Here is a 461,373-nt window from a genome sequence, read left to right as displayed (position 1 = left end):
GGCGCACGGCGGTCCGGTCCGCGACGTAGAGCATGCGCGTCGACGCGTCGTAGGCCAGGTCGCCGTTCTGGAGGAAGCGGGCCTGATCGTACGTGCCGTTCACGAGGCCGTGCGACCCCGCCAGGCCGAAGGGCGATGACGCCACGGGGAGGCAGCAGACGCCGTGCTTCTGGCAGCCCGAGATGTCGCGGAGATCGTCGCTGCGCACGTCGGTCGCGCAGGTGCCGTCGCTGTCGCACTCGTCACAGGTCTTGTTCGCGTTCCACTTGGCGGTGAAGCCTTGCTGGAAGGCGGTCTTGAGCAGCTTGGCCTTCTTCTCCTTCATGAAGGTGGAGAACAGCTCGTACGAGAGCTTGCCTGGATTGCACAGCTCCTCGGTGATCCCCGTCCAGTCGTCGATGCAGGCGCGGCCGCCGGTGATGAAGGTGAGGCAGCAGGAGTTGTTCGTGTCGAGCGGGGAGCAGCCGAGGTTCATCCCGGACTCCTCGACGAAGCGGTTCGAGCAGTACGTCTGATCTTTGTAGTTGAAGACGGGCTTGCACTCGAGCGACTCGTCAGGGTTGCTGTTCACGAGCGCCCGCTCGAGCGAGGTGTTGAGGTCGACCACGCCGCCGGAGCCGCTCGGCTTGAGATCCACGGAGAAGCCGATGCTCGCCTCCACGCCGACCTTCAGCCGCTTGCCGAGCGGCACGCCGAGGAAGAGCTTCGCGCCGATCTCCGGGCGCACCGAGACCTCCGTCCCCGCCTCGCCCGTCACGTCCGGCGCCTGGAACGGGTGCATGTTGCGATCGAAATCGACGTTCTCGATCTTGTGGTTCGTGTGCTTGTTGAGCGCCTCCTGCAGGCGCTTGCGCATGAAATAGGCCTCGTCGTACCACTTGACCCCGGCGCCGAGCTTGAAATACGGGATGAGGAACGCGCCGGGGACCGGGGGGAGCGGGATCTTCGTCAGCTCCTTCTCGATCGGCTTCATCTGCAGATCCAGGTTGAGCGCCGCGGCCATGACGGCGGCAGAGCGCCCTTCCCAGTCCTCGACCGGCTCCGCCGCGTCCCTGGGCCATGTGGCCGGGCTCGGAGCGCCGGCCGGCGTGTAGTCCGCCGTGTAAGAGAACGGCATGTAGGTCCCGATGAGGAACTCCTGCGGAGACACCCGGCCGTCGTGGTCGGTGTCGAGCGATTCGGTCTGATCCTCGTCCGCCAGGTAGAAGACCCCGTTCTTCTTGGCGGCGGAGAGGCTCAAGCCCCCGCCGCCCGAGTGGCCGAAGGCCGGGATGCCGAGGGGGGCTTCGCGGTTGAACCACTTGTAGCCGTCGAGCTGCATGTCGAACTCCATCCCCGGGAGGATGCTCAGCGTCTTGCCGAACGCCGTCACGGCGAAGCCGCCGGTGCGCATCTGGGCGCGCCGCTCCTCGCTCAGGTTATGCGACTCGTAGCGGCCGCCGATGCCCCACTTGCCGTCGCCGCTCTCGACCATCGTGGCGTACGCGCCGTGTCCCGCCCAGGGGATGCACATGTGCAGATCGGGCCGCTGCTCGGAGTAGCTGCCGAGGTGGTAGCCCTCGGTGTAGAGGTCGATATAACATTGGATCTTCGCGAGCAGCTCCGTGGCGTTCTCGAGCTCGCCGCCGACCTGCTCCAGGAAGTCGGCGAAGCGCCCGTCGGAGATCTCACCGGCGATCTTGTCGAGCCACTTGACGGTGGAGAAGGCCCATTTGAACTTGCCCGCTTCGGTCTGCTGGAAGTCGTTGGCGAGCCAGACGAGCACCCCGGTGCTGCAGGTGTTCGTCGGCGTCGTGACCGGATCGCAGAAGTCGGAGCACTCCTCGTAGGTCGTCTTGCTCTTCTGGATGACGTCCGTGCACCCGGCGACCACGCGCTGTGTGCAGACGCACTTGCCCTTGTCCGCGTCTGCGACGGTCTCCGTCTCGGCGGCGTTGATCGCCTCGGACGTCTTGTTGACGATCGACGAGAGGAGCTGCATCGACTGCAGGACGTGGAAGTTCGTCGTGATGTTCTGGAGATCCGCGCCCTTCGAGTTGGGGCTCTCCGGCATCTTGCCGAGCTGGTTCGGGTCGCACGCCTTGACCTTGAACTCGACGCCGGAGCCTCCGCCGGCCCCGCTCGCGCTGCTGGCGCTGCTGGCGCTGCTGGCGCTGCTGGCGCTGGCGCTGCTCGACGCGCTCCCCGCGCCCGAGCCGGTCTCGAACTCCTCGAAGACGGCTTTAGGCCGATCGGGCTGCTGGGACCACCTCGGCCAGCTCGGGGCGCCGCTCTGGCAGCCCACGTCGTCCGCGGAGCACAGCGCTTGCTGCACGCTTCCGATCGGCTCGCTCGGCTCGCTCGGCTCGTCGGCGCCGCCCGCGCAGGCCGATGTGACGACGCCCAAGCAGAGGAGGAGCGGGAGGCGCCCCGCGCGCCTGGGATCCGCGAGGGCATCTCGTGATTGGATGAGCTGACGTATCAGCATGGACCTAAGGACTGTCATTGAATCAACCCCGACGGCCTGGTCGGCCGAGATGAGCGGACGTGACGCGGTCGGCCGCCGTGCCCGCTCGCGGAGCGGCTCGCGGTCTCCCATCGTTGCGTGGATTAGCTGCCTCTGAGCCGGCGGCGAAGGCGACAAAGCGCGCCAGGCGCTGACAAAACCCGCCACGCGGCGCGCGGGCCGGTTCACCACTTGAAAACGCGGTGGGAACTACCCCAGCTAACCGGGCGCCCTCAGCGCACGGAACACCCACGACCGAACCCCCGGACCGCGACGCCCATGACCTGCCCCGACGATCGCCTGACACGTCCTCTATCGGCTCGACCCGGCCCGGCGCCCCGAGAGCGCCGCCGGCGCTGGCCGCGCCCCTTCGCGACCGCCGCAGTGGCCGCCCTCGCGCTCATGTCGTCCGCCTGCGACCCGGGAGCGCCCTCGCCTCCCGGCGGACAGGCCGCGACGGACGATCTCGCGCTCTCCGCCTCGCTCGGCCTCTCCGCCGGCGCGGAGGCGGCAGGCGACACCGCCGCGGCGCTCCCGGTGCCGGCCCCGGCGGCGCTCGGCGGAGCCCCGGTGAGCGGGTTCGCGGATCTGCACTTCCACATGATGTCGGAAGAGGCGTTCGGGGGTGGATGGCTCCACGGCAGGCACGACGGCGCCGGCGCCCTGGACGATTGCGACGGCGGCAGTCCAGGGAGCGATCACGGCCGCGTTCGACAGGATCTCAGCGCGCTCCTGGACCGGTGCCCTCAGTCGACGATGCTAGATTTCGCCAGCAGCGGCGCGCTGTCGGCGCTGCTCGGCCTGGGAGGCGGCGTCCTCGGCTCGGAGGTGATCGGCGAGACCGAGGGGACGAGCGGCGACACCGGGCTCCACCTCGGGCGAAAGCGCTACTCCGAGGGGTGGCCGCGCTGGGACACCATCGCTCACCAGCAGGGTCATGTGAGCTGGCTGCGCGCGGCCCACGATCGCGGGCTGAGCCTCATCGTCATGTCGGCGGTGAGCTACGACTGGCTCTGCTCGATCCTGCCGGAGCAGAACCGGCAGCGGGGGTGCGACGAGATGGTGGATGTCGATCTCCAGATCCAGATGACCCACGCGCTGGCCGCGCGAAACGCCGGCTGGATGGAGATCGCGCTCTCGCCTTCGCACGCCCGGCAGATCGTCGGCGCGGGCAAGCTGGCGGTGGTGCTGTCCATCGAGGCCAGCCACCTGTTCGGCCGAGACGTCGACGCGGCGAAGATGCGCGCGCAGCTCGCCAAGTACCACGCCCTGGGGGTCCGGACGCTCCAGCCGGTGCACCAGGTCGACAACGCCTTTGGCGGGGCGGCGCTGCACAACCCGATCTTCCAGCTCGCGCAGTACACAGAGAGCTGCTTCATCGACACCGACTGCGGCGCCACCCTCGCAGGGGTCACGCTGGGCATGGATGTCGACGCGAGCTGCCGCAACATGCGCGGGCTGACACCCCTCGGCGAGGCGCTCGTCGGCGAGATGATGGACCGGGGGATGCTGCTCGACGTCGCGCACCTCTCGGAGCGCGGCGTCGATCGGGTGTTCCAGCTGGCGCGGGCGCGCGACTATTATCCGATCTACATCTCCCACGGTCACTTCCGGGAGATCATGGCCCCGGCGGTGGCCGAAAAGGAGAAGTCCACGCCGGCGCGGGTGATCCGGATGCTCCGGCAGACGGGCGGCATCTTCGGCCTGCGCACCGCGCACGACGAGACCCGGCAGTACAGCCGCAGCTCGGTCGAGAACAGCTGCCAGGGCTCGTCCCGCTCCTTCGCGCAGGCCTACGAGTACGGGCGGCTCGGCCTGAAGGTCCCCATGGCCTTCGGAGCCGATCTCAACGGCTTCATCCAGCAGACCCGGCCGCGCTTCGGCGAGGACGGCGCCTGCTCGGCGGCGTTCCAGGCAGAGGCCGATTGCCAGGCCTGGGAGCAGCGCGCGCAGGGGCCCGGCCCCCTGGGAGCGGAGTTCGACGAGAAGGGCCTGGCCCACGAGGGGATGCTGCCCGACCTCCTGGCCGACCTGGATCGCCTGGGCGTGGACACGACCGGCCTGAGATCCTCGACGGAGTCCTTCCTCCGCATGTGGGAGCGCGCCCAGGGGCCGCGGGCCGGGATGGCCGATCCCGCCGCCGATCTCGACGAGACCGGCATCGCGCCCTTCGTGGCGGCAGAGGAGCGGGAGCTCGCCTATCCCACGAAGTGCGGTGCGGCCTACTGCCCTGGGTTTCAGGTGCTGGGCGGGCGATGCCGGTTCGATGACGAGTGCGCGAGCGGCCAGTGCACGGCCGTCGCCTGCAACGCGATCCCGGGGCGCTGCGTCTGCAACGACGACGCCGATTGCGGCAGCGGCCTCCGCTGCGCGCTCAAGACGCCTGGAGTCGGCGGCGACAACGCCTGCGAGCCGAAGAAGGCCGAGCATCAGCTGTGCACGCGCGACAGCGAGTGCGCCTCCGGCCGCTGCGGCGGGCTGATCGCGGGCGCGGGCTTCTGTTACACGCCCGGATCGAAGAGCATCGGCCAGGGCTGCCGTGTGAACGAGGAATGCCCCAGCAACCGCTGCGGCGATCTCACCCAGACGTGCCTCTGCCGCTCCGACGCGCACTGCGCGGCGAGCCAGTTCTGCGGGTGGGGTACCAACGAGGGCGAGTGCGTCGACAAGCGCGGCCGGGGGGCGGCGTGCACGAAGGACAACCAGTGCGCGTCCGGGAACTGCAGGTTCCTCTTCTGTCGCTGACGCGCCACGCGACACGCGAGACGTCGCCAAGCTCACTTGCCGGGAGGCAGGTCGATCGCCGGCGCCCGACTGACCGCGACGGGAGCGATGACGCGTGGACCTGCCCCTCCTCGACGAGCGCCCCCACACCTTCTTCAATGCCTCTCCGTCGCTGAGGCGCCGGTTCTGCGGGACAAAACCGTATGCGGCCGCGGGAGAACCCCGACGTTCGCGCCGGGGCTGGAAGTCGCGGACGGATCCCGTCCAGCCGGAGCGAGCGCATGGCGCGCGGCTCGGCCTGGACAGCAATCCTCGTGTACCACCGTCTTACCATTCACCACCGTTTTCTATTGCCACATTCCGGGTTCGGCCTATATTCCACGCCAATCAACTTTCCTACCATCCGCCGCGCATCGCCCTCGGCGTGCTGCAGCGCTTACGCTTCTCAAGCCCAGGACGCTCGTCCATCATCGCTTCGCTGCATTGGCCAGGGAGCGGAGCGCCGCTCCGCCGATCGGAGAGGCCGGATCACGCCTTGAGGAGCCAGGCAGCGAAGGCACGCTGGACGAGCAGCGCGCGTCGACACTGTTCCATTCGTTCGAGGGGGGGAGACATGGATGTTCGTGACATTTACGGCGCCGGAGGCCGCGACCTTGGCCGGGCGGGGCTTCCATGGAAGCTCGGGATCGCGCACGTTGTGAGCAGCTTGAAGGCCGGCGACGCCGAGCAGGTGGTCGTCGATCTGGCGGCGCTCCAGCGCGCTGCGGGCCATGACGTGACCGTGATCGCCATCGCCGACGATCCGGATGGCCCGCGGGCGGAGCAGCTGCGGCGGCGCGGCGTCGATGTGCAGCTCTTGCCGAAGCGCCGCGGCTTCGACGTGAGCATGACCGCCCGGCTCGTCGCGCTCTTCAGGGCGAGAGGTATCTCGCTCGTCCATGCGCACAACCAGCAGCCGCTCATCTATGCCGCGCCCGCAGGCTGGCTGCACCGCGTCCCGGTCGTCCACACGAAGCACGGCGTCTCGGACGACCTGCAAAGCCGGCGATGGCTGCGCAGCGCCGCCGCCGCGTTCGTCGACGCCCACGTCGCGGTCTCGCGGCCGACGGCCGAGATGCTGGTCGACAAGGGCCAGGTCAGCGCCGAGAAGCTGCACGTCGTCGCCAGCGGACTCGACCTGTCGCGGTTCGCGCCCGATCCGGTGGCCAGGGCCCGTGTCAGGGCCGAGCTCGGCATCTCGCAGCAAGCCTGGGTGCTCGGGAGCGTGGCGCGCCTCTCTGCCGTGAAGAACCACGCATTGCTCCTGCGCGCGGCGGCGCAGGCGCTGCCGGAGGACGGGCGGCTGCTCCTCGTCGGCGATGGTCCGGAGCGCGCGCGGCTCGTCGCGCTCGCGCGCGAGCTCGGCCTGTCCGACCGCGCGCTCTTCGTCGGCGGGCGGCACGGCGTGCCCCAGATCCTCGCCGCGCTCGACGCGTTCGCCCTCTGCTCCGTCGCCGAGGCCCTGCCGCTCGCCGTCCTCGAGGCGATGGCCGCCGGGCTCCCCGTCGTCGCGACCGCGGTGGGCGGCGTGCCCACGGCCCTCACCGACGGGTACACGGGCTTCCTCGTGCCTTCCGGGGACGCCGAGGCGCTCGCGGCCAGGCTGACGGAGCTCCGCGACGACCCCGCGCTCGCCGCGCGGATGGGGCGGTACGGCCGCAAGGTCACGCTCCAGCGTTACTCCGCTGCCCGCATGGTCGAGCGCTACATGGACCTCTACACGCTGCTGCTCGTACGGCAGCTGCACCGCGGCATGCCTGCCGTCCGGCCGAGCGACCTGCTCGCGTATACGCGGAGCTCATCGTTCTTGCAGCGCGCGCTCGGCGTGAGCGCGGCCGCCGAGGTCCCGGGCCCCGGCTGGGGCGCGCCGCGCAGCGACGCAGCGGCCAGCGCGCGGCGGCGCTCGCCGATCGCGCTGTCGATCTGAGCAGGCGCTCCGACGCAACGGATCCTGTTCCGCCGTCACGTACAGGAGAGCCAGCACACTCCGGGGACGCAAAGCCGGCGGGCGCGGTCTGCGGGGAGACGCCTACGACATCAGAAGGTGTTCAAGGAGAATCTTGAACCCGAGGCCGATGAGAACGACCCCACCAGCGATATCGAGACGCTTGCCGAGCATCGCCCCGAACCGCCGTCCCGCGAACAGCCCCGCTGCGCTGAGCAGCGCCGTGACGACGCCGATCGTCACGACGGAGATCGCGAACGGGGCGTTCAACATCGGCAGCGTGATGCCCACGGCGAGCGCGTCGATGCTCGTGGCGATCGCCAGCACGAACATCGAGCTCCACGCGAAGGGATCGACCGTGGTCTCGCCCTCGCCGCTGTCGTCGCCGCGGGCTTCCCAGAGCATCTTTCCGCCGAGGAACGCGAGCAGCACGAACGCGATCCAGTGGTCCCACGCTTGCACGCGCGGGCCGATCCGCGCTCCGAGCAGCCAGCCGATGACGGGCATCAGGGCCTGAGCGCCGCCGAAGAACCCGGCGACGAGCAGGACATGGCGCGCTCGAATCGCCGGGACAGACAGCCCTCGCGCCGCCGCGACAGCGGTCGCGTCCATCGCGAGCCCGAGCGCGAGGAGCAAGATCGCGCTGTAACTCACGAGCCCCTCCGCGCGTCGCCGACAGAGAGCGGGTGAACCTCGACAGTGACGTGCTGGAGGCTCGCGATCGGGACGAGCGCGTCACGGTAGGCGGAAGGCGCCAGGGGGCTCGGCACCGCGACCGAAACGATGCAGGCGCGCGCGCCGGGACCGATGTCCCACAGGTGGAGATCGACGACGCTCGCTCCAGCGAAGGTGGACTCGATTCGATCGCGGATGCGCCGAGCGAGGGACTCGGAAGGGACGACGTCGAGCAGCTGCCTGGCTGCCTGTCGGCAGAGTCCGTAGCTCCACTTCGCGACGACGAGCCCGCCGACGATGCCCATCCCGGCGTCGAGGAACGTCCAGCCAAAGTAGCGCCCACCGAGGAGGGCGAGGATCGCGAGCACGCTGGTCAGCGCGTCCGCGAGGACGTGGAAGTACGCCGCACGCAAGTTGTGGTCGTGCCCGTGGTGGTCGTGGCCATGGGCGTGCTCGTCGTCGTGATCGCCATCGCCGTGATCGTGGTGGCCGTGGTCGGGATGGTCGTCGTGCGCCTCGTGATGGTGCTCGTCAGCGTGGAGGAGCTTCACGCTGACGAGGTTGACCGCGAGACCGACGACGGCGACAGGAAGCGCCTCGGAGAAGGCGATCGACTCGGGATGGAGGAGACGGCGCAGCGACTCGACGACCATGAGGAGCGCGATGAGCGCAAGCACGACAGCGCTCGTGTACCCGGCGAGGGCGTGCACCTTGCCCGTCCCGAAGGAGAACACGCTCGACCCGGACTGCTTGCGCGCGAACCAGTACGCGACGGCCGCCATACCCAGCGCGCCCGCATGCGTGGCCATGTGCCAACCGTCGGCCGTGAGCGCGAGCGAGTTCGTCGCATGGCCGACAACGAGCTCCGCCAGCATCATGGCGAAGGTCAGCGCGACGACCCACCGGGTCTTGGTTTCGTGCGAAGCCGCGGTCGCGCCGTGGTCGTGGGCGTGTCGAAGCTGGGCGAGCATGTCGGATCCAGTGGAGTCGCTCATCGTTGCTTCCTTCACTTCACATAGGCGCGGACGATCTGAACCAGCTCCTCCGCGGCCTCCCGCTGAGGTGCCGTTGCGCGCTCCCCGTCGATGACGTGGGTGCGGATGTGCCCTTCGATGAGCTCGCCCACGAGGCCGTTCAGCGCTCCGCGCGCCGAGGTCACCGTCTGCAGGACCTCCGAGCAACCCGCTTCGCCCTCGAGGGCTCGCTCCACCGCCTCGAGCTGCCCGCGGATCCGCCGGACGCGGGCGATGAGCTTCTTCTTGTTCTCGACCGTGTGCACGCATATAGCATAGGGGGGTATACTATCCTGGTCAAGCGCCGCGCGCTGGCTCCGCTCGAAGCCCGGCGAGGGTCAGTGCAGGTCTGTCGCCCTCGCCGAGGTCGCTGAGGCCGAACTCCCAGAAGTTCGGCAGGGGGCTCGATCAGGTCCACGAAATGGGCGTGCGCCGGCTTGCGGTTCTCGACGATGGCCCGCAGCTGCAGGCGCTCACGGTCGGCAAGGATGCGCGCCACCTCGACGTTGACGGCGTAGCGGGCGAAGCGGCCGGACGGTCCGAGCACCCGGTCGGTGCCGAGCTCTGACTCGCCGAGCGTGAGCGCGCCCGCGCTTCAACGGCATGTTCGCTCGAGCGGCGCCTCTCGAAGCAAGGACTCGCGCATGGTCGTGACGAAACCGAAATGGCCGGCCTCACCATCGCGCATGCAGGTGCGCTCTCTGCCACGTCGCCAGCTCCCATTTCTTCCAAAATTGGAATTTTTACTCAGCCTATCAACCAGTATGACAGCAGGTAGGTCCAGTGGAACGTTTGGTAGATCCGACCGTGCGAAACCACGCAAGCGTCAATCTCCTCAATATAATTCTATCTATACGCAAATGAATCACGTGCGGAAACGCATGCTCCTCGCGCATGCGAAGGTGCACCGAGAGCTAGAATTGCCGTGATTCCATAGGCTTCTGCGCAGCGGCCTCATCAAATACATGCCGGACCCCGAACTGCGTAACGGCGTACGCTCCGTCCCCGTCCTGAACGGCTCACGACTCAGCAGCCACGTGCCATGTGATGCTTGCGAAATCTTTCCTATTTTTCTTGGAAAGCCAGTTTACATATGGAACAATCCACCACGCTCCTCGGATCACGCGCTATCCGGTGAGCCAAGATGATCGCAGAAGGGAGGGGATCTCTGCGTGATTCAGTCACTGCGGCTTATCTTCATTCTCTGTGCCTGTGAGCTCTTCGTCGTCGCGCCCAGGCCGGTACATGCGCGCGAGTTCAGCGCTGGTGTGAGCGTGGGCGGGATCCAGGTCGGAACCGAGTCCAGGCTCGCGTTGAGCCCGTTCGCCAAGGTGCTCTGGCGAAAGAGCAGCGAGTTCCGCCTCGAACTTCATAACATGTTCAGCATCGTCCCTGGCTCCCGCGTAGGCCTCTACGACCGAACGGCGGTCACGCTCGGGTACGACACGAAGACAGGCAGCGTCAGCCTCGGGCCATCTCTGTCGCTCTACTCGATGCCGGTGTGCGGTGCCGTGCTCTGTAACCGCGTGATGGGGCTCGCTCCAGGCGGGCGCGCACAGTCCGACTGGTACTTCGCTGGGCGCCTGGGGGCATCCACGAGCCTCAACGTGGACTGGGCTGGCGGGAGCAGCCGTGTTCTTCCTGGCAGCGTGGTCGTGATGGTAACTGCTGGGCCTATCTGGAGATTCGGGGGAGAACCGAGATGAACAAGCTGTTTGCTGTTCTATGTTTCGGTCTAGCGGGGTGCAACTTCGATGTCGGGGATTGCTACCTCCGAAGTGAGGGCGAGAGCGGCGCCGGCGGCGTCATCATCACCGCGACAGGGGTCGGCGGCTACGGATTCGGCTCGACAGGGTCGGGAGGCTTCGGGCCTGTGCCGCCGCTGGAGCCGCAGGACATGGATCCGCCTTCTCCTCCCGTCTGTAACATCGCGAGCCAGACGCCATGCGAGGAGAAATGCGAGGCGGACTCCGAGTCTGACAATATTCAGTGTGGAAAGATCGAGGATGAAGCGCAGCGGACAGCGTGTCGGGATAGCGCATACGCTAGATACAAGGGCTGTCGAGAGGGCTGCGAGCGGACAAGCAATAAAAGCTGCGATGAGAAGTATCAGGATTGCATGGACCGCGCTCCGTGGCGGTCTTGTGCAAGTCCAAATTCTGGAGACCCAGGCGAGACGAAGTGTCGAACCTGCTATAGACGATGCGAGTCCGGGGATCCACCGTCGCCTAGCTGCAAAAAGTGTCTATTCTGAGATTTCAATGACTATCCACTTTACTACAAATGAGGACATTCGGAAAGCGATCCGGCGCGGGCTTCGCCTTCCTGTGCGTTTCGTGCGCGATAATGTGCTGGAGGGGCCGTGTGCGTCCGATCCCGAAGACCATTGTGAGCGGCGGTGCGATTATTGGAAACTTCGGGGGCGGGAAAGGACACGATTTCGTTCGTCGTTTGATGATCTTATCGGCGCAGTGAAGTCGCGTCAGCGAATCGTCGTGTGGACGTCCGGGTTGTGGAGGGATAGGCTGATGCTGTGGGCGCTCTGCGCGTGGAGGCTCCGCCATCGGCCCGAGCACCCGGATCTCGACATCGTCGTCCTGGGAGATGCGCCGGAGGACGGGTTTAGCCGTGGATTCGTCCACGTGAAGCCGGCTGACGCTCGCCGCGGTCTGGACGACGCGCACGCTCTATCTCGGACGCGCGTCCAGCACATGGCGCGCTCCTGGCGAAAGCTATCCGGTCGGTCTCCGGTGCTGGCCACCGAGGGTGGGCGCGCAGATCGAGTGCGGAAGGATCTTGTAGAGCTGGGCACCCACCAAGCTGCATTCTTTCCTCGGGTGGACGGTCGCGCGCTCACCCTGTCTTGGGTTGACGAGCTCTTGTTCGCGTGTCTCGATAAAGACTGGTTGACGCCAGCGGACGTATTTATGCACCGTTCGTCGGCTGGCGAAGAGCTGCGTAATGGTTGGGGGGTGCGCATCGGCGATTGCTTTCTCGCCATGCGGCTGCGCCAGTGGGCCGAGCACCGTGGGCCTGAGGCCGCGATGGAGAGTGTGCCCTATAGGACGGACAGACCACCTATGCTAGAGGCTCGCTATAGGTTGACGGCCGTCGGCGAGGAAATGAAGCGACGCGGTCTCGCCGAAATCACCCAAGGGCCACCGCTGCCGATGTGGGGCGTCACGGCGTACGACCCAGGGGCTCCTTGGGTCGTGGTGGATGACCGCGGAGGTCAAACGCGCCTCCAGCGGATCGGAGAGCGCGCCCCACAGGACGCGGGATGACCATCGAGACGCACCGCGCCCATCACGCCCGCTCCGGCAGACAGAGCACAGCGTCCTTCTTCCTTCCAGGCGCTGCTCGCCAACGAGCTCGCCGGCGTTCGACGCTCAGCTCCCTCGCACATTGACGACGACGCAGCGACGCCAGCCTGTGTTGAACCTCTTCGCGGCGAAGATGCAGGTGGTGCCTTCGGCCGAAGCCAGGCCCGTGGACCCATGATTCTGCCGAGCGCATCGCACACATCACCACACTTCACCAGCATCCACACGCAGCAACGCCGCACGCTTTCGTCCATTTCAACCAAGCGTCCGGGCGCGCGCGAGCGGAAGATGGACGCTTCGAGCAGCGAGCGCCGCTCGAAGCACCACGGTGAACATCGTGGTGTTCACCCCGTTCCCATGGAGGGAAGCGCCTATGCTTGGATGGTTGGGATTTCTCGCGGGCAGCGCCTTCGGCGCGTACGACATCGCCTCGGTCGAGGTCACGCGACCGCATCCATCGCTCGAGAGGGTGGTCTACGAAGTGGAGGCCGGGGACAGCCCCCTCGATCGATTCTCGATCATCCACGTGAGCAAGCGCGGGGCCGGCCGCGGCTGCAGCGAGCCCGTGATCCTCTTGAGCCCCTTCTCGCTTCCGGGCGATTTCTACGAGATCAGCGAGACCGGGAGGTACGCGAAATCCGCGGCCGGCGAGCTCGCCATGGCCGGCCACGACGTCTGGCTCGTCGACCAGCGGAGGACCGAGCTCCCGCCGGGCGCGTGCGAGTCCGGCGCCGCGGATTGCAGCGTGATGGCCGACTGGAGCTTCGACACGCTCTCGAGCGACGCGCTCTTCGCGCTCTCCCTCGTGCGCTCGCAGCATCCCGGCGCGCGGCCCGTCATCGGAGGATTCTCCGCGGGCGCCAACACGGCCATGGCCACCGTCAATCGCGCCCCCGGCGCCTTCTCGGGCGTGTTTCTCTACGAGGGCACCTTCTACACCGAGGATCCGGCGATCGCCGCGCACAACGACGCGATCTGCAGCAACCTCGAGGGGGCGCTCGCCTCGGGCTCGACCTACGATCCTAGCCTCGCCGTCCTCGGGCTCGCGTTGCGCGGCGCCGCCGCCGATCCCCAGGGCGAGTTCCCCCTGCCCATCTTCCCGCCAGGCACGACCAACCAGCTCGCCATGCTGCTCGTCTTCGGCGCCCCGCCCCCTCCGGGCGCGCTCGCCCCGACGCCCTCGTTCGTGCGCACCGTCGCCGATTTCGAGACCCAGAGCCTCGTCCATAGCGACCAGTCCCGGCTCGAGCTCGTGGGCCCTCTCTTCGACAATTATGGCTCCCTCGCCGCCATCCGCGATCTCGCGTGCGGGCTCTCGGGGCGCGACGCGAGCCATTATTCGAACCTCTCCGCCTTCCGCGGCGATGTGCTCATCTACGTCGAGGGCACCGGCTTCGGCCCCGCCATGTTCGACAGCGCCGGCCTCTTCGATCGTGCCGCGTCCGTCACCATCGATCACAACCCCGAGCTCGGCGAAGCGGACGTGTACTTCAACGTCCACTGGAAACACGCCTTCCTCGACCCCTTCACGCGCTGGCTTCGCCAGAAGATCTAGGACGCATTCCCATCAGGGGCGTCGGATTTCCAAAAATAATCGTCAAATTTTCCGCCGATCTCGCGCACATGGCACCTCGACATCCCGGAGCTGGAGGGATACACGCGGCCGAGTCATGCAGGTCTCGACGACGCCCATCACGTCGATCTCCGCAAGCGACGTGAACTGGCTGCTCGCCACGGAAGCGGCCAGTCGGCTGCTCTCCGGCGCTGATCTCTTCACCTTGGCGTTCGCGCTCTCGGGCCGGTCGCACCAGGAGCCGCTGACGCTCGACGAGGCGCATGACCTTCTCCTCGCGCACGGCCTTCCACAGGCGCTCGCGGGCAGCGCGCTCATCGAGCGGATGCGCGAATCGACGAGCGCGGATCCAGCGTTCCTTGTCTACAACGCGAGCACGTTCTGCATCGACCGCAACGTCGGTGTCCCGCGCCGGCTGGGACAGCTCGTCTTTCGTCACGACGTCCAGCGGCTCCTCGTGGCCCATCGTGCGGATCAGCCGCCGCCGGAGCGCCCTGTCACCCGCGCTCATGCCCGCTCACCCGCGCGGGCTCGGCGGACCGACGCGCCCGCCGCGCCGCCACGAAATCCCCCAACCACCCCGACCCTGGAGCGCCCGGCGCGCGCCCGCGCCGCCGGCGCGCGCGCCACGTCCATCGCCTCCCGGCCGCCCGCTGCCTCCCGGCCGCCCGCTGCCTCCCGGCCGCCCGCCGTCTCCCGGTCGCCCGCTGCCTCCGGCGTGGTGGAGCCGGCGCCCCCGCCCGAGCCGGCTCCTCTGCCGTCCCCGCCGCCCAGAAAACCGGCGCCGCTCCTGATGTCCGGCCTCGACCGATCCGAGCTGCTCCAGCGGCTCGCGGGCCCGCCGTCCTCGCTCGCAGCGGTGAGCCACGCGCTGCGCGCCCACCTGCTCGCCTCGGCCGAGCAGTTCGAGGAGCTGCTCGCGCTCGCCGCGCTCACCGGCGTCGAGCCGCACCGCTACCAGATCGAGACCGCGCGCCGCGTCCTCCGCGTGTTCCGCGGGCGCGCGCTGCTCGCCGACGAGGTCGGGCTCGGCAAGACGGTCGAGGCGCTGACGATCCTGCGCGAGTACCAGCTCCGCGGGATGGTCCGGCGGGCGCTCGTCCTCGTCCCCCCTGCGCTCGTCGGCCAGTGGACGGGCGAGCTCGCGGAGAAGGCCGGGATCGCCGCGCGCACGACCGACGACGCCGCGCGCACCGCGGATCCCGAGGCCTTCTGGCGCGATGAGGGCGTGGTCGTCGCGTCGCTCGCCCTCGCGAGGAGCGCGAAGCACGCGCCGCTCGTCCAGGCCGCCTCGTGGGACCTCGTGATCGTCGACGAGGCCCATCACGTCAAGAACCGCACGACCGCGGGGTTCAAGCTGGTCGACGGCCTGCACAGCCGGTTCCTCCTGATGCTCACGGCGACGCCGATCGAGACCGATCTCGAGGAGCTCTACAACCTCGTGACGCTGCTCAAGCCCGGGCAGTTCGCGACCCCGGCCGCCTTCCGCGCGCAGTTCGTCGACCCGAAGGACCCGCTGTCTCCGAAGAACCGAGAGCGGCTGCGCGCCCTGCTCGCCGAGGTGATGGTGCGCAACACCCGCGCCGACAGCGGCCTCGCGCTGCCACCCCGTTACGTGAGCACGGCGATGGTCGAGCCGCTCCCGGAGGAGCGCGAGCTCTACGACCGCGTCCTCTCCCTCGTGCGCGCGCACGGGGCCGACACCGGCTCCCGGATGCTGGCCTCGACGCTCCTGCTCGGCGCCGGCTCGAGCCCCGCCGCGGTGCGCGGGAGCCTGGAGCGCATGAGCGCGGGCGAGCGGCGCGTCCCCGCGCTGCGCGCCGCGCTCGCCGCCCTCGCGGAGCTCGCGGCCTCGGTCCACGCGTCCCGGAAGGGCCTTGCGCTCGTCGATCTCGCGCGCGCTCACGGCGAGCAGATCCTCGTCTTCACCCGGTTTCGCGACTCTCTCTCGTACATCGAGGCCGCGCTCCGCGGTGCAGGCATCGAGCCCGCGGCGTTCCATGGCGGCCTCTCCGCCGCGGACAAGCGCGCGGCGCTCTCGGCGTTCCGCGACGGCCGCGCGCGCGTGCTCGTCTCCACCGACGCCGGCGGCGAGGGGCACAACCTCCATCACTGCCATGTCCTCGTGAACTTCGATCTCCCCTACAACCCCATGCTCATCGAGCAGCGGATCGGGCGATTGCACCGGATGGGCCAGCGAGAGGAGGTGCGCGTCTACAACCTCTGCGCGCGCGGCACCGCCGAGGAGCGTGTCCTCGATCTGCTCGACCGCCGCCTGCACCTGTTCGAGCTGGTCGTGGGCGAGATGGATATGGTCCTTGGCAACATGGCGGACGAGCGCGATCTGGAGGAGCGGATCGTCTCCCTCTACGCGACGTCGCGCTCGGAGGAGGAGATCGCGAGCGGCTTCGACGCCATCGCCGAGGAGCTCGCCGCGGCGCGCGGGCGTTACGAGCAGGTGAAGCGCCTCGACGCCAAGCTCTTTGGAAAGGACTACGAGGCGTGACCGCGGCGCTGGGGATGCTCTCGCCCATGGAGGGCGCGCTGCCCTCTCCGCTCGATTTCGTTGTCGAGGCGCTCGCGGAGACCGGAGCGCTCGCCGAGCGGGAGGACGCGCGGGCGGTGGCGCTCCTGCCGCCGCAGCTCGCGGCCGAGCTCGAGATCCCGGAGGAGTGCGCCCTCGCGCTCTACCCCGAGCGGGACGGGGACGTCGCGTGCGGCCTTGGCTCCACGCTGCTCGAGCGGTTGATCGCGAGGGCGCGCGGGCGGCCGGTGTCCACCTCGGTGCGGCTCGCCGTGGATCCGCCGCGGCCTGCCCATGCCAGGGCCGCCGCGGACCGCTTCGTGCTGCGCAACGGGCTCTGTGAGCCCGGGCAGGTCTCCACGGGCACGGCGGTCTACGTCGCTGCCAGCGTCGCTTATGGCGTCGAGGCCGACGACCGGCGCGAGGGGCTCGTGCGGGTCGTGCTGAACGCGCATGACGGCGGCGAGCCGGACGCTGCGGTGGGCGCGCACCTGGATCTCGCCTGGCCGAGCGCTCTCGTGCTGCCGAGCGCCGTTTCCCTCTCACCGGACGATCGCACGGCGGACTGGATCGCGCTCCGCGCCGAGCGGGCGATGCGGGCGGCGGTGCAACCGCTGCTTGGCGAGGTCGAGCGCAGGCACGCGCGGGATCACGATCGTATCGTGTCGTATTTCGCGGACCTGATCGCCGAGGCGCGGGCGCCGCGGCGGCGCGCGGATCCGAAGGCGATCGAGGCCAAGGTCGCGCACCTCGTCGCCGAGCGGAACGCGAAGCTCGAGGCCTTGCCCGCGCGGTTCGCGGCGAAGGTGACGTGCTCGGTCGCCGCGCTGGTGAGCGCCGAGGTGCCGGCGGCGCTCGTGAACATGCGTCTCCGGCGGCGCAAGGAGTCGCGGGACATCGTCTTGCGGCTCCCGGCGGGCGCTTCGAGCCTGGACAGGCTCACGTGCGAGGCGTGCGGCGCGGCGACGGCGCGGCCGGCGGCGTGCGACGATCGGATGCACCTGCTCTGCGAGGCGTGCGCGCCGAACGCGCAGGGCCGCATCGCGTGCCCGGCGTGCGCGAAGCGGCGCTGAGGGCCTATGCGGCCGCCATGCCCCGAACCGCCGCACGATTGCCTCAAACCGCTCCACGGTTGCCTCGAACCGCTTCACCGCTGCCGAATAGGCGTTTGCGGAACTGCGCCTGAGCAGCAGCGACGGTGAGGTCCCGGCGCAGTCTCGCAAACGTCGGGTTGGACCAAGCCGGCTCGCGGCCGGGCGGGGCGGTCGCGAGGGCTATGGAGATCTTGCCGGAGAAGGCAGCAGAGGGTGGGCTCGGCGGAGCTCGCACGCGTGGTGCATCCCGCCGCCACGACGTTGGGCGCAGACGTGCCGAGACAGAGCGCGGCGCCGACGGAGGCCCAGCAGCACGCACACCGCCGACGTGTGGAGTGTGGTGGTGGCGTGACACGCAGCCATCAAGCCGAAGTGTCGGATCTTCACGAAGCGATGAGGCAGCGCGTGCAGCAGGAAGCGACGCAGAAATTCCTCTGCGGAGAGCGTCACGGTCTTGTCTCCTCGGGTCCGGAAGCACACGCCGCGCTCATCCATCCACTGCAGCCGATGATTGGACAGCTCGACACGGTGGGTATAGCGACCGAGGTAGGCAAAGACCTGCTCGGGCCCAGCGAAGGGCGGCTTGGCTTAAACCACCCAGGGCTTGCGATAGAGCGCGTCGAGCAGCGCAGCGAAGGCAGCGGGGTTGGCCAGCGCGGCGGCCCCGCCGGTCAGGTCGAGCTCTCCTTGGTCATAGGCCTGCCGAAGCGCGGCGAGCAACCTGCCGCGGAAGAGCTTGCCGAGAACCTGCACAGGGAAGAGGTAGCCGCGCCGCCCCTCGATCCAGCGCGAGCCGTCGAGCGAGAGCCCGCCGCCGATGACGATGCAGTGCAGGTGCGGACCTCGCGCACCAGGCGATTGTCGGCGTCGCCTGGGACGTGCAACGAGCGAAGCTCCTCCGACGTGGCCGGTTGCGCGGCCACGGTCGGCGGGTGCGGAAACCAGCAGGGTGGACGCTGCGGACGTAACGTTCCTCTGATGCCTTCTTCCATGACACGCATCGACCATACCGGCACCCGGGCGCATCGAGGCATGGCGTAATATTGCAGGATCGCAACCCACGCGACATCGAACGAACTCATTGAAATTCAATAAATTTTGGAGGGCGCTCCGGAATGACGCTATCGCGCCATGACGGTCAGAATTGTGCTGAAAACCATAGTTGAGTTGACGACAGTGAACGCGCCTGCTGTCCTTGCTTACCTCTTGGGGTGCCCGGCCCCAAGCGACGCAACAGTTACACCGGGTCATCCAAGCCAAGGAGCACAGAAAAATGAACAGCCAAGATCAGGTGAAGGAGCTCGAGCAACTTGAGGTCATCGAGTCGAACGAGCTGAAGGTCGGAAACGCGTTCCACTCGTTCCGGTTCCGCGTGACGTCGGACGATGACGACGTGGCGCAGCACGAAACGAAAAAGTCCGAGGTGTAGTCACCTCGATGACCCGGTGCGCCGAGAGGGGCACCGGGTCATCGCCTTCCGAGAGCCGACAATGGACCACGAGATCGAAGGGCGCTCGGACGACGCTGGGACCCCCGGAGGGGACGCGCTGCTGCTATTCCCGCCGTCGACCGAGGCGCGGCTATTCCCTTACCTCAGCCTCCCGATGCTGACAGCCTACCTGCGCCGCGCGGGGCTGGCCGTGAGGCAGCGCGATCTCAATATCGAGCTCGCCTTCGCGCTCTTCAGAGAGCCGGTGCTCGGCCGGTATCTCGAGCACAAGCTCGATGTGACACCGTCTTGCCCGCCACTGCGCGATGCGTACCGCATCGAGATGGCGCGCTACCTGCGTGGCGTGTGTAACACCTTGCGCGCACGCGTCTTCGACAAGGCAGCTTCGATTCAAGAGGCCGGCCCGGCGGTCCGACTGATGAGCCATGGCATCGAGCTGCTGCTCGAGGGCTCCGCCCTCAAGCGCGCGTTCACGTCGCTGCCCGCGATGGGTTTGGCGCTCGAGGCCTTCGGCGAGCCGGCGGTGGAAGATCTCGGCGCCTGTGCTCTGCGGGAGCTGCTCGCGGGCGCGCTCGGCGAGCGCCCCCCGGCCATCGTCGGGGTCTCGGTGGCGTTCTTCAGCCAGATATGGCCATCGCTCCTCATGGCCCGGTGGATTAAGGCGCGCTTCCCGGACACGCTCGTCGTCTTCGGTGGGCAGCAGATCCTGCTACGCCATGAGGCCATGGCGCGCGTCCCCGCTGTCGCAAGGTACGTCGACTGCCTCGCGACAGGGGCCGGAGAGAATACCCTGGTGTCGCTCGCCCAGGCCGCGGCCGGAGAGTGCCCGTGGTCGGAGGTACCGTCCGTGACGTGGCTCGACGACCGTGCGCCGCCGCGGATGGATCCAGCCCCGGCCATCGATACCCTCCCTTCTCCGGATTTCAGCGACCTCCCTTGGCGGCACTACCTGATGGATTCGATCCAGATGCCGCTCATCACCTGCGTCGGCTGCTTCTGGGCCCGCTGCGCATTCTGCTCCTACGGCAATCGCTCGCGGAAGCTGGGATATCAACAGAAGGCACCGGAGCAGATCGCCGCCGAGTGCGAGCACATCGTCGAGACATACGGCGTGCGACGTATCAACCTCGTGGACGAGATGACGAACCTCCCGGTCGCCATCAAGGCGATGCGGCTGCTCGCGCGCCGCGGCATTCGCATTGAGTTCAGCGTCCGCTGCCGGTTCGAGAAGCATCTTTTGGATATCGGGTTCTGTCAGGAGCTACGCGCGCTGGGCTGCGTCCAGATGGCCGTCGGCTACGAGACCACCTCGCAGCGGCTGCTGGACAAGCTGGAGAAGGGCGTCTACGCCGCCGACTACCAGCAAATCATCGACAACCTCCATGCCGCGGGTATCGAGCTCCGCCTCTCGGTCATGGGAGGCATCCTCGATGAGACCCCCGAGGAGTTCGCCGCGTCCGAGGCCTTCCTGACGAAGAACGCGGACAAGATTGGCATCGACGTGATGCAGATGCTCATCGTCGAGCCGGGCACGCGTCTTTCCGAGGATCCCGCACGCTACAGCCTCGCCCTCGAGGAGGGAGCAGCGCTGCAGGGCAACGCACTGCTCAGCTATGGCCAGGGACGGGTGGGCTACCGGCTCCGTGTCATGGAGGGCGACCCCTCCTTCGAGGAGCGCCAGGAGCGGTTCCTGAGCATCCACCGCAACGTACACCCGAGGAAGAACGACGACCTCCCGCCGGAGCGCCGGCACCCTCGCCGGGACGCGCCGGTCTTTGCGCTCAGGCTGTTCCCCTGGGCGCGGCTTCTGCACGCGCGACTGGACGGCGGTCCACCCGGGACCTTCCTGGTGAACCTGCTGTGGCAGACCTTCCACCGGCTACCTCCAGCGCTCCACGCGGAGGGCGACACGCTTGTCGCCGCCGACGAGGACGGCGCTGCGCTGCTGGGCCGCCTGCGGGCGACCGGCGCGGGCGAGCGTATTCCCGAGCGGAGGACCGCATGACGACGAGCGAGATTCGATTCCGCACGACCGAGCGGCTGGGGCTGGGTGTCGGCATGGACCTGCCGTGGGGCGAGTCCATCGGCTTCGAGCGCGACCCGATGCGCGGCGAGACCGTCACGCTGAAGGTGCACCGCTTTCTCGGCCGCTATCAGCGATGCTTCAATTACATGAGCTTTGCGTTCCAGCCGGGGAACCGGAACCGACTCCGAGCGGAGGACTACTTCCCGGCCTATGACGCCCTGTTCGCGGCCGCGCCGGACATCGCACATCGCGCCCTTCATCACACGCTGCTCAACATGGCGACGCTGGAGCCGTACGACCCTCGGCCCGTCATCGAATTCACCAATACCCTCGTCGAGCGCTACGGCTTCTTGTGGATCGTCGAGGATCTCGGGCTGTGGTCCATAGCCAAGAAGGCGCTGCCGTATCCGCTGCCGCCCTTCCTGACTGAGGAGGGGCTCGCCGCCTGCATTCAGAACGTGCGCGCCTGGCAGTCGGCCCTAGCAGCCCCGCTCTCGGTGGAGTTCCCTGGATTCACCGAGGGAGCCACGATCTCGGTGGGGGACATCGACGCCTTCGACTTCTTCCGCACCGTCGCCCACGACAGCGGCTCGCCCGTAACCCTCGATATTGGGCATATCCTCAGCTATCAGTGGCTCAAGGGCCGCGTAGGCGAGCGCCGCTTCGACGGGCTGGACCGGCTGCCGCTCGGGTCCTGCCACGAGTTCCACCTATCCGGGTGCCAGATCGTGGGTGACAAGTTCCGGGACCTTCACCACGGCATCCTGCTCGATGAGCAGCTCGAGCTACTCGAGTACCTGCTGCCCCGCTGCCCGCAGGCGCGGGCGGTCACCTTCGAAGATCCAAAGTACCGCGAGGACGGGGAGCTGCTCCCGAAGTCGGTCCGCAACTTCGAGCGGCTCAAGGCCATCGTGGCCGCCTGGTCCGAGGAGCCTGCCCATGCCTGAACCCCTCCAGAGCGCGCTTTATCGGCTGCTGCACCACCGGAGCTTCCGCGACGACTTCCTCGCCGGTCGGTTCGACGCGCTCGGCCTGGAACCGCGCGAGCTGTGTTTGCTGCGCGCCATCGACAGGGCCGAGCTCGTGACCCTGAGCGAGTCCATCTGTCGCAATGTGCTCCGGGGCGAGCTGAAGTTTGAGGGCGGGCTGCGCGGAACGTTTCCGGACCTGTTCTCGCTCCTGGAGCGGAAGGGGTGCGCGCCCCTCGAGGTCATCTACCGCTTCGTCGAGTCGCCAGAGTACGAAGGCGCGCGCCAGCTGCCCTATGGGGGCGCCGGCATCTCCACCGAGGAGGCGTTTTTCGACTTCCTGCGCCGCGAGGGGACGCTCCTGGCGCTCGCGCCGTACGCGCCGCTGCTGCTCACCCACGAATTCCTAACGGGCATGCTGGCCATCCTGGTGATCAACCGGGACCCCAGCTTCGAGCTCCGCACCCCGCTCATTCGATCGAACGGCGCAGCGCGCTACGCCGTCCAGCGCTATCCGCTCGATTTCGCCCAGAGCCTGACGGAGCGCCCGCTCTCGGCGGACGACTCGGGCCAGGTCATTTTCCTCTACGTCGCCGCGCCCGGGCGATTGTTGCGCGGGCCCTCGAGCGCCGCGGCCGTGGCCCTCGTCGAACGCGGCCGCAAACAGCTCGATGAGACCGCGCGCACGCTGGCCGAGCGGGGCGTCTTGACGACAGTGGCCTCGCTCTCCACCCTGGCCGACGGCCTGGCGCGCCTGGGGGTTATCGCGTGAGGCGCCGCGAGGTCATCTCCTTCGAGGAGCACGGCGAGGTGCTCGCGCACTGGCACCGCTCAGGCTGGCGCGGGGAAACGGTGGTCGTGTTCGATCGCCACCTCGACCTCAAGCGCATCCACCCGCGCCAGCTCTCGCGCGTACGGGAGGCGGCGCGGAGTGGCTCGCTCGACGCGCTGAACCGGGATCTGCCCTTCCGCGACGATGAGCGCTTCCCGTATGGGCTGGACAACTTCCTGTACGCGGCGGCGGACATCAGGCTCATCCGCCGGCTCGTCTGGGTGCTGCCCGAGGAGCGGCCTCTCGACGCGCGTCAGCTTGGCGCGGTGCTGTGGAACGCGCTGTCGCTGCTGCCAGGTCATGGCCACGAGGTGGCCGCCACGTTCAGGGCCGGCGAGGCCTCGGCGCGGGCGACCGTCGGTCCGCTCGCCATCGAAGCCACGACGCTGCGCCGGCTACGCGGGCTGGACCTCGTCGGGGCGCGACTGGACGTGGATCTCGACTACTTCTACAATGGCGGCGCGCGGCCCGTACACAGCCTGGCGGACGTGGTGACTGCGGTCTCCGCGCTCGGGTTGCTCGATGAGCCGCCGACGATGACGTACTCGATTTACAGCGGCTTCATGCCCGATTCCTTCCGTCCGCTCGGTGAGGCGCTGTCGCGAGCCATGGGCTTTGCGTTCGTCCCGTCGTCCCCGCGGGGTCGGCACGCTGAGCGGGCGATGGAGGTCATCGCGGGCGGGTCGCCGCTCTCCGATGACGCGCTGGACGCGCTGACCCGTGAGGAGCTCCTCCCGCTCGGGGGGCCAGGGATGGCGCTGCGGGCGCTCTTGTGCGCGCGCGCCGGCCGCTTCGCCGACGCGGAGGAGAGCCACGCGCAGGCGCGGGCCTTGGGTGATCGCGCGACGTGGCCCGCTTACGAGCTGGGGCTCAGGCTCCTGGCGCGCCAGCAGCACGGCGCGGCCGCAGCATGGCTGGCGCGCGCCGAAGGAGAGCTCGTCGACACGATCCAGGCGCACGGCCTGGCCCTCCGGGCGCTGGCCGAGTGCAAGCGCCAGAATTTCGAGGAGTGCATGGCGTTGACAGCGCGGTGCTTGGAGGAGCTTCCGCTGCGGCGGGAGCCCTATCAGCTGGCGGTGATCGCGGCGTCACGCCTGGGCCGTCAGCGCGAAGCAGCACACGCCAGGGAGCGGTTGGCCTGGCTAACGACAACGTACGAGGAGGCCTTCCTGTGAGCTTCTCTCTCCCGGGGATCGGTCGCGAGGAGTTCTTTCGGGACTATTGGCGAAAGCGCCCCCTCTTCATCAAAGGTGGCGCGCTCCATCTGCTGGAGCGACCGGTTGAGGAGGCCGAGCTGGACGAGGCGTTCGCTCTCCTGGAAACGGTCGCGCCGGCGGAGCTGAAGCGCTCGGGCGACGAGGTCATCTTCGGGCCGCGCATCGACCGGGTGGTCCCGCGGCTGCGGGCCATCGCCGGACAGCTCCACGCCGAGTTCGGCTGCACTAGCATCGGGTTCGATGGCATTAAGGCGAAGGACGGCCACAGCATCGGAAGCCACTTCGACACGAGCGACAATTTCGTCCTCCAGCAATGGGGGACGAAAATCTGGCGACTCCACGCGCCCGACTTCATCCCGCAGGAGATCGTTCGCCAGCGGATGCTCCACGCGCCCGATGTGGGCTCGGTCTTCATGCCCGAGGACGCTCTCGAGTACACGCTGGAGCCAGGGGACCTGCTCTACATCCCCATCCTCTGGGCGCACTGGGGCGTATCACGCGGTCCCTCCACGAGCGTATCGCTGCTGTTCAACAGCGAATCAGGGGCGCAGCTCATGCCCCTGTTGACCGAGGTGCTCTCTCTGGACCAGCGCTTCTGGTCACCCATGCCCACCGCCGAGCTCACCGACTTCTCGGATCCCTCACCCGCAATGCCCGCCGGCGTCAAGGCCTGGTTCGCCAGCATAGGGGAAGCGCTCCGGGATCCCGTCGTGATAGAAGAGGTCGAGCGCCGCTTTTGGCGTGCCCGGGCCCGGCGCATCCGGATTCTCGCGGGCGTCGAGGCGGAGGCGGCCCCTGCGCCGGCCCCCGCCAAGGACGAGCTGCACCTTGACATGGACCGGGTGCGGTCCCTATTGCAAGCGCCGCTGCCGCGCCCGGACCTGGGCAGGCTGGTGCTCCCTGAGACCGAGACGCGCGAGAATCAGAAGCTGCGCGAGTGCGTCTACCGGCCGTATCTCAAGCGGCTCCTGCTCACGTGCACGAAGGCATACCCACTCCTCCGGGATCCGGCACACAAGCGCTCGCTGGCGACGCTCGTCAGCGCATTCATGGGGCTGAAGCCGGCGGACCTCCGCGAGACGGTGCTCGGGCCGGAGCTGACATCGTGGATCTGGCGCATGGCCGAAGCCATCGACTTTGATTACCCGCCGCGGGTGGAGCTCATCGTGCGGCACCTGGGGAGCTTTCTGCTGCCCGTCCTGCTGGCGAACGGGGTGTTGCCCGAGGGCGAGCCGCTCTTGCTGGCGCCGTCCGGGCGCGGCGAGCTGCACCTCTTCTTCCCGGTGCTGCGCGCGCTGGAGGTGCCGCTCACATTGCCCGAGGTGCTCCCAGTCGTCCGCGAGGGCGGCGCCCTCCGGGTCGGCGGCGAACGGCCCTTCGAGGTGTCGGTGACCGCGCTGCTGGGCCAGGAGCGCCCGGCGCGCGGTGACGTGACGCTGTCGCCGCTACCGACCGCGCCGGGCGGGCGCGTGTTGCTGATGCGGACCACCGGTTGGTATACCGAATTCTTCCCTAAGCGCGAAGACCAAGGCCGCGTGAGCCCGCTCCACCTCGATATCACCGACGCGGAGCTCGATGAATTCCGCGCGTCAATGACGCGCGGGCTGGGGCTCGTCCGCGAGCTCTGGCCTGCAGCCCACGAGGAGCTCGAGGAGGGTATCCGGCTCGTGCTGCCGGTCCGCTCGCTCGGACTGGATCCGCACAACGGGAGCGTCGCGGGCTTTCGCGGGCTCATCACCTCGAGCGCGCGGCCGGACTACATGATAGCGCAGACGCTGGTGCACGAGACCGCGCACAACAAGCTGAGCTCGATCCTCGACGTCTTCCGCCTGGCGACGAACCCGGATGACGAGCTCCACCCGTCGCCCTTTGTCCCGATGCCCCGGCCGATGTCGGCGCTCTTTCATGGCGCCTTCTCGTTCATCCAGGATCTGCACATGACCCGCCGCATGCTGAACGGAGGCGTCCCGAGCCCACCGGAGGCGCCGATGGAGAAGTACCTCCAGAAAATCGAGGGGCGGGTGAAGATGGCCATCGGAACCATCCTGCGGCGCGCGCGGCTGACCCCCGAGGGCGATGCGATCGTCGCCGGCATGGAGCGGGCGCTGGCGGTGTGATGGACGTCCGCTCCTACCATCGCGTCCAGATCGAACAGGATGGGGTCTCCGCCCGTCTGGGCACCGCGCGGGCGGATCCCCTCCTGCTGCCCCACGACGCGCTGGAGCTCTTGGCCCAGCAGTGGCACCACGCGCTTGACGAGGCGCTCGCCCCCTGGGCGCGGCACCTGGAGTCCCGGGCGCTGATTCTCGATTCCCGCGTCGTTCGCAAGCGTGTCGCGGAGCGGGAACTGGTCACGACACTCGCTGCCGTGCTGGTGAAGTGCGTCGTCGAAGGACCTCACTCGCGCGTGCCGGTCGTCTGGCAGGCGGCAGCGCCCGACGCCGGGCTGCATCCGCTCGAGGAGAAGTTCCGCACCGCGCTCGCCTCCGGGCAGATTGTCGAGGAGATCCACGCGGCAGTGGAGGGAACGCCGCTCGCTGCTGTGGAGCGGTGCCCGGTGGTGCTGGATCCGTGGATCGCCTCGACCCTCATCCACGAATGCGTCGGCCACAGCTCCGAAGCGGACAACTACCTCGAATCGATGGTCCCGGCCGGCTTCCGGCTGGGCTACCGCTGGACCGAGCTCTCTCTGCGCGTCGTGGACGATCCCGGGCTCGCCGGACACCTGGGCAGCTATCAATTCGACGACGAGGGATCCCCGGCGAGACGGACCGAGCTAATCCGCGACGGCATCTGGAACGATCTGCTGTACAGCCGGGAGACCGCCGAGCGGCTCGGCGTCGAGCGATCGGGCAATGGGCGGCGCACCCCCGGCGCGCCGCGCGCGCTCCCGCGGATGTCGGTGATGTATGTGGAGCCGGGCACGGCGTCGCGCGAGGCACTCGTGGCGACCGTAGAGCGAGGCGTGTACTGCGTGGGCGCAATCGGCGGCTGGTCGAGCGGGCGCGACTTCGTCGTGCGGCCGGTCTACGGTCTGAGGATCCGTAACGGGAGCCTGACCGGCGAGCGGGTGCGCTGCTTTGACATCGTGGGCGACAAGGCGGCGGCGATGGCGCAGCTGAGCGGCATTGCGGGCGACCTGACCTTCATCGATCATGCGTTTGGCGGCTGCGACAAAGGCGGGCAGGACGAACTGTCGATGACCCAGGGCGCGCCGCACCTGGCGCTGCGGGAGGCAGTCCTGAGACCTATCATGAAGGTGAAATCGTGATCGAGCCCTCGCACACCAAGCGGCCCCGCCTAACCATCATGGCCATCTCGCTCGGCGTGTTCGCCAGCGTGATGAGCACGACGATGCTGTCGATCGCGTTCGTGGACGTGGCGCGGAGCCTTCAGGTCACGTACGCGACGCTGCAGTGGCGCAACGGGGTGTTCTTCTCGTTCTTCGCGGTGGGCCTCCCGTTCTTCGGGAAGCTGGCGGACCGCGTCGGGCTTCGGCGACAGTTCTTCTTCGGCATCGCCCTCTTCGTCGCCTCGTCGCTGTTGAGCGGGCTGACGCGCTCATGGCCGCTGTTCCTCGTCTTTCAGGCGCTTCAGGGGCTGGCCGACGCGATGATCGTCCCGGCGCTGATGGGACTCATTGGCGTCCTCTTCCCGCCGGAGCGCACCGGCTGGGCCTTCGGCTGGTTCGGCGGCGTGCTCGCGGTGGCGACGTTCATCGCGCCGCTTCTGGGCGGCTTCGTGGTGCAGTACGCGGCGTGGCCGGTGATCTTCTACTGTCTCTCCGGCATCGGGCTCGTGTGCCTGATAAGCTCGGCGCTGGTGTTGCCACGCGTGGCTCCGCCGCCGGAGCGACCCGCGGGCCGGCTGCCCGGCTGGGCCGCGCTTACCCTGCTGGCGGTCGTCTTCTGTGCGCAGGGCGTGGGCACGATGTCGGGTCTGGCTCGCCTCGTGCTGGTGGTGGCGCTGGCGCTCACGGTTGCCATCTTCATGTACCTCGAGCGCACCGCTGACGCGGCCTCGACGCTGCTGCCGCGTGGCGCGCTGGGCAACGCCGTCTTCCTTATCGGCTGCGTGCGGGCATTCCTGCTGTACCTGGGGAGCAGCGGAGTTGGCCTGTTCGCGCCGAGCTACCTGCGCCAGGTGCACGGATTGAGCGCGGACGTGGTCGGCCGGCTCTTGCTGGTCGAACCGCTGCTGGCGCTGCCGCTGTCGATGTGGGCAGGCCGCGCGGCGGACCACCGCCCCTACTTGGCGATTGCCGCGGGGCTTGGCCTGTCGGTCGGCGGCTGCCTCGCGTTCCTGGGGACGCTGGATCCGCCCATGCCCTGGTACGCGCTGGGTGCCTCCTACGTGCTGCTGGGCCTCGGCTCGACGCTGGCGATGCCCGCGCTGGACAAGATCGCGCTGCTGTCGGTGCCCAAGAATGAGTCCGCGCATTATATGGGCACATTCCAAATGGTGCAGTTCGGCACGGGGGCTTTCGCGGGCGTCCTCTTCGGGCCGCTCGCTGAGCGCGGGGGGTCCGGCCTGCCCACCGCCGAGGGCTTCGCGTGCGTTGCCCTGCTAAGCGCGGCGCTGCTGGTGATCGGGCTCGGAACAGTGTTCCTGGAGCGGCACGTTGTATCGCGGAAGCAGGTCTCCTCAATGGACCAGCCGGTGCAGGCGGAGTGAGCGGCTGGTCGTCCGTGCCTCGCTCGTTGGAGCCTCTCCCAGCGAAGAGGATCGGAGAGTTTTAGCAGCTCGCAGGATACTTCGCCCTGGTTTCTCGAAGAAGGGCAGGTCATGTCGCGCTCGCCCATCGATAGACTCGCACCATCCCGTCCGTGCACGCCGCGGCCACATGCCGCCCGTCCGGGCTCATGGCCACGCACTCGACGGCGTCCGCATACTCTCCGAGCACGCGCAACGCCTTCCCGGAGGCTGCCTCCCAGGCTCGCACCGTGCCATCAGACGAGCCTGAAACCACGATCTCACAGCGGGGGTAGAAGACCATGGAAGCAAGATGCATTGTATGAGCTGTGAGCGTCTCCTTCAGCTCCCAACCCGCCGTGTCCCGGAGCCGGATCGCTCCGTCATATCGAAGCCGAGATGGTATCCGCGGTAAACAACCCCGAAGCCGCCCTTACCGACGACGTCGTCAACGCGGTACTTGCCCTCGATGGTCGTGCCCACCGAGCCGAAGAGATCCGCCAGCGCCTGCATCGCGCAGCACGAGCATAGCGTAGGGGGCGAAGCACCCGCGGATCGAACTTCGTGCTGGACGGGGGCAGCGCAGAGCGCCGCAGTGAACCGCGGCCGGCGTCTAAAGATCAGCCCGCTGCCGCCGGATCCCCCCGTTCTTCTCTTCAACGGGCGTCAATGCGTGAGCGCCAGGGTGGGGGTGTGCGCGGCAGCGCGCGGGGGGCGCGCTGGAGCACCGAACGAGGTGCCATAAGTTCCCAGCAGGCTCCACGTCCCAGGCGCGCCTTATGTGGCGCGCAACGAAACGTCTCAGAGGGCAAGGCCCGAAGTGAGACATGCCGGGCGGTGTCTCATGCGCAAGCTCTCCCGCCCCCGTCTTGGCGGATGGCCAGCGCCCCCCGCGCGCTGCCGCGCACACCCCCACCCCGGCGCGTGCCCCCGGATCTCCCGTCCCTCCCTCACTCACTCGTCCCGGGACCAAGGCATGAACCCGGTCGCCAGGCACTTCACCGCCGCCGCCAGCTCGATCGGCTCGATCGGCTTGGGCACGTGCATCTGGTACCCGGCCGCGAGCGCCCGCACCCGGTCCTCGGTCCGCGCGTACGGCGTCAGCGCCAGCGCCGGCGTGCGCCCCACCTTGCGCGGCAGCAGATCCCGCACCCGCCGGATCAGCGAGTACCCGTCCTCCCCCGGCATCCCGATGTCGACGACGAGCAGCGCCGGCTCCGACGTCTCCAGCAGCTTGAGCGCCTCGTTGCTCGACGTCGCCGTGCTGACCTCGGCCCCGCAGCGCCGCAGCACCGCCGAGAGCATCGCCAGCGTATCCGGATCGTCGTCCGCGATGAGCACCCGCACCCCGGTCAGCCGAGGGAACGGGTTGCGCGGGTCCGGCGCGATCCCCGCGTTCGTGAGCGCCGTCGCGGTCGCGCCCGTCGAGAGCGGCAGCTGCACCGTGCACGTCGTCCCGCGCCCGGGGCCGGCGCTCGTCACGCGCACCATGCCGCCGTGCAGCCCGACGATGTGCCGCACGATCGAGAGCCCGAGCCCGAGGCCCCCGTGCCGGCGCGCGCCGCTGTTGTCCTCCTGCCGGAACCGCTCGAAGACGTGCGGGAGCGAGTCCGCCGAGATGCCCTCGCCGTCGTCGATCACCCTGACCTCGGCGAACCGCTCGTCCTGCGAGAGCTGCACCTGCACGAGCCCGCCGGGGCGCGCGAATTTCACCGCGTTCGAGAGCAGGTGCCACACGACCTGCTGCAGCCGCGCAGGGTCGCCCTCGACGAACACGCCCTCCGGATCGAGCCTCGTCTCGATCGCCACGCCCTTGCCCGCGGCCGACGGGAGGATCGACTCGACCGCCGTCTGCACCGGCAGCGTCAGCTCCACCGCGAGCCGCTCGATCTTCAGCGTGCCCGTCACGACCTGCGACGCGTCGAGCAGCTCGTCGATGAGCGTCACCTGGTGCTCGGCGTTGCGCTCGACCGCCGACAGCGCCCGCGTCTCCGCGACCCGATCGAGCGAGCCCGCCTGCATCATCCTCGCCCAGCCGAGGATCGCGTTGAGCGGCGTCCGCAGCTCGTGCGACACCGTCCCGAGGAACTCGTCCTTCAGCCGGTTGGCGTCCTGCACCTCGCGGTAGAGGCGCGCGTTGTCGAGCGCAAGCGCGGCCCGGTGCGCGACCTCCTCCGCGAAGGCCACGTCGGACCGCTCGAAGAACCGGCCCGACTCCGACGACACGAGCGAGATCGCGCCGAGGATCCGCCCGCGCGCCCGGAGCGCCACCACGAGGTACGACAGCGGCGCGAGCGTCCGGTTGGCCGTGGCCTCCTCGCTCGTCATCGCCTCGTGGATCAGCACGTCCCCGCGGACGTCCGCGTAGAGCTCCGACCGGCCCGTGCGCAGCACGCGCGCCACGGGACCCGGCTCGCCGTCGACCCGGCTCGGGTGGAAGTACCGGAGCAGCGGCTCCTTCAGCGGGCTCACGTGCGCGGCCGCGACGTGGCGCAGCCCGAGGCCGTCGTCGATGTCGACCAGGCAGAAATCGGCGAGCACCGGCAGGACGAGCCGCGCGAGCGACTGGAGCGTCGCCGTGAAGTCCAGCGACGCGGCCAGCGCCGTGCTGAGCTCGGCCAGGAACGCGAACCGCCGCGCCGCCTCCTCCGCCTCGGCCCGCGCCGCCTGCACCCGGATCAGCCGGGCGCGCTCCTCCTCGGCCCGCTTGCGATCGGTGATGTCGCGGTGGATGCCGACGAGGAACAGCGGGCGACCCTCCTGGTCGTGGACCGCGTACGCCGTGATCTCGATCGGCACCTCGGAGCCGTCGCGCCGGACGCACGGGACCTCGCCGACGAAGGTGCGCGCGTCCTCGATCTGCTGGAGGATCCGGGCCGTGCTCTCCTCACGGACGTCCTCGCGGTGGAGGAGCGCCATGCTCTTGCCGACGATCTCCTCGGACAGGTAGCCGAAGATCGACTCGGCCTCGCCCATCCAGTACCGGATGTTGCCCTCGACGTCCGTGACGAGGATGGCCTCGGGCATCTGCTTCAGCACCTCGTGCGAGAGGTGCATGGCCTCCTCCGTCTGCAGCGCGGAGAGGCGCGCCCGCTCGAGCGCCTGCGCGCTCTGCTGGACCAGCGCGAGCATGAACGCCCGGTCGTCCTCGGAGAACGACTGCGGCGCCGAGAAGCCGAACCCCACGGCGCCGAGCACGCGCCCCTCGAGGAAGAGCGGGATCGCGGCGTACGCGCGCTCGCCCGTCGCGACGCAGCACGACGCGAAGCCCGGCTCGAACTCGCCGAAGCGCTCCTCCGACTCGAGGAAGATCGGCTGGCGCTCCCGGACCGCGCGCGCGAGCGGCAGCTCCGCGCCGAGGTCGAAGCTCTTGAAGCGCGCGATCTGCGCCTCGAGGTAGCCCGTCGAGCGCACCGTCTCGAGCTCGCCGCCGAGCCCGGCGCGCAGCGCCACCACGCCGGTCATCGCCCCGGCGGCCGCGACGACGTCGCTCGCGAGCACGCGGAGCACCGCGGGCGGCGTGATCGCGTCGGACAGCGCGGCGGTCACCGCGAAGAGCCACGCGGCCCGGTCCGCGCTCCGCTCCGCCGCGTGGCGCGCCTCCTCCGCCTTCCGGTAGAGGTAGGCGTTGTCGAGCGCCAGCGCCACGCGGTGCGCGAGCTCGGCCGCGAGCACGAGGTCGTCCGCGGAGTAGATGCGGTTCGACTCGGACACGCCGAACGACAGCACGCCGAGCTTGCGGCCGCGCGCGATGAGCGGCACCGCCATCGCCGACCGCGTGCCGAGCTGCTCCAGCGCCGCGGCGCGCTCGGCGGCCTCGTCGCTCTTGTCGCGATCGAGCTCGTGCAAGAGCTCGGACTCGCCGCTGTGCAGCACCTTGGCGATGCCGAGGCGCTCCTCGGCGTCGGGCGAGATCGCGCGCAGGAGCCCCTCGCGCTCGGGGTTCACGTGCTTCGCGGCGACCCGGCAGAACCGCTGCCGCGTCGCGCCCGCGTGGCCCGCCCGAGCGGCGCCCGCCCTGTCGGAGTCCGCGGCGGCGCGCTGGCGCCGGGCCGCATAGATGCCCGCCACGGGCGCGGGGTCGAACCCGTCCGCCCCGGCCACGAACGTGGGATCGTTCGACGGCGGCGGCGGCGGCACCGAGCCGACCAGGCCCATGGCGTCCGCGGCGCCACGCTCGATGAGATCGACCGTGCACCAGTCCGCCAGGTAGGGCACCGACAGACGCGCGAGTCGCTCGAGGATCGTATGAGGGTCAAGCGATCCGGTGAGCTGCTCGCTCGCGTCCGCCAGGAACATCAGCTCATTATGGATCGCCCCTCCGCGGGGCGGCTTCAGGACCTGCCATGCCATGGCGGTCTCGCTAGGGTTGCCTTCACGCTCCATGGGGTCGCCGGCGGCCCGCATCGTAGCGAGGGCCGATCGCAGAAGCCAGCGGCGCAGGAGAGAGCGCGGCGGCTAACCGTCGGCGACGAGCCGCGCGCGGGCGCGGTGAACGAGCGCCTGGACGGCGCGGTGCGACTCGTCGCGCACCTCGCCGACGTCCTGGCCTACCGTGGCGATGGGCGCGCCGACCTCGATCGCCACCGGGATACGTCGCGCACGGCTCACCCGGGCCATGTGCGCCGTGAACGACTCGTCGACGTAGGAGGACTCGGCGCCGCCGTACACGAGCCCCACAGGGACGATCTCCGCGCCGACGCGGCAGGCCGCGGTGAAGCCGCCCGCGCGGAACGGCCGCACCTCATCTCCGGAGAACGTGGTCCCCTCGGGGTAGACCATCACACCACGGCCGCCCTTGAGCGCGGCGCACATCGCCTGGACGACCGCAGAGCCGCTGCGCTTGCTGGAGCGGTCCACGAAGAGCGTTCCGACGCGGCGCGCCGCCATGCCGATGACCGGCCATCCGGCGAGGTCGGCCCGGCTCACGACCGTGGCCTCGAAGAAGGCGAGCGTGATCATGATGTCGAGCGCGGAGCGGTGGTTCATCACGAACAGCCGGCCGACCCCGGCGGCGTCGCGCCCAGGGCAGTACCCGGCGCCCGCCGGATCGGCCGCGCCGGCGGCGCGCTCACCCTGGAAGAGGCCGCCCGCACGCACGTCGAGCCCGTACAGCTTCAGGAGCGCGCGCCCATACCGGCGCATCCATGTGTGGAGGACCACTTCGCGGTCGGCCGCGGGTGAGATCGCTGTGTCGACCTCGAGCAGGCCGTACATGCCGAAGGTGAGGCCGACGAAGCCGGCCGTGCGGAGAGGGAAGCGGAGGGCGTCGAGTGGACGAGCGCTGACCATGCGTCGGATGTCCTGCCCGCTCGGGGCGATCGTAGAACCAGGGCTTCAGCGAGGCGGAGGCGCCGGGCGCGCCCCAGATCGCGCGGCGAGAGCGCCTGCCGGCGGTACCCTATTTCACGCTTGCGCTCGGAGAAAGAGCCGTCACCCGCCCGTGGCGGGAGCTCCCTCGAGCAGTCGCTTCAGCACATCGTTCACGACGGCCGGGTTCGCGCTGCCCCCCGTCTTCTTCATGATCTGACCGACGAAGAAGCCGAACAGCGCGGTCTTGCCGGCGCGGTACGCCGCCGCCTGCTTCTCGTTCGCGGCGATGACCGACGCGGCCACGGCCTCGATCGCAGCGGCGTCGCTCATCACGGCCATGCCCTTGTCGCGAACGATGTCGCCGGGCGCCCGGTCCGTGCCGGCCATCTCCATGTAGACCTCCTTGGCCTGCTTGCCGCTGATCGCGCCCTCGTCCACGAGGCGGAGCAGCGCCGCCACCTGCCCGGGGGCGACCGGGAACGTCGCCGTGAGCCCCGCCGTCCGGGTGTCGCGCAGCACCTCGCCCTGGACGAAGTTCGCGACCTTGACAGCGTCGCCGTGGAGGCGCGCGGCCTCCTCGAAGAACGCCGCGATCTGCGGGTGGCCGGTCAGGACCGACGCCGCGTACGGGGTGAGGCCGAGCGACTCGGTGAAGCGGCGCCGCTTGTCGGCCGGCGGCTCCTGGAGCGCGCCGCGCACGTCGGCGAGGAACGCCTTGTCCACGACGAGCGGCGGCAGATCCGGCTCGGGGAAGTAGCGGTAGCCGGACTCGTTCTCCTTGTCGCGGAGGAGGTACGTTTCCTTCTTCTCGGCGTTGTACCCGCGGGTCTGCTGCCGGACGCGGCCGCCCTGCTCGATGAGCGCGATCTGCCGCCGGATCTCGAGATCGATCGCCTCGGCGACGAAACGGAACGAGTTGATGTTCTTGAGCTCCGTCCGCGTGCCGAGCTTCGTCTCCCCCGCCTTGCGGACCGAGACGTTGGCGTCGCAGCGGAAGCTGCCCTGCTCGAGGTTGCCGTCGTTCACGCCGATGAACATCAGGATCTCGCGCAGCCGCTTCAGGTACTCGGCCGCCTCCGCGCCCGAGCGGAGATCGGGCTCGCCGACGATCTCGATGAGCGGCGTGCCGGCGCGGTTGAGATCGACGACCGACAGGCCGCCGATGCCGTGGAGGTTCTTGCCGGCGTCCTCCTCCATGTGGACGCGCGTGATCCCCGCCCGCGTCTTGCCCGCCTCGGTCTCGATCTCGAGCTGGCCGCGCAGCGCGAGCGGCCGATCGAACTGGCTGATCTGGAACCCCTTCGGCAGGTCCGGGTAGAAGTAGTTCTTCCTCGCGAAGACGCTGCTCTCCTGGACGGCGCAGCCGAGCGCGAGCGCGGCGCTCACCGCCATCCGGACCGCCTCGCGGTTCAGGACCGGGAGCGCCCCCGGGAGACCGAGGCAGACAGGGCACGTGTGCGTGTTCGGCGGGTCGCCGAAGCTGGTCGCGCAGCCACAGAACGCCTTGGTCCGGGTGAGGAGCTGCGCGTGGACCTCGAGCCCGATGACCGCCTCGAAGGAGCCGTACGTCGTCGCCATGACCCGCCCTTCTAGCAGAACCTCGGCCGGGCGAGAGGCGAGATGCCCGGCTCAGTGATCCGCGTGATCGCGCGACAGGCCAGGGTGCGTCGGGTCGCCGGGCTCGTGGCGCGTGTTCGCCGTCAGCCGCGAGCCCGAACGATCGGAGAGGCTCATGAGGAGATCGCGCCTGTAGATGAACTGCTCGCGCGAGTCGTAGGGCACCGCGTGGAGGCCGGTGTCCATCCGGATGGCGTCGACGGGGCACGCCTCGACGCAGAAGCCGCAGAAGACGCAGCGGAGCTCGTCGATGACGAAGCTGCTCGGGTACCGCTCGTAGCCCTTCCGCCGATCGCCGTCGGGGTACTCGGCCGGCTCGATCGCGATGCACTGCGCCGGGCACGCCGTCGAGCAGCAGAGGCACGCGACGCAGCGGGGCGAGTTGTCCTCGCGCAGCGTGAGCCGGTGGATGCCCCGGAAGCGCTCCGGGTAGGGGCGCTTCTCCTCGGGGTAGCTGATCGTCGTGACGCCCGGCTCGAGCGCGTTCAGCACCGGGTCGGGCTTCTGGCCGAGCACCATCTCCTTCGTGTTCTTGAAGAAGTGCTTCATCGTGATCCCCAGGCCCTTGACCATCTCGGGGATGTAGGCCTGGACGTCGGCGCTCCGGGTCGGGCGCGGGATGGGCTTGCCGGCGATCGGCCTGCCGGCCGGCTTCGTCCACGTGTTGCTGGGGGTAGCTCTCGCCATGAGATCCTCCTCTACGCCTGCTGCGGCGACGCCTTGGTGCCCCCCGCCGCGGCAGCGAACCGGGACGAGGTGGAGTTGACGGTGCGCTGGCGCTCGACCGGCTCGAGGAGGCCGGCGATCAGCGCCACGACCGCCGCGAACCCGCCCACGGCGACGATCGCGTGGGTGACGTCGGCCGCGACCTGGAGACCGCCGACGAGCCCCGCGGGCGCCGAGTCGACGGCCAGCACGACGATGCCCGTGACCATCATGTTGACGATCGTGAGCGGCAGGAGCTTCGTCCACCCGAGCCGCATCACCTGGTCGTAACGGAAGCGCGGCAGCGTCCAGCGGAAGAAGACCTGCACCCACGCCATGAGGATCGTCTTGCCGAAGAACGCCAGCACGTACGTCAGGCTCACGGCGAAGTGGGTCATCTTGTACTGGAAGAGCGTCGCGTCGCCGAAGGCGACGTTGATGCCGTCGCGGTCCAGGAACGGCAGGTGGTAGCCGCCGAAGAAGAGCGTGACGAGGAGCGCGCTCGACGTGATGAGCTCCACGTACTCGCCGGTCATGAACATGCCGAACTTCATCCCGGAGTACTCGACGAAGTAGCCGGCGACGATCTCGCTCTCGCCCTCGGGCTGATCGAAGGGGATGCGCTTCGTCTCGGCCGCGAGGGCCGCGAGGAACAGGATGAACGCGAGCGGCTGGACGAAGATGCCCCACGCGTGCTCGGCCTGCCACTGCACCATGTCGCCGAGCCGGACGCTGCCGTAGATGATGAAGAGCCCGACGACGCTGAGGCCCATCGCGACCTCGTAGCTGACCATCTGGCTCGCGGCGCGGAGGCCGCCGAGCAGCGAGAACTTGTTGTCGCTCGCCCAGCCGGCGAGCGCGGCGCCGATGATGCCGGTGCCCGCCATCGCGAAGATGTAGAGGATGCCGACGTTGAGGTCCGCGACCTGGAGGTTCACGACGTGGCCGCTGCACGTGAACGCCTGGTCGACCGTCCGCTTGAGCAGCGGGAGGTCCCCGAAGCCGAAGACCCCGTCGCCGTTGTCCTCGAAGCAGAGCTTGTCGCCGAACGGGATGACCGCGAACGTCACGAGCGCCGGGAACATCGCGAGCAGCGGCGCGAGCGAGTGGAGGAGCCGGTCGGCGTTCTTCGGGATGAAGTCCTCCTTCCAGATCATCTTGATCGCGTCGGCCGCGGCGTGGAGCGTGCCGAGGAGCCGCAGAGGGATCTTGCCCTCGGGCACGCGCAGGGCCGCGTAGGCGCCCGTGACGAGGAGCAGCGCGCCGAGCAGCACGCACGCGATCCGCGCGACGACGGGCGCCGCCGAGAGCGGGATCGCCTGCGTCAGGAAGAAGACCGCGACGTGGGCCATGACGCCCCCGTAGAAGATGCTGCGGGGCTCGACGCGGGCGAGCGCCTCCTCGGCCGGGTTGATCGGGCCGCCGCTGCGGGCCGACGCGCAGAACACGATCAGCCCGAGCCAGGCCACGGCCACCGCGAACTGCGCGGCGGCCACCATCGTCTCGGCCGCGGCCGGCGCGGACGCCGGGCGCGTCGCCGTGAACACGGAGAGCGCCGCGAGCAGCGCCGGGGGGAAGAACACGATGCCCCGCACGACCAGGGACGGCAGGTAGACGACCGCCCGGTTCGGGCCGACGCGGTCCTGCACCATCGCGCCCTGGCGCCGGTCGGCCCAGGTGGCGATCGCCGCCATGTTCAGCAGGAACAGGACGACGATGAGGATCTTGACGATCGCGAGAGCGAGCTCGACGCTGGTCATGCCGTGGCCTCCGTCTTCTTCGGCTCGACCCGCGCGCCGTCGGCGACGGCGGGCACCGCGCCGAGCGCCGCGGCGGGCGCGGCTGCCCCACCAAGCGCCGCGCCGGGCGGCATCGCGCGGCGGAGCTCGGCCAGGGTCTTCCACCCGGTCTCGTACCCGAGCGCGCGCCCCAGCCGGCCGATGAGCTCCCAGGCCGGGCGCGCGTCGCCGTGCGGGAGCAGCGCCCGCTCGCTCCGCTGCGCCAGGCCCTTGCCGTTCACGTACGTCCCCTCGGCCTCGGCCCAGGAGCACGCCGGCAGCGCGACGCGCGCGGCCTTCGCGAGCGGCCCCTCGTGGGCGGCGATCGTCACCACCCCCTTCAGCCGCGAGAACGCCCGCTGCGCCTCGCCCGCGTCGACCTCGAGGTCCGACCCGAGGGCGACCACGTACGCGTAGTGCCCGGACGCGATCCCCTGGAGCAGCTCCGCGACCGGGCGCGGCGGGGTCGCCGCCGCGATCTGCACGGCGCCGCGGGTGTTCGGGTTCTTGTCCTCGCTGATGAGGATGTCGTCGCCCTCGCCGAGCGGCTTGCCCGACACGAAGAAGTCGGTCGCGCCGAGGTACGTCGTGGCGAGGTGGTAGAGCGCGAAGTTGTCCTCGTTCGAGTGCTGCGCCGACAGGACGATCGCGACCTTCGACGGGTCGTCGCTGTGGCCGGCGAGCTGCTCCTTGGCCGCAGCGAGCGCGTCGTCGAGGCTCGCGTCGTCGTTGCCGACGAGCGCCGTGAGCAGCCGCCCCTCGACCGCGTGCCGGTACGAGAGCATGCCCTCGTCGCACATCCAGTACGTGTTGACCGCCATGTTCTCGCGGGGGCGGTGCCGGTACGGCGTGTTGTTGCGCGGATCGTAGTCGAGGTAGGCGTTGCAGCCGGTCGCGCAGCCCTGGCAGACGGTCCGGGCGCTGCGGAGGAACCAGACGCGCGCCTTGAAGCGGAAGTCGCGCGACGTGAGCGCGCCGACCGGGCAGACGTGCTCGGTCATGAGCGTGTAGTTGTGGTCGAGCTCGCGCCCCGGCGAGACCGTGATCTCCCCGAGGTTGCCGCGCTCGCGGACGGAGAGCACCGGATCCCGGGCGAGCTCGTTGCAGACGCGGATGCACCGCGTGCAGACGATGCAGCGCTCGGCGTCGTACACGATGGTCGGGCCGAAGGTGACCGCCTTCGGCTTGTGCACCGGCTCCTGCCGCATCCGCTTGCCCTTGCGCTGGTGCTCCAGCCAGTAGTCCTGGAGGCGGCACTCGCCGGCCTGGTCGCAGATCGGGCAGTCGACCGGGTGGTTCAGGAGCAGGAGCTCCTGCACCGCCGAGCGCGCCTCGGACACGTGGTCGCTGTTGTCGGACAGCACCTCCATGCCGCTCGCGCAGGCCATCTGGCAGGCCGGCTGGAGCTTCGGCTTCGCCGCCGGCACGTAGTCCTGCTTCGCCGCGTCCCAGCGGAGGATGTCGAGGCTCATCGCCGGCCGCCCCGGCGGCGGCAGCACCTCGACGAGGCACATCCGGCAGTTGGCGGCGACGCTGAGGCCCGGGTGCCAGCAGTAATGGGGGATGTCGATCCCGGCGCGGTGCGCCGCGCGGATGATCGTGTCACCGCTCTCGAAGGGGATCTCCCTTCCGTCGATCTTGATCGTAGGCATCGTGCTCTCGATTCCCGGCGGGGCCGCGGAGGGCCCTTGCTTTCCTAAGTCGATGACGGGAGCGCTCCTCGCGCCGTCGCTAGTGGTCGCACTCCCCGCCGATCATGTTGAGGGAGCCGAAGGTCGGCACGACGTCGGGGATCATCAGCCCGGTGATGAGCTGGGAGAGCCCCTGCGTCGTGGCGAAGCACGGCGGACGGATGCGGACGCGGTACGGCGTGCCGCTGCCGTCGGACACCAGGTAGAAGCCGAGCTCGCCGTTGCCGGCCTCGGTGTACGAGTAGCACTCGCCCGCGGGCACCTTGATGCCCTCCATGACGATCTTGAAGTGCTGGATGGTCGCCTCGATGGTCGTGTAGACCTCCTCCTTCGGCGGCAGCACGATGCGCGGATCGTCGATGTTGACGGGCCCCTCGTCGGGCATCTGCTCGAGCGCCTGCTCGATGATCCTCCCCGCCTGGCGGATCTCCTCCTGGCGGCACATGAACCGGTCGTAGTTGTCGCCCCGCGTGCCGACCGGCACATCGAACTCGAAGCGGTCGTAGACCATGTACGGGTTCGCCCGGCGCACGTCGTACGGCACGCCGGTCGCCCGGAGCACGACGCCGGTCCAGCCGAGCGCGAGCGCGTCCTCCTGCGAGATCTGCCCGACGCCGTCGAGGCGATCGAGGAAGATGCGGTTCTTGAGGATGAGCTTCTCGGCGTCGTTGATGAGCGCGAGCACGCGCGCGAGGCCCACGCGGACCATCGCCTTGAAGTCGGCCGTGGGCGGCCGCGCCATGCCGCCGACGCGGCCGAAGCTGTGCGTCAGGCGCGCCCCCGTCTCCTCCTCGAAGATCTCCCAGAAGATCTCGCGCGCGCGGCACAGGTAGAGGAACGGCGTGAAGGCGCCGAGCTCCATGGCCATGGCGCCGCTGCAGATCATGTGATCGCAGATGCGCGCCATCTCGCCGAGGATCACGCGGTAGTACTGGCAGCGCTCGGGGACCGTGACGCCGAGCATCTTCTCGACCGCCAGCGCGAAGCCGACGTTGTTGAGCATCGGCGAGACGTAGTTGAGCCGGTCGACGTACGGGAAGACCTGCGACCACGTGCCGCGCTCGCACATCTTCTCGAAGCCGCGGTGCAGGTAGCCGATCTGCACGTCGGCCTTGTTGATCGTCTCACCGGACAGCTCGAGCACGATCCGCACCGTGCCGTGCATCGCCGGGTGAGACGGCCCCATGTTGAGGAGCATCGGCTCGCTCGGTAGGTCGAGCTCGGCCTCGTCCAGCTCGCGATCCAGGGGTTCCATGGGTCAGCTCCGCTCCTCCAGCGCGCCCGCGCGCTTGCCGTTGCTCACGGCCTCGTCTCCGTCGATCGACGCCCCGGGGCCACTCCGCGCGAAGTCGTGCGACTGGCGGCCGAAGCTCATGCCCTCGTCGGGGCCGAACGGCGGCAGCTTGCCGGTGTTCGGCACGTCCCGGAACGGGATGAGCGGCTGGATGCGGTTGGCCGGATAGTCCTTGCGCAGCGGGTGCCCCTCGAACTCCGGGTACATCAGGATGCGCCGGAGATCCGGGTGCCCCTTGAAGACGATGCCGAGCAGGTCGTAGCACTCGCGCTCGAACCAGTTCGCGCCCTTCCACACCGGGACGATCGAGTCGATCTCGGCGCCGTTGCCCTCCTCGTCGCCGACGCGCGCCTTGATCCGGACGCGGTGGTTGCGCTCGAGCGACCGCAGGTGGCAGACCACCTCGAAGCGGGGCACGTCGCCGCGCCAGAGGTAGTCGACCGCGGTCAGGTCGACGAACATGTTCATCAGGGTCCGCGGGTCGTTGCGGAGGAACAGGGCGGCGTCGCGCCACACGGCGGGATCGAGCACCGCCGTGTCGTCGCCGAACTGCGAGTGCGTCTCCAGGACGGCGCCCGGGAACTGCGCCGTGAGGAGCTCTAGGACCTTCTTGCTCATGGCAGGCTCCGCTCCTTGCGCTGGAGGGCGATGAGCTGCTCCGTCGTCTGCGCAGGGTCCTCGCGCGGCTTGACGATCGCCGGCGTGCGATCGCCGCGCGCGATCTTGTCCTGGAGCAGCATGAGGCCGTCGAGCACCGCCTCGGGGCGCGGCGGACAGCCGGGCACGTAGACGTCGCAGGGGATGACCTTGTCGATGCCGGCGACGGTCGTGTAGTTATCGTAGAAGCCGCCGCACGAGGCGCACGTGCCGAAGGCGAGCACCCACTTCGGGTCCGCCATCTGCTCGTAGATGCGGCGGAGCGCGGGCGCCTGGCGCTGGCTGATGGTCCCCACCACCCAGAGCAGGTCGGCCTGGCGCGGCGAGAAGCGCGGCACCTCGGCGCCGAACCGCGCCATGTCGAAGCGCGGGCTGGCCATCGCCATGTACTCCATGCCGCAGCACGCCGTCACGAACGGGTACTGGAACAGCGAGTACTTCTTCGCCCAGTTCAGCAGCGCGTCCACGCGCGTGGTCGCGAAGCCGTGCTCGGAGCCCTCCACCACCCGCGTCGAGGGCCCACCGGCCTTCATTTCTCCCATTCCAGAGCTCCCTTCTTCCACACGTACACGAGCGCCACGACGAGCAGCGCGATGAACGAGCTCATCGTCGCGAGGCCCGTCCACCCGAGGGAGCGGAACTGGACCGTCCACGGGTAGATGAGCACCGCCTCGATGTCGAACACGACAAAGAGGATCGCCGTCAGGTAGAACTTCACGCTCGGCTTGACGAATCGCCCGCCCGTCGACTCGCTGCCGCACTCGTACGGGATCATCTTCTCGGGCGTCGGGTTCTTCGGGCCGAGCAGCGACGTCAGCGTGAACATCGCGAGCGCGATGATCGCGGCGACGAGAAACAGCAGGAACAGGGGGATGTAGGTGGCCATCGAGAGAGCACTCCTACGTGTCGAGCCCCTGGAGGGGTCGACCACCTCGCCGAGGCGCGCGGCGTCTCGGGACGAGACCTCGGGGCCCGCGGCCCCGAACCATGCAGTCCAAAAAGGTGAGAGCGACGCGGCGATGCTGCCTGAAGCAGCAAAAATCCGAGCGATCCCGGCTTAATCCGCGCCGGATCTAGTCGGCCGCCGCGGGGGTGTCAATGGAGGCGGTCAGCGGTCGGTCAACCAACGCGCGGGCCGCGATCCTAGGAGCGGTTCGCGGCCAGGACCAGCCCTCGCCACGCGGTGAGCGCCGTCCCCAGGGTGGCCTCGATCTCCCGGATCTCCTCCACCATGTCGGCGTCCGCCACGCCCACGCTCCGCGCCTCGCGGACGCAGGCGAGGGCAGCGACGAACTTTTTGCGCTGCACGAACGCCCGCGCGAGCAGCGGCCAGATCTGCTTCGGCGGGGCCCCGAGGTTGGCGGCGCGCCGGAGGGGGCCGATGGCCTCGCCGGCCCGGCCGTCCTCGAGCATGGCCTCGCCCAGCCGGCGGAAGATGTCGCCGGCCGCGGCCCCGTCGTGCGCGTACTGGACGGCGAGGCGCATGACCTCCTCGCCCTGGTGCTCCTCGCCGAGCTTGACGCACGCGGTGCCGAGGAGGCCGAGGCCCTTGGCGATCAGGCTGCGGGCGTCCGGGGTGAGCATCTGCCCCTCGGGCGTGCGCAGGAAGATGGCGAGCGGGGCCGGCCAGGTGCCGAGCAGCTGGATCACCTTCGGGAAGTCGCCGCGCTGCGAGGCGACCTCGGCCTCGGCGACCTTCGTGAGGTCGATGGCGGAGCGCGCGCCGGCCGAGGCGCGCTCGAGCTCGTCGCGCACGTGCGAGCGGATGCGGGCGCGGAACTCGTTGAGCTCGTGCGTCTCCTCGATGCCGTCGCGCAGGAGGAGGAGGCGCGACGTCTTCCCCTCGACGGCGAGCTTGCGGAGGCTGTAGCCGTAGAGCGGGGCGAGCAGCAGGTAGCGGACGCCGATGTGGAGCTGGATGCCCTCGAGGTCGGTGTCCCGCTCGGGCGCGGGCGGCGTCGTGTCCTCCGTGAGCAGGGCGCCGACGAGGCGGTGGCGGAAGTCCGCGAGCGTGAGCCGCTGGACGTCGCCGTCGATGTCCTCCTCGCCCGGCGGCGCGATAACGAAGTCGACCAGGGTGTTGTCCGGGTTGCGGCGGTCGACGGTCAGCGCCGTGATGCGGGCGCCCGTAATCATCGAGAAGGCAAAGAACGCCTCACCCACGATCTCGCAGAGCGCCTGGAAGCTGCCGATGCCGTCGCCTATGCGCTCGAACCAGCCGTCGGTCCTAACGGCATCGAGGGAGAACACGCGTTCCTTTGGCATGGTTCGACCCGGGTCACAGGGGCGCGTCCCGGACGACGGGCGCAAGTCCCAAGGGGGCCGAGACTCGCACGGGCGGGCGCCGCTCTCAAGAAAACTCCTAGGGCGCGCGTCGCGTCGTTCACTGCCAGGGCCGCCCGCCGTCCATCGCTCCAGCCCGGTCCACCTGCCCCCACGTACGGCGATCCCCACCCCCGACCGAAGCCGCGCAGCAGCCGACCCACCCCAGCGACCCGCGCTCAGGCTTCCCCCGGCCCGCAGATGCCCCGCCGAGCGGGGCGCGCCCGCTCAAGGAAGCTTGGCGATGTTGAGGGTGAGGGTGCCGGAGGAGGAGGGCCTGCTGTCGCCGATGATCGTGATCACCTGCCCCGCGGTGAGGGGCACGGTCACGCGCGAGGTGACCCCGTTCGTGTTGTCGTTGCAGGCGAGCTCGCGGCCGGCGCAGCTGTCGCCGTCGTGCACGTGAAGGACGGTGTCGAACGTCGACGACAGCGTGTCGATGACGTAGGTCCCGTCCGCCGGCGCGGTGAAGCGATAGACCCTGTCGTTGCCGCTCGACATGGTGCAGCTCGGCGTGCCCGAGTTCGGCTGGTGCAGGGTGGAGCCCATCTCCGTCCGCGGGACCGTCGAGCCGAGGTCGATGGGGGTCTCGCAGGTGCCGTCGCCCTCGAACAGGCCGATGTTGAGCGTGAACGCGCCGGTGGCCGCCGGCCCGGAGCCATCCACCACGACGACGGTCTCCTGCCCCGCGACGAGCGGCACCACGACCCGCGACTGGAGGCCCGTGGTGTTGTCGTTGCAGCCGAGCACCTCCCCGCCGCAGGTGCCGGCGTGCACGTGGACGAGCGTGTCAAAGCTCGATCCGAACGTATCGAAGACATACAATCCGTCGGACGGCGCCGTGAAGCCGTAAGCCACCTCGGCCCCGCCGACCTTGCCGCACGGCGCGGCCGCGAAGTCGCTGCGATCCAAGGTCGTCCCCCTCACGGTCTGCGGGACGACCGGCTCCAGCGCGTTCGCCGGGCACGGAGGGGCCGGGGAGCCGCTCACGTTGAGCGTGTACGCGCCGTGCTTCCCGCTCGCGCCGTCCACGACCACAACCGCCGTCTGCCCCTGCGCGAGGGGCGTGGACACCTGCGACTGGTACGAGCCCTCCGCGTCGTCGTTGCACCCCAGCGAGGCGCCCGTGCAGCTGCCGTCGTGAACGTGGAGCACCGTGTTGAAGGTCGAGCCGAGCGTATCGAATGTATACCGGCCGGCGATGGGCGCCGTGAAGCTGTAGCTGACCTCGGGGGAATCGCTCATGGCGCAGGCCGGCTGGAGGACCCCGTCGAGGCCTGACGTGTGACCCGTGACCGTCTGCGGGTAGGTGGAGCCGAGATCCACCATGGGGCACGCGGGCGGAGCCCACGCGGCGACGTTCAGCGTATAGGGCCCACGCGCGCCCTCGAAGCCGTCGATGACCGCCACGACCTTCTGGCCGGCGCTGAGCTCCACCGTCGCGCGCGACTGCGACCCTCCTCCCGAGTCGTCGGAGCAGGTGAGCACGTCGCCATCACACGCGCCATCGTGCAGCTCCAGGATCGTATTGAACCCGGAGCCGAAGGTATCGAATACATACTTCCCGGCCGCCGGCGCCGTGAAGGCATAGCTCGCGTCGGGGCTGTCCGCAGCTCCGCACCCCGGCCTGATCGCGTCGCCGAGGTGCTCGGTGTTGCCGGTGACGGTCGTCGGGAGCGCAGCGTCGATCGTCCACCCAGGGCACTTCGGCGGCGCGGATCTCGCCATGTTGAGCGTGAAATCGCCTTCCCCTCCGTCGAAGCCGGTCACGACGATGAGGACCGGCTGGCCCGCCTCGAGGACCGCGCGGACCCGCGATTGGCCGACCCCGGGGGCGAGGTCATCGTTGCAGGCGAGCTGAGCGCAGGTGGTCGCTCCCAGCACCCCGATGGCCGTATCGAAGGCGGACCCGACGGTGTCCAGCGTGTATGTCCCCGCCTCGGACGGCGTGAAGCGATAGACCCGCTCCGACGAACCGGCGGCCACGCACGCGAGATCGTAGTTCGTCTCGCCGCTGATGGTGGTCCCCGTGACCGTCTGCGGGAACGTGTCGCTGAGCTCGTCATACGTGCCGAGGACGCAGGTGCAGGCGCCTGCCTGGCAGAGCGCCCCTCGCTCGCACGCGACGCCGCAATCGCCGCAGTGGAACGGGCTCGTCTGCAGATCGGCGCACGAGCCGCCGCAGTCCGCGAGACCGTCGGGGCAGGTGCAAGCGCTGTCGACGCACTGCTGCGCAGGCGCGCAGCTGGATCCGCACTCGCCGCAGTTGAGCCTGTCGCTCCGCACATCCACGCAGGCGCCGTCGCACTCGGTGAGGTCGCCCGCGCAGGCGCAGGAGCCGTCCGCGCAGACGCGCCCCTCCGCGCACGCGACGTCGCAATCGCCGCAGTTCCGCGGGTCGATCTCGACGTTCACGCACCTGCCCGAGCAGTCGGTCTGGCCCTCTCGGCACCCCTCCCCGGCCCCGACGCCGGATCCTATATCGCCGCCGCCCTCGCCGCCGCCGCCCTCGCCGCAGCGCCCCTCCACGCAGAGCTGCCCCTCTTCGCAGGCGTCGCCGCACGCGCCGCAGTGCTCGGCGTTCGCCTGGAGCTCGACGCACTCGCCATTGCACCGCGACAGCCCGTCGGCGCACTCGCCCGACGCCTCGGGGCTCTCGGCGCAGGACGCCGCGAGGACAACCCCCGCGGCCAGGAGCAGCGCGGCGGACGACAGGGCGGACCTGGGGCGCAATCCGGATCGGTTCATAGCCATCCTTGGGGGGGTGCCTTGCCGTTCGAGGCGAGCGGATAACGAGGCGCGCGCCAGGATACGCCTGCGGCCGACGCATCCGCAACCGGCGGGGGCGCCCGGCCGGCTGCGCGCAGGCCGATCCGCGGCCCGGACCGCGCTCGCCGCGCCGGGGAGAGGCGCCCTCGCCACCTCGACGCGACGGACGCCGTCGTCAGGCCGGCTCCAGGGCACATGCGGCGCGGACTCAGAGCTTGGAGATCTTCAGCGTGAAGTCGCCAGACGCTCCATTATACCCATCGACGACCACGGTGATGGTCTGATTGGGGGCGAGATCGATCTGCACCTTCGACGCTCGTGTGCCGCTCGGATCGTAGTTGCATTGTTGCTCGGTGCCGCCGCAGCCACCCGAGTGGACGTGAAGGACGGTGTTGAACGACGAGCCGGCCGTGTCGATGACATAGGTGCCGCGGATCGGGGCGGTGTAGGTGAACACCGCCTCCGGAGAGGACACGAGCGCTGCGGACACGCATTTCGGCCTCACCGCGTCGGGTTGGCCGCGCGTGGTGCCGGTCCTGGTGACGGACAGCGGCGATCCGAGGTTAATGGCCGTCGCGCAGGTCCCCGGGCCGGTGAACCGGTCCACCTGGAGCACGTAGTCGCCGGAGCTCGTGCCGCTGCCGTCGACCACGGCGAGGACGGTTTGACCGGCGGCCAGGCTGAGGGCGACACGCGACTGCTGACCGTCCGTGTTGTCGTTGCACCCGAGCGACGTCCCCGCGCAGCTGTCCTTCAAGATCTGGAGCAGGGTGTCGAAGCTCGATCCGAACGTATCGAAGATGTAGAGCCCAGCCACCGACGCGGTGAAGCGGTAGATCATGTCCGGAGCATTCGAGAAGCCGCAGCTCGGGCGAACGGACTCGGGCCGCTCCTCGGTGCTCCCCGTCACGACCTGCGGGGTGACGGAGCCGAGATCGATCGCCGTCGAGCAGGTGCCGCCGCCCGAGAACCGCGCAATGTTGAGCGTGAAATCGCCCGATGCGCCCGCGGCGCTGCCGTCGACCAGGAGGACGATCGTCTGCCCCTCGGCGAGCTCCAGCGTCATCCGCGACTGCTCACTTCCCGCCGCGTCGTCGTTGCACGCGAGCACGGCCCCGGAGCAGCTGCCGTCGAGGACGGAGAGGACGGTGTCGAGGCTCGATCCGAACGTATCGACGACGTAGGTGCCGGCCGCGGGCGCGGTGAAGCTGTAGGTCACCTCGCCGGCGCCGCCGCTGCCGCAGCTCGGGCGCAGGACGTCGGCCGCATCCGCGGTGGTCCCTGTCACCGTCTGAGGCACCGTCGACCCGAGATCGAGCATCGGGCACGGAGGGACGAAGGTCTGGCTCACGTTGAGCTTGAAGGCGCCGGAGGCGACTGCGGCGTAGCCGTCCACGACGACGGCGACGGTCTCTCCCTCGCGGAGCACCATCTTCACCCGCGATTGCCGGCCAGCGGTGTCGTCGTTGCACGCGACGCTCTCGCCGCTGCATGTCCCCTCGTGGACGTGGAGGACCGTATCGAAGGAGGTGCCGAAGGTGTCAAAGGTATAGAGCGCGGTCGCCGGCGCGGTGAACCCATAGGTGACCTCGGGGCCGCTGTCGCTCGTGCAGGGCGACGGGAGGATGCTCACGCGATCCGGAACATCGGTGGTGCCCGTCACCGTCTGCGGAAACGTGGCGCCGAGCGTGAACTCCGGACATGGAGGCGGCACGTACTCGCTGACGTTGAGCGTGAATGGCCCGGATCCGCCGTCGATGCCGTCGACGACCGCGACCACCGTCTGGCCCTCGGCGAGGTTCACGACGATGCGCGACGTCTCGGCTTCCATGGCGTTGTCGTTGCAAGAGATCAGCGTCCCTGAGCAGGACCCCTTGCGCAGCTCGAGGACGGTATCGAACGTGGAGCCGGACGTGTCGAAGATGTACCTGCCAGCGCGCGGCGCGGTGAAGCTGTAGCTCGCGTCGGGGGTGTCGATTGAACCGCAGCGGGTCGAGACGGCGTCGCCGAGCCCCCAGGTGTCCCCGGTGATCGTCTGCGGGAGAGCCGTCGCGATGCTGTCGAGCGGGCACGCCGGCGGCGCCACCCGGTCGACGTGAAGGGCGAAGTCGCCTTGCGCGCCGTCGTAGCCCGAGACGACGAGGAGGACGCTCTGCCCTCCCTCGAGGGCCACCGAGGCGCTGCCTGTCGCGGCTCCCCCGCGATCGTCATTGCACGCGAGCTCCTCGCAGGCGTCGAAGTCCAGGACGCCGATGGCAGTATCGTAGCTCGATCCGGCGGTGTCGAACTTGTACCTGCCGGCCTCCTCCGCCGTGAACCTGTAGACGAACTCGGTCGAGCCGGCGGCCATGCAGGCGAGCGAGAAATAGGTCTCCGCGCCGATCGTGGTGCCCGTCAGGCGCTGCGGGACCGTCGAGCCGATGTCCTCGTAGTCGCCGACGGCGCAGGCGCACGCGCCCCCCTGGCAGAACAGCCCCGGGGCGCAGGCCGCGCCGCACGCGCCGCAATGCGCCGGGTCGACGGCCAGATCGACGCATTTGCCGCCGCAGACCGCGAAGCGCTCATCGCAGAGGCACGCCCCCTCCACGCACGTCTCGTGGAGGGGGCAGCGGGCCTCGCAGCTCCCGCAATGCAGCGGATCGCTCTCCACGTCCACGCAGCCGCCGCCGCACTCGGTGAGGCCGGAGGCGCAGCGGCAGGCGCCGCCCTCGCACCGCTGTTCGGCCGCGCATTCCTGGCCGCAGCCCCCGCAATGGGCGGCGTCCGTGTCGAGGTCTACGCAGCCGCCGCTGCACGCCACGAGGCCGGGGGCGCACAGCGCGCCGCCCGCGCCGCCCGTCGAGGAGGCGTCCACGCCCCCCGCCCCGCCGACGCACACGCCCGCCTCGCACCGCTTCCCGCTCGCGCAGACGCCGTCGCAGCCGCCGCAGTGGTCCGGATCGACCTGCGTGTCGAGGCACGCTCCGCCGCACAGCGTGAGGCCGTCATCACACGGCCCGTCGGACGAGTCCCCCGCGCAGGACGCGGCGTGGGCGAGGAGGGCCGCGACCGTCAGCCAGAGCGCCATCGACGACGGCTCGAACCTGGCGCGCAATCCGGGGTGACTCATGAACATCCTTCGGCGGACAGGCCGGCCACCGCGTGGCTCCGAGAGATCCGGCGTCGAGGATACGCCTCTTCGCTTTCGCTCTGCAATCGGCCGTCAGGCGGCCGGGAAGTCCGGCACCGGCGCGGTCTCGTCGGATGTCGGCTGACGCGCCTGGATGGCCTCCAGCGCCACGGCGCCCGTCTCGGGCCCCGACGCGTCTTCGGCCTGGGGACCGAGGAAACGAGCGATCGGCTCGAAGAGCTCGACGCCAGTATAGGCGCCGACGGCCAGATCGCCGTGACCGTAATCTTCCCGCGCTCCGAAGTCGCGCCCTAGCACGAGAAAGCGCTTCGGCGTCTCCGGGCGATCGCGCCCCCATGCGTCGAAGGCCGCGCGCACCGCCGTGGCGGGGGCGATCCTGTCGGCGCTGCCCGCGATGAACAGGGCCGGCGCCGCGACCGAGGCGAGGCCGTCCAGGACCCGCTCGCCGTCCACGCGGATCTCCCCGTCGCTCGCCATCCAGGCGGCGAAATCGGCGTTCAGCGCAGCAGGGATGTCTTCGATGCAGTTGACGAGCGCGAGCCGCGTGACGCCGGGAGGCACGTTGCGCGGGTTGGCCACCGCGTGATGGATGGGCGTCGGCAGCCACTCCGACGCGAACGCGAAGCTGCGTGCCATGAGGCGGAGCGGGACGCCCGGCAGCAGCCGGCCCGGCAGGAAGCGCATGAGGCGCACCGGCGTGGTGAGCCGGCCAGGCGAGCCGACGATGACGACGCGGCGGACCCGATCGCCGGGGACGCTCCGGCCGAGCGCGGCATAGAGGAGCATGCCACCCATGGAGAAGCCGACATAATCCAGGGAACGGGCGCCGGTGCGCTCCAGGATCGCCTCGATGGCGCAGGGAAGATCGTACCGGACCATGGCGGAGAACCGGACGCTGCGGCGCTCGGCGCGGGTGAGGAGGCGGCCGCTGCGCAACGTCAACAACCACACGTCGCGTCCGAGCGTGGCGAGGTGGCGAGCCAGCGAGTAATCGGGGTGGATGTCCTGGTTTCTATGGTTCGCGGCGATCCCGTGGACCAGCAGGATCGGCGGCAGGTCCGGCTGCGCCTCCACGCCGTCCGGGCGTGGCACGCGCCGGATCTCGATGGGCGCGCCATCCTCGGTCCGAAGGACCTCTTCCACGCTGTACTCGAGCGGCAGGGTCAGCCGCTTGACCCAGTAAAGGAGGTGCGCCCAGAGCCCGATCGCTGCCAGCACCGTGAGCGCCAGCGCCACCAGGAGGGTTGCCCCGAATGTCCAGACCATACGGTCAATCTACCTGCTGGCGCTGCTTCCGCATGCGAGCAACCTCGACATTCTTTTCACCAGGATGGACGGAATACAGACCCGCTGCTCGTCGAGGCCGCTCACCGGTTCGCTCCTCTGGATGATCATGAATCGATGGGAACAGCACGTTTCACGATCATCTCCTGCGCGCGCGAAAAAGTCACACAGCGCTCCGGAGTCGACTCCACCCGACTGCGCCGGACAGCGCGCGGGGCGACTGCCCCTGGCGGAAACGCACGTTGGCAACGGCTCATTTTCCCTGGGATTCGCGTCTCGCGGGGACATGATCATGTGCCCAGGCCTACCGCGGCGCGAGATCGAGAGCTCCAGCACAGGCGTGCACAAAGGTTCCAGATCTACCAGCCCAGAACGTGGCATGCGCATCGCAACACGTCGGGGCGAGGAGAGAGCAGGCAAGGGTTCCGTAAGCACCCCGGGAAAGGGGGCACGGCCAGAAGAACGTCGCAGCAGAGCTCGGGGGGGCTCCGTTGCGGCGCTCTTCTTGCCGTGCTGTCTGCCGAACGGCCGCGCTCATGCGCTTGCCGGGGACAAAATGAAAAAAGCGCCTCGCGGACCTGGGGGGGGAAGGTCTCCGCGACGGCGCTCGCCCACCATTTTGCAGGCTCTGTGCCGCCCCATCCAGAGTAGAACTTCGAACACTTACACCAAGAACAACCAGTCACTATTGCATCCTTGCAAATCACGGTTGCAATTTGATTCAAATTCGAAGGGCTTCACGCTCTCGAACTGATCAGGCAAGTAGCTGTTCGGGACGGAAATCCGACGTACAGGGCATGCTCACTCGTCCCAGTGACGGCAGACCGGCTTCACGCCGCACCCCTCGCAGCGGACCGGATCGCGCCGCGACGGGCATTGCTGGAGCATGCCGAGGTGGCAGAGGGCGAAGTCGTACTTGACCGGGTCGGCCGGATCGAAGCCGCGGAGGGCCGCGGTGATCTCCTCTGCCGTCTTCCAGGTGGCGCCCCTGCGATCGGTGAGCCCGATGTTGTAGCCGAGCTTCTCGATGTGCGTGTCGACCGGGATGAGGAGGGCCGACGGGGGCACCGGCCACAGGCCGAGGTCCACGCCGTCGGCGGGGCGGATCATCCACCGCAGCAGGAGCATCAGCCGCTTGGCGGCGCTGCCCTTCTCGGGATCGGGGAGGATGTGCGCTGCTCCGCGGTCGTCCGGACGCCGGTCGAGGCCGCCGGCGCGTCGGATCGCCCGCACCCACGCCCCGAGGGCCTGGCGCAGGTCGCGGGTGCGCGAGAGCTCGGCCGCAAAGGCGGCGCCGAGCGAGCCCGAGGCCCGCTGCACCCGCCGGGCGCCGACGATCAGCCCGGCGAGGTCGCGATCGCGGTAGATCCGGTGCCGGAAGCCGCGCAGCCGCGCCGAGACGGCCCGGGCGTCGTCGGCGGTGAGGGCGATCTCCGGCCCGAGGCGGTCGAGCGCCTCGCCGATCTTCGCGTGAAGCGCCTTCACGTTGCCGAAGGCGAGCGACGCGGCGATGAGCGCCACGAGCTCCTGATCGGCCGGGTCCGTGTAGCGATGGACGAAGGAGACCGGGTCTCGCGCGCGGCGCTCCTCGACGGCGCACCGCGCGCGCACCCCGTCGAGCGCCGCCTGGACCGCGGCGCCCCGCGCGGCATCCGTCCGCCGGGGCGCCGCCTTGACCGCGGCGTCGCCCGCCCGGGGCGCCGCCTCGCCGCGCTTGCGCGCCCTCACGGCGACCCCGCGTCCGGCGCCGGATCGGTCACCACCGGCTCGGCGTTCGCCGCGCCCTCTTGCGCCTCCCGGTCGTGCTCCAGCGCGGGGAGCGACACGACGAACGCGCTGCCGCGCCCGTCGTCGGTGAGCGGGCTCTCGACCCGCACGGCGCCGCCATGGCTCTCGGCGATGTGCTTCACGAGCGCGAGCCCGATCCCGCTGCCGCGCACCTGCCGCTCGCTCGCCCGCCGTCCGCGCGCGAAGCGCTCGAAGATGTGCTTCTGCTCGTCGGGATCGATGCCCGGCCCGCGGTCGCTCACCCGGATGGCGACCCGCCTCGCCTGGCGCGTCAGCGCGGCGAGGCGCCCGCCGCCCCCGCCCTCGACCTCCACCGCGACGGCGACGCGGCCGCCGTCCTTCGCGTACTTGAGCGCGTTGTCGAGCAGGTTCACGAGGGCGAGCTCGAGCGCGCGCGCGTCGATGAGCGCCTCGGGCAGGCCCTCGGCGATCGTGAGCTCCACGGTCATCTCCTCGCGCTCGGCGCGGTAGCGGTACATGTCGACGGCGCGCGTCGCCACCTCGGCGACGCTCCCGCGCGCGAACTCGTAGGCGGCCTTGCCCCGCTCGACGCGGGCGAAATCGAGGACGTTCTCGATGAGCGCGGTGAGCCGCTCGCTCTCGCTCACGATGATCTGCAGGTACTGGCGGCGCTTCTCGTCGTTGGGGACGCGGTCGCCGAGCAGGAGCTCGCCGAACATGCGGACCAGCGAGAGCGGCGTCTTGAGCTCGTGGGACACGTTCGCGACGAAGTCGCTCTTCAGCGCCGCGAGCCGCCGCTCGTTCACGGAGGCCAGCACCACGATCGCGAGCCCCGCCAGGGCGACGAGGGCCGAGAAGCCGACCATCAGGATCTCGATCAGGCGCTGCCGCTCGACCTTCTCGCCGAGCTCCTCGGCCGTGGTGAGCGCCATCTGGAGGCGCCAGTTGTAGAGCGTGGTCGGGAAGGGGCGCCCGACGGTGAACTCGCCGCCGATGATGGGCGGGCCGAACACGATGCGGCCCTCCTCGTCGATGACGTTCATCCGGCTCTTCTCGCGATCGAGGTCGCGGAAGAGCCGGGGCATCACCTCGTGGACCAGGCGCGGCACCTCGTGCCACGCGACGATGAGGCACCTGCGCCCCACGTGCTCGCGCTGCCAGTAGCTCACGAGAAGGCTCTGCTGATCGATGACGTGGTGGAGGTGGCGAAGCTCGCCCGTGTCGCCGGAGAAGTTCATCTGCGGCAGGAGGCGGGCGAGCAGGAGCTTGCGGAACGCGTCGTCCTCCCGCCCGGACGCGCCGCGCGAGGCGAACGCGAGCACGTCGTGCGCCTCGTTGTCCATGTCGAGGACCAGGATGGCGCGCACGGTCGGCGTCTCGCGGGCCGCCGTGGGGAGCCACCGCCGCGCGATGACCGAGAGGTTCGCCACGTCGACGTGCGCGGCGACGACGTTGTCCTGGGCGATGATCAGCTTGTCGAGCCGATCGACGCGCTCGTCGGCGAGGGTGAGCGTCGCGTCGAAGACGGTCTGCTGCCGCGCCTTCTCGATCTGCAGCGTCGTGCGCAGGGCGATCCCGCCGAGCACGAGCACGGCGACGACGATGGCGGGGACGAGGGCAAAGTACGGGACGCGATGGCGCTGCCCGGCGGAGGGGAGGAGGTCCATCGCTCGGCTCCGCTAGCGGGCGGCCTTCTTCGCCCCCGCGGTCACGAGGCCGGGCTCGAGGACGACGCCGCGCGCGCCGACGAACTCGGCGAACTGCTGGCCGATGTAGGTGAGCGCGTTGCCGTCGCTCTCGGAGAAGGGCTTGCCGTCGAGCGGGTTTCCGATCTCGAGGAGGCCGAGGTAGCGGCCCGCGAGCTCGACGGGCGCGCAGATGACGCTCCGGAGCTCGACGCCGATCGCCTTCCACCGCTCGTCGATGACGCGCTCGTCCTTGGCCGCGTCGGGCACCACGACGGCGCGCCTCGACCGCATCGCGGCCAGCGGGAGCGGCGCCCGCTCGGACAGCCGGGCGAGGAGCGCGCTCTTGCCGCCGTACTGCCGGACGACGACGAACTCGCGCCGGTTGATGTCGAACAGCGACACGAGCCCGAGGGCGCACGGGATCTTGTCGAGCGTGAGCGCGAGGATGAAGTCGGCGCCCGCGAGGGTGTCCTGGAGGAAGTGCAGGTCGCTGCACGCCTCGAACAGCTCCGCGATGAGGTCGTCGCCGGAGAGGCGCCCGTTCTTCGGAGGGAAGGAGGACCGCCGACGCGGCGGGGCCGGCGTGGCGGCAGCGACCTCTGGCGCCTCCGGAACGAGCTGGAGACGTGGCAGCCCCTTCTGCTCGTCGGACGGCGCGGCGAGCAGCACCACATCGGCCGGCGGCGTGAGGGCTGGCCGCGGCAGGTCCGCCGGATACGCGGCGGCCGGCGGCGGCACGTCCGCAGCCGCCGCGGCGGCCGCAGGCGACGGCGCGTCCGCAGCCGCCGCGACGGTCGTAGCCGCCACGACGGCCGCAGGCGGCGGCACGTCCACAGCCGGCGCGACGGCCGCAGGCGGCGTGCCGGGCGGCGCGGCGGCCGGCGGCGCCACATCCGTCGCCGGCGTGGCAGCCGGCGGCGCGGCGACCGGCGGCGCCACGTCCATCGCCGGCGTGGCAGGCGGCGCGGCGGCCGGCGGCGCGGCGGCCGGCGGCGCCACGTCCGTCGCCGGCGTGGCCGGCGGCGCCACGTTCGCAGGCGGCGCGGCGACCGGCGGCGCCACGTCCGTCGCCGGCGTGGCAGGCGGCGCCACGCCCGCAGGCGGCGCGGCGGCCGGCGGCACGGCAACCGGCGGCGCCACGTCCGCAGGCGGCATGGCCGGCGGCGGCGCGGTGCCGCCGGTGCGCGGGCGGAACTGGATCTCGGGCTCGGCCGAGCGCCAGTCTTTCCAGGCGAGGGTCGCGAGCGGGCCGCGCTGAGGCCGGCCGTCGAAGACGTGATCGAACACGGCGATATGGATGAACTTGCCCGGGCGCGCGTCGTCGATGCGCTGCCGGGCGCGCTCGAGCCGATCGACCAGCAGCGCGCTGACGAGATCGCGCGGGGTGCCGGTCGCGACCGCATAGACGAGCTCTCGGTACGTGAGCGGCGAGCGCTCGGACGGGTTCTCCTCGCGCTGCGAGATGAGCTGATACGGCGGCAGCTCCGCGGGCGCTCGCTCCGGCGCGGCGCCTCGCTCCGGCGCGGCGGCTCGCTCCGGCGGCGCATCCCGCCCCGGCGCGGCCTCTCCGCCTTTCGCCGGCTGCGCCTGGGCGCCCGCTGGCTCCGAGACGAGGAGCGCGGTCCCCATCGAGATGAACGGGACCGTGGGCGCGATCGGACGCTTCCCTGCGACGCGCCCCGCAGGCTCGGCCGGCCTGGGAGAAGCCGCCCCGGCCGGGGACGCGCCCGCTGGGGTGTCGGTCCCGTCCGTCAGCGCCGCGTCGTCCGGGGCGCGCTGCACGACGTACCGCACGCGCGTCGCCGGATCGATCGCTCGGTAGCCGCTCTCCAGCAGATCCACCGAGAAATTGTTGAGCGGGCCCCCATCGCCGCGGAGCGCCCGGGCCTTCTGCAGCGCGGGCTGCCACTGCGGGGCCTCGACGCACACCTTCCTGCTCGGCGGAGCGTTCTGGCCTAACGACGAGATCTCGACGAACCAACGCATCGTTTGCGGTTCCAATCCGCGCTGGCGCTGACTGGGTGGCGCGCTCTGGCGCGAAGATCGTTCTACTCGACGCGCGCGAGAGGGGTCAACGCGCAGGCCGCATGGAAGCGCGCAGAGAGCGCGCGGACGCCTTTGGAGGATGGCGCGAAATCTTCTCAACCGGGACCGGTAAGAAGAATCGGGCCTGACCTGAAATTGCGCCCCCCGCGCCGCGAGTCGCCGCGGACGAACCCGTTCGTCCACTGAACGGCCGCGGGGTGTCCCCCGTGGCGGGAGGTCCCCCGCTGTCGAGCCGCGCCATCGCGCTGAAAGGAGCCACTCCCCGTCGCTCGTCGCCGCGCGATCCGCCGTTCTCTTCGCGAGCGGGATACCCGTCCTACATCCAATCCAGCCGGGGGACGATCCGGGAGGCGCGACGTTGGAACTCCCCACGTGCGCTGATCCACCCCTGCGGGGGCCGTGCGCGCTCGCTATTGCGTCCGCAGGATGATGTGGAAGCCGAACGGCGTCTCCACGACCCCGCTCATCGCGCCGACAGCGAGGTTCTCCACCGCCTGCTCGAACTCGGGCACCATCATGCCCTTGCGGAACGTGCCGAGATCGCCGCCGCGCGCGCGGCCAGCCGGTTCGTCGCTGTACTGGGCCGCGAGATCCTCGAACCTCGCCCCCTGCTGCGCTCTCACGAGCAGCTGCCCAGCGAGCGCGCGCGCCTCGTCCCGCGTGCGAACGATGTGCGCCCGGGCCCGCAGTGACCCTGCATACATGATGAGGAGGTGCTTCGCCCCCATCTGGCCGGCCGTCGCAGGGGGCTGGGCCGGCGCCGGTTGCGCCGCGCCCGGCTGCGCCAGCGTCGGCGGCGCCGGCGTCGGTTGCGCCGGCGTCGGCTGCGCTGCTCCCGGCTGGGCCGCGGGCTTGCCCGCGCCGTGGAGCGACTCCTTCGTCGGGGGATCGTGCGGGCCGAGCGCCCTGTTGACGAGCCGCGTGAAGTGCGCGGTCGGCTGCGCCCCGCTGAGAAAGTAGTCGTTGATGGCGAAGGACGGCGTGCCGGTGATGCGCAGGCGCTCGGCGAGCTTCAGGTCCGCCTCGACCGCCGCGCGGTGCGCTCCCGAGTCGAGCGCGGCGCGGAACTTCGCCACGTCGAGGCCGATCGCGGCCGCGTGGCCCTCGAGCGCCCCCCGGCCGAGCCCGCTCTCGGACTGGTCCTCCCACAGGCGCTGCGCCATCGCCCAGAAGCCGGCCTCGCCCTTCTGCCGGAACGCCTCGATCGACGCCTCGGCGGCGAGGGGCGCCCGCGTGTGGAAGGGGAGCGGCAGGTGCCTGAAGACAACGCGGACCTTGCCCGGATAGGCGGCGATGATCTCGTCGATCGTGGGCTGGACGCGCTTGCAGAACGGGCACTGGAAGTCGGCGAACATCTGGATCGTCACCTTCGCGCCGGGCTTCGCCCCCTTGCCGGGGTTGTCCTTGGTCGGCGCGGGGGCGAGGATCCGCTCGGGCGGGTTGGCGGCCTTCGCGTCCTTCTGAAGCGCGTCGTAGACCTTCGCGGGCGGCGTGCCCGCGGCCACGAGCTTCGCGGCGTTCGCGAGCTGCTCGTCGATGAGGGCCTCGAACTTCTCCGCCGGCTGGGCGCCGGCGAGCCGCCTGCCGTTGATGAAGAAATGGGGCGTCCCCCTCGCCTGGATGTCGTCGGCGAGGCGCTGATCGCGCTCGATGCGCGCCGCGTGGCGCCGGGCGGCGATGGCCCTCTGCGCGCGGACCACGTCGAGGCCCAGGGACTTCGCGTGCGCCGCGAGGTCCGCGTCCTCGAGGCCCCCGGCCTTCAAGAGCTCGTACGCCTTCCAGAACGCCGCGTCGCCCTTCTGCGCCTTGGCCTCCAGCGCGAGCTCCGCGGCGGGCTCGGCCCGCTTGTGGAAGGGGAGCGGGTAGTGCTTGAAGACGACGCGCAGCTGAGCGCCGTACTTCTTTTCGAGGCCTTCGACGGTCGGGGCGACCCTGCGACAGAACGGACACTCGAAGTCCGAGAACATGACCAGCGTGACCAGAGCGTCCGGGTTGCCCCGGATCGGCGACCCGTCGACAGGCACCTTCCACACGGTCGTGTCCTCGGGGGCCCGCGGCGTGGGCGGCTTCGGGGCCGGGGCGCGCGCCTTGTTCTGCTCGGACAGGGCCGCGTAGACGCGCTCCTGCGGGACGCCGGCTCGCCGGAGATCCTCGGCCGCCCGGAGCTGCTCGTCGACGACGGTCCGGAAGTCGTCGATGGGCCGCGCCCCGCTGACCAACACCCCGTTCACGAAGGTCGCCGGGGTGGCCGTGACGCCCGCGGTCTTGCCGGCCTCGACGTCCCGGTCGATCTTCGGCGCGTGCCGCTGCTCCTCGAAGGACGCGTGGAACGCCGCCTGATCGACGCCCGCCTCGGCGGCCCAGGCCTCGAACGACTCCGGCGTGAGCGAGCGCTGGTTGGCGAAGGCGAGCTGATGGAATTTCCAGAACGCCTCGGCCCCGCCGAGCCGGAACACCGTCTCGGCCGCCAGGTGCGCCGGGCGCGCATTTTGGTGGAACGCGAGCGGGAAGTGCTTCCAGACGATGCGCAGCCGATACGGCCCGTAGGCCTCCTTCAGCTGCTCCAGCGTCGCCATGTACCTGGAGGTGAAGGGGCACTCGTAGTCGCCCCACACCACGAGGGTGACCGGCGCGAGCGGCTCGCCCCACCACGGATCCGCGCGGGTGACGGGTACCGCGGTGCCCGGCTCCGGCTCCTGCTCCGGCTCGGCCGCCACGACAGCGGTCGGCGCGGCGGGCGGCAGGAGGACCACCATCTTCGGCGGCTCGATCGCGGGCGCCGCCGCGGAGCCCGGCGCGCACGCCGCGAGCAGGCTCCAGAGGAACAGCAGCAACAGCAGGCGGGAAACAGGGGCTGACGCAGGCATGGGGCCTCGTGGGTCGTGATCCGGGGGAGGATCCTACACGGGCAACCAGCCCTCACGTCGCCTGGGCTGCGGCGCAGCGGAGCAGGAACAGGCGCACGACGAGCGTCGCGGCCGGCACGACAGCGAACGCGCGCCAAGGCACCGCGGTGGGTCCGTCCGCCAGAGCCCGGAGGCAGCGGACAAAAAAAGAGCGCCCGCTCGACGGTGGGGGGGAAACCGTCACGGGCGCTCTGAGCCTGCTCACTGAGCAGGATGCGGGCCAAGAGATTCCCTTCCGAATTCAGGGACTTTCGTTAGTAAAATGCCTTGCCCATTTCAATCCTGAATCAGCCGCTTGCAAACGTGCTGGGCAGAGCTGGCCGCCTCTGCAGCCCTGGTAACCCTTCTGACCGGGAGCCGCGGTGACACTTCCCTGAGCCACAGGCCCGTGCTCCCGGAGGACTGGACCGCGAGGCCCGAGCACGGTCCGACGGGCTCTTCCCCGGATACCTCCAGCCACTCCCCGCACGCCTTCGCGGACGGGCTCCACGGCTCGGGCCGCGTGAAAGTCGTGTAAAAGAGCCGCGTGTCACCGTCCAGCGCCGACCCCGCACCCTCCTCGCCGCCCGGAAGCGCAGCGCCCCGACCGAGCAGCGCCTCCCCCGACGGAACGGACGGAACCGGCGAAACCGAGACCACCGTCTCCCGGGACGCCGGCCCGGCGGCGCCCCCGGGTCGGCTCGATCGCCTGGTCGCGGCCTGGCCGCGCGTCGATCCGGTCCTGTTCGCCGCCTACGCGGGCGCGTGCGTGCTCTACGCCGCCGTCGCGTTCTACAGCGCGATGCACCAGCAGACGGGCGGCATGTGGTCGGCGCCGCTCGACGACGTCTTCATCCACTTCGACTACGCCCGCGCCACCGCGCGCGGGTACCCGTTCGAGTGGTCCGAGGGCAACGGCTTCTCGAGCGGGAACACGAGCCTGAGCTACCCGTTCGTCCTCGCCCTCGGCTACCTCGTCGGCTTCCGCGGCGTCCTGCTGATGCAGTGGGCGGCGATCGTCGCGTGCACCTCGACGCTCGGCTTCCTGCTCGTCGGCGCGCGGCTCCTCGAGCCTGTCGGGCGCTGGGCGAAGTACCTGCTGCCGCCCGTGGCGCTCTCCATCGGCGCGCTCGACTGGTCGCTGTTCAGCGGGATGGAGAACGCCTTCCACCTCGGCGTCTGGGCCCTCGCCACCCTCGCCGCGCTCTCGGTCGCCCGCGCGGCCGACGGGCCGCGCGAGCCGACGGCGCGGGCGACGCGGGCGACTGACGACGCGCGCGCCGCGGCGCCGCCGAAGCGCCTCGCCCACCTCGGCTGGGCCGCCGGCCTCGCCGGCGCGCTCCTCTACGCCACCCGGCCGGAGTCGGTCGTCTGCGTGGCGGCGCTGAGCGTCTACGCGGCCATCGCCGTGAAGCGGGCGCACGGCGCGCGCGCGGCGATCGCGACCTTGCTCCGGACGTCGGTGCCCGGCGCGCTCGCGTGCCTCGCCCAGGCGGTCGCCAACCGCGTGTTCACAGGCGAGTGGGCGGCGAGCGGCGCCATCGCCAAGCTGGCGCTGAACAACCCGTACATGACGTCCTCCGAGAAGTGGGACACCTACGAGTTCCTCGCGACGTACGTCGTCGCCCGCAACACCAACCACCACTTCTCGGACGCCCTCCCCTGGGGCTGGCTCGTGCCCGCCCTCGCGCTCGTCCCCCTCGCCTCGCGCAAGACCCGCGGGGCCGCGGCGCTGCTCTGGGTCCAGGTCGTCGGGTGGCTCGCGCTCGTGTCCCTGAACGGTCAGGTCCGCTGGCAGAACGAGCGGTACACCATGCCCGCGGTCGCCTGGCTGCTGGTGCTCGCGGCGATGGGTCTCGCGCTGCTCGTCGCGCGCGCCGCATGGGCCAGCGGCGACGAGCGCCAGGAGCCGCAAGGGAGCGCCCCGGCCGGGCTCAGGGCGCGGCTCGGGGCCCTCGGCGGCGTCGCGGCCGCGGCCCGCGGCGGCGCCCTGGCGCGCGGCCTCTGGTGCGCGCGCGTCGCGCTCGCCCTCGCCGTGGCTGCGCTCTTCTGGGCCCACCAGCTGCCAAGGATGCGCGACCAGATCTGGTTCTTCGGCCGCGCCAGCCGCAACATCCGCGATCAGCACCTCGTCGCCGGCAAGCTCCTCGCCCAGCTCGACGTGCGCCGCGTCCTCGTCGGCGACGCGGGCGCGCTCCTCTACGCGTCGGACCGGCCCGGCCTCGACCTCATCGGGCTCGGCGGCTACCACGATCTCCCGTTCGCGCGCGCGGGCGTCCACGGCCTCGGCGCCTCGCTGGAGCTCATCGAGCGCATCCCCGCCGAGGACCGCCCGGACACGCTGGCCATCTACCCGGGCTGGTGGGGCGACCTCCCGGCCATCTTCGGCAGGCGGATCGCCGCGATCCCCGTCGTCGGCAACGTGATCTGCGGCGGCGCGGAGAAGGTCATCTACCAGGCCGACTGGAGCCCGCTCGCGTACGGCGAGGCGCCCGCGTCGATGCGCGCGGACGAGCGGGTCGTCGACGAGCTCGACGTCGCCGACCTCGTGAGCGAGCGGGAGCACGGCTACGCGTTCCCGCGGCCGCAGGCCGGCTTCGTCGGCTTCAGCGTCCTCCCGGATCCGCGCGGACCGGGGCACGATCGCTTCGACGCCGGGCGCGTCATCCCGGGCGGCCGGAGCGAGGCGGCCCGCCTGCACGCCCCTCGCGAGGGCCACGGCAGGCTCGTGGTCCGCACCGCCGCGCCCCGCGCCGCCACGATCCGCGCGACGGCGGACGGCCGGGAGATCGGCCACCTCGCGCTCAAGAGGGGCGACGGCTGGACCGAGGCCTCGCTCGACCTCCCCGAGGGCCTGCCCGAGACGTTCACGCTCACGCTCACGCCGGTCGACGGGGAGTGGGTCGATCACCACGTCTGGATCCTCGATCGCCCCGCGCAGGGCGCCGGCGCGCGCCCGCTCGCCGGACAGTGACGTGCGCGCCGGCCTGCCCCGCGACCCCGCGCAATGGATCGCGCTCGCGCTCGCCCTCGCCGCGGTGCTCGGCGGCGCCTGGCTCCTCCGCCGTGGCCGCTCGCCCGCAGCCGCACGGGCCGGCCCCGCGCCTCCGCGCCCCGGCGCCGCGCGCTCGGGCCCCGACCCCGCGCCCCCCTCCGGCGCGGCCCTGGGCGCCGCGATCGCCGCGGCCCTCTCGGTCGTCGCGGCGCTCCTCTCGGCCGCGTACGTCGCGGTCTACCTGCGGGGCGGCCCCCGCATCATCGACGCGACGAGCTACTGGCTCGAGGCGCGCGCGATGGCGGCCGGCCACCTCGCGTGGCCGCTCGACGAGCCCGCGGCCTCCGTGCTCGGTCGCTTCCTCGTCCGCAATGACGCGGTGGGCGGCACGATGGCCGGGCGCAGCGCGGCCGAGGTCGCGGTCCTCTTTCCTCCGGGCTACCCCGCCCTGCTCGCGCTGGGCTTCCTCGCGGGCGCGCCGCTCGCGATCGGCCCCGCGCTCGCCGCGGCGCTCGCGATCGCCACCTACGACCTGGCCGCGCGCTTCGCGCCGGAGGGCCCGGCCCCGGCCGGGAGCGCCGCGCCGATCCGCTTCGTTCCGCTCGTCGCCGCGCTCTTCTCGGCGCTCTGCGCCGCGCTCCGCTACCACACGGCCGACACGATGTCGCACGGGCTCGCGGCCCTCTGCTTCACGGTCGCGCTCGCGTCGGCGCGGCGCGCGCTCGATGAGGCCCGCGCCGCCGCGGCGACGGGCGCCGCGACGGGGCCCCTCGGTCCGGCAGTCCGCGCCGCCGCGCTCGCCGGGCTCGCCGCCGGCTGGCTCGCGGCGACGCGCCCGCCGAGCGCGCTCGCCCTCGCCGCGACGCTGCCCTTCGTGCTCCTGCCGGCGATCGCGCCGGGGAGCGCGGCGGCCGGTCCGCGCGAGGGCGAGCCGCCGCCGCGCCCCTCGCCGCGGCTCGTGCGGCTCGCCGCGGCGATGGCGCTCGGCGCCCTCCCCGGCCTCGCGCTGCTCGCGGCCCACCAGCACGCCGCGACGGGCGCCTTCGCCTCGTCGCAGGCCGCGTACTACGCGGTCTCGGACGGCCCGCCCGGCTGCTTCCGCTACGGCTTCGGCGCCGGCGTCGGCTGCGTCGGCGAGCACGGCGACTTCGTCCGTCACAACCTCGCGGAAGGATACGGCTTTCTGGCTGCTGCCGGCACGACGCTGCGCCGCCTGAAGCTCCACCTCGTGGACGCGCTGAACGCCGAGCCGCTCGCGCTGCTCGTGCTCGTCGGCGCCGTGATCGCCTGGCGTCGGCCGCGCTCGCGCGCCCTCGCGATCGCCCCGCTCCTCCAGATCGCCGCTTACGCCCCCTTCTATTTCGATGGCAACTACCCGGGAGGCGGCGCGCGCTTCTTCGCCGACGTGCTGCCGGTGGAGCACGTCCTCGCGGCCATGGCCGCCCTCGCGCTCGCGGAGCACGCTGCGATGGCGGCGCACGCGGGGCGCGCTGCGACGGCGGCGCGCGCGGAGCGCGGCCCCGCGCGCCGGTGTGGCGCGCTCCTCCCGGCGGCGCTCCTCCCGGCGGCGCTCTTCGCGACGGCGCTCCCGCTCGCCGGCTTCGCCTTCCGCGCGGGCTTCGACCACGCCGCGCTCCGCGATCGCGAGGGCGGCCTGCCCATGTTCGACCCCGCCGCAGTCACGCGCGCGGGCGTCTCGCGCGGCCTCGTGTTCGTCGACACAGATCACGGCTTCAACCTCGGCTTCGATCCCGCCCCGGAGGACGTCGCGGTGCTGCGCTACCGGGGCGACGCGATCGACCGCATGGCGTGGGAGGCCCGCGGTCGCCCCCCCGCGTACCGCTACCGCTTCGCGATCCCGGACGGCGGCGGCCTCGCCACGGTCTCGATAACGCCGCTCGTCTTCGACGCCGAGCCGCCCGGCGAGGCCCGCATCGAGGGCGAGTCGCTGTGGCCGCCCCGCGCGCAGCGCGGCGCCTTCGCGCTGCCCGAGCACGCCGGCGGCACGTGCGCGTCCGGCGGGCGCCTCCTCGCGGTGCACGCGGCGGGGCGCGGCGAGGCCGTCGTCCGGGTCGGCCTGCCCGCCCCCTGGCTCCGCGGCGCCCGGATCAGCCCGCGCGTGGCGCTCTCGGGCGACGGCGCCGGCGAGGTGCGCCTCCTCGTCGATGGCGCCCTGCTCCACGCCTGGCGGGTCGAGCCCGCCGCGCCGAGCCCACCCGGCGCGCCGCTCGCCTGCGCCGATCTCCCGCCGCACCCGATCCCCGAGGATGCCGTCGAAATCGAGCTCGCCCTCGCCCGAGAGGCCAGGGAAACATGCGGAACGAGCGAAACGTGCGGAACGAGGGAGACCCAGGGCCTCTTCGCGCTCGATGCGCTCTCCGTTGTGGGCGGGAATTCGGTTGACCGCTAGTCCCGTAACATGCGAGCTTTTCATAGGATTCTGTTGTCGTGCGGCTCCTGGAGCGGCGCATCCCCTGGAGCTCTGCGGTGGAAAGCGGCAAGTCGAGCGCCGGCGGCGGTCCGCTGGGGTGGGGGAGGTGGACCATGACGAAAAGCGAGCTCATCGACGCGATCGCGGGACGGGGGGAGCTCACCAAGGCTCGAGCGGAGCTCGTCGTGAACTGCGTCTTCGACGCGATGACGCAGGCGCTCCAGCGCAACGAAGGCATCGAGATCCGCGGGTTCGGCAGCTTCACGGTCAGGCCGTACAAGCCCTACAGCGGCAGGAATCCGCGCACGGGCCAGCCGGTGCCCGTGCCCGCCAAGCGCCTTCCGTTCTTCAAGGTCGGCAAGGAGCTCAAGGAGCTCGTCAACGCGAGCCGCGCGTACGCGATCTCGGGCGACGACGACGACGAGGACGAGGACGACGAGGAGACCGACGACGAATGAGGCGGCGCGCGGCGCGTGCGTGACGTGAGGTGACGTGACGCGCCGCACGAGGTGACGACGTGACCTCGTCGTTCCTGCGCCCTCTTCGCTCGCGCGCGCCGAGGCGCGTCGCCCCCCTGGCGGGCGGTTCCGCTGCGCGGTAGAAGCGGGCCCCCATGGTCCCCGCCGAACGTCAGCTCCAGATCCTCTGCAAGGGTGTCGTCGACCTCCACGTCCGAGCCGAGCTCGAGGAGCGGATCCGCGAGGGCAAGCCGCTGCGCGTGAAGGCCGGCTTCGACCCGACCCGCCCCGATCTCCACCTCGGCCACACGGTGGTGATGCAGAAGATGCGGGAGTTCCAGGAGCTCGGGCACCACGTGGTCTTCGTGGTCGGCGACTTCACGGCGATGGTCGGCGATCCGACCGGCAAGAACGAGCTGCGCCCGCGGCTCTCGCGCGAGGAGGTCGTCGCCGCGGCGGAGACCTACCAGGCGCAGGCGTTCAAGGTCCTCGACAAGAACAGGACCGAGGTCCGCTACAACTCCGAGTGGCTGAACAAGCTCGATCCGACGCAGATGATCGAGCTCTGCGCGAAGTACACAGTCGCCCGCATGCTGGAGCGCGACGACTTCAAGAAGCGCTACGAGGAGGCGCGGCCCATCTACGTGCACGAGTTCATGTACCCGCTCCTCCAGGCCTACGACTCGGTCGAGCTCGAGGCCGACATCGAGCTCGGCGGCACCGATCAGCTCTTCAACCTGCTCGTGGCGCGCGACCTGATGCCCCGCTACGGAAAGCGCGCCCAGATGGTGATGACGATGCCGCTCCTCGAGGGCACGAACGCGCGCGTCGAGGACGGGAAGGTCGTGGGCGCCAAGATGTCGAAGAGCGCGGACAACTACGTCGGCATCACCGAGCCGCCGTTCGACATGCTGCAGAAGCTGATGCTCGTCGATGACGGCGTGATCTGGCGGTACATGGAGCTCCTGTCGTCGCGCCCGCCCGAGGAGATCTCCGCCCTGCGGGAGGCGGTCCTCCGCGGCGAGCAGGGCGTCATCGCGGTGAAGGAGCTCTTCGCTCAGGAGATCGTCACCCGCTTCCACTCGGCGGAGGACGCGCGCGCGGCCCTCGAGCGGCGCCGCAGCGTCGCGGCCGGCGGCCTGCCGGAGAACATCGAGGAGCTCCACGTGGCGAGCGACCGCGACACGATCCCGATCGGCAACGCGCTGGCGCTGGCGGGGCTCGCCGAGTCGACCTCCGCGGCGCGGCGCCTCGTGAAGGGCGGCGCGGTGCACCTCGACGGCGAGGTGGTCAAGGACGAGCAGCTCAAGCTCGAACGTGGGAAGCGCTACCTGGTCCGCGTCGGCTCGAAGAACCGCCGCTTCGCCCACCTCGTCGTTGGCTGACGCGCCCGGGCGAGCGCCTCGCCGGCGCGCCGTGCTCGGCGGCGCCTTGGGCTGCGCCCTCGGCCTCGCGCTGCCCTCGTGCGGCGGCGCGCCGCGGCCGCCCGCCCGGCCGAGCCCGCCGCTGCCGCCACTCGCCACGGCGGACCTGACGCGCCTGCTGCCGCAGGCGGGGCTCAGGTGGTTGATCCTCGTCCGGCCCCGCGAGGTCGCGGCGGTGCCGTGGCTCATCCCGTCGATCGCGCTCGTGGCGCCCGAGGAGAACCTGGCCCGGCACGCCCGCGCGACCGGCGTCGATCTGCGGCAGGTCCGCGAGGCCGCGATCGCGTCGTACGCGGGCGCGGGGCCGGCGGGCGGCGCCACGCTCTACGTGGCGCGCCACAGCGGCGATCCGCGCGCCATCGAGCGTCTCTTCCGGCGGCGGCTCACGGGCAAGGAGCGGCGCGCGCTCGATCGCCCGGACGTCGTGCGCGTGACGGGCGACATCGGCACGACGCCGCGCGCGCTCGTGCTGCTCGGCGAGGACGTGGCCTGCGTGCAGGACGGCGGCAGCCCGCTGCGCGGGCCGGCGCGCGTCGCGTCGCTGTACGCGCTCGGGCGCCTCAAGCGCTCGCCCGCGGCGCTCTCGGGCGGCCCGCTGCGCGCGCTCGAGGCCCGCCTCGGCCCGGCGCCCGTGCGCGCGTTCGCGCCGGGGCCGTTCGACGGGGAGCTCGCCCGCGGCGCGCGGGGGCTGCTCGCGGCGGCCACCGCCGTGGGCGCGGCCGCGCGGCCGAGCGCGCGCGAGGGGATCGCGCTCGCGATCGCGGTGGCGGGCGACTTCTCGACGAGCGGGGAGGCCGCCTCGGAGGAGCTGCTCGCGGCCTGGAACGAGCTCGCGGGCGGCTCGTTCGGCCACCTGCTCGGGCTGGACGCGCCGGTCGAGCGGCCGCTCGCCACCCACGCGCCGGACGCGGTGGCCGTCGCGGTCGAGCTGAACCCGCGGGCGCTCGCCCGGGGGCTCGCGGCGGCGACCGGCGAGCGGCTCGCCGAGATGCTGCGGTAGGCGCGGCGGCGCCTCGCCGGTAAATTGGACGCCGTCAGCGCCATGCCCACCACGACCAGCGGCTTCTTCCTGCAATGCGCCTCCCGCGGCACGCTCGAGCTCGTCCTGCCCGCCGCCGACACGCCGTTCGGCGTCGAGCACCACCGCCGCGAGGAAGCCTCCGGCCCGTGGCGTCACGTGGCGACGTTCGCCAGCGGCCTCGGGCCGGTCGAGGCGGTGTCGCTCATCCAGAGCAACTTCGGCGATCCAGGCCACCTCGAGGCGGTGGTGCGCGCCGGGGATCGGCTGGCCGCGTTCTGGTGCGCGCCCTCGAGCGAGCCGTCGTGGAGCGAGCCGCGCTTCTTCGCGGAGGGCGCGGCCGGCGACCCCGCCCTGATCCAGGGCGGCTCCGGGGGCAAGGGCAACTTCGAGCTCGTGGTGCCCCACGCGAGCGGCGGGATCGCGCACTACCACCGCGACAACGACACCGCCGAGCTCGTCTGGCGCGGCCCGGTGATCTTCGGCGAGGGGCTCGGTCGATTCGAGGCGGTCGCGATGATCCAGCGCGTGGCCGGCGCGCCGCACGGACCGCACGCGCCCGGCGACCTCGAGGTCGTCGCGCGCGTCGGCGATCGCCTGCTGATGTTCTGGCGCTCTCCCGGGTCCGGGGCTGGGTGGCACGGCCCGGAGGAGGTGGTTTCGGGGGTCCGCGGGACACCGGCGCTCTTCTGGAGCGCGATCGGCGGACCTGCGACCCTCGAGCTGTTCTCGCCGCTCGCGCGCGTGGGGCTCGCTCGGTGGTGCCGCGACGACGGCGCCCGCGGGGCGCGCTTCCGCGGTCCGACCGTGTTCGCCACCGATCTTGGCCGGTGCGAGGCGGTATCGGTGATCGAGAGCTGGCCGCTCGGGCGGATCGAGCTCGCGGTGCGCGCCGAAGGGCGGATCGTCCACGCGACCCGCGACGGCGCGCTGTGGTCGCAGCGCGCGATCCTCGGCAACGCGCCCCCTTCCCCGGCGGATGTCCCCTCTCCGGCGACGCTCCCTCCGCCTGCCACCACGACGAATCGCCCGCCCGCCGCCACGACCTCTCGCCCGCCTGCCGCTACGCCTTCTCGCCCACCCGCCGCCACGACCTCTCGCCCGCCTGCCGCCACGCCCTCTCGCCCGCCCCCCTCCACGAGTTCGCCTCCGCCTGCGCCGCTCCCGACCGGCGCGTCGCCGCGGCTGCGCGCCGGACCGCATCGGGCGGGATTCCGGCGCATCGGCGCGCTCTCGCTGTCGGCGGACGCCTGCTACCCCGACACGTGGCCATTCCAGGGCGCGCTCTACCGATGCCCCGCGCGGAGCGCCGCGCTGCTCTACTACCCCGCGTCCGCGGACGGCGAGGAGGCGCCGCTCTCGGCGGGAGGCCCGTTCCCGGTCATCGCGATCGCCCACGAGCGGCGCCTCGCCACGAGCGCGGCCACCACGGGATCCCCCGCGGGTCTCGCCCAGGACTACCGCCAGCTCGCCGGCGTGATGGCGCACCTCGCGCGCTGGGGCTTCGTCGTCGTCGCGCCCGATCTCTCGTGGCTCACGCCCGACGACGCGCCGCTGCGCCGCGCCGCGGTGCTCCGGGACGCGCTCACGCACCTCCGCGCCGGCTCCCGGGGCCCCCTCCTGGTCGACTTCGCTCGGGTGGGCCTGATCGGCCACGGGCTCGGCGCGCAGGCGGCGCTCGCGCTCGCGCTCGACGCCGCTTGCCCGTTCGATGTCCGCGCCCTCGCGCTCCTCGCGCCGGCGGGCGCCCCCGAGCGCGCGCTGCCCATCGACGCGCTCGCGCCTCGGCCGGCGCTCGTCGTCCGCGGCACCGCGGATCCCATCGCCGCCTCCGTCCCGGCGGCGCTCTACGACCGCGCGCGCGCTCCGAAGCACCTCGTGACCCTGCCCGGCGCGAACCACTTCGGCTACACGACGTCGCTCGGCCTCGTCGAGCCGCTCGACGGCCACGCCGGGCTCTCGCGGCGCGAGCAGCAGGCGATCGCGATGGGCTACCTCGCCGCGTTCTTCAATGGCTACCTCCGGGACGCGCGCGGCGACCTCGACGCGCTGTCGGGCAAGGCGCCGCTCGAGGGGCTCGAAGCAAGGGAGATCCCGGTCGACGCCGAGGTGCCTGACGGAGGAGCTGGATCCTAGGCGCAGCCGGCGGGCCGCGGCCGGACGCGCGATCCACGCGATGCTACTTTCCGTCGCGTGTACCAGCTCGGCGGCCTCGTCGTCACGCTCGTCAACGGCCTCCTCGGCCTGATCCTCTGGCGGCGGCTCCGCGCGGCGTTTCCTCGACATGGAGCGATGATCAGCGCGCTCTGCGCTGCGGGGCTGCTGCTGGCCGCGCTCCCGGCGCTGCTCATGGCCGCAGCGAGCTTCTCGGGGTTACGCGCGCTCCAGCGCCACGCGCCGGAGCCGCTGGCGCTGATCGCCATGGGCATGCAGGTGGGCCTGCTCCTCTACGGGTTGCTCCTCGGGCTCGTCACGCTCGCGTGCGCGGCCGTCCGGGCGCTCCATCGGCTCCAGCCGCGCCGAAACGCCCCGATTGCGCTCGATGCCCAGACCACCACGAACACCCAGGCCAGCGGCGGCGCCGAGGCCAACCCGGCCGCTCAGGACATCCCCGCGCCAGCGGATATCGCGGCCCGACCGGAGGCCGTCGACGAGCGCCGCCGCCGCCTCGTCGTCGGCGCGACATGGGCGCTGCCGGCTGCGGCGGTCGCGGTCTCGATGGGCGGCGTGCTCGCGTCGCGGCAACGACCGGTCGTGGTGAGGCTCGCGCTGCCGGTGCGCCGCGAGCTGACGAGCCTGCACGGCGTCACCATCGCGCAGCTCAGCGACGTGCACGTCGGCAGCTTCATGGACGCGGAGCGGCTCGACGAGCTCCGCGACGCCATGAACGCGGTACGCGCGGACATCCACGTCGTCACCGGCGATCTGCTCGATCACCACGTCTCGCAGCTCGAGCTGTCCGCGCGGCTGCTCCGGGGCCTGCGCCCCGCCCGGGGGCAGCTCTTCTTCTCCATGGGCAACCACGAGTACATCGCCGCGCGATCCGCCGACGTGGGGACGATCGTGAAGGGCCTCGAGGAAGCGGGCGCCCAGGTGCTCGTCGACGAGGCGCGGGAGGTCCGCATCGGCGGCGATCACCTGTGGATGGGCGCCATCGACTACCCGAGCCGCGCGCGCCCGGGAGAGCCCGCCCGGCGCCCGACGCGCGACGGACTGGATCGAGCGCTAGGCCAGATGCGGGACGACGGCGCGCCGCGCGTCGTCCTCAGCCACCATCCGGGCACGTTCCGCACCGCCCGCGAGCTGCCGTTCGATCTGATGCTGTCCGGCCACACGCACGGCGGGCAGATCTCGCTCGGCCGGATCGGCGATTACGCCCTCACGCCGATGTTGCCCGCCGGGCTCTACCACAACGGGCATTACGAGCACCGCGGCCGGCGCCTCCACGTCAACGCCGGCGCCGGAGGCTGGCTGCCGGTCCGCATCAACTGTCCGCCGGAGCTCACGCTCGTCGAGCTCGTGCCCGCCTGACGCCGCAGGAAGGGTCCTGCCCGCTGCGCATCAGCGGAGCCCTCGCCCGTGGACGCGCTCCGTCTCCCGGGTGAAACTGCGGGACATGGCACAAGCCGCGGTCCGCACCGGCCTTTCGCCGCAGGAATACCTGGACTTCGAGCGTTCGTCGCCGCTTCGCCACGAATACGCGGACGGCGAGCTCTTCGCCATGGCGGGCGGCACGCTGGAGCACAGCGCGATCGCCGCGAACATCATCGGTGAGCTGCGGAACGCGATCCGCGGTCGGGGGTGCCGGGTGCTCACCTCCGGCATGCGCATCAAGATCGCCTCCACGCGCCGCTACGTGTACCCCGACGGCGCCGTCGTTTGCGCGCGTCCCGAGTTCGAAGACGAGCAGCGCGACACGCTCCTGAACCCACGCGTCATCGTCGAGGTGCTCTCCGAATCCAGCGAGGCCTATGATCGCGGGGACAAGTTCGCCCAGTACCGGACGCTACCGTCGCTCGAGGAGTACGTGCTCGCATCGCAGAAGGCGCCGCGAATCGAGGTGTTCACGCGGCAGCCGGACGGCAGCTGGCTGCTCCGGATCCACGGCCCCGGCGAGCACGCAGCGCTGTCCTCCCTCGGCGGCGCGCTCGACGTCGACCAGGTGTACCTGGGCGTCTTCGAGCAGGATGCGATGGGAGAAGCGCCGCAGGACGCGCCCTGACGCGCTGACGACGACCGGCGCCTCCCGCGCCCGGCCGCCCTCGGCTACAGCGTCACCTCGAACGGCGCGCGCGCGAGCTCTTCGCCCGTCTCCGACCGCACGACCGCCGTCCACTCCCCCGCCTGCCGCGCCCCGCGCGTGAACGCCCACGTCCGCCACCGCGGCGACGGCCCGACCCCGAGCGTCACGTTCCCCACCGGCGCCCCGCCGCCCGGCGGGACGAACGCCACCGTCACCTCGCCCTCCGCGTCGCTCCGGTTCTCGACCTCCAGGAACGCATAGAGCCGCGGGGTCTCCGGCGCGTGGAACGTCGTCCCCGGCGCCACCGGCTCGCGGTCCTTCACCCCCTCCGCGATCACCAGCCGCTTCACCTTCAGCTCCGCCGCCCCCCTCCCCTTCTCCTTGGCCTCGCGGCTCCCCTTGCTCCCCTTGTCCGCCACGACGTTCGCGTCCGGCGCAGGCGCCGTCACCGTCGCGGCCGACGGGCTTGCGGGCGCCGCCGCCGCGTCGGCTGCAGGCTCGGGGCACTGCGTCGCCGCGGGGCTCGCGGCAGCGGCCTGCGCCGGAGGCCGCGCGTCGTGACGCTCGCCGCAGCCGGCGAGCGAGACCGTGCAAAGCGCCAGAAACGTCATCCGTCGAGCCATCTTCATTGCCATCGAAGCACTCCTCCGATCCGGGGCGTCCCGGCCTCGCCACCGGATATGGCAAGGCGTGGACCGCTTCTGGCTCATTGAAATCGCTGAAGATTTTGGCTGACCTGTGGTCGCGGGGCCGCGCCCCGTGTGTCCATCGAGACGGCCGACCCGCAGCGCCGCAGTCAGCCCGAGCCCCGGGCCCTCTCGATTCGATGCGCGGACGAGATGCCGGCCGCGAGCTTTCGCTCACGCCGAGAGGTTCACCCGCCCGGCTTCCCTCCCGAAACGGGGTCGATGCCGTCCGCCCGCATCCGTTCGGCGCTCGCCGGCCCGGCCACGGTGCCGGCCGGGTGCGTGTACCACCCGGCCGGGTCCGCCTTGTCCGGCTCGTCGCGGACCTTGAGGACGGTGAACATTCCCCCCATGTCGATGTACGAGAACGGCCCGGCCCCGCCGCGCATCGGCAGGCTGTTCGCGGGGATGGGCATGGGCATCTCGCCCATGCCGCCCATCCCCGTGGTCCCCATCGTCATGTAGCCGGGCATCACGCGGCCCATCCGCCGATCGAGCGCGCGGGTCGCGGCGCCGACCATGTTCGGCAGGCCATGGCCCATCTGCATCATCGTGTGATGGGTCATGTGGCAGTGCACCGCCCAGTCGCCCGGCTCCTCGGGGACGAACTCGATGACCCGCGTGCTGCCGACCGGGACAAGGACCGTCGTCTCCGGGTACTGGGCCGACTCGGGGACGAACCCGCCGTCCGTCGCCGTGACCTGGAACGACAGGCCGTGCAGGTGGATCGGGTGGTGATCCATCGGGCCGAGGTTCCCGAGGCGCACGCGCACGCGCTCGCCGCGGCCCACGAGGAGCGGCGCCGTCGCGGGGAACGCCTTGCCATTGAACGTGAGGACGTTGAAGTCGCTCATCGCGTTCGGATCGGGCCGGCGCGCCCCCGCGTTGATCTTCCACTCGTGCGTCATCAGCACGAAATCCCTGTCCACGCGCGGGCCCCTGGGCCTCCTCGGGTGCACGACGAACATCCCCACCGCGCCCAGCGCGATCTGGGTCATCTCGTCGAAATGCGAGTGGTACATGTACGTCCCCGGATACCGCACGACGAACTCGTAAACATACGTCTCGCCGGGCGCGATCGGGCGCTGGGTGAGCCCGGCGACTCCATCCATGCCGTTCGGCAGCACGAGGCCGTGCCAGTGGACCGTGGTGGCCTCCGGCAGGGAGTTCGTCACGTAGATGCGCAGGCGATCGCCCTCGACCGCCTCGATCGTCGGGCCGGGCGTGCTCCCGTTGTAGCCCCACACCTCGCTCTTCAGGCCGGGGGCGATCTCGTGCTCTAGGGGGCCCGCGACGAGGTGGCCGACCTTCACGCCGTCCACCACCCGCAGCGGGAGCGTGCTGCCGTTCGGCGTCACCACGGCGGGCTGCCCCCCGGGCGCGGCGGTCCGGCGAGGCGGGGGCGTCGCGGCGCCCGCGGCGGGCGGCGCGCCAGGGCGCTGCTGCGCATGGGCGAGCCCTTGCGTGAGGATGGCGGCGCCGGCGGCCAGACCGCCCGCGTGGATGAAAGCACGTCGGTCCATGTCAATGCCCTCCTTCGCCGGTGGCCGAGGCCCTCGGCATCGCCGCGGGAGCTCCGGCCCCCGCGGCCTCGACGCGGCGCCCTGCCAGGAGCGCGTCGAACGCAGCCTTCGCCGTCCAGTGCTCGCGCAGCGCCTCGACCGCCGCGAGCTCGGCGTCCAGCTGCTCTCGGCGCGCCGAGAGCAGCTGGAAGACGCCGACCTGCATCGCGTTGTACTGGAGCAACGTCTGCTCCAGGACCCGCTTGCGCGCCGGGAGGATCACGCGCGCGTAGTGCTGCGCGCGCGCGTGCGCGAACAAGAGCCGGTTGCGCGCCTCGCGGACCGCCGAGCGGACGTCGACGGCGCGCCCGTGGTAGCGCTCCAGCAGGCCGTCGAACTCCGCCGCCTGCGCGGCCTCGGCGCCCTGCCGCCGATCGAAGAGCGGGAGCGAGAGGCGGACCTCGGCGCCGACGACCCACGGGTGCTCGTGCGCCTCGTCGCTCGCGCCGAGCTCCCGCTCGCCGTGAACGCCGAGCGCCACGTCCGGCACCCAGCCCTCGGCGCGCAAGGCCCCGGCGCGCCCCGCCGCCGCCTCGAGCCGGCTGCGCAGCTCCGCGAGCTCGAGGCTCGCCCGCAAGGCCAGGGACTCCGCGCGCGGCGGCGTGGCGAGCGCGTCGGGCGCCGCCGGGACCGCGCCGGCGATCGTCCAGGAGGTCGCCGCGCCGGAGAGGCCGAGCAGCCGGGTGAGCCGCTCGCGCTGCGAGAGGAGCTCCAGCTCGATCTGCGCGGCCGTGACGCGGGCCTCCTCGTAACCCGCCTCCTGCGTCGCCACGTCGAGCTCCGGGACGTTGCCCGCCTCGAAGAGCGCGCGGGCGGCGTCGCGGGCCGCGGCGAACGCGTCGAGCGCGCGGTTCGCGATGCCCAGGCGCTGCTCCGCCGCCTGCACGGCGTAGAACGCGGCGCGCACCTGGTAGCCGAGATCGACGACCGCGCCCGCGGCGCGGTAGCGCGCGGCCTCGTGCTCCGAGCGCGCCGCCCTCGCGTGGAGCGGCGAGAGGAGCGCCGACGTGAGGTCGATCTCGACCCCGAGCTCGAGGTGCGCGTGCTCGACCCCCTCCTGCAGCGGCGTCACCCCGATCGCGATCTCCGGGTTCGGGAGCTTGCCCGCCTGCTCGAGGTTGCCCCGGGCGACGCCGACCTCCTTCAGCACGGCGCGCAGCTCGCGGTTGTTGAGCAGCGCGATCCGCACCGCGGCGTCCGCGGTGAGCGGCCGCCGCGGCGCCTGGCCGAGGGCGCGCGCGCCGTCGGCCGGCTCCGGATCGACCTCCTCCGACGCCGCGCTCGGCGGGAGCTCGAAGCGGGAGAGCTCGCGGATCCGCGCCATGTCGGCGGTCGACGACGGGGCGGCGCAGCCGGCCGCGGCCGCCGAGGAGAGCGCGAGGCCTGCCACGAGCGGCAGGAGGCGCGCGGCGAGCGCGCGCGATCGCCGGCGTTCAGTGCGCATGGACAGGCTCCTCGGGCCTGGCAGCCGCCGGGCCGCCCTCCGGCGGCGTCGCCGGCGCCGGGGCGTGATGATGGTGGTGGTGGTGCTGGTGAGGGTCGGCGCCGGCGCCCCCCGCCGGCTCGAGCCCGACCCAGCCCGCGGCGGGCTCGCCGGGCAGCGGAGGCTCCTCCGAGAGGGCGACGCCGATCCGCGGCGAGGGAGCTTCCGCGGCCTGCGGTGAGGCAGCAGAGGACGCGGGGAAGCTCGCGGGAAGGGTGCGCGGCGCGCAGCCGGCGAGCGCAGCGACGAGCATCAGCAGGGCGTTCGGACCGGCGAGGTGAGGTGATTTCATGGAAGCCGCTCCAGCGTGGCGAGTGCGATCACGTGCGGGGCCCGAGGACGACCGCGCCCCGCAGCGGCTTCATGCCGCATTTGAGCTCGACCGCTCCAGAGCTCAGCGCAGGAAGTTGGATCGCGAGCAGCGTCGTCCCGGGTTGCATGCATGGCCGACGCGCGCGGTCCGGCGGTATTACACGTCGCCGCACCGGGCCGCGCGCGGTCAGGCGTGGATGTACACGAGCGTCCCGCCCTTGTCGTTGAACGCGGCGTGCCAGCCCTCGGGGACGGGGGGATCGGTCCACGCGAACAGCCACGCCGCGTCGGCGGGCGCGAGGTTCACGCAGCCGCTGCTCCGCACCTTGCCGAACGCGTCGTGCCAGTAGACGCCGTGCAGCGCGTAGCTGTTGTGGAAGTACTGGACATAGGGCACGTCCCGCAGGTCGACGGACGACTCGCTGAGCTCGCCGCCGTCCATCGTCGCCGTGACGTGCTTCTCGCGGATGAAGAACGTGCCCTGCACGGTGGCGCTGGTGGTCGCGGGATCGCCGAGCTCGCCCCTGCCCGTCGAGACGAGGGTCGCGAAGACGGGGCGCTCGCCCTCGTAGGCGACGAGCGTCTGGAGCTCGATCGAGATGTCGATCCACTTCCTTCCGCGCGCCGCGTGCCCCCAGAAGTCGCGGCCCAGCCGCGCGACCCGCAGCGCGGACGCGGGGATCCACACGCCCGCGTCGGTCTCCGCGTAGGCGCCGCCGGCGGCCGTCTTGCCGGTGAGCACCCAGCCGGAGCGGTGCGCCGCCCAGCCGTCCGGCCCGAGCTCGCCCGAGGCGTCCGGCTTCAGCGTGCGCACCCCGTGGTGCATGACGAACGCGGGGGTCCCCTCGCTCTTCACCTCCACGCCGCGCATCGCCGTGGGAGCGACGGCCGAGGTGCGATCGATCGGGATGAGGTCGAGCTCGGTCGTCAGGCCGAAGCGCCGCCCTGTCCACTCGAAGGTGGAGATCAAGCCGAAGGCCGAGTCGGCCCGCGCGCGCCCGCGGTGCGCGGGGAAGCGCACCTTCTCGGCAGCGCCGAGCGGCTTGGGCAGGTCGCGGCGGCTCGCGAAGAAGGGCGTGAGCGGCTCCGGCTCGCCCAGGAGCGCCTCGTCGCGGCGGGACCACGCAGGGGTGCCCTGGGCGCGCGAGCGCCCCTCGACGCGCCGCTGCTCGGCCTCGCTCGGCAGGTGGACATAGAGGTGCGGCGGCGGCTTCCGCGACACGACGTAACGGTACGGATACGGCTCGCCGCGGCGCGGGCCGGCCGGCGTCGCGGCGACGATCTCGTGGTCCAGGTCGAGCGAGGCGCCCTTGCCGACGCACACGAAGCCGCGGGGATGGATGGCGTACCACCCGCCGGCGCACCCCGCGTCGCCCGACGGCGCCGAGGCGCGCTCGACGATCGCGCCGGCCCGCAGGTAACCGAGCTTGAGCGCGCCGCGCTCGGGCGCGGCGTACACGAACGTGCGCATCGCGATGCTCGCGAGCTTGTCGCCGCGCCCAGGCCGCAGCGCCTCCCTGGACGCCGCGGGCTCGGCCTCGACGGCCGCGCCGCCGTCCAGCGGCTCCACGACGCCCGCGTCGGCGAGCGCCGGCTCCAGGGCCGCCGGCTGCGCGGCGGCCGAGCGCCCCGGCGGCTCCTCGCCCGGGCCGCAGGCCGCCACGAGCGCCGACGCGGCGAGCGCCGACGCGCGCCGCAGCCGACCACCGCGGCGGCGCGCGCGCGCATCCGGGAAAGAGCAAGCCATGACGAGCAACGGGCCTCGTCTAGCTCAGAGGCCGCCCGCCGACCAGGCCGCCCGCGCGGCGCGACATCTCGACCCACCGAGCAGCCGCGGCAGTTCATCGCGCGCGCTCCCCATGCGCCACGCGCCGCTCCGGCTCACCAGCGTGGGTCGCCGTCGATCAGCCAGTCCAGCGCCCGCCGGGTCTCCTCGGCGACCGGCCCGTCGTACCGGTGGCCGGCCTCCTTGCTGCGCGCCACGCGGGCGAGCACCCCCGCCTTGTCGAGGCGCGCGGCGGCCGCGGCAGCGGCGGCGCCGCACCCGGCTTGCGCGCAGACGAAGAGGACCCGCTGCCCGCCGCCGTCCGCGAACGCCTTGGCCGTCGCCGGGGTCCACTTGTCGTGTCCGCCCTCGACCAGCACGAGGCGCGGGAAGAGCGCCGCCCGGCGCGCGGCGATCGCAGAGCCCATGATCGCGCCCAGCGAGAAGCCCGTGTAGAGCACCGCGCCGGGATCCACGTGCTCGGGAAAGCGCGCCCGCAGCGCCGCGAGCCCCGCGTCGATCTCCTGCTCCAGACGGGCGTTGCTCTCGTACGTGAAGCGGACGTCGCTCGCCGACGGCGAATCGGGCCGCGCGACGCCCCTCGGACACAGGACGAAGGCGCCGTCACCCACGATGTCGCGCCACACCTGGCACTGCCACTCGGGCCGATCGTAGTTGCCGTGCGACGCGATGAGCACGGGACGCCGCGCCGTGGCGCCGATCGGCACCGACACCACGGCGGTCGGGAACCCCTCGACAGGGAGCTCCACGAACGGCGCGTCCGCGCGGAGCGGCGAAGCCCCCGCAACAGCGGCGGCCGCGTCGCCGGCAGCGGGCGCGGCGTCTCTTGCGGCGGCCGCCGGCGCCGCGCCGCCGTCCGCGGCCTGCGCTGCCCCTTCCCGCGCCGGGGCGGGCGCCACGCTGGGCGGCGCGGGCGCCGGGCCGACGGAGCGGCCTGGGCGGTCACAGCCGAGCGCCGCCACGAGGAGCGGGAGCGAAGCGAGCGAGAGCGAGAGGAGCGCGACGGGGGACGTCATCCGACCCAGAGGATGACGCTTTCCTAGGGGAGCGCCTCCGCGAGCTTGTCCGCGAGCGGAGCGCCCCAGCCGGTCGGATAGTCCCAGCCGGGCCCCGCGCTGAACCCTTCGGGGGTCTTGCCCTCGGTGATGTCGCGGAAGGCGGCCTGCACGCCCGCATCGGTGTACAGCGCCCGGTTCAGCCACCCGGCGACGGGCTTGCCCTGCGCGATCCGGTGGCTGTTCACCGACGCCATCAGCCCGGCGAACACCGGCGCGGCGAACGACGTGCCGCTGCGCCGCTCCCACTCGCCCAGGAAGTAGAGCCAGTACGGGGAGTCCGACGACGCGCTCAGCGCGACATCGGAGACCGCGCGCGTGCCCTGCGCGTCCTGGACGACGCTCTCCTGCCACCACGGCGTATCGAAGGCGCGCGATCGGCCCGAGCCGGAGCCGCTCCACGCCACCTCGCGCGCGACCTCGCCGCCGTCGCCGAGCTCGAGCACCGTCCCGCCGACGCACGTCACATACGGGCTCGACGACGGCACGTCGGGCCTGCTCGAGTCGCCGCTCGCGACGACGATCGTCATCCCGAGCGCCGCGCCCATGCGCGCCGCCTCGTTGTATTGCTCCCGGATCATCTGCGCCTCCGTCTCCTCGCGGTGCGCGAACGACGTCGAGAGCACCGACACCTCGCCGGCAGCGATCGCCTCGTTCCACGCATAGAGGATGGAGTGGGTGCGCGCGTCCGGCCCCTGGTACGCGATGAGCTCGGCCTCGGGCGCCATCGCGCCCGACCACTGCATGTCCAGCGTGGTCTCGACATAACGCGTGGAGATCGGATCGGCGGTGACCACTTCGACGGGGTTGTCGCGCGAGAGAATGCCGAACGATCGCCAGAACGACTGGAGATCCCGCTTCTTGTACGTCGCCCCGACCACGACGCCGACCTTCACGCCCTGCCCGCTGTGGCCGCCGGTGTGGAGCGCTTCGACCCCATAGGCCCGCGCGATCTGCGCGGGCGTGTACCCCTTCTCCTGCTCCGGCGGAGGGTCCGTCTCGATCGAGCCCCCCTCGGCCGCGAGCGGCTCGGTGTCCGCGGGGATCTCGACCGAGACGACGCCCGACGCGAGATCGATGATCCGCTGCGGCGGCCTGAGCGGATCGAGCGCGCCGAACGTGCGGAGCGGCTTGCCGCCGGCCGAGGGGTTCTCGCGCTCGAAGTCGCGGAGCTCCGTGTCGAACGCGGCGTTGAACTGCTCGACCGTGCCCGCGAACTCGAGCAGGAGCCGGTTTTTGGACCGCCTTCGGATCTCCATCTTCTGCTGGACGAGCCAGTCTTCGACGGCCGCGACGTCGCTCTCGGAGGGGGCGTGGCGCTCCATCCAGGTCTCGACCGACATGTACTTCCGGAAGGTGTCCGGCTTCCCGGGATCGTACATGTCCTCGATCGCGCTCTCGAGCCCGGCGACATCCCGGGTCGAGAACGCCATCAGCGCGCGGAAGCGGTCCTCCTCCGGCGCCGCGCCGAAGTCGAAGTAGATCCCCCCGGCCGGCCGGGGAAGGCCGCTCGGGAGCACGGGTCCGTCTGCTCCGCACGCCGTGCCCCCGAGGGCGAGCAGCGCAACGCACCAAACCGAGAGCGAACGCATCAACGAGGCCCTGCGAGCGAGGGGGAAAGAGTCCGTCAGGCGAGGCTCAGCACCACACGTGCTCGATGAGGTAGCAGGTGAAGGTCCCCGGCAGCCAGGTCTCGGGGTGCCCGCCGGTCGTGTTGTCGGTACAAATCTCGCAGTAGGCGTGGATGCAGTCGGGGTCGGTGCTCTGCGGCTTCGCCCCGGGGCTCGACACGGGCTTCTCGGAGTAGAAGAACCCGTCGGTCTTCAGCTGGTCGAGCTCGCTGTCCGACAGCTTCCCGAAGGCGGCCTCGTCCGAGGAGATGCTGAACCGCTGGTCCGACGCCTCCGTCAGGGCGGGCGCCGGGTAGTCGCCGTAGTCCGCCTGCTCGATGGCGGCCATCTGCTCCGAGAGCAAGATCTCCTTGCCGTTGCCGGTGGAGAGCTTGATGCGCGCGTAGTCGATCGGCCCCCCCGAGTAGTCGAGGGCGTAGACCGTGTCTCGGCTCATGTCGAGGTTCAGGAACTCGCTCGTCTCGAGGGCCTTCGAGACGTCCGCCTGGGTGATCCGCTCGTGCGCCGCCGCGTCATCGACGGGAGCCTCCTCCGACGCGCTGCATCCGGCAAAACCGGCTGCTGCGATGACGCCGAGCGCAACACTGAGAGCGAGCGACTTGGAAGAACGGATGGACTGTCGAATCATGATGGCGTTCCTTTCTTATGGGCTCACTGACGGCGCTCGCCTGGCCTCGCGCGGGCCAGCGGGAGCTCCCCCATGTCGGTCCTGCGTCGGTCCTGCAAACGATCGCTTGCTTGTCGGACGCCACGACTCCGGCGAGTCGAGTGGAATGAGGGGAAGATGAATTCATTTCAACGGTGCCGCAGGCCCCCCATACCTGGCAAGTAATTTCCCGGCGCGAAAGATAATTCCATCGTTCTTTCTGCCGCACAGTGGTCGGGACGGTGCGCTGTGCGGGGACTCGCTTACCCCGAGCGGCAGACGGGCCATGACCCGACTCAGGGGTTGCCGTGGGAGCCGGCCGCGGACATACCGGAGCCTACATGGTGGACGTGTCCAGATCGCCGCTCGGTTCAACTGCTGTGGCCGCCGAGGCTGCCATCGTGGTCCTCGACGGCCCGCTCGGGACCGAGCTCGCCGCGCGCGGGGTCGAGACGCCGGCGCCGCTCTGGAGCGCCGCGGCCCTGCTCGACGCGCGGGGCCGCGACGTGGTCCGCGCGATCCACCGGGATTACGCGCGCGCGGGCGCGACGGTGCACACGGCGAACACGTTCCGCACGAAGCGGAGGCAGGCGGGCGCCGCCTGGGCCGAGCTGGCGGCGCGGGCGGTCTCGCTGGCGCGCGAGGCCGTGCGCGACGAGGGCCCGCAGCACCGGGTCGCCGGCAGCATCGCGCCGCTCGAGGATTGCTACCGACCCGACCTGAGCCCGGCCGACGCGCGACAGGAGCACCGAGAACTCGCGCAGGTGCTCGCGAGCGCGGGCGTCGACCTCCTCCTCTGCGAGACGTTCCCGCACGTCGGCGAGGCGCTCGTGGCGCTCGAGGAGGCGGTCGCCACGGGCGTCGAAGCATGGGTGTCGTTCACGGCGGGTCCGGGCTCGGATCTGCTCTCGCCCGAGCACATCGGGCTCGCCGCGCGGGAGGCGGCCTCTCGAGGCGCGAGGGCCGTGCTCGTCAACTGCACCCCTGCGACTCGCACGCTCGCGCACATCGAGCGGCTCGCGGCGTGCGGCGTCCCGTTCGGGGCCTACGCGAACGCGGGCGCCGAGGCCGAGGGGCTCGGCTGGGGCGTTGGCGTCGACCAGCGCGGCTCGGCGGCCGCGCGTTACGCGGAGCTCGCGCGCCGCTGGCTCGAGGCGGGGGCCACGATCGTGGGCGGGTGCTGCGGGACGGGGCCCGCGCACATCGCGGCGCTGCGCGCGCTCGTCGACGGGGCGAGGCCCGCGCGCGCCCCGACGGGATCGCCGCGCTGAGGCCATGCAGCCGATCGCCGGTTGCTCCCCACGGGGCGACGTGCCACCGATTGCCCGACGGGCCGGGCGACGCCAGCGCGAAGCGGCGCGGCGCCCGGCGGGCACGATCCATCGCCTGAGACAGCACGCCGCCGCGATCGGCGGCGCCCCACGGACACGGAGCGCAAGATGATCGATCTCTATTACTGGCCCACCCCGAACGGCTGGAAGATCAGCATAATGCTCGAGGAGACGGGCCTCCCGTACAAGCTCATCCCGATCAACATCGGGCGGGGCGAGCAGTTCAAGCCGGAGTTCCTCGCGATCAGCCCCAACAACCGGATGCCCGCCATCGTCGATCACGACCCTCCGGGCGGCGGGGCGCCGATCTCCGTGTTCGAGTCGGGCGCGATCCTGCTCTACCTCGCGGAGAAGACGGGCCAGTTCATCCCCTCGGACGTCCGCGGTCGTTACGAGGTGACCCAGTGGCTCATGTGGCAGATGGGCGGCCTCGGCCCCATGAGCGGCCAGGCAGGCCATTTCAATCACTATGCGCCGGAGAAGATCCCCTATGCGATCGAGCGCTATACCAAGGAGGTACGCCGGCTCTATGGCGTGATGGACAAGCGGCTCGCGGACCGGCCTTTCCTGGCGGGCGAGTACTCGATCGCCGACATGGCGAGCTATCCCTGGGCGATGCCGCACGACCGGTACGGGATATCGGCCGACGAGCTCCCGAACTTCAAGCGGTGGCTCGACGCGGTGCGCGCGAGGCCCGCCGTCGAGCGCGGGCTCGCGGTCGGAAATGAGCTGCGGAACCCGAGCCAGCCCATGGACGACGAGGCGAAGAAGTGGCTGTTCGGGAAGAAGCCCGAGGCGTGAGCCGCCCGTCCCGCATGCGCAGCGGCCGCGCGGCGGTGCGCCCTGGGCGCGCGGCGCCTCGCTGACGGGCTGCGACCGGGGCGGACAAGCCACGATCAAACGAACCGTCCAGCGCGCCAGCGCTGCACGCGCGACGCACCACAGAGCGTCCTGAGCAGGGCGGGGCCACCAGCGCAGCCCGCCCTGCGGTAGGGCTTCACCGGGCGCGCCGAGCCGCTGGTGCGCCCTGACTGGACCCGACACGTGCTTTCAGCGCAGAAACGCAGAACGAGCGCTCCTCGACGATCCGCTCAGCCCCGATCGCGCGGGCCCCGCTGCGGGGCGCTGCTCGAGCGAGCGCGCTGCATTCACCCCTCGCGGACGTCAAGCACGCTGGGAGCGGAAACGTCTGCACAGCTCCGCCGGGCACACACTCTGCTCTGCGGTGAGCCGAGATGTCTGGGCCTGGTGGGCCCTCGCGGACATCGGGGGGAACGATCATGTCGATTCATAGCAAGATGCTGGTGCCTGCATTTCTTTTCGCTGCTCTGGCCGCCGGTTGTACCGCGAATACGGACGACGCGGACTTCGATCAAACCGATCCCGGTGACGACGAGACCGGGGCCGTCAATCAAGCATTGGAGGAGGAGAGAGGCGGATACATGGGGATGGGCGCGGCGCAGCTCGCGCCCGGACAGGCCCAGATGGGCCCGAGCAAGGGCCAGATGTTCCCCGGCAAGGGCATGCTCGGACCGAGCAAGGGCCAGATGCTCCCCAGCAAGGGCATGCTCGGACCGAGCAAGGGCCAGATGCTCCCCAGCAAGGGCATGCTCGGACCGAGCAAGGGCCAGATGCTCCCCAGCAAGGGCGCGCTCGTGCCGAGCCAGGCCGGGATGTTCCCTGGCAAGGGCGCGCTCGTGCCGAGCCAGGCCGGGATGTTCCCCGGGCAGGCGCAGATGCCGTCCAAGGCCGGATTCGGCGGTTATGCCGGCCAGCAATCCAGCCAGGGGATGCAGGGTTATGCTGGTCAGCAGGCCGGCCTTGGCCAGGCGGCCATCTCCCAGTCGGGCGCTTATGGTCAGCAGGGCCAGATCAGCGCGCCCGGCCAGCAGGGCCGGCCGTAACGCCCCGCGCGCGCGCTCGTCGGGCTCCCAGGAGAGCACGCCCTGCCGCGCCCACCTCACCCGCTCTCGATCGCCCAGAATGCCCCGACTGCCAGGTCGGTCGGGGCATTGTTTGGAGACCTAAAAAACAACGGTGCGGCGGCCTTCGACGATGACCCGCCGCTCCAGGTGCGCCCGGACGGCGCGAGAGAGGACGAGCCGCTCCACGTCACGCCCCATCCGGGTCATCTCCTCGGGGCCCATCTGGTGATTCACGCGCGCCACGTCCTGCTCGATGATCGGCCCCTGATCCAGGTCCCGCGTCGCATAGTGCGCCGTCGCGCCGATGAGCTTCACGCCGCGCGCGTGCGCCTGATGGTAAGGCTTCGCGCCCTGGAACGCGGGCAGGAACCCGTGGTGGATGTTGATGACGGGCGGCCCCTCATCGAGCATCTGCTCGGAGAGGATTTGCATGTACCGCGCCAGCACGACGAGATCGACATGGTGCCTCTTCAGCAGGTGAAGCACCTGACGCTCCTGCTCGCGCTTGGTCTCCGGGGTGATGGGGATGCAGAAGAAAGGGATTCGAAAGCTCTCTGCCACCGCCTCGAGCGTGGGGTGGTTGGAGATCACGAGCGGGATCTCGCAGCGGAGCTCGCCCGCGCGCTGCCGGAGCACCAGATCGTAAAGGCACGCAGGATCCTTGGTGACCAGGATCGCCATCTTCGGGACGTGATCGCTGTATTCCACCGACCATCGCGCCGAGAGCGCCGAGGCGAGCTCGCGAAAGGCGGCCTCGATCGCGCTGCGGGTGGCGGAGCCGCCCAGGGCGGCGACGGCGGCCGGCGAGGCGAGGCCGGACAGATCGACGACGAGACGCATGAAGAAGCGCGGGCCCTCGTCCATGAACGCATCGGTGTGATTGCTCGCGTCGATGATGTTCAGGCCGATGTCGTAGAAGAACCCTGCGAGTCGCGCGACGAGACCGGGCTGGTCGGGAGCGGCGATGAGGAAGGTTGCGTGAACGGGACCCATCATACGGGTCATGTAGCTCGCCCCGAGGCGGAGGCGCAAGCGCGAGGGCCGGGAGGGACCGCGGGCGGGCGCTTGCCTGTCTGTCTACCCGCTAGCGCCCCTCGCCGCTCTCGGAGGACGGCGGCCCAGACGGATCCTCCGCGAGCCTCGGCGCCAGCGTGGAGAGCTCCGCCCAGGGGATGCGCACGGTCCGCTCGACGTCGCGCAGGTGCGCGCAGTCGTTGTAATAGATGAGGTGCCAGGCCTCGGCCCGACCCCAGCGCCGCCTTCGCTGCCAGTGGGTGAGCGAGGTGTGGCGGGTGGCGAAGTGCGCGCTCGGGAAGGCGAGCGCGTTCATCCGGAAGAAATGGAGGAACGCGACGTCGATGAAGCCGCCGTGGGTGACGACGACGATCGTCCGCCCCTCGTGCTCACGGGTGACGCGATCGAGGGCGACGGAGACCCGCAGCATGAACTGAGCCCAGCTCTCTCCACCGGGGCTCACCGGCCGGTACGGCTCGCGCTCGAAATCGATCGCATAGCGCACCATCGCCTCGCCGACCGGCATCCCGTCCGCCTCGCCGGGGCGGAGCTCCTGGATCTCGTCGTCGAGCGTGACGGGCAGCCCCAGGGCGGGAGCGACGATCTCGGCCGTCTGCTGCGCCCGGCGATAGGTGCTGGCGATCAGGACGTCGGCGGGGATCTCGCGCGTCGCGGCCAGGCGATCGCGCAGGCGCTCCGCCTGGAGGATGCCGAGCTGCGTCAACCCGGTGTCCCCGCGCATCCCGCCCACGATATGGTTCACGTTGACCAGCGCTTCTCCATGCCGGATGAGATAGAGGTTCGTCACGATCTGAGCCTCCGAGGCGCGCGACCTCGTGGGGGGAGGGCCGCGCGGGGCGGTCCGCGCTCGCTAGGAAGAGCAAGGCCCCCCTCGAATGTCAAGGGTTTGTACCGCCGCCGCGCGGGCGCTCAGGGGCAGCCGTGGAAGAGCGCGAAGATGGCCGCGCTCTCGGAGCAGACCTGCTCGTCGCGCAGGGCGCTGCAGAAGTCGTCCTCCGTGAGGAAGGTCTTCTTTCCCGTGCTGCCCTCGATGCAGGAGATCGAATAGGCGAACCGCGAGGCGCCCTCCCCGGGCAAGCCTGGGATCTCCAGCTCGGAGCCCTGGCCCACCTGCGAGCCGCTGCCGCCGGCGTCCTCCGGCGGATCGGCGCCGAGCAAGGGGAGCACCAAGATGGGAAAAAGGCTGAAGAGACCGGCTACGAAATTCGGGATCATGGGTTTACCTCCAGCGTCGATAGAAAGGCATCCTCGTGCGAGGTAGCCATTGCAGCTGTCGAATCCAACATGCATCCGACAGGCCAGCTCGGGTCATGTCCGCCCAGTGCACAGGCGCGCGCGAGCGCGGGGCGAGCCCGCGCCGTCGAATACGCGGGCCGCGGGCCGCCTGCCCCGTCCGGGTCGGAGGGCGCGCTCGGGCCGCTGCCGCGCCGGCGCGCGGCGCCGGACCGGCCCGCCCGGGCGCGGCGCGCTGCACCGCCCTTGCCAGCTCGCTCGGACATGGCCTACAAGGCGAGCCCTCTGAAGGAGACCCTCATGCACCGTCGCAGCTTCATCGCGGCCGCGCTGCTCGGCGTCGCGGCCCTCGCCGGGTGCGCGCCGCGCTGGCGCGTCGTGACCCAGGCGAGCCCCGACACGTTCGTCGGCCAGCGGTATTTCGCCCTGATGCCCATCGACTACGTGGGCCTCTTCATCCTCGACCAGCGCGAGGACCAGTACCTCGCCGGCAAGGACGCGGACGATCACCAGCGCTTCGTGGCGGACAAGGAGTCCATCAACGAGGAGTTCACGAAGGCCCTGGTCGCCACGGCCCAGGAGGAGGGCATCGAGGTCGCGCCGTCCGACGGCCCCACGTCGGCGCCGTTCGTGATCAAGCCCTATATCGGCTACATGAATCCAGGCTTCTACGCGGTCGTCTCCTCGGCCCCGAGCCAGATCCGGCTGACGCTCCGGCTCACGACGCCGGACGGCCGGGTGCTCGATGAGGTCCAGTTCTCGAGCCGCACGGCGTCGCCCATCCCGAACACGAACCTGAGCTCCGCGGAGGCGGACATGCTGAAGCCCGGCGGCCGCTGGCGCGAGGACGCGCGCGTGATCGGCGCGTATGTGGCACGCTACCTCGCGTCGCGCGTCCACCCCTAGGCCCCGGTCGCCCAGGCTCTCCCCGGTCGCGCGCTTCGAGGAGGCTGCCGGGGAGCGCGCGGGGGGCGCTCGCCCGCTTCACAGCAGCACACCCCGGAGCAGGAGCTCGGCCACGCTGAAGTAGATCACGAGGCCGGAGACGTCGACGAGCGTCGCGACGAACGGGGCCGAGGCGCTCGCCGGGTCGAAGCGGAGCGCCCGGAGCACGAACGGCAGGAGCGCCCCCGCCAGCGTGCCCCAGGTCACGACGCCGACCAGGCTGATCGCGACGGCCAGCGCGAGGAGCCCGTAGTGCGGGCCATAGGCCCCGAAGAGCTTCTCCCAGGCGATGACGCGCGCGAAGCCGATGGTGCCGAGGATCCCGCCGAGCGCGAGGCCCGACGCGAGCTCCCGACGGCTGACGCGCCAGAAGTCGGCGAGCCGGATCTCGCCGAGCGCCATGGCCCGGATGACCAGCGTCGTCGCCTGAGAGCCGGAGTTGCCCCCGCTCGAGATGATGAGCGGCACGAAGAGGGCGAGCACGACGGCGCGGGCGATCTCGCTCTCGTAGTGCCCCATCGCCGTGGCGGTGAGGAGCTCGCCCACGAACAGCGCCGAGAGCCAGCCCGCGCGCTTGCCGAGCATCCTGGAGATGGGGGTCCGGAGGTAGGGCGCGTCGAGCGCCTGCATGCCGCCGAGCTTCTGGATGTCCTCGGTCGCCTCCTCTTCCACGACGTCCACGATGTCGTCTGCGGTGACGATCCCCTTCATCCGACCCTCGCTGTCGACGACGGGTATCGCCACGAGATCGTGCTCCGCGAAGCGCCGCGCCACGGCCTCCTGGTCGGCGTCCTCGTTGACCGACACGATATCGGTCTTCATCACGTCGCTGACGCGCCGGTCGCCGGGGGCGATCATGAGCTGTCTCAGCGACACCACGCCGCGCAGCCGCTGCTCGGCGTCGAGCACATAACCGTAGTAGATGGTCTCGAGGTGATCCCTGGCCTGCCGCTTGAGGTAGCTGATCGCCTGGTCGACCGTCGCCTCCGGCCGCACGCGCGCGAACCACGGGCTCATGAGCCCGCCAGCCTCATCCTCGGCGTACGCGAGGAGCGCGGTCACCTCGCGCCGCGTCGGCTCGTCGAGCAAGGAGAGGAGCTCCGCCTGGTCGGCCGGCGCCACCTCGAGGAGGATGTCCGCCACGTCGTCGGGCGCGAGCAGGCGGAGCCACAGCCTGCGTTCGCCCTTCGTGAGGCCCGCCAGGAGCGCGGCCTGGTCGGCCGTGGGGAGACCTTCGAAGAAGTCCTCCGCCTCCTCGCGCCGCAGGCGGCGATAGGCCTGCACCCGCTCCTCGTTCTGCAGGGCCGACCAGGACAGGATCAGATCAGCCGCCGTGAGCGCCTCGGCCGCGTTGAAGGGCGGGCGTTCCATCATCGCCTCACCTCGTCGAGCGCCTGGCCCGCCCTGTCGGCGTCGCCCGGCAGAAGATGCGCATCCGCGAGGGCCCAGCGGCAGGCTCGACCCTGGAACCACGATTAGCAACGGGCGCGCCACGGCCGCCCCTCCCTGGAAGCCCCGGCACGCACACAGCGCAGCGGCCCCCCCGCCTGCGCCGTCGGACAGCGAAGCGCCTGGGGAAGCCGGCATATTCCTGGTTCCCTCGGACTTCTTCCCGGTGCTCGGATCGCGCCGACGCGCAATGGCGCGGTTTGGCGGGAACCTACCGTATCTCCCAGGATGCAGGCTCTTTGCCCGGCCTGCGTGGCGCCTGCCGGCGCGCTCTGACGCCCGCGCGCACGTCTGCGCTCACGCGCGCGCGGGCGGGTCGAGCAGATCGACCCCGAAGCGGCGCAGCAGGCGGCAGAGCGGGACGAGCGGCAGCCCCACGATGGCCGCCTCGTCGGCGTGGCGCACGTCGTCGAACAGCCACGGTCCGTGCCTCTCGAAGAGGTACCCTCCCGCGCTGCCGATCGGCCGATCCAGCTCGACATAGCGGCGGATCTGCGCGCGGCCGAGGGGGCGGACGCGGAGCTCCACCGTGACGATCTCGGCCAGCGTCCGCGGCTCGCCGGCCGCGAGCAGCACCGCCGGCGGCGCGTGCACCGCGACGGCCGTGTGGAGCGCGTGGACGCGCCCCGCGAGCCGCCCGAGCTGGTCTGCCGCCTCGTCGAGCGAGGCCGGCTTGCGGAGGAGCTCCCCATCGAGCTCGAGCGCCTGATCGGCGCCGATGATCACGGCGCCCTCCCGCGCGGGCGCGAGGCTCAGCGCCTTCCCCTCCGCGAAGAGGCGGGCGCACGCGAGGGGCGACATCCCCTCGGGCGCGATCTCCTCGAAGGCCGGCGCGACGGCCTCGTACGCGAGCCCGAGGCGATCGAGGAGCGCCCTCCGGAAGGGCGACGTGGAGGCGAGGACAACCGGGAACATGGCCGGCTCCATGGCACGGAACGACGCGCGTGCCGAGAGGAACCGCTCGCCTCGCGCTCCTCCCGCCCGTCGCGCTCCTCCCGCTACTCCCGCTCCTCGCGCGCTTCACCTGCGCTTCACCCGCTCTTACCTGCTCTTCACGCTCTTCGCGGCGTTCGCACCGACTTGCTTTTATTTACCAAATTTTATCGAGAAATGGCAGACCGCGAGGATTCTAAGCAATGGTGACAGCCGCTGGGCATGCGGGAATAACCACAGGAATTCCCGCCGTCAGGTGTCGCCTGAATTACCCATCATGCATTTCATTAAAAAGCAGCTTGCACTCGGACTCTGCAGCACGCGACAGTACGCCAATGCAGCAACTCAACACAAGGCACCTCGTCACACTCTCTCTCGTCGCGCCGGGCATCGGGCTCTCCGTGCTGCTCGCCGCCTCGCCGGCGAGCGCAGCGACGTACGAGGTGGGGCGGGGCAAGCCTCATGCGAGCCTCGCGGAGGTCGCCCCTCGCCTCGCTGCCGGGGACGTGGTCCTGGTCGAGGGCGACGCGACCTATCCGGGGGATCTGTTCTTCAAGAAGTCGGGCACCGAGGCGCAGAAGATCACGATCCGCGGCGTTCGCGTGAACGGTCGCCGCCCGGTCCTATCCGGGGGGACGAACACGGTGATCTTCGCTGGCAATCACTATACCTTCGAAGGCTTCGACATCACCGGCGGCTCGGGCCGCTGCGTGTTCAACAAAGCGCACGACATCACGATCCGCGACTCGGTGGTGCACGATTGCGCCGGGCACGGGATCCTCGGCGCCGACTCCGAGTCGGGCTCCCTCACGCTGGAGTACGTCGAGGTCTATGCCTGCGGCTCGGGCGACACCAGGCACCCCATCTACATCGCGACCGACGAGGAGACGCGCCTCGGCTCGGTGTTCCGCATGCGGCACTGCTATGTGCACGACGGCAATGGCGGCAACAGCGTGAAGAGCCGCGCGGAGCGGAACGAGATCTATTACAACTGGATCGAGGGCGCGAAATACCACGAGCTCGAGCTGATCGGGCCGGACGGCCAGGACGAGGGGCTCGCGCGCGAGGACTCCGACGTCGTGGGCAACGTCATCGTCAAGACCGGCCAGCACTTCGCCGTGCGCGTCGGGGGCGACGGCACGGGGCAGACGTGGGGTCGCTTCCGGTTCGTCAACAACACGTTCCTGCTCGCCCCCGGGTCGCGGCCGGCGATCAGGATGTTCGATGGAATCGAGAGCGTCGAGATGAGCAACAACGTGTTCTATCGGCGCGGCGGGGGCGGCGTGGAGGTCTATGTCGACAGGAGCGCGACCTGGAAGACGGGAGCGGCGTTGATCTCGGGCGCGAACAACTGGGTCCCCACCGGCTCTTCGGCCCTCCCCGCGGCGTGGACAGGCACGGTGCAGGGCGCCGACCCCGGCTTCACCAACCTCGGCTCGCTGGACCTCCGCCCGGCGTCGAACAGCCCGCTCGTCAACGCCGGCTCCAGCGCGACGCCGAGCCCGGCAGGGCACCCGTTCCCGAGGCCGCTCGCCGCGCCGCAGTCCTCGCCCGTGAGGAGCGTGCGCGCGGCCAGCCGACCGCTGCAGCGGCCGGTCGCCGGCGCGATCGACATCGGGGCCTACGAGTCCGGCTCCAGCCTCGCGGCGCTCGCCATGAGGACCGCGGACAGCGATCGGGACCTCGGCGACAACGACAGCAGCGCCGTGGAGGAAGAGTGGAACGTCGACGGGGACGCCGCCCCGAGCGACGGTGAGGCGGGCGCCGGCGACACCGACGACGTCGATGCCAGCGACGCCGACGCCGAAGGCAACGCGTCCGCCGGCGACTGCGCCGCGGACGGCGACGCGGACGGCGACGACACCGCGGCGCGCGCCGCTGCGTGCCCCGAGGCCGCGCAGGGCGACGCGGACGCGCCGCACGACGCCCACGCCAGCGCGTGCAGCGTCGGCGGGGCGCTCGCGGGCGGGCCGGTCGCCGGCTCGGGGGCGTTCCTCGCCGGGGTGGCGGCGCTCCTCGGCGCCGCCCTCCGGCGGCGCGGTCGCCGCGCCGGGGCGTGAGCCGCGGCGCGAGCCCTCAGGCCACGAGCGCGCGCAGCAAGCGACGCGCCGAGGCCGGGTCGGGCAGCTGAAACGCCGCGGAGCTCTCCCCGCCGCCCACGTGGATCGTGAGGGCGGTCGGGGGGAGCGCCGCGAACAGATCCTCGTCGGTCCTGTCGTCGCCGAGCGCGATCACCACCGCGTCGGGCCCCATCGTCGCGAGCACCCGCGGCACGATCACCCCCTTGTTGACCCCGCGGAGCCGCACCTCCAGCACCTTGCGGCCCGGGATGAGCTCGAGATCGTGCTCGCGCAGCGCCTCGCCGAGCTCCAGGGGCACCTCGCGGGCCGTCTGGCTGGCGAGCTCCGGGTCGGCGGCCCGGTAGTGCCACGCGATCGACACCATCTTCTCCTCGATGAAGCTGCCCGCCGTGCGGTCGACGAAGCGCTGGAGGACGTCGCGGACCCTCGGCTTCCAGTCGAGCGCGGCCTCGCGGAGCGCCACCCAGGGCTCGCCGGGCGCGGCGCGGGAGAAGAACCCGTGCTCGGCGTGGAGGCTGATGGGCAGCTCGCCCAGCCACCGCTCGAGGTCCTCGCGCGGCCGGCCGCTCACCACGTGCACCTGCGTCCGCGGGCGCGCCGCGAGCTCGCGCAGCTCGGCGACGAGCGCCTCGTCCGGCTGAGCGAGCTCGGGCATGGCCTCGAGCGGGACCAGCGTGCCGTCGTAGTCGAGCATCACGATCAGCGACGGCGCGCTGAGCGCGCTCGCGATCGTGCTCCCCTGGGGCGCGCCTTCAGGCCGCCGGACGGCCCCCACCGCGGGCGCCGCGCCGCTCGCGCGCTCGAGATCGTTCAGGAAGCGGTGCGACCAGCGGTGCGCGTCGTGCGTCACGACGCGGCGGCGGAGCGCCTGCATCCGGACGCGCTGCTCGGACGGCGACATGACCAGCGCCCGCTGGATCGTCGACGCCACCGCGTCGATGTCGTGCGGGTTGACCTGGAGCGCCTCGATCAGCTCGGCGGCCGCGCCCGCGAACTCGCTCAGCACGAGCGCGCCGGTGTCGTCGATCCGCGAGGCCACGTACTCCTTGCAAACGAGGTTCATCCCGTCGCGCAGCGGCGTCACCATCATCACGTCGGCCGCGAGGTAGAGCGCGACGACCCCGGCCATGGGCATCGACCGGTGCAGGAAATGGATCGGGATGTCGTCGAGCGTCCCGTAGCTGCCGTTGATGCGGCCGACGAGCTCGTTCACGACGCGCCGGAAGTCGGCGTAGGCGTCGACCTTCTCGCGCGTCGGCACCGCGAGCTGGATGAACCGGACCTTGCTCCGGAGCTCGGGCTCGCGCTCCAGGAAGCGCTCGATGGCGAGCATGCGCCGCGGGATGCCCTTCGTGTAGTCGAGCCGATCGACGCCGAGCACGATCTTCCGGCCCTTGGCGCTCTCGCGGATGCGCCGCGCCTCGGCGCGGACCTCCTCGTCCCGCGCGAGCCGCACGAACTCGTCGACGTCGATGCTGACCGGATAGGCGCCGAGCCGCACCCGCCGCCCCTCGTACGCGAGCGTCTCCAGATCGGGATCCAGCCCGAGCACGCGCGCGGCGGAGTAGACGAAGTGGTACCGATAGGCCGTCGTGTGAAACCCGACGACGTCGGCGCCGAGCATGCCGCGCAGCACCTGCTCCCTCCAGGGCAGGATCCGGAAGACCTCGGCCGCGGGGAACGGGATGTGCAGGAAGAAGCCGATCCGCGCGTCGGGGATGCGCCTCCGCAGCATCGCCGGCACGAGCGTGAGCTGGTAGTCGTGGATCCACACCCTGTCGCCCGGCCTGTACCGGGAGGCGATGGCGTCGGCGAAGCGCTCGTTCACCTCGCGGTAGCTCTCCCAGTCCTGCCGGGCGTCGAGGTGCAGCTTCTCGACGAGGTAGTGGAACAGCGGCCACAGGACGCCGTTCGAGAAGCCGTCGTAGTAATGGCTCACCTCGGCCGACGTGAGGTGCACCGGGACCGCGCCGAGCTGATCGAGCCGCTCCTCGACCTCTCGGCGCTGCTCTTCGGTGAGCTGCGCGAGGTCGCCCGGCCATCCGAGCCAGAGGCCGCCGTGCCGCTCGTGGGGGCCACGTAGCGCGGTCACGAGGCCGCCCGCCGAGGGGACGACGGAGACGTCCCCCTGATCGGCGTGGACGGTCACGGGGAGGCGGTTCGAGACGATGAGCAGGCGGGACATGCGCGGCCAGGAAGCTAGCGCATGGCCCCTGCACCACGCCCTTGCGGCGCAGTGAAATCAGGGGCTAGCCGATGGTGCTCGTCGGGCGCGCCCTGATCCTACCGGTCGATCCGGATCGACGGCGCCGTGTTCTCCGGAGGGTTGGGCTTCGACGTGGCCGTGGGCGCTGCGGGGCGAACGGGGCGGCCCCAGTTTCGCCTGCCGCCTGAGCTCGTGTTCGACGGCGCGTCGTCGGTCTTCGCGGGCGCGGCCACCTGCGCGAGCCGTGCGACCGTCTGCACGGACATCTCCGACGGCCCCTGCACGATGGAGTAGGGCTGGAAGCCTTCCTTCTGCAGGGTCAGCCGGCGAGGCGACGCGCGCACCTCGTCGTTCGCGATCGAGAGCTGGAGCGGCGTCTGCCCGAGCGATTTCCCGTCCTCCAGGACCTCGGCGCCCGCCGGGATCGACTCGATGATCAGCATGAACGAGGGCGCGCCCTTGTGTTCGCTGGGCGTGCCGGTCGCCGCGGGCGCGGTCGTCGGCGCGGTCGCGACCTCGGGCGTGGCCTCGCTGTTCTGCGCGGGCTTGCGGGTCAGCGCGAACGCGCCCGCCGCCACGACGACCGCGCCGATGGCGGCGAGGATCACCCCCTTGCGCCCGCCGCCGGAGGGGGCCTCGTGCGCGCCGGTCGCGCCCTTGGACGCGCCCGCCGCGGTCGCGGCGGCGCCGGGGCCCGAGCCGACGCCGGAGGTGCGGCCGCTCGGATCGTCATCGCTCGACGGCGCCGGGAGCGTCACCGCGTCCTTGAGCGCTTGCACCGTGGACGAACGCGACGAGATCTGCACGCCGGGCAGCGACTCGAACGAGGTGATCTGCGTGCCGCCGAATGCGGTCGTCACGCCCATGCCGCGGGCGCACTCGCCGAGGCCCTGGATGAGGGCGTCCATCGTCGCGGGCCGGCCGTCCGGATCCTTCGCGAGACAGCGCATCACGAGCGCCTCGAGCGGCTCCGGGATGTCGACGTCCGGGTTCCGCTCCTTCATGCGCGGCACCGGCTGCTGGAGGTGCGCCATCAGGATCTGGATCGACTTCTCGGACTCGAACGGGACCTTCCCGCAGAGCATCTGGTAGAGGATGACGCCGAGCGAGTAGATGTCGGTCCTGAGATCGACCTTGCCGTGCGAGATCTGCTCCGGCGACATGAAGCGGGGCGAGCCCAGGAACGCGCCCTGCTGCGTGAGCTCTTCCGAGTCGTCGCCGAGCTGCTTCACGAGGCCAAAGTCGAGGATCTTGACCGCCTCCTCCGCGTCCTCGTTGGAGACGAGCATGACGTTCGACGGCTTGAGGTCGCGGTGGACGACGCCGTGCTTGTGCGCCTCGCGCAGCCCGCGCGCGATCTGCCGCGCGATGCGCATCGCCTCGGGCGGCGGCAGGCGCCCCTGCCGGCGCACGCGCCGGAAGAGCGTCTCGCCCTCGAGGAACTCCATCGCCATGAAGAACCGCTCCTGATCGTCGGCCTCGATGCGGCCGTAGTCGAAGACGGTGACGATGTTCGGGTGCTGGAGGCGCGCGAGGATGCTGGCCTCGAGGAAGAAGCGCTTGTGGAAGTTCGGGTCGAGCTGCCGCGAGGCCTGGTTCGGGATCAAGACCTTGATCGCCACCTGGCGCCCGAGCGGGAGCTGCTCGCCGCGATAGATCGTGCCCATGCCGCCGGTCGCGAGCTGGGAAAGGATCTTGAACTTTCCGTTGAGCACCTTTCCGAGCAACGGATCGATCGGCTCGCTGCGCGCTACTTCATCGACGACGTTTTCGTTGGCACCACTCATATGAACTCCGTCGCCTTCCCCGTGCGGGCGCGGGCGAGCCCTCCCCTCGGTGACGATGCCTCGCGATGCGTGAGCCTGGACCTCATGATCGTGGGGAGCGTCGGCGCGTGGGGCCGTCGGGGCAGTCTAAACGGAAGAAATGTCCTTGGCGACCTTTCCTCGATCGCCTCCACGATCGCCCCGTTCGTGAGGCCGCGACCCCCGCGCGAGAGGCCGGCCGTGAGGCGCTGCACCATGCGCCGTGCGCCATAGCCCCGATCGACGGGAACCGCCAGTTGCTGGCATCGAGCGTTAGCATCGCACCTTCGCGCCACGAGATCCTGCGAGCAGAGTACACTGCTCCGCGCCCGCGCGATGCTCTTCCGACCATCCTTGTCGGGTGCCGCCGCCGGACGCCGGCCGGTGCGCGCCGGACGTCCCTGCCGGCCCTCTCGCCCTCCCGGGTGGGGACGAGGTAGTAGAGGAGGATGCGACCGGATCGCGCGGTGCTGCGCTGGTGGAGGGGGAGAGAGTACCGGCGCCTACTCGACGTGGCGGCGTCCGAGCTCGCCGGCTCGCGCCACGCCGACGCGGAGGCGACGTGCGCGCGGGCGCTCCGGATCGCCGAGGAGATCTACGGTGAGGGGGACGCCGAGCTGACGGCGCCGCTCTACGCGCTGAGCTCGGCGCGGCTCGCGCAGGGGCGGCTGGACGAGGCGCGCGCGAGCTCCGCGAGGGCGATCGCCATCGCCGAGGCGGCGGCGAGCGCCGATCCCCCGCTGCCGAGGCTGCTCGAGCAGCTGGCCGCCATCCTGGAGCGGCAGGGCGAGCTCGAGGACGTCGAGGCGCTGTTCCGCCGGATGCTCGCGGGCTACGAGCGGATGCGCGACCCCGACCCCATCGAGCTGTCGGCGCTGCTGAACCGGCTCGGCCTGCTGCTCGGCAGGCGGGGGGCCCGCGCCGAGGCGGCGCCGCTCTTCCGGCGGGCGATCGCGCTGCGGGAGGGGGCGCTCGGCGCCCGTCACGCGCTCGTCGCAGAGGCGCTCTACAACGCCGCCACGTTCCTGGAGCTGGAAGAGGACCTCCCGACCGCCGAGCGGGAGGTGATGCTCCGGCGGGCGCTCGAGATCGCCGAGGCGGGGGCGGGCGTGGAGGGGGCGCTCCTCGCGTCGATCCTGCACAACCTGGCAGCCGCGCGGGAGGCGCTCGGGGACGCGGCCGAGGCGGCGGCGCTGTACGAGCGCGCGCTCGCCGCGCGGGAGGCGCTGGCCGGGGCCGCCCACCCGTCGCTCCGGCCCACGCTGGTCCGGCTCGCGCAGGTCCACCACGCCGCGGGGCGGCTGTCCACGGCGCTGCCGCTGTACGAGCGGGCGCTCGCGCTCGCCGAGGCGGAGCTCGGGGTGGATCACCCGGTGGCCACGGCGATCGAGGCCTGGATGGCAGAGGCGCGGAGCCGGAGCTGACCCCGCCGCCTGCGGGCGCGGCGGACGGCCCAGCGGGCAGGCGCGCCCATCGGCGGCCTGGCCGGACAGAGGCGCGCCGGGGTGGCCTGGCGGACAGGCGCGATCAGCGCCCGGACGACGGCGGATCGCCGCCTACGCGCCAGCGCTCGACGAGTTCCGGGAGGACGGTCGAGGCCATCTGGAGCAGGTGCGCCATGTGGTGTTCAGGCGTGTTGCCCCGGAACCCACGGACGTGGAGCTCGCCGACGCTCGCCTCGGTGGTCGGGATCATCTGCTTCTCGAGCTTCTTCGAGACGGCGCCCTCGGCCGCGCGCAGCCGCAGGTGCGGGGGCGCGTCCGACGCGGGCGACCGCTCGACGTGGTGCCCCGCCGCGGCGTCGAGCAGGTAGCTGGCCGTGGCGGTGGAGCTGGCGTACGCGATCGGGTCGATCTCCGAGTGTGTGATGGTGAACAGCAGCTTGTCCGAGGCGGCGAGCTGCGCGGCGCGCGCGAACGAGGCGAGCTGCAGCGGGTTGAGCCCGCTCGGCTGCTCCGGGACGAAGCCGCAGTGGATGCCGTCCGTGACGAGGATCGCGTCGAGGGTCTCGGCGCCGCGGCGGAGCTCCAGGATCTTGGCGATCGCGCCGTAGCCCGCGCTCCACGAGGAGAGGGCGACCCGGCGGAGCCGCGGAGTCGGCAGCCCGCGCTGCGCGAGCGCCCGGTCGATGTCCGCGAGCAGGCTCTCGTAGACGCCCGGCGTCGCGTAGAAGTCCTCGTACGCGCCCGAGCCGATGCCGAGGTTGATGACGGCGACCGCGGCGTTCAGCCCGGCGACCTCGGCGCTCTCGCGGACGAGCTGGGTGTTGCCGTGGAAGTGCAGCAGGAGATCGTAGCTCGACCCGGTAGGCCTGAACGTGTCGGGCGTGAAGAGCACGCCGCCGCGGATCGACGCGTAGCCCTCGTGCCGGATCGCGGGCGGCGGCGTCGCCGGCTCGGGCGGCGGCGCCGGCAGCTGCAAGCGCGCGAGCCCCTCCGGCGCGACGGCCGCGCTCGCGCCGGCGTCCTCGCGCGAGGAGCGCAGCGCGAGCAGCGACGCGCGGTTGACGGGGGTCATGGCGCGGAACGCCTCGGCGGAGGCGGCCGGCATGCGCGCGACGAGCCCGCGCGCGGTGACGGCGACGACGACGATCACGGTGGCCGCGGCCAGGACGAACGCCCCGAGGGCGCGCCACACGCGCGCGCGGCGCTCGCCCGGCGAGGGCGCGGACCAGGAGCCGTACGGCCCGGCCCCGGGGAAGGGCGGCGTCCCCTGCAGCGTTGGAGCGGCGAAATCGGGAGGGAACGCCTGCTCCTGCAGCACGGGGGCCATGCCGAGGGGCGGCAGGTCGAGGGGAAGACCGCGATCCGGGCAGCCCTGGACCACGGTGACGGGCGGCGGCGTGGGCGTCGGCGATAGGTCCGCAGGCGACCCGTCAGCGCGCACGTTTCCCTTCATTTCGATACCCCTCCCTTACAACGGGGATGTAGCGCCCAGCCCTGGTTCGCCAGGCGCTGCGTCTGTTCCGTGAGCGCGCCGCACGGCGGCAGCACGCTGCGTTTCTGCTCCTGCCGTGAACCCGGAAGGCGTCGCGGCAGGCGGAGCATCGACCAGTACGGTCTCGAGCTCAAGCGACAACCGTTCCGTACGCGCATATTTAAGCGTGGCCGTAAGACCCTGGCCCCTGCTGGAACACGCGCGGGTGAGCCTGTCGGACCGCAAAGCGAGGGAGCGGGTGGGGTGTGCCCGGGGCCGCGCAGGTGCGCGCGAGCGGTGACGCGAGCACGCCGTGAGCACGCCGGCGACGAAACACGCACTTGCGCCCCTCTCCGGCACCCACCAAGGTGCTCGGCGCTTGCTCTCCCGAGAGGTCCGCTTCCTGCTCGCAGCGACGCTGCTCCATGCCGCCATCCCGTTGCTCGCGCGGATCGCGGGCTCCTCGGGGCCGGCGCTCGAGGCCCGCTCGAGCGGCGCGCGCCGCGAGGTGGAGATCGAGATAGAGCCCGTCCCGCCGCGCGAGCCGGAGCAGGACGAGGCGCGCGCGCCCCTGCCACGCGCGCCGGACGAGGCGCGGCCGCGCGAGGCGGAGCCGGTCCTCGGCCGGACGGCGCGCCGCGACCGGCGGCCGCTCGATCCGTCGGCGCCGCCGGAGGCGCCGGTCGAGCCGCGAGAGGGTCCCGTGACGCCTCCGGCCCCTGCGCCATCGAGCGAGTACGACGGGCCGCCGAGCGCGCCGACCCCACCGCGGGGGGTGGCCGGCCTCGGGGGGGCGCCGGTGTGGCAGCTGCCCGGCGTTCTGCCGGATCGCGCGCCGCCACCGCCGGCGCCGACCGCGCCGACCGCGCCGCGCGAGGTCTCGGTGGACAGGGCCGGCGAGGTGCTGCGCGAGGCGATGCGCGATCGGGACAAGACGCTGGGGCTGGATCTGCCCGCCGCCGGGACGGTCGCGTCCGTGGTGGCGGACGCGGTGCGCTCCTCCGAGACGCCCGCGACGGCGCGCGCGGTGTTCGAGGTGCAGCTGAGCGGCGCCGGCGCGGTGCTCGGCGTGCGCGCGCTGTCGTCGACGGCAGGAGCGGCGGCGCTCTGGGCGCTGGTGGCGCGCGAGGCGGCGGCGCAGCTCGCCGGGCGCGTGCTCGCGATGACCGCCGCGTTCGCCAAGGGGGCGAAGGTCTACGTCACGGTGAACTCGTCGGTGCAGATGCCGAGCGGCGCCACGTCGGGCGGGATCCACCAGCAGGGCGCGGGCTTCGGGTTCGACGTCGCCGACATCGGGGCCCGACCCCGCCGCCTCGTCCAGTCGAGCTTTCGCGTCGAGGCGATCGACTGAGGCGCTCGGGCCGACCGCGGCGCGCGACGCGCTCGGGCGATCAGCGGCTCCGGCGCGCCCTCCAGCGCCTGGTGCGCGCGGCGCTCGCGGCGAGGCCGATCCAGAGCAGCCCGAGCAGGCTCAGCGCCGCCGGGGCGCCGGTGAGCCAGACGAGCGCCGGCATCGGCGGGCGCGTCGGACAGGGGCGGCGCGTGTCGAAGCGGCAGGCGTGATGCCGTTCGAGCTCCTCCGCAGCGACGCGGACCTCGGCCACGTCGTCCGGCAGGCCCCGCAGGACCGCGGAGGCCATCATGTAAGCCGCAGAGGCGGCGCGATCGTACGCCGGGTCGGCCGGCACGCGGTCGCGCACGAGCTCGACCAACCGGGCGGCGCGCTGCGCCGGCGCCTGCTCGGCCAGCGCTCCGGCGAGGTGCCGCGCGAGCGCCTCGTCGAGCTGCAAGGCGCAGGCGACGGCGCGATCTTCCCCGGGCGTCAGGTAGACCGTCTCGCCCGACGCCGTCTGGCGCGGCTCCGTGCCGGACACGGCGACCGGCTTGCGAAGCGCGACCCGCGCCCCGCGGACACAGCCCGGGACCCTCGGGAGGGCGCGCAGGTGCACCGCGGCGTAGCGCTGGTACGCGACGCCGGCGATCGCGCCGAGCGAGAGCGCCAGCGCGAGCAGCACGGCGACCCGGCGCGCGCCGGCGCGCTCTCCCGCGCTGGCGCGCGCTTTCGGCGCGGCGCGCTCTCCGGCGCTGGCGCTCTCGCTCGGCGCGGCGCGCTCCTCGCCGGTCTCCGGCGCGGGAGCCGGCTCGCCGGAGGGCTCTCGGGACGACATGGCCGGCGGTATGGACAGCCGCGGCGACGCTGTCAATGCGCCGTCACGAGGGGGGCGCCGCGCCGGCGAGGCGCGCCACCTGCGCCCACGCGCGGGCCGCCTCCTCGTGCCCGGTCGCGGCCGCGAGCTGCGCCAGGAACTGCGCGCACGCCTGCTCGCCGTGGTGATCCTCGGCCTCGCGGGCGCGCGCGAGGGCGCTCAGCGCCTCGAGGAGCGCGCCCTCCGTGCGGCCCGAGGCGGCCAGCGCGACGCCGTACGCGAGCAGCGCCCGCGCCCGCTGCGAAGGCGACGCGTCGGCCTCCGCGGCGATCCGGAAGCGCCGGAGCGCCTCCTCCTTCGCGCCGCGCCCGAGCGAGATCAGGCCGGTCATGCGCTCCGCCAGATCGAGGTGCTCGCCGGTGCGACGGAGCTCGCCCACGAGCCGCTCGAGCGTGCGGAGGTCGCCCTGGACGAGCGCCTGCTTGGCCAGCTCGGCGAGGCGGACCGCGATGTCGTTCATCGACAGGACGGGCGACTCCGTGGTCTTCGCGAACGGATCTCCGGAGGCGTCGCAGCACGGAAGGCCCACGTCCGGGGAGGTCGCGTCGGGAAAGTCCTGGGGTGCGTCGTCCGGTTGCGCCGCGAGCGCGCCGAGAGCGTGGGCGACGTCGCGCCCCGCGCTCCGCGGCGCGACGTCGCCCACGCTCTCGCGACGCTCGCCCTCCGCGGCGAGCGCGGAGGCCGCGCCGCGCTGGCGGGACGCCGCGCGCGCCTCGCTCGCCGAGCCGGCCGCCGCCCCGCCGAGCGCGTCGGGGCCGGAGCGCTCCCGAGCCGGCGCCGCGCGCTGCGGCTCCGGCACGTCGCCGACCACCTCGATGGGCGTGCGGTAGGTGGGCGGCTGGCTCGACGAGCTGTCCGGCGCCCCGTCCCGGGGCTCTCTCGCCGTCTCCTGCTCGTCGGCGAACGCGAGCAGCTCCGCGGCCGAGGACTCGAGCAGCGCGTCGCCGGCCGCGCGCCCGGCGCGCCCGGCGAGATCGGCCGCGGAGCGCCGGTCGCCCGCCTTCGCGGCGTGCCACGCGGCGTCGGCGAGGCCGAGCACGCTGGCGTGGTCCTCGACGACCCGCGCCGCGGCCAGGTGCCACGCGGCGCGCTCGCCCGGCGGGACGGCCGCGATCAGGGCGTCGCGCAGCGTGCGCGAGGAGAGCCGCAGCCAGCCGGGCTCCGGCCGGAAGGCCCAGCCGGCGCCGAGCAGCGCCGCCTGGACCGCGGCGACCTTCGGGGCGCCGGTGCCGTCGCACAGCGCGTCGATCGCCGCGTCCGACGCGTCCCCGCCGAGCGTCGCGAGCGCTGTGAGCACCGTGCGGTGGCCGATCGCGAGCAGGCGCAGGCGGCCCTCGATCGGGCGGAACGCGGGGGGCGCGGCGAGCTCGGCGCCGGTCATGGTGCGCGCGGGCCTGCCCCGCCCGGCGCTGCGCCGGCGCGGCCCGACGCTCCTGCCGATCCAGCGCAGCGCGCCGCTCTCCAGGGCCTCGCACAGGAGCTCGCGCACGGCCAGCGGGAAGGCGGGCGCGCGCGCGGCCCAGCGGCGCGCGCCCGCCTCGTCGATGCAGCCGTCGAACAGGCGGCGGACGAGATCCTGCGCGCCCGTCGCGGAGAGCGGCCCCAGCGTGACCGTCGCGGCGGGGGTGAGCGCGGTGAGCGGCGCGGGGAGCGGCTCCGAGCGCCCGAGCCGGGCGACGGCGCGCGGGCCGCCTCCCGGCGAGAGGGCGAGGGCGATCGCGTCGAGGCTCGCGGCGTCGACCTCGGAGGCGTCGTCGACGGCGAGCAGGCCGACGCGGACGTCGGACGGGGCGAGCCACGCGGCGAGCACCTCGGCGGCGATCCTCGGCTCGACGCCCTCGCCGGCGAGGAGCCGCGCGAGCGCGGGCTTCAGCCGATCCGGGAGCGCCGGCGCGCGGGCGCGGCTCTTCTCGGCGCGGAGCGCCGCGCGCGCGAGGGCGCGCCGGAGCGCGCCGAACGGCTCGCGCGACGCCCCGATCGGCGCGACGAAGAGGCTCCGCGACGGCGCGAGCAGCCGCTCCAGCTCGTGGAGCAGCCGCGTGCCGCCGGCGCCGGGCTCGGCCCGGACGATCGCGAGGGAGCCGGGGGGCACGGCGAGCTCGGCGAGCTCGGCGTCGCGGCCGATGAGCGGCGGCTTGCACAGGCGCGCCACGCTCTCGGTGACCTGCCTGCGCAGCGGCTGCTGCGCGTCGAGGCGGAGGCCGCGCACCCGGCGCGCGCCGTCGATGCCGCGGTGGGCGCCGAGCGTCATGAGCTCGCCCGAGATCACGGCGGGGAGCGCGGGATCGAGGAGCACGTCGCCGGGGAGCGCGACGCGGGCGAGCATGACGGCGACGAGCAGCGGCTGCCCCCAGGAAAGGGCGGTGAAGCGCCCCGCCTCGCCGACGTAGGTCATCTCGCCCTGCGCGATGCCGACCGCGAAGCGCGCGTCGGGGTGCACCTCCGCGTCCTCCGCGGCGAGCGCGGCGAGCAGCACCGCCTCCTCGACGTCGTCGGCGGTGAACTCGAAGGAGAAGGTCTGCGCGCTCCAGGCGCACAGGGTGGCGCCGAGCGCCTCGGCGCGCTTCTTCAGCGCGAGCGCCCTCGCGAGGTAGCTCTCCTCGCCGCGCGGCGCGCCGCCGGCGCCGCGCGCCGCGCCCTTCTGGCGCGACGTCGGCGCGGGCGCCCGCGGCGCGCCGCGGCGGCCGGGCCACGGCGCGACCGCGTCCGTGCTGTCTGGCTGCGAGAGGGCCGCAGTACCTCGAAAGGACACGACGATGCGCTCCGGCATTACGGCGAGTGTAGCGGGGCGCGGAGGCGGCGTGGGCGGTTCTCGGCGCGCGCGCCGCGGTACGATGGATCCCGTGATGCGCTCGTCTCCTCCGCGCGCCGTGAGGCCGGGATCTCGCCCGGCGCGCGCCGTCGCGCTCGCCTCCGCGGCGCGCGCCGTCGCGCTCGTGGCCATGGCGCTCCCCTCCCCTGCCGCTGCGAACGGCGTCTTTCCCTCGGCGGACCAGATCGTGTTCGACCCGGCGGATCCAGCGCGCGCCGTCGCCCGGATGACGTACGGCCTGCTGACCACGCGGGACGGGGGCGCGAGCTGGCGCTGGATCTGCGAGGGCGCTGTCGGGTACGACGACGCGGGCGGCCAATCCCCGCCCATCGCCGCGGCAGCGAGCGGCCGAGTGCTCGCCGCGCTGACCGACGGGATCGCGGTCGGCACCGAGGGCGGCTGCGTTTGGGCGCGCGCGCGCGGCGCCGAGCTCGCGGGGCGGGAGGTGATCGATCTCTCGGTCCGGCGGGGCGATCCGTCGCACGTCGTCGCGGTGGCCGCCGGGACCAGGCACGGCCTCTGGGCGTCGCGCGACGGCGGCGCGACCTGGACCAGCGCGGGGACGCCGCTCCCGGAGGGCTTTCTGGCGCGGACGGTCGACGTCGCGCCCTCGGATCCGCGGCGGGTCTACGTGAGCGGCCTCGCGAGCGAGGGCGGCTCGGTCAAGGGGGTGATCGCGCGCTCGGCCGACGGCGGGGAGACGTGGCAGACCGCGGCGGTGCCGGGGAGCACGACGTCGCGCGAGCCTTACATCGCCGGGGTCGATCCGCGCGACGCCGACGTGCTGTACGTGCGGATCGCGAGCGCGCCGGGGCGCCTGTTCGTCTCGACGGACGGCGGGGCGACGTTCGCGCCCGTGTTCGCGACCGAGGGCTTCGTGCGCGCGTTCGCGATCTCGCCGGACGGCGCGACGGTGGCGGTGGGGAGCGACATCGACGGCGTCTTCCGCGCGCCCTCGTCGACGCTGGCGTTCGAGCGCGTCTCGAGCGTCGCGCCGCGCTGCTTCGCCTGGACGGATTCGGGCCTCTACGCGTGCGCGAGCGAGTTCCTGGACGGCTTCACGATCGGCCGCTCGCTCGACGGCGGCGCGACGTTCGAGCCGCTGCTCCAGCAGGCATGCATCGGTGGTCCTCTGGATTGCGCGGCGAGCACGGCGGTCGGAGCGGTCTGCCCGACCGACTGGCCGAGGATCGCGCTGATGACGGGCCACCGGGACTGCACGTCGGACGCCGGCCCAGCCGCGGCCGGCAGCGGCACGAGCGCCGGCGCGACCGGCGCCAGCGGAGCGTCCGGCGTCGGCGGGGCAACGGCGGCGAGCGGCGGCGGAGATCGGGCGAGCGCCGCAGGCGCGGGTGGAGCGCCCGATGTACCAGACGGCGGGGCGCCGCCTTCCGGTGGGGCGCGACCGAGCGAAGAGGGCTGCAGCTGCCGCACCGGCGGCGCGGAGGACGGTCGGGCCGACGCGCTTGCCGCCGCGTGCCTGGCGGCGGTCGCGGCGGCGCGGCGGAGATCTCGACGCGCTGGCGCCGCCACACGAGGGGCGCTCGGCTGAGCCAGGACCAAGACGGACCGCCTCGCGGGTCGCTCTTCCGAGGTCGCGACGTGCCGGCGCCCCCTCGCGAGGGGGGGAACGTCGATCCGGAACCGAAATCGACGGCCTCGAGGGCCGCCCCTGCCAGGTCGCGACGTGCCGGCGCCCCCTCGCGAGGGGGGGAACGTCGATCCGGAACCGAAATCGACGGCCTCGAGGGCCGCCCCTGCCAGGTCGCGACGTGCCGGCGCCCCCCTCGCGAGGGGGCCGCGTCGATCCGGCAACGCAGTCGACACCTCGTAGGGCCGCTCCGACAGCGGATGTGTCAGGGAGAGATGACGACCCGCTGCGTGGCCGTCCCGACGTCGCCGTTCGGGTCCTCCAGGGAGATCTCGATGTCGAGCGCTTGCCCCCGGATGGTCTCGACAGGGAGCCCCCGGTCCACCTGGAAGCGCACGCCATCGATCTCGCAGCGACCCTCTCCGATCTTGTGCAGCGTGACCTGCGCAGTGAACGGAAGGAGCTCGAACTCCAGCTCGGGGAAGTACCCCTCCACGGTCAGGCGCGAGCCCATCTGGCGGAGGCCGGTCACGCGCAGCGCGAGCCACACGTGGTGGCCCCCTTGAGGGCCCGCCTCGATCGGCACCACCTCACCATGCTCCAGCGAGGTGAACGCGTCTTGCCCCTGCCCGATCACGACCGCGGGCGCGCCAGAGGACGGCGTCTTGCACGCGTCGCTCGCCGACGCGATCCACAGCGGGTCGTGGTCGTCGAGCGCGGACGGGGCAATGAAGGGGTCGACGCACGCCCCCGCCGCGCAGGTCGCGCTCGCCGCACAGGAGGTCGCGCAGCACGCCTCGTCGAGCGAGACGGGCAGGAGCACGCTCCGTCCGCCGGCAGCGCGGGTCGCGGCCTTCCGCGTCAGGATGGGAGAGGCCTCACCGTCGCGGAACGCCGCGATGGATAGCTCGACCTCCGCGCCGTCCCGCGCTGGCCCCACCTCGAGCTCCGCCGGGAGCGACAGCTCTCCCCTCCGATACGAGAGGCGCTCGGTGCGCGTGACGACGCCATCCACCTTCGTGGTGCTCTCGACGCGCTCGATATCGAAGCCGACCGCCATATCCGTCGTGAGGCCGACCACCACGAGCGCATCGGCCGAGTCCGCGTCGCTCCCGCAACCTGCGGAGCACAGGAGGAGCAGCGAGAGCAGCGCCTCGGGGATCGGCCGCACGCTCATCTGGGGTCGATCAGCTCGACGTGTGGGATGAACGCTTGCGGCGCCGCGCGAGCCAGCCGGCCACGGCCGCGAGCGCGGCGAACGGCGCGGCGAGGGAGGCCTTGCTCGCAGGCCTGAAGGCGCACATGCCGGCGGAGAGGTTCCCGTCGATGCCATCTGGACCGATGGTGACCTCCGCCTCGGCCTCCACGCTGACGCCCTGCGCGAGCAGCGCGTTCACGCACGCGGGGATCTGCGATCCGGAGATGATGTACTTCCCATTGCAGAAGAGCGCGCCGTCGCCGCTGCAGGAAGCATCGCAGTTCGCGCGGAACTCGTGCTCGCAGTCCTCGAACTCCTCATTCTGACACGTGGTCTGGCAGTCCATGTTCGCGTCGGCCGTGCACGAGCCGCCGCAGCACTCGATGCAGTGCTGGTAGCAGTCGCCGTCCACCGTCACGCACTGCGCGTCGCACTCGCTGTCGCAGTTCGCGTCCCACGTGGCGGCGCACTGGACGGCATCGACGGCGCCGGAGCACTCGACGTCCCGCGTGGTGGTGCACTCTTTGAAGCAGTTGTGGGAGCAGGTGATCGCGACGCCGCGGTCACATTCACCGCTGCACTGCTCGGTGCAGCTGTCCGTACAGCCCGCGTCCGCCGAGAGGGTGCACTCCGTCTTGCAGACTTGCACGAGCTTCGTGGCGCACGCTGTCTTGTAGATCCCGAGCTCGCTGCAGCCCGCGGAGCACTCGCCCGTGACGCGCACTTCGCAGTTCGACAGGCCCTCGAAGCGAATGTTGCCGCACTCCGGGACACCCGCGCTCGCCGGAAGAGCGGCCGTGAGACAGACGGTGATGCTCGCCAACCCGAACAACATGGATCTTCGCATAGGCGCACTCTCCTCCTCGACGGCCGCGAAAATTCGATCCTACACAAGGCGATTGCCGCGAGGAAGCGACATCTCCGCGGCGCACGTTTGCGCCGCACGGGATGCGTTGTGGGGTACGCGGGCACGCGGGCACGCCGGCCGCATGTGGAGACGTGGAGACGTCGAGACGCGTGTTGAGGGAGCTCGATGTGAAAGGGGGGCCACGGGCGCGGCGCCAGCGTCGTTTTCGTCCGCCGGCGCGACGGGCGCTCGGGGCTCAGTCCGCGGGCCAGGGGTTCGGCGGATCCGCCGGCGTGTAGGGCTGCACGTTCGCCTCCGCCCTGATGAGGTTCTCGATGAACAGATCGACGTAGCGCAGGTCGTCCTCGACGTCGGGGTCCGGATGATCCGCGAGCCACGCCTCGACGTTCGGCCGCAGCGCCTCGAGCGTGCGCCGCGCGGTGCGGGGGTCGGCGTCCGCGGCGAGCTGGGCGGCGAGCTTGAACCCGGCGAAGAGGTTCAGCATCACGAAGCCCTTCTCGACGGTGTCGCCGGAGAAATAGCCGGCCTCGGGCGGCGCGTCGGGCGCGCTCGGCGCCTCGATGTCGACCTCCTGCGCGTGCGCCTCGCCCGTCAGCGGGTGCCGCCACGACAGCGCGAGGCTGCCCACGGCGCGCGGCTCCTCGACGCCTCGCTGGTCGGGCTTCGGCACGAGCTCGAGCAGGATGGCGCCTCCGCCGCCGCGCCGGCCGGAGCCGACGGGCTCCGCGGCGCTCGTCCGGCCGGCGAGGAAGAGGCTCGGGATGTGCACGGCGCCGCCGCTCTCGCCGCCTTGCCAGCCGTTCGTGCCGTACGCGCCGCGCACGACGTAGCCGTCGCCCACGGCGACGTCGAGCTCCACGTCGAGCGCCAAGGGCACGAGGAACGTCTTCACCTCCTCGGCGAAGACCTCCTCCACCGCCTTCGGGTCCTCGAGGAAGTAGAAGTTGCCCGCGCCGACCTCGCTGATCCCGCGCATCGCGTCGACGTCGAACTCGGCCCCGACGCCGACGGCCGTGAGGCCGATCCCCTTCTCCGCGTACCCGGCCGCGAGCGACACGAGCCGCTGAGGCGAGGTGAGCCCGGCCGTGGCCACGCCGTCGGAAAGGAAGATCACGCGGTTCTGCCAGGCCGGATCGAGGTGCTGCTCGGCGAGCGCATACGCGGTGAAGAGCCCCTCGTACAGGTTGGTCGACCCCCGCGCGGTCAGGCCCTCGAACGCCTCGGTGAGCGCCTCCCTGTCCGAGCCCTCGGCCTGCTCGAGGACGACCTCAGCCGTATCCGAGTAACGGACGAGCGAGATCCGGTCGGTCGGCTGGAGGGCGTCGATCATCTCGACGAGCCCCGCCCTGACGTAGGCGATCGGGTCGCCTTGCATCGAGCCGCTCGTGTCGACGGCGATGACGAGGTGCAGCGGCGGCCGCTCGAGCGCGCCAAGATCCACGGGCGAGTTCATCCCGATCTGGATGAGCGTGCAGGGCGAGCCGCTGATCATGTTGCCCATGATCCCGAGCAGCCCGTGCATGCACACGTCCTCGCCGCAGGTCGCTGCCGGGTAATCGAGCTTGTGCTCGGCGAAGAAGCCGACGTCGTCGAGCGTGTCCGGCCCGGGGATCTCGCCGTCCTCGAGGATCTGCCGGAACAGGCCGAAGTCCTGGGCGCCGCCCTGGGAGACGCCCACGCTGCCCGGGGGGTCCGTGGGTGCGGCGAAGCCGCGTGCTGCGTCGCCGGAATCGGCGCAGCCGGCCACGCCGAACGCGGCGGCGGCGCCGAGCGCGAGGACATCATGGATGCGGAGCTTCATGGCGTGACCTCCTACGGCGCCGCGGTGGCGGCGACCAAGACCGACTCGAGCAGGCGGGGTTGATCGATGGGAACGGTGAAGCACTCCGCGTCACGCACGGGCATGTCGTCGGCGCGCACGAGGAAGAGCGCACCGGCGCCCTCGGCGAGCTCCGCACTCTCGCCGGGCCGCAGCGAGACGACCCCGGAGACGCCCTCGCCGAGGAGCGACGCCTCGAGCGGCTCGACGAGGCTTCCGCACGCGTCGTGGAACGCGTCGCAGCCCGCGAGCGGCGAGAGATCGGCCGAGAAATCGGCGGCCGGCTGCCGGCCCACCATCGACCAGCGGGCGAGCACGTTGCCCCGCAGCGCGAGCACGGCGTGCGTCGCGCTCTCGATGTGGATGCCGCGCGCGAAGGCGAGCTGGTCCCGCGGGAGCTCCGGGTAGCTGCCGCGGTCGATCGCGACGGAGCTCACGCGGAGGACGTCGCCTTCGCTGAACGGGATCGCCTCGGCAGGAGCGCAGAGGAAGAACGTCTCGCCGCGCTCGAGCGTGAGGGCATGACAGCCGTCCGGAGACGACGTCACGCCGGTGAGGACCCCCGCCCCGGGGACGGGCATGGTCCAGTCGAGCCCGCTCCCCGTGGCGTGGACGCCGCACGCGCTCGCGGGCGACGGCGTCTCGAGGGGAGGCGCCGGGAACACCGCCGGGTGCTCGGCGAGCGCGAGCCTGGCCCCGGCGCGCTGCAGGACGATCATCCGATCCGGCCGCGGGTTCTCCGTCGACGTGACGAGCAGCTGCTCCGGAAAGTCCGTCGCGGACCAGGCGACGAGCGTGAGCGGCAGCCCGTCGGCGTCGATGAGGTAGGCGTCACACCCCGCGTTGCCGAGCGGGAGCGCGCGGCCGGGCGCGATGAGCCAGGTCTCGGCGTTCGCGAACAGATCGCGCGAGAGGGCGCCCGTCGGGTCGTCCAGCACGACGCCGCAGTCGACCCGCACCGACTCCCGGAGGCGCCGCACGCGGATGAGCTGCTCGGTCCCTGTCGTGTTGCCGATCACGAGCGACGCGAGCTCCTGCGGCTGCGGCGGCGCGCACCCCTCGGCCTCGCCGCACGGAGGCGGATCGTAGCTCGTGGCCACGCAGGACAGGCCGCCGGCCATCAGCGCCAGGCGGTGGGCGACCGGGCGCGCGGGCTCCGGCCGCGCCATCGCCTCGCCGAGCACGCGGTACGAGGCGAGGAGGACCGGCAGCGCGATGAGGTCCGTCGGGTCGACGGTGATCCGCCACGGGAGCGGCGTGAGCGCCATGAGCCCCTCGACCGCGCGGGCGGCCTCCGGAGCGAGCTTGATGGCCGAGAAGACCACGCCGACGACGAGGTGCGCGCCGAGGAACCCGCGGCGCGAGGTCACGCGGAGCAGCGAGGCGAGGACCGCGGGCGCGACCAGGAGCCCAGCGAAGTCGCTGAGCTTCCCGGTCAACCACCCGGGGAGCAGGCCGGAGCCCTTGAGGGCGTGATCGTTGAGGACGAGGAGCGCCAGGGCTCCCAACCACAAGGGGTGAAGGAGCGTTCGAGTTGAGCGCAGATCTCGAGCCATCGGGAGCTCTCCCTCCGTGCGATCAGAGGCCATCGCGGGTGGCCAAGCAAGCGAGCGAGGCGCTCGCCGAGGTCCGGCGCCAAGCAAGCGCCATACCCTGAACAAACCAACATGAATTCAATAAATTACACAGCACCGCGGCCGCGCGCCCCTGACGCCGGTGTCAGGCGTCAGGGGCGCGCGGCGGGCCATGGTTCGCGCGTTCGCGCCGCCCGAGCGCGTGGGCCGCTCCCGAGCGCCGGATCGACCGGCGGCGCATCGGGCTCCGACGAGGGGCCGTGATGGCGGTGTTCGAAGGACAGAGGCCGTATGACGGCGCGCCGGACGAGCGCCGGAGGGGGCGATCTGCGCCCTCCGTCAGGGCTTGAGGACGACCTTGACGCAGTCGTCGAGCTTCTTGTTGAAGATCTCGTAGCCTTGCGGGGCGCGCGAGAGCGGCAGGCGGTGGGTGATGATGTCGTCCGCCCGGAGGTGACCGTCCTCGATGTGCTTGAGGATCCGGTCGATGTAGTTGTGCGCCGGCGCCTGGCCGGCTTGGAGCCTCAGGCCCTTGTCGAAGATCTGGCCCAGCGGGAAGTTGTCGTAGGGCACGCCGTAGACCCCCACGACCGGCACGACCCCGCCCCGGCGCACGGCGCTCAGGGCGAGCCGGAGAGCCGATATCGTCCCGACCTGGCCGTGAAGGGCGCTGGAGGCCTTCTCGAGGAGGCCGCGGTGGGCCTCCATCCCGACCGCGTCGACGCACACGTCCGCGCCTCGCCCGCCCGTCATCGCGCGGATCGCCTCGACGGCGTCAACCTTGTCGACGTTGACGGTCTCGGCCTTGGCGATCTCGCGGGCCTTCGTCAGGCGGTACTCTTCCCGATCGACGCCGATGACGCGCGCCGCGCCGCGGAGCCATGCGCATTTCATGGTCGCGAGGCCGACAGGCCCGCATCCGAACACGGCGACCGTCTCTCCACCCTTGAGCTCGGCCCACTCGATCGCCGTCCACCCGGTGGGAAGGATGTCGGTCGTGAACAGGACCTGCTCGTCGGTGAGGCGCTCAGGCACCTTCCGTGGTCCGACGTCGGCGTAAGGGACGCGCACGTACTCGGCCTGCCCCCCGTTGTAACCGCCGTAGAGGTCCGTGTACCCGAAGAGGGCGCCGCCCTTGCCCTCGAGCGTGCCGCCCTCGGGTCCGTAGTGCTTGGGATTGGAGCTCTCGCAATGGCCGGGCAGCTCCGCCTGACAGAAGAAGCAACGCCCGCACGCGATGGGGAACGGGACAACGACCCTGTCGCCCTTCCGCAGCTTCGTGACCTGCGGGCCGACCTCCTCGACGACGCCCATGAACTCATGGCCAAGCACCATGGGCTTCGCCTGGGGGAAGAAGCCGTTGTAGATGTGCAGATCCGAGCCGCAGATCGCTGTCGCGGTGACGCGCACGATGACGTCGGTGGGCTCCTCGATCCGGGGATCCGGGACGTCCTCGACGCGGACGTCCGAAGGTTTGTGGAAAACCAGGGCCTTCACGGTGCCTCCTTTCGGGTGACACATCGGTACGGGGCGCTCGGCGGCTCTGCCGGCCGGGCCGGCGCACAGACAGCTGAACCACCGCGCTGGCTCGCATAAAGCGAGCCACGGCGCAGCGGCGCGCCTGCGGACGGGGGGTCCTGTCGGCCACGCCGAGCGCGAACGGGGTGCTCTGCCCCACCGTGGCGGTCTGTCTCGGCGCGCGGAGCGACCACGGCGACCGCGGGCCGGGCGCGGCCGGCACCCCCGCCGAGCGCGGGCCGGGCGCGGCCGGCGCCCCTGGCGAGCGCGGGCCGCCGCTCGTCCGCGACCCCGCTGGCACCGCCGCCCGCGCCGATGTCTACTCCTCTCGATGGTCCCCTCGTCCCCCGGGCCGCTCCTCGGCGCGAGCTTCGTCCGTGAGCTCGAGGTGCTCCAGCGGCGGCTCGAGATCCGCGCCCGCTCCGGCGGCGCCGGCGAGCACCTTGCGCGGCGCCGCGGCGGCTCGGCCGAGTTCAAGGAGCACCGGGCGTACGCGCCCGGCGACGACATGCGGCGGATCGACTGGGCCGCCTACGCCCGCACCGGGGAGCCGGTGCTCAAGCTGTTCCGCGCCGAGGAGGACGTCATCGCCCGCATCGTGTGCGACGCGTCGGCGTCCCTCGATTTCGGCGAGCCGACGAAGCTCGACGCGGCCCGCCGGCTCGCGGCCGCGATCGGCTACATGTCGCTCGCGCGCTCCGAGCGCGCGCAGCTCTTCGTGGCGGGCGACGGCATCGCCCGCGAGCACGCGCCGGTGCGCGGGCGCGCGGGGCTCGCCGCGCTCCTCCGCGCCCTCGACGGCGTGAGGGCCTCCGGCGGGACGCACCTCGCGCGCGCCATCGACGCCGTCGTGCGGCAGAGCGCCCGGCCAGGCCTCCTCTGCGTCGTCTCCGACTTCTTCGACCCCGGCCCGGTCACCGCCGCGCTCGGGCGCGCGGCGCAGGCCGGCCACGACGTCGCGGCCCTCCAGGTCGTCGCCGCCGACGAGCTCGAGCCGAGCTTCGAGGGCGACCTGACGCTCGAGGACGCCGAGACCGGGGCGCTCGTCGACGTGACCCTGGACGCCGCGGCCCTCGCCGCCTACGCGGCCCGCTTCGCCGGCCTGTGCGAGGCGCTGCGCGCGTTCGCCCGCCGCCACGGCGCGACGTACGTGCGCGCGCGGAGCGACGAGCCGCTCGAGGGCGCCGTCCGCCGCTTCGTCGCGAGGGGCGTCGACTGACGTGGCCGCCCCGCTCGCACAGGCCTCCGCGGGCGCTCCGCTCGCGCTGCTCTCGCCCGGCGGCCTGTGGCTGCTCGCGCTGCTCGGCCCGCTCGTCCTGCTCTACATCCTCAAGATCAAGCGGAGCCGCCGGCGCGTCCCCTCGACGTGGCTGTGGGCCGCCGCGCAGCGCGATCTCATGGCGCGCGCGCCGTTCAGGAAGCTCATCGCCCAGCTGCCGCTCGTCCTGCAGGCGCTCGCGCTCGCGCTCCTCGCGCTCGCCCTCGCCCGCCCCGCCTCGCGCGGGCGCGAGCTCACCGGCGATCACGTGGCGATCGTCCTCGACACGAGCGCCTCGATGTCCGCGGCCGCTCGAGGGCCGGCCGGCGAGGCGACAACGCGCGTCGAGCTCGCGAAGCAGCTCGCCAGGGACCTCCTCTCCGGCCTCGCCCCGGGCAGCGACGCGCTGATCGTCGAGGCGGGGCGCGACGCGCGCCTCGTCGCGGCGCTCGATCGCGATCTCGTCCGGCTCAAGGCGGCGATCGACCCCATCGCGGCGCGCGACGTCGAGGGCGATCTCGGGGCCGCGGTGGCGCTCGGGATCGACCGGCTCCGTCAGCTCGGCGGCGCCCGCCGGGTCGTCGCGATCACCGACGGCAACCTCGCCCGCCCCGCGTCGCTGCGCGGCGCGTCGCTGCCGGTGGAGGTCATCACCGTGGGTGATCCGGTCGACAACGCCGCCATCGTCCGCGTCGACGTGCGCTCCGGGAGCGCAGCGGTTGACGTGAGCGGCGCGAGCGGCGCGGACGGCGAGCGGTCGGAGCATCGCGAGGAGGTGCAGGCCTTCCTCGTGGTCGCGAACTTCGGGGCGCAGCCGCGCGACGTGTACGTGACGATGCGGCAGGACAACGCGTCGGACGTGCTCGGCTCGCGGCGGGTGCTGGTCAAGCCGGGCGAGCGCCTCCCGGTCGTCGTCACGTTCCGCCCGTCGCCCGGCGACTACCGCAAGGGGCTCGTGTTCGAGCTCTCGCCGCGCGACGCGATGCCGCTCGACGACGTCGCCTACGGGCGCGTGCCGGCCGGCGACAAGCTCCCGGTGTTCCTCGCGTCGGCCGGCACGGGCCAGGGCGGCGACGCCCAGGGCGCGCAGCCGGGAGCGCCCTCCGGCGGCTCCGTCTGGCTCGAGCGGGCGCTCGCGTCCGATCCGATGACCTCCGTGACCTCGGGCGCGCTCGCGGATCTGCTCGGGAAGCCTGGGCTCGATCCCGACACGTTCGTCGTGATCGACGGCGCGTGCCCGCCCGATCCTCCGGGGGGCGATCTGCTGATCGTGAACCCGCCGCCCGGGCGCTGCGCCGGCACGCTCGTCGGGCAGACGCTCGAGCGCCCCACGCTCACGTCGTGGGACACGGCGGATCCGCGGCTGCGCTTCCTGACGCTGGACGGCGTGAACCTCCGCGTGGCCTCGTCCCTCAAGCCGGAAGCGGCGACGCAGGAGCTGATCCGCGCCCAGGAGGGCACGATCGCGACCGACATCTCCACCGCCTCGAGGACAGGCACGCTGCTCGGCTTCGACGTCGGCGAGAGCGACTGGCCGCTCAAGGCGTCCTTCGTGCTCTTCGTGCGCAACCTGATCGAGCAGGCGCGAGCCCACCGCGCCCACGGCATCACAGGCCCCGCGCGCACCGGCGAGCCGCTGCGCGTGAGCGTCCCCGCGACCGCGCGGGACCTCCAGGCCACCGGCCCTGCAGGCGAGCGGCTCGAGGTCGCGCAGCGCGCAGGCGTCGCGGTGATCGCGGAGACGCCCCGCGCCGGCTTCTACCGCCTCGCCTGGCAGGGACCGCAGGCCGGGTCCGTCGTCGTGCCGGCGAACCTCACGAGCGTCGCCGAGAGCGACCTCACGCCGAGGCCGCTCGTCGCGGAGGGGGGCGGCGAGGTCGCCGTCTCCAGCGCGGCGGGACAGCCGGACGCCCACGTCGAGTGGACCTGGCTGCTGGCGCTGGCGGCGCTCGGCTTCGTGCTCTTCGACGTCTGGTATTTCACGCGCGTGCCGATACGGTCGTGAACACTGCGGTTGCAGGGGCGCAATGTGCTCGACGAGCTCGACGAGCTCGCCGATGCACGCGAATCCCTGCTCGAGGGGCGGGGCGCACCCCCGGACGACGAACCACACCCTGCTCTGGACAACCACCCTCACAGTAATCCGGTGCATCTCCCCTCGGGTGGACTCTCGTATCCCCGGCTCTGAAGGTTCCTGGTAATCTCGATGAGCTTGGCTCCTGTCCTTTTCCACCGGCGGGCGTCGCCCGCGGGCGCATTCCCCGGAGGACCCATGGTTACCCAGGACCACCCGTGCCGTTCCGGTCGCGGGTTCGCCGCCGGACCTCAGCACCCGCACCCTTCACCATGGGCCGCGCGCACCGGCCGGGGTGGGTGGCCTCTCGGCAGCGCGGCGTTGCTCCTCGCGCTGCTCGCGGCAGCCTGCGCCGGGGGCGAGATCGGGGATGGCGCGAGCGGCGCCGGCGGCGGCGCGGGCAGCACGGGCGGCACGCGCAACCCGATCTGCGAGGTGGGCACGAGCGCCGGCGAGGTGCAGGCGCCCGAGCACCGGATGGTCCTGCCCGGGCAGACGAGCTGGTACGCGTCTCCTGTGGTGATGGACCTCGACGGCGACGGTCAGAACGAGCTCATCGCCGCTTACTATTCGCTCTTCGTCTTCGACTCGCACGGGAAGGAGATCGATCGCGCCGAGGTCGGGGAGGACAGGATCTACGCGCCGCACGTGGTCGCCGACCTCGAGGGCGACGGCGCGATCGACATCGTTTATGGCAACGGTCATCAGGTGTTCGCATTCGAATGGAACGACGGGCTCTCGCCGAAAGCCGGGTGGCCGGCGGACACCACCACGGCCGGCAGCGCCCCCGAGGTGCGCGGGCTCGCCGCGGCGGATCTCGACGGCGACGGCACCATCGAGGTGGTGGCGACGACGACCCAGACCGCGACAACCGAGGACGGCGGCGCGCAGGTCTTCGTCTTCAGCGCGGATGGGTCGCTCTATCGCCCCGCAGGCACCGCCTTCGCGGCCTGGCCTCGGTACAACAACCAGAGCGGCCCGGGGAACGACGCCGATCGCAACGGTATGGGGCACTCGGGGTACGGGTGTTATGGGCTCAACGTCGGCATCGGCAATATCGACGACGACCCGGAGCTCGAGATCCTGGCCACCTACGACAACCACCATATCCAGGCGTTCGACCACGACGGCGTGGCGATCGACGCCGCGCCGTATTTCAAGAATCGCGAGGAGGCCTTCGCCGACGAGCCGCTGACCTGGGGCCAGTTCATCCGCTGGGCGGATCCGAAGGTGGAGGGCGACCATTACCATCTCCATACCGGGACGTGGCCGCACCCGAGCTTCGCCGAGTGGCTTCAGTGGACCGCGTCGCCACCGAACGTGGTCGATCTCGACGGGGACGGGCGGAACGAGGTCGTCGGCATACCGAACGTCGAGATGCACGAGCCCTACGAGACGCAGGCGTATGCGGTGATGGTGCTCGAGGGCGCGCACGGCGACGGCAGCCGATCGGCGATGCGCAAGCCCGGGTGGGAGACGCTGCCGCGGGGCGAGAGGCCGCTCGCGATCGACGGTTATTACCCGCCGAGCGGCGTGCCCTCGCCGACGACGGTGAACGTCCAGGGGGACGCGCGGCCCGAGATCATCGTCCCGATGAACGACGGCTACCTCTATGCGTTCGGCCCCGACGCGTCGCTCCTGTGGCGATACAACTACATGCACGGCAAATCGATCATGTTCGCGACCGAGGCCACCGTGGCCGACCTGAACCAGGACGGATCACCCGAGGTCTTGCTGGCGACCTATGGCGCTCCCGACGTGCTCGACTCGGGCAACCTCGTGATCCTCGGCGCGAACGGCGCGGTCCTGCACGACGTGCCCCTGCCGAACCCCGGCAGCAACGGCAACGGCAACGGCGCGCCCGCCGCGCCGGCGGTGGGTGATCTCGACGGAGACGGCCAGCTCGAGGTCTTCGTGCAGACCTTCGAGCACGGGATGGATGTCTTCACGATCCCGGGCTCGGCGGCCAATTGCATGCTGTGGCCCACCTCGCGTGGTGGCCCGCTGCGCACGGGTCAGCCCTCGCGGTGACCCGCGCTCGCACGGCGGGCGCCGTCCGCTTCATCGGCTCTCAAGGGCAGGCCGCCTGCTCGCCGTGTGGCCGGCCCCGGGACCCCCGGTGCACCCGGCGGCGCGACGACCACCGGCGGCTCGGCCGGCTCCGCTCCTCCATCCAGGAAACGCGCGGCGTCGCGCCGCTGCCCGCAGGCACACAGGGCTCCTCGCAAGGAAGCCACTCGCCCTCGAGCGACACGCCGCGCGCGTCCTCCCGGACGCCCCGCGCCCGGAGCCACGCCGCGAGCGCCTCGCCGAGCTCGCGCATGCTCGACCAGCGCAAGGACGGCTCCTTCCGCAGCCCGCGCTCCACGATCGCCCAGAGCTCCGCGTCGAGGCCGCACGTGTCGACGAGCGACGGCACCGCGTCCTGCAGCACCGCCCGCAGGCCGTCCAGCGCGTTCCTTGATGAGAACGGGGGCCGGCCCGACAGGAGCTCGTACAGCATCGCGCAGAGCGACCAGACATCGGCGCGGCGATCGATGTCAGGGACGGCGAGGACCTGCTCCGGCGGCATGTAGTCCGGGGTGCCGAAGACCTCGAACGCCGCCGATGCCTGGCTCGCCTCGCGCTCGGAGACGATCTTCGCGACGCCGAAATCGACGATCTTCGGCTGGAGCCGGCCGCCGCCGTGGCGCACCAGCATCACGTTGTCCGGCTTGAGGTCGCGGTGGACGACCCCCTTCTCGTGCACCGCGTGCATCGCGCCCGCGACCGGGAGCAGCAGCGCGATCGCCCGCTCCGGCGTCAGCGCCGCCTCGCGCGAGAGCGCGCTCCTCAGCGACTCGCCCTCGATGAGCTCCATCACCAGGTAGGGGTCCCCCGCCGCGGTCTCGCCGAGATCGAAGATCCTGACGACCTCCGCGTGGTTCAGCCGGCCCGCGGCGCGCGCCTCGCGGACGAAGTACTCCGCGAGCTCCGGCGACCGGAGCTCGGGCCGCATCAGCTTGATCGCGACCTCCGACCCGAGCGCCACGTGCGTCGCGACCCAGACCGTGCCCATCGCCCCCTCGCCGATCCTGCGGACCAGCCGGTACTTGCCCGCGACGAGATCCCCGTCCTGGTAGTGCGCGCTGCGCGCGGGCTCGCCGAACCCCTCATCGAGATCCCATGTGCCGCCGTCCGTGCCGCTCCAGGTGTCCGTGGTCTCGATGCGCGACATGATGTCTCCTGCCCCGGCTCCGCGGCCTCGCCGCGCCCATGCCCGCGCTCAAGCAGACAGCGTGCCATCCCTGACAAACATGGAAAGGTGCTCCGATGCGCCGGAGCGCCCCATGAAACCCGCACGACACCGACAGAGACGCCCCATGGCTTCGCCGATGGGGCACTCGGCCACACCCGCCGAAGCGGCGTCCCCGGGCCCCCGTAAAGATGATTTACTGCGGCTCCCCCGCATGCGGACCGAACGGAGGCGTCCCTGATCCCGGCGGCCGCGCTGCGCGCCCTCCCCTACGCCGCCACGCTCGCCGGCGCGCTCGTGTTCGGGGCGCTGCTGCGCCTCGCCCTCCGGCGCGGCGCGCTCCGCCGCCCGATCCTGCTCGGCTGGATGGTGGCTGGCGCCGTGCCGGCGCTCTACGTGGGCCTCGTCTGGTGCGGCCTGCTCCCGGACGCCTATCTCCGGCTCGCGCGGCCCTGGGGCGCGCTGCTCGCGCTGGGCGCCACGTCGTTCATCGCGCTCCGGTACCTCGCGCTCGCGCTCGCCTCGGCGCACGCCCGCCGGCAGGGGGCGTGGCGCTCGCGGCTCGGCGACCTCCTCGCCCCCTTCGCCGCGTTCGCCGCAGCCATGGCCGCGGCCGGGCCAGAGCTTGGCCGACCACTCGACCGGCTCACCGTCCTGGTCGCAATCGATCGCAGCCGCTCGATCGACCTCGTGCCGAGCGCCGACCGGCGCGTCGCGCAGGAGCTCTCCGTCGCCGAGCTCGGCATGCGCGAGGACGATCGGATCGCCACCATCGCGTTCGCCGCGGGCGCGGCGACCGAGGATCCGCCGCGCCCGCGCTCGCAGCTCGCGGCGCCGCAGCGGGTCGCGCTCGGCCGCGATGGGACGGACCTCGCCGCCGGCATCCGGCGCGCGCTCGCCGAGGTGCCGCCGGACTCCGCGGCGCGCGTCGTGCTGCTCAGCGACGGCGTCGCGACCCGCGGCGACACGATGGCCGCGGCCGCCGCCGCCGTCGCCGCCGGCCTCCCTGTCGACGTGATCCCGCTGGAGCAGCGGCTCGTCCCCGACGTCCGCGTGGTCGCCCTCCGCGCGCCCGCGCGGGCCGACGAGGGCGAGGCGCTCGATCTGCGGCTCGTCACCTCGTCGCCGTCCCCGGCCGAGGTCGAGATCCGCCTCCGCCGCGACGGCGAGCTCATCGCCCGCACCGAGGCCTCGATCGCCGCGGGAGAAGACGTGCTGCGCATCCGGGAGAAGGCGCCGGGGCCCGGGCTGCACCGCTACGACGTCGAGATCACCGCGAAGGATCCGAGGCTCGACGAGTCCGCCGAGGACAACGCGGCGAGCGCGTTCCTGCGCGTCCGCGGGGCCGCAGCGGCCCTCGTGCTGGAGGGCGACGCCGGGCAGGGCGCGTTCATCGCGCGGGCGCTCGCGGACGGCGCGTTCCGCGTGGACGAGGGCGGCCTGAGCCGCGTCCCCGCCGATCTCGGGGAGCTCGCCGGCTACGACGTCGTGGTGCTCAGCGACATCCGCGCGTCGGATCTCTCGCCGGGCCAGATCGACGCGCTCGCGAGCTACGTCCGCGATCTCGGCGGCGGGCTCCTCCTGATGGGCGGCGATCGGAGCATGGGGCCGGGCGGCTATGCGCGGACGCCGCTCGAGGAGATCTCGCCCGTCGCGTTCGACCTGAAGCAGGAGCGGCGGCGGGCGAGCCTGGCCGAGGTGATCGGCATCGACATCTCCGGGTCGATGGCGGCGACCGCCGGCGCGCACACGAAGCTCGAGCTCGCCAACGAGGCCGCCGCCCGGTCGGCCTCGCTGCTCGGCGCCGGCGATCGGCTGGGCGTCGCTCACGTCGACACGGCGGTGCGGTGGAGCGTGCCGCTCGGGCCGGTCACGAACGGCGCCGCGATCGACAGGGCGATCCGCGCCGTGGGCCCGGGCGGCGGCGGCATCTACGTCGATATCACCCTCGAGGCGGCGTACCAGGCGCTCGACCGGGACACCTCGAGCCTGAAGCACGTGCTGCTCTTCGCCGACGGGTCGGACGCGGAGAACATGGGGCCGTGCCGCGCGATGGTGGAGGCGGCGATGCGCCGCGGGACGACGACGAGCGTCGTGGCGCTGGGCCAGGGCAACGACGTGCCGGAGCTCGAGGCGCTGTCGCGCATCGGCGGAGGGCGCTTCTACCTCGTCGAGGACGCCACGCGGCTGCCCGCGGTGTTCACGCAGGAGACCATCATGGCGGCGAAGAGCGCGATCGTGGAGGAGCCGTTCCGCGTGGCGCTGGGCGCGCCGTCGTCGATCACCGCCGGCGTGCCGTTCGGCGAGGCGCCGCCGCTCGGGGGCTACGTGGTGACGGTCCCCAAGAGCCGATCGACGGTGCTGCTGTCCGGGCCGGAGGGCGATCCGGTGCTCGCTGTGTGGTCGGCGGGGCTCGGCCGGGCCGCCGCGTTCACGAGCGATCTCAAGGGCCGCTGGGGCGCCGCGTGGACGCGCTGGCCCGGCGCGGCGCGGATGATCGCGCAGGCCGCGCGCGACGTGACGCGCAAGGAGGAGGATCCGCGCGTGCGCCTGGAGGCGGACGCGTCGGGCGGCGAGCTGTCGGTGCGGGCGAGCGTGATCGGCGACGACGGGCGTGCGCAGTCGTTCCGCCGGCTTGTCGTGCACGTCGCGGGTCCCGACGGCTTCTCGCGAGAGCTCCCGCTCGAGGCGACGGGCGCGGGGGCGTACACGGCGAAGCTGCCGCTCTCGCGGCCGGGGACCTACGTGGCGGTTGCGCGGGACGAGCTCACGGGGGAGGCGGTCGGGACGACGGGGGCGGCGATGACCGCCGGCGAGGAGCTGCGCCCGACGGGCAGCGATCTGTCGCTGCTCGGGCGAATCGCGGAGTTCACCGGGGGCAAGCGGCGCGACACGCTCGCGGGCATCTTCGAGGATCGGGCCTCGAAGCGCTTCGCGTACCGGAACGCGACGCCGAGCCTGGTGTTCTTCGCCGCGCTCGCGTTGCTGCTCGCGGTGGCGGCGCGGCGGCTCGCGCTGCCCGAGGCGGCGGTGGCGTGGATCGCGCGGGCGGGAGAGCGGCTCCGCGCAGCGCGGTGGGGAGCCGCCGCGCAGCCGGCCGGCGCGGGTGCGACCGTGGGGGCGCTGCTGTCGGCTCGGGAGCGGGGGCGCGCGCAGCGCGAGGGCGCGGAGGCGAGCCCAGCGCCGAGCGTCGGTGAGCGCGGCGAGAGCGCGCAGGCGGGGACGATGCCAGGGAGGACAGCGCCGCCGGCGGGGGCGCCGGGAGCTCAACCTGGGTCGGCGGCGTCGTGGCCTCAACCTGGGTCGTGGCCTCGACCTGAGCCGACGGTGGGGCCTCAACCTGGGTCGGCGGCGGGGCCTCAACCCGCGTCCCCGGGGGGCGGACACGCAACGGGCGCGGGCGGCGCGGCGCCGGAGGGACGACCGCTCACGGCGGCGGAGAAGATCTTGGCGCGACGTCGTGGGCGGAGGTGATGCGATGGAGCGCGGCCGTGCTCCGTGGCGCCATACAGCACCTCGACACGGCGAACCTCTGGTTCGGCGAGGGCAAGCGCACCGGCGCCTATCAGGTGCGGCCCATCGACCAGGTGATCAAGGCGAGCCGGCCCTGGCGCGCGCGCCTGAAGGCGTTCGCCGACCAGGCGCTCGCGTTCGAGCCGGACCTCGCCGAGCAGTTCGCCGACGTCAACACGAGCGGCACGCTCACCGAGGAGACCAGCGATCTCGCCATGCTGCTCCGGCTCGCCCAGCAGCACCAGGCCCGTCTTTCGCCCGTCGGCCTCACCGAGGACTTCTTGCGCGAAGGCAGCGCGCTGCTCGACGAGGTGAGCGGCCGCGACCTGCTCGGCATTCTCGGTTTGCGCAACCGGGATTCGGCCTGGGCGCGGCGCGGGCGGGAGCGGCGGGGAGACCGCCCCTGCGCCGAGGGTGCGTGCCGCGAGCGCGCTCGGTGGAAGCGGCCCGCCGCTGCGCGAGGGCTCGCGACTCCGCGCGACGGCGGGCGGCCGGCGAGCCACGCGCGCCGCGCCGCTGCGGCCTCCTTGTGCGGTCGCAGCGCTCCGATCACGAGACGCACAGTCGCCCGTGGCGGGCGCAGGCCGAACGCCGCGTTGGCAATCAGCGGCGAGGTGCGGGCGTCGTCGCCTGCGCCGCGTCCGCTGCATTGCCTTGTTGGGCGGCCTCCGGGCCACCGCTACGCGGAACGATCGAAACGTGGTCTGTGGCGCTGCCTGCTTCAAGGCGTCGAAACGCCTTGAACAGCTCGTGAACATCATAGCCACATTCCTTCGCAATCTCGTCGCGAATTGCGCGAACTTCATCGACGATGGCATCGCGGATCATTTCTCCTCCTGTGGCGGCAGCTCGTCTGGCGTGCAGATGACGGGCGGTCGAAACCCACTGTCTCTACACACGGACTCTATGCGAGGCCGCATCGTAGCATTCGCAATATGGGTGCAGTTCCATGTCAGAAGAAAATCGAGGCCATGAACGGCCGCTATGGCCACGTGCGCGGCGTCGACGATTGCCTTTGCGGGCATGGCTGCCTGCTTGATGAGGGCCGCGGCAAGCGTCTCCGCTTCCTCGGCTCCTGACAGGACAGCGATCCCCGCGGCTGCTCCGAGCCGCCGAGCAGCTGCCGCGGGGTCGCCCCGGCGCGCTTCGGTCAGCACCGGGTCGGAGAGGAACAGCTCGAACTCGTCTCGCCGCGCCCACCAGCCGATCGTGACCTGCTGGCGGGCGGCCTGAATGACATCTCGGCTTGGCAGCGCGGTCAGATAGCTCAAGATTGACGTTTCGACATAGACGCGCGGTTTCACGGGCGGCTCCTAGCGAAGGCGCGCTTCCGCCGACGCACCTGGAGCATACCAGGCCCAGGCACGCGCGCCCAGGTCGTCCCGCGCAAGTCCTCGTATTGATCGGAAAAGTCGAGAGGATCAGGACCGTTCAGAGAGTGGGCGGCCTGCTGATCGTCGAGACGGGCCCATCCGGGCTCGAGCGCGCATCCTAGATCGTCGAGACGGGCCCGTCCGCGCGAGCCCTCCAGGGGCAGCCGCCTCGGGGGCTGTACTCCGCTGGAGTCATAACTGCCTCGGCTCACGCCTGCCCGCCCAACGGCTTGGGCTTGTGCCGCGAGTGGGTGCGCGCAGTGCACCCACTCGTCGGTCAGCAAGCCTTTGTTGGGAAGCTCTCGGCCCCCGGAGTTCACTCCCGGTCAACGCCCTGCTTGTTGAACAGGGCGTTGGACTTGAGAAACTTGATGAGCACCTGCTCAACCTTCTTGCATAGATCGGCATCATCGATCTGGATGTAGGCTCCTCGGTCGACCACCGGCGGCTTGAACCAGAACTTCTCGTGGTGTTCGGGCACGCGCTGGGCGATGTCGCGTTCGGTGGCACGGCCGACGTATACGGGGCGGTCCGTGATATCGTAGAAGACGTACACGCCCTTACACTTGGGAAGATCCGCCTTCGCGTACGGATCAAAATCTTGCAGTGCGCCGAGGTTCTCGACCGTCTGCTCATTCTGGGTTTCCGCGACGACAGCATCGGGAGCGTTATCGCCGAGGGCCTTCTCCAGCTTCGCTCTCGTTGCCGCTTGCGGGTTCGGACTGCGCCCAGTTTCGATGTTGGAGATCTGTTGCCCAGAGACCCCGGACTTCTCCGCAAGTTCGGCTTGCCTCCAGCCTTTCGCATCGCGGGCTTTGCGCAGCCACTGTCCGAAATTCTCGGTCTTTGCGTCAAGCATGTCTGTCTCCGTGTTGGTGCATCAAGAACTATCGCTCACGCGAGCCATAAGCGGGGCTACCTGAGCCATCCTTCACTTTGCGCCTGGTCGATGAGTCCGCGCAGCGTCGCCGCATCCGGAATACGCGCCTGGCCGCGTGCCGGCTGAAGGTGCCCATCTGGCGTTCGCCAGATAAAGCGATATCCCTCCTCACGACTACCATCGTCATAGTGATAGGTGCAACGATGAAAGCAGAGCGACCAGTCGCCCGCATCGCCGGTTTGAACCTCATCGTGTACTTCAACCCATGCCATAATGCATTCCTGTTCTGGAAAGCCTCCCGGCGGTCTGACACTCGACGGTGCGCCTGTTGCAAGCCTGCCCAACGATCAAGGCTTCAGCTGCGGGCGTCGGCGGGAGCCCGGAGGGCGACCAGATGCGGCCGTCTGCCTGCAAGCCGTAGTTAGACGACGCACCTGGTTCTGTGGATTTCCTCGATGCCCCTCTTAATCGGGAGTTACGTGAGCGCCCAGCTTGTCGAGTGGGAGGCCGACTTTCGCAAACCGGACATCGGCGTCTCTTGCGAACGGGTTTGGCAGCCACTGAATTAGCGTTTGCGAATGGTGGACAACGAGAACTCCAGCCAGATTTCTTACCCAGTCAAACTCCTGAATAAAAGACCCATATTTCACGAAACATACATCGGCATCTTTGGCAAAGTCCCACTCCCGTAATACCTCCTCCCATCCATTACTCTCGGCAATAGCAACCTCTTCCGGGTGCGTCACCGGATTGCGTTCGAGGAAGCGCTTTTTTGACTCTGCATCCCCAAGCCACGCACAGCGACTACCAGTTAGCGCCGAGAGTACATCGACAGGTGTCAGCTCGGACTCATCGTTCTGTACCGCGACAACGTAGGGATAGCGAGGCAATTCATCCGGCCACTTTTGGCGCTTCTCCGCTTTCGCGCGGATGTCCCTGACGAGCCTTTCTCTTTGAGATTGTTCGTTTAAGAGATGTGCGGCAGTAATCCCTCCCGCAGCGTACCCTGGGTGCCCCTCTCCATCAGGTGGCGGCCCGAAGATGAAAGACACCATGTGCACCTCGACTGGACTGCGCGTGCCCGCAGGTGAGATGGGAAAGCCCGACTTCTCTACATCAATCGCCTCGAACCGAGCCTCGAGCCGACTCTGTCCATCGCTCTGCGGAACCGCTACAACGTGTACTGCACCTCGCTTCGTTCCGCGTATAGCCTCATCCAAGAGCCCCACGACCCCGCATCGGACTACGCCCTCAACCACTTCTTCGTTCGCGCCACGTTCACGTCCCGACACAACAGACAAACTTAGCCGTTCGCCGAGTAAATATTCAACCCGGTACGGAAGTTGTCGTGTTTCGATCTCAGATTGCAGAAGCTCTACTATTGACGGGTCGCCGGGTGATAGGCGTGTCACCTCCACGTAGAATCTCAAACCGTTCGGAAGTCTAACATCGAGATCGGGCGTAGAAGCTATCGGATTGTCAGGGAACACGGACACATAGGCGGCTCCCGACGCAGCAAACAACGATGCAAAGTAGACCTCTACAACAAGATTGTTCAGCTTGTGAAGATCTCCGGCGTCCTGCCCCAACTTGTCGGCGCCGATAACGCCGAGTCGATCGGCAATCTCAAGCATACGGTCTGCGCGACGTCGATAGAAGCCACGAGGGTCTACTCCCGCGATCCTGCGGTAGTATTCTTCCCTACCAGAGAAGGCTCGTTCCAGTCTTGGAAACACGAGTTCAGCCCTAGGCACCACCGCATTCTACCTCCGGAAAGATCCTGTGCACACTTTTGACGCTGCGGTCAGCCGCCCAACGTCGCAATCAGCTGTGATGTGCGACATATCTACGCATTTTCACGTGTAGGCCGCGAACCGTGGCGCCCTATCTCCATATTCCCGAGGACAAGTCGCGGCCCATCATGGCCTATCTCCGCAATCCCGCAGATAGGCCGCGACCTTCCGCAGCCTATCTGCGGGATTGCGGAGATAGACCGCCGCTGCGTACCTATGTATTCCCGTTGCTAGATCTCGGACGGCGACAGCGTGTCGTCGCGCAAGATTCGCGCCGACGGCTGGGTACCCGTCCGCTTTCACAGCGGCAAACCCCCACGGCAGGTGGGCGCGGAAAAGGTCACGGCCTTCCTTGACGAGCTTGCGGTCGCACACCGCACCGCGGCATCCACGCAGAACCAAGTGCTGTGCGCGCTCCTCTTCTTTTACAAGCGGGTTCTCGACCTGCAGATACCCCGGCTCGAAGCGCTCGAACGGGCACGCCGGCCGGAGCACCTCCCCTCGGTCCTCTCGCGACAGGACACGCTCACCTTGCTCGAACACTTCGTCCCGCCTTTTCGGCTCATCGGCGAGCTCCTCTACGGAAACGGCCTCCGGTTCCTCGAAGCGCTTTCGATTCGCGTCAACGACATCGACCTCGATCGACGACAAATATCGGCAGTGCAAAGGGCCGTGCACGATGCCGGACGCGCGGCGGAGCTCGCCAAGCGCACGACATGCCGACCCCTCCGCCACAGCTTCGCGTCCCACCTTCTCGAGGCGGGCATGGACATCCGGACGATCCAGACGCTGCTCGGCCACAAAGATGTGCCGACCACGAGGATCGACATCCACATCGTCGACCGCGGCTCTCTCGGCGTCATCAGCCCCCGTGACCGCTGACCGCCGCGTCAGCGGGGAGCGCCTTGAGCTCCGACCCCACCCCGTCGTCCCGGTCCCACCCATCGTGAAAGGTAGCGTACCTTACGGCTGTGCTGCGTTGTCAAGGGAGGCCGGCGCGTGTTCGTGCGGGCTCCAACCGGACGACTCGAGCTCGGCCGCGGCGTCCACGCCACGCGCTCGCGATGGGCATCCCCCTCACCGATCCCGTCACCGTCACGCCCACCGGGGGCGGCTCCGTCCCAAAGCAGGCGGGCGGCCCAGGATCTGGGCGCCGGCGTGCCATGGGCGATGCCGCGCACCACGCACGTGACGTGGGCGCCGCCTCGTTCCGCAGCGGCCTCGAAGCGCTTGCCCAACGTTCGGGATCACTACGCGCGGGGTCGTACCTTGCGTGGCCGGCCCCGACCGGGCGCGCATCGCGGCGCTCGCGTCGTGCGGCGCGCAGTCCCCGATCGGACCGGGAGAGCTCCGCTCCCGCATCGAAGCGGCTGAGGCGTTGGGGGCGATCAAGCGCGGCGCCGAGGCTTTTGCGCACTGCGAGTCGCTGCCGGAGGGCCCAGTGCGCGAGCTCGAGCGCTTCGGGCTCGGCGTCTCGGCGGAGCTGCTCGAAGCGGCGATGAGCACGCCACCAGTAGACTTTGCTGTGCATGCGCGGATGCTTGAGTGTTCTTTTCGCAAGATCGAGCTCGTGAAGCTATTGGCCGAGGGCAAGGAGCCGACGCCCTTCATCTGACCATGGAAAGGAATGCCGCGTGGTGGAGCTCGAGACGCGGCACGTGCGGGGGTTCGACAGAGGAAAGCGGGCGCCCGGCGAGGCGCTCCGCGAGCGCTACGCGAGCGCGCCGCCGGCGTGCACCGGCGCTACCGGGTGCCCCGGCGGGAGCCCGATGCGCTGCCGCACCTGCGCGATGCCGACGCCCACGCCCCCTGCCGCGAGCGCGAGCGGCCACGGCTTCCCGGTCGTCTGCCGGATGAAGGCGCGCACCCGCCCGACGTCCTCGAGGACCGCCGTCAGCCGCGCCGGATCGTTGAAGTTGTTCACGAAGGCGTTGGCGAGCGCCTGCTGCCCGCTCGTGTTGTCCGCCCGCCCGTCGCTGCCGTATTGCGCCATGAGGAAGTGGGCCATCGTGGGCGTCACCCCGGCGAGCAGGATGTTGTTGAACCGGTCGGTGGGCCCGCCGTGCCGCGCATAGAAGCGATCGAAGGTGCGCGTCATCCAGTCGGCGTCGAACGGGCGCTCGCCGTGCTGCACGATGCACTCGACCAGGTTGCGCGCCATCTTGTTGCCGCTGTTGGCCCCCTGGCCGCCGATCGGATCGATCGACATCGCCGTGTCGCCCAGCGGCGTCACGATCCGGCCGGAGGGCAGCCGTCCGACGGGCTTGCGCACCGCGGGGACGACCCGCCCGTTCTGCCATCCATGTTTGTCCGACAGCTCGGCGTTCCTGAACCACTCGTAGTCCCAGGGGATGAGCTCCTTCACCAGCCCCTTCGCGATCGCGATGATCTCCTCGCCTGACTTCGCGCCCTGGAACCTGTCGAGCGGCCCTCCGGGCACCGCCTCGACGAGACAGTTCCAGCTCGGTCCCACGTCCTTGTGGTGGTAGGGCACCCAGAACGCCTCCCCGATGCCCGCGAACAGGTTGAACTTGACCGGCAGCATGGGGATGCCGTCGAACCCGAGCTTCGGGCCGGTCACGCACATCATGACGATGTTGCGCTGCGCCTCCGTGTGGACGTTGCGCGCGGGGTCTCGCTCGAACAGGTTGCACAGCTCGCCGCGTCCCGCGGCGACGACGGTGAGGTCGTTCTCGGCGGCGATCGTGTCGAGCCGCGCGATCGTGACGGGCTCGATCACGATCTTGCCGCCCCGCCGCTCGAGCTCGAGCATCCACCGGTGGCTCTGGAGCCGGAGATCGATCGCGAAGAAGTGCTGCTCCAGGCGGCCCGCCAGCGTCAGGAGGCGGTTGCCCGGGGTGGCAGACGCGGTCACCTGGGCGCCGTGGCCCCGGGGTGCGGCGTCTTCCCAGAAGGCCAGGCCGAGCTCGCGCTCGAACGCGAGCGCCACGTCGAACCGCGCCGCGGTGCCGGTCGGCTTCGACTCGTTGAGCCACTGCTCGGGCGTGCGATCCGAGTAGAGCGTCACCTCGTAGCCGGCCTTCACCAGGCCGTGCGCCGCGAGCAGGCCGGCCTGTCCAGACCCCACGATAGCTATCTTCCGCATGAGGAACCCCCGGGTTGGGTTGGTCTGCGCTCGCCTCACGGGCGACGCGCGCCGAGCCATCCGAGTCGGTTCGCCAGGGCCACAGCGGGCGTCGCGAGCAAGGAAAGCCCAGTCAAGAGAGACCGTATCACCCGAGCCAGCCCCGCAGGAAGCGCCCACCACGCGCGCCCGCGCGCTCCGGCGCCCCGCATCGATTTCTCTTCCCCCCGCGCCGCGCTTCCCGCCGGAGAGAGCCCTCGGGGGGAGGGGGCGTCGCGCGGGGGGCGAGGGGGAGGGCCCCACGAACCCGAGCGCCGGCCCGCATCGCAGCCAGTCCTCACGGACTCGCCAGCTCCGTACAGCAGGCCATTGCCACCAAAAGGCGCGAGTTCGTGGGAGGGCCCCCCTCGCCCCCCGCGCGACGCCCCCTCCCCCCGAGGGCTCCGCTGCAGTCAGCCGATGGCGCGAGCCAGCCACCGAGCCCGCCCGCCGGTTGCGAGGCGCAGCCGCTTGGAGTAGCGTCCGCGCCGCCGCGGCCCCGGGCGATCCAGTTCGCCCAGCGCCAGCGGACGAGCCGGGCGTCTGGTGCGCGCCCCGGCTCGCGCGGCTCCCTCCGCGCACAGGAGACGAGAATGGCCCGAGGCTCGACAACGACGCGCAGCGAATCGGACGCTGCCGAATCGCTCATCGGACGGGGCGCCCGCATCCGCGGGCGTGTCCATGGCGACGGCTCGCTCCGGGTCGAGGGGAGCGTCGAGGGGAACATCCAGCTGGCTGGCGACCTGGAGATCGAGGACGGGGCGTCGGTCACGGGGGACGTCGAGGCGAGCTCGCTCGTCGTCTCCGGCCAGCTCACGGGGGACGTGGCGTCGCGCGGCCCCGTCACGATCCGGGCGACCGCGCAGTACGCCGGAAACGTGGGCGGCAGCGAGGTGATCCTCGAGGAAGGCGCGGCGTTCGCCGGCCGCATCGAGGCGGAGTTCGACCTCCCGGCCGAGCTCTCGGAGCGGACGACCGGCGGTCGCGGGCAGGCCCCCCGGCGTGAACCGGCAGGGCGGTAGCGCGCGTTGACGGACGAAGAATCGCGCCGCGAGGGCGCGGCGAGGAGCACGAACGTGGCGGGTACGATCATCGGAAACGGGCTCACGATCGAGGGCGAGATCACCTCCGACGAGGAGGTGATCGTCGCCGGCACGGTGCGCGGAAAGCTCACCGTCGAGGGGCCTCTCACCATCGACGCAGGGGCGCTGGTCGAAGCGGACATCGGGGCGGCGTCGCTCCAGGTGGGCGGCAACGTGACCGGCAACGTCACGGCGGCCGATCGCGTCGATCTCCTCGCCGGCGGTCGCCTCGTCGGCGACGTGAAGGCGTCGCGGCTGACCATCGCGGACGGAGCCTCGTTCAAGGGCAACGTCGACATGGACGTGTAGCCGATGGCCGCCCAGTCCTCGATCGGGCCGACGACGGCCATCCGCGGCAACGTGCAGGGCGACGGGGATCTCGAGATCCTCGGCCGCGTCGAGGGGAGCGTCGTCATGACCGGCGACGTGACCATCGGCGAGGGCGCGCTCATCCAGAGCGACGTCCGCGGGCGGCGCGTTGTCGTCCGCGGCGCCGTCGCCGGGAACATCTCCGGCGACGAGGCCGTGATCCTCGAGCCCGGCGCGCGCGTCGTCGGCGACCTCGGCGCGCCGCAGATCGGCATCCACGCCGGCGCGCTGGTGCGCGGCAACGTCACCACCGGCGCGCCGCTCGCCGCGGCCCCCGCCCCTGCCCCGGCGCGGGCCGCCGCCGCTGCACCTGCGCCGCGCGCCGCGGCGGCGCGGCCGGCGCGTGCGCCGGCGGAGCAGCGCGCGCCTGCGCCGCCCGCCCGGCCTGCGCCGCGCGCCGCGCCTGCCCCCGCGCGCCCCGCCCCGGCGGCGCGCCCCGCCCCGGTCGTCGAGGCGAGGCCCGCCCCTGCGCCGGAGCCGCGCCTCGCAGCCGTTCACGACGACGAGGAGGCCGACCTGTCGGCCTCGGCCGCCGGCGAGGGTGACGAGCCCGATGCGGCCGAGAGCGCCGGCGGGCCACCGCCGCCCGTGGTCCCCGCGCTCCGGAAGGGCGCCGCGAAGGCCTCGCTGCGCAAGCGGGGCGGCCGGTGAGCGCCGCCGGCGCCTCGGAGCGGGAGCGGCTCGTCGCGCTGCTGCGCGAGCGCTCGTTCGAGCAGAAGCGCGTCGTCCTCGCGTCCGGCCGGGAGAGCGACTTCTTCATCGACTGCAAGCAGTCGGTGCTGACCGCCGAGGGCCACGCCCTCGTCGGCTCGCTCATGTTCGAGGCGCTCGACGCGCTCCCGCGGTGCGAGGCCGTCGCGGGCGTCGAGCTCGGGGGGTGCCCCCTCGCGAGCGCGGTGTCGCTCACGAGCTTCCTGCGCGGCCGCCCCCTCCCCGCGCTCTACGTGCGCAAGGAGGTCAAGGACCACGGCTCGCGGCGCCTCGTCGAGGGCGATCGCGGCCTCGTGCCCGGGATGCCCGTCGCGATCCTCGAGGACGTGATCACGACGGGCGGCTCGACGCTGAAGGCGGTCGAGAAGCTGCGCACCGCGGGCGCCTCGGTGGTCGGCGTGATCGCCCTTGTCGACCGCCTCGAGGGCGGCGCGGAGGCGATCCGCGCGGCGGGGCTGCCGGTCGTCGCGATCTGCACCCGCCACGACTTCATCCCGGACAACCCGCCCGGCTGAGGCCGCGCGACGCGCTGCCCGGCCGAGGCGACGGCGCGCTGCCCGCCGCCTCGGCCTGCTCTGCGCTACTCCGCCGCCTTCGCCTGCTGCTCGCCGAGGAGCGGGTAGCCGAGCATCTCGCGCTGCGCGACGTACGTCTCGGCGACCGCCTTCGCGAGCGCGCGAACCCGGCCGATGAAGCGCTGCCGCTCGGTGACGCTGATCGCGCCCCGCGCGTCGAGGACGTTGAAGCGGTGGGCCGCCTTCACGACGAAATCGTAGGCCGGGAGCACCAGCGCCTTCTTCGGATCGATCGCCGCCCCCTTCGCCGCCGGATCCGCGCCCCGGTACAGGAGCCGCTTCACCTCGGCCTCGCAGACGTCGAACGCCGCGAAGTGCTCGGCGATGTCGGCCTCCTCGAAGTTGTAGGTCGACCACTCCCACTCGGCGCGCTGGTAGATGTCCCCGTAGCGCACGATCTTCCCGCCGCGGTCCGAGTAGACGACGTCGTAGATGCTGTCCTTGTCCTGCAGGTACATCGCGATCCGCTCGAGCCCGTAGGTGAGCTCGCCGGAGACGGGGCGGCAGTCGATCCCGCCGATCTGCTGGAAGTAGGTGAACTGCGAGATCTCGAGCCCGTCGATCCACACCTGCCAGCCGAGCCCCCACGCCCCGAGCGTCGGCGACTCCCAGTCGTCCTCGAGGAACCGGACGTCGTGATCGAGCGGGTTCGTGCCGATCGCCCGCAACGACTCCAGGTAGAGGTCCTGGATGTCGATCGGGCTCGGCTTGAGGATCACCTGGAACTGGTGAAACTGCTGCATACGGTTCGGGTTCTCCCCGTAACGACCGTCCGCGGGCCGCCGGGAAGGCTCGACGAAGGCCACATTCCAGGGCTCGGGGCCGAGCGCGCGCAGGAACGTCGCCGGGTTGAAGGTGCCGGCGCCGACCTCCGAGTTGTACGGCTGCACGATGAGGCAGCCGCGATCGGCCCAGAACTTCTGCAGGGTGAGAATGAGGTCTTGGAAGGTCATGGGAGGGCCGGTTCTTAGCCTGGATCGCCCGCGCAGGCGACGCCCCGCGTAGCGTCGCCCGCACGGTCCGCCCGGCGCGCTGCCCCCGGGCAGGCGCGCCGCGCGCCGGACGCCGCACCGGCGCCCCGCCGCCATTCCACCGCCGCCCGCGATCACCCCGTCGAGGACGGCCCGCCTCGATCCGCCCAGGCCCCTCGGAGGTCCGCAGACTGCTTGCGGTTGACCGGCGAGCGGCGTAGGTTCCCCGCAAATCTATGGGATCCCATGGTTCTTCGACAGCGCGCCGGAAGAGCCCCGCGCGGCAGGCCCCCGGCGGGCCCGACGCGCAGCGGGTCATGGATTCGATCCGCGCGATCGTGCAGCGCCTGCGCGTCTCGTCGCGCGCGTGCGAGCGGCAGCTCGGGCTGAGCAGCGCGCAGCTGTTCGTGCTGCAGCAGCTCGATCAGGCCGCGGCGTCCTCGATCGCCGAGCTCGCGCACCGCACCCTGACGCACCAGAGCTCGGTGTCGGTCGTGGTGACGCGCCTCGCCGAGCGAGGGCTGGTCACCCGGCGCGCCTCGCCCGAGGACGCGCGCCGGACCGAGATCTCGCTCACCCCTGCCGGCCGCGCGCTGCTCCGCCGCGCGCCCCGCACCGCGCAGGCCGAGCTCGTCGCCGCCGTCGACCGCCTGCCCGCCGACGAGCGCAGCGGGCTCGCGCAGAGCCTCACCACCCTCGCCCGGGCGCTCGGCGCCGGCGACGAGGCCCCCCCGCTGTTCTTCGAAGGCGAGGAGACCCCCGCCGAAGCCAAAGCCATAGACCGCGAGGAGAGCTGAATTGTCCAGATTGAACGCCCCACCCCCAACAGTCACCGAGAGCATCCCCGTCGCCCCCTCGATGGGCCCGACCCTCGAGGACCTCCGCGTCCCCGCGCCTGGCGCCGCCGTCGATCGGCGGGTCGTCCTCATCAGCGGGCTCGCGATCGCGCTCGGCGGCGTGGCCTTCCTCGCGGCGGAGCTGCTCACCACGCTCATCGCCATCATCACGAACCTCGCGTTCTTCGGCCGGCTGTCCGCCGCCCCCGCGTCGCCCGCCGAGCACAACCTCGGCCTCCTCGTGCTCGTGGTGCCGATCGCCGGCGCGCTCGTCGTCGGCGTGATGGCGCGCTACGGTTCCCAGGCGATCCGCGGCCACGGGATCCCGGAGGCGATGGAGCAGGTGCTGTTCAACCAGAGCCGCATCCCGCCGCGGATGACGTTGCTCAAGCCGCTCTCCGCGGCGATCGCCATCGGCACCGGCGGTCCGTTCGGCGCGGAGGGTCCCATCATCGCGACCGGCGGCGCGCTCGGCTCGCTGGTCGGGCAGCTGCTGCGGATCACCGCGGACGAGCGCAAGACGCTGCTCGCCGCGGGCGCGGCGGCGGGCATGTCGGCGACCTTCGGCAGCCCGGTGGCGGCCGTGCTGCTCGCGATCGAGCTCCTGCTCTTCGAGTACCGCCCGCGGTCGGTGATCCCCGTCGCCCTCGCCGCGACCACGGCGACCGCGGCGCGCCTGGTCGCAGGCCACACCGCGCCCGCGTTCGAGATGCCGGCCGTGGCGCCCTCGACCGGCCCCGCGCTCGCCTTCTACATCGTGCTCGGCGCGGCGCTCGGCCTCGCGGCGATGGGCGCGACCCGCGCGATCTATGCGATCGAGGAGGCGTTCGAGCGGCTGCCGCTCCACTGGATGTGGTGGCCGGCGATCGGCGCCGTCGCGATCGGCGTCGTGGGCGCCTTCGCGCCGCGGACGCTGGGGGTCGGGTACAGCAACATCGACGACATCCTGAGCGGCCGCCTGGCGCTCGCCGCGCTCGTGTCGCTCTCGCTGTTCAAGTTCATCTCCTGGTCGATCGCGCTCGGCAGCGGCACCTCGGGCGGGACGCTCGCGCCGCTCTTCACCATCGGCGGCGGGCTCGGCGCGATCCTCGGCCTGGCCGCGGCCGCGCTCCTCCCCGGGCTCGGCGTGGACCCTCGTGTCGCCGGGCTCGTCGGGATGGCGGCGATCTTCGCGGGCGCGTCCCGGGCGCTCCTCGCGTCCGTCGTCTTCGCCTTCGAGACGACGCGGCAGCCCATGGGGCTACTGCCGCTGCTCGGCGGCTGCAGCGCGGCCTTCCTCGTCTCCAGCCTGCTGATGCGGCACTCCATCATGACGGAGAAGATCGCCCGCCGCGGCGCGCGCGTGACGGTCGAGTACGCGGCCGATCACCTGGCGCAGATCACCGCGGGCGAGGCCGCCTCGCGCCCCGCCGTGACGCTCGCCGCCGAAGATACGGTCGAGACGGTCCGCGCCTTTCTGCTGTCGCAGGCGGCGGGCTCCCGCCACCAGGGCTTCCCGGTCGTGGACGGCCGGGGGGAGCTCGTCGGTGTGGTCACCCAGCGCGACGTGCTCACCGAGCAGGCCGGTACCATCTCGATCCGCCACCTGGTCCGGCGGCCGCCCGCCGTGGTGTTCGAGGACAGCTCCCTTCGCGAAGCCGCCGATCACATGGTCACCGAGGGCGTGGGGAGGCTCCCTGTCGTGTCCAGGCAGGCCCCCCGCAAGGTCCTCGGGATCCTGACGCGCAGCGACCTGCTCGACGCGCATCGGAGCCGGATCGACGCCGGCAAGCGCCGCGAGCCAGCCCTCGCCGCCGCGACGCGGCGCGGAGGTCCGGCCATCCGGGACCGCGCCTCCGTCGGGCAAAGCTAGTCGACGAAGTACTCGCGATCGCCCGCCAGCCCCTGCTCGAGCGCGGCCATTCCCTTGGCGACGTCGAGCTTCACGCCCTCTCGCTGGAAGCTCATGCCCATCGCGTAGAGCGTCTTGAACAGGTTGTGCGAGCGGCACTGCTCGCCCATCTGGCCCACACGCACGATGTTGAGGCCGAAGGCGCCCGAGATCTCGACGCGGAAGGCCTTGGTCATGTACTCGCGGATCCGCGCGCTATCGACGCCGGTCGGCAGCTTGATGGCGAGCACGCTGTTGAGGCGCACGTCCTTCGACGCGAACAGCTCGAGCCCCATGGCCTCGATGCCCGCCTGCATGGCCAGAGAGCTCATCTCGTGGCGACGGAACCGCCGCTCGAGCGTCTCCTCGCAGACGAGGCGCAACGCCTCGTGCAGCGCGAGCACGCCTGGCACCGGCGCCGTGTAGTGGTACTGCTGGTAGCCCCAGAACCGCTGCGCGCGCGTGGCGTCGTAGCACCAGTGCGGGCGCGGCAGGGGGCGCTCCTCGACGACCTTCCACGCGTCCTGCGAGAACGCGCAGGCCGAGACGCCCGGGATCGACGACAGCGCCTTCTGCCCGCCGACGATGCCGACGTCGATGCCCCACTCGTCCATGTGCACCGGCATGGCCGTGAGCGTGACCACCGCGTCGACGATCGTGAGGGCGCCCTGCGTCTTCGCGAGCCTGCAGATCTCCGGCAGCTCGACCATGCGGACGCCGCAGGACGTCTCGCCGTGCGCCATCGTGACCACGTCGTAGCGCTGCTTCTTCAGCGCCTCCCGCACGTCCGCGAGCGACACGGGCCGCCCGGGCGGCCCCTCGAGGTAGGTGACATCGGCGCCCACGCCGAGCGCCATCTCGCCGAGGCGCCCGCTGAACGTCCCCACCTTCAGGCAAAGGACCTTCCGCCCGGGCCAGCACAGGTTCGCCACGGCCATCTCCATCGCCGCGGACGCGGGCCCGGCGATGCCGAGGATCTTGTCGCTGCGCGTCTGGAACGCATAGGCCGCCATGTACTTCACGTTCTGGATGACGCGATCCATCGTGGGGCCGAGGTGATTGATGATGACCCCGTTCGCCTGGGCCACCGCCTGCGGGATGGGCACCGGACCGGCGCCCATGAGCAGCAGCGGCTCGGACGGCAGGATCGCGGCGAGGGGCGTGATCGGCGGGGGCAGGATCGAGAACGACATGGCCAGGACCTTGGGCAAAAGCGCGGAGCCCGCTAGCAAGCCCAAAGCCTCCTGCGGCGTCAAGCGTTACCCGGCGAGCGGGCGCGGCGCCGGCGGAATCGCGGCGCCGGCGCCGGACCGAGCGCGACAGGCCGCCGAAGGCCCTGCTCGTCGTACGACCCTGGGGGTGAGCCGTGCGACGAGCAGGACCCCTCAGCCCGCCGAGCGCGAGGAGAGCGCGCGCCGCTGGAGCCGAGATCTCGCTCACGGACCGCAGCGCCTCCTCCGCGCCTCCTGCTCGCGGCCCGAGGTGCTCCCGCGCGTTACAGATCGCGGGAGCGGTTCGGGAGCTCCTTCCTCCAGCGCCGTGGGCCGGTATCGGGCGTGGCGCCTCGAGAGGGGATCGCTCGGCCGGCTCATACCACCGTACGGCGCCGCGCGATCGCCTGATAGCCGGCGGTCAGCAGGATGGCGCCGATGAGGGACATGAAGAAGCCGGCCGGCTCCCCCTCACGGTACATGAACAACATGCGGCCGAGCAGCCCGCCGATGAAGGAGCCGACCACGCCGATGATCATCGAGACGACCCACCCGCCCGGCTCACGTCCAGGAACGATGAGGCGCGCCAGAGCACCGACGACGAGGCCAAACAGGAGAAAGAGGATGAATGACATGATGAACCTCCCAGAAAGGAGCGAAGCGCTCCTCGTTGCTATGCAGGCTGTTCAGCAAGCGCCGCGCCATGCCGTGGAGTCCCGGCTCTCCACAGACGCGCAGCCGAGCTGAACGCCGCGGACAGAGCGCTCGCGTCACCGCGATCCAGCGCGAAATCCGACCCCAGCGCGGCGTAGCCCCCAGGAGAGCGGGGATCGTCCGGTCGGACCGTGGGACTGCTTGCTTGGCCGCCGCGTGGCGTATTGCCTCAGACGAGCCGAGAGACAGAGCGCGGGCGAGGTAGCCTGCCCCAATCCCCCTTCCGCGTCCTCGAAAAGACCGTTTGCCCTGCGATGGCGCACCGGTTGCTACATCCGGAGGTTGCCAATGCCAGGTCAACGGCGGCGGCGCGCCGCAGAGAGGCTCTGCGGAGGCCACGCCACGAGGAGGAAGCAATGAGCAACACGAGCGATCGCAATGAGGGGGCGGCCGAGGAGCTGGGCGGCAAGATCAAGAAGGGCCTCGGTCAGGTGCTCGGCGACGAGCAGATGGAAGCGGAGGGCCGCGCCAAGGAGCTCCGAGGAAAGGTGCAAAAGGAGGACGCCAAGGCGGAGGAGCGCGCGAAGGGAGCGCTCGAGGAGGCCGCCGGCGCGATCAAGAACCGAGTCGGCAAGCTGGTCGACAATGAGCAGATGGCCGCCGAAGGGAAGGCCAAGGAGCTCAAGGGAGAGAACCGGCAGAAGGCCAATCAGTAAAACCAGCAAGAGGGCGCGCCCTGGCGCTGCCCTCGGGGGTCCGACGGGGTGGGCCGCCTCCGGCGCTGCCCCGCGGGCCCGGCGGTCACGCCTCCGTGGCCGAGACGCCGTGCCGCTGGAGGAGCTCGCGCAGGTGGCTGCGGTCCATCCGCGCCGCGCGGGCGGCGCGCGACAGATTGCCGCCGTTTGCGCGCACGAGCGCCGTGAGGAACGTGCGCTCCCAGCGCGCCACGGCGCGCTCCTTCGCCTCGCGGAACGACAGGCTGAGCTCGTCGTCCCGGGGCGCCGGGAGCGCCGGAGAGCCGCTCTCCGCCCCCTCGGAGCCCATCACGGCTTCGCGGAACAGCGCGGGATCGATCATCAGCACCGCGCGCTCCACAGCGCCGCGGAGCTCGCGCACGTTGCCCGGCCAGTCCTGCCGCATGAAGGCCTCGAGCAGCTCGCCCGGGGGGCTCTGGTCCTGCCCCTGCGCGAGCTGCCGGTAGAAATGCGCGGTGAGCAGCGCGATGTCGTCGGGGCGCTCCCGCAGCGCGGGGACGCGGAGGCGGACGATGTTGAGCCGGTAGTACAGATCCGACCGGAAATTTCCGCGGTTCACCTCCTGGCGGAGATCGCGGTTGGTCGTCGCGATGATCCGGATATCGAGCTTGGTCGGCTCGATCGTGCCGATGCGCCGGATCTGCCGCTCCTCGAGCACGCGCAGGAGCTTCGGCTGCATGTCGAGGGGGAGCTCGCCCATCTCGTCGAGCAGCACGGTGCCGCCCCGCGCCGCCTCGAAGGCGCCGGCGCGCGCCGCCTGGGCGCCCGTGAACGCCCCCTTCGCGTGCCCGAAGAGCTCGGCCTCGATGAGCGTCGGCGGGATGGATCCGCAGTCGATCACGACGAACGGCCCCCCCGCGCGCGGGCTGCTCTCGTGGATCGCCTCGGCGAGCAGGCCCTTGCCCGTGCCCGTCTCGCCCTCGATCAGCACCGTCGAGTCCGACGCGGCGATCCGCGGCAGCGCCCCGAAGATGCGGCGCATCGCGGCGCTCTGCCCGAGCACCCGGCCGTACCGCTCCTCGTCGCCGAGCGGCTCGCGGATCTCCTCGGCCAGCGGCTCGAAGCGGAGCGTGGACTGCCCGACCCCGAGCGAGGCGCCCGGCAGGAGATAGGCCGCCTCGACGCGGAAGCCGGAGAGGGTCGTGCCGTTCTTGCTGCCGAGATCGCGGAGCAAGAACCCGCGCGGGGTGACCGAGATCACGCAATGGTGCCGCGACACCGCCCGGTCGGTCAGGATGAGCTGGTTGCCAGGCGCCGTGCCGATCACGAACTCCGTCGCGTCCGACGTCTGGGACGCCCCGGCGTCCGGGCCCGCGGTCACCTGAACGCGGAAGCGGCTGAACGCGATCTCCTTGGAGCGGACCTTGAGGAGCGCCGTCTCGGCGCTCGGGTGGATCTTCGGCTCGGACGCCATTTCGCCAGTCTACCACAGGGAGCGCGGCGCGAGATCGCCCGCCGGTCCGCTCGCCCCGACGCGCGCAGCGGCGCCGCGTGGCGCTGGCGTCACCGCGTCAGGCCGTCACCGCGTCAGGCCGTCAGGGCCGCGCCCCAGCGGCTCGCCCCGGGAGAGCCATGGCTCGCTGCCGTCAGGGCCTTTGAACCCGTAACGATAACGTGCCGGACAGGGTCAATATGGACCTATCATAAACACCATTTCTTTTGTGCTCCTTCCCGAAGGATAGGAAGGATGGCCGGCGACCGAGCCCGGCAGTCACGGCAGGCGCGCTCGCCAGCGCCGCGGCGAGCGCGCCTCTCGCGGCGCCGCCGCGCCCGCGTGCTCCCCTTGTCGCTTGTCGCTTCGGCGCGCGGCGGCTAAGAGGTCTCCCCATGATGCGAGGCGCGCGCAGCGATATCACGAAGGCCGTCGGCGATACGCCGATCGTCAAGCTGAACCGGGTCACGGAGGGGCTGGAGAGCGACATCTATGTGAAGTGCGAGTACCTGAACCCGGGCGGCAGCCACAAGGATCGGGTCGCGCTGAACATGATCCGCGACGCCGAGGCGAACGGGCTCAGGCCCGGCGGGACGATCGTCGAGGCGACCAGCGGCAACACCGGCGCCGCGCTCGCCATGGTCGCGGCCATCCGGGGATACAAGTGCGTCTTCGTCATGCCGGACAAGATGTCGCAGGAGAAGATCGCGACGCTGCGCGCCTATGGCGCCCGCGTCGTGGTCTGTCCCACCGCCGTCGAGCCCGACGACCCGCGCAGCTACTACCAGGTGGCGAAGCGCATCGCCGACGAGACGCCGAACTGCTTCTACGCGAACCAGTACCACAACCCGTCGAACCCCGAGGCCCACGTCCGGTCCACCGGCCCCGAGATCTGGGCGCAGTGCGGCGACGAGCTCGACGTCTTCGTCGCCGGCATGGGGACAGGGGGCACCCTGAGCGGCATTGGCAAGTTCCTCAAAGAGAGGAAGCCGGAGATCAAGATGGTCGGCGTCGACCCGGTCGGCTCGCTCTATTACGATTACGTGAAGACCCAGCGGATCACGAAGCCGTTTGCCTACAAGGTCGAGGGGATCGGCGAGGATTTCTTTCCGAGCACGATGAACCTCAAGATCATCGACGAGATCATCCGGGTCGACGACAAGGAGTGCTTCCTCATGACGCGGGACCTCGTGCGGCTCGAGGGCCTCTTCGTGGGCGGCTCCGGGGGCGCGGCGGTGGCCGGCGCGATCAAGTATGCGCGGCAGAGCGGGAAGAAGGAGAACATCCTCGTCCTCTTGCCCGACGGCGCGTCCAAGTACATCTCGAAGATCTTCAATGACGACTGGATGCGAGAGAACGGCTTCCTCGAGGAGGACAAGGGCCTCGGGACGGTGCGCGACCTGCTCGCCGTCAAGCCCAGCGGGGCGGTGGTCACCGCCGACGCGAACGCGCGGGTCCGCGAGGTCATCGACATGATGAAATCGCACGGGATAAGCCAGCTCCCGGTGACCCAGGACGGCAAGCTGCGCGGGATGGTCCACGAGATCGACCTGCTCCGGCACCTCGTGACGGGGAGCGGCACGCTCGACTCGAGCATCGGCGGGCTCGTCGAGAGCGACTATGCGACCGTGACGCCCGCGACGAAGGTCGAGCTCCTGAAGGGCGTCCTGAGCGACGCGAAGATCGCGCTCGTCGTCGACAAGGAGACGGTGCTCGGCGTCGTGTCCAAGATCGACCTCATCGACTATCTTGCCCGCAAGGCGACGCCGGCCATCGGCTGAGCGCCCGGGCTCCGGCCGGAAAGGGACCACCGCGGTGACCTACGATCTCGACACGGTGCGGCGCGCGCTGCACGACCATATCGCCAAGGAGATCCTGCTGCGCAAGGCGCCACTCGCCCTGGACGAGGACCTCTTCGCGGGCGGGTCCGGCTTCGACTCGATGTCGCTGACGCGGGTGCTCGTGTTCATCGAGCAGCGCTTCGGCGTGAGGATCCCGGACGAGGAGGTGGACCTCGACGCGGTATCGACCGTGGACAGCATGGCGCGCTTCGTCGCCGGCCGCATCGCGGCCGCGCAGGGCTAGCGGGGAGCGCGTGGCCAGCACGTTCCGCCTGCGCGCCGAGGACCTGGCCGCGCGCGGCGACGCCATCGCGCTCGCGTCGCGCGCCGCGACAGTGACTTACGCCGAGCTCGCGGCGCGCGCGGCGGCCGTGGGCGCGGCGCTCGCCGGGGCGGGCGTGCGCCCGGGGGACCGGGTGGCGCTGCTCTCGCTGGGCCGGGCGCACGACGAGCCGGTGGCGCTCGCCGGGGTGCTCACGGCCGGCGCCGTGGCGGTCCCGCTCGACGCGACCGCGCCGCCGGCGCGGCTCGGGCGGATCGCGCGGGCCCGGGGGTGCCGTGCGCTCGTGCTCGACGCCGCGGCCGCGGGCCTCGCGGACGGCATCGACGCCGAGCTCGGCGGCGGCCTGCCGCGCGTGGAGCTCGACGCCGAGGGGCGCACGCCGCGCGGGGCGGCGCGCGCCGACACGGGCGGCGACGGCGGGGCCAGCGGCGACGGCGGCTCCGGAGCGCAGGACGTCGCGTGCATCCTGCACACCTCGGGCAGCACGGGCGAGCCGAAGCCGGTCCCCATCACATGGGCCGGGCTCGATGCGTTCACCGCCTTCTGCATCGACCTCATCGGGCTCACGCCGGCGGATCGGGTCCTCCGCGTGGCCGAGCTCGTCTTCGATCTCGCCTGGTTCGACCACCTCGCGACGTTCCGCGCCGGCGCGACGCTCGTGACGATGGCGCGGCGCGACCTCGCCTCGGGCCGCGCGCTCCGCGACGCGGTGAGCGCGCTCGCGCCGACGGTCATCTACGGCGTGCCGTCGATGTTCATGAAGCTCGTCGCGGCGCTCCCCACGGCGGACGCGGGCGCGCCGGCGCCGGCTTTCGCGCTCTCGCCCCCCGTGCGGGCCATCCTCTTCGCCGGCGAGGTCTTCCCGCCGCGCGAGCTCGCGGCGCTCGCGGCGCGGGCGCCCGGCGCGGCGCTCTACAACCTGTACGGCCCGACCGAGACGAACGTCTGCACGTTCCACCGGGTCGATCGCGCGGCGCTCGACGGGGCGAGCGAGCTCCCGATCGGCGTCGCGTGCCCCTACGCCGACTGCGCGTTGCTCGCGCTGGACGCGGACGACGAGAGCGGCCGGGTCATCGAGGGCCCCGGGACGGGCGAGCTCGTGGTCTCGGGGCCGACGACCGTGGACGGCGGCCCGTACCGGACCCGCGACCGGGTGGAGCGCAAGGCCGACGGGCTCTTCTACTTCCGTGGCCGCATCGACCGGATGGTGAAGATCCGGGGCTACCGGGTCGAGCCGGGCGAGGTCGAGGCGGCGCTGGCGTCGCACCCCGCGGTGCGCCAGGCCGCGGTGATCGCCGTGGAGGACGCGCGCCTCGGCAAGACGCTGCGCGGCTTCGTCGCCCTCGCGGGGGACGCGGACGACCGCTCGCTCAGGCTGTACCTTGCGGAGCGGCTTCCCCCGTACATGGTCCCGGAGAAGATCGTCGCGATGGACGAGCTGCCGCGGACGTCGACGGGGAAGATCGATTACCGCGCGCTGTCCGGGTGAGCAAACATCACTGCTTCTTCCTCAGGCTCATGCGCGTGCGGGAGCGACCCCTCCAACCAACCGGTAGCACACCCCCATCGAGGCACTTCCGGTCCGGAACAGGGAGATTGTCATCCGCCGCCGGCGCTGAATGACGACGGCGCGCAGGCCGCTCGAACGGAGCCCGCGGCCGCGGCGCGGCCGCGCGCCGGTTCACGCCTGCTCCCGCTTCTCCGACCTGTGGGAGCCAGGCACGGCCCGGGTGGCGAGCACCACGCGGTTCCAGGCGTTGATCGTCACCACGGCCCAGGTGAGATCCATGATCTCCCGCTCCGAGAAGTGCTGGCGTACGGCGTCATAGACGCGATCGGGCACGTGCTCTGCCGCGACGAGCGTCACCGCCTCGACCCACTCGAGGGCGGCCCGCTCGCGCTCGCTGTAACAGGGCGCTTCGCGCCACGCGCTCAGCATGTAGAGCCGCCGCTCGTCCTCACCTGCGGCCCGCGCTTCCTTCCAGTGCAGATCGATGCAATAGGCGCAGCCATTGATCTGCGAGGCGCGGAGAAACACGAGGGAGATCAGCGTCTTCTCCAGCCCGCAGCGCTTGACGTAGGAGCTCAGCCCGAGCATCGCTTGATACGCCTCGGGGGCGACGCTCGCGTAATTCATGCGTGACTGCATGGGTCCATCCTCCGTGGTTTCCCTCCGCCCGCGCGCGGGCGCCTAGCACGACTGCGGGAGGTCGCCCTGAGAAGCGAACCGCCCAGGCGCCGAGGCCGCCAAGAGAAGAGGGGGAGGGCCGTCCCGGCATTCCCTTCTCGTTCCCCTGGTTGCTTGGCGGCCTCGGCGCCTGGGCGGTTTTTCTGCTGATCCGGGGCAACCTCCCGCAGTAGAGCCAGAACGCACTTTCTAGGCAGCGCGCCGGGCGAGCGCGAGATCCACTTCGTCCCGATCGGCTGGATCCACACGTGCGGGGCGCTCAGCGCTGGCGCAGCGCGGCCTTCAGCCGCCGGACGCCCTCGGCGATCTCGTCCTCGGGCAAAGCCGCATAGCCGAGCAGCAGGGCTCCCCGTCCGGCGGAGCGCGCGCGAAGCTCGGACAGCGCGACGCACCGCACGCCGCTCGCCGCCGCGCGCTCAGCCGCAGCGCCGTCCGCGCGCCCGGTAGGCAGCCAGCCGAGGAGGTGCATGCCGGCGGGCGCCGGGCCGACCTCGAGCAGCCCCGACAGCTCTCGCTCCGCCGCCGCGACCAGCGCGGCCTGGCGCCGCTCGTACAGCACGCGCATGCGGCGCACGTGGCGCGCGAAGTGGCCCTCGATCATAAAATCGGCCACGACCGCCTGCTCCAGCGAGGGCGACGAAACGTCGGCCAGCGCCTTGGCCGCGACGAACGCGTCGACCAGCCCCTCCGGCACCACGAGGTAGCCGAGCCGCAGCGACGGCGAGAGCACCTTGCTGAATGTCCCCGCGTAGATCACCCGCGCGCCCGGCGACAGGCCCTGAAGGGCGGCGAGCGGCCGGCCCGCGTAGCGGAACTCGCTGTCGTAGTCGTCCTCGAAAACCCAGCCGCTCGACGACCTCGCCCAGTCGAGGAGCGCGCGCCGGCGCTCGAGGCTCATCGTCACGCCCAGTGGGAACTGGTGCGCCGGCGTCACGACGGCGAGCCGCGCCGAGCTCGATCGCCGGACGGCCGTCGCCACGTCGAGCCCCTCCCTGTCCACCGGGACCGGCACCGGCGTCGCCCCGGCCGCGATCAGGGCGCTGCGCGCCGCGGTGTAGCCCGGATCCTCGACCCAGACCGGATCGCCGGGATCGAGCAGCACCTCGGCAACGAGCGAGATCGCCTGCTGGGCGCCGCTGACCACGATGACCTCGTCCGGCGTGCACCGCACGCCCCTCGCGGTGACGAGGTAGTCGGTGATCGCGCGGCGCAGCGGCGCGTATCCCTGCGGCTCGCAGCGCGTCAGGAGCGCCTGCCACGAGCGGTCCCAGCGCCGGCTCATCAGCCGGCCCCAGGCGGCGGCAGGGAAGGCGTCGAACGCGGGCACGCCCACCTGGAACGCCCAGCCCGCAGGACCGCGCGGCGCGGTGGCGCGCAGGAACGGCGGCGCCGCATCCGCCACGAGCGCGCCGCGCCGCGAGAGGGAAGCGCCATCCAGCGAGGGCGCTGGCTGCGGCTCGGAGCTCGGCCGGGCGAGCAGGACGCGCTCCGGCGGCGCGTCGGCGACGTACGTCCCGGAGCCGATCCGGCCGCGCAGGTACCCCTCCGAGAGGAGCTGCGCGTACGCGCCGAGCACCGTGTTGCGCGACAGGCTGAGGTGCGCCGCGAGCGCCCGGGTCGACGGCAGCTTGCTCCCGGACCGCAGCCGCCCGGCGACGATCGCCCCGCGCACCGCCTCGTAAACCTGCCGGTGGAGCGGGGCGCTCGACGCCGGATCGAGCACCACAGCCGCCACCGCACCCGCGGGCGGAGAGGTCCGCCGCGGCCGCTTCGCCGAGGTCTTCCGCGTCAACGACAGGCTCTCCGACGCCTCGGAGGAGGGTCGGGGGAGGGCTCGCCGGGCGGCCCGCGCCGCCCACCCCTCCCGCCGGGGCGCGTCAGTGCGCCCCCACCTTCGCGCCCGCGCTCGCGTGCGCCGACGCCGACGCCTTGAAGCTCGGCTTGGGGATCGAGATCTTCGGCGCCTTGATCTGTACGTTCACGCTGGGCGGCGTCACGCGGATGCTCGGCGCCTTCACGTTGACGTTGGCCTTCGCGTTGGCCCTGGCAGCGGCGCCGGCCCCCGCGTGGACGTGGACCTTCGGGTCGATGTCGGCCTTCGCCTTCAGGTCGGCGTTCGCGAGCGCGTGGACGTGTGCATCCCAGTCGGTCTTCACGCGCACCTTCACGCGCGGCGCGCGCGCATGGACGGCGAACGCCACCCCGGGCCGGTAGCCGCACAGGCCGACGGCCGCGTGGCCCGCCTTCCGGACCGCGATGGTCAGCTTCAGCGGATCGGCGGCGAGCGCGAGCTTGCCGGTCAGGTACGCCCCCGCGGCCACCCCCGCGGCCGCGGTCGCGGCCACGTCCGCTGTCGCGACCGCCGGGGCGAGGACGACCACCTGCGGCGCCTCGGCCACCACGCCGAGCGTGATCTTGCGCTCGCCGATATCGATGGGCTTCAGGTCGGCGTCGAGCACATAGACGCGGACCTCGCCGGTCACCTCGTCGACAAGGAGCTCGAGACGGTCGTCGCCCACGATCTCGACGCGCCCGCCGTGCGGGCCGAGCTTGCCCTCCGGCAGCCCGAGCTCCGCCGACGCCTTCGCGTTGGCGTAGAGCTCGGCGGTGCCGCCGGCGGGGACGTGCAGCGTCCCGTTCCACGGCTTGCCGGCGACGTTGAGCGTGTAGCCGATCTCGGTGAGATCCGCCTCGAGCTTGGGGCCGGCGGCGACGAGGAGACCGGTCTTCGCATCGAGCGTGAGCGGCACGGTCTTCTCCCCGGACGCGTCCTTCCACACCAGCGTGCCGCTGACGTCCTCGCGGATCGGCTTGCCGTCCGGACCCGTGACCGCGGCCTTGACGTTCCCGTCGGCAGCGACGTTGAAGGCGGCCTTGCCGCTCTCGTGCTCCTCGACATAGGCGCCTTCGCCCATCGCCGACTCGGCGGTGGCGGTCACCTCGACCGTCGCGTTCGCCTCAGCCGGCTGCTCGCCCTTGCCGCAAGCAGCCGCGGCGGCGATCAGCAGCAGGGCGAGCACTCCGGAAACCTTGGTGATCTTCATGAAATCCTCCTCTGTGCCAGCGAACCCTCGGCGCGAGCCGCGACTTCGCTTGAGCCGAGACGCCGAGGCTTGAACCTCCCCGGACGCGCCGGCTCCGGAGCCCATCATACGCCGAGATGCCCTGGAAGGCGCGGACGAGCACGAATATCAACAGGAATCAAAAGATCCAGGGAAACAGAGGTAGGACAATGGCACTCACGGCCGCCAAGCGGCCGTGTCGTGCCTACCGGTGATTCGTTCAGGAAGAGAGCCGTGCGTCCGCGTTGAGCGCGATGAGCGCGATGATCGATGATCGATCGCCCATGATGGGTGGCCGCCCGCTCCTCGGCGCCGCGTTCAGGGGCTCTCGGCGCCCGGAGCTCCGCCCTCGTCCGCTGCCACGATCTGCGGGCATTTGCGCGCCACCGCCTCACACTCCGGAGGGACCGCCTCGAGCGAGCTCAGCTCGGAGTCGCACGTGAGCGCCCGGACCCGCTGCGTCTGGGCGAGCAAGCAGACCTCGTACTCGGCCACCGTGGCGGAGCAGCCGGCGCGGTGCTCGGTCGGAGGCATGCAATCCGCTGCGTGGTCGTCCTGCTCGTCAGCCTCCTCGTCGGCCGCGGAGAGGCACTCGTCCTTCACCGTGCCGCACGGCTGCCCGACGGCGGGCGACGCGACGAGGCCCAGGTACTCACAGGCATCTTCCTTGGAGAGCTTCACCCTCGCCGCGAGCGAATCGCAGGCGGATTGGACGTCATCGGCCGTCAGATCCCTGAGCTGCTTGGAGCTCACGGCGCTGTCCGTCGGGGCGGAATCTGCACCTTCGCCGCCGCACGCAGCGAGGAACAGGACGGTCAACAAGGCCCCGAGATGAGTCGAATGCTTCATTCGTTGGTTCCCTTTCTAAGTGCGGCCGCCAGCGCGGGCCGTGGGCGCACCGGGAGCAAACCGTGTACCGCGAGCTCAGCTGTGCACGATGGGCTCGCACAGCGCGATCGAAGGTCGGTGAAACGGGACAACGACATCGGAGATGTCGAATCCACCAAGCGGGGAAAGCAGACGATCCCCGGCGGTCCTCTGGCCGCGAGAGACCGAGACGTCCCCGCCCGAGCGCCGCGCGGCGAGGCTCGCCTCGACATCACGCCTCGACATGCGGCGACGACCGCGGCGGCAGAGCGCGCCTCCGCAGAGTCCCGGGTTCACCGCGTCTCGCGCGGCGCCAACGTCCAGAGAGGCGCCCGCGCGCCGGCGCTCCCTGCGTGCACGCGCCGCGCGCCGCGACGACCGCACGGCGCCTCGGCGGCGCGCCGGCGCCTCGGGACGCGCCGCGCCTCCGCCCCGGCGCGAGCCTCGATAGCCACGCTCCGCTGCCTCGTGTGTAGTCGCCTGTCGGTGCGACAGCCCCGCCGCGCGGCGTTCGTGCGATGAGCTGGCCTCCACACAGACCTGTTGTACGGTCGACCGCGCCGTGACATCATCGCGCGCCGTCGGGTGGATGTACTCAGCTCCAGCGTGGATGTCGGGAAACCGCTTTTGACCTACCACCTGGGGCGAATCCAGGCCCGGGCCAAGGCTGCGTCGGTCCCTCGATGATCACGACGCCGAGCTCGGGTCAGGCCAGGCACCCTCCGGATGTCCCGGTGTCCATCGGGCCGTGGCGGGTGCTCGCGCCGCTCGGCCGCGGCGGGATGGGGATCGTTTACCGCGCCCAGCACAGCATCACGGGCGCGCTCGCGGCGCTGAAGACCGTCAGCGTGGGCGACGAGAGCCTCGTCTCCAGCATCCGCCGCGAGATCCACGCGCTCCGGGGCGTCGAGCACCCGGGCGTCGTGCGGGTGCTCGACGAGGGGGTCCAGGGCGGGATCCCGTGGTACGCGATGGAGCTGATCGAGGGGCGCACGCTTCGGGATCACAACCAGGAGCGCTGGCGCGCCCGCGGGAGCGTGAGCAGCGAGCCGACCGTGAGCGTCTCCACGGCCATGGACGCGCAGGCCAGCACCGCGACGGCGGAGATCGCGCCCGCCTCGATCATCCCGCGCTCGTACCAGCCGTTCGCGCCGCGCCCGTTCCACCGCGCGGCAGGCGGCGCGCTCCGCCAGGCGCTGACGCTCCTCCGCGCGATCTGCCGGCCGCTCGCGTACGTCCACGGCCGGGGCCTCGTCCACCGCGATCTCAAGCCGGACAACGTGTTCATCCGCCCGGACGGCACGCCGGTGCTCTTCGACTTCGGCCTCGCTTTCCAGTTCGAGGGGAACACCGGGCGCGACGTGCTCCAGGCGGGCGGCAGGCTGATGGGCAGCCCCGACTACATGTCCCCCGAGCAGATCCGCGGGGACCTCGTCGACGCGCGCGCGGACCTCTACGCGCTCGGCTGCATGATCTACGAGGCCGTGACCGGGGGCGTCCCGTTCCTCGGCGACTCGAGCTCCGTCGTGCTGTCCATGCACCTCTACGCCGAGCCGCTCCCGGCCTCCGAGCTCGTCGCCGACGTGCCTCCCGCGCTCGACGCCCTCATCGCGCGGCTCCTGAAGAAGCGCCCCGAGGACCGGCTCGGCTACGCCGACGAGGTCGCGACCGCCCTCGCCGAGCTCGGCGCGGCCGACACGCCGCCCCCCGGCGGGGAGCGCGCGCATGTGCGCGTGCGCGTGCCGAAGGCGCAGCCGTACCTGTACCGGCCGCGCCTCGCCGGGCGCGGGGAGGCGCTGCAGAAGATCACCGAGGCGCTCGAGCGCGCCCACGAGCGGCGCCAGGGCAGCCTCCTCGTCGTCGGCGGCGAGAGCGGCGTAGGCAAGACGCGCCTCGCCGTCGAGGCGGCGCACCAGGCGGCGCTCATCCGCATGGCCGTGGTCACGGGCGCATGCGCGGCCGTGTCGGCCGAGGTCGAGCGCGAGGGCGCGGTCAAGGCCGCGCCGCTGCACCCGTTCCGCCCGCTCCTGCTCGCGGTGGCCGACCGGTGCAGCGAGCTCGGCCCCACGGGCTACGACGCGCTGCTCGGCCCGCGCGGCAGGGTCCTCGCGCCGCACGAGCCTTCGCTCGCCCAGCTCCGCGGCCACGACCTCTACCCGGAGCCCCCCGAGCTGCCGCCGGACGCGGCCCGCTACCGGCTGCGGACCGCGCTCGCCGACACGCTCGCCGCGTTCGCCGCGACGCGGCCCGTCCTGCTCGTGCTCGACGACCTCCAGTGGGCCGACGAGAACTCGCGCGCCGTCCTCGAGCACCTCGACGCGGACTACTTCGCGGCCCACCCCGTGGTCCTCCTGTGCGCGTACCGGACCGAGGAGACGTCGCCCGCGCTCTCCTCGCTCCTCGGCGCCCCCTGGGCCTCGCGGCTCGATCTCGGGCGGCTCGATCGCGGGTCGGTCGGGCGGATGGTGCGCGACATGCTCGCCCTGGACGAGCCGCCCGAGGCGTTCGTGCAGTACCTCTTCGAGCAGTCCGAGGGGAACCCGTTCTTCATCGCGGAGTACCTCCGCGCCGCGATCCAGGAGCGGGTGATCTACCGGGACGAGGCCTACGCGTGGCGGATCCGCGCGGGCGCCGAGGGCGCCGCCGCAGAGCGGCTCGCCCGCGCCGCGCGCGGGAGCCAGCCGCCCGCCCCGCTGCCGCTGCCGGGCTCGCTGCGCGAGCTCGTGGCGCGCCGGCTGTCGGGGCTGAGCCAGGGGGCGCTCGCGCTCGCGCGGCTCGCCTCGGTGCTGGGCCGCGAGCTCGAGGAGCGCCTGCTGCTCGGCGCCGCCGGCCTCGCCGAGGTCGACGCCATGGACGCGCTCGCGGAGCTCGCCCGTCGCCACGTGCTCGAGGAGACCGAGCCGGGGCGGCTCGGCTTCGTGCACGACAAGCTGCGGGAGATCGTCTACGCGGGCACCCCCGAGCCGGAGCGGCGGGCCCTGCACGCCGCCGCGGCGCGCGCGATCGAGCGGCGCCACCGCGACGCGCCGGGCCTCGCGCTGTCGTACCCGCTCCTCGCCCACCACTACGGCATCGCCGGCGCCGTCCAGAAGACGCTGGAGTACCTCGACAAGGCGGGCGCCCAGGCCCTCGCGACGGGCGCCTCCGGCGACGCGGTGGATTTCTACAAGAGGGCGCTCGACCTCGACGGCGCGCACCCTCCGGAGGAGCGCGCCCCGCCGCTCCGGCGTGCGCGCTGGGAGCGGCGGCTCGGCCAGGCGCACTACAACCTCGGCGATCTGCTCGGCGCGGAGCGGCACTGCGCGGCGGCGCTGGAGCTGCTCTCCCGGGACGAGGCCGCGTGGCTCCGCGCGGGGGAGCGCGCGGCAAGCGGTCGCGCGGGCCTCGGGGAGCGGCTCCGCCCGGCGATGGCCTCGCTGAAGCAGCTCGGCCTGCAGCTCGCGCACGTCGCTGGCCTGCCAGCCCCGGTCGCGCGCGACGCGGCCGAGCGCGAGCGCCTCGCCGAGGCGTCGCTCGCGGCGGAGAAGCTGTCGGAGACGTACCTGTTCCGCAACGAGCCGACGCTCGCCTTCCTGGCCGCGCTGGCGGCGACCAACGCCGCGGCGCGGCTCGGCCCGTCGCTCGCGCTCGCGCGCGGGTACGCGACCCTGAGCGTCGCGTTCGGGTATGTCCCGTGGAAGACCGTCGTCGACGCGTACGCCGCGCGCGCGACGGCGGTCGCGGCGGCGCTCGACGACCCGCAAGGCGTCGCGTTCGTCTCGTGCCTGCGCGGGCTGACGGCGCTCGGCGAGGGCCGGTGCCGCGACGCGCGGGCGCTGCTCACCCAGGCCGAGCGGCTGGCCGAGGCGCTGCACGACCGCCGCCGCAAGGAGGAGTGCATCACGCTGCTCGCCGGCGTGGCGTACTCCGAGGGCCGCTGGAGGGAGGCGCTCGACCTGTACGGCGCGCTCGTGATCGCGTCGCGCGAGAGCGACAACGCGCAGGGCCACATCTGGGCGGAGAGCGGCCGCGCGCAGTGCCGGCTGCTGCTCGGCGACGGCGAGGGCGCGATCGCCATCTTCGACGCGCTGTCGGCCGAGGTGCAGCGGCTCGGCGACCGCACGCAGCAGATCACGCACGGCCAGGTCGCGCTGGGGCACCTGCTCCGCGGCGCGAACGCCGAGGCGCGCGCGGCCGCCGAGCGGACGCTCCCCATGCTCCGCGAGGGACAGCCGGCGGGCTACCACTGCCTGTACGGCTATGCGGCGACGTGCGAGGTGCTGCTCGCGCTGCTCGAGGACGCCCCCGGCTCGGCGGAGAGGCGCGAGCTCTCGCGCACCTCCGCGGAGGCGTGCCGCGCGCTCGGCCGGTACGCGCGCATCTTCCCCCTCGGCCGCTCGACCTCGCTCCGCCTGAGCGGCCTCGCCGCGTGGCTCGCCGGCGGCCGCGCGCGCGCGAGGCAGCTCTGGGCCGCGGCGATCGACGACGCCCTGCAGCGCGGCCTGCCCGTCGAGGAGGCGCGCGCCCGCTTCGAGCTCGCGCGGCACCTCCCGCGCCGCGATCCAGAGCGCGAGCGCCAGATCGCGCGCGCCGCCGCGGTCTTCTCCGCGCTCGATCTCCAGCACTGGCGCGACCGTGTGGCCAGGCTGCGCGAGCGCTAGGCCTCGCGTCCCCGACGAAGAGCACAAAAAACAGAGCGCCCATTCGACGGCGGGGGGGAAGCCGTCACGGGCGCTCTGTCCTGCAGCTTTAGCAGGACACGGGCCAGGGCCCGACCTTGCTCGATTCAGGGGGTTAGCCTTAAGGATGCTCCTGAAGTCTTTCGAACCTGAGATTCTCCTTTGCATGTCTGGTAGCCCGGCCCCCCACCGGCGGGCGGCCATCGTGCGCCAGCGACGCAACGGCGGCGGTGAGCGGCGTCACCGCGCCAGGAGCACGCTTCGGCGAGCACCGACTCGATCGTCCACGTCCACCGCGTGATGGATCGGTGGACGTGGTTCCCGAGGGCCTCTCGTCCGGTCCATCCACTCTGTCTGGAGCGGACGCCCCTCGGGCGCACCGAGCGCGGATGACCGCTTTGGGCCGTGGTCACAACCACAGATCTGGGCCGTTCACCGCAGCGCGCACGGCGCGATAACAACCGCTGAATCCCCCCTGTCACGAGCGCGTCTAGCATCGCGTCCGGTCGCGAGTCGGAGCGTTTCCGTCGCGCCGTTCACCGCGGCAGACCGAGCAGCAGAGAGAGGCTCGCCCCCGGCGCTCACGCGCCGTCACGTGGGCACAGGTGCCATCCGCCAGGAACTCCGGGATAATCCATGTGCCTAGAACGCCTGACGTACCGCCGAGACGGAGCGAGAAGGGGCCGAGATGTCAGGCCATCACTGATGTTATCCGTTGGACAATGTACCGACCCAGGGTATACACCGACGATCATTGACGGCGTGTTCCCAACATACCGGCAAAAGACACAAGGAATCCATGCATTATCTCCGGCGCCCGTGCCCTGGACGACGAATTTCCGCGTCGACTGGGAGACGATAAGGCCTCATAAAGGAAGGCGAACGGGCGTCACCGCGCATCTCTCGGAGGATCGGAAAGTTCTACACGGTAGAGAGCCACCATCCATCACCGACGCAGGCGCCCAAAGCAAACAGGGCGGGCCACGTCCATAATCGCCAGTGACCGCGCGAAGCCAGGGCGACACCGGCGACAAGCACGTTCAACGTGCGGCACTCGACATCGTGAAACCTATTCAACACATCTCCTCTCGACTGCCCTACCTGCCCGCTGCTGCACCGGCATCGGAGCAGACTCCCTACCAGCCGATCTCGGCGATCGTCGGCTCATCGCACTATCGCGCCCTGTCGGACGACGCGTTGAAAGACGAGGACAACGCCGCATGGGTGCTCGGCCTCACGCCCGACGTGAAGCGGGCGTGGCTCGACCGCATCCGCTGGATCCGGATCGTCGATCGCCTCGCCGAAAACGAGCGCATCGAGCCGCACGCGCGGCGGTTCAGCCGCTTCATGGTGGCGTGGAGGCGCGTCCGTTCCTGCGGCTTCGTCGATCCGTGCTGCCCCTTCGCCCGCGAGCTCTCGGCCATCCACGCGCTGTGGCTCCGCGGCCCCGCGCCCGATCGTCCCGACCCGGACGACATGCAACCGCGCGCGCTCGCCGCCTGGGACGCCTACCTGCTCGCCCTCGCCGACTACCACGCTCCCAGCCTGCTCATCCGCACCCTGAAGGAGCACGACACGATGCTGGGGCGGCTGTCAGGCCATATCTTCCAGCTGGTTCCGTTCCTGACGAAGGAGCACTGGGACGCGGCCGGGGAGTTCGGTCGGCTCGATCAGTTCTTCAACAACCTGAGGGACATGCAGGAGGACGCCGATCGCGGCATCTGCTACCTGCCCGAGGAGGAGCTCGCGCGCCATGGGGTCACGCGCGCTCAGGTGATCTCCGGACGGTGCGTCGATACGCCCGGATACCAGGCCCTGATGCGGTACTGGCTCGATGAGGTCATGCCTGCGCTCTACGCGCGCGCCGCGCCGTTCATCGAGGCGCGCGGCCTCCACCCCTCGCTCCAGATCATGAGGGAGTGGAGCCTGCGCCGTTATGCCCGCATCACACGGGTGTTCCGCGCGACCGGCTTCGATCACCGCCGGTTCCCCGCGCGGTACTGGGCCGAGGTGCGGCGCGACCTCGCCGAGCGGCGGCAGCTCCTCCGCGCTCACCCTGTGTAACGCCTCACCGTCGAGAGGAGCGCGTCCGGCTCGAACGGCTTGCCGAGCCACGCGTCGGCGCCGACCTCGGCCGCCCGCCGGTGCGCGTCCGCCGCGGCGGTGAGCACGACGATGGGCGCCTGACGCCCGTGCCGGACCTCGAGCTCGCGCGCGAACTCCGGGCCGTTCATCACCGGCATCTTCATGTCGAGCAGGATGAGATCCGGCAGGTCGTGCTCCAGCTTGGCCAGCGCCTCGCGACCGTTGCATGCGATCTTGACCCGGTACCCGCCCTCCTGGAGCACGAGGGCGACGAGCGCCACGAGATCCGCGTCGTCCTCCACGAGGAGCACCGTCTTTGCGTGTCTGTCGCTCATCGTCGATCGGCCGCGGGGGCCTCGCTGCTGAGTGGAATGGTGAAATAAAACGTGCTGCCGCTGTCCTCCTCGCTCTCGAACCAGATACGGCCACCGTGACGGGTGATCATGTCCTTCGCAAGGAACAGCCCTATTCCCATGCCGCCGTAGTCGTGTCGGGTGTCCGTGTGCGCGCGGAAGAAGCGCTCGAAGATCCGCTCCTGCTTGTGGGCGGGGATGCCGACGCCGCGGTCGCGCACGGACACGACCGCCTCGTAGCGCGGCGCCGCGCCGTGGCGCTGCGAGAAGAGCGCGGCGTCGCAGGAGGACGGCGGCGACGACGCCGGCGCGCGCTCGGCGACGGCGACGCGCACGTCGACGTCGCCGCCGTCGGGCGAGTACTTCACCGCGTTGTCGAGCAGGCTCGCGAGCACCTGGCGCAGCCGCTCCGGATCGGCGCGCACGACGGGCGGCCGCTCGGCGTCGAGCGACATCCGCACCCGGTGCCGGCTCGCCGACTTCGCGACGCGGTCGACCGTCTCCTGCACGAGCTCCTTCAGATCGACGTCCTCCTCGGAGACCTGGAGCACGTCGAGCGTGACCTGCGAGATGGCCAGGAGATCGTCGACGATGCGGTTGATCCTGTCCGCACCGCGGTCGATGGCCTCCAGCATCTTGCGGCGCGGCGCCGGCAGATCGTTCGTGTTGCGCAGGAGCGCGAGCGCGTATCCCTTCATGATCGCGACCGGCGTCTTGAGCTCGTGCGCGCCGACCCGGATGAACTGATCTTTGACGAGATCGAGCTCCATGAGCTCCGTCACGTCGCGGGCGACCGCGACCGCGCCGAGGACCGCCCCGCCGTCGCTGCGGATCGGCGCCGCGCTGGTCCGCAGGAAGACGTCGCGGCCCGCGCGGCCGTCCGCGAGCACCTGCTCTTCCTGCACGATGGTCTCGCCGGCGAGCGCCCGCACCATGGGCAGCTCCTCGCGCGTGAAGGCGCGACCGTCGCTGTGGCGCACCCGGCCGAGGTCCATCACCTCCTCGACCATCCTGCCGGCCTGCTCCGAGCGGCCCGAGAGGCCGAGCAGCCTGAGCCCCGAGGCGTTGATCATCGTCAGCCGGCCCTGGCGGTCGCACGCGAACACCCCCTCGACGAGGTTGTCCAGCACGGCCCCGAGCTGCGCCGCGCGCTGCGCCGCGTCCTGCAGCAGGCGCTCGCGCTCCGCCAGGTAGCTCCGCGTGCGCCGGGACGACGCCTCCAGGCGATCGACCATCGCGTTGACGCCGCCCGCCAGCGCGCCGATCTCGTCATTGAAATAGACCGGGATCCGCTCCAGCCGGTCGACCTCGCCGCGCTGGACGATCTTCTGGATGACCGCGGCGACCTGCTGGAGCGGGCCCGCGAGGGCGCCTGCGAGGAAGCCCGCGCAGACGGGCGCCCAGGTGACCGCGACCATCGAGAAGATCGCCAGCGTGAGCTTCAGGCCGGGCTTGGCCGGCCCCGCCGTCTCGCCGAGCACCATCGCCGCCATCCAGCTCGTCGGCGCGATGGCGAGGCAGGCGCCGAGGATCACGAGGCGGACGGCGAGCGAGTATCCCTTGCCGGGCATGGAGAGGCCGCGCTCGCGCGCGATGAGCGAGATCACGCCGGCGGCGGGGGCGAGCAGGCGGCCGAGGATGCTGTAGGCGAGCGGCAGCGCGGCCGCGAACAGCGCCAGCGCGAACAGGGCCAGCGCGACGCCGCGCTGGACGCCGAGCGGGCTCTGGTCCGGCGCGATGAAGTAGAGCGCCACGGTGACCGGCAGGTACAGGAGCCCCCACGACACGGCCCAGACCGTCGCGAACGCGAGCGGGGTGTCGTAGGCGGCGCTCGCCGCGGCGAGGACGACCTCCTCCGGGGGCGCCGCGCCGCCGCTGCTCGAGTCCTCGAGGCCCGCGCCGCTCTGGAGGCGATGGACCACGGCGTACTGCCGCAGCCGCTCGATCGGGCGCAGCATGTGGACGAGCAGCGCAATCAGGCCCCCCGTCTTGACGAGGTACATGAACCCGATGAGCCCGAGCAACCGCGCCTGGACCGCCGAGTCCACGACGCCGAGGAGGCGCAGGTGAGCGACCGGGACAAGCAGGCTGTACGGCAGCTCGATGCCGAACGCATAGGCCACGACCCGAGGCGTGAACGACGGAGTCCGCGACCTCCCCGGATTCCAGATTCTAGCCCAGGCGGCTCGGCTGATGGCCACGTCCGTCACCCCCCTTGTTGAAGCATGGCTGCGGGGTTCGCGCCTCTCGGGCCCCCTCCGCGCCAAGTCGATGAGTCAGGTCGCCAGGCAGCTTTGCTATGAAAACCAATGAGCGAGTTGTCGACCGTTTTACGCAGTGGCACGTGTCGATTCGATCGACTCCAACTCACACGTTCCGTCCGCGCCCGGGCGCTCTGCGGTTTTCCTGATCAGCTCAGGGACTGCCTTATGGCGTTCCTGGCGATCAGGAAAAGAATGGTAAACACGTGGCGCGCGCGCAGGCCGCTCGCCTCGCCGCGGTAGACGGGACGCACGCTGACCTCGCGGACGCGGAGCCGGCGAGCCGCGAGGGCGGCGAGCAGGTCGTTCGGATACCCGTAGCGGGGCCAGAGGCCGTCGAGGTCGAGCGCGTCGATCGCGCGCGCCGAGATGGCGGTGTACCCGCACTGGCTGTCGGAGAGGGCGTCGAGCCGCGCTGCACGGCGGGTGAGCGCGGCGAGCGCCGCCGTCGCGGCGAGCCGCTGGAGAGGCATGACGCGCCACACGTCGGGGTGGCGCAGCCGATCGCCCTTCACGTAATCGGCTTCGCCCGAGGCGATCGGGGCGACGACGCGCGGGAGATCGCGCGGATCCATCTGCCCGTCGCCGGCCATGACCGCGACGGCCGAGGCGCCGAGGGCGCGAGCGCGCCGGTAGCCAGCGACGATCGCCGCGCCGACGCCGCGGCACTCCGGGTGGACGAGCACCTCGAGGCGCTCGTCCCCGACCGCGCGGGCCACCTCGGCCGTGCCATCTCGACTGGCATCGTCCACGACGATCACGTGGTCGACAAAGGCGGGGACCGACCCCGCCGCCTCGGAGATCCATCGCGCTTCGTCCCGCGCGGGGATGACCACTGCGACGCGCGCACCGTGGAGCACGCGGATTCCTAGCGGAGCGAGCGGCCTCCGGCAACGCGCTCGGCGCTGCGACGGCGCGCTCGGCGCCGCGGCGCGGGCCGTGCGCGCCGGACGTATTACTTGCCAGCGCTCTTGCGGAGCTCGGCGTACGAGCCGCCGGGCGTTGTCGTCTCGGCGGGCAGCCCGGCCGGCCCCCACCCCGGCTCGGTGATCGCGCCGAACGCGTCGCGCGGCCCATCGAAGCCGGCGCGTTGCTCGATGACGGCCGTGTAGCCTGCCGACACCATGGCCTCTGCCGCGCGCATCGAGCGCTGTCCGGACTTGCAGCCAACGATGATCTTCGCGTCCCTGGGATAGAGGGCGCGGACCACATCGAGGAAGTCGGGGTTCTGCTTCATGCCGCCGGCGCCGGCGTGCATGAGCGGCACGTTGTGCGCGCCGCTCGGGTGCCCGGCCGCATATTCGGGCTCGCTCCGGACGTCGAGGTAGAGATACCCCTCCTCGTCGATGAGCTTCTTGGCCTGCTGGGGGGATATACGCTTGATGTCCGCCATGGGGCGCAGTCTAGCCCCGGCGCGGCGCGCTCGTCAGAACGTATGAATGAAGAGCCCGCTGCGGAGCTTCGGCTCGAACCACGTGCTCTTCGGCGGCATGAGCAGCCCTGCGTCGCTCACCGCGAAGAGCTCGTCGATCTGCGTCGGATAAAGGTGGATCGCCATCGTGAACGCGCCCGAGTCGACGCGTCGCTCGAGCTCGGCGACGCCGCGGATGCCGCCGACGAAATCGACGTGCTTGTCGCGGCGGGGGTCGCTGACGCCGAAGATCGGGCCGAGGATCTGGTCCTGGCAGATGGAGCAGTCGAGCGAGGCCACCGGGTCTCTCGCGTCGAACGACCCCGGGCGGACCCTGGCGGTGTACCAGCGACCGCCGAGGTAGAGCCCGAACGTCCGCGGGCCGGCAGGGGTCGCGGCCGCGCCGTCCCTCGCCGGCGCGATGTCGAGCCGCTCGCCGAGGGCTGCGAGCAGCGCCTCCGCGCTGCGGCCGGCGAGGTCCCGGACGACGCGGTTGTACGGCATGATGTTCATCTGGTCGTGCGGGAAGACCACGGCCAGGAAGACGTCGTGCTCGCCGCCGTCGCCGCGCAGCTTCCTGTGGACGCGCGCCGCCGCGGCGCTGCGGTGGTGGCCATCGGCGACGTAGAGCGTTGGGATCGCCTGGAAGCGCTCCTCGATGTCGGCGGTCGCCGCGCGGCCGAGGACCCAGAGCTTGTGCTCGACGCCGTCCGTGGTCGTGAAATCGTAGATGGGCGGCGACTGCAAGGCCTCCGCGACGGCGCGGTCGATGCCCGCGTCGGCGCGGTACGTGAGGAACACCGGCTCGTCGTGGGCGCCGAGCTCCTCGATGTGGCGGGTGCGGTCGTCCTCCTTGTCGGGGCGCGTCTTCTCGTGCTTCTTGATGACGTCCTGCTCGTACTCGGCGACCGCGGCGCAGCCGACGACGCCGATCTGCCGGTGATCACCCATCCTCTGCGCGTAGAGGTAGAGGTGCGGCTCCGGGTCCTGCGCGAGGTCGCCGCTCGCGATGAGATCGGCGAGGTTCTGCGCGCCGCGGGCGTAGACGGCGTCGTCGTGCTCGTCCGTCCCCTCGGGCAGGTCGATCTCGGGCCGGGAGACGCGGAGGAAGCTGTGCAGGCCTCCCGCCGCGAGGACGCGCGCCTCGGCGGTCGAGATGACGTCGTACGGCGGGCTCGCGACGCGAGCCGCCTGGGCCTGGGGGGGTCGGTAAGCGCGGAAAGGTCGGACGGTGGCCACGGAGAGCGCCTAGCCCAGCGGCCTGGGCGCGTCGAGGCGGCTCGCGCGGCGGGAGCTGCGGCAGGCGGGGCGGGCAGACCGCGCGCGACGGTGCGGGCCCCGGCGACGACGCCGAGCCCCGGCGACGGCGACGCTGATGGCCGCGCGCGGCGCGTGCTAGGAGGGACACGCGCCGCGAGCCGCTCGCATCCGCTCGCCGCCGCACCATCCCGCCCGCGCACCACCGCGCGCCGCACGAAGAGGAACCTTGTCCAGCTCCGGTGAGTCCTACCCTCCGCCGCGCTATTCGACCCTCCCGCCCGGCTCGGCGGACGACGATCTCCCCCTCCCGGGCGAGATCACCTCGTTCTCCAGCTCGCGATCCCGGCGCGTGATCGCCGTGGGGGGCGGCCGCGGGGGCGTGGGCAAGGCGACGCTCGCGGTCAACCTGGGGGTGTACTTCGCGCAGCTCGGGCGCGACGTGATCATCATCGACACCGACGCCTACAGCCCGGGGCTGCACGCCGCGCTGGGGATCGAGGCGCCGCCGCTCGTCACGCGCGAGGACATCGAGGAGGGCAAGGCCGAGCCGATCGCGACCACGGTGCCCGGGCTCCGGCTCGTCCCGACCGCGTACGATCCGATGACGGCCACGCCGCACCGGCCGAGCCGCGCCGCCTACTGGATGAAGATGATCCAGGAGCTCGACGTCGACTACGTGATCGTCAGCCTCGGCGCGGCGACCGGCTCCTCGACGCTCGACCTCTTCCTGCACGCCGACGTCGGCATCTGCGCCACCACGCCCGAGCCGCTCGCGGTCGAGCACTCCTACCGCTTCTGCCGCGCGCTCTACCAGCGCACCTTGCGCCGGGCGCTCATGAAGGAGCGCTTCAAGATCCGGCTCGTGGAGAAGGTGGCCGCGTCGCTCCCGCCGCTCGCGACGCCGCGCGACTTCATCATGGAGGTGAAGCGGTTCGACGAGGGGGTCGCGTCGCTCGCGGCCGCGCAGCTGCCGCGGGTGAAGCCCCACCTCGTGGTCAGCCAGACCCGGCACCGCTCGGACCTGGAGCTCGGCCCCGCGATGAGCGCCGTCTCGGAGCGCTTCCTCGGCATCTCCCTCGACTACCTCGGGCACATCGAGCACGACGACGCGGTGTGGCTGACCGCGCGCCGGCGCCAGCCGCTCCTCATCGACAGCCCGACATCGAAGAGCGCGCGCAACCTCGAGCGCGTGGCCCGGCGCATCCTCGCGCTGCTCGCCGCGCGCGACTCCCGCCCGGCCGAGGCGCACGCGCGCGCCCTCGCCGCCGCCTCGAAGAGCGCCGCGCCGCTGACGCTCTACGACGCGCTCGGCCTCGCGCGGACGGCCGCCGACGACGAGATCCGGCGCGCCTACAAGCGCCAGCGCGACACCTACCGGGAGGGGAGCCTGCCCGTCGTCAGCGTGCTGAGCCCCGCGGTGCTCCAGAAGGAGCAGGCGCGCATCGAGGAGGCGCACGACACCCTCCTCGATCCGGTGCGCCGCCGCGCGTACGATCTCTCGACCTACCCGGACGATCCGCGCACGCAGCTCGGCCCGGTGCGCGCCGAGAACGCCGCCGCCGTGGCCGAGCTCGCCATGCTCCAGGCCGAGCTCGCGCGCGAGATCAACGCCGAGACGCAGTTCAGCGGCGCGCTGCTCCGCAAGGTGCGCGAGTCGCAGGGGGTCGAGCTCACCGACATCTCCCAGCGGACCAAGATCTCGCTCGCGCACCTCCAGGCGATCGAGAACGAGGCGATAGGCGACCTGCCAGCGACCGTCTACGTACAGGGATTCGTTCAGGAAATTGCCAAGTACCTGCGGCTCGATCCGGCGCAGGTGGCGAAGACCTACATGCGTCGCCTGCGCGAGATCTCCGCGGGCGCGCGCGCCAAGCCGCATGGCTGAGGCGGCGCGCGCCAGCGACGGGGCGGCGCGACTCGGACGTGGGCGCGGCGAGTACGGCGGGCGCGACGGGCGCGGCATGTCAGAGCGCGACGGCGGGGATCTCGCGTTCTCGGCGCTCGCGTTCGCGCTCGCGCTGCTGCCGCGGCTCTACGTGGCGATCGCGTGGGCGCGCGAGCCCGTGTGGGACGGCCATTACTACGATTTCGGCGCGCGCCGCATCGCCGCCGGGCTCGGCTACTCGGACGATCTCATCGTCGGGGGCCAGGCGGTCTGGCATCCGTGGTGCCATTACCCGGTCGGCTACAGCGGGTTCCTCGCCCTCGTCTACCGGCTGTTCGGCGCCGGGCCGCACGCGGCGACCGTCGCGAACGCGGTGACCGGCGCGCTGCTCGTCGTCGTTGTCCACCGCCTCGCCCGGTACGCGACGACGCCGGCGCGCGCCCGCGTCGCGGCGCTCCTCGCCGCGCTCTCGCCGGGGCTCATCCTCTATGCGGCGCTCCTCATGACGGAGCCGCTCGCGGCGCTCGGCCTCGTGACGGCGCCGTGGCTGCTCGCGCGCGACGCCGCGCGCGGTCGCCCGGCCCGCGGCGCGGTCCTCGCGGGCGTGGCGCTCGGGCTCTCGGCGCTTGTGCGGCCCCAGAGCCTGCTCTGCGCGCCGGCCCTGGCGCTGCTCTCGTGGCGGGGCGCCGGCGGGGCGCGCGCCGCGTGGAGGCGCGGCGCGCTCACCGCGGCGCTCTCGGCCGCGACGGCCCTCGCCGTGGTGGCGCCGTGGACGATCCGTAACTGCCGCGTGATGGACGGCTGCGCGCTCGTCTCGACGAACGGCGGCTGGAACCTCGCCATCGGCGCGTTCCCGCGCGCGACGGGCCGCTTCGAGACGCTGCGCGCGGGCGACGGCTGCCCGATCGCGCGCGGCCAGGTGGCGCAGGACCGCTGCTGGATGGCCGCCGGGCTTCAGTGGATCAAGGATGATCCAGGTCGCTGGCTGGCCCTGATCCCGAGGAAGCTGGGCTTCACCTTCGATCACGAGTCGTTCCCGATCGGCTATCTCGGCGAGGCGGACCCTGGGGCGTGGCCCGAGGAGCGGCGCGCGGCGGGGCGCAGCGTGCTCACGGCGTCGCACCTCGGCCTGCTGTCCGCCGCGGCGCTCGGCGTCGTGGCGATGCCGCGGCGGAGGCCGCGGCGAGAGCTCGCCGCGCAGCTCCTCGCGCTCGCGGCGGTGCTCGGGCTGGTCGCGCTCGGGGTGTTTGGCGACGGGCACGCGTTCTGGCCGCTCGCGGTGGCGATCCCGCTGATCGCCGCGCTGCCGCTTCCGGGCCGGCCCGCGAACGGGGGCGTCGTCGGCTACCTCGCGTTCGCGGTCGCGTCGGTGGCGCTGACGCACGCCGTCTTCTTCGGCGAGGACCGGTATCACATGGTCGTGACGCCGGCGCTGTGCATCCTCGCGGCATGCGCGCTGCGGCGTGGCGAGGCGGCGGCCGCGGGGCAGGCGGGCGATCGGTGATGTGACGCAGGCGGCGCCCGGAGGCGCTGGAGGCGACCCGTCAGGGCTTTGGCGCCGCCCCGCTCGGGCCGCCTGCTTTTTCCTTCTCCAACGCTTCCTGTTCCATCACCAGGCCGATCTCGATCCGCCGGTTCTGCGCCCGCCCCTCCGCGGTGGCGTTCGTCGCCGCCGGCGCGAACTCGCCGTATCCAGCCGCGGACAGGCTCCCGGGCGCCATGCCCTCCGCGATCAGCGCCTGGACCACCGCCACAGCGCGGGCCGCCGACAGCTCCCAGCTCGACGGGAGGCGCGCGCCCTTCCCCTTCTTGCTCTTCGCGTCGCCGCCGTCGTCGGTGTGCCCGGCGACCTGGAACCTGTGCTCCGGCATCGTCCGCAGCACCGCGGCGATCTCGGCCAGCACCGCGCGCCCCTCGCGCTGGATCTCGGCCTTCCCCGCGGCGAAGAGCGTATCGCTCGGCACCTCGATCACGAGCTGCCCGGCGCGGAGCCCGACACGGACCTTCCCCGCGGCGACAGCGCCCTTGAGCCGGTCCACGGCGTCGCGGATCCCGGCCGCCCGCGCCTCCGCCGCCGCCTGCTTTCGGCGCAGATCGTCGAGCTTGGCCCGCGTCTCCGCGAGCTCCGCCGACAGGCTGCCCCGCTCCCCGGCGAGCTGCCCCACGCTCTGCCCGGCGCTCCGGAGCCGCGCCGACAGCTCCTCGTTCATGGCGACGAGCTCGTCGAGCCGCCGCGCGAGCCCCGCCTCGGCCGTCGTCGCCTCGGACAGCCTGAGATCGCGCGCCCGGAGGTCATCCGCCAGGCGCGCCAGCTCCTCCTCGATGGCGGCGACCTGCGCGGACCGCTGCGCGGACTCGGCGCGGGCGCTCTGGGCCTCGGCCCGCGCCTTGTCACCCGCCTCGCGCTCTCTCCGGATCTCCGCGCGTGCCTCGTCGTACAGCGTCTGCCGGACGAGGCAGCCCGGCGTCGCCAGCCCCAGCAGGCCGGCCATGAGGAGCCGCGCCGCCGCAGGCGAGCGCCGCGAGAGCCACGTCGGGATCCTGCCGGCCGTCGTCGTGTCGTTCATGCGTCGCGCGCACTCTGGCACGAAACGACAGGCGCGACGAAATCGTGGCAAACGTTCCCCGCGAGCCGTCGCGAGCGGTCGCGAGCCGTCCCACAGCGCGCGAACCCCTGGTACCCTCGGCGGCGTGATGCCTCGGCGAGCTTGGTTTTCCGTGGGCGCCCTCGCGGCGACGACGCTTGTCGGCAGCGCCGCGGCGGCGTTCCCGCACGTCGTCCGCGAGGGCGAGACCCTCGCGCAGATCGCGGAGCGCACTTACGGGCGCGTGCAGATGGAGCAGGTGCTCGTCGCCGCGAACGCGCTCGACGCGGGCGCCGGCGTGCCGATCATGCCCGGCCTGCGGCTGGAGGTGCCCGCGCTCGCCCACCACCGCGTCACCGCGGGCGAGACCTGGGCGATCCTCGCGGAGCGGCTGCTCGGCACCGCCGACCGGAGCGACGTCCTCGCGCTCTCGAACGACACGTGGCCCTGGCTCGAGCCGACCGACGGGCAGGAGATCATCGTGCCGTACAACCTGCGGTACGTCGTCGGCCAGCACGACACCCTGCTCACCATCGCCTATCGCTTCCTGGGCAAGCGGGACCAGGCGTGGATGCTCGACAAGTACAACCACCTCAAGCAGGACCCGCTGCGCCGCGGCATGGTGATCCTCGTCCCGCTCACGGATCTGCCGCTCACGGCCGAGGGCAAGGCCGAGGCCGCGAGCTCCGGCGCGCTTGTGCGCTCCGAGGGGGCCGGCCGCGCGCGCGACGCCCAGCGCCGGGTCGACGCCGAGCTGCCGCAGCTCGCCGGCGACGTGCGGAGCGGCCGCTACATCGACGCCGTGGCGCGGGCGAGCCGCCTGCTCGGCTACGGCGATCTCGCCCGGGTGCAGATCGCCACGGTGCAGCGGCACCTGCTCGAGGCCTACGTCGCGCTGGACGCCACAGGGCTCGCCGAGACCGCGTGCGCCGCGTGGCGCGAGGCCGATCCCGCCGCGCGGCTCGATCCCATCGAGCTCAGCCCGAAGATCGTGCGCGCCTGCACCTCGTCGACGGAGCTGCACCTCAGGGCGCCTTCGCCGGATCCCGCGCCGCCGATCCCGGCGGACGCGGGCGGTGGGCGGTGACCTCGCAGCAGCCCGCGCCCGATCGCCTGCCCGCCGGGCACGGCGTCGCGTCGCGGTACACCGTGGAGTCCGTCATCGGCGAGGGGGCCTCCGGCGTCGTCTACCGCGCCACCCGCGACGAGGACGGCCAGCCCGTCGCGCTGAAGGTGATCCACAGGCACCTCTCGGGAACGCCGCAGATCTTCAGGCGCTATCACCGGGAGGCCGCGATCCTGGAGCGCGTCGAGGGCCCTCACGTCGTCCGGATGCTCGACTTCATCGAGGAGGGCGGGCTCCTCGTGATCGCGCTGGAGCACATCGACGGCAGCTCGCTCGAGGAGTTCCTGCGGGACCACGCGCCGATCGGGATCGACCTGGCGATCGAGATCGCCCTGCAGATCTGCGCCGCGCTGGAGACCGCGCACGCGGCGGGCGTGGTGCACCGCGATCTCAAGCCGGCCAACGTGCTCATCGAGCGCCCGGGCGAGCACGCCGCCGCGCCGTCACCCTTCGCGGGCCGCGTCCGCGTCGTCGATTTCGGGCTCGCGAAGGTGGTGCACGGCGAGCAGCAGACGACCGGGCTCACCGAGAAAGACATGATCTTCGGGACGCCGGAGTACATGGCGCCGGAGCAGGTGCGCGGGGAGGACGTCGACCCGCGCAGCGACATCTACGCGCTCGGCTGCATCCTCTACGAGATGGCGGTCGGCGCCGTGCCGTTCAGCAAGCGGACGCCCATCGCCGTGATGACGGCGCAGATCGCCGAGCAGCCGCTGCCGCCGCGCGCCAGCGAGCGCTCCGGGCTCATCTCGGCCGGCCTGGAGGCGGTCATCCTGAGGGCCCTCGCCAAGAGCCCTTCCGAGCGGCACCCGAGCGCCAGGGCGTTCGCCGACGCCCTGCGCGCCTGCCGCGAAGAACGGCGCGTCGTGCACCACACCCCCGCGAGCCTCGCGGACGCCGTCTCGATCACCGATCTCGCGCTCGAGCGGACCGGCCTGGATTACGCCGCGCCTCTCCAGGACGGTGCTTCCGCCTCGGGCGTTGGCCACGTCGGCCAGCCGGTTACGCGCTCGGAGAGCGCGGAGAGCAGGGCGCTCCCCGAACGCGCGGCCGCGGTGGTCCGCGAGACGCCCGCTATCGCTGCACCGACGGCGGGCGGCACGTCGCGTGAGCTCATCCTCTGGACCGTGGTGGCCATTCTCTGTGCGGCCGCCGGCATCGTGGTCGGCACGTTGTTCGGGGCGCGCTAGAGCGCCGCCGAAACGCAGCTGGGCCGCGCCTGGCGCGCCGCCATCGGGGGTGCGGCTATGGCGTGGAGCGCGAGGATCGTGGTAATCGTTCTCATGCGTTCCTCGCTGTCCGGCGGCGCTGCCCTCGCGGCTCTCCGCTCTGCTCGGCCCCGGCGGCGGCGCGCTCTCCCCTGCGTCGCCGCCGCGCTCGCCCTCTTCGCCCCCGCGGCCGCGTCGGCCTACGACTCGCTCGCCGTGCCGTGCGCGGACGATCCGCTCCATTGCGCGCGGGGGCCGCTCACGTTCCAGCGCAAAGACGCCATCCCGCTCGAGCTCGACTTCGATACAGGCTGGGTCCCGCCGGGCTCACCCCTGCAAGTCAGCCTCGGGGCGGCGGTCTACGCCAACACCCAGGTCTCGTTGAGCGGAGCGCTCGAGGCGTCATGGCCAGAGGCGCTCGCGCTCAAGGCACCAGGCGCCCCGGGCGGAGGCGCGTTCAGCTGCGATTACGGACTCGATGTCAGCGCACAGGGACGCATCAGCATTTCCGTCCTGGGCCAGGACGTCGACTGGACGGGCGATATCCCCTATGTGCCCCAGATCGATTTCCAGGTGCACGTCCGCGAGCAGTTCGACGCGTGGGGCTGGGCGCCGGGCATCACGCTGGAGAGCTCCACCGAGCTGCAGCGCATTGCGTCCGTGTCGCTCGGCGACGTCATCGGCGGCTCGATCCCCGGAATCGACGGGAGGTTCGAGCTCGACCTCGCGATGGACGTCGCGGCCCGCTACACGACCCATCGCGTGGCCATCGAGACGCTCGATCAGGCCACGGTGAGCGGAGGCGACGTCACCCCCGAGGGCGGGGCCTCCTCCGTGGACTACCTGGGAGGCCCGTCGGTCGAGCTCAACGTTCGTCCGGAGGGCTCGGTGCGGTACGACGGCACGCTCCACCTCGTCCCCGCGTTCAGCGTCATCGTGCTGGGCCGCTCGTGGTCGATCCCGCTCGTCGACATCCCGCTCGCCTTCCCGCTCACCGAGCGGGAATGGGTCTTCGAGAGCGAGCGCGTCCATGTGCCGCTCCCGGACCTCGCGCTGGACAAGCAGGAGATCGATTTCGGCGCCGTGGAGGTGGGGCAGGCCAACGTGGAGCTCGTCCGGCTGTCGAACGCAGGGGAGGCGCTGCTCGATGCCGTCGTGACGACCGACGACCCGGAGAGCTTCGAGCTCGCGGACGCGGCGCTCGGGATCGACCCCGAAACGGAGGTCGACTTCGCGATCCGCTTCGCGCCGAAGGCGAGCGGCGAGCTCGCGGCGACCATCCTCGTCGAGTCCAACGACCCCGACCGACCCGTGCAGAGGATCGCGGTGCGAGGGATCGGCGTCGGCGAGCCGGAGGCCCCGGCAGGCGGCGGCGAGCTCGCGGAGGAGGACGGCGGCTGCGCCTGCCGCGCGGCCGGCGGCGCGCCGCGCGAGGGCGCCGGCGGCCGGGCCTGGGCGGCCGCCGGCCTGTCGCTGGCCGCGCTCGCGGGCGGCCTGAGGCGCCGGCGGCGCGCGGCCTGAGGCTCATGCCGCGCTCGGCGGGCCCACGGCGATCTTCCGGCGCGTCGACACGGCCGCGATCTCCGCCAGATCCTCGCCGCGCAGCGTCTCCTTGAGCACGAGCGCATCCGCGACCGCCTCGAGGCCCTCGCGGCGATCGACGAGCAGCTGCTTGGCCTTCAGGTACATCTCGCCGAGCCGCTCCCTCACCTCCTCGTCGACCTCGCGGGCGGTCTCCTCGCTGCACGTGCGCTCCTCCTGGATCACGCCGAGCATCGGCGCGCCGACGGTGCGCGCGAGCGCGGCCAGCCCGAGGCGCCGGCTCATCCCGAGGCGGGTCACCATCTCGCGGACGAGCGCCGTGGCGCGCCCGAGATCGTCGTGCGCGCCGCTCGACACCTGCCCGAGCGCGATCTCCTCCGCCGCCCTGCCGCCGAGCATCACCGTGACGCGCGACTCGATCTCCTGCTCGGTGGCCAGCTGACGCTCGTCGCGGGGCACCTGGATCGTCACGCCGAGCGCGCCGATCGTGCGGGCCACGATGGACACCCGCTCCACCGGATCCGCTGCTGGCAGCGCGAGCGCGACGAGGGCGTGCCCGGCCTCGTGGTAGGCCACGCGCCGCCGCTCCTCCGCGGTCATGATCTGCCCGCGCCGCCGGAGCCCGAGCTGCGAGCGATCGAGCGCCTCGTCGAAATCGGCCTGTCCGATCTCCCTGGCGCCGCGCCGCGCCCCGGCCAGCGCGGCCTCGTTGACGATCTTCGCGAGATCGGCGCCGACCATGCCCGACGTGCGGCGCGCCACGAGCCCGAGATCGACGTCCTTCGCGAGCGGCACCCGCCGCGCGTGGACGGCGAGGATCGCCTCGCGGCCCCGCAGATCGGGCCGATCCACGATGACCTGACGATCGAAGCGCCCGGGCCGCAGGAGGGCCGGATCGAGCACCTCGGGGCGGTTGGTGGCCGCCATCAGGATCACGGTGGTGCGCGCGTCGAAGCCGTCGAGCTCGGCGAGGAGCTGGTGGAGCGTCTGCTCTCGCTCGTCGTGGGTCGCGAGGGCGCCGAGGCCGCCCCGGGTCCTGCCCACGGCGTCGATCTCGTCGATGAACACGATGCTGGGCGCGCTCTTGCGCGCCTCCTCGAAGAGCTCGCGGACCCGCGCGGCCCCGAGCCCCACGAACATCTCGACGAACTCGCTCGCGTTCAGCGAGAAGAACGGCACGTTCGCCTCGCCCGCCACCGCCCGCGCGAGGAGCGTCTTGCCGGTGCCGGGCGGCCCGATGAGCAGGAGGCCGCGCGGGATCCGCCCGCCCAGCGAGCGGTACCTCGAGGGCTCCTTGAGGAAGTCGACGACCTCGACGAGCTCGTCCTTGGCCTCATCGACGCCGGCGACGTCGGAGAAGCGCACCGGATCCTGCTTGGAGCGATCGTAGATCTTCGCCTTGCTGCGCAGGAACCCGAGCGGCCCGCCGGCCCCCTGCCCCGCCCGCCGCAGCATCATGAAGAACGCCGCGTTGATGAGGAAGAGCGGCAACAGCCAGATCGCCACCTGCATCCACACCGACGTCTGGGAGTTCTTCGCCTCGATGTGGACCTGCTGGTCGAGCAGCGCCCTCACGATCGGCTCGTCCTGGACGCCGGGCAGCCGTGTCACGCGGACCTGCTCCTCCGGTCGCTGCGGGCTGGCGCGGCGGACCAGCTCGATCTCGTCGGGCTTCACGATCGCCGAGGAGATCTCCCCGCGCCGCACCTCGGCGACCGCCTCGTCGTACGGCACGAGCGGGCGCCCTCGTGATCTGACGATCCCGGAAAGGACCAGGATCCCGACCGCGATCAGCAGGTACCCGAGCCACGCGCGCGACGCCGGCCTCTTCTCGTCAGCCATTCCACGGAGCTGATGTGCGGCGGGCGTCGCCTCGGCAAGCCCTCGCCCCCGGAAGAACGGGAAAGCCCACGAGAAAGCCGCGCGAGGGAGGGAGCCCAGGAGCATCCCCGAGCGCGGCTCAGCGCCCCTGGCGCGCGGCTGCCGCGCCTCCGATGCACGGCAGCCGCGCGTCCACCCGCGGCGCCGACGCGCCGTTGCCGCACGTCCACCCGCGGCGCCGGCGCACGGCTGGCGCGAGGTGATCGCCCCGTGGATCCAGGCTAAGAAGCGGACCGTGCCGCTCGCCTCCGACCGCGCCTCGCTCGCCGCGTTCCCCATCGACTGGGGCGGGCTCGCCCCGCTCCGCCTCAAGTCGCGCGCCGTCGCCGAGGGCGTCTACGCCGGGATGCACCGGAGCGTCCGCAAGGGCGCGGGCGTCGAGTTCGGCGGCCAGCGGCCCTATGTGCCCGGCGACGATCTCCGCTTCTTCGATCGCCGCGCCCTGCTCCGCCACGATCGCCTCATGGTGCGCGAGTTCGAGACCGAGACCGATCGCGCCCTGTGGCTGTGCGTCGACGCGACCGCGTCGATGTCCTACCGCGGCCGGCGCGCGCCCGGCGCCAAGCTGGCCTACGCGGCGCTCATCGCCGCGGCCATGGCCCGCGTCGCGCTCGCGACCGGCGACCCGGTGGGGCTCGCCTGGCTCGGCGGCGCCGGCACCCACGGCCTGCCCGCGATGGCGGGGCGCGAGGCGTTCGAGCGGATCGTCGGCGCCCTCGAGGCCACCTCCGCCGCCCAGGACTGGAGCGGCGACGCCGGCGCCGTCGAGCGCGCGCTCGCGCCCATCGCGAAGAAGGCCCGCCGCGGCGCCGTCGTCCTGCTCATCTCGGATCTCATCGATCTTGCTCATGAATCCGGCGCGGCCCCGTCGGGCGCCGACCGCGCGCTCTCCGCGTTCACGTCGCTGAACACCGGCGGCCGCACGCTGATCGCCCTCCAGGTCCTCGATCCCAGCGAGGCGGCGCTCGACTTCGAGGGCAACGTGCGCCTCCGCGCCCTCGAGGGCGGCGCGGTCGTGGAGGCCGACGCGGGGGCGGTCCGCGCGCAGTACCAGGCGCGCCTCGCCGCCCTGGCCGAGGGCTGGTCGCGGGCGCTCGCGTCGCGCGGCGGCCGCCTGCTCCGCGCGACGAGCGCCGATCCTCCGACCGACGTCGTCCGCGCGCTCGTGCAGGCGATCGCCGAGGTGCGCCGATGAGCTTCGTCACGCTCGGCGCGCTGCTGGTCGCGCTGCTCGTCGGCGCGCCGATCGCCGCGCACCTCCTGCGCCGCCGCCGCGCCGAGGAGCGGCCGTTCCCGCCGGCGCGCCTGGTCCCGCCCACGCCGCCGACGGCGCGGCGCCGGAGCCTCCTCGAGGACCGCGCCCTCTTCGCCACGCGGGCCGTCTCGGTGCTCGCGCTCGCGGTGCTCGGCGCCACGCCGCTCCTGCGCTGCTCGCACCTGTCGCTCAGCCGCAGGGCCGGCGCGTCGGTCGCGCTCGCCATCGTCATCGACGACTCGCTCAGCATGCGGGCGCGCACGGACGGCGCCGAGGGCGCCGCGCGCGAGGGGCGGTCGAGCCAGGCGTCCTCGCGGTTCGAGCGCGCGCTCACGGCCGCGCGCGAGCTCGCCAGCGGCCTCGCTCCCGGCGACGCCGCGGCGCTCGTCCTCGCGGGCGCCCCGGCCCGCGTCGCCCTCGCGTCGACCACCAACCTCGCCGCCGTCAGCGAGGCGCTCGCCGCGGCGGCGCCGTCGGACCGCGCAACCGACATCGACGGCGCCCTCGCGCTCGCTCGCGATCTGCTCCGGGGGCTGCCTCAGAGCGACAAGCGCATCGTGCTCCTCAGCGACCTCGCGGACGGCACGCCCGGCGCCCCGCCCATCTCGGGCACCCCCGACATCGCCACGTGGGTGCCGCTCCAGGAGCTCGAGGCGACGGGCCAGGACTGCGGGATCGTGCGCGCCGATCGATCCGGCCAGAAGGCGCGCGTCCGCGTCGTCTGCACCGCCGCGTCGACCGCGGCGCGCGGGCCCGACATCGCCGTCGCGCAGCGAGACGGCGGCGCGGACGCGCCGCCCGCCGCGGGCTCCGCCGCCCCAGGCGCCTCCGCCGCGGCGGGGCGATCCCTCGAGGTGCGCGCCGGCGACGCCGTGCTCGGCAAGGTCGCGCTCGATCCGGCCCTGCGCGCCGAGGAGCTCTCGATCGACCTCCCCGCCGGGGCGCCCGAGATCCTGATCGCCGCGCTCACCGGCGGCGACGCGATCGCCGAGGACGACCGCGCCCCGATCATCTCCGCCGGCGGCCCGCTCTCGATCGCGGTCGTTGTCGACCCCGCGACCACGCACGTCGAGACGGGCGGCCCGCCGCCGCTCGAGCAGGCCCTCTCGGCGCTCGACCTGGACGCGCAGATCAGGCCGCTGCCCTCGGTCCCGGAGCACGCGGACGAGCTCGCCGCGCACGCCGGGCTCATCGTCGATGACGCGCCCGGCTTCACGCCGGAGGTGCGCCGCTCGCTCGCCGCGTGGATCGAGCGCGGCGGCGTCGCGCTGCTGACGCTCGGCCAGCGCGCGGCCGCGGCGCCGCTCGGCGCGGGGTTCGAGCCGCTGGTCCCCGGCGTCGTCCGCTGGTCGGCCTCCCCGGTGCCCGGCGTGGATCCGGCGACGGCGGGCTGGCTCGGCCCATCCGCGCCCGGCCTCGCCGACGTCGCCCCGCGCGGCCGGGCGACGCTGGGAGCCGAGGCCTCCGAGGGCGCCGAGGTGCTCGCGCGGTGGGCGGACGGCGCCCCGTTCCTCGTGCGCCGCCCGCTCGGGCGCGGCGTGGTGCTGTTCATGACGCTGCCCCTCAGCACGGAGGAGAGCGACGTCGCGCTGCGGCCCGCGTTCCTGTCGCTGCTCGACGGCTTCGTCGGCGCCGCGCGCGCCCGCGGCGGCGCGCGGCGCCTCTCCGCGGGCGAGGTGTGGACGTTCGACGGCTACCACGACGTCAAGGTCGAGCGCGTGCGGTTCGATCGTGACGGGGCCTCGCAGGGCTCGCGATCACGCGAGGCGCTCCCCGTCGCCGAGGTCGAGCGGCGCCTGCGCGTGTCTCCGCCGCTCGCCGGCCTCTACGAGCTCACCCTCGACGGCGAGCGCTCGACGCGCGTCGTGTCCGTCCCGGAGCGCGAGATCGACCTCCGCCCGCGGCGCGTCGCCGAGAGCGCCCGCGCGGCCGAGCTGGGCGGCATGGCCGCGTCCATCGACGGGTCGCCCTACGTCGCGCTGCTGCTGCTCGGATTGCTCGCGGTCGAGCTCCTGCTGCGCTCCATCGCAGGGCGGCAGGAGCCGGCGGAAGGCCGGGCGAGCTGAGGTCGGCCGCCGCGGGCGCGCTCGCCCACGCGGAGCGCGCGCCTGCCGGCGCGGAGCAGCCGGCGTCGAGTCGAGTCGAGTCGAGTCAACCGACCGCACCGCACCGCACCGCGTCGCCGCGCTCAGTGCGTCTGCCAGTGCGGGGGGATCTCGTCCGCCGGCGCGAACTCGGGCTTGGCCGGCGCGGCGGGCACGGTGGCGGCCCGGCGAGGCCCGTTCGGCTTGAAGCTGTGCTCTGCAGCGGGGAACGTGCGCGACTGGACCTCGTCCACGTAGGCGCGCGTCGCCTCCACGATCTGATCGCCGACCTCGGCGAAGCGCTTCGCGAACTTCGGCGTCAGCTCGCGGAACATCCCGAGCAGGTCGTAACAGACGAGCACCTGCCCGTCGCAGCCGGCCCCGGCGCCGATGCCGATCGTCGGGACGGAGACCGCGGCCGTCACCTCCTGCGCGAGATCCGGCGGGATGGCCTCGAGCACGATCGCGTAGGCGCCCGCCTCGTCGAGGATGCGCGCGTCGGCGATGAGGCGCTCGGCCGCCTCGTCGCCCTTGCCCTGCACCTTGAAGCCGCCCATCGCGTGCACCGACTGCGGCGTGAGCCCGAGGTGACCCATCACCGGGATGCCCGCGGCGACGATCCGGCGCACGTGCTCGGCGATCTCCTCGCCTCCCTCGAGCTTGATGCTCTCGAAGCTGCCCTCCTTCATCATGCGCCCGGCGTTCTCGAGCGCGTGCATCGGGGAGAGCTGGAAGCTCATGAACGGCATGTCGCCCACGACGTGGGCCCGCCGCGCGCCGCGCGCCACCGCGCGCCCGTGGTAGCAGATCTCCTCGACCGTCACGGGGAGCGTCGTCGTGTGCCCCTGCACGACCATCCCCAGCGAGTCGCCGACGAGCAGCAGATCGGCGCCGCCCTCGTCGAGCAGCCGCGCCATCGTGAAGTCGTAGGCCGTCACCATCGCGATCGGCGAGACCCCTTTGCGGGACCGGATCTCGGGGACCGTGACCTTCGTCGAGCGCTGCGCTGGCCTGCGTGCGCTGCCGCCACCGTTGCCTTGCGGACCGTACATGTGCCTCCGGGTCGCGGCCGCACTCGCGGTCCACGCCTCGCGACAAGCTAGGGCGGCCCCCGCTGCGGGGCAAGACGCGGCGCGCGGCCGTCGCGGGCGGGCAAGCCGCAATCTTCAGCGTTCTCGCCTGGTTACCGATTGGTCGCCAACCGGTCGCCGGCCGCCCGCGGCGTGCGGCCCGGACGCCGCGCAGCAGCCCCTGCGGCGCGGCGGCGCGATCGCAGGAGCGGCCGGATCAACCGTGGCGCGGGCCGGCGCCGCGGACGGGGTGCGCCGTCCCCGTCGTCCGCGAGCCGCCCGGAGGCGCGGACCTCGGGTTGGTCAGCGCGGTCAGGACGTGATCGCGCCAGGCGCCGTCGATGAACAGGTAATCGCGCGCGTACCCCTCGACGGCGAAGCCGAGGCGCCGGAGCAGCCGGCCGCTGCGCTCGTTGTGCGGCAGGTAGTTCGCCATCACCCGGTGGAAGCCCAGCGTGTCGAACATGTACGCGATCCCCGCCTCGATCGCCTCGAACATCAGGCCCGAGCCCACGGCGCGCTGGTCGAGCGAGTAGCCGAGGGTCGCGGCCTGGAAGGCGCCGCGGACGAACTGCGTGAAGTTGCAGACCCCGATCACCTCGCCGCCGGGCGCGCCGCGCCACTGCAGCGCGAGCCGGAGCGCGCGATCCGCGGCGAAGTCCTCGTGGTCGCGGAGGAGGCGCTCGCGCCAGAACGCCTCGGTGTAGAAGCCCTCGGGGCGCGGCGGATCCCACCGCGCCAGGTGGTCGCGGTTGCGCTCGAAATAGGCGAGGTAGCGGCCAGCGAGCTCGACGGAAGGGATGAAGAGGCGCAGCCGCGGGGTCTCGATACAGACGGGGCTCTTCAAGGGGCCTCCAGCGCGACGCGCCTAGGACAGGGTCCCTTCGTCGAGGCGGCGCATCCCTTCGAGCAGCAGCGCCTCCGGTGACGCCGTGATGCTGCGGGTGCTGGGCGAGAAGCTCGGGTCGAGGCGGAAGTCGCCCTCCCGGAGCGTGAGCATCCGGTAGAACGCGTCCTCGCCCTGCGCGCCGGCCCAGAGCGCATGGACGACCTGCCCGTCGGCGAAGTGGATCTCGCCGGCCATGGAGTTCGCCTGGATCTTGAGCGCGCACGTCTTCCGGCCGTGCCAGAGGATCTGGATCATGTCCGGCAGGCCCATCTCGGCGAGCGAGCCGGACACGCCGCGGGGGACGGCGGTCGTCGAGCGCCGCTCGATGAGCTGGCGGAGCTTGGCGGCCATGACGTCGGTCGACGCCGGCTTCGAGACGAAGTCGTCGACGCCGAGATCGAAGGCGCGCTGGGCGGTCTGCCGGTCCGTCTTCGCGGTGAGGATGACCCACGTCTTGTCGCGGCCGAAGCCGAGCTTCAGGGCGTCGGCGCGGAGCGCGAGGCCGGCGTCGGGCTCCTCGAGGTCGATCTCGCTGACGACCACCTCGATGTCCTTCGTCTCGAGCTCGCGGCGCGCCTGCGCCACGTTGCGCGCGATCGAGACCTCGAAGCCCTGCTCGAGCAGGCGCAGCTCGAGCACCGTCGTCTCCTCGGGATCCGGGTCGACGATGAGCGCCTGGTGCCGATCGGAGAGCAGCTTCGCGCGCATGTCGTCGCCGGTCATGACCTGGCGGAAGAGATCGACGATGTTCGGATCGAAGATGGTGGCGCGGTACTGGGCGAGCACGTCGCAGGCCTCCGGCGGGCGGAGCGCCTTGCGGTACGGGTTGCGCGGGTTCTGCGTGAGATCGGCGTAGGTGTCCGCGACCGCGAGGATGCGCGCGCCGAGCGGGATCTCCTTGCCCGACAGGCCATCGGGGAAGCCGCTGCCGTCGTAGCGCTCGTACATCATGCTGATCGCCGAGACGACCTCCTGCGGCAGCCCCACCGACTCCATGAGGTGCGCCGGAAGATCGACGCTCTTCGTCGCGGCGAGCCGGTGCCCCTCGTACTCGGCGACGTTGAGCGCCGTGAGGTGGTACGGGCCGTTCTTGCCGAGGTCGTGCAGGTAGGCCGAGGCCACGTAGCTCGCGACCGTCGTCGGCGGCAGACCGATGCGCTCGCAGAGCTTGCGCACGATGCGAGCGACCGTGGACGAGTGGCCTCGAAGGTCCTGCCGCGCGTTCTCGAGCAGGCTCACGAGGACGTTGAGCGTCTCGACGTACGCGTGGGTCGTGGTCGGGTGCGCCGGCGGCGGGGGCGGCGCCACGGCGACCGGCGCGGAGATCGGGGCGGGAGCGACCTGCTGCTGCGGAGGCGGCGAAGGAGGCACCGGCGTGGGCGGCGGGCCGGCCGGGGCCACCCGGGGCGGCGCGGAGGGCGCCCGCATCACCGCGGGCACCTGCGGCGCCGTGACGAGCGCCGCCGGTATTGGCGCCGCCTGCGTGGGCGCCGCAGCGTGCGCCGGCTGCGCGTGCATCGCCTGCGGGTGCATCGGCGCCGCCTGCGTGGGCGCCACGTGCGCCGGCGGCACGTGCATCGTCTGCCCGTGCGGCGGCAGCGGGACCGCCGCGGGCACGTGCGTCATCGACGCGCGCTCGTGCGTGATCGACGCGCGCTCGTGGGTCATCGACGCGCGCTCGAAGGGGTTATTGCTGTTGGTGTAGAGGATCTCGTCGAACGAGTTGACCGGGCGCAGCAGCGAGCTGAACGCGGTCGTGTCGCCCCGGTAGTGGTACGCGATGGCCGCGCGGACCGCCGCCGGCCTGGCGACGATGGCGCGTACGTCCCGCACGCCCGCGGCGAGCCGGATCTCGTGCAGCGCGACGTCGTTGTCGGGATCCGCGGTCGCGACCGACAGCGTCGTGTTCCGATCGTCGAGCAGGACCGGGAAGACGCCGTGCAACGTCGCGGTGATCGCCGAGACCTTGGCGAGCACGCGGGGCTCGATGATCGCCTTCGAGAGCTTCTCGGTCGAGACGAAGCGGGTGTTGTGGACGGTCGCGATGAACTTCAGGAGCTCGGCCTCGTTGACGATGTCGAGCTCGATGATGGCGTCCTCGATACGGCCGCGCGTACGCATCGCGTACTCCACCGCACGACGGTGATCGTCCGGGGTGATGCGCCCCTCGAGGACGAGGCGATCGGCAATCCGCTGGTTCAATCCTTGAACGGAAGCCATCGAAACCCTGATTCTACCCAGAAATTGGAGGTGGCGCGCCCAAGAACCCTCGCGGAACGGGAGCACGCGGGGAGAGCTGGCCAGCCGCTAGCGGCGTATACAGCCATGGGGTGCGCTCGAGGAATGAGAGCAGAGCTCGGCGCGGCGCGCGAGCCCCGTGAGCGCTCCAGCCGACGCCGGTTGGCTGGCGATGCCCGCTCGACCCGATACGCTGCGACGTGGAAGTGAAGACTGACCCCGGGTGGGCGCGCACGCCACGTCCGGCGCGGCCCGCCAGGTGGGTGAGCCTGGGGCGAAGCGGAAGACGCCTCCCGAGACGCCGCAAACGCGCTTCGGGAGATGGGCGGCGCGCCCGGGGTCGGGGTTGAATCCCGCCCTGGGCGCGCCGGCAGGAGATCACTCCTCGTTCACGGCCGTGAGCGTCTCCTCGGGACGCGGCCGCGGGGCGACGTACGGCGCTTGCGCCACCGGCTCGCCCTCGACCACGACCTGGAGGCGCTTGTAGGCGGGCAGCCCCGTCCCGGCCGGGATCAGGCGGCCCATGATGACGTTCTCCTTGAGACCGCGGAGATCGTCCGTCTTGCCGTTGATCGCGGCCTCGGTGAGCACCTTGGTCGTCTCCTGGAACGACGAGGCGCTGATGAACGACTCGGTCGACAGGCTGGCCTTGGTGATGCCGAGGAGGAGCGCCTCCGCGATGGCGGGCTTGCCGCCGCGCTCGAGCACGGTCTCGTTCTCCTTCTCGAAGATGTGCTTCTCGACCTGCTCGTCGACGAGGAAGTTCGTATCGCCGACCTCGCGCACGCGGACCCGCCGGAGCATCTGCCGGACGATGACCTCGATGTGCTTGTCGTTGATGCCGACGCCCTGGAGCCGGTAGACCTGCTGGATCTCGTTCACGAGCCAGGCCGACAGCTCCTTCTCGCCCTTCACCCGGAGGATGTCGTGCGGGTTCGGCGGGCCGTCCTGGAGGGGGTCGCCCGCGCGCACCCGGTCGCCCGGCTGCACCTGGATGTGCTTGCCCTTCGGGATCAGGTACTCGCGCGCCTGATCGCCGAGCGCGTGCCCGTCCGGCGAGTACGGCGTGATGATGACCTTCCGCTTGCCCTTCGTGTCCTTGCCGAAGTTCACCTCGCCGTCGATCTCGCTGATGATCGCGTGATCCTTCGGCTTTCGGGCCTCGAACAGCTCGGCGACGCGGGGCAGACCACCGGTGATGTCCTGCACCTTCGTCGTGTCGCGCGGGATCTTGGCGATGACCTCGCCGGCCTCGATGATATCCCCCTCCTGCGCGACGATGTGGGCGCCGACAGGGAGCAGGTAGCGCGCCTCGAGCTCGCTGTTCGGGAGCTTCAGCGTCCTGCCCGACTCCGGGTCCTTCAGCGAGATGCGCGGGCGGACGTCGGCCGCCTTCGACTCGATGACGACCTTTCGCGAGAGGCCCGTCACCTCGTCGAGGCGATCCTGGACGCTGACGCCCTCGATGAGGTCGCCGAACTTCACGACGCCGGAGACCTCGGTGAGGATCGGCGTCGCGAACTGGTCCCACTCGGCGAGCAGCTCGCCGGGCTTGGTGCGCTCGCCGTCGGCCTTCTTGAGGATGGCGCCGTAGACGAGGCGGTTGTGCTCGCGCTCGCGGCCCGTCTCGTCGACGACCACGATCTCGCCGTGGCGGTTCATGACCACCATGGTGCCGTCCTTCTTCTTCTGGACGACCGCGCGGCGGAGACGGACGGTGCCCTCGGTGCGGGCCTCGAGGTAGCTCGCCTCGATCTTGCCGCGCGCCGCGGTGCCGCCGATGTGGAAGGTGCGCATCGTGAGCTGCGTGCCCGGCTCGCCGATCGACTGGGCGGCGATGATGCCCACCGCCTCGCCGATGTTGACCCGGTAACCGCGGGCGAGGTCGCGCCCGTAGCACAGCGCGCAGACCCCGCGGCGGAGCTGGCACGTGAGCACCGAGCGGATGACGACCTCCTCGATGCCGGCGTCCTCGATGGACCGCACCGCCTGCTCGTCGAGCTCGGTGTTCGCCGTGATGAGCACCTCGCCGGTGAGCGGGTCGACGACGTCCTCCAGCGCGACGCGGCCGAGGATGCGGTCGCCGAGCGGCTGGATGACCTCGCCGGCCTCCTCGAGCTTCGCCACGCGGATGCCGTCGAGCGTGCCGCAGTCGAACTCGGAGATGACCGCGTCCTGCGCCACGTCGACGAGACGCCGGGTGAGGTACCCCGAGTTCGCCGTCTTGAGCGCCGTGTCGGCGAGCCCCTTCCGGGCGCCGTGCGTCGAGATGAAGTACTGGAGCACGCTGAGACCCTCGCGGAAGTTCGCGGTGATCGGCGTCTCGATGATCTCGCCGGACGGCTTGGCCATCAGGCCGCGCATCGCGGCCAGCTGCCGGATCTGCTGCGTGGAGCCGCGCGCGCCGGAGTCGGCCATGATGTAGATGGGGTTGAAGCTCGGCTCGATCGACTCCTTGCCGGTCTCGTGATCGACGACCGTCTCCTTGCCGATGCCGCCCATCATCTCGGTCGTGACCTGGTCGGCGATGCTCGCCCAGATATCGACGATCTTGTTGTACCGCTCGCCGTCGGTGATGAGCCCCTCCTGGTACTGCTCGACGACGCGCTCGACCTCCTTCTGCGCCTCGCCCAGGAGGACCTTCTTGGCCGCCGGGATCACCATGTGATCCATGCAGATCGAGATGCCCGCCCGCATCGCGTGGTCGAAGCCGAGCGTGCGGAGCCGGTCCGCGAGGAGGACGGTCTCCTTGTTGCGGTGGATGCGGTAGCAGACGTCGATGAGCGCCGAGAGCGCCTTCTTGTCGAGGGTCTTGTTCGCGTACTCGAACGCGACCCCCTTCGGGAGGACCTCGGAGATGATGACGCGGCCCACCGTGGTCTCGACGATGCGGCGCTTCACGTGGCCGAACTCATCGAGCTGCGGGTTGCCGTCGTCGTCGATGATCGGGACGCGGACGCGGACGCCGGCGTGCAGCGCGACCTCGCCGTTGTCGTAGGCCATCCGCACCTCCTCGGGGGAGGCGTAGATGCCCCGCAGGTAGCCCTGCGCCACGCCGTCCTCGCCGAAGGCGAGGGTGTCCGCGCGGTACGACCCCTTCTCGAACTTCCGCTCGCGGGTCGCGTAGTAGAGCCCGAGCACGATGTCCTGGGTCGGGTTGATGATCGGCTTGCCGCTCGCGGGCGAGAGGATGTTGTTCGTGCTCATCATGAGCACGCGCGCCTCCATCTGCGCCTCGACCGACAGCGGCACGTGGACCGCCATCTGGTCGCCGTCGAAGTCGGCGTTGAACGCCGCGCAGACCAGCGGGTGCAGCTGGATCGCCTTGCCCTCGATGAGGACCGGCTCGAACGCCTGGATGCCGAGGCGGTGGAGCGTCGGGGCGCGGTTCAGGAGCACCGGGTGCTCGCTGATGACCTCCTCGAGGATGTCCCAGACCTCCGGGCGCTCCTTCTCCACCATCTTCTTGGCGCTCTTGATGGTGTTGACGTAGCCGCGCTCTTCCAGCTTGTTGTAGATGAACGGCTTGAAGAGCTCGAGCGCCATCTTCTTGGGCAGACCGCACTGGTGCAGGCGCAGCGTCGGGCCCACGACGATGACCGAGCGGCCCGAGTAGTCGACCCGCTTGCCGAGCAGGTTCTGGCGGAACCGGCCCTGCTTGCCCTTCAGCATGTCGGAGAGCGACTTGAGCGGGCGCTTGTTCGGGCCGGTGATCGTCTTGCCGCGACGGCCGTTGTCGAACAGCGCGTCGACCGCCTCCTGCAGCATCCGGCGCTCGTTCCGGATGATGATCTCCGGCGCGTTCAGCTCGAGGAGCCGCTTCAGGCGGTTGTTGCGGTTGATGACGCGGCGGTAGAGGTCGTTGAGATCGCTGGTCGCGAAGCGGCCGCCGTCCAGGGGGACGAGCGGGCGCAGATCCGGCGGGAGCACCGGGATCACGGTCAGCATCATCCACTCGGGCCGGTTGCCGCTCTCGCGGAACGCCTCGACGACCTTGAGCCGCTTCGCGAGCTTCTTCCGCTTGGCCTCGCTGGTCGCGGCGCGCATCTCCGTCCTGAGCAGCTCCGCCAGGCCGTGGACGTCGACCTGCTTGAGCATCTCGAGGATCGCCTCGCCGCCCATGCCGGCGCTGAACTTGTCGTCACCGTACTCGTCGAGGAGCTGCAGATACCGCTCCTCGCTCAGGAGATCGCCCCGCATGAGGCCAGTCTCCTTGGGATCGATGACGATGTACGCCTCGCAATAAAGCACCTTCTCCAGGTCCTTGAGCGTGATGTCGAGCATGTTGCCGATGCGCGACGGCAGGCTCTTCAGGAACCAGATGTGGGCGACCGGCGTGGCCAGCGAGATGTGCCCGAGCCGCTCGCGCCGGACCTTCGACTGGATGACCTCGACGCCGCACTTCTCGCACACGATCCCACGGTGCTTCATGCGCTTGTACTTGCCGCAGTTGCACTCGTAGTCCTTCACAGGCCCGAAGATCTTGGCGCAGAACAGACCATCGCGCTCCGGCTTGAACGTCCGGTAGTTGATGGTCTCCGGCTTCTTCACCTCGCCGTGCGACCACTCGCGGATCTTCTCCGGGCTCGCGAGCGAGATGCGGATGGCGCTGAACGACAGCGGGTCCTTGGGCTTCTCGAAGAAGCTGAAGATGTCACGCATGGAGACCTCCGGAGACAGAAACGAAACCGATGAACCTGTCCGCGCCCACTGCTTGAGCGCTCGGGAGCGCGCCGCCCGCGCGGCGCGCCTCCCCTGCCGTCACCGAAAAGGCGCGCGGCGCTCGTGACGTGACGAACTGCATCACTCCTCTTCCTCCGCGGCCGACGCCTCCACGCCCGCGCTCGTCTCGACCAGCTCGACGTTCAGGCACAGCGACTGGAGCTCCTTGATGAGCACGTTGAAGCTCTCCGGCAGCCCCGCCTCCAGGGTGTAGTCCCCCTTCACGATGGCCTCGTACATCCGGGTGCGGCCCATCACGTCGTCGCTCTTCACCGTGAGGAACTCCTGCAGCGCGTAGGCCGCGCCGTAGGCCTCCATCGCCCAGACCTCCATCTCGCCGAGCCGCTGCCCGCCGAACTGCGCCTTGCCGCCGAGGGGCTGCTGCGTGACGAGCGAGTACGGCCCGATCGAGCGAGCGTGGATCTTGTCGTCGACCAGGTGGTGGAGCTTCAGCATGTACATGATGCCCACCGTGACGTTCTGATCGAACGCGTCGCCCGTGCGCCCGTCGAAGAGGATCGCCTGGCCCGAGGTCGGGAGACCCGCGAGATCGAGGGCGCCCTTGATGTCCGACTCGTGCGCGCCGTCGAACACCGGCGATCCCATGAAGACGCCCTCGTCGACCGTCTTGACGAAGCGCTTGACGTCGCCGTCGTCGAGGTTGTCGAAGAAGCCGTTCATCGTCTCGTCGCCCGCATAGATGGCCTTCAGGTGCTCCTTGATCTCGGCGCTCGCCCGCTGCTGCTCGATCATCCGCTGCAGCTGGTTGCCGAGCTCGAAGGCGCCCCACCCGAGGTGGATCTCGAGGATCTGGCCGACGTTCATGCGGCTCGGCACGCCGAGCGGGTTCAGCACGAGATCGACCGGCCTGCCGTCCTGCAGATACGGCATGTCCTCCTCGGGGAGGATGCGGCTGATGACGCCCTTGTTGCCGTGGCGGCCCGCCATCTTGTCGCCGACCTGGAGCTTGCGCTTGATGGCGATATAGACCTTCACCATCTTGATGACGCCCGGCGGCAGCTCGTCGCCCTTGGAGAGGCGATCGATCTTGTCGCGGAAGTGCTCCTCGCGCGTGCGGACGAGCTCCTCGAGGTCGCGCAGGATCTGCTGGACCCGCTCGGCGTCGTCGACGGGGATCTCCCCCCAGTACTTGCGGGGGATCTCGGCGAGCGAGGGCTCGTCGATGATGGCGCCCTTCTGGAAGAGCACCTTGCCCTTGTCGTCGACGAGCTTGCCCGTCGTCTCCTTGCCGAGGAGGAGCTCGCGGATGCGGCGGAAGAACGAGTCGCGGAGGATCTTGATCTCCTCGTCGCGCGTCCGCTCGATCCTGGCCCGCTCCTGATCCTCGATGTCCCGCGCGCGATCGTCCTTCTCGGTCCCCTTGCGCGAGAACACGCGGGCGTTGATGACGATCCCGCCGACGCCGGGCGGCACCTTGAGCGAGCTGTCGCGGACGTCCCCGGCCTTCTCGCCGAAGATCGCCCTGAGCAGCTTCTCCTCGGGGGAGAGCTGGGTCTCGCCCTTCGGCGTGATCTTGCCGACCAGGATGTCGCCCGGCCGCACCTCGGCCCCGATGCGCACGATGCCGGAGTCGTCGAGGTCCTTGAGCGCCTCCTCGCCGACGTTCGGGATGTCGCGGGTGATCTCTTCCTTGCCGAGCTTCGTGTCGCGGGCGACGCACTCGAACTCCTCGATGTGGATCGAGGTGAACACGTCGTCCTTGGCGATGCGCTCGGAGACAAGGATCGAGTCCTCGAAGTTGTAGCCCTGCCACGGCATGAACGCGACGAGCACGTTCTGGCCGAGCGCGAGCTCGCCCATGTCCGTCGACGGGCCGTCGGCGAGCACGTCGCCCTTCTTCACCACCTCGCCCGTCCTGACGACCGGCTTCTGCGTGTAGCAGGTCGACTGGTTCGAGCGCTGGAACTTCATGAGGTGGTAGATATCGGGCACCTCGGCGCCCTCGCCCTCGGCGCGGACGACGATGCGCGTCGCGTCGACGCTCTCGACGACCCCGGGGCGCCGCGCGATGACGCAGACGCCGGAGTCGCGGGCGAGCCGCTCCTCCATGCCGGTGCCGACGAGGGGCGCGTGCGACACGACGAGGGGCACGGCCTGACGCTGCATGTTGGCGCCCATGAGCGCGCGGTTCGCGTCGTCGTGCTCGAGGAACGGCACGAGCGCGGCGGCGACCGACACCATCTGGTTCGGCGCGACGTCCATCAGCTCGACCATCTCGGGCGTGACGATCTTGAACTCGCCGTTGTAGCGGGCCGAGACCAGCGACTCCTTGAAGCGACCGCCCTCGTCGAGGTTCACGGTCGCCTGCGCGATGTACTTGCCCTCCTCTTCGAGCGCGGAGAGCCAGATCACGTCCTCGGTCACCCGGCCGTTCTCGACCTTCCGGTACGGCGTCTCGACGAACCCGAACTCGTTCACGCGGGCGAACGTCGACAGCGAGGCGATGAGGCCGATGTTCGGCCCTTCCGGCGTCTCGATCGGGCAGATACGGCCGTAGTGGGTCGCGTGGACGTCGCGCACCTCGAACCCGGCCCGCTCGCGGGTCAGGCCGCCCGGGCCGAGCGCCGAGAGGCGGCGCTTGTGGGTGACCTCCGAGAGCGGGTTGGTCTGGTCCATGAACTGCGAGAGCTGGGAGCTCCCGAAGTACTCCTTCACGACCGCGCTGACCGGCTTCGCGTTGATCAGATCGTGGGGCATGAGCGTGTCGATCTCCTGCGACATGCTCATGCGCTCCTTGATCGCGCGCTCCATGCGGACGAGGCCGATGCGGTACTGGTTCTCCATCAGCTCGCCGACCGCGCGCACGCGGCGGTTGCCGAGGTGGTCGATGTCGTCGACCGAGCCGCGCCCGTTCTTGAGCTCGATCAGGTGGCGCACGGTCTCCAGGATGTCCTGGGGCGTGAGCACCGTGAGATCGAGACCCGGCCGCTCGTCCTCGGGGACATCCCGGTAGAACTTGTAGTTCAGCTTCAGCCGGCCGACCTTCGACAGGTCATAGCGCTCGGCGTTGAAGAACAGGTTGTGGAACAGGGTCTTGGCGGTCTCGAGCGTCGGCGGATCGCCCGGCCGCAGCCGCCGGTAGATCTCCAGGATCGAGTCCTCCATCGTCTTCACCTTGTCGGTGAGCAGCGTGTCGCGGAGGTACGAGCCGACGTTCAGGCCGTCGATGAAGAGGATGCGGAACTGCTCGATGTTCGCGTCGCGCAGCCGCTCGAGCTTCGCCTCGGTGAGCTCCTCGTTCACCTCGACCACGACCTCGCCGGTCTCCGGGTCGACGATGTCGTGCGCCGCGACCTTCCCGACGAGCTCCTCCGGCTCGAGGCTGAGCCGCTCGAGCTTCGCCTCCTTCATCTTCCGGATGGCAGCGCGGGTGAACTTGGTGTTCTTCTTGACGATGACGTCGTTGCCGATCTTGATGTCGCGCGTCGTCCGCTGACCGGCGAGGAGATCGTACTCGATGCTCTTCGCGTACTTGCCACCCTTCTCGAGGTACACGGTCTCGGTCGAGTAGAAGTAGTTCAGCAGGTCCTGGGTCGAGTACCCGAGCGCGCGCAGGAGCACCGTGGCGTGCATCTTCCGCCGGCGATCGATGCGAACATAGATGATGTCCTTCGGGTCGAACTCGAAGTCGAGCCACGAGCCGCGGTACGGGATCACGCGCGCGGAGTAGAGCAGCTTGCCGCTGGAGTGCGTCTTGCCCTTGTCGTGATCGAAGAAGACGCCGGGGCTCCGGTGCAGCTGGCTGACGACGACGCGCTCGGTGCCGTTGATGATGAACGTGCCCGTCTCGGTCATCAGCGGGAGCTCGCCGAAGTAGACCTCCTGCTCCTTGATGTCGCGCACGATCCGCTCCCCGCCGTCGCGGGTGTCGTAGATCATCAGCTGGTTCGTGACCTTGATCGGCGCCGAGTAGGTCATGCCGCGCTGGCGGCACTCATCGACGTCGTACTTCGGCGGCTCGAGGTTGTACGAGACGAAGACGAGCTCGCTCGTGCCGTTGAAGTCTTTGATCGGGAAGACCGAGCGGAACACCGCCTGCAGCCCGACCTCCTCCCGCTCGTTCGGCGGAACGCTCATCTGGAGGAATTTGTCGTAGCTCGACTTCTGGATGTCGATCAGGTTGGGGACGTCGATGATGCGACGAACGCGACCCAGGTTCTTACGGACGCGGAAGTTGGATTGGACGACCGACGGCATCGATTTCCTCCGGCTCACACGAGCCGTGCGGGGCGGGCGCACGGCTCGAACCGAGCAACGAACACGAAGCTACGCACGAATGGCGAGCGAGCGTCCCCAGGGAATGAGGACCCAAAACATCTTGGCTGTGGGGGCAGAGCGGACCGCGTGGCGACCCATTGAGCTCCGACGTTGGCCGAGGACCCGCACCCGCGGTCCTCTTCAGAGTTGACCGAGGACCCGTACTCGCGGTCCTCTTCAGCGTTGCGCGAGGGCCCGCATCCGCGGTCCCGTTCATCAGACAAAAGCCGGACGTGCGGCAGGGACGACCGCCCCTGCCGCCGTCCGCCGGCGGATCCCGATTTCCCTAGCAGGGAGCGGTGATCGTTACTTGAGCTCGACGGTAGCACCTGCCTCGACGAGCTTCTTCTTCATCTCCTCCGCGTCCGCCTTGGAAACCTGCTCCTTGACGGTCTTCGGCGCGGCCTCGACCAGGTCCTTCGCCTCCTTCAGGCCCAGACCGGTGATCTCGCGGATCGCCTTGATGACGCCGATCTTGTTGCTGCCGGCGTTCGCAAGGATGACGTCGAACTCGGTCTGCTCCGGGGCCTTCTCGGCCGGAGCGGCGCCGGCCGCGGGGCCGGCGGCGACGGCCACGGCCGCGGGGGCAGCCTTGACGCCCCACTTGTTCTCGAGGTCCTTGATGAGCTCGGCGATCTGGATGACAGGGAGGTTGGAGAGGTAATCGACGACCTGCTCGCGCGTGATCTCAGCCATTGCAAGACTCCTTCAAACTCTTCTGCGCGCCCCGGGGAGGGGGCCCATGTAAACCAAAACCAGACGGGCGCAAGGCCCAATTGATACGAAAGCGCCCTCTCAGGCCTGCTTGCCCGCTTCCTCTTCCTTCGCCTTCAAGAGATAGGCGAAATTCTGGAGAGGCGCGTTGAGCTGCTGCACGAACTGCTGGAGCGGCGCCTGCAGCGTCGCGAGCAGCGTGGCACGAAGCTCATCCTTGCCGGGCATCGTCGCCAGCTGCGTCTCGACGGCGTCGCCCGAGAGGATCTGCCCCTCGATGAGCCCCGCCTTGATCTGCAGCTTCTGGTTGTCCTTGCGGAACGCCTTGACGACCTTGGCTGCCGCGCTCGGATCCTCGTAGCTCCAGGCCACACCGGTCATGCCGGTCAGGCTCTTCGAGAGGGTCTTCGCCCAGGGGTGCTCCTTGATGGCGTGGCGGACGAGCGTGTTCTTCACGACCCGGTACTCCACGCCGGACTTCCGGAACTCATCGCGAAGCTTGGTGACCGCCTCGACGTTCATCCCCTTGAAGTCCAGGAAGACCGCGGAAGACATCCGCTCGAACTTCTGCCGGACGGAGCCGATCAGCACTTCCTTCTGGGACCGTTCCATGGGCTACGCCTCCTCCGTCTTGCCGATGAAGTGGACCGGGTCGATGCGAACCCCGGGGCCCATCGTGGAAGACAGCGTGATGCTCCGGAGGTAGATGCCCTTGGCCGTCGCCGGCTTGGCCCGGACGAGCGCCTGGATGAGCGCGTCCGCGTTCACGTGGAGCGCGTTCTCCGCGAAGGAGACCTTGCCGATCCGCGCGTGCACGATGCCCGCCTTCTCGACGCGGTACTCCACCTTGCCGGCCTTCGCCTCCGAGACGGCCGTCTTCACGTCGAACGTCACGGTCCCGACCTTCGGGTTCGGCATCAGGCCGCGCGGACCGAGGATACGGCCGAGCTTGCCCACCAGACCCATCATGTCGGGCGTGGCGATCACGCGATCGAAGTCCATGAAGCCTTCCTGGACCTTGTTCACGAGATCCGCCTCGCCGACAAAGTCGGCGCCGGCCGCCTCGGCCTCCTTGGCCTTCTCACCCTTGGCGAAGACCAGGACCCGGAGCGACTGCCCCGTCCCATGCGGCAGCACGACGGCGCCGCGGACCATCTGGTCTGCGTGCCGCGGGTTGACGCCCAGCCGGACCGCGAGGTCCACCGTCTCGTCGAACTTGGCGGGCGCCGCTTGCTTCACGAGCGCGCACGCCTCCTGCAATGTGTACTTTCGCGCGCGGTCGACGACTGCCCGCGCTGCGACTTTCTTTTTGGCGACTTTCGGCACATGCCCTCCTTCTTAACGGCTCTCGCCTCCCACGGTGCGCCTGAAACTACCGTGGTAAGTCTTGCTTCTGGCCCGCCGGGCGCCCCTCGGGGCGCCAGCGCGGCGGGCGGCGCATCCCCGACGGCGGGGAGCGCGACCACCTCAGTCGACGACGTCGATGCCCATCGAGCGCGCCGTGCCCGCCATGCTGCGCATCGCGGACTCGAGGTTGGTCGTGTTCATGTCCTGCATCTTGAGCTGGGCAAGCTCCTGCAGCTGCTTCTGCGTGACCTTGCCCACCTTGACCTTGTTGGGCTCCTTGGAGCCCGCGCCCGGCTTCTTCTTCGTCTCGAGCCCCGCCGCCTTCTTGAGGAGCACGGAGGCCGGCGGCGTCTTCATGATGAACGTGAACGAGCGGTCCGAGTAGACCGTGATCACCACCGGGATGATCATGTCCCCCTGCGCCGCCGTCCGCGAGTTGAAGTCCTTGCAGAACGCCATGATGTTGACGCCGTGCTGGCCGAGCGCCGGACCGACGGGGGGCGACGGGTTGGCCTTGCCCGCCGGAAGCTGCAGCTTCACGTACCCTGTGACTTTCTTCGCCATGATGAATCTCGCACCCTATCGAACCGCCGCCCGACGGGCGGTCTACTATTCAGAGAAACAGCGAAGCACCGCGGAGGCGCGGTGCTCGCCCGCAGGTTTGCAGCCGTCCGTTCCCGGCTAGCGCTTCTCCACGGCTGAGAAGTCGAGCTCCACGCTGGTGGGTCGGCCGAAGATGCTGACCTTCACCTTGAGCTTCTGCTTGTCCATCTTCACGTCGTCGACCGTGCCGGTGAAGTTCGCGAAGGCGCCATCGAGGACCCGCACCTCCTCACCCACCTCGAACGTGAGCCGCGGCTTCGGCTTGACCGCCCCTTCGACGATCCCCCGCCGGAGATTGTCGATCTGAACGATCGGGACCTCCTGCGGCGTCTGGTTGCCGATGAAGCCGGTCACCTTGGGGGTGTCCTTGACCAGGTGCCAGACCTGCTCGTTCATCTCCATCTCCACGAAGATGTAGCCGGGCAGGCTGAGCTTCTGACGCACGCGGGTCTTACCGCCGGGACGGTTCTCCGTGACCGTCTCGCTCGGGATGAGGATCTCGCCAAACCGATCTTCCAGGCTGTACTGCTTCACGCGCTGCTGGAGCGCGTCGCGCACCTTCGCCTCGTATCCCGAGTAGGTATGGATGACGTACCACTTCTTGGCCATGGCGCTTGATTCCCTCAGGATCTCCCTGCTTCAGCTTCCATCGCCGTAAACGATGTTGGTCACGAATGCCCAGAAGCGGTCGAGCAGCGCCAGGTAGAGGGTCGCCACGGTGGTCGTCGCGATGACGACGAACGTCGCATTCGTCACCTCCTTCTTGGTCGGCCACTTCACCTTCGCCAGCTCGGCGGCGACCTCGTCGCTCCAGGCGCGGAGCTCGGCGTTGCGGAACGCGCGCAACACGACGATCAGCGCGACGACACCGCCGGCAATCATGCCGTACGTCGTCTTGTCGTCGTCACCCACCGCGGAGAGCGCCGGAAGCGTCCGGCTGAACCAGTCCTTGTTGGCCAGGGTCGCCCAGACGCCATGGACGACCTTGCCAAGCAGGTAGGCGAGCAGCATCCCCGCGGCGAAGAAGCCGGCGAGCACATAGCGCTCCGAGCCGAGCTGAGCAGCCGCGACCTCTTCGTCCTCGGCCTCATCGGCCTCGTTCGACTCATCGGCCCGCTGCGCCTCGGCGTCCTTCGCGTCAGCAGCCCCCGTCCTCTCGCTCTGCGCCACGAGGGACGAGTCCTCGGCGGGCGAGCTCGGTCCGGATTCTTCCGGCTCCTCGTCCTCCGCGACCTTCGGCGGCTGCTTGTCTTTTTGACCCTTCGCCATAACAACACCAAACGCGCCGACCCGCGGCAGACAGAGGCCTGCTCGGTGGGGATCCAAGGGCGGCCATGGGGCACCCACATCCCTCGGCAGGGGCAGAGAGGCTCGAACTCCCGACCTGCGGATTTGGAATCCGCTGCTCTACCAACTGAGCTATACCCCTAGAATCGCTGCGCCTTCCTGAGCACCCGTTCACTTCGTCTCGTCGTGAACCGTGTGCTTCTTGCACTGCTTGCAGAACTTCTTGAGCGACACCACCTGGTCCGGCGCCTTCGTGGTCTTGTAGTTCCGCGACTTGCACTCGCGGCAGGCCAGTGAGACGGCGATGCGCGCCGCACGCCACCCACCGGCCTGCTCGCCCACGTCGGCCTCCTACGCGAGGATCTTGGTGACGACGCCGGCGCCCACCGTCTTGCCGCCCTCGCGGATGGCGAAGCGCATCTGCTCCTCCAGCGCGACCGGCGCGATGAGCTCGATCGTCATCGTGATGTTGTCGCCCGGCATCACCATCTTCACCCCCTCGGGGAGGTTCACCGTGCCGGTCACGTCCGTCGTCCGGATGTAGAACTGCGGCCGGTAGTTGGTGAAGAACGGCGTGTGGCGCCCGCCCTCCTCCTTCTTGAGGACGTACACCTCACCGGTGAACTTCGTGTGCGGCGTGATCGACCCGGGCTTCGCCAGCACCTGGCCGCGCTCGATCTCTTCCTTCTCCACGCCGCGGAGCAGACACCCGACGTTGTCGCCCGCCTGCCCCTGATCGAGCAGCTTGCGGAACATCTCGACGCCGGTCACGACCGACTTCTTCGTGTCCTTGAAGCCGATGATCTGCACCTCGTCGCCGACCTTGATCACGCCGCGCTCGATGCGGCCCGTGGCCACCGTGCCGCGGCCCTTGATCGAGAACACGTCCTCGATCGCCATCAGGAACGGCTTGTCGATGTCGCGCACCGGCTCGGGGATGTAGCTGTCCAGCGCGCTGAGGAGCTGCTGGATCGTCTCCTCCCACTTCGGGTCGCCCTGCAGCGCCGGCAGCGACGCGCCCCGGACCACCGGCGCGTTGTCCCCGTCGAACTTGTACTTCGACAGAAGCTCGCGGACCTCCATCTCGACCAGGTCGAGCATCTCCGGGTCGTCCACCGCGTCGCACTTGTTGAGGAACACGACGATGTGGTTCAGGCCGACCTGCCGGGCGAGCAGCACGTGCTCGCGCGTCTGCGGCATCACGCTGTCGAGCGACGACACGACGAGGATCGCCCCGTCCATCTGCGCCGCGCCGGTGATCATGTTCTTGATGTAGTCGGCGTGCCCGGGGCAGTCGACGTGCGCGTAGTGGCGGTTCGCCGACTCGTACTCGACGTGCGCCGCCGCGATGGTCACCGTCTTGGTCTCGTCACGGACCGTCCCGCCCTTCGCGATGTCGGCGTACGAGATCGCCTTCGCCAGGTTGCGCTTCGACTGCACCTTGACGAGCGCCGCCGTGAGCGTGGTCTTGCCGTGGTCGATGTGGCCGATGGTGCCCACGTTCACGTGCGGCTTCGTACGAGTGAATTTCTCCTTGGCCATCGAGATGTCTCCTGCCGAAATGAAGTTCGCGACTGCGTTTCGCTGTCCTCGCTGGAGCCCACCATCGGGATTGAACCGACGACCTCGTCCTTACCAAGGACGTGCTCTGCCAACTGAGCTAGGTGGGCAAACGACCGACCACGGAGCGGGCGACCGGGTTCGAACCGGCGACGTTCAGCTTGGAAGGCTGACGCTCTACCAACTGAGCTACGCCCGCGGGCTTCCGTCGGGAGTGACCCCAGCGGATCTGGATCCTGGTCGGACCGCCTTCGGAGCGTAAAGACGCCCCGGTGGAGGGTGATGGATTCGAACCATCGTAGGCATTGCCGGCAGATTTACAGTCTGCTCCCTTTGGCCGCTCGGGCAACCCTCCAGATTTTCTCTATTTATTAGATTTTGCCGACTTTGTCTCTGCCGCGACCTCCCGAACCATCGACCTGTTGCCTTGCATCGGAGCTGACGAGGGGACTTGAACCCCTAACCCCCTGCTTACAAGGCAGGTGCTCTACCGATTGAGCTACGCCAGCGGCATCCACCCGCTGCCCGTCCCCGGGCTCCGGGAAACGTGCGTGCTGACCTAGCGAAATGTCCCAAGACCGATCACTTCTGTGCGAGCAATCAACTCCCGGCCCTGCTGGATCGCCGCCTGCACGGTTCGGAGTGCCCCGACCGGGCTGGACCGCAGCGAGGTGAAGCAGTTGGTGCCGCTCACGTCGCTCCGAAGGTAGACGAGTCCCGCGAAGGGAGGAGGCTCTTAGCCCCCTGCAAGAGACGTGTCAAGCGGTGTGCATCGTTTTCGTCCGTTTCGCTGGAATCGGCTTCGAGAGCGCGGGGCTGGCCGCGCCGTCGAGGTGGGCGGTCCAGAGCACCGGCGTCCTCCAGCGGCGCCGATCTCTCTCGAGCGCTCCCGGTTTTCAAGTGCGGACGTCGAGGAGCACGCTCCCGCGGCGCGCGGAGCGCAGCGGCGCGGCCCGCGCGGGGTCGCCCGGGCCGCGTTCCCCGCGCCGAACGCCACGCGCAGCGACGGCGTGGCGCGGGCGAGCGGCTGCGTGAGCGCGAACGCAAGCGAACGCAAGCGAACGCAGACGAACGCCAACGAGGGCGAAGACCAGGACGACGAGGACGACGGGGACGCGCGCTGGCGGCGCCTCGGGCCAGCGAGAGGTCCCTTGCGCTCCGCTCGCGGCTGCTGCGATCCTGCCCGGCGCACGTTCGCTCGGGCGCGCCGCGGAGCGGCCCGAGGCGACGATCGCGTTCCGTCATGCTTCGGGGGTAGAGGTTCGATCGCATGGAATGTCCCGCTTGCCATCAGCCAAACATCGATGGGGCGCGCTTCTGCGCCACGTGCGGCGCGCTCCTCCCTGTCGCGCCGGTGGAGGCAGACCCGCTCATCGGCGCGATCGTCGGCGGCCGGTTCCGCATCATCGGCGTGCTCGGCGAGGGCGGGATGGGCCGCGTCTACAACGGCGAGCAGCCGATGGGGACGTCGGTGCGGAAGGTCGCCATCAAGACGCTCCTCTCGCAGCACGCGAAGGATCCGCAGGTGGTCGCGCGCTTCATGCGGGAGTGCGGCACGGTCAGCGAGCTCGAGCACCCGAACACCATCAAGGTCTACGACTTCGGGCAGACGAACACCGGGGAGCTCTACATCGCGATGGAGCTCCTCAACGGGCAGTCGCTGGAGACGGCGCTCGAGCGGGGCGGCGCGCTCTCTCCAGAGCGCGTCGATCGCATCATCGCGCAGACGTGCGGGTCGCTCCAGGAGGCCCACGAGAAGGGGATCGTCCACCGCGACCTGAAGCCCGCCAACATCTTCTTGACCAAGCGCGCCGGCGAGGAGGACTACGTCAAGGTCCTCGACTTCGGCATCGCGAAGCGCGACGAGCGCAGCGCAAAGGCCGAGCAGAAGCTGACCCAGCAGGGGACGGTGCTCGGGACCCCGCCGTACATGAGCCCCGAGCAGTTCACGGGGACCGAGCTCGACGCGCGGAGCGACATCTACTCGCTCGGCGTGCTGACCTACGAGATGCTCACCGGGCGCCTGCCGTTCGACGCCGACACGCCATGGGCGTGGGCGACGCAGCACATGACGGCGCAGCCGTTCCCGTTCGAGGCGGTGCCGATGGGCGCCGCGGCCCCGCCGAAGATGAAGGCGGCCGTCATGAGGGCCCTCAGCAAGAGGCGCGAGGACCGGCAGCAGTCGGCGCGGGAGTTCTACGAGGATCTCACGATCGGCGCGGGCGCCCGCCTCTCGGTGCTCGCGGCGGCGCCCCGCACGCTCGTCGGGAGCGACGCGCCGACCAGCGGGACGGCGCTCATGCCGTCGCGCTCGGGTCAGACGCAGCTCGGGGAGCCGCTGTTCGTCGCGGGGCCGCCCACGGGATCGGGACCGGTGAGGACCGTCGTCAACCAGCAGGCCCATCAGGCCCATCAGGCCGCGACGGTCATGGATCAGGCTGTCGTTCCGGCGCACCCGGCCGTGCCCACGGGCAGCGGCCAGGTGTTCCCCGCGCCGCCGCCGGCTCCGCAGAAGAGCAAGGCAGCTCCGATCCTCGCCGCGGTCGCGGCCGTCGCGGTGCTCGGCGTCGTGGGCGTCGTCATGATGACGAGGGGGAGCGGCGGGAGCACGACCGAGGAGAGCACGTCGACCGCGATCCCGCTGCCCACGGGCGCACCGTCGGTCACCGTGGCGTCGGATCCCGTGGGCACGCCCACGAGCACGCCCACCACCACCCCGGAGCCTACGCCGCCCGAGCCCAACGGCCCGGACAAGACGGCTCCGGACACCCCGAAGCACACGTCGACCCCGACGACCCCGGCCGCGACCACCGGACCCAAGGCCCCGCCGCCTGGCAACGAGAAGGCGGAGCAGGAGTGCAGGGCCGCGATCAACCTGGCGAACGGAGGCAACACGGATCTCGCGGTGAAGCGCTTCGCGGCCTGCGATGGCCCCAAGAAGGCCGAGGCGAGAGCCGCTATCAGCGGTAGCGCCAAGCGTGCGGTCGCGTCCAAGGGGTGCGCGGCGAAGTCCCACGCCTTGGCCGCCGCGCGGATCGGGGCAGGCGAGGCGATGTCCCAGCTGCCAGCGCAATGTCGGTGAAGGACGTGGGCCGGATCGAGCACAACGCCCAGAGGGTCCGGGCTGTTCCAGGCTTGCCTTGACGCCCGATTTTGAGCGGTGCTAGATCCTGCCCCGACAGTTCTGAAAGTTCAGTGCACGCCGCGCCCTGGCTTTGCTTGGTCGGCGCTTGACTTTGGAACATGGGGGAGAAGGTCGCTCACGGGAAATGGGCAGTAAGATTCGTTTGGTCGCGCCTCGAATGAGCTGGCGCGACATATGTCGATCTGAACAGTTCGCTGGGCGATGGATCGCCCTTGACAATGTCAAATACGTTCAAGGCGGTTCCCAGCCGGCCGAAGCCGACGTTGTGGACGCCGACGATGACCTGGCCGACTTATGCGCGAGGATGCGCGAGGCCGACCGCACGGCGTGTGCGATCCTCTTCGTCGAGGACGACGCCGGAGTACCTGCGCGGGTCCAGCGGCTGCCGCAGCTTTGGCGCCGCGTCGCACATCACTGATCCGCCGGAACATCCTCATCCGCCCAGCCCAGCCGTCTGACGCGGCGAGCGCCCTCGGGAGCGTCTCGGCTAGAGCGGGGCGCAGCGTCGTGAGATACGGGCTCAGCCGCTAGGCAGGCGAGTGAGGCGTACGAAAGTACGCCGCAGCGAGCCGAACGACGCGGATGAGCCCGTAGCGCACGAAACTGCACGCCGCTCTAACCGAGCTTGGCTCGGAGAGCTCGTGATCTGGCGCTCGCCGCGCCGAACGCTGCTCGCGCGTCGATCCCTGCCCTGGGATGTCGCGTCCGCCCTGCCGCCAGCCGATCTCCGGCTACTTGAGGATCGGCTTCAGCAGGGTCTTGCCGTCCTTGACGACGACATCGTAGTCGACGGACTTGGCCGGGTTCGTCGCACGCAGCTTCGCGGCCTGCGCGCGGAGGCTCTCGGCCAGGCGCTCGTAGGTGACGCCGGCCGTCGACTCACGCGCGGCGCGCTTCGTCTCGACGTACTTCGCGTAGATCTGACGCAGCCGCTGCTCCGGGAGCTCGTCGTCGCGCGCAGCAGATCGCTGCGGGGACGGCCCGGGTCGCGCGCGCACCGCGGCGTCGAGGCCGGCGCGCGCGGCCTCCGGGGGGCGCGACGGCGTCCGCGGCGCCGGGCTCCGAGCGCCGCTCGCCGCGCCGGCCTCCGCGGCAGGCGGCGCGGTGGAGCGACGGCGCCGGGCCGACGGCGGGCGCTCCGAGTGCACGCGCTCCTGCCGCCTCGCTCCCGCGCCCTTCGCCTCAGCGACCGCTGGAGCTTCGGCCGGAGGGCCGGGAGAAGGCTTGACGGGAACCGGGGGCGGCGGTCGCTTCGGAGCGGGCGGAGGCTCGGGCGCGACGTCTGCCAATACGTCCGGAGGCCCGGCCGCGGCCTTCGCCGCGTCGCCGGTCTTGGTGCGCTGAGCGCGCATCTCCGCCGCGAGCTCGGCGAGCCGCTGGCGGCTGTTCCCGCCCGCCGCGGGCTGGGCCTTCTCGACGGCAGCGCGCGCCGAGGTCTTCGCGCCCGCCGGCGAGGCCTCGACCGGCTTCGCCTCTGCCGGCTTGATCTCCGCCGGCTTCTGCTGCGGCCTGGTCAGACCGAGCCCCCGGGGCAGCCCTCCCAGCGGAGCGGGCTTCACGGCCGCGGCGGCCTGCGGCATGGCAGGCGGCGCGAGCGCGGGGCGCCCCGGCGAGCTGGCGGGCGCCGCGCTCGCCGCCTCCGGCGCGGTCAGCGGCGCGACCGCGGCGCGAGGCGCGACCTCCACGGCGGCCAGCGCGGCCAGCGATCGCTTCCCCAAGAGCGACGCGGCGGGCAAAGGAGGGGGCGCCAGCGTGACCGCCTCGTCGTCGACGTCGATCTCGTCGTGATCGCCGCCGTCATCGGCGCGGTGGACCGGCTCGCGCGCCGTCTCCTGCTGCTCGGCGAGCTCCGCGTAGCGCTCCGCCCGCTTGCGGCCGACGACCGTGAGCGCCTCCTTCGCGCCGACCCGCTTCGCTGCGCGGATGACGTCGCGGCGGTACGTGCCGTTCTCGATCTCGCGCGAGATGCGGCCCCAGTACTGCTGGAACGTGTTGTAGCGCTGGATGAGCATCTGGAACTTGAACCGGAGCCCGGTGTTCCTGATCTGCTCCCGCCGCATCACCCAGATGCGACGCTCGACGTCCTTGCGCGGGATGAGCGGCTCCAGCCGCTCGATCCCCATGAAATACTGCTCGTAGAGCGCGCGCAGCCGCTCGATGCGCGTCTCCAGCTCCTCGAGCTCCCGCTCGACCTCACCCGATTCCATCGCGGCTAGAGGGGCGTGATGCGCAGGTTGTCGAAGCAGACCGGCGCATCCCAAGCGTTGAAGCCCATGTGCTCGTGCCCTGGACCGGAGAGCGGAGCAGGGTCGCTGAGCTCCAGATACTCGACGTCGTTCACCGACCAGGAGAGGGTCCTGCCGTCACGACGCTCTATCCGGAAGCGATACGGTTGCCCCGGTGCGACCGGGCGCGCTCGGTCGTCGTCGCTGTCTGGATCCACGTCGATCTCCAGCCGATCGGCGCCATGCTCGTCGAGGCGCGCGAGCACGTGCTTGGTGTTCTTCCATCCTCCGAGGATCACGAGGTAGCTCGTCGCGTTCGTGTAGCTCGCCGCCGTCGCCCCGCTCCGACCGTCTCCCCAGAGCTCGGCCTTGAGATCGCCGTCCGGGGCCTCGGCGATGGCCTCGAACTCGATCCGGGCGTTCTGCGGCAGCGGCCGATTCAACCACACGCCGCGGTTCCTCGCGGCGCGCACGCAGAGCTGCCCCTCGTCGATCGCCCACTTGGAGCTCAGGGCGTTCCAGTCGGGGCCGAGCGCCGACCGGTTGAAGTCGTCCTCGAACACGCCCGTCCCCTGCGCTCCCTGAGCTGCACCCGCGGTCGAGGAGACCGACGGTGCGACCGTCCCGGCCGGCCGCGCGCTCGCGTCCCCCGTGGCCGGCCCTTCAGGAACACACGCCGCGCTCACGAGCAGTCCAGGCACTGCGAAGACCCCGACGGTGGCACGGCCAGAGAGCACGGAATCGATGCTAGCAGCGGCGCGCGCGGACTTCGAGGGTCGCTTCGCGGGCGCCGTCGACAGGATGGGGAGAGCGCCGCGCTTCGCTGATGGCCCGGGCACATCGAGATCGCCCGACGCGGTTGGACCAGCGTCAGCGAGCGCCTTGGCTCGCTGCGTCATGCGCGAGAGACGATGCTTGATGGTCCCCAAGCCCAGGCGTAAGGAGAGGCGCCATGCATCCCATCCTGTTTCGCGTCCCGCTGCCCGCCTGGACCGTGCCCCTGCTCTGGGTCTTCCTGATCGCTGCGGGCATCGCTTTCGCGGGCGCGATCGGGCTGCTCATCGCGAAGAACAAACCAGGCGCGGCGACCGCGGGCATCGCAGGCGTCGCGCTCGCCGCGATCGCGTCCCAGGTCAAGGAGCAGACCTACACCCTGGGTCCGCTGCCCATCTACAGCTACGGTGTCATGCTCGGGCTCTCGCTCGTGGTCGGCTGGTACCTGACGCTCGGGCTCGCGGAGCGCGACGGCCTGCCGAAGGAGACGATGGCCAACTGCTACGTCGTCACCGCCCTCGCCGCGGTCGTCGGGTCGCGCGTGCTCTACATCCTCACGAACCTCGACGAGTTCGACTCGTTCGGCGCGATGTTCGACATCCGACGCGGCGGGCTCGTGGCGTACGGCGGCTTCCTGGGCGGCTTCCTGGGTTCGTACCTGTTCCTGCGGTCCCATCGCATCCCGCTGCTCCCCTGGGCCGACGTCGCCGTCCCGAGCCTCGCCTCGGGCCTGATGATCACGCGCATCGGGTGCTACCTCTTCGGCTGCGATTTCGGCCGTCCGCTCGGCGAGACAGCGCCCGCCTGGCTGAAGAAGCTCGGCACGTTCCCGCGCTGGGCCGAGGGCACGCTGGACCACGGCAGCGGGTCCCCGGCGTGGGTGCAGCACGTCAAGGAGCGCGGGCTCGATCCGACCGCCGAGGCGTCGCTCGCCGTGCACCCGACGCAGATCTACGAGTCGCTCGTCGGCGCAGGGCTGCTCGCGCTCCTGCTCCTCGCGCGCCGACGGCAGAAGTTCCGTGGCGAGATCTTCCTCATCTTCACGTTCTCCTACGGCGTCTGCCGCTACCTGCTCGAGCTCCTCCGCGACGACGCGGAGCGCGGCTCGATCCCGCCGACGCTCCCGGAGCACGTGTTGCTCCCCGCCGGCCTCGTGATCTTCGCCGTGGGGTACACGATCGGGTTCTCCCACCTCCTCCGCGACAACGTGGTGCGCAAGGTGACGCAGGTGCTCTCCTTCGTTCCCGCGGTCGCCCTGTACCTGGCCCTCAGGCCCGAGACGTTCGCCGCCTCGGCGACCCTCCAGTACTCGACCTCCCAGGCCGTCGCGCTGGCGACCGGGATCGCCGCGTCGATCGCGTTCGCGGTCTATCACAAGGCCGCCCTGGACCACCCGGAGCAGGCGATGGCGCTCAGCCTCCCGGAGAGCCCCGCCGCGGCCGCCGACAGGCAAGCAGACGGAGACGACGACGAGGACCAGGACGACGAGGACGAGGACGACACGCCGAGAAAGAAGCCGAGCGCGCCGTCGAAGGCCGGCGCCAGGCGCGGCAGCGCAAAGGACGAGGGCCGGGCGACGGCCCGCGAACACGGCGCCGCCGAGGCGCCCGACACCACCGGAGAGGCATAGACCGTGAAGATCGCATTCGGAGAGGGCAAGCTCGTGCCGGCCGTCGTGCAGGATCGGCTGACCGGGCAGGTCCGGATGCTCGCGTACATGACGCGGGAGTCGCTCGCCAGGACGCTCGAGACGGGGCGCGCCACCTTCTTCAGCCGATCGCGCGGCGAGCTCTGGGAGAAGGGGGCGACGAGCGGCAATACGCTCGCGGTGACGAGCATCCACGCCGACTGCGACGGGGATGCGCTCCTGATCCTCGCAGAGCCTCGCGGACCGACGTGCCACACGGGGAGCGCGAGCTGCTTCTTCCGGCAGGTCGATGCCCGCGGCGACGGGGAGCCCGAGGCCGCCGACGAGGGGCAGGACGCGTCCGCGCTGCTCGAGACCCTCGAGCGCGAGATCGAGACGCGCAAGGCGTCGTCGGCGACGAAGAGCTACACCCGGAAGCTGCTCGACGGAGGCGCGCCGCTCATCGGCGCAAAGCTCCGCGAGGAGGCCGGCGAGCTGGCCCAGGCGATCGCCGGAGAGAGCGACGAGCGCGTCGCGTCCGAAGCGGCGGACGTCATCTACCACCTGCTGGTCGGCCTCGCGTCGCGCGGCGTCCCGCTGCGCGCGGTGCTCTCGGCGCTCGCGTCACGCATGGGCATGAGCGGCCTCGTCGAGAAGGCGTCGCGGGCACCGAAGGACAGCGCGGGAAAGCCGTGACGCGCCGAGAGCCGCTGCCTCGATGTGGCGGCGGCGGCTCGCTCTTCGTATTCCGCAGCGCCGCGCTGCGAGCAGCCGCATAGCCTGTAGCGCCGCGCTGCGAGCAGCCGCATAGCCTGTAGCGCCGCGCTGCGAGCAGCCGCATAGCCCGTTGTAGACGGACGAGATTTCGCCGCCGCAACACGCTTCTGGCGCCGCCGCAGCTGCGCGCCGGGCCGCGCCCTCCGCGAGGGCAGCGCATGGGCTATTCTGGAGGGGTGAGCCCGTTCCGTGAGCCGCCCGGCGTCGAGCTCGGCCCGCTGGAGGTCGGCCTCGGACGCGCGGCGCGGCGAGCCATGGTGGGCCTCATCCCGAGCGGAGGACGGCTCATCGCGCCGGACAGCTATGCGCGGACCCTCCACGGCGAAGGCGGCTCCTGGCGCGGCCGCTCGCACACCGCGGGCGCGCTGGGCTCCCTCGGGCTCTTGCTGGCGTCCGCCTGCGCCTTCATCGCGGCGACCGGCGGCTGGGAGCTGCACGGCCTCGAGGCCACGGCGGTGACGGTCGCGCTCGTGATCGCGGGCGGGGTTTCGCTGGCCGCGGTGCTGCGCGCCATCGATGCGCCGCGCGAACGCCTCACCGTGCGCGGCGCGGTGGTCGGCAGGGCGGCGAGGCGCGCGCTCCGCAGGGCATGGCGCCTCGCGCGCCACGCGGCGCGCGCGCCCGAGCGGTTCGGTCCTCGCCGCGTCACCGCGCTGCGCAAGACGCTCTCCATGCTCGCGGATCCGCTCATCGCCGACTGGATCCCCGCGGACGTGCGCGGCCGCGCGGAGCTCCTCCTCGCCCGCGCCATCGCCGCGAGCGTCGGCGCGCGCTGGGCGCGAGAGGCCAGCGTCCGGACCGAGGTCCGGGCGCTGCTGCTCGCCGCGGCCGATCACCTGATCGAGCCGACGCCGGCCCGGCTGGACCTGCTCGTGCTGGCAGAGCACACCGAGCCCGCTCCGACGCCCCGCGATGCGCGGTGGCCACAGCGCGTGAGCGCCGCAGCACAGATCCGCCGCAGGGCGCCGTCGCGCCCTGTCCCCACCAACGCCGTCGCGGAGGACGCCGCGGCGGCGGTCGATCTCGACGCGACCGATTCCTCCGGCGAAGCGATCGATCGTGCTAGGGTGCGTGGCTGAAGGGCGCGTCGCCGACGCCTCGGCAGGCTCGGGCGGCGTTGCAGGAATCCTGTGAATCCACCTCGATTCCGGAGCTCTTCACGCTCCCGGGCCGTCCCCCTGCCCTCTGCGCTCGGCCGCGCCCACCTCGCGCTCTGGTGCGTGTTGCTCCTGGGGACGTGCCCGAGGCGCGCGCTCGGGCAGGGCGCGGAGGCCGCCGCCGGCGCAGGGCCCACGGCGCAGGAGCGAGCGCCGCACGCGGCCGCGCCCCTCCACCCGGCAGCGCTGTCGGCCGGCGCGGCGCTCCAGGAGAGACATCGCGTCCGGTACACCCTCGACGGCATCGAGATCCGAGGCAACGTGCGGACCGCCGCGCGCGTGATCCTCCGCTACGTGAGGTTCCGCGCGGGGGACCTGCTCGACGTCGAGGATCCGGAGATCGAGCTCACGCGCTACCGCCTCCTCGGGACCGGGTTCTTCGCCTCGGTCGGGTTCTCGCTCCGCAAGGGGGTCGAGCGCGGGAGCGCGACGCTCGTGATCGACGTCGTCGAGCGCAACACGTTCGTCGTGCAGGACCTCTGGCTCGGCATCGCGGCCGACGAGGACACAGCGGGCAACGCGAGGCCGCTCTCCGCGTTCACCGGCGTGCAGGTCGCCGAGACCAACCTCGCCGGGACAGGGATCACGCTCGGCGCCGGCGTCGGGCTCGCGGCGGACCAGCTCGCGCTGAGGACCCGCTTCGTCGACCCCGCGTTCGTGGGGACCCGCTGGTCGGCCACGGTGACGCTTCTCTACAACGACGCCCGTGACTTCTTCGGCAACCGGGCCGTCGTCTTCGAGTCCCCGCTGCTCGAGCAGCGCGAGGTCACGGGCTACGCCGTGGTCGCCTACAAGCGGTTCGGCGCGACGCTCGGCACAGGTCACGACGTCTCCTCCTCCTCGCGGCTGTCGCTCGATTACCACCTGGAGCAGATCGACGCGACCGTGCCCACGGTCGCCTCGCACATGCGCGGCAACAGCCGCGAGCCCATCGAGTTCGACATCCTGGGCGGCAAGACGGTGCTCTCATCGCTGCACGCCGCGATCGATCACGACACGCGCGACGCGCCGTTCCTCGCGACGCAGGGCACGCTCGCCTCGGTCTCGGTCACGGTGGGCGTACCGCCGTTCGGCAGCGACTACGGCTACCAGAAGTTCGAGTTCGGCGCGCAGCGCTGGTTCCGCCTGCCCCTGCGGCACGTGCTCCGCGTCGAGGCGTTCGCCGGCGCGATCGCCGGGGACGCGCCTTTCTTCGAGAAATTCTACGTCGGCGATCTCACCGACCTCCTGCCGGATCGGCTGCTCGACCTCGCGCCCGATCGGAGGCAACCGCCGAACTTCCTCAGCACGGACATCATCGAGGTCCGGTACGGAGACTTCGCCGCGAAGCTCGAGGCGGAGTACCGGATCCCGGTCTACGCCGGCCGCGGGTCCATCTACGGCGTCGATCTCTTCGGCGCCGCGGGCCTGTACGGCCTCGCGACGCGCCGCGAGTTCACCGACGCGCCGACCGGATACGAGGGCTTCGCCCGCGTGCCCGTGGACATCACGTACAACCTCGGTCTGCGGGTCGACACCGCGGTCGGCGGCGTGACGCTCGCGTTCTCGAACCTGCTCGGGCTGATCCCGGCGCGGCGCGGTGAGCGGAAATGATCTGCTCCGACGCACCTCGCGGACCGAGGCGCGCGACGCACGGCGCGCGGCGCTCGGGCGGTGGCCGCCGCGCCTGGCACCTCCGAGACGCGCGGCGAGCGCTCGTGGCGCTCGGCCGCGGCGCGGCGCGCTGGCTCGGGATCGCGCTGCTCGCGACGCTCGCCCTCCGAGCGAGCTGGTCGATGGCCCAGGAGGGGCCTGGGCCCAAGGAGATCGCCGACGCGGACGCGCAGCAGGCGCTCGGCGCGCCGGCCGCGCTGCCCACCCGGGTGGCGAGCTTGACGCTCGACAAGACGATCGTGCAGCTCACCGTGGGCTTCCGCGACGTCGTCGACGGCGAGATCTCGAAGAAGCTGCTCAGCGGGCTCCCCACCGTCATCACGATGCGCGGCTACCTCTTCCACGAGAGCGGAGGCAACCCTGTCGCGCTCGCCGCGAAGAGCTGCCGGATCGTCTACGACCTCTGGGATGAGGTGTTCCGGATCCAGCTGATCCAGGCCGGAGGTCAGTCGAGCACGGTCGCGATCAACGTCGAGGGCGTGCTCCGCAACTGCGCCGAGGCCCGGCGGCTGCCGCTCGTGGAGCGGTCGCTCATCCGCGACGGCAGCCGCTATTTCGTCGCCGTGCTGGTCGAGGTGAACCCCATGAGCGCCGAGATGCTCGATCGCATCAAGCGGTGGGTGACCCGGCCGCCCGGCTCGACGGCGATCGGGCCGGGCGACTCGCTGTTCGGCTCCTTCGTCGGCCTGTTCGTGACGCGCATCGGCAACGCCGACCGGAGGCTCGCCTTCCGCACGCAGCCCTTTCTGCCGCCGGTGCCACCGCCCAGCCCGCCTCCGCCTCCCCAGACGCCTCCCGGCCGCTGAGCCCCACGCGCGGCGGCCTCGCTCGCCGTCACGCCCCTCGCCCGCCGGTCGGCGCGTCGGTCTACAATCGCCGCGCGGCCCCGCGTTCGTGTCCGCTCCACCCCCATGCGCCTCTTTCCCATCGTGCTCGACCTCAACGGCCAGCGGGCCCTCGTCATCGGCGCGGACGGAGAGGCGCCGTACACGGTGGAGCGCCTCCTCTCGGCGGGCGCTCGAGTCTCCGTCGTCGCGCCAGGGCAGGTCGACGGGTCGATCGAGCGAGCCAGCCGGGAAGGGCGGCTCGATCTGCACCGGCGGGCGTTCGTGGAGGACGACCTCGCCGGTGCGGCGATCGTGTTCCTCGTGCCGGGCGACGAGGCGCTCTCGCGGCGCCTCCACCGAGAGCTCGGGGGCGCCGGGCGCCTCGTCTGCACGCTGGATCGCCCGGAGGTGTCGAACTTCGCCAATCCTTCGGTGGTCTCTGCCTCCGGACTGACGATGAGCTTCAGCAGCCATGGCGTCAGCCCCGGAACGATACGGCGCATCCGGGAGGACCTCGGCGCCCTCTTCTCGGATCCTCGGTTCGCCCGCTACATCGAGGCGCTGCGGCGGCTCCGCGAGAGCCTCCCTCGGGGCCCGGAGCGGGCCGCGCGCATGCGCCAGGCGACCCTGGGCTTCGGGCTGGAGGCGAGGCTTCGGTTCCCTGCATGGCTGGAGCGAGGCGACGAGCCTTGATGTCCGAGGAGGCCGCGCCGGAGCAGCGGGGGCGCGGGCCTCGGCGCGGACCTAGGCCAACGCGCGCGCGCCCCCGGATGAACGCGAAACCCCTTGTGTAGAGCGGCCTTCAAGGCTTAAGTGGGCGCCCACGCGACACTATCCGCGGAGGAGGGCTTACGGTATGCGTTCACGATCGGGCCGGCTGACGATGTTGACCTCGGCGGCGATGGTCTCTGGGCTCCTGACGCTGACGAGCGTCAGTCCGGCATCTGCGCAGACGGATGCCAAGCCGGCAGCGCCCCCGGCGGGTAAGCCGGCCGCCCCGGCGGCGGCTCCTGCGAAGCCAGCCACGTCCGCGGCGCAGGCGCCCACCACCGCTGCGACGCCGGCCGCGGCCGGCGCGACACCTCCCGCGGCCGGCGCGACGCCGCCCGCGGCCGGGACGCCCGCCGCGGCTCCCGTGAAGGCCGGGACGCCCGCGACGGCGGCCCCTGCGAAGGCCGGTGAGCCCGCGACGAAGGTGACCACCACCAAGCCGAAGAAGGCGCTGACCGAGAAGCAGAAGAAGGACGAGGCCAAGAAGCTCTACAAGGAGGCCGAGGCCAGGTTCGACAAGGGCGAGTTCGCCGTCGCGGCCGACCTGTATCGCCAGGCGGACGAGTACGTGCCCGGCGCCGCGCCGAAGTACAAGCTCGCCCTCTCGCTCGACAAGCAGGGCCTCGTCACCGAGGCCGTCGCGGCCTGGCAGGCGTTCCTCGATTCGAAGCCGGACGCCGAGAAGTTCAAGGAGAAGATCGCCGAGGGGCAGGCGCGCGTCGAGGCCCTGAAGAAGACGCCGGCGAAGGTGAAGGTCGCGACCGTCCCGGAGGCGCCGCCAGGCCTCAAGGTCGCGGTCGACGGCGTGGCCCAGACCGGCAAGGAGCTCTCGGTCCCGCCCGGCAAGCACACCCTCACCGTCTCCGCCGAAGGGTTCGCCGACGCGAGCCAGGAGCTCGATGTCACCTTCGCCGAGGCGCGCGAGGTCAACGTCACGCTGACGCCGCAGGCGCCGGCGCCGGTCGCTGCGGCGCCCGCGCAGCCCCCCGCCCCGCCGCCCGCCGAGGCGCCGCCCGCGCAGCCGCCGCCGCCGGCAGCGCCGATCGAGCCGCGCTCGCCGGTGCCGGCCTACGTCACCCTCGGGCTCGCCGGAGCCGGCGTGGTGGTCGGGACGATCTTCGGCATCCAGGCGCTCGGCGCGAAGAGCGACTTCGACGACGCCCCGACGACCAAGACAGCGGACAAGGTCGATCGCTTCGCGCTCATCGCGGACATGTCCTTCGCGGTGGCGCTCACGTTCGGCGTCACCGGCGCGGTCCTGCTCCTCAGCGACGACCCGGCCCAGGCGAAGGCCGCAGCGTCGAGCGTGACGAAGAAGGCGTTCGTCACTCCGTTCGTCAGCCCGACAGGCGGCGGCGCCGCCGCGCGGTTTACCTTCTAAGGGGACTACTATGTGGAAGAAACAGCACCTTTTCGCGGTGGCGCTCTGCGCTGGCGCGCTCTCGACCCTCGGGATGGGTTGCGAGCTCATCGCCTCCGTCGATCGCTCGCGCATCCCGGGGGACGTGGGTCCCGACGACGGATGTTCTGACGGCACGAAGAACAACGAAGAGACCGACGTCGACTGCGGCGGCTCCGTCTGCCCTCAGTGCGACAACGCCAAGGCGTGCACCGCGGCCGGCGACTGCACGAGCGGCTTCTGCGCCGACGAGGTCTGCTGCGACACCGCCTGCGACGCGGACTGCGACGCCTGCACCGCCGCGCTCAAGGCGTCGGGCGACGACGGCACGTGCGGCCCCTCGAAGGCCGAGACCGCGTGCGGCGAGCCGACGTGCTCCGAGGGCGTCGAGACGAGCCGCGGCACCTGCGACGGTGAGAGCGTGGAGTGCGCGCCCGGCGAGGAGAAAGGGTGCGAGGAGTTCGCCTGCGATCCGAAGGCCAACGCCTGCTTCACCGAGTGCATGGAGGACGCGCATTGCGCGAAGTGCCACGAGTGCGGCGCAGACGGCGCCTGCGCGCTGGCCGCGGCCGGCACGGACGGCCTGGGCTGCGACGAGGGCCAGGCGTGCGACGCCGCGGGCGAGTGCAAGCCCGCGAACGGCGTGGAGTGCACGGAAGCGAGCGAGTGCGCCAGCGGGCTCTGCGTCGACGGCGTCTGCTGCAACGCCGCCTGCGACTCGGCGTGCATGGCCTGCAACGTCGAGGGGTCGGAGGGCACATGCTCGAACGTCCCGCTCGGCAGCGAGGACGGGACGGATTGCAGCGAGGCCAACGTCTGCGACGGCAAGGGCGCTTGCAAGCTGGCCGCTGGTGAGGACTGCACCACCAACGAGCAGTGCGCGAGCAACAAGTGCCTCCCCACGCTCTTCACGTGTGACGCCATCCCGACGCCCTGAGCTCTCCCCGGCTCCCGCCGGGCTCCCCAGGGAGCCCGGCGGAGCTCACGCCTCGAACGTCCCTCTCACACGCGAGCTGATCTCCCCTGCCCCGGAGCTCGAAGGCGGGCCCAGCACCGTCATCGACTGGGCTTCCCCCTCGAACAGCCCGCCGTCCCCGAGCTCGCCCTCCGCGGCTTCCACCTCGTAGGTGGGCACCATCGCGGCCTCTTCCCAGCGGCTCTTGAGCCGCTCCGCGAGCTTCGCGAGCAGCTCCCGCGTCGTCTCCCGGTCCGTGGCGGACAGGACCACCGCATCCGGGTGCCCGAGCAGCAGCCGCCGCCCCTCCGCCGGGGCGATCAGGTCCGCCTTGTTGAACACCACGATGCGGGGGATGCCGATGAGATCGAGCTCGGTCAGCAGCGCCTCGGTCGTCTCGATGTGCTGGTCGCGCGCGGGATCGCTCGCGTCCACGACGTGGAGCAGGAGGTCGGCGTCGGCGGCCTCCTCGAACGTCGCCCGGAAGGCGGCGAACAGGTCCTTCGGCAGCTCCCGGATGAAGCCGACGGTGTCGGTGATCACCACCTCGCGCTCCTCGGGGAAGCGCAGCCGCCTCGAGCGGGTGTCGAGGGTCGCGAACAGCTTGTTCTCGGCGAGCACGTCGGCGCCGGTCAACGTGTTCAGCAGCGTGCTCTTGCCGGCGTTCGTGTAACCGACGATCGAGACCACCGGCACGCCGAGCCGGGCGCGGCGGCGGCGGCGCTGCTCCCGCTGGCGGGAGAGGCGCTTCAGCTGCGCCTCCAGGAAGCTGACGCGCTCCTTCGCGCGGCGGCGCCCGATCTCGAGCTTCGTCTCGCCGGGACCGCGCCCGCCGATGCCGCCCGTCAGGCGAGACAGGGAGTCGTCCTTCTGCCCGAGGCGAGGGAGCGTGTACTTCAGCTGGGCCAGCTCGACCTGGAGCTTGCCGTCCGACGACTCGGCCCGCTGGGCGAAGATGTCGAGGATGAGCTGCGTCCGGTCGAGCACCTTGAGATCCGTGTGCTTCGCGATCGCCGAGGCCTGGGAGGGGGTCAGATCCCTGTCGAAGACCAGCGTCTCCGCGTCGAGCTCCGAGGCGCGCAGCACGACCTCGTCCAGCTTGCCCTTGCCGAGCACGAGCCGCGGGTCGAGGCGATCGCGCAGCTGGAGGACCGTGTCCGCGACGTCGACGCCCGCGGTGCCGGCGAGCTCGGTCAGCTCGCGCAGGCTCTCCTCGGCCCGGGCGAGCGCGCCCACCTTGGATTTCTCGGCGACGTGGACGAGGATCGCGCGGCCGTCCTTCGCCGCGACCGACCGCGTGCGCGACCGCTTCGTGAACTCGTCCTCGAGCGCCTGGATGAGCGCGCCGAAATCGACGTCGGCGCGGCCGATCGCGACGGGGCCCACGGTCCGATACGGCAGCGCCGCCTCCCCGCGACCGTCGCCGCGCCCCTGGGCCTCGTCCACGGTCACCGTGACCGCTTCCTTCCCGTGGACCGGCACGTTGTACGCGTACTGGAGGGTCCGCGGCTCGCCCTGCGGGGTGAGCTGCACGGCCGCGACGAGGTCGAGCCGGAGGCGGACGAGATCCACGAGATCGTCCCGGGTGAGCGGCTCGTTGAAGAGGTGCGTGTGGATGAGCCGGAGCGCCCTGAAGCGGCCCTGCGCGGCGCGGAGGCGCCCGATGTCCGGCAGCATCAGCCGGGTCGCGTCGCCGACGATGACGTAGTCGATCTCGCCCGAGCGGTGGACCAGCGCGCCGACCTGGCGCCCCGTCTCATGCGACGCCTCGGCGAGCGCCTTGATGAGCTCGGGGGTGGCGATGCTGGCGAGCGGGACCTTGCGGCGGTAGATGCGCTCGAGGGTCTTGGTGGCCTGGGGGCTGAGTCCGGTGGTGTTTCCGTAGAGGGTGGGCATTCGATAATCGAAGGGGGATGTTGCTCCCGCTCACTCGATTTCATAACCCACGCAGGGCCGGTCCGCGACCAGGGGCACCGCGGATCTTCGTGAGGAGCGCGCATTTTCTCATCGTTCGTCCCCCTTCCGTTGCTCCCCGTCCCTCCTCGCCTCCCGCTCGGCGCGCTCCTCCAGGTTCCTGTGGAGGCCGCGCGCGAGACGAGGCTACCCTGCGCCGCGATGGCCATCCTGACCCCCCTCTCGCTCGCGGATGCCCGCCGCATCGGCGCGCTGTACGGCCTGGAGATCGCCGACGTGCGCGGCCTCCTCGCCGGGAGCGTCAACTCCAACTTCGCGTTGACGCTCACCGACGGCCGCGGACAGGTGTTCCTGCGGGTCTACGAGGAGCAGCAGCTCGGCGCGGCGTCACGCGAAGCGCGCATGCTCGAGCACCTCGCGGCCGGGGGCGTCGCCACCCCGCAGCCGCTCCGGCGCCGCGACGCGGCGTCCGCGTCGGAGGGCGCCGCGTCGGAGGGCGCGGCGTTCGTCGCGGAGCACGCAGGAAAGCCTGTCGCGCTGTTCCCGTGGGTCGCGGGCGCGTCGCTCTGCCAGGCGCGCGTCACGCCGGACGCGACCCGCCGCGTCGGCGCGGCCCTCGCGCGGGTGCACCTCGTCGGCGCCTCGTTCGAGGGGGCGAACGCCAGCCGGTTCGACCTCGACAGCCTCGACCAGCGGCTCCGGGGGCTCCGTTCCCCTGCGCCCGGCGCTGGCGCGAGGTCGACCGCCCCCGCTGCCGCCCCGGCTCTCCCGCCTGACGTGGCCGCCGCCGTCGACGAGCTCACCGGCCGGCTCGAACGGATCCGCGCCGCGGCGCCGCGGACCCCCGGCCCCCAGACGCTGATCCATGGCGACCTCTTCCGCGACAACGTGCTCTGGGAGGCCGGCGAGATCTCCGCGCTGCTCGATTTCGAGAGCGCCTCGCGCGGGAGCGCCGCGTTCGACCTCGCCGTCACGATGCTCGCGTGGTGCTTCGGCGACGATCTCGACCCGGACCTCGTGTCCGCGCTCGGCGCCGGCTACACGGCGGTGCGGCCGCTCTCAACCGAGGAGCGCGACCGTTTGTTCCACGAGAGCGTGATCGCGGCGCTGAGGTTCTCCATCACGCGCATCACCGATTTCGAGCTCCGCCCGAAGGGCAGCGGTGTCTACAAGGACTTCCGGCGCTTCCTTGCGCGGCAGCGGACGCTCGAGCGCCTCGGCCCGGAGGGGCTCCTCGCTCTGCTCGGCGTCTGATCCGCGTCGACTCGCGCCCGGTCCGCATCGGGCCCGCGCCCGATGTGCTTCCGCTGTCTGATCACCGTCTGCTTGCCGTCTGCTCGGCGTCTGCTTGGCGTCTGCTCGACGTCTGCTCGACGTCTGATTCAGATGTGAGCGGAGGTCGTCTGTGATTTTGCGTTAACTTCGCTTCGCCTGACGATGGCGGCGTTGCGCGGTCCCGGCCAGGCCGTTACCTTCGCCGAATGGCACAGGTCGGAACGCTCGATTTCAAGGGCTTCATCGAGAGACGGAAGGGCCAGCGCGCGGGCGGCGGGGACGGCGCGGGCAACGCGTATGCCTACGTGTCCGACAAGAACACGCGGCTCGCCTTCGAGAAGATGCGTCCGGTCGAGCTCGCCGTGACCGCCGCGGTCAGGCTGTTCAAGACGGTCGGCAAGAACGAGCTGCTCGGCCACGCCGTCAAGGTCGGCCCCGCGCAGTTCCCGCGTGTCCACAAGCTCGCGGTCCACTGCGCCGAGACGCTCGGGATCGCGACCCCGACGATCTACATCGTCAACAGCCCCACCCTCAACGCGGCCACCTACGGGACGAACGACGACTCGTTCATCATGGTGCACTCGGCGCTCGTCGATCATTTCACCGACGACGAGCTGCTCAGCGTCATCGGCCATGAGTGCGGCCACATCCACAACAGCCACGTGGTCTACCTGACCGCCATGCACTACCTGACGCGGATGGCGTCGGTCTTCGTGAAGTGGATCGTCGGCCCGGCGATGCTCGCGCTCTCCGGCTGGTCGCGCCGGGCCGAGGTCACCTGCGACCGCGCCGGCCTTCTCTGCGCGAAGAGCCTCGACGTCTCGACGCGCGCGCTCACCAAGCTCGCGCTCGGCTCGACCAAGCTGTACGAGGAGCTCAACCTCGAGGCGTTCATCGCCCAGCACGAGGAGGGCAAGGGCGGCGTCGGCAGGTTCGCCGAGTTCACGGCCAGCCACCCCTGGCTGCCGAAGCGCGTGCTGGCGCTCCGGGCCTTCGCCGAGAGCGAGCTCTACAAGCGCCACGCCGGGCTCGGCGCGAGCGGCCTCTCCATGGAAGAGGTCGACGAGAAGGTGCACGAAGTCATCAAGATCTGGGGCTGAGGGGCTCCCCGCTCCTGGCAAGGCGCAAGGCCGAGGTAGACGCACATGCTCGAATCCTTCCACAGCCGCAAAGACGACGTGACCGGGGCGCTCAGGGATCTCGTGACGTTCGCCGAGTCCCTCGGCGCCAAGAGCGTCGCGGCGCGCATCACGAACGATCTCGTGAAGAAGCTCGACGCCGATCGGTTCCACCTCGTCGTTGTCGGCGAGTTCAACCACGGCAAGACGACGTTCGTGAACGCCCTGCTCGGCGCCTCGATCCTGCCCGTCGGCGTGACGCCCACGACGGCGGTGATCCACCACCTCGAGTACGCGGCCGATCCGCGCGCCGAGGTGGTCTACGCGTCGGGCGAGCGCACGGGCCTGCCGTTCGAGGACGTGCGGGCCTTCACGGTCGGCGGAGAGCGCTCGTCGAGCGCCGGCGAGGTGAAGTTCCTCGAGGTGGGGTACCCGGCCGAGCTCCTGCGCGAGCGCGTGGTCCTCGTCGACACCCCCGGGGTGAACGACCTCTCGCTCCAGCGCGCGGACATCACCTACAGCTACATCCCGAGGTCGGACGCCGTGCTGTTCCTCATCGACGCCGGCCAGCCGCTCAAGGAGAGCGAGCGGGTCTTCCTCCAGGAGAAGCTGCTCGGGCAGTCGCGCGACAAGATCCTGTTCGTCGTGACGAAGCGCGACATCTGGAGCCAGGACGAGGAGGTCGAGGCGCTCGCCTACATCCGGAGCGAGCTCGGGAAGCTCGTGAAATCGCCCGTGGTCTTCCCGATCTCGAGCGAGCGGGCGCTGGAGGGCGATAGGCCCGGCAGCGGGATGCCCGAGCTGCTCGATCACCTGACCCGGTTCCTCGCCGAGGAGCGCGGGCGCATCCTGCTCGACAACGCGCTCGGCGAGGGCCTCGAGTCCGCGCGCCTGCTCGGCAAGGGCGTGGACGCGCGGCGGCGGGCGACCGCGATGTCGCGCGAGGAGCTCAGCCGCCGCATCGAGATGATCGAGAAGGACCTGGCCGGCCAGTCGCGCACCATCGAGGAGCGGCGCGCCGGCATCCGGGAGGAGGTGAGCGCCATCCGGGCGTGGGTGCACCGCGACCTGGATCGCTTCGTCGACGATGTGCTCCGGCAGCTCCCGGCGATCATCGACGAGGCCCACACCGACGAGATCAAGGTCTACCTCGGGGCGTTCCTGGAGCGCACGTTCGCCGAGTGGGCCCAGGCCGAGACGAAGGAGATCGCCACGGCGCTCGAGGCGCTCGCCGAGAAGACGATCGCGCTCGTGCGCGAGGACGCGCACGACGTGGCGAAGCGGGTCAGCGAGGCGCTCGGCGGCGACGTGAAGACGCCGAACGTCGAGGTCGACACGTTCGGCTACGATGTCGGCGTCTTCGCGCTCTTCACCATCGGCCTCGGCGTGATGTTCACGAACGCCCTGCTCGGCGGGATCCTGGCGCTCGCGGCGCCTGTCCTGGCGGTGTACGTGAAGGAGAAGGTCGAGGCCGAGACCCGCAAGAAGGCGAAGGAGATGGCGCCGGTCGCGCTGCGCGAGGCCGCCACCCGGATCGGGCCGAAGCTCGACGAGATGATCCAGGAGTTCGCGAGCCGGCTCGACGCGTGGGTGGTCACGGCCGGCCAGGAGCTGCACCGGGAGGTCATCGAGGTCCTCAAGGCGGCGCGCGAGGAGCGGGTCCAGGCCGAGCCGAGCAGCGAGAGCCAGCTCAAGGCGTGCGACGCCCAGGCCGAGGCGCTCCAGGCGCTGACGTCGCGCCTGGAGGGGCTGCGGAGCGCGCTCTGGACCGTCGAAAACGGCGAGAGCAGGCCGATCCCTCCGCCCGTGTCCAGCGTGCCCAACGCGCCCGGCGGCTCGGCCTGAGCGGGGCGCACGCCTCCTGACAAGGGAGGAGATCCGGCCCAGCCGGACCTCCTCCGCCATGCGCCGTGGCCATATCCAATCGTCGGGCGCTCATGCGAGAATGCGGCCGTGCAGCTCGACTTCGCAGCCCGTGAAGTGACGATCAAGCTCGTCTATTACGGCCCGGCGCTCAGCGGCAAGACGACGAACCTCGTCTCGCTGCACGGCCTCGCCGGGTCCGACGCTCGCGGACGGTTGATGACGCTCGAGACGCAGGACGATCGGACGCTGTTCTTCGATCTCCTGCCGCTCACCTTCCGCGCGAAGGACGGCGACGTCTCGCTCCGCATCAAGCTGTTCACCGTGCCCGGCCAGCCGATGCACGCCGCCACGCGGAGGCTCGTGCTCCAGGGCGCGGACGGGGTCGCGCTGATCGCCGACTCGCAGATCTCCGAGACGCAGCGCAACGCCGAGGCGTTCTTCGACCTCCGCCAGAACCTGCGAGAGAACGGCCTCGATCTCGCGAGGATGCCGCTCGTCATCCAGTTCAACAAGCGCGACCTGCCCGACATCCGGAGCGACGAGGAGCTGGCGCGGCTCGCCGCGCGGGGCAAGGAGCCGGTGTACAAGGCCGTCGCGACCCGCGGCGTGGGCACGGTGGAGACGCTCATGGGTCTGCTCCACCTCACGTGGGAGACGCTCGATCAGACGCATCAGCTCTCGAAGCGGCTGTCGATCAGCGGCGAGGAGCTCCTGAACAGCGCGGCGCGCCAGCTCGGTGCGACGAGCTCGGTGAACGACCTCCTGGCAAGGCGAATGGGCGGCAGCCTCGAGAAGAGCTCCCGGATCGTTCCATGAGGCCCGACGCCCACAAGGGGACGCCGGCGGATTTCGGCCTCGACGACGAGGATCTCCTCAGCATGCCGGGCTCCGCGCCGATTCCGTCGGCCCGGGTCGCGGACGGGCCCAGCTCCTCGAAGCGCGACGGCGCGACCAGCGCGCCTGAGCCCTCGACGCTGCCTCCCCCCGCGGCGGCGCCGGTGGTCGACCTTGTCGGCATCGGCCCGCTCTCGCTCGAGGATCTCGTGGATCGCCAGGCCCTCGGGGAGATGGCGGCTTCATTTCACAAGCTGTTCGGCCTGCCGATCCGGATCCAATCGATCAACGGCGCGACGCTCGCGGAGTCGGGCGCGCTCGCGCCGCTCCCGCCGCTCGGCGGCCTGACCGGCGGCGAGCAGGAAGGCCGGCGGGCCAGCGCGGCGCCGGCGGATCGTGCGGCAAGACAAGGCGCGTCGGCCGGCAGCGAGGTCGCGGATCCCCGCTTCGAGGGCGCGCTCTACCAGGTGTTCCCGATCGAGTACGACGGGCGTGCCATCGGCCGGTCGATCCTGGGCCCGTACCTCCCCGACGGCCTCGACGAGCCCCCTGCCGCGCAGATCGAGGCGGCGTCCCACCTCGATCTCGCGCCTGCGGCGGAGGGGTGGCTGCGGATGCCGCGGCTCCGGCCGGAGCGGCTCGGCGCGATCGCGGACCACCTCCGCTCGGTCCTCGATCTGATCCTGTTCAGCGGGCACAAATCGCTCCTCACCTCGACGATGCACGTCGCGTCGATCCGCGAGAGCTTCCGTGAGCTGTCGCAGAAGAACGCCGAGCTGGAGCAGGCGTACGAGCGGCTGAAGGAGCTCGACCGGCTCAAGTCGAACTTCCTGGCCACGGTGTCGCACGAGCTCCGGACCCCGCTCACGTCGATCATGGGGTACAGCGAGATGCTCGCCGAGGGCATCGGCGGGCCTCTGACCGATGAGCAGCGCGAGTTCATCGATACGATCCGTTCGAAGAGCGAGCAGCTGCTCGGGCTCATCATGAGCCTCCTGGACCTCTCGAAGCTGGAGAGCGGCACGTTGATCGTGCACCGCACCGAGGTGGCCGTCGGCCCGGTGCTCGTCGAGGCGGCGTCGACGATCGCGCCTGCCGCCTCGAAGAAGGGCGTCGAGCTCCGGATCCAGGCCGAGGACGATCTCCCGCCGGTGCTGGGGGACGGCGACCGGCTGCGGCAGGTGTTCATCAACCTCGTCGAGAACGCGGTGAAGTTCACCGAGGCGGGGGGCGAGGTGCTGCTCGTCGCGCGCGCCGTGAGCGAGGACATGGACGACCTCCCCGGGCTGGTGCTCGTCGCGCCCCTCCAGCAGGCGGTCGAGGTCCGCGTCGTGGACACGGGCATCGGCATCCCTGCCGGCGAGCGGCTGAAGGTCTTCGACCCGTTCTACCAGATCGATCAGAGCTCGACCCGGGAGCACGGCGGTACGGGACTCGGTCTCTCGATCGTCAAGCGCCTGGTCGAGGCGCACAGCGGCACGGTCCGCATCGAGCCGAACGAGCCGCGCGGCACCGTGTTCGTGGTCAAGCTGCCCACGGTCGCCGGCTCGCCGGCGAACAGCGTCCTGCCGCCCATCTTCCAATGAGCGGGCGCTCCGAGTGGAAGCGCATCGACATGCTGCGCGCCGTGCTCGGGGGCGCGCCGGGCGATCATGTTCTGTGCGGCATCGGCGACGACGCCGCGATCCTCGCGCCCGCGGCCCCGCGGGGCGGCGCCCTCCCGGGTGCCCCGGAGCCGCTCGTCTGGACGGTCGACAGCGCCGTCGAGGGCGTCCATTTCCGGCGCGATCTCCTGGGCTTCGAGGATCTCGGCTACCGCGCGACGATGGCCGCGGCGAGCGATCTCGCGGCGATGGGGGCGCGCCCTGTCGGCCTGCTGGCCGCGCTGGTGCTTCCCCCGAGCGTGAGCGACGACGAGCTCGGCGCGCTGGCGAGGGGTCAGCGCGCCGCGTGCGACGAGATCGGCACGGCGATCATCGGCGGGAATCTCTCGCGGGGCGGCGAGATCTCGATCACCACGACGGCGCTCGGCGTCGCGGCGCTGCCGCTCAGGCGCGACGGCGCGCGGCCCGGCGACGCGCTCGCGCTGGCGGGTCCTGTCGGCCTCGCCGCGGCCGGCTTTGCGCTGCTCGATCGCGGCGTCTCGCCGGCCAGCGCCGCGGCCGAGCACGCGATCCGCGCGTTCCGCCGCCCGGTGGCGCGCATCGACGCGGGCCTCCGCGCGGCGGCGCGCGCCCGCGCGGCGATCGACGTCTCCGACGGCCTCGTCGCCGATGTGGCGCACCTCGCGCGCGCGAGCGGCGTGCGCGCGCTGCTCGATCCCGCGGCGCTCGTGGGCGCCGACCTCCGCGACGCCGCCGCGCAGCTCGGCGTGGATGCGCTGGATCTCGCGCTCTACGGCGGCGAGGACTACGCGATCGTGGTCGCGGGCCCCGACGTCGGGGAGCTCGCAGGCTTCGTGGCGATCGGCCGCTGCGCGGCGCGCGAGGAGGGCGCGAGCGACGTCGCGCTGGTCGGACCGGACGGGCAGCTCACGAGCCTCGTGGCGCGGGGATACGACCACTTCGCTTGAGTGGCCAGCGCGGCGCGACCTCGCTCAGTTGCACTCGGCGGGCGGCGTGCTCCCGGCGAGGCTTGCTCGGATCTGGGTGAGCGCCTTGGCGCGCGGGGTTTTCCCGCTCTTCACGAGCTTCTCGATCCCGGCGCAGAGATGGGATGCCGTCGCCGCCTTCGACTTGGCTTCCGGCGACTTGCCCGACTTGGTGGCGACCGCGTGGAGCGCCGTGCAGCACGCCTGGATGGAGGCGCCTCCCCCCCGTGACGTCGCCGTCCCCGCCGCCCCCTCGGCCGTCGCCGCCCCCGCATCCGCTGTCGCCGCAGGCTCGGCGGAAGCCGCCGCCGCGGGCTCTTGGGCCGCCGCGGGTTCCTGCGTCGCCGCCGCCGTCGGGGTCGCCGTCGGCACCGGATCGGCCGCCACGGGCGCGACCGTCGGCGTAGGCGCGGGGATCGTCTCCGGCTCTGCCTCTTCTTTCCGGCAGGAGCTAGACAGGATGCTGCAGGCAACGACGACGAAGGCGATGGACGAACGCGACCGGTTCATGCCCGTCTTCTACAGAGCTTCTCCGAACGCATCCATACGGCTGCCCGAGTACAAGCCCGTACGGCCCCCCCCGCCGCGCTCTCGCCCCCATCCCAAACGCTCCGCGATCTCCCCCGCCCTCCCCTTCCCCCCCGAGTCGGCGGGGGTGGGGGTGACGAGGGAGGGGCCGGCGGGGGAGGGCCCCACGAACCCGAGCGCCGGCCCGCAGCGCAGTGACGCCTTCCAGACCGAGCTCCCCCGTTCACGAGGCAACAGCCACGAAAAGGCGCGAGTTCGTGGGAGGGCCCCCCGCCGGCCCCTCCCTCGTCACCCCCACCCCCGCCCGTCGCAGCTCAGCTGCATCCCATGCTGTTGCCGCAGTTGAGGCACTTGTAGCAGGCCCCGTTCCGCACGGTGATGTGCCCGCAGCCGTCGCAGACCGGCGCGTCGCCCATCATGTCCTCGAGCTGCGCGTCGAGCGCGCTCGCCGTCCGTCCTCCGCCCTCGACCAGCGCCGCCGCAGCCGGCGTGGTTGGCGAGAACGTCACCGCGCCGCTCTCCTGCGCCCGCGACTCGACAGGGTCCTCCATGGCCGAGCTGACCGGCTGGACGTGGGCGAGGTCGTAGCGGTTCAGGTACTCGACCCCGAGCACGCGGAAGAGGTAGTCGACGATCGACGTCGACATCTTCACGTAGTCGTGCCCCTCGACGATGCCCTGCGGCTCGAAGCGGGTGAAGGTGTACTGCTCGACGAAGGTCTCGAGCGGCACGCCGTACTGGAGCCCGATCGACACCGCCATCGCGAAGCAGTTCATCATCGAGCGGAACGCGGCGCCCTCCTTGTGGAGGTCGATGAAGATCTCGCCGAGCGTCCCGTCGTCATACTCGCCGGTGCGGACGTAGATCTTGTGCCCGCCGACGCGCGCCTCCTGCGTGAAGCCCTTGCGCTTCCTGGGCAGGCGGAACCGCTCGGGCGCCGCCGCCGAGGGCGAGCGCGGGCGCGCCAGCGCGGTCGCTGCCTGGACGATGGGCGCGGGGACCTCGGCCTTGTCGGCCTTGCCCTTGCTCTCCTTGCTGTCGCTCGAGGTCGACGAGAGCGGCTGCGACGCCTTGCAGCCGTCGCGGTAGAGCGCGACCGCCTTGAGCCCGAGGCGCCACCCCTCCTCGTAGATCCGCTGCACCTCCTCGACCGTCGCGTCGTTCGGCAGGTTCACGGTCTTCGAGATGGCGCCGGACAGGAACGGCTGCGCGGCCGCCATCATGCGGACGTGCGCCATCGGCGCGAGGTACCGCCGGCCCTTCTTGCCGCAGCGGTTGGCGCAGTCGAACACCGCGTAGTGCTCCTCGCGCAGGTGCGGCGCCCCCTCCACCGTCATGCGGCCGATGATCGTCTCGTTCGCCTCCTCGATCTCCGCGGCCGAGAAGCCGAGGTGCTGGAGCAGCGAGAAGCCGAAGCGCGCCCGCGACTCCTTGGAGACGCCGAGCCTGTCATAGGCCTCCTCGCCGAGGATCCAGGGACCGAAGGCGAGATCCAGATCGAAGACGCCGGGGATCGCGGCCTCGACCTTCGCGAGGTCGTCGCTCGTGAGCCCCCGCGCCTTGAGCGACGCCCGGTTCACGTGCGGCGCCGCCAGCAGCGTGTTCGTGCCGGAGACGTAGGCGACGATCTCCTGCACCTCCGCCTCGGGGTACCCGAGCCGCCGGAGCGCCTCGGGCACGGACTGGTTCACGATCTTGAAGTAGCCGCCGCCGGCGAGCTTCTTGAACTTCACGAGCGAGAAGTCGGGCTCGATGCCCGTCGTGTCGCAGTCCATCAGGAGGCCGATGGTGCCGGTCGGGGCGAGCACCGTCGCCTGGGCGTTGCGGTAGCCGTGCTCCTGCCCGATCCGGACCGCCTCGTCCCAGTCGGCGCACGCCGCCCGCCAGAGCGACTCCGGGCAGCGGTCACGGTCGATCGCGTAGGCGGCGTCGCGGTGCATGCCCATCACCCGGAGCATCGGCTCGCGGTTCCTGGCGAAGCCGGCGAACGGCCCCTTCGCGGCGGCCATCTCCGCCGAGACCCGGTAGGCGTGCCCGCAGAGGATCGCGGTGAGCGCGCCCGCGACCGAGCGCCCCTGATCGGAGTCGTACGGGATGCCCTGCAGCATGAGCAGGGTGCCGAGGTTGGCGTAGCCGAGCCCGAGCGGGCGGTAGTCGTGCGAGTTCTTCGCGATGGTGCGGGTCGGGTACGCCGAGAAGTCGACGAGGATCTCCTGCGCGACGAAGAACACCCGCACCGCGTGGCGGTAGCCCTCGATGTCGAACGAGCCGTCCTCGCGGAGGAACTTCGTGAGGTTCAGGCTCGCCAGGTTGCAGGCCGAGTCGTCGAGGAACATGTACTCCGAGCACGGGTTCGAGGCGTTGATGCGCGCCGTGTTCGGGCAGGTGTGCCAGCGGTTGATGGTCGTGTCGTACTGCACGCCCGGATCGGCGCAGCCCCACGCCGCATCGGCGATCTGGCGCCAGAGGTCCTTGGCGCTCAGCGTGTCGACGACCTCGCCGGTCGTCCGGGAGCGCGTCTCCCACGCCGCGCCCGTCGCCGCCGCGCGCATGAACTCGTCGCTCACGCGCACGGAGTTGTTCGAGTTCTGCCCGCTCACCGTGTGGTACGCCTCGCCGTTGAAGTCGGAGGGGTACCCCGCGCCGATGAGCGCCATCGCCTTCTTCTCCTCGCGGACCTTCCACTGGATGAAGTCGACGATCTCCGGGTGGTCCATGTCGAGGCAGACCATCTTCGCGGCGCGCCGCGTCGTGCCGCCGCTCTTCGTCGCGCCGGCGGCGCGGTCGAACACCTCGAGGAAGCTCATGAGCCCCGAGCTCGTCCCGCCGCCCGAGAGCTTCTCCTGCTTCCCGCGGATCGCGCTGAAGTTCGTCCCCGTCCCCGACCCGTACTTGAACAGCCGGGCCTCGCTCTTCACGAGGTCGTAGATGCTCATCAGGTCGTCCTGGACCGCCTGGATGAAGCACGCGGAGCACTGCGGCCGCTCGTAGGCGTTCCGGGTCTCGACGATGTCGTCGAGGGCGCCCGTCGCGTTCGCTCGAGGCGCCGACGCCTTCCCGTTGGCGCTCCCGTTCCCCGCGTCGGCCGAGGCCTCGTTCCAGGCGAAGTTGCCGCCCGACCCCTCGATGCCGTACCGGTGGTAGAGCCCGCAGTTGAACCAGACGGGCGAGTTGAACGCGCCGTACTGGTGCACGAGCAGGTAGGCGAGCTCCGCCTCGAAGGTGTCCGCGTCCTTCGTCGAGGCGAAGTAGCCACCGAAGTGCTCACCCGCCTCGCGGATGGTGCGCGCCAGCCGGTGGACGACCTGGCGGACGCTCGTCTCGCCGAGCTCCTTCTTGCCGTGGATCCCCGCCTTGCGGAAGTACTTGGAGACGACGATGTCGGTCGCTAGTTGCGACCAGCCGGCGGGGATCTCGGCGCCTTCCATCTTGAAGACGACCGAGCCGTCGGGGTTGGTGATGACGCTCGATCGGCGCTCCCAGGTGACCTCATCGAGCGGATCCGCGGCCCGGTGCGTGAACCGCCGGTCGAACCCGAGCCCGCGGGGGCGCGAGGCCCCCTTCTTCGCGCCCTTCTTCGAGGCTGCGCCGTCGACCTGCGCCTTGGTGGCCCCCCCGGTCACCGGACGCCCACCCCCATCTTCCTTCGTCCGTGCCGTCATCTTGCCATTCCCGGCGGGGAGCTTACCGCCGTCACCCACAACTGCCGACTGGGCCATTTCCAAGTCCTCCTGTGAACCACCGCACCTGGCGGTGACCCGGGTCCTACCGAAAGCACAAAGAGTTCCCTGGAGAACTCCGAGGCATCATCGCCTCGATCTCCACAGGTCTCGTCGCTTCTCCCCTACTACCTGCTCGAACGTTCCGTCTTGCGACCAGTGAGCATAGTTTCAGGTGCCATGTCTGACAGGCGTGCGCCGACATGCGGGAGCGCCTGACCGCCTGCTATCCAAACTCGCGAACGGTCCGTGCGTCAAGGAGAACCGCTACAGGTTGGGATCTCCCTCCGAACAGGGCCCACATATAGGGTCTCTCTGTCCGGTGCGGGATTCCTAGCGATCCGTGATCAGTTCTGAACAGGTGCTACCCACCGGGCGCACAGATTACGCACAGCTTCTCCCGCGACAAAATCCGCCGCTTCCATGGAATGCGCCCAACCAACCACCAGCTCTTCCATGGAGCCGGCCGTCGCCGCCTAGTCCAGGTCGTCGGCCTCCGCGCAGTACGCGAGCACCCGCTCCCCCTCGCAGTGGATGGCGAGCGCCACCTCCTGGGCGAGCCCGCGAAGCCCGACGAGCTCGAGCAGCGTGGGCACCGGCGCGGGCAGCAGCGGCGGGGGTGGGATGTACCGCGACGCGCGCACGATGGCGGGCTCGATGGCGGCCGCCTTGGGCCCGATCATCTGGCGCAGCTCGTGGAGCGCCCGCTCGAACCCGCCGAGCATGTCGACGAGGCCGCGCGCCTGCGCTTCGGCGCCGCTGTAGACGCGACCCTGCGCGAGCGGCTCGATCTCCTCGACCGGGCGGCGGCGGCCGCGGGCGACGACGCGGAGGAACGCCGCGTAGATCGCGTCGAGCTCGCGCTCCACCACCGCCCGCTCCCCCGCGTCGAGCTTGCGCGACGGCGAGAACAGGTCCGCCCGCGCGCCGCGCTTCACGACGTCGGTCGAGACGCCGAGGCGCTCGAGCAGCGGGCCGAGCGCGAAGCGCGCCGAGACCACGCCGATGCTCCCCGTGATCGTCTGCGGCTGCGCGACGATCGCGTGCGCGGCCGCCGCCACGTAGTAGCCGCCGCTCGCCGCCACGTTCGACAGGCACGCCACGACGGGCTTCACCTCCGCGAGGCGGGTGACCTCGTGGTGGATCCTGTCGGAGGCGAGCGCGGAGCCGCCCGGCGAGTCGACGTGGAGGATGACCCCCTGGACGCGCGGGTTCTGCCGCGCCGCGCGCAGGCTCGCGACGAGCCGCTCCTCGCTGGCCAGCGAGGCGCCACGGAAGTGGGCGCGGCTGACGATCGCGCCGTGCACCTCGATGACGCCGAGGACGGGCCGAGGCCACACCGGCGTCAGCGAGAGAGCGCGCCGCGCGCCCAGGTAGCGGTCCGCCGACACGAGGCGGTTCTTCGAATGCCGCGCAGCAGCAGGAGCTCCTCCGCCCGACGCGCCGTCCGCGTCTTGCGCGCCGCTCTCGGCGCGGCGCGGCGCCGCGGTCGCGGACGGGAGCGACCCCGCCACGAGCATGTGCTCGAGCTCATCCTCGTACGCGACAGCGTCGACGATGCCTCGCGCGACGGCCTGCTCCGCGCCGAAGGGGGCCTCGTCGATCCACCGCGCGGCCGTCTCGCGATCGACGCGGCGCCCCTGGGCGAGCGCCGCGGTCAGGTCCCCGAGGCGCCCGTCGAGCAGGGCGCCCACCTGCTCGCGCTGCGCGGCGCTCATCGTGTCCCGCACGAGCACCTCGCCGGCGTTCTTGTACATCCCCTTCGCGAACACCTCGGGCTCGACGCCGACCTGCTCCAGCGCGCGGCGCACGTAGCGGCCCTCCACAGCGAACCCGAGCGGCGACACCATCGTCTCGGGCCCGACGACGATGGCCCGCGCGGCCGAGGCGAGCAGGAGCGTCGTGGTGTCGGCGCCCATCGGCAGGTAGGCGACGACGTCCTTGCCCCCCGCCCGGATCTCGAGGAGCGCGTCCCGGAGCGAGGCCGCCACCGCCGGCCCCGCGTGCACCGACCGGATCCGGAGGAGCAGCCCCGCCGGGCGCGGATCCTTCATCAGGTGCTTGCCGAGCTCGCGGACGCGCTCCACCGAGAGCGGTGCCCTCTTCCTGGGACGCCACGAGAGCGCCAGGCGGACCCTGGGCGGCTGGAGATCGACCACGCGGCCGTCGATTTCGAGAACGACATACCCGCCCCGGGGTGCAGCAAACGCCCAGCGGAGCGCGCTGACGGGGAGCAGCAGCAGGCGGAGGAGATTGACGAGCAGGGCAGCGATCACCGGAGGCTCCTCGAAATCTGGGGAAAGGCGGCTCGGCGTCCGCCGGCGGTCACGATGGGGTGGGGGGAGACAGGGTGTGCAGGAACCGGTCCGCGCGGCACGAGATCCGGTGGCGAGGTCGGCGCCGCCTGGCCCCGGCGCCGGAACTGGAAAGAGAGAGCGTGACGCAAGGGGCCACCCTGTGGCTACACTGTCGCTCCAAGTTTCGAAGGGGACGGCGAGCCGATGTGGGTTACGTCTTGAAGAAGTCGTCCTCTCTCTTTCAGACCAGCTCAGCAAGCCGCGGGCCGTAGGCCCCCGGCGCCCTGGGTGGCAGACCCCCTCCACCGAACGTGCATCCCGAGCAGAGCGCCCCCGCCCCGAGCCAGCTCCCCTTGCCACCGCCGTCCACCTTGCGGCTCGTGCCCCTCGGGGGGCTCGGCGAGGTCGGGATGAACTGCCTCGCGCTTCAGCAGTCGGATGGGCTGCTGCTCATCGACTGCGGGGTGACGTTCCCGAGCACGGACCTCGGCGTCGACGTTTACCACCCGCGCTTCGATCACGTGCTCGCGCTCCGCGATCAGGTGCGCGGCATCGTGCTGACGCACGGCCACGAGGACCACATCGGCGGGCTGCCGTTCCTCCTGCGTCACCTCGACGTCCCCGTCTGGGGCCCGCCGCACGCGCTGGAGCTGGTGCGCTACCGGCTCGCGGAGCACGCGCTCGAGGACAAGGTGCGCCTGCTGCCCACGCAGGTCGGGCGCGAGGTCGCGATCGGCGGCTTCGTCGTGGAGCCGCTCCGGGTGACGCACTCGATCGTCGACGCGACGGCGCTCGCGATCCACACGGCCGCGGGGCTCGTCGTCCATACCGGGGACTTCAAGCTGGACCCGACGCCGCTCGACGGCGAGCCGACCGACGAGGCCCGCTTCCGCGCGCTCGGCGACGCGGGCGTCCGGCTGCTCCTGTCCGACAGCACCAACGTGGACTCGCCCGGCGAGGCGGGGAGCGAGCGCGCCGTCGCCCACGCGCTGGCGGAGCTCGTCGAGACCGCGCCCGCGCGCGTCGTGGTCGGCGTCTTCGCCTCGAACGTGCAGCGCCTCCTCGCCCTCGGTCAGGCCGCGATCCGCGCGCGCCGCAAGATCTGCCTGCTCGGCCGCAGCGTGCAGACGCACGTGCGGGCCGCGCAGACCGTGGGGAGGCTCCCGTGGCCGAGCGACCTGCTCGTCCCGCCCGAGGTCGCCTCGTCGATGCCGCGCGAGCGGCTCCTCGTCATCGCGAGCGGCACGCAGGCCGAGCGGGCCTCCACGCTGACGCGGTTCGCCTCGGGGACGCACCCGCTCCTGCGCCTCGAAGAGGGGGATCGGGTCGTGCTCTCGAGCCGCGTCATCCCTGGCAACGACCGCCCGGTCGTCGACATGATGGCCGGGCTGCTCCGCCTCGGCGTCGAGCTCGTGACGTGGTCGACGGATCGGCGCGTCCACGCGAGCGGGCACGCGCACCGGACGGAGCAGGCGCGCATGATCGATCTCACCCAGCCGCGCGGCTTCCTCCCCGTGCACGGCGCGCTGCACCACCTGACGCGGCACGCGGAGCTCGCGCGGGAGCGCGGCGTGGCCGAGGTGCTCGTCGCCGAAAACGGCCACGTCGTCGAGATCGGCACGACGCAGCCGCTCGGCCGGAGCGGCCGGGCCGTCGCCGGCCGGGTGGCGACGGCGGGCGGCGAGGAGCTCGGGGAGGAGGTCCTCCGGGAGCGAGCGACCCTCGGTCGCCAGGGGGTGGCCTTCGTGTCGCTGGTCGTCGATGTGCACGGCGCCCTCGCGGCGCCGCCGCAGGTCCTCGCCCGCGGGGTCACCGGGGAGCTCGAGGGCGGCGCGCTGAGGGCCGCGGCGCGCGCGGTCGCGCAGGCGGTGAACGACTGCGAGCCGCGCGCGCGGCGCCGCGACAACGACATCATCGAGATCGCCCGGCTCGCGGCGCGCCGGACGCTCGAGGCGAAGCTCGGGAGGCGCCCGCTGGTGACGGTGGCGCTCACGCGTCTGTGACGCCGCTCGAGGGGAGCCCTCCGCCCTCGGGTGGCGCCGGAGCCGGCGACGGCGGCGGCGCGAGGCTCTCCGCGCGAGATTTCCTGGGCCCGGTGCTGCTCTCCCACATCGAGCGCGTCCGCGCCGATGCGCGGCGCGTCGTCACCGGGAGCGAGCAGGGCGCGGAGCCGGACGCGGAGGCGGTGCACGACTTCCGGGTCTCGCTTCGCCGGCTCCGGACGCTGCTCAAGCCGGCGCGACGCATCTACGGACGGAGGCGGCTCCGCCCCGTGGCCGAGGGGCTCCGGGAGTTCGCGCGGGCGACCGGCGCGCTGCGCGACGAGGAGGTGCTGCGCGAGACGCTCACCGCGCTCGATCTGGACGAGGCGGCCCGGGCGGCCGTCGCTGGGTGGGTCGCGCAGCGCGCGCGCCGCGAGCGCGAGGCGAGGGCCCACATCGTCGAGCTGCTCCAGCAGGATCGCCCGGACGACACGGGCGTGGCGCAGGCCGACGCGCCGGCCGAAGGCGACACGGGTGCGACGCAGGCCGACGCGCCGGCCGAGGGCGAGCGGCTCCGGCTGGAGCCTCACCTCGCGCGCCTCGAGCGGCGCATCTCGCGCCGGAAAGCGAGGAAGCGCGGCGCCGAGGCGCTCGCGAGGCGAGCGATCGGTGATGCCCTGGACGACGTGCGCACGCTCGCCGCGAGCGACCCGGGCGACGGCGCGGCCATGCACGCGCTCCGGATCCGCTTCAAACGGCTGCGCTACTCCGCGGAGACGTTCTCACCGCTCTTCGGAGAGCGCGCCGAGCGCACCGCGAAATCCGCGTCACGGATGCAGCGCCGCCTCGGCCAGCTGCACGACGCCGATGAGGCGCTCGCGCAGATGACGAGAGCGGAGGCCCTGGCGCCTGACGCGCGCGCTGCCGTCATCGAGGCGCTCGTCGCAGAGCGGGCGCGGCTCGCTCACAAGGCGACCGAGGAGCTCGCGCGAGAGCTCGATACGCTCACATCGCTCTGGTCGGGCGATCCCCGCGCGCTCCCGAGCGGATGACGCAGCGCACGGGGCGCGGTGCAGCAAGGAGCGCCGCAGCAGGCGCGCTCCGGACTGGGCGAACGGGCGCACAGGGATCGCCGGCTGCGGAGCTCGCCGTGCGGACAGGCGCTTCGTGGTACCGTCGGTCGGGCTCCTTCGAACCGAGGCGAAGCCCGCCGATCCCGGAGGTCGTGTTGCGCCGCTCTGCGTTCCAAAGCGTCACCGCGCTCGTCGCTCTCCTCGCGGCGAGCGCCTGCACCCAGGACTTCGACCAGTTCGAGCCCGCGCTCTTCCCGGGGCCGTCCGGGAGCGGCTCCGGCGGGGCCAGCAGCTCCGGCGGAGATGGAGGAGGCCAGACGGCGGCTGGGAGCACCACGAGCAGCGGCGGCGCCGGCGGCGGCGAGCGGTGCACCAACGGCGAGGATGACGACGGCGATGGCGCCGTCGACTGTGCCGACGACGACTGCGGAGGGTTCGCCTGCGTCGCCGCGCCCGAGGACTGGCAAGGGCCCGGCCTCCTGTACCAGGGCCCCGACGCAGCGGACGTCGCCTGCCCCGAGGGCTTCTCCGAGCGGGTGGACGTGGGCGGCCGCGAGCCCCTCGACACGCCCGCGACCTGCAGCGCGTGCGCGTGCGGCGCGCCGACCGTGGCGTGCGAGACGCCCGCGGTCACGGTGTACTCGCGTGGCGCGTGTGGCGGGGGGGGCGCGACGCTGCCGGTGCAGACGGAGGAATGCATCAACCTCGGCGGCGACTTCCAGGCCGGCAGCTACAGCGGCGAAGCGCCCGGCGTGGATTCGGCGACGTGCGCCGCGTCGGGCGGCGAGGCGACGTTGCCGCCGCCGCGCTTCGGTATCGAGGGGCTCGTGTGCGCCGCCGGGTCGGACGCCGGCGGATGTGGCGCCGGCGAGGCCTGCGCCCCGCGACAGATCGACGCGCCGTTCGAGCAGGGCGTCTGCGTCTGGCGCGACGGGGACCAGCGCTGCCCCGAGGGGTTCGGCGAGCGACACGTGTTCGCGAGCTCGATGGTCGACAACCGCGGCTGCACCCGATGCACGTGCGACACGGGCGGCGTGCGCTGCGCGGCGACGCTGACGCTCTTCGAGCAGAGCCGCTGCCGGGGGCCCGGCGAGACCGTGCCGTTCAACGGGGCCTGCGTCGACGATCCGCCCCCTGCCGTCTCGGTGTCGCTCGAGGTGACCGGGACCGGCAGCTGCCAGCCGCGCGGCGGCGGCCCCACAGGCGAGGTCGAGGAGGGCGAGGACAAGATCACCGTCTGCTGCGCCCGCTGAAGGAGCGGAGCGGTGCGCTGGCCGCGCGGCGCTGAACGGCGCCGCGCGGCGCGCCGCGCGCTTACTGCCGGAAGATCTCGACGCGCTCGAGGACGACGTCCTGGTTGGGCCGATCGCGCGTGGTCGCCACGTTGGCGATGCGGTGGACGATGTCCTGCCCGCTCACGACCTTGCCGAACACCGTGTGGCGGTTGTCGAGGTGCGGCGTCGGCCCGTCGGTGATGAACCACTGCGCGCCGTTCGTGTTCTTGCCGGCGTTGGCCATGGAGAGCACGCCGGCGCCCTCGTGCCTCAGCGAGGGGTTGAACTCGTCGGCGAACTTGTACCCGGGGCCGCCCGTGCCCCAGAGCGCCGCCTTGTCCGGGTAGCGCGAGAGCGGGTCGCCGCACTGGATCATGAACCCCGAGATCACGCGGTGAAAGCGGACGCCGTCGTAACAGGGAGTCCCCTGCATCCCCTGGCCGGTCTTCGGATCGGTCCAGTTGATGGTGCCCGTGGCGAGGCCGACGAAGTTCTTGACCGTGTTGGGGGCGCCCTCCTCCTCGAGCCGGACCGTGATGTCACCGAGCGAGGTCTTGAGCCGGGCGTGGAGCTTGCCGGTGCCGGGCACGTTGATCTGGGGGAATTCCATCGGGACTTCTCCTTGTTTTGGCCGCCGAGGCGGCGCCGTCAGCCGAGGGAGGTGAGCCGCGGGCCCCCCTTCCTGCGTTCTGCTGCGCCGGTCTTATCTCATCTGGCGCCGCGGACGAGCGGCGAAATGACCTCACGCGCGCTCGAAGAGCGTCGCGATGCCCTGGCCGACGCCGATGCACAGCGAGGCGACCCCGACCTTGGCGCCGCGCGCGCGCATCGCATGCACCAGGGTGCACGCGATGCGCGCGCCCGAGCAGCCGATCGGGTGCCCGAGCGCGATCGAGCCGCCGCGGACGTTGACGCGCGCCGGGTCGAGCTCGAGCGCGCGCGAGCACGCGAGCGCCTGCGCCGCGAACGCCTCGTTGAGCTCGAACAGATCGACGTTGGGTACGCGGAGCCCGGTCCGCTGAAGGAGCTTCTTCACGGCCGGGATCGGCCCCTCCCCCATGAGGTTGGGATCCACCCCGGCGGTCGCCGTCGCGATCACCCGCGCGCGCGGCGTCGCGCCGGCGGCCTGCACGGCGTCGCCCGAGGCGAGCAGGAGGGCCGCGGCGCCGTCGTTGAGGGGGGACGAGTTGCCCGCCGTGACGGTCCCGCCCTCGCGAAAGGCGGGCTTGAGCTTCGACAGCGCCTCGAGCGAGGCGTCGGCGCGCACGCCCTCGTCGCGCTCGAACAGGACGGGATCGCCCTTCTTCTGGGGGACGAGCACGGGGACCACCTCGTCGGCGAAGCCCCCCGACTCCCACGCGAGCGTGGCGCGCTCGTGGGAGAGGAGCGCGAACCGATCCTGCTCGTCGCGGCTGATGCCGTGCTTCTTGGCCACGTTCTCGGCCGTCTCCCCCATCGACTGGAGCTCGAACCGCGCGGCCATCCTCGCGTTCGGATAGCGCCAGCCGAGGGTCGTATCGTAGAGGGTCGGCGCGCTCCGCTCGAAGCGCTCGGCCTGCTTGGGCATCGTGAACGGCGCGCGCGTCATGCTCTCGACGCCCCCCGCGATCGCGCAGTCGGTCTCGCCGGTGGCGATCATCCGCGCGGCGTCGGCCACCGCCTCGAGCCCCGAGCCGCAGAGGCGATTCACCGTGACGCCCGGGACCTCGTAGGGGAGGCCGGCGAGCAGCGCGGCCATGCGCGCGACGTTGCGGTTGTCCTCTCCGGCCTGGTTCGTCGCGCCGAAGACGACGTGATCGAGGCGCGGCGCGAGCGAAGGATTGCGACGCACGAGCGCGTCGAGGACGTGCGCTGCGAGGTCGTCGGGGCGGACCGTCGCCAGCGCGCCGGCGTAACGGGCGATCGGGGTCCGGACGGCGTCGACGACAAAGACAGGGCGCAGGGCAGCAGCCATGACGAGAGCGTAGCGTCGCCTGGTCGGCGCGCAGCGGAGATCGCGCGCGTCCTGGAATCTCCGCTCGGCTCGACGCGCGCCGCGCCGGCGTCGATGTCGCGTGCGTCCGCCCGATCACGCCAGGGGTGAGCACGGGGGCCGATCGGAAGGCCGGTGCGGAGGACGACCGATCGGCCTGGTCCGTCCTGCACAGGGTGGAAGAGGCGGCGCGCAGCGGCTCAATAGCTATCGCTGGATCCGCCCCCGCCGGAGCGACCCCCGCCGCCGCCGCCGAACCCGGACCCACCGCCACCACCGCGGCCGCCGCCGCCACCTCGGAAGAGGAGCGCCTGGAGGACGAGCCACAGGAACCAGCGGAAGGAGGGCGAAATCAGCGCGAGCACGAGCGCCCCCACGATGGCGACGACCGTCACGCCGATCCTGATCGGCGAGACCGGGGCGGGCGCCGGCTGGGCGCCGGGCGCCGGGCGCCGTTCCTCCTCGGGTGTCCCGGCGACGAGCGTCCTGGCGATCTCTGCAGTTCCCTGGTCGATGGCCTCACGGAATCGATCCTGCCTGAGCAGCGGGTTGATGGTCTGCCGGATGATGTCGTTCGACTGGAGATCCGTGAGCGCTCCGCCCACGCCCTTGCCCGTCTCGATCCGGACGCGCCGCTCGTTCGGGGCGATCACGAGGAGAACGCCGTTGTCGGCCCCGCGCTGGCCGAGCTGCCAGGTATTGAAGGCCTCGTAGGCGACGTCCTCGATCGTCTCGCCTTCGAGGGATCCGGCCACGAAGGCGACGATCTCGAACCCCGTCTCGCGGCGGATGCGATCGAGCTTCGCGTCGAGAGCGCGGATGTCGGACGGCTCGAGCCGTCCAGCGGTGTCGACGACGTGCCCTGTGAGCGTCGGCGGCGTGAAGTCGGCGAGGGCCGGCCGCGCGACGAGCGCGCAGACCAGCGCGAACGCGGCCGCGACGGCCCTGGCCACGGCCCGCAGCCGCGCCCCGCCCATGCCGATCCGGCGCATCGCCGCGCCCCTCATCAGAACGAGACCTTCGGCGCCGACTGGACCTCGGGAGACGCGGTGAAATAGACGCGCGGCTTGAACGGCTGGCCCGTCGCCTTGTTCACCACCTGGCCCCGGATCTTCAGGAGCTCCGCGTTGTACTCGCGCGCCGCCTGGTTGTACTCCTGGCGCGCCCGGAGGATCCGGTTCTCGATTCCCTCCAGCTGGATCTGGAGGCTGTGGAAGGCCTGGTTCGCCTTGAGATCAGGGTATTGCTCCTGCACGACGAGGAGCCGCGAGAGCGAGCCGCTGAGCTGCTCCTGCGCCTTCTGGAAGGCCTGCACCTTCTCCGGATCCGTCAGATCGTCGGCCTTGAGCTGGACGCTTGTCGCGCGGGCGCGCGCCTCGGCGACGCTCGCGAGCGTCTGCTCCTCGTGCTTGGCCGACCCCTTCACGACGGCCACCAGGTTCGGGACCAGGTCGTAGCGCCGCTGGAGATCCGCCTCGAGATCGGACCATTTCTGGGCCGCGATCTGATCTTTCTCGACCAGCAAGTCGTAGCGCTGGCAGCCGACGACGGACGTCATGACGGCGAGCACCGCCAGGAACAGGGAGGCCACCGCGAGGCGCTTCCGAAATGTCGATTTGTGAACAATCCGCATGACTGGCTCCAGGGTCGCTTGCATTACCCGTCGGGGTTGCGTCGCGAGACGCCTTGCAAAACCCCGGCCCCATGGCGCCCGCGGCGGGCTGGCGTGCTGCGGCGCCCCCGCGACGTGATACCCTTTCCCTGTCGTGCCCTCGGTCGGCGCGCGCCATGCACCGTGCAGGAGGGCCGCAGGGAGGCCACACGCGTGGCGCGCCGCCACAGTCGCCCATTACGATGAGCCACCGCCCGCGCATCGCAGCCCATTCGCTCAGCCCTGCAGCTTATGCGCCGTATGGCGACATCCTCATGGCCTCGCCGCACGGCGAGCCCGGGAGGCCTGCCAACCAGGGGACGGCGCGGCGCTTCGATCACCTCGCCGCGATCGAGAACCTCCGCCCCGGGCACGCCTCGCTGAACGTCTCGGTGTTCCGCTGCGCCCCGCGCTCGAGCTTCCCGCTCCCGATCGCCCTGCTCGAGAAGCACCCCGGCTCGACCCAGGCGTTCGTGCCGATGAGCGCGCGGCGCTACCTCGTCGTCGTGGCCCTCGGCGGCGACCGGCCCGAACTCGCGACGCTCGGCGCCTTCATCGCCCACGGCGCCCAGGGCATCACCTATCGCCCCGGCGTGTGGCACCACCCCATGATCGCGCTCGACGCCGAGGCCGACTTCGTCTGCCTGTCCTGGGAGGACGGCTCTCCCGGCGACTGCGCCGTTGTCGAGTACGCAGAGGGCGAGCGGATCGCGGTCGCGATCGACGCGATCGACGCGATCGACGCGATCGACGCGATCAACCGCTGACGGCCGGACGTCTCCTTCCTCCTCGCCGATCCCGCGCGGCGCGATGGCCCGCGCCGCCGCTGCTGGGAGGGACCGCGGCGGCCTTGGGGGGCGGTCGCCTCCGGGCCGCGCTGCGCCGCAGCCTCCGGGCGCGCGCCGCGCTATAGAGGCGCCCCCCCCCGCCATGCGCCGCTCGACCCCCAATTGCTCGTTCGTCGCGCAGGAGCAGCGAAGGCTGCTCGCCGCGCTCGACTCCCTCGACGTCGCCGACGTCGCCCGCATCCTCGAGGAGTTCGTCACGGACGAGCGCAGGGCCCGGCTGCGCGGCGTCATCGCGACGCGGCTCGATGCCGTCACCGTGGCCATGGATGCGCCGCACGATCCGCACAACGGGGCCGCCGTGCTCCGCTCCTGCGACGCGTTCGGCTTGCAGCGGCTCCACATCATCGAGCGGGCCGAGCAGTTCCTCGTCTCGAACACTGTCTCGCGCGGCTCCGAGCGCTGGGTCGACGTGCGCACGCACGCGACCACCGAGGCCGCGGTCGCCGCGCTCCGCGCCTCGGGGCACGAGCTCGTGGCGACCCACCCGGAAGGCGAGCTCACCCCGCGCGACCTCTCGAGCATCCCCCGCCTCGCGCTGGTCCTCGGCAACGAGCGCGACGGCATCCGCCCCGACCTGGCCGCCGGCTGCGCCCGCGCCGTGCGCGTCCCGATGCGCGGCTTCGCGGAGAGCCTCAACGTGAGCGTCACCGCGGCGATCCTGCTCGAGCACGCGACGAACGGCCGGCCCGGCGACCTGCCGGAGCCCTACCGGATCCATCTCTATGCGCGCGCGCTGGTGCTCACCGTCCCCCACGCGGCGGAGATCCTGGCCGCGCGGGGCATGCACCTCCCCCAGCCCCTCGGAGGAACGCCGCCCCCTCCCCCGAAGCCGCGCGGCCCCAAGCCGCGGAGGCCGCCCGCCCCGCCCGCGCTGCCCGCGCTCGAGCCGCGCAGCGCCGGCGCCCCGCGGGAGCCTGAAGGCGGATAACATGCAGCTCCCCATGCGAAGCCCCGGTCCCCCGCGGCGCGAGCCGCGCGCCCGCCGCGACGCGGCGCGCCTTCCGGCGCCTCACGGCCTCCGCGCGCGCCTCGCCCGCGCGGCGCTCGACGTCGCGCGCGGCGCGGCCGCCCTCGCCCTGCTCCTCGCCGGCTGCATCGAGGTGCCGCCGCCCCCGCCCAGGCCGCCCCTCCAGCCGAAGGACATCAAGGTCTCCGAGGGCGTCGGGCTCGAGATCGCCTGCACACCGACGGGGGTCGAGCTCTGCTTCGACGCCCGCGACAACAACTGCAACGGCGTGATCGACGAGGGCTGCGGGCTCCACACCGGGATCCTCCAGTTCACGATCGCGTGGGAGGAGCCCGAGGCCGACGTCGATCTCAACGTCTATGACCCGGCGGGAGAGCTCGCGCGCGTCGGGGAGCCGACGGCGAGCGGCCTCATGAAGGATCGCGACTGCCCGCGCGTGAGCGGCGAATGCCAGGAGCAGAACGTGGAGAACGTCTTCCTCACCGAGGGCGAGCCGGCGCGGGGCCGCTACCGCGTCGTCGTGCGGCTCGACAAGCTGAACGACGCGACGGCCCCCATCCGCGTCCGCCTGAGCGCGCGGGTCGGCCAGCGCTCGTACAGCATGGCGCTCGATCTGTCTCCCTCCGCCGCGACCGAAGAAAAGAGCGTCGAGTTCACGCTCTGAGCCGCCCACGCGGCGCGCCGCCCGCGCCCCCGGCGCCGCGCGAGGAGCCACCCCAGCGCGCGCCGACGTATCCGCCCTTGCAAGAACAGAAATCCGGCGAAGGAGATCCGCGCGCTCCATCGCCGCCGCGCGGTTGACGTCCGGCAGCCGCCCACCTTAAAAGATGTGGCCATTTTGCACCTGGAGACGCCCCGCGAATGAATCCCACGTGGATGCTCACATTGCTCGTCGGCCTCTTCGCCGCCTTTGCGTGGAGCGCCAACCGGCGTTGGCAGCTCCTCAAGGTCGGGCGCGGGGAAGACCGGCTCGACCGGATCGCCGAGCGCCTCAAAGGCACCTGGGAGTACGCCTTCCGGCAACGGAAGATGGGTTACTACCCGCTCGCCGGGCTGGCGCATAAGCTCATCTTCTTCGGATTCCTGGTTCTCCTGCTCCGGACGCTGATGCTGTGGGGGCGCGGCATCGACCCGTCGTTCGACCTGTGGATCCTGGGGCACGAGCCGGTGCGGCTCCCGGGCATCGGCGCGGTGCCGCTCGGCGGGATCTACGAGTTCGTGAAGGACGTCATGGCCACGCTGGTCGTGACCGGCGCGCTCGTGTTCATCTACTACCGGGCGATCAAGCGCGAGCGGCGCATGACCCTGTCCGGCGAGGGGCTCCTCATCCTCGGCATCATCGTCACGATGATGGTGAGCGACATGCTCTATGACGGCGCCTCGCTGGTGCTCCACCACCGCTGGTCCACGGCGGCGTGCGGCCCCGCGGACGCGGCGCTCTGCGAGCGCGTCGCCACCGTGACGGCCCCGTTCGCGGGCGTCCCCGCGGACCCGGCGGCGCTCCGCTGGCACCTGTTCCCGGCCCCGGCGGGCTCGCTGTTCGCCGTGCTCCTGAGCGGCGCCAGCCCGGGGACGCTCGTCGTGCTCGCGCACATCGGGTTCTGGACGCACGTCACGCTGGTGCTCGTGTTCCTGAACCTGCTCCCGCACTCGAAGCACTTCCACATCATCACGTCGATCCCGAACGTCTTCACGCGCAACATCGAGGCGCGCGGCCGGCTGCCGCTCGTCGCGGGCAGCGCCGAGGCGATCGGCGAGATGGTCATGAAGGCGGCCGAGGAGCCCGAGAAGGCCGCCCCGGTCGGCGTCGCGCGCATCGAGGATTTCACCTGGAAGGCGATCCTCGACTTCTACACGTGCACCGAGTGCGGCCGCTGCAGCGACAACTGCCCGGCCCACAAGACGGGCAAGATCCTGAGCCCCAAGCAGCTCACCCTGGACCTGCGCGATCACCTGTACGGCCGAGAGGGGGAGTTCATCAACAGGCCGGGCGGCCCGCGAGGCGGCGCCGGCGACGGCCACGCGGCCCCGGCGGACGGGCAGGCCACCGACGGGGCAGCGGCGCAGGACGGCCAGGCGGCGGAGACGCAGGAGGGCGCCGAGCACGCGGAGCAGGCGGCGCCGGAGAACCCGGTCCCGATCCCCGAGGTCGCGTACAAGCCGGTCGACCTGGTGGCGAACGTCGTCCATCCGGACGTGCTCTGGGCCTGCACGACGTGCCGGGCCTGCGAGGAGCAGTGCCCGGTGATGATCAGCTACGTCGACAAGATCGTCTCGATGCGCCGCCACCTGGTCCTCGTGAAGGGCGAGTTCCCGGCGGAGCTCGGGAATCCGTTCAACGCGATGGAGGTCAACGGCAACCCCTGGAACCTCGCGCGCCTCGACCGCGGCAACTGGGCCGAGGGGCTCGAGATCCCGACCATGGCCGAGAAGCCGCAGGCCCCCGTGCTCTACTGGGTCGGCTGCGCGGCGAGCTACGACGACCGCGCGAAGAAGATCGCCCGCGCGACCGCCAGGCTCCTGAAGGCCGCCGGCGTCGATTTCGCCATCCTCGGCCAGGAGGAGACCTGCACCGGCGATCCGGCGCGCCGCGCGGGCAACGAGTACCTCTTCGCGATGCTCGCCGAGCAGAACGCCGCGACCCTGAACGGCTACAAGGAGCAGGGCGGCATCCGGAAGATCGTCACGACCTGCCCGCACTGCTTCAACACGCTCGCGAACGAGTACCCCGACTTCGGCGCGAAGTTCGAGGTCGTGCACCACACCGACTTCCTGCTCGGCCTGGTCGCCGAGAAGAAGCTCGTCCCCAGCAAGCCGGTCGAGGGGAAGGTGGTCTTCCACGACTCCTGCTACCTCGGCCGCTACAACGACGTGTACGAGCAGCCGCGCGACATCCTGAAGCGCATCCCCGGGCTGCAGCTCGTCGAGGCCGAGGGGTGGAACCGGCAGAAGGGGCTGTGCTGCGGCGCCGGCGGCGCGCAGATGTGGATGGAGGAGCAGAACAAGGACCGCGTGAACGTCAAGCGGACACTGCAGCTGCTCCAGACCGAGGCGAAGACCATCGCGACCGCCTGCCCGTTCTGCCAGACGATGATCACCGACGGCCTCAAGGATCAGTCCAAGGAGGAGTCGATCCGCCAGCTCGACGTTGTCGAGCTGCTCGAAGAGAGCTGCGCTCTCGACCGCTCGGCCGGCAGCCGCTCGGCCGCCGCCCCGGACACCGCCGAGACGGCTGCGTCCGCCAGCGCCTGATCCCGCCGAATTCCGTCACTATTGCACGCTGGAACGGTACGTCCTGCGGTCCATGACGCGCCGTTCCAGCGCGTTCGCCCACATGTGCGCCCTGGAGCAAGCCTGATGGTGTTCAGGCGCAGCCTTCTCGTGCGTCCCGTCTCGGCCTGAGCTAGATTCGGCCCTGCCGCCGGAGGTGGATGTGATTGAAGGCGCTCTGAAGGGGACCCCGAACCTGGACCCCTGCCCTACGCCGGAGGGGACCGCAAGTGCGGATTACCGGCTCACAGGGATACTGGCCCATCCGATTTGCGTCTCGGTCGACGCGATCGCCGACAATGCGCTGCGCGCGCGTCAAGCAGCCTCAGGCGCAACCGAGCACCGCTGCGACGTGTGCGACAGGGCCATCGCGGGCGAGCCCCACGGGCGCGGCCTCTACGTGTGGTCGCGCGGCGACGAGCTCCGGTTCGAGGAGCCTGCGCTGTGCTGCCTCTGCTCGGTCGCCATCGGGATGACCGCGCTGTCCGCCTGGAACGTCGAAGAAGAAGAGGGCTGATCGCCCGCGGCCTGCGCCGAAGGCGCGGGCCCCACCGCCCTCCGTCGCCCGCCGGACGGTCACCGCACGTCAGAACGCTTCGCCGATCGCCAGGTTCACGGCGATGGGCAGCACATCGAACAGCTTGCCCGGGTGCCGCTCGTCCTCGGGCCAGCCTGCGGCTTCTGTCTCATTGCAGACACCGAGCACCTGCAAGCAGGGGATGCGGTAGCCGACGTCGAAGCGCAGCGGTCCGACCGGCGTGACGTAGCGCAGCCCGAAGCCCGCCGAGAGGTGCAGGCGCTGCGCTCCCGAGCGGAACAGCCGGTGCTCCCGGGTGACATCGCCGGCGTCGGCGAAGATCACCGTACCGAAGCTCTCGCCGAGCGGTATCCGCAGCTCCAGGCTCGTCTCCCACAGCAGACGGCCTCCGATGGGGACCAGCGGGGCCTCCTCGTCGGCGCTGCCGCCGGCTGTCAGGCTCGGCACGCGGGCGTGCGGGCCGACCTCGTTGTACCCGTATCCGCGGTTGCTGGTCGCGCCTCCGCTGAAGAACCCACGGAACTGCATCAGCTGAAGGTCGGCCCCCACGTCTCTCCGGCAACGGTCCCTGTCCACGCCGGCGAGGGCGTCGCACTGGGCAGGATCCACGGAGGCGTCGCCGTAGTCGCCCGTGAAGAGCCACCCGGTCATCAAGCGGAAACCCAGGGTCCATCTCCTCGAAACAGGGAAGTAGGCGCGAAACTCGGGCTGAAGGCGGATGTCGTGCGCGGAGTGAAACCGCTTGTCCCGCTCGTCCTGCGCCTTCTCGCCGACCAGGGCCTCCGCGATCGCGGTATCGAACCCCAGGTAGCCGGCCAGCTGCGTGTCCAGCGCGATGTAATAGCCGTGATGGGGCGTGACCCTGTCGGGCTTCCCCGCCTGGTTCAGGCGGCGGTCATAGGACACCTGCGCCTGGAGGTAAGGGATGAAGAGGGTCCCGAACCCGGAGGGCAGCCGCGCCGAATTGTAGGTGAACGGACTGTTCAGCTGGACGTTGTAGAGGAGGGCCGCGTTCAGGTCCGATTTCAGGAAGGGCCGCTCGACGCCGATGGACCCGACGTACTCGCGGTAGCCGACGATCGCGTGCTCCGGAGCCTCCTGGGCAGGACTTGGTGCAGCTCCTGACTCCCCCTCGCCGCCCTGCTTGTCCGGCTTGGTGCAGAACTCCCCTGTCTGGGGGCAGTAGAGCTTGAACGAGCCGCGCAGCACCGCGGCCGTGCGCCGCTCGATCGCCCCGGGCTGGCGGAGCTCGGACCGGAGCTGGATCTCCGGCAGGAGGCGGAACGTGTCCCCGAGCTCCTTGCCGAACAGGTTCGAGAACTCCACCGGATAAAAGACGAGGCCCGGCCGGGCCTCGACGCTGAAGCGGCGCAGCCCCCCGAGGAAGTTGCGATCCTCCCACCCGGCGACGAGGTGCGCCTCGACGCGCGAGCCGACCTCGGCGCCTCCGCCGAGCCTCACGGCGCGCAGCGCGGACGGCTGCACGGAGAACGTCACGGGGACGACCGGGTTCCTGGGCTGTCCGGGCGGCGCGAGCTCGGGCTTCACGGCGACCGCGCCGAACACGCCGAAGTCGGCGAGCGCCTGCTCCGCATCCGCCAGCTCCGCGGTCGAGAAGCGCTCGCCCTCCTCGATGCCGATCGCGGTCCTGACGGGCGCCTCGGGCAGCTCGCCGAGCCCCTCCAGCTTGACCTTGCCGAACCTGCACTCGGGGCCGAGCTCGATCGTGTAGCGGATCCGCGCCTCGTTCTTCACGAGGTCGACGTCGACGTGCCCCTCCACGTTCGCGTAGGCGAAGCCGCGATCGGTGAGGACCCGGACCAGGCGCTTCTTGAGCTCGTCGTACCGAGCCTCGTCCATGCGCTCGCCGACCTTGAGCTCGCCCTTCGCCTCGGTCACCGGCCGGTCGATGTCCCTGCCCTTCTCCAGGGTCCAGTCCCGCCACGCGAGATCCACCGACGCGATCTTCACGGGCGCGCCCTCGGAGACGACGATGCGCACCCGCACGCGCCCCTCCTTGCCGGGGCCGCCGAAGCGCTGCACCCGCGCCGCCCGCACCCGCGCGCCGTAGAAGCCGCGCGCGCGGTAGTACCGCTCGATGCGGGCCAGGTCCCGCTCGAGGACGAACCGGTCGAACCGCTCGTACTCGACCGTGAGCGCGTCCCAGATGCTCAGGATCGGCACGGGCTCGAGCGCGCCGGCGAGGAGGCGCGAGCTCTCGGCCGTCGCGATCCGCGCGGCGAGCTCGTCGCCGCTGATCACCTCGTCGCCCTCGAACGAGACGTCCTCGATGGCGCACCCGCTGAGGTCGGGACGCGTACACGGCGGCGGTTGACGCGAAGCGGCACAGGCGGAGGCCCCGAACACGGCGAACATCACGAGCGCTGCGGCGATGGGGCGAGGCATCGGGACAACTGAAGGAGAACTTTCGGCTGTGCCGGCCGAAACGCAATCGCCCCGATGTGCGCGATGGCGAGGATTCAACGTTACGCCTGTGTTTTCGATATGCTGCGTCCGCTTCGGCCGCCGAGGGCCCGCTCCAGTCTGGGCGGCATTCGGAGAGCGGCGCGAGCGAGGGAGAGCCTACGAGATGGCAGAGCCGACGCAAAAGGAACCTGGTGCCGGTGGGTACCTGGGACATGGATTGCCGCACGAACCTGGGCCTCATGGGGTGCTAGCGGGCGCCGGCGCGCCGTCCGCGGGCCCCGCCCCCGAGGAGCGGCGTGGCGCCCTGAAGGCGCTCGTGGCGATCGGCGGTCTGGCGTGCGCCGGCGCGATCGCCGTACCGGCGGCGAGCTTCATCGCGGCCCCCGCCGCAGGCAGCGCCGGCGCCGCAGGCGGGCGCGAGCGCTGGGTCCGGGTCGGGCGCCTCGCGGACCTCCCGCCGGGCGAGCCGCGGCGGCTCAAGGTGATCGGCGAGGAGCGCGACGCCTTCACGGTCGCGAAGGACCAGATGCTCGGCGCGATCTGGGTCATCCGGGAGGGCGAGAAGATCCGCGCGATGAGCGCCACGTGCCCGCACCTCGGCTGCGGGATCGAGCTCAACGACGACAAGAAGAGCTTCAACTGCCCGTGTCACGCGTCACGCTTCGGCCTGTCGGGCGCGCCCGAGACGGGGCCGTCCCCGCGCGCCATGGATCCGCTGGCGACGAGGGTCGTCGACGGCTGGCTCGAGGTGGACTTCCGGCGCTACCGTGACGGGGTCGCCGAGCTCCAGGAGATCGCAGGATGAGCCTCGGCGACTGGCTGAACGAGCGCATAGGGCACCGCGAGCCGCTGCGCCGGTTCCTCGACGAGCCCATCCCTGGCGGCGCGCGCATCGGTTACGTGTGGGGAGGCGCGCTCGCGCTGCTGCTGCTCATCGAGGCCGTCACGGGCGCGCTGCTCATGTCGGCCTACGCCCCGAGCGCGACGACGGCGTGGGCCAGCGTCGCGCACATCAACTTCACCCTGCGCGCCGGGTGGCTCATCCGAGGCCTCCACTACTTCGGAGCGCAGGCGCTCGTCGTCCTGCTCGCGATCCACGTGGCGCGGATCGCGCTCCACGGGGTGTACCGCGCGCCGCGCGAGATCGGCTGGTTCCTGACCCTCGGCCTGCTCGGCGTGATCCTCGGCTTCGCCTTCACGGGCAACCCGCTCCCGTGGGACCAGGACGGCTACTGGGGCGCGCGCGTCGAGACCGGCATCATGGGCTCGGTCCCCGTGGTCGGGTCGTTCACGCAGCAGCTCGTCATCGGCGGGAGCTCGCTCGGCCACCTGACGCTGACGCGGCTCTACGGCCTGCACGTCTTCGTGCTGCCGGCGGTCATGGCCTTGCTGCTCGCCGCGAGCTTCGCGCAGTTCCGCAGGCACGGCTTCGGCGCGCCGCACGGCGCCGACCTCGGCAAGGCGGATCGGTTCTACCCGAAGCAGCTCGGCCTGATCCTGCTCGCCGTGGCGCTCGTGCTCGTCGTCGTGTTCGATCTCGCGGCCATGGAGCACGGCGCCCCGCTCGAGGCGCCCGCGGATCCCGTCAGCGACTACAACGCCCGCCCCGCGTGGTACTTCCGCCCGCTCTTCGAGCTGCGCAAGTTCTTCCCTGGCTCGCTGGAGCTCATCGCGACCGTCGGCCTGCCGGGGGTCGTCGGGCTGTACCTCGCCCTGCTCCCGTTCATCGACAGGAAGCCCGGCCCGCTCCGCGCGCGGCTGCCGGCGCTCGCGCCGCTGTTCTTGATCGGCCTCGGGGCCGTCGGCCTGCTGGGGAAGTCGCTCGTGAAGGACGCGAAGGACGAGGCCTTCCAGCGCTCGGAGGCGCAGAGCGCCGCGCGGACCGCGCGGGCGGTGGCGCTGTTCAAGCAAGGCGTCCCGCCCGAGGGCGCGCTCGCGATGCTCCGGAACGACCCGGAGACGCGCGGCGAGGACCTCTACAAGAAGGAGTGCGCGAGCTGCCACCGGCTGAACGATCTCGGCCCGCCCAAGGAGAAGCAGACGGCGCCGGATCTCACGGGGTTCGGGACGAAGGCCTGGGCGCTCGAGGTGCTCAAGGATCCCGACGCCGACCATCTCTTCGGCAAGACGGCGTTCAAGGAGATGATGCCGTCGGCGGTGAAGCCGCCCGCGGATCCCGAGGCGGCGAAGGTGTTCACGCCGATGAGCGCGGCCGACCAGGAGACGATCGCCGCGTTCCTCGAGGGGCAGGCGCGCGGGGAGCCCGGCGCCGGGACGCCCGGAGAGAAGATGGTCCGGCAGCGGTGCACGAGCTGCCACCGGCTCGACGGCAAGACCGACGACGAGGAGTCGGCCGCCCCCGAGCTCCGCGGCTGGGCATCGGTCGCGTGGATCGAGGCGCAGATCACGAACCCCGGCAGCGGCAAGGCCTACCCGCCCGCGGCCATGGCGAAGGATCTGGAAGGCCACATGCCGGCGTTCGAGGAGAAGCTCTCCGCGAGCGACCGGAAGGTCCTCGCCGCCTGGGTCTACCGCCGCGGCCGCGGTGAGTCCGGGACGACGGTCGCCGCCAAGGCGCCCGACAAGAAGCCCTGAGCGAGCCGCCCGCCGGCGCTCGCTGCCCCCCGCTCTCCTCCTCCCGATCACCCTCTCGTCTCGATGAGCGCCGCGGCGCGCGCTCGGCGCTCGCGCGGCTCGTGGACGCGCGCCGATCCGTTCGGGTCAAGGCGCGCGATCCGACAGGCGCTCGCGCGGGGCGCGCGATCTGCCAGGTGCGCGCGCGGGCGCGACGGGCCGGCACGCGCGGTGCTGCGCGTCCCGAGAGGGAGGGTCGGTGGCGACATTGTGCACGGTCGCCTCCACGCCGGCGTGCGCGCGGCGCCCGCCTCGAGCGCGGGCGGCGATCGAGCCCCAGAAAGAGCAGGACCCGTGGACCTGGATGCGGCTGTAAAGCACCACTTCCTGTGGATCGCGGGCACGATGATCGCGTCCGCCGCCTACTTCCAGGCGTCGGGGGTGTCTCACCTGCTCGGGAAGACGATCATCCCGGACAGAGCCGCCAGGCTCTCTTCCACGCCCCCTGCGCCTCACCGCGCGCTGCGCGACGGCCTCCACGCGACGAGCGCCGAGGCGATCCTGCAGCGCAACCCCTTCGACTCGGCCACGGGGCCGCTCCTCCCGCCCCCGGGCGGCGCTCCCGAGGAGCGCGCGCCCGTGGCGCACGGCGATCCGTGGAGCGATCCGACCTGCGACGCCGGACGCGTGGTGCTCATCGCGGCGTCGCAGGACGCCGCGTGGTCGTTCGCGGCCATCGAGGGGCCCGACGGGCAGACGCAGCTCCGCCGGCTCGGCGGCGACGCGGCGGGAGGCACGCTCACGCGCATCGCGTGGGACCGCGTGTGGATCACCGCGGGCGGCGCGCGCTGCCAGATGCAGCTCGGCAAGGCCGGCAAGCTCGGGAAGGGCGCGCGCGAGGAGGCGCCCGCGCCGCAGCCCCGGCCTCAGGCGAGGCCGGTCGGGAGCAACGACAACCTGAACGCGATCCCGCCGGAGATCGCCGCCCGCATCCGGCGGGTGAGCGCCACGGAGTTCAACGTCGACCGCGCGGCGGTCGATCAGATCCTCGAGCAGCAGGCGCTCCTCATGCGCTCCGCCCGGGTGATCCCGGAGCGGCGAGGTGACCAGGTCGTCGGGCTGAAGCTCAGGATCAGGCGAGGCTCGCTGCTGGAGACGCTCGGGCTGGAGAGCGGAGATACCCTGAGGTCGATCAACGGCTTCGACGTCACCGATCCCCAGAAGGCGCTGGAGGCCTACGCGCGGCTCCGGACCGCGAACCGCCTGTCCGTCGCGATCGAGCGCGGCGGACAGCTGATGACGGTCGACTTCAACATCCGCTGAGGACCTGCACCGGGCGCGCGCGGAGCTCAGCCGAAGGCGTCGACGGCCGCCCTGGCCGCCTGGCCCGAGAGCGACGGCGGCGCGACCGTCTCCCACCACGCCGCCGCGTGCTGCTCGGTCCAGTCGGCGTCCATGTGGAGCGCGGCGAGCCGCTCGGACAGCTCGCGCGCCGACTGCGGCCGCCGCGCGGGATCCTTCTCGAGGCAGTCGAGCACGATGCGATCGAGCGCGGGCGGGATCGCGCGCGCCGCGCGCTTCGAAGGCGCGACGGGCGCCTCCGTCGCGTGGAGCAACATCGTCTTCATCGACGTCTCGGCCTCGAACACGAGGGCGCCCGTGAGCAGCCAGTAGGCGACGCACCCGAGCGCGTAGATGTCGGTCCGGCCGTCGATGGGGCGGTCGCCAAGCACCACCTCCGGGGCCATGAACGCGGGCGTGCCGGTGATCGCGTTGTCCGCGGTCAGCTTGGAGGGGTCCGCGTCCTTCTTGCGCTGGGCCACCAGCCCGAAATCGAGCACCTTCAAGAAATCGAGATCTGCGCCGTAGCGGCACAGGAAGAGGTTGGCGGGCTTGATGTCCCGGTGCACGAAGAAGGCCCTGTGCGCCTCGTGGAGCGAGTGACAGGCCTGCCGGAGCAAGTGGACGACGCGCGCGGGCGGCTGCGGGCCGTCCAGCTTGACGAGGGTGTCGAGGTCCATGCCGTCGAGCAGCTCCATCACGTAGTAGAACGACCCGTCGCGGGCGACGCCGAAGTCGAAGATGCCGATCGTGTGCGGCGATCGGAGCGCGGCGGTCGCCTGCGCCTCGCGCTCGAACCGCGCCTTCGCGTTGCCGTTGCTCGACGGCTCGCCCTGGAACGCCTCGGGCCGGATCAGCTTCACGGCCGCGGGGCGGGCGAGCATCCGGTGCTTCGCCCGCCACACCTCGCCCATGCCGCCGCCGCCGAGCCGCTCGACGAGCCGGTAGCTGCCGAGCTCCCGCGCCGCGTCGAGCTTGCGCCCGAGCCCGAAGACGACGCGCGACACGAGGACGGAGAGCGCGAGCGCGATGACGCTCGGGAAGAACCGGCGGAACATCGCCTCGCGCGAGGGCGACTCCATGAAGCCCGAGCGGACGAGCACCCAGAGGCACGCCGGATCGGTGAGGATCGCCAGCGTCGAGGTGAACAGCGTGCGCACGCTCGGGGCGGGGACGATGATGGGGAACATGAGCACCCAGAGGGCCACCGGCGGCCATCCCGGCAACATCGGCCCCTCCGGCCACGGCTGCGCGTTGGTGACGACCGAGATCGACGCGGCGCCCAGGATCTTGTAGGCGAACGAGAGATCGACGATCCGCGGCGGCGACAGGAGCCCCCTCCGCGCGATGACGAAGAGCGCGGCCGAGACCAGCATGAACGGCAGGAAGACCGCGACGCGGATCGGGTAAGGGCCGAGCTCGAGGCCCGGGATGAGCTCCGACACGAGGAAGCCGAGGGCGCCCGCCACGATCGTGCAGAGCGCCATCCACGCGACGCGCCTCGTCGCCTCCTGCTCGAGGTCCGGGGGGAGGCGCGGCGACAGCCACTCCCAGCGCGACCTCCCGCAGGTCTTGCTGGCGTCGGGGCCGAGGAAGACGGTCTCGCTCATGGTGTCGCGCGCGAGGCCCACGGCCTCATCCGTTCTGCTCTAGGGGAGGACGCAGGCCGCGGGAATAGAAGAGTCGCGCGCGAGGCGCACGCCTCTCGGCATGCGCGCGGCGGCGCTCCTTGGAGTACGGGCGGACGCGGCCAGCCCGCGCGGGGGGAGCGTTACTTGATGAAGACCTGCGCGGCCGCGATCCCCGCGCCCTTCGTCGCCTTGAGGATCACCTTGCCCGGGCCGCCGATCGGCAGGGGGTTCTTCCAGCAGCCGGAGGCCTTGCCGCCGAGCGTCGCCGCGGCGCCGGTGGTGCTGTCCTGCGCGAGCACGACGGGCGGCAGCGCGGGCGCGGGCTGCGAGACGAGCTGGATGTCGAGCTCCTGGACCCCGAGGCCGATGCCGACGACCGTGTAGCACTTGCCGGGCGAGATGTTGATCTGCTGCTCGAGCGCCTGGCCCTCCTGGAACTGCCCCGCGAACGGCCCGCCGTCCGGCTTCATCCCCGGGGCCTCCGTCGTGCCCATCCCCTGCAGGATCGGCGTCGCGGCCACCGCGGCGACCGGCGGGATCGGCGTGGCGGCGGAGCCCGCGGGCGCGGCGGTGGTGGTGGGCGTGGGCACCGCCGTCGCCGGCGTGGTCGGCACGGCGGAGGCGCACCACTGGCCCGGAGGGCACGGGTTGTTCGGGTCGATCGTCGGCTCGGGGGTCGACGAGCACGCGAGCGCTCCGAGCGCGGCGAGGGAGAGCGGGAGTACGTGGAAGACACGCATCATGAGAATGCTCCTTCGATGGGCATGAGCTCGCCCGATCGCAGAACGAGGTGCCAGCGCTTCTTACACCGGCTGCGGTTCGACGTGTGGGTCGAGCTCACGAAGCAGCGATCTCGACAGTGCGCCGGGTGCAAACCCTGCGGAAACGGAGGAAACCGGGTGGGAGCGGTTGCAAGCGGATGCGAACGGTTGCAAGCGGTAGCAAGCAGAGTGCAGACGGATGCAAGCGAAACGCAACCGCGCCGCTTTGCGCCGCGCGCACGGCGTGCTACCGAAGTCGGGCACGCGTGGTCTTGCAATCCCGAGTAGTTAAACTATACACGTGATCCGCGTCACCCGCGCGGGGACGGCAGCGCGCGCCCAGTGGCGGACTCCGCAGCGTGCCTTGCCTCCTGGCCACCTCTGGCCCGGGCGGCGTGCTCACGCCGCACAGGGCCCGATCCGCTGCATCCTGTGCGCCCGGCGTCGTCGCGCGGACTACGCGCATCGCCGGAGCAGCCATGAGCCAGGATCAAAAGCCCCCTCCCGTCGAAGGCAGCGCCCTCTGGTACAAGGACGCTATCATCTACGAGGTCCATGTCCGCGCGTTCAGCGACTCGAACGCGGACGGCATCGGCGACTTCGAGGGGCTCGTCGACAAGCTCGATTACCTCCAAGATCTCGGCGTCACCGCGATCTGGCTCCTGCCCTTCTACCCCTCGCCGCTGCGCGACGGCGGATACGACATCGCGGACTACGCCAACATCAACCCGTCTTACGGGACCCGGCGCGAGTTCGCCCGCCTCCTGCGCGAGGCGCACCGCCGCGACATCCGCGTCATCACCGAGCTCGTCCTGAACCACACCTCGAACGAGCATGAGTGGTTCCAGCGGGCGCGGACCTCGCCCAAGGGCTCGCGCTGGCGCGACTTCTACGTGTGGAGCGACACCCCGCACCGCTACAAGGACGCCCGGATCATCTTCAAGGACTTCGAGACATCGAACTGGGCCTGGGATCCGGTCGCCAACGCCTATTACTGGCACCGCTTCTACTCCCATCAGCCCGACCTCAACTTCGAGAACCCGGACGTCCACGCCGCCGTCTTCAAGGTGGTCGACTTCTGGCTGGAGATGGGCGTCGACGGGCTCCGGCTCGACGCCGTGCCGTACCTCTACGAGCGCGAAGGGACGAACTGCGAGAACCTGCCGGAGACGCACGAGTTCTTGCGGAAGCTCAGGCGCCACATCGACGCGAACTTCGCCGATCGCATGCTCCTCGCGGAGGCCAACCAGTGGCCCGCCGACGCCGCGGCGTACTTCGGGAGCGGCGACGAGTGCCACATGAACTTCCACTTCCCGCTCATGCCCAGGATGTTCATGGCGGTCGAGCTCGAGGACAGCTTCCCGATCGTCAACATCCTGAAGCAGACGCCCGTGGTCCACGAGAGCTGTCAGTGGGCGACGTTCCTCCGGAACCACGACGAGCTGACGCTCGAGATGGTGACCGACGAGGACCGGGACTACATGTACCGCGTCTACGCGCAGGAGCACACGGCGCGGATCAACCTGGGCATCCGCCGGCGGCTCGCCCCGCTCATGAAGACGCGGCGCAGGATCGAGCTGATGAACGCGCTGCTCTTCTCGCTGCCGGGGACCCCCGTCCTCTACTACGGCGACGAGATCGGGATGGGCGACAACATCTATCTCGGCGATCGCGACGGGGTGCGCACGCCGATGCAGTGGAGCGCCGATCGGAACGCCGGATTCTCCAGGGCGAACCCGCAGAAGCTCTATCTGCCGATCATCATCGATCCCGAGTACCACTACGAGGCGATCAACGTCGAGGCGCAGCAGCAGAACCCTGCTTCGCTCCTCTGGTGGATGAAGCGGCTCATCACCCTTCGCAAGCAGAACAAGGTGCTCGGCCGCGGGACGATCGAGTTCCTGCACCCGGACAACAGCAAGGTGCTCGCGTTCATCCGCGCGCACGCGGACGAGCGGCTCCTCATCGTCGCGAACCTCTCTCGGTACGCCCAGCACGTCGAGCTCGACCTCGCGCGCTTCGAGGGCATGGTGCCTGTCGAGCTGTTCGGCAGGAGCCGCTTCCCGGAGATCACGAGCCGCGGTTACTCCCTCTCGCTCGGGCCGCACGACTTCTTCTGGTTCGCGCTGGAGCCGGCGACCCCGGCGACGTCCGTCGGCGACGCCGAGGCGGCGCCCGCGATCTCGACGAAGGGCTCGTGGCGGGCGCTCCTCTCCCCGGAGGGGCGCAGGGTGCTCGAGCCGGCGCTCGGCAAGTTCATCGCGGCGCGGCGCTGGTTCCGCGGCAAGGCGCGCACGCGGCGCGCCACGACCCTCGCGGACGTCATCCCGATCCTCCGCGGCGAGCAGACCGCGGCGGAGCACTACCTCCTGCTCGTGCGCGTCGAGTACACGGACGGCTCGCCGGACACGTATGTCGTGCCGATCGGCTTCGCCACGGGCGACTACGCGCGGACGCTCGCGACGCGCACGCGCCACGCGGTGATCGCGGACGTCACGATCCGCGATCCCGAGCCGGAGAGCGCGGCAGCGCCGGAGGGGATCCTGTACGACGCCCTGACGACCCCGGAGTTCGCCGCGCTGATCCTCGCCGCGATCCGGGCGCGGGGCGTCGCGACGGGCACGGCCGGCGAGCTCCATGCGCTGCCGCTCGGGACGACGCTCGAGTCGCTCGGCGAGGGAGAGCTCCCGGCGCGCATCTCCGAGAGCGAGCAGAGCAACACGACCATCATTTACGGCGACAAGCTGCTCCTCAAGATCTTCCGGCAGGTCGAGGAGGGCATCAACCCGGAGCTCGAGATCGGCAGGTTCCTGACGGACGAGCAGTTCCCCGCGACGCCGCGGCTCGCCGGGGTGATCGAGTACCAGGGCCGCGGTCGCGAGGCGACCACGGTGGCGATGCTCCAGGAGTACGTGAGGAGCCAGACCGACGCGTGGACGAGCACGCTCGAGGCGCTGAACCGCTTCTTCGAGCGGGTGCTCACCGACGAGGGGTCGGTGAAGGGGAGCGCGCCGCCGATGCCGCCCGGCACGCTCGTCGACGCGTCGCGCGCGGCGCCGCCCCCGGTGGTGAACCAGCTGATGGGCACCGAGATCGTGAGGATGCGGCTGCTCGGCGAGCGCACCGCGCAGCTCCACCTCACGCTCGGCAAGCACAGCAAGGACCCCGCGTTCGGGCAGCAGTCGTTCACGACGCTGCACCAGCAGTCGATCTTCCAGTCGGCGCACGGCATGCTCGCGCGCACCTTCGCGCTGCTGAGGAAGCGCGAGCGCTCGCTCCCCGAGAGCGTGCGGGAGCAGGTGTCGGCGATGCTGCCGCGCGAGGCCGAGATCAACGCGAAGCTCCAGCAGATCGTGTCGAGGAAGTTCGACATCCCCCGCATCCGGACGCACGGCGACTTCCACCTCGGCCAGGTGCTCTCGACGGGCGACGACTTCATCCTGATCGATTTCGAGGGGGAGCCGGCGAGACCGCTGAGCGAGCGCCGCTACAAGCGTGGCCCGCTCCGGGACGTGGGCGGGATGCTGCGCTCGTTCGACTACGCCGGCGCCTCGGCGCTCCGGGACGCTCGCCTCCGGCCCGAGGACGTCGCCGTCCTCAAGCCGTGGACCGACGCCTGGGTGGCGTGGATCTCCGCGAGCTACCTCGCGGGATACATGGAGACGGTCGCGCGCGCTCAGGCGACCGCCGAGCCGCGGGCCGACGAGACGGCGCCGTACGTGCCCGCGAGCGACGCGGACGCGGCGCTCCTGATCGACTTCTACATGCTCGAGAAGTGCATTTACGAGGTCGGCTACGAGCTCAACAACCGACCTGACTGGCTGGACATCCCGCTGCGCGGGCTGGAGCGCCTGATCACGCCCAGAGCATAGGTCGCTCCGGGCTCTCTCTACTCTTCCTCTCCTCTTTTCCCGACCTCTGGATGCGCCGGCGACGCTGGACGCAGCGGGAGGCGCCGTTATTCTCGGAGCATTGGTGGCGCGATGATCCGGCTTGAGCTCGCGGGCATGCACACGCGGCTGCACTCGACGTTGTGCGGCTCATGCCCGCAGGGCCCGACGGGCTGCTGCGCCAGCCCGCCGGGGGTCGAGTGGTCGGACATCGGGCGAATCGTCTCGCTCGGCGGCGCAGGCTGGCTGCTCGAGCAGATGGCCGCGGGCAACCTGCGCCCGGGCCGGCGCGGCCTGCTCATCCTGCGGGTCGAGCCCCAGGACAGCGATGGCCGAGCGCTCCCCAAGAGGTGCGCTTTCCATGGTCATGAGGGCTGCACCATCCCCCCCGAGCGGCGCGCGGCGACGTGCAACTACTATGTTTGCGACGACGCCTTCGCGCACGGAGGCGAGCCTCGCGGGGCCCCTGAAGCGCTGGCCGGCCGCAAGGCGCATGACGCGCTCGTGGATCTCTACGGGAGATGGGATCTAGAGCTCGCCGACCGCATACGCGAACGCTGGCCCGACGGGCCTCCGTGGAACCACGATTTCCTCGACTGGCTCGGTCGAGAAGTCCGCCGCCTCGCGGGCAGGGCAGCGCCATCCATGCGGGTCCTCAGGGCCGGCACTTGAAGTATCCCCCGAATTTTTCGGGGGAATTCACAGGGAGACGAGGAGCCCTAATTGGACGGTATCGTGCTGACGTCCTGACGCCGGAGCGCGACGGTGCGCTCGACGACGTCGGACGCGGAGAGCTGCAGGAAGATCGACACGTCGACCCAACCGGCCCTGGACACCACGACGACCTGCATCCCTTGAGGCAGCTCGACGCTGAGGGGCGTCTTGCCGAGCATGGTCCCGTTCCAGCTCACGTTCGCGTCCGCGGGCTCGCTCTTGATCGTGACCTTGGCCTTCATCGGGCTCGCTTCGAGCGCCGCCGCAGCCGTGGACACGGCAGCAGGCTGCTCCGACGCGACGGGCCCCACCGAGCGATCGCGGAACATCGCGAAGGCCCCCGCGGCGAGCAGCGCGACCACGCCGAGCGCAGAGGCGAGATACCCACGCTGCCGCCAGGACGAGGCGCGCCCCACCGTCGCGCCCAGGCTGCCCGGGTCGACGGCCGTGGGCTCGTGATGATGGCTGGCGGGGATGCTGTGGCTTTGATCGCTGAGGAGGGGTAGACCGGCCGCGGTCGCGGAGGGCCACATCGAGCGGTTCATCCCCATGACCATCGAGGCGCGGGGGAACTCTCCGACCATCGAGGCGCGCTGGATGTCGCCCGCGACGTCCAGCGAGGTCAGGTACTCGAACTGCGCGGTGACCTGCTGGCGCACGAGCGCCCTGCTCTCCGAGAACATCTCGAGCACGTGCGCGCCGAGCTGCTCCGTGCGGACGTCCCCGCCCGAGGCCCGCAGGTAACTCTCCAGCGCGTCGCCCATCTCCTGCGCGGTGGCGAACCGCCGATCCGGATCCCGCTGGAGGGCCCTCGCCACGATCTCATCGAGCGCCGGGTCGATGTCCGGCACGACGGTGGAGAGCCGCGGGATGTCCCGCGTGAGCAGCTGGTGCATCACGGCGACGTGATCGCCATCGAACAGCCGCCGCATCGCCAGGAGCTCCCAGAGCACGATGCCGATGGCGAAGATATCGGCCCGCCGGTCGACGTCGGCGCTCGCCATCGCCTGCTCGGGCGCGGCGTAGGCCATCTTGCCCTTGAAGGTTCCGCTCTCGGTGTGCGCATCGTTGAGGGCCGCCTTCGCGACACCGAAATCAACGATCTTCACAGCTCCGTCGTACGTGATGAAGATGTTGTGCGGCGAGACGTCGCGGTGCACGACGCCGAGCAGACCGCCATCGAAGTCCGCCAGCTCATGCGCGTAGTGCAGCCCGCGCAGCGCCTCGACGATCGTCCTGACCCACGCCCCCCGCGTGAAGCTCGCGGCGCCAGGACAGCCGCTCACCACCGCCCTCACGACGTCCTTGAGCGGCTGGCCCTCGAGGTACTCCATCACGATGAAGTACCCGCCGCTCTCGCCCCCGATCTCGTAGGTCTGAACGACGTTGGGGTGATTGAGCCGGGCGGAGAGCTTGGCCTCGTCCAGGAACATCAGGACGTAGCGCGGGTCATCCGCCATCCCGACGCGGAGACACTTCACGACGACAAGCTTGTTGAACGACCCGGGCCCGCGGGAGACGGCCAGAAACACATCTGCCATCCCTCCACGGCCTAATTTTGCAATCAGGCGGTATCGACCAAGCAAGCTGTTGCTCGCTTGCTGGGTCGAAGAGATGGTTTGGCCGCCTGCATTCACGACATCCCCCGCTATAAGAGCTTAATTAGCCCGTTGACCTGGAGTTTGCAAAGACTTTTACGCCTGGAAACAATCCGCGCCCCCTGTAGAGACGCGTGCCGCATTGCTCCATCGCCTGGCCATCCATCATGGCTCATCCATGGCACATCGCAGCGTTCTGGCGCAGCGCTCCATCGCCGGATTGCTGCGCCAGGACACCCCCGCCCAGGCTGTGGATGTCATGGCCCTAACGAAATGGCCACGGTCGAACCGGCAAGCACGTGACCACACACACATGGTGCCCCTGTCGGGTCACCCGGTGTTCGGTCACCGCTCCATTGTACACCAAGCGCTTCACGAGCGGTGAAACTGGATGCGTGTCGCAGGTCGATCCTCGAGACCCTCCTCGGGGTCGCACAAGGCCAGCGGGACACAGGCCCGCTGGCCCGAGACGGGGCCAATCAGTAATGGCGCATACATGTTTGGCCTGGAGGGCGGCGGCTCCCGAGCAGGCCGGACGACCTCGGCTTCCCTGCGGCGCCGGGGGCTCCGCAGGAAATCGACGTCCGCCCTGCGCGGAGCTCTCTACAAGGCTGTCCTGGTCGTTCTGTGGAGGAGATCTACCAAGGGTCCTGCGCCCAGAACCTGCGCACGGCATCGAGCGTGGCGTCGAGCTGCTCGAAATGCGGGAGACCCAGCGTCGGCGCGATGCGGGCGACCTCCACGCGCGCGTTCTGCTGCGTGAGCTCGCCGAGGCGGTCGAAGCGCGAATAGGGGTCACGGTCGTGGAGGATCAGCGTGGCGACGGGCAGACGCGCATACAGGCGCTGGAGGGCGTCGTCCGTGAACAGGTCACCGGCGATGAACGCGAGGGGGGCCCGGTGGGCAAAAGGCTCCTTCGACGCGCTGATGGCATAGTCGACGAGGCCCGGATCCGGCGCGCCGACGAAGCTCTTCTTCAGGAACCAGCGAATGCTGGGCGGCGCGGCCAGCACGCGAAAGAGCGCCTCCGCGACGTAGGGGACGCGCGAGACAGCCCGGAAGAGGGCGCTCGCGCCGGGAGGCTCGCGGCCGAGCCCCGTCGGGGACACGAGCACGAGGCTGTGAACGATGCTCATCTCCTCGCAGGCGACGGCAGCGGCGAACTCGGAGGAGAGGGAGAGCGCGATGACGTCGGCGCCGCCCGGCGCGCGGACCACGTCCGTGAGGAAGCGGCGCAGCGCGGCGCGGTAGAGCTCGCGATCGTACACGCGGTCCGCTCGCTCCGAGAGGCCGAACCCGGGAAGATCGAGCGCGTAGACAGGCCGCTCGCCGCGGAGCGCATCGAACAGGGGCGCCATCTCCCTGGACGAGGCGGCGGCGTCGACCCCGTGCACGAGCACCACGGGGCGCCCGGCAGCGCGGGTGTCCACGTAATAGGCGAGGCGCCCCGCGCTCCACGTGTCCACGTGCCGTACCTCCGCGTCGAGCGCAGGGGCGAGGGGCGCGCGCTCCGCGGGGCGGAGCGCGCTCGGCACCAGCCGATCGACGAGCCCATCGAGGCTCATCGCGCGTGCGCTCATCACGTCTCCCCCGGCGGCAGCATCCCCTCGTTGTCCGCGCGCTCGAGGTCGGCGATGCTCGGATTCCTCGGCGCCGGCCGCGACTTGACGCCGCCGTCGCCCGGCCTCGCCTCCTGGCCGGCGTCGCTCCGCTTCTCGCGCTCTCGACGCTCTGCTTGACCAGCGACCTCCTGCGCTGCGCGCACAAGCCGCTCCAAACGATCCTCCTCCAGGTGATGGCGAGCTCCATCGGGACCACCGTGCCGATCCTCGAAACGGTGGTGCCCAGCGTCGACATGGCCATGAGACACCGCGCGATCAGGTCGAACTGTCATGCTCAGCTCCTTCCGCACGAGGTCAAAGCATGGACCGTGCCCCCGCGGACCGCGGCCCCATCAGCGCTCGCCGAGCCGATACCGGGCTGAACAGGAGCCAGGACGCCTCGAATGTGACCATTTGCCTCGGTCACCCGCGCTGATCCGGGCGACGGCAGCAGGGGAGCAGGTGATGAGCCGTATCAGGAGCGGATGGAATCGGGTCCTCGACGCCGATCCGGAGGGGACGTCGTCGCCAGTCAACCTCGCTGTTGCTGCGCCGCCGACGCCGAGTTTGCGCAGGTCCTGGAAGGTCTGGCACGGGTGGAGAAGGAGGGCGACCGGCCCGCGGCCGCACCGGCGCTGGAGGCCGAGGGGAGCTGCCCGGCCGCGATCCCCGGGCTCCGGACGTCAGCCCGTGACGTCGAGCTTCCGGCCGGCCGGCTTGTTGATGTCGACGAAGAAGTCGTTGCCCTTGTCGTCCACCACGATGAAGGCGGGGAAATCCTCGACCTCGATCTTCCAGACGGCTTCCATGCCGAGCTCGGGGTACTCGAGCACCTCGACCTTCTTGATGCAGTCCTTCGCGAGGCGCGCGGCCGGGCCGCCGATCGAGCCCAGGTAGAAGCCGCCGTGCTTCTTGCACGCCGCGGTGACCGCGGGCGAGCGGTTGCCCTTGGCGAGCATGACGTAGCTGCCGCCGTTCGCCTGGAAGAGGTCGACGTACGCGTCCATCCGGCCGGCCGTGGTCGGCCCGAACGAGCCGGAGGCGTAGCCCGCGGGCGTCTTCGCGGGGCCGGCGTAGTAGACCATGAACTCCTGCAGGTAGCTCGGCATGCCGTCGCCGCGGTCGAGGCGCTCCTTGATCTTCGCGTGCGCGATGTCGCGCGCGACGATCATCGGGCCGCTCAGCGAGAGCCGCGTGCGGATGGGGTACTTCGAGAGCTCCGCGCGGATCTCGCGCATGGGACGGCGGAGGTCGAGCTTCACGACCTCGCCCTCGAGATCCGCGTCGGTCGTGTCGGGCATGTACTTCGCGGGATCGGTCTCGAGCTGCTCGAGGAAGATGCCCTCGCGCGTGATCTTGCCGAGCGCCTGACGATCCGCAGAGCAGGAGACGGCGATACCGACAGGGCACGAGGCGCCGTGGCGCGGCAGGCGGATGACCCGCACGTCGTGGCAGAAGTACTTGCCCCCGAACTGCGCCCCGATCCCCGTCCGCTGCGCGAGCTCGAGCACCTTCTGCTCGAGCTCGCGGTCGCGGAAGCCGCGGCCGCGCGCGTTGCCCTCGGCCGGGAGCGTGTCGAGGTAGCGCGCCGAGGCGAGCTTCGCGACCTTGAGCGTGTACTCGGCCGACGTGCCGCCGACGACGATGGCGAGGTGGTACGGCGGGCACGCCGCGGTGCCGAGCGCGCGGATCTTCGCCTCGAGGAAGGACAGCAGGCTCTCCGGGTTCAGGAGCGCCTTGGTCTCCTGGTAAAGATAGCTCTTGTTCGCGGAGCCGCCGCCCTTCGCCATGAACAGGAGCTTGTAGGCGTCGCCGTCCGTCGCGAAGATCTCGATCTGCGCCGGGAGGTTGTCGTTCGTGTTGACCTCCCGGTACATGTCGAGCGGCGCGAGCTGCGAATAACGGAGGTTCTGCGCGCGGTAGGTCTCGAAGACGCCGCGCGCGATCGCCGCCTCGTCGCCGCCCCCCGTGAAGACGAGCTGGCCCTTCTTGCCCATGACGATGGCCGTGCCGGTGTCCTGGCACGACGGGAGCACGCCCCCCGCGGCGATGCTCGCGTTCTTGAGGAGCTCGAGGGCGACGAAGCGATCGTTCGAGGAGGCCTCGGGATCGCCGAGGATCCGCGCGAGCTGCGCGAGGTGACCGGGCCGGAGGAGGTGGGCGATGTCGCGCATCGCCTCGCGCGCGAGCAGGGTGAGCCCCTCCGGCTCGACCTTGAGGAACGTCGAGCCGGCGGCCTCGAAGGTCGAGACATGGTCGCGGCTGACGAGGCGGTACGGGGTCTCGTCATGCCCGAGGGGGAGCATGTCCTGGTACTGGAAATCGGTCATCGTTGGGGTCTCCGGGGAAGCAGAGAGACAGAGAGGCAGAGAGGCTGCGCGTCCCTCCTTCTTTGCATGGCTCCCGCCCCGGGCTCAACACCCACCCAGCGCCGGTCGTCACGCGGGGAGCGCGCGCTCGACGTCGTCGAGGACGGCCGAGATCGACCGCAGGAGGGGCTCCCGGGCGCTCCGCAGGAAGAAGTGCCCGCCGGGGAACATCTCGACCCGGAAGGACCCGCGCGTGTGATGGCGCCAGCCTTCGAGCTCGGCGCGCTCCGCGCGCTCGTCGTCGAGGCCTCCGAACGCGGAGATCGAGCACTCGAGCGGGGCTCCCGGGACGAACGTCTCGGCCTCGTTGACCGCGACATCCGCGCGCAGGAGGGGCAGGAAGAGCGCCAGGAGCTCCGGCTCGCGCAGCACCTCGTCGGGCGTGCCCCCCATGCGGCGGATCCGCTCCAGAAACGCGGGCTCGGGCAGGCCGTGGAGCGGATCCGAGCCGGAAAGGTGAGGCGGGCGCCGGCCCGACACGAGAAGGTGGCGCGGCAGGGGCGCACCCCGGCGGCGGAGCTCGCGGGCGAGCTCGAAGCAGACGAGCGCGCCGAGGCTGTGGCCATACAGCGCGAACGGCTTCGTGAGCCATGGCTCGAGCGCGGTGGCGAGGGCCTGGACGAGCGGCGTGAGGCGCTCGAATGGCGGCTCGCTCATGCGCGCCTCCCGGCCGGGGAGCTTGATCGCGCAGAGCTCCGTGTGCGCGGGGAGCGAGCGCCACCAGGCGCTGTAGATCGAGGAGCCGCCGCCCGCATAGGGCGCACAGAAGAGGCGAAGTCGGGCAGCAGGGTTCGGCCGCGGCACGCCGACCCAGAGGTCGCTGCTCGGGCTAGGCGTCGTCATCACAGGGCGCTCAGCATAGCTCGCCCCTGCGGCGCTCGCTCCCTACCATTTGCTGCCCAGGGCGACGCGGATGGTGGCGACCTTCCCCTGATCGAGGCCGAAGCCGAGGTCGTCGTCGAGCGCGACCAGCGCGCCGACGCGGGTGAAGGAGCCCTTCACGAGCGGCTCCCAGTCGACGAACGGCTCCGCCGCCAGCTGGGCCGAGTTGGTCGAGGAGAGAGGGAACGCCGCCTGGAGGCGCACGCCGATGCCGAAGCTGCCGAACGGGCGGAACGCGATCTCGTTGCCCTGCTCGATCACGGTCTTCGTGTCCTCCCCGTCCCGGGTCGGAAAGAAGACCTGACTCGCGAGATCGTGGGTGAGGAACAGGACCTTGCCGACGTTGATCTCGGTCCCGACGCGCGCCCGGAAGGCCCAGTGCGCGAGCAGCACGCGCTGCGCATCGAAGTAAGCCCGCGCGGGGAAATTCGCCACCGACGCGACCTCGAGCTCCGTGCCCGGGTGCGGGTGGAGCGGGATCGTCAAGCTCATGCCGCCGAAGAGCGCGAGGACGGGCAGCGCGTTGGCAGCGTAATGGAGGCCGAACGTGGGATTGCCGATGAAGAACTGGCTGTATCCTGCGCTGCTCGTGAACGGCCTGCCGAACAGGTCTGTCGACTGGGGGCCCGAGACGTCGCCGTAGACGAACGGGATCTCCGCGTCGAGGTGGAGACCCGCGAAGAGCTTGTACTGGGTGGCGGCGGTGATGGCGACGCCGAGCCGCGACGACTCCTCGACGGAGGCCTCTTCGCCGCCCGCCGCCGCGATCTCCCGCTGGTAAGACGAGCTGAGGACGTCGATCTCGAACCCGAACCGGCCTCCCTGGCTCTTCGCCCAACGCTCCTTCGTCTTGTCCGTGACGGGCTGCCGCGGCGCCGCCTCTTGCCCGAGCGCAGGCGCGGCCAGGGAGAGCATGAGGAACAGGGTCCCAAGAGACGCTTTGGTCGTGCTCACCTGGTGTCTCCCATCTCGTTCTCAACTCGCGGGCAGCGCGGGCGATTGACCACCTTGTCGCACCGTCGCCGCGGCGTCGTACGGGAGAGGCCCCCATGACCGCGGCGATCGCCCGGATCAATGCAGCTCCAGCGCCCTGGATGCAAGCGTTTTGACCGTCGCGACCCTGCGACGCTCTGCGTCGGTCTAGAAGGAGCCCGCGAGCTCGAGAGACGCCGGCGCGATCTTGAGGCTCACCGGAGGAGATGACGCGCGCTCTGCGTCGGCGCGCTCCGGGCCTGCACCAGCGACAGTGAGGTAGATCGAGAGGCCGCCGGCGAGCACCGCGGCGCCCGCGAGCAGGTCGGTGGTGAGCGCGAGCGCCTCGCTCCTCGCCCGCGCTCGCTCGATGGCGCGGGCGTCGCCGGGATACCGATCGAGCTCCGCGCCGAGGTCGCCGGAGGCGCCGAGCGCGAGGACGCCGGTGGCGGCCGCGCCCACGGTCAGCGCGCCGGTCGCGAGCCAGGGGAACAGGGGCACGCTCCGCTGCTGGCGAGGCGCGCGGTGGTCCATCAACGACGCGCTCGGCGGCGCCGGCGGCGGAGCCGGCGCGCCGCCCGCGCCCTCGCCGGGGCCCTGCCGGGTCCGCGCTTCGGGGAGCTCGATCTTGAGCTGAACGTGATCGCCGCCGGCCACATCGACGACCCGCAACACCGCCGGGCGGCCCGGCGCCTCGGCGACGATGCGGCGGCGCCCGGCGCTCATCAGGAGGGGCTCAGGGAGGGGCGTCTCGCCCACCGGCATGCCGTCCACGGAGATCTCGACGCCCGGCGCCGATGTCGAGATCTCGACCGTCGCGACGCGGCTCCGCAGGACGGCGATGTCCCGCTCCACCTCGGCCCGCCGGCTGCCCGGGATCTGCGCGCCGCCGTCGGCGAGGTACTTCTCGAAGGCGCGCAGCGCGCAGGCGTAGTCCTTGAGCTGATAACACGTACCCGCGATGTTGTAGAGCACCTGATACGCGGGCGCGAGCTCGTAGGCGCGGCGAAACTCGGTGAGCGCAGCGCCATAATCAACCTCGTTGTAGAGCTCGACGCCTCGCCGGAAGCGAGCGTCGGCTTCCTCGGTCTTGTTGCCGGCAGGCTGAGCGAGCGCGCCGAGCGGGGCGCTGAGCACGATCGCGGCGCAGAGGGCGAGCGCTGTCGGGGTCTTCATCGGGCGTACGGGCTCTCCAGATCGATCCCCCGCTTCGGCTTCTGCTCGGCAGACGGCGGCGACAGCGGCGCAGGCGCGCTCGACGGCGGCGCGGCGGACGCAGGCGGCGCCGCGGCGGCGCCCGCCGGGGCGCCCCGACCGGTGGGGGCGAGTCTCCCTGGCTGCGCTTCCGGAGCGCTCTTCAACGCGAGGCTCAAGAAGAGATCGTTGCTCGCCGTGATCGTCTCTTCCTGCGCGATGAAACCCGGCGCCTCCACGCGGATGACGTGCACGCGGCCATCCCTGGCGAGGCGGCCCTCGTAGGCGCCGCTCGACGTCGGGGAGCCGTCGATGGAGACCTTCGCGTCGACCGGCGAGACGCGGACGACGAGGCGGATGTCCTCCTCCTGCGTCGGAGAGGGCTCCATCGCGGGCGGCGCGGCGACCTGCGCCTGGCGGTGATCGCCCGCGGCGAGCCGCCATGGCTGCGCGCGCAAGACCCCGACGCTCACGGTGCCCCCGATGGCGACGAAGGTGGCCGCGACCAGGAACATGGCGCGGTTAGGGCGCGCGGCGCGCTCCTTCGCCTCGGTCGCGCTCACCGAGGGCACCATCGAGGTCGCGTCCGAGGAATGGCTGATGGCCGCGGGCGCGGTCATGGTCGGTGTCGTCGACATCCGACCGGTGCCCAGCTTCGGTAGATCGGGCGTCAGCGTGACCCTCGGATAACTCCCGGTCCAGCGCACGCCGCGCAGCTGCTCCTCCACGACCTGCTTGATCCGCGCCCGATCGTCCGCGAACTGGCTGGCGACGATCTCGCCGGCTTCCCGCGCGGTCATGCCCCGATGGCGCTCGACCAGCCAGCGCTCGAGATCCGCCTGCAGCTCGGCCGCGGTGGCGTAGCGGCCTTCGAGCGCAGGCGCGAGCGCCTTCTGGCAGATCCGCTCGATCTCGGGGTCGACATCGACCTTGGACGCTTCTTCCCTGAGGCTCGGAACCTCCCCGATGGCGAGCCGCCCGAGGATCGCGAGGTCGTTGAAGCCCTTCCACATGCGCCTCCGGGCGATCGCCTCCCAGAGGATCACACCCACCGAAAAGACGTCGGATCGCCGGTCGACGCGCTCTCCGCGCGCTTGCTCCGGCGACATATACGACACCTTTCCCTTGAGCATTCCGGTGCGCGTCTCGGTCAGCGAGTCGGCCGCCTTGGCGATCCCGAAGTCGACGACCTTGATCACGCCGTCATAGGTGACGAAGATGTTTTGCGGGCTCACGTCGCGGTGGACGACCTGGATCGGCGTCCCGTCGAAATCGCGCAAATTGTGCGCGTAATGGAGCCCGGCGAGCGCGTCGCACAGGACGCGCACCTGGAGCGGCAGCGGGACTTTGTCGTGCCCCATGCGGGAGCGAACGCTGCCGAGCGGCTGGCCGTCGAGGTACTCCATGGCGATGAAGAAGCGCGCCCCCTCGTCCCCGACCTCGTGCGTCTGCACGACGTTCGGATGATTCAATCGGGCCGCGAGGCGCGCCTCGTCGAGGAACATGGCGAGGATGTCGACGTCCTCCACGAGCTCGGCGCGCACCCGCTTCAGCACGACAAGCTTGTTGAATCCCGCGGGACCCTGGGCGACCGCGAGGCAGACGTCGGCCATACCTCCCCTGCCGATCTCGGCAATCGGGCGATATTTCCGCCAACCGTTGGGATCGCTGGGAGCGCTCATTCGACCTGTGCCGGATCGATCCCCAGAGGGAGGCCAGCCCGGGCGGGAGAATGCCCTCGAGCTGTTACCTCGAAGCGGCTGCCATGTGACGTTCTCGCGAATAGGATGGGCTCTTAGCACCGGTTTTCCCCACGTCCTGTCAGCCGGACAGCACGGCCCTGCTTGACAGAAACGATTCTCTTGCCATCGGGTCATTGCAATGAACCGCAAGCGCAGCCTCGTCGACTCATCACCTTCCGCCGCCCTCGCGCTCGCCATGGGCGCGCTCGCCACGGGCGCCCTCGCGTGCTCGTTCATCATCGAGCAGCGGGATGTGCAATGCAGTTCCGACGCGGACTGCGCGCAGTTCGACGGCGCCATCTGCAACCTCACGGACAGCATCTGCGTCCCCTCGTCGAGCGGCTCGGCCGGCGGCGAGGGCGGCAACCCGCCCATCGGGTGCGCGGCTGCCGACAAGCCGCCCGTCGAGATCACCGGTGATATCACGGAGGATTTCACGCTCAAATGTGACAAGAACTACATCCTCAAGGGGCAGGTGAACGTCTCGGCCGGGGCGACGCTGACCATCGAGAAGGGCACGACCCTCCTCGGCGAGACGAACCCGCAAGTCCCCGCCGCCCTCGTGGTGCACCCGGGCTCCAAGCTCATCGCCGTGGGCACCAGGGATGAGCCCATCGTGTTCACGAGCAGCAAGCCCCCGAAGGATCGCATGGCAGGCGATTGGGGCGGCGTCATCCTCCTCGGCAACGCGCCGACCAACCACGTGGACGCGAACGGCGCACGCACCCCGGGCCAGATCGAGGGATTGACGAACAACGGGCAATACGGGGGCATCGACGAGAACGACTCGAGCGGCACGCTCAAATACGTGCGCATCGAGTACTCCGGCGTGAAGCTCGCGCCGAACAACGAGATCAATGGGCTCACCTTCGGCGGGGTCGGCAGGGGGACGATCGTCGATTTCGTCCAGGTGAGGCACGTGTCCGACGACTGCTTCGAGTTCTTCGGGGGCACCGTGAACGCAAAGCACCTCGCCTGCCAGTACAGCGGCGACGACGCCTTCGACTGGGACCAAGGCTATCGCGGAAAGCTCCAGTTCCTCGTGGCGCAGCAGGACCCGGACGTCGCGGAGGAGACGAACGGGTTCGAAGGGGACAACGACCCGCTCGCGCTCACGCCGGCGCTCGAGCCTCGGAGCGAGCCGACGATCTACAACGCGACGCTCTGCGGGAAAGGCGTGGACGTGGGCAAGGAGCAGTACGGCATCCTCCTCCGCCGGTCGACGAAGGCGAACATCTTCAACACGATCGTCACGGGCTTCGAGTCGGGCCTCGACGTGCGCGACCCGGACCACGAGCAGAGCATATCGAGCTCGATCTTCTCCAATCTGGTGAATGACTTCGCCTATGCCGAGACGAGCGACGGGACAGGCATTCTCCAGGACGACGACGGCGGCTTCGATGAGATCGCGTTCCTGAGCGAGCCCGATCGGAAGAATCGGGAGGAGGACCCCGGTCTCCCGGGCTGCTTCGACCCGTCCGCGCCGGTCTTCGGTCCCGCGACGTCCCTGACCAAGGACGCAGTCGCGCCGCCGGGCGACTTCTTCGACTCGAGCGCCGCGTTCATCGGCGCGTTCAAGGATGCGAGCGACACATGGGCCACGTCGGGGAAGTGGGCCGTGTGGAGCCCGAACTGAAGCATCTCCCCGGATTTTTCGGGATTATTCACAGGGAGGCGGGGAGACGGGGAGTTAAATCCCATGAATCTCCCCGCCTCCCTGTTCAATTTCTCGCTTTCAATGCCACCCCAATGAGGGGATCTGTCAGGTGCCCCAAGTAGCTCGGGCCGACCACCTCCTCGACCGGGACCAAGAGCCGCTCTGGCGAACGCGAGGCTAGCCCGGGCGGCGCTCCAGCCGCCTGGCGAGGTTCCCGCGCTCCTCCGACTCCGCGCCCCCCCGCGCGCGCAGCGCGAGCGCGAGCACGCGCGGCAGATCGAGGGCCGCGCCGCGCGCACGCATCTCCAGATAGGACCGCTCGTAATCGCGGGGGACCCGCAGAGACCAGTTGTGGTCGCCCACCGTCCCGGGCGTATTGTAGATCTCCTTCATCCCGAGCAGATCGGCGAAGAAGACCATCACGTTCGACGCCCGGCTGGCGAAGAGGTCGGCGAGCTTGGCCTGCGCCAGCGCGCGGGGGTCGGACGCGAGCGCGCGCGCCATCGCGCCCTCCTCGGCCGGCGAGGGCGCGAGGCGCGTCGCCAGGTACGCCGCCTGCCGCCCCAGCGCGGAGGCGCGCTCCCAGGTGTCGAGGAGCCTCCAGAGCGGCGGCGTGTCGTGGGTCCCCACCATGATCCAATCGGCGGGCGCGGCGTTCTCGCTGCGATAGACGTCCTTCGGGTTGTCGAGATCGGCCTTCTGCGTGACCCGGAAACGCCCCAGCCCGTGCCGCTCGAGGACGGCCCCGAGCGGGAACGGGAGCGTGCTCAGGACCTCGCACACGACGTCGGAGATGGCGCGCCCGCGGGCCTCCGCGCAGCGCGCGATCGTGTCGAAGACGACGCTGTAGCGCCCGACCTGCTCCGGGGACAGCGAGGTGACCCAGTCGTCGGCGTACCGGGGCACGGCGCGGTTCAGCTGCCCAGGAGAGACGATGGCGTACCGCGCGAGCAACGGGTGCTCCGGCAGGTCCGGCGACGAGAAGAGCCGCGCCCCTCCCTGGACGGCGCGGAGCGGATCGGGGGCGTCCGCGGCATAGACCCAGGGGCAGACGAGCCCGTGCGGGTGATCGAGGCGCACCCCGTCGAACTCGTCGAACATCTTGTCCATCCGCGCCCGGACGAGCGCGAGCCCGCCGGACGACGCATCCGCGTACTGCGCGGGATCCAGGACAGGATAGCTCCACACCTGGCCCTCCGGGTTGGTCCGGCTCGGCGGCGCCCCCATCAGATAGCCCCTGAGGAAGACCGATTGATAGGCCCAGGCATCCTGAGGCGAATAGCCGATCTGCAGATCTCCGTAGAGCTTGAGCCCGAGATCGGCCGTCACCGCGCGGAGCGCCGCGTGCTGCTCGTGCGCGAGGAGCTGGCAGAAGGCGTAGAAGCGGAGCTCGTCGCGGTACCGGTCGAGGAGCGCTCTCCTGCGCTCCCCGCACGCGACCACCTCGCCAGGGCCAGGCGCGTAGAGGCGCCGGTCCAGCTCCGGCTCGCTGGACCAGCCGTGAAACCAGCCGCTCCGGTGCTCGGCGCAGAGGGGGCCGTAGAGCCCGTCCCTCTCGAGCCACGCCGCGTTCCGCCGCGTGAACGCGTCCAGGCGGCGCTCGAGGTCGCCAAGGTCGCCGAGCTCGCCGCGCCTCCGCCGGCCCTCGAACGACGCGTACGCCTCGCGGAGCGCGGCGCGCTGCGCGCGGTACGCATGGCCGTGCTGCGCGCGAGCCTCGCTGCCAGGAGGCCGCCCCGCGACGATCTCCCGGAGCGACTCGGGGCGGAGGAGCGCGCCAGAGGGGCCGTCCTCGACCAGCCGGGCGAGCGCGATCGACAGCGTGCTCCGCGAGAAGATGGTGCCGTCGTACGGAGACGCGTTGTCGGCGGAGGTCTCCCCCTGCGGCCCCAGCTGGACGCCGTTGAAGCCGAGATCCCGGACGAACCGGAGGAATCGGCGCCCGCCCTCGGTATACGGGGACCCGCGCCCGATGTCCTCCGCTTCGTCCGAGGGAAAGCTCGGATCGTGGATCGCGAGCACGAGGTTGCGGATGCCCAGCAGCCGCAGCGCGGCTTCCACGAGCCCCCTCTCGTCATCGACCCATCGAGCCTCGGCCGGCGCCGCATCGCCCCTGTCGTCCCCGACGTCCTTCATCGTGGCAAGGTATAGCGATGAACGGATCGGGCCGCCAACGCGCAAAGTGAAGAGACAATCTGCCTCGGTGATGTGATTACACCGATGTACGGCAAACCCCGAATGCCGCCGTCAGGCCCCGAGGCGCGTGCCAGCCGCGACTCCCGAGGTCGCGCTGGTGGCCTCCGCCATCGGCAGCGTGAAGAAGAACGTGCTGCCCTCGCCCACCTTGCTCTCGACCCAGATGCGCCCGCCGTGCACCTCGACGAGCGCCTTCGCGATCGAGAGGCCGAGCCCCGTGCCCTTGTGGGCCGTCTCCTTCGCCTGCCAGTAGCGCTCGAAGATCCGCGCCCGCTGGTCCTCCGGGATGCCCGGGCCGGTGTCGCGCACCGAGAGGCGCACCTCCCGGCCCCACGGCTCGGCCCGGATAGCGACCTCGCCGCCGGGCGACGTGAACTTGATCGCGTTGCCGACGAGGTTGGCGATCACCTGGAGGATCCGCTCGCGATCGCAGAGCGCCCGATCGACGCCGAGCTCGACGCTCTGCTCGAGGCGCAGCGACTTCTCCGCCGCCTCCTCCCGCAGGAGCTCGATGGCGTCGCCGAGCAGGCCGGCGACGTCGTGGGGCACCGGCTGGATCGAGATGTGGCCGCCGTCGAGCTTCGCCAGGTCGAGCAGATCGCGGATGAGGCGGTTCATGCGATCGGCCGCCTTCTGGATGCGCTCGACGGGGCGCCGCACCTCGACGGCTTCGTCCGCGCCCGGCAGCTTCCGGCGCAGGAGGCTCGTGTTCATGACGATGGTGGCGAGCGGGCTCTTGAGATCGTGCGACACCACCGCGACGAGCTCCTCCCGGGCCCGGATCGCCCGCTGCGCGCTCTCGTACAGCCGCGCGTTGTCGATCGCCAGCGCGGCCCTCCGCCCGAGATCCTCGGCGAGCGCCCGGTCCTCCACGCCGTACATCAGATCGTCGCGGCCGGACGCGATGGTGAGCACGCCGAGCATCGTGCCGCGCGTGACGAGCGGCACGGCGATGTAACGCCGGAGGCCGAGCTCCATGAGGAGCGCCTCGCTGGCCGACACCGGCGGCTCGCTGTCGTACGAGCCGCGCTCGCTCTCCGGGGCGAGGGGCGCGCCCGCGACCTCGCAGAGCGCCGCCTCGCCCGTCTCCAGCACGCGCGCGACGCCGGACGGGAGGACCGAGTCCATCGGCGTCTGGCCCTGCAGGAGGCGCGCGAGCTCGCTCTTCTGGGGATCGGCGTGGACGACGACAGCGCGCCGGAGCATCGCCTCGCGCTCGATGATGTCGACCATGCACCAGTCCGCGACGAACGGGACCGGCAGGCGCGCGACGCGCACCAGCGTCGCCTCGTAGTTGAGCGAGCTCGAGAGCAGCCGGCTCGCCTCCGAGAGGAACGCCGCGCGCCGCTGCGCCGCCTCCGCCGCCGCGCGCCCCGCCTCCGCGGCGGCGAGGTTCCGCGCCCGCTCGCGCTCGTTCTCGAGCATGCGGGCGTAGAGCAGGCGGTGCACGAGCGCCGTGCGGAAGATCGCCGTGAGCCGGCGCATCATGCCCCGGTACCGAGGCGCGAACGGGGGCTCGCTCTCGAAGCAGAGGAGGAGGCTGGATGCGCCGCTGTCGCCCTGCCCCTCCAGCGAGAAGTGCCACGTCACGAGCCCGGGCCGCGCGAGCTCGGGGTAGGGCAAGGAGAGGCCCGCGCCCCCGCCGGTGGGCTCGCCCGCCGCGGCGGGCGAGCGCGGCGGGATGGGCAGCGCGCGCGAGCTCGCCGACAGGCCCGCGGCGTCGAGGAGCCGCGGGGCGAGCGGAGCCGGCTCGACGAGCACGAGCACGGCGATGCAGCTCAGGCGCTCGGCGAGCCGCTCCAGGAAGACCGCCATCGACTGGTGCGGATCGAAGAGGTCGAGCGCCGCGACCGTGAGCTCCTGGAGGACGCTGAGGAGCGCCAGCCGTTCCTCCTGGATCTCGTGCTCTTCGCCGCTCGCCATGACAGGGCTCCAACCGCTCCGGCGCTCAGGCCCCCAGGGCGAGCACGACAGCGGTCTTGTTGTGAAACTGCGGTACTCCTCGGCCCAGCGTGCCGACTTCTCCAAAGGTCAGACAGCCCATCACCGGGACGCTCTCGCCGAGCTCGCTCTCGAAGGTGGTCAGCTCGTCGCGCACCGTCTCGCCGAGCATCATGCACCGCGAGATGCAGTCGAACACGAACGCTCCGGCGATGGGCCCGGCCACCGCGTCGCGCGCCGTGGTCGCGGCCTCGCGCGCGGCGCCGACGAGGCCGATGGGGTCGCCCTCCATGACGCGGATGAGGCACCCGTCCGGGACCTCGCCGACGCAGTAGAGCCCCCCCGGCGAGACGACGCGCAGCGGGTCGCGGATGACGTGCTCGCCGTCGGCCTGCGGGATGCCGAGCGGGTGGGTCATGGCGAACGTGGCGAAGCCGTCGATGTTCACCTGATGCCCCCTCGCGCGCGCGGTGCGCTGGTAGACCGAGAAGGCGCCCTCGTACTCGAGCTCGGCGAGGACCGTGCCCTCGGCGCGGGTGACCATCGTGGGCGGGCCATACGGCCGGAAGCCGTGGCGGATGCCGGTCGCCATGCGCGCCGGCGAGTCGATGGCGACAACGACCACGCTGTCCGAGTAGGCCCTGCCGCCCGCGAACTGCGCGGTGCGCACGAAGCGGAGGTTGTCGCCCGCGCCGCCGCCGGCCCAGACGACGCCCGTCCCGCCGACCTCGACCGCGCCGCGCACCACGTCGGCCCCGTTGCCCGTGACCGCGTCCGGCAGCACGATGAGCGCGCGGCTCCACCCGGGAGCGACGGACGACGGGAACGCCTCGAGGGCGCGCGAGGCGGCCAGCACGCCGGCGCGCCGCCCGTCCTGGCTCACCGGCTGCGCGACCCCGACGCCGACACGCACCGTCCCCGAGGCGACAAGCCCCACCACGAGCCCCTGCCGGAGCAGCCGGCTGCCGGCGAAGACCCCTGCAGTGCAGCACCCCGCCCAGGGGACGCCCGGCAGCTGGCTCGTCACGGCCGCGGCGAGCGCGTCGGCGTCGTACTGGTCCGTCGATAAGACGAGGGCGAACGCCGGTCGCGCCGCATGCTCCGTGCGGGAAGACCCGCGGAGCGCCGTCGCCACGGCCTCTGAGGCAGCCTCTTTCGGATCCGCCGCGGAGCTCGCCCCGACAAATACCTGTGTCGCCATGTTCCCTCCCCCCCTCGGAATTTCGGCACTCGCGTTATACTGGAGATTCATCCGATCGTCACGGCGGGTGATCCTCCCGTGATGTCATCCGTACAGGGCGCTCCCGTTCGTCGAGCGACTCGCGTCTTTTCAAGTCTTTCCACGTCTTTCACGTCTTTTCCGGCGCGACGCGCCTTGGCGAAGAGCCAGGCAGAGCCGTGGGGAGGCCTGCGAAGCGCAGACCCGCGAGGAGAGAGGGAGGCGCCTGAGGCCGAGGGGGCAGACCCCTCATCCTCCAATAAGACAACGTGCGCCGCAAGCTCGGCAGACGCGCCGGACACACTCGAATCGGCCGTACAGACGCAATCAGGGTCTTGCGCAAATACTGGACAACACGGCACCACACGGCAGCAGCGTGGCATTGCGAACCGCGCTCGATGGAGCCTTGATGCCCGAGGCGGAATCAAGGGGAGTCCACGGCGCGCTGCCGGGCGAGACGTGGTCGTTCCGTCCGACGAGAGACGGTGAACACCGGAAGCTCGCCGGGGATGGGATGATTCGGGGACGAGCTCAGGGATTCGCCCGCACGAGCGAGTACGTCAGGGGATGCCAGAACCCGCCCTGCTCCGCCCCCGGAGCAGCCCCGACGGCCACAAGCACGAACCCGAGACCGTCCCCGATGTCCGCCGCCGGCACGTCGCTGCTCGCCAGGATCTCGCGCATCGGCACCGACGAAGTCACCGCCCCCTCGATGGGATCGCGGGTCTCGATCGTGACCTCCTCGAGCGCGCCGAGGTCGCCCACCGAGAAGCCGGTGGACGGCGGGAACGGGGCGATCGCGCCGTACGAGAGGTCCTGCGCCAGCGTCGCCCCGGTCGCGCCCCCGCGCCCGGGCGTCAGCTCCACCTGGACCACCGCCGTCGCCGCGCTCGCGTGCGCGACCTGCAGGCTCACCCTGTCGAACCTCGTCCGCCGCGACATGGCGACCGCGACGAGCCCGGCGGTCGGCGTGTCGATCGTGTAGGCGTCGCCGCAGCCTTCCTTCTCGCTGGCGTGGGTGTGCCCCTCGCCGCCGAGGCATCCGGTAGCGACCAGGAGGAGGCTCTTCTCCTCGGCGAACACGGGCGCCGGCAGCACGGGGAGCCCCGCGGCCACGATCGGGGCCGCGCTCTCCGCGGCGAGCGCGAGGATCTCCGCGCAGTCGAGCCCCTCCGTCGCGCGGAGGTCGCCGGCGATCACGTGCGCGCGCAGGCTCGTCCCCTCGGGGATCGCCGAGCCGAGCGGCTCGACCGCCTGCGCCCGGGCGAACGCGAGGCCCGCGGCGGCGCTCGGCCAGGGGTCCACGCCGGCGCCGGTCCCGTCGGGGTACGCGAGGAAGCAGAAGCGGACCGCTTCGTGATCGCCGACGCCGTTCACCACCGTCAGCTTCGTCGGCCCCGGCGGCTCGACCTCGCCGCCGCCCGCGCCCGAGGTCGTCGTCGCTCCGCTCGTGGTCGCCCCCGGGCCGCCGCCGGCGCCGGAGGTGCTCGCCCCGCTCGACGGATCCCGGCCGAGGACGCCGTGGTCCTGCGTGCAGCCTGCCGCGACGGCAAGCGCGATCCCCCCGAGGCAGGCCCATCCGGACGAACGAACTCGGTGCAGCACGCTGCGAGCTTACCGTGCTAGGCGGGGTCGATGCGGGTCCATCTCACCGCGACGGCCGCGGCCGCCGTCCGCCGCGGCCACCCATGGGTCTACCGAGACGGCATCGCGGACGGCGGCGGGCACGGGAGCAAGCGCGGCGAGGGCAAGCGCGGAGAGCGCGTGCATCGCGGGGGCGCCGCGGCGTCGGGCGACGTCGTCGAGCTGTCGGCCGAGGGGGCGCCGTTCCTCGGGCGAGGGCTCTGGGACGCGGACTCGGCGATCGCCGTCCGCGTCTTCCAGCGCACGCAGGCGCCGCCGCTCGACGAGCGGGCGATCGCGGAGCGGCTCGAGCGCGCCTTCGCCCTGCGCGACGGCTGGTTCGCCGGCCGCGACACGACGGCCTACCGGCTGTGCAACGGCGAGGGGGACCGGGTCCCGTCGCTCGTCATCGATCGGTACGAGCGCGCCGCGGTGATCCGCCTCGACGGCGACATGCTGGCGCCCTGGCTCGATCGCCTGCTCCCGCACCTCGCGCGCGCGCTGGGCGCCCACGGCGTGCGCTCGATCGGCCTGCGCGCGCGCGCGTCGGCGGCGGCGGGCGAGGACGCCGACGGGAAGAAGCTCGCGCACCTGCACGGGCCGCCGCTGCCGGATCGCCTCTTCGTGAGGGAGACGGGGGTCGCGATGGAGGTCGATCTCGCGCGCGGCCAGAAGACGGGGGCGTTCCTCGACCAGCGCGACAACCGCGCCCGCGTGCGCGCGCTCGCGGCCGGGCGCCGGCGCGTGCTGAACCTGTTCAGCTATGCGGGGGGCTTCTCGGTGGCCGCGGCGCTCGGCGGCGCGGGCCGGGTCACCTCCGTCGACTCGGCGTCGGCCGCGCACGCGTCGGCGCAGCGCACGTTCCGCGAGAACGGCGTGGATCCCGCGGCCCACGAGTTCGTGACGGCGGACGCGTTCGACTTCCTCGAGAAGGCCCGCGCGCGCGGCGACCGGTACGATCTCGTCGTCTGCGACCCGCCGAGCTTCGCGCCGAGCGAGCGCGCGAAGCCGCGCGCGCTCGGCGCCTACCGGCGGCTGCACACGGCGGTCGCGCGCGTGCTGGATCGGGGCGGCATATTGTGCGCGGCGTCGTGCTCGAGCCACATCACGGCGGAAGACTTCCTGGCGACGCTGGACGACGCCACGCTGGAGCGGGACGACCTTCGGATCCGGGCGATCCACGGGCAGCCGGAGGACCACCCGACGCTGCCGGCGTGGTGGGAGGGGCGGTATCTGAAGTTCGTGGTGCTGGAGTGAGGGGCTGACGCGCGCGCGCGCGCGCGCCATTGAACGCGCGGCGCGGCGCGGCGCGCCGCGGCGCGCCGTGGCGCGCGTTCAATCCGGCACGGTGGAAATGGCCGTGCCTGGAATTCGCTGTCGATATAAAGACATGACCGCCGCGCGCCGCGGCCGTATCGGCCCCGCGGCGCGGCTCTCGGCGCCTCGGCAGCATCGCGCCTCGATGCTCCCTGTTTCGGCGTGATGTCGGCCTTCCGTGGCCACACTACTATACCGGCTCAGTATTGCCCATTACTTGGCCAACGCACTGCTTACCTGCGACAAGGCTGAGCAATAAAGCAGCATCCAAGCAGTCGTTCATCGGGCGCATCGCCATAATCCGCGGTACCTTGGCGGAGAGTCGCGCCGAGTACGCCAGTAGCTCGGACGCAGAAGACAAGGGGGTCTATCATGAAGACGTTGAGGATTACCCCGGAGCAGATGCGCTCGCGCATCGCGCGGTTCGGCGAGCTCCGGGCTCACATGAATCACACCGTCGACGCCAGCATCCCACAAGAGGCGTTCGACGCCGTGAACCCTCCCATGTATCTCCTCATGGCGCACGCGGCGCAGGGCGTCGGCGAGGGGATGGAGCCGGCCATCGCCGGCCCCAAGGGCATGAGCGTGGGCATCGTCAGCTGCCGGCCCGGCGATAAAGTTCTGCTGCACGTACACCATCGCTCGCGGGAGGTATTCCTTTGCCTCAAGGGCCGCTTCGCGCTGCGATGGAACGAGGGCGGCACGGACGAGACGACGCTCGAGCCGTTCGATATGATCGACGTCCCCGTGGGCGTCTACCGGCAGTTCGAGAACGTCGGCCAGGAGCCAGCGCTGCTCCTCGCCATCATCACGGACGAGCACGAGGACGAGCCCGGCGACATCGCCATCGCCCCCGAGGACAGGGCGCGCTTCGCCGAGCGCTTCGGGCCCGCAATCCTGGAGAAGCTCACGGCGGCGACTGGCCTGCTCTTCACCGACCCTCCCACGAAGTAGCGCCTGCCCTTGTGGTCCATTCGCGGAAGGCAAACCACCAAGCCGCGGATGTGCTGAATACTCATCGCCAGACCCGACCCTCTGCCGGCGCGGCGCCGGGCAGCGCGCGGCGCGCGGCGCGCGTGAACTAGCGCGGAGAGGATCGAAGTGAGCCCGCCGCTCATCGGTCGAACGATTTTCATGATTCCGCTTGGCAAGTCCAAAACCAAAGATCATTATTAATTCTGCAAACTAATAAATCGTCTTGCCGGGGGAGGCATAGACGTCGAGACCTCGCGCCCTGGACTCGTCGCAGGCGTACACCAGCTGCGCGCTCGGGATGGATCGCGCGTTCGGGAGGGGAAACGCCCGAGCGCCGAGGGCATCGCTGAGCCGACAGCCCGCGCGCGGGGAGGGATGGAGTGGTTGACAAGCTGCATGGCACCGCGCACGCGGCGCGCGTGAACGCAGCGCGAGGGCCCGCTCCGAACGCTCGAGCGTGAAGAGAGAGGGGAGCCCTGACATCGACGGACAGGAGGGCATGCGCAATGGTTGAGCTGACGTACGCGCCACTTTCGTTGGAGCAAGAGACGAAGTGGCTGCTGGCCCGGATCCACGGCCCCACGCCGGCGATCCATGAACGAGGCGTGGCCTGGCTCGACGGGGATCTCGACGTGCAGAGGCTGATCCGCGCCGTCGAGGCGATCGCGGCGCGCCACGAGCCGCTGAGGACCTCCTTCGTCGAACGCGAGGGAGAGGCCGCGCAGGTCGTCTCACCCACGGTGGCAATCGACCTCCGGGAGGTGGACCTCGCCGCGGACCGACAGACCACCTCGGACGAGGCGGCGCTCGCGGCCGCCCGCGAGGAGGTCGCTCGTACCATCGATCATGAGCGCGCCCCGCTCTGGCGGGTGGCGCTCATCCGAGCGCGCCCGCGCCGCCACCTGGTCGCGCTGTCCATGCACGGCCTCATCTGCGACGGCGCCTTCAGCGTGGGTCTGTTCTTCTCGGAGCTCTTCGCCCTCTACCATTCCATGACGCCTCCGGCGCTGCCCATGCGCTACCAGGACCACGTGCGGCGGCAGCTCGGCCGCGCCGCGGGCGAACGCCTCGACGCGCGGCTCGACCACTGGGCGCGAGAGCTCGCTGGCGCGCCGACTGCCCTCGATCTTCCGACGGACCTGCCGCGGCCCGCCGCGCAGACCTTCGCCGGAGGATCAGCCGAGCGCGCGCTCGATCGAGAGCTCCTACAGCGGCTCGAAGCAGCGGCCCGGGATCGAGGAGCGGGCCTGTTCACGGCGCTGCTCGCGGGGATGCTCGCTGTCCTGCACCGGATCACCGGCCAGGAGGACGTCCTGATCGGCGTGCCCTCGCCCGGACGCGATGCGCCGGACGTTCAGGGGCTCATCGGCCTGTTCGGCGGCCCGATGATCGTGCGGGGCAGGTTCGGCGCAGCGCCCTCGTTCCGAGAGCTCCTGGGCCAGGTACACCGATCCATCGAGGAGGGCAGAGCGAACAGCGAGGTTCCCGCCAGGGCGCTGCTGGAGAGGCTCGCGGCGCCGCGCGACCCGGGCCGCACGCCGATCGTCCAGGCCCTCTTCGAGGCGCGGACCCCCAGCCCTCCGCCGTGCGAAGGGCCGCTCCTCACGCTGACCCGAGCGGACCTCGACCTGCCCTACGTCGGCTACGATCTCGTGGCGAGCATTTACGACGCCGGCGCAGGGGTCGTCGCGAGGCTCGATTACCGCCGCGATCTCTTCGAGCACGCGACGGCGGCCAGGCTGCTCGACCACTGGGAAGCGCTGCTCGGCGGCGCCGCGGAGGACCCTGACCGGCGGATCTCGGAGCTGCCTCTCCTGTCGGCCGGCGCGCGGCGGCAGCTCCTCGTCGACTGGAGCAGCGGCGCATCACACGCCCGGCCGCGCGAGCGGGTCGACGAGCAGATCGCGGCGCAGGCGCGCCGCGCCCCCTCCGCCGTCGCGGTGGCGTTCGAAGGCGAGCGCCTCACCTATGCCGAGCTGGATCGGCGGAGCAACCAGATCGCCCACCTCCTCAGGAAGAGCGGCGTCGGGCCCGACGTGCTCGTCGGCGTCTGCCTGGAGCGCTCGCCGGACATGATCGTGGCCGCGCTCGGCGTGCTCAAGGCGGGGGGCGCGTATGTCGCGCTCGACCCGGCCTATCCCCAGGATCGGCTCGCGTTCATGGTGGAGGACGCGAAGGTGTCGGTGCTCCTGACCAGCGAGCGCCTCGTCGGCCGCGTGCCGGGCCACAGGCTCGACGTCGTTCGCCTCGACGCGGATCGGGCGACGCTCGATCGCGAGCCCGCGCACGAGGTGCCTCCTCCCGCTGCCGGCCAGGCGCCGGACGACCTCGCGTATCTCATCTACACGTCAGGCTCGACGGGCCGCCCCAAAGGCGTGCTCGTGGAGCACCGGGGGCTCACCAACCTGGTGGCCTGGCACAGGCGGCGGTTCGCCCTGTCCAGCGCGGATCGAACGACCCTCGTGGCGAGCCCGGGCTTCGACGCCTCGGTCTGGGAGATGTGGCCCCCGCTCTGCTCCGGGGCCTGCCTGCACATCCCCTCCGAACCCCTCCGCCGCTCGCCCCTGGAGCTCAAGCAGTGGCTCCTCGATCAGCACATCACCGTCTCCTTCGTCCCCACCCCCATCGCCGAGGAGCTGCTGCGCCTCGAGTGGCCCGCGCGCTGCGCCCTGCGCTCCCTGCTGACCGGGGGCGACAGGCTCCGACTCTGGCCTCACCGCGCCATCCCCTTCGAGGTCGTCAACAACTACGGCCCCACCGAGGCCACCGTCGTCACCACCTCCTGCGCGCTCCCCAGGGCCGCCCCCGAAGACCTCGGCGCCTCACGCGAGCCGCCCATCGGCCGACCCATCGACAACGTGCGCGTCTACGTCCTCGACCCGCGGCGCCAGCCCGTCCCGATCGGCGTCGCCGGCGAGCTCTACATCGCCGGCGACGGCCTCGCCCGCGGCTACCTCCACGACCCGGATCTCACCCGAGACCGCTTCGTCCCCGACCCCTTCTCCGCGTCGCCCGACGCACGGATGTACCGGACCGGCGACCTCGTCCGCTGGCTACCCGACGGCAACATCGGGTTCCTCGGCAGGCTCGACCACCAGGTCAAGATACGCGGCTTCCGCCTCGAGCTCGGCGAGATCGAGGCCGCCCTCCGGCAGCACCCCGCCGTCGACGACGCCGTCGTCCTCGCCAGGGAAGACGGACACGACGACAAGCGCCTCGTCGCCTACGTGGTCGCGAGGAGCCGTGAGGCAGCTTCCGCGCAGGGAGCGGAGGCGTCGCCGGCGGCGCTCCGCGCTCACCTCCAGGGCCGGCTACCCGAGTACATGGTGCCGTCGACCTTCGTCGCGCTCGACGCGCTGCCCGTGACGGCGAACGGCAAGATCGACCGCTCCGCGCTCCCTGCCCCCGCCGCCGCGTGGACCGAGCTCGCGCGGGGCTTCGCGGCGCCTCGCTCTCCGATCGAGGCGTCGCTCGCGGGGATATGGCAGGAGGTGCTGCGGCGAGAGCGCGTGGGGATCCACGACAGCTTCTTCGAGCTGGGCGGCAGCTCGGTCCACGCGGTGCGGCTGCTCTCCCGCGTCCGCGGCGCGCTCGGGGTGGACCTCAGGTTCGAGGAGCTCTTCCGCCACCCGACCATCGTCGATCTCGCGCCCGTCCTGGAGCGGGAGCGCGCGGCGCGGCGGGCCGAGCGCGCGATCACGAAGGTCCCGCGCCTCGGGCCGCTGCCTCTGTCCTTCGGACAGGAGCGCCTGTGGTTCCTCCAGCGGCTCTCGCCCGAGAGCCGGGCCTACAACTGCCTGTTCCCGTTCCGCCTGCGCGGGCAGGTCGACGTCCGAGCGCTGGACAGGGGCGTCCGAGAGCTCGCGGAGCGGCACGAGATCCTGCGGACGACCTACGCGGAGCGCGACGGGCGTCCGGTCCAGGTCATCGCCCCGCAGAGCTCCTTGCAGCTCGACGTGGTGGATCTCCAGCACCTCGCCGAGGGAGAGCGAGAGGTCGCGGCGCACCAGCGCATCAACGCGGAGGCGCGCACCCTCTTCGACCTGGCGCGCGGCCCCGTGCTGCGCGCCTGCCTGCTCAAGCTCGGGCCGGAGGACCATATCCTCTGGCTCCACATCCATCACATCGCGACCGACGGCTGGTCCATGGAGCTCGCGTTCCGGGAGCTCGCCGTGCTCTATGACGGCCACCGCCGGGGCGCCCCCGCCGCGCTGCCCGAGCTCGCGATCCAGTACGCCGACTTCGCGGCGTGGCAACGCGAGCACGTGAAGGACGGCGCCCACGCAGGGCTGCTCGCCTGGTGGAAAGAGCGCCTCCTCCACGCGCCGCCGCTGCTCGATCTCCCGAGCGATCGCCCGCGGCCGGCGGTCCAGAGCCTGCGCGGCGGGGCCGTCTCCTTCCGGATCGAGGCGCCGCTCGTCGAGGCCCTCCGGGAGCTCGCCGTCCGGCGCGGCATGACGGTGACGATGGTCCTCATGGCCGCTTTCAGCGTGCTCCTGCACCGTTATACGCACCACGACGACATCCTGATCGGAATGCCGAGCGCCAACCGGGCGCGCATGGATCTCGAGGCGCTCATGGGCTTCCTCGTGAACACGGTGCCCGTACGCCTCGATCTCTCCGGCGACCCGAGCTTCGACGATCTGCTTCACCGGGTGCGGCAGGTGTGCCTGGAGGCCTACGAGCACGACACGCTGCCCTTCGACGTGCTCGTGCACGAGCTCCGGCCCGAGCGCAGCCCCGGCTACAACCCGATCGTGCAGATCGCGTTCGCCCCGCAGATGCCGGCGGAGCGCGATCTCGCGCTCGCCGGGGTCGAGGTCCGTCCCATCGAGGCGGACGCCAAGAAGACGATCTTCGATCTCTCGCTCTATTCCTGGGAGAGCGAGGGCGGCGTGGCGGCGATGTTCGAGTACAGCGCCGATCTGTTCGAGCGAGCGACCATCGAGCGCATGGCGGATCACCTGCTGACGATGCTCGGGACCGCGGCCTCGGAGCCGGGGCTGCCCGTCTCGTCGCTGCCGATGCTCACGCGCGCCGAGCAGCGCCGGCTCGTCGTCGAGATGAACGACACCGCCGCGGACCACCCGAGGGACAGGAGCGTCCTCGACCTGTTCGAGGCGCAGGCGGCGCGGGCGCCGCGCGCCCCGGCCGCTGTGTCGGACCGCGGCGCGCTGACGTACGGCGAGCTCGATCGCCGGGCGAACCAGCTCGCCCACCGCCTGCGCGAGGCCGGGGTGGGGCCGGAGACGACGGTCGCGATCTGCGCGGAGCGGTCGCTCGAGCTGCTCCTCGGCATCGTCGGGATCCTCAAGGCGGGCGGGGCGTACGTCCCGCTCGACCCGGACTCTCCGCAGGACCGGCTCGCGTTCATGCTGAGCGACTCCCGGGCGCCGGTGCTCGTCGCCGAGGCGCGCCTCGCAGACCGCATCCCCGCGTTCGGCGGCGCGGTGATCCGCCTCGACGCGGGCGGAGCGGCGCTCGCCGGGCTGCCCGGCTCGGCGCCGCCGAGGAGCGCGGGCCCCGCCGACCTGGCCTACGTCATCTACACGTCGGGCTCGACGGGACGCCCGAAAGGCGTGCTCGTGGAGCACCGGGGGCTCACCAACCTCGTGGCCTGGCACAGGCGGCGCTTCGCCCTGTCCGGCACCGATCGGACCACGCTCATGGCGAGCCCGGGCTTCGACGCCTCGGTCTGGGAGGTGTGGCCCTCGCTCTGCTCGGGCGCGTGCCTGCACATCCCCTCCGATCCGGTCCGCCGCTCGCCCCTGGACCTCAAGCAGTGGCTGCTGGAGCAGCAGATCACCGTCGCGTATGTCCCCACGCCGATGACGGACGAGCTCCTGCGCCTGGAGTGGCCCGCGCGCTGCGCCCTGCGCGCCCTGACGACCGGCGGCGACAAGCTCCGGCTCTGGCCCCACCGCGCCATCCCCTTCGAGGTCGTCAACAACTACGGCCCCACCGAGGCCACGGTCTGCACCACCTCCTGCGCGCTGCCCAGGCTCGCGCCCGACGACGCCGCGCGCGAGCCGCCCATCGGCCGACCCATCGACAACGTGCGCGTCTACCTCCTCGACCCGCGGCGACAGCCCGTCCCGATCGGCGTCCCCGGCGAGCTCTACATCGGCGGCGACAGCCTCGCCCGCGGCTACCTCGGCGACCCCGCCCTCACCCAGGGCCGCTTCCTCGACGACCCCTTCGCCGACGCGCCCGGCGCCCGCATGTACCGCAGCGGCGACCTCGCCCGCTGGCTGCCCGACGGCAACATCGAGTTCCTCGGCAGGCTCGACCATCAGGTGAAGCTCCGCGGCTTCCGCGTCGAGCTCGGCGAGATCGAGGCCGCCCTCCGGCAGCACCCCGGCGTCGACGACGCCGTCGTCCTCGCCAGGGAGGACACCCCCGGCCACAGGCAGCTCGTCGCCTACGTCGTGCCGGGGCTGCGCGGCGAGCGGCCCGCGGCAGGGGACGCGGGTCTCGACGCGGACCACGTCTCGGCGTGGCGCGCGCTGTACGACGACGACACGTACGCGAAGGGCGGCGCGGGCGCCGATCCGGATCTCGACACGACGGGCTGGAACAGCAGCTACACAGGCGCGCCGATCGATCCGGCGGAGATGCGCGTGTGGCGCGACGTCACGGTCGACCGGATCCTGTCCTTCCAGCCGAGGCGGGTCTGGGAGATCGGCTGCGGGACGGGCCTCTTGCTGCTGCAGGCGGCGCCCCGCTGCGAGGCCTACCTCGGGACGGACATCTCCGAGCAGGCCCTCTCGCTGCTCCGGGCCCGGCTCGCGGGCGGCGCGTACGCGCGCGTGACGCTGGCGCGCCGCGAGGCCAGCGACTTCGATCACGTCGCGCCGGAGAGCGTCGACGCGGTCGTCCTCAACTCGATCGTCCAGTACTTCCCCGGCGCCGACTACCTGCGCTCGGTGCTCGAGGGCGCCGCGCGCGCTGTCGCGCCCGGCGGGCTCGTCTTCGTCGGTGACGTGCGGAGCCTGCCGCTGCTCGAGGCCTTCCACGCGTCGGTCGCGCTGCACCGGGCGTCGCCGGACACCCCGGCCGCGGCGCTGCAGAGCCGGGTCGAGCGGGCGATCTCGGCCGAGGAGGAGCTCGTCGTGGCGCCCGGGTACTTCCACGCCCTGCTCGGCCGGATCCCCGGCGTCTCACATGTCGAGATCTGGCTCAGGCGCGGCCGCGGCGCCGACGAGATGACCCGCTACCGCTACGACGCCGTGCTGTTCGTCGGCGAGGCGCCGGAGCCGGTCGTGATCACCCGGTCGCTGGGCTGGCCCTCGGCGGGCCTGGAGGAGCTCGAGCGAGCCCTGCGCGACGACCGCCCCGAGGCGCTGGAGGTGCTGGGCATCCCGAACGCGCGCGTGCACGCGGACCTCGCCGCGGCGGCGGCGCTCGCCGCGGCGAGCGGGACCAAGGAGGACGTCCTCGCGGCGGGCGGCGCGCTCCCGGGCGCCGCGATCGACCCGGAGGCGCTCTGGGAGCTCGGCGGCAGGCTGGGCTACGCGATCCGCGTCACGTGGTCGCGCGACGGGGCGCCGGGGCGCATGGACGCCCTCTTCGAGCGCGACGGGGACCCGCGCAGGCCGCGCGCCTGGCGCGAGGCGCGCGCCGCGCGCGTCGCCGAGGAGCAGGCGCGCGCGCCGCTCACGAACGACCCGGTCCGCGCCAGGCAGGCGCGCGCCCTCGTCCCGGCGCTGCGGGCGTTCCTCGCCGCGAAGCTGCCCGAGTACATGGTCCCGACGGCCTTCGTGAAGCTCGACGCGCTGCCGCTCAACGCGAGCGGGAAGGTCGACCGGCGGGCGCTCCCCGCGCCGGAGCGCCCGGCGCCGAGCGCCGCGCCGAAGGCCGCCGCGCCGGCCTCGGACCTCGAGGCGGTCCTCTGCGAGATCTGGCGCAAGGTGCTCGACCTCGACCGCGTGGGGCTCGATGACCGGTTCTTCGAGCTCGGCGGCCACTCGCTCCTGCTCGTGCAGGTCCGCGCCGCGATCCAGGCGCGCCTCGGCCGGGACGTGCCGATCGTGGAGCTGTTCCAGCACCCGACGATACGCAGCCTGGCCGCGCACCTCGGGGCGGCGCCCCCCGCCGCGGAGGCAGACGAGGGCGAGGCGCCCGCGCCGCCGACGCAGCCCTCGAGCCGCCCGGGCCCCGCTCCTGCGCGCAGGAGGGCGCCCGAGAACGCCGTCGCGATCATCGGGATGGCCGGACGCTACCCCAGGGCGCGCGACATCGACGCGCTCTGGTTCAACCTGCGCAACGGCGTCGAGGGCATCCGGTTCTTCACGCCCGAGGAGCTGGAGGCCTCGGGCGTCGATCTGGACCTCATCCGCGCGCCGAACCTCGTGCCGGCGTGCGGCGTGCTGGACGACGCGATGTGCTTCGACGCGCGGTTCTTCGGCTACAGCCCGAACGAGGCGACGCTGATGGACCCGCAGCATCGGATCTTCCTCGAGTGCGCCTGGGAAGCGATGGAGAGGGCCGGCTACGACCCGCTCTCCTGCAAGCAGTCGGTCGGCGTCTTCGCCGGCAGCGAGGCCCCGCTCTACTGGCTCGAGCACATCGGCGTACCCAAGGCGCCGCTGAGCGCCGAGTATTACCAGGTCCTCACCGGGAACATCACCGACGGCCTCACGACCCGGGTGGCGTACAAGCTGGGCCTCCGCGGGCCCGCGGTGACGGTCCTGAGCGCGTGCTCGACGTCGCTCGTCGCGGTCCACATGGCCTGCCAGAGCCTCGCCGCGAAGGACTGCGACATGGTCCTCGCGGGCGGCGTCGTGGTCCTCCCGCTGAAGCGGCTCGGTCACGTCCACGAGGAGGGCTCGCTCGCGTCGCCGGACGGACACTGCCGGCCGTTCGACGCCGACGCGCAGGGGACCGTGGCCGGCAGCGGCGTGTCGGTCGTCGTGCTCAAGCGGCTGGAGGACGCGCTGAGCGACGGCGATCACATCCACGCCGTCCTCCTCGGATCCGCGATCACCAACGACGGCTCGCGCAAGGTCGGCTACGCCGCGCCGGGCCTGGAAGGGCAGGTGCAGGCGATCCTCAAGGCCCACGCCGCCGCGGGGGTGGATCCGGAGAGCATCGGCTTCGTCGAGGGCCACGGCACGGCCACGAAGCTCGGCGATCCGATCGAGGTCGCCGCCCTGTCGCGCGCCTTCAGAAATGGCACTGACAAAGTCGGGTTCTGCGCGCTGGGCTCGGTGAAGAGCAACCTGGGGCACCTCGGGGCCGCCGCCGGGGTCACCGGGCTCGTCAAGGCCGCGCTCTCGCTCGAGCGCGAGCTGATCCCGGCCACGCTCCACTTCCGACGCCCGAACCCCGAGCTCCACCTGGAGAGCAGCCCGTTCTTCGTCAACTCCGCGCCGCTCGCGTGGAAGCGCGGAGCGCTCCCGCGCCGCGCCGGCGTGAGCGCGTTCGGGATGGGGGGCACGAACGCCCACGTGGTCCTGGAGGAGGCCCCCGCCCGGGAGCCGTCCGGCCCATCGCGGGCCTGCCAGCTGCTGGTCCTGTCCGCGCGGACGAACGACGCGCTCGAGCGCGCCACCGATCGACTGGCCGGGCGGCTGCGGCACGCGGCGGACCTCTCCCTCCCCGACGTCGCCTTCACGCTCCAGCAGGGCCGGGCGCCGTTCGCGCATCGCCGAGCGGTCGTCTGCCGCGACCTGGCCTCGGCGGCCTCCCACCTGCGAGCGCGCGATCCCGCCAACGCCTTCAGCGATGTGGCCGAGGGCCGCTCGCCGAAGGTCGTGTTCCTGTTCCCCGGCGGGGGCACCCAGCGGGTGGACATGGGGCGAGAGCCTTACGGGAGCGAGCGCGTCTTCCGGGAGAGCATCGACAGGTGCGCGGCGCTGTTCGAGCGCGAGCTGTCCATGGACATCCGGGCGCTGCTCTTCCCTGACCCCGAGGAGCGGGAGCGCGCGGCCGAGCGGCTGCGCGCCCCCTGCGCGAACCTGGCGGCCATCTTCTCGACCGAGTACGCGACGGCGCAGCTGCTCCTTTCGTGGGGCATCCGCCCCGCGGCGGTCAGCGGGCACAGCCTTGGCGAGTACACGGCGGCCTGCGTCGCGGGCGTGCTGTCGCTCGAGGCCGCGGTGAAGCTCATCGCGGCGCGCGGGCGCCTGTACGAGCTGCTGCCCGAGGACACGGCCACGCTCGTCGTGCACCTCTCCGAGGACGCGCTGCTCGCTCGCCTCGGCGACGGCCTCTCGCTGGCCGCCGTCAACGGCCCGGAGGCGTGCGTCGTCTCCGGCATGGCCTCGGCGATCGATCGCCTCGAGCGGGAGCTCGCGCTCGAGGGCCACGAGACCCGGCGCCTTCCGATCGCCATCGCGGCGCACTCCTCGCTCGTCGGCCCGCTCGCGGACCGCCTGACCCGGCTGGCGGCCTCCCTCGAGCGGCGGGCGCCGCGCATCCCGATGCTCTCGAACCTCACCGGCACCTGGATGACGGACGCCGATGCGCAGGATCCGTCGTACTGGGCGCGGCACCTCCGGGGGACCGTCCGCTTCGAGCGAGGGATCGCGGCGCTGCTCGTCGACCCGGACCACGTCTTCGTCGAGGTGGGGCCCGGGCGAACCCTGGCCGCGTTGACGAGCCGGCACCCCGACGCCGGCGAGGGGCGGCTCGTCCTCACGACCCTGGCGAGCTCGGGCTCCGATCGGACGGACCTGGAGGCGCTGCTCGCCGCCGTCGGCCAGCTCTGGTGCGCCGGCGCCGACGTCGACTGGGCGGCGTTCTCCCGGGACGAGCGGCGCCGTCGCGTCCCGCTGCCCACCTACCCGTTCGAGCGCACGCCGTACGTGATCGGCGCCTCGCGCCCGGCGCCCGCGTCCAGGGCGGCGCCCTCGTCGGCGCTCGACAGCCGCGACGCCCCGCCGGCCCCGGCGCCTGTGTCCCAGCGGGTCGGCGCGGCCTACGAAGAGAGGGACGGAGCGCCCGCCGATCACGTGGCGCGCGCGCTCGCGGACATCTTCAGGAAGGTGCTCGGCGTGGCCAGGGTGCGGCCGCACGACAACTTCTTCGACCTCGGCGGGAGCTCCTTGAGCGCCCTCCAGGTGCGGGCCCAGATCAAGGAGCGGCTGAAGATCGAGCTACCGGTGCACGTGCTGCTGGAGCTCCGCACCGTCGCGGCGCTCGCCGAGCACATCCGCGGGAGCCAGCCCCCCAGCGCGCCCGCGCCGCTGAGCGCCCCGCCCACCTGCAGGAGCGCGAGCGCCGTGGCGTCGGATCGCGGGGCCGGCCGGCTCCTTGTCCCGCTCCAGGTCGGGGCGCGCCGGAGGGCGCCGCTGTTCCTCGTGCAGCCCATCGGCGGCACGATCTACATCTACCGCGAGCTGGCGCGGCAGATGGGCGCCGAGCTGCCCATCTACGGGATCCGGGCGTCGGGGATGGAGCCCGACGAGCCCGTCTTCACCGAGATCCCCGCCATGGCCGCGCGGTACGTGCAGGAGCTGCGCGCCGTCCAGCCGGAGGGCCCGTACCTCCTGGGCGGTCACTCGGCCGGCGGCGTGATCGCCTACGAGATGGCGCAGCAGCTCCTCGCGGAAGGGCAGAAGGCGCAGCTCCTCCTGCTCGACACCGGATCCCTCGCGTCCGCGCGGCGCAGGTCGATCGAGGGCGCCGAGGACATGGTCCAGCAGATGAGCGCGCTCCAGGAGACGGCGCCCAAGGCGTACGAGGGCTTCGTCGCGGCGCTCCAGGAGGACACGCCGTTCCGCGCCATCGTGCTGAGCACCTGGCGCGCCATGACGCTCTACGAGCCGCGCCCGACGCAGGCCAGCGTCCTGTTCGTGCGCGCGCGCGAGCAGCTCGAGGCGGAGTCCGACGACGTCGGCTACTGGATGAACCTCACCCGCGGCCCGTTCGCCATGCACCAGGTCCCCGGCAACCATTTCACGATGATGGAGCCTCCCCAGGTCGCGTCCGTGGCCCGCGTCATCCGGGAGCACATCGCGGCGCGGAGCCACGCGCGGGCCGCGATCCCCTCGGCCGCCGCCCGGGCGAGGACGGGCCGCTGGGGCTCCCAGAGAAGCGGCCCGGACAGCAGCCCCGACAGCGGCGACACGACGCACTAGGCGGCCCTGCCAGCGCTGCGCTCAGCGCGCAGCGCTCTTCGCGAGGGCCTCGGGCCTCCCCGTCCTCTGCAGCGCGTACGCGATGCCGCTCTGGAGCGTCCCCCGCGTCACGATCTCCTTGAACTCGATCTGCAGGCCCGTGAGGGTCGTCGCGACCTCGGGGCGGATGCCGGTGAGCACCGCCTGCGCCCCGAGCATCCGGAGGGCCTTCGCGGTGGACATCAGCGTGCTCGCGACGTCGGTGTCGACGAGCTTCACGCCGGTGATGTCGAGGATCACGACCTCGGCGCCGTTCGATTCGACCCCGTGCAGCGCGGTGCTGAGCGCCTGCTGGGCCCGCGCGCGGTCCATCATCCCGATCAGCGGCATGACCATGATCCGGTCGGTGATCGGGATGAGGGGGGTGGACAGCTCCGCGAGCCGATCGTTCTGCACCCGGATGATCTCTTCCTGCAGCGACAGGCGCTCCCGCTCGCTCCGCTCTCGCCCGGCGAACTCGACCCCGAGCCGCTGCTCGGCCTCCTGGAGCGCCGCCGTGCGGTGCTCCAGGTGCTCGTAGAGCAGCGCGTTCTCCACGGCCGTCCCGGCCTGGGACAAGAGGAGCCTGACGAGCTCCTGCCGCGCCGGCTTGAAGGTGCTCGGGGCGAGCCGGTTCTCCAGGTAGATGATCCCCTTGGTCCGGCCCTGGTGGACCATGGGCAGGCACAGGATCGACCTCGGGGCGCACGCGGCGATGTACGGGTCGCCCGCGAACCGGGGCTCCTGCGTCGCGTCCGCCAGGATCACGGGCTCCCTCGTCCTCGCGACGTACTGCACGATGGAGACCGGCACGTCGTCGCTCCCCTCGAGCGGGATGGCCAGGCCTGCCCGGAGCGAGCTCGGCTCCGCCGTGACGACCGCCTCGACGAGCAGGTGCTGCTCGCGATCGAGGATGAGGGCGCCCTTCTGCGCGCCGGAGTTCTTGATGACGATCTCCATCAGCCGGCTCACGACGCTCTCCAGGACGACCTCGCCCGCGAGCGCCTGCGCGGCCCGGATGACCGCTTCCACGTCGAGGATGCTCGTGCTGAGCCGCGTCGTCGACGTGGTCTGGGCCCGGCTGGAGCGCGATGACGACGCGGTCACGCTGCGCGGCCCGAGGAGCCCTCCGTCGGGAGGCACGAGGTGGGGCGCGACCCGCGCCAGGCTCTCCACCTTGGCTGTCGCGCCCCACAAGAGGTACGCGTGGTACGCGTCCGTCATGAAGGCCCGAGCGCTCCGGAGCAGCCCCTCGGCCTCGTACAGCTTCGCCGCGAGCTCGTTCGCGATCGCCTCGTCGCGCACGAACCGGTTCGCCTTCGCCCCGTCGATCGCCTTCTCGTAAAGCATCATCGCGTCCCGCGTCCGCCCCGAGAGGCGCGCCACCTCGCCCGCCACGAGGGTGCTCTTGTGGGCGTAGTTGGACGGGCTCAGCTCCGCCCACCGGCGCAGCTTCGCCTCGAGCGTCGCGAGCGCCTCCATGTGCTGCGCCCGCTCGCCGTCCGGCGCCGCGTCGCACGACGCCGCGAGCGTCAAGCAGCCGAAGAACACGATCTCCGTCGCCCAGGCGTGGCTCGACCACCCCGCGCTCTGCCGCTCGGCCGCGGCCAGGAACGAGCGCGCGGCCTCGTAGTCCCCGTGGAGGTAGCTCAGCTGAAGCTTGAAGGCGCTGTACCAGCTGGCCACATAGCCGAACTCCGGCCGCTCGATCGACCTCGTGAACTCGGCCTCGTCGAACGAGCCGCCGCTCAGGGAGTGCCCCCCTTCGGTCCGGCCCGTGAGGTTCGCGACCACCTGCTTCGCGCAGATCAGGGTGTGGATCGTGTTCAGATCGCCGATCCGCCGCACGAGCGCGAGGTTCTGCTCGATCTCCTCCGCGAGCCCGTCGAGCTCGTCACCGAGGTTCAGCTTCGCCGCCGCGATATGCATGCAGCAAAACGACGAGAAGACCGGGTCGCCGCTCGCCAGCCCGGCCTCGCGGGCACGCCCGAAATAGTCGATCGCCACCGTGAGGTGCTCGAAGAAATGGAGTATCGCCGCGAAGTAGATCAGGAGCTTGCAGGTGAGGCGGATGTCGTTGAACTTCTCGTTCAGCTCGATCCCTAGCTTCGCGAACGCGTATCCCTCCTCGTGCCGCCGCGGATTGCCGCGGAGCTGGGGTAGCTCGTTCACCAGCATGCTGCCGTACGTGACGTACCCCACGGCGGACATGGCCGAGTTCCCGTGCTTCATCGACAGGTTGATCTGCTTGACCACCGCGAGCAGCGCGAGGGTGGGATCCACGGCGTTCGCCGGCGTCGCCAGCTCGCCCAGGAGGCTCAGGATCTTCTGTGTCTCCGCGCTGGCGGCCGGCGGCAGGTCGATGAGCTCGGCGATCTCGCGCCCCTCCAGGCCCGCGCGCATGGCGGCGAGCTCTTTGCGCAGCATCGCGTCGCGCTCCTCGGCGCCCTGAGGGATGTCGATCCCGAAGAGCCCCAGCGCCTCCAGCGCCTGGCTGATCACCTTGCCGATCTGGCCGGTCATCACGTAGAAGGTCATGCGCAGGACGCAGATGTTCGCGCGATCCAGCGTGCTCTTCGCCTGGGCCGAGAGGACGTCGAGCAGCGGCTCGGCCGCCTCGAAGCTGCCGTTCAGACACCTGCACTCCGCGAGCTCGGCGTGGAGCCCGAACGTGAGCTCGTACTCGCGCTTCCAGCTCTCCTGATCGAGCAGCGATGTCCCGATCTCGAGGTAATGGACCGCGGCGTCATAGGCGGCCCCCATCTTCGCCCGCTTGCCTGCGTCGAGGTTCAGCCGCGAGAGCGTCCGCCTCTCGCGCTCGTCCGTGATCAGGGCGACGCCCCTGTTCATGTGGCCCACGATGTCGAACAGCTCGGCCTCGGACTGGTCTCGCCTGCTGTCCTCCAGCATCAGCCGCCCGATCTGGAGGTGCGCCGCCTGCTTGTCCGCGTCGTCCATGAGCGCGTAGGCGGCCTGCTGCACGCGATCGTGCAAGAACCTGTAAGAGACGTTGAGCTCCTCGCCGGAGCCGTCCTCGGCGACGGCGAGCTCACCGTCCATGGCGATATCGAAGAACCTGGACTCCGCGTCCACGGGGAGGATGAACCCCTCGCGGAGCACGCCCCAGAGCTCGCGGGCCGCTTCCTGGCGCGACCGCCTCGTGACGATCGCCAGCGTCGTCAGATCGAACTGGTGGCCGACGCACGCCGCGAGCGAGAGGACACGCTGGGCGCGCTCGGGCAGCCGGCGCATCTTGCCCACCATGAGCTCGATCACGTTCTCCGAGGCCTTCGCCTCGTGGATGCGATCGACGTCCCATGTCCACGAGAAGCGGGTGGGGTCGAACGAGAGGAGCTTCTCTGCGTGCAGGCTCTTCATGAGCTGGCTCATGAAGAACGGGTTGCCCCGGGTCTTGTCGAAGATGAGCCTCGCGAGGGGCTCCGCGCGGTGAGGATCGCAGCTCAACGTGTCGGCGACGAGCTGGTTCACGTCGGAGAAGGCGAGCGGCTTGAGCGAAAGCTCGCTCACCCCCGCCGCCTTCGTGCGGAGCTCCCCGAGGACCACGGAGAACAGGTGGCTCGCGTCGACCTCGTTGTCGCGGTACGCGCCGATCATGAGCATGTAGGCGATGCGCGCTTCGGCCGCGATGGTCTGAAGGAACTTGAGCGACGCCGCGTCCGCCCACTGCAGGTCATCGAAGAAGAGGACCAGGGGGCGATCCTTGGAGGGGAAGGCGCGGCAGAAGTTGTGGAGCGTCAGCTGAAACCGCGCCTGGGACTCCGTGGGGCCGAGCGCCTGGACGGCCGGCTGAGGGCCGATGAGGAGCTCGAGCTCCGGTATCAGGTCGATGAGGAGCTGCCCGTTCGAGCCGACCGCCTCCCCCAGCCTGCTCTTCCACTGCGCCAGCGCCTCGGCGGGCTCCGCCATGATGTTGCGGAGGAGCTCCTGGTAGACGTGCGCGACGGCCGCGTACGGGGTGGTCCGGTTGAGCTGGTCGAACTTGCCGGTCGCGAAATACCCTCTCTCGCGAACGACGCTCTTCTGGAGCTCGTTCACGAGGACCGACTTGCCGATCCCGGAGTAGCCGGAGACCAGGACGGACTCGCTGCCGCCCTGCCTCGTGCGGCCCCAGGCGTCGGAGAGGAGCGCGACCTCGGTCTCCCGGCCGTAGAGCTTCTGAGGCGCCCGCAGCTCATCGACGTAGTCGTATCGGCCGGCGGGGAACGGCTCGATCTTCCCCTTCGAGGAGAGCTGCGACGAGCACTCTTCCAGGTCGACCTTGAGCCCGTGGGCGCTCTGGTACCTGTCGTCGGGGCTCTTGGCGAGCAGCTTCATCACGATGTCGGAGACGGCGCTCGGCACCGCGGGCGACACGGTGTGCGGCGCCGGCGGGGTCCGCGCGATGTGGCTGTGCACGAGGTCCATGAGGTCCGTCGTCCGGAAGGGGAGGACGCCCGTCACCATCTCGTACAGGGTGACGCCCAGGGAGTAGAGGTCCGTGCGGCGATCGATGACGACGTTCAGCCGCCCGCTCTGCTCCGGCGACATGTAGGCCAGGGTCCCCTCGAAGGACGCGAAGCGGTTCGCTTTGTGGGCTTCCTGCGATAGGCGCGTCGCGCTGCCGAAATCCGTCAGCTTGGCCTGCAACGTCTCCGCGTCGACGAGGATGTTGTGCGGCTTGACGTCCATGTGCGTGACGCCCCTCCGATGGATCGACTCCAGGACGTCGGCGATCGAGATCGCGATACGGAGCGCGTCCTCCAGCTTCAGCTTGCTCGCGCCGATGATCTCGTTGAGCGGGCGCTCGCCCGCGTCCTCCATGATGAGCGCGAGGCTGCTCCCCACCTTCTCGATCCCATAGACCCTCACGACGCCCGGCAGCGCGAGGTCTCGGGCGATGGCGTATTCGTACTTGAGCTTCGCGATCTCGACCGGCAGCGGGCGCTCGCTCTTGAGCCGCTTGATCGCCACCGGCGAGCGGTCGCTCTCTCGAACTCCCCGGTAGACCGTCGTCGCCGTGGATTCGTGGATGACCCCCGTCAATGTGTAAGCAGCCCCACTTGTCATAAATACATTCTCGCGGGTTCGGGTCATCGCAGCAAGGGGATCCCTTACAGGCGCGGCCCGAGGCAGCCCCCCAGGTGATCCACTGGGGTCGCACGTGGCAGCCCGCGGCAGGCGAGCGTCGGAGTCGCGCGCCGCCCGTCAGCCCCTCAGGCGCGCCGGCCCAGCAGGAACGCCGCCAGCGCCTCCGCCTTGGGGACCAGCGTGCCCACCTCGACCAGCTCGTCCTTCGTGTGGAAGCCGCTCCCCCGCGGCCCCAGCCCGTCGATGGACGGGATCCCGATCTCGGCCGTCGAGCTGGCGTCGGATCCGCCGCCGAGGAGGGGCGCCTCGGCGTCGCCGAGCCCCGCCGCCCGCGCGCAGGCCGCGTACTCACGGTAGAGCGCCTCGCTCGCGTCGGTCCGCACGAGCGGCGACCGCGCGATCTCGCCGTCGACCTGCGCGGCGGTGCCGGGCACCTCGGCGGCCGCCTCGCGCGCCGCCGCGGCGAGCGCCGCCAGGATCGCCTCGCCGTCCGCGCGGCTCACGAAGCGGAAGTCGACCTGCGCCTCCGCCGCGTCGGGCACCGTGTTCCTGCCATGCCCTCCGCTCACCTTGCCGACGTTGACGGTCACCCCCCGCCCGTAGTCGGTGAGCTGCTGCGCCCTGTCGATGAAGCGCGCGAGCGCCCAGATGGCGTTCGCGCCCTGCCGGTGCGCGTTGCCGGCGTGCGCGGCCTTGCCCGTGGCCCTCACCGTCGCGCCCCCCGTGCCCTTGCGTGCGGTGATGATCCGGTCCCCCTCGCGCCCCGCCTCGAGCACGAGCGCGCACGCGGCGCCCGCGAGCTCGCGCTGCAGCAGCGGCCGCCCCTCGGGCGACCCGACCTCCTCGTCCGCCACGATCGCGAACCGCACCGGGATCGCCGGCAGCGCGCCGATCCGCTCGAGCGCCCTGAGCGCCTCGATCGCCACCACGAGCCCGCCCTTCATGTCGAGCACGCCGGGCCCGCGCGCGAGCTCCCCGTCCAGGCGGAAGCCCTCGAAGACCCCCGGGGGAAACACCGTGTCGAGGTGCCCGACGACGGCGACATGCCCCGCCGGAGACGCCTTGGCCGCCTCGCTCTCCGCCACCCAGTGCGCGGCGTAGCGCGCGCTCGCGAACCGCCGCACGCACAGGCCGGGGATCGTCGAGAGCTCGTTGGCAAGGACCTCGCCCACGGCGTCACCGCCGCGTGGATTGTCCGTGAACGAGTTGAGGTTCACCAGCCGCTCGAGGAGCGCGAGCATCGGCTCCGCGCGGCTGGACAGCGCCTGTCGGAGGGCCTGGATCACCGCGCAAGCATGCCACGGAAGCCGCGGAGGGCCGAGCGCCGCCCCGCGCGAGGTCGCCGGCGCCCGCTCGCGCTACCACCCACCCCGCGCGCGGCGTGGGCGCTCACCCACCCCCCGCCACTTCGCGTGCGGGCGCGGGCGCGGGCGACCTCTGCCCTGGCCGTTTCAGAAGTGGTACGTGTGCCCCTCATGAAATGTCCCAGAGCAGCGCGGAGGCACCCGTGACCACGGCGACAGGCCCGCTCGTCATCAAGCTCGGCGGTGAGGTCGTCGGCGGCCCTGCCCTCGCCATCCTCTCCAGCGACCTCGCGGCGCTCACCCGCGCGGGCACGCGCGCGATCGTCGTCCATGGCGGCGGCGCGCAGGCCACCCGGCTGCAGGAGCGCCTCGGCATCCCCGTCCGGCAGGTCGCCGGTCAGCGGGTCACCGACGCGGACACGCTCGACGTCATGAAGATGGTCGTCGCCGGCAAGCTCAACGTCGACCTGTGCGCCGCGCTCGTCGCCGCGGGCGCGAGGCCGGTCGGGCTCCACGGCGCGAGCGGGCCCGCCCTCTCGGCGGTCAAGCGGCCGCCGCAGGTGTACGCCAGCGCCGGGCCCGAGCCGGTGGACCTCGGCCTCGTCGGCGACATCACGGGCGTCGATCGCGGGCTGCTCGAGCTGCTCGGGAGCGGCGGCTACTTGCCCGTCCTCGCCTGCCTCGGGGCCGGCGCGGACGGGCAGGCGTACAACATCAACGCCGACACGGTCGCCAACCGGGTCGCCGTCGAGCTCGGCGCGGCGGGGCTCTTCCTCGTGAGCGACGTGCCGGGCGTGCTGCGCGACGTGTCCGATCCCGCCTCGCGCATCCCGAGCCTCACGGTCGCCGAGGGGCGCGCCCTCATCGCGAGCGGCGCCGTCACCCGCGGGATGATCCCGAAGCTCGAGGAGTCGTTCGCCGCGCTCGCCGAAGGGGTCCGCCGCATCCACATCCTGGGGCGGCTCAAGCCGGGCGATCTCGCGCGCGAGGCGAGCGAGCCGGGCTCGATCGGCACCGTGCTCATCCCCTGAGCCGCCGGCCCGACTCGCCCGAGCCGGCCTCGCGCCGTATGCTCCCCGCCTCACCGCCGTATGTTGCCCGCCTCATCGATGACGGATTCCGCCCGAGCAGCGCTCGCGTTCGTCGAGTCGCACCGCGAGCAGCTCGCCATCGGCGTGGGCGTGTGCCTCGTCAGCTTCCTCGCGGGCATGGCGCTCGCCGCTGTCGTGCTCGTCCGGCTGCCCGAGGACTACCTGGAGCGGGAGGAAGAGGCGCCCTTCCTGGAAGGGCGCCCGGCCTGGGTGCGCGTGGCGGCGCGCATCGGAAAGAACCTGCTCGGCGTGATGGCCGTCGCGCTCGGGATCCTGCTGTCGCTGCCCGGCGTCCCCGGTCCGGGCGTGCTGGTGATCGTGATCGGCGTGATGCTCCTCGACATCCCCGGCAAGCGGCGCCTGGAGCGGCGGCTGCTCGGGGCGCCGCAGGTGCGCGCCGTCGCCGACCGCGTGCGCGCCCGCTTCGGCCGCCCTCCGCTGCGCGTTCAGGCGGAGGCCCGCGGCTCTTCACCCGGCGCGCCCTGAGCGCCGCGGGCGCCCTGCGCGAGCGCCGCCGGCCCTCCCTTCGGGGCCCTGGCGCGCCGCCGGAGGTGCCACCCGAAGAGCACCGCCGCGAGCACGAGCGCGAGCCCCGACGAGATCCACTCACGCGGCGCGAGCAGGATGCAGCCGGACGCGAAGGCGCAGCTCGCGAGCGCGAGGCGCTCTTCAGCGTCGGGCGCTTCGGGCGCGTTGGGCGCTTCGGGCATCGGGCGCACGTCGCCCTCCTCGTTACCGTCCCGCGCCGCGCACATCAAGAGCGCCGTGCGGTCGCGATCCTGCCCACAGGGCGTGACGCGGCGCGCTCGCCCGTCGCGCCCCTGGTCGCCTCGTGCGGCGCCCGCGCGGTTGCGGTAGGTAGGGGATCGGAACGGCGAGCGCTCCGCTCGCGCAGCATCGATATCGATCTCGACGCCTTATGAACGCAAAAGACGATCGCGACGAGGGCGGGCCCGAGGGCGCGCTCCGGAACGAGGACCCCGGCGAGAGCCGCGAAGCAGGCCCGGAGGCCGCCGCCGCGAGAGGCTCCAGCGCGAGCGAGGGCGCGCGCGCGGACGACGGCGCGAGCAAGGCCGCGCGCGTGGACGACGGCGCGGCGCGCGAGGCGCGGCGCGAAGGGGTCGCCGAGGACGATGGCGCCGCGGAGGGCGAGCACGACGAGGAAGACGACGCGGCGCCGGAGCCGCCTCCCCGGCCGCGCGGGCCCTCGATGTGGGACATCCTCCGGGACAGCTTCTTCACGTTCGACCGGCGCACGCTCGGCTTCACGCGCATCCTGCTCGGCTTCTTCCTCCTCGGCGACCTGTTCCGCCGCAGCTGGGCGTGGTCCGACATGTTCGCGGACATCGGCGTCCTGCCGAACCACGTGAACCTCTGGCGCCCGCAGGGCGGCGGGAACTTCTCGATCGTCAACGCCTTCTCCACGCCGGGCGAGCTCTGGGTCCTCTGGGCCGTGATCTTCGCCACCTACGTCTGCCTGCTCATCGGCTGGAAGACGAAGCTCATGCAGGTCCTCTCGCTCGTGTTCGTCACGAGCATGAACGGGCGCGTCCTGCTCATCGAGAACGGCGGCTACGTCGTCCACAACCTGCTGCTGCTCTGGACGTGCTTCCTGCCGCTGGGCGATCGCTTCTCCGTCGACGCGCTCCTCGCGTCGCTGAAGCGGAGCCGCGAGCGGACCGCGGACGATCTGAACGACCGCTCCACGCTCGACGACCCCCGGAAGCCGGACGCCCACGTGACCGTCCTCGGGCCCGTCCTGCTGATCCAGCTCGCGGCGATCTACTTCTTCAACGTCGTGCACAAGACCGGCCCCGCCTGGAAGAACGGGACCGCTGTCCACTTCGTGCTCTACGTCGACCGGATGGTGACGCCGATCATCGCGGACGTCCGCGACTACGCGCCGAACTTCCTCATCCTGTTCATGACGAGGATGGTCATCTCGTTCGAGGCGGCCATCCCGGTGTGCCTGCTGTCGCCGCTCGGCAGGGTGTGGGCGCGGCGGCTCACGCTCGTGATGATGAACCTGCTCCACGTCGGGTTCGGCACGACGTTCGTGCTGGGCCCGTTCGCGTGGGCGCTCTGCGTGTTCTCCACGCTCCTCATCGGCCGCGAGGACTGGGAGATCGCCGCGCGCACGATGCGGCGCGTGCACCGGGCCCGCGTGGTGCTGTTCGACCCGAGGTCGCCGGGCGCCGTGCTCGCCTGCCGCTTGCTGAAGCGGATGGACCGCTTCGGGCTGCTCACCTTCGAGGCGTCGGACTCCGCGGCCCACGGGCTCGCGGCGCGGCGTCCGGGCGGCGAGGCGGTCGAGGGGGCCGCGGCGCTCGCCGACATCGTCTCGGCGATCCCGCTCGGCCCCGTCGTGGCGTGGGTGCTCCGCCTGCCGCTCGTGCGCGACGCGGCGACCGCGGCGATGGCTGCGGCGCACCGCCGCAGCCTGGGCCGGGCGCTCGGCGCGCGGATCCCGGAGCGCTCGGAGATCGCGCCCCCGCCGGCGCCGCTCCGGCTCGCCGGCCGGAAGGTGCTCGTGGCGCTGCGCGAGGTCGCCGTGCTCGTGATGTTCGTCGGCGCGATCAACCAGGCGGCGGTCGAGCTCTGGGTCATCAAGAACCGCTGGAAGGTGCCTCACCCCGAGCCGACGCGGGTCCTCGCGCAGAAGCTCCGGTTCCTCCAGGGCTGGTTCATGTTCTCGCCGAACCCCGTGATGGACGACGGGACGATCGTCGTGGACGCGGTCACGGTCGACGGCCGCCACATCAACCCCTTCACCGGCGAGCCGCCGAACTTCGACCTCCTGCACGCGAAGAGCTTCGGGTACACGCAGATCTGGTGCGACTACTTCGCCCGCATCAAGCTGCCGGCGAACACCTCGTACCGGGACGCGATGAAGGAGTACATGTACCGCTACCCGGACCGCACGGGCCGGCCCGAGGACGCGATCGTCTCCGGGGATGTGTACTGGGTGAAGGACTGGAACCCGAAGTGGGGCAGCACGGAGAGCTACGGGGAGGAGCGCGAGAAGCTCTTCTCCTTCCAGAACCCGAAGGCCCAGGCGCGCGCGCAGGCCGAGCCTCCGCCGGCGCCCGGCGCGCCCGCGGAGCCGCCGAGCCCTGCCAACTAGGGGAAAACGGGGGAACCACGGCAAGCAAGGGGACCTGGTGAGGCGCCCAGGGTCCCCCCGAACGACAGACCGGCGGTGGAGAGAAAACCGCCATCAATGCTTGACACCAGCGCCCCGGCGAGTAGAGTCCGCGCTCTCGAAAGCGAGGGCCTGTAGCTCAGTTGGGAGAGCGCTAGAATCGCACTCTAGAGGTCGCAGGTTCGATCCCTGTCAGGTCCACCCTCGAAATTGTTAGCTTATCCGGCTTCACCCGCGCCTCCGGCGCGCCCCTGGCCAGGGTCACAGCCAGGATTTTTCGCGACGCGGCCGCCGCGGCTGCTCTTCGGACCGCTGCTCGAGCTCAGTGCTCGGTCGTCTGTTGCTGTGGCGCGGCCTCGGCGCGCCCCCTGACGGCCTCGACGATCCCGGCGATGCCCGCGCTGCCTCCGAGCGCCGCGATGAGGGCGATCACGAGCGGAGCTCGGGCGACCTGGCGAGCCTTGGGCGGCGCCTTCCGCTCCGCCGGCGCGTCGAGCCGCGCCAGCGAAGCCTGCATCTCGGACACGGCGCCGATCAGGCCGGTGCCCTCATGGCCCGGCGATGGCGCTCGACCGAGCATCTCCTTGATCTCGGAGAGGTCGGCCTGCACGGCCCGCACCCCCTCCACGGCCGAGGCCGCGAGCTCGAGCGCGCGCAGCTCGGCGTCGCTCGCGCTGGCGACGCGGGGAGCGGCGCGGCGCTGGTCGCTGGGCGCATCCCGGCCGGCTCGCCGCGACGCGGGAGACATGTACTCCTCGTCCATACGCAGATCTCCTTATGCGGTTGCCCACCGCGCGCGCGCCCGCGCCTCGATGGCCTTGCATTCATCCTCGCTCGGCAGGCCGGCGACGACGATGACGCTCGCCACCTCGCCGTCGAGCCCGAATCCGGACTCGCTGTCCGCGCCCACGCCGAGGCCCGTCAGCGGGTTGTTGCTGAGGCTCACGGTGGAGGCGACCCCATCGACCCGGATCTGCGATGAGGCCCCGTTGACGATGATCCCGTAGCAACGCGCGACGGTCGCATCCACGGTGACCGCGCGCTGCACCGTGCCGTCGTTCACGGCCATGGTGGTGCTCGAGGCCGAGTAGAACAGCATTCCGCTGGACGCCGACGTCTTGCCCAAGAGCGCGCGGACCGACGCCTGAGAGGTGTACTTCCCGACGACGAAGATCGCGTACGGCGCCGGGATGTTGATCCCGGTGAGCCTCATGAAGTCGACGGGCACGTACGACAGGCACGGCTTGCCGTTGATCCCGTTCAACTTGAACGGGGGAAACTGGTTGGTCGAGCCGACGAGGTGCCGGCCGTTGCCGCTCAGATCGGGCACCTGGCCGACGTGGACGTCGGCCAGGTAGACCGCATTGTTCGGGTAGGTGCCCGAGCTGAAGTTCACCGTGATCCCGAGCGGCGCGATGGACACCGTCGGCGTCAGCGGCACGTCCTGCTGCACCCAGGAGCGGCCGCCGTTGTAGAACGACCAGCGGCCCTTCGCAGCCGGCGACGCGCTGCCGCCGGCGCCGGCCGTCTTCACCTCGAACCTGAAGTGGCCGGCCATCACCGCCGTTCCGCTCAGCGTCACCGTGGGCGGGCTCGACCCCTGCGGCGTCACGGCCGACATCGGGCCGCCGGTCATGCCTGGGCCGGGCTCCCACCACGCGAAGAGGTTCGCGACCTGCATGGGGGACCAGGGGTACTCGTCCCCAGGCCCGAGGATGAGGCTCGCCTTGCGCTCCTGGCCCGCGTCGTTCGGGTGTACCTGGTCGGTCGTGTAGTTGTTCGCCTCGGCGACGCTCCACAGGGCGGCGCCGTCGAGGAACGAGCACCACGGCGAACGCGCGGCGGCGAGCGTGCGCATGCCCGCGCGAACGGTGTCAAGCGCCGTCTCCTCGGTGCCAGCGGTTTCGTGCGAGAACGCGAGGAATTTGACCTGGACGTCGGTGTCGGCCTGGTGGATCGCGTCCGCGGCATTCCCGGCCTGCGTCAGGAAGTCCGTGGCGTTGAACAGGGCCGCCTTGATGTCGTTGCGCCCCATCCCGAAGATGACCTGCGTCGGGTCCTCGCGGACGAGCTTGCGCGCGATCGGGAGACAGGCCGCGACGGACAGCGTCGCACCCGTCTTGGAGAACAGCGTATCGCCGCCGACCGCAGCGCAGATGACCCGGTGGCCAGCGGCGCGCAGCAGATGGACGATCGAGTCGCGACCGGGCGACGACGAGTAGAAGCCGGCGAGTTTGCTATCGCCGAAGAGCACGATCGTCTCGCCGCTCGCACTCGGGCGCTCGGGGAGCACCTCGACGCGCGAGTACCGCGGGACGTACACGGCGCGGATGAAGGAGCCGCGCGGCTCGGTCACGGGCGCCGGCAGCCCGGACACAGCCTGTGGGCCGGCGCAGATGGTGACGGCCTGCATCCCCGTCGACGGGGGCATCTTCACGATGCAGTGGGCGATCCCGCCGATGTTCGTGTCGAGCGGAGGGTCGAGCGGGACGCCGTTCACGAAGACGCTGGGCCGAGCGCGATCGGCGAGGTAGTCGCCGGCGTTGTCGAGCACCTCGACGGCGAGCCGGTCACCGCTGAAGAGCAGGTCGACGTGCGAGAACGGGCTCTGAGCCGCATACCGCGGGTTGGCGTAGCCGCTCTCGAGGTTGTCGTTGAGGATCTCGTGGCAAACGTCGATCCGAACGAAGTTCGACCAGAAGCCGTTAGTGGTCACCGTGGGCCGGACGCGCAGCCAGCCCACCGCGAACCGCGCCTGTCCCGAGACGTTGCACGCGACCCGCACGCGGTATTCGACGCCAGGCGTGACCGGGATCGGCACCGTCTTGACGTCCGTCGGCGTGCTGCTCGGCGTGACCGCGGTCGAGTGGAGCAGCGTGATCCCCGTCGCGTCGTAGATCTGGAGCTCGAACGCCGGCGACGACGCGACGTCGTCGGGGAGCTGCACGTCGTCGAGCTCGATCCGCAACTCGGTCCACTCGTCCGGGACGGTGAACACCTGCTCGAGGTACCCGCCAGCGGGGCAGTAGCCGTCGTAGTTCACGACGACGAGTCGCCGCGGGCCGGTGGAGCCCGCTTTCGCGTAGATGCCTCGGACCCGCGGAGCGAGCATCGGCGCGGTGACGCGCCACTTCTGCTGGTCGAGCCGCCCGTCGACGATAGAGTTCACGGTGGCCAGCCTCTCAACGGCGGCGCCGGCGGCGATCGCACCCTCGATGTAGACCTTCGATGACGGATTCTGCATTACGACTCTCCTACGCGAGCAACAGACCGAGCTTTTCGCCCCACGGGGTCCGGGTGGTTCACGCTGACGTCAGGCGGCGGCCGGTCGACAGACGACCACGAGCGTGCCCGCCGGCACCACCACGCCAGAATCGTGCTTGTTAATCCTGAACGAGAGGGCTTCCCTCGGTCCGAACGGAGCCCCGCTCGTGAGGTCGGTGAGCTCGACAGAAACGAACCCGCCCCAGCTGCCCGTGGCGTACGTCCCTGAGGGGATCGTGCGACCCAACGCCGCAGTACGGACACTCACCCCCTCATCGAGGTCACGCACCCCCAGCTCGAGCTCCGCGTAGTTGGTCGCGTGCGCGGGCAGCAAGCCGGCCGGGATGAAGTGCGCCCCCACCAGCGTTGCGTTGCTCGTACCAAACGGCCCCGAGATCACGATCTCCCGGGTGGCGTCACTGTCCAACGCGTCGTCGGCCGTCTTGTGGTAGTAGAACAGCATGTCGCCAGGGGCCACCGTCACCGTGGTCCGGTTGTTCGCCGGATCGTCCGTGGCCGTGACGCCCTTGCCGGTGAAATTGATTGCGGGGCGCTCGGGCATCTCCACACCAGCCGCGTGGATGCGCCGAACGCCGAAGAGCAACGTGTCAATCCAGTTGAGAACCTTACCCATATACCCTCACGGTTTGTGCTTCAGATGTACGACTCGCAGAGAGAAAGAGTGGTAGAGCGTGATCTCGCCAACCCCTCCGTTCTTCGTCTTGCCTTGGAGCTTGATGCGGTAGGTGCCACTCTGCGCGGCAACCAGGCGCGTCGAGATTGAGAACGGGAAACGCGAGTTCCGGAGCTCGCTAAAGCTGCTCGCGCCCGCGGGCACCACCACCGACGCGTTCGGTGCCACGGCGACGATCCGTACGAAGGACTGGTCGTCGACCCCATCGGCGACGAACTCCAGCCCCGAAGAACAATCGATCAAGAGCACGTCGGTCGGGGCCACGCTGGGGACGTCTACATAGAACACATTGCTACCGGCTGGCAGCCAATCGGCGTACGTGCTCGTCGGAGCCAGCGCCGCTATCGAGTCCCCGTCGTCGTCGTAGGCGACATGATAGGTCACTCGCACGTGCCGATTTCCCAGGTACCTCGTGCGATCGAACAGCGCCTCTAGCGGGACGTCGACGCTCCCCGCATCACGGCCAGACCCGTCGTTGACGAGCTCGGCCAACTCCGGAAACGTGTCATTGCCTCCATACTGCGCCACGGCTCACACCTCCACGTAGCGCGCGTCCTCGCGCCTCGACTTCACTCGTCCCCCGCTCCCGTCGTCCTTGCTCCAGTAGCCCCAGCGGCCGTCGGGCATTCCGGGCGCGCCCGGCGCGGCGAGGGGGTCGAAGCTCGTCGGCTCGTACGCCACGATCATGCACACACAGCGCGTGTGCGCGCCTTTCCACTGCTGGATGAGACGCTTGAGCGTCTCGACGGTACCGGTCTCGACGTCGAGCCCGAACGCCTCCCCGGCCCCCCACCTCTGGCCGTCGCTCGCCCCCCACTCCCCCGCATCGGCGAAGTGCGGCGGATAGACGACCATCCAGAAGTCCGACCAGTTGCCCGCGTTGCCAGGGTGCGTGAGCGAGTCCCAGTCCCAGTTGTTCGGGGCGGCCTGGTGCCAGCTCAGCTCTCCCGAGGGGTCGAGCGTCCACCAGAGGCCCGTGCGCGTCACGAGCCGCACGCGCGGCGCGCCGGGGTAGAGGAACGTCTGGAGCGCGAGCGCGAGCGTGTACGCGTTGCCAGCAGTCCTCCAGTACTCCAGCCAGCGCACGAGCTCCGCGGCGTACGCCGCCTCGGTCTGCTGCGGGCCCCGGAAGATGCGCCGGTCGCGGCCGATGTACGGGAGCGCCGTCGGGGTTCCCACGCCGGGGAACCGCGACTGGATGCCCTGCATGAGGACCTCGGCGCCGGCGTCGAGGACCGAGGCGATCCCGTAGAGGTACCGGAACGCTACGCTGCGCCCAGGCCGGTCGGAGAGCCAGGGCGGCACGTAGCGTCGCAAGCTCTCGCGGAAGCTCAGGTGGGCCATGCCGCCTCCCGTTGACGCCCCCCGCGAGCGGCGTAGCCTGACCGGCCATGCGCGCAGTCGTGGGGGTGCTGGCGAGCCTGCTCGCGGGATGCGGCGTGCCCTTCGAGGCCGCTCCTGCACCGGCGGCGGTGTGCTTCCACGGGCAGCTCGTCGACTGCGCCTGCCCCGACGGGGCCACCGGGGGCGTGCGAGCGTGCCTTGAGGACCGGAGCGGCTACGGAGCCTGCATCGGCTGTCTGGGCACGACGAGCAGCTCCTCGAGCGCCAGCTCCAGCGGCGGCGCGGGTGGTCAGGGCGGCGAAGGCGGCGACGCCGCGACGACGGCGAGCAGCTCCTCGACGAGCAGCACGTCGGCCGGCGGCGAGGGCGGTCAGGGCGGCGGCCCCGCGCCGGAGTGCCGTTCTTTTTTGGACTGCCCCGGCCCGGACGGTCCGTGCGGCTGGCGGGCCTGCCACGACGGCGTGTGCCGCCTTGAGGGGATCGCCCCTGAGGGCACGCTGCTGGAGGAGCAGACGCCCGGGGACTGCCTCGTGCAACGCTGCGACGGCCGCGGGGGCAAGCAGGCGATGCCCGCGCCCGCCGACATCGCCGACGACGGCGATGACTGCACAGCCGACGCGTGCGGCCCCGCTGGTCCCACCCACGAGCTGGCCGCGGAAGGCACGCCGTGCTCGGGCGGACTCTGCGAGAACGGTGCGTGCGTCGAGTACCCCGTACGCTGCTCGACGCCTCGTGGCATCTACGTGGACTGCGACCCTCCGAGCAGGGACTACGACGTCAGTTGGAGGCAGCCCGACGGTAACTTTGCCGACTGTTTCTGGCCCGGTTCGGGGCACTGCGCTCCGGGGCTGAGGTGCTGGGTGCACTTCAAAGACGGAGGGACTAACGAAGGGCTTTGTCTGTGATGCCATCATGACACCTGCTCCACGTCGATCGCGAACTCATCAGCAGCCACGGGCACCTCGCCCTCTGCGAGGGAGACGTCTCCGGCGGGGAGCGTGGGGTCGAACTTGATAACGAACTTCGACACCCGCTCCACAACGCCAATGAGGGCGTTTCGGTGGATGTGCCCCGGCGCCGACGTCAGCACGTAGCCTCCGATCGGGGCCTCTGACAGGTACGCATCCAGTTCGGTCTTGAACATGGCCTTCCACGCCGCGTCCGACAGGTTCGCGGCGGCCTGCACCCACGCCGTGCCGCTGACGGTGATGGTCACGGTGGTGGCGCTCGCGACGGTGCAGCTCACGCCCTTCGGGACCACGCGCTTCATGATGGTCGCCGCGACGGCGCCGAGGTCCGTGGACGGGTCGCCCGCGATCCCGGTGACGGCGCCGGTCGAGCTCGCCACGTAGACCTGCACGTGTCCGACCGAGCTCGCCGGGCTCACCCACACGCGCGTGACGTCGACGATCGTGCCGTCCGCCCGACGAGCACGCTTCGCCCAGTACTCATAAGCCGCCTGCGGGCCGTTCGGGCTCAGGGCTCCTAGTGAGTCCCTGCAGGCCTGGCGCAGCGCGGGGTCCGACTCCTCATCTCGCCCGGCGAGCGCCGCAGCGTTCGAGCAGGTGACACCCAGCATCGCGGTCACGAGCGCCGTGATCTGCCCGGCCGACGAGCTCCCGTCTCTTCCAGCCACGACCGCGCGGATGTCGATCGTGAGCGTCTGCCCTGCGCCGAGCGTGAACGCAGAGACGTTCGTGTAGTGCGCGTCCGTGGACGGGTTGCGGCAGACGAACTCGCCTGGCTCGAACTCGTAGACGCCTCCGCCGGAGTTCACGAGCGTGACCTGTCCGGTCGCGAACGTGGCCCCGATGCGTTCGACCCCGTAGACGTAGTAGGCGAGGAGCGTCAGCCAGATCCCCTCGGCCAGGTCGAGGTAGTTGGCCCGGATCGCGAGCGCGATCACCTCGGTGAAGCCGGCGAAGATGGCCGAGATGACGATGATGATCGTCCTCGCTACGCCACCTTCCTTCCAGGAGGTCACGGGTAGCCCCGTGGCCGTGAGGAGTCGATAGATCGAGTCCCGGACATCGTCTCGGGAAAGAGGCTTGATGAGCTGGTCAATCGGGAGCATCAGCGCACCCCTGCGAAGGCGGCCGCGGCCGCCGTTACGTTCATCGTCAGCTCGAAGGGCCCCGCCGCCGTGCGGCACCGGATCACGAGCTCGAGGGTCGCGCTGTCGAGCATGCGCGCGCGCGTCTCGACGTCCTCGAAGCGCTCGTCCTTCGTCAGCTCGCCGCGCACGAGCCCGGGCACGGCTGCGAGCTCGGCGGGCGTCATCCCGCGCGACAGCAGCGAGCGGAGGTCGAAGCCGTAGTCCGGCGCGTCGAGCACCCCGCCGCGCGGCGTGGTGAGGCGCCTGTAGGCCGCCTGCGCGAGCGCCAGCGTGGGCCCCGCCATGCGCAGGTCGTCGCGGAGGTCGTCGGCGCAGTCGAGGTCGGCTCCGAAGCCGTCCACCGTGGCCGCCGGCGCGCCGGGCCCGCCGAACGAGGCGGCTACCGACGCCAGGATGTCCTCGAGGAGGCTCATGACGTCGTGAACACCCCCTGCATCGCCGCCCAGGCGCTGCTGCTCGTGGTCACCAGGACGAGGGCGTGCGCCGCCGTCGTGGCCGGGCCGAGGGCCGCGGCGAGCTCGCCGCCGAGGGCGCTCTGCGCGCCCGCGAAGGCCAGCAGGCGAACGCCGCCCACCGCGAGCTGCGCCTCGAGCGCAGCCCCGATCGCGGCCTGTGCCTGGACCGTCGCGAACATCCCCTCGAGCTGGGAGATGATCGCGGCCGCGGCCGCGGCCTGCTCGGCGAGGCTCGGCGGTTCGATCCCGAGCGCGATCGAGGCCTGGAGGTTGCTCACGATCGACTGCGCGATCTCGAGCTGCGCGGCGAGGGAGAGCGCCGCGGTGGGGCTGAACGACGCCAGCGCGGAGAGCTGCGCGGACACGTTGGGCGCCGCGATGTCGCACGCGACGTCGATCGCGGCCGCGGCGCCGGCGGCGGCGGGGACCACCGCCCCCAGGGTCAGCGAGCCGAGGTCGGTGATCATTCCGACCTCACCTTCGCCGACGAGGTGGTGATGCTCCCCATCGTCTGGCCGGGGGACCAGACGACCATGCCGGTCGCCGGCGAGCCGCCGATCGTGCCCGTGAACGTCGCCGGCGGGAGAAGGGTCGTCACGCTGTCGGCGTTGCGGGCGACGCCCCGCACGGCAGTCCTGCCGAGGAGCAGCGCCTGCGCAGCGTCGAGGGTGAGCGACACCGGGACGAACGTCTCGCCGCCATCGCGCGAGAAGCCGGTGATGATGGGGAGCTTCGGGTCGCCCTCGATGAACTCGACGAGCACGATCGCGCTCGGGGTGAGCTCGGCGAACAAGCCGGCCATGCCAGCCACGATCGGGATCGGCGGAATGTCGGGCAGCCCGGCGCGCTTGTTCACGGCCTGGAGGACGACGAGGTCCTCCTGCATCGCGATCACGCGATACCGGTACCGGCCGAGGAAGTCGTATTTGGGCAGGAGCTCTCGCACGATCGTTGCGAGGGTCCGCAGCAGCTGATCGCCGGTCACGCAGCGAGCTCCTCTCCGACCGCGCTCGCGCGGAGCGCGGCCTTGCTCATCTCGACGCGGAGCTCCCGGACCAGGAGGGGCCGCTCGAGGCGGCCGCGCAGCACCGAACCGACCACCACGGCCGTGGGGTCGTCGAGCGCGAGCTCGGCCACCTTCTCGCGCTCGTCGAAGTCGAGCAGCTGGTAGGCCTGCTCGGGCGTCTCCACGCGCGGACGCGCGCCGGCGCGGGTGACGCCCTGGTAGTCCACCCACCAAGGCGTCGCGCCGAGGAGCTGCTCGAGCACACGCGAGGCCGGCGCAGCCTGCCGGATGAAGTAGCTCGAGCCGAGTTTCCCCGGGAGCGTCGTCGGGTCGAACGTCTCGCCGACGTCCGCGGCGAGGCTGGTGACCGCGCTCCGGAGCGTGACCCCCTGGGTATTGTGCATCTGGCGCGCGGTGCACCTCGTCAGCCAGCCGCCGGCGCCCGCCACGACGCGCACGCGCCGCCGGTCCTGGAACGCTCCGGAGCGCGCCGGCGCCACCACGCCGCGGAGCTCGAGCCCACCCAGCGTGACGACGGCAGAGCCCGCGACCGTCACGGCCTGGTCGAGCTGGACGTCCACGAACCAGAGGCCGGCGTACGGCACGCGGAGACTCGCCGTGAGGACGCGCTGGCCGTTGATCGTCGCGAAGAGAGCCATTCGTCAGCCTCCCAGCGCCCGGCTAAACACCGTTCCGAGATCGTCCGTCGGATTCTGGAACTGGTCTTTCAGGTACAGAATCGACTTGTCGTAGCGGTCCTCGGCGGTGGGCTCCTTCAGCGTCGCGGTGCTCCCCTCCGGTTTCGAGAGCATCGGCACGGGCGCCCGGAACTGGATGAACTTGATCTCACACACCCACATCCCGGTTTCGTCCTCGGGCGCGAGCTGCGAGCGGTCCTCGACGACGACAGAGCGGATCTGGAGGTCGTCGAGCGCGGGATGGTAGATGTCGAGCGCCTTGGGTCGCACGCCGCGCGGGGGCTTCGTCAGCAGCTGCGCCCAGCTGTCCCACTCATCGAAGTGCGCCTCTTCGAAGAGCCGGATCCGCACCGTGAACTTCGCGAGGTTGTCGCCCGTGTAGACGACGAACGCGCCGGAGAGGCCGTAGCCCTTCCGGATGTCCCAGTCCCGCGGCGAGCCGGCGCCGACGACCTCTGCGAGGCCCGGGTTGCGACGGCTGGCGAGCACGATGGTGCTCCACGGACCGGAGTCGCGCAGCGGGTTGATCATGCCGGCTCCGGGTCGAGAGGGATGCCGCCCGTGGTCGCCGCGTTCTCGAGGGCGTCCACCAGGCGCGCGAGGAACGTGCGGCTCGCGAGCTCGTCGGCGTCCTTCACGCCGTTGACCGTGAGGTTGTACGTGTTCCCGCCGCCGCGCCCCAAAGCGCCCCCGGCCCGGCCGCCGGCCGGCGCGCTCCCGAGGCCGTCGACGGCCGCGGCCGCGAGTCCACGCGACGCGACCTCGACGCCCGCGGTGCTCTCCTCGATGCCGATCGCGGGGCCCTGGCCGAACCAGCGACCGAACTTCGTGGTGAGCTTCGACGGGCTGGCGATCTGCCAGATGCTCTTCAGCGTGGTGACCGCGGCGCTGCCGAGCCCCCGGACGGCGGACACCACGCGCGAGATGCCGGCCTGGAGGCCGTTCACCAGGCCGTCCACGAGCTGCGTGCCGAGCGCGCCGAAGTCGATGCCGGCGATCGCGTCGTGCGCAGCGTGGACCGCGAGGTAGAGCCCATACACCGCCGCGCCGGCCACGAGGAACGGCAAGGACAGCATCAAGACGGCTAAGCCGAGGGCGACGAACGGCGCGATGAGCGGGGTGGCCAGGATGGCGACCGTGGCCGCGAGCGCGCCGATCGTGCCGATGAGGAGCGCGACCGCCAGGATGCCGGCGTAGACCCCCACCTTCACCCAGTCGATCTTCGACTTGGTCCCCCCGCCGAACGCCTCGTCCCACGCCCGCTTGAGCCGCTGCAGCGTGATCGCCACGAGAAGGGCGGCGATCACCATCCCCTTGAAGAAGCCCTGCACGAACGGCGAGGCCGAGCGCACCGCCTCGAACAGCGGGTTAAGCAGCGTCTCCGCCAAGAGCTTGAGCTGCTGGCCGGTGACGGTGTTCTGATCGAACAGGCGCAGCACACCGCGCAGCCCCTCGAGCAGCGGCTCGATCTTCACGTCCTTGAACAGCGCCGCGAGGTTCTCCTTCGCCCGCTGCACCTGCGTGCCGAAGCTCAGCATCTGGGCGGCGGCGAGCTTCCCGAACTTCGCCTGCACCGCGGCGTCGAGCGCCGCGAGGCCGTCGGCCACCTTCACGCGGCCGTTCTGGATCGCGGTCACGGCGGCTCGCATCGAGACGCCGGTGCGCTTCGCGAGCTCGGCGGCGACGTCCCGAAGCTTGAGGCCGGTCCCGTCGAGCGAGAACGCGTTGAGCACGAACACGCGCGTGCGCGCGGCCTCGGTGGCGATGCCCTGCAGGACGCTGCCAGCCGCCTGCCCCATGACCGCGGTGGTCGTCGCCGCTGCGCTGAATGCCGCCTCCAGCGCGCGCCCCTGGAGCCGCGTGCGCCCGAGCGAGAGCGCCAGCTCGTTGAGCTGCGACCGCGCGAGGTTCACCCGCTCGGCGAGGAGCTCGACCTGAACGCCCAGCCGCTGATCTGCGCCGGCGCCGGCGCTCACAGCGTCGAACAGGAGCCGCGCGTCCCGCGCCGCGTTCGCCGCCTGGAACGCGTAGGCCGCGAGCGCGATCGTCGCGGCGCCGGCGCCGGCCACCACCGCGATAAGAGCCGCCGCGAGGAGCAGGGCCGCGCCGGCGGCGCCGGCCTTGCCGATGAGGCTCTTGAGCTGGCTGAAGCGACCCGCGAGCCCCCCTATGGGCCCCCCGGCCCCCTGCGCGGCCCCAAGCACGTCGTCGAGCCCGGCGGATGCAGCCTTCGCCCCCGTCGCGACCGGACCGAAGCTGCCGCCCAGTTTGACGTAGGCCTCTTGAGCAGCGGTGAGTGAGGCGCGCTTCGCCGCGAGCTGGTCACGAAGCTGCTTGAAGACGGCGGTGTTCTTGCTGCCCCCGACCTCGAGACGCTTGATGGCCGCGCTCAGCTCGTTGATCGCCCCCTGGTCCGCCTTGATCTTGTCGCGCAGGCTGGAGAGCGCCTGCCCGAGATCCTTGGCCTTCTCGGCACCGGTGGCGTCGAGGGCGATCGCAAACCTGGCTTCTTGATCCGCTCCGGCCATCTCTCACCCACCGCGCGCCTTCAGCGCTGCCTCGATGCGGCGGAACTCCCGTAGGAGCACCACCGCGCCTGCCTGACCCCGGATGAACTCCGCTTCGTTCCGTGCGCGCTCCTGGAACAGGCAACGCACGAGCTCGGCGCTGAGCCCGTCGTCCCCCCGCGCCCGCTCCACGAGCTCTGCTATTTTCCCCCGAGCTCCTTCCCTCCGAGGCCCGCGAGCTTCAGCACGGCGTTCGCCGTGGAGACGACGACGACCGGACGATCAGCGATGATCTCGTCGTACCGGTCGAGCGACGGATAGACGACGCAGGGCCGGGCGAGCTCGCGGCACGCCTGGACCTTGGGGTTCTCGCCGTGCTGATCCATCCACTTCCGCGCCTTGATGCCGTCCGCAGCCCGCACGATCACGAGCCCCTCGATCGTCTGGAGGGCCTCGATCTTCTTGCCGAGAGGGCCGTACTGGGCTTCCGCCGCTGCGAGGGCCTCTTCCTCCTTGCGACGCCTGCGGACGTCCTCGATCTGCTCCCTCAGCACCGCGGCCTCGCGGTCGCGCTCGCGCTTCGCCTCAGCCTCGACGAGGGCCGCGCGCTCCGTCTCGAGCTCCTTCTCGAGCGCGAGGATCGCCGGGTCCTTCGCCGGAGCCGCCGCGGCCAGCTCGGCTCGTGTCTCAGCACCTCCAAAGTGATCCATGCTCAGTACCTTCCTTGCCTGTTGTCGAACAGGGTCATTCCCTGGATGTTGGGAGTCGACAGCTTCGCGTACATGACCGTGATCGGGAACTCGTCCACGAGGGGATCGGCGCCGTTCGCGAGGCTCGACTTTCGCCCGCTGATGCGGCAGTCGAAGAGCTCCTCGGTGATCGCGATGTCCTGCTCCTCGTATTGCAGCGTGAAGTGGAACGTCACGGACCCATAGCTCTTCCCGTCAGAGCTCTTGCGCGCGAGAGCTTCGATGAGGGCGAGCGCGGTGGCCTTATAGACCTTGATGCTGCTGCCCTCGACGCTGTACTTGCCGCGCGTCACGCCGCGAGGAACACCCGCGCGATCCATGCCCCAGGCGAAGGCGCGCTCGAGCTTCTCCTCGTAGTCGATGCCGGTGAAGCCGTAGAACTCGTCGTTGTCGATCTTGGCCAGGGCCGAAAACCAGCCGACCTCGTAGCCGTTGCGCCTGAAGACGTCCTTGCCGATGGCCATGTGTCACCCCGTCACGTTCGCGGGGGCGTTGGCGCTCGCGACGAGCGCGACCTTGCCCCTCAACTTCTTGAGGTAGGCCAGCGGGATCACCCTGACCTGCCAGCCGATCGCCCCCGTTCGCAGCACGTCATCCGTGCGCGAGAGCGTGAAGACGACCGCCGTCGCCTTGCGGTTCCCGACGAGGGCGGAGCCGAGCCGCGCGGTGATCTGCCCCTCGATGGCGAGCGCCAGGTTCGGATCGATGCGGCCGCTGCCGTCGGTCCGCACCAGCACGCCGCGGTTCAGGATCGGCTCGAGCTCGGTGCGCGCGACCGTGCAGGCGACATCGACGATCCGGCCGTACTGGAGGTACAGGAAGTCGCTGCCCACCGGTGCGAACAGGCGCGGGTTGTTCACAAACACGCCGGCGCGGCCTTCCCAGCTGCGCAGGGTGAGGAAGCGCTGATCGTCGAGGCCGGGATTGATGCGCTCGTCGTGCTCGTCCGGGTTGCCGTTGCCGTCCGCGATCGCCACGCCCGGCAGCGGCCCATAGGCGAGCTCCGCGAGGTCGATCTCTTCGGAGACGGAGGCCGCGAGCGCCCCGACGGCGAGCGCCGGCGAGCGCCGGTAGCGGCGGCGCGAGATCGACGAGTCGATCTTGGCGCCGCCCGCGCACAGCGCCACGCGCCGGCTCGCGGAAGCGCCGAATGCCGTGATCATCGCGGAGAGGTAGGTGGCCTCGTTCTCGCCCGGGTTCGGCTTCCGGGCATGCGCCACGGCGCGCCGCTCGCGGCCAGCGGAGTGCATCGCCTCGAGACCGGCGTCGAGGGTGGAGAGCTTCGTCGCGTCCAGGTCGCCGTACACCAGCAGCGACGTCCAGCGCGCTTGCGTCAGGCGGAGCGACGTGAGGCCCGTGCCGAGCTCCCCGGCGCTGAACCCGGGCGCCGTCGTCGGATAGCTCAGCTGGTCGTTCGCGATGATGGTGCCCGCCCCGAAATCGACGGCGCCTCCGCCAGGCACGGTGAGCTTCGTGGCCGTGCCAAGCGCGTACACCGGATCGGTGGAGTTGAGCCCAGTCCGGCCGCCGTCGTACGACCGCCAGTACGTGATCCCCGTGGTGCCGATCGTGCCTCCGGTCTTGAACCGGATCACCACCTCGTATTCGTCGATCGGCTCCGCGGTGGCATCGAGCGTCGGGTCGCTGGTGCCGGTGATGCCGTCGGTCAGCGTGCCGTACGCACCGGCCACGCTCGAGTCTGTGAGAACCGGCAGGACGGTGAGGCCGAAGCGCTCGATCGCATACGCGCAGGCCTCGACGAGAGGCCCGCTGACGTACGTGTCAACGAGCGCCTGCGTCTGCGTGACCGGCGCCGACACGCCGAGCGGACCGCTGGACGCAGTCGCCACGACGGCCAGCACAGCGTCCTGCGGAGCTCGGATGTCGAGCTGGTTGTCCAAGACTTCGATGTCGACACTCGGCGTCATCTCAACACCCTTGCTCCTCGCCGTTCGGCGTCACCAGGAACGTTTGCCCTTGCCCCTGAATCGGGGCTTCCCTCCTCGGGCGCGGCGTCGCCACGACGGGCTGGCGGTTCTCGAGCAGAAAGACGACCTCCTCGCCGAACCGGCGCTCCGTCGTGCCGAGGAGGCGCGGAGCGCTTGGTCTGTAGAAGCCTGCCGCGTAGCTGTGGATCGCCTCGAGGACGAAGTCGTGCAGCTCGACGAGCGACTCCCAGTTGGCGACCTCGTCGTTCGGCGCCGCCGGGTCGTACGCCCACACGTAGACGCGACCGACGAACGTCCAGTCCCAGAGCGGGCGCGGGTTGCGCCCGGGCTTCACCGGGGCTTCGTAGCCGCCGATGGATCCGCCGTCGTCGCCGGGGGCGAACACCACGCGGTTGGCGCGGTTGGGTCCCTGGTTGATCTGCTTGCCGATCTCGCGCCGACCGAACACGACCTCGGCGGGCACCTCGGCAACCGCGAGGTGATCTCTCACGTGGCGGTACAGGCCCGTGAAGCTCATTTGCCCCCGCCCTTCACCCGCTGCCGAAAGGGCGGGACGAAGCCCAAGCGGATGGCGTTGCCCAGCTTGGCCGGCAGCGTGCCGGTAGGGATCACGCGCCGCGGCTCCTTGCCCTGTGCGCCGAAGTGGTGGAACACCTCGGGCCCGCGGAGGAGAATCAGAATCACGGTCCCGACCGCCCGCACCGAGATCGCTTTCGCGGCGTTGACCATGGCGCGGCCGCCGTCCTTCTTTCGCAGCGCCCAGGCCGTGCCATCGGGCGCCTGCCCCGCACTCGCCGTGCGGTGGAGCTCCTCGCCGACCTTCTGCGCCGCGATCGGGGCGGCGAGCTCGGGCAGCCGCGCGAACTCCTGGACGGCCGAGATCATGCGCTCGAGCGCCGCGTAGTCACCGCCGGAAGCCATAGCGACCTCCTCTCAGCGACAGCGCGTCGACCTGCCGGTATTGCCAGGAGTACGGATCGGGCTCGGCGTACGAGAGCGGCGTGCCTTTCGACACCGCGGACGCCCCGACGCCGTCGGTCACCAGGACGAGCTCGTAGCGGCCGCTCTCCGCGTCCGACGTCTCCTTGATGTCCTCGTCGGCCCAGTCGCGCTGCGCGGAGATGTACGCGTCCTGCTCGCTGCTCGGGTTGAACCCGCGGCGGAGATAGGCGTCCAGCGTGACGAACGCGGTCAGCCACGCATAGACGATCTCGGGCGGCGCGCCCGTGGTCCTCGACCGCAGCGGGACCACGTACCGCTTGACGAGCCTGGAGTCGATGCGCGAGCTGTGCTCCTCGAGCTTCGCGGAGAGGAAGCCCGGATAGCGCGTCTCCAGCTCGTCGATGTCCTCCCCGGGCATGATGCTCCGGGTGCGGAACTCTGGGACGGTGAGATACGTCATCTGGACCCTCTGACCCCGAAGCCCCGCCAGGCAGTGCCGGGCGGGGCGGGACGCGCCCGCGGGCGGGCGCTCGACTCGTGTTCACGCGGCCGACGTCAGGTCGGCGGCGTCCCCTCGAACCGGTAGAAGAGGAACGGGTCGCCGTACTGGGCAGCGCTCCTCCCTTCGTAGTTCCACTCGTACTGGTTGACCCGCGCGAGCTCGATGTCGGTCATGTCTGTGTACGTCGACAGGACGAACGCCTCGCGCTCCTGGAACACCATGGCTCCGCGCATCGGAGCCTCTTCGTCAGCGACGATCGGGACCGCGAGGTACCAGACGTGCGGCTCGTCGCCGAACTCCGGCGCGACGATCGGCGGCACGAAGCTGTAGTCGGCCTGGTTGGCGAGGATGTTGTCCGCGCTCGCCCCGGCCGTGGGGTTGGTGGGGTCGGTGATCGTCTTCGCGCCGGTCAGCGTTCCCGCGGTGAGCCGCTTCTGCGGAGCGACGATGAGCTGCGTGCCCTCGAGGTAGCGCGGCGTCACGCCGTCGGGCTGGCAGACGGACTCGATGTACGCGTAGGCCTCGGCCAGATTGGCGGCGTTGAGGTCGAACGGCTCGTCGTTCGCGTTGAGCGTGAATAGGTTCGAGAAGGTCCCCGCGCCCGCGTTGAAGGGGTTGTAGGGGTGCGCGGTGCTGAAGAACGGCTGCCCGTCGTAGCACCGCTTGACCTTGCCGTTCTTGATGAGCTGGACGACCTGGCGCTGCGGGTGATACGCGCCCGCCTTGCCGATGTCGCTCGCCCACTGCGCAGCGATCTCGTACTGGTTGTCCTTGATCTGCCGCTTGGACAGCTTCAGGGCCTCGCCCCAGTATTCGTTGGTGATCGAGAACTGCTGCGAGACGAGGTCGGCGTAGATCCGGTTCGCGCCCTCCTGGCCCATGCTGTGGATGCGAGCCGTCGAGAGCTGCCACTCATAGATCTCGGTGAGCGTGTTGCTCGGCTGCGTCGAGGCGATCTTCTGCCACCAGAGGCGCTTGAGCACTCTGGTCCAGGCGCTCTGCACCCGGTGCTGGAGCTCGGTCTCGAAGGAGGTGATGAACTGCTGCGTGATCGCGCCCATGGCTCAGATCTCCATCCAGACGAAAGCGCCGAGGTCGCTGGAGGCGGTCGTGACGTCCAGGACCCTGTTGTTGGTGGCGACGTGGCCAGTCGCGAGCGTCGTCAGCGTCTGGTCGTCGAGCCAGTAGACGGTGCTCCCGCAGTTGGCCCTGGAGACCGCGTTGGGCGCGGCGTCGTTGAGGTAGCCGCGCATGAGCCGATTTCGGCCGAAGTCGATCGCGCCGAGGACCGCGCCGGCGGCGCCGCCCGTGTTGTCGTAGGTCTTCGGCGCGAAGCCGATCGGCTTGATCGTCGTGCTCGAAGTGATCGGCACCAGGTTGCCGGCCGTGTCGAACGCGACGGCCGCGCCCTGGTTGATCTTGGTGTTCGCCGCGAGGGGCACGCCCTCGAGGACGCGGCACGAGCGGAGCCGCTCGCCGACAGGTCCCGTCGTCGCGGACATGTTACTTCCCCCCCGTTGCGCCGAGCGGCGTCGAGCCCTCGGGCACGTTGCCCACGTGCGACATGACGAGCTCGCCGCCGCGGGCGCGCGCGATCGCCGGCCGCGCCGCCCGGCTCCCGAAGGCCCTCGTGAGGCCCTCCTGCTGGTCCCGCGGCAGGCGCGCCCGGGCGGCCTCGCGGCTCATGCCCAGCGCCCCCCCGCCGCGCCCGGCGCCCTCCCCCTGGGTCGCCGTACGCGCCGGGCCGCTGCTGCGCGCGAGCGGCTCCACGAGCCGCGCGAAGTCGTCGAACTCGGCGTCGGGGAGCTTCGCCGCGAGGTCGGCGATGTCCTTCGGCAGCCGCAGCTCCCGGAGGCGCTCCTCGCGGCTCCGCCGAGGAGCCTCGGTCCGCGCGCGGAAAGCCGTCAGGAGGGCCTCCACGGCGACGCTGGAGGCCTTGCCCCCGCCGGCGCGCTGGTAGGGCTTGTTGCCGCCGTCCGCGTCGCCCCCGCCCTCCCCCTCGCCGCCCGCAGCGGCCGCGGCCATGGGCCCGCTGGCCCCCTCCTCGTCCGTCTTGGCGGGCGCCCCTGCCCCGTCGGCTGCCGCCCCGCCCGAGCCCTCGCAGGCGGCGAGGATCTCCGCCAGCAGGGCCTTCACCTGATCAGGCTCGATGCTCTCGCTGGAGAGCAGGGCCTTGATCGCCGCGATCAACGTCGGATCCATTCGAGACCTCCCGCTCGAGCGGGTGCGTCCCGCGGCGAGCTGCACGCCCGCGCGGCTCATCGCGCGCGCGAGAATCCTTCCCCGGCTGCTCTGGCCGAGCTCCACGAGCAGCGGCGAGAGCGTCCACACGGCCTGCTCTTCCGCAGCTCTCGACGCCGGCTCGTAGCCGCCGAGAGGCGCGAGCAGGCAATGGAGCAGCTCGTGGACGATGGTCTCCTCGACCTCGGCCAGCTCCGCCGCGTCCGTCGGTGTCCGCACGAGGATCTCGGCGGTCCGGTTGTCGACGAGCCGGTAGCACAGTCCCCACACGGCCTGGCCGTCCTTGCGCGTCAGGTCGTCGACGTATTGAATCGACAGTTTCCAGTCGCGGAGGCCGAGCCTGGACTGCCACCAGCGCAGGCGCTGTTCGAGGTCAGGCAGCAGCAAGGTCCGCCTCCACGTCGTTCGCGGCCTGCTCTGCCAGCGTGATGAGCGCGCGCGCGGCGACGAGCGCGCCGCTTTCGCCGTAGTCCCGCCGCCACCGTGCGAGGATCCGCGCGGCGACGTCGTCCGGTTGCGCGTCGCCGTCGACGTCGCCGCGCACGGGCACCCCGAAGTCGGACAGGAGCTGTCGGGTATCCAGCGGTATCCCGTCGGCTGCCATGACCTCCCGGAGTGCCTTGATGGCGCCGGCGGCCTTGGTGAGCGTCTCCGCAACAGCCGCCATGTCCGCCGGCGGGCGCGTGTCCCACTCGACGCGCGTGGGCGTGCTGAGATACGAGCCGCCGAGGTAGCGCCACACCACGGGCTCGATCCCCTGCGTGCTGATGGTGTCGGCGAGCGCGATGCCGTCCGACTCGATGCGGTTGTAGAGCATCGTTTCGAACGTGTCGGAGTTGCTGAACCCGACGCCGCCCGTCTGCGTCACGATCTGCCCGACGAACGCGATCATGAACTCGAGGTTCGAGTGCTCGATGATCGCGTGGAACACCTCATGACCGCGGCCGTTGCTCTCGAGGAGCTTCACGTCGTATCCGCGCGTCATCCCGAAAACCGTGTTCACGCCCCATTGCATCACGGACTGGAACCACGATTGGCTCTGGTCCTCGCTGGCGCCCTGCGGCGAGACGGCCACGCGCGCGGGGTGCGCGAGCTTGCCCGCGTAGTTCTCGCGGTAGTTGATCGCATGCTCCTTCGCGATGAATGCGCGACCGGCTGCGTACCAGATACCGTTCTTCCAGGGCTCGTTGACGCCGCCGGGACGATGCAGCACCCAGCGCCCATTACCAGGCTCGATATCGAGGAGCCCCGCCGCCGACCGGTATTGCCAGCGGTCCTCGTCGTAGCGGTAGTAGAGCCACTGCGGATCGAGGCGCCGGAGCTGCGGCAGGTACATGCCGTCCTCCTGGACGAACTCCCCAATCCCGACTCCGCAGATCCCGCCGTCGGCGTCGAGCTGCGCGAGCTCGGCGGGCGGGAAGATGTGGTCGAAGACCCCGGGCTGCCCCTGCTCGCCGTCGAGCCAGCGCACGACCTCCGAGTGCCCGACGCAGCGCCGCGGCAGACGCACGAGCCCGCCGAACCTCGTATCCACCAGCCCGCGGACGACGGCATCCCGGGTCAGGGCGCCGCGCAGGCGCCCGACCTCGATCAGGTTGCCGCCGTCCGCGAGCTGCGACGCGACCGCGAGGTCGGCCTGGTACCACTCGACGACCGTGCGGGAGAGCGGCGCCAGGTTGCGGGCCCGGCGGCGCTTGCGCCGCGGCGCCTCGGCGACGCTCGCCGGCGCCGGCGTCGTCGGCTCGAGGAGGATCTCGGCAGCCTGACGCGCGGCCTGGCCGACGACCTGGCGGATGCGGGCGCGGAGGCTCATCGACGCCCTCCGCGGCCGCCGTACGGGTCGATCGCGCCGGCGTAGGGGCTGAGCCCTGGAGCAGGCGCCGCACGGCCGGCGTCGCCCCGCAGGGCGGCGTAGGAGCGGACCTCCGCCGCCGTCGGCTCCTTCACCAGCGGCCCGGCCTCCTCGCTCGTGACCGTCCGGGCCTCCCACACGGAGAGCTCGCAGGCGTTCCGGCGATCAGGCGATCGGCCGAGGATCTTCTTGAGGGCGTCGTTCGAGATCACCCGCCGGCGCCCGCCGCCGGCGTCGAAGGCCTTCGTGTGCCCGATCTCGCCCTGCAGCTTCCCGTCGGTGGGAATCGCGCCGCCCGCCTTGAGCCAGGCCGCGAAGCTGCACGCGACCTCGTCGCGGAGCTGGAAGTACTCGCGAGGCCGCCGCGCGGTGTTGGTGCCGTTGACACCGACGATCTCGATCTCGCCGGCGTACTGCTGGAGCGCCTTGCCCAGCCGCACCCCGGGCCCGTTCGAGTCGTAGACCACGAGCGGCGGGCGTTCGTGCGGGAGCCGATGCGCTCGCGCTGCGCTCATCACGTGCTCGGCGAGCTGCTCCTCGTCGCCGGCGTTCGAGATCGAGATGACCTCGAGGATCTTCTGCCCCCGCCTCGGGGCGATCGCGGCGTCGTCGCCCGTGAACGCGACGTCCACCCCGATCTGGAGCCGCCCCTCGGCGCGCGCGCTCTCCCAGCGCTGCTCGGCCGCCTCGATCACGTCGACGGGGACGAGCTGCCCCTCCTCGTACTTCGGGTCCTCCCCGCGCACGCGCACGGCGTAGAGGACGGAGTCCTTGCCCCACTCCTCGGCGCGCTCGTCGCACCACCGCCGCGTCGCGAGGCCCGGGATCACCACGCGCCCGGTGCGAGCGTTCGGCGTGTCCTCCGAGCTGATCTGGAACGTCTTGTAGAGCTTCTTCTTCGCCGGGTCGTGGCGGCTCGCGTAGAACTCCCCCGTCGTCCGCAGGGGATTGCCGATCATGAGCACCCGCACGCCGCCGGCGGCGTTGCCCTTCATCGCGTTGAAGACGCCGTCCGGGATGCCGGAGGCCTCGTCGTAGATGAAGAGCATGTTCGGGCCGCTTAGGCCCCCGATGGCGTCGACGTCGCGCGCCGTGTACCCGAAGATCTCGCGACCGTCCGGGTACCTGAGCCCGCGATGGGGCTCGACAGACAGCCACTCGGGATCACCGAGCGGCGAGCAGAACGGGCACGGGTCGGGGGTCTTGCCCTCTCGCAGCTCGACGGCGCGGCAGTCGGGGCAGCGCCCGGAGCGCTTGTAGAACCTCGTGACCTCGCGCCAGATCACGACGCGGATGTGCTCGGCCTTCGGCGCGAGGAGCACCACGCGCGCTTCGTCGAACGAGCTCGCGAACCAGTGCGCCGCCCCGGCCGCGAGCGAGCTCTTGCCGATCTTGTGGCCGGACACGACGCTGACCCACGCGCCGGCGGGCACGAGCGCGTCGAGGACCTCGGCCTGCTTGTCCCACGGCTCGAAGTTGAGCTGCTCCGCGCAGAAGCGGTTCGGGTCGCGCTGGTACTCGGGGCTCGGCCAGGTGCGGCGCACGCGCGCCGCGCGCCGCTGGACGACGCGCGTCTCGAGGTCGTCGAGCCAGGTGCCAGCAGCCGCGGAGCCCATCAGGCGGCGAGCTCCTTCGCGGCGGCTTCGGCCTTCCGCGCACGGAGGACCTCGAGGAGCCGCTCCGCAGCGCCCGGGAACGTGTCGACCGCCTCGAGCACGAGCTCGACGAAGGCCACGTAATCCGGGTGCTCGTGCAGCGGTGGGACCTTGGCGCCGTCGCCTCGGATCTTCGCCCGCAGCGTCTCCCACTGCCGCGCTTCCGCCTGGATCTCCCGCAGCGCCGACGGGGTGATGCTCGGGTCCTTGGCGGCGTCGATCGCGTTTCGGAGCGCACGGTCCGCCATCATCCCGACGCGCTCGAGCGAGCTCGCCGGCAGTCCATCGGGCCGCGGCTCCCGCTCTGACTCCGGTGGTTCTACATGAGGGCCTCTCGTGGGCTCGAGCTGGGTGGGGGCGGGCGCGGGCGCGCGCTGCGCCGCTCGCTGCACGTGGGATCGGTGCCGCTGGAGCGCGAGACGCGATACGCGGTGCTGGTCAGCGAGGGCGAGGATCGCCGCGTCCGGATCTGCCGCCTCGGCGGCTGCCGCATGCGCTGCGTCGATTGCCGCCCGCCGGTCGGCGGGGAGACGGCAGATCGTGCAGCGCTCGGTCGTCACCCAGCGAAGGTGAGCGATCTGGATATGCAGTGATGCATAATCGCTCTGCGCGGCCCTCGATTATGCAGTTCCGGCGGCGCCGAGAACGCTGGACGCGGGACGCGCCCAGGCCTCGAGCGGGATACCGTAGGCGCGACGACAGGCGTCGCGGTCCTCGTAGCTGCGCGGAGCCGATTTGCCGGTCTCCCAGCGCGAGACGGTGCCTTGGTTGACCCCGAGCCTCCTCGCCTTCTCGGCCTGCGTCCCGGGGGCCTTCTGGAGCAGCACGCTCCCCTCGCTGCGCATCGATCGGATATGCAGTCGGGAGCTATGCAGTGCTGCATAAACTCCCGACGTCGCGCGGCCCGTGCGCGAAAAAATGGCCACTCCGTCGCCCGGCGCCCCCTCTATTACTGTTACAGCGGAATTCATGAGCTCTCCTGCCGGGTGGCGGCTCACCATTGGCACTTATGAGAATGTGAGTTCTCGAAAGCTTGAGTCGCGTCCGCCGGCGGCTCGCACCGGAACGCGATGTGGCCGTGCTTGATGCGCGGCTCGGGCCGGTCGAAGTCGGGCTGATCGAGTCGCACGGTCACGGGCCACACAGAGATGTCGGCCTTGGCCATGGCCTCTCGGAAGCGACGGAGGAACGTGCGAACGGGGGACTGCTCAGGCGTCATCTCGGGTGGCCTCCCCGTCGTGCTCCGCCGCGCCGAGGCACACGATCTCGCCGTGCTCCGTCGCGACCGCCATGAACGGCTGCTCCACGCCGATGAGCCGCTCGAGCTGCGGCGGCTCCGCCCGGAGCTCCGCCTCATCGATGCCCAGCCTCGCGGCGATCTTCTCGGCCGCGTCCCGCATGCCGCTCCCCTCGAGCGCCCTCTCGTAGTCGCTCTGCCACCCGGCGGAGATCCACTCTCCCTCGCGCCAGACGTCGCGCAGCGCCGCCACCACTTCACCGCGGCCCAGCGCGACCGCCTGGGGCGCCGCGACGCGGCCCTCGTCAGGCGTCATCGGCCGGCGCTCCTTCCGCGCGGAGCTCCGCCTCGTCCACGCCCAGGCTGGCAGCGATCTTCTCCGCAGCGTCCTTCATCCCGAACCCCACCTGCGCGAGCTCGACGTGCTGATCCCCGTAGGCGGCCAGAGCCTCCCCCTCGCGCCATGCCTCGCGGAGGGCGGCGATCACCGCGGAGCTCTCCAACGTGACCGGCTGGCGCCCGAGCTCCTCCAGGTCGACGTCCACCTCGTCCTCGGCGAGGCCTGCGGCGGCGCGAAGCTGCGCGAGCGTCCGCACGCGACGCAAGGCGATGGCCAAGACGGCGGCTGCGAGGAGCGCCGCCACGTACAGCGTGATGAGCAGCGACCTCGTGTCCGAGACCAGGACCGCGCCGATCGACGAGGCGCCAGCGCTCCAGATGATTGCGGTGAGCCTGCTCGCGGCCCGGTCGTACACCTCGTCCTTCGCGACGTCGTACTCGAGCTCCGTCATGTCGCCCTCGCTGCGGCCACGAGCTCGAGGAACGTCGACCAGGGGAAGCTCGGGCCCGGGTCCCAGTGGTCGCTCTTGCGGAACGCACGGCTCGCGTCGACGTGCCCCGTGATGCCCCTCGCGCCGCCGGCGAGGTCCTCCGGCGAGAGCTTGCAGATCGGGATCTGATGCCTGCGGCAGATGCCCGCGGTGAGCTCGGCCGCGCGCGCGAGGAGCCCGCCGGCGAGCCACTCCGAGACGCTCTGGCGCGCGGAGCCGCAGAGCTCGATCTGGATGCCGGTGCGGTTGGCGCCCGGCGCAGCCCAGGCCACGTCGTCCTCAGCGACGCACGCGATCACCTCGTCGTCGTCTACGACGTAGTGGGCAGAGGCCTGCGGCGCGGCGCCCCCGCCGAACCAGCGCGCGACGGCTCGCGCCGCGCCGCGGCCACGCGCGCCCTCAGTCGAGTGCAGCACGACCAGGTCCGCGACGGCGCGCGACGCAGGGGTGTAGTTCCGCGCCGGGATCCACGTCTGCGGCGGGGCCGGCGCGGCGGTTGGCGGCGCCGGCGGCGCGAACGGCTGGCCCGCCAGGACCACGCCGGGCTGCCTCACGCCGAGGAGCGCGCCGTCCCACGAGACCAGCGGCGCGAGCAGCGGATCGCGGAGCACATCAGCGAGGTCCGCCTCGCGGCCATCGAGACGGCACCGCCGGCGCGGGCACTGCCACGCCTGCGAGTAGTCCGTGTGGTCGAGGTTGTGGCCGAGCCCGAGGCTCTGCCACGGGCGGCCGTCGGGCCGCATCCACCCGTAGTTCGCTGCGCGCTGAGCCGTAGCTCCTGGATGAAGCACCCAGTGCTTCCAGGCCCCCTGCGAGACGAGGCCTGAGCACGCGATCACCGCGTCGATGTCGCGTGAGCGCGCGATCATGGTCGCCGTGGTCGCCATCGTCGCGTCGGGCGCCCGCGGGCCGACGTAGATGCGCACCGCGGCCTGCTGGTGGGCCAGAGCGACGAGGCGCGGCGTCGGCAGGATGCAGCCCAAGAGATCGGCGATCTGCTGGGCGGTGCGCGCGGTCACGTTGACGCGCACCCCCTCGACCTTCAGCGCGTCCTCCGGCAGGTCGACCTCGAGGACGTGCGCGCGATCGGTCACCCGGATCGTCGCCCACCGGATGGGATCGTGACGGCCGAGCCGCACCTCCTCGAGGATCTCCGCCCCTCGTGCGGCGCCGGCGGTGTCGGGCAGCCAGGAGAGCGGCGCGCTCATCGGGCCGCCTCGCGCGCCGCGCGCTCGGCGAGGTCCTCGTCGACCGCCTCGTCGACGACCCGCACCGCGGCACGGAACGCCTCGCGCACCGAGCGCACGCAGGCGACCCGCTGCGCGCTCTCCGTGGCGAGCTCCACGCACGCGCGCTGCGCGCTCGGATACGAGACCACGACGGCGGCGCTGACGGCCTCCGCCGGAGGCACGTCGAGGGGCGTAGCGGCATCGGGCAGGCCCGTGCAGCCCGCGCAGACCAGCGCGAGCACGAGCAGGGCCGAGAGGGCCATCAGCGCCTCCAGGCCAGGTACACGAGCGCGCCGAAGCCGCCCAAGGTCAGGAGCACCGGCACGAGGGCCTCGATCACGGCGCATCACGAGCTCGGGTCCACCAGGTGAGCGAGCCCCCGGAGGACGCGGCCGCAGACAGCACGCACCCGCGAGGGCTTGGGCGCCAAGGCGCGCTCGACCTCGCTGTTGACCAGGCGCTGCGCGACGATCGCCGCCTGGGCCACGATCGCGAGCGCGACCCCCTCCATCGCCGCTCTGGCCTGCTTATTGAAGTTGATGTCGACCACTTCGCGCAACGGGAGGGTCTTCCCCTGCTCGTCTTGCCCCGACTGCCACTCGGCCCATCTCGCGATGGCGTCATCAAGCACGCTGGAAGTCACGTTGATCTACCTCTCTCCGGCGCATCCGCCGGCCTATTGCCAATTCACTCGCGCACGCGCGAGAGCCTCGCTCTCGATGCGGCGCACCTCGTCTACGCTCACCCCGAGCACCGCGGCCACCTCGCCGGCGCTCGCACCCCCGCGGTCCGCGACGTCGAGCGCGCAGCTCGTCGGCAGGTCCGGCGCGGCTAGCTCGGGCCCGAGGTGGTGGACGCACCGGACGTGCGGACACGGCCGCTGCCCGTCGATGCAGTCGCCGCGCGTGAGCGGCAGTCGCCGCCGCGCGCTCATTTCGTGATCAGCGCCAGAGAGCGATAGGAGATCGAACGCTGGAACCTGAAGAGCTCCGCGCCGAGCTCCCGCTTCACCTTCTCATTATCGAGCCTCACCTGAGTGACGCTGGTCAGCGCGATCCGACCGTCGTATTGCGCCTCTCCGGGGTGCTCATCGAAGTAGGCCATGAGCACGGATTTCGCGGCCTCTTTGACTGCCTCTGCCCGCTTCTCCTGCAGCGTCGCTTCGACCCACGCGTCCGCTGCCTCCTTCACGCTCTGGAACTTGATCTCCATGCGATCCTCCGGCTCACTTGAGCCGCAACAACTCGGCTGCTCTGCGCTGCACGTCCTCGCCGCGGCGGTCGTACTGCTGAGTGGTGGTTACCTGCGCGTGCCCCGCCATCCGCTGCACCGTGAATGGGTCGGCTCCCCGCTCGAGCAGCTGCGTGATGAACGTGCGGCGGACGTCGTGCGGGCTGAAGCGCTCGACGCCGGCGGCCGCGGCGAGGCGCTGCAGGATGTCGAGCACCGCCTGGTCGGTGAGCCGGCGCGCCCCGATGCGATCGAGCCGGTCGATCGGCAAGAACAGCGCCGGGTGCGCGACGTGCGCGCGCGACGCGAGCCAGGCGTCGAGGGCGGCCGCGGCGCCTCCGAGGAAGGCCCGCCGCTCCTTGCCTCCCTTGCCGGCCACCTTCAGCGCCGCCTCGCCGGCGACGTAGTCCTCGCAGTCGAGTGCCACGACCTCCGCGCGGCGGAGCCCGCACCCATAGAGCAGCCTGACGAGGGCCGCGTTGCGCGCTCCAGCTCGGGAGCGGCGGTCGCACGCTCCGAGCAGCGCGAGGACCTCCGCCTCGCGCAGCGCGCGGCCGCGCGGCAGCCGCTCGCCGCGCGCAGGCTTCAGGTCGCACGCGGCGGCGCAATCCTCGGCCGACATCAGCCCGAGCCGGCGCGCCTCGCGGAGCACCCCGCGGAGCGCCGCGAGCGCCCGGTTCACTGTCGCGGGCGCATACCGCGCGACGAGCGCCGCGCGGACGGCCTGGGTGTGCTGGTAACGCAGGAGGTGCCAGGGCACGGAGTCGGCGTCGAGCGCGCCGTTATCGGCGCCGGCGCTGAGCTCCGAGGCGATCGCGTCGAGCGCGCCCCGCATCGCCCGGCGGCCCTTCTGGGTCGTCAGCGAGGCGAGGTAGACGAGGTGCGGCTGGCGGTCGCGCCGGAGCTGCTCGACGGGCACGAGCTCCACCGCGGCGACACGGCAGAGGACCTCGGCTGTTGCGGTCTCGTCGGTCGGCACAGGCCGCACGATGCGCGCTCACCCGCCGCGCTGACGAGGTGCATCCAGGTACACGAGGGACGATTTATTCCCCTATGTTTCTCGGCCTTTTTGTGACCCAAGTACACTTGGGTACACGCAATGCACGCCGGTGCACGATCCAGCGCTCGGCGGACGGCTAAGCCGCGCGCCCTCGGCCGACACGTGGCCGCTGGATGATGCGCCCGCGCGCGCGCTCCGCGAGCCGCTCGAGATCGAACGCGCGAGCAGGGCGGACCTGCCGCGCGAGCCAATCGCCCATCACGACCTCGTACGTGAACGGCTCGTCCCAGGCGTTGTAGAACACCAGCAACGGATCGATGTTCCGCCGGCTCGCCTTATAGACCATGCGCCATTGCGACGGCTGGAGGCCAGCGTGGGCCGTCATCGCCTTCCACCCGACGAGCTTGCGCTGGCGCGTCTCCGCCGGGTCGGTCGTGTCGACAGGTCGCCACACAGGCTGGCCCATTGCGTCGAGCCGGGCGATCGCTTCGACCACCGGCCCTTGGGGGCCCACCACCACGCGCAGGCCAGCGTCGCAATCGACCCATTCGACGCGGGGTTGTCGCCCTGCGATCTCTCCGGCGGGGCTCGAAACCAACGGGCGGGAGTGCGCAGGGTGTGACTCTGACACGATCGCTTAGTGTACAGAGCATTGCGGCCGCGCGTCAGGATTTGCCAGAACATAGGACACAAAATGTCCCTACGCGAGAGTGTGCGCCGGGGTGGGCGGTGAAAAGGGAGTCAGCGGGTCGTCTGCCGCACAGCGCGCGGCGGGCGGCCGACGCCGGCGTCGTGAGGGAGGCGACCCCTGGCCTCGGCGAATCGCTCACGGGCGCGGTGTCGGGCCAGGGCGGCGGCGGCAGCCGAGCGCGCCTCCCGGAGCCTGGCCCATGCCGTCTGTGGCGCGACACCCGTCATCGCCCCAATCTCCTCGATGGAGCGCCCTTCCGCAGCGGCCACGAGCAAGAGCTGCTGCACGGCGGCGAGCTCGCCGAGGGCCGCGACCTCCGCCCGGCGCTCGAGCCGGACGTCGGCGCCCGGCGCCGGCTCGGCGAGGTCGTCGGGGAGCAGCTCGACGCGGCGGCGAGCTGATCTCCGGCGGTGGTCTCTCGCCTGGCGCCGCGCGATCCCCCTGAGCCAGCACCGGAGCGCAGCCCCGGCTCTCAGCCCGGCGACGGGCGCGAACCGCCCTCCCTGCAGCACGCGCCACGCTCCGAGGCACACCTCCTGCGCAACATCGTCGATGTCATGCGCGGCGACACCCGATCGTCGGAGCGCTGCACGGATCACCGCGCGCTCCTTCCAGACAGCTTGGAATTCATCGTCCATGTCCCCCCTCCACGGACGCCGCTGCAATGCGTCGCCGTCAGCTGCTCGCCGCGCGCGCCACGTCGATAGCCCGTTGCACGGCGGCCTCCCTCGTCCGGCAACGCTCGCACTCGCCGCACGAACATCCGTCCTTGAGCTGCTCGCAGCGCGCCCTGATGTCGTCGGCGACCGCGCGCTGCCATTCTCGACCGTTCAGACGGCCCGCCATGAACGTCGCGCAGGACAGGACCTGCGCCTGCGCAACCAGGGTCAATGCGAGCGCATGAGCGACGGCGAGCCTCCCGACCAGCTCGGGATCGATCCGCCTCGCTCCCTCCTTCGCGCCAAATTCGGGATCCTCGCCGAGGGCGCTGCACGCGCGCGCCGCGGCCGCCGAGGCCTGCTCGAGCAGCCCCGCGAACTCCCTGCACGCAGCTTCGGTTTCGCTCTTCATGTCCTCTCCATGCCGTCTCCGCCTCAGGCAGCGGAGGCGTCTGCCTTTGCGTCAGCGCCGAGCTCCTGCAGCTCGTCTCTCGCCATCCCATCCAGCCGCTCCAGCAGGCTCCGCAGCTCCGGCGGGGGCGGTATCTCCCCCTCCGCTCGCCGCGCCGGCGGAGCTCCAGCGAACCGCGGCCCCACCTGGTGCTCCTCGGGCCGCGTCTTCGCGAGGCGTTGCTCGCGGTCCATCCGCTCGTGCCACGGCGTGCGGTAGTCACGCAGGCGCGCGTGGATCAGGTCGAGCCGGTGCCGGCGATCCGCGTGCTCGTTCTCGCGCAGGAACCGTTTCACCCAGAACTGAACCAGCTCGATCCACGCGCTCTCACCCGCCTCGCCGACGCTCGGTGCGCCCTCGAGCACCCGGCGCGCCTTGGCGACGAGCCGCCCGGCCGACGCGCGGTCGGCGCCGTCCGGGTCTTCGCAGTACGCGCCGTAGCGCCGGGACCAGGCCTGGGCGTAGACGTCCAGCACCAGCGCCGCCTCGGCCGGCGAGGCCTCCGGCAGCTCGGCGGCGGCCGGGGCCGACCGACCGATCGGCCCCGTCAGCACGCAGCCGGCGAGGAAGGCCTTGAGCACCTTCGGCGGGCGCTGGTCGACGGCCTGCTTCAGCGCGGCTTCCCGGATGGCCCGCAGCGCCCGCTCGAGTGTCTGATGGCCGTCGTCGACCGCTTCCCCAAGCGCCACGGCAAACGCCGGCTCCGCCACCTCGCGCAACGCCGGGCGGGCTTGGAGCTCGGCCAGGATGGCCTCCGCCGACGGCGAGAGGGTTGAGGCTCCGCCGTCCGCCGCCGGCGGCGCACCGCTGCTCTCCCCTTCCCCTCCCCGATCCTCTCCCCCTCCCGCTCGATCGTGCGCGCGCGCCCCCCCGCATTGCGCTCTCGAGAGTTCCTTTTCCTGATCCTGATCATTTTCCTGATCCTGATCCTGATCCTGGTTCGGCGAACCGTTCACGGAACCGTTGCGCAACGGTTCCGTGAACGGTTCCGTGAACCGTTGCGGCAACGGTATGGGCACGCCGTCGAAGGCGCGGACGAACGCGTCGCGGAAGCTCTCGGGGCGGGTCATGAGGTGGGCGATGATGGGCTCCAACCCATCGAATTTTAAGGAACATTCCGGCAGCTCGTCCCAGTGGCCGCGGTAGGAGAGGACCGTGTTCGGGTTCGCCGGCGCGTTGTGGCGCACCGCCTTCGGCAGGAACACGACGCACGCGTTCCAGTCGGCCGTCGCCATGCCGAGCTCCTCGAGCTCGGCGAACGCCGCGTCGAACTTCTCGACCGTCCACCGGAGCGCTTCGGCAATCTGCGCGCGCCCCGCGGCAACGAGCCCCGGAAGGGTTGTCACGACCGGGCCGGTCAGCAGGTACTGCCACAGGAGCTTGCCTTGATCGCTCAGCAACCGGAACTTCTGGTCGCCCCACATCGAGACCCAGACGATGCGGTACCGTCCGCCGTTGGTCCGGTGACGCTCCAGCGCCGACGAGCGACGCCGGCGCGCACCGGAGCCCCCTGCGCGGCTCAGTCGCCCGCCGCCGCCCCTGGCGTCGTCACGCTTCTTGGCGACCGACCGCTCGCCGCTGTCCCGCCCGCTGGGGCCGCGGCGCACGTCTCGGTGTGCGCTCGCTGTCTCGTCGCTCATCTCTGCCTCTCCGTGCCCACGTGTGCCCGCGCCAATGCCGCACCTCCGCCCGTCCCTCCGAACAGAGCACCGCGAGCGCGGGACCCGCGCGACGCCAGGGCAGCCCAGCGCGCTCCACGGCAAGGCTCTCCAGGACCCAGCCCCCGTCGGCCGGGAGCTCGGCGAGCATCCGCTCGACGTCGGAGACTGGGCCCGCCGCGCGCGCTGGCGCTGGCTCCGTGCCGTCAGGCGCGCGGCGGGCCCCGGACGTCATGCCGCCGCGCCCTCGGAGCGGTCTGGACCGCGCTGAGCTCGCGCGAGCGGCGCGGCGGGCGTCGCGTCCCGGATCGCGGCCAGCACCGACGTGTGATTGCGGCCGCAGAGTCGACCGATCTCAATGGACGACATGTGGTAGCGCTCCGCGAGGATCGACCACAGGCGACGGCGAGCGGCGTGCAGCGCCCGGCCCCGCTGCTGGCCCAGCACCTCGATCGCCTTGACCCCGTGGTCACGGGCCACCGCTCGCACGAGCGGCATGAGCCCGCGCTGCCGCAGCTCCCGGACGAGCTGGTGTTCGCCGCTCATGACGATGCCCCTCCGCGCCGGTCAGGGCGCCGCCGTGTCGGCCATTCCTGCTCCACGACGGCACAGAGCGCCGCACGGTCGAAGAGCTCGGCGTTCGCCTCGCGCCGCCCCCGGGCCCACGTCGCGAACGCCTCCGCAGCGTGCCTGACGAGCCGAGGGCTCGCCTCGATCACGTCGGCCCACCGGGCGATCACTTCCGCCTCAAGGGATCCCCCGGGAGCGCCGGCGGCGAGTCGCTGCAGGAGGTAACGCCCTGAACCTGCCGGCTCGACGTCCTCGCCCCCGCCCGGCTCGCGGAGCTCTTCACCTCGGATTACTGCGTATCTAGTCGACATGGCCGGCCTCCCTCGAGAGGAAACCCGCCTCGCGCCGGAGCCACTCCAGCTCGAGCACGATGTACTTCGGCCGTACGCCTCGCGTGTCCGGCGATAGCTCCATCAGGGTGTGCGCCAGGTCCGCGAGCTGCGCGTCGTCGACGTCGTAGTGGAGTCGGTCGACCGCGAGCTTCGCAGCCACGATGCAGCGCAGCTGCAGGTCGTTGATCGCCTTGAGCTGCTCGTCGTCGACCTGGCGTCCGGCGAGCAGCTCGGCGACGAGCTGGCGCTCGCGCACCACCTGCCTGGAGCGCGGGCTCACGGGGCCTCCGCGCGCGCCTGCGCGCCGCTCGTGCTGCGTCCCTTCTGCGGGCGCGCGCTGGTGAACAAGCGCCGCTGCACCAGCTCGAGCTTCTGGTCGCGCTCGCGCACGACCTTCCGCGCGGCGAGCTCGTCGCACGCCGCGTGCGTGCGCTGCGCGAACGGCTGCTCCTCCGCCTCGAGGCCGGCGCGGAGCTCCGCACGGGAGAGGGACCGCTCGGCGAGCACTTCGACGATGCGCTCTTGGAGCCTCCCGCAGACCGAGCACAGGGTCGGCGCGACCCAGCAGCATCCACCCTCGCAGGCCGCGTCCTCCGTGCAGCCGCACACCGCGCACGCCTCCTCGCCCGCGCCGGCCTGGCGCGCGTCGCGAGACGCGCTGGACTTGGCCGTTGAACTCGCCGCGGCCTGGCGCGCATCGGGAGGGGCGCCAGCCTTGGCCGGCGGGCTCGCCGCGGCCTGGCGCGCCTTGCCCTTTGCCGGGCGCTTCGGAGCCGCTTCGCGCGCATCCTGCGCGGCCGTCTCGCGGGCCTTCCGCAGCGCCGCAGCGTGGATCCTCTTCAGGTCCACGCCGTAGAACAGCGCCGCCATGTGGAGAGCGGACCCGTCTCGTGCGTAGGACGCGTCGCCCTGGCTGCCGACGAGGATCTCGATCGCGATCGCGCGTGTCTCGGGCTCCTTGGCTCCGGCGACGTCACGCACGATGGCGTCCGCCTCGCTCTCGTCGCCGCGCACCTCGACCTTCCGACGCGCGATCACGTCGCTCAGGTGCCACGTGTCGACGACCTGCAAGAGGAGCGCGACCAGGAAGCGCCAGAACGCGGCTGTAGGCCGCATCTCGCCCGCCTTGTCGGCGATCGCGCCGAGCGCCTTCTCGTAGGCGCTCTGCTCTGCGGCGCGCGCGACGCGAGCCTCGGCCGCGGACCTTCCGCCCGCCGGCGCGGCGCGCGGCTCCTCGGGAGCGGTGAGCGCCCCGGCGCGCTCGAGCGCCTGGACGGCCTCCGAGCGCGGCACGAGCTCGTGCACGCGACCATGAGGATCGCGCACCACCATGACCGGCGCCGGCCGCTGGAGGACCTCGCGCCACGACCGCGCGCGCGGCAGCTCGTCGTCATCGGCGTCCACCGCGCCCGCAGGCGGCGCGTTGGGCGGCACCATGTAGCAGGGGTTGTCGAGCTCGACGTACTCGTTGGCCGTCTTGCCCGCCATGCCACCGTGCGGGTACAGCCGCGCCGCCTCGAGCCCGTCGACGACCCGGGCGCCGCGCGCCACCGCGGCCGCGGACACGCGCCCCCAGTGCGCTTCCTGCTTGGCCGCAAAGCAGGTGCGATCCGTGCAGCGATCCTCATCCTCGCCAGCGACGGCGTAGAGCAGCATCTGCGCCCCGCTCCGCTTCGGGCACCTCGAGCAGGGCCCGGCGTCGGGCACGAGGCGCGCGTCGTCCGGATCGAACTGCGCCGCGGAGAGCCGGAGCATGAACTCACGCTCCACCATCCGCGTCACCTCGAACGGGCTGAACTCCTCGCGGGCCAGGACGCGGGCGACGGCGGCGGCTCGGTCGTCGGGGTGCTGGATGCGCCCGAGCGCCTCCGCAGACCGGAGGGGCAGCGCGCCGCCCTCGAGGGCGCGCTGAGCGTCCTCGGGCAGGGTCAGCAGCTTGAGCCGCCGGAGCACGCGGGCCTCGGTCTTGTTCACCATCCTCGCGATCTCGTGGGTCGCTCGCCCGAACCGCTGCTGCAGCAGCTGGTACGAGCGCGCCTCGTCCAGCGGCGAGACGTCCTCGCGCTGGCCGTTCTCGATCTGCTGGAGGACGACTACCTGTTCCACGGTCAGATCGTCCCGGTGCTCGGCGGGTACGGTCGCGAGCTCGGCGACCTTCGCGGCGTTCCAGCGTCGCTCGCCGAAGATGATTTCGTACGTGCCCTCTTCCACCGAGCTCCGGATCCAGAGCGGCTCGAGGACGCCGTGCTCCCGGACGCTCTCGACCAGATCGGCGCCGTCTCGATTCCTGGTGCGGGGCTGCGTGGGAGATGGGATGAGGCGATTGACGGGCGCCTCGACGATGATGCGATCGGACCTCCGCAGGGGTTCGCCTGCGGCGGGGGTCATGCTACGGGTCATGAGCGCGGCCTTTCTTCCGAGGGGTGGCGTTGGGCTCGGCGGGTGTGAGCGCACCTCCGGGCCCGCTTTCGTTCGGCAACAGGGCCTCGGCCCGGCGCGACCCGCGCGCAGGGCCCGCCGGCTCACAGGCCTGCCGGCTCTCCTCTTGGGGCTCCGAGGCCGGCTGCGGCGCCTGGCCGCCGCCCGCATCTATGAAGCGCCGACGCGCGTTGGACAGCTGCTCCCAGATGTCGAGGACGTTGTTGAGGTGTGCTGCGTCTGGGTGCGCGCCACGCGGCAACGGGCCCTGGGAGCCGAGCAGATCGAGCAGCGCGAACTCGGTGGCCATGGCCTCGCGCTGGAGGGTCTGAAGACGCGGCAGCTCGATCTCCCACCAGATGGGGCTCGGATCCGCTTTGGCGCGTGCTTGCGCCTCCGAGACCCGCTCACCGAAGAACTCGGCGTTGACCGCCGCCTCCCGGTGCAGCGCACGCAGGACGGCGAGCGCCTGCGGGCCCCAGCGCCGCTTGCTGCCCTTGCCCGTCATCGAGCCCTCCTGCGAGCTCGCGGGGCCTGCCCGCGCTCGCCGGCGACAGCGGCCTGGGCCCGGCGCGACCCGCGCGCAGGGCCCGCCGGCTCACAGGCCTGCCGGCTCTCTTCCTCGCGCCCGCGGGTCGCCGGCGCGGGCTGGCCGGCGGTGGCCCCGGGTGAATCCTTCGCGCCAACGGCGGCGAGCTCGCGGCGGTACAAGCCGCGGCAGGCTCGCCGGTTCACGTCCCACATGACAGCGAGGGCGCGATCGAGGGTCATCTGCTCGATGAAGCCCTCGTCGTCCCCGACCTCCACGGGGGCGGGTTCCGCGGCCTGCGGCGCGATGAGCGCGTCGAACGTCTGCTGCTGCGCGCGCACGTGCTCGTAGAGCTCCTCGAGGAGCTCGCGGTTGCGCGCGCCTCCCGGCGCCCCGCTCGCCTCGAGCTCGCGGAACTCGTCGAGCGCCGTACGCAGGTCGTTGGCCTCGTTCGCGAGCCACCGACGCACGATTCGCAGAGCGGCCAGCGTCTGCGGCCTCCAGTTCACCGGGCGCTGCGCCGGGTCGGCGCCGGCGCGCCGCTTCTTCGGGTGGCTCATCGAGCAGGCCTCCGCGAGGGAGCGGGGACGGCTCGCCTCGTCGCCCGGGAGAGACCGCTACCCGGTCCCCGAGCGGTGATGCTCCGCCACTTGTGCCACGCCACCTCCCCCCCGGTGGCCTGCTCGATGTCCCACGCGAAATCGACTGAGGTCCTCCGGCGCTCGCCGTTGAGCGCGCGCTGCACGGTGATGCGGTCGAGGTCGTGCAGCTCGCAGAACTTCGGGACGCTGAGGTCCCGACGTGTGAGGTACGCCCGGAGCTCGCGGGCGCCATCGGTAGGACGATGAACAGGCACAGCAAGACGCTAAGGTACAAGTTTGAACGTGTCAACTTGTACGAACAGGGTCGGGAATTGTGCTACAGTCCGGTCCCGGTACCGTCGGCGGCGTGACGCTCGCGGAACGACTCAAGGCCCTCCGGAAGGCCATGCAGCTGACCCAGGAGGAGCTGGCGGAGAGATCAGGCCTCCGACGCACTGAGCTTCCTCGCCTGGAGAAGGGAAGCAACAAGGGGAGCTCGCTGGCGATACGCGAGGCCCTGGCTGACGGGTTCGGCGTGACGCTCGCCCAAATCAACGCCTACCTGGATGGGCACGCTGACCTGCAGGAGACCATAGAGCTCATCAAGCAGGGCCGCTCCACCCACGAGTCCACGATGAGTCCGTTCGATATCGCGGTTGCATACATGGGCGACGCCGTCTCCACGGAGGCAATCACGCGCGTCCGAGCGTGGGCCCGAGGCCAGCCGACCGAGCTCCCGCCTCGCGCCTACGGAGAGAAGCTCATCGAGGTCCAGCGCGAACTGCTCGGACAGCTGGCGGAGCTCCAAACGGCATCGAGCCCAGGTACGCACGTGCGTAAGAAGAAGACCAGCTAGCAAGCGCCCAACTTGTACGTACAAGTTGACACGTACAAAATAGAACCGTACGCTTGGTCTCGATGGACGCAGTTCCTTCCGACGACCGCCCCACGGATCCGGCCCCTCCGAGCTACCCGGCAGATGCTGAAGAGCGCTGCAGCGCGTGCGCGGGGTCCGGCCTGTGCAGCAACTGCAGCGGCTTCGGCCGCCGGCAGGGTGGAGGGCTCTGCGTCGCGTGCAACGGCGGCGACTGCGCCGTCTGCGACGGTGTTGGCTGGCGCGTCGCCCCTGCCGACGGCGGCAGCGCCGCGCCGCCGCTGACGCTGGGGCAGCGGCTCGACCGCGAGGAGCAGGAACGCCAGCGCCTCACCGAGGAGCTGGCGCGGGTCACCGCCGAGCTGCGTGCTTCGGAGCAGCGGCTGGCGGATCTCCGCGCGGAGTGGGGCGCGGTACCGCCGCCGACGCCGTGCGAGGGATGCCGCGGCTCAGGGCTGTGCCTGCGGTGCGGCTGGGATGCGATCGTCGTCGCTGGCCGCCGCATTCCCGGCAGCGCCGAGGTAGTCGGCGCCGCCCCGGGCCAGGCGATCTGCGGCTGCGTCGCGGGGCGCTGCCGGGACTGCGGCGGCTCAGGGGCCAGCGCGCCCTCGACGGGGGCGCCGTGAACCGGACGCCCGTCGTGGTCTACCCGATGGACGTCGAGCGCGACGGGGGCGCGCGCCGCATCGCCGTGGTGCAGCTGCCGGACGGGGCGCTGCGGTACCTCGACTGCGACGCCTGCGCCCCCTGGAACGACGAGCTCTCACCAGCGGAGCTCGCGCAGGCGCGCGAAGGGCTGGAGAGCGAGGAGCGCCGGCAGGGCCGGCGGGAGGAGACCGACCATGCCGGGTGAGGATCGGGGGTGGCGCCTAGTCTGGACGCAGCGGGAGCAGGCGTGGCCGGACGGGCTGGGACGCGTCGTGACCGATACCGTGGCGGAGTTCACGCGCGCGAGGGGCATTGCGCAGAACGAGGACAACGCCATGGCGGCGACGCTGTTGCTCGTGTTCGTTGCGCTCGAGATCGCCCTCCAGAGCGGCGTCCCGAGAGTCCGGGTGTTCAACGGGGTGGTCCAGATGCTGGCGCACAAGACCGGCGCGGAGCTCCTCGAGGTGCCGCTCCAGGGCGCGCGCGGGTCGGGGCGCGAAAAGCCCTCATAGACGCGACAGGAGGGGCTTGTGGCGGGGGTGCTGTTCGCCGTGCTCGCTGTGCTCGTCACCTACGACGTCGTGAGGTGGCTCGTGCGGCGACGGCGGGGGTCGTCAGAGCGTCTGCGCGCTGACGCGCGTGTTCCGGTTGCGCGGTTGGCGCAGGGCCCACCGCGCGCGAGGTCGACAACGGAGGTCCAGATGTTCGAGCTAGCCGTGCTCGTGGTGTCCGCGTGCGTGCTCGTGGGCTGGTTGGGTGTGAGGCTCGTGCGGTGGTGGCGCGGGCTCCGCGAGGCCTTTCGCGAGGTGCCTTCAGGCCACTACGGGGTCTACTACGTCGAGGATCCGACGCCGCTGCGCTCGCGCGGCGTCGCGTGCAAGGAGATCAGCGACGGCTTGTACGTGGTCGAGTTCCCGGTGTCGGGGAGGCTGGTCTACAACGGCCCCGACAAGAAGGAGTTCTTGACCGCATTCGACGGGGCGGCGTTCGTCGCGACGCCGGTGACGCGAGACCCGGACAGGCCGTGGCGGCTCGTGGGTCCGGTGCCGGCGCTCAGCAACCCGAACCGGGGGGGCTGGTCATGGTGACCGAGGTGCTCGTGGACCAGGCGATCGTGCGCGTCTATGTCGAGGTCGACGGCATCGGCTACTCGGCCGGGCTGACGACGGGCGGTGGGCTGCAGATCGAGCGGCGCGGCGAGGTGGTCGACACCGGGCGCTTCAACGGCCGGCACATCGTCGGCATCTCTGGCGAGGTGCCGCTGCCGGCCGCCGCGTACTTGGCGCTGGAGAAGGCGCTGCAAGGGGCCGCGGCGCTCGTGCAGTGGCTGGTGGGTCCGACGGCCCGGGAGCCGTCGTCCGCGGCGTCGGAGCTCGCGCGATGAGCCGCCACGTCATGGTGACGGCCTGCGCGAGCCTGGGGCCTCGCGGGCTGCGGTGCCACATGCCCGCCGGGCACGCGGGCCGGCACTACTGCGACGTCGATCCCCCCGCGGAGCCGTGCGACGTGTGCGAGGCCGCCGCGGGGGAGCATTGCGCCGATGCCGCGGCGTGCGCGCGGACGAGGGCGAGGGACTACGACGAAGCGCTGTTGGCGCTCGCGCTCACGCTCGCGCTCTCGGTGGAGGTCCGGTGAGCGCCCCGGCCGCGCCCCCGAGGATCCTCACGCCCCGCGAAGCGGCCGCGATCCTGCGCGTGTCGGCGAAGACGGTGGTGCGCCTCTGCGAGCGCGAGGCCATTCCGGGAGCGACGCGGGTCGGCCAGCGATGGCGGATCCCGGAGTGGGGTATCGTGGCGCTCTTCTCGCCGGAGGCTGCCGGCCAACGAGGTGGACATGCCCGTCTATCCAAAGACCGGGCGCCGCGGGACGTGGCGCGTGGTGATCTCGATTCGGGGTCGGCAGAGGGAGTGGATCGTCACGGGGCCGAAGGCGCAGGCGGAGGCGTTCGAGGCGAGAAAGCGCGTCGAGATCGAGGCGGGCGAGCCCGCGGAGGTCAGAGCCGCTCCAAGGTTCTGCGACTTCTGCTTGGTCCGGTACCGCCCTCACGCTGAGATGCACCTCAGGCCCTCCACGTGGAAGGTGCGCGCCTACCAGCTCGCGACGCTCATCGAGCACTTCGGCGAGCTGCGCCTCACCGCGATCACGACCGAGAGCGTCGAGGCGTACAAGCGCCGGCGGCTCGCGGACGGCAAGCAGGCGCGCACGATCAACAACGAGCTCGCCGTGCTCCAGGCCGTCAGCACGTACGCGCGAGAGATCCCGGTGCCGATCGCCCGGTTCAACATCCAGCCGCTGCCCGTCCGTGGCCGGGGGCGCGTGACGTACTGGACCGAGGGGCAGATCAGCGCGCTCTACGAGGCCCTCGAGGAGCTGTCGCCCGAGCTGCTGCCGGTCGTGGTCTTCCTGGTGAACACGGGCTGCCGGAAGGGGGAGGCCCTCGCCCTGACGTGGGAGCAGGTCGACATCGAGCGCGGCCACATCCGCATCTGGCCGAACGCGGAGTGGCAGCCGAAGGACAACGAGCCTCGGGAGGTGCCCATCGGAGAGGCGCTGCTGCCGTGGCTGCGGCGCGAGCGGCGCTCGTCGCGATGGGTGTTCCCATGCAGCACCGGCAGCCGCTGGCGCTGCTGGCCGAAGCTCCAGTTCGACCGCGCGCGGCGCGCTGCGGGGCACGACCGCGCGTGCCCTGTCTGGACCGACCACCAGCGGGCCTGCCTCTGCGGAGCGAAGGGCCTGCGCGGCGGCCCGCACACCGCGCGGCACACGTTCGCGGCGCACTTCCTCAAGGCGCTGCCCGACATGTACCTGCTGTCCCAGCTGCTAGGGCACAGCGAGACGAGGACCTCGAAGCTCTATGCGCACCTGCTCCCGGAGCACCTGGAGCGGGCGCGCGGCGCCGTCTCGCTCGTGCCGAGCGTGGGCGCAGCGGCCGCCGAGGCGCGGCGGAGGTGGAGCTGATGGACAACGTGCCGAAGGGAGCCAGGATGCCGAGGCTCACGCTCGCGGTGGTCAACCAGAAGGGGGGCGTGGGCAAGACGACCCTCGCCGTGAACCTCGCGGCCGCGGCGCACCTGGAGGGGCGCCGGACGCTGCTGCTCGACCTCGACGCGCAGGGGTCCGCGCTCGACTGGAGCGCCACCCGTGAGGCGTCGAGCAGGCTCGACGGCCTGGCGTGCGCGAAGGCGGACCGCGCGCTCAACCTGCCCCGATTTCGCGAGCTCACCGCGGGCTACGACGTCGCCGTGCTGGACGGTCCGCCGCGGCTCGGCGACGTCACGCGCTCCGCGGCGCTCGCCGCTGACGTGGTGCTCGTACCGCTGCGCCCTGGGGCCTTCGACTGGTGGGCCGCCGCCGATACGCTGGCGCTCCTCGACTCCGCCGACCTGGCGCGCGACGAGATGCAGCGCCCGCGGGCCCGGCGGCTCTTCGTGCTGAACGCCGTGAACGAGCGCACGCGCGGCGGGCGCGCCGCCCTCGAGGCGCTGCGGTCGGTCGGCGAGCTCGCGCCGAGCATCGGCGCGCGCGTCGCGTTCAGCGACGCCGCGCTCGCGGGCGAGTCGGTGCTCACGACCGCGCCGGGCGGCCCGGCCGCGGCCGAGCTCCTGGCGGTGTGGCGCGCGCTCGCGGGGCGGAGGGAGGCGACGGATGGCTGAGCCGTTGAGGCCCACGAGGCCGAGCGAGGCGCGCGCGGCCGCGGCGGAGGAAGCGCGCCGGTTCCTCGGCGAGGGAGACCAGGTCCCGCTCAAGATCATGGTCACCGAGAAAACGCGGCTGGCGTTCAAGCGCGGGGCCGCCGCCCAGGGGATGAGCATGCGGCGCATGGTGCTCCTCTGGGCGCGCGACGCGGGCATCGAGGTGGACCTCGTCGACCTCGAGAAGCACGAATGAGCGACGAAGAGAAGGACCGCGCGATTGAGCACCTGGCGAACGTGCTGCAGGCGCATCTCGCGCCGGGCTACCGGCAGGCGGTCAAGGGGCGCAGCCGGGACGGCGCAAGTCGGGCCTGTGCCGCGAGCGCCGACGACGCCGTCGCCGAGGCGATGCTGCTGAAGCGGCCACCGGCGATCGTGCAGGCCCTGCACGACGAGAGGCTCGCGGAGGCCCGCGAAGTCGTGCTCGACGTGCTCGTGGCACGCGGTTTGGATGTTTCCGAGTCGGTACGCGTCGAGGTGTCGCGTTGCGCCGACCTCGCGCAGCTTAAGCGCTGGCTCCGGCGCGCCGTCACAGCGACGAGCGCCGTCGAGGCGGTCGACCTCAGCGGCCCCCTGAACGACACGGAGGCGAGCGGCTGATGAGCTCTCGGCAAGGCCCCCCGGGGCCGAGGAGGGGCTCACCTGGGAGGCATTCCTTCGTGCGCCAGGGAGCCCGACCGAGGCCCGCGTGGGCGGATCCCGATGGTACAAATGTACCATTTGTACCATTTGGACCATCGGCTACGCTTGAACCCATGGATCCGCGCCGCCCGCCGATGAGCCTGGCCTGCCCTCCCCACGCCGCCGGCGGGGTCGCCGCGGCCTTCCCAGCGCAGCGAGCGTACCGCGAGCCGCGCGTCGATGATCGCCTGGCGCCACCCGAGTCGCGCGTCGAGTACCTGGGCGGAAAGAAGCTCATCGCGGCGCCCGCCGACGCGCCGCATGCGACGCGCCACTGTGACCTCGCTCATGTGATCCGAGCCTACGTGGCGCCGGGCTACACGGCGGCGGTCGACATGCTCACGCGCACGTCGGCCGAGTCGGACTTCGCCCCCGACGTGAGCATCTTTCCGGCAGACCCTGACCCCGCGACCGGCGGGCGGCGCCTCGAGGAGCTCGCGTTCGAGGTCGCGAGCGAGCAGGCCATGAGCGTGCCCACAACCAAGGCTCGCGAGCTCGTCCGGCGCGGCGTGCGCCGCGTCTTCTGCCTGGTCCTCAAGCAGTCGAGCACTTTCGAGTGGTCGCGCGCGAACAACAACTGGGCGCCGTTGTCGAACGACGCCGTCATCGAGGATCGCTGCCTCGTGCGGCCGCTGCCCGTCCGCGCGCTGCTCGACGCCGCGAGCGCCGATAACGCCGTCGCCGAGGCGATGCTGCTGAAACGGCCGCCGGCGATCGCGCAGGCCCTGCACGACGAGAGGCTGGTCGCGGCCCGTGATGCGGTGCTCGCGGTCCTCGAAGCGCGCGGCCTCGACGCGTCTGAGCGGGTGCGCGCGGAGGTGTCACGTTGCACCGACCTCGCGCAGCTGAATCACTGGCTCCGACACGCGGCAACCGCCTCAGGCGCCGCCGAGGCCATCGACCTCTCGGAGAAGGCCCGCGGGAGCTGAGGGCATGGGCCAGCCTGCCGAGAAGCACCGCCGCGCGACGTACGCCGACCTCGAGGCGGTTCCGCCGCACAAGGTGGCGGAGCTCATCGGCGGCGAGCTGCACGTGACCTCTCGCGGCGCGCCGCGGCACGCCAATGCGAGGGGAGCTCTTCTCGTCGAGCTCGGCCCGTTGGATCGACCCGGGGGCTGGTGGATTCTGAACGGGCCCGAACTGCACTTCCCCGACCCGAGCTCGCCGGATGACTCGGACGTGCTCGTGCCGGACCTCGTGGGCTGGCGCCGCGAGCGCATGCCCGAGCTCCCCGAGACGGCCTACGTCGAGCTGGCGCCGGACTGGGTCTGCGACGTCTTGACCGAGTCGACCGAGGAGCTGAAGCGCGAGCTGAAGATGCACGTCTACGCGCGCGAAGGCGTGCGGCACGCATGGCTCGTCGATCCTCGCAAGCGGACGCTCGAAGCGCACACGCTGCTCCCGAGCGGTGCCTGGGCTCTGGTTGGAACGCACCGGGAAGCGGCGCGCCTGCGCATCGCGCCGTTCCAGGCGATCGAGCTCGACCTCGCCGCACTCTGGGCGAAGTAGGAGTAGGCCGGCGGCGCGTTGCTGGGCGGCGCAGCGTCTTTCGGGGACAGCCGCCGAGCTCGGCCCCCTACTCGCTTGGCGATCCGCCGGCGCCGCATCGACGTGGCTGGCCGTGTCACAGCCCTTTGGACTCGTCGATGCGGCGCACCCGGCGGCGGACAGCACGCGGACGCGCGAGCGGAGCGTAGCACGGGGCTGCTCACAGGGCCGCGCGCGCCGACCGTCTGCTCGTCCCGAGGAGGGTCGAAGCGCGACCCGGCCTGGCCAGGATCTGGCCAGGCTCCGCATTCCCGCTGTGGCCTCTGAGGGCTCCGGTGGCCGAAAAACGCCGCTAAATCTGGCCCTGCCACGGTGACCAGTATAATCGCACTCTAGAGGTCGCAGGTTCGATCCCTGTCAGGTCCACCCTCGAAGCAGCTCAGTTCTCTTTCTTAACCGTTCTTCTTCGTCCTCCCCGCAATCGCTCTTCGCTCGAGAGCGTGCGGCTTCATGAGAAGCGGTCCGCGTAGAGCGTGCGAGCTCACGCGATTGCGCAATGACGCCCGAAGGGGTGTTTTCATCCGCGCCGGGTCAGCTCGCAGCGCGCTGAGCTCCCGGTGCGGGGCGCTCGTCGACAGCGCCGTGTGCCTCGCTGCGCTGAGCTCCCGCGCGGCTGCGGATGGCGCTCACAGCGCCGCGTGAGTCATGTCGCTCCGCGGTCGATGAGATGGAGCGCCCACGGGGGCGGCGCGCGGCGCGATCCGATGCGCTCCTCGGCGCGCAGAGGCCGCGCGGCCGATGGGCTCACGCTGCCGGCGCCTCCGCGCTGCCTGGCGCTCGGCTCGCCGAGACGGCGCGGAGGCTCGGATCGCTCACTCGTCGATCGGCTCGAAATCGGCCTTGGTCGCGCCGCACTCCGGGCACATCCAGGAGTCGGGCAGGTCCTCGAACGAGGTCCCGGGCGCGATGCCGGTGTCGGGGTCACCGACCCCCGGGTCATAGACGAATCCGCACACCAGACACCGATATTTCTTCATCCGTGGTCCTCCTCAGGAGCTCGACGAGCGGCGCAAGACGCTACCACGAGGGCGGACACGACCGCAGATGAACCTTCTGGTCCGCACCGCAGCTCTCGCCGCGGCGCCCAGGTCCCGCGCCTCGGCGCGCCGCCCCGCCGATCGCGGGCCCGAGGGGCGGGCGCCTCACGGCGGCGCCGGAGCGCCGCGCACCGCGAGCTGCTTCTTCCGCAACACGCGCGCGATCGGCCAGTAGGCGAGCCGGAGCACCCACCGCGGGCAGATGACGCCGAGATGGATGACGAGCCACGCCACCACCCCGGGCACCACGAGCGCGCGGCCGCGGTCCACCGCGCGGACCAGCGTGCGCGCGCAGCGCTCCGGGGAGATCGAGAGGAGCGCTGGAGGCTCGAGGCCCGTGAAGTTGCCGGCCACCTCGTTGAACTCGGTCCTCACGGGCCCCGGACAGACCTGCGTCACCCGCACGCCGGTGCCGGCGAGGTCGAGGCGGAGCGCTTCGGTAAAGCTCGTGACGAAGTGCTTCGTGCCGACGTACGAGGCCATCCCGGGCCCGAACGTCATCCCGAAGCCGGAGCTCACGTTGGCGATCGCGCCGCGCCCGCGCGACACCATCGGGCCGACGAGCCGGTGCGTGAGGTACGCGAGGCTCGTCACGTTCAGCGCGATCATCTGCTCGGTGCGCGACCACGCGGACAGGTCGAACACGCCGAGGTCGCCGAAGCCGGCGTTGTTGACGAGGACGTCGACCCCCCCGACCTCGGCCTCGACGGCGAGCAGCATCGCGTCGACCGCGGCCCGATCGGTGACGTCGCAGCCGAAGACGAGCACGGCGAGCGCCGGGCGCGCCGCGACGAGCTCGGCGCGCAGCGCCTCCAGGCGATCCTTGCGGCGCGCGACGAGCACGAGCGCCCGGGCGCGATGGGCGATCTCGTGCGCCAGCGCGCGGCCGATGCCCGACGACGCGCCGGTGATGAGCACGACCCCGCTGTCGATCGGCGATTGCACGGCCGGAAGGGTTGCCCGGCGCCCCCCGGGCGCGCAAGGGGCCCCTCGCCGGCCGGCCTCGTGTCGCCCACGGTCCCGCGCTTCCGCCCTCCCGCGCTTCCGCTATCCGGCGTTTCCGCGTTTCCGCGCTTCCGTTATCCGGCGTTTCCGCGCTCCCACGCTTCCGCCCTCCCGCAGCCCACCCACCACACCCCGCAGGCCGCGCGAGCGCGCCGCGCGGCATCTCGGAGAAATTGGGCGAAGCGGAGAAGCGCACCTCGGAGGAGATAGGCGCGCAGGAGGCACCTCGACATCCATTGCGCTACCTTCGAGACCGCGAGTCGCAGCCGACCGGTAACATGCATCACCCCGGAGGCGCCCCCGCGACCGCCGCCAGCACCGCGCCTTGGCCGGCGAGCGCGCCCGACGGCGCGGCCGCGGCGCGCGTTGACGTCCACGGCGGCTCTCTCATACCGTGGACGGCGTCCTCACGAGCCAGGAGACCTCATGCGTTGGCCCTCATCTCTCATCAGTGCGCTCTTCCTCGCCGCCGGGCTGGGCGCCTGCGAACGATCCGCGGATTACGAGCACAAGGCCCCCCCGGCCTCGAACACGGCAAAGCCGGCCGCGACCGCAGCGGCGACAAGCGACGTGAAGCCGCTCGTCTTCGATCCGAAGGACGTCAAGTCCTTCAAGGTCCTGCCCGCCAAATTCGAGAGCGACAAGAACCCGATCACCGATGACAAGGTGACCCTGGGAAGGATGCTGTGGTACGAGACGCGCCTCTCGAAGAACCAAGAGCTCTCCTGCAACTCGTGTCATGGCCTCTCGACCTACGGCGTCGACAACAAGCAGTTCTCCTCCGGGCACAAGGGCCAGCTCGGCGGCCGCAACTCGCCCTCTGCGTACAACGCGGGCTTCCACGTCGCCCAGTTCTGGGACGGCCGCGCGGCCACGCTCGAGGACCAGGCCAAAGGGCCTATCCTGAACCCGGTCGAGATGGCCATGCCGGACGAGAAGCGGGTCATCACGACGCTCAAGTCGATCCCCGACTACGTGAAGCTCTTCAAGACGGCCTTCCCCGACGACAAGGAGCCGATCACCTACGACAACATGGCCAAGGCGATCGGCGCGTTCGAGCGCGGCCTGGTCACGCCGTCGCGCTTCGACAAGTTCCTGGGCGGCGACGACAAGGCCCTTACCGCCGAGGAGAAGGCCGGCTTCCACAAGTTCATCTCGCTCGGGTGCCCGACCTGCCACACGGGCGTGGCCGTCGGCGGCTCGACGTTCCAGAAGCTCGGCCTCGTGAAGGAGTACCCCGGCCTCAAGGACAACGGGCGCTTCGACGCCACGAAGGACGAGAAGGACAAGTTCTTCTTCCGCGTCCCGAGCCTCAGGAACGTCGAGAAGACCTTCCCGTACTTCCACGACGGCTCGCTCGCGACGCTCGACGAGACCGTGACCAAGATGGCGTGGCACCAGCTCGGCGTGGAGGCCAAGCCCGAAGAGGTGAAGTCCATCGTCGCGTTCCTCAAGTCGCTCACCGGCGACCTCCCGACCGACTACATCAAGCAGCCCGAGCTGCCCAAGAGCGGGCCGACCACGCCCAAGGCCGACCCGACGTGAGCTGATCACGCTGTTCACGCCGTTCACCTGATTGCGCCGGGAGGGCGGATCGGCTCTGCTCCGCCCTCTCGGATGAGCATGAGCTCCAGCGACGACGGACGATCCGCGCCCGCTCCAGAGGACGGAGCGGGCGCGTCCGCGGAAGGGGCTCGCGACGCGAGCGAGGGGCGCACCTCGAGGGCGCTCGTCTTCGTGCGCGAGCGCTTCGACGGCGCGTGCCTCGCCTTCCCCGTCGCGGCGCCGGACGTCGCGAGCTTCGGCCGCGACGAGGACGTCCTCGTCGAGCAGCAGCTCTTCCTGCGCGAGCACGCCATACGCGCCCGGCCCGAGGCGGTCTCCCGGCTCTCGTTCCCGCAAGGGACGGGCCTCCTCTCCGTGAGCGTCGCCGTCCCGCGCGACGATCTGCCGCGCAAGCTGCGGAACGAGGTGCCGGTGAGCTTCCCCTGCGTCGTCGTGCCGGCCGGCGAGCTGAGCGGGCGCGGGCAGACGGAGACACCGGCGGAGCGCGGCGATGGCGACGCGTGGGTGCTCGTGCCGAGCCTCGGGCACGCGTTCTACGTGGAGGCGGGCGAGCCGATCGAGGCGGCGATCCGGCACGAGGTGCGCCGGCTGCTCGCGTCGCAGGTCCTGTCGACGTGGGAGCACCTGGGGCTCCTGCCCGGGAGCGCGCACCGCCTGGAGGTGCTCCACACGCGGCTGCCCGAGCCCGAGCGCGCGGGCGGGCACGGGCCGCGCGGCGCCTCGATCGTGGAGCGCGCGAGGCGGAAGAAGGCGGTGGAGACGCTCGTCGCGGTGGCGACGCCGCTCCACGTGGCGGCGCAGCGGAGCCCGCACGCGACGCCGCCGCTCGCCTGCCGCGACGCGGAGCTCGCGCGCCTCGCGGCGCTGCTCGACGGCGAGGAGCGCCTCGGCGTGCTGCTCGTGGGCCCGGAGCACGCCGGGAAGACCGCGCTGGCGCTGGCGTACGTCGCCCGCCAGACGCGGCTCGTCTACGCGACGTCGGGCGCGCAGCTCATCGCGGGCATGAGCGGGCTCGGGCAGTGGCAGGAGCGCATCCACGGCGTGATGGAGGCCGCCGCCGCGCTCGACGCGGTGCTCTACTTCGAGAACCTCGACGACCTCCTGGCCGAGCGCGTCGACGGGGGGCACGTGGACCTGGCCGGCGCGATGCGGCCCTACCTCGACGAGGGGCGGGTGCGCGTCCTGTGCGAGCTCCGGGACGACCGGCTCGACGCGCTCGAGGGGCGGCACTGGGCGTTCTTCGCGGGCCTGAGCCGCATCCGGATCGATCCGCTCTCGGCCGAAGGCACCCGGAAGGCGCTCGGCGCGCGCGCCGAGCGCGACGGCCGCGTCGAGCCGCACCGCCCCGCGGTCGCGGCCGACGCGCTGACGGCGCTCGTCGATCTGGCGGAGCGCTACCTGCCGTACAGCGCGTTTCCCGGCAAGGCGGTCCGCCTCTACGAGGACCTGCGCGCCGTGCACGAGCGGGAGCGGACAGCGCAGGGGGAGCCGGTCACGCTCGGGCGGGGCGATCTCTACGAGCTGTTCTCGATGCGCACGGGGATGCCGGCGTTCCTGCTGCGCGACGATCTCCCGCTCCGCGTCGACCGCGTGGCGCGCGGCCTCGGCGCGAGCGTGGTCGGGCAGGAGCGCGCGGTGCGCGCGCTCGCCGAGACGATCGCCGTGGTGAAGGCGGGGCTCTCGCCGCCGGACAAGCCGCTCGCGGCGTTCCTCTTCGTGGGGCCGACGGGCGTCGGCAAGACCGAGCTGGCCCGCGCGCTCGCCGCGCTGCTCTTCGGCTCGCCCGATCGGCTCTCGCGGTTCGACATGAGCGAGTTCTCGAGCGAGGGCGCGGCCGATCGCCTGATCCGCGGGACCGACGGCGCGGGCGGGCTGCTCACGCAGCGCGTGCGCGAGCAGCCGTTCTGCGTGCTCCTGCTCGACGAGATCGAGAAGGCCCACCGGGCCGTGTTCGATCTCCTGCTGCAGGTGCTCGGCGAGGGGCGCCTGTCCGACGCGCGCGGCAGGACGGCGTACTTCCACAACGCGATCGTGATCATGACCTCGAACCTCGGCGCGGCGGAGCGGCGCGCGCGGGCCGGGTTCGCCGGCGAGCGGGGCGCGGAGCGGCCGGAGGAGCAGGCCGCGCTGGACGAGGCGCACTACCAGCGCGTCGTCGCGGGCGCGTTCCGGCAGGAGTTCGTGAACCGCATCGATCGCGTCGTGCCGTTCCGGGCGCTGACCCGCGCGGAGCTCGCCGAGGTCGCGCGCCTCACGGCGCAGCGCCTCGCCCAGCGCCGCGGGCTGTCGGAGGCGGGCGTCGCGCTCGAGGTGTCGGAGCGGGCGCTCGCGCGGCTCGCCGAGGACGGCCACGCGCCGGCGTACGGGGCGCGGGCGCTGCGCCGGCACGTCGAGGAGCACCTCGCGGCGCCGCTCGCGCGGCTGCTCGCGAAGCTCGGGGGCGACGCGCGGGAGCTCACGGTGTGGGTGGCCGAGGCGGGCGAGCCTGACGCGGCGGCGCCCGCCGACGGCGCCGTCGTGGCCCGCGCCGAGACGCCCGCGCTCCGCCTCGTGGCGCGGCGGCGGCGCGCGGCGAAGGCGGCGCAGCAGGCGTTCGGCGTCGAGCAGCTCGGCGAGCTCCGGCGCGAGGTGGACCGGTGGATGGGCCTCGGGCCGCTCGAGCAGCTCAAGGAGCAGATCGACTTCCTGCTGACGCAGCTGAGCCTCGCGAGCGGGCCGTCGCGCGATCGGCGGAAGGAGATCGACGCCGCGGCGCTGCAGGCGGAGCACCACCGGCTGAGCGAGCTCTGGGGGCAGATCGAGCGCGCGCAGGAGGAGATGCACGGCGTCGAAGAGCTCGCCCTGATGGCGCTGCTCGAGGGCGAGGAGGTGCGCGGGCTCGCGGGCGAGGCGCGCGCGGCGTGGGACGGCGTGCGCAAGGTGCTGCCCCGCGCGCTCGTCGCGACCGAGTCGCGGCGCGACGCGATCACGCTGATCCTGGAGGAGCTCGACGCGGGGGCGTTCGAGCGGTGGCTCGCGCCGCTCCTCAGGCAGCTCCCGCGGCGCGGGTGGAGCGCGACGCTGCACATCGACGGCGAGCGGGCCGGGCCCAACGACGGCGCGTGGCCCGCGAGCCGGCGGTGGGGCCCGCCGCGCGCCCCGGGCGACGTGCTGGAGGCGCTCGACAAGCCGAAGCGCGGGTTCCGGAGCGTGCTCCTCCGCTGCACCGGCGCGTACGCCGGGGCGTTCCTCTCGCTGGAGCGAGGGCTCCACCGGGTGGTCGCGCGCAAGCGGGACGCGGGCGAGGCTTCGGACGACGGCCGGCTGCACGTATTCGTGCACTTCGTCGCGCACGCGGCCGACATCGCCGAGGACCAGTGGGAGCACAGGTCGCTCGCCCCGCCGCCCGCCGGCTCGGCCGCGGCGCGGCGGCGCGGGGCGGCCGCGCGCGAGCTCGACGAGGTCGAGGGCGCGGCGCTGATCGCGGGGCGCAGGGCGCGGATCGCGATGGATCCGGCCTGGTACTGGGAGCGGCTCGACGAGGTCGCGCTGACGCACCTGCTCCTGTTCGAGGACGAGGGGAGCGGGCTGGATCGGAGCGAGTACTTCAGCGCAGGCGGGGACGGCGCGGCGCTGGATGATTTGCCCGACGCCTGACCTGGCGGAGCCACTACCCTGAGGCCGTGCACTTCACGATCCCGCTCTTCGAACGGCGGACCACGAACGTCGAGTGCGTGACGCTCGGCCTCGGCCCGAGCACGCGCTCGCGGGAGGGGCGGCACTCGGAGCGCGTCCGGCGCCTGCTCACCGACGAGCTCAGGCCCGTCTTCGAGAAGGCGCGCGCGGCCGAGATCGCGCGCTTCGAGTTTCCCCGCGGCATCCGGCTCGAGAAGGTGCGCCTCGAGCTCACGCTCTCCGGCGCCGCCGAGCGGCGCAAGGTGAGCGGGCTCTGCCCCGTCGTGCTCGAGCCGCGCTGGGCCTCGGAGCAGGAGCGCATCGTCTTCGCCTACCACCCCGCCCGCCAGGGCGAGGCCGCGCCGATCCGCGAGGATCTCCCGCTGGACGAGCAGCTCCGCGCGCTGTTCCAGGTCGCGTGGGCCGCGCTCGACGACGACGAGATCGCGCGGCTCTGGAGCCGGGGCAAGGAGCGCATCACGGCGCTGTCGTTCTCGTGCGCCCCGCGCTCGGCGCTCGCCGATCTGCCGGATCGACCGGGCGACGACGACACCGGCGCCGATCCGGCGTTCCGCTGGAAGAAGCGCCGGGGCCTCAAGGTCCTGCCGAGCCTCGGCGTGAGCCTCACGCAGCGCGCGGCCCAGGGCAACCTCGACGCGGGCGTGCCGCGATCGCCGCAGCGCGAGCAGCTCGCGCTGCTGCTCGGCGCGGGCAGGGCGCAGCCGGTCGTCGTCGTCGGCCCGCCGGGGTGCGGCAAGACGACCCTGATCCACCGGGCGGTGCTCGATCTGCTCGCGGCCGACGGGTACGGCGCGCACAAGAACCTCGACCGCGTCCGCGACGTCTTCGCCGTGAGCGGCCGCAGGCTCATCGCCGGGATGAGCCACCTCGGCGACTGGGAGAAGCGGTGCGTCGAGCTCGTCGACGACGCGCGCAGCCGCGGCGCGATCCTCGTGATCGACGACCTCCACCACTTCGGCCGGATCGGCAGGTCGCGCGAGAGCGAGCGCTCGCTCGCCGATTTCTTCCGCGGCCCGCTCTCCCGCCGCGAGATCGTGATGGTCGGCGAGTGCTCCCCCGAGGCGTTCCGCCTCCTCGAGCAGGAGTCCCCGTCGTTCGCGGCCCTGTTCACGCCGCTCTTCCTCCCCGAGGCGACGCCCTCCGAGACGTTCCGCCTCATGGTGCGGGAGGTCCGCGCGCTCGAGCAGCGCCACGCCGCCCGCGTGAGCCCGTACGTGCTGCGGACGATCCTCGATCTCGGCGGCTCGCTCCTCTCGGCGCAGGCGCTGCCGGGCAAGGCCGTCGACCTCCTGCGCGAGGTCGTCCGCGCGGGCGTGACGCCCTCGCCCTTCGGGGAGCCGGGGCCGGCGCGCGGCCACGCGCCGCGATCGGTCGGCTCGCAGGACGTGCTGCGGCTCCTGTCGCAGAAGACCGGCGTACCGCGGCTCCTCCTGGGCGGCGACGAGCCGCTCGACGCCGGCGCGCTGGAGGAGGAGCTCGGCCGGCGGGTGATCGGCCAGCCGGAGGCCGTGCGCGCCGCCGCGGACCTCGTGGCGCGCATCAAGGCGGGCCTCGTGGATCCGCGGCGCCCGTACGGCGTGTACCTGTTCACAGGGCCGACGGGGACCGGCAAGACCGAGCTCGCCAGGTGCATGGCGGAGCTCATCTACGGCAGCGCGTCGCGCCTGCTCCGCTTCGACATGAGCGAGCAGAGCGGCCCGGACGCGCCGGCGCGGCTCGTCGGCGATCGCTACGCGCCCGACGGGCTCCTGACGCAGCGGGTGCGAGAGCAGCCGTTCTCGCTGGTGCTGCTCGACGAGATCGAGAAGGCGCACCCGTCGGTGCACGGCCTCTTGCTCCAGCTCTTCGAGGACGGGCGGCTCACGGACGCGGCGGCGAGGCCCGCGCACTTCCACCACGCGGTCGTGGTGATGACGTCCAACCTGGGCGCGCGGTCGCGGGCGCTGGTGGGCTTCGGCGGCGCGGGGCTGCCCGAGGCGCGGGCGCTCGCGATCGCGGAGGAGTCGGCCCAGGAGGTCGCGCGGGCGGTGCGCGACTTCTTCCCGCCCGAGCTGTTCAACCGGATCGACCGCGTCGTGCCGTTCCGGCCGCTGACGCCCGAGGTGGCGGTGCGGGTGGCCGAGAAGGAGCTCGACCGGCTGCTCGCCCGGCGCGGGCTCGCCGAGCGGAGCGCCTTCGTGCGCCGGGGCGCCGGCGTGGCCGAGCGGATCGCGCGCGAGGCGTTCGTTGCCGAGGACGGCGCCCGCTCGGTGAAGCGGTTCATCGAGGACGAGATCGGATCGCTGCTGAGCGACGCGCTCACCCGCGGCGCGCCCGCCGCGATGCAGGTGATCCGCATCTTCACGACCACGCGCAGCGACGGCGCCGAGTCGCCCGGGTCACCCGAGTCGCCCGCGTCACCCACGTTTGCGCTGCACCGCGAGGCGCTCGCGGAGGCCGAGCCCGCGGCCGCGGCGTGGGCCCTCGCGCCGCTCATGGCGAGGCCGCTCGGCGCGCTCACGGCGGAGCTCTCGCTGCTGCTCGAGTTCGTCGACGCGCTCGATCGGAGCGACGACCTCGCGCGCCTCTCCGAGCGGATCCGCTACCACCTCGCGGAGCACAGCCGGACCGCGGCGGAGGGGCCCGAGGCGCACGAGCACGCGGAGGCGGTCTACAACCTCGACGCCATGCGCGGCGCGATCCGGGCGTTCCGCGAGCGGATCGACCTCGTCCGGCGGCGGAGCGGCGACGACGACGAGCAGCAGCACCTCGACCTGGAGGTGCGGCGGTTCGGCTACGTGACGGTCGAGGACGAGTGGAGCCGCTCCCGGGTGCGCCTCTTCCACCGGCGCCAGCTGCCGGGCCCGCTGCGCCGGCCGGCGAAGCAGGAGGTCCTTGAGTGCATCGCGGAGGGCCACGCGCTCCGGCGCGCGCTCCGCAAGGTGGACGAGCCGGGCCAGCACGCGGTCCTCATCGAGCTGCTCCGCGCGGCGCGCTTCGACGAGAGGCCGGCCGGCGCGCGCGACGAGCCCGAGGAGGGGCTCTTCGAGGCGCTCGCGCGCGCCTACGGCGAGGCGGGGGGCGAGGTGGAGGGGTGGGCCTGCGCGCCCCTCTGCAGCGCGTCCGACGGCGACGGGCACGCGCGCGTGGTCGAGCAGGGCCGCGGGGCGGCGGGGCTCGAGGCGCTGCTCGCCGCCCCCGGGCGCGGGGCCGAGCTCCTCGTCCTGAGCGTCGTGGGCCTGTGCGTGACGGACTTCTTCGAGCTGGAGACGGGCGCGCACGTCTGGACGTCGCTCTCGCGAGGCCCCGAGGTGGTGCGGGTGCGCGTCCTGCCGGCCCGGCCGGGCCTCTCGCCGGCGGGCGCGGTCCGGGAGCACCTCGAGCTGCAGGCGGCGTTCGACGAGGCGGCGCGGCGCGGGCGCGCGCTCCCGCCGAACCCAGCCGAGCTCCTCCCGGTGGTGCGACGGGTCCGGTTCGACCCGCCGCGCCGCCCGGGCGCGACGGCGTCTATCGAGATCGAGGACTACGTGATGGGATATGCCGAGTCGGCGCTGGTGCGGAGCCTGTCGCAGGCGCTGGCGCCCCTGTGGCTGCTCCGGATGAGCCGGGAGGACGTCGCGTAAGCCCGTAAGCCGGCGCGCCCCGGGCTGCTGCTCCGGGAACGCGCGGCGGTGGGCGGCCTCTCAGGGCAGCCGGAAGAGCGGGCGACCGTACTCCATGAAGGGCCACGGGATGGCGGCGAGGATGACGAGCAGCGTGATGAGGACGCCGAGCGCCAGGCGCCGGTGCTGCGCGGTGGGGTCCGGGGCTCGCTTCGCCCGGGCCCAGGCGACGTGGGCGACCGCCACCGCCACGATCATGGTGAAGATGTGCTCGACGGCGAAGAAGCGCAGCGCCGCGATGGGCATGGCGGCCTTCAGCGCGGCCAGCGACGTGGGCCTGAGCGGGCTGAGCGCGGTGTAGAGCAGGATGCCGAGGAGGAACTGGGCGTCGAGCGAGCCGACGAACGCCGCGCCGACCTTGCGATCCGCCGCCGTCCACGGCCCCCGCTGAGCCCAGCCACGGACCGACCGCGCGAGCGCCAGGAGCCCGAGCAGCAGGACGACCCAGCGCAGCCACGAGTGCGCGACGAGGACGAACGAATAGATCATGGACCCTGCTTTCCGGCCGCGGTGCCGGCCTCGATGATGTACTGCGCGATGTCGGCGAGATCCGACTCCCGGACGCCGCGGAAGCTGGGCATCGGGGGGACGTCGGCGCGCTTGCGCCCCGGGGTCACGGCCCAGCGGACGATGCCCGCGGGATCGGCCCTGTAGAGCCCTGCGATCTCGCTGAGCGGAGGGCCGACCAGCTTGGAGCTGGGGGCGTGGCACGCCGCGCAGAGGGTGGAGAACATGGCCTTGCCCTTCGCGGCCTGCGGCGAGAGCGCGACCGCCTCCTCGGCGGGCCTCTTGCACGCGGCCACGAGCAGGAGCAGGGCGGCGAGGATCGGCGACCACTTCATGCGGGCGGCCCGGAACATAGCGCGCGACGGCCCGCGTGGGGCCGACGTCGCGCTGCGAGGATCACCAGGGCGCCGCGCGCCCGGCCAGCCCGAGCTGGCGACCGCGGCGCAGGGCGCAGGGGAAACGCCGTCGCATCACGACGGTCACTGCGTCTTGAAGAGGTCCAGGATCCCCTGCCCGATCGCGGCCGGGTCCGGCACCGCGACGCCGGTCGGCTCGGTGCCCTCGAGGAACACCTCCTCCACAGCGCCCTCCTGGCCAGGGAACGCCGGCATCCCGCTCTCCGGGTCGATCGGGAGGCGCACGATCCCGAGCGGCTCCGGGAAGTCGGTCGCCGGCCGCCCCGCGTGCGCCTTCTCCATGAACGCGATGAACGCCGGCAGGGCGGCGCTGCTGCCCACCTCGCGCGCGCCGAGCGTCGTGGCGTCGTCGAAGCCGGTCCACACGGCGCACGCGATGTCGGTCGAGTAGCCGACGAACCACGCGTCCCTCGCGTCGTTCGTCGTCCCGGTCTTTCCGGCGATCGGCCGGCGCAGCGAGAGCGCCTGCTTCGCCGTGCCGACCTTCACGACCGAGGTGAGCAGGTCCGTCGTGATGTACGCCTCCGCCGCGGTCATCACCGGACGCGGCGGGGGCCGCGCCGGCAGGGGCAGCGCCTCGCCGCGCGGGCCCGCGATCCTCGTCACGAGGACGGGCTCCTGGTACGCGCCGCCCGCGGCGAACGTCGCGTAGGCGGCCGCCATCTCGCGCGGGGTCACCTCGTAGGAGCCGAGCGCGAGGGACAGGTCCGCGCCGAGCTTCGACGCGATCCCGAGCTCGCGCGCCCACGCGACAACGCCCTCGGGGCCGACGTCCCGGAGCGCCGACACCGCGGCCACGTTCACGCTGTGGGCGAGCGCCTCGCGCAGGCGCTTCGGGCTCTGCCCTTCGCTCTCGTCGTAGTTGCCGGGCCGATAGCCCTCGAGCGCCGCCGGATCGGTCTCGAGCATCGACGCGGCCGTGAGCTTTCGCGAATGGATGCCGTAGCCGTAGACGATCGCCTTGAAGGTCGATCCTGGCTGGCGGTGCGCGTTGCTCGCCCGATCGAGGCCGCCGCGCGCGCCCTCGTAGCCGCCGGCGAGCGCGACGATCTCGCGCGTGCGCGCGTCGATCGCGACGAGCGCCCCCTGCGGGCCGAGGTCGAGCCGGAGCTTGCCGGCCTCGGGATCGCCCTCGAAGCGCACGCGCAGCACCTTGCCGACCTCGGCGAAGCGGCTCGGCGGGAGCCCGCGCGGGTTGTACCGGCGCTCCTTGCGCAGATCGACGGTGCCTTGCGCCGTGCCGACGCGGACGGCCAGCGTCCCGCGCGCGTCGTCGGCGCCGGTCACCGCGCCGAGGTAGGCGCGGCCCGCGTCCTTGGGCGCGCCCTGGAACGGCGCCGGATCCCCCTTGGCGCGGGTGAACGGCGCGACGAGCCCGTGCCGCGCGGCGTAGGCGTCGAGGTTCTGGCGCACCGCCGCGCGCGCCGCGGCCTGCATCTTCGGGTCGATCGAGGTCACGACCGTGTAGCCGCCGTACCTCGCGTCGGGCCCGACGGCCTTCCGCAGCGCGCGCTCGGCCTCGGCGAGGACCTCGGGCGCGAGCTCGTCCAGGTGCTCCGGCTCGGGCGCGAGGCGGATCGGCTCCGCGAGCGCAGCGTCGATCTGCGCCGCGGGCAGGAAGCGCTTCTCGCGCATCTGACCGAGCACGAAGGCGCGGCGCTTCTCGGCGCGCTCCTTGTTCACGCGCGGCGAGTAGATGGAGGGCCCCTTCACGAGGCCCGCGAGGAGCGCCGCCTCGGCCAGCGTGACCTGACGGACGCTCTTGCCGAAGTAGAACCGCGCCGCCTCCTCGACCCCGTAGCGCCCGTGCCCGAAGTAGATGTGGTTCAGGTAGAGCTCGAGGATCTGGTCCTTCGTGAGCTCCTGCTCGATGCGGCGCGCGAGGAGGAGCTCGCGCACCTTCCGGTCCAGCGTGCGCTCGTGCGTGAGCAGCACGTTCTTCACGACCTGCTGGGTGATCGTGCTGCCGCCCTGGCGCGCCTCCGCCGAGCGCAGATTGACGATCAGCGCGCGGAGCATGCCCAGGTAATTGAGGCCGTCGTGTTTGTAGAACCTGGCGTCCTCGGCCGCGAGCGCAGCGAGGCTCATCACCGGCGGGATCTCGATGACGGGCACGAGCGTCCGGCGCTCGACGAAGAGCTCACCGATGACGGTGCCGTCGCGCGCGAGGAACCGCGTCACTTGCGGCGGGTTGTAGCTCTTGAGCTCCTCGGTGGTCGGCAGGTCGCGCTCGTAGTGATGGACGACGAGGAAGAAGGCGACCACGGCGACGGTAAGGAGGCAGGCGAGGGCGATCGCGAGCCGCTTTCCCCAGCGGAGGAGCAGCGCGCGGGGCGGCAGCTTGGGCCGCGGCGCGCGAGGCTCCCGCCGCAAGCGCCGCAAGAGCGCGCCCTGCGCCGCTCGCAAGAGCGTGCCCAGCGCCGCTCGCGCACGCTCGGCCGCGGACCGCCGCGGGGACCAGAGCCGCGTCGGCGCGCGCTCGCTCGGCGAGGGGCCTGAGCCATCGGCGCCACCGTCATCGGGGAGCGTACGTTCCACGGGTGCGGCCCGATCGCTCGATGCGTCGGGCGGCACGGCGGGCTTTCGCGGGAGATCCGGGGTCATGCGTCAGCGCGCCGGAATCACCAGCCCCGTCGCGGCGGTGAGCCGATCCAGCCACGCCACAATATCACGAGCCCGGACATCGACGCAGAGGCCTCATGGCTGCCGGCGTCCCAGCCGTGGAGCGCAAAATTTTTGGTGCGGGCATCGGCCCATGGCAGGCTGCGGCGAGACCTGGAGAAGAGGTGAGAGGCGCCGCGCCCTCGCCGGCCCGATCGATAACGCCGTGCCCATGACGAAGCTCAAGATTGGCTCAAGTGGAGAGAGGGGTCTCGGCGTCTTCGCGTGCGGCCTCATCGCGAAGGACGAGACGGTCGAGCGTGTGCCGGTGATCGTGCTCCCGGATCCGCAGTGGGAGCTGCTCGAGCAGACGGCGCTCCACGCGTATTACTTCCTCTGGGGAGAGCACGCGGCGGCGATCCCGACCGGGCTCGGGATGCTGTACAACCACTCCCCCGAGCCAAACGCAAAGGTCATCCGACACCTCGAGTCGAGGGAGATGGAGATCGTCGCCGTGCGCGACATCCATCCAGGCGAAGAGGTGACGTTCCGCTACGAGTCCGTCTGGTTCCCTCTGAAGTAATCTCTTCCGAGGTGCTCCATGGCGGGGCGCATCTTCGTGCGTTACGGGCTCATCGGCGCCGTTCGGCTCGATCCGTTGGATCCAGAACCGTGGCGCACGAAGTATCGCCGCTGCCCGCTGCGACAACTCTCGGACGTCGATCGAGGCGCCGTGGTGCGCGATGCTGGGCACCGTCGCATGCCACCGGCAGAGTCGAACTGTGACGTCCGTGCGGAGGTGAGGACGGGATTCGAACCCGCGTATAACGGTTTTGCAAACCGTTGCCTAACCACTTGGCTACCTCACCGACTGTTCGAAGCGGCGCGTGGTCATGCCTCATCTCCGCCCGGCTGTCAACGCCTTTGGTGCCCCCCGTCTCCATTCACGATTCACGCGGCCGAGCCGCCTCTTCCGCCAGCGCTCCGCCGCGCTCGTCCAGTCGCCGTTCTCGCTCTGTCTTCCAGCTTCCAGCTTCCTCCGTCCCGATCCTGGAGCCGGCGAAGGGGGGAGGGGGAGCGCACGGCGCGCGCTGGGGACGGGCCGCTGTCCGAGCGACTCTGCGTCTGCGTTCACCTCGCGAAGCGAGGTGAACGCAGACGCTCACGCGAGTTCGGCGGGGCCCCAGCGCGCGCCGTGCGCTCCCCCTCCCCCCTCCGCCGGCCGCTGCCCCTTGGAGGGGTGCTCCCCGCGTTCCCCCGCAGCCCTCCAGAACCCCCGCACCGCACCGCGCCGCGGCGCCGCCCCGCGCTGATTACTGTTCGCGCCCGCCGCGCCGCGTCCTTCTCGCGCGCGGCACCCTCTCCCGCCCCCCCAGGGCTCGCCCGATGTAGCTGGCCATGTAGACCGCCCGCCGCGTCGCCTGGAGCAGCCCGCGCGGCACGATCCCCTTCCCCGTCTGGAACGGGTTGAAGCGGAGGGCGCGCTGGTCGATGTCCACCAGCTCGTACAGCTCCATATCGGCCACTGCCATCCACCGCGCGCGCGAGCCCCCTCGCCTCACCTCGAGGCGCATCAGCGCGAGCCCCGCCGCAGCGGCGCGCTCCAGCTTCTCCCGGCGGTTGCCTTTCACCACCGACGCGCGCAGCGGCACCAGGCGGAACTCCGCGCGACCGAGGCCGGCCACGTCGAACCGCGCCAGCGCGTAGTAGTCGTTGTCCAGGAAATCGTGCCTCTTCGTCGTGAAGAGCGCGAACGGGAGCAGCCAGAATCGCCGCGCGCTCACGAAGAGGAGGTCCTGATCGCCGGCGCTCGCGGCCGGCGTCACCTCTTCGCTGGTCCGGAAGCGCACCGCGACCCCCAGCACCTCCGGACGGCGCTCGCCCTTGCCGTCCCGCCACCGCCATATCCCGCCCGAGAGCCGCACGAGCGCCGGCCCCGCAAGCCGCTGCGCCAGCGCGCCGACCTCGCCCTCCGCCGCGAGCGCCTTCACCCCGGCGCAGTAGACCACGCCGTCGGGATGGAACAGCCTCGCTCTCCGGATGAAGCTGCCTCCCAAGGCGATGGGAGACAGCGCTCCGCCGATCACACGCCCAACCGCTTCCAAGAACCGCATGGTGACCCCTCCCTCGAACCTGGAGCGCCGGGGGCCAATCGCAAGTTGGGCGCAGCCCGACAGCGGCCCTCACGCGGCGCTCACGCGGGTCGAGGCGTCGAGATCCGCTGTTCTCCGCGCGCGCTCCGTTCTCCCGCGCAACGGCGATTCCAGGGAAGCGCCGTGTCCCCGGCGCTCCCTCTCATGCCGCTCGCGCCGAGTCCTCCAGCGCCCCTCGCTCCTCCGCGCGCGCCCTGTCCCCCGCGAGCGCCGGACGGCGCCCACGCGTCACCCCGCGCCGGCCTTCGCCGCCGGGTCGATCGCCGGAGCGGCGTCTCGCTCCGCCCGGTACTCGATAAGGCGCTTCGCCACGAGCGTCAGGAGCGCGAGCAGGACGAGCAGCGAGGCGACGGCGAACGCCGCCGAGAAGTGGAACTCGTTGTAGAGCACCTCGACGTGCAGCGGCATGGTGTTGGTCTGCCCCCGGATATGCCCCGAGACGACCGACACCGCGCCGAACTCGCCCATCGCCCGCGCGTTGCAGAGCACCACGCCGTAGAGCAGGCCCCACTTCGCGTTGGGGAGGGTGATGCGGAAGAACATGCTCCACCCGCTCGCGCCGAGCGACAGCGCCGCGTGCTCCTCGTCGGCCCCCTGGCTCTCCAGGAACGGGATGAGCTCGCGCGCGACGAACGGGAACGTCACGAACGTCGTTGCGAGGATGATCCCCGGACGATCGAAGATGACCCGGAGGTCGTGCTCGATGAGCCAGGGGCCGAGCACCCCTTGCGCCCCGAAGAGCAGGACGAAGATCATGCCGGAGATCACCGGCGAGACAGCGAACGGGAGATCGATGAGCGTGACGAGCAGGCTCTTTCCCGTGAACTCGAAGCGCGCGATCGCCCAGGCCGCGGCCACGCCGAAGACGAGGTTGAGCGGCACGGCGATGATCGCGGTCGTGAGCGTCAGCTCGATGGCGGCCACGGCGTCCGGCGCGGTGATCGCCCGCCAGTACCCCGCGAGGCCGTCCTTCAACGCCTCGATGAACACCGACACGACCGGCAGGAACAGGAAGAATCCGAGGAACGCGAGCGCCACCGCCGTCAGCGCCCAGCGCACCAGCGGGGGCTCGGACGTGGCGCCGCGCACCGCCCCGCGCGACCTGACCCGCAGCTTGCCCGCCGCGCCAGCCATTACGACGCGACCCCGGGCGCTCTGGCCCCCGCGGGCCGCTCGGACGCGGGCTTGGGCGCTTCGACAGGGCTCCGCGACGACACGCGCGCGCCGCTCCAGGACTGGAGTCGGTTGATCAGGAAGAGGAGCACGAAGGAGCAGAGCAGCATCACGAGCGCCAGCGCCGTCGCGCCCGCATAGTCGTACTGCTCGAGCTTGGTCATGATGACGAGCGGCGTGATCTCCGTCTTGAGCGGCATGTTCCCGGAGATGAACACGACCGACCCGTACTCGCCGAACGCCCTCGCGAACGACATCGCGAACCCGGTGAGGATCGATGGCCAGAGCGCGGGCAGGAGGATGCGACGGAAGATCTCGAATCGACCCGCGCCGAGCGACGCCGCCGCCTCTTCCTGGTCGACCTCGAGCTCCTCCATCACCGGCTGGACGGTCCGAACGACGAACGGGAGACCCACGAAGGTGAGCGCAATGACGACGCCCAGGCGGCTGAACGCGCTCTGGATCCCGAGCGGGTACAGGAATCGACCGACCCACCCTTGCTGCGCATAGATGGCCGTGAGCGCGATGCCGCCGACCGCCGTCGGCAGCGCGAAGGGCAGGTCGACGAGCGCGTCGACGATCGATTTGCCCGGAAAGCTGTAGCGCACGAGCACCCACGCCACGAGGACGCCGAAGACCGCGTTGATGCCCGCCGCGATGAGCGACGCGGAGAAGCTCATCTTCAAGGAGGCGACGGCGCGCGGCGACGTCACCACCGCCCAGATCTCGGCGGGCTGGAGCGTCGCCGTCTTGAGGAAGATCATCGACAGCGGGACAAGCACGAGCAGCGACAGGTACGTTACCGTAATCCCCATCGCCAGCCCGAAGCCGGGCAGAACGCTCTGTCGCCGCCAGAGGAGAGCCACGAAGTCTACTTACCGGCCTGGTAGATCTGGTCGAAGACGCCGCCGTCGGAGAAATGCGCCTTCTGGGCTTTTTGCCACCCGCCGAACACGTCGTCAATCGAGAAGAGCGCGACCTTCTGGAAGACACCCTCCGACTCGGCCGCCGCGAGGATCGCCGGGTTGCGCGGGCGGTAGAAGTGCTTCACCGCGATGCGCTGCCCCTCCTCCGTGGAGAGGAAGGCGAGGTATGCCTCCGCCGCGGCCCTCGTCCCGCGCCTGTCGACCACCTTGTCGACCACCGCGACAGGCGGCTCGGCGAGGATGCTGATCGACGGCACGATCACCTCGAACTTGTCCTTGCCGCTCTGCTTCACCGCGAGCAGCGCCTCGTTCTCCCAGGCGATCAGGACGTCGCCGAGCCCACGCTCGACGAACGTCGTGGTCGAGCCGCGCGCCCCCGTGTCGAGGACGGGCACGTTCTTGAAGAGCCGGCCGACGAAATCCTTCGCCTTCGCCTCGTCGCCGCCTGCCCGCTTCAGCTCGTACCCCCACGCGGCGAGGTAGTTCCACCGCGCCCCGCCGGAGGTCTTCGGGTTCGGGGTGATGACCGCCACGCCCTCCTTCACGAGATCGTCCCAGTCCTTGATGCCCTTGGGGTTGCCCTTGCGCACCAGAAAGACGATGGTCGACGTGTAAGGAGCGCTGTTGTCCTTGAGGCGCGCCTGCCATCCCTCCTTGATCAGCCCGGCAGACGCGACCGCATCGACGTCGTAGGCGAGCGCGAGCGTGACCACGTCCGCCTCGAGCCCGTCGATCACCGACCGGGCCTGCTTGCCCGAGCCGCCGTGTGATTGCTTGATGGTGACGTCCTGTCCGCTCTGCTCCTTCCAGCGCTTCGCGAAGGCGGCGTTCACCTCTTCATAGAGCTCACGCGTGGGGTCGTACGAGACGTTCAGTATCTGCAGCGACCCCGACTTCGAGGCGCCGGCCGCATCGCCCTTCGAGCACGCCGAGAGCGCCAGCGCCAGCACACAACAAAGCATCGTCATCAAGCATCGCATCGATCGTCCCTACTCCCTCATCCAGCCGCGAGATACCGCGATTCCCGCTGCGCGAGCGCGTCGAGCAGCTGCTGGAAGCGCGAGGCGCCGCAGCGCCGGGCCATGAACGCGGCGCGGCCGAGCTTCTGGCAGAGCTTCTTGGCGAGGAGCACACCGCCGTGGCTGTTCACGTCGGTCAGCACGATCACGAGATCGGCCCGCTCGATGGCCGCCCGCAGCTCGGCCGCCCCGCGGCCGCCCGTGTTGCCCGTGTGAAACTCCAGATGGTGCCCCGCCTGCAGGGCCATCCGCTCCAGCTGAGCCTGGTTGCGATCCAACCCACCAATCCAGGTGATCCGCATCGCTCCGCCTCCTTGCTCCTCGCAGCGGGTGACCGCCGCTATAACGGACATATCTCACGCTAAAGCAGAGGACGCAAGGGAGTTCTGCCAAAATAACGGAGGACATGTCTTGGATACCGGAGGGACACGAGGCCGGTGGGGTCCGGAAATGCGGCCGGGCTACCTACCTACCCGCGCGAGCCGTAGGTCATGACGAGGTACATGACGGCCTCTGAGCTGCCCGGGTTGCGGTAGCTGTGCGGGCTGTCGGCCTCGAACAGGATGGCGTCGCCGGTCTCGAGCAGGCGCCGCTCGCCGGCCACGGTGATTTCCACCGAGCCCTCGGTGACGATCAGGTTCTCCGCGGTGCCCGGGGCGTGCGCGTCGGCGTGCTCGACCGAGCGCGGCGCGAGGCGGAGCTCGTAGAACTCCACGTTGCGCGGCCGGTCCATCGGGAAGAGCGCCCGGGAAGAGAAGTCGCCGTTGCGCGATCGCAGGATGCGCGCGTGCGAGGACTGCATCACGGTCGTGACGGGCGAGGTCGCCTGGCTCATCAGCGCCGAGAAGGGGACCCCGAGGGCGCGCGCGATCTTCCAGAGGACGTTGATGGTCGGCGTGCTCTGGCCCAGCTCGATCTGCCCGAGCATTGCCCGGCTCACCCCGGACGCCTTCGCCAGGCGCTCGAGCGAGAGGCCGCGCTCGGCCCGGAACCGCTTCAGGTTGGAGGCGACGACCGGCGTGAGGTCCGACGCCTCGTCGAACGCCGGGTCGTCCCCGCCAGGCTCGCTCGCCGGGGGCGGGGGTGGGGACGGCGGCTCGGCAGCCGCCGATCGCGCGGGGGTCTGGGCTCTGCGTGCCTTCACTGGACGCGTATCCGCCATGGTGGAGGGCGCGCGTCAAGCAAGCGGGGGGAAGGCGCGCTCAGGGGCCGCTGGAGACGGCCTCCGCCGCCGGACTCGCGGCCGACGGGCGACGCAGCGAAGGCGCAGGCGCCGCCAGGAGCACCGGCGAGGTATGGCCGGTGATGAGGCGGGCGCCGCGCTTGAAGGTGATGTACTGCCACATCCACGCGAACATGACGGTGAAGCGGTTCCTGAAGCCGATAAGGAACAGCACGTGGACGGCCAGCCAGGCGAGCCACGCCAGCGTGCCCGACATCTGCAGGCGCCCGACCTTCGCGATGGCGCGCGAGCGGCCGATGGTCGCCATCGTCCCCTTGTCGAGGTAGGCGAACTGCCCGCGCGGGCGGCCCTCGAGATCGCCGAGGATGCAGCGCGCGACGAAGCGCCCCTCCTGGATCGCGGCAGGGCTGAGGCCGGGCACGTCGACGCCGTTCCGGTCGCGGAGCATCGCCATGTCGCCGATCGCGAAGACGTTCGGATGCCCGGGGAGGGAGCAGTCCGGCCCGACCTTCACGCGGCCGACGCGATCGAGCTCGACGCCGAGCGCGTGGGCGAGCGGGGTGCCGCGGACCCCCGCGGCCCAGATGACGGTCGCGGCGCGGAGGCGCTCGCCGTCCTCGAACTCCACCCCCTGCTCGTCGATGCGGCGGAAGCGGCGCCCCTTGATGACCTCGACCCCGAGGGACGTGAGCTGCTCCTCGGCGCTCGCAGAGAGGCTCTCTGGGAAGGCCTGGAGGATGCGGGCGCCGATCTCGACGAGCAGCACCCGCGAGAGCGAGGGGTCGAGGGAGCGGAAGTCGCGCGCGAGGATGTAGCGCGCGAGCTCGGCGAAGGCGCCGGCCATCTCGACGCCCGTGGCGCCGCCGCCGATGACGACGAACGTGAGCAGCCGCCGCCGCGCTGCAGGGTCCTCCTCGCGCTCGGCGGCCTCGAAGGCGAGCAGCATGCGCTCGCGGATGGTGAGCGCCTCGTCGAGGTTCTTGAGCGCCGGCGCGAACCGGGCCCACTCCTCGTGGCCAAAGTAGTTGTTCGTCGCGCCGACCGCGAGGATCAGGAAGTCGTAGTCCAGCGGGTCGCCGTCGACGGAGACGCGCCGGCCGGCGAGGTCCACGCCCGTCACCTCGCCGAGCAGGACCCGGACGTTGCGCTGGCGCGACAGGACCGATCGGATCGGGACCGCGATGTCGGCCGGCGAGAGGCTGGCCGTCGCCACCTGATAGAGCAGCGGCTGGAACAGGTGGTGATTGGTCCTGTCGATGAGGGTGACCCGGACGGGCGCGTCACGGAGCGCCTTTGCCGCGTTCAGGCCGCCGAACCCTCCGCCGACGATCACGACGTGAGGCTCTCTCGCGGTCGTTGCCATGGTGCCTCCTGGCGAGGAACGCTTCCTCGGTGGCACGACGATGGTAGGGGGCGCAGATCACCGCGGCAAGCAGGCGCAGCGCGCGAGCGCGGCAGGCAGGCGCGGCGCGCAGGCGGCCCAAAGAGCCCTCGTTGCGGCGTCGAATCGGGCCGCATCGGCGCAGCGCAGGAGCGACGCGACGCCCGGTCGCGGGCGACGGAGATCGCCGCCGCGATCGCTCATGCCGCCGCGGCCTTCACGTCGCTCCTCGCCTCGGTCTTGCCGCCCGGCGCTTCGCTCTGCAGCACCTCGGCGAGCAGCTTCCGGCCGCGGTGCAGGCGGCTCATGACGGTGCCGACCGGGACGCCCAGCCGCGTCGCTGCGTCCTTGTAAGACATCTCCTCGAGATCCACGAGCACCAGGGTGTCACGGAAGGTCGGCGGGAGCGTCGCGAGCGCGCGCCGCACGCCGGGCGAGAGGGCGTGCACGTCGGCGCAGCGCTCCGGCGCGGTCCACGCGCACGGGTCGCTCGCGAGCACGTCGAGGGCGTTGCGCTCGCGGCGGCTGCGGCGGCAGCGGGTGATGAAGACGCTGAAGAGGATCTGGTGCACCCACGCCCGCAGGTTGGTCCCGGGCTCGTAGCTCCCCGCAAACCGGATCGCGCGCTCCACCGTGTCCTGCACGAGGTCCTCGGCTGTCGCGGGCGTCCGGGAGAGCCGCAGCGCGCGGCCGAAGAGCTCCGGTGTCATTTCGACAAGGCCCCGGAGCAGCTCGTCGGCCGCTCCCCGCGAGCCCTCTCCTGGCGCCGTCCGCGCCGCGCCGAAGGACGGCCCGCGCCCGAGCGCGCGCACCGCGCCGGGCGACGGCGGCGCTGGGTTCGAGGACCGGGCGGGGGCATGAGCGGCGTGGACGAGCATGGCGGGACCTCCTGTCGTACCGGCACTGGCAAGGCAGGTGCCACCGCGCGGACCTCGCAAAGGCCGCGAATCACGCTGAACGGCGCGGGCGGAGACACGCGCGCGCGTGTCAAATCGACAGCAGGGAGAACGGGCGCGCCAGGGTGGCGAGCCGCCCCGCGGCGCGCCCGGCCCGGCGGCCCCACCCGCGCAGGCGCCGGGCGGGGCGTCCCGCGGAGCGGGCGCTCGCGTCACGTCGAGAGCGGGTCGCTCCCGGCGGCCAGCGCGGCGATCAGGCCCGGGACCAGCTCGGCGATCTCGCCCGCGAGCAGCCCCCGATCGCTGCCCGTCTGCGCGCGCCACACATCCCCGGCGAGCGCGTGGATCAGCACCCCGGCGCTCGCCGCGGCGGAAGGATCCATCGAGCACAGGAGGGCCGCGATCATCCCGGTCAGGACGTCGCCCGAGCCGGCGGTGGCGAGCGCGGGGTTGCCCGCCATGCAGATGAACATGCGGCCGTCCGGGAGCGCGATGACCGTGCGCGCCCCCTTCAGCACGACGATCGCCCGGGTGAGCGCCACGGCCTCGCGCACCGCGCCGAAGCGGTCCTCCTCGACGGCCCGAGCGCTGCGGCCCAGGAGCCGCCCGAGCTCGCCGGAGTGCGGCGTCATGATGAGGCTCCCGCGCGCGGTCGCGAGCGCCTCCGGGCGGCCCACGAAGTGCGTCAGGGCGTCCGCGTCGACGACCTTCAGGCCGTCCCAGCCGAGCACGACGTGATCCACCGCGGCCCGCGCCCGCTCGTCGAGGCCGAGGCCCGGGCCGATGGCGACCGCCCGCCGCCCGGCGAGCGCGCCGTCGAGCGACGCCGCGATGCGGGCCGGATCGATCGAGGTCGTCATCAGCTCCACGACGCGCGACTCCATTGCGCGCGCCGTGTCGGCCCAGGTGCAGATCGTCACGAGGCCCGCGCCCGTCCGCATCGCCGCGCGCGCGGTCAGCAGCGCGGCGCCGAGCTTGCCCGACGAGCCGGCGATGACGAGCACGTTGCCCGCCTGGTGCTTGTAGACGCTCGCCTCGCGCGGGCGCAGCGACGACCCGATCGTCTCCTTGCGGAGGACCTCCGCGACGTATCCCACCTGGGCGAGGATCGGCCGGTCCGGGACCCCGAGATCGACGACGTGGACGTTGCCCGCGAGCCGCGCGCCCTCGGGCGTGAGCAGGCCGATCTTGAGGTGGCCGAAGGTGACGGTCTCGTCGGCCTGCACCGCGGCGCCGAGCGGCGCGCCGCTGTCGGCGTCGAGGCCCGAAGGCACGTCGAGCGCGATGCAGAGGCAGGTCGCCGTGTTGAGGACGCCGATGACGTCGGCGAGGTGGCCCTCGATGGGGCGGTCCAGGCCCGTGCCGAAGATCGCGTCGACGACGAGGTCGGCCTCCGCGAGCGCGACCTCGAGCGGGGCGAGGGACGCGCCCGGGGGGAGCTCGGTCAGCGCGCCGCCGAGATCCACGTACGCGTCGTGGTTGATGCGGCTGTCGCCGGTGACCTTCTCGGACCGGGCGGCGAGGAAGACCTGGACCTCCGCGCCGCGGGCGAGGAGGTGGCGCGCCACGACGAAGCCGTCGCCGCCGTTGTTGCCAGCCCCGCAGACGACGACGACGCGCGCGTGGAGCGGGTACGTCGCGGGCTGCCCCGGGCTCGGGACGTGCCGCACGGGGAACGATCGGATGCGCGCGGCGCGGGCCTCCTCGGCGTCGCGACGGCCGTTCGGCGGCGGTGGGACGCTCCCGGGGCGGCCCCGGAGACCCGCCCCGCAGGGCAATGTCGCCGGCCAGAACGCCCGCGCGGGCGAGAGGCCGGACGCGGGCAGGTGCGGCGCGCGGTGCGCGGCGTCGCCGGGCTGCCCGGCGCTCCGCCCCTCGATGATCGCCGAGATCACGTCGGCGGCGCCGCGGCCGGCGTTCTCCATGAGGACAACGCCGGGGACGTGGCACTGGTGGATCGCGTGTTTGTCGAAGGCGCGCATCTGCGCGCGCGATAGGACCGGAATCACGAGCGCTCTTTCCCTTCGTCGTCCAGGCTGGATCGGCTCTCGCCGTCCTCGTCCGCTTCGGTCGGGGATCGGCTCTCGCCGTCCTCGTCCGCTTCGGTCGGGGATCGGCTCTCGCCGTCCCCTTCCAGGATAGCCACCGCCGCCGCCACGCCTGCGTCATGCGTGATCGACAGGTGGACACGCTGGACGCCCATGCGCTCGGCGAGCGCGCGCGCCGGCCCGTGGAGCGCCATCGTCGGCGGCATGCGCGGCGCACCGCGCACCTCCAGGTGGTGCCAGCCGACGCCCGGCGCGCCGGCCATCGCCTTCACCACGGCCTCCTTCGCGGCGAAGCGGCCCGCGAGGGCCGTCGCCCGGTCCACGCGGTGCGCGAGTGACCGGCGCTCCGGCTCGGACAGCACCCGCTCCCAGAACCGCTCTCCCCACCGCGCGAGCGCCTCCTCCATGCGTCCGATGCCGCACACGTCGATGCCGATGCCGAGGATCACGCGACCCCCTCGCTCGACCGAGCGTCCGGGCCGGCGGCCGGCGGTTGCACCGCGCCTCCGCAGGCGACGCTCGCCGCGATGCGATTGGCGGGACAGACAGACAGGGGGAACGCCATGCGGCGACTCTACTCTATTCGATGGCGACGCCCCCTGAAACGCGATCCGCGCCTCGCCCCGAGCGCGGAAGCGGAAGGACAAGCAGAAAGCGCCTCGACGGCGGCACGCGAGCGGGGAAGATGCCCGGCGCAAGGCGGCCGGCCGCGGCCTCGGGCGCAGCGACCGCGCGGCGAGCGCTGCCGTGGAGCGTCGCCCGCGCGCGCCGATCGCGGCTACCATGGTCGCGGCGCCAATGCAGACAGCCCTCGATCTGACGGTCATGCTCCCGCAGAGCGCCTACGATTACGGCGAGCGCTCGTCGGGCGAGGCCCACGGCGTGGTGCTGACCAAACCCCACGTCGTGAATCTCATCCTCGATCTCGCGGGCTACACCGCGGACCGGGATCTCGCGTCGCTGTCGCTGCTCGAGCCAGCCTGCGGCCACGGCGCGTTCCTTGTCCCCGCCGCCGAGCGGCTGATCCAGTCGGCGCGCCGCCACGATCGCGACCTCCTCGAGATCGAGCCGGCGATCCGGTCGTACGACGTCGAGCGAGATCACGTCGACCGCGCGCGCCTCGCGGTCGCCGGCGCACTCGCGCGGCTCGGGCTGCCGCACGCCGACGCGACGCGCCTCTCGGAGACCTGGATCGCCCACGGCGATTTCCTCCTCACCAGCCAGGGACGCCGGTTCGACGCGGTGGTCGGCAACCCGCCCTATGTCAGGATCGAACAGCTCTCACCCGAGCTCCAGGAGGAGTATCGACACCGGTACAGGTCGCTCTACGACCGCGCCGATCTCTACGTGGCGTTCATCGAGCGCGGCCTCGAGCTCCTCGCGCCCGGCGGGGTCCTCTCCTTCATCTGCGCCGACCGTTGGACCCTCAACCGGTACGGCGCGCCGCTCCGCCGGATGCTGTCGAGGTGGTTCCAGGTGCGGTGCTACGTCGATCTGCGGGGCGCCTCTCCCTTCGAGTCCGAGGTCGTCGCCTACCCGTCGATATTCGCCGTGTCGCCCGGCAAGACGGGGAGCGTCCCTGTCGCGACGCTGCGCACCGCCTCGCCGGAGGAGTGCGAGGCCGCCTCCGCCGCTCTTCAACGCGCGGAGGGGCGCGGTGAGGCGGGCGCGGCCGAGCGCTGCTCCGGCGTCGCCGTGTCGGAGTACGCTTCCTGGTTCGAGGGCGACGACCCGTGGGTGCTCGGCTCGCCAGAGCACCTCGAGGCCCTGCGCGCGCTCGAGGCGCGGTTCGCGCCCATCGAGGAGGTCGGCGGGACCCGCGTCGGCATCGGCGTCGCCACCGGGAGCGACAGGATCTACATCGTCGGCGAAGAGGTGGATATCGAGCGAGATCGCCTCGTACCGCTCGTCATGCGAGACGATATCGAGGACGGCCGCATCCGCGACGCGAGGCGGTTCGTCATCAATCCTTTCGGATCCGACGGCAAGGTGGTCAATCTAGAGGAGTACCCCAGGCTCTCCGGGTACCTGCACGCGCACGAGTCCGAGATCAGGAGGCGCTACATCGCCCGGCGGGGCGGCGCTGGCTGGTTCCGCACCATCGATCGCGTCTATCCGGGGCTGGCCGCCGCCCCGAAGCTGCTCGTCCCCGACATCGCGGGCTCCAACGAGGTGGTCTATGACGAGGGCAGGTTCTATCCGCACCATAATCTCTATTTCATCACCTCGGAGGGCTGGGACATGGAGGCCCTCGGCGGGCTGCTCGGCTCCAGGGTCGCCCTCTTCTTCGTGTGGTCCTATGCGGTCAAGATGCGCGGAGGCTACCTGCGCTTCCAGGCCCAGTACCTGCGGCGGATCCGCCTGCCGCCGCCGGAGAGCGTCGCGGACGAGCTGATGAGCGATCTCCGCAGCTCCTTCCAGCGGCGCGATTTCGACAGGCTCGACGAGCTCGCGCTGCGCGCCTACGGCATCGACGCGCTCCCCGGGTTCGGCTTCCTCGACACGCGGAGATAGCCCGCTATCCGGGCCCACGCGCGGCGTGATACCGTCGCGCTCTCACGGGGCGTTCGCGGGCGAGGGGACGAGCGATGACGGCCGAGAAGATCCAGTGCGCTAGCCGTATCGAGGGGGTCGTCGTGTACGCGCGCGGGGCGATCGTCACCCGCCGCGTCGAGCTCGCGGCGCCGCTCCCCCGGGAGGCGGTCGAGATCTCGGTGCCGGGGATCACGCCCCTCGCCGAGCCGGGGAGCTTCCGCGCGCTCATGGACGCCGCGGGCGGCGCCCCAGCGGGCGCGGCGGCGGGCTCCGGGCCCCCGCGCGACGTGCGCGACGTGATCGGCGTGCGCGCGCGGCTCGTCGTGCCCCCGGCGCCCGTCTCGAGGACGGCGCTCTCCGCCGAGCTCCGCGAGCTCGAGCTCGCGATCGCGCGCCTGTCGGCGGAGCGTGACCACCTCCGCCTCTGGCGCGACCAGCTCGGCGCCGTCTCGCTCGATCCGGAGCTCGCGCGGCGCTTCCGGCCTGGCGACCCGGCGGCCCGCATCCGCGACGCGCTCGCGGTGAGCCGCCTGCTCTCGGACGAGCTCGCCGCGCTCGACGCCCGCGCCGCCGCGCTCGACGCGGAGCTCGAGCGCGCCCGGAAGGAGCTCCTGGCCGCCCAGCTCGACGCCGCCCAGGCCACGAGCGGCGAGGTCGAGGAGCGCGACCCGGCGCGCCTCGACGTCGTCGTGCGGCTCGCGCCGGAGCGCGACGGCGCGGCCGGGGAGCCGGCGCTCCGGCTCGAGTACGCCGTGTTCGCCGCGCGCTGGTGGCCCGCCTACGCGGCGCGGTTCTCGCGCGGCGCGACCGAGGTCGCCTTGCAGCTCGACGCCCTCGTCGCGCAGGCCTCCGGCGAGGACTGGAAGGACGTGCGCCTCGCGCTCTCCACCGCCGATCTCGTGCAGGACACGCGGCTGCCGGAGCTCGCCTCGCTGCGGCTCAGCCGCGCGCAGCGCCCCCCGCGCCGCGGCTACCGTCCCGCGCCCGAGGGGCTCGACGCCATGTTCGAGGGGTTCGACCGCTTCGTCGCCGCCCTCCCCGAGCCGGCCGCGCAGACCACCGCCGCGCCTGGAAAGCTCCCGCGCACGCGTGGGGGCGACGAGACCGCGCGGAAGCCGGTCAGCCCGGAGCCCCTCGCGGCGATGACGAGGCTCGCGCCGCCTGCGCCGTCCGGCGCGGGCGCGCTGCCGCCCCCGGTGCAGGCCGCCGCGCCGATGGCGTTCGCCCCACCGCCCCCAATGCCGGCGGCCGCGCCGATGCCGCTCGCCGCGCCGGCGCGCAAGTCGCGCGGGCTGTCGCTCCCGTCGTTCGGCGGCGGCTACGGGGCGCCGCCCCCGCCGCCGGCTCCCCAGGCGAGCGCGCCCCCGATCCCCCGGAGCGCCCTCGGCTCCGCGGCGAGCGCCGAGGTCACGGCCAGCCTTGAAGAGGAATGGCTCGCTCCCGAGCAGGCGCTGGACGGCGGCGCGGGCCCTGCGCCGCTCGAGCCCGCGCAGGTCGAGGAGTGGCTCGACTTCGACGCGCTGCACCTCCCGGGAGCGGGCAAGCAGCGCGGCCGGCTCGCGCGCGACGAGCCCGGGCCGTCGAGGGGCGCCGCGCGGCGGGCGGAGCAGGACATCGCGGACCTCGGCGCCCCGCCGCGGGCCGTGGATCCGCGCGACTCGCGCGGGCAGTTCGATCACCTTTACGTCGGCGAGAGCGCCGCCGACGTGCCGTCGAACGGCAGGCTCCACCGCGTCGCGCTGGGCGCCGCGCGCGCCCCCGCCGCGCCCCGGTTCGTGACCGCGCCCCGCGAGGCCGCCGAGGTCTACCGCGAGGCGCGCGTCGAGAACCCGTTCGACGCCCCGCTGCTCGCGGGGCCGGTCGAGATCTTCGTCGACGGCGCCCTCGCGGCGCAATCCTCGCTCGGGCGCGTGGACCGGGGCGGCCTCCTCCGCGCTGGCCTCGGCGTCGAGGAGCGGATCCGGGTCGCCAGGAACGCGCGCGTGGACGAGTCGAGCGCCGGCCTGCTCGGCGGCTCGCTCGCCGTCGAGCACGCGGTCGTCGTCGACCTCTCCTCGTCGCTCGGGATGGGCGTCGAGGTCGAGGTCCTCGACCGCATCCCGGTGACGGACGACAAGGACGTCGAGATCAAGCTCCTCTCGTCGCAGCCGAAGGCCGAGCCGTACACCCAGGAGGAGCTCGGCGAGCCGGTGCGCGGCGGGCTGCGCTGGCGCGTCCCGATCGCGCCAGGCGGCAAGGCCTCCGTCGCCTTCACCTACCGCGTGGTGTTCTCGTCCAAGAACGAGATCGTCGGCGGTAACCGTCGAGAATAACAAAGGAAACGAGCGCACCATGGCAACGGATGCGAGCGGTTCGGACCGGTCTGGGCGGAGCGCCAGCGGAGGCGGAGGGAGCGAAGCGAGCGGCGGGCACGAAGGCGCCCGCGCGCCGCACCCGAGCGTGGCGCGCGCGGTGACGCTGTTCGAGGATCGCGCCGAGGTCGCGCGCGCTGCGCGCGTCGAGGTCCAGGCCGGGGCGCAGTGGATCGCGATCGGCGGCGTCTCGGTGTTCGTCGACGAGCGCACCGTGCAGGCGCGCGTCGCGGGCGCGGACGCGGTCCGGGTGACGGCGGCGCGCGTACGGTGGAGGGCGCACAGGGAGGCGGCGCTCGGTCGCGAGGCGATCGACGCGCTGGAGCGCGAGGAGCGCGAGGCGTCGCTGCGGGCCGGCGCCGCGGAGCGCGCGCGGGACCGGGCGTCGCGCCGCGAGGCCCACCTCGACCAGCTGCTCGCGAAGTGGGCGCGGGCGATGAGCGAGGTCCCGAAGGACGCCGGCGAGCCCGAGCGCCTCGCCTCGTGGCGCGGCGGCGCCGAGGCGCTGCACGCGGCGCTCGCCGAGGCGCTCGGCGCATCGGCCGACGCGCGCGCGGCGCGGGCGCGCGCCGAGGAGGACGCGCGGCGCGCCGCGACGCGGCTGCGCGAGGGGTCGGTCGAGCAACCGCGCTACGAAGCGGTGATCGAGGTCGAGGTGCACGCCCCCGCGCCGCAGCCCGTCGATATCGAGCTGACGTACCGCGTCGCGTGCGCGATCTGGCGCCCCGAGCACCTGGCGCGGCTCGCTGCGGGCGCCGCGGGCGCGAGCGCGGGCGGCGCGGCGGCGCAGGGGCCGGGCGGCTCGATCGAGCTCACCACCTGGGCGGCGGCGTGGCAGGCGACGGGCGAGGTCTGGGAGAACGTCACCGCGCGCTTCTCGACCGCGCGGCCGTCGAGGAGCGCCGAGGCGCCGCTGCTCGAGGACGACGTGCTCCGTGCGCGTCGCAAGACGGAGATCGAGCGCCGCCGCGTGATCGTCGAGGCGCGCGACCAGGCGATCGCCGCGGCCGGGCTCGACCGCGGGGCGCGGGCCGTCGACGAGATGCCAGGCGTGGACGACGGCGGCGAGCCGCTGATCTTCGAGGCGGCGGAGCCGGTGACCCTCGCCTCCGACGGCCGCCCGACGCGCATCGAGATCGCACGGCGCTCGCTCCCCGCAGAGCTCGCGCTGGTGCTGTACCCCGAGGTCCACCCCGCCGCTCACCTGCGCGCCACGGTGACGCTGGACGGCGGCGGCGCCGGTGGACGGCCGCGCCCGCTGCTGGCAGGCCCGGTGCGCATCGCGCGGGGCGGCAGCCTCATCGGCCGCGCCCGGCTCGATTTCGTGGGCGCCGGCGAGCCGTTCGAGCTCGGCTTCGGCGTGGACGACGCCGTGCGCGTGCGGCGCACCGTCGACGAGGAGCAGGACACCGCGGCGATCACGGGGAGCCGCAAGATCCGCCGGCGAGTGAAGCTCTCCGTGTCGAACCTCTCCGGCAACGTGAAGCGCGTGCTGGTCACCGAGCGGATCCCTGTCAGCGAGGTGGCCGAGGTCGAGGTCGCGCTCGGCGAGGCCCCCGGCTGGACGCTGGACGAGAAGGACGGATTTCTCCGTGGCCATGTCGAGCTGCCTCCGAAGGGGTTGAAGACGATGTCGTTCAGCTACGAGCTCCGCGCCGCCGCGAGCGTGGTGTTGCCCTTCTGAAGCCAGGAAACGCAGAGAACGGGAACGGGGAAGGAGAGAAGCTGGGAAGCTGAGAGTCCGACGGCCGCCGTCGCACGGTTTGCGCGGAGCGCCGTTGACAGGACGCGGTGCGCTTCTGTAACGGTTCGATCTCTCAGCGGCTTCACTCGTGAAGGAGGAGGATCGCCATGAGGCAGCAGCTCGACGGGGCCGTGGTGCTGACCGCAGCCGACGAAGATGTGATGGAGTATTTGCCCAACCGAGGCGTCTTCATGGCGCAGCTGCTGGGAAGAGATCGCGGGCACGCCTTCGGCTTCTACAGGGGCACGATGGCGCCCGGCTGCGAGATCTCGCGCGAGCTCCACACGGAGACCACCGAGACCATCTACATCCTGGCCGGGCACGCGCTCGGCATCGTCGGCGACCGCGAGGTGCCCCTCGGTCCCGGCCAGATGATGCACGTCGAGACGAACGTACACCACGGGCTGCGCAACACGGGCGCCGGTCCGCTCGAGTTCCTCGTCATCGGCCATCCCGATTTCTGATCGCGCGGTCCGCTCCTTGAGGTGCGCTGCGGCCCTCCGGTTCGCCTCCAGCGCGCTCGCCGTGGCGGCGCTGCTCGGCGCTCGAGAGGCGCGCGCCGAGCCGTCTGCAGCGGCGCGAGCCGAGCTGTCCGCGGCGCCGTCCGGCGCGGCGACACGGGGAGCCGGCGACATCACCGCTCTCCATTCCGGGGCGTTGGCGCCGAGCGCGCCGCGCCGGGCCGCGCCGGAGCGGCCCTCGCGCGCGCGGCCCGAGGTCGCGTGGGATCCGGCCTGGCCGCGCTTCCGCGTGAGCGAATACGTGGCCACGGGGCTCCTGGCCGCGACCGCCTTCGGCACGCTCGCCATCCCGCCGTCGGAGGGCCGGTGGACGACCGTGAACGGCTTCGACGGCTCGGCGCGCGACGCCCTGCGCATACGGAGCGATCGCCAGCGCGAGATGGCGCGGGACGCGAGCGATCTCCTGCTCACGCTGATGACCAACCACCTCGCGGTGGACGCCTTGCTCGTGACCTGGTGGGGGCACGGCCGCGGCAGCGTCGCCTGGGAGATCGCGATGATCGACGTCGAGGCGCTCGCGCTGAACGCGGCCCTGAACGGCGTCATCGCGGGGCTGACGAGCCGCGAGCGCCCCTACCGCGGCGGGTGCGCCGGGCCGCAGGAGCAGCAGGACCTCGACTGCCGCGGGAGCAAGCGGTACCGGAGCTTCTTCAGCGGCCACAGCTCGACCGCGTTCACTGCAGCGGGGCTCGTGTGCTCGCACCACGCGAACCTGCCCCTGTACGGCGGAGGCGCCCCCGACGCGCTCGCGTGCGCCGCGTCGCTCGGGACGGCGGCGGCCGTGGCGACGCTCCGGGTCGTCTCCGACCAGCACTTCGCGACCGACGCGCTCACGGGCGCGGCGGTCGGCGCCCTGACCGGCCTCGGGCTCCCGTGGCTCCTGCACTACCGCGGCGGCGCCCCCGCCTCGGGCGCGCCGCGCGGGGACGGCGTCGCGCTCAGCTTCGTGCCCGCGCCGCTCGGCGGGTACCTGGTGGGCAGGTTCTAGCGATGGCGCTCCGCCGCGCGCTGGCCGTCGCCGCGGCGCTCGCCGCGCTCACCCTGCTGCCCCGCGGGGCCGGCGCCCAGGATCCGGCCGATCTGCCGTCGACCGCCGGCGAGCCGCCGCCGGTGCCCTCGGGCATCGACCTCCTGCAGAAGCGCTCGTACTGGGCGCGGAGCGCGGCCGCGCGCCCGTTCCTCTCCGCGCTGATGGATCTCGGCGTGATCTATTTCCGGCCGAGCCTCGCCCTCGGCGTGGGCAAGCCGCACTGGTCCTGGCTCGGGATCGAGGCCTACGCGAGCGTGTCGCCGAGCGGCGGCGCGGAGTACCTGGGCCTCCGCGCCGCGCTGCCCAGCGTCGAGATCCGCGGCGGCGCGCGATACGCCTTCTCGACGAGCCAGTATTTCCTCGAGCCTCGAGCGTCGTACACGCGCAGGGACACCGAGCTCATGCAGGGCCCCCCTTCGCGGTACGTCGCGGGGGAGATCGAGGTGTCGGGCTCGATACCCTTGCTCGGAGGCAGCCTGTTCGGCGTCGCGACCGGCTATGCGGTGCTGGGGACGCCGCGGGGGTTCTACCTTTACGAGGAGGCGCTCCACGCGGTGATGAAGCCGCCGTACCTCTACCGGGCCCGGCTCGGCTACATGGCGGAGATGGACCGGTTCGGCGAGCTCCGCCTGGGCGCCGCCGCCGAGGTGCTCGGCAACCCTGGCCGCGACAGCCTCGTCGTGCGCATTGGCCCCGTGCTGGCCGTGTCGTTGACGCACCACCTGGACGCGGTGGGGACGGTGATGGTGGTGGCGGCGACGCCCGATCGGCTCGGCCTGCTGGGCGCGGATCTCGGCCAGCTCGGCCTTCGGTACCGGTGGGCGACCGGCGATCGCTGGCCGGAGTTCCCGTGACGCATGCGCCTCCCGCGACGCGTGGTAAGCGTCCCTGGATGAACAAGCTCATTTCCCTGACGTTCCTCGCCGCGGCCCTCGCGGCGTGCACCCAGCCAGGCGAGGCGAGCGCGCCCGCGGCCACCGGCGCCGCCGCGCCGCAGCCCGCCAAGGCCGACGCCCCGAAGGCGAAGGCCGCGGACGCGCCGGCGGCTCAGGCGAAGGCGGCCCAGGCCAAGATCGGGCAGCCCGCGCCCGATTTCACGCTGCCGGACCTCGACGGCAAGCCCGTCAAGCTGGCCGATCACAAGGGCAAGACGGTCGTCCTCGAGTGGTTCAACCCGGGTTGCCCGTTCGTGCAGCTCGCGCACCGCCAAGGCGGCCTGAAGGACGTGCCGGCGCAGCACGCCCAGAAGGGGGTCGTGTGGCTCGCCATCAACTCGGGCGCCCCGGGCAAGCAGGGCACCACCAAGGAAGAGAACGTGAAGGCAAAGGGCGAGTTCGGGATGAGCTACCCCGTCCTCATCGACGAGAAGGGCGATGTCGGGCGCGCCTACGGCGCCCAGCGCACACCGCACATGGTCGTCATCGATCCGCAGGGTACGGTCGTCTACGCCGGCGCCATCGACAGCACGAAGGGCGGTGAGCCCGAGCCGGGCGAGCAGGTCACGAACTACGTCGATGCCGCGCTGGCCGAGCTCGCCGCCGGCAAGGCGATCTCCACGAAAGAGACCGAGGCGTTCGGCTGCACCGTCAAGTACTGAGCAGCCCGCCGGCGGGCGCTCGAGCAGCGGAGCAGCTGAACCCACCCACCTCGGCGTCATGTCGCGCGCCCCACAAATGGCGTCGCGGACGGCGTCCCGGGCTCCGGGGATAGGCCCCGTCCGGGGTGTTGACATGGACGTAAACTCAGGTTTACCGTTGGGTGACAGTTCTGTCATATCGCTCGTAGCTCACGCCTGAAGCGAGACGCTCACTGGCAAGCGGCCAGGCGGTCCGGGATGATGGCGATTCGAGGCCATGCGCTGGGGGGGCTCCACCTTCGCTGTTGAAAAGGGTCCGAGTCATGAGCCGAATGGGAGGAGCGGGCCCGGAGAGCGCGGACGCCGCGTGGTCGGCGAACGAGGAGCCCACGTCCCGCCCCGTCGCGATCGCGCCCCAGAGCAGGCCGCCCCGCTCCGCCCCGCCGGGGAGCTCGGGCGCCGCGCAGGAAACGGTGTTCATGTGCGTCGAGCCGCCCTCGTCGCACGTGCCGAGCAGGTTTCCCATCCGCAACTGGGATCGGTATGAGTGCGAGTCGCTCCTCGGGAAAGGGGGAATGGGCACGGTCTACAAGGCCAGGGACCCCCGACTCCACAGGTACGTGGCGCTCAAGCTGATACGGGGCAACGATCCGGAGCTCGCCCAGCGCTTCATCTGGGAAGCGCGGGCCCAGGCCCGGGTCGAGCACCCGAACATCTGCAAGGTGTACGAGGTGGGCGAGGCGCAGGGCCAGCCGTTCATCGCCATGCAGTACATCGACGGCCAGCCGCTCCACCGGGTGGCGCAGCAGATGTCCCTCGAGCAGCGGGTGAAGATCGTGGCCGACGTCGCGGACGGCCTGCACGCCGCCCACCGGCTCGGGCTGATTCACCGCGATATCAAGCCGGCGAACATCCTGGTGGAGCGGACGGCCGACGGCGCCTTCCGCCCTTACCTCCTCGATTTCGGGCTCGCGAGGGACACCGCGGCGGACGCCCGGGCGACGACGAGCGGCGAGGGGACGCCGGCGTACATGGCGCCCGAGCAGGTGTCCGGGGGCCAGCGCCAGCTCGACCGCCGCACGGACGTCTACTGCCTCGGCTCCACGCTCTACGAGGTCCTCGCCGGGCGCCCGCCGTACGTCGACCCGTCAGTGACGAGCCTCATCGCCCGCGTGGCGCGCGAGCTGCCGGCGCCGGTGCGGAAGATCGACAAGCGGATCCCCGTCGATCTCGAGACCATCGTGATGAAGTGCCTCGAGAAGGAGCCCCAGCGGCGGTACGACTCCGCGAAGATGCTCGCGCTCGATCTCGAGCGCTACCTCGAGGGGGAGCCGATCCACGCGCGGCCGATGGGCATCGGCTACCGCGCGCTGAAGCGCGCCAGGAAGCACAGGCTCGCTGTCGCGGCGGCCGCCGTGGCGCTCGTCGTGCTCGCGCTCTCGGGCGCCGTCGCCCTCCGCGCGAAGCTCGCCGCCGCGCGGCAGGCCGAGCTCGCCGCGCGCGTGGCGTCCCTGGCCGAGGGCTTCGGTCAGGACGTCAAGGAGATGGAGCTGTTCATGCGCTACGCCTACGCGCTCCCCCTCCACGAGGTGTCGCGGGAGAAGGAGGTCATCCGGGCGCGCATGGGCGAGATCGACCGGAAGATGCAGGGCATGCGCGAGACGACGGGCGATCTCGTCGAGGGCCCCGGCCGCTACGCGCTCGGGCGCGGGCACCTCGCGCTGCACGAGCCCGAGGAGGCGCTCGCGCACCTCGAGGCGGCGCTCGCGAGCGGGTATGCCACGCGCGACGTGAAATTCGCGGCGGGCCTCGTGCACGGCATGCTCTACCTGAAGGGGCTCGATCGGGCGCGGCGCCTCGCCGACAAGGGGGAGCGGTCCGCGCACCAGCTCGAGCTCGAGGAGCGGCACAAGCAGCCGGCGATCAGGTACCTGAGGGACAGCGTGCGATCGGCCGCGGAGCCGCCGTCGTACGCCGTGGCGCTCATCGCGCTCTACGAGGGGCGGTTCGACGAGGCGCTCACCGAAGCGCGGCTGGCGTTCGCGCGATCCCCCTGGGAATACGAGGCGAAGAAGCTGGAGGGCGACATCCTGCTCGCGAAGGGCACGGCGGCGCGCGACCTCGGGGAGCACGCGGCGGCGCTCGTCGAGTTCTGGGAGGCCGTCGCCTCGTACAAGGCCGCGGCGGAGATGGCCGAGAGCGATCCCGACGTCCACGAGGCGACCGCGCGCGCCCTGAGCGAGATCATGCTGATCGAGGCGCAGCGCGGCGGAGACGCGCAGGAGGTCGTCGCGCAGATCATCGCCCGGTGCGACAGGGCGCTCCAGGCCAACCCGCGGGCGAGCGGCGCGCTCGCCAAGAAGGCCTGGGCGCTCGTGCACCGCGCGAGGCGCGACCTGTCGCGCGGCTCGGACCCGAGGTCGGACCTCGTCGAGGCGGTCGCGGCCAGCGAGCAAGCGGTCCAGGGCGACCCGTCGGACGCGACCGCGTACGGCGCGATGGGGGCGAGCTTCTTCCTCCTCGCGTCGCACGAGAGCTCCGTGGGGCTCGACGCGTGGCCCTCGCTCGGCCGCGCGGTCGACAGCGCGCAGCGATCGCTCGCCCTCGACCCGAACTCGTTCTGGGCGTGGAACGACGCCGCGATCGCCTACGGCATGATGGCCGAGTACGCCGCGTCCCGCGGCGCCGATCCCCTCTCCCTCTTCGAGATCGGCGCGTCGTACGCCGAGCGGGCGATCGAGATCGCGCCGAACGACATGCCGCCGCTCCTCAACCAGGGCTGGCTCTACGCGCGGCGCGCGCAGTACGAGCTCGACCACGGCGCGTCGCCCGAGGAGTCGCTCGACGTGGCCAAGGACAGCCTCGAGGCGGCGCTCCGGCGGCGCCCGGACAGCTACCGCGCCTACAACAACCTGGCCCTGACCTACCTGATCCAGGGCCGGCACCAGCGGCTCACCGGCGAGAGCCCGGAGGTCTCGCTCGCGCGGTCGCTCGAGGCGTACGGCGCGGCGGCGGATCTCAACCCGGACGATCTCGAGGCGCAGCAGGGCGCGGGCCTCGCGCGCATCGAGGCGGCGCACTGGGCGCTCCTCCGGGGGGAGGATCCGACGGCCGCGCTCCGCGCCGCGAGGGGCGCGATCGAGCCCATCGTGGCCGCGAGGCCGCAGAACGCCGGGGCGCTCCTCGCGCTCGGGCACATCGAGCTGCTCTCGGCGCGGTGGGCCGCGTCGCGCGGCAGGAGCCCCGCGCCGGCGCTCGACGCCGCGGAGCGGTCGCTGCTCCGCGCCCACGAGGCGAACGGGGGCAACCCGAGGATCTTCGGCACCCTGGCCGAGGTCCACAGGCAGCGCGCCGCCCTGACCGGGCCGGGGCTCCTCGACGTGCGCTCGGAGATCGAGGCGGGGCTCGCGCTGATCGATCGCACGCTGGCCATCGACCCGGGCTTCCCGCTGGCGAGCGCCAGGAAGGGCGCGCTGCTCCTCCTGAAGGCAAAGGCAGAGCGCGAGCGGGCGGCGCGCCTGGAGCTGGCCCGGCGCGCAGGAGCCCTGCTCGATCAGGCGCTCCGCGGCAACCCGCTGCTCACGCGCGAGTACGCGCCGCTCCTCGACGAGGCGGGGAAGGTCGCCGCGGCGAGCCCTCCTTAGCCCCAGATCCCCGCAGCACCCCTACCGGCGCCTGGGCCGCGTCAGCCTGGCCATCGCCTCGTCGTGAGCCCACTTGACGCGCATGAACTCGCCGGCGTCGCCGCCGCGATCGGGGTGCGTGACGAGCGCGAGCCGGCGGAACGCCTGGCGGATCTCGTCCGCGCTCGCGGCCTCCGCCAGTCCGAGCACCGCGAACGGCGACGCGCCGCGCGCGGACGCAGGCCGCGACGGCGCGCGCCTCGACGGCCCGGGTGGCGGCGGGGGCGCCTCCCGCCGCGCGCGCGGCTTGGGCCACGGGGGCTCGCCGCGCAGGATGCGCGTCCAGGCCGTCGCCCACGCCGGCTCGATCTCGACGAGCGGGCGCCCGGCCGCGCGCTCGGCCTGCGCCCGCGCCTCCTCGACGGTCCGCGCGCCGCCCTGGCTCGCGTCCGGAGGGCGGAACGGCTCGCGCGCCGGCTCGGCCGTCCACCATGCGGCCCACAGGAAGCGGCGGCGGCGGGTCGGGGTCACCGCGTAGACACCGCGGAGCGGGAGCGTCATCGGGGCCGGGCCTTCAGAAGATCTCGGGGCACCACGGGGCGCGCGCGGCGCGGAACAGGCTGTCCGCGCGCTCGACGGCGCCTCCGGAGAGCTCCTCGACCTGGCCCGCGTCGGCCATGCAACGGAAGGAGACGCCGCCGAGGTACGCCGAGCCGAGCGCCGTGATGTCGAGGCGGAGGTCCGGCGCCGCCGTGGTCCGCGTCGCGCGCCGCTCGCCCCCGTGCAGCCGGAACCGGCCCGCGTTCGAGGGGCAATCGCGGTCGGTGATCTCGAGCGTGAGCGCCTCGCCGCTGCCGTAGGCGCGCGCCGCGAGCGCGGCCTCGACGTCCACGATGCGCACCCACAGCCCGTCGCTCGCCGTGAGGCGCAGCCGCCGCGGCTCGACGAGGAGCATGCCGAGGGGATGATCGGGCGGCAGGAGGCTCGCCTCGATCCGCTGCGCCAGATCGATGTCGAAGAGGTACCGCCAGACGAGCCTGGTCCCGAGCGGCGAGGCGCCGATCGCCTCGATGACGCGGACCGAGCCGATCGGGATCGTGGACGCGTCCCACCGGTGATGCACGCAGTACAGCGCGTAGGCCTCGGCGCGCCCGTCGACCTCGATCACGACGCGCTGGAGCTGGCCGCCCCCCTGGCGGATGAAGTCGTTGTCGCTCAGCCGCCGGCCCCGCCACCACGGCTCCGAGCGCGCCAGCATCCCGGGGACGAGCGGGCGGGCGCGCTCCCAGACCGGCGCGAACGCCTCGAGCGCCTCGGCTTCCCCGAGCAGCCGCGCCCGGCCCTCCGCGCTCGCCTCCCCACGGAACGCGCTGCGATCGCGCTCGATCGAGATGGAGCACGCCTGCGACGCGAGGCCGTAGCCGAAGCGGCCGTAGATGGAGCCCTCCGTGGCCCAGAGAGCGGAGATCGGCTGCCCCGCGGCCCGCGCCTCGTCGAGGTGCCGCCGGACGAGGCGCGTGAGGATGCCGCGGCGGCGGTGCGTCGGCATGACCGCGACCGCCGTGAGCCCGGCAGCCGGGACGGCGCCGCCCGGCGTGGTCATCGTGAGCGAGAACGTGCCGGCGGCGCCGACGAGCGACTCGCCGTCGTACGCGCCGAGGCGCAAGGTGAACTCCTGGAGCCGCTTCGTCCCCTCCATGCGCTCGGGGTTCAGGAGCGCGCCGAAGGCGGTGAGGATCGGATGGACGAACTCGCCGTACCGCTCGATGCCCAGCTGCCGGAGCTCGATGTTCATCAGGCTACGATAGCAGTCGCGCCGGCGCCCTCGCTTGGCGCCCCTACGCGCTCAGCCGATCGCGCTCCCTCGCCGCCGCCCGCCGGATGCGCGTCTTCAGCCAGGCCTCGATGAGCGGCCACACCGTGAGCGGCGCGTCCCGGCCGACGACGATGTCGAGGTGGCCGCGCGGGAACGCGCGGTACGTCTTGTCCGAGGAGCGGCTGAAGTCGTAGGCCGGCTTCACCGACGCCGGCGGCGCGAGGTCGTCGTGCGTGCCCGCGATGACCAGCAGCGGCAGGTCGAGGTGCTCGAAGCGCTCGGCGTAGCCGAAGAGGCTCCCCATGTGGTGGCCGCTCTTCCGCGACGCCGCCGCGTCGAGGAACATGTTCCGGAGCACCGTGATGCTGCCGCTGTCCATCGCCAGCGACATGTGCTGCGTGAGCACCCGCGTCTCCATCGAGCCGGGCACGAACCCCCGGATCGGCAGCGGAAAGATCGGGCTCTCGACGAACGCCCGCACGAACCGGAACGGCTCGCCCCACGCCGACAGCGGGAGCGCCCCCTGCCCGAGCGGGACGCGCCGGTCGACCGTCAGCATCAGCCGGCCGAGCAGCGCGAGCGACCGCGACCCGTGCGTGAACAGGTACGGGCTCCCGAGCGTGACGATCCCGCCGACCGCGTCCCCCATCGTCGGCGCCGTCGCGTAGCTGACGAGCCCGCCGAGCGAGTGGCCGATCAGGTACACAGGCCGCGGGCCCGAGATGCGCCGGATCTCCTCGATCGCCGCCGGCACGTCCTCGCGCACGAAATCGGTCACGTGGGCCGGCCGCCGCGCCCCGAGGTGCCGCGACCGCCCGTGCCCCCGCAGGTCCAGGTTGAAGACGTCGAAGCCCGCACGCGCCAGGTAGTTGGAAAAGCTCCGCGACGGCAGGTGCCAGATGTACCGGTTCTGGCCGTACCCGTGGATCAACAGCACGCTCGCCACCGTGCTCCGGAGCCGCGCGCTCCGCTTGCGGATCATCGCCAGCGGCACGTCCCGCTCCACCGGCTCCGCGTCCTCCACCCCCGGCGCACGCGCCCCCTCGATCCCGCGGCTCGCCGGCGGGGACTCGTGCGCGGTGCTCCGGACCCGCACCACCACGAGCTCCTTGATGAACCTGTCCCGCTCGTCGCGGTCGACCGTCTGCTCGACCTGGGCCTGATGCAGGATCATCCTTTCCGTCTATTGCGGATTATTTTGCTGTGCGCAACCTCGTTTGGCCCGCCGGGGATGCCGCCGCCGTAGGGCCTTTGCCGCGCCAACATCGCACGGCCACCCACGCTGATCACGAGCAGGCGCGCTCTGGCGCGCCGTCGTGGAAAAAGCTCCGCCGTGGGCGGTCCGCGGGCGTCACACGGCGCTGCGTCTCGTGTACCCTCCCCTCGCTGGTGCCCGGTCCACCGGGGCGCGCGGAGAACCCGAGGCTGGCCTCGGCGCGCCCGTTCCGTGGGCGCCGGAGCCCGGCCCTGAACTTACGCATCGCTAGGTGACCTACAATGTACCACGTGAAGATGGGTCGGCAGCTCGCGGTCGGGGTGCACACCAGGGCCGCCGCGCTCGCCGCGCTGCTCGGCGCCGTGTGCTTCTCGTCGAGCGCCAGCGCGCAGCCCAAGAAGGACGACGCCGAAGGCAAACAGGACGACTCCGCTGCTGCCGAGAAGCAGGCCACGGACGAGAAGGCGCAGGACGACAAGGCGCCCGGCGAGAAGGAAAAGCCGCAGGAAGCGCCCCCCGAGGCCGCGGATGACAACGCCCCGTTCGAGAGGGAGGGCAAGACCTATCGGTTCGCCGGGCTCCGGTTCCGGAACCTCATTGTGCCGAAGGCGATGATCAACCTCTTCGCGGACGGCGGGGCGTCCGTGAACGTGTTCACGTTCGGCCCGGAGCTCGCCACACGCAGGGACGGGCTCGAGATCGATCTGGCGATCTCCTACGCGGACTACTCGATGGATCCCTTCCTCTTCAAGGGGAAGAACGACGGCAACGACGCCTGGGAGATGGTCTCGAGCGACATGAAGCTCGTCTACTTCACGACCGATCTCCTCTACGAGATCCCGCTCGATAAGGAGAAGGGCCGCTTCTCCCTGCTCATCGGCGGCGGCGTCGGGCTCGGCGTCGTCTTCGGCAACCTCTACCGCGCGCAGGCGTACCCGAACAACCCGTCGCGCCTCGACCCCGACGACGTGGGCTCGTGGAGCAAGTGCGCCGGCCCGACCGGCGGCTTCTGCGACGGCTCCAACGACCATTTCGGCAACTACGACGAGCCGAGCTGGATCAACGGAGGATCCAAGCCGTCGGTGTTCCCATGGATCTCGTTCCCGCAGCTCAGCTTCCGGTACAAGCCGATCAAGCAGCTGCAGACGCGGCTCGACGCCGGCTTCTCCATCACAGGGTTGTTTTTCGGGCTGTCCGCGGGGTATGGCCTCTGATCGAGGGATGAGGTGACGTCGCGTCCGCTGTTTCCCCCGCGCTATGAGCCGATCGGGGCGCTCGGAAAGGGCGGTGGTGGCGAGGTGTGGGCGGTGCGCGACCGCCTCACCGGCAAGACGGTCGCGCTGAAGACGCTCGGCGAGGAGGCGGACGAGCCGGAGGTGCTCGCGCTCGTCCGCGAGGCGGCGGCGCTGTCGGGCGTCGAGGGCCTCGGCGTGCCGCGCGTGCTCCGCTTCGGCCGGCTGCCGGCGTCAGGGCGGCCGTTCATGGTGCGCGAGCTCGTCGAGGGGACGAGCCTCGCCGATCTGCTCGCGCGCAAGGGCGACCTGGCCAGGAACCTCGCGGCCATCGCCGACGCGGCCGATCAGCTGACGCGCCTGCACCGCGCGCTCCTGCTGCACGGCGACGTGAAGCCCGCGAACATCATCGTCGGCGAGGGCGGCCGCGCGACGCTCGTCGACCTCGGCCTCGCCGCGCCGTTCCGCGACGACGGCTCGCGGCCCCTGGGCCTCACGCCCCGCTACGCCGCGCCGGAGCTCTTCCAGGGCGACGCGCTCACCGTCCGCGCCGAGGTGTTCGCGCTCGGCGCGACGCTCGCCGAGGCCCTCCGCGACAGCGGGGGCGATCGCGATCCGAAGGTCGTCGAGGCGCTCCAGGGGGTCGTCGACCGGGCGACCGCCAAGGACCCGAACGCGCGCTACCCGAGCGCGGACGAGCTCGCGAACGCGCTCCGGCGCGCGGCGCGGCTCCCCTCCGGGCCGGGCGAGGAGGCCGGGAGGCCGGGCGAGGCGGGGGCGAGGCCCGACGCGGACGCGGGCGCCGTGGTCTGGCCCATCGTCGGGCTGGACGCGCCCTCCACGCGGCTGCTCGCGCAGATCATGGCGCTGCCCGCGGGCGGCGGGCTCTCGATCGACGGCCCGCGCTCTTCCGGGCGGAGCGCGCTGCTCCGGCGCATCGCGTGGTCGCTCGAGGTGGGCGGGTACGCCGTCGCGTGGGTCGAGGCGGCCCGCGTGGCAGACCCGCGCGAGGCGCTCTCGATCGAGCTGTCGGAGCACGATCTCGGCCGGGTGACGGCGCTCGTCGACGACGCCGACCGGCTCGGCGACGCGGCGCTCGAGCGCCTCGACGAGGTGCGGAAGGCCGGCGGCAAGCTCGTGTTCGTGCTCGGGGATCCATCGGAGGGCGGCGCGGGCCGGGCGCCAGGCGCGCCTCGCGCGGCGCGCGGCGCGCCCGTTGACGACGCGCCTTCCCCCGCGCGCCTGGGCCGCGGGTTCGAGCGCTTCGAGATGGCGCCGCTCGACGAGCAGGTCGCCCGCGAGCTCGTGCAGCGCACCATCCCGTCGCTGAGCGACGCGGTGGCGGCGCACGTCGTCTCCCGCGCGGGGCGGTGGCCCGGGCGCATCCGCGAGATCGTCGCGCGCATCGCGCGCGCGCCCGTCGCGTCGACCGAGGACGTCGATCGGCTGCTCGACGCGCCCCCGACGAGCGCGGTGGCGTCCGGGCCGGGCGGCGCGGGCGCCGAGGGGGCGGCGCTGCCGCCGGCGGAGATCCACCGGCTGCTCGACCGCGGCCACTTCGACGCGGCCGCAGAGGCGCTCGGGCGGCACGTGGGCGACGGCTCGCCCGCCGCGGTGCCCACCTTGACCATCGCGCGCGCGCGGCTCGCCATGAACCGCGGCGACACGGCGAGGGCGCTCGCCGAGCTCGGGCGCGTGAAGGACCAGGTCGAGGCCTCGCGCGATCACGCGCTGGCGGCGTTCTGGTCGCTGCAGATGGCCCGCGCGCTCGTGCGCGCCGGCGACTACGGCGAGGCGGAGCGCCGCGCCGGCGAGGCCGTGGAGCGCGTGGGCCCGCTCAAGATCGAGGCGGAGCTCACCGGCGCGCCGCGCTCCGAGGTCGCGACGGCCGCCGCGTTCGGCGCGTCGCCCGAGGCGATCGTCGCCGAGGCGGTGGCGACGCGCGGGCTCGCGCAGAGCTTCGCCTCGCGGCACGAGGACGCGAAGCGCACGCTGGAGCACGCGGTCCGGCTCGCGCGGCTCACGGGAGAGCCGCGCATCCTGTCGGTCGCGCTCGTGTCGCTCGCCTTCGCGCTCCAGCGGGACGACCGCCTCAGCGAGGCGAAGGTGGTCTACGAGGAGGCGCTCACGGCCGCGGAGCAGGCAGGCGACGCGGGCACGCTCGCGACGACCCGCCTGAACCTCGCCGCGCTCACGAAGCTCCAGGGCGACCTCGGCGCGGCCATCCGCCACCTCGAGGCCGCCGTCGATCTGGGCCGGCGCTCCGGCCGCGTCGCGACGATCCGCCAGGCGCTCCTCAACCTCGCGAACCTCGACCTCTACCTCGGGCGGCTCGCGCGGGCCCGGGTGTCGCTCGACGCGCTCGCCGCCCAGCGCGCGGATCTCGCGCCGCAGCAGCAGGCGCAGCTGCTCGCGCTCGAGGCGGAGCACGCGGCGCGCTCGGGCGATCTCGAGCAGGCCGAGCGGCTCTGCCTCGAGTGCGCCGAGGCGTACGAGGCGATGGGCCGGCGCATCGACGGGGTCGAGGCGCGGCTCGAGCGCGTGCTCTTCGCGGTGGCGCGCGCCGGCGCGGATCCGCGCGCCCTCGGCGAGGAGATCGACGTGGCGTCGGAGCGCCTGGGGACGACCGGCGCCCACCGCGCCCTGCTCGCGCTGGCCCGCGGCCGCGTCGCGGCGCTCGCGCGCGACGAGTGGCGGGCCCGGTCGGCGTACGACGAGGCGCTCGACGCGGCGCGCGCCGCGGGCCAGCGCGACTGGATCTGGCGCTCGCTGGAGGCGCGGGCGCAGCTCGAGACGGAGCGGGGGCACCTCATCCGGGCGCGCCACGACCGCGAGGAGGCGCTGATCACGCTGGAGGAGATCGCCTCGAAGCTGCCGCGCGACCTCCGGGAAGTGTTCTGGAACGACGCCCGGCGCAAGGAGATCCGGGCGGCCGCGATGCTCGAGCTGATGAGCAGCCGCACGGTGCCGTTCACCCAGCAGAGCGCGGGCGCGCAGGCCGGCGCGGCGCCCCCGCAGGGCGAGGACCGGCTGGCGCGGGTCCTCGAGATCAACCGCGAGATCGCGGGCGAGCACGATCTCACGCGCCTGCTCGCGAAGGTGACCGATCATGCGATCGCGCTCCTCCAGGCGGAGCGCGGGTTCATCATCCTGCAGCGGCCGCCGCGCGACGAGCTGCAGCAGGCTGCGGGCGAAGGCGCTGTCGATCTCTCGATCCACGCCTCGCGCGACCAGGCGGGGGACGACCCGCACGCGCGCTTCTCCAGCTCGATCGCCGAGCGGGTGATCTCCACGGGCGAGTCGGTCGTGACCGCGAGCGCGCGGGACGACGCGCGCATGAGCGATTACGTCTCGGTGCACCAGCTCATGCTGCAGTCGGTCGCGTGCGTGCCGATCCGGCAGCGGAGCGGGCAGGTGATCGGCGCGCTGTACCTGGAGACCCGGCTGAGCGCGGCGGCGAAGTTCGAGGTGGAGCTCCCGACGCTGACGGCGCTGGCCGATCAGGTCGCGATCGCCATCGAGACGGCGCGGCTCGTGAGCGAGAACGAGCGCCGCGCCCGCGAGCTCGAGCGCGCGAACGAGGAGCTGCGCGCGGCGCGCGCCAAGCTGGAGGAGCTCCTCGGCCACCGCACCGCGCAGCTGGCCGCGACGCGGCGGGATCTGCGCTCGGCGCGCGCGGTAATCCGCGGCCATTTCGGCTACGAGGGCCTTGTCGGCACGAGCGAGGCGATGCGCCGCGTGTACGCGCTCATCGACCGGGTGAAGGACACGGACATCCCGATCCTGATCACGGGCGAGAGCGGGACGGGCAAGGAGGTCGTCGCCAGGACGATCCACAACGCGAGCCCGCGGGCGAAGAAGCCGTTCGTCGGCGTCAACTGCGGCGCGATCCCGGAGCACCTGCTGGAGAGCGAGCTCTTCGGGCATGTCCGCGGCGCGTTCACGGGCGCCGACCGCGACCGGAAGGGGCTCTTCCGGGAGGTGACCGGCGGCACCATCCTGCTCGACGAGATCGGGGAGATGCCGCAGAAGATGCAGGCCGGGCTGCTGCGCGTGCTGCAGGAGAAGGTCGTCCGTCCGGTCGGCGGCGCGCGCGAGGAGCCTGTCGACGCGCGGGTCATCGCGGCGACGCACCGGGACCTCGCCGACATGGTCTCGAGGGGCACGTTCCGCGAGGATCTCTACTACCGGCTGCACGTCGTCGAGGTGCGGGTGCCGTCGCTGCGCCAGCGGATCGAGGACATCCCGCTGCTCATCGACTACTTCCTCGGGATCTTCGCCGCGCGCTACGGCCGCGATCGCCGCAGCGTGTCCCGCGCCGCGCTGAAGCGGCTGTCGGCGTACACCTGGCCCGGGAACGTGCGGCAGCTCGAGAACGTGCTGCTCAACGCGTGGGTCCTGTCGGATCGCCCCGAGCTGGAGAGCGAGGACTTCGAGCTCCCCGACGCGGCGCCTCGGTCGCTGCGGGGCTCGCTCGACAGCGGCGCCGCGCCCCCGCCGCGAGCGCCCGCCGGCGGCGGGGCGCCCGCGAGCGCGGGCCGGGCACCGCCGTCGAGCGATCCGCGCCGCCTCGAGACGTCGCTGGACGCGCACAAGGCGAGCGAGCGGGAGCGGATCCTTGTCGCGCTCTCGAGCTGTAACTGGAACCGGGTGAAGGCGGCGCAGGTCGTGGGCCTGCCGCGCCGGACGTTCTACCGGCGCCTCAAGGAGTACGGGATCCAGTGAGCGATCGTTCGAACCTCGCCGCCTCCATCGACGGCGCGCCCCTCGCCGACGAGGAGGCGCGCGATCTCTGGACGCGGTTCAGCCGGTACATGGATGAGCACCGCGGCGACATGGCGGGCTTCGCGCGGGAGAACGGCTACGTGAGCGTGACGCCGACCTTCGAGCGCGGGCGAGCGCTGCTCGTCGTCCGGACGACGGAGGCGCCGCCGGAGAAGCCGGCCCAGCGCCCCGGTGGAGAGAAGCCGCCCCCGCGCCCCGGCGGCGAGAAGCCGGCGCCGCGCCGCGGAGGCAGCGGCAAGCCGGCGCGCGGCAGGCGGCGGCGCTGAGCGCTCACCGGACGGGCGCGAATCGCGAGCTGCCTCGATCCCGACGGAGAGGCGCCCCGATCGGCCGGAGCCTCACCGCGACTTCCCTGCCCCTCCGGGGAAGTCCTTGCGCTTGATCTTGGCGCGCCGGCCGTCGGGGTGGTGAAACACGATTCCCTCGGCGAGGTGGCCCGGGGCGAAGCGGCTCTCCAGGTGATCGAACAGGCCGTGGAGGCCGTCATAGGTCCTCGGGATGTCGTCGTAGACGGGAATCTCGAGGTTGAACGGCACGACCATGTGCCTGGCGAGCCCGAGCGGGTTGCCCTGAATGCTCGGTCCGAGCGCCTCCGCCGAGTGCTCGCCGTCCGGCCAGCCCTGGAACTCCGTCCCGCGAACCGCCTCGAAGATCCACTTGTCTTCCGGCCCGTGCTCGTCCGCGTCGACGTACCAGCCGTCGATGATCCCCTGCTGCTTCTGGAGCTTGCTCGGGTTCCTGCGCTTCTCGACCCGGACCACGTGGCCCGAGCGAACGGTCAATCGCACGTTCGTGCCGTCGAGCTTCTCGGTGGGACGGCCCTCGCCCGCAAAGACCCACTCGCACCCCTGGCGCGGCTTCGGGAGCACCTTGAAGTCGTCGCCGCGATCGAAAATCGTCGGAATCTTCTCCATGACCTGAATGCCCTTTCGTACCTGGCCGAGCAGCTCGTCAGGCGTGATGACGCCTCCAGCGAGCCCGCTCGCCAGGGCGCGCACCAGCTCCGCCACGGAGGTGCTCGCCTCGAGCGCGACGCGCTTCAGCGCCATCCGCTCCTCCGGCGAGATCCACGCGACGAGGCGTGACCAGCCTTCGGGCGGAACCCATGTCGCGAGCTGCTGCGGATCCTTCCTCGGTCTGCCGCGCGGGCGGCCTGGTGATGTCACGAGCTTCAGGGTAGCCCTATTTTCTATTGTGTCAATTGGCAAAACAAGAATTGGGCACGAGGCGGAGATGGTGGGAGCAGGTAGGACGCCTGCCGCTGCCCTCCTGGAGATCGGGAGTCAGGGCGAGCTCCGCGAAGGCGCGCGTGGACGCGCGCCTCGAGACATCGGGGCTCCGTGCGCGGAGACGCCCTGGCCCTGCGATGGACAGCTGGTCTGTCGCCGAGGGTTCAGTCGAGGAGGGTCCAGGTGGCCTTGGCGGTGCAGCCGTAAGCGTCGAGCGCGCCGGGGTGCGTGAGGGGGACGAGCTTGGTCTGGCCCTTGGCGAGCGGCCCGGTGACCGAGCGGGTGATGGGCCCCGGATCGCCGTAGTAGTGCGTGACGGTGAAGGTGATCTTCGCCGAGTCCGGAACGGCGAAGAGCGAGGTGTTCTTGATCGCGGCGTTCGGGTTGAAGATGCTGGGATAGGTGATCGAGCAGGAGAGGTTCACGGTCTTCGTGACCGGACCGCCGCCGTCATCGCCGCCAGGACCGATGATCGCCTCTGCGCCCTCGCCCACGACCTCGGCGGCGTCGCTCGCGCCGTCATCGGCGCTGTCGCCCTCGAGCGGCTCGGCGATGCAGCCGACGAGGGCGAAGGACGAGATGAGGGAGCAGAGGAGCAGGTTCTTGATGTTCATGGTGGTGTGTCCTTTGGTCCGGTGTTCACGCTCGCGAGATCGCATGTCGGCGGCCTCCGGCGAGTTCGAGCTCGCCTCGGCGTCCCTCATCGCTGTCTCGCGGCGTCGCATCCGGATAGAGCAACCGGCGGGCCAGGTCGTCGGGGCGCTCCGGGCCGCCCCCGGCGCGCCCAGGATCCGCGGAGAACACAGCCTATCTCGGGATTTTAGCGCTCCACCGCGCCGCGCCGGCGGGCGCCCGCGCGGCGCGGTGGAGGTCAGAGCCCCCACGCCGACGGCGTGGGCCTCCACCAGGTGTCCTCTGAGGTGCTCTCTGGTCCGGAAGATCGCGGCAGGCCCAGGCTCGCTCCGCGCCGCCGCGAGGGCCGGTGCTCCCCCCGAAGCCCCGCGATCGAACGCTCAGCGCCGGCGCCGTCGCGACGCCAGCGCGCCGAGCACGCCGAGGAGCATGACCCCGCCGACATCGGCCGATCGGCCGGTCGTCGAGCAGGAGCACCCGGCATCGCCGCCAGACTCCCCATCGCCGCTCTTCTGCGTGTCGTCCGGATCGGCGCCGCCGCCGCCGCCCACCCCGCCGCTCGAGGCGACCGACGAGCTCGCGGTCGCGCCCACGCTCGATCCGCCGCCGGCCGACGAGGCGGTCGACGTGCTGCTGCCGCCCGCTCCGCCGTCGCCCCCGCTGCCGCCGGCGCCGCCGGCGCCGCCGCCATCGAAGCCGGCGCACTCGGTCGAGCACTCGGTCGAGCATTCCCCGCAGACGCACTCGAGGATGCTGATATACATGTCGGCCCCCTCGGGCTGATCATTCAAGCATCCCTCGACGCACGCGTCGTCCGGGCACTCGTTGATACAGCCGATGAATCTCCTGCACGCGAGCGACGCGCCGCACGCGTCATAGGGGGCCTTGCACGTGTTCGCGAGCGAATCGTTCGAGCAGCTATCGCAGCCGCCGCCGCCGGCGGCGGCGCTCGTGGCGCTCGCCGCATTCGCGGCCGTGGTCCCGCCGATGGGATACAGCGCGCACACGCCGTCGATGTCATCTTGCTCGATGGTGCGCATCGACGAGCCCACGACATAGTAAGGCGTCATCGTCGCGCTCCGCTCGCTGGAGTGGCCGAGGCCCAGGAAGTGCCCCTCTTCGTGCGTGGCGATCGACTGTGTGTCGACACAGCCGTTGTTGCCGGTGTCGTTCCAGCAAAACCCGACGTCGTTGAAGACCATGTCGGCGTCCACGATGGCGCCGTTGAAGCTCCAGACCGGCATCGTGACGCCGATGACCGAGTTGACGTCGCCGAGCATGTTCGGCCAGGAGGAGCTGATCCAATGAAACACGTTCTTGCCGTCGTTGTAGTTGTAACGATCGGTGGTGTCGCCGAGGAGGTCGACCCGCCACTCCGTACACCCCGCGTTCGACCACGTCTCGAACCCGGACTCGACACGGGCGACGGCGAAGGCGGAGATCTCGCCCGGGATCGTCGAGCGGTTGATGTAGTAGGCGACGGGCAGCTTGTCCCAGCGGGGGACCACGTCATCGAGCGGCACCCACGCGGCGGCCTCACGGGCCACGGCGAGGGACGAGGCGGCGCCGAGCAGGGCGGCGAGGGCGACGTGGCGCCTCACCTCACTTCCCTCCCGCGATGCGCACGACGTCCGTCATGAGGCTCTCGATGGGCTCGACGTCCTCGACGGGCGCCTCGATGGGCACGAGCGCGGCTCCGGTCCGCCGGACGAGGTGCAGCCCCTCGAGGATGCGCCGCGCCATGCCCTTCTTGTCCACATGATAGGCCGAAAGCGCCAGCGCCGTGAGGTGCCACCGCCCCTTGTCGCCCGGGCGCAGGAAGACCACGGCGTCCTCGCCAGGCGAGAGCCTGGCGTCGCCGAGCAGCCGCTGTGTCTTGCCGTTGTAGGTCCCGCCCATCTGCTCCAGCACAATCATCTTCGAGCCCCCCTTGTCCGCCGCGCCCCCCTTGAGCGGCTGGGTGATCGTGAGCTCGGTGCGAGTCACGATCGATTTTCCGTCGTCGGATTCCGTCGCGTACGATCGGCCGACGATCACGCGCGCGACCGTCGCCGACTGGCGCACGAGCTCCTCCCGCGAGAGCAGGACGGCCGTCGTCGCGTCCGCGGGCGCGCCGATGCCGAGCAGAGCGAGCGCAGCCGACAGGGCGAGCACTGCTTTCAAGCCTCTCTTCATGTAGATGACTCCTTAAGACATTCATTTCTATCCCGAAGCGCGCGCGGCGGCCACACAGGAAACAGGACTGCAACGTGCTCGCGCTGCCGTGGTGTTGCCCGTCTGTCGTGACGGCGGATCATCACGCTGCGACGCGACGGCGCGCCGACATGTACGGAGACGCGCACTACCACCCGCGCCGTGGTACGCCTGGATTTGTGCCGTACACGTAGACGGCGCACTCCGGAGCTCTCCCGGAGGCTCTCGGGCATGAGACCCCCTTATCGGGTCATCCCCGCTCTCGACAGCATCGGGCGGAGTCAGGGTGGCTGTCCGTCGATCGGGTCAACTCGCCATCAGCGCCATCAAGGGCGGTCTCCGCTCGCCAGCGGCGCTCGGGCCCTCGGCGCGGCCCCGCGCCGCCCGCGGAGGCACGGGCGCGCGGAGGCCTCGCCCCGACGCCCTCCGCGCCCCGACGCCGCTCAGGGCGTCTCTCAGTCGAACCGCTTCAGGCCGTTCGGCGCCCTGGAGTCGCGCTTCGCGCCGGCCTCTCCCCGCGCCACGACGCGACCGGCGAGGACCGCCTCCGCGAGCTCGCGGCACTCGGCGCTCGTCGCGCGATCGGCCCGCGCGAGCGCCTGCTCCGCCGCGGCGCGCGCCTCGGCCGCGCGGCCCGCGAGCGCGTGCGTCCGGGCGATCTCCGCGAGGGTCGCCGAGAGCTCCGCGGCGTTGCCCGACACGTCCAGGAGCCGCTTCGCTCCGAGGTAGAGCGACAGCGCCGCGGCGAGATCCCCCTGGATGCGCGCCAGATCGCCCCGCGCCCGCAGCACGCCGGCCTGACCCGCGCCGTCCTCGAGCACCTCGAACAGGGCGAGCGCCTGCTCGTAGTCCGAGAGCGCCTCCTCCAGGTCCGACGCATCGGCCGCCGCGACCCCCACGAGCTCGGCCACCAGCTCGAACTGCTTGCGGCGGAGATCGCCCCGCACCTTGAGCGTCGCGGCCTGCCCGCGGCGCTCGAAGCCCGTGCGGAACAGCGCGAGCGCACGGTCGTAGTCGCGCACCGCGTCCACGAGGTCCTCCTGCACGGAGCGCAGATCGCCCCGCGCCTTCAGCACCGCGGCCTGGCCCAGGACGTCGCGCGTCGCCGTGAACAGCTCGAGCCCGTGATCGTAATCCTTCTCGGCGCCCGCAAGATCCCCCTGCCGCACCCGGAGATCGCCGCGCGCCTTGAGCGTGCCGGCCTGCCCGAGGTGGTCCTCGGTCGCTTGATAGAGCGTCAGCGCCCAGTCGTAGTCGCGCGCGGCGCCCGTCACGTTGTCCTGGCCGAACCGCATGTCGCCCCGCGCCTTCAGCACGCTGGCCTGCCCGCTCCGATCCCCCGTGTCCTGGAACAGCGCGAGCGCGGTGCTGTAGTCGCGCGCCGCTCCCGGGAGGTTGCGGAGCCGGACCCGCAGATCGCCGCGCGCCTTGAGCGCCCGCCCGTGCGCGGCGCCGTGTGGGCGGGCGCGAGGCGGCTCCGAGGGGCCCGGGGCGTCGGCGTCGGCGGCCCCGCGCGACCCGGCCCGGGGCTTGAGCGGCTCGCGATCGCCGAGCTGCAGGAACAGCTGGATCGCCAGATCGTAGTCGCACACCGCGCCGCCGAGATCGCCCTCCTCGGCGCGCGCGAAGCCCCGCGCCCTCAGCGCGTCGCCCTCCGCCGCGCGAGCGCCCGCGGCCTGGAACAGCGCGAGCGCCTCGTCGTAGTCGCGCACCGCCTGCGCGGGGACGCCCTCCCGCAGGCGCAGTGCGCCCCGATCCATGAGCACCTGGGCCTGCCCGAGCGCGTCGCCCGTCGCACGGAACAGCGCGAGCGCCTCGTCGTAGTCGCGCGCGGCGCCCACGTAGTCGCTCCGCCGGAGGAGCAGGTTGCCGCGCTCCCGCAGCGCGTTGCCGCGCGACTCCGGCGGGGTGCTGTTGAGGCTCGGAGGCGCCGCGCTCGAACGGGGCCCCCGCGTCACCCCCTCGCCGAGCACCTCGGCCAGCGATCCGCTCCTCGGCGTGCAGCGATCCGCCGCGCTGTCGAACGAGCGCTGTGTGGGAGGATCGCCATCCACGCCCTTCAGCTCGGACTGGACTTCGGGGAGGCGACGCATGCCAGGCGGAACATCATACCGCGCCAGCGCCTCTCTCGTGGAGACATTGCGCGGTCAGCGCGCGGCAGCGCTCGGTTTCCGTTTTCCGGTTTCCGTTTTCCGGTTTCCGTTTTCCGGTTTCCGTTTTCCGGTTTCCGTTTTCCGGTTTCCGTTTTCCGGTTTCCGTTTTCCGTTTCCGGTTTCCCTCCGCCGCCCGCGAGCGGAGGCGCGCCGACGGCTGGGGCCGCTGGCTTTCTGCACGTTGGCCCGCTCACGCAATCGGATGCGGGCCCGTGAACTCGTCCACCCCGGCCGTGAAAAGCCGTAGACGGCCGATCCTCAGAGGCCCTTGCGCGAGACCAGCACCGCGTCCCGCTCGACCTCGTACATCGCGTGGGTCACGAGCGCCGCAGCCGTGCGCTCGCGCACATGCACGACCCGCAGCTCAGCGTAGGTCTCGTCCGGCAGCAGCTCCTCGTCGACGCCGAACTTCGGCTCGTCGACCTGCGCCGGACGCTCGTCCTGCACCCGCGGCCGGACCGTGGCCAGCTTGCCCGCGCCCCCGATCTGCTGCAGCCAGCGGTCGCCCCGCCGGACCGCGAAGAAGCGCTGCCCCGGCTTCACGCCGTCCTTCTCGCCCTTGTCGATGAACACCACCTGGTTCTGCCCGACGAGCTGGTAGGGGTAGACGGCCGCGATGATCTTCGCCTCGAGATCCGCCTCGGCGCCCACCGGCGGCACCACGTCGAGGCGCCGCAGCACCGCGCCGACCCTGTCCGTGCGCTCGACCACGTCGAGCGACTCGACGAGCCGCGCGCGCACCATGTGCGTCTTCGGGTTGTAACGATCCACGCGCGCCGTGCCGCGCACCGTCACGAGCTCGCCCTTCACGTCCCCGCTCTTCACCTTCTTGATCTCGCGGAAGATCGTCAGCTCCTGGCCGATCGAGACGTCGTGATCGTCCGAGAGGCGGAGGTAGACGTCGTCGCCCTCGCTGAGGAGCATCTGGTCGTCGGGGCTCGCGACGAGCTCCCCCCACGTGTCCTTCTTCACGTCGTCGACCCAGCCGAGCTCGCGCAGGAAGACCGTCTTCTGCGGCACCCGCCCCCCTCGCCCCAGCTGGTTCGCGCCGAACCCGATGCTGCCGCGGGTCGGGCCCTCGCTCGGGTCGTGGAGCCGGATCCGGTCGCCCGGGTAGATCCAGTGCGGGTTCTGGAGCTGCGGGTTCAGCGCCCAGACCTGCGGCCACGCATAGGGGTTCGTGTAGTACCTGCCCGAGATGTCCCAGAGCGTGTCGCCGCGCCGCACCGAGTGCGACTCGGGCACGAACTGCCCCTCGACGACGTAGCTGCCGTTCGCGCCGCCCTTCACCGAGGCGGGGCCCTCGCTGCGGCGGCCCAGATCGAAGCCGTCCGACGGGCGGGACGTGTCCGTCGTGCCCCGCGAGCTCGAGGGCAGGTGGGCGTTCGGATCGAACCCGGGCTGCGGATAACCCGGCACAACGACCTGCGTCTCGACGGTCGGCTCGCCCCTCGGGAGCTGGACCACGGTGACGCCCGGCCCCTGGCCGGCGCCCTCTTCGCCGCCCTGCTGATCCTGAGCGCGCGCCAGCGGCGGCGCCGCGACGAGCGCCAGGGAGACCAGGACCAGCGTTGCCTTCGGGGGGAACTTCATCGCTTGCGCCTCGACGTGGGTGAGGGTGGCGGGCTCGGCGGCGGCGATCCGCCCGGGGGCTCTTCGATCACGACGCCGTTCGCGGTCGAGCGGAGCACGGGCGGCCGCGCGCCGTCGTCCTCCGGCGCGAGCCGCACCACCTCGAGGTCAGGCCTGTCGGGCTCCTCCGGGGGCACGGTGCGCGCCCCGGCCTCGCCAGGGCGCGCCGCGCTGCGGACGCCGCCCCGCGAGCGCTCCAGCGAGCCCACCCGATCCGTGAGCACCGCGTTCTCCGCGCGCACCCTGACGAGCTCCGCGCGCAGCTCGGAGAGCTGTCGTTCGACAGCGTCCTGCCCTCCGCCGCAACCGACGTTGAGCGCGGCGAGCGCGAGCGCCATCGCGCCGATGCCCAGGCCAATCCTCATGGGACGCCCAGCCTACCCGCCGCCGCGCCGGCCGGCCAAACGCGCGGCGATCTCCGCGCCCCGGCGGTGCGCCCCGCAACGGCGCGGCGCGCCGCGCGCGCCGGAACGACCCGCGCGACCCGAGGTGGGCGGCGCGACGTCACGCGTTACGGAGCGCGCGCAGTTCTGCTAGGGTCCCACCCCGACATCTGGGTGCGAGGGGTGAACGTGCGGAAATTCTTCCTGATTTTCCTTGTCGCGACGGCCTGCGCCGGCGCCGGCTGCGGCGATGACGGCCCCGGGCCCGCGACGGAGTGCTTCGACTACAGCAAGTTCGACGGCGCCACGCCCGAGGTGAGCTTCTCGGCCGAGGTCCTCCCCATCTTCCAGCGGTCCTGCTCGTTCAGCTCGACATGCCACGGCGCCGAGGCCGGCTCGGCCGGGTTCGCGTACCTCGGCCCGCCGCTGAGCGAGCAGGCCACGCAGGCGCAGATCGACGCGATCGTGGCCCAGAACGTCGGCGCCGCATCGAGGGCGCCCTCCGGGATGCCGCGGATCACGGCCGGCGACCCCGCGAACAGCTTCCTCCTGCACAAGCTCGACGACACCCTGAGCTGCGGGGACCTCGAGTGCGCTCCCGACGGCTGCGGCGACCCGATGCCCTTTGGCGGCGACCCCCTGCCCTCCGCGGAGCGCGACGCCATCCGCAGGTGGATCCAGCAAGGGGCCAAGGTCAATTGATCGGCCGGCTCTCCGGCCACGTCGTTGAAGAAGGCGACGAGGGCACGGTCGTCCTCGACGTCAGCGGGGTCGGCTACGAGGTGACCGTCCCGCTCGGGGCCGTGGGGCGCGCGCGCGGCATCGCCGCGAACGCGAAGGCCGGCTCGGACGCGATCACCCTGTTCGTCCACACCCACGTGCGCGAGGACGCGCTCCTCCTGTACGGCTTCGCGACGCGCGAGGACCGGGCGGCCTTCCGCGTGCTCATCGGCATCTCCAGCATCGGCCCGAAGATCGCGATGGCCATCCTCAGCGCGCTCGGCGCGGGGGAGCTCGCCGCGGTGATCACCCGCCGGGAGACCGCGCGCCTCACCGCCATCCCCGGCGTCGGCAAGAAGACCGCCGAGCGCCTCGTCCTCGAGCTGAAGGACAAGCTCGTCCACCTCCCCTCGGCCCCGCTCTCCGCCGCGGCCCCTCCGCCCGCAGCCGCCGACGCCAAGCAGGACCTCCTCCACAGCGCGCTCACCCGCATGGGCTACCGCCCTGCCGAGGCGGAACGCGCCGTCACAGCCCTCGGCGCGCGCGTCGACAGCGCCCCGCTCGGCGACCTCGTGCGCGACGCGCTCGCGCTCCTGTCCAAGTGAGCCACGCCGCCGGCGCCCGACGAGCCCTGCAAGCCTGGCCGCCCAGGCCCGGCGAGCCGCGGCCGCCCTCGCCCGGCGAGCCGCGGCCGCCCGCGCCCGGCAAACCGCGGCAGCCCGCCCCGGCGAGCCGCGGTTTTCCGGGCGGGATCGCCCCGGCGGGCGGGCGGACGGCGGCGCGCAACCCCCCGCGGGGAGGCGGAGGAGCGACAGACAGTCGACAGAGGGGCGCCGCGGCGAATATGCTCCCGCCGCCGTTCGCCCTGGGATCCAGTCCGGTCGCTCGTTGTGAGGAGGCGTGGTGATCACCTGCCCGAAGTGCTCCAAGGAAAATCAGGACCATTACAAGTTCTGCCTCGGCTGCGGCGCCGAGCTGCCTCGCGACGTTTCGCCCAAGAAGTTCGCGGCCGGCACCCCGCCCCACGGCGTGCCGGCGGCGACGCGGGCGAAGGACTACGGCGATGAGCCGACCGCCATCGGCACCGGCGCCCAGAAGGGCCCCGCGGTCGCGCCCCCGCCGCCCGCGCTCGTCGATCCCGCGGCGTTCATCGCCCCGGCCCGCGGGGAGGACACCGGCGCCGGCAAGAAGGCCGCGGCGGCCGCGGCAGCGCCCGCGACGCCGGCAGCGGCGGCCGGCGCGGGGACGGTCGTCTGCCCCCAGTGCCAGGAGCCCAACCCGCCGTCGAACAAGTTCTGCGCGCTGTGCGGCTTCAAGCTCGTCAAGCCGGCGGGCCAGGCCGCGCAGCCCTCCACGCCGGTCGTCTCCACGTCGGGCGCCGCGAACGTCGTGCTGACGGCGCTCCGGGCCGACGGCACCGAGGCCGGCTCGTACACGCTGCCCACGAACCCCACGTTGATCGGGCGCGACTCGGGCACGATCTTCGGCGGCGACAGCTACCTCTCGCCGCGCCACGCGACGTTCTCGATCAAGGGCGGGCGGCTCTTCGTCAAGGACGAGGGCTCGCTGAACGGCGTCTACCGCAGGCTGCGCAGGGACACGCCGGTGCAGCTCGACAACGGCGACGTCTTCCGCATCGGCCAGGAGATCGTCCGCGTCGAGCCGCTCTCCCCGGCGCCCACGACGCCCGACGGCGTCGAGCGGCTCGGCAGCCCCTCAAAGGGCTACGTCGCGCGGCTGGCCCTCATCATCGGAAGGGACGCGACCGGCAACGCGTTCCCGGTCCCCGACACCGGCCTGCACCTCGGGCGCGAGCGCGGCGACATCCTCTTCCCCGAGGACGGCTACGTCTCCGGGCTCCACTGCCAGATCTCGCTCCAGGGCGGCCGGCTGTTCCTCACGGACCTCGGCAGCTCGAACGGCACCTTCCTCCGCGTCCTCGGCGAGACCGAGATCACGGGCGGCGACATCCTCCTCATGGGTCAGCAGCTGTTCCGCATCAACGTCTGAGGGCGCGCCGCCGTCGCTCCGAGGGCGCGACCGTCCCGCTCGCACAACCCGACGCCCCATCGTACGCTCAGCAGCCCTGAGACACTCGCCATGGAAATGGTCCGCACCATCCGCGTGGTCGCCGCCGTGATTGAACAGGACGGCCGGTACCTCATCACCCAGCGCCGCCCGACCGCCGTGCTCCCGATGCTCTGGGAGTTCCCCGGGGGGCGCGTGGAGGAGACCGAGACGGACGCGGCGGCGCTGAAGCGCGAGGTCCGCCACCGGCTCGGCGTCGAGATCGAGGTGGGCCAGCTGATCTCGTTCGTGAGCCACCCCTACGAGCGCTACGTCGTCGACCTGTACCTCTACGAGTGCCACATCAAGAGCGGCGAGCTCGCCTCGCTGGCCGTGAACGCGTTCCGGTGGGTCACGAGCGCCGAGTTCGATCGCTACCCGTTCACGCCGGCGGACGAGGCCAGCATGAACAAGCTCCTCGGCATGACCTGACGCGCCCGCGCCCTCACAGGCGCGGCGAGCGCCGCAGCAGCACGAGGAACATCGGCCCGCCGAGCACCGCGGTCACCGCGCCCACGGGCGGCTCCGTGCCGAGCCACCGGAACAGGAGCCGCGCGACGAGGTCGCACGTGGTGAGCAGGACCGCGCCGGCCACGAGCGACAGCGGCAAGAGCCGCCGGTGATCCGCGCCGCAGAGCCGGCGGATCGCGTGCGGGACGATGAGCCCGACGAAGCCGATGAGGCCGGTGCGGCTGACGATCGCGCCGACGACGCACGAGGACGCGAGGAAGACCCGGCGCTCGACGGCGCGGACGTCGACGCCCAGGGTCCCTGCCGACTCGTCGCCGAGCGAGAGGAGGTTCAGGCGCGCGGCGTCGGCGAGGAGCACGGCGCAGCCTGCGGCGACGTACGCGGCGACGCCGAGGAGGGCCGAGGTCGTGGGCAGCTCGACGAAGCCGATGAGCCACCGGAGCAGCTGCTGGGCGCGCGAGGGGGAGACGAGCGTCTTGAGGAAGGAGATGAGGCCCGCCGCGATGGCGTTCACGATGACGCCGGCGAGGAGCATCGACGCGCCGGAGGTGCCCTCGGCCGCGCCGCGCGCGATGGCGTAGACGAGCAGCGTCGCGACGAGGCCGCCGGCGAGCGCCGCCGCGGGCAGGAGCGTCGCGCCGAGGACGGTCGTCGCGCCGATGCCGAGCGCGATCGCGACCGCGGCGCCGAGCGCGGAGCCGCCGGAGACGCCCAGCACGTACGGCTCGGCCAGCGGGTTCCTGAGCAGCGCCTGGAACGCGGCGCCCACGGCCGCGAGGCCCGCGCCGGAGACGGCCGCGAGGAGCACGCGCGGCAGGCGCACGTCGATGAGCAGGGTCCGGTCGAGGCCGGGCTCGGCGACGGCGCGCGCGATCGAGACGGGCTCGGCGCCGAGGACCACGGCGAGGAGGAGCGAGAGGACGAGCGCCGCGGGCGCCGCGGCGAGGACGAGCGCGCGGCGGAGGCCCCGGCCGGACGCGGGCGGCGCCGGGAGGGAGGGCGCGCTCGCTCGGCGCGGGGCGCGGCCGGACACGGGCGACGTCAATCCTGGCCGCCTCCGCGCGCCGCGGGCGGCAGGGTGGCGGGCCCGCTGTTGCGCTCGGCGTTCCGCTCGTAGATGAGGCGAAGCCCGGTGAGCGTCAGGTCGTCGTCGACCGCCTCGATGGTCTCGGTCTGCGGCGCGATGAGCCGCGCCAGGCCGCCGGTGGCGATGACGCGGCACGGGTAGCCGAGCTCCCGCCGGAGGCGGCCCACGAGCCCGTCGACGAGCCCCGCGTAGCCGTACACGATGCCCGACTGCATCGAGTGGACGGGGTTGCGGCCGACGACCCGGGGCGGGAGCGCGATCTCGACGCGGGACAGCCGCGCGGCGCGGGAGAAGAGCGCCTCGGCGCTGATCTGGATGCCCGGCGCGATGACGCCGCCCAGGTACTCGCCCTTCGGGGTCACGCAGTCGAACGTCGTCGCCGTGCCGAAGTCGACGACGATGGCGCCGGCGGGGTGATCACCCCGGTCGGGCTCGGCCGCGTGCGCTCGCGCCGGCGCGGCGCGGGGCGCGGGCTCGGGTTGCCGCCGCACCCACTCGTGCGCCGCGACCGCGTTGACGATCCGATCGGCGCCGACCTCGCGCGGGTTCTCGTAGAGGATGGCCATCCCGGTCTTGATGCCAGGCCCCACGACGAGCGGCTCGATCCCGAACGCCCGCTCGACGAGGCCCACCATCGTGTCGGTCAGCGTCGGCACGACGCTCGCGACGATCGCGCTGTCGATGCGGGCGAGGTCGACGCGGCGGAGGTCGAGCATCTGCCGGACGAGCACGGCGTACTCGTCCGCGGTGCGGGAGCGCGCGCTCTCGCAGCGCAGGTGGTGCTGGAGCACCTCGCCCTCCAGCACCCCGAAGCTGATGTTGGTGTTCCCGACGTCGATGGCGAGCAGCATGCTGGCGCGACTCTAGCGCCGCGCGCCCGGGATCCTGCCAGGATTTCGGACGCGCCGCCGGCGCTCGCGGCGCGGTGCCGCACGCCCGCGCGCGCCCGGCCTTCAGCGCTTGCGCGCGAGCGTCACCCCGTCGCGCACGGTGAGCATGACCTTCTCGACCCGGGGATCGCGGAAGACGAGATCGTTGAAGGCGGCGATGGCGCGGCCGTCGGCGCTCTCGGGGGCGAGGACCTCGCCGCTCCAGAGGGTGTTGTCGGCGACGATCAGCCCGCCGCGGCGGAGGCGCGGGAGGGCCTCCTCGTAGTAGGCCGGATACCGCTCCTTGTCGGCGTCGATGAACACGAGATCGAAGGCCGGGCTCGCCGGCATGGCGCGGAGGGTGGCGAGCGCGTCGCCGAGCGCGATCCGGATCTTCCCGCCGTGCTCGCTGCGGTCGAAGAACGATCGGGCGATGCGGGCCACTTCGGGGTCGCGATCGCACGTGATGAGCTCGCCGTCCGGCGGGAGCGCCTCGGCCATGCTGAGCGCCGAGTAGCCGGTGAACGTGCCGATCTCGAGCACCCGGCGCGCCTGGATGAGCGCGACCAGCATCCTGAGCAGGGCGCCTTCGACCCGCCCGACCTGCATGACCGCCCTCGGCTCATGGGCGAGGGTGAACTCGCGCAGCTCGTCGAGGAGCGCGGGAGGCGGCTCGGAGTGGTCGTGAACGTAGCGATCCAGCTCTGGATTGACGATGGCGATCATGGCGCGGTTCCTCGGCCGGGCACCGTAGCATCGGTGCGCGCTCGCTCCTCGCCTCACCTTGAGCCGCCGGCGGCCTTCGCGGTAGCGTCGACCATGGCCTTCTCTTCCTGGCAGACGTGCGCCGCAGCGGCGCTCCTGGCGGCGGCCTGCAGCTCGACCGGCGGCAGCCCCGGGACGGGCAGCGCCGGCAGCGCCGGCCTGGGCGGCTCCGGCGGAGCCGGCATGGGCGGCGGGGGCGCGGGCGGCACTGGCGGCGCTGGTGGCGCTGGCGCTGGCGGCGCTGGCGGGGCGGCGAGCTCCACGACGGCCGGCGGCGGCGCGGGGGGAGAGGCTGTCTACGATTGCGCGTCGATCGGCGATCCGTGCACGACCTGCCTCGCCCTGCGCTGTCAGGAGAGCTATTGCGCGTGCCAGCGGAGCACGGAGTGCGCCGCGCTGGGCAACTGCCTCCTCGGCTGCGCGGCGGAGGACGTCGCTTGCAAGCAGGCGTGCATGACGGCGCACCGGGCGGGCATCTCGGGCATCTTCCTCGAAGGCGGCTGCGCGTCCGAGCTGTGCAGGGCGCAATGCCCGTCGCGAGACGCGCTGTCCCCTTGCGCGTCCTGCCGGTTCACGGGGTGCGCCGCCGAGATGAACGCGTGCGTCGCCGACCCGTCGTGCAGGGCGATGCTCGCGTGCGTGGAGTTGTGCCGTGCGGACGGAGATGGTTGCCAGGAAGCGTGCGCGGCGATGCACGCGGACGGCGTGCAGACCGCCGGGGCGGTCTTCGCGTGCGAAGAGGCGAAGTGCGGTGCGGATTGCGAGTGACGGGTGAGCCGCCGCGGGCCGCCATGCCGCGCGGCGCCGCCGGGGTCGACGCCCCGGGCGAACGGGCATACCATTCCGTCGTGGCCTTCCTCGGATTGCGCGAGATCGAGCGGGACCCGTACACGGCCGTCCATCACGACCCCGCTCAGCAGCTCGTGCTCATCAAGCGATATTCGCTGAACTATCCGAGCATCGCGGCGATCGAGCTGAGCTTCGACCGCATCAATCGGTCGCTCGAGGCGATCGCCAGGCGGCGCACGCTCCTGCTCGTCGACGCCCGAGATGCACCGCTGCGCAACGACGACGGGTTCGAGAATGCGTTCGCTCACTGTCACACGCGGCTGACGGAAGGTTTCAAGAGGACCGCGGTCCTCCTGAAGAGCGCGACCGGGGTGCTCCAGCTCGGGCGGCTTTCGAAGGGCTATTCAAAGCCGATGGGCATCTTCACCCGCCCCGAGGACGCGCTCCACCACCTCGGCGTCAGCGTCGACCTGAAGCAGCTCACCGATCCCTGACGCCCCCCGCCGCCCCAGCGCGGGGCTCACCCGCACAGGAGACGGGCCCAGATCGGCGTTTTCGGCGCGGAAGCGCATTCCGGTGCGCTGAGCACCGAAAACGTCGAGGTGGGCCCGTATCCGCAGCGGGTGCGCCCCGCTCTAGGAAAGGGGTTTGCCGCCGGTTACGCCTAGGACCTCGCCGTTGACGTAGCTCGCCTCGTTCGAGGCCAGGAACACGAACGCCGGGGCGAGCTCGACCGGCTGTGCCGGGCGCTCCATTGGATGATTCTTGCCGAAGGTGGCCACCTTCTCCTTGTCGAACGACTGCTGGATGAGCGGCGTCCACACGGGCCCGGGCGCCACGGCGTTGACGCGGATGCCACGCTCGATGAGGTCCTGCGCCAGCCCCTTGCTGAAGGTGACGATCGCGCCCTTGGTGGACGCGTAATCGAGGATATTCGAGCTCGGCTGGTACGCCTGGATCGAGGCGACGTTGATGATCGAGCCGCCTTCCTTCATGTGCGGCAGCGCGTACCGGACCATGTGAAACATGGCCAGGATGTTGACGCGGAAGGTGCGCTCGACGCGCGCAGCGTCGATGTCCTCGAACCGCTCGACGGCCTTGCCCTGCTCCGCGGCGTTGTTCACCAGGATATCGATGCGCCCGAACTTGCGCGCCGCCTCCTCGACGACCTTCCTGCAATGGCCCTCGTCGGCCAGGTCGCCGGGTATCGTGAGCGCCTCGCGCCCCGCCTCCTTCACGACGCGCGCGGTCTCCTTCGCGTCCTCGTGCTCGCTCAGGTACGAGATCGCCACGTGGGCCCCCTCGCGGGCGAACGCGAGCGCGACGGCGCGGCCGATCCCGCTGTCCCCTCCCGTGATCAGCGCGATGCGGTCCTTCAGGCGGCCGAGCCCCTTGTACGACGATTCGCCGTAATCGGGCCTCGGATCCATCCTGCCTTCGATTCCGGGACGCTCCTGTGTCTTGCCCTCGAAAGGCGGCTTCGGGCCTGCGCCTCTCGGATCCGCTGTCGGTCCAGTGTTCTGCATAACCTCCTCCTGACGCTGCGCTGTGGGGAGCGGCCGAACGCGCTCCTACCGAACCGTGGCCATAAGGGCGTCGGCACAGCCCAGCCATCGGTCGCTGCCTGCTCTCCAGATCGGAGCTCCCCCTACACACCGGCGCAGCGACCGGCGAGCGGCTCGTGCCGTCGGATCCTCGCCGGGCGCTCGCGAGCGGACACGGCAGCAGGCCTCTCGCGGTGATGGACGTGGGGGACGTGATCGACGTGATCGACGTGATCGACGTGATCGAGCAGACGACGCGCGCCCCTGTCGCCCGGTGCCGCCGCGACCCGTCACGTCAAGGCTTGACAGGCGACAGCTGGTCCGGTGTCTTCACCCTGCGTCGCCTCGCGGCATGCCGCCGGCGAAGACGCGGAGGAGAACCGTGGTGATGAAACACATCGACGAGAGCCGTCTGGAGTCAGATCTCGAGTATCGGTTCGGATACCTCATCGAGTTTGTCGGCTTCGGCGAGGCGGACATCGCGGCGATCCACGGCGCCGCGCCGCACCTCGCCCCGCGGGTCGAGGCGCTCGTCGACGCGGTGTACGAAAAGCTGTTCCTCTACGACGCCACGAAGCGCCATTTCGTGCCGAAGCAGCACGGCTACGAGGGGGCGCCCCCGGCCGACCTGGCGTCGCTGACGCTGGGCCACGAGCAGATCAAGTTCCGCAAGCAGCACCTCTCGGCCTACCTCGTCCGGCTCGTGACCCATCCGTATGATCCGAAGATGGTCGCCTACCTCGACATGGTGGGGAAAATCCACACCACGAAGACCGGCAATCCCGAGGTCGTCGTCCCGCTCGTGCAGATGAACGCGCTCATGGGCTTCGTGTCGGACGCCCTGCTCCAGACCATCCTGTCGCTGGGCCTCGACCGGGAAGCCGAGGTGCGCACCCTCCGCGCGTTCAACAAGCTGCTCTGGCTCCAGAACGACCTCATCGCGCGCCATTACCTCTCGGCGGCTTGATCCCCTCCCCCTCCGACCCCAACCATCGCCCGCCGGGACGGACCGCAGCGGCGGGCGGCGGGCGGCGGCGCGTCGAGCGGATGGCCCATTGCGCAATTGCGCGACCGTTTGCGCAAGCGCACAACGGCTTGCGCTGCGCCGGCCCGCCCCGCGCGCCGCGCGATGGCGCGGCCGACTGCGGCCCGCCTGGATCGGCCGGGAATACTGCGACGACGAACCCGGCACATGCGGTGCTAGGCGCCCGGCCACCATGAACCGATTCTTCGATGGCATCGCGCTTCTCGTGGGACTGTCCTTCATCCCGACGGTCGCCGGCTGCAGCGACGAGCCATCCGAGGAGGAGCGCCGCTTCGCCCGGCTCGCGAGGCGCGCCGAGCAGGTGCGCGAGCTGTCGTTCCGCCACGCCGTGCCGGTCGCCACGATATCGCGGGACGAGTACGAGGCGGACCAGGAGGCCGCCGCGGCCGACGCCGAGGAGGCCGATCTCGCGGAGATGGCCGCGACCTACGGCCGGCTCGGCTTCTTCGCCGTCGACGCGGACCTGCGGGGGACGCTGGCTCGCTCGGGGGACTGGGCCGCTGCCTGGTACTCTCCCGAGAGCGAGGGCATCGTGCTCATCGGCGAGGTGGACGACGCCGTCCTCGTCCACGAGTACGTGCACGGGCTCCAGGATCAGCATTTCGACCTGGCGCCGGACCAGGACGACGCGCTGACGAGCGACGCATTCCTCGCGCAGCGGGCGGTCACCGAGGGCGACGCGACGCTCGCGGAGGGGCGCTTCATCATGCAGGAGCGCCTCGACGCCGATCTGCACCTCGTGGACTGGGGCCCGCTCCTGTCCTCGGTGCACGCGCGTCGGGAAGAGCTGCTCGCCGGGAGCGAGCTCCCGTTCTTGTTCATGGCGTATCCATCGTTCGCTTACAGCTTCGGGCTCGAGTACTGCGCCCACAACCTGACCGGGGTGAGCGCGGCGACGCCCTTCATCGACAGGCTCCCGCCGTTCGACTGGTCGAGCGAGGACGCGCTATTCACCACGCGGGCGCCTGGGAGCACCCAGCAGATCCTCACCCTCGACGCCCAGGACCCCGAGGTCGGCGTCGGACTCGACGAGATCCCGTCCGCGCTCGACGAGCGGCTCGAGCGGCTCAACTGGGACACCCTCGGCGAGTGGCTCACGTACCTGCTCCTGCGCCCGCTCGAGGGCGCGCCCGAGCTCGGCGACATGCGCGCGCTGGCCGCGGCCTGGGACGGCGATCGCGCCCTGTTCGTGCGCGATCGGAAGACGGACGCGATCGGTACGGCGTGGGCGTCGGCGTGGGACGACGCCGGCGCCGCGGCGGGCGTCGAGGCCGCGCTGTGGCGGCTCCACGACGCCTCGCCGATCGCCGGCGAGGAGCCGCGGCTCGGGCGGGCCGCCGACGGCGAGCTCATCTGGATCGAGCGGAGGGAAGAGCGCGTGGTCGCCGTCAAGAACGTCGATGAAGCGCTCCTGCCCTCGCTCGCCGAGGCCGCCTTCCCTTCCGGGCTCCGGCCGATGTGGCACGTGATCCGGACCCGCCCGTCGCTCGCGGCCAGGCTCTCGCGGCGCCTGCCCGGGCGACATCCCTGATCCAGCGACGGCGCGGCGCTCTCAGATGCAGAGCGAGTCGCAGTCGTGATCTTCTTCGCACGCCGAGACGCAATCGCCGTCGTCGTCACATGCAGCGACGCAATCGTCCCGCTCCGTCGAACACGCCGTGATGCAGTCGTCCCCTTCGTCCTTGTCATCGTCCGCGTCGACGAAACAGCCTGCCGCCAGGGGAACCGTGGAAACCAAGAGCACTGCGAGCACCTTGCGCAACATGAGTTGTCCTCCTTCGTGGTGTACTGTCCGCATGCGATGCAGGGGACATCGAACACCCAAGCAGGGGGCGTACCAATCGGCGTTCTGACGCGACTCACCTGTTGTTCCGCAGACCCGGAGAGCCGTTATGCCGCGCAAAGCGAGCTCGGCGCCGGACTTCCGGCTCACCCGAGCACGTCGGCCGACGGACGTTGGGGGGCCCGCGAGAAGGCAAATCGCCACAGCGAAGCGGGCCTTGGCGGCGCTCAGCGCCGCCGGCGCCGCGGTTTCCCGCGCGGCGCGCCGGGCGTGCGCGCTGGGCCAAAGTGTCACACCCGGCTCGACCGTGAGCGACGGACCTCCGTCCAGGCGGCCCCCGACCCATCGCTCACGAACGTGGTCGTGAACGTGGTCGTGGTCGTGGTCGTGGTCGTGGTCGTGGTCGTGGTCGTCGACGACCTGATCGTGGACGTAAACGTTCTGCCGATGCCCTGGTCAACGAACGAGAGCGGCGGCTTCCGGGTGACGTTCACGTTCACGGCCGAGCCGTTGACGACCACGACCACGACCACGACCACGACCACGACCACGTTCACGACCACGACCACGTTCACGACCACGACCACGTTCACGACCACGACCACGTTCACGACTACGACGTCATGCGGCCGCGCTGGGTCTCACCGCAGCGCGGCCCCGCAGCTCACCCCTCGTCCTCGGGCTTCTGCGGCTTGGGCGGCGGGCGGTCCACGGCGTAGCGCCGCAGATCCAGCGTGCAGGGCGCGTCGCCGTGGGCGAACGCCTGCTTCGCGGTCACCGGCCAGGGCGTCGGCCCCTCGATCGTGAACCGCTGCGCGCGCCGCGCCGACGCCTCGAACCGCGTGAGCGGCGCGGCGTCGTAGGAGCGCCCCTCGGGGTGCCACACGTGGTAGGCGCACGCGCCGATCGAGCGCTTGCCCCACGTGTCCAGGATGTCGATGTGGACCGGGTGGTGGATGCCGAGGTGCGCGTGCAGGCTGTGCGGCGGCGCCCAGGCGCGGAACCGCACGCCGCCCACGTGCTCGCCCGCCGTCCCCGTCGGCCGGAGCGGCAGCACGTGGCCGTTCACGAGCACCGTGTGGCGCTCCGGCGTGAGCCCCTGCACGCGCACCTCGATGCGCTCCATCGACGAGTCCACGTAGCGCGACGTGCCCGTCGTCGTCAGCTCCTCGCCGAGCACGTGCCACGGCTCGATCGCGTTGCGCACCTCCAGCACCACGTCGCCGGCGTGCAGCGTGCCCACCACCGGGCAGCGCAGCTCGATGAACGGCCGGTACGCGTCCGCGGGCAGGGCGAGCCCGCGCTGCTTCAGGTGATCCAGCACGTCCTCGAAGTCGCGCCACAGGTAGTACGGCAAGAGGAAGCGGTCGTGCAGCGCCTGGCCCCAGCGCACGAGCCGGCCCGAGTACGGCTCCTCGGCGAACGAGGCGAGCAGCGTGCGGACGAGGAGCGCCTGGGCGACCGCCATCCGGAAGTGCGGCGGCATCTCGAAGGCGCGCAGCTCGATGAGCCCCTGCCGGCCGTGCGCCGTCTGCGGATCGAACAGCTTGTCGATGCTCACCTCGGCGCGGTGCGTGTTGCCCGTCATGTCCACGAGCAGGTGGCGGAACAGGAGGTCCGAGAGCCACGCCGGCTCGTTCTGCCGGCGCTCGAACGCGCGCGAGAGCGCGATCTCCAGCTCGTAGAGGTTCTCGTGGCGCGCCTCGTCCACGCGCGGCGCCTGCGACGTCGGGCCGACGAAGAGGCCGGCGAACATGTACGAGAGCGACGGGTGGTGCTGGTTGAAGGTGAGCAGGCTGGCCAGCAGATCCGGCCGGCGCAGGAAGGGGCTCGAGAGCGGCGTCGGGCCGCCGAACGTGAGGTGATGGCCGCCCCCGCTCCCCGCCATGCGCCCGTCGACCAGGTATTTCTCGCAGTGCAGGCCGGTGTGGAGCGACGCGTCGAACACCGTCTCTAGGAGCGACGCGTACGCGCGCACGCCATCGGAGGGCGGCAGGTTCACCTCGAGCACGCCCGGGTCCGGCGTCACCGAGAAGCGGAGCACGTTCGCGCCGGGCGGGGGCGGGTACCCCTCGAGCAGCACGTCGATGCCCGTCTCCTGCCGGGTCGCGTCGATCGCGGCGATGAGGTCGAAGAAGTCGCCCGGCGAGAGGAGCGGCGGAAGGAAGACGTGGACGAGGCCGTCGCGCGTCTCCACGCAGAGCGCGGTGCGCACGCCGTAGCCCGAACGCCCCGCGGCGGGGGCGGCGCGCTGGGCGTGCACGGCGCGCTCGCCGTCGTGGGCGTGCCGTTGCGCTGCGCGCGCGCGCGCCGTCTCGGCGTGCTCCAGGTCGCCGTCGCCGTCCAGCAGCTCGACGCGGCGCTGCTTCTCGTCCTCCTCGTCGAGCTCGAGATCGCCGCGCCGCGGGTCCTGCGGCGACACGAGCTCCTCGATCGGCGGCGGCGGGGCCACCGCGACGAGCGAGCGGAGCGGGAGGCGCAGGCCGATGGAGCTGTCGCCCGGGAGCAGGAAGAGGTGCCCGCGCCGGAAGCCCCAGCGCTCGCTGATCCACGACCCCCACTGGCGCGCGAGGGGCAGGACGAAGCCGGCCTCTCGCCCGAGCCCGCGATCGAGGACCCGGGCGAGGCGCCGCCGCTCCTCCGGGTCGTCGAGGTTCGCCTTGAGCGGGTCGACGTCGGTGGGCAGGCTCGCCTCGTCCTGGAGGTGGCGCCAGGGGTCCTCGAGGGCCGGCATCAGGAAGTCGGCCAGCCCGAGCCGCGCCGCGAGCGCGTCGGCGAACTTCCGCGAGAGCTCGACGCCGCGCCCGCGCGACGCGCTGGTCGCCGGATCGGCGTGGCGCGCCTGGGACATCTCGGTCCAGATCGGGACGCCGTCGCGCCGGCCGATGATCTCGAGCGCCCAGCGGGGCAGGCTCTCGCCGGGGTAGTGCTTGCCGGCGCGGAGCAGCAGGACGCCGCCCGGCGTGATCCGGCGCCGGAGCTCGTGCGCGAGCCGGAGCCCTTGCGACCACTTCGTCGGGCCGAGCGCGCCCTCGCGCCACTCGGGCGCGTCCGGGTACTCGCGCGAGTTGAACGTCGGCTCGCCGCCCATGGTCAGGGAGAAGCCCGCGGCGGCGAGCCGCTCGTCCGCGCGATCGGCCACGGACAGGAGCTCCTGCCACACGGGCTCCTCGTAGGGCGTGGTGGGGCGCGGCTCGTGGCCGAGCCGCCCGACCTTCATCTCGAAGGTCACGTCGGTCGCGCGCGTGTCGCTCGTGCCCTCGACCGGCGCCGCGAGCGCGGGCGAGGCGGTGCAGGCGAGCGGGATGTGGCCTTCGCCGCAGAGCAGGCCGCTCGTCGCGTCGAGGCCGATCCAGCCTGCGCCGGGGAGGAAGACCTCGGCCCACGCGTGCAGGTCGACGACGTCGCGGCTCACGCCGCGCGGCTGGTCGGGGATCATCCCCTCGTCCGTGAGCTGCACGAGGTAGCCGCTCACGAAGCGCGCGGCGAGCCCGCGCGACCGGAGCGCCGCGATGAGCAGCACCGCCGAGTCGCGGCAGCTGCCGCGGCCTTGCGCGAGCGTCTCCTCCGGCGTCCAGATGCCGGCCTCCTCGCGGATGACGTACTTGATGCGCCGGTTCACGGCGGTGTTCAGCGCGACGAGGAGCGACACGGTGTCGCCCTTCGAGGGCAGCCCGGCGAGGAACTCATCGAGCAGCGGGCCGCGGGCGAACGAGGGGTCGGAGCTGTCGAGGAAGGGGGCCAGGTCCTGCTTGAGCTCGGCTGGGTACGAGAACGGGACCTCCTTCGCGCGCTCGTCGAGGAAGAAGTCGAACGGGTTCACGGGGCGCACGCTGACCGCGAGCTCGACCAGGACGTCGAAGTGAGGGACGCGCTCGCCCGCGGGCAAGAGCACCCGCGCCACGTGGTTGCCGTACGGGTCCTGCTGCCAGCGCGCCGCGATCGGCGGGTCGATCTTCAGGCTGTACGACTCGATCTTCGCCTTCGCGTGCGTCGCGGGCCGCAGCCGGATGAGCTGCGGGCCGAGCGAGGCGGGGCGGGGATAGTTGTAACGGGTCCGGTGCTGGATGAGCAGGCGCACGGTGGTTTGTCTCCGGGGGTGGCCCTATCCAACCAGAAGTGCCCCGTTGCGTCTCGCCTTCCGTGACGCGCGTGAGGCGCGCTGCGAGATCGTTTCGAGGACGATTCGGCCAGGGATCGACCGCGTGGCGGCGCGTGGGCGGGAGCGTGTGGCGGCGCGAGCGCGTGGCGGCGCGAGCGTGGCGGCGCGTGGGCGAGAGCGCGTGGCGGTGCGCGGACGCGAGCGCGGCGCAGCGCGCGGACGCGACGACACGAGCGTCTGACGGAGAGCGCGATGCAACGCGACCGCGCAGCGACGCGGGCGTGTGATGGAGCGACCGCACGCCAACGCGGCCTCGCGACGGCGCGAGCCGCGTGACGAAGCGACCGTGCGGCGGCACAAAAACCGCGTGTTACGGCGCCTTTAGCGCCGTTCTGTCCCCCTCGCCGCGCCGCGCCCCGACACCGGCGCCGCCCGCCCTTGCCGTCCGAGGGCGAAGCGGTGATCATCGCCCGCTGTGTCGGGTTCGGAGACGAAACAGCCCTCGCTGCCCCCGGTCGAGCCGGGGACGGTGCTCGCCGGCAAGTACCGCGTGGAGCGGGTCATCGGCCAGGGCGGCATGGGCGTGGTCGTCGAGGCGCGCCACGTCGTGCTCGACGAGCGGGTCGCCCTGAAGTTCCTGCTCCCCGAGTTCACCCTGCACCCCGAGGGCTCGGCCCGCTTCCTCCGCGAGGCGAAGGCCGGCATGAAGATCAAGAGCGAGCACGTCGCCCGTGTTTCGGACGTCGGCACGCTCGAGAACGGCGCTCCCTACATGGTCATGGAGTTCCTGATCGGGAGCGACCTGGCGCGCTTGCTGCGGGATCAAGGCGTGCTCGGCGTCGAGGACGCGATCGATTACATCGCGCAGGGCAGCGAGGCGATCGTCGAGGCCCACGGGCTCGGCATCGTCCACCGCGATCTCAAGCCCGCGAACCTGTTCCTGACGGCGCGCGTCGATGGCTCGCCGCTCGTCAAGGTGCTCGACTTCGGCATCTCCAAGATGGCGACCGGCGCGGTCGACGTCCTGACGGGCACGGACGCGGCGCTGGGCTCGGCCCTGTACATGTCGCCGGAGCAGATGCGGCAGACGCGCTCGGTGGATCACCGGACGGACATCTATGCGCTCGGCGTCTCGCTCTACGAGCTGCTCGCCGGCAGGCAGCCGTACTACGCGGAGACGCTGCCGCAGCTCTGCGCGGAGGTGCTGACGGGCACGCCGACGCCGCTGCGGGAGATCCGCCCCGACGTGCCCGCCGCGCTCGCGGCCGTGCTGGAGAAGGCGTACGCCCGCGAGCGCGAGCACCGGCACGCGTCGGTCGCCGAGCTCATCGTGTCGCTCGCGCCGTTCGCGCCCGCGCGCACGTACCCGACCCTGGCCCGGATCGCGCGCATGGGCGGCCTGTCGCTGCACGCCGCGATCCCCGGCGGGCAGCGCGCGTCGCAGCCGTCGTTCCCCGCCGCGGACTCGAGGCTCCCTGGGCCGGCCGCTCGCGAGCCGTCGTGGCCGGAGCTCGCCTCGCATCCGGCCGGGCAGCGCGACACAGCGCAGCCGCGCCCGCCGACGCCGCTCCCGCACGGGACGCCGTTCTCGCAGGCGCCGTCGCCCATCGCCCACGCCTCGACGCCTTACCCGCACCCGTCGTCGCCGTTCTCGCACCCGTCGTCGCCGGGCAACGGCGCCTTCGGGCCTCGCCCTATTGAGGACGGCAGGCCGAGCCCGATCCCGCCGAACGGCTTCCCGGCGCCCACGCCGCAGCAGCAGATCGTCCCCGGTCCGTACAGCGCGCCGATGAGCTCGCGCGCCGCGGCGACCTTCGCTTCGTCGACCCACCTCGGGATCTCGTCGGACGGGCGCCGGATCCCTGGGCTATCGGTCTCCCCTTCCGCGATCCTCGCGATCGCGCTGATCTCCGCGACCCTCCTCCTGGGCCTCATCGTCGGCAGCGTCTACGTGCTCCGCCGGGGCGGCGCCGACCGGACGGAGGGCACGGCGGCAGCGCCCACGGTCGCCATGAGCACCACGGAGACCGCCGCGCCGGCGCCGGCGCCGACCCCCGAGCAGCCCGCGCCTGCCGCCGCGACGACGACGCCGGACGGACCGACGATCCGACCGACGGGGGCCGCAGCCGACGCAGCGACGACGGCCGACGCGACGGCGGCGAGCGCCTCCGCTGCCGCGAGCGCCCCCGCGTCGAACGCCGCCGCGGCCGCGAGCTCCCCCGCGGCGTCGCCGAGGACGGCGCCCACCGCCGCTCGGGGAGGCGCGCCTGCGGGGCGCACCACGCCCGCCGCCCGCCCGTCGCAAGCTGCGACGACGCAGCGCCCTCCCAAGGGCATCGACCTGAACGACCCGCACTGAGCTCACCGCCATGATCCCCTCGACAGTCCATGCCCCCCGCGCGGTCCGTCGCGCCCGCCTCGCCCTCGCCGCGGTCCTGCTCGGCTCGGCCGCCCTCCTCGCGCCCTCGAGCGCCGCCGCGCAGGCCGCGAGCGGCGATCCGACGCTCGCCCAGACGTTGTTCGAGGAGGGGCGCCGCCTGATGGAGGCGAAGTCGTACGCACAGGCGTGCCCCAAGCTGGCCGAGAGCCAGCGCCTGCGGCCCGGCACGGGGACGCTGCTCAACCTGGCCCTGTGCAACGAGGGGCTCGGCAGGACGGCGACGGCGTGGGGGCAGTTCAAGGAGGCGCTCTTCGCGTCGAAGAAGGAGGGCAACGCCGCGCGCGAGGCGTTCGCGCAGGAGCACATCGACGCGCTGGAGCCGAGGCTATCGAAGATCCAGCTCAACGCGGAGAACACGCCCGGCCTGCTGGTCCGCGTCGACGGCGGCGACATCCCCGCGGCCGCGCTCGGCACGCCGATCCCGATCGATCCTGGGGCGCACGAGGTCGAGGCGACGGCGAGCGGCTACACGGTCTGGTCGACGACCGTCCAGGTCGGCGAGAGCGCCGATCTGAAGGCGATCGCCATCCCGAAGCTCCTGCCGGTGGCGACCACGAGCAAGCCCGCCGGGCCGCAGGCTCCGCCGGTCAGCGGCGGCGCCGGCGGCCGGAGCGGCGGGGGCAGCCTGCAGACAGCGGGCTTCGTGATCGGGGGCGCCGGCGCGGCGGTGCTCGGCGTCGGCGCCGTGTTCGGCATCCTCGCCGCGGGGCAGGCGAGCGACGCGGAAAAGGACGAAGCGCTCTGTCCGGAGAAGCTGTGTACGCCGGAAGGTCGCAAAGAGATCAACGCGGCGGAGACCAAGGCGCTCGTGTCCACGATCGGCGTCGGCGTCGGCGTCGCCGCGCTCGCCGCGGGGGCGGTCCTCGTGCTGACCTCGGGCCCATCGAGGGCGGAAGGCGCGAGCGCCGCGGCGGCACGGCACGGCTCGCCGGCGCGGGTGCACGCGCGCATCGTGCCGCTCATCGGCCCGGAGGGCGGCGGGGTCGGGGTGCTGGGCGCGTTCTAGCGCCGGGGCGCGGCGGACGCGGACGGCCGGGGACCGAAGAGCCGGCGGGCCGAGGGCGGAGGCGCCGGGCCCGGTGGCCGAGGCAGAGAGATCAGGCCCGGTGGCCGAGGGTGGAGACGTCAGGCCCGGGCCCGGTGACGGTCACTTACGCGCCAATCAGGGGGTGTCCTCACGTGACATCCGCGCCGGCGAGCGCTCGCTTTGTGTCGATGGATGACGCCGGCCCGCTAGCAAAGACCTCCGCTGCCTCCCGGCTCCGCAGCTGCAAGCGCGACGTGCTCGATCGCTGGACGCGCCGGGTGCTCGACGATCCCAGGGCGCCGACGCCGCGGCGGGGCGAGCGCCCGATGCTCGTCGACGCGGTGCCGGCGCTGCTCGAGCACCTCATCGAGGCGCTCGCTGCGAGCCGGCTCGCCGGCGAGGACGCGGCGCTCCGCGGCGCCTACGAGCGGGTCGAGGACCACGCGCGCCGCTGCGTCACGCGGGGCCGCTGCATCGCGGCGGCGCTGCGGGAGCTATCGCACCTCCGGGCTGCGCTGATCGAGGAGTGCGTCGCCCAGGGCATCGCGCTCGGGGTGGGGGAAGCGCAGGTCCTCCACGCGGTGGTGGACGCGAGCATGTGGACGAGCGCCCTCGAGATCGAGCGGGCGACGCGCGCCGCGCTCGAGGACAGCGGCGCGCGCCTGCGGCTCGCGACGCAGGCGGGCGGCGTCGGCATCTGGGATTACGACACGGTGACCGGCCAGCTGCGCTGGGACGACCGCTGCCGGGAGGTGTGCGGGCTGGAGCCGGCGTCGGACGTCGATTACGAGCTCTTCCTTTCGGCGATCCACCCCGACGATCGCGCGCGCGTGCAGGAGGCCGTGCGGCGCTCGCAGGCCCCGGAGAGCGGCGGCGAGTACAACATCGAGTACCGCCTCGTGGGGCTCCGCGACCGGATCGAGCGCTGGGTCTGCGTGCAGGGGCGCACCTTCTTCGACGCGACCGGGCGCAGCGTCCGGATGATCGGCACGGCGATCGACATCTCCGATCGCAAGCGGGCGGAGGCTGCGCGGCTGGACGATCTCGCGTTTCGCGATCGATTCCTGGCCGCGCTCAGCCATTACCTGCGCACGCCGCTCACGGCGGTCACGCTGGCGTCGAGCACGCTGGTGCGCCACGGCAACCTGACGCCGCGCCAGGCGACGAGCGTCGAGGGCATCGCGGCGAGCGCGCGCCGCATGGCGCGGACGATCGAGGACCTGCTCGATCTGACGCGGAGCTGCTTCGGCGACAGCATCCCGATCGCGCGGAGGCCGGGGAACCTCCATGTCCTCTGCAAGGGGGCGATCGACGAGCTCCGGGCGACGCACGCGGGGGTGCCGATCCGGCTCGATCTGCGGGGGAGCGGCGCGGGGCTGTGGGATCCCGAGCGGATCGCCCAGATGGTGACGAACCTCGTGCAGAACGCGGCCGACCACGCCGAGCCCGGGAGCGCCGTGCGGGTGGCGATCCGGCCGCGCGGGGGAGACGTGCTGATCGAGGTGCACAATAAGGGCCCGGAGATCGCGCCGGAGCGGCTCGGGACGCTGTTCGAGCCCTGGCGGCAGGCGTCGCCCGCGGAGGGGCGAGCGAGCGCGGGGCGGGGGCTGGGGCTCGGGCTGTTCATCGCGCACCAGATCGCGCGGGCGCACGGCGGGGTGATCGAGGTGGCGAGCCAGGCGGAGCGAGGGACGACGTTCACGGCGCGGCTGCCGCGGAGGGGGGCGGCGAGGGGCTGAGAGATGGAGGCGAGGGGCAGATGGGCGGGGGCGAACATGTGCTGAGGGGCGGCGCGGACGCGATGTGCCTTTGCGAGAGGACTTCCGGGAAGGAGCCTGTCAGGCCGTGCAGCAGAAGGTGGATGGCGCGCTCGCCTGGAGCTCACCCACGGGCTCGCCACCGTGCGGCGCGCACGCGCCCGGCTCGACATCCGCGATCACGGCCGACTTGCTCCCCAGGCCGACGCCGGGAGGCGTCACGACGCAGAACGGGACGCTGGAGCTGACGAGGCTCGACGCGAGCAGGTCCGTGCAGGCGGCGTCGCGGAACACGGACGCCATGAGGGTGCATGAGGCGCCAGTCGGATCGCCGCAGCCGCAAGGGGTGCACTCGCGGCCGTCGATCACGTCCTCGAAGAAGACGTGCCTGGCGGCGTACCCCTCCGGACAGCTGGCGTCGTCGCCCTCGTGGTAGACGCAGGTCAGGAAGCCCGACGGCGCCGCTGGCACGCACGTCGTCGCGTCCTCGCACGCGGTGTACGCGCCGGCGAGGCACGCCCTGGCCCGCGTCGCCCACGGATCGAGCCTGGGGACAGGCGGCGGGGTGTCGAGGCGCGGCGTGCACGCGCCGGTCGTGACCAAGGGCGCCGCGATCGTGAGCGACTGCACGCAGGGTTCGCCGTTGCAGAGCTGATCCTCGGGGATCGAGTTCGCCGCGGTGCACGCGCCGTCCCAGCCGTCGGGCGCGGCGAAGGAGGTCATCACGGTGCCCGGCCCGTCGCCGGGGCACGAGGTAGACGAGGATGCGGCCCAGCCGGTGGGGAGCGCGCACGAGGCCTCGGGCGGGTCGCACGCGCAGATCGCGCAGTCCATCGGCGGCTGCTGGAGATCGGCGAAGCCTTCGTAGCCGAGCGTCGGCGCGTCGGCGGGGCAGTCGGGGACGGCCTCGGCCGGACCGAACCAGAGCAGCGCCGGGCCAAACCAGCCGAGCGGCGCAGGCGGGGTGCACTGGCCAGAGCACAGCGAGCTGTGCATGTCGCCGCCGGCGCCGCCCTGGCCGCCAGCGCCGCCCTCGCCGCCGGCACCGCCCTGTCCACCAGCGCCGCCTTGGCCGCCGGCACCGCCCTCGCCGCCGGCGCCAACCCCCGAGCAATAACCCAGTCTGATCTCTTCGGGTGTACAGGGCCCCGTGATGATGATGGGCTCCTGCTCGCAGCCAGCGATGAGCAGCAGCCCTGGAAGGACGAATCGTGTCGTGCGCATAGCTGAAACCTTACTTGAGCGCCGTTCTTCAGCGCAAGGCGAATGGCGTACGACGACTTTCATGAACACCATTCCATGAAGCGAGAGGAATTTCTCTTTCCGTGCCAATTCACCGAAGCGTTTTGCCGCGCTCACTATCGAATCACCCTCAGAAGCTTGCTTGTAGACCGATGCCGAGTGCCACGGCGAGAGCAGGCGCGCTCCAGACAGGGCGCTCGGGCTCAGGAGCGCCTGGGTGGCGAAGGATGGCGGCTCCGGCCACAGGATGAACAACATCCGCGTGTGCTCGGGCCGATAATATTTCTGACAGAGGCCACTCGATACCCGCCCGTGCACCGAATGCGGCGTGGAGATTCAGCCGTGATGTCGCGTTTAACGGAACGGTGGGAGCCGCATGGAGTATGCCGAGCTCGGCGAGGCCGCACGCGAACAGGCTGCGGCGGTCGAGACAGAAGACGACATCCGTCATGACGGTGGAGACCGACATGCCGACGGCTTCGACGTTTCCCGACAGCGAGGCGAGCCCGCGGACCTCCAGCGTAACGGACCACGGCGGCCAGCGTGCCCCGAACGACAGCGCTGGCCCACCGGCAATGCCGGGTGTCATCCCGAGGCCCGTCACAGCGCCGAGGCCGGCCACCCAGGAGAAGCGCCCTGCCGGAATCCGCGGCGACGCGCTGCTCCGGGGCGGCGCGCGCACCGGCGGCGCCGTGCGCGGGGGTGGCGGCGGCGCATGGGCTGGCTGCGGCGGGCAGGGCCGATCCGGCGAGCAGGGCTCCTCGGGCGGCGCGGGCGGCGAAGCGGGCTTCGCTGGCACCCCAGGTGGTGCGGCGAGCTCGGCGGCGTCGTCGAGCAACACGGCGATGGACAGGGCCATGGCGGTGACGAGCACCTTGCAGTCATCGTAGGCGCTGAACCCGTCGAACCAGCGTCCGTGACCGTCGCCGTCGCGGAGGAACATCGAGGCGGCGAGCTTGCCGCGCCGGCGCTCGATGGACGCCGTCATCGTGAACGCAGCCTCCGCGTCATAGGGGTCGACCCCTCCCATCGCCCGGACCGTCTCCGCGCGCAGGAGCTGCTCGTCCGGGCACTCCTCGGCGCCTGGCCCACGGATGAACTCGAGCCGCACCCGGAGCGGCGTGGCCGTGGGCTCGGCCCGGACCGGCGCGACTCCGGTGGCCGAGATCGCGGCCGCGGCCATCGAGGCGAGCGCTGCGCGTGCTGCCCGCTTCCTGCGCGCGCCCTCGTCGTGCGATCTCCCGCGCATCGGCCTCGTCCGCGCGGTCACGGAAGCGTCTGCCCCGCCGCGCTCCCGGCCGGCGCTGCCTGCGCCGCCGCGGCCTTCGATCGCAGCCGCTCGCGCGTCAGTTTGAGCCGCCCCTCGGGGAACCGCCGCTCGTGGGCGGCGATGCGCTCCAGCGCGGTCGCTCTATCGCCTTGCAGCAGCGCCTGCCTGGCGGCGTCGAGCAGCTGCAGCTCGTCGGCGAGCGGCTCTCGATCCTGGTCGGAGGGAGCGTGCTGCTCCGGCGCGGCGGGTTTGCGCTGGCGGAAGACACGTGCCGGCGCGTGCGTGGGCGCGCGAGAGGGTGGAGCTTCCTTGTCCGAGATCGCATCGGCTCGCGGCGCCTCGGATCGCGGCCTCCCACCGGGACCCGTCTCCGGCCGCGCATCGAGGTCGACCGCACGCGAGAGGAGGAGCGGTGTCGCGATCGGGCCCAGGCGGTTGGCCCAGAGGGCCGGCGCTGGCGCGAGCGCGGCAAACAGCGCGGCGCCGCCTACACCTGCCGTCGCCCACGCAAGCGCCGGGAGGATGAACCGGGCGAGCGCCGGGCGGACGAACCGGGCGAGCAGGCGCGCGAGGCGAGCTGCGCGCCCGGGTCGATCTGCGAGGTCCTGGCGTCCGAGATCGCTCGGCAGCTCGGGACGGGCCGCGGGCGCGCTCGTCTCGACGATGGCGGAGGCGCCGAAGTGGACGGCCGGCGACGCGGCGGCGGCACGCGACGAGGCAAGGGAGAAGAGCGGGACCATGAGCAGGCCGGACCGGAGCGCGCGCTGCTCCTCGGGGCGCAGGCGCTTCACGGCGGCGCGGAAGTCTTCGCGCGCCAGGCGCAGCCGACTCGAAGCGGTGTTCTCGTTGAGCTCGAGGGAGCGCGCGATCTCGCGCACCGGGATCTCGACCATGTCGGCCATGATCAGGATGGCGCGCCGTTCGGGCGCGATCGTCGCCAGCAGGCGGGTCGCGATCGCGATCCGCTGGTTCGTGGCGATGCGCTGCTCGCTGCTCGGCGCGACGTCGGCGCCCTGGAAGCATGCCTCGTCTGAAAGGCCCACCGGCACTTCGAGGCGCCGGTAGGTGCGCTCCAGATGGCGCCGGACCTTTCGCCAGGCGATCCCGAAGAGCCAGCTGGACTCGGCTCGCCAGCGCGGGCCGAGTGCGTGCGGGCGCGATGGCCGAGAGGGATCGCGCGACGCCGGCCGAGAGAGCGACGCGGGGTCGTCCTGCTCCTGCTGCTCCTGGGCGGCGTCCTCGGCAGCAGCCGGCACGGCGGACGCGAAGTGCTGGAGAAGCGGCGAGGCGGCCGGCGGCAGGGAGGCAGAGCCGGGCGCCGAGGCGGGATAGGCGGGGTTGTACCGGGGAAGGCTGGTGTACGCGCCCAGGAGGACCTCCTGGGAGAGGTCGTCGATGTCGTCCTCGGCCACGCCGAGGTAGCGGAGCATCCCCGGGAGCACGTGAACGGCGGTCGCGTGCATGGACGTCCAGGTGCTGTGCTGGACGAGGTCGGCGGGAGGAGGCGGGAGGGGAGAGAGATGGCTCATGCTTAGAATTGCGGGGGATTCCTGGGATCGTCACGGAATCGACGGCGGCTGGCGCCAAGGGGCGGCATCCAGCGCTCCGGGGCCATGTCTTGTCCCTGGGGGACAGCACGGCTAGGGACGGGGAATGCGCAAAGCCGTTTCGACTCGCAGCATCGTCTCGATCGCCCTCACCACCTGCGTCCTCGCGACGACGGCCTGCGGCTCTGACGAAGAGTCGCCTGCTCCGGACGAGGAGGTCGCGGTCGCCATCGCCGAAGCCCGCGGCCTGGCAGAGGGCTCCACGGCGATGGTCGAAGGCGTCGTGACCGTCGCGCCCGGCACATTCAATTCGGCGACCGGCGAGCAGGGCTTCGCCCTGCAGGACGACACCGGTGGCATCTACGTGAGCCTGCCCGACGCGCTCGATCTCGACCTCGACACCCGGGTGCGTGTCACGGGGACGCTCGCGCAGGCGGCCCAGCAGACGGTGCTCAACGCCAAGGCAGCCTCGGTCACGGAGCTCGGCGAGGCCGGAGCCGTCGGCCCGAAGGACGTGACGACCGGAGCGGTCGGAGAGCCCGTCGAGGGCCTGCTGGTGAGCGTGGGCGGCCGCGTGACCAAGGCCGTGGAGGACGACCAGCCCTACGGCTTCAAGGTGTACATCGACGACGGCTCGGGCGAGATCCAGGTCTTCGTGCATATCGTGGACGGGCAACCCGTCATCGACACCGCGTCGCTTGCGGTCGATCAGGACATCACGGTGATCGGCCTCGCCGCGCAATACGAGACGACCTACGAGGTCGCGCCGCGCTTGGCAGGAGATCTCGTGGCGCAATGAGCGAGCCGGGCGGCGCGCCGACTCGACCCTGCGCCTCACCGCCTTGCCCCGCTGTGCGCCCCCGGGCAGACTTGGCCCCTATGGGCCGAGCCGCCGAGAAGCAGCGTCGCGCGACGTACGCCGACCTCGAAGCCGTTCCGCCGCACCAGGTGGCGGAGCTCGTCAGCGGCACCCTGCACGTGTTCCCCCGGCCGGCACCGCGACATGCACGGGCGTCGTCCAGGCTCGGCATCAAGCTGGGCGGACCGTTCGACCTGGGCGACGGAGGGCCCGGCGGCTGGCACATCATCGACGAGCCCGAGCTGCGCTTCTCCGATCCGGACGCGCCGGGCGAGCTCGACGTGCTCGTGCCCGATCTCGCCGGCTGGCGCCGCGAACGCATGCCCGAGATGCCCGACACGGCGTACTTCGCGCTCGCCCCGGACTGGATCTGCGAGGTGCTTTCCCCTTCGACGGAGAGCGTCGACCGCGACGACAAGATGCCGATCTACGCACGTGAGGGCGTGCGGCACGCGTGGCTGGTCGACCCGATCGCCCGGACGCTGGAGGTCTACGTGCTCGGCGCGGATCGCGGCTGGGGGCCCGCCGTCGTCCACCGCGACGCCGCCCGCGTCCGCGCCGAGCCCTTCCACGCCATCGAGCTCGATCTCTCGGTCCTCTGGGCGAGGTGACCTGCAGCCGCGCTGACCTGTCCGAGCCGACCTGGACCGAGCAGCGATGGTTGCACTCCTGCCCGCGGCGACACAGGGTGTTGCAAATCCCCTCTCCGATCTCCTTCGTCGGCCTGGTGGCGGTGCCTGGCTCCGCGTCGAGGGCAGATCAGCCGCCGAGCGCAACGAGGGCGCCAAGAAGAGAACCCATCTCGGGATCAGCGCTTCTTGCTGGGCTCGCGCGCCGGATCGAGCTCCTGGAAGGGCAGCGCGGGCCGGGGGACGAACCGGCTCACCTCGGCGGTCCCGTGGAGGTTCCGCAGCGCGCCGGGCGCCGGCTCCGCGGGCGGAGCGGGCCACGGCGCGCTCGCGGCCTCCCGGGGCGCGCTCGCGGCCTCGTCGCGCAGGTACGACGGCCGCTCCGCCGCACGCTCGCCCTCGAACGCGCGCGCGCCGTCGATGTCCCCCTGCTGGGCCACGGGCTCGCCGAGCGACTCGATGCGCGGCGGGAACTCGCGAAGTCGCCGCTGCTGGGAATTGACGTCGCATTCGTCGGCGGAACGCCGCTCGCGCGTCGCCGTCGGCTCACGCGTGCCCCGTGGGCGCGAAATCAAGGCTGAGATTACCTACCCCCTGGTCGAGCCTGCACACGCCGCGCCGGGCGTCGGGCTCCGCGCGCCTCCCTTGAGCGACCGCGCCGTCAGAGCAGAGGCTGCAACGCCGCGTACCACTGCTCGCCCAGCAGCACGTAGCCCTGGAGGTTGGGGTGCCACTGATCTTCGAGTAACGTGGTCTTGTTCGGATTGAAGGGCGTGTACATGTCGACGGAGATGATGTGTCGGCCTGCGTCCGCGCGGGCCTTCACCACCGCCGGAATGGCGTCGTCGTAGGTCTTGATGCGCGCGCTGAGCGCGGTGTCGTCGCCCTTGCTCGCATCGCCGCGCGACGGGACGGGCGCGGCCACCACGATGAGAACACTGGGGAGCTGCTCGTAGATGCTGTCAATCAACGCGCCCAGACGTTTGGGGGCGTTGGGCATGTCGTAATTGTCGATTGCGTCGTTGGTTCCAATCATCAAGAGCACGATGTCGGGCTTGTATTGCGGCATGACGGTCGACACCAGCGTCGAGATGCCGCTCCTTCCGCCTGCGGGGGCGATCGTCCAGCCGCTGTGGCCCTCGTGGTTGTGCGGGAACGCCACGCCGCCAACGGTGTTCGGTCCGTTCGATCCCGAACCGACGAACGTGATGTTCTTGCCCGCCGCGTGCGCGAGCCGGAACAGCTCGACGCGATAGCCGCCCGGCGTGTCCCCGTTGTATCCGTCGGTGATAGAGTCGCCGAACGGCATGATCTTGCACGCCGTACCGTCGGTCGGGCAGGGCCGATAGGTCGAGCCCGCGCCGCCACCGGCGCCACCCTGCGCGCCCGAATCGCCGCCGCTGCCGCCGGCCGCCGCGCCGCCGCCATCCCCGCCACCGCCCGTTCCCGCGAGCGATCCACCGGTGTCGGCCGCAGAGGTCGTTCCGCCGGTGCCCGCGGCAGCGCCGTCCGTGCCGCCGCTCGTTCCGCCTGCGCCGCCGCCGGCGCCCGCTTCGCCCGCTCCGCCGGCGCCCGCTTCGCCCGCTCCACCGGCGCCCGCGCCGCCGCCGCTGCAGCCGAGAGCGATGACGACGAGCCCGGCCGCGACCGGCCAAGATGTGATCCTCTTCATGCCGGAGGATGGTAACGCCGAAGGCTACGGCGTTGTCAACTGAACCTGGATTTCGCGCGTCCTGAGCCATTCAAAAGAGTGGCAAACTGACGCCGCAAAACGGAATGCATTGAAGAAAGGCTCGGCGTGCGCCGCCGTTGCGTTTGTTATGACCCAACGCAAGCGCACGCCGAGCACCTCGAAGGTGCGACGGCGCATCCGCCGAAACAAGCCCAAACCGACCCCGCCTCGACGCGCCCGCGTCCGCCGTCCCGATCCGCGTGCGGTGCACCTCCGCGCGACGGAGACGACGCTCACCGGCGTGGCGGGGCTGGTCGGCTTCGGTGTCTTCCTCCGTGAGCTCGACGTCGACGCCGAGCTCCAGCGCACGTTCGGTCGACTCAAGCCGGACAGCCGTGTTGTCTTCCCCATGGCCGCCCAGATGAGGCTGCTCATCGACGCCGCCGTGGCCGGGGAGGCGCGGGTCTTCGGCCTGGAGGCGCCGGCGAACGACCCGCTCTTCGTGCACCTGGCCGGTGGCGTCGTGCCCAGCATCGACACGGTCTACCGTGACCTCCGCCGCTTCGACGACAAGGCGCTCGCCGCGCTCGATTCGATGCTCGCCGAGCACGGGCTCGCTCCGCTCGCCAAGGCGCCGCCCGACATCATTCATCTGGACATGGACACCACCGTCGAGCCGCTGTTCGGCTCGCAGGAAGGAGCCCGACCGTAACCCAATCCTCGCTACCACGGCAGGTTCAGCTATCACCCGCTGCTCGTCCGCGTCGCCGAAACCAACGCCGTCATCGGCGCCCAGCTCCGGCCGGGAGACACGAGCTTCGGCAACGATGACGTGCCCTACGTCGAGCGCTGCCTCGATCGCCTCCGCGCGGCGGCGCCCGAGGCCGCCGTCTACGTGCGCATCGACGCCGCCGGCGACTGCACCCAGCTGCTGCGGGCCATCGCCGACAAGGGAGCCTTCTTCCTAACCAGGCCCAGGCTCACGCGCGATCTCGCGGGTGCCATCTCCCTGGTCACCCGCTGGAGGACCGTGGACTGGGACGCCGACGGCCGGCCTCGCCGCCAGGTCGCGGAGGTCCTGTTCCGGCGCGGCGAATGGGCAGACCTCGAGGCTCGCGTCATCGCCGTCCGGACGCTCGACCGGACGTACGCCAGGCACATCTATCTCTGGGACGACCTCGACTACACCGTGCAGGTCTACCTCACCAACGAGATGGTCGAAGCGCCGGAGGACGTCGCCGCCCGCTACGACCCTCGGGCTGGCATCGAGGTGCTGATCCGCGACCTCAAGCACGGCTGGGGCTGTGGTCAAGTTCCAAGACATACCTTCGCCGCGAACCACGCGATGCTCCTTCTGAAGCTGCTCGCTCACAACCTGATGCGCCGTTACGTGCTCCGGCGATTCCCCGAGCTGTCGCGCTGGACCGCGCCGTGGCTTCGCCGCGGGCTCATCCTCGTTCCAGGACGCCTGCTACGAGGCCCAGGACGGGAGCGCCTCCTCCGCGTCCCGGAGCTGTCGTTGCTCGGACGCTGGCTCAACCGAGCAGCAGGCCAGCATTGTGACGGCATTGGGGGAAAGGAGGAGGTGTGCCCTTGCATCGCGATGATGCAGCGGAAAACCGCATTTCTCGCATATTCGCGGTCCGGCGCGCCGCTGAATCACTGAACACCCGTCCGCTGCCGCTCCGACGCGCGAAGGTGAAGTTCAATGGGGCCGCCGCCTTTCAGCGGCGGAGAGGGGGTCCCGTCGAAGGTGCGGCGCGGGAAGGGGTCGGAGCTTCAATGGGGCCGCCGCCTTTCAGCGGCGGAGAGAGGACATGCGTGCGACTTGAGGTAGCCGTGAGGGCAGCTTCAATGGGGCCGCCGCCTTTCAGCGGCGGAGAGAGATCACGAAATGGCAAGTGCAACGGCCGCAAACAAGCTTCAATGGGGCCGCCGCCTTTCAGCGGCGGAGAGATCCGAGAGGACGGCGGAGACGTCACGCTCTGGCTGCTTCAATGGGGCCGCCGTCTTTCAGCGGCGGAGAGGACGGGCGGTCCGCGTGCTCGTACCACTCGCCCGGGCTTCAATGGGGCCTCCGCCTTTCAGCGGCGGAGAGCAGGACCTCTGGCTCTACCTGCTCACGGGCCTGCAGCTTCAATGGGGCCGCCGCCTTTCAGCGGCGGAGAGGTGTGAACGAAACCGCGGCGGCGATCTCGTGCAGCGGCTTCAATGGGGCCGCCGCCTTTCAGCGGCGGAGAGCCGGATTCAAGACGACCGACAGCGGCGACGGCGTATCGCTTCAATGGGGCCGCCGCCTTTCAGCGGCGGAGCGTGTAGGCAGCTGCACCCACCAGCCGCACCGACACCACTTCAACTAGGCCTGCATCGCCAAACTCGACGATGTGGGGAAGCACCGGGGGTGCCGCTCGATCGCTGGCATGCCAAACTCACGGATTCGCTGCATACAGCATCTCTTTAGACATGCGGCATAGTTCGTCAAGCGAGCCTCGGTTGCCGTTCTACTACAAGTCTCCAGTGAGCACCGACTCTTAACACAGAATAGCGGCCACTCAGACCGTACCGCGAGGCGCACCTGGCTGAAGTCGTCTCGCCGGGCGAGCCCAATCGCTGACCTATTTAGCTCACCTGCTCGCTTTGCCGATTCAACCCGAACAATTCGCCCTTCCTCCACATGGCAGAGGCGGCAATCCGACCAGCCAGCTCTGAATTCCTTGAGAATCAAACGGTTTATGCGCACGCCTCCGCCCGGCCAATCGCGGCTGCCGATATACCCAAGGACCCGCCTAGCACTCGCGAACACGCTGTCCGCGTAGCGCGGACTCGGGCGGCGAGCAGACGACCCCATGCTCCTCGCCGGCAATGCATCGCCCTATCGCCACTAGCCTCGGCCTGCTCCTCACCTTCGCCGAGCCCGTCCGCGGCCCCATCGCCCTCGGCTACGCCTCCCACTTCGGCCTCGGCGCGATGGCCCCATCGCCGTGTTCCCCCGCCTCGGGATCTCCTTCATCCCCTCCCCCCGCCGCCGTATCCTCCTCGCAGGAGGCTCCATGCCGACCGCGACGCGCCCCCAGAACGCCACGCTCACGGGCACGCTGCCGCTCGACCGCCCCACGGCGGAGCGGCCGCACCGGCTCTACGTGGCCACCTCGAACCACTGCAACCGCTCCTGCCCGTGGTGCTGCACCTGCTCGTCGCCCCGGGGGCAGACGTTCCTCGCCCTCGACCGCTACCTCGCGAGCTTCCCGGCCGAGGGCCCCTTCGAGGTGCAGCTCGAGGGCGGCGAGCCCACGATCCACCCGCACTTCGACGAGATGGTCCGCCTCGCCCGCGCCGAGCCCCGCTGCGCGCGCGTCGTCGTGGTCACCAACGGCGTCGAGATCCCGCGCGATCCGGCCGGGCTCGACGCCTGGCTCCAGAAGCTCGGCGAGCCCGCCACGATCAAGCTCTCGGTGAACCACCACCTCCTCGAGAACGACGGCGGCCTGCTCGCCCTCGCGTGCGCCCTGCGCGAGCGGCTCTCGGCGCTCGGCGGCGATCGCCAGCTCGTCCTGAACGTCCGGCTGCGCAAGACCGAGGCCGACGGCGACGCGTGGGTCGTCGAGGCGGTGCGCGACGCGGGGCTCATCGAGCTTGCCAACGTGTTCCACCTCCAGCGTTATGGCTTCGCGCAGAAGCGCGACGACTGGGACGAGCCCTTCCTCGTCGGGACCCATTTCACGATGCTCAACCCGGACGGCAGCGCCTTTGGCCCCGACCTCGTGGCGCGCTCCGACGCCATGAGGAGGCTGCCGTGAGCGCGCGCCCCTTCCGCGAGGAATGGCGCCGCCTGAAGAGCCGCGCCTTCGATCTCAAGGGCAACAGCACCGCTGGCGACACGGTGCGCTTCGACCTCTGGGGCCGACCGGTCGAGGTCTATCGCAACGCGAACTTCTCCATCTACAGCCGTCAGCCGTGCAACGCGAAATGCCACTTCTGCGTCGAGGAGCTGAGGCCAGCGTCGCGCGGGCGCAGCCTGTCCGTGCAGAAGACCGTCGAGGACGACGATGGGCGTTATTTCGATGCCATGGAGGCGTCCCTGGAAGCGCTCCGGCCGCTCGATCCGACGATCTCGGTGACCGGCGGCGAGCCGAGCCACGATCCGCGATTGCCCCGGATCCTCGCGCTCGGGCAGGCCCACCGGGGCCGCAAGCGGACGCTCACCACGAACGGCTCGGGGCTGCTCCAGCAGCGCGAAGGAAAGCGGGTGATCGACTGGATCGTCGAGACGGGCGTCCAGCACCTCAACATCAGCCGTGCCCACCCCGATCACGACAGGAACGCACGGCTGATGGTGATGAAGGACGGCCTCCGCGCCGACGAGCTGCGCAGCGTCGTGGCGGCGGCGACCTCGGGCGGCACCCGGGTGCGCCTCTCCTGCGTGCTCCTCGACGGACAGATCGACGCGGTCGAGCCCATCGTGGATTACCTGCGCTTCGCCCGGTCGCTCGGCGTGGACAACGTGATCTTCCGGCAGCTGATGAAGACCGACCCGACCGCGGTGGTCGAGAACCACGTCGTCAAATACAGCGATCGCGCGCGCGTCCGCCTCGAGCCGCTCCTCGACGCGCTGAGCGCCGACGCGCGGTTCTCGTTCGAGCGGCAGATCGTGGGCTATTACTACTATGTCGAGGTGTTCCGCTTCGAGGACATGGATGTCGTCTTCGAGGAGGCCGACCTCGCCCAGCTCGAGGAGACGAAGCGCTCGGGCCCGGGCATCGTCCACGAGCTCATCTTCCATCCCAACGCGAGGCTCGCCTCCACATGGCAACCCTGGGACGGCGTCCTCGGCCCTCCCCCTTCGATGCGCGCCTCGCTGACCACGTCATGACACCGCTCATCATCCCCCTTCCTTACATCGGCCGGAACCTGCTCTTCCTCGAGGAGGTCCTCGACGAGCTCGAATCGCACGGCACTCCTCACCCTCTCCTGTTTCGCGCGAGCGAGGCGGACAAGCTGGCTCGCCTCCTCGAGCACGGCACCGACCGCGCCGGATACTCCGGAGAGAGGGCCTGGACCGACGGCCCGGATCAAGGGCGGCCGATCCGGCACGAAGACGTGATCTTCGCGACGAATGCCGACGAGATCCGGAGAGGGGAGCGGGAGCCCGATCGGTCCACGTCGCTCAAGAAATTCGCCGTGATCGAGCGGCCTCTGTTCATCGCGCATGATGCCCGCTGCTTCGTCAAGCTGTGCGACAGGCAGTACGAGTACCGCGATCCGGCGCAGAAGCGAGCGGCGCTGCTCGCGCTGTTCCCGGTGAACCGGGTCGCGCCCATCCAGGGCTGGTTCTCCGAGGAGGACGGCCTCTCCTACAGGGCGCTGGTGCGCCCCATCCGGGGCGGCGCAATGGTCGAGGTGGGCTCGTGGAAGGGGCTCTCCACGGCGTACGTCGGGCGGCTCGCCGCGAAGAATGGAGTCGCGCTCCATTGCGTCGACACCTGGGGAGGCTCGAGCGACAAGTACGCCGACAGGTATCGCGCCATGCTCGCCGCGGAGGACGTGCCCGGTGCGTTCAGGGCGAACATGGCGGCGCTCGGGATCCAGCCAGACGTCCTCCGGATGGCGTCCACGGACGCGGCGGCGCGCTTCGCCGACGCCAGCCTGGATCTCGTGTTCCTCGACGGCTCGCACGACCGCGCGGCCGTGCTCGCCGATCTCGAGGCGTGGTGGCCCAGGCTCAAGCCGGGCGCCGTCCTGGCCGGCCATGACCACAACGAGGACCACGCGGGCGTCATGGAGGCCGTCGCTCACTTCATGTCGCGTGCCGGACGGGCGATCGAGCTCGGCGCAGACTCGGTGTGGTGGGCGCGGCGATAGGTGGGATGGCGATGAGCAAACCTCTCTTCGTGGCGACAGGGGCCTATTCGTGCGGCAAGACCACGACGCTCCGTCACCTCGCGTCCACGCGGGGCTATCGCATTCACGGCGAGGCGCACCGGCGCGTGCTCGACGAGCTCGGCGCGCGCACCCACGGCCACCTGCCGGACGCGCCGTTTCACCCGATCGACACGCCGGAGCACCTCTGTCCGATGTGCCGAAAGCGGGAGTTCGCTGCGCGGGTGCTGGAGACCCAGAAGGCGATCGAGGCGGACGCGCGGGAGGGAGACTGGCTGGAACGCGGGTACCTCGATCCGGTCGAGTACTACCTGCGTACGAGCGGAGAGGCGGAGTATCCCTGGCCGGAAGGTGAGCCCGCGTTCGAGCGCTATGCGCTCGTGTTCCTGTTCGCCGTGATGCCGGAGCTCCAGGAGCCGCGCTGGGGCAAGAGCAGAGAGGCGCGCGCCGCCGAGGCGGAGCGGATCAACCAGCGGCTCGGCGCGCTCTACCGCGCGGCGGGCTTCGAGGTGATCGACGTCGCCCCTGGCACGGTGGAGGAGCGGGCGGAGCTCCTGGCGAGCCGCGCGCGGCTCATCGAGCGTGCTATCCTCCGCGCGAGCCCATGGTAGCCGCCGCGCACATGCCGCTTCCGTCCTCGACCGCTCCTGCGGGGGAGCAGCGGTTCGTGCTCCACGGCGTCCCCTGGCAGACCTACGTGAGGCTGCGGGACGAGCTCGACACCCCTGGCCTGCGGATGACCTTCTGCGAGGGAACGCTGGAGCTGATGAGCCCGTCGACCGAACACGAAGTGGCGAAGACGACCATCGCCCGCCTCATCGAGCTCTTCGCGCTGGAGCGGGACGTTCCTCTCTACGGCTACGGCTCGACCACGTTCCGGCGCGAGGCCAAGTCACGCGGCCTCGAGCCCGACGAGTGCTACTGCGTTGGCAGCACGCTGAAGGAATTCCCCGATATCGCGATCGAGGTGGTGTTGACGAGCGGCGGAATCGACAAGCTGCATGTGTATAGCGGGCTCGGAGTCCGCGAAGTCTGGTTCTGGGAGCGCGACGCATTCCACATTCATGCGTTGCGCGGTGAGCAATACGAGCCCATCGCGGCCAGCGAGCTCATTCCGGATCTGGATCTCGTCGCGCTCGCGCGCTTCGTGCGCTGGCCGGATCAACACGAGGCGGTCAAGGCGTTCCGCAGCTGGCTGCGAAACGGAGGCTGAGGCCGCCCCGCCGTCAGCCCACGGCCGTGCTCGGCGCGCCAGGACGCATGGCGCGCCGGCCCGGGGCCCTCACCCCTCCGCGAAGTCCTGAGCGAGCCGCACGTCCTTGAGCTCCGCGCCGAGCAGCTCGATCGCGGCCGTCACGAGCGGGTGATCGGCCACGGCGCGCTTGGCGGCCTCGACGCGGGCCTTGCGCTCGGCGGTCTCGACCTGGGCGAGCGACGGGCCGGCGCTGCCGCGGGTGATCGTCTCGAAGACCAGCTCGGCGGGGCCGCCGAAGTGGGAGCCGAGGACGCGGGCGAGCAGCTCGCGGGACACCGGCTCGGTGGCCTGGCCGGCCAGGAACGAGTTCGCCTCGTAGCCGAGGGCGACGCGGGTCGGCGTGAGCTCCAGCACCGCCGCGTGCTCGAGGACGGAGGCGAGCGCCGGCCGCTGCACCCTGACCGCGGCGATCACCGCGCGCCAGGTGGCGAGGTCCTCGGCGTTCATCGCTGGCGGCGGCGGCGCGCTCGACGCTGGCGCCGGGCCCTGCGCCGAGGGCGGCGCGCTCGACGCCGGCGCCGGGGTCTGCGCCGAGGGCGGCGCGCTCGACCTCGGCGTAAAGGCGGGCGCCACGAACTGCGGCGCGCTCTGCGGAACGGAGTACAGCGCGCCGCGCGGCGAGGGTGGCGGAGCGCTGTCGGCGCGGTACGCGGGCGCGGCTGCGCCGCTCGCGTACGGCGGCGCCTTCGCGAAGGCCGGCGCGGCGCCGCCGCTCGCGAAGCTGGTCGCGGCGCCGTGCACGCCCGGCGCGCCGTTCACGAACGGGACGACGTTGGCAGCCGACGCGCCGCTCGCCGCGACAGCGCCGTTCGCCGCCATGCCGCCGTGCGCTCGCGCCACCCCGCTCCCGCCCGGCGCGCCATAGGCAGCCGCCGCACCGTTCGCCCTCGCCACGCCGTTCGCCGCCGCCACGCCGTTCGCCGCCGCGCCGTTCACCGCCGCCACGCCATTCGCCGGCACCGCGCCAGTCGGTCTCCCCGCCCCGCCCGCGCCCGCTGCGCCGCTCGCAAAGGCGACGCCGTTCGCCGGTGCGCCGGTGGCGGCCGCGCCGTTCGCTCTCGCCACGCCGTTCGCCGCCGCCGCGCCATTCAACGCCGGCGCGTCGTTCGCTCTCGCCGCGCCGGCCGCCGCCGCGCCGGACGCGCGCGCGTCCTCGGGCGCAGCCTCGGCCGAAGCCGCCCCGCGCCGGGGCGCAGCCGCTCCGCCGGAGGGCGCGCCGGGCCGCTGCGGTCCGCGCTCCGGCGCGCCGCCGCCGCCGCCGCCACCCCCGCCGCCGCCGTTCAGGCGCCGCTCGAGATCGCCAAGGCGGCGCAGCAGCTCGTCGATCGGCAGGAGCGGCGGCCTCCGGGCGAGCCGGACGAGCGCCATCTCGAACGAGGCGCGCGGCTGGCCGCTCCGGGCGATGTCGTCGAACGCGCGCGAGAAGCCCTGGTGCAGCCGCGTGAGATCGTCCGCGTCCGCCCGCGCCGCGAGCGCGCGCGTGTCGGCGATCTCCTCGTCCGCGAGATCCAGGAGCGGCGCCGGATCCTCGCAGACCTTGGCCACCACGAGATCGCGCAGGTGCGCGAGGAAATCGCGGGCCACGTGGGGCAGATCGTACCCCTCCTGCGCGAGCTCGCCGACGATGCGCACGCACGCCGCGGGGTCGCCGTCCACGAGCGCGCCCGCGAGCCGGTGCAGCACGACGCGGTCGGCGACGCCGAGCACCTTCGCCACCCCCTCGGCCGTGATGCGATCGCCGCTCGTCCCCACCCACGCGATCACCTGATCGAGCAGGCTCATCGCGTCGCGCATGCTCCCCGCCGCCTCCCGCGCGAGCGCGCTGAGCGCCGGGTCGTCGGCGGGGATCTTCTCCTGATCGAGCACCCAGCGGAGCCGCGCCGCGATCGCCTGCGCCCCGATGAGCTTGAAGTCGTAGCGCTGGCACCGGCTCAGGATCGTGACCGGGACCTTGTGCACCTCCGTCGTCGCGAAGATGAACTTCACGTGCGGCGGCGGCTCCTCGAGCGTCTTCAAGAACGCGTTCCACGCCGCGTTCGAGAGCATGTGGACCTCGTCCACGATGAAGATCTTGAACCGGTCGCGCGCCGGCCGGTACGGCAGGCTCTCCTGGAGCTTGCGCACCTCGTCGACGCCGTTGTAGCTCGCGCCGTCGATCTCCTGGACGTCGACGTCCGCGCCGATCGTGATCTCGGCGCACGGCGCGCACGTCTGGCAGGGCGTCGCCGTCGGGCCGCGGACGCAGTTCAGCGCCTTCGCAAGGATGCGGGCGCTCGTCGTCTTGCCGACCCCGCGGACGCCCGTGAAGAGGAACGCGTGGGCGACGCGATCCCGCGCGATGGCGTTGGCGAGCGTCGTGGAGACGTGCTCCTGTCCGACGAGATCCTCGAAGGACTGCGGGCGCCATTTCCGCGCGAGGACGACGTAGCTCATACGCTGCTCGACTAGCACCTTCTCGCGGGCGCGTCGCCGCAGCTGTGGCCGGTACGGAAGTCGCCCTGCATTCCGGAGAGTTTGCCAGAATTGCCGCACAAAATGCACCCCGCCCGCGCCAGGGCCGGAACCGGGCCACCGCTCGCGCCAAGGAGCCCCTGGAGGGCGCCAACGGGCCCTAACAAGGCGGAGCGGAGGAGCCCGCTCGCAACGGCAGCCCCGGAAGCGCTCGGCGCGAGCGGAACGCACGGAAGTGGAAACGGAAGCGTCCGCTCGCAGAGGACGGGGGCGTCCACCGCGGAGAGATAGACGCCCCGCAGCGGAGCCGACAAACGTCGGGCCGGCGCCCGCCCCCGGAGGGAGACGCGCCCGTGGTGCCGCCGCGCGCTGCGTCGAACAGCCGCGCGCTGCGTCGGCGGGCCGCGCGTCCAGCGCCCCACCTCGCCCCCGTTCCCCTCCCCTTCACGGTTGCGGCGCGGCGCGGTTCACGGCATAGACGCCGATCTGAATATGCAATTTCGCGGCGGAATGAACGAGCTGGTTCGCCAGGCGGCGCGCGTGCAGCGCAAGATCGACCAGGTGAAGGGCGAGCTGAAGGACCGCGAGGTGAGCGCGACCGCCGCCGGCGACAAGGTCACCGTCGTGGTCTCCTGCGAGGGCAAGCTGCGCCGGATCGAGGTCGACCCCGCCTTCCTCGCGAGCGAGGGCCTGGAGATGGCGCTCGACGCCATCGTGGCCGCATCGAACTCGGCGCTCGACGCGGCCGACAAGCTCGTCGAGACCGAGATCACCAAGGTGACCGGCGGCGTCAAGCTCCCCGGCATGCACACTTGACGGCGTTGCGTTCCCCGGCCTCGCTCCCCGGCTCCTCGAAGGTCCCGAACGGCGACCGGGGCGCGCCCTCGGCCGGCTTCCGGAGCGCGCCCGGCGGCCTGCCCGGCCGGCTGTCGCGGGTCGCCCAGCTGCTCGCCCGCCTGCCGGGCGTCGGCGAGAAGACGGCACAGCGCTTCGCCCTCTTCCTCGTGACCGCCGGAGAGGACACCGCGCGCGACCTGGGCGGCGAGCTCGTCGAGCTCTGCGATCACATCAGGCCGTGCATCCGGTGCGGCCACATCGCCGAGCTCGACGACGACGGCCGTGCGCTCTGCGCCATTTGCCTGGATACGCGGCGCGACGGCGCGCTCCTGTGCGTTGTCGCGCGCGTCCAGGACCTCCTGGCGATCGAGCGGAGCGGGGCGATGCGCGGGCGGTATTTCGTGCTCGGCCGGCTCCTCTCGCCGCTCGAGGGGGTCGGCGCCGAGGAGCTGCCGCTCGAGGCGCTCCGGGCGCGCGTGCGCGATCCCGAGCAGCCGGTGAGGGAAGTGCTGGTCGCCACCCCGCCTTCCGTCGATGGAGAGGCGACCGCGCTCCTGCTCGCGCGGGAGCTCGGCGCGATGGGGATCCAGGTCACGCGGATCGCCAGCGGCGTGCCGCACGGGGGAGATCTGGAGTTCGCCGACCAGGTGACGCTGGGGCGAGCCATCGAAGGCCGGAAGAGCTTCGGCTAGCAGGAAACGCGAGAATCGGCCCCAGCCCATGAAAGCGAGGGCCGGGGCGGGCGGGCGTTCTTCACGCCGAAGCGCTCACGAACTTCAGAGGTCGACATGTCCAAAATCGCCATCACATCCGATCGGGCCCCGCGCGCCATCGGCCCCTACTCGCAGGCCGTCAAGGCCGGAGATCTCGTGTTCTGCAGCGGCCAGATCCCCATCGATCCCGCGACGGGCGAGCTCGTCGCCGGGGGGATCGAGGAGCAGACGGCCCAGGTGATCAAGAACCTGACCGAGGTGCTGTCCGCGGCCGGCGCGAGCTGGAGCGACGTGGTGAAGACCACGATCTACCTGACGGACCTCGCGGATTTCGCCATCGTCAACCAGGTGTACGGAGCAGCCGTCGGCGGCGTGCTGCCCGCACGGGCGACGGTGCAGGTGGCGGCGCTGCCCAAGGGCGCCGCCGTCGAGATCGAAGCTGTTGCCCATCTTTCGCGATAATCGGGGAGCCGCGGCCGCGGCCCCCATCTCCAATATGTCCCCGGGAGCCTCGACATGAGCACAAAGAACGAGAGCGAGAGCACGGAGCGGACCGCCAGCGCAGTGTCCGAAGCTGCGCGCGAGGGCGCCCCCGATGCAGAGAGCGGAGACAAGCCGCGCGCGCGGAGGGTCGTCCGCTCGGCGAGCACGTCCGTCGGCGCGAGCGGCGTGAAGCAGGCCGACGAGCCCTCCGAGGGCGCGTCGGCGCAGCCCGCAGGCGAGGCGCCGCGTCCCTCGTCGAAGGCCGCCGCAAAGGAACCGCAGGGCTCGCTGCTGGACGTCATCGCGCCCCGCAAGCGGCCGGCGCTCGCGGACGCGCCGCCGCCGCCGACGACCGAGGACGCCGCGCCGCCGCCGGCCGCCGCGCCGCGGGTGGTGCGCGACTACCGCGCGCCGAGGCCCGAGCGGCCCGCCGCGGCCTCCGGCGGGCCCAGGCCCGACCGCGGGCCCAGGCCCGATCGCGGCCCGCGCCCTGACCGTGGACCCAGGCCCGACCGCGGGCCGCGCCCCGACCGCGGGCCCAGGCCCGACCGTGGACCCAGGCCCGAGCGGGCCCCTGGAGCGGCGCAGGTGGCAGGCGCAGAGCAGGGCGCGCAGGGCGCGAGGCCCGACCGCGGGCCGCGCCCCGACCGCCCCTGGTCCGACCGCGGGCCCAGGCCCGACCGTGGACCGAGGCCCGACCGTGGACCGCGCCCCGACCGCGGGCCGAGGCCCGACCGCGGCTTCTCGGCGCGGCCGGCTGCAGAAGGCGGGCGGCCGCAGGGCCCCGGGGGCGCCGAAGGACGAGCGCCCGCCGCGGCGAAGCAGCAGCAGAGCGACCGGATGGTGACCGTGGTCGGCCAGGGCGCGGCCGCGACGGTCGTGACGGGCAAGAGCGCCCGGCAGCCGCAGGGCCCGGCCAAGCCGGCGCACCTCCTCTTCGCGCTGCCGGCGGCCAAGGCGAAGCCGGTCGCGACCTCGGACAAGCCGGCGCTCACGGCGCGCGAGGCGCTCGGCGCGCGCACCGCGAAGGCCCAGCAGGCCGCGGCCACCTCGAAGAGCAAGGCCGAGAGCGGCGCCCGCCCTGAAGGCAGCAGCCCGAGCGCCGGGGCGACGAAGGTCGACTTCGACGCCGAGGTGCTCGCGGCGGGCTGGGATCGGGCGCTCGAGGCGCTCAAGTCGGCGGGCGACGCCGCGCCGGCGCTCGTCGACGCCTGGCTCGGCGCCTCCAACGCGGAGGCGATCGCGGCGGCCGCCGAGGCGGAGGACGCCTCCGGCGCGGCGCGCAAGGCGGCGCGGCGCGCGCTCAACGTGCTCAAGTCGCGCGGGGCGACGATCCCGACGCGCCCGCGCGTGGTGCGGCTCGCGGAGGAGCGCGCCGAGGTGGTCGAGGCGACGCTCATCCCGCCCGACTCGAGCGGGACCGAGGCCATCGCGATCACGAGCCGCGACACAAGCGGCCGCTACCGGATCGCCGAGGTGATCGTGCGCGACTCGGTCGGCGTGCTGCACGCCGGCGCGGGGTGGCTCAGCGGCTCGCAGATCAAGGAGGGCCGCGCGCGCGCGTACGAGAACCTGGGCACGGCGCCCGTGCCGGTCTCGCTGGAGTGGGCGCGCCACCGGATCGCGGCCGCGAAGCGGCAGAACGCGGTGTCGGGGCAGGTCGTGCCGCTCGGGTTCGAGGGATGTCGCGATCTCATCGAGCCCGCGCCGGACGCCGAGCCGAGGCACCCGGTGGCGGACCTCGAAGAGAGCCTGACGGACGAGCTGGTGACGGCGCAGATCGCCGGCTCCGCCGCGCTGCACGACGAGCCTGAGTTCCGGCACTGGCTGCCCTCGCGGCCGGCGCTCGACGAGCTCTTGCAGAAGGTCGGCCAGCGGCTCGGGGCCGCCGGGATGCGCGATCCCGGGCTGGTGAACACGGCCCTGCGGGAGGAGATCGATCTCGCGACCGACCGGTTCTTCTCGCCCGAGGTGCGCGGGCAGCTCGCGACGCGGATCCGGAGCAGCGCCGTGTCGCTGCGGGCGCGCAAGGGCGACGCGGCGGCCACCACCGCCCTCGCCATCGCGCGCGCCATCAAGGACGCCGGGCTGATCACCTCGCCGCCGCGGGAGATCCCGTTCCTGGCGGCCTTCTTCCAGAAGGCGCTCGGCGTGCTCGCGCAGCAGGGCGGCGGACAGCTGCGGATCCCGGTCCCGGCCGGCGCCGTCCCGCCTGCGCCCGCTGCGGGCGGCGAGGAGCCCGCCGAGGGCTCGGGCGCCACGGCGCAGGGCGCCGAGGGTTCGGGCGCCGAGGCCCAGCCGTCGACCGGCACGTGATCGAGAGCGCCGGCGTCGCCGGCGCGCCGGCGACGCGAAGCCGGTGACCCAGAGACCAGGAGGCGAGCCCGGGGCGACCCGGCGCTCGCCTCTCGGCTTTTGTCCCGGCGGAGCTACTTCACCGCGATGGTGATGTCACCGTTCTCGGTGAACAGCTCGAGCAGGCCGCCCTCGCCGTCACCCATCGTGTACGACGTCGCGCTGCCCTCGCCGGCCGTGGCCCACGTCGAGGGGATGCCCTGCTCCACGACGTCGCCGTTGAGCGTCTGCGCGGTCATCGTCCCGTCCACCCCGGCCGGCACCGAGAGCTCGATCGCGCCGTTGCCGGAGCTGATCGCGCCATCGGAGCTGCTCCACGCGTCGAGGTCGACGAAGACGTGGCCGTTGTCGGTGGCCACGTCGATGGCGCCGCGCGCGCCGACCACATCGATGCTGCCGTTGTCGCTCACCACGGTGGTGCCGCGGGACGGGGCGCCGTCCAGGTTGACCTCGACGCCGCCGTTGTCCTGCTCGACGCGGAGCCCGCCGTCGAACTCGGCGGGCAGGACGACCTGGATGTCGGCGCCCAGCCCTCCCCACCCGCCCGAGACGCGTCGCGTCGAGATCACGACATCGCCGTCGGTGATCGCGGAGAGCTCGAGGTCGTTCTCGATCTCCTCCACCGCGATCTGGTTCTCGTCCTTCTTGCGCATCGTGAACGGGGAGAAGCTGACCTCGACCGCGCTCACGTCCCCGATACGGACATCGACGTCGCCGTTCTCGCTCACGATGCGGACGCTCTGGGTCGGTAGGTAGTCGACCCGCGCCTTCTCCTTGGTGCCCTCGTAGCGCACGAGGGTCTCGGCGGTGATGGAGTTGTCGTCGATGGTCAGGGCACATCCGGCCGTCGCTGCGGCGGACACGGCGCACACAAGGAAACAGGCGATTCGGAGCGAGCGATTCATCATGGATTCCTCTCGGGCAGATTGTACGGCGGGCGAGTTGCGAGCCCCATCCGACCCGCGCAGGGAACGTGCCGGCCCGTTCCTTGGACGCGCGCTCCGAGCGGCACGTCATGGATCGCAAGATTTCGACGCCGTCGAGCCGGCCGCGGCGGGCTCAGGGCGCCTCCCACGGGAGAGGAATCGCACCAGCTCCCACCCGCTTGCGGAAAGCGGCATGCAGCGCCCGGGTCTTCGGGCCGGGGACACCCGCGCCGATCGTGTGGGCGTCCACGCGGACGACGGGAACGATCTCGCGGAGGCTCGAGGTGATGAACACCTCCTCGGCGGCGAGGAGCCGGGCCATCGTGACCGGCTCGCAGCACACCGGCATGCCGACCTCGCCCGCGACGTGGATCACGTGGGCCCGGGTGATGCCGACGAGGATCCCTGCCTCCTTGGGCGGCGTGATCAGCAGGTGCCCCGGGTCCTCCGCGCCCTCGTGCGCCGCGGGCCGCCGCTCGACAAGGAAGACATTGGACGTCGTGCCCTCCACGACATGACCTGACGGATCCAGGATCAGCGCCTCGTGCGCCCCGGCGGCCCGCGCCTCGCGCAGGGCGAGCAGGCTCTCCAGGTAGTTCGAGACCTTGGCGCCGGGCGCCGCGTCGCCGGCCCGCTGGGTGCGGATCGTGATGGCCGAGATCCCCCCACGGTAGAGTGCGCCCGGCAGCGGCTTCAGCGGCTCGACGAGGATGACGCGGAGGGGCGCGCCCGCGAGCGAGGGATCGAGCCCGAGCGGGCCGCTGCCGCGCGTCAGCATCACGCGGATATAGCTCTCGAGCGGCGCGGCCGAGCTGCCGGCGGAAGCCGAGCCCGGGGCCCCCGCCGAGCCCGCCGTGGCCCCGGCGCTCCCGGCCGCCGTCGCTGCCCGGAGCAGCGCGACGACCTCGCGGCCGAGATCGTCGCGCGGGATCGGCAGGGCGATCGCGATCCGCTCGGCCGAGCGCTCGAGGCGGACGAGGTGCTCTTCCAGAGCGAACGGCTCGCCGCCGTAGGTGCGGATGGTCTCGAAGACGCTATCGCCGTAGAGGAAGCCGCGGTCGTAGACCGAGACCCGGGCCTCCTCCGGCCGGTGGATCACACCATCGATGCTGACTAGCCGCGTCACGCGGCGAGATTACGTCACTTCTTGAGCTGCGCCAGGAGCTCCTTCGCCGGGGCGAAGTCGCGCTCGTTGTCGAGCGCGCGCTCCAGCATCTGGATCGCCTTCTTGTCGTCGTTCTGACGATGGCTGATCACGCCGAGGTAATAGAAGACCTCGCCCTTGCTGATCGGCGCGCCCTCGTCGAGCTTCTGGAGGAGCAGGGCGCGGAAGGTCTTCTGCGCGCGATCGATGTGCGCCGCCTTCGCCGCGTCGTCGCCCGACTCCGACAGATCGAGCGCCAGCACGCCGAGGTCGCGGAGGATGGCGATCGAGCCCGGGTCGATCTTGAAGGCGATGTCGAGCTCGGCGAGCGCCCGCTCCCGCTGCCCCTCGGCCAGGTAGGCCTTGGCGAGGCGGTGGTGGATCGCGGCGAGGTCCTTCGAGCGGCGGCCGCCGTAGGACTCGACGATCTGCTGGAGCGCCTCGGCGGCCTTCTGGCCGCGGCCCGAGGCGCTGTACGCGTCGCACAGCGCGAGCAGGAGCTCGCGGTCGCCCGGCACGAGCTCGGTGGCCTTGACCAGGAGGTCCGCCGCGCGGCCGGGATCGTTCCGCTTCGCCAGGTGGATGCCGGCCGCCTTGCGGTAGAGCGCCACCTTCTCGGCCGGCTGCGCGGCCGCCTCGGCGTCGCCCGTGATGAGATCGGCGAGCTCGGTGAAGGCCTGCTGCTTCTCGTAGAGGGCGAGGAGCTGCTTCCTGATCTCCTGCGCCGACCCGTCCGCCGCGAGCCCCCGCTCGAGCACGCGCCGGACCGCGCCCTCGTCGCCGAGGGACCGGTGCAGATCCGCGAGCCGGAGCGCCGTGGCCACCGCCTCCGCGGCGCGGGCGTCCTCGAGGATCACCTCGAGCCGCTGCGCCGCCTCGGCCTTCTCCCCGCGCTGCTCGTGCAGGCGCGCCAGCGCGAGGAGCGCCCCGTGGTGGCGCGGCTCGCGCTCGAGGACCGCGCGGTAGGTCTCGATCGCCCGCGCCGTGTCGTTCAGCCGCGCCTCGTAGACCTCGCCGAGGCGAACGCTGTACGAGAGCTCCGCAGCGACGTCGCCGCGGTCCTTGGCGCGCTCGATCTGCGTGACGAACAGGTCCGACAGCTCCTGATCGCGGCCGGTCTTCTCGAGCAGCTGCGCGAGCAGGACCGTCGCCTTCTCGTTGTCGGGCTGCTCGTCGAGGACCGCGCGCAGGTGCTCGGTCGCCTCGCTCACCGCGTCGAGCCGCGAGAGGCAGATCTCCGCGCTCTCGAGGCGCAGCGCCGAGCGGGCCTCGGGCGACTCGGCCAGGTCGGTGAGCCGCTCGAGCAGCGCGAGGAGCTCCTTGTGCTTGCCGGCCTTCGCGTAGAGCTCGCGCAGCGCCGTCGCGGCGCGCGCGTCGCCCGGATCCGCCTCGAAGAGCGTCTCGTAGAGCTCGATCGCCGCCGCGTCGTCGCCGAGCCGCTCGCGCGCGACCGCCGCGGCGGCGTGCCGCGCGTCGCGGATGCGCTCGGCCTCGGCGTAGAGCTCGGACTGGCGCACGAGCAGCCGGAAGACCTCCTTGTGGTCGCCCGCCTCCTCCCGCACCTTCGTGAGCTCGGCGAGCGCCCAGGTGTCCCCCTCGTCCGCGGCGATCATCTCGCGCAGGATCGCCTCGACGAGCTCGCGGTCGCCCAGCGCGCGCTCCGCCAGCTCCTTCGCCTCGCGGCGCAGCTCGCCCGCGCTCCCTTCCATGCCGTCGAGGGCGGCGATCCGGCGCAGCGTGCCGATGAGGTCGCGCTCGCGCCCCGGCGCCCGCTGCAGCTCCTCGATCGACCGCAGGATGTGCTCGCTCGTGGGATCGTGCGTGAGCGCCGCCTCGTACGCCGCCTCGGCGGCCTTGGCGTCGCCCACCTTGTTCTTCTGCCACTCGGCGATGCGCATCCAGAGGTCGCGCGCCGTGTCGCCGTCGAGCTCGGTCCCGGCCCGCACCGCCCGCTCCAGGGCGGAGGCGGCGCTCGCCCAGCCGCCCGTCAGCGGGGCCAGGCGCTCGATCTCGCCGAGCACGTCGGGGTCCGACGGGTCGTCGGCGAGCGCCTTCTCGAGGGTCTCCAGCGCCGCCCTCGGGTCGTTCGAGCGCACCTCGAGCACCTTCGCCAAATCGAGGCGCATGCGGATCCGCTCGGCTCCGCCCGGCGCGAAGCGGATGCGCTTCTCGTAGAGGCGCGCCAGCGCGGCGTTGTCGCCCCGCGTCCGGTAGACGCCCTCGAGCGCCTCGGCCGCCTCATCGAAGAGCGCCGGGTCCTCGGTGAGCGCCTCGAGCGCGCCGCTCGCCCGCTCGTGATCGACCGCGCGATCGAGCGCCTGCCGCAGGGTGTTCAGGCCCTGGGGCTTGTCGCCGAACGACCCGATCTGGATCACCGCGAGCCGGTAGAAGAGATCCGCCTGGTCGCGATCGCCGGGCGTGACCGCGACGCGGCGCTCGAGCACGTCCGCGAGCGCCCGCTCGTCGCCGAGGCGGCCGTAGAGCCGGTCCAGCGCCTCGAGGAGCTCCGGCGTGTCGCCCGCGTGCTCGACCGCCTTCGCGTAGGCCTGGGCGCTGCGCCGGTCGTCGCCGAGCTTCTCCTCGGCGATGCGGCCGATCCGCAGGAACAGGTCCTTCGCGATCGTCGCATCGAACGTCGCCGCGGCCCGCTGCGCGAGCGCGTCGCAGTAGCGGCCGAAGCCGTCCGTGCGCTCCGCGAGCCGCTCGATCTCGCCGTGCAGCGACGCGTCGTCCGGCGCGTCCTCCAGCGCGCGGAGCAGCGCTTGCTCCGCCTCGAGCGGGCGGCCGAGCTGCACGTCCTGCACGAGGGCGATCGCCCGGAGGGTCGCGGCCCGATCGGCCGGCTCGGTCTGCGCGCGCAGGCGCAGCTCGAGCGCGGCCGCGAGCTCCTCGTGGCGCCCGGCCGCGCGGAGGACGGGCTCGAGCACCTCGGCGGCGTCGAGCCGCAGCTCCTCCCGGCCCTCGCCGATGGCGCGGACCGCCTGGATCGCGTGGTCGTTCACCGCGTCCTCGTCGAGGACGAGCCGGTACTGCTCGATCGCGTCGCTCGGGCTCTCGAGCTCCCCCGCGTAGAGGTCGCCGATCGCCGTCCGCAGCTTGATGCGCGCGTCCCTGTCCGCAGCGGCGCTCGCCTGGAGCATCAGGTTCGACAGGAGCTCGTCCCACATCCGCTCGGCCCGGTAGAGCCGCTCCAGCGAGGACAGCACCGCCGGATCGCCCTGCTTCGCCTCGAGCGCCGCGTTGAGCGCGGCGATGGCGTCGCGCGGGCTCGAGAGATCCCGCTCGTAGCGCTCGGCGGCGCGCACGTTGAGGTCGTAGCGCAGCTCCTCCTCGTCGGGGCCCGCGAGCTCGACGCGCCGGCCGTAGAGCTCGACGAGGCGGCTCGCGGCGCCGCGCGGCTCGTGCAGCTCGATGAGGGCGTCGATCGTCATCGCGCTCTCCGGATCGAGCTCGAGCGCCCGCTCGTACGCCTGGATGGCGCCCTCCGTGTCCTCGAGCATCTCGAGCTTGGTCTCGGCGATGCGCCGGCAGATCGAGGCGTTCTCCTCGTCCGACGCCATCTCGCTCTTCTTCTCGAGGACGGAGATGAGCGTGTCCCAGTCGCTGAGCAGCACGGCCAGGGTGTCCATCTGCTCGAGCGGCTCGGGATCGCTCGGGTCGAGCGCGGACAGCCGCGCGTAGGCGCGGAGCGCCCGGCGCGGGTCGTCGATGCGCGTGTCGTAGACCTTGGCCAGCGACGAGAGCAGCTCGCGCTTCGTGAGCTCGTCCGACGTGGTGGTCACCCCCGCCTCGAGGCTCTCCGCGAGCTCCTCCCAGGCGCCGAGCTGCTCGGCGAGCCGCTCGAGCTCGCCGCGCGTCTCGCCGTCGTCCGGATCGAGGCCGAACGCCGTCCGCGTCGCGTCGAAGGCGCGCAGCTCGTCGTTGCCGCGCGTCTCCCAGAGCTTCGCCGTCTCCCGGAGCACCGCGACCTTCTCGCGCGCGTCCGAGGCGAGGCCGAACCGCTCGTCGTTCAGCCGCACGAGCTGCCGCCAGTCGTCCGCCCCCTCGTAGAGCGGCCCGAGGATCTCGACGACCCGCGCCTTGTGCTGCGGGTCCTGGATGAGGGCCTCGAGCGCCCGGATCGCCTCGGCGTGCGAGGGCACCTCGCCGACGATCGCCTCGAGCTGATCGATCGCGCCCGAGGTGTCCTCGAGCCGCGTGCGCAGCAGCGCCGCGAGCGCCAGCCGGTAGGGCGCCGCCCGCTCGCCGTTCGGGGCCGCCTCGGCCCGGCGCAGGTAGAGGTCGGCGAGGTCCCGCGGCCGGTCGAGCTCGCGGTAGAGCTCCGTCAGCGCGTCGAGCGCCCGGGCGTCGTTCTCGTCGACGTCGAGCGCCGCGCGGTACGTCTCGATCGCGAGCGCGGGCTCGCGGAGCTCCGTCCGCTCCAGGCGCGCGATCGTGTGGAGGGCGTCGAGCCGGTCCTCGTCCTTCCGGTAGTCGAGCGCCGCGCGGTAGAGCTGGATGCGCTCGGCGTGGCGCCCTTCCTTGACGAGCAGCGCGTCGATCGCGTCGAACAGCTCGCGCGAGTCCGGCTCGAACTCGTGCGCGCGCCGGTACCACCGCAGCGCGTCGGCCACGTCGCCGAGCTGGGCGTAGAGCTCGCCGGTGCGCCGGCTGAGCTTCGCGCTCGACGCGTCGTCCGAGGTGAGCTCCCCGAGCTCCGCGGCGTAGATCTCCGCGAGCCGCCGCTCCGCGCTCGCCACCTTCGCGAGCCGCTCGAGCTCCGCCCAGACCCCCTCGTCGGTGAGGTCCTCGTGGAGGAGCTTCGCCACCGTCTCGAGCGCCGCGCGGTAATCCTCGAGCTGCTCCTCGTGCAGCGTCGCGAGCCGCTGCAGCAGATCGCGGCGCTCGACCGGGTCCTGGCTCGCGGCGAGGCGCGCGTCGAGCGCGATCTTCACCCGGTTCCAGTCCGCCCGGCGCAGGTACACCGGCTCGAGCATCTCCCCGGCGCGCGCCCGGTGCTCCGCCTCGGCCGAGCCCTCGAGGATCGCCTCGAGCAGCGAGACCGCGCCCTCGTGCGCCGGATCGGTGAGCAGCGCCTCGGAGAGCTCGTCGAACGCGCGCTGCAGGTCCTCGGTGTGCCGGTGCGCGACGAGCGCGATCTTGACGTGCAGCTCGGCGAGGTCGCCGGCGCGCACGTCGAGCTGCCGCTCGTAGAGCCGGATGAGGTCCTGGAAGCGCCCCGCCTCCCGGTAGAGGCCGTCCAGCGCCGCGATCGCGTCCGGGTGGAGCGCGATGTCGAGGATCGTCTCGTAGGTCGCGATCGCGCCGGCCTGGTCCCCGAGCGGGCCCCGCTCGAGCTCGGCGATCCGGAAGAGCAGCCCCGTCTTCTCCTCGTCGCTCTCGGCGTGCTCGACCCGGAGCTTCAGGATCTCGAGCAGCCGCCCGGCGTCGCGCGCCTCGCCGTAGAGCTCCTCCAGCGCGATCATCGCCCGCCGGTCGTCCCCGCGGGCCTCGAGCGCCTTCTTGTACTGCTCGACCGCGAGCTCGCGGTCGTCGAGCTTGTGCCGCGCGAGCTCGCCGACCCGCAGCCGCACGTTCTGCTGCACGTCGCCGTCGAGGATGTCCGGCGCGATGCGCTGGAACAGCTCGCACACCTCGGACCAGCGCCCGGTGGCCTCACCGAGCCGCTCGACCGTGGCGATCCACGTCGTCACCTCGGGCTCGCCCGCCGCCTCCCGCACGCCGCGGAGCGCGTAGCCGAACGCCCGCGACGTGTCGCCGAGCGGCCCCTCCGCGGTGCGGAGCGACTTCTGCAGGGTGGCGAGCCGCTCGCTCGGGAGATCCGAGGTCTCGACCTTGATCTCCAGGACCCGGAGGAGGCGCTCGGCGTCGCCGTCCGCCTCGTAGAGCGGCTCGAGCGTCTCGGCCGCGTCCCGCCGCGCGTCCTCCCGCTCGAGCATCGCCTCGAGCGCCGCGCGGCAGCGCGCGTTCGACGGGTCGAGCGAGAGCGCCTGGCGGTACGCCTCGAGCGCCCCCGTCGCGTCGGCCTGGTGCAGCCGCCGCACGTCACCGAGCCGGGCCAAGAGGTCGAGCCGGGCGGGCGTCTCCACCGCGAGGGACAGGTCCACCTCCAGCGTCTCGGCGAGGTCGACCCACCGCTCGTCGAGCTCGTAGAGCTCCTCGAGGGCCGCGAGCGTCGGGCGCTCGGGGCCGAACTCGTCGAGCACCGCGCGCCACGCGTTGATCGCCTCGGGCACGTCGGCGAGCTTCTGGGCGAGCGTCTCGGCCGCCTTGGTCATGGCGCGCCGCCGCTCCTCGGGCTCCGTCGTCGACTGCTCGCGCGCCCGGAGCACGGAGACGAGGTCCCGCCACTGCGACGTCCGCTCGTAGAGCCGCTCGAGGGCCGCGAGCGCCGCCACGTCGGCGCCGTCGTCGCCGAGCCGCGCCTGCCAGGCCTCGATCGCCTTGGCCGGGTCGTCCAGCACCGTCTCGTGCAGCGTCCCGATGCGTTCGTAGAGCGACCGCCGCGTCTCGACGTTCTCCTCGAGGCGCACCTCGATCGCGAGCACGCCCGCGAGCGCCTGGTGCTGCTCCTTCGCCGCGTAGATGCGGCCGAGCGCCTGCGCCGCCGGGATCACCAGCGTCGGGTCGGTCGGATCGATGGCGAGCACGCGCCGGTAGACCTTCTCGGCCCGGTCGGCGTCGCCGAGGAGATCCTCGCAGATCCTCGCGACTTCCATCAGGATTTCGCCGCGGATGGTGGCCGTGCCGCACGCGTCCGCGGCCGCCGTGAGCACCTCGGCGACCTGCTCGTGCTCGCCGAGGCGCCGGCCGATCTCGATGAGCCGCTCGCGCGCGGCGAGGTCCTCCGGCTCGAGCGGCAGGAGCTCCGACAGGCTGGCGAACGCGCCGGCGTCGTCCCTGAGCCGCTCGTCCTGGAGCACGCTGACCCGCCGGAGCAGCTCGCGCCGCTCCGACTCGGTCTCGGCGCCCTGGCGCCGGATCTCGAGGACCCGCACGAGCTGCCGGATCTCGTCCCGCGCCTCGTACACCGCCTCGAGCACGCGCGCCGCCCGGAGCCGGAGCGCCCCGATGTCGAGCAGCCGCTCGACGAGCTCGCGCGCCTTCGGGTCGTTCTGGCGGATCCGCAGCACGTCCTCGAGGTGCCCGAGCGACCCCTCGGGCTCGTGCAGCCGGTCGAGGTAGATGCTGCCGAGCGACAGCTTGATCTCGACGCTCTCGGCCTCGGTCGCCGTCTTCAGGCGCTGCTCGAGGAGCGCCGCGAGGTCGCGGAAGCGGCCCTCGCGCTCGTAGAGCTTCTCGAGCGAGTCGAGCGCCGCCGTGTAGAACGGATCGAGCTCGAGGATGCGCTCGTAGTAACCGATCGCCTTGGCCGCATCGCCGATGATCTCCTCGGCGATGAGCGCCACCTCGTTGAGCAGCTCGATGCGCTCGCTCTGGTCCGTCGTGCCCTTCGCGGCGCGGTCATAGAGCTCCTCGAGCTCGCCCCACCGCTCGGCCGCCGTCAGGATCTGCTTCAGCCGCTCGAACGCGCGGTGGTTGTTCGGGTCGAGGCTCAGCACCCGCTCCAGGTAGGGCTTCGCGCCCTCCGGGTCGCCGAGCTGCTCGTCGTGGAGGCTCGCCGCGCGCTCGCAGAGCTCGACCTCCACGGAGCTGCCGAGCACCTTGTCGCCCTCGGTGCGGCCCGCGACGAGGTGCACGCGGTACGCCTCCGCGAGGTCGGTCGGGCGGCCGGCGCGCCGCGACAGCTCGGCGGCGCGGTCCCAGAGCTCGATGTCGTCCGAGAACTCGTGCAGCGCCCGGAGCAGCGCGTCGAACGCCGTCCCGGCCGCGTGCAGCTTCGCCTCCTCGACGCTCGCGAGCGTGAGGTAGAGCTCCCGCCGCCGCGCCGGATCCCGCTCCGACTCGAGGATGACCCGGAGCGCCATGGCCTCGCGCCGGTGGTTGCCCGTCTCGGCGTACTCGACGGCGAGCACCTTGGCCGCGCGCACGCGCGTCTCCGGGCGCTCGACGAGCCGCGAGAGGACGGCGATCGCGTCCGGATCGTGCGCCGCCAGGTCGAGCGCGCGCACCGCCGCCTCGAACGCGTCCGCCGGCCGATCCAGCCGGTCCAGGTAGAGCGTCGCGAGCTCGATCTCGCGGCGCGCCCGCTCGTCGCCCTCGCTGACGTCGCGGTGCGTGGCCACGATCACGGACGCCGCCTCGTACTCGCCCGCGGCGTTCAGGAGGCGCGAGAGCACCCGCAGCGCGTTGATGCGCCCGGGCGTCAGCGCGATGACCTTGCGCAGCAGCTCGATCGCCTTCGCCGGGTCGCCGAAGACCTCCTCCTCGAGCGTCGCCCACTCCTCGAGGATCTCGGCGCGATCCTCGCCCCCGACCTGGCTCGCCCTGAGCTCGAACAGCCACCGCAGATCGGCCTGCCGCTCGTTCGCCCGGAGGAGCGCGTCGAGCGCCCGCACCGTGTCGTCGTCGGACGGGTCGTCCTCGACGAGGCCGCGGTAGACGGTCACCGCCTCGTCGAGCTTGCCCATCTCGCGCGCGTACACCTCGGCGAGCTTCAGCCGCAGCGTGCGCTGCACGTCGGTCGCGAGGTCCTCCGCCGTCCGGAGCCGGCCCTCGACCGCCTCGACGAACGGCCCCCACGAGCCCGCCGCCCGCGACCAGGCCTCGAGCAGATCGAGCCCCTCGTCGTCCGGCTGGAGCTCGTAGGCGCGGCGCGCATAGCCGAGCGCGCTCGGCTTGTCCGAGAGCGGCCCGCCCGTCACCGCCGCGAGCTTGCGCAGCATACCGACCTGCGCCTCGGCGTCGTCCGTCGCGTCGAGGAGGATCTCGTAGAGCGCCGGCAGCCGGGCCCACTTCTCCTCCTCCTCGTAGATCGGCACGAGCGCCGCCGCGGCGCGCGCGTCCTTCGGCGAGACGCTGAGCACGCGCTCGTACGAGCGCGCCGCGCGCTCAGGCGCCTTGAGCTGCTCCTCGAAGATCCGGGCCGCGCGGAAGGAGATGTCGAGCTTCGTCGCCGGGTCGGTCGCCTTGTCCGCCGCGCCCGAGAGGAAGTCGACGAGGCCCTCCCAGTCGTTCTGCGAGGCGTAGAGCTCCTCGAGCCCGTCCCAGTCGCCCGCGGTGAAGTACGCGTCGCGCAGGACGCGGAGCGCGCGCGCGTGCCCCGGCGAGAGCGTGAGCACGCGACGCCACGTCCGCGCCGCCTGGGCCGGATCCTTGAGGCGCTCGGCGTACACCGCCCCGAGCTTCTGCAGCGAGACGAGCCGCGCCGCGTCGTCGGGCGCGAGGTCGACGCGGCGCTCGAGCACCTCGGCGACCGTGGCGAAGTCCTTCTCGCGCTCGGCCTGCTTCTCCAGCGCGTCGAGCACCCCGGGGGCGCTCGGGTCGAGCTCGAGGATCCGCTTCTGCAGCGCGATCGCGTCCGCGCCGCGGTCGAGCCGCTCGGCGGCGAGCTTGGCCATCTCGCCGAGGAGCTCGATCTTCGCGGCACCCTCGGCGCCCTCGAGCTTGCGCTCGTAAAGCGAGTAGAGCTGCGGCCAGGCGCGCCGCTTCAGGTACAGCTCGCGGAGCTTCTGCTGCGCCTCCTCGTCGATCGGCTCGACCGTGAGCAGCGCCTCGTACGCCGCGATGGCGTTCTGGACGTTGGAGAACTGGTCGAACCAGCGCCGCGCGACCGCGCGGTAGAGCCCCGCCTTCTCGGCGGGGCTCTCGGTCAGCTCGGCGAGGCGCTGCTGGTACGAGAGCAGGTCGCGCCAGCGCCCGAGCGACTCGTAGATGCGGGTCAGCTCCCGCACGGCGTCGACGTCCTTGTCGTCGAGCTGGACGATCTGGGTGAGGACCGTGACGAGGGCCGCGTCGTTCTTGGCGCGATCGCGGTAGATCGCGGCGATCTCGCGGAGCACCGCGACCCTGCCGGCGACGTCGTCGGCGGGCGTGCGCTCCAGGTCCTGCCGGTGGAGCTCGACGAGGGCGTTGTACCCCTCGGTCTGCAGGTAGAGGCGCTTCAGGGCGTCGCGCGCCTGGCGGTTCTCCGGGTCGGTCCGGAGCACGGACTTGTACTGCTCGATCGCCTTGGCGGCGTTCTCCTGCGACTCCGCGAGCCGCGCGAGCTCGGTGGCGATGGCGCGCTTCTCGGGGCCGTCGGGCACGGCGCGCTGCGCGTCCGTGAGGATCGTCGTGAGCCGCGGCTTGTCGCCGCGCTGCTCGAGGACCTCGCGGTAGAAGTTGAGCATCCCGGCGTGCGCCGGGTCGGCGCGGCGCACGCGGTCGAAATAGGGCTCGGCCGCCTGGGGCTGGCCGCGCATGCGCCAGTGGACCATGGCGATCTGCACGAGCATGCCGAGCTCCTCGCCGGGCTTCACGCCGCCGCTGCGGAGCTGGTCCTCGTAGAGGGCGACGAGGCGATCCCAGTCGCCCGCGGCGGAGTACGCCTCGGTCAGGAACGAGAGCGCCTCGGGCTGGCCGGGCGAGAGGTCGAGCAGCTCCTCGTACGCCGCGACAGCGCGGCCCGGATCGCTCAGGCGGGCCTTGATGGTGCGCGCCGCGCGGACGGCCGCCGCGATGCGGTCCTCCTTGAGCTGGGCCTCGCCCTTGACGATCGACTGGACGCGGACGACGGCGTCCCAGTCCCCCGCGGTGGAGAAGGCGATCTCGGCGAGGTTGGCCGCGCGGAGGTTCTTCGGGTCGAGCTTCAGGGCGAGCTCGATGAGCTCGGCCACCCGCTCGCCGAGCTCGGCGCGGCCGTAGCGGTAGCCGATGTCGGCCGCGCTCGTGTAGAGCGCGCTCTTGAAGGCGCCGTCGGTCGCGCCCTCGGCCTCGGCGACGTACCGGTCCACGAGGTCGCGCCACCGCTCGCGCTTCGAGGCGTCGGTCTCGAGCGCCTCGGCCGCGGCGTCGTCGTCGGGGCGCAGCTCGAGCAGCCGCTTGTAGGCGGCCGCCGCGCGGTCGACGTCGATGAGCTCCTCGTGGTAGACGCGGGCGAGCTCGGCCTGCATCGCGGGCTCGACGGCGCTGCCTGCGGCGAGGGCGATCTCCAGCTCGAGGAGACGGGCCACGGCCTGCCATTCCTTCCGCTGCTCATGCCGCCCGCGCGCCGCGCCGAGCAGGCGCTCGACGTCCCCGGGGCCCGCGCCGTTGTTCGGAGCGGTCACGGCCTCCGCGAGCTCGTTCCAGGCTGCCTCGTTTTCGGGCTCATCCTGCAGACGCCCAAGGGCCATCCGAATCGTCTCAACGCTCATCGTATCTCCGCGGACCTCGCGAATTCGGTCCGGTCCGTTCACGGGCCGGGCGAAGATAGCCGGGCGGACGATGCGGTTTCAAGGTTCCTCGCCCCCGCGGGCCTGGAAGGTGGGGCGGAGCTTTCGCGCGCTTCTGCTTCTGTGGCGCGGGGACGTCCGAGCGGGCGGGCCGTCGGGCCGCGGGCGAGGGCGGTTCACCGCGGTCTCGGCTTCGGCTATCAACCGCGGGCATGGAAGCTACGACGATCAAGCGCTTCGGGGTGATCGGCGCGGGCCAGATGGGGCGAGGCATCGCCCAGGTCGCCGCGGCCGCGGGCCTCGAGGTGGTCCTGTGCGACGTCTCGAGGGCGCTGGCGGAGTCGGGCAAGGCCCAGATCGCCGCCATTCTCGCGAAGCAGGTGGAGAAGGGCAAGCTGGCCGCGGAGGCGCGGGAGGCGCTCCTCGGCCGGGTCGCGGTGGCCGACGGGATCGCGGGCCTGGCCGGGGTCGACCTGGCCGTGGAGGCGGTGACCGAGAACTTCGAGGTGAAGAGCGGGATCTTCAAGCTCGCGGACGCGGCGCTGCCGAAGGGGGCGATCCTGGCGTCGAACACGTCGTCGATCTCGATCACGCGGCTGGCGGCGGTGACCGGGCGGCCTGAGCTGGTCATCGGGATGCACTTCATGAACCCGGTGCCGCTGATGAAGCTGATCGAGCTCGTCCGTGGGGTCCAGACGTCGGACGCGACGTACGAGGCCGTCCGGGCGCTCTCGGTCGGGCTCGGCAAGACGGTGATCACCTCGAAGGACCAGCCCGGGTTCATCGTGAACCGGATGCTGATCCCGTTCCTCAACGAGGCGTGCTTCGCGCTCCAGGAGGGGCTGTCCACGCCGGAGGACATCGACGCGGGGGCGCGGCTCGGGCTGAACCACCCGATGGGGCCGCTCGAGCTCGCCGATTTGATCGGGCTGGATACGGTGCTGTCGATCGCGGAGGTGCTGCACCGGGAGTTCGGGGACTCGAAGTACCGGGCGGCGACGCTGCTCCGGAACCTGGTGGCAGCCGGGTGGTACGGGAAGAAGAGCGGGCGGGGGTTCTACGTGTACGACGAGAAGGGGCAGAAGAGCGGGCGGGCGGTGTAGGCGGCTGCCACGGAGCCCGGGAGGGAGGGGGCGCCGCGCGGGGGGCCGGCGGGGGCCCCTCCCACGAACTCGCGCCTTTTGGGGGGCTATGGCCGGCTGAACGGCGGGGCCGGTCCGGGAGGGCGTCGCACGGAGCGGGCCGGCGCTCGGGTTCGTGGGGCCCTACCCCGCCAGCCCCCCGCGCGGCGCCCCCTCCCTCCCGGGCTCTCTCCAAGGGGGGATGAGGGGAGGGGCGACGGGATATGCGCGATGCGAACACTGGTGTGCTGGTCGGAGGACGGGCGGTCTGCCCGACTCACTACGATCGCACGCGGGCTCGTGGCAGGGCCGTCATGTGGCGCGCACCCACGCTACGAGATCGGATCGGATCTGCGTCCACCGATCCTCCGTCATCCCTGCCGGCATCGGCTCCGCCTCGGCGTCGGCGAAATACGCAAGGCTGCGCACCACGTGGCCAACATCCTCGGTTGCATATTTCCTCGCGTACGCATCGAGCGCCTGCCCCACGCTGCGCCCTCGTGACGTGAGCAACGCGTGGAGGTCCCAGAAATCCCGGCGCGCCCCTCGCCCCGCGATCGCCGACAGCTTCATGCACTCCAGATCATCGAGCGACGCGACCGGGAGAGGGATCCCGGATAGACACTCGGGCGGCCCCAGCAGCGGATAGCAATACCGCAGGATGCTCGCCGGAACCCCTCCAACCTCCAGGTACAACGTCCCCTCCGCGCGCGTCAGGACCCGGATCGTCGGATCGACGAGCGCCGACACCAACGCCGCCGGATCCGATTCGGCAGTGAACAGATCGAGATCGCGCGATTGCCGGTGATGCAGCCGAAGCGCCACGGCGACGCCGCCGGCCAGGTAGGTCGATGGCTCGACGGCCCGTGCCAGCACCTCCAGCGCCGTGCGCTGCGCGCTGGAGAGAACCTCGGTCATCGCCCCGCCCACGTCGGCCGCGCTCCTCCACGGGGGATCGGCAGATCGATGCCAGCGATGACCGCCCAGTACGCAAGCTCCCGCGGAGCAAGCCGGTGCCCCTTCCGGCGCAAAAAGTCGGCGAGCGCCTCCGCCGAGTACGCCTGCCTCAGCCACCGCATCGCCGCCCATCCGCCCCGGCTCATCACCCGCTCCATGACGTAGTCGCGGTGCCGCTCCAGATCGATGGCGTCCGGGTCCGTGTCCCAGAACAGGCGCGTGACGTCGTCTGGAAATCGCTCGCTCGTCGGCTCGGCCACGGGCTCAGCATAGCAGGCCCGAGAGGACACGGAATGACGCCTTCGCAGGCGACGGCAGGCGCTTCCCCCCGGCGCGGCGCGCTGCTAACCACGCGCCATGACCGCTCAAGAACAGCAGCCGGGGGCCCGCGGTACGCTCCAGTTCGTCGCCGTCGAGCGCGCGGGTCACGTCGCCACCGTGACCATCCAGCGGCCCGACAAACTCAACGCCCTGAACCCCGCCGTCCTCGGCGAGCTCACGGCGGCCTTCCGCGACCTCCTCACGCCCGCCGAGGGCAACGAGGTGCGCGCGGCGGTGCTGACCGGCGCCGGCAAGGCGTTCGTCGCCGGCGCCGACATCGCGGAAATGGCCACGATGAACAGCATCGCCGCGAAGCGGTTCGCCGACGCAGGACACCGGCTCGCCGAGCTCATCGAGACTGCCCCCTTCCCCGTGATCGCCGCCGTCAACGGCTTCGCGCTGGGCGGCGGCTGCGAGCTCGCCCTCGCCTGCGACTTCATCTACGCCGCCGAAGGCGCCAAACTCGGCCAGCCCGAGGTGAACCTGGGCGTCATCCCGGGGTTCGGCGGGACCCAGCGGCTGCTGCGACGGGTCGGGCCCGGACGCGCGCGCGAGCTCGTCTATTCAGGAGACATGATCACCGCGCAGCAGGCGCTGTCGATCGGGCTCGTCAACGCCGTCTTCCCGGCGACCGAGCTCCTCGCGCGCGCCCAGGAGACCGCCCTCAAGATCGCCTCGCGCGGCCCGCTCGCCGTCGCCGCCGCCAAGCGCGTCCTCCTGCGCGGCGAGAGCCTCGACCTCGCCGCCGCCAACGAGCTGGAAGCCCAGGCATTCGCGGCGCTCTTCGGCAGCGAAGATCAACAGCTCGGAATGAAAGCGTTCCTGGCGAAATCGCAGGCCACGTTCACCGGCAAGTGAAACCTCGGAAGGCGCGAACCGCGCGCCCGAGGGCAAAAAAATACCGCGCATCACGCTGGAGGGGGACCCAGAATGACCGCGGCAGGAAAACCGCGCCGGAGTCCTGAACGTCCGCCACGGTGCTAAGAAGAAAAACCGCATGCGCTCCGGGCTGGGGGGTCCGCGCCGGTGCGCATGCGGTAGTCAGATTGTGGCATCCGCAAGCGCGTTGTCGATAACAAAGTGCAACGCCTGCACGCCGGGCGAGCAGAGCGCTCCAGACGCGAAGGCAGCCAGGCGAGCGCGCGACCCACACACACCAGCTCTGCAGGAATTCACGTTCGAGCCGGGCATACCGCTCCACCGGAGACAGCGCTCAGCGCAGCGTCCATTTCGCATTCCGAGACGAGCGAACACGAGATCCCCCACCTCTTCAATAAGAGACGCCACGACGCGACGGGCCGCACACCGGACACCTGCTCCCGAGTAAAGAGCCAGGACGAACAAAGCACACTGCGGAAGGAACGCGCCGGCGCCTGTGTTCAAGCACACGAGAGCCCCTGCTTGCGCGCAGGCCGCGATACGCGCAGCGCCCGCATGGCCACAAAGTAAACAGGTTTTATCTAAGGGGGACATATTTCACGACGTGTGCTCGACGACTCTTCGCCTGATGCGTCTGGGTCAATTTCTCGACCTCGGCCATTGCATGACAGGGCCTGGATCGCTCGTCGGCGCGCGCCTGTCTGCTGGATGGGGGCCCCGACAGGCGCACGGCGCGCCTCGGCAGCGATGGCCTCGTGCGCCGCTGCAGCGCCCCCCGAGGGCGGGGTGGCCACCAGCCCAGGCATCACCGCCGCACCGACGCCGTAGACGAGGGAGCTCGCGGCGTGCAGCGGCGGGCCGGAGCGCGCCAGGTGGAAGCGCGCGCCCCAGATCGATGCACCGGGTCGAGGCACCCGGGTTCGCCCGGTCTGCGCACCCCGGTTCGCCCGGTTCGCGCACCCCGGTTCGCCCGGTTCGCGCACCCGGGGTGCTCGCCCGGCTGCGGGGTGCTCGCCCGGCTCGCGCGATCGTGTCGCCAGGACGCGCGGGCCAACGCGCGCAAGGCGGAGCCCGCGCGCTCAACGGTGAGCTCGTCTGACACGCGAGGCCCCGTGCAGCGTCCGCTGGGCACCTCCGCCGCGATCGGGGCGCGACGTCCTTGACGCCGGACACGAAACGGGATTACCGAGCACCGGCCTGACAATCCATTCCTCGGGTGCCCTCCGGGGCATAACAGGGAAGCCGGTGCAAAACCGGCGCGGTCCCGCCACCGTGAGTGGGGAGCTGCCTCCGAAGACCACTGGGCCTCATTGGACGAGGCCTGGGAAGGTGGACGCAGCGCTGGGAGCTCGATCAGCTCCCTGAACCCATGAGCCGGGAGACCTACCCGAGCCTCCCACGAGGTGCAGCTTGCGCACGTCTTCGTGGCGTTCGGGTGCGGACTTCACCCGGAGCGCCGAAATCGGTCTTCACGGCCGCGTTGTGTCGATCGCCGCCGTGTCCCTGGGGACGCTCCTCGCGCCCCGGCCCGCGGCCGCGATGCACCTCGCGGAAGGCGTCCTGCCGCTCGGCTGGTGCGCCGCCTGGAACGCGCTCGCCCTGCCCTTCGTCGCGATCGCCCTCCACCTGCTCCGGCGCCGCACCCGGCAGGACGCCTTCTACAAGCCGTTCGTCGGCCTCATCGCCGCCGCCGTCTTCGCGATCTCATGCATGCCCGTGCCGGTGCCGACCGCCGGGACCTGCTCCCACCCGTGCGGCACAGGGCTCGCGGCGGTGCTCATCGGCCCCTGGATGACCGTCCTCGTCACCGTGGTGGCGCTCCTTATCCAGGCCCTCTTCCTCGCGCACGGCGGCCTCACCACGCTCGGCGCCGACGTCGCGTCGATGGGCATCGCGGGCGCCTTCACCGGATACTTCGTCTTTCATCTCGCGCGGCGCTGCGGCGCGAACCTCTGGGTCGCGGGCTTCCTGGCGGGCGTGACGTCGGACTGGGCGACGTACGCCACCACGGCGCTCGCGCTCGCGCTCGGGCTCTCGGGCGAGGGATCGGTGACCTCCATGTTCACGGGCGTCGCCCTCGCCTTCGTCCCCACCCAGCTGCCGCTCGGCCTGCTCGAGGGCGTCATGACCGCGGGGGCGCTCGCCTTCCTGCGCACCCGGCGGCCCGACATCCTGGACCGGCTCCAGGTCGTCCGGCTCGCCCCGGGGGCATCGTGACGCGGCGGCTCGGACAGCGCCCGATGTCAGCGCTGCTCGCGCGGCGCGCGTGCGTGGCCTGCGAGCGCGCGCTCCAGCTCGCCGCTGCCCTCTGGCTCGCCGCCTGCCGCAACGCGTCCTGGGACGGCGTCGACGAGGCCGTGGTCCGCCGCGTCGCCGAGGACGCAGGGCGCCACGAGACGGGGCCGCTGTTCGCGGGCCTCGAGGGCGACCTCCTGCTGTTCGCGTTCCTCTGGGCCGGGCTCCTCGCCGGCTTCGCCCTCGGCTACTTTTCGCGCGTGCTCTTCGTCGAGCGCGCGGACGCGCCCGCGGGCAAGGCCGGCGGCGAAGGCCTGCGTGCGGACTGATCCCCCCGCGCGGCTCCGCGACGTGGACGCCCGGCTCCGCCTCGGGGCCGCCGTGGCTGCGTGCTGCGTCGCCGCGGGCGCGCGCTCGCCCGTCACACCGGCCGCGCTGCTCCTCCTCGCGTGCGCGGCCCTCCGCCTCCAGGGCACGCCGGCGCGCGCCGTCCTCCGCGCCGCCGCGCCCGCCGCATGGATCGGCGCGGTCGCGGCGGCGCTGGCGCTCGCGCTCACGCCGGGGGCGCCGCTTTTCCCCGGCGCGCCGTTCCCTGTCGACGCGATCACGGCCGAGGGGGCCCGCCGCGCCGTGGCCATCGGCGCGCGCGTCCTCGCGGCGGCCGCGGTGCTCCGGTGGCTCGCCGGCGCCGCCGCGCCCGCCGAGATCGAGGCGGCGCTCGCCGGGCTCGGCGTCCCCGCGGCCCTCGTCGAGCTGCTCGCGCTGACGCGGCGCTTCGCCGGCGTGCTCCAGCGCGCGGCCGACAGCGCGTGGAGCGCCGCCGCGCTCCGCGGCGGGTTCACACGCCCCGGCGCTGCCGCGCGCTCGGCCGGCGCCGTCGCTGGCGTCGTGGCGCTCCGCACGCTGGAGCGCTCCGAGAGCGCCGCGCTCGCCATGCAGCTCCGCGGCTACCAGGGGAAGCTCCCCGTCGCCGACCGGAGGGCGAGCGCGCCCGCCGCGAACCTCGCGTTCGCCGCCGCCGCCATCGCGGCCCTCGGGCTCAGCGTCGCCGCGGGAGAGGCCGGATGATCGCGATCGCGCTGCGCGCCCCCTGGCTCGGCTACCGGCGCGGCGAGCCCGTGCTGCGCGACGTGCGCCTCGACGTCGCCGAGGGCGAGTCCGTGGCGGTGCTCGGCGGCAACGGCGCCGGCAAGACCGCGCTGCTCCGGACGCTCGTCGGGCTCCTCCCGGCGCCCGGCGGCGGCGTCGAGATCGCGGGCCGCCGCGTGGGCTCGCCCTCGGACGCCGTCGCCGCGGGCGCCGCGCTCGTGCTCCAGGACCCGGACGACCAGCTGCTCGGCGCGACGCTCCTCGACGACGTCCTGTTCGGCCCGCGAAACCTCGGCCTGCCCGCGCCCGAGGCGCGGCGCCGCGCCGAGGAGGCGCTCGCCGCCGTGCAGATCGCCCACCTCGCCGATCGGGCCATCGAGGCGCTGAGCTTCGGCGAGCGCAAGCGCGCGTGCATCGCCGGGATGCTGGCGATGCGGCCGCGGGTGCTGCTGCTCGACGAGCCGACCGCGGGGCTCGACCCGGAGGGCGAGCTCGCCCTGTGCCAGACGCTGCGCGCGCTCTCCGAGCAGCAGGGGACCACGCTGGTCACCGCGACGCACGCCGTGGATCTCGTGCCGCTCTTCGCAACGCGCGCGGTCCTGCTCGGCGACGGCCAGGTCCTCGCGGACGGGCCGCCGCGGGAGGTGTTCGCGCGGGGGGAGCTCCTCGCGCGGGCGCGGGTGCGGCGGCCGTGGGTCGCCGAGCTCTGGACCCGGATGAGGCCTGTGCCGCCGCAGGGCGGCGCGGGGCTCCCGCTCACCCTGGAGGAGGCGCTCGCGTGCATGACGACGGTCTCCTGCTGATCGGCCACGGCAGCCGCGACGCCGCGTCGAACGCCGAGTTCGAGGCGATCGTGGCCGATTACGCCGTGGCGCGGCCCGAGATCGCCGTGCAGCACGGCTACATCGAGCTCGCGACGCCGCACCTCGCCGACGCGCTCGCGGCGCTCGCGGCGCGGGCGTCGCGGGTGGCGGTCGTGCCGCTCTTCCTGTTCGCCGCGGGGCACGTGAAGAACGACATCCCGCTCGCGCTCGAGCGGGCGCGGGCCGCGCACCCGGGCGTGCGCTTCTCGGCGGCGCGGCCGCTCGGCGTGCACCCGGCGCTCGCGCAGATCGCGTTCGAGCGCGCCGCGACCGCGCTGCCGGACGACCCGGCGGCGCGGGCCCGGTCGGCGCTCGTCGTCGTGGGGCGCGGGTCGAGCGACCCGGACGCGAACGGCGATTTCTGCAAGACGGCGCGCCTCATCGGCGAGGGCCGCGGGCTCCAGCTCGTCGAGCCGACCTTCATCGGCGTCACCCGGCCCTCGGTCGAGGAGACGCTGGAGCGGGTCGCGCGGCACCGGCCGGAGCGCGTCGTGGTGGTCCCCTACTTCCTCTTCGCCGGGCGGCTCATGACGAAGCTCGCCGAGCAGGTCGACCGCTTCTCGTCGACGTACCCGTGGATCCGGGCGTCGCTCGCGCCGCACCTCGGCCGGTCGAGCGCGCTCGAGGGGCTGATCGACGAGCGCGCGCGCCAGGCGTTCGCCGGCGAGGCGCCGCTCCCCTGCGACACGTGCATGTACCGCACCGCGCTGCCGGGGCTCGCCCGGGAGGTCGGCGGGCTCAAGGCGATGCTCTACAGCGTGCGCCACACGCTCACGCACACGCAGGCGTCGAACCACCCGCACGCCCACCGCTCGCTGCGCAAGCACGTGCTCGTCTGCGGCAACGCCGACTGCGTGGACCGCGGCAGCCTGGCGCTGCTCGAGTCGGTGCGCCGCCTCGTGAAGCAGGCCGGCCAGCAGCAGCAGATCCGCGTGACGAGGACGTCGTGCATGGGGCGCTGCGGCGAGGGGCCGACGGTCGCCGTCTACCCCGACGGGGTCTGGTACCGCGGCGTCCGCGAGGAGGACGCGAAGGACCTCGTCGAGGAGCACCTGCTCGGCGACCGGCTGGTGGCCCGGCTCGTCGACGACATCATGCAATGAAGGATGGATAGGAGAGAACCGATATGGCCTGTCACGAGATCGCCGCGCTCCGCCTTGGGCTCATGAACATCCTGGGGATCGATGATCCGGCCGAGCGCACGCACGAGCTCGCCGAGCTCGGCGCCGCGGCCGCCGAGCCAGGGCCGGTCTCGGCGATGCTGCGCGCCGGGGACCTGAAGAACCTCTCGCGCCTCTTCGAGGGGTCGCTCGTGGAGCTCCAGGAGAAGGTCGCCAAGACCCCCTCCGGCGACCCGAAGCTGCCTTATCTGCGCTCGCTCCTCATCCTGACGAAGCAGGTCGAGCTCGATCTGCGCGCCCAGGTCGACGGGCTCGGCCGGCTCTACCGGGAGCTCGAGGAGATGCACGACTTCGTGCACGAGATCTACCCGGCCGACTGAAGCGCGCCCCTCACCGGAGGGAGCCCATCGCGCGTGATTGCGACAGCGCGGAGACAGGAGCGACGTCATGGCAACACAAGGCAACCCGAAGATCAGGATCGCCCACGCAGCGCCGCTCGGTGACGACGCCCGGCTGCTCCGGCTCGAGCGCGTCGACGGCGCGGAGATCGGCTTCGCCGGCGGGCAGTACGTGATCATCAACACCGGCGTCACCCTGCCCGGCGGCAGGCTCGCGAAGCGCGCCTACTCGCTGCTCTCCAGCGACGCCGAGCAGCGCGCCGTCGAGATCGCGGTGAAGCGCATCGGCGCCGGGCCGGGGTCGAACGTGCTCAACGACATCGCCGTCGGCGCCGAGCTCGAGTGGAGCGGCCCCTGGGGCAAGCTGCGGCTCGCGCCGGGCTTCTCCGGCCGGGCGCTCGTGATCGCCACCGACACCGGCATCACCGCCGCCCTCGGGATCGCCCGGGGCGCGGCCGCCGCCGGCGCGGCGCAGCTCGACCTGCTCTGGCTCGTCGAGCCGAGCGAGACCTTCGCCTCCGAGCCGTTCGTCCGCGAGCGCCTCCCCGCCGCCGTTCGCCTCACGGTCGCCCGCGACCTCCCCCCGATCGGCCACCCCGAGCGGCCGGCGCGCGCGTGCGCCCTCGTGGAGCGGGAGCTCGCGGCCGGGCCGTACGACGCCGTGCTCTGCGCGGGCGACGGCGCGGTCCTCTACCCGCTCCGCGACCACCTGGTCTCGCTCGGCGCGCCGGAGGGGAGCGTGCTCCTGGAGAGCTTCTTCAACAACCCTGCGAAGAAGTCTTTGTAATCGTTCGGGATCTTGCGAGGGGTGGCGGGGACACCGGGCCCCAGCCCCGTGGCTGCCCGTTTCGGTTGAATCGGCTGCCCCCATGGGCCAAATGCCCGCCATGGCTGCCTTCCGACACGTCCGCGGCGCGCGCGCTCTCTCTCCGTTTCGTACCGACAAGCGCCTGACCGAGCTGAAGCAGCGGGTGCCCGAGGTGGTCGGGCTGGCGAGCCGCTGGATCTACTTCGTGCACTCGCGGGCCTCGCTCGACGAGCGCGGCGAGCACGTGCTGTCGCATCTCTTGGACGACGACGCGCTGGCGCACGGCGGGGGCGGGACGGGCGAGGACGAAGGTCAGCTCGTGCTGGTGGTGCCGCGCTTCGGCACCCTCTCGCCCTGGAGCTCGAAGGCGACCGACATCGCCTGGGTGGCGGGGCTCGCGGCGGTGCAGCGGATCGAGCGGGGCATCGCCTACTACGTGCGGGCGTCCCGGCCGCTGACCGGCGAGGAGCTGACGCGCGCGGCGGGGGCGCTGCACGATCGGATGACCGAGTCGGTGGCCTTCGACTTGGCGGCCGGGCAGGCGCTCTTTCGCGACGAAAAGCCGCGGCCCCTCGCTCGCGTGCCGCTGTCGCGCGAGGGGCGGCTCTCGCTGACGCGCGCCAACAAGGAGCTCGGCTTGGCCCTGGCGGAGGACGAGATCGACTACCTGCTGGCCGCGTTCACGGAGCTGAGGCGGGATCCGAGCGACGTCGAGCTGATGATGTTCGCGCAGGCCAACAGCGAGCACTGTCGGCACAAGATCTTCAAGGCCGACTGGGTGATCGACGGCGAGGCGCAGGGGCTCTCGCTGTTCAAGATGATCCAGAACACCTTCGCGGTGACGCCGCACCATGTCCTGTCGGCGTACAGCGACAACGCGGCGGTCATGGAGGGGCTCGACGCCGAGCGCTTCTTTCCACAGCCGGGGGCCGGCGCGCTGTACGAGACGCGGCGCGAGCCGGCGCACGTGCTGATGAAGGTGGAGACCCACAACCATCCCACGGCCATTTCGCCGCATCCCGGCGCTTCGACGGGCAGCGGCGGCGAGATCCGTGACGAGGGCGCCACGGGGCGAGGCGCGAAGCCCAAGGCCGGGCTCACCGGTTTTTCGGTGTCGAACCTGCGCATTCCCGGCTTCGAGCAGCCGTGGGAAGCCGAGTCGATCGGCAAGCCCGATCGCATCGTCTCGGCGCTCGACATCATGATCGACGGGCCGCTCGGCGGCGCCGCCTTCAACAACGAGTTCGGGCGTCCTGCCCTGGCCGGCTACTTCCGGACCTTCGAGCAGAAGGTGCCGGGCGACAGCAGCGGGGCCTCCAGCGTGCGCGGCTATCACAAGCCCATCATGCTGGCGGGCGGGCTCGGCAATGTGCGGCCCGAGCTGGCGCTGAAGAAGACCTTCTCGGCCGGGGCGCCCATCGTCGTGCTCGGCGGGCCGGCCATGTTGATCGGCCTGGGCGGCGGCGCGGCGTCGTCGATGGCCTCGGGCTCGTCGTCCGCCGATCTGGATTTCGCCTCGGTGCAGCGGGACAACCCGGAGATGCAGCGGCGCTGCCAGGAGGTCATCGATCGCTGCAACGCCCTGGGCGCCGGTTCGCCCATCCTCAGCATCCACGACGTGGGCGCGGGCGGCCTGTCGAACGCCTTGCCCGAGCTCGTGCACGACGCGGGCGTGGGAGGGCGCTTCGAGCTGCGCCGGGTGCCCTCGGTCGAGCCCGGCATGTCGCCGCTCGAGATCTGGTGCAACGAGGCGCAGGAGCGCTACGTGCTGGCTCTGGACGGCTCACGCCTGGAGATCTTCGAGGAGATCTGCCGGCGCGAGCGCTGTCCCTACGCCGTGGTCGGTCACTCGACGGCGCAGAAAGATCTGGTGCTCGACGACGCCGAGCTCGACGACCAGCCGATCGACATGCCGCTGTCGGTCTTGCTCGGCAAGCCGCCCAAGATGACGCGCGACGTCCGCCGCCTGCCCTCGCCCAGACAGGCGCTCGACGCCGCCAAGCTGCCGCTGCGCGAGGCGGTCTATCGCCTGCTGCGGCTGCCCACGGTGGCCGACAAGTCCTTCCTCATCACCATCGGCGACCGCACCATCACCGGCCTCGTGCACCGCGATCAGATGGTCGGGCCCTGGCAGGTGGCCGTGGCCGATGCAGCGGTGACGCTGACCGACTACACGGGTTACGGCGGCGAGGCCATGGCCATGGGCGAGCGCGCCCCGCTCGCCGTGCTCGACGCCGCGGCCTCGGCGCGCATGGCCGTGGGCGAGGCGCTGACCAACCTGGCATCGGCTCCGATCGAGAGCCTCGAGCGCGTGAAATTGTCGGCGAACTGGATGGCAGCGGCCGGCGCCCCCGGTGAGGACGCCAAGCTCTATGAAGCCGTGAAGGCGGTGGGCCTCGAGCTGTGCCCGGCGCTCGGTCTCGCCATCCCCGTCGGCAAGGACAGCATGTCGATGCGCACGGTCTGGGACGGCGGCCAGAAGAGCGTCGTCTCTCCCATCTCGCTCATCGTCTCGGCCTTCGCCCGTGTGCCGGACGTGCGCGGCGCGCTCACGCCCCAGCTCCGCACCG

Annotated in this window: 349 protein-coding genes, 7 tRNA genes, 3 pseudogenes, 1 CRISPR repeat array and 1 riboswitch (2 of these 361 only partly in view); of the genes and pseudogenes, 159 read left to right on the top strand and 200 right to left on the bottom strand. The window is 71.8% G+C overall.

Annotated features, from left to right (window positions below; translation table 11 throughout):
• Positions 1-2,467, bottom strand: partial view of a DNRLRE domain-containing protein gene (locus tag WMF14_RS03110; protein WP_437798682.1) — the 5' end (the start) only. It extends 3,170 nt beyond the left edge of the window; only the first 2,467 of its 5,637 coding nucleotides appear in the window; its start codon is at positions 2,465-2,467; its stop codon lies off the left edge, out of view.
• Positions 2,468-2,764: 297 nt separating this feature from the next.
• On the opposite strand from WMF14_RS03110, the gene WMF14_RS03105 reads away from it, so the two are divergent.
• Positions 2,765-5,230, top strand: coding sequence for a membrane dipeptidase (locus WMF14_RS03105; RefSeq protein ID WP_437798681.1), 2,466 nt, complete (start codon positions 2,765-2,767; stop codon positions 5,228-5,230).
• Positions 5,231-5,822: 592 nt separating this feature from the next.
• Positions 5,823-7,175 carry a glycosyltransferase gene (locus WMF14_RS03100; protein ID WP_437798680.1) on the top strand — a complete coding sequence of 451 codons (1,353 nt, stop codon included), beginning with the start codon at positions 5,823-5,825 and terminating at the stop codon, positions 7,173-7,175.
• 102 nt (positions 7,176-7,277) lie between these two features.
• Here the strand turns inward: WMF14_RS03100 and WMF14_RS03095 are convergent, their stop codons facing one another.
• Genes WMF14_RS03095 through WMF14_RS03085 form a run of 3 tightly spaced genes read right to left on the bottom strand, consistent with a single transcriptional unit; the run spans position 7,278 to position 9,147 of the window.
• A complete protein-coding gene (locus WMF14_RS03095) occupies positions 7,278-7,847 on the bottom strand; it encodes a manganese efflux pump MntP (protein WP_437798679.1) in 570 nt (189 codons plus the stop codon).
• A complete protein-coding gene (dmeF, locus tag WMF14_RS03090; RefSeq protein WP_437798677.1) occupies positions 7,844-8,863 on the bottom strand; it encodes a CDF family Co(II)/Ni(II) efflux transporter DmeF in 1,020 nt (339 codons plus the stop codon). The genes WMF14_RS03095 and dmeF overlap by 4 nt, the downstream gene beginning before the upstream one ends.
• An 11-nt stretch (positions 8,864-8,874) precedes the next feature.
• Positions 8,875-9,147 carry a metal/formaldehyde-sensitive transcriptional repressor gene (locus WMF14_RS03085; RefSeq protein WP_437297622.1) on the bottom strand — a complete coding sequence of 91 codons (273 nt, stop codon included), beginning with the start codon at positions 9,145-9,147 and terminating at the stop codon, positions 8,875-8,877.
• Positions 9,148-9,302: 155 nt separating this feature from the next.
• On the opposite strand from WMF14_RS03085, the gene WMF14_RS03080 reads away from it, so the two are divergent.
• The 5 genes from WMF14_RS03080 to WMF14_RS03060 all read left to right on the top strand — a co-directional run bounded on the left by WMF14_RS03080 (position 9,303) and on the right by WMF14_RS03060 (position 17,374).
• The gene (locus tag WMF14_RS03080; protein ID WP_437798676.1) at positions 9,303-9,449 is read left to right on the top strand and encodes a hypothetical protein; all 147 of its coding nucleotides are present in this window, start codon (positions 9,303-9,305) and stop codon (positions 9,447-9,449) included.
• A 604-nt stretch (positions 9,450-10,053) separates the two neighbouring features.
• Positions 10,054-10,587 (top strand): hypothetical protein, encoded by a 534-nt coding sequence (locus WMF14_RS03075; protein ID WP_437798674.1) that lies wholly within the window; start codon positions 10,054-10,056, stop codon positions 10,585-10,587.
• A 1,990-nt stretch (positions 10,588-12,577) separates the two neighbouring features.
• Positions 12,578-13,759: a hypothetical protein gene (locus WMF14_RS03070; RefSeq protein ID WP_437798673.1), complete on the top strand. Its 1,182-nt coding sequence runs from the start codon at positions 12,578-12,580 to the stop codon at positions 13,757-13,759.
• A gap of 115 nt (positions 13,760-13,874) precedes the next feature.
• On the top strand, positions 13,875-16,283 hold the full coding sequence (locus tag WMF14_RS03065) for a DEAD/DEAH box helicase (RefSeq protein WP_437798672.1): 2,409 nt from the start codon (positions 13,875-13,877) through the stop codon (positions 16,281-16,283).
• On the top strand, positions 16,280-17,374 hold the full coding sequence (locus WMF14_RS03060) for a hypothetical protein (RefSeq protein ID WP_437798671.1): 1,095 nt from the start codon (positions 16,280-16,282) through the stop codon (positions 17,372-17,374). Before WMF14_RS03065 ends, WMF14_RS03060 begins: the two co-directional genes overlap by 4 nt.
• A 201-nt stretch (positions 17,375-17,575) precedes the next feature.
• On the opposite strand, the pseudogene WMF14_RS03055 reads toward WMF14_RS03060, so the two are convergent.
• A pseudogene (locus WMF14_RS03055) lies at positions 17,576-18,403 on the bottom strand (IS91 family transposase).
• Positions 18,404-18,668: 265 nt separating this feature from the next.
• Here WMF14_RS03055 and WMF14_RS03050 point away from each other — a divergent pair.
• Genes WMF14_RS03050 through WMF14_RS03015 form a run of 8 tightly spaced genes read left to right on the top strand, consistent with a single transcriptional unit; the run spans position 18,669 to position 28,562 of the window.
• Positions 18,669-18,824, top strand: a complete 156-nt coding sequence (locus tag WMF14_RS03050; protein WP_437798670.1) for a hypothetical protein — start codon at positions 18,669-18,671, stop codon at positions 18,822-18,824.
• Complete coding sequence (locus WMF14_RS03045) at positions 18,781-20,850, top strand: B12-binding domain-containing radical SAM protein (protein WP_437798668.1); 2,070 nt, start codon at positions 18,781-18,783, stop codon at positions 20,848-20,850. Before WMF14_RS03050 ends, WMF14_RS03045 begins: the two co-directional genes overlap by 44 nt.
• Positions 20,847-21,818, top strand: a complete 972-nt coding sequence (locus tag WMF14_RS03040) for a multinuclear nonheme iron-dependent oxidase (RefSeq protein WP_437798667.1) — start codon at positions 20,847-20,849, stop codon at positions 21,816-21,818. Before WMF14_RS03045 ends, WMF14_RS03040 begins: the two co-directional genes overlap by 4 nt.
• Positions 21,811-22,611 carry a hypothetical protein gene (locus WMF14_RS03035; RefSeq protein ID WP_437798665.1) on the top strand — a complete coding sequence of 267 codons (801 nt, stop codon included), beginning with the start codon at positions 21,811-21,813 and terminating at the stop codon, positions 22,609-22,611. The genes WMF14_RS03040 and WMF14_RS03035 overlap by 8 nt, the downstream gene beginning before the upstream one ends.
• Positions 22,608-23,846: a hypothetical protein gene (locus WMF14_RS03030; RefSeq protein ID WP_437798664.1), complete on the top strand. Its 1,239-nt coding sequence runs from the start codon at positions 22,608-22,610 to the stop codon at positions 23,844-23,846. Before WMF14_RS03035 ends, WMF14_RS03030 begins: the two co-directional genes overlap by 4 nt.
• A complete protein-coding gene (locus WMF14_RS03025) occupies positions 23,843-26,005 on the top strand; it encodes an aKG-HExxH-type peptide beta-hydroxylase (protein ID WP_437798663.1) in 2,163 nt (720 codons plus the stop codon). Before WMF14_RS03030 ends, WMF14_RS03025 begins: the two co-directional genes overlap by 4 nt.
• Positions 26,005-27,159 (top strand): TldD/PmbA family protein, encoded by a 1,155-nt coding sequence (locus WMF14_RS03020; RefSeq protein ID WP_437798662.1) that lies wholly within the window; start codon positions 26,005-26,007, stop codon positions 27,157-27,159. Before WMF14_RS03025 ends, WMF14_RS03020 begins: the two co-directional genes overlap by 1 nt.
• The gene (locus tag WMF14_RS03015; protein WP_437798660.1) at positions 27,156-28,562 is read left to right on the top strand and encodes an MFS transporter; all 1,407 of its coding nucleotides are present in this window, start codon (positions 27,156-27,158) and stop codon (positions 28,560-28,562) included. The genes WMF14_RS03020 and WMF14_RS03015 overlap by 4 nt, the downstream gene beginning before the upstream one ends.
• Positions 28,563-28,671: 109 nt before the next feature.
• On the opposite strand, the gene WMF14_RS03010 is transcribed toward WMF14_RS03015, so the two are convergent.
• From WMF14_RS03010 to WMF14_RS02915, 20 genes are all read right to left on the bottom strand, one after another.
• Positions 28,672-28,884 (bottom strand): WD40 repeat domain-containing protein, encoded by a 213-nt coding sequence (locus WMF14_RS03010; RefSeq protein ID WP_437798659.1) that lies wholly within the window; start codon positions 28,882-28,884, stop codon positions 28,672-28,674.
• Positions 28,885-28,922: 38 nt separating this feature from the next.
• Positions 28,923-29,093, bottom strand: a complete 171-nt coding sequence (locus WMF14_RS03005; RefSeq protein WP_437798658.1) for a hypothetical protein — start codon at positions 29,091-29,093, stop codon at positions 28,923-28,925.
• Between the two features lie 441 nt (positions 29,094-29,534).
• A complete protein-coding gene (locus tag WMF14_RS03000; RefSeq protein WP_437798656.1) occupies positions 29,535-32,933 on the bottom strand; it encodes a GAF domain-containing protein in 3,399 nt (1,132 codons plus the stop codon).
• Positions 32,934-33,038: 105 nt separating this feature from the next.
• A complete protein-coding gene (locus tag WMF14_RS02995) occupies positions 33,039-33,872 on the bottom strand; it encodes a lysophospholipid acyltransferase family protein (RefSeq protein ID WP_272097627.1) in 834 nt (277 codons plus the stop codon).
• Positions 33,873-34,013: 141 nt separating this feature from the next.
• Positions 34,014-35,471 carry an Asp-tRNA(Asn)/Glu-tRNA(Gln) amidotransferase subunit GatB gene (gene gatB / locus WMF14_RS02990; RefSeq protein WP_437798654.1) on the bottom strand — a complete coding sequence of 486 codons (1,458 nt, stop codon included), beginning with the start codon at positions 35,469-35,471 and terminating at the stop codon, positions 34,014-34,016.
• 51 nt (positions 35,472-35,522) lie between these two features.
• A complete protein-coding gene (locus WMF14_RS02985) occupies positions 35,523-36,197 on the bottom strand; it encodes a NuoI/complex I 23 kDa subunit family protein (protein ID WP_272097625.1) in 675 nt (224 codons plus the stop codon).
• Between the two features lie 11 nt (positions 36,198-36,208).
• Positions 36,209-37,975: a complex I subunit 1/NuoH family protein gene (locus WMF14_RS02980; RefSeq protein ID WP_272097624.1), complete on the bottom strand. Its 1,767-nt coding sequence runs from the start codon at positions 37,973-37,975 to the stop codon at positions 36,209-36,211.
• Complete coding sequence (locus tag WMF14_RS02975; RefSeq protein ID WP_437798652.1) at positions 37,972-39,645, bottom strand: 2Fe-2S iron-sulfur cluster-binding protein; 1,674 nt, start codon at positions 39,643-39,645, stop codon at positions 37,972-37,974. Before WMF14_RS02975 ends, WMF14_RS02980 begins: the two co-directional genes overlap by 4 nt.
• 79 nt (positions 39,646-39,724) lie before the next feature.
• Entirely contained in the window at positions 39,725-40,939 is a 1,215-nt protein-coding gene (locus tag WMF14_RS02970; protein WP_272097622.1) for an NADH-quinone oxidoreductase subunit D, read from the bottom strand.
• Between the two features lie 3 nt (positions 40,940-40,942).
• Positions 40,943-41,596, bottom strand: a complete 654-nt coding sequence (locus WMF14_RS02965) for an NADH-quinone oxidoreductase subunit C (protein ID WP_272097621.1) — start codon at positions 41,594-41,596, stop codon at positions 40,943-40,945.
• Positions 41,593-42,177, bottom strand: coding sequence for an NADH-quinone oxidoreductase subunit B (locus WMF14_RS02960; RefSeq protein WP_272097620.1), 585 nt, complete (start codon positions 42,175-42,177; stop codon positions 41,593-41,595). The genes WMF14_RS02965 and WMF14_RS02960 overlap by 4 nt, the downstream gene beginning before the upstream one ends.
• Complete coding sequence (locus WMF14_RS02955; protein ID WP_272097619.1) at positions 42,165-42,521, bottom strand: NADH-quinone oxidoreductase subunit A; 357 nt, start codon at positions 42,519-42,521, stop codon at positions 42,165-42,167. Before WMF14_RS02955 ends, WMF14_RS02960 begins: the two co-directional genes overlap by 13 nt.
• A 257-nt stretch (positions 42,522-42,778) precedes the next feature.
• Complete coding sequence (locus tag WMF14_RS02950; protein ID WP_272097618.1) at positions 42,779-43,885, bottom strand: hypothetical protein; 1,107 nt, start codon at positions 43,883-43,885, stop codon at positions 42,779-42,781.
• A 300-nt stretch (positions 43,886-44,185) separates the two neighbouring features.
• Positions 44,186-46,705, bottom strand: a complete 2,520-nt coding sequence (locus WMF14_RS02945; RefSeq protein WP_437798650.1) for an MXAN_6577-like cysteine-rich protein — start codon at positions 46,703-46,705, stop codon at positions 44,186-44,188.
• A 229-nt stretch (positions 46,706-46,934) separates the two neighbouring features.
• Positions 46,935-49,835: an MXAN_6577-like cysteine-rich protein gene (locus WMF14_RS02940; protein ID WP_437798648.1), complete on the bottom strand. Its 2,901-nt coding sequence runs from the start codon at positions 49,833-49,835 to the stop codon at positions 46,935-46,937.
• 93 nt (positions 49,836-49,928) lie between these two features.
• On the bottom strand, positions 49,929-51,122 hold the full coding sequence (locus WMF14_RS02935) for an alpha/beta fold hydrolase (RefSeq protein WP_437798647.1): 1,194 nt from the start codon (positions 51,120-51,122) through the stop codon (positions 49,929-49,931).
• A gap of 819 nt (positions 51,123-51,941) precedes the next feature.
• Complete coding sequence (locus WMF14_RS02930) at positions 51,942-52,868, bottom strand: TIGR02757 family protein (protein WP_437798645.1); 927 nt, start codon at positions 52,866-52,868, stop codon at positions 51,942-51,944.
• Positions 52,865-54,556 (bottom strand): sensor histidine kinase, encoded by a 1,692-nt coding sequence (locus WMF14_RS02925; RefSeq protein ID WP_437798644.1) that lies wholly within the window; start codon positions 54,554-54,556, stop codon positions 52,865-52,867. Before WMF14_RS02925 ends, WMF14_RS02930 begins: the two co-directional genes overlap by 4 nt.
• A gap of 12 nt (positions 54,557-54,568) precedes the next feature.
• Entirely contained in the window at positions 54,569-56,563 is a 1,995-nt protein-coding gene (locus tag WMF14_RS02920; protein ID WP_437798643.1) for a GAF domain-containing protein, read from the bottom strand.
• A 470-nt stretch (positions 56,564-57,033) separates the two neighbouring features.
• Positions 57,034-59,490, bottom strand: coding sequence for a thioredoxin domain-containing protein (locus tag WMF14_RS02915; protein WP_437798642.1), 2,457 nt, complete (start codon positions 59,488-59,490; stop codon positions 57,034-57,036).
• Between the two features lie 565 nt (positions 59,491-60,055).
• On the opposite strand from WMF14_RS02915, the gene WMF14_RS02910 reads away from it, so the two are divergent.
• The 8 genes from WMF14_RS02910 to WMF14_RS02875 all read left to right on the top strand — a co-directional run bounded on the left by WMF14_RS02910 (position 60,056) and on the right by WMF14_RS02875 (position 72,056).
• Positions 60,056-62,482, top strand: coding sequence for a hypothetical protein (locus tag WMF14_RS02910; RefSeq protein ID WP_437798641.1), 2,427 nt, complete (start codon positions 60,056-60,058; stop codon positions 62,480-62,482).
• Position 62,483: 1 nt separating this feature from the next.
• On the top strand, positions 62,484-64,913 hold the full coding sequence (locus WMF14_RS02905; protein ID WP_437798640.1) for a hypothetical protein: 2,430 nt from the start codon (positions 62,484-62,486) through the stop codon (positions 64,911-64,913).
• A gap of 134 nt (positions 64,914-65,047) precedes the next feature.
• Positions 65,048-65,392: an HU family DNA-binding protein gene (locus WMF14_RS02900; RefSeq protein WP_437297590.1), complete on the top strand. Its 345-nt coding sequence runs from the start codon at positions 65,048-65,050 to the stop codon at positions 65,390-65,392.
• 155 nt (positions 65,393-65,547) lie between these two features.
• Complete coding sequence (gene tyrS, locus WMF14_RS02895) at positions 65,548-66,777, top strand: tyrosine--tRNA ligase (protein ID WP_437798639.1); 1,230 nt, start codon at positions 65,548-65,550, stop codon at positions 66,775-66,777.
• A gap of 46 nt (positions 66,778-66,823) precedes the next feature.
• Positions 66,824-67,816: a hypothetical protein gene (locus WMF14_RS02890; RefSeq protein WP_437798638.1), complete on the top strand. Its 993-nt coding sequence runs from the start codon at positions 66,824-66,826 to the stop codon at positions 67,814-67,816.
• 42 nt (positions 67,817-67,858) lie between these two features.
• Positions 67,859-69,970 carry an alpha/beta hydrolase gene (locus tag WMF14_RS02885; protein ID WP_437798636.1) on the top strand — a complete coding sequence of 704 codons (2,112 nt, stop codon included), beginning with the start codon at positions 67,859-67,861 and terminating at the stop codon, positions 69,968-69,970.
• A gap of 57 nt (positions 69,971-70,027) precedes the next feature.
• Entirely contained in the window at positions 70,028-71,365 is a 1,338-nt protein-coding gene (locus tag WMF14_RS02880) for a metallophosphoesterase (RefSeq protein ID WP_437798635.1), read from the top strand.
• An 85-nt stretch (positions 71,366-71,450) separates the two neighbouring features.
• A complete protein-coding gene (locus tag WMF14_RS02875) occupies positions 71,451-72,056 on the top strand; it encodes a Uma2 family endonuclease (protein ID WP_437798633.1) in 606 nt (201 codons plus the stop codon).
• A 44-nt stretch (positions 72,057-72,100) separates the two neighbouring features.
• Here WMF14_RS02875 and WMF14_RS02870 read toward each other — a convergent pair whose 3' ends face one another.
• The 8 genes from WMF14_RS02870 to WMF14_RS02835 all read right to left on the bottom strand — a co-directional run bounded on the left by WMF14_RS02870 (position 72,101) and on the right by WMF14_RS02835 (position 81,220).
• Positions 72,101-72,712, bottom strand: a complete 612-nt coding sequence (locus WMF14_RS02870) for a DUF2914 domain-containing protein (protein ID WP_437798632.1) — start codon at positions 72,710-72,712, stop codon at positions 72,101-72,103.
• Positions 72,713-72,951: 239 nt separating this feature from the next.
• The gene (locus tag WMF14_RS02865; protein WP_437798631.1) at positions 72,952-74,286 is read right to left on the bottom strand and encodes a multicopper oxidase family protein; all 1,335 of its coding nucleotides are present in this window, start codon (positions 74,284-74,286) and stop codon (positions 72,952-72,954) included.
• A gap of 1 nt (position 74,287) precedes the next feature.
• Complete coding sequence (locus WMF14_RS02860; RefSeq protein ID WP_437798630.1) at positions 74,288-75,769, bottom strand: TolC family protein; 1,482 nt, start codon at positions 75,767-75,769, stop codon at positions 74,288-74,290.
• Positions 75,759-76,100, bottom strand: coding sequence for a hypothetical protein (locus tag WMF14_RS02855; protein WP_272097599.1), 342 nt, complete (start codon positions 76,098-76,100; stop codon positions 75,759-75,761). The genes WMF14_RS02860 and WMF14_RS02855 overlap by 11 nt, the downstream gene beginning before the upstream one ends.
• Positions 76,101-76,307: 207 nt before the next feature.
• Positions 76,308-77,867 (bottom strand): L,D-transpeptidase, encoded by a 1,560-nt coding sequence (locus WMF14_RS02850; protein ID WP_437798629.1) that lies wholly within the window; start codon positions 77,865-77,867, stop codon positions 76,308-76,310.
• Between the two features lie 134 nt (positions 77,868-78,001).
• Positions 78,002-78,922, bottom strand: coding sequence for a hypothetical protein (locus WMF14_RS02845; RefSeq protein ID WP_437798628.1), 921 nt, complete (start codon positions 78,920-78,922; stop codon positions 78,002-78,004).
• A gap of 23 nt (positions 78,923-78,945) precedes the next feature.
• Positions 78,946-80,481: a S53 family peptidase gene (locus WMF14_RS02840; protein ID WP_437798627.1), complete on the bottom strand. Its 1,536-nt coding sequence runs from the start codon at positions 80,479-80,481 to the stop codon at positions 78,946-78,948.
• 118 nt (positions 80,482-80,599) lie between these two features.
• Positions 80,600-81,220, bottom strand: coding sequence for a hypothetical protein (locus tag WMF14_RS02835; protein WP_272097595.1), 621 nt, complete (start codon positions 81,218-81,220; stop codon positions 80,600-80,602).
• Between the two features lie 359 nt (positions 81,221-81,579).
• Here WMF14_RS02835 and WMF14_RS02830 point away from each other — a divergent pair, with 359 nt between their 5' ends.
• From WMF14_RS02830 to WMF14_RS02820, 3 genes are all read left to right on the top strand, one after another.
• Positions 81,580-82,509, top strand: a complete 930-nt coding sequence (locus WMF14_RS02830) for a homocysteine S-methyltransferase family protein (protein WP_437798625.1) — start codon at positions 81,580-81,582, stop codon at positions 82,507-82,509.
• 168 nt (positions 82,510-82,677) lie between these two features.
• Entirely contained in the window at positions 82,678-83,370 is a 693-nt protein-coding gene (locus tag WMF14_RS02825) for a glutathione S-transferase N-terminal domain-containing protein (protein WP_272097593.1), read from the top strand.
• A 479-nt stretch (positions 83,371-83,849) separates the two neighbouring features.
• Positions 83,850-84,473, top strand: coding sequence for a hypothetical protein (locus WMF14_RS02820; RefSeq protein WP_437798624.1), 624 nt, complete (start codon positions 83,850-83,852; stop codon positions 84,471-84,473).
• 120 nt (positions 84,474-84,593) lie between these two features.
• On the opposite strand, the gene purU is transcribed toward WMF14_RS02820, so the two are convergent.
• The 3 genes from purU to WMF14_RS02805 form a co-directional block, all read right to left on the bottom strand.
• Positions 84,594-85,487, bottom strand: coding sequence for a formyltetrahydrofolate deformylase (purU, locus tag WMF14_RS02815; protein WP_437804137.1), 894 nt, complete (start codon positions 85,485-85,487; stop codon positions 84,594-84,596).
• A gap of 91 nt (positions 85,488-85,578) precedes the next feature.
• Complete coding sequence (locus WMF14_RS02810; RefSeq protein WP_272097590.1) at positions 85,579-86,316, bottom strand: histidine phosphatase family protein; 738 nt, start codon at positions 86,314-86,316, stop codon at positions 85,579-85,581.
• A 122-nt stretch (positions 86,317-86,438) separates the two neighbouring features.
• Positions 86,439-86,744, bottom strand: coding sequence for a hypothetical protein (locus WMF14_RS02805; protein WP_437798623.1), 306 nt, complete (start codon positions 86,742-86,744; stop codon positions 86,439-86,441).
• 318 nt (positions 86,745-87,062) lie between these two features.
• Between WMF14_RS02805 and WMF14_RS02800 the strand changes: the two genes are divergently transcribed.
• A complete protein-coding gene (locus tag WMF14_RS02800; RefSeq protein ID WP_437798622.1) occupies positions 87,063-87,668 on the top strand; it encodes a hypothetical protein in 606 nt (201 codons plus the stop codon).
• Positions 87,669-87,746: 78 nt separating this feature from the next.
• On the opposite strand, the gene mgtE is transcribed toward WMF14_RS02800, so the two are convergent.
• Both mgtE and WMF14_RS02790 read right to left on the bottom strand, forming a co-directional pair.
• On the bottom strand, positions 87,747-89,081 hold the full coding sequence (mgtE, locus tag WMF14_RS02795; RefSeq protein ID WP_272097587.1) for a magnesium transporter: 1,335 nt from the start codon (positions 89,079-89,081) through the stop codon (positions 87,747-87,749).
• A gap of 372 nt (positions 89,082-89,453) precedes the next feature.
• Positions 89,454-90,071 carry a Maf family protein gene (locus WMF14_RS02790; protein ID WP_437798621.1) on the bottom strand — a complete coding sequence of 206 codons (618 nt, stop codon included), beginning with the start codon at positions 90,069-90,071 and terminating at the stop codon, positions 89,454-89,456.
• Between the two features lie 353 nt (positions 90,072-90,424).
• On the opposite strand from WMF14_RS02790, the gene WMF14_RS02785 reads away from it, so the two are divergent.
• On the top strand, positions 90,425-92,149 hold the full coding sequence (locus WMF14_RS02785; RefSeq protein ID WP_437798620.1) for a right-handed parallel beta-helix repeat-containing protein: 1,725 nt from the start codon (positions 90,425-90,427) through the stop codon (positions 92,147-92,149).
• A 16-nt stretch (positions 92,150-92,165) separates the two neighbouring features.
• Here WMF14_RS02785 and WMF14_RS02780 read toward each other — a convergent pair whose 3' ends face one another.
• The gene (locus tag WMF14_RS02780) at positions 92,166-94,355 is read right to left on the bottom strand and encodes a bifunctional alpha,alpha-trehalose-phosphate synthase (UDP-forming)/trehalose-phosphatase (protein ID WP_437798619.1); all 2,190 of its coding nucleotides are present in this window, start codon (positions 94,353-94,355) and stop codon (positions 92,166-92,168) included.
• A gap of 98 nt (positions 94,356-94,453) precedes the next feature.
• Entirely contained in the window at positions 94,454-96,163 is a 1,710-nt protein-coding gene (locus WMF14_RS02775; protein WP_437798618.1) for a serine/threonine protein kinase, read from the bottom strand.
• Positions 96,164-96,630: 467 nt separating this feature from the next.
• On the opposite strand from WMF14_RS02775, the gene WMF14_RS02770 reads away from it, so the two are divergent.
• Positions 96,631-97,605, top strand: coding sequence for a tetratricopeptide repeat protein (locus WMF14_RS02770; RefSeq protein WP_437798617.1), 975 nt, complete (start codon positions 96,631-96,633; stop codon positions 97,603-97,605).
• Between the two features lie 103 nt (positions 97,606-97,708).
• Here WMF14_RS02770 and WMF14_RS02765 read toward each other — a convergent pair whose 3' ends face one another.
• Positions 97,709-99,079, bottom strand: a complete 1,371-nt coding sequence (locus tag WMF14_RS02765; RefSeq protein WP_437798616.1) for a hypothetical protein — start codon at positions 99,077-99,079, stop codon at positions 97,709-97,711.
• A gap of 397 nt (positions 99,080-99,476) precedes the next feature.
• Here WMF14_RS02765 and WMF14_RS02760 point away from each other — a divergent pair, with 397 nt between their 5' ends.
• Positions 99,477-100,448 carry a hypothetical protein gene (locus WMF14_RS02760; RefSeq protein ID WP_437798615.1) on the top strand — a complete coding sequence of 324 codons (972 nt, stop codon included), beginning with the start codon at positions 99,477-99,479 and terminating at the stop codon, positions 100,446-100,448.
• Positions 100,449-100,488: 40 nt separating this feature from the next.
• On the opposite strand, the gene WMF14_RS02755 is transcribed toward WMF14_RS02760, so the two are convergent.
• Together WMF14_RS02755 and WMF14_RS02750 are read right to left on the bottom strand one after the other, a co-directional pair.
• Positions 100,489-101,265 carry a hypothetical protein gene (locus WMF14_RS02755; protein WP_437798614.1) on the bottom strand — a complete coding sequence of 259 codons (777 nt, stop codon included), beginning with the start codon at positions 101,263-101,265 and terminating at the stop codon, positions 100,489-100,491.
• A gap of 43 nt (positions 101,266-101,308) precedes the next feature.
• Complete coding sequence (locus WMF14_RS02750; RefSeq protein ID WP_437798613.1) at positions 101,309-104,074, bottom strand: hypothetical protein; 2,766 nt, start codon at positions 104,072-104,074, stop codon at positions 101,309-101,311.
• A 76-nt stretch (positions 104,075-104,150) separates the two neighbouring features.
• Between WMF14_RS02750 and WMF14_RS02745 the strand changes: the two genes are divergently transcribed.
• Complete coding sequence (locus WMF14_RS02745; RefSeq protein WP_437798612.1) at positions 104,151-105,668, top strand: WD40/YVTN/BNR-like repeat-containing protein; 1,518 nt, start codon at positions 104,151-104,153, stop codon at positions 105,666-105,668.
• Between the two features lie 304 nt (positions 105,669-105,972).
• On the opposite strand, the gene WMF14_RS02740 is transcribed toward WMF14_RS02745, so the two are convergent.
• The 5 genes from WMF14_RS02740 to WMF14_RS02720 form a co-directional block, all read right to left on the bottom strand.
• The gene (locus WMF14_RS02740; RefSeq protein WP_437798610.1) at positions 105,973-106,884 is read right to left on the bottom strand and encodes a hypothetical protein; all 912 of its coding nucleotides are present in this window, start codon (positions 106,882-106,884) and stop codon (positions 105,973-105,975) included.
• A 10-nt stretch (positions 106,885-106,894) separates the two neighbouring features.
• The gene (locus WMF14_RS02735) at positions 106,895-107,752 is read right to left on the bottom strand and encodes a hypothetical protein (RefSeq protein WP_437798609.1); all 858 of its coding nucleotides are present in this window, start codon (positions 107,750-107,752) and stop codon (positions 106,895-106,897) included.
• 256 nt (positions 107,753-108,008) lie between these two features.
• Entirely contained in the window at positions 108,009-109,574 is a 1,566-nt protein-coding gene (locus WMF14_RS02730) for a vWA domain-containing protein (RefSeq protein ID WP_437798608.1), read from the bottom strand.
• An 11-nt stretch (positions 109,575-109,585) separates the two neighbouring features.
• Positions 109,586-111,106: a hypothetical protein gene (locus WMF14_RS02725; RefSeq protein WP_437798607.1), complete on the bottom strand. Its 1,521-nt coding sequence runs from the start codon at positions 111,104-111,106 to the stop codon at positions 109,586-109,588.
• 399 nt (positions 111,107-111,505) lie between these two features.
• Entirely contained in the window at positions 111,506-112,663 is a 1,158-nt protein-coding gene (locus tag WMF14_RS02720; RefSeq protein ID WP_437798606.1) for a zinc-dependent alcohol dehydrogenase, read from the bottom strand.
• Positions 112,664-113,015: 352 nt separating this feature from the next.
• On the opposite strand from WMF14_RS02720, the gene WMF14_RS02715 reads away from it, so the two are divergent.
• From WMF14_RS02715 to WMF14_RS02705, 3 genes are all read left to right on the top strand, one after another.
• Positions 113,016-113,903 carry a DUF58 domain-containing protein gene (locus WMF14_RS02715; protein ID WP_437798605.1) on the top strand — a complete coding sequence of 296 codons (888 nt, stop codon included), beginning with the start codon at positions 113,016-113,018 and terminating at the stop codon, positions 113,901-113,903.
• 1 nt (position 113,904) lies between these two features.
• The gene (locus tag WMF14_RS02710; RefSeq protein ID WP_437798603.1) at positions 113,905-115,947 is read left to right on the top strand and encodes a vWA domain-containing protein; all 2,043 of its coding nucleotides are present in this window, start codon (positions 113,905-113,907) and stop codon (positions 115,945-115,947) included.
• A gap of 390 nt (positions 115,948-116,337) precedes the next feature.
• A complete protein-coding gene (locus tag WMF14_RS02705) occupies positions 116,338-118,047 on the top strand; it encodes an FG-GAP repeat domain-containing protein (RefSeq protein ID WP_437798602.1) in 1,710 nt (569 codons plus the stop codon).
• Positions 118,048-118,087: 40 nt separating this feature from the next.
• On the opposite strand, the gene WMF14_RS02700 is transcribed toward WMF14_RS02705, so the two are convergent.
• Entirely contained in the window at positions 118,088-119,233 is a 1,146-nt protein-coding gene (locus WMF14_RS02700; RefSeq protein ID WP_437798601.1) for a serine/threonine-protein kinase, read from the bottom strand.
• A gap of 315 nt (positions 119,234-119,548) precedes the next feature.
• On the opposite strand from WMF14_RS02700, the gene WMF14_RS02695 reads away from it, so the two are divergent.
• Together WMF14_RS02695 and WMF14_RS02690 are read left to right on the top strand one after the other, a co-directional pair.
• Positions 119,549-122,725 (top strand): VWA domain-containing protein, encoded by a 3,177-nt coding sequence (locus WMF14_RS02695; RefSeq protein WP_437798599.1) that lies wholly within the window; start codon positions 119,549-119,551, stop codon positions 122,723-122,725.
• 17 nt (positions 122,726-122,742) lie between these two features.
• The gene (locus tag WMF14_RS02690; RefSeq protein ID WP_437798598.1) at positions 122,743-123,507 is read left to right on the top strand and encodes a hypothetical protein; all 765 of its coding nucleotides are present in this window, start codon (positions 122,743-122,745) and stop codon (positions 123,505-123,507) included.
• An 81-nt stretch (positions 123,508-123,588) separates the two neighbouring features.
• Here the strand turns inward: WMF14_RS02690 and WMF14_RS02685 are convergent, their stop codons facing one another.
• The 4 genes from WMF14_RS02685 to WMF14_RS02670 all read right to left on the bottom strand — a co-directional run bounded on the left by WMF14_RS02685 (position 123,589) and on the right by WMF14_RS02670 (position 126,651).
• Positions 123,589-124,068 carry a type II toxin-antitoxin system VapC family toxin gene (locus WMF14_RS02685; protein ID WP_437798596.1) on the bottom strand — a complete coding sequence of 160 codons (480 nt, stop codon included), beginning with the start codon at positions 124,066-124,068 and terminating at the stop codon, positions 123,589-123,591.
• A gap of 385 nt (positions 124,069-124,453) precedes the next feature.
• Positions 124,454-124,996, bottom strand: coding sequence for a helix-turn-helix domain-containing protein (locus WMF14_RS02680; protein WP_437798595.1), 543 nt, complete (start codon positions 124,994-124,996; stop codon positions 124,454-124,456).
• A gap of 56 nt (positions 124,997-125,052) precedes the next feature.
• Positions 125,053-125,289, bottom strand: a complete 237-nt coding sequence (locus tag WMF14_RS02675) for a hypothetical protein (protein ID WP_437798594.1) — start codon at positions 125,287-125,289, stop codon at positions 125,053-125,055.
• 192 nt (positions 125,290-125,481) lie between these two features.
• A complete protein-coding gene (locus WMF14_RS02670; protein WP_437798593.1) occupies positions 125,482-126,651 on the bottom strand; it encodes a hypothetical protein in 1,170 nt (389 codons plus the stop codon).
• A gap of 411 nt (positions 126,652-127,062) precedes the next feature.
• Between WMF14_RS02670 and WMF14_RS02665 the strand changes: the two genes are divergently transcribed.
• Entirely contained in the window at positions 127,063-127,692 is a 630-nt protein-coding gene (locus WMF14_RS02665) for a tyrosine-type recombinase/integrase (protein WP_437798592.1), read from the top strand.
• 391 nt (positions 127,693-128,083) lie between these two features.
• A complete protein-coding gene (locus WMF14_RS02660; RefSeq protein WP_437798591.1) occupies positions 128,084-128,425 on the top strand; it encodes a hypothetical protein in 342 nt (113 codons plus the stop codon).
• Positions 128,426-128,521: 96 nt separating this feature from the next.
• Here WMF14_RS02660 and WMF14_RS02655 read toward each other — a convergent pair whose 3' ends face one another.
• Positions 128,522-129,916, bottom strand: a complete 1,395-nt coding sequence (locus WMF14_RS02655) for a styrene monooxygenase/indole monooxygenase family protein (protein WP_437798590.1) — start codon at positions 129,914-129,916, stop codon at positions 128,522-128,524.
• A 611-nt stretch (positions 129,917-130,527) separates the two neighbouring features.
• Between WMF14_RS02655 and WMF14_RS02650 the strand changes: the two genes are divergently transcribed.
• Genes WMF14_RS02650 through pyrE form a run of 4 tightly spaced genes read left to right on the top strand, consistent with a single transcriptional unit; the run spans position 130,528 to position 132,611 of the window.
• Positions 130,528-130,956: a bactofilin family protein gene (locus WMF14_RS02650; protein WP_272097559.1), complete on the top strand. Its 429-nt coding sequence runs from the start codon at positions 130,528-130,530 to the stop codon at positions 130,954-130,956.
• A gap of 54 nt (positions 130,957-131,010) precedes the next feature.
• Positions 131,011-131,325 carry a bactofilin family protein gene (locus WMF14_RS02645; RefSeq protein WP_272097558.1) on the top strand — a complete coding sequence of 105 codons (315 nt, stop codon included), beginning with the start codon at positions 131,011-131,013 and terminating at the stop codon, positions 131,323-131,325.
• Positions 131,326-131,328: 3 nt separating this feature from the next.
• The gene (locus WMF14_RS02640; protein WP_437798588.1) at positions 131,329-132,036 is read left to right on the top strand and encodes a bactofilin family protein; all 708 of its coding nucleotides are present in this window, start codon (positions 131,329-131,331) and stop codon (positions 132,034-132,036) included.
• Complete coding sequence (pyrE, locus tag WMF14_RS02635; protein WP_437327302.1) at positions 132,033-132,611, top strand: orotate phosphoribosyltransferase; 579 nt, start codon at positions 132,033-132,035, stop codon at positions 132,609-132,611. Before WMF14_RS02640 ends, pyrE begins: the two co-directional genes overlap by 4 nt.
• A 65-nt stretch (positions 132,612-132,676) precedes the next feature.
• Here the strand turns inward: pyrE and glyQ are convergent, their stop codons facing one another.
• Positions 132,677-133,624, bottom strand: coding sequence for a glycine--tRNA ligase subunit alpha (gene glyQ, locus WMF14_RS02630; RefSeq protein WP_437798587.1), 948 nt, complete (start codon positions 133,622-133,624; stop codon positions 132,677-132,679).
• Between the two features lie 335 nt (positions 133,625-133,959).
• Between glyQ and WMF14_RS02625 the strand changes: the two genes are divergently transcribed.
• Complete coding sequence (locus WMF14_RS02625; RefSeq protein ID WP_272097555.1) at positions 133,960-134,439, top strand: MarR family winged helix-turn-helix transcriptional regulator; 480 nt, start codon at positions 133,960-133,962, stop codon at positions 134,437-134,439.
• A 61-nt stretch (positions 134,440-134,500) separates the two neighbouring features.
• A complete protein-coding gene (locus WMF14_RS02620) occupies positions 134,501-136,330 on the top strand; it encodes a chloride channel protein (RefSeq protein ID WP_437804135.1) in 1,830 nt (609 codons plus the stop codon).
• Here the strand turns inward: WMF14_RS02620 and WMF14_RS02615 are convergent.
• Together WMF14_RS02615 and WMF14_RS02610 are read right to left on the bottom strand one after the other, a co-directional pair.
• Positions 136,327-137,541 (bottom strand): pyridoxal-phosphate-dependent aminotransferase family protein, encoded by a 1,215-nt coding sequence (locus WMF14_RS02615; protein ID WP_437798586.1) that lies wholly within the window; start codon positions 137,539-137,541, stop codon positions 136,327-136,329. The genes WMF14_RS02620 and WMF14_RS02615 overlap by 4 nt on opposite strands.
• 395 nt (positions 137,542-137,936) lie before the next feature.
• The gene (locus WMF14_RS02610; protein ID WP_437327298.1) at positions 137,937-138,194 is read right to left on the bottom strand and encodes a GlsB/YeaQ/YmgE family stress response membrane protein; all 258 of its coding nucleotides are present in this window, start codon (positions 138,192-138,194) and stop codon (positions 137,937-137,939) included.
• A gap of 435 nt (positions 138,195-138,629) precedes the next feature.
• Between WMF14_RS02610 and WMF14_RS02605 the strand changes: the two genes are divergently transcribed.
• The gene (locus WMF14_RS02605) at positions 138,630-138,929 is read left to right on the top strand and encodes a CsbD family protein (RefSeq protein ID WP_437798584.1); all 300 of its coding nucleotides are present in this window, start codon (positions 138,630-138,632) and stop codon (positions 138,927-138,929) included.
• A gap of 85 nt (positions 138,930-139,014) precedes the next feature.
• On the opposite strand, the gene WMF14_RS02600 is transcribed toward WMF14_RS02605, so the two are convergent.
• Entirely contained in the window at positions 139,015-140,382 is a 1,368-nt protein-coding gene (locus WMF14_RS02600) for a sigma 54-interacting transcriptional regulator (protein WP_437798583.1), read from the bottom strand.
• Positions 140,383-140,795: 413 nt separating this feature from the next.
• Here WMF14_RS02600 and WMF14_RS02595 point away from each other — a divergent pair, with 413 nt between their 5' ends.
• From WMF14_RS02595 to WMF14_RS02585, 3 genes are read left to right on the top strand one after another with little or no spacing between them, the layout of a single operon-like run.
• Positions 140,796-142,181, top strand: a complete 1,386-nt coding sequence (locus WMF14_RS02595) for a cystathionine beta-synthase (RefSeq protein ID WP_272097549.1) — start codon at positions 140,796-140,798, stop codon at positions 142,179-142,181.
• Between the two features lie 34 nt (positions 142,182-142,215).
• A complete protein-coding gene (locus WMF14_RS02590; RefSeq protein ID WP_272097548.1) occupies positions 142,216-142,485 on the top strand; it encodes an acyl carrier protein in 270 nt (89 codons plus the stop codon).
• Positions 142,486-142,495: 10 nt separating this feature from the next.
• Entirely contained in the window at positions 142,496-144,013 is a 1,518-nt protein-coding gene (locus WMF14_RS02585; RefSeq protein ID WP_437798582.1) for an AMP-binding protein, read from the top strand.
• A 192-nt stretch (positions 144,014-144,205) separates the two neighbouring features.
• On the opposite strand, the gene WMF14_RS02580 is transcribed toward WMF14_RS02585, so the two are convergent.
• The 4 genes from WMF14_RS02580 to WMF14_RS02565 form a co-directional block, all read right to left on the bottom strand.
• Entirely contained in the window at positions 144,206-144,673 is a 468-nt protein-coding gene (locus WMF14_RS02580; protein ID WP_272097546.1) for a carboxymuconolactone decarboxylase family protein, read from the bottom strand.
• A 298-nt stretch (positions 144,674-144,971) separates the two neighbouring features.
• Positions 144,972-146,510 carry a PLP-dependent aminotransferase family protein gene (locus WMF14_RS02575; RefSeq protein ID WP_437804133.1) on the bottom strand — a complete coding sequence of 513 codons (1,539 nt, stop codon included), beginning with the start codon at positions 146,508-146,510 and terminating at the stop codon, positions 144,972-144,974.
• Between the two features lie 79 nt (positions 146,511-146,589).
• On the bottom strand, positions 146,590-147,756 hold the full coding sequence (locus WMF14_RS02570; RefSeq protein ID WP_272097544.1) for a hypothetical protein: 1,167 nt from the start codon (positions 147,754-147,756) through the stop codon (positions 146,590-146,592).
• Between the two features lie 336 nt (positions 147,757-148,092).
• Entirely contained in the window at positions 148,093-148,623 is a 531-nt protein-coding gene (locus tag WMF14_RS02565) for a hypothetical protein (protein WP_272097543.1), read from the bottom strand.
• Positions 148,624-149,375: 752 nt separating this feature from the next.
• Here WMF14_RS02565 and WMF14_RS02560 point away from each other — a divergent pair.
• Positions 149,376-153,281, top strand: coding sequence for a serine/threonine-protein kinase (locus WMF14_RS02560; protein ID WP_437798580.1), 3,906 nt, complete (start codon positions 149,376-149,378; stop codon positions 153,279-153,281).
• Between the two features lie 1,080 nt (positions 153,282-154,361).
• Positions 154,362-155,363 carry a squalene/phytoene synthase family protein gene (locus tag WMF14_RS02555; protein ID WP_437798579.1) on the top strand — a complete coding sequence of 334 codons (1,002 nt, stop codon included), beginning with the start codon at positions 154,362-154,364 and terminating at the stop codon, positions 155,361-155,363.
• Here WMF14_RS02555 and WMF14_RS02550 read toward each other — a convergent pair.
• The 5 genes from WMF14_RS02550 to WMF14_RS02530 all read right to left on the bottom strand — a co-directional run bounded on the left by WMF14_RS02550 (position 155,351) and on the right by WMF14_RS02530 (position 160,648).
• Positions 155,351-155,719, bottom strand: a complete 369-nt coding sequence (locus tag WMF14_RS02550) for a response regulator (RefSeq protein WP_272097540.1) — start codon at positions 155,717-155,719, stop codon at positions 155,351-155,353. The two genes, WMF14_RS02555 and WMF14_RS02550, sit on opposite strands and share 13 nt — an antisense overlap.
• A complete protein-coding gene (locus WMF14_RS02545) occupies positions 155,716-157,860 on the bottom strand; it encodes a HAMP domain-containing sensor histidine kinase (protein ID WP_437798577.1) in 2,145 nt (714 codons plus the stop codon). Before WMF14_RS02545 ends, WMF14_RS02550 begins: the two co-directional genes overlap by 4 nt.
• 287 nt (positions 157,861-158,147) lie before the next feature.
• Complete coding sequence (locus tag WMF14_RS02540) at positions 158,148-158,858, bottom strand: glycosyltransferase family 2 protein (RefSeq protein ID WP_437798576.1); 711 nt, start codon at positions 158,856-158,858, stop codon at positions 158,148-158,150.
• A gap of 95 nt (positions 158,859-158,953) precedes the next feature.
• Positions 158,954-159,391: a rhodanese-like domain-containing protein gene (locus WMF14_RS02535; RefSeq protein ID WP_272097537.1), complete on the bottom strand. Its 438-nt coding sequence runs from the start codon at positions 159,389-159,391 to the stop codon at positions 158,954-158,956.
• Positions 159,392-159,424: 33 nt separating this feature from the next.
• The gene (locus WMF14_RS02530) at positions 159,425-160,648 is read right to left on the bottom strand and encodes a DUF1015 domain-containing protein (protein ID WP_437798575.1); all 1,224 of its coding nucleotides are present in this window, start codon (positions 160,646-160,648) and stop codon (positions 159,425-159,427) included.
• 247 nt (positions 160,649-160,895) lie between these two features.
• Between WMF14_RS02530 and WMF14_RS02525 the strand changes: the two genes are divergently transcribed.
• Together WMF14_RS02525 and WMF14_RS02520 are read left to right on the top strand one after the other, a co-directional pair.
• On the top strand, positions 160,896-162,554 hold the full coding sequence (locus tag WMF14_RS02525) for a helix-turn-helix domain-containing protein (RefSeq protein WP_272097535.1): 1,659 nt from the start codon (positions 160,896-160,898) through the stop codon (positions 162,552-162,554).
• 76 nt (positions 162,555-162,630) lie between these two features.
• The gene (locus WMF14_RS02520; protein ID WP_437798574.1) at positions 162,631-164,058 is read left to right on the top strand and encodes an ArnT family glycosyltransferase; all 1,428 of its coding nucleotides are present in this window, start codon (positions 162,631-162,633) and stop codon (positions 164,056-164,058) included.
• Positions 164,059-164,098: 40 nt separating this feature from the next.
• Here the strand turns inward: WMF14_RS02520 and WMF14_RS02515 are convergent, their stop codons facing one another.
• Entirely contained in the window at positions 164,099-165,121 is a 1,023-nt protein-coding gene (locus tag WMF14_RS02515; protein WP_437798573.1) for an OmpA family protein, read from the bottom strand.
• A 151-nt stretch (positions 165,122-165,272) separates the two neighbouring features.
• Between WMF14_RS02515 and WMF14_RS02510 the strand changes: the two genes are divergently transcribed.
• The 3 genes from WMF14_RS02510 (at position 165,273) to WMF14_RS02500 (ending at position 168,994) form a co-directional block, all read left to right on the top strand.
• Entirely contained in the window at positions 165,273-166,226 is a 954-nt protein-coding gene (locus WMF14_RS02510; RefSeq protein ID WP_437798572.1) for a LysM peptidoglycan-binding domain-containing protein, read from the top strand.
• Entirely contained in the window at positions 166,223-167,455 is a 1,233-nt protein-coding gene (locus tag WMF14_RS02505; RefSeq protein ID WP_437798571.1) for a serine/threonine-protein kinase, read from the top strand. The genes WMF14_RS02510 and WMF14_RS02505 overlap by 4 nt, the downstream gene beginning before the upstream one ends.
• 93 nt (positions 167,456-167,548) lie before the next feature.
• Complete coding sequence (locus WMF14_RS02500; protein WP_437798570.1) at positions 167,549-168,994, top strand: Ig-like domain-containing protein; 1,446 nt, start codon at positions 167,549-167,551, stop codon at positions 168,992-168,994.
• Between the two features lie 3 nt (positions 168,995-168,997).
• On the opposite strand, the gene ftsH is transcribed toward WMF14_RS02500, so the two are convergent.
• Positions 168,998-170,857, bottom strand: a complete 1,860-nt coding sequence (ftsH, locus tag WMF14_RS02495; protein ID WP_437798569.1) for an ATP-dependent zinc metalloprotease FtsH — start codon at positions 170,855-170,857, stop codon at positions 168,998-169,000.
• Positions 170,858-171,131: 274 nt separating this feature from the next.
• Here ftsH and WMF14_RS02490 point away from each other — a divergent pair, with 274 nt between their 5' ends.
• Both WMF14_RS02490 and WMF14_RS02485 read left to right on the top strand, forming a co-directional pair.
• The gene (locus tag WMF14_RS02490) at positions 171,132-172,091 is read left to right on the top strand and encodes a DUF58 domain-containing protein (protein ID WP_437798568.1); all 960 of its coding nucleotides are present in this window, start codon (positions 171,132-171,134) and stop codon (positions 172,089-172,091) included.
• Complete coding sequence (locus WMF14_RS02485) at positions 172,088-174,217, top strand: VWA domain-containing protein (protein WP_437798567.1); 2,130 nt, start codon at positions 172,088-172,090, stop codon at positions 174,215-174,217. Before WMF14_RS02490 ends, WMF14_RS02485 begins: the two co-directional genes overlap by 4 nt.
• A gap of 122 nt (positions 174,218-174,339) precedes the next feature.
• Here WMF14_RS02485 and panB read toward each other — a convergent pair whose 3' ends face one another.
• The 18 genes from panB to WMF14_RS02395 form a co-directional block, all read right to left on the bottom strand.
• Entirely contained in the window at positions 174,340-175,287 is a 948-nt protein-coding gene (gene panB, locus WMF14_RS02480; protein WP_272097526.1) for a 3-methyl-2-oxobutanoate hydroxymethyltransferase, read from the bottom strand.
• A gap of 235 nt (positions 175,288-175,522) precedes the next feature.
• Positions 175,523-176,152, bottom strand: coding sequence for a GNAT family N-acetyltransferase (locus WMF14_RS02475; RefSeq protein ID WP_272097525.1), 630 nt, complete (start codon positions 176,150-176,152; stop codon positions 175,523-175,525).
• 21 nt (positions 176,153-176,173) lie between these two features.
• Complete coding sequence (locus WMF14_RS02470; protein WP_272097524.1) at positions 176,174-178,414, bottom strand: HD domain-containing phosphohydrolase; 2,241 nt, start codon at positions 178,412-178,414, stop codon at positions 176,174-176,176.
• A gap of 396 nt (positions 178,415-178,810) precedes the next feature.
• On the bottom strand, positions 178,811-183,094 hold the full coding sequence (rpoC, locus tag WMF14_RS02465; protein ID WP_437798566.1) for a DNA-directed RNA polymerase subunit beta': 4,284 nt from the start codon (positions 183,092-183,094) through the stop codon (positions 178,811-178,813).
• Positions 183,095-183,235: 141 nt separating this feature from the next.
• Positions 183,236-187,372: a DNA-directed RNA polymerase subunit beta gene (gene rpoB / locus WMF14_RS02460; RefSeq protein WP_437798565.1), complete on the bottom strand. Its 4,137-nt coding sequence runs from the start codon at positions 187,370-187,372 to the stop codon at positions 183,236-183,238.
• A gap of 366 nt (positions 187,373-187,738) precedes the next feature.
• Entirely contained in the window at positions 187,739-188,128 is a 390-nt protein-coding gene (rplL, locus tag WMF14_RS02455; RefSeq protein WP_272097522.1) for a 50S ribosomal protein L7/L12, read from the bottom strand.
• A 99-nt stretch (positions 188,129-188,227) separates the two neighbouring features.
• Complete coding sequence (gene rplJ / locus WMF14_RS02450; protein ID WP_012233043.1) at positions 188,228-188,758, bottom strand: 50S ribosomal protein L10; 531 nt, start codon at positions 188,756-188,758, stop codon at positions 188,228-188,230.
• A 3-nt stretch (positions 188,759-188,761) separates the two neighbouring features.
• The gene (gene rplA / locus WMF14_RS02445; RefSeq protein WP_272097521.1) at positions 188,762-189,472 is read right to left on the bottom strand and encodes a 50S ribosomal protein L1; all 711 of its coding nucleotides are present in this window, start codon (positions 189,470-189,472) and stop codon (positions 188,762-188,764) included.
• Positions 189,473-189,613: 141 nt separating this feature from the next.
• On the bottom strand, positions 189,614-190,057 hold the full coding sequence (gene rplK, locus WMF14_RS02440; protein WP_272097520.1) for a 50S ribosomal protein L11: 444 nt from the start codon (positions 190,055-190,057) through the stop codon (positions 189,614-189,616).
• A 117-nt stretch (positions 190,058-190,174) separates the two neighbouring features.
• Positions 190,175-190,705, bottom strand: coding sequence for a transcription termination/antitermination protein NusG (nusG, locus tag WMF14_RS02435; protein ID WP_012233040.1), 531 nt, complete (start codon positions 190,703-190,705; stop codon positions 190,175-190,177).
• A gap of 30 nt (positions 190,706-190,735) precedes the next feature.
• The gene (secE, locus tag WMF14_RS02430; RefSeq protein ID WP_437798564.1) at positions 190,736-191,365 is read right to left on the bottom strand and encodes a preprotein translocase subunit SecE; all 630 of its coding nucleotides are present in this window, start codon (positions 191,363-191,365) and stop codon (positions 190,736-190,738) included.
• Between the two features lie 87 nt (positions 191,366-191,452).
• A tRNA-Trp gene (locus WMF14_RS02425) sits at positions 191,453-191,525 on the bottom strand.
• Positions 191,526-191,554: 29 nt separating this feature from the next.
• Complete coding sequence (gene rpmG / locus WMF14_RS02420) at positions 191,555-191,725, bottom strand: 50S ribosomal protein L33 (protein WP_012233038.1); 171 nt, start codon at positions 191,723-191,725, stop codon at positions 191,555-191,557.
• Between the two features lie 9 nt (positions 191,726-191,734).
• Positions 191,735-192,925: an elongation factor Tu gene (gene tuf / locus WMF14_RS02415; protein ID WP_012233037.1), complete on the bottom strand. Its 1,191-nt coding sequence runs from the start codon at positions 192,923-192,925 to the stop codon at positions 191,735-191,737.
• 52 nt (positions 192,926-192,977) lie between these two features.
• A tRNA-Thr gene (locus WMF14_RS02410) sits at positions 192,978-193,053 on the bottom strand.
• A gap of 16 nt (positions 193,054-193,069) precedes the next feature.
• Positions 193,070-193,142, bottom strand: a tRNA-Gly gene (locus tag WMF14_RS02405).
• A 74-nt stretch (positions 193,143-193,216) separates the two neighbouring features.
• Positions 193,217-193,298, bottom strand: a tRNA-Tyr gene (locus WMF14_RS02400).
• Positions 193,299-193,379: 81 nt separating this feature from the next.
• Positions 193,380-193,452 (bottom strand) — tRNA-Thr (locus WMF14_RS02395).
• A 761-nt stretch (positions 193,453-194,213) separates the two neighbouring features.
• On the opposite strand from WMF14_RS02395, the gene WMF14_RS02390 reads away from it, so the two are divergent.
• Complete coding sequence (locus WMF14_RS02390) at positions 194,214-196,025, top strand: serine/threonine-protein kinase (RefSeq protein ID WP_437798563.1); 1,812 nt, start codon at positions 194,214-194,216, stop codon at positions 196,023-196,025.
• A gap of 220 nt (positions 196,026-196,245) precedes the next feature.
• Positions 196,246-196,506: a hypothetical protein gene (locus WMF14_RS02385; protein WP_437798562.1), complete on the top strand. Its 261-nt coding sequence runs from the start codon at positions 196,246-196,248 to the stop codon at positions 196,504-196,506.
• A gap of 313 nt (positions 196,507-196,819) precedes the next feature.
• Here WMF14_RS02385 and WMF14_RS02380 read toward each other — a convergent pair whose 3' ends face one another.
• Both WMF14_RS02380 and WMF14_RS02375 read right to left on the bottom strand, forming a co-directional pair.
• On the bottom strand, positions 196,820-198,295 hold the full coding sequence (locus WMF14_RS02380) for an MXAN_5187 C-terminal domain-containing protein (RefSeq protein ID WP_437798561.1): 1,476 nt from the start codon (positions 198,293-198,295) through the stop codon (positions 196,820-196,822).
• A gap of 5 nt (positions 198,296-198,300) precedes the next feature.
• Positions 198,301-199,050 (bottom strand): hypothetical protein, encoded by a 750-nt coding sequence (locus WMF14_RS02375; protein WP_437798560.1) that lies wholly within the window; start codon positions 199,048-199,050, stop codon positions 198,301-198,303.
• A 215-nt stretch (positions 199,051-199,265) separates the two neighbouring features.
• Between WMF14_RS02375 and WMF14_RS02370 the strand changes: the two genes are divergently transcribed.
• The 8 genes from WMF14_RS02370 to WMF14_RS02335 all read left to right on the top strand — a co-directional run bounded on the left by WMF14_RS02370 (position 199,266) and on the right by WMF14_RS02335 (position 208,235).
• Positions 199,266-200,717, top strand: coding sequence for a prolipoprotein diacylglyceryl transferase (locus WMF14_RS02370; protein WP_437798559.1), 1,452 nt, complete (start codon positions 199,266-199,268; stop codon positions 200,715-200,717).
• A gap of 3 nt (positions 200,718-200,720) precedes the next feature.
• Entirely contained in the window at positions 200,721-201,410 is a 690-nt protein-coding gene (gene hisIE, locus WMF14_RS02365; protein WP_272097513.1) for a bifunctional phosphoribosyl-AMP cyclohydrolase/phosphoribosyl-ATP diphosphatase HisIE, read from the top strand.
• Positions 201,411-201,649: 239 nt separating this feature from the next.
• A complete protein-coding gene (locus tag WMF14_RS02360) occupies positions 201,650-202,570 on the top strand; it encodes a hypothetical protein (protein WP_437798558.1) in 921 nt (306 codons plus the stop codon).
• Between the two features lie 51 nt (positions 202,571-202,621).
• Entirely contained in the window at positions 202,622-204,241 is a 1,620-nt protein-coding gene (locus WMF14_RS02355; RefSeq protein WP_437798557.1) for a BamA/TamA family outer membrane protein, read from the top strand.
• A gap of 104 nt (positions 204,242-204,345) precedes the next feature.
• Complete coding sequence (locus WMF14_RS02350; protein WP_437798556.1) at positions 204,346-205,107, top strand: hypothetical protein; 762 nt, start codon at positions 204,346-204,348, stop codon at positions 205,105-205,107.
• A 105-nt stretch (positions 205,108-205,212) separates the two neighbouring features.
• Positions 205,213-205,821 (top strand): precorrin-2 dehydrogenase/sirohydrochlorin ferrochelatase family protein, encoded by a 609-nt coding sequence (locus WMF14_RS02345; RefSeq protein ID WP_437798555.1) that lies wholly within the window; start codon positions 205,213-205,215, stop codon positions 205,819-205,821.
• Between the two features lie 163 nt (positions 205,822-205,984).
• Positions 205,985-207,280, top strand: a complete 1,296-nt coding sequence (locus WMF14_RS02340; protein WP_437798554.1) for a PEGA domain-containing protein — start codon at positions 205,985-205,987, stop codon at positions 207,278-207,280.
• Between the two features lie 10 nt (positions 207,281-207,290).
• Entirely contained in the window at positions 207,291-208,235 is a 945-nt protein-coding gene (locus tag WMF14_RS02335; protein ID WP_437798553.1) for a hypothetical protein, read from the top strand.
• A 45-nt stretch (positions 208,236-208,280) separates the two neighbouring features.
• Here WMF14_RS02335 and hflX read toward each other — a convergent pair whose 3' ends face one another.
• The gene (gene hflX / locus WMF14_RS02330; protein ID WP_437798552.1) at positions 208,281-210,149 is read right to left on the bottom strand and encodes a GTPase HflX; all 1,869 of its coding nucleotides are present in this window, start codon (positions 210,147-210,149) and stop codon (positions 208,281-208,283) included.
• A gap of 219 nt (positions 210,150-210,368) precedes the next feature.
• Here hflX and WMF14_RS02325 point away from each other — a divergent pair, with 219 nt between their 5' ends.
• The 6 genes from WMF14_RS02325 to thiL all read left to right on the top strand — a co-directional run bounded on the left by WMF14_RS02325 (position 210,369) and on the right by thiL (position 217,832).
• Positions 210,369-211,421 (top strand): homoserine kinase, encoded by a 1,053-nt coding sequence (locus WMF14_RS02325; RefSeq protein WP_437798551.1) that lies wholly within the window; start codon positions 210,369-210,371, stop codon positions 211,419-211,421.
• Positions 211,422-211,648: 227 nt separating this feature from the next.
• On the top strand, positions 211,649-212,542 hold the full coding sequence (locus WMF14_RS02320; RefSeq protein ID WP_272097504.1) for a M48 family metallopeptidase: 894 nt from the start codon (positions 211,649-211,651) through the stop codon (positions 212,540-212,542).
• Between the two features lie 45 nt (positions 212,543-212,587).
• Entirely contained in the window at positions 212,588-214,405 is a 1,818-nt protein-coding gene (locus tag WMF14_RS02315; RefSeq protein WP_437798550.1) for a dynamin family protein, read from the top strand.
• A 108-nt stretch (positions 214,406-214,513) separates the two neighbouring features.
• The gene (locus tag WMF14_RS02310) at positions 214,514-215,242 is read left to right on the top strand and encodes a GTP-binding protein (RefSeq protein WP_272097502.1); all 729 of its coding nucleotides are present in this window, start codon (positions 214,514-214,516) and stop codon (positions 215,240-215,242) included.
• The gene (locus WMF14_RS02305) at positions 215,239-216,846 is read left to right on the top strand and encodes an ATP-binding protein (protein ID WP_437798549.1); all 1,608 of its coding nucleotides are present in this window, start codon (positions 215,239-215,241) and stop codon (positions 216,844-216,846) included. The genes WMF14_RS02310 and WMF14_RS02305 overlap by 4 nt, the downstream gene beginning before the upstream one ends.
• A complete protein-coding gene (gene thiL / locus WMF14_RS02300; protein WP_437798548.1) occupies positions 216,843-217,832 on the top strand; it encodes a thiamine-phosphate kinase in 990 nt (329 codons plus the stop codon). The genes WMF14_RS02305 and thiL overlap by 4 nt, the downstream gene beginning before the upstream one ends.
• Before the next feature lie 24 nt (positions 217,833-217,856).
• Here the strand turns inward: thiL and WMF14_RS02295 are convergent, their stop codons facing one another.
• The 3 genes from WMF14_RS02295 to sppA form a co-directional block, all read right to left on the bottom strand.
• Positions 217,857-218,360, bottom strand: coding sequence for a hypothetical protein (locus WMF14_RS02295; protein WP_437798547.1), 504 nt, complete (start codon positions 218,358-218,360; stop codon positions 217,857-217,859).
• Positions 218,361-218,692: 332 nt separating this feature from the next.
• Positions 218,693-222,097, bottom strand: coding sequence for a vitamin B12-dependent ribonucleotide reductase (locus WMF14_RS02290; RefSeq protein ID WP_437798546.1), 3,405 nt, complete (start codon positions 222,095-222,097; stop codon positions 218,693-218,695).
• 476 nt (positions 222,098-222,573) lie between these two features.
• The gene (gene sppA, locus WMF14_RS02285) at positions 222,574-224,373 is read right to left on the bottom strand and encodes a signal peptide peptidase SppA (protein ID WP_437798545.1); all 1,800 of its coding nucleotides are present in this window, start codon (positions 224,371-224,373) and stop codon (positions 222,574-222,576) included.
• Positions 224,374-224,747: 374 nt separating this feature from the next.
• Between sppA and WMF14_RS02280 the strand changes: the two genes are divergently transcribed.
• The 3 genes from WMF14_RS02280 (at position 224,748) to WMF14_RS02270 (ending at position 228,702) form a co-directional block, all read left to right on the top strand.
• Positions 224,748-226,397 (top strand): ribonuclease J, encoded by a 1,650-nt coding sequence (locus WMF14_RS02280; protein WP_437798544.1) that lies wholly within the window; start codon positions 224,748-224,750, stop codon positions 226,395-226,397.
• Positions 226,394-227,428, top strand: coding sequence for a CHAD domain-containing protein (locus WMF14_RS02275; protein ID WP_437798543.1), 1,035 nt, complete (start codon positions 226,394-226,396; stop codon positions 227,426-227,428). Before WMF14_RS02280 ends, WMF14_RS02275 begins: the two co-directional genes overlap by 4 nt.
• A 173-nt stretch (positions 227,429-227,601) precedes the next feature.
• Positions 227,602-228,702 (top strand): hypothetical protein, encoded by a 1,101-nt coding sequence (locus tag WMF14_RS02270; RefSeq protein ID WP_437798542.1) that lies wholly within the window; start codon positions 227,602-227,604, stop codon positions 228,700-228,702.
• Between the two features lie 61 nt (positions 228,703-228,763).
• On the opposite strand, the gene WMF14_RS02265 is transcribed toward WMF14_RS02270, so the two are convergent.
• From WMF14_RS02265 to WMF14_RS02250, 4 genes are all read right to left on the bottom strand, one after another.
• Positions 228,764-229,333, bottom strand: a complete 570-nt coding sequence (locus WMF14_RS02265) for a peptidylprolyl isomerase (protein WP_437327244.1) — start codon at positions 229,331-229,333, stop codon at positions 228,764-228,766.
• Between the two features lie 132 nt (positions 229,334-229,465).
• Positions 229,466-230,677: a thiolase family protein gene (locus WMF14_RS02260; protein WP_437798541.1), complete on the bottom strand. Its 1,212-nt coding sequence runs from the start codon at positions 230,675-230,677 to the stop codon at positions 229,466-229,468.
• 218 nt (positions 230,678-230,895) lie between these two features.
• Positions 230,896-231,687, bottom strand: coding sequence for a TPM domain-containing protein (locus tag WMF14_RS02255; RefSeq protein ID WP_272097486.1), 792 nt, complete (start codon positions 231,685-231,687; stop codon positions 230,896-230,898).
• Between the two features lie 14 nt (positions 231,688-231,701).
• Positions 231,702-232,328, bottom strand: a complete 627-nt coding sequence (locus WMF14_RS02250) for a LemA family protein (protein ID WP_272097485.1) — start codon at positions 232,326-232,328, stop codon at positions 231,702-231,704.
• Positions 232,329-232,549: 221 nt separating this feature from the next.
• On the opposite strand from WMF14_RS02250, the gene WMF14_RS02245 reads away from it, so the two are divergent.
• The 5 genes from WMF14_RS02245 (at position 232,550) to WMF14_RS02225 (ending at position 237,948) form a co-directional block, all read left to right on the top strand.
• On the top strand, positions 232,550-233,113 hold the full coding sequence (locus WMF14_RS02245; RefSeq protein WP_437798540.1) for an ureidoglycolate lyase: 564 nt from the start codon (positions 232,550-232,552) through the stop codon (positions 233,111-233,113).
• A gap of 163 nt (positions 233,114-233,276) precedes the next feature.
• Positions 233,277-234,122: a TrmH family RNA methyltransferase gene (locus WMF14_RS02240; RefSeq protein ID WP_437798539.1), complete on the top strand. Its 846-nt coding sequence runs from the start codon at positions 233,277-233,279 to the stop codon at positions 234,120-234,122.
• Position 234,123: 1 nt separating this feature from the next.
• Positions 234,124-234,825: a hypothetical protein gene (locus tag WMF14_RS02235; protein WP_437798538.1), complete on the top strand. Its 702-nt coding sequence runs from the start codon at positions 234,124-234,126 to the stop codon at positions 234,823-234,825.
• A gap of 212 nt (positions 234,826-235,037) precedes the next feature.
• Entirely contained in the window at positions 235,038-237,413 is a 2,376-nt protein-coding gene (locus WMF14_RS02230; protein WP_437798537.1) for a (Fe-S)-binding protein, read from the top strand.
• 370 nt (positions 237,414-237,783) lie between these two features.
• Entirely contained in the window at positions 237,784-237,948 is a 165-nt protein-coding gene (locus WMF14_RS02225) for a hypothetical protein (RefSeq protein ID WP_157906386.1), read from the top strand.
• A 69-nt stretch (positions 237,949-238,017) separates the two neighbouring features.
• Here the strand turns inward: WMF14_RS02225 and WMF14_RS02220 are convergent, their stop codons facing one another.
• Positions 238,018-240,375, bottom strand: coding sequence for an autotransporter assembly complex protein TamA (locus WMF14_RS02220; protein WP_437798536.1), 2,358 nt, complete (start codon positions 240,373-240,375; stop codon positions 238,018-238,020).
• Between the two features lie 337 nt (positions 240,376-240,712).
• Here WMF14_RS02220 and WMF14_RS02215 point away from each other — a divergent pair, with 337 nt between their 5' ends.
• From WMF14_RS02215 to gspC, 3 genes are all read left to right on the top strand, one after another.
• A complete protein-coding gene (locus WMF14_RS02215) occupies positions 240,713-241,201 on the top strand; it encodes a ubiquinol-cytochrome c reductase iron-sulfur subunit (RefSeq protein ID WP_272097479.1) in 489 nt (162 codons plus the stop codon).
• Positions 241,198-242,991 carry a cytochrome b N-terminal domain-containing protein gene (locus WMF14_RS02210; RefSeq protein ID WP_437798535.1) on the top strand — a complete coding sequence of 598 codons (1,794 nt, stop codon included), beginning with the start codon at positions 241,198-241,200 and terminating at the stop codon, positions 242,989-242,991. The genes WMF14_RS02215 and WMF14_RS02210 overlap by 4 nt, the downstream gene beginning before the upstream one ends.
• 333 nt (positions 242,992-243,324) lie before the next feature.
• Entirely contained in the window at positions 243,325-244,293 is a 969-nt protein-coding gene (gene gspC / locus WMF14_RS02205; protein ID WP_272097477.1) for a type II secretion system protein GspC, read from the top strand.
• A 26-nt stretch (positions 244,294-244,319) separates the two neighbouring features.
• Here gspC and WMF14_RS02200 read toward each other — a convergent pair whose 3' ends face one another.
• Positions 244,320-245,942, bottom strand: coding sequence for a serine/threonine-protein kinase (locus tag WMF14_RS02200; protein WP_437798534.1), 1,623 nt, complete (start codon positions 245,940-245,942; stop codon positions 244,320-244,322).
• A gap of 140 nt (positions 245,943-246,082) precedes the next feature.
• Positions 246,083-246,685: a hypothetical protein gene (locus WMF14_RS02195; RefSeq protein WP_012232997.1), complete on the bottom strand. Its 603-nt coding sequence runs from the start codon at positions 246,683-246,685 to the stop codon at positions 246,083-246,085.
• A gap of 497 nt (positions 246,686-247,182) precedes the next feature.
• Between WMF14_RS02195 and treS the strand changes: the two genes are divergently transcribed.
• Complete coding sequence (treS, locus tag WMF14_RS02190; RefSeq protein WP_437798533.1) at positions 247,183-250,575, top strand: maltose alpha-D-glucosyltransferase; 3,393 nt, start codon at positions 247,183-247,185, stop codon at positions 250,573-250,575.
• 111 nt (positions 250,576-250,686) lie between these two features.
• Complete coding sequence (locus WMF14_RS02185; protein ID WP_437798532.1) at positions 250,687-251,265, top strand: hypothetical protein; 579 nt, start codon at positions 250,687-250,689, stop codon at positions 251,263-251,265.
• A 47-nt stretch (positions 251,266-251,312) separates the two neighbouring features.
• Here the strand turns inward: WMF14_RS02185 and WMF14_RS02180 are convergent, their stop codons facing one another.
• The 8 genes from WMF14_RS02180 to WMF14_RS02145 all read right to left on the bottom strand — a co-directional run bounded on the left by WMF14_RS02180 (position 251,313) and on the right by WMF14_RS02145 (position 261,605).
• Complete coding sequence (locus WMF14_RS02180; protein WP_437798531.1) at positions 251,313-252,944, bottom strand: protein kinase domain-containing protein; 1,632 nt, start codon at positions 252,942-252,944, stop codon at positions 251,313-251,315.
• A gap of 599 nt (positions 252,945-253,543) precedes the next feature.
• Entirely contained in the window at positions 253,544-254,470 is a 927-nt protein-coding gene (locus WMF14_RS02175) for an alpha/beta fold hydrolase (RefSeq protein ID WP_437798530.1), read from the bottom strand.
• A 14-nt stretch (positions 254,471-254,484) separates the two neighbouring features.
• Complete coding sequence (locus WMF14_RS02170; RefSeq protein ID WP_272097471.1) at positions 254,485-254,682, bottom strand: hypothetical protein; 198 nt, start codon at positions 254,680-254,682, stop codon at positions 254,485-254,487.
• 507 nt (positions 254,683-255,189) lie between these two features.
• A complete protein-coding gene (locus tag WMF14_RS02165; protein WP_437798529.1) occupies positions 255,190-256,836 on the bottom strand; it encodes a fumarate hydratase in 1,647 nt (548 codons plus the stop codon).
• A gap of 108 nt (positions 256,837-256,944) precedes the next feature.
• Positions 256,945-257,718 carry a thioesterase II family protein gene (locus WMF14_RS02160; protein ID WP_437798528.1) on the bottom strand — a complete coding sequence of 258 codons (774 nt, stop codon included), beginning with the start codon at positions 257,716-257,718 and terminating at the stop codon, positions 256,945-256,947.
• 42 nt (positions 257,719-257,760) lie between these two features.
• Positions 257,761-258,711, bottom strand: coding sequence for a hypothetical protein (locus tag WMF14_RS02155; RefSeq protein WP_437798527.1), 951 nt, complete (start codon positions 258,709-258,711; stop codon positions 257,761-257,763).
• 186 nt (positions 258,712-258,897) lie between these two features.
• Positions 258,898-259,905, bottom strand: coding sequence for a PEGA domain-containing protein (locus tag WMF14_RS02150; RefSeq protein ID WP_437798526.1), 1,008 nt, complete (start codon positions 259,903-259,905; stop codon positions 258,898-258,900).
• Positions 259,902-261,605, bottom strand: coding sequence for a serine/threonine protein kinase (locus tag WMF14_RS02145; RefSeq protein ID WP_437804131.1), 1,704 nt, complete (start codon positions 261,603-261,605; stop codon positions 259,902-259,904). The genes WMF14_RS02150 and WMF14_RS02145 overlap by 4 nt, the downstream gene beginning before the upstream one ends.
• Positions 261,606-261,804: 199 nt before the next feature.
• On the opposite strand from WMF14_RS02145, the gene WMF14_RS02140 reads away from it, so the two are divergent.
• On the top strand, positions 261,805-263,301 hold the full coding sequence (locus WMF14_RS02140; RefSeq protein WP_437798525.1) for a hypothetical protein: 1,497 nt from the start codon (positions 261,805-261,807) through the stop codon (positions 263,299-263,301).
• Between the two features lie 198 nt (positions 263,302-263,499).
• Here WMF14_RS02140 and WMF14_RS02135 read toward each other — a convergent pair whose 3' ends face one another.
• The 4 genes from WMF14_RS02135 to WMF14_RS02120 all read right to left on the bottom strand — a co-directional run bounded on the left by WMF14_RS02135 (position 263,500) and on the right by WMF14_RS02120 (position 270,283).
• Complete coding sequence (locus WMF14_RS02135; RefSeq protein WP_437798524.1) at positions 263,500-265,458, bottom strand: 4-alpha-glucanotransferase; 1,959 nt, start codon at positions 265,456-265,458, stop codon at positions 263,500-263,502.
• 111 nt (positions 265,459-265,569) lie between these two features.
• Positions 265,570-267,441 carry a sensor histidine kinase gene (locus WMF14_RS02130; RefSeq protein ID WP_437798523.1) on the bottom strand — a complete coding sequence of 624 codons (1,872 nt, stop codon included), beginning with the start codon at positions 267,439-267,441 and terminating at the stop codon, positions 265,570-265,572.
• A gap of 25 nt (positions 267,442-267,466) precedes the next feature.
• Entirely contained in the window at positions 267,467-268,660 is a 1,194-nt protein-coding gene (locus tag WMF14_RS02125; protein ID WP_272097462.1) for an FIST signal transduction protein, read from the bottom strand.
• Positions 268,661-269,209: 549 nt separating this feature from the next.
• Positions 269,210-270,283 (bottom strand): hypothetical protein, encoded by a 1,074-nt coding sequence (locus tag WMF14_RS02120; RefSeq protein WP_437798522.1) that lies wholly within the window; start codon positions 270,281-270,283, stop codon positions 269,210-269,212.
• Between the two features lie 30 nt (positions 270,284-270,313).
• Here WMF14_RS02120 and WMF14_RS02115 point away from each other — a divergent pair, with 30 nt between their 5' ends.
• The 3 genes from WMF14_RS02115 to WMF14_RS02105 all read left to right on the top strand — a co-directional run bounded on the left by WMF14_RS02115 (position 270,314) and on the right by WMF14_RS02105 (position 284,676).
• Complete coding sequence (locus WMF14_RS02115) at positions 270,314-271,558, top strand: class I SAM-dependent rRNA methyltransferase (protein WP_437798521.1); 1,245 nt, start codon at positions 270,314-270,316, stop codon at positions 271,556-271,558.
• Between the two features lie 432 nt (positions 271,559-271,990).
• Positions 271,991-272,572 carry a cupin domain-containing protein gene (locus WMF14_RS02110; protein ID WP_272097459.1) on the top strand — a complete coding sequence of 194 codons (582 nt, stop codon included), beginning with the start codon at positions 271,991-271,993 and terminating at the stop codon, positions 272,570-272,572.
• Positions 272,573-273,099: 527 nt separating this feature from the next.
• On the top strand, positions 273,100-284,676 hold the full coding sequence (locus WMF14_RS02105; protein ID WP_437798520.1) for an amino acid adenylation domain-containing protein: 11,577 nt from the start codon (positions 273,100-273,102) through the stop codon (positions 284,674-284,676).
• 21 nt (positions 284,677-284,697) lie between these two features.
• Here the strand turns inward: WMF14_RS02105 and WMF14_RS02100 are convergent, their stop codons facing one another.
• On the bottom strand, positions 284,698-289,761 hold the full coding sequence (locus WMF14_RS02100; protein WP_437798519.1) for a protein kinase domain-containing protein: 5,064 nt from the start codon (positions 289,759-289,761) through the stop codon (positions 284,698-284,700).
• Positions 289,762-289,907: 146 nt separating this feature from the next.
• Positions 289,908-291,068 (bottom strand): M20/M25/M40 family metallo-hydrolase, encoded by a 1,161-nt coding sequence (locus WMF14_RS02095; RefSeq protein WP_437798518.1) that lies wholly within the window; start codon positions 291,066-291,068, stop codon positions 289,908-289,910.
• 194 nt (positions 291,069-291,262) lie between these two features.
• Between WMF14_RS02095 and argB the strand changes: the two genes are divergently transcribed.
• Both argB and WMF14_RS02085 read left to right on the top strand, forming a co-directional pair.
• A complete protein-coding gene (gene argB, locus WMF14_RS02090) occupies positions 291,263-292,117 on the top strand; it encodes an acetylglutamate kinase (protein ID WP_272097455.1) in 855 nt (284 codons plus the stop codon).
• Between the two features lie 78 nt (positions 292,118-292,195).
• Positions 292,196-292,663, top strand: a complete 468-nt coding sequence (locus WMF14_RS02085; protein ID WP_437798517.1) for a hypothetical protein — start codon at positions 292,196-292,198, stop codon at positions 292,661-292,663.
• Here WMF14_RS02085 and WMF14_RS02080 read toward each other — a convergent pair.
• A complete protein-coding gene (locus WMF14_RS02080; protein WP_437798516.1) occupies positions 292,624-292,896 on the bottom strand; it encodes a hypothetical protein in 273 nt (90 codons plus the stop codon). The genes WMF14_RS02085 and WMF14_RS02080 overlap by 40 nt on opposite strands.
• A 200-nt stretch (positions 292,897-293,096) precedes the next feature.
• On the opposite strand from WMF14_RS02080, the gene WMF14_RS02075 reads away from it, so the two are divergent.
• A complete protein-coding gene (locus WMF14_RS02075; protein WP_437798515.1) occupies positions 293,097-295,301 on the top strand; it encodes a hypothetical protein in 2,205 nt (734 codons plus the stop codon).
• 146 nt (positions 295,302-295,447) lie between these two features.
• Positions 295,448-295,520, top strand: a tRNA-Ala gene (locus WMF14_RS02070).
• A gap of 121 nt (positions 295,521-295,641) precedes the next feature.
• Here the strand turns inward: WMF14_RS02070 and WMF14_RS02065 are convergent.
• From WMF14_RS02065 to WMF14_RS02045, 5 genes are all read right to left on the bottom strand, one after another.
• Positions 295,642-296,082 carry a hypothetical protein gene (locus WMF14_RS02065; RefSeq protein ID WP_437798514.1) on the bottom strand — a complete coding sequence of 147 codons (441 nt, stop codon included), beginning with the start codon at positions 296,080-296,082 and terminating at the stop codon, positions 295,642-295,644.
• A 12-nt stretch (positions 296,083-296,094) separates the two neighbouring features.
• Positions 296,095-298,563, bottom strand: coding sequence for an SGNH/GDSL hydrolase family protein (locus WMF14_RS02060; RefSeq protein ID WP_437798513.1), 2,469 nt, complete (start codon positions 298,561-298,563; stop codon positions 296,095-296,097).
• 69 nt (positions 298,564-298,632) lie between these two features.
• Positions 298,633-299,217: a hypothetical protein gene (locus WMF14_RS02055; protein ID WP_437798512.1), complete on the bottom strand. Its 585-nt coding sequence runs from the start codon at positions 299,215-299,217 to the stop codon at positions 298,633-298,635.
• 6 nt (positions 299,218-299,223) lie between these two features.
• On the bottom strand, positions 299,224-299,805 hold the full coding sequence (locus tag WMF14_RS02050; protein WP_437798511.1) for a hypothetical protein: 582 nt from the start codon (positions 299,803-299,805) through the stop codon (positions 299,224-299,226).
• A gap of 3 nt (positions 299,806-299,808) precedes the next feature.
• The gene (locus tag WMF14_RS02045) at positions 299,809-300,621 is read right to left on the bottom strand and encodes a hypothetical protein (RefSeq protein WP_437798510.1); all 813 of its coding nucleotides are present in this window, start codon (positions 300,619-300,621) and stop codon (positions 299,809-299,811) included.
• A gap of 47 nt (positions 300,622-300,668) precedes the next feature.
• Between WMF14_RS02045 and WMF14_RS02040 the strand changes: the two genes are divergently transcribed.
• Positions 300,669-301,526 carry a hypothetical protein gene (locus WMF14_RS02040; RefSeq protein WP_437798509.1) on the top strand — a complete coding sequence of 286 codons (858 nt, stop codon included), beginning with the start codon at positions 300,669-300,671 and terminating at the stop codon, positions 301,524-301,526.
• 5 nt (positions 301,527-301,531) lie between these two features.
• Here the strand turns inward: WMF14_RS02040 and WMF14_RS02035 are convergent, their stop codons facing one another.
• The 20 genes from WMF14_RS02035 to WMF14_RS01940 all read right to left on the bottom strand — a co-directional run bounded on the left by WMF14_RS02035 (position 301,532) and on the right by WMF14_RS01940 (position 317,544).
• Positions 301,532-302,695 (bottom strand): baseplate J/gp47 family protein, encoded by a 1,164-nt coding sequence (locus WMF14_RS02035; RefSeq protein WP_437798508.1) that lies wholly within the window; start codon positions 302,693-302,695, stop codon positions 301,532-301,534.
• The gene (locus tag WMF14_RS02030) at positions 302,695-303,150 is read right to left on the bottom strand and encodes a hypothetical protein (protein ID WP_437798507.1); all 456 of its coding nucleotides are present in this window, start codon (positions 303,148-303,150) and stop codon (positions 302,695-302,697) included. Before WMF14_RS02030 ends, WMF14_RS02035 begins: the two co-directional genes overlap by 1 nt.
• Positions 303,147-303,659, bottom strand: coding sequence for a hypothetical protein (locus tag WMF14_RS02025; protein ID WP_437798506.1), 513 nt, complete (start codon positions 303,657-303,659; stop codon positions 303,147-303,149). Before WMF14_RS02025 ends, WMF14_RS02030 begins: the two co-directional genes overlap by 4 nt.
• On the bottom strand, positions 303,656-304,177 hold the full coding sequence (locus tag WMF14_RS02020; RefSeq protein WP_437798505.1) for a hypothetical protein: 522 nt from the start codon (positions 304,175-304,177) through the stop codon (positions 303,656-303,658). Before WMF14_RS02020 ends, WMF14_RS02025 begins: the two co-directional genes overlap by 4 nt.
• Positions 304,174-304,857, bottom strand: coding sequence for a hypothetical protein (locus WMF14_RS02015; RefSeq protein ID WP_437798504.1), 684 nt, complete (start codon positions 304,855-304,857; stop codon positions 304,174-304,176). The genes WMF14_RS02020 and WMF14_RS02015 overlap by 4 nt, the downstream gene beginning before the upstream one ends.
• Positions 304,858-304,860: 3 nt before the next feature.
• Positions 304,861-305,427: a hypothetical protein gene (locus WMF14_RS02010; RefSeq protein WP_437798503.1), complete on the bottom strand. Its 567-nt coding sequence runs from the start codon at positions 305,425-305,427 to the stop codon at positions 304,861-304,863.
• On the bottom strand, positions 305,424-307,424 hold the full coding sequence (locus WMF14_RS02005) for a hypothetical protein (RefSeq protein ID WP_437798502.1): 2,001 nt from the start codon (positions 307,422-307,424) through the stop codon (positions 305,424-305,426). Before WMF14_RS02005 ends, WMF14_RS02010 begins: the two co-directional genes overlap by 4 nt.
• Before the next feature lie 3 nt (positions 307,425-307,427).
• Positions 307,428-307,595, bottom strand: a complete 168-nt coding sequence (locus WMF14_RS02000) for a hypothetical protein (protein WP_437279348.1) — start codon at positions 307,593-307,595, stop codon at positions 307,428-307,430.
• 8 nt (positions 307,596-307,603) lie between these two features.
• Positions 307,604-308,113, bottom strand: a complete 510-nt coding sequence (locus tag WMF14_RS01995; RefSeq protein WP_437798501.1) for a hypothetical protein — start codon at positions 308,111-308,113, stop codon at positions 307,604-307,606.
• Between the two features lie 2 nt (positions 308,114-308,115).
• The gene (locus WMF14_RS01990) at positions 308,116-308,616 is read right to left on the bottom strand and encodes a hypothetical protein (RefSeq protein WP_437798500.1); all 501 of its coding nucleotides are present in this window, start codon (positions 308,614-308,616) and stop codon (positions 308,116-308,118) included.
• A gap of 3 nt (positions 308,617-308,619) precedes the next feature.
• Positions 308,620-310,080, bottom strand: a complete 1,461-nt coding sequence (locus WMF14_RS01985; protein WP_437798499.1) for a DUF2586 family protein — start codon at positions 310,078-310,080, stop codon at positions 308,620-308,622.
• A 1-nt stretch (position 310,081) separates the two neighbouring features.
• Positions 310,082-310,618, bottom strand: coding sequence for a hypothetical protein (locus WMF14_RS01980; protein WP_437798498.1), 537 nt, complete (start codon positions 310,616-310,618; stop codon positions 310,082-310,084).
• Complete coding sequence (locus tag WMF14_RS01975) at positions 310,615-311,022, bottom strand: hypothetical protein (protein WP_437798497.1); 408 nt, start codon at positions 311,020-311,022, stop codon at positions 310,615-310,617. Before WMF14_RS01975 ends, WMF14_RS01980 begins: the two co-directional genes overlap by 4 nt.
• Positions 311,006-311,503 carry a hypothetical protein gene (locus tag WMF14_RS01970; RefSeq protein ID WP_437798496.1) on the bottom strand — a complete coding sequence of 166 codons (498 nt, stop codon included), beginning with the start codon at positions 311,501-311,503 and terminating at the stop codon, positions 311,006-311,008. The genes WMF14_RS01975 and WMF14_RS01970 overlap by 17 nt, the downstream gene beginning before the upstream one ends.
• 95 nt (positions 311,504-311,598) lie before the next feature.
• Positions 311,599-312,606 carry a Mu-like prophage major head subunit gpT family protein gene (locus tag WMF14_RS01965; RefSeq protein ID WP_437798495.1) on the bottom strand — a complete coding sequence of 336 codons (1,008 nt, stop codon included), beginning with the start codon at positions 312,604-312,606 and terminating at the stop codon, positions 311,599-311,601.
• 3 nt (positions 312,607-312,609) lie between these two features.
• Positions 312,610-313,047: a hypothetical protein gene (locus WMF14_RS01960; RefSeq protein ID WP_437798494.1), complete on the bottom strand. Its 438-nt coding sequence runs from the start codon at positions 313,045-313,047 to the stop codon at positions 312,610-312,612.
• 1 nt (position 313,048) lies between these two features.
• Positions 313,049-314,173 carry a hypothetical protein gene (locus WMF14_RS01955; protein ID WP_437798493.1) on the bottom strand — a complete coding sequence of 375 codons (1,125 nt, stop codon included), beginning with the start codon at positions 314,171-314,173 and terminating at the stop codon, positions 313,049-313,051.
• Positions 314,160-315,599: a phage portal protein family protein gene (locus WMF14_RS01950; RefSeq protein ID WP_437798492.1), complete on the bottom strand. Its 1,440-nt coding sequence runs from the start codon at positions 315,597-315,599 to the stop codon at positions 314,160-314,162. Before WMF14_RS01950 ends, WMF14_RS01955 begins: the two co-directional genes overlap by 14 nt.
• Positions 315,596-317,254 carry a hypothetical protein gene (locus tag WMF14_RS01945; protein ID WP_437798491.1) on the bottom strand — a complete coding sequence of 553 codons (1,659 nt, stop codon included), beginning with the start codon at positions 317,252-317,254 and terminating at the stop codon, positions 315,596-315,598. The genes WMF14_RS01950 and WMF14_RS01945 overlap by 4 nt, the downstream gene beginning before the upstream one ends.
• Positions 317,254-317,544: a hypothetical protein gene (locus WMF14_RS01940; protein ID WP_437798490.1), complete on the bottom strand. Its 291-nt coding sequence runs from the start codon at positions 317,542-317,544 to the stop codon at positions 317,254-317,256. The genes WMF14_RS01945 and WMF14_RS01940 overlap by 1 nt, the downstream gene beginning before the upstream one ends.
• A gap of 72 nt (positions 317,545-317,616) precedes the next feature.
• On the opposite strand from WMF14_RS01940, the gene WMF14_RS01935 reads away from it, so the two are divergent.
• The gene (locus WMF14_RS01935; protein WP_437798489.1) at positions 317,617-317,886 is read left to right on the top strand and encodes a hypothetical protein; all 270 of its coding nucleotides are present in this window, start codon (positions 317,617-317,619) and stop codon (positions 317,884-317,886) included.
• A 27-nt stretch (positions 317,887-317,913) separates the two neighbouring features.
• Here the strand turns inward: WMF14_RS01935 and WMF14_RS01930 are convergent, their stop codons facing one another.
• The 9 genes from WMF14_RS01930 to WMF14_RS01890 all read right to left on the bottom strand — a co-directional run bounded on the left by WMF14_RS01930 (position 317,914) and on the right by WMF14_RS01890 (position 323,339).
• Positions 317,914-318,138 carry a helix-turn-helix transcriptional regulator gene (locus tag WMF14_RS01930; RefSeq protein WP_437798488.1) on the bottom strand — a complete coding sequence of 75 codons (225 nt, stop codon included), beginning with the start codon at positions 318,136-318,138 and terminating at the stop codon, positions 317,914-317,916.
• Positions 318,139-318,501: 363 nt separating this feature from the next.
• Positions 318,502-318,846, bottom strand: coding sequence for a hypothetical protein (locus tag WMF14_RS01925; protein ID WP_437798487.1), 345 nt, complete (start codon positions 318,844-318,846; stop codon positions 318,502-318,504).
• A complete protein-coding gene (locus WMF14_RS01920) occupies positions 318,836-319,321 on the bottom strand; it encodes a hypothetical protein (RefSeq protein WP_437798486.1) in 486 nt (161 codons plus the stop codon). Before WMF14_RS01920 ends, WMF14_RS01925 begins: the two co-directional genes overlap by 11 nt.
• On the bottom strand, positions 319,318-320,568 hold the full coding sequence (locus WMF14_RS01915; RefSeq protein ID WP_437798485.1) for an N-acetylmuramoyl-L-alanine amidase: 1,251 nt from the start codon (positions 320,566-320,568) through the stop codon (positions 319,318-319,320). Before WMF14_RS01915 ends, WMF14_RS01920 begins: the two co-directional genes overlap by 4 nt.
• On the bottom strand, positions 320,565-320,852 hold the full coding sequence (locus WMF14_RS01910) for a hypothetical protein (RefSeq protein WP_437798484.1): 288 nt from the start codon (positions 320,850-320,852) through the stop codon (positions 320,565-320,567). Before WMF14_RS01910 ends, WMF14_RS01915 begins: the two co-directional genes overlap by 4 nt.
• An 83-nt stretch (positions 320,853-320,935) precedes the next feature.
• A complete protein-coding gene (locus WMF14_RS01905; protein WP_437798483.1) occupies positions 320,936-321,220 on the bottom strand; it encodes a hypothetical protein in 285 nt (94 codons plus the stop codon).
• 299 nt (positions 321,221-321,519) lie between these two features.
• Entirely contained in the window at positions 321,520-321,801 is a 282-nt protein-coding gene (locus WMF14_RS01900) for a hypothetical protein (RefSeq protein WP_437798482.1), read from the bottom strand.
• 13 nt (positions 321,802-321,814) lie between these two features.
• Positions 321,815-322,798 (bottom strand): tyrosine-type recombinase/integrase, encoded by a 984-nt coding sequence (locus WMF14_RS01895; protein WP_437798481.1) that lies wholly within the window; start codon positions 322,796-322,798, stop codon positions 321,815-321,817.
• 157 nt (positions 322,799-322,955) lie between these two features.
• On the bottom strand, positions 322,956-323,339 hold the full coding sequence (locus WMF14_RS01890; protein WP_437798480.1) for a hypothetical protein: 384 nt from the start codon (positions 323,337-323,339) through the stop codon (positions 322,956-322,958).
• 209 nt (positions 323,340-323,548) lie between these two features.
• Between WMF14_RS01890 and WMF14_RS01885 the strand changes: the two genes are divergently transcribed.
• Positions 323,549-323,911, top strand: coding sequence for a hypothetical protein (locus WMF14_RS01885; RefSeq protein ID WP_437798479.1), 363 nt, complete (start codon positions 323,549-323,551; stop codon positions 323,909-323,911).
• 274 nt (positions 323,912-324,185) lie between these two features.
• Here WMF14_RS01885 and WMF14_RS01880 read toward each other — a convergent pair whose 3' ends face one another.
• The 7 genes from WMF14_RS01880 to WMF14_RS01850 all read right to left on the bottom strand — a co-directional run bounded on the left by WMF14_RS01880 (position 324,186) and on the right by WMF14_RS01850 (position 330,687).
• On the bottom strand, positions 324,186-324,581 hold the full coding sequence (locus tag WMF14_RS01880; RefSeq protein ID WP_437798478.1) for a hypothetical protein: 396 nt from the start codon (positions 324,579-324,581) through the stop codon (positions 324,186-324,188).
• A 23-nt stretch (positions 324,582-324,604) separates the two neighbouring features.
• A complete protein-coding gene (locus WMF14_RS01875) occupies positions 324,605-326,260 on the bottom strand; it encodes a hypothetical protein (protein WP_437798477.1) in 1,656 nt (551 codons plus the stop codon).
• Between the two features lie 249 nt (positions 326,261-326,509).
• Complete coding sequence (locus WMF14_RS01870; RefSeq protein WP_437798476.1) at positions 326,510-326,824, bottom strand: helix-turn-helix domain-containing protein; 315 nt, start codon at positions 326,822-326,824, stop codon at positions 326,510-326,512.
• A 324-nt stretch (positions 326,825-327,148) separates the two neighbouring features.
• Positions 327,149-327,460: a hypothetical protein gene (locus WMF14_RS01865; RefSeq protein WP_437798475.1), complete on the bottom strand. Its 312-nt coding sequence runs from the start codon at positions 327,458-327,460 to the stop codon at positions 327,149-327,151.
• The gene (locus WMF14_RS01860) at positions 327,457-329,580 is read right to left on the bottom strand and encodes a ParB/RepB/Spo0J family partition protein (RefSeq protein WP_437798474.1); all 2,124 of its coding nucleotides are present in this window, start codon (positions 329,578-329,580) and stop codon (positions 327,457-327,459) included. Before WMF14_RS01860 ends, WMF14_RS01865 begins: the two co-directional genes overlap by 4 nt.
• Complete coding sequence (locus tag WMF14_RS01855) at positions 329,570-330,106, bottom strand: hypothetical protein (protein ID WP_437798473.1); 537 nt, start codon at positions 330,104-330,106, stop codon at positions 329,570-329,572. The genes WMF14_RS01860 and WMF14_RS01855 overlap by 11 nt, the downstream gene beginning before the upstream one ends.
• Complete coding sequence (locus tag WMF14_RS01850) at positions 330,103-330,687, bottom strand: hypothetical protein (protein ID WP_437798472.1); 585 nt, start codon at positions 330,685-330,687, stop codon at positions 330,103-330,105. Before WMF14_RS01850 ends, WMF14_RS01855 begins: the two co-directional genes overlap by 4 nt.
• A gap of 388 nt (positions 330,688-331,075) precedes the next feature.
• On the opposite strand from WMF14_RS01850, the gene WMF14_RS01845 reads away from it, so the two are divergent.
• The 14 genes and pseudogenes from WMF14_RS01845 to WMF14_RS01780 all read left to right on the top strand — a co-directional run bounded on the left by WMF14_RS01845 (position 331,076) and on the right by WMF14_RS01780 (position 338,112).
• Positions 331,076-331,564 (top strand): helix-turn-helix domain-containing protein, encoded by a 489-nt coding sequence (locus WMF14_RS01845; protein ID WP_437798471.1) that lies wholly within the window; start codon positions 331,076-331,078, stop codon positions 331,562-331,564.
• A gap of 62 nt (positions 331,565-331,626) precedes the next feature.
• Positions 331,627-332,208: a hypothetical protein gene (locus tag WMF14_RS01840; RefSeq protein WP_437798470.1), complete on the top strand. Its 582-nt coding sequence runs from the start codon at positions 331,627-331,629 to the stop codon at positions 332,206-332,208.
• A complete protein-coding gene (locus WMF14_RS01835; RefSeq protein WP_437798469.1) occupies positions 332,205-332,435 on the top strand; it encodes a hypothetical protein in 231 nt (76 codons plus the stop codon). The genes WMF14_RS01840 and WMF14_RS01835 overlap by 4 nt, the downstream gene beginning before the upstream one ends.
• Positions 332,425-332,742 (top strand): hypothetical protein, encoded by a 318-nt coding sequence (locus WMF14_RS01830; protein ID WP_437798468.1) that lies wholly within the window; start codon positions 332,425-332,427, stop codon positions 332,740-332,742. Before WMF14_RS01835 ends, WMF14_RS01830 begins: the two co-directional genes overlap by 11 nt.
• Positions 332,743-332,931: 189 nt before the next feature.
• Positions 332,932-333,318, top strand: coding sequence for a hypothetical protein (locus WMF14_RS01825; protein WP_437798467.1), 387 nt, complete (start codon positions 332,932-332,934; stop codon positions 333,316-333,318).
• Positions 333,312-333,614, top strand: a complete 303-nt coding sequence (locus WMF14_RS01820) for a hypothetical protein (RefSeq protein WP_437798466.1) — start codon at positions 333,312-333,314, stop codon at positions 333,612-333,614. The genes WMF14_RS01825 and WMF14_RS01820 overlap by 7 nt, the downstream gene beginning before the upstream one ends.
• The gene (locus WMF14_RS01815; RefSeq protein ID WP_437798465.1) at positions 333,611-333,865 is read left to right on the top strand and encodes a hypothetical protein; all 255 of its coding nucleotides are present in this window, start codon (positions 333,611-333,613) and stop codon (positions 333,863-333,865) included. The genes WMF14_RS01820 and WMF14_RS01815 overlap by 4 nt, the downstream gene beginning before the upstream one ends.
• Positions 333,781-334,014: pseudogene (locus tag WMF14_RS01810) on the top strand (helix-turn-helix domain-containing protein); the annotation flags it as partial. The gene WMF14_RS01815 and the pseudogene WMF14_RS01810, both read left to right, overlap by 85 nt.
• A gap of 49 nt (positions 334,015-334,063) precedes the next feature.
• A complete protein-coding gene (locus WMF14_RS01805; protein ID WP_437798464.1) occupies positions 334,064-335,188 on the top strand; it encodes a tyrosine-type recombinase/integrase in 1,125 nt (374 codons plus the stop codon).
• A complete protein-coding gene (locus tag WMF14_RS01800; RefSeq protein WP_437798463.1) occupies positions 335,188-335,883 on the top strand; it encodes an AAA family ATPase in 696 nt (231 codons plus the stop codon). The genes WMF14_RS01805 and WMF14_RS01800 overlap by 1 nt, the downstream gene beginning before the upstream one ends.
• A complete protein-coding gene (locus WMF14_RS01795; protein WP_437798462.1) occupies positions 335,876-336,118 on the top strand; it encodes a hypothetical protein in 243 nt (80 codons plus the stop codon). Before WMF14_RS01800 ends, WMF14_RS01795 begins: the two co-directional genes overlap by 8 nt.
• The gene (locus tag WMF14_RS01790) at positions 336,115-336,522 is read left to right on the top strand and encodes a hypothetical protein (RefSeq protein ID WP_437798461.1); all 408 of its coding nucleotides are present in this window, start codon (positions 336,115-336,117) and stop codon (positions 336,520-336,522) included. The genes WMF14_RS01795 and WMF14_RS01790 overlap by 4 nt, the downstream gene beginning before the upstream one ends.
• A 155-nt stretch (positions 336,523-336,677) precedes the next feature.
• Complete coding sequence (locus tag WMF14_RS01785; protein ID WP_437798460.1) at positions 336,678-337,532, top strand: Uma2 family endonuclease; 855 nt, start codon at positions 336,678-336,680, stop codon at positions 337,530-337,532.
• 4 nt (positions 337,533-337,536) lie between these two features.
• On the top strand, positions 337,537-338,112 hold the full coding sequence (locus WMF14_RS01780; RefSeq protein WP_437798459.1) for a Uma2 family endonuclease: 576 nt from the start codon (positions 337,537-337,539) through the stop codon (positions 338,110-338,112).
• A gap of 851 nt (positions 338,113-338,963) precedes the next feature.
• On the opposite strand, the gene rd is transcribed toward WMF14_RS01780, so the two are convergent.
• Both rd and WMF14_RS01770 read right to left on the bottom strand, forming a co-directional pair.
• Positions 338,964-339,128: a rubredoxin gene (gene rd / locus WMF14_RS01775; RefSeq protein WP_012232973.1), complete on the bottom strand. Its 165-nt coding sequence runs from the start codon at positions 339,126-339,128 to the stop codon at positions 338,964-338,966.
• A 165-nt stretch (positions 339,129-339,293) separates the two neighbouring features.
• Positions 339,294-340,133: an SDR family NAD(P)-dependent oxidoreductase gene (locus tag WMF14_RS01770; RefSeq protein WP_437798458.1), complete on the bottom strand. Its 840-nt coding sequence runs from the start codon at positions 340,131-340,133 to the stop codon at positions 339,294-339,296.
• Between the two features lie 486 nt (positions 340,134-340,619).
• On the opposite strand from WMF14_RS01770, the gene WMF14_RS01765 reads away from it, so the two are divergent.
• From WMF14_RS01765 to WMF14_RS01755, 3 genes are all read left to right on the top strand, one after another.
• Positions 340,620-341,738, top strand: a complete 1,119-nt coding sequence (locus WMF14_RS01765; protein WP_437798457.1) for a cytochrome-c peroxidase — start codon at positions 340,620-340,622, stop codon at positions 341,736-341,738.
• 78 nt (positions 341,739-341,816) lie between these two features.
• A complete protein-coding gene (locus tag WMF14_RS01760; protein ID WP_437798456.1) occupies positions 341,817-345,395 on the top strand; it encodes an AAA family ATPase in 3,579 nt (1,192 codons plus the stop codon).
• Positions 345,396-345,421: 26 nt separating this feature from the next.
• A complete protein-coding gene (locus tag WMF14_RS01755) occupies positions 345,422-349,036 on the top strand; it encodes an AAA family ATPase (RefSeq protein WP_437798455.1) in 3,615 nt (1,204 codons plus the stop codon).
• 60 nt (positions 349,037-349,096) lie between these two features.
• On the opposite strand, the gene WMF14_RS01750 is transcribed toward WMF14_RS01755, so the two are convergent.
• The 3 genes from WMF14_RS01750 to WMF14_RS01740 form a co-directional block, all read right to left on the bottom strand.
• Positions 349,097-349,564, bottom strand: a complete 468-nt coding sequence (locus tag WMF14_RS01750) for a hypothetical protein (protein WP_437798454.1) — start codon at positions 349,562-349,564, stop codon at positions 349,097-349,099.
• Positions 349,561-349,917, bottom strand: a complete 357-nt coding sequence (locus WMF14_RS01745) for a c-type cytochrome (protein ID WP_272097445.1) — start codon at positions 349,915-349,917, stop codon at positions 349,561-349,563. The genes WMF14_RS01750 and WMF14_RS01745 overlap by 4 nt, the downstream gene beginning before the upstream one ends.
• A gap of 144 nt (positions 349,918-350,061) precedes the next feature.
• Entirely contained in the window at positions 350,062-352,536 is a 2,475-nt protein-coding gene (locus WMF14_RS01740; RefSeq protein ID WP_437798453.1) for a penicillin-binding protein 1A, read from the bottom strand.
• 295 nt (positions 352,537-352,831) lie between these two features.
• Here WMF14_RS01740 and WMF14_RS01735 point away from each other — a divergent pair, with 295 nt between their 5' ends.
• Positions 352,832-353,182, top strand: coding sequence for an SET domain-containing protein (locus WMF14_RS01735; RefSeq protein WP_272097443.1), 351 nt, complete (start codon positions 352,832-352,834; stop codon positions 353,180-353,182).
• Between the two features lie 214 nt (positions 353,183-353,396).
• On the opposite strand, the gene WMF14_RS01730 is transcribed toward WMF14_RS01735, so the two are convergent.
• The 11 genes from WMF14_RS01730 to acpS all read right to left on the bottom strand — a co-directional run bounded on the left by WMF14_RS01730 (position 353,397) and on the right by acpS (position 363,827).
• Positions 353,397-353,468: transfer RNA gene (locus WMF14_RS01730), tRNA-Cys, on the bottom strand.
• A 444-nt stretch (positions 353,469-353,912) separates the two neighbouring features.
• The gene (locus tag WMF14_RS01725; protein WP_437798452.1) at positions 353,913-354,713 is read right to left on the bottom strand and encodes a hypothetical protein; all 801 of its coding nucleotides are present in this window, start codon (positions 354,711-354,713) and stop codon (positions 353,913-353,915) included.
• Positions 354,714-354,980: 267 nt separating this feature from the next.
• Entirely contained in the window at positions 354,981-355,886 is a 906-nt protein-coding gene (gene cysW, locus WMF14_RS01720) for a sulfate ABC transporter permease subunit CysW (protein WP_272097441.1), read from the bottom strand.
• Positions 355,886-356,740, bottom strand: coding sequence for a sulfate ABC transporter permease subunit CysT (gene cysT, locus WMF14_RS01715; RefSeq protein ID WP_373372221.1), 855 nt, complete (start codon positions 356,738-356,740; stop codon positions 355,886-355,888). The genes cysW and cysT overlap by 1 nt, the downstream gene beginning before the upstream one ends.
• Positions 356,741-356,796: 56 nt before the next feature.
• Positions 356,797-357,819 carry a sulfate ABC transporter substrate-binding protein gene (locus WMF14_RS01710; RefSeq protein WP_437798451.1) on the bottom strand — a complete coding sequence of 341 codons (1,023 nt, stop codon included), beginning with the start codon at positions 357,817-357,819 and terminating at the stop codon, positions 356,797-356,799.
• 29 nt (positions 357,820-357,848) lie between these two features.
• Positions 357,849-358,172, bottom strand: a complete 324-nt coding sequence (locus WMF14_RS01705) for a DUF2325 domain-containing protein (protein ID WP_272097438.1) — start codon at positions 358,170-358,172, stop codon at positions 357,849-357,851.
• Between the two features lie 167 nt (positions 358,173-358,339).
• The gene (locus WMF14_RS01700; protein ID WP_437798450.1) at positions 358,340-359,014 is read right to left on the bottom strand and encodes a helix-turn-helix domain-containing protein; all 675 of its coding nucleotides are present in this window, start codon (positions 359,012-359,014) and stop codon (positions 358,340-358,342) included.
• A gap of 58 nt (positions 359,015-359,072) precedes the next feature.
• Positions 359,073-360,416, bottom strand: a complete 1,344-nt coding sequence (locus WMF14_RS01695) for an NAD(P)/FAD-dependent oxidoreductase (protein ID WP_272097436.1) — start codon at positions 360,414-360,416, stop codon at positions 359,073-359,075.
• A gap of 218 nt (positions 360,417-360,634) precedes the next feature.
• The gene (locus tag WMF14_RS01690; protein WP_437798449.1) at positions 360,635-361,312 is read right to left on the bottom strand and encodes an RNA polymerase sigma factor; all 678 of its coding nucleotides are present in this window, start codon (positions 361,310-361,312) and stop codon (positions 360,635-360,637) included.
• A 230-nt stretch (positions 361,313-361,542) separates the two neighbouring features.
• The gene (locus WMF14_RS01685; RefSeq protein ID WP_437798448.1) at positions 361,543-363,339 is read right to left on the bottom strand and encodes an NAD(P)H-hydrate dehydratase; all 1,797 of its coding nucleotides are present in this window, start codon (positions 363,337-363,339) and stop codon (positions 361,543-361,545) included.
• Complete coding sequence (gene acpS, locus WMF14_RS01680) at positions 363,336-363,827, bottom strand: holo-ACP synthase (protein ID WP_437798447.1); 492 nt, start codon at positions 363,825-363,827, stop codon at positions 363,336-363,338. Before acpS ends, WMF14_RS01685 begins: the two co-directional genes overlap by 4 nt.
• A 349-nt stretch (positions 363,828-364,176) precedes the next feature.
• On the opposite strand from acpS, the gene WMF14_RS01675 reads away from it, so the two are divergent.
• From WMF14_RS01675 to WMF14_RS01640, 8 genes are all read left to right on the top strand, one after another.
• The gene (locus WMF14_RS01675) at positions 364,177-365,892 is read left to right on the top strand and encodes an Eco57I restriction-modification methylase domain-containing protein (RefSeq protein WP_437798446.1); all 1,716 of its coding nucleotides are present in this window, start codon (positions 364,177-364,179) and stop codon (positions 365,890-365,892) included.
• Between the two features lie 74 nt (positions 365,893-365,966).
• The gene (locus WMF14_RS01670) at positions 365,967-368,225 is read left to right on the top strand and encodes a DUF4139 domain-containing protein (RefSeq protein ID WP_437798445.1); all 2,259 of its coding nucleotides are present in this window, start codon (positions 365,967-365,969) and stop codon (positions 368,223-368,225) included.
• 19 nt (positions 368,226-368,244) lie between these two features.
• A complete protein-coding gene (locus tag WMF14_RS01665; protein ID WP_437798444.1) occupies positions 368,245-369,948 on the top strand; it encodes a DUF4139 domain-containing protein in 1,704 nt (567 codons plus the stop codon).
• 167 nt (positions 369,949-370,115) lie between these two features.
• Complete coding sequence (locus WMF14_RS01660) at positions 370,116-370,472, top strand: cupin domain-containing protein (RefSeq protein ID WP_272097429.1); 357 nt, start codon at positions 370,116-370,118, stop codon at positions 370,470-370,472.
• Positions 370,473-370,488: 16 nt separating this feature from the next.
• Positions 370,489-371,517, top strand: coding sequence for a phosphatase PAP2 family protein (locus tag WMF14_RS01655; RefSeq protein ID WP_437798443.1), 1,029 nt, complete (start codon positions 370,489-370,491; stop codon positions 371,515-371,517).
• Between the two features lie 2 nt (positions 371,518-371,519).
• Positions 371,520-372,413 carry a hypothetical protein gene (locus WMF14_RS01650; protein ID WP_437798441.1) on the top strand — a complete coding sequence of 298 codons (894 nt, stop codon included), beginning with the start codon at positions 371,520-371,522 and terminating at the stop codon, positions 372,411-372,413.
• Between the two features lie 38 nt (positions 372,414-372,451).
• Positions 372,452-373,156, top strand: coding sequence for a thioredoxin family protein (locus WMF14_RS01645; RefSeq protein ID WP_272097426.1), 705 nt, complete (start codon positions 372,452-372,454; stop codon positions 373,154-373,156).
• A 302-nt stretch (positions 373,157-373,458) separates the two neighbouring features.
• Entirely contained in the window at positions 373,459-376,779 is a 3,321-nt protein-coding gene (locus WMF14_RS01640; RefSeq protein ID WP_437798440.1) for a protein kinase domain-containing protein, read from the top strand.
• 21 nt (positions 376,780-376,800) lie between these two features.
• Here WMF14_RS01640 and WMF14_RS01635 read toward each other — a convergent pair whose 3' ends face one another.
• From WMF14_RS01635 to WMF14_RS01625, 3 genes are read right to left on the bottom strand one after another with little or no spacing between them, the layout of a single operon-like run.
• Positions 376,801-377,319: a J domain-containing protein gene (locus tag WMF14_RS01635; protein ID WP_272097424.1), complete on the bottom strand. Its 519-nt coding sequence runs from the start codon at positions 377,317-377,319 to the stop codon at positions 376,801-376,803.
• Positions 377,320-377,332: 13 nt separating this feature from the next.
• Positions 377,333-378,553, bottom strand: coding sequence for a GNAT family N-acetyltransferase (locus WMF14_RS01630; protein ID WP_272097423.1), 1,221 nt, complete (start codon positions 378,551-378,553; stop codon positions 377,333-377,335).
• A 43-nt stretch (positions 378,554-378,596) separates the two neighbouring features.
• Positions 378,597-379,748, bottom strand: coding sequence for an alpha/beta fold hydrolase (locus WMF14_RS01625; protein WP_272097422.1), 1,152 nt, complete (start codon positions 379,746-379,748; stop codon positions 378,597-378,599).
• A gap of 323 nt (positions 379,749-380,071) precedes the next feature.
• Here WMF14_RS01625 and WMF14_RS01620 point away from each other — a divergent pair, with 323 nt between their 5' ends.
• The 3 genes from WMF14_RS01620 to WMF14_RS01610 are packed head-to-tail and all read left to right on the top strand — an operon-like array spanning position 380,072 to position 386,073.
• Positions 380,072-381,004: a hypothetical protein gene (locus WMF14_RS01620; RefSeq protein ID WP_437798439.1), complete on the top strand. Its 933-nt coding sequence runs from the start codon at positions 380,072-380,074 to the stop codon at positions 381,002-381,004.
• A gap of 12 nt (positions 381,005-381,016) precedes the next feature.
• A complete protein-coding gene (locus tag WMF14_RS01615) occupies positions 381,017-385,747 on the top strand; it encodes a sigma 54-interacting transcriptional regulator (protein WP_437798438.1) in 4,731 nt (1,576 codons plus the stop codon).
• Positions 385,744-386,073 (top strand): hypothetical protein, encoded by a 330-nt coding sequence (locus WMF14_RS01610; protein ID WP_437798436.1) that lies wholly within the window; start codon positions 385,744-385,746, stop codon positions 386,071-386,073. The genes WMF14_RS01615 and WMF14_RS01610 overlap by 4 nt, the downstream gene beginning before the upstream one ends.
• A 72-nt stretch (positions 386,074-386,145) precedes the next feature.
• Here the strand turns inward: WMF14_RS01610 and WMF14_RS01605 are convergent, their stop codons facing one another.
• The 7 genes from WMF14_RS01605 to WMF14_RS01575 form a co-directional block, all read right to left on the bottom strand.
• Positions 386,146-386,856 (bottom strand): hypothetical protein, encoded by a 711-nt coding sequence (locus WMF14_RS01605; RefSeq protein WP_272097391.1) that lies wholly within the window; start codon positions 386,854-386,856, stop codon positions 386,146-386,148.
• Between the two features lie 344 nt (positions 386,857-387,200).
• The gene (locus tag WMF14_RS01600; RefSeq protein WP_437798435.1) at positions 387,201-387,650 is read right to left on the bottom strand and encodes a hypothetical protein; all 450 of its coding nucleotides are present in this window, start codon (positions 387,648-387,650) and stop codon (positions 387,201-387,203) included.
• Positions 387,651-388,049: 399 nt separating this feature from the next.
• Positions 388,050-389,270: a matrixin family metalloprotease gene (locus WMF14_RS01595; protein ID WP_437798434.1), complete on the bottom strand. Its 1,221-nt coding sequence runs from the start codon at positions 389,268-389,270 to the stop codon at positions 388,050-388,052.
• A 1-nt stretch (position 389,271) separates the two neighbouring features.
• Positions 389,272-389,844, bottom strand: coding sequence for a hypothetical protein (locus tag WMF14_RS01590; RefSeq protein WP_272097387.1), 573 nt, complete (start codon positions 389,842-389,844; stop codon positions 389,272-389,274).
• A 473-nt stretch (positions 389,845-390,317) separates the two neighbouring features.
• On the bottom strand, positions 390,318-391,955 hold the full coding sequence (locus WMF14_RS01585; protein WP_437798433.1) for a tetratricopeptide repeat protein: 1,638 nt from the start codon (positions 391,953-391,955) through the stop codon (positions 390,318-390,320).
• Positions 391,956-392,273: 318 nt separating this feature from the next.
• On the bottom strand, positions 392,274-393,608 hold the full coding sequence (locus WMF14_RS01580) for a LysM peptidoglycan-binding domain-containing protein (RefSeq protein ID WP_437798431.1): 1,335 nt from the start codon (positions 393,606-393,608) through the stop codon (positions 392,274-392,276).
• Positions 393,605-394,012, bottom strand: coding sequence for a hypothetical protein (locus WMF14_RS01575; RefSeq protein WP_437798430.1), 408 nt, complete (start codon positions 394,010-394,012; stop codon positions 393,605-393,607). The genes WMF14_RS01580 and WMF14_RS01575 overlap by 4 nt, the downstream gene beginning before the upstream one ends.
• A gap of 201 nt (positions 394,013-394,213) precedes the next feature.
• Here WMF14_RS01575 and WMF14_RS01570 point away from each other — a divergent pair, with 201 nt between their 5' ends.
• The 4 genes from WMF14_RS01570 to WMF14_RS01555 all read left to right on the top strand — a co-directional run bounded on the left by WMF14_RS01570 (position 394,214) and on the right by WMF14_RS01555 (position 397,249).
• A complete protein-coding gene (locus WMF14_RS01570; protein WP_437798429.1) occupies positions 394,214-394,732 on the top strand; it encodes a hypothetical protein in 519 nt (172 codons plus the stop codon).
• On the top strand, positions 394,729-395,355 hold the full coding sequence (gene ruvA / locus WMF14_RS01565; protein ID WP_272097382.1) for a Holliday junction branch migration protein RuvA: 627 nt from the start codon (positions 394,729-394,731) through the stop codon (positions 395,353-395,355). Before WMF14_RS01570 ends, ruvA begins: the two co-directional genes overlap by 4 nt.
• 298 nt (positions 395,356-395,653) lie before the next feature.
• The gene (locus WMF14_RS01560) at positions 395,654-396,760 is read left to right on the top strand and encodes an FHA domain-containing protein (RefSeq protein WP_272097381.1); all 1,107 of its coding nucleotides are present in this window, start codon (positions 395,654-395,656) and stop codon (positions 396,758-396,760) included.
• Between the two features lie 90 nt (positions 396,761-396,850).
• Positions 396,851-397,249: a (deoxy)nucleoside triphosphate pyrophosphohydrolase gene (locus WMF14_RS01555; RefSeq protein WP_272097380.1), complete on the top strand. Its 399-nt coding sequence runs from the start codon at positions 396,851-396,853 to the stop codon at positions 397,247-397,249.
• Between the two features lie 13 nt (positions 397,250-397,262).
• Here WMF14_RS01555 and WMF14_RS01550 read toward each other — a convergent pair whose 3' ends face one another.
• From WMF14_RS01550 to WMF14_RS01540, 3 genes are all read right to left on the bottom strand, one after another.
• Positions 397,263-398,321 carry a FecCD family ABC transporter permease gene (locus tag WMF14_RS01550; protein WP_437798428.1) on the bottom strand — a complete coding sequence of 353 codons (1,059 nt, stop codon included), beginning with the start codon at positions 398,319-398,321 and terminating at the stop codon, positions 397,263-397,265.
• 8 nt (positions 398,322-398,329) lie between these two features.
• Positions 398,330-399,226 (bottom strand): type III pantothenate kinase, encoded by an 897-nt coding sequence (locus tag WMF14_RS01545; protein WP_437798427.1) that lies wholly within the window; start codon positions 399,224-399,226, stop codon positions 398,330-398,332.
• A gap of 102 nt (positions 399,227-399,328) precedes the next feature.
• Entirely contained in the window at positions 399,329-399,970 is a 642-nt protein-coding gene (locus tag WMF14_RS01540; protein WP_272097377.1) for an O-methyltransferase, read from the bottom strand.
• A gap of 93 nt (positions 399,971-400,063) precedes the next feature.
• Here WMF14_RS01540 and WMF14_RS01535 point away from each other — a divergent pair, with 93 nt between their 5' ends.
• Together WMF14_RS01535 and WMF14_RS01530 are read left to right on the top strand one after the other, a co-directional pair.
• The gene (locus WMF14_RS01535; protein WP_437798426.1) at positions 400,064-400,777 is read left to right on the top strand and encodes a hypothetical protein; all 714 of its coding nucleotides are present in this window, start codon (positions 400,064-400,066) and stop codon (positions 400,775-400,777) included.
• An 80-nt stretch (positions 400,778-400,857) separates the two neighbouring features.
• Positions 400,858-401,292, top strand: a complete 435-nt coding sequence (locus tag WMF14_RS01530) for a hypothetical protein (RefSeq protein ID WP_272097375.1) — start codon at positions 400,858-400,860, stop codon at positions 401,290-401,292.
• Positions 401,293-401,433: 141 nt separating this feature from the next.
• On the opposite strand, the gene WMF14_RS01525 is transcribed toward WMF14_RS01530, so the two are convergent.
• Positions 401,434-402,324, bottom strand: a complete 891-nt coding sequence (locus WMF14_RS01525) for an SDR family oxidoreductase (RefSeq protein WP_272097374.1) — start codon at positions 402,322-402,324, stop codon at positions 401,434-401,436.
• A 406-nt stretch (positions 402,325-402,730) separates the two neighbouring features.
• Here WMF14_RS01525 and WMF14_RS01520 point away from each other — a divergent pair, with 406 nt between their 5' ends.
• Both WMF14_RS01520 and WMF14_RS01515 read left to right on the top strand, forming a co-directional pair.
• Positions 402,731-403,309, top strand: a complete 579-nt coding sequence (locus WMF14_RS01520; RefSeq protein WP_437798425.1) for a protoglobin family protein — start codon at positions 402,731-402,733, stop codon at positions 403,307-403,309.
• A 250-nt stretch (positions 403,310-403,559) separates the two neighbouring features.
• Positions 403,560-404,918 carry a hypothetical protein gene (locus WMF14_RS01515; protein WP_437798424.1) on the top strand — a complete coding sequence of 453 codons (1,359 nt, stop codon included), beginning with the start codon at positions 403,560-403,562 and terminating at the stop codon, positions 404,916-404,918.
• 21 nt (positions 404,919-404,939) lie between these two features.
• On the opposite strand, the gene WMF14_RS01510 is transcribed toward WMF14_RS01515, so the two are convergent.
• The 3 genes from WMF14_RS01510 to WMF14_RS01500 form a co-directional block, all read right to left on the bottom strand.
• Positions 404,940-405,152, bottom strand: a complete 213-nt coding sequence (locus WMF14_RS01510) for a hypothetical protein (protein ID WP_437798423.1) — start codon at positions 405,150-405,152, stop codon at positions 404,940-404,942.
• 308 nt (positions 405,153-405,460) lie between these two features.
• Entirely contained in the window at positions 405,461-405,781 is a 321-nt protein-coding gene (locus WMF14_RS01505; RefSeq protein ID WP_437798422.1) for a hypothetical protein, read from the bottom strand.
• A gap of 53 nt (positions 405,782-405,834) precedes the next feature.
• Positions 405,835-409,251 (bottom strand): DUF2126 domain-containing protein, encoded by a 3,417-nt coding sequence (locus WMF14_RS01500; protein WP_437798421.1) that lies wholly within the window; start codon positions 409,249-409,251, stop codon positions 405,835-405,837.
• Between the two features lie 496 nt (positions 409,252-409,747).
• Here WMF14_RS01500 and WMF14_RS01495 point away from each other — a divergent pair, with 496 nt between their 5' ends.
• The 3 genes from WMF14_RS01495 to WMF14_RS01485 all read left to right on the top strand — a co-directional run bounded on the left by WMF14_RS01495 (position 409,748) and on the right by WMF14_RS01485 (position 414,478).
• Positions 409,748-411,631 (top strand): serine/threonine protein kinase, encoded by a 1,884-nt coding sequence (locus WMF14_RS01495; RefSeq protein WP_437798420.1) that lies wholly within the window; start codon positions 409,748-409,750, stop codon positions 411,629-411,631.
• Between the two features lie 10 nt (positions 411,632-411,641).
• A complete protein-coding gene (locus WMF14_RS01490; protein WP_437798419.1) occupies positions 411,642-412,718 on the top strand; it encodes a hypothetical protein in 1,077 nt (358 codons plus the stop codon).
• A 209-nt stretch (positions 412,719-412,927) separates the two neighbouring features.
• A complete protein-coding gene (locus WMF14_RS01485) occupies positions 412,928-414,478 on the top strand; it encodes an ATP-binding protein (RefSeq protein WP_437798418.1) in 1,551 nt (516 codons plus the stop codon).
• Between the two features lie 99 nt (positions 414,479-414,577).
• Here the strand turns inward: WMF14_RS01485 and WMF14_RS01480 are convergent, their stop codons facing one another.
• The 3 genes from WMF14_RS01480 to WMF14_RS01470 form a co-directional block, all read right to left on the bottom strand.
• Complete coding sequence (locus tag WMF14_RS01480) at positions 414,578-415,720, bottom strand: hypothetical protein (protein ID WP_437798417.1); 1,143 nt, start codon at positions 415,718-415,720, stop codon at positions 414,578-414,580.
• 148 nt (positions 415,721-415,868) lie between these two features.
• Positions 415,869-416,987 carry a hypothetical protein gene (locus tag WMF14_RS01475; protein ID WP_437798416.1) on the bottom strand — a complete coding sequence of 373 codons (1,119 nt, stop codon included), beginning with the start codon at positions 416,985-416,987 and terminating at the stop codon, positions 415,869-415,871.
• A gap of 17 nt (positions 416,988-417,004) precedes the next feature.
• Complete coding sequence (locus tag WMF14_RS01470) at positions 417,005-418,537, bottom strand: RNA polymerase sigma factor (RefSeq protein ID WP_437798415.1); 1,533 nt, start codon at positions 418,535-418,537, stop codon at positions 417,005-417,007.
• Positions 418,538-418,661: 124 nt separating this feature from the next.
• Here WMF14_RS01470 and WMF14_RS01465 point away from each other — a divergent pair, with 124 nt between their 5' ends.
• Positions 418,662-419,354 carry a DNA-binding protein gene (locus WMF14_RS01465; RefSeq protein ID WP_437798414.1) on the top strand — a complete coding sequence of 231 codons (693 nt, stop codon included), beginning with the start codon at positions 418,662-418,664 and terminating at the stop codon, positions 419,352-419,354.
• An 80-nt stretch (positions 419,355-419,434) separates the two neighbouring features.
• Positions 419,435-420,025: a Uma2 family endonuclease gene (locus tag WMF14_RS01460; protein WP_437798413.1), complete on the top strand. Its 591-nt coding sequence runs from the start codon at positions 419,435-419,437 to the stop codon at positions 420,023-420,025.
• 197 nt (positions 420,026-420,222) lie between these two features.
• On the opposite strand, the gene WMF14_RS01455 is transcribed toward WMF14_RS01460, so the two are convergent.
• Both WMF14_RS01455 and WMF14_RS01450 read right to left on the bottom strand, forming a co-directional pair.
• Positions 420,223-420,618, bottom strand: coding sequence for a hypothetical protein (locus WMF14_RS01455; RefSeq protein WP_437798412.1), 396 nt, complete (start codon positions 420,616-420,618; stop codon positions 420,223-420,225).
• Between the two features lie 86 nt (positions 420,619-420,704).
• Positions 420,705-421,715, bottom strand: a complete 1,011-nt coding sequence (locus WMF14_RS01450) for an SGNH/GDSL hydrolase family protein (protein ID WP_437798411.1) — start codon at positions 421,713-421,715, stop codon at positions 420,705-420,707.
• A gap of 148 nt (positions 421,716-421,863) precedes the next feature.
• On the opposite strand from WMF14_RS01450, the pseudogene WMF14_RS01445 reads away from it, so the two are divergent.
• The 6 genes and pseudogenes from WMF14_RS01445 to WMF14_RS01420 form a co-directional block, all read left to right on the top strand.
• Positions 421,864-423,255: pseudogene (locus WMF14_RS01445) on the top strand (IS1380 family transposase); the annotation flags it as partial.
• A gap of 164 nt (positions 423,256-423,419) precedes the next feature.
• Positions 423,420-424,029: a CRISPR direct-repeat array (repeat unit 34 nt; unit sequence TTCAATGGGGCCGCCGCCTTTCAGCGGCGGAGAG).
• A 736-nt stretch (positions 424,030-424,765) separates the two neighbouring features.
• Positions 424,766-425,512: a radical SAM protein gene (locus tag WMF14_RS01440; protein ID WP_437798410.1), complete on the top strand. Its 747-nt coding sequence runs from the start codon at positions 424,766-424,768 to the stop codon at positions 425,510-425,512.
• On the top strand, positions 425,509-426,585 hold the full coding sequence (locus WMF14_RS01435) for a radical SAM protein (protein ID WP_437798409.1): 1,077 nt from the start codon (positions 425,509-425,511) through the stop codon (positions 426,583-426,585). Before WMF14_RS01440 ends, WMF14_RS01435 begins: the two co-directional genes overlap by 4 nt.
• Positions 426,582-427,574, top strand: a complete 993-nt coding sequence (locus tag WMF14_RS01430; protein WP_437798408.1) for a class I SAM-dependent methyltransferase — start codon at positions 426,582-426,584, stop codon at positions 427,572-427,574. Before WMF14_RS01435 ends, WMF14_RS01430 begins: the two co-directional genes overlap by 4 nt.
• Before the next feature lie 11 nt (positions 427,575-427,585).
• Positions 427,586-428,203 carry an AAA family ATPase gene (locus WMF14_RS01425; RefSeq protein WP_437798407.1) on the top strand — a complete coding sequence of 206 codons (618 nt, stop codon included), beginning with the start codon at positions 427,586-427,588 and terminating at the stop codon, positions 428,201-428,203.
• Entirely contained in the window at positions 428,197-428,805 is a 609-nt protein-coding gene (locus WMF14_RS01420) for a Uma2 family endonuclease (protein WP_437798406.1), read from the top strand. The genes WMF14_RS01425 and WMF14_RS01420 overlap by 7 nt, the downstream gene beginning before the upstream one ends.
• A gap of 69 nt (positions 428,806-428,874) precedes the next feature.
• On the opposite strand, the gene dnaX is transcribed toward WMF14_RS01420, so the two are convergent.
• Positions 428,875-431,280, bottom strand: coding sequence for a DNA polymerase III subunit gamma/tau (gene dnaX / locus WMF14_RS01415; RefSeq protein ID WP_437798405.1), 2,406 nt, complete (start codon positions 431,278-431,280; stop codon positions 428,875-428,877).
• Positions 431,281-431,790: 510 nt separating this feature from the next.
• Here dnaX and WMF14_RS01410 point away from each other — a divergent pair.
• From WMF14_RS01410 to WMF14_RS01395, 4 genes are all read left to right on the top strand, one after another.
• A complete protein-coding gene (locus tag WMF14_RS01410; protein ID WP_272097344.1) occupies positions 431,791-432,114 on the top strand; it encodes a YbaB/EbfC family nucleoid-associated protein in 324 nt (107 codons plus the stop codon).
• Entirely contained in the window at positions 432,111-432,827 is a 717-nt protein-coding gene (recR, locus tag WMF14_RS01405) for a recombination mediator RecR (RefSeq protein WP_272097343.1), read from the top strand. Before WMF14_RS01410 ends, recR begins: the two co-directional genes overlap by 4 nt.
• Positions 432,828-432,923: 96 nt before the next feature.
• Positions 432,924-433,310 (top strand): RidA family protein, encoded by a 387-nt coding sequence (locus WMF14_RS01400; RefSeq protein WP_272097342.1) that lies wholly within the window; start codon positions 432,924-432,926, stop codon positions 433,308-433,310.
• A 54-nt stretch (positions 433,311-433,364) separates the two neighbouring features.
• A complete protein-coding gene (locus WMF14_RS01395; protein WP_437798404.1) occupies positions 433,365-435,647 on the top strand; it encodes a hypothetical protein in 2,283 nt (760 codons plus the stop codon).
• 113 nt (positions 435,648-435,760) lie between these two features.
• Here the strand turns inward: WMF14_RS01395 and WMF14_RS01390 are convergent, their stop codons facing one another.
• From WMF14_RS01390 to WMF14_RS01380, 3 genes are all read right to left on the bottom strand, one after another.
• The gene (locus WMF14_RS01390; protein WP_437798403.1) at positions 435,761-436,594 is read right to left on the bottom strand and encodes a hypothetical protein; all 834 of its coding nucleotides are present in this window, start codon (positions 436,592-436,594) and stop codon (positions 435,761-435,763) included.
• 151 nt (positions 436,595-436,745) lie between these two features.
• Positions 436,746-437,738 carry an aminotransferase class IV gene (locus tag WMF14_RS01385; protein ID WP_437798402.1) on the bottom strand — a complete coding sequence of 331 codons (993 nt, stop codon included), beginning with the start codon at positions 437,736-437,738 and terminating at the stop codon, positions 436,746-436,748.
• A gap of 14 nt (positions 437,739-437,752) precedes the next feature.
• Positions 437,753-448,972 (bottom strand): tetratricopeptide repeat protein, encoded by an 11,220-nt coding sequence (locus tag WMF14_RS01380; RefSeq protein WP_437798401.1) that lies wholly within the window; start codon positions 448,970-448,972, stop codon positions 437,753-437,755.
• A gap of 251 nt (positions 448,973-449,223) precedes the next feature.
• On the opposite strand from WMF14_RS01380, the gene WMF14_RS01375 reads away from it, so the two are divergent.
• On the top strand, positions 449,224-450,114 hold the full coding sequence (locus WMF14_RS01375) for a 3-hydroxyacyl-CoA dehydrogenase family protein (protein WP_437798400.1): 891 nt from the start codon (positions 449,224-449,226) through the stop codon (positions 450,112-450,114).
• Positions 450,115-450,444: 330 nt separating this feature from the next.
• On the opposite strand, the gene WMF14_RS01370 is transcribed toward WMF14_RS01375, so the two are convergent.
• Positions 450,445-451,050 (bottom strand): nucleotidyl transferase AbiEii/AbiGii toxin family protein, encoded by a 606-nt coding sequence (locus tag WMF14_RS01370; RefSeq protein ID WP_437798399.1) that lies wholly within the window; start codon positions 451,048-451,050, stop codon positions 450,445-450,447.
• Complete coding sequence (locus tag WMF14_RS01365) at positions 451,047-451,349, bottom strand: DUF6922 domain-containing protein (RefSeq protein ID WP_437798398.1); 303 nt, start codon at positions 451,347-451,349, stop codon at positions 451,047-451,049. The genes WMF14_RS01370 and WMF14_RS01365 overlap by 4 nt, the downstream gene beginning before the upstream one ends.
• 97 nt (positions 451,350-451,446) lie before the next feature.
• On the opposite strand from WMF14_RS01365, the gene WMF14_RS01360 reads away from it, so the two are divergent.
• The 9 genes from WMF14_RS01360 to purL form a co-directional block, all read left to right on the top strand.
• Positions 451,447-452,268: an enoyl-CoA hydratase/isomerase family protein gene (locus WMF14_RS01360; protein ID WP_437798397.1), complete on the top strand. Its 822-nt coding sequence runs from the start codon at positions 451,447-451,449 to the stop codon at positions 452,266-452,268.
• A gap of 1,218 nt (positions 452,269-453,486) precedes the next feature.
• A riboswitch (cobalamin riboswitch) is annotated at positions 453,487-453,694 on the top strand.
• Positions 453,695-453,792: 98 nt separating this feature from the next.
• Positions 453,793-454,506 carry an energy-coupling factor ABC transporter permease gene (locus WMF14_RS01355; protein ID WP_437804450.1) on the top strand — a complete coding sequence of 238 codons (714 nt, stop codon included), beginning with the start codon at positions 453,793-453,795 and terminating at the stop codon, positions 454,504-454,506.
• Between the two features lie 23 nt (positions 454,507-454,529).
• The gene (locus WMF14_RS01350) at positions 454,530-454,853 is read left to right on the top strand and encodes a hypothetical protein (protein WP_272097333.1); all 324 of its coding nucleotides are present in this window, start codon (positions 454,530-454,532) and stop codon (positions 454,851-454,853) included.
• Positions 454,843-455,592 carry a CbiQ family ECF transporter T component gene (locus WMF14_RS01345; RefSeq protein WP_437798396.1) on the top strand — a complete coding sequence of 250 codons (750 nt, stop codon included), beginning with the start codon at positions 454,843-454,845 and terminating at the stop codon, positions 455,590-455,592. Before WMF14_RS01350 ends, WMF14_RS01345 begins: the two co-directional genes overlap by 11 nt.
• Positions 455,589-456,416 carry an ATP-binding cassette domain-containing protein gene (locus WMF14_RS01340; RefSeq protein ID WP_437798395.1) on the top strand — a complete coding sequence of 276 codons (828 nt, stop codon included), beginning with the start codon at positions 455,589-455,591 and terminating at the stop codon, positions 456,414-456,416. The genes WMF14_RS01345 and WMF14_RS01340 overlap by 4 nt, the downstream gene beginning before the upstream one ends.
• The gene (locus tag WMF14_RS01335) at positions 456,392-457,579 is read left to right on the top strand and encodes a CbiX/SirB N-terminal domain-containing protein (RefSeq protein WP_437798394.1); all 1,188 of its coding nucleotides are present in this window, start codon (positions 456,392-456,394) and stop codon (positions 457,577-457,579) included. Before WMF14_RS01340 ends, WMF14_RS01335 begins: the two co-directional genes overlap by 25 nt.
• Positions 457,580-457,602: 23 nt before the next feature.
• Positions 457,603-457,977 (top strand): DUF3209 family protein, encoded by a 375-nt coding sequence (locus WMF14_RS01330; protein WP_437798393.1) that lies wholly within the window; start codon positions 457,603-457,605, stop codon positions 457,975-457,977.
• Between the two features lie 67 nt (positions 457,978-458,044).
• Positions 458,045-458,782 carry an FAD-dependent oxidoreductase gene (locus WMF14_RS01325; RefSeq protein ID WP_437798392.1) on the top strand — a complete coding sequence of 246 codons (738 nt, stop codon included), beginning with the start codon at positions 458,045-458,047 and terminating at the stop codon, positions 458,780-458,782.
• Positions 458,783-458,882: 100 nt separating this feature from the next.
• Positions 458,883-461,373, top strand: the 5' portion of a protein-coding gene (purL, locus tag WMF14_RS01320) for a phosphoribosylformylglycinamidine synthase (RefSeq protein WP_437798391.1). 1,439 nt of this gene lie beyond the right edge of the window; the window shows 2,491 of its 3,930 coding nt (coding positions 1-2,491); it begins with the start codon at positions 458,883-458,885; the stop codon falls past the right edge of the window.

It is taken from the genome of Sorangium sp. So ce693 (assembly GCF_051521375.1).
Classification (GTDB): domain Bacteria; phylum Myxococcota_A; class Polyangia; order Polyangiales; family Polyangiaceae; genus Sorangium; species Sorangium atrum.
Note: the sequence above shows the minus strand (reverse complement) of the source record. Positions and strands in the feature narration are given on the sequence as shown.

Bases quoted from the DNA above. Each gene is read 5' to 3' on its own strand.
- WMF14_RS01765 (WP_437798457.1), top strand. From the start codon at position 340,620: ATGCGTTGGCCCTCATCTCTCATCAGTGCGCTCTTCCTCGCCGCCGGG.
- WMF14_RS02175 (WP_437798530.1), bottom strand. From the start codon at position 254,470: ATGAGCCTCGATGGGCTCGTCGATCGGCTGGTGCCGAGCGCGCTCCGC.
- WMF14_RS01790 (WP_437798461.1), top strand. From the start codon at position 336,115: ATGAGCGACGAAGAGAAGGACCGCGCGATTGAGCACCTGGCGAACGTG.
- WMF14_RS02015 (WP_437798504.1), bottom strand. From the start codon at position 304,857: ATGGCTCTCTTCGCGACGATCAACGGCCAGCGCGTCCTCACGGCGAGT.
- WMF14_RS01820 (WP_437798466.1), top strand. From the start codon at position 333,312: ATGGTGACCGAGGTGCTCGTGGACCAGGCGATCGTGCGCGTCTATGTC.
- WMF14_RS01645 (WP_272097426.1), top strand. From the start codon at position 372,452: ATGAACAAGCTCATTTCCCTGACGTTCCTCGCCGCGGCCCTCGCGGCG.
- WMF14_RS01540 (WP_272097377.1), bottom strand. From the start codon at position 399,970: ATGATCGCCATCGTCAATCCAGAGCTGGATCGCTACGTTCACGACCAC.
- WMF14_RS02605 (WP_437798584.1), top strand. From the start codon at position 138,630: ATGAGCAACACGAGCGATCGCAATGAGGGGGCGGCCGAGGAGCTGGGC.
- WMF14_RS02940 (WP_437798648.1), bottom strand. From the start codon at position 49,835: ATGAGTCACCCCGGATTGCGCGCCAGGTTCGAGCCGTCGTCGATGGCG.
- WMF14_RS01665 (WP_437798444.1), top strand. From the start codon at position 368,245: ATGGCAACGGATGCGAGCGGTTCGGACCGGTCTGGGCGGAGCGCCAGC.
- WMF14_RS02140 (WP_437798525.1), top strand. From the start codon at position 261,805: ATGAACCGCAAGCGCAGCCTCGTCGACTCATCACCTTCCGCCGCCCTC.
- WMF14_RS01925 (WP_437798487.1), bottom strand. From the start codon at position 318,846: ATGACGCCTGACGAGGGCCGCGTCGCGGCGCCCCAGGCGGTCGCGCTG.
- WMF14_RS01535 (WP_437798426.1), top strand. From the start codon at position 400,064: ATGGCCTTCTCTTCCTGGCAGACGTGCGCCGCAGCGGCGCTCCTGGCG.
- WMF14_RS03065 (WP_437798672.1), top strand. From the start codon at position 13,875: ATGCAGGTCTCGACGACGCCCATCACGTCGATCTCCGCAAGCGACGTG.
- WMF14_RS01605 (WP_272097391.1), bottom strand. From the start codon at position 386,856: ATGGCGCTGAAGCGCGTCGCGCTCGAGGCGAGCACCTCCGTGGCGGAG.
- WMF14_RS02125 (WP_272097462.1), bottom strand. From the start codon at position 268,660: ATGGCGACACAGGTATTTGTCGGGGCGAGCTCCGCGGCGGATCCGAAA.
- WMF14_RS02035 (WP_437798508.1), bottom strand. From the start codon at position 302,695: ATGCTCCCGATTGACCAGCTCATCAAGCCTCTTTCCCGAGACGATGTC.
- WMF14_RS02985 (WP_272097625.1), bottom strand. From the start codon at position 36,197: ATGGCGAGAGCTACCCCCAGCAACACGTGGACGAAGCCGGCCGGCAGG.
- WMF14_RS02790 (WP_437798621.1), bottom strand. From the start codon at position 90,071: ATGTTCCCGGTTGTCCTCGCCTCCACGTCGCCCTTCCGGAGGGCGCTC.
- WMF14_RS02220 (WP_437798536.1), bottom strand. From the start codon at position 240,375: ATGCCTCGCCCCATCGCCGCAGCGCTCGTGATGTTCGCCGTGTTCGGG.
- WMF14_RS02700 (WP_437798601.1), bottom strand. From the start codon at position 119,233: ATGTCGCGCATCGAGACCACGGACACCTGGAGCGGCACGGACGGCGGC.
- gatB (WP_437798654.1), bottom strand. From the start codon at position 35,471: ATGGCGACGACGTACGGCTCCTTCGAGGCGGTCATCGGGCTCGAGGTC.
- WMF14_RS03105 (WP_437798681.1), top strand. From the start codon at position 2,765: ATGACCTGCCCCGACGATCGCCTGACACGTCCTCTATCGGCTCGACCC.
- WMF14_RS03070 (WP_437798673.1), top strand. From the start codon at position 12,578: ATGCTTGGATGGTTGGGATTTCTCGCGGGCAGCGCCTTCGGCGCGTAC.
- WMF14_RS01440 (WP_437798410.1), top strand. From the start codon at position 424,766: ATGCCGACCGCGACGCGCCCCCAGAACGCCACGCTCACGGGCACGCTG.
- treS (WP_437798533.1), top strand. From the start codon at position 247,183: ATGAGCCAGGATCAAAAGCCCCCTCCCGTCGAAGGCAGCGCCCTCTGG.
- WMF14_RS02165 (WP_437798529.1), bottom strand. From the start codon at position 256,836: ATGACCGATTTCCAGTACCAGGACATGCTCCCCCTCGGGCATGACGAG.
- WMF14_RS02945 (WP_437798650.1), bottom strand. From the start codon at position 46,705: ATGAACCGATCCGGATTGCGCCCCAGGTCCGCCCTGTCGTCCGCCGCG.
- WMF14_RS02915 (WP_437798642.1), bottom strand. From the start codon at position 59,490: ATGCCTGCGTCAGCCCCTGTTTCCCGCCTGCTGTTGCTGCTGTTCCTC.
- WMF14_RS01340 (WP_437798395.1), top strand. From the start codon at position 455,589: ATGATCGCGATCGCGCTGCGCGCCCCCTGGCTCGGCTACCGGCGCGGC.
- WMF14_RS01785 (WP_437798460.1), top strand. From the start codon at position 336,678: ATGGATCCGCGCCGCCCGCCGATGAGCCTGGCCTGCCCTCCCCACGCC.
- WMF14_RS02820 (WP_437798624.1), top strand. From the start codon at position 83,850: ATGTCGATTCATAGCAAGATGCTGGTGCCTGCATTTCTTTTCGCTGCT.
- WMF14_RS02825 (WP_272097593.1), top strand. From the start codon at position 82,678: ATGATCGATCTCTATTACTGGCCCACCCCGAACGGCTGGAAGATCAGC.
- WMF14_RS02240 (WP_437798539.1), top strand. From the start codon at position 233,277: ATGCGCCGCTCGACCCCCAATTGCTCGTTCGTCGCGCAGGAGCAGCGA.
- WMF14_RS02670 (WP_437798593.1), bottom strand. From the start codon at position 126,651: ATGCTTGAGATTGCCGATCGACTCGGCGTTATCGGCGCCGACAAGTTG.
- WMF14_RS02255 (WP_272097486.1), bottom strand. From the start codon at position 231,687: ATGCGCCGGATCGGCATGGGCGGGGCGCGGCTGCGGGCCGTGGCCAGG.
- rplL (WP_272097522.1), bottom strand. From the start codon at position 188,128: ATGGCTGAGATCACGCGCGAGCAGGTCGTCGATTACCTCTCCAACCTC.
- hflX (WP_437798552.1), bottom strand. From the start codon at position 210,149: ATGCCCACCCTCTACGGAAACACCACCGGACTCAGCCCCCAGGCCACC.
- WMF14_RS02870 (WP_437798632.1), bottom strand. From the start codon at position 72,712: ATGGCAATGAAGATGGCTCGACGGATGACGTTTCTGGCGCTTTGCACG.
- WMF14_RS02265 (WP_437327244.1), bottom strand. From the start codon at position 229,333: ATGGAATTCCCCCAGATCAACGTGCCCGGCACCGGCAAGCTCCACGCC.
- WMF14_RS02005 (WP_437798502.1), bottom strand. From the start codon at position 307,424: ATGGCCGGAGCGGATCAAGAAGCCAGGTTTGCGATCGCCCTCGACGCC.
- WMF14_RS02600 (WP_437798583.1), bottom strand. From the start codon at position 140,382: ATGGCGTCCGAGCCGAAGATCCACCCGAGCGCCGAGACGGCGCTCCTC.
- WMF14_RS02860 (WP_437798630.1), bottom strand. From the start codon at position 75,769: ATGCGCACTGAACGCCGGCGATCGCGCGCGCTCGCCGCGCGCCTCCTG.
- WMF14_RS01635 (WP_272097424.1), bottom strand. From the start codon at position 377,319: ATGACGCTCCCGCTCCGCGGTGTCTACGCGGTGACCCCGACCCGCCGC.
- WMF14_RS01695 (WP_272097436.1), bottom strand. From the start codon at position 360,416: ATGGCAACGACCGCGAGAGAGCCTCACGTCGTGATCGTCGGCGGAGGG.
- WMF14_RS01815 (WP_437798465.1), top strand. From the start codon at position 333,611: ATGAGCCGCCACGTCATGGTGACGGCCTGCGCGAGCCTGGGGCCTCGC.
- WMF14_RS02485 (WP_437798567.1), top strand. From the start codon at position 172,088: ATGAGCTTCGTCACGCTCGGCGCGCTGCTGGTCGCGCTGCTCGTCGGC.
- WMF14_RS01880 (WP_437798478.1), bottom strand. From the start codon at position 324,581: ATGAAGAGCGAAACCGAAGCTGCGTGCAGGGAGTTCGCGGGGCTGCTC.
- WMF14_RS01840 (WP_437798470.1), top strand. From the start codon at position 331,627: ATGGACGCAGTTCCTTCCGACGACCGCCCCACGGATCCGGCCCCTCCG.
- WMF14_RS03040 (WP_437798667.1), top strand. From the start codon at position 20,847: ATGACGACGAGCGAGATTCGATTCCGCACGACCGAGCGGCTGGGGCTG.
- WMF14_RS01370 (WP_437798399.1), bottom strand. From the start codon at position 451,050: ATGACCGAGGTTCTCTCCAGCGCGCAGCGCACGGCGCTGGAGGTGCTG.
- WMF14_RS01975 (WP_437798497.1), bottom strand. From the start codon at position 311,022: ATGGCTTCCGGCGGTGACTACGCGGCGCTCGAGCGCATGATCTCGGCC.
- WMF14_RS02260 (WP_437798541.1), bottom strand. From the start codon at position 230,677: ATGGCTGCTGCCCTGCGCCCTGTCTTTGTCGTCGACGCCGTCCGGACC.
- WMF14_RS01425 (WP_437798407.1), top strand. From the start codon at position 427,586: ATGAGCAAACCTCTCTTCGTGGCGACAGGGGCCTATTCGTGCGGCAAG.
- WMF14_RS02345 (WP_437798555.1), top strand. From the start codon at position 205,213: ATGCGCCTCTTTCCCATCGTGCTCGACCTCAACGGCCAGCGGGCCCTC.
- WMF14_RS02755 (WP_437798614.1), bottom strand. From the start codon at position 101,265: ATGTCGTCCCGAGAGCCCTCCGGCGAGCCGGCTCCCGCGCCGGAGACC.
- WMF14_RS02195 (WP_012232997.1), bottom strand. From the start codon at position 246,685: ATGATGCGTGTCTTCCACGTACTCCCGCTCTCCCTCGCCGCGCTCGGA.
- WMF14_RS01660 (WP_272097429.1), top strand. From the start codon at position 370,116: ATGAGGCAGCAGCTCGACGGGGCCGTGGTGCTGACCGCAGCCGACGAA.
- WMF14_RS02105 (WP_437798520.1), top strand. From the start codon at position 273,100: ATGGTTGAGCTGACGTACGCGCCACTTTCGTTGGAGCAAGAGACGAAG.
- WMF14_RS02210 (WP_437798535.1), top strand. From the start codon at position 241,198: ATGAGCCTCGGCGACTGGCTGAACGAGCGCATAGGGCACCGCGAGCCG.
- WMF14_RS02595 (WP_272097549.1), top strand. From the start codon at position 140,796: ATGATGCGAGGCGCGCGCAGCGATATCACGAAGGCCGTCGGCGATACG.
- cysW (WP_272097441.1), bottom strand. From the start codon at position 355,886: ATGGCTGGCGCGGCGGGCAAGCTGCGGGTCAGGTCGCGCGGGGCGGTG.
- WMF14_RS02805 (WP_437798623.1), bottom strand. From the start codon at position 86,744: ATGATCCCGAATTTCGTAGCCGGTCTCTTCAGCCTTTTTCCCATCTTG.
- WMF14_RS02130 (WP_437798523.1), bottom strand. From the start codon at position 267,441: ATGGCGAGCGGCGAAGAGCACGAGATCCAGGAGGAACGGCTGGCGCTC.
- WMF14_RS01600 (WP_437798435.1), bottom strand. From the start codon at position 387,650: ATGAACATCAAGAACCTGCTCCTCTGCTCCCTCATCTCGTCCTTCGCC.
- WMF14_RS02380 (WP_437798561.1), bottom strand. From the start codon at position 198,295: ATGGAATCGGGTGAGGTCGAGCGGGAGCTCGAGGAGCTGGAGACGCGC.
- WMF14_RS01350 (WP_272097333.1), top strand. From the start codon at position 454,530: ATGTCAGCGCTGCTCGCGCGGCGCGCGTGCGTGGCCTGCGAGCGCGCG.
- WMF14_RS01990 (WP_437798500.1), bottom strand. From the start codon at position 308,616: ATGGCCATCGGCAAGGACGTCTTCAGGCGCAACGGCTACGAGGTCGGC.
- WMF14_RS01325 (WP_437798392.1), top strand. From the start codon at position 458,045: ATGGCAACACAAGGCAACCCGAAGATCAGGATCGCCCACGCAGCGCCG.
- panB (WP_272097526.1), bottom strand. From the start codon at position 175,287: ATGTACGGTCCGCAAGGCAACGGTGGCGGCAGCGCACGCAGGCCAGCG.
- WMF14_RS02865 (WP_437798631.1), bottom strand. From the start codon at position 74,286: ATGGACCGACGTGCTTTCATCCACGCGGGCGGTCTGGCCGCCGGCGCC.
- WMF14_RS02980 (WP_272097624.1), bottom strand. From the start codon at position 37,975: ATGACCAGCGTCGAGCTCGCTCTCGCGATCGTCAAGATCCTCATCGTC.
- WMF14_RS02060 (WP_437798513.1), bottom strand. From the start codon at position 298,563: ATGCAGAATCCGTCATCGAAGGTCTACATCGAGGGTGCGATCGCCGCC.
- WMF14_RS02385 (WP_437798562.1), top strand. From the start codon at position 196,246: ATGAGCTGGCGCGACATATGTCGATCTGAACAGTTCGCTGGGCGATGG.
- WMF14_RS01640 (WP_437798440.1), top strand. From the start codon at position 373,459: ATGAGCCGAATGGGAGGAGCGGGCCCGGAGAGCGCGGACGCCGCGTGG.
- WMF14_RS02290 (WP_437798546.1), bottom strand. From the start codon at position 222,097: ATGGCCCAGTCGGCAGTTGTGGGTGACGGCGGTAAGCTCCCCGCCGGG.
- WMF14_RS01735 (WP_272097443.1), top strand. From the start codon at position 352,832: ATGACGAAGCTCAAGATTGGCTCAAGTGGAGAGAGGGGTCTCGGCGTC.
- WMF14_RS02075 (WP_437798515.1), top strand. From the start codon at position 293,097: ATGAACGCAAAAGACGATCGCGACGAGGGCGGGCCCGAGGGCGCGCTC.
- WMF14_RS01985 (WP_437798499.1), bottom strand. From the start codon at position 310,080: ATGACGCCGAGTGTCGACATCGAAGTCTTGGACAACCAGCTCGACATC.
- WMF14_RS02470 (WP_272097524.1), bottom strand. From the start codon at position 178,414: ATGGCTTCCGTTCAAGGATTGAACCAGCGGATTGCCGATCGCCTCGTC.
- WMF14_RS02315 (WP_437798550.1), top strand. From the start codon at position 212,588: ATGCTCGAATCCTTCCACAGCCGCAAAGACGACGTGACCGGGGCGCTC.
- WMF14_RS01750 (WP_437798454.1), bottom strand. From the start codon at position 349,564: ATGATCTATTCGTTCGTCCTCGTCGCGCACTCGTGGCTGCGCTGGGTC.
- WMF14_RS02775 (WP_437798618.1), bottom strand. From the start codon at position 96,163: ATGAGTGGTGCCAACGAAAACGTCGTCGATGAAGTAGCGCGCAGCGAG.
- WMF14_RS02655 (WP_437798590.1), bottom strand. From the start codon at position 129,916: ATGCGGAAGATAGCTATCGTGGGGTCTGGACAGGCCGGCCTGCTCGCG.
- WMF14_RS01930 (WP_437798488.1), bottom strand. From the start codon at position 318,138: ATGCGCAGCGAGGGGAGCGTGCTGCTCCAGAAGGCCCCCGGGACGCAG.
- WMF14_RS01460 (WP_437798413.1), top strand. From the start codon at position 419,435: ATGGGCCGAGCCGCCGAGAAGCAGCGTCGCGCGACGTACGCCGACCTC.
- WMF14_RS01630 (WP_272097423.1), bottom strand. From the start codon at position 378,553: ATGAACATCGAGCTCCGGCAGCTGGGCATCGAGCGGTACGGCGAGTTC.
- WMF14_RS01420 (WP_437798406.1), top strand. From the start codon at position 428,197: ATGGTAGCCGCCGCGCACATGCCGCTTCCGTCCTCGACCGCTCCTGCG.
- WMF14_RS01380 (WP_437798401.1), bottom strand. From the start codon at position 448,972: ATGGCCCTTGGGCGTCTGCAGGATGAGCCCGAAAACGAGGCAGCCTGG.
- WMF14_RS02055 (WP_437798512.1), bottom strand. From the start codon at position 299,217: ATGGGTAAGGTTCTCAACTGGATTGACACGTTGCTCTTCGGCGTTCGG.
- WMF14_RS01485 (WP_437798418.1), top strand. From the start codon at position 412,928: ATGGATGACGCCGGCCCGCTAGCAAAGACCTCCGCTGCCTCCCGGCTC.
- WMF14_RS01945 (WP_437798491.1), bottom strand. From the start codon at position 317,254: ATGGGCTCCGCGGCTGCTGGCACCTGGCTCGACGACCTCGAGACGCGC.
- WMF14_RS02975 (WP_437798652.1), bottom strand. From the start codon at position 39,645: ATGCCTACGATCAAGATCGACGGAAGGGAGATCCCCTTCGAGAGCGGT.
- WMF14_RS03050 (WP_437798670.1), top strand. From the start codon at position 18,669: ATGAACAGCCAAGATCAGGTGAAGGAGCTCGAGCAACTTGAGGTCATC.
- ftsH (WP_437798569.1), bottom strand. From the start codon at position 170,857: ATGGCTGACGAGAAGAGGCCGGCGTCGCGCGCGTGGCTCGGGTACCTG.
- nusG (WP_012233040.1), bottom strand. From the start codon at position 190,705: ATGGCCAAGAAGTGGTACGTCATCCATACCTACTCGGGATACGAGGCG.
- WMF14_RS02800 (WP_437798622.1), top strand. From the start codon at position 87,063: ATGCACCGTCGCAGCTTCATCGCGGCCGCGCTGCTCGGCGTCGCGGCC.
- WMF14_RS01935 (WP_437798489.1), top strand. From the start codon at position 317,617: ATGAGGGCCTCTCGTGGGCTCGAGCTGGGTGGGGGCGGGCGCGGGCGC.
- secE (WP_437798564.1), bottom strand. From the start codon at position 191,365: ATGGCGAAGGGTCAAAAAGACAAGCAGCCGCCGAAGGTCGCGGAGGAC.
- WMF14_RS01450 (WP_437798411.1), bottom strand. From the start codon at position 421,715: ATGAAGAGGATCACATCTTGGCCGGTCGCGGCCGGGCTCGTCGTCATC.
- rd (WP_012232973.1), bottom strand. From the start codon at position 339,128: ATGAAGAAATATCGGTGTCTGGTGTGCGGATTCGTCTATGACCCGGGG.
- WMF14_RS02850 (WP_437798629.1), bottom strand. From the start codon at position 77,867: ATGGCTTGCTCTTTCCCGGATGCGCGCGCGCGCCGCCGCGGTGGTCGG.
- WMF14_RS01590 (WP_272097387.1), bottom strand. From the start codon at position 389,844: ATGAAGAGAGGCTTGAAAGCAGTGCTCGCCCTGTCGGCTGCGCTCGCT.
- WMF14_RS02855 (WP_272097599.1), bottom strand. From the start codon at position 76,100: ATGAAATCACCTCACCTCGCCGGTCCGAACGCCCTGCTGATGCTCGTC.
- WMF14_RS02875 (WP_437798633.1), top strand. From the start codon at position 71,451: ATGGCACAAGCCGCGGTCCGCACCGGCCTTTCGCCGCAGGAATACCTG.
- WMF14_RS01760 (WP_437798456.1), top strand. From the start codon at position 341,817: ATGAGCTCCAGCGACGACGGACGATCCGCGCCCGCTCCAGAGGACGGA.
- rplJ (WP_012233043.1), bottom strand. From the start codon at position 188,758: ATGGAACGGTCCCAGAAGGAAGTGCTGATCGGCTCCGTCCGGCAGAAG.
- WMF14_RS03005 (WP_437798658.1), bottom strand. From the start codon at position 29,093: ATGCAGGCGCTGGCGGATCTCTTCGGCTCGGTGGGCACGACCATCGAG.
- WMF14_RS01575 (WP_437798430.1), bottom strand. From the start codon at position 394,012: ATGAGGATTGGCCTGGGCATCGGCGCGATGGCGCTCGCGCTCGCCGCG.
- WMF14_RS03045 (WP_437798668.1), top strand. From the start codon at position 18,781: ATGACGACGTGGCGCAGCACGAAACGAAAAAGTCCGAGGTGTAGTCAC.
- thiL (WP_437798548.1), top strand. From the start codon at position 216,843: ATGAGCGGGCGCTCCGAGTGGAAGCGCATCGACATGCTGCGCGCCGTG.
- WMF14_RS02185 (WP_437798532.1), top strand. From the start codon at position 250,687: ATGATCCGGCTTGAGCTCGCGGGCATGCACACGCGGCTGCACTCGACG.
- WMF14_RS01470 (WP_437798415.1), bottom strand. From the start codon at position 418,537: ATGAGCCATCTCTCTCCCCTCCCGCCTCCTCCCGCCGACCTCGTCCAG.
- WMF14_RS03000 (WP_437798656.1), bottom strand. From the start codon at position 32,933: ATGGCATGGCAGGTCCTGAAGCCGCCCCGCGGAGGGGCGATCCATAAT.
- WMF14_RS01870 (WP_437798476.1), bottom strand. From the start codon at position 326,824: ATGAGCGGCGAACACCAGCTCGTCCGGGAGCTGCGGCAGCGCGGGCTC.
- WMF14_RS02515 (WP_437798573.1), bottom strand. From the start codon at position 165,121: ATGAACGACACGACGACGGCCGGCAGGATCCCGACGTGGCTCTCGCGG.
- WMF14_RS02680 (WP_437798595.1), bottom strand. From the start codon at position 124,996: ATGCTTGACGCAAAGACCGAGAATTTCGGACAGTGGCTGCGCAAAGCC.
- WMF14_RS01480 (WP_437798417.1), bottom strand. From the start codon at position 415,720: ATGCGCACGACACGATTCGTCCTTCCAGGGCTGCTGCTCATCGCTGGC.
- WMF14_RS02535 (WP_272097537.1), bottom strand. From the start codon at position 159,391: ATGGCGGACATCAAGCGTATATCCCCCCAGCAGGCCAAGAAGCTCATC.
- WMF14_RS01410 (WP_272097344.1), top strand. From the start codon at position 431,791: ATGCAATTTCGCGGCGGAATGAACGAGCTGGTTCGCCAGGCGGCGCGC.
- WMF14_RS02145 (WP_437804131.1), bottom strand. From the start codon at position 261,605: ATGAGCGCTCCCAGCGATCCCAACGGTTGGCGGAAATATCGCCCGATT.
- WMF14_RS02520 (WP_437798574.1), top strand. From the start codon at position 162,631: ATGTCAGAGCGCGACGGCGGGGATCTCGCGTTCTCGGCGCTCGCGTTC.
- WMF14_RS02085 (WP_437798517.1), top strand. From the start codon at position 292,196: ATGACGGATTCCGCCCGAGCAGCGCTCGCGTTCGTCGAGTCGCACCGC.
- WMF14_RS01920 (WP_437798486.1), bottom strand. From the start codon at position 319,321: ATGACGGAGCTCGAGTACGACGTCGCGAAGGACGAGGTGTACGACCGG.
- tyrS (WP_437798639.1), top strand. From the start codon at position 65,548: ATGGTCCCCGCCGAACGTCAGCTCCAGATCCTCTGCAAGGGTGTCGTC.
- tuf (WP_012233037.1), bottom strand. From the start codon at position 192,925: ATGGCCAAGGAGAAATTCACTCGTACGAAGCCGCACGTGAACGTGGGC.
- WMF14_RS02650 (WP_272097559.1), top strand. From the start codon at position 130,528: ATGGCCCGAGGCTCGACAACGACGCGCAGCGAATCGGACGCTGCCGAA.
- WMF14_RS02900 (WP_437297590.1), top strand. From the start codon at position 65,048: ATGACGAAAAGCGAGCTCATCGACGCGATCGCGGGACGGGGGGAGCTC.
- WMF14_RS02920 (WP_437798643.1), bottom strand. From the start codon at position 56,563: ATGCGTTGGTTCGTCGAGATCTCGTCGTTAGGCCAGAACGCTCCGCCG.
- WMF14_RS01545 (WP_437798427.1), bottom strand. From the start codon at position 399,226: ATGCTGCTCGCCATCGACGTCGGGAACACCAACATCAGCTTCGGGGTG.
- WMF14_RS01585 (WP_437798433.1), bottom strand. From the start codon at position 391,955: ATGCGTCGCCTCCCCGAAGTCCAGTCCGAGCTGAAGGGCGTGGATGGC.
- WMF14_RS03035 (WP_437798665.1), top strand. From the start codon at position 21,811: ATGCCTGAACCCCTCCAGAGCGCGCTTTATCGGCTGCTGCACCACCGG.
- mgtE (WP_272097587.1), bottom strand. From the start codon at position 89,081: ATGATGGAACGCCCGCCCTTCAACGCGGCCGAGGCGCTCACGGCGGCT.
- WMF14_RS01650 (WP_437798441.1), top strand. From the start codon at position 371,520: ATGGCGCTCCGCCGCGCGCTGGCCGTCGCCGCGGCGCTCGCCGCGCTC.
- WMF14_RS01520 (WP_437798425.1), top strand. From the start codon at position 402,731: ATGAAACACATCGACGAGAGCCGTCTGGAGTCAGATCTCGAGTATCGG.
- WMF14_RS02550 (WP_272097540.1), bottom strand. From the start codon at position 155,719: ATGAGCGACAGACACGCAAAGACGGTGCTCCTCGTGGAGGACGACGCG.
- argB (WP_272097455.1), top strand. From the start codon at position 291,263: ATGTCCCAGAGCAGCGCGGAGGCACCCGTGACCACGGCGACAGGCCCG.
- WMF14_RS02970 (WP_272097622.1), bottom strand. From the start codon at position 40,939: ATGGAACCCCTGGATCGCGAGCTGGACGAGGCCGAGCTCGACCTACCG.
- WMF14_RS02770 (WP_437798617.1), top strand. From the start codon at position 96,631: ATGCGACCGGATCGCGCGGTGCTGCGCTGGTGGAGGGGGAGAGAGTAC.
- WMF14_RS02250 (WP_272097485.1), bottom strand. From the start codon at position 232,328: ATGCGGATTGTTCACAAATCGACATTTCGGAAGCGCCTCGCGGTGGCC.
- WMF14_RS01915 (WP_437798485.1), bottom strand. From the start codon at position 320,568: ATGAGCGCGCCGCTCTCCTGGCTGCCCGACACCGCCGGCGCCGCACGA.
- WMF14_RS02745 (WP_437798612.1), top strand. From the start codon at position 104,151: ATGCGCTCGTCTCCTCCGCGCGCCGTGAGGCCGGGATCTCGCCCGGCG.
- WMF14_RS01875 (WP_437798477.1), bottom strand. From the start codon at position 326,260: ATGAGCGACGAGACAGCGAGCGCACACCGAGACGTGCGCCGCGGCCCC.
- WMF14_RS01970 (WP_437798496.1), bottom strand. From the start codon at position 311,503: ATGACGTATCTCACCGTCCCAGAGTTCCGCACCCGGAGCATCATGCCC.
- WMF14_RS01745 (WP_272097445.1), bottom strand. From the start codon at position 349,917: ATGAAGTGGTCGCCGATCCTCGCCGCCCTGCTCCTGCTCGTGGCCGCG.
- WMF14_RS02735 (WP_437798609.1), bottom strand. From the start codon at position 107,752: ATGCGAAGATCCATGTTGTTCGGGTTGGCGAGCATCACCGTCTGTCTC.
- WMF14_RS01980 (WP_437798498.1), bottom strand. From the start codon at position 310,618: ATGAGCTTCACGGGCCTGTACCGCCACGTGAGAGATCACCTCGCGGTT.
- WMF14_RS01965 (WP_437798495.1), bottom strand. From the start codon at position 312,606: ATGGGCGCGATCACGCAGCAGTTCATCACCTCCTTCGAGACCGAGCTC.
- WMF14_RS02845 (WP_437798628.1), bottom strand. From the start codon at position 78,922: ATGACGTCCCCCGTCGCGCTCCTCTCGCTCTCGCTCGCTTCGCTCCCG.
- WMF14_RS01475 (WP_437798416.1), bottom strand. From the start codon at position 416,987: ATGCGCGGGAGATCGCACGACGAGGGCGCGCGCAGGAAGCGGGCAGCA.
- WMF14_RS01950 (WP_437798492.1), bottom strand. From the start codon at position 315,599: ATGAGCCTCCGCGCCCGCATCCGCCAGGTCGTCGGCCAGGCCGCGCGT.
- WMF14_RS01825 (WP_437798467.1), top strand. From the start codon at position 332,932: ATGTTCGAGCTAGCCGTGCTCGTGGTGTCCGCGTGCGTGCTCGTGGGC.
- WMF14_RS02135 (WP_437798524.1), bottom strand. From the start codon at position 265,458: ATGAAGGACGTCGGGGACGACAGGGGCGATGCGGCGCCGGCCGAGGCT.
- WMF14_RS01805 (WP_437798464.1), top strand. From the start codon at position 334,064: ATGCCCGTCTATCCAAAGACCGGGCGCCGCGGGACGTGGCGCGTGGTG.
- WMF14_RS02955 (WP_272097619.1), bottom strand. From the start codon at position 42,521: ATGGCCACCTACATCCCCCTGTTCCTGCTGTTTCTCGTCGCCGCGATC.
- purU (WP_437804137.1), bottom strand. From the start codon at position 85,487: ATGGGTCCCGTTCACGCAACCTTCCTCATCGCCGCTCCCGACCAGCCC.
- WMF14_RS01465 (WP_437798414.1), top strand. From the start codon at position 418,662: ATGCGCAAAGCCGTTTCGACTCGCAGCATCGTCTCGATCGCCCTCACC.
- dmeF (WP_437798677.1), bottom strand. From the start codon at position 8,863: ATGAGCGACTCCACTGGATCCGACATGCTCGCCCAGCTTCGACACGCC.
- WMF14_RS02320 (WP_272097504.1), top strand. From the start codon at position 211,649: ATGGCACAGGTCGGAACGCTCGATTTCAAGGGCTTCATCGAGAGACGG.
- WMF14_RS02830 (WP_437798625.1), top strand. From the start codon at position 81,580: ATGGTGGACGTGTCCAGATCGCCGCTCGGTTCAACTGCTGTGGCCGCC.
- WMF14_RS01800 (WP_437798463.1), top strand. From the start codon at position 335,188: ATGGACAACGTGCCGAAGGGAGCCAGGATGCCGAGGCTCACGCTCGCG.
- WMF14_RS01330 (WP_437798393.1), top strand. From the start codon at position 457,603: ATGGCCTGTCACGAGATCGCCGCGCTCCGCCTTGGGCTCATGAACATC.
- WMF14_RS02010 (WP_437798503.1), bottom strand. From the start codon at position 305,427: ATGATCAACCCGCTGCGCGACTCCGGTCCGTGGAGCACCATCGTGCTC.
- WMF14_RS02615 (WP_437798586.1), bottom strand. From the start codon at position 137,541: ATGTCGTTCTCGATCCTGCCCCCGCCGATCACGCCCCTCGCCGCGATC.
- WMF14_RS01580 (WP_437798431.1), bottom strand. From the start codon at position 393,608: ATGAAGTTCCCCCCGAAGGCAACGCTGGTCCTGGTCTCCCTGGCGCTC.
- WMF14_RS01490 (WP_437798419.1), top strand. From the start codon at position 411,642: ATGATCCCCTCGACAGTCCATGCCCCCCGCGCGGTCCGTCGCGCCCGC.
- WMF14_RS01430 (WP_437798408.1), top strand. From the start codon at position 426,582: ATGACACCGCTCATCATCCCCCTTCCTTACATCGGCCGGAACCTGCTC.
- WMF14_RS02765 (WP_437798616.1), bottom strand. From the start codon at position 99,079: ATGAAGGGAAACGTGCGCGCTGACGGGTCGCCTGCGGACCTATCGCCG.
- WMF14_RS02065 (WP_437798514.1), bottom strand. From the start codon at position 296,082: ATGGACGAGGAGTACATGTCTCCCGCGTCGCGGCGAGCCGGCCGGGAT.
- WMF14_RS01830 (WP_437798468.1), top strand. From the start codon at position 332,425: ATGCCGGGTGAGGATCGGGGGTGGCGCCTAGTCTGGACGCAGCGGGAG.
- WMF14_RS02335 (WP_437798553.1), top strand. From the start codon at position 207,291: ATGTGGAAGAAACAGCACCTTTTCGCGGTGGCGCTCTGCGCTGGCGCG.
- glyQ (WP_437798587.1), bottom strand. From the start codon at position 133,624: ATGACCTTCCAAGACCTCATTCTCACCCTGCAGAAGTTCTGGGCCGAT.
- WMF14_RS01390 (WP_437798403.1), bottom strand. From the start codon at position 436,594: ATGATGAATCGCTCGCTCCGAATCGCCTGTTTCCTTGTGTGCGCCGTG.
- WMF14_RS02935 (WP_437798647.1), bottom strand. From the start codon at position 51,122: ATGGTCTGGACATTCGGGGCAACCCTCCTGGTGGCGCTGGCGCTCACG.
- WMF14_RS01995 (WP_437798501.1), bottom strand. From the start codon at position 308,113: ATGGATCACTTTGGAGGTGCTGAGACACGAGCCGAGCTGGCCGCGGCG.
- WMF14_RS02305 (WP_437798549.1), top strand. From the start codon at position 215,239: ATGAGGCCCGACGCCCACAAGGGGACGCCGGCGGATTTCGGCCTCGAC.
- WMF14_RS02340 (WP_437798554.1), top strand. From the start codon at position 205,985: ATGCGTTCACGATCGGGCCGGCTGACGATGTTGACCTCGGCGGCGATG.
- WMF14_RS01725 (WP_437798452.1), bottom strand. From the start codon at position 354,713: ATGCGGTTCTTGGAAGCGGTTGGGCGTGTGATCGGCGGAGCGCTGTCT.
- WMF14_RS01910 (WP_437798484.1), bottom strand. From the start codon at position 320,852: ATGGCCCTCTCGGCCCTGCTCGTGCTCGCGCTGGTCTGCGCGGGCTGC.
- WMF14_RS01515 (WP_437798424.1), top strand. From the start codon at position 403,560: ATGAACCGATTCTTCGATGGCATCGCGCTTCTCGTGGGACTGTCCTTC.
- WMF14_RS01400 (WP_272097342.1), top strand. From the start codon at position 432,924: ATGTCCAAAATCGCCATCACATCCGATCGGGCCCCGCGCGCCATCGGC.
- WMF14_RS01855 (WP_437798473.1), bottom strand. From the start codon at position 330,106: ATGACGGGCAAGGGCAGCAAGCGGCGCTGGGGCCCGCAGGCGCTCGCC.
- WMF14_RS02030 (WP_437798507.1), bottom strand. From the start codon at position 303,150: ATGAGCCTCCTCGAGGACATCCTGGCGTCGGTAGCCGCCTCGTTCGGC.
- WMF14_RS02110 (WP_272097459.1), top strand. From the start codon at position 271,991: ATGAAGACGTTGAGGATTACCCCGGAGCAGATGCGCTCGCGCATCGCG.
- WMF14_RS01850 (WP_437798472.1), bottom strand. From the start codon at position 330,687: ATGAGCCACCCGAAGAAGCGGCGCGCCGGCGCCGACCCGGCGCAGCGC.
- WMF14_RS02325 (WP_437798551.1), top strand. From the start codon at position 210,369: ATGGCCATCCTGACCCCCCTCTCGCTCGCGGATGCCCGCCGCATCGGC.
- WMF14_RS02500 (WP_437798570.1), top strand. From the start codon at position 167,549: ATGCGTTCCTCGCTGTCCGGCGGCGCTGCCCTCGCGGCTCTCCGCTCT.
- WMF14_RS02160 (WP_437798528.1), bottom strand. From the start codon at position 257,718: ATGACGACGCCTAGCCCGAGCAGCGACCTCTGGGTCGGCGTGCCGCGG.
- WMF14_RS01710 (WP_437798451.1), bottom strand. From the start codon at position 357,819: ATGACGATGCTTTGTTGTGTGCTGGCGCTGGCGCTCTCGGCGTGCTCG.
- WMF14_RS02360 (WP_437798558.1), top strand. From the start codon at position 201,650: ATGGGCTATTCTGGAGGGGTGAGCCCGTTCCGTGAGCCGCCCGGCGTC.
- WMF14_RS02565 (WP_272097543.1), bottom strand. From the start codon at position 148,623: ATGAAGCATTCGACTCATCTCGGGGCCTTGTTGACCGTCCTGTTCCTC.
- dnaX (WP_437798405.1), bottom strand. From the start codon at position 431,280: ATGAGCTACGTCGTCCTCGCGCGGAAATGGCGCCCGCAGTCCTTCGAG.
- WMF14_RS02025 (WP_437798506.1), bottom strand. From the start codon at position 303,659: ATGATCACCGACCTCGGCTCGCTGACCCTGGGGGCGGTGGTCCCCGCC.
- WMF14_RS01795 (WP_437798462.1), top strand. From the start codon at position 335,876: ATGGCTGAGCCGTTGAGGCCCACGAGGCCGAGCGAGGCGCGCGCGGCC.
- WMF14_RS03020 (WP_437798662.1), top strand. From the start codon at position 26,005: ATGGACGTCCGCTCCTACCATCGCGTCCAGATCGAACAGGATGGGGTC.
- WMF14_RS02235 (WP_437798538.1), top strand. From the start codon at position 234,124: ATGCAGCTCCCCATGCGAAGCCCCGGTCCCCCGCGGCGCGAGCCGCGC.
- WMF14_RS01860 (WP_437798474.1), bottom strand. From the start codon at position 329,580: ATGACCCGTAGCATGACCCCCGCCGCAGGCGAACCCCTGCGGAGGTCC.
- WMF14_RS02230 (WP_437798537.1), top strand. From the start codon at position 235,038: ATGCTCACATTGCTCGTCGGCCTCTTCGCCGCCTTTGCGTGGAGCGCC.
- WMF14_RS03010 (WP_437798659.1), bottom strand. From the start codon at position 28,884: ATGGTCTTCTACCCCCGCTGTGAGATCGTGGTTTCAGGCTCGTCTGAT.
- WMF14_RS02610 (WP_437327298.1), bottom strand. From the start codon at position 138,194: ATGTCATTCATCCTCTTTCTCCTGTTTGGCCTCGTCGTCGGTGCTCTG.
- WMF14_RS01360 (WP_437798397.1), top strand. From the start codon at position 451,447: ATGACCGCTCAAGAACAGCAGCCGGGGGCCCGCGGTACGCTCCAGTTC.
- WMF14_RS02925 (WP_437798644.1), bottom strand. From the start codon at position 54,556: ATGGACCTCCTCCCCTCCGCCGGGCAGCGCCATCGCGTCCCGTACTTT.
- WMF14_RS02740 (WP_437798610.1), bottom strand. From the start codon at position 106,884: ATGAGCGTGCGGCCGATCCCCGAGGCGCTGCTCTCGCTGCTCCTCCTG.
- WMF14_RS02995 (WP_272097627.1), bottom strand. From the start codon at position 33,872: ATGGTCAGCGCTCGTCCACTCGACGCCCTCCGCTTCCCTCTCCGCACG.
- WMF14_RS02370 (WP_437798559.1), top strand. From the start codon at position 199,266: ATGCATCCCATCCTGTTTCGCGTCCCGCTGCCCGCCTGGACCGTGCCC.
- cysT (WP_373372221.1), bottom strand. From the start codon at position 356,740: ATGGGGATTACGGTAACGTACCTGTCGCTGCTCGTGCTTGTCCCGCTG.
- WMF14_RS02620 (WP_437804135.1), top strand. From the start codon at position 134,501: ATGGGCCCGACCCTCGAGGACCTCCGCGTCCCCGCGCCTGGCGCCGCC.
- WMF14_RS02100 (WP_437798519.1), bottom strand. From the start codon at position 289,761: ATGACAAGTGGGGCTGCTTACACATTGACGGGGGTCATCCACGAATCC.
- WMF14_RS02115 (WP_437798521.1), top strand. From the start codon at position 270,314: ATGCGGGTCCATCTCACCGCGACGGCCGCGGCCGCCGTCCGCCGCGGC.
- WMF14_RS01395 (WP_437798404.1), top strand. From the start codon at position 433,365: ATGAGCACAAAGAACGAGAGCGAGAGCACGGAGCGGACCGCCAGCGCA.
- WMF14_RS02150 (WP_437798526.1), bottom strand. From the start codon at position 259,905: ATGAAGACCCCGACAGCGCTCGCCCTCTGCGCCGCGATCGTGCTCAGC.
- rpoB (WP_437798565.1), bottom strand. From the start codon at position 187,372: ATGCCGTCGGTCGTCCAATCCAACTTCCGCGTCCGTAAGAACCTGGGT.
- WMF14_RS03080 (WP_437798676.1), top strand. From the start codon at position 9,303: ATGGGCGTGCGCCGGCTTGCGGTTCTCGACGATGGCCCGCAGCTGCAG.
- WMF14_RS01510 (WP_437798423.1), bottom strand. From the start codon at position 405,152: ATGTTGCGCAAGGTGCTCGCAGTGCTCTTGGTTTCCACGGTTCCCCTG.
- WMF14_RS02295 (WP_437798547.1), bottom strand. From the start codon at position 218,360: ATGAACCGGTCGCGTTCGTCCATCGCCTTCGTCGTCGTTGCCTGCAGC.
- WMF14_RS02675 (WP_437798594.1), bottom strand. From the start codon at position 125,289: ATGGCATGGGTTGAAGTACACGATGAGGTTCAAACCGGCGATGCGGGC.
- WMF14_RS01555 (WP_272097380.1), top strand. From the start codon at position 396,851: ATGGAAATGGTCCGCACCATCCGCGTGGTCGCCGCCGTGATTGAACAG.
- WMF14_RS02390 (WP_437798563.1), top strand. From the start codon at position 194,214: ATGGAATGTCCCGCTTGCCATCAGCCAAACATCGATGGGGCGCGCTTC.
- WMF14_RS02245 (WP_437798540.1), top strand. From the start codon at position 232,550: ATGAGCCACCGCCCGCGCATCGCAGCCCATTCGCTCAGCCCTGCAGCT.
- WMF14_RS01900 (WP_437798482.1), bottom strand. From the start codon at position 321,801: ATGGAGATCAAGTTCCAGAGCGTGAAGGAGGCAGCGGACGCGTGGGTC.
- rplK (WP_272097520.1), bottom strand. From the start codon at position 190,057: ATGGCGAAGAAAGTCACAGGGTACGTGAAGCTGCAGCTTCCGGCGGGC.
- WMF14_RS02780 (WP_437798619.1), bottom strand. From the start codon at position 94,355: ATGTCCCGCCTGCTCATCGTCTCGAACCGCCTCCCCGTGACCGTCCAC.
- WMF14_RS02750 (WP_437798613.1), bottom strand. From the start codon at position 104,074: ATGCCGGAGCGCATCGTCGTGTCCTTTCGAGGTACTGCGGCCCTCTCG.
- WMF14_RS02785 (WP_437798620.1), top strand. From the start codon at position 90,425: ATGCAGCAACTCAACACAAGGCACCTCGTCACACTCTCTCTCGTCGCG.
- WMF14_RS02715 (WP_437798605.1), top strand. From the start codon at position 113,016: ATGGTCCCCTCGTCCCCCGGGCCGCTCCTCGGCGCGAGCTTCGTCCGT.
- WMF14_RS02640 (WP_437798588.1), top strand. From the start codon at position 131,329: ATGGCCGCCCAGTCCTCGATCGGGCCGACGACGGCCATCCGCGGCAAC.
- WMF14_RS01625 (WP_272097422.1), bottom strand. From the start codon at position 379,748: ATGATCCTGCATCAGGCCCAGGTCGAGCAGACGGTCGACCGCGACGAG.
- WMF14_RS02625 (WP_272097555.1), top strand. From the start codon at position 133,960: ATGGATTCGATCCGCGCGATCGTGCAGCGCCTGCGCGTCTCGTCGCGC.
- WMF14_RS01960 (WP_437798494.1), bottom strand. From the start codon at position 313,047: ATGTCCGCGACGACGGGACCTGTCGGCGAGCGGCTCCGCTCGTGCCGC.
- WMF14_RS01670 (WP_437798445.1), top strand. From the start codon at position 365,967: ATGACGGCCGAGAAGATCCAGTGCGCTAGCCGTATCGAGGGGGTCGTC.
- WMF14_RS01675 (WP_437798446.1), top strand. From the start codon at position 364,177: ATGCAGACAGCCCTCGATCTGACGGTCATGCTCCCGCAGAGCGCCTAC.
- WMF14_RS01690 (WP_437798449.1), bottom strand. From the start codon at position 361,312: ATGCTCGTCCACGCCGCTCATGCCCCCGCCCGGTCCTCGAACCCAGCG.
- WMF14_RS02045 (WP_437798510.1), bottom strand. From the start codon at position 300,621: ATGGCCCACCTGAGCTTCCGCGAGAGCTTGCGACGCTACGTGCCGCCC.
- WMF14_RS01705 (WP_272097438.1), bottom strand. From the start codon at position 358,172: ATGCGGATCACCTGGATTGGTGGGTTGGATCGCAACCAGGCTCAGCTG.
- WMF14_RS02960 (WP_272097620.1), bottom strand. From the start codon at position 42,177: ATGGGAGAAATGAAGGCCGGTGGGCCCTCGACGCGGGTGGTGGAGGGC.
- WMF14_RS02885 (WP_437798636.1), top strand. From the start codon at position 67,859: ATGCCCACCACGACCAGCGGCTTCTTCCTGCAATGCGCCTCCCGCGGC.
- WMF14_RS01375 (WP_437798400.1), top strand. From the start codon at position 449,224: ATGGAAGCTACGACGATCAAGCGCTTCGGGGTGATCGGCGCGGGCCAG.
- WMF14_RS02580 (WP_272097546.1), bottom strand. From the start codon at position 144,673: ATGCAGTCACGCATGAATTACGCGAGCGTCGCCCCCGAGGCGTATCAA.
- WMF14_RS02835 (WP_272097595.1), bottom strand. From the start codon at position 81,220: ATGATTCGACAGTCCATCCGTTCTTCCAAGTCGCTCGCTCTCAGTGTT.
- WMF14_RS01780 (WP_437798459.1), top strand. From the start codon at position 337,537: ATGGGCCAGCCTGCCGAGAAGCACCGCCGCGCGACGTACGCCGACCTC.
- WMF14_RS01620 (WP_437798439.1), top strand. From the start codon at position 380,072: ATGTACCACGTGAAGATGGGTCGGCAGCTCGCGGTCGGGGTGCACACC.
- WMF14_RS02040 (WP_437798509.1), top strand. From the start codon at position 300,669: ATGCGCGCAGTCGTGGGGGTGCTGGCGAGCCTGCTCGCGGGATGCGGC.
- WMF14_RS02965 (WP_272097621.1), bottom strand. From the start codon at position 41,596: ATGAGCAAGAAGGTCCTAGAGCTCCTCACGGCGCAGTTCCCGGGCGCC.
- WMF14_RS03100 (WP_437798680.1), top strand. From the start codon at position 5,823: ATGGATGTTCGTGACATTTACGGCGCCGGAGGCCGCGACCTTGGCCGG.
- rpoC (WP_437798566.1), bottom strand. From the start codon at position 183,094: ATGCGTGACATCTTCAGCTTCTTCGAGAAGCCCAAGGACCCGCTGTCG.
- WMF14_RS02570 (WP_272097544.1), bottom strand. From the start codon at position 147,756: ATGAAGATCACCAAGGTTTCCGGAGTGCTCGCCCTGCTGCTGATCGCC.
- WMF14_RS01940 (WP_437798490.1), bottom strand. From the start codon at position 317,544: ATGATGGCGGACCGTGCGCTCCGAAACGCGATCGACGCCGCCAAGGAC.
- WMF14_RS01525 (WP_272097374.1), bottom strand. From the start codon at position 402,324: ATGCAGAACACTGGACCGACAGCGGATCCGAGAGGCGCAGGCCCGAAG.
- WMF14_RS02730 (WP_437798608.1), bottom strand. From the start codon at position 109,574: ATGAAGCTCCGCATCCATGATGTCCTCGCGCTCGGCGCCGCCGCCGCG.